Origin of the sequence: Herbaspirillum sp. Sphag64 (genome assembly GCF_014192645.1) — a bacterium.
Lineage (GTDB): Bacteria > Pseudomonadota > Gammaproteobacteria > Burkholderiales > Burkholderiaceae_D > Herbaspirillum.
Window position 1 is genome coordinate 192,350 of record NZ_JACHYE010000001.1, and the last position, 461,373, is coordinate 653,722.

396 protein-coding genes, 9 tRNA genes and 2 pseudogenes (1 of these 407 running past the window's edge) are annotated in these 461,373 nt (G+C 54.3%); 164 read left to right on the forward strand and 243 right to left on the reverse strand.

Features of this window, described 5'->3' with window-relative positions:
- Positions 1-3,936 (forward strand): autotransporter domain-containing protein (locus FHW66_RS00870; RefSeq protein ID WP_183377829.1); only part of this gene is annotated, 3,936 nt, incomplete at its 5' end.
- 4 nt (positions 3,937-3,940) lie between these two features.
- On the opposite strand, the gene FHW66_RS00875 is transcribed toward FHW66_RS00870, so the two are convergent.
- From FHW66_RS00875 to FHW66_RS00890, 4 genes are all read right to left on the reverse strand, one after another.
- Positions 3,941-5,161, reverse strand: coding sequence for an MFS transporter (locus FHW66_RS00875; RefSeq protein ID WP_183377830.1), 1,221 nt, complete (start codon positions 5,159-5,161; stop codon positions 3,941-3,943).
- Between the two features lie 90 nt (positions 5,162-5,251).
- Complete coding sequence (gene alkB, locus FHW66_RS00880) at positions 5,252-5,908, reverse strand: DNA oxidative demethylase AlkB (protein WP_183377831.1); 657 nt, start codon at positions 5,906-5,908, stop codon at positions 5,252-5,254.
- Entirely contained in the window at positions 5,901-7,028 is a 1,128-nt protein-coding gene (ada, locus tag FHW66_RS00885) for a bifunctional DNA-binding transcriptional regulator/O6-methylguanine-DNA methyltransferase Ada (RefSeq protein ID WP_183377832.1), read from the reverse strand. Before ada ends, alkB begins: the two co-directional genes overlap by 8 nt.
- Before the next feature lie 119 nt (positions 7,029-7,147).
- Complete coding sequence (locus tag FHW66_RS00890) at positions 7,148-7,666, reverse strand: Lrp/AsnC family transcriptional regulator (protein ID WP_183377833.1); 519 nt, start codon at positions 7,664-7,666, stop codon at positions 7,148-7,150.
- Between the two features lie 235 nt (positions 7,667-7,901).
- Between FHW66_RS00890 and hppD the strand changes: the two genes are divergently transcribed.
- On the forward strand, positions 7,902-8,999 hold the full coding sequence (hppD, locus tag FHW66_RS00895) for a 4-hydroxyphenylpyruvate dioxygenase (protein WP_183377834.1): 1,098 nt from the start codon (positions 7,902-7,904) through the stop codon (positions 8,997-8,999).
- A 42-nt stretch (positions 9,000-9,041) separates the two neighbouring features.
- Here hppD and FHW66_RS00900 read toward each other — a convergent pair whose 3' ends face one another.
- The 5 genes from FHW66_RS00900 to FHW66_RS00920 all read right to left on the reverse strand — a co-directional run bounded on the left by FHW66_RS00900 (position 9,042) and on the right by FHW66_RS00920 (position 14,023).
- Positions 9,042-9,746 (reverse strand): ABC transporter ATP-binding protein, encoded by a 705-nt coding sequence (locus tag FHW66_RS00900; protein ID WP_183377835.1) that lies wholly within the window; start codon positions 9,744-9,746, stop codon positions 9,042-9,044.
- Positions 9,746-10,528 (reverse strand): high-affinity branched-chain amino acid ABC transporter ATP-binding protein LivG, encoded by a 783-nt coding sequence (gene livG, locus FHW66_RS00905; RefSeq protein WP_183378610.1) that lies wholly within the window; start codon positions 10,526-10,528, stop codon positions 9,746-9,748. Before livG ends, FHW66_RS00900 begins: the two co-directional genes overlap by 1 nt.
- A 2-nt stretch (positions 10,529-10,530) precedes the next feature.
- Positions 10,531-11,757, reverse strand: a complete 1,227-nt coding sequence (locus FHW66_RS00910) for a high-affinity branched-chain amino acid ABC transporter permease LivM (protein ID WP_183377836.1) — start codon at positions 11,755-11,757, stop codon at positions 10,531-10,533.
- On the reverse strand, positions 11,757-12,683 hold the full coding sequence (gene livH, locus FHW66_RS00915) for a high-affinity branched-chain amino acid ABC transporter permease LivH (RefSeq protein ID WP_183377837.1): 927 nt from the start codon (positions 12,681-12,683) through the stop codon (positions 11,757-11,759). Before livH ends, FHW66_RS00910 begins: the two co-directional genes overlap by 1 nt.
- A 218-nt stretch (positions 12,684-12,901) precedes the next feature.
- On the reverse strand, positions 12,902-14,023 hold the full coding sequence (locus FHW66_RS00920) for a branched-chain amino acid ABC transporter substrate-binding protein (protein WP_183377838.1): 1,122 nt from the start codon (positions 14,021-14,023) through the stop codon (positions 12,902-12,904).
- Positions 14,024-14,405: 382 nt separating this feature from the next.
- On the opposite strand from FHW66_RS00920, the gene FHW66_RS00925 reads away from it, so the two are divergent.
- From FHW66_RS00925 to FHW66_RS00935, 3 genes are all read left to right on the forward strand, one after another.
- A complete protein-coding gene (locus FHW66_RS00925; protein ID WP_183377839.1) occupies positions 14,406-15,203 on the forward strand; it encodes a phosphodiester glycosidase family protein in 798 nt (265 codons plus the stop codon).
- Between the two features lie 211 nt (positions 15,204-15,414).
- A complete protein-coding gene (locus tag FHW66_RS00930; protein WP_183377840.1) occupies positions 15,415-16,227 on the forward strand; it encodes a MetQ/NlpA family ABC transporter substrate-binding protein in 813 nt (270 codons plus the stop codon).
- 287 nt (positions 16,228-16,514) lie between these two features.
- Complete coding sequence (locus FHW66_RS00935; RefSeq protein WP_255458757.1) at positions 16,515-17,306, forward strand: M15 family metallopeptidase; 792 nt, start codon at positions 16,515-16,517, stop codon at positions 17,304-17,306.
- Positions 17,307-17,336: 30 nt separating this feature from the next.
- Here the strand turns inward: FHW66_RS00935 and aroQ are convergent, their stop codons facing one another.
- A complete protein-coding gene (gene aroQ, locus FHW66_RS00940; protein ID WP_183377841.1) occupies positions 17,337-17,954 on the reverse strand; it encodes a gamma subclass chorismate mutase AroQ in 618 nt (205 codons plus the stop codon).
- Between the two features lie 231 nt (positions 17,955-18,185).
- Between aroQ and FHW66_RS00945 the strand changes: the two genes are divergently transcribed.
- Positions 18,186-18,377 carry a hypothetical protein gene (locus FHW66_RS00945; protein ID WP_183377842.1) on the forward strand — a complete coding sequence of 64 codons (192 nt, stop codon included), beginning with the start codon at positions 18,186-18,188 and terminating at the stop codon, positions 18,375-18,377.
- A gap of 356 nt (positions 18,378-18,733) precedes the next feature.
- Here FHW66_RS00945 and lon read toward each other — a convergent pair whose 3' ends face one another.
- From lon to FHW66_RS00975, 7 genes are all read right to left on the reverse strand, one after another.
- Positions 18,734-21,139, reverse strand: coding sequence for an endopeptidase La (lon, locus tag FHW66_RS00950; protein ID WP_183377843.1), 2,406 nt, complete (start codon positions 21,137-21,139; stop codon positions 18,734-18,736).
- Positions 21,140-21,388: 249 nt separating this feature from the next.
- Entirely contained in the window at positions 21,389-22,654 is a 1,266-nt protein-coding gene (gene clpX, locus FHW66_RS00955; RefSeq protein ID WP_183377844.1) for an ATP-dependent Clp protease ATP-binding subunit ClpX, read from the reverse strand.
- 323 nt (positions 22,655-22,977) lie between these two features.
- Complete coding sequence (clpP, locus tag FHW66_RS00960; RefSeq protein ID WP_304607790.1) at positions 22,978-23,604, reverse strand: ATP-dependent Clp endopeptidase proteolytic subunit ClpP; 627 nt, start codon at positions 23,602-23,604, stop codon at positions 22,978-22,980.
- 52 nt (positions 23,605-23,656) lie between these two features.
- Complete coding sequence (gene tig, locus FHW66_RS00965; RefSeq protein ID WP_183377845.1) at positions 23,657-25,006, reverse strand: trigger factor; 1,350 nt, start codon at positions 25,004-25,006, stop codon at positions 23,657-23,659.
- Between the two features lie 214 nt (positions 25,007-25,220).
- The gene (locus tag FHW66_RS00970) at positions 25,221-25,433 is read right to left on the reverse strand and encodes a DUF1653 domain-containing protein (RefSeq protein ID WP_183377846.1); all 213 of its coding nucleotides are present in this window, start codon (positions 25,431-25,433) and stop codon (positions 25,221-25,223) included.
- A 43-nt stretch (positions 25,434-25,476) separates the two neighbouring features.
- Complete coding sequence (locus FHW66_RS20780) at positions 25,477-25,605, reverse strand: hypothetical protein (RefSeq protein WP_255458758.1); 129 nt, start codon at positions 25,603-25,605, stop codon at positions 25,477-25,479.
- Between the two features lie 138 nt (positions 25,606-25,743).
- Positions 25,744-25,830 (reverse strand) — tRNA-Leu (locus FHW66_RS00975).
- Between the two features lie 161 nt (positions 25,831-25,991).
- Here FHW66_RS00975 and hpnC point away from each other — a divergent pair.
- The gene (gene hpnC / locus FHW66_RS00980) at positions 25,992-26,843 is read left to right on the forward strand and encodes a squalene synthase HpnC (RefSeq protein ID WP_183377847.1); all 852 of its coding nucleotides are present in this window, start codon (positions 25,992-25,994) and stop codon (positions 26,841-26,843) included.
- A 5-nt stretch (positions 26,844-26,848) separates the two neighbouring features.
- On the opposite strand, the gene FHW66_RS00985 is transcribed toward hpnC, so the two are convergent.
- Positions 26,849-27,061 (reverse strand): hypothetical protein, encoded by a 213-nt coding sequence (locus FHW66_RS00985; RefSeq protein WP_183377848.1) that lies wholly within the window; start codon positions 27,059-27,061, stop codon positions 26,849-26,851.
- Between the two features lie 142 nt (positions 27,062-27,203).
- Here FHW66_RS00985 and FHW66_RS00990 point away from each other — a divergent pair.
- Positions 27,204-27,280 (forward strand) — tRNA-Met (locus FHW66_RS00990).
- A 144-nt stretch (positions 27,281-27,424) separates the two neighbouring features.
- Entirely contained in the window at positions 27,425-28,825 is a 1,401-nt protein-coding gene (gene dbpA, locus FHW66_RS00995; RefSeq protein WP_183377849.1) for an ATP-dependent RNA helicase DbpA, read from the forward strand.
- An 82-nt stretch (positions 28,826-28,907) separates the two neighbouring features.
- Here the strand turns inward: dbpA and FHW66_RS01000 are convergent, their stop codons facing one another.
- The gene (locus tag FHW66_RS01000; protein WP_183377850.1) at positions 28,908-29,744 is read right to left on the reverse strand and encodes an HDOD domain-containing protein; all 837 of its coding nucleotides are present in this window, start codon (positions 29,742-29,744) and stop codon (positions 28,908-28,910) included.
- A gap of 392 nt (positions 29,745-30,136) precedes the next feature.
- On the opposite strand from FHW66_RS01000, the gene hpnD reads away from it, so the two are divergent.
- The 3 genes from hpnD to FHW66_RS01015 all read left to right on the forward strand — a co-directional run bounded on the left by hpnD (position 30,137) and on the right by FHW66_RS01015 (position 33,588).
- On the forward strand, positions 30,137-30,970 hold the full coding sequence (hpnD, locus tag FHW66_RS01005; protein WP_183377851.1) for a presqualene diphosphate synthase HpnD: 834 nt from the start codon (positions 30,137-30,139) through the stop codon (positions 30,968-30,970).
- Positions 30,963-32,321, forward strand: coding sequence for a hydroxysqualene dehydroxylase HpnE (gene hpnE / locus FHW66_RS01010; RefSeq protein ID WP_183377852.1), 1,359 nt, complete (start codon positions 30,963-30,965; stop codon positions 32,319-32,321). The genes hpnD and hpnE overlap by 8 nt, the downstream gene beginning before the upstream one ends.
- Positions 32,322-32,448: 127 nt before the next feature.
- The gene (locus FHW66_RS01015; RefSeq protein ID WP_183377853.1) at positions 32,449-33,588 is read left to right on the forward strand and encodes an alpha-hydroxy acid oxidase; all 1,140 of its coding nucleotides are present in this window, start codon (positions 32,449-32,451) and stop codon (positions 33,586-33,588) included.
- Between the two features lie 90 nt (positions 33,589-33,678).
- Here the strand turns inward: FHW66_RS01015 and FHW66_RS01020 are convergent, their stop codons facing one another.
- The 8 genes from FHW66_RS01020 to mltG form a co-directional block, all read right to left on the reverse strand.
- Positions 33,679-34,335, reverse strand: a complete 657-nt coding sequence (locus FHW66_RS01020) for an ankyrin repeat domain-containing protein (protein WP_183377854.1) — start codon at positions 34,333-34,335, stop codon at positions 33,679-33,681.
- A gap of 8 nt (positions 34,336-34,343) precedes the next feature.
- On the reverse strand, positions 34,344-35,123 hold the full coding sequence (locus FHW66_RS01025; RefSeq protein WP_183377855.1) for a TatD family hydrolase: 780 nt from the start codon (positions 35,121-35,123) through the stop codon (positions 34,344-34,346).
- 39 nt (positions 35,124-35,162) lie between these two features.
- A complete protein-coding gene (locus tag FHW66_RS01030) occupies positions 35,163-35,738 on the reverse strand; it encodes a response regulator transcription factor (protein WP_183377856.1) in 576 nt (191 codons plus the stop codon).
- 26 nt (positions 35,739-35,764) lie between these two features.
- Positions 35,765-37,096 carry an ATP-binding protein gene (locus FHW66_RS01035; protein WP_183377857.1) on the reverse strand — a complete coding sequence of 444 codons (1,332 nt, stop codon included), beginning with the start codon at positions 37,094-37,096 and terminating at the stop codon, positions 35,765-35,767.
- 129 nt (positions 37,097-37,225) lie between these two features.
- The gene (locus FHW66_RS01040; protein ID WP_183377858.1) at positions 37,226-37,735 is read right to left on the reverse strand and encodes a GNAT family N-acetyltransferase; all 510 of its coding nucleotides are present in this window, start codon (positions 37,733-37,735) and stop codon (positions 37,226-37,228) included.
- 72 nt (positions 37,736-37,807) lie between these two features.
- A complete protein-coding gene (locus FHW66_RS01045) occupies positions 37,808-38,848 on the reverse strand; it encodes a DNA polymerase III subunit delta' (protein ID WP_183377859.1) in 1,041 nt (346 codons plus the stop codon).
- Positions 38,849-38,858: 10 nt separating this feature from the next.
- A complete protein-coding gene (gene tmk, locus FHW66_RS01050; RefSeq protein ID WP_183377860.1) occupies positions 38,859-39,518 on the reverse strand; it encodes a dTMP kinase in 660 nt (219 codons plus the stop codon).
- 57 nt (positions 39,519-39,575) lie between these two features.
- Complete coding sequence (gene mltG, locus FHW66_RS01055; RefSeq protein WP_183378613.1) at positions 39,576-40,556, reverse strand: endolytic transglycosylase MltG; 981 nt, start codon at positions 40,554-40,556, stop codon at positions 39,576-39,578.
- Between the two features lie 118 nt (positions 40,557-40,674).
- On the opposite strand from mltG, the gene FHW66_RS01060 reads away from it, so the two are divergent.
- Genes FHW66_RS01060 through FHW66_RS01070 form a run of 3 tightly spaced genes read left to right on the forward strand, consistent with a single transcriptional unit; the run spans position 40,675 to position 42,879 of the window.
- Positions 40,675-41,748 carry a folate-binding protein YgfZ gene (locus FHW66_RS01060; protein WP_183377861.1) on the forward strand — a complete coding sequence of 358 codons (1,074 nt, stop codon included), beginning with the start codon at positions 40,675-40,677 and terminating at the stop codon, positions 41,746-41,748.
- Between the two features lie 31 nt (positions 41,749-41,779).
- Positions 41,780-42,067 carry a DUF4936 family protein gene (locus FHW66_RS01065; protein WP_183377862.1) on the forward strand — a complete coding sequence of 96 codons (288 nt, stop codon included), beginning with the start codon at positions 41,780-41,782 and terminating at the stop codon, positions 42,065-42,067.
- Positions 42,058-42,879, forward strand: a complete 822-nt coding sequence (locus FHW66_RS01070) for an NRDE family protein (protein WP_183377863.1) — start codon at positions 42,058-42,060, stop codon at positions 42,877-42,879. The genes FHW66_RS01065 and FHW66_RS01070 overlap by 10 nt, the downstream gene beginning before the upstream one ends.
- Positions 42,880-43,243: 364 nt before the next feature.
- Here FHW66_RS01070 and FHW66_RS01075 read toward each other — a convergent pair whose 3' ends face one another.
- The 4 genes from FHW66_RS01075 to FHW66_RS01090 all read right to left on the reverse strand — a co-directional run bounded on the left by FHW66_RS01075 (position 43,244) and on the right by FHW66_RS01090 (position 46,068).
- On the reverse strand, positions 43,244-44,566 hold the full coding sequence (locus tag FHW66_RS01075) for a dicarboxylate/amino acid:cation symporter (protein ID WP_183377864.1): 1,323 nt from the start codon (positions 44,564-44,566) through the stop codon (positions 43,244-43,246).
- A gap of 303 nt (positions 44,567-44,869) precedes the next feature.
- Complete coding sequence (locus FHW66_RS01080) at positions 44,870-45,301, reverse strand: GNAT family N-acetyltransferase (RefSeq protein ID WP_183377865.1); 432 nt, start codon at positions 45,299-45,301, stop codon at positions 44,870-44,872.
- On the reverse strand, positions 45,298-45,753 hold the full coding sequence (locus FHW66_RS01085) for a PaaI family thioesterase (RefSeq protein ID WP_183377866.1): 456 nt from the start codon (positions 45,751-45,753) through the stop codon (positions 45,298-45,300). Before FHW66_RS01085 ends, FHW66_RS01080 begins: the two co-directional genes overlap by 4 nt.
- A 12-nt stretch (positions 45,754-45,765) precedes the next feature.
- Positions 45,766-46,068: a Dabb family protein gene (locus tag FHW66_RS01090; protein ID WP_183377867.1), complete on the reverse strand. Its 303-nt coding sequence runs from the start codon at positions 46,066-46,068 to the stop codon at positions 45,766-45,768.
- A 143-nt stretch (positions 46,069-46,211) separates the two neighbouring features.
- Here FHW66_RS01090 and FHW66_RS01095 point away from each other — a divergent pair, with 143 nt between their 5' ends.
- From FHW66_RS01095 to FHW66_RS01115, 5 genes are all read left to right on the forward strand, one after another.
- Positions 46,212-46,829: a 3'-5' exonuclease gene (locus FHW66_RS01095; RefSeq protein WP_183377868.1), complete on the forward strand. Its 618-nt coding sequence runs from the start codon at positions 46,212-46,214 to the stop codon at positions 46,827-46,829.
- 150 nt (positions 46,830-46,979) lie between these two features.
- The gene (locus tag FHW66_RS01100; RefSeq protein WP_183377869.1) at positions 46,980-48,638 is read left to right on the forward strand and encodes an MFS transporter; all 1,659 of its coding nucleotides are present in this window, start codon (positions 46,980-46,982) and stop codon (positions 48,636-48,638) included.
- A 252-nt stretch (positions 48,639-48,890) separates the two neighbouring features.
- Entirely contained in the window at positions 48,891-50,108 is a 1,218-nt protein-coding gene (purT, locus tag FHW66_RS01105; RefSeq protein WP_183377870.1) for a formate-dependent phosphoribosylglycinamide formyltransferase, read from the forward strand.
- A 141-nt stretch (positions 50,109-50,249) separates the two neighbouring features.
- Positions 50,250-51,857: an L-aspartate oxidase gene (gene nadB, locus FHW66_RS01110; RefSeq protein WP_183377871.1), complete on the forward strand. Its 1,608-nt coding sequence runs from the start codon at positions 50,250-50,252 to the stop codon at positions 51,855-51,857.
- A 269-nt stretch (positions 51,858-52,126) separates the two neighbouring features.
- Entirely contained in the window at positions 52,127-54,427 is a 2,301-nt protein-coding gene (locus tag FHW66_RS01115) for a patatin-like phospholipase family protein (protein WP_255458760.1), read from the forward strand.
- Between the two features lie 40 nt (positions 54,428-54,467).
- Here the strand turns inward: FHW66_RS01115 and FHW66_RS01120 are convergent, their stop codons facing one another.
- From FHW66_RS01120 to FHW66_RS01140, 5 genes are all read right to left on the reverse strand, one after another.
- Entirely contained in the window at positions 54,468-55,250 is a 783-nt protein-coding gene (locus FHW66_RS01120) for a carboxylesterase (protein ID WP_183377872.1), read from the reverse strand.
- A complete protein-coding gene (locus FHW66_RS01125) occupies positions 55,247-56,542 on the reverse strand; it encodes an MASE1 domain-containing protein (RefSeq protein WP_370543419.1) in 1,296 nt (431 codons plus the stop codon). The genes FHW66_RS01120 and FHW66_RS01125 overlap by 4 nt, the downstream gene beginning before the upstream one ends.
- A 207-nt stretch (positions 56,543-56,749) precedes the next feature.
- Complete coding sequence (gene nadC, locus FHW66_RS01130) at positions 56,750-57,637, reverse strand: carboxylating nicotinate-nucleotide diphosphorylase (protein WP_183377873.1); 888 nt, start codon at positions 57,635-57,637, stop codon at positions 56,750-56,752.
- Entirely contained in the window at positions 57,634-58,773 is a 1,140-nt protein-coding gene (nadA, locus tag FHW66_RS01135; protein WP_183377874.1) for a quinolinate synthase NadA, read from the reverse strand. The genes nadC and nadA overlap by 4 nt, the downstream gene beginning before the upstream one ends.
- 23 nt (positions 58,774-58,796) lie before the next feature.
- Positions 58,797-60,395, reverse strand: coding sequence for an ABC-F family ATPase (locus tag FHW66_RS01140; RefSeq protein WP_183377875.1), 1,599 nt, complete (start codon positions 60,393-60,395; stop codon positions 58,797-58,799).
- Positions 60,396-60,520: 125 nt separating this feature from the next.
- Here FHW66_RS01140 and FHW66_RS01145 point away from each other — a divergent pair, with 125 nt between their 5' ends.
- On the forward strand, positions 60,521-61,216 hold the full coding sequence (locus FHW66_RS01145; protein ID WP_255458761.1) for a DUF1439 domain-containing protein: 696 nt from the start codon (positions 60,521-60,523) through the stop codon (positions 61,214-61,216).
- Here the strand turns inward: FHW66_RS01145 and ldcA are convergent.
- The 6 genes from ldcA to FHW66_RS01175 all read right to left on the reverse strand — a co-directional run bounded on the left by ldcA (position 61,203) and on the right by FHW66_RS01175 (position 65,336).
- Entirely contained in the window at positions 61,203-62,195 is a 993-nt protein-coding gene (gene ldcA / locus FHW66_RS01150) for a muramoyltetrapeptide carboxypeptidase (protein WP_255458762.1), read from the reverse strand. The genes FHW66_RS01145 and ldcA overlap by 14 nt on opposite strands.
- A complete protein-coding gene (tadA, locus tag FHW66_RS01155) occupies positions 62,188-62,691 on the reverse strand; it encodes a tRNA adenosine(34) deaminase TadA (protein ID WP_221196931.1) in 504 nt (167 codons plus the stop codon). The genes ldcA and tadA overlap by 8 nt, the downstream gene beginning before the upstream one ends.
- A 75-nt stretch (positions 62,692-62,766) precedes the next feature.
- Positions 62,767-63,216: a 6-carboxytetrahydropterin synthase QueD gene (gene queD / locus FHW66_RS01160; RefSeq protein WP_183377877.1), complete on the reverse strand. Its 450-nt coding sequence runs from the start codon at positions 63,214-63,216 to the stop codon at positions 62,767-62,769.
- Between the two features lie 76 nt (positions 63,217-63,292).
- Positions 63,293-63,928 carry a 7-carboxy-7-deazaguanine synthase gene (gene queE / locus FHW66_RS01165; RefSeq protein ID WP_183377878.1) on the reverse strand — a complete coding sequence of 212 codons (636 nt, stop codon included), beginning with the start codon at positions 63,926-63,928 and terminating at the stop codon, positions 63,293-63,295.
- A 100-nt stretch (positions 63,929-64,028) separates the two neighbouring features.
- Positions 64,029-64,439 (reverse strand): DUF2306 domain-containing protein, encoded by a 411-nt coding sequence (locus FHW66_RS01170; protein ID WP_183377879.1) that lies wholly within the window; start codon positions 64,437-64,439, stop codon positions 64,029-64,031.
- A 219-nt stretch (positions 64,440-64,658) separates the two neighbouring features.
- Positions 64,659-65,336, reverse strand: coding sequence for an NAD(P)H-binding protein (locus tag FHW66_RS01175; protein WP_183377880.1), 678 nt, complete (start codon positions 65,334-65,336; stop codon positions 64,659-64,661).
- Between the two features lie 248 nt (positions 65,337-65,584).
- Between FHW66_RS01175 and FHW66_RS01180 the strand changes: the two genes are divergently transcribed.
- Positions 65,585-66,472 (forward strand): LysR family transcriptional regulator, encoded by an 888-nt coding sequence (locus FHW66_RS01180; protein WP_255458763.1) that lies wholly within the window; start codon positions 65,585-65,587, stop codon positions 66,470-66,472.
- A 109-nt stretch (positions 66,473-66,581) separates the two neighbouring features.
- Here the strand turns inward: FHW66_RS01180 and FHW66_RS01185 are convergent, their stop codons facing one another.
- The 3 genes from FHW66_RS01185 to FHW66_RS01195 form a co-directional block, all read right to left on the reverse strand.
- Positions 66,582-67,052, reverse strand: a complete 471-nt coding sequence (locus FHW66_RS01185; RefSeq protein ID WP_183377882.1) for a MarR family winged helix-turn-helix transcriptional regulator — start codon at positions 67,050-67,052, stop codon at positions 66,582-66,584.
- Entirely contained in the window at positions 67,049-67,462 is a 414-nt protein-coding gene (locus FHW66_RS01190) for an ester cyclase (protein WP_183377883.1), read from the reverse strand. Before FHW66_RS01190 ends, FHW66_RS01185 begins: the two co-directional genes overlap by 4 nt.
- Before the next feature lie 268 nt (positions 67,463-67,730).
- Positions 67,731-68,645 (reverse strand): LysR family transcriptional regulator, encoded by a 915-nt coding sequence (locus tag FHW66_RS01195; RefSeq protein ID WP_183377884.1) that lies wholly within the window; start codon positions 68,643-68,645, stop codon positions 67,731-67,733.
- Between the two features lie 111 nt (positions 68,646-68,756).
- On the opposite strand from FHW66_RS01195, the gene FHW66_RS01200 reads away from it, so the two are divergent.
- The gene (locus FHW66_RS01200; protein WP_183377885.1) at positions 68,757-69,506 is read left to right on the forward strand and encodes an SDR family NAD(P)-dependent oxidoreductase; all 750 of its coding nucleotides are present in this window, start codon (positions 68,757-68,759) and stop codon (positions 69,504-69,506) included.
- Positions 69,507-69,572: 66 nt separating this feature from the next.
- Positions 69,573-70,109 (forward strand): carboxymuconolactone decarboxylase family protein, encoded by a 537-nt coding sequence (locus FHW66_RS01205; protein WP_183377886.1) that lies wholly within the window; start codon positions 69,573-69,575, stop codon positions 70,107-70,109.
- Positions 70,110-70,264: 155 nt separating this feature from the next.
- Here the strand turns inward: FHW66_RS01205 and guaA are convergent, their stop codons facing one another.
- The 4 genes from guaA to FHW66_RS01225 all read right to left on the reverse strand — a co-directional run bounded on the left by guaA (position 70,265) and on the right by FHW66_RS01225 (position 74,314).
- Positions 70,265-71,845, reverse strand: a complete 1,581-nt coding sequence (gene guaA, locus FHW66_RS01210; RefSeq protein WP_183377887.1) for a glutamine-hydrolyzing GMP synthase — start codon at positions 71,843-71,845, stop codon at positions 70,265-70,267.
- 123 nt (positions 71,846-71,968) lie between these two features.
- Positions 71,969-73,429 (reverse strand): IMP dehydrogenase, encoded by a 1,461-nt coding sequence (gene guaB / locus FHW66_RS01215; protein ID WP_183377888.1) that lies wholly within the window; start codon positions 73,427-73,429, stop codon positions 71,969-71,971.
- Positions 73,430-73,596: 167 nt separating this feature from the next.
- Positions 73,597-73,890 carry an RnfH family protein gene (locus FHW66_RS01220; protein ID WP_183377889.1) on the reverse strand — a complete coding sequence of 98 codons (294 nt, stop codon included), beginning with the start codon at positions 73,888-73,890 and terminating at the stop codon, positions 73,597-73,599.
- Positions 73,883-74,314 carry a type II toxin-antitoxin system RatA family toxin gene (locus tag FHW66_RS01225; protein WP_183377890.1) on the reverse strand — a complete coding sequence of 144 codons (432 nt, stop codon included), beginning with the start codon at positions 74,312-74,314 and terminating at the stop codon, positions 73,883-73,885. Before FHW66_RS01225 ends, FHW66_RS01220 begins: the two co-directional genes overlap by 8 nt.
- 68 nt (positions 74,315-74,382) lie before the next feature.
- On the opposite strand from FHW66_RS01225, the gene smpB reads away from it, so the two are divergent.
- From smpB to FHW66_RS01240, 3 genes are all read left to right on the forward strand, one after another.
- Positions 74,383-74,832 carry an SsrA-binding protein SmpB gene (smpB, locus tag FHW66_RS01230; RefSeq protein WP_183377891.1) on the forward strand — a complete coding sequence of 150 codons (450 nt, stop codon included), beginning with the start codon at positions 74,383-74,385 and terminating at the stop codon, positions 74,830-74,832.
- 511 nt (positions 74,833-75,343) lie between these two features.
- A complete protein-coding gene (locus tag FHW66_RS01235; protein ID WP_183377892.1) occupies positions 75,344-76,033 on the forward strand; it encodes a response regulator transcription factor in 690 nt (229 codons plus the stop codon).
- Between the two features lie 3 nt (positions 76,034-76,036).
- Complete coding sequence (locus tag FHW66_RS01240) at positions 76,037-77,416, forward strand: ATP-binding protein (protein ID WP_183377893.1); 1,380 nt, start codon at positions 76,037-76,039, stop codon at positions 77,414-77,416.
- Between the two features lie 73 nt (positions 77,417-77,489).
- Here FHW66_RS01240 and FHW66_RS01245 read toward each other — a convergent pair whose 3' ends face one another.
- The 3 genes from FHW66_RS01245 to ppsA all read right to left on the reverse strand — a co-directional run bounded on the left by FHW66_RS01245 (position 77,490) and on the right by ppsA (position 81,380).
- Positions 77,490-78,404, reverse strand: coding sequence for an SPFH domain-containing protein (locus FHW66_RS01245; RefSeq protein ID WP_183377894.1), 915 nt, complete (start codon positions 78,402-78,404; stop codon positions 77,490-77,492).
- A gap of 11 nt (positions 78,405-78,415) precedes the next feature.
- Positions 78,416-78,850, reverse strand: coding sequence for an NfeD family protein (locus FHW66_RS01250; protein ID WP_183377895.1), 435 nt, complete (start codon positions 78,848-78,850; stop codon positions 78,416-78,418).
- 172 nt (positions 78,851-79,022) lie between these two features.
- Positions 79,023-81,380 carry a phosphoenolpyruvate synthase gene (gene ppsA / locus FHW66_RS01255; RefSeq protein ID WP_255458817.1) on the reverse strand — a complete coding sequence of 786 codons (2,358 nt, stop codon included), beginning with the start codon at positions 81,378-81,380 and terminating at the stop codon, positions 79,023-79,025.
- A gap of 409 nt (positions 81,381-81,789) precedes the next feature.
- Here ppsA and FHW66_RS01260 point away from each other — a divergent pair, with 409 nt between their 5' ends.
- Entirely contained in the window at positions 81,790-82,644 is an 855-nt protein-coding gene (locus FHW66_RS01260; RefSeq protein ID WP_183377896.1) for a pyruvate, water dikinase regulatory protein, read from the forward strand.
- Here the strand turns inward: FHW66_RS01260 and FHW66_RS01265 are convergent.
- The 17 genes from FHW66_RS01265 to rpsB form a co-directional block, all read right to left on the reverse strand.
- Complete coding sequence (locus FHW66_RS01265; protein ID WP_255458766.1) at positions 82,625-83,125, reverse strand: DUF6314 family protein; 501 nt, start codon at positions 83,123-83,125, stop codon at positions 82,625-82,627. The two genes, FHW66_RS01260 and FHW66_RS01265, sit on opposite strands and share 20 nt — an antisense overlap.
- A 25-nt stretch (positions 83,126-83,150) precedes the next feature.
- A complete protein-coding gene (locus FHW66_RS01270) occupies positions 83,151-83,939 on the reverse strand; it encodes an RNA methyltransferase (RefSeq protein ID WP_183377897.1) in 789 nt (262 codons plus the stop codon).
- A gap of 11 nt (positions 83,940-83,950) precedes the next feature.
- A complete protein-coding gene (gene rnhB / locus FHW66_RS01275; protein ID WP_183377898.1) occupies positions 83,951-84,571 on the reverse strand; it encodes a ribonuclease HII in 621 nt (206 codons plus the stop codon).
- An 18-nt stretch (positions 84,572-84,589) separates the two neighbouring features.
- Positions 84,590-85,732, reverse strand: a complete 1,143-nt coding sequence (lpxB, locus tag FHW66_RS01280) for a lipid-A-disaccharide synthase (RefSeq protein WP_183378620.1) — start codon at positions 85,730-85,732, stop codon at positions 84,590-84,592.
- A gap of 49 nt (positions 85,733-85,781) precedes the next feature.
- Positions 85,782-86,570 (reverse strand): acyl-ACP--UDP-N-acetylglucosamine O-acyltransferase, encoded by a 789-nt coding sequence (gene lpxA / locus FHW66_RS01285; protein ID WP_183377899.1) that lies wholly within the window; start codon positions 86,568-86,570, stop codon positions 85,782-85,784.
- Positions 86,571-86,582: 12 nt separating this feature from the next.
- A complete protein-coding gene (gene fabZ, locus FHW66_RS01290; protein WP_183377900.1) occupies positions 86,583-87,047 on the reverse strand; it encodes a 3-hydroxyacyl-ACP dehydratase FabZ in 465 nt (154 codons plus the stop codon).
- Positions 87,040-88,104 (reverse strand): UDP-3-O-(3-hydroxymyristoyl)glucosamine N-acyltransferase, encoded by a 1,065-nt coding sequence (lpxD, locus tag FHW66_RS01295; protein WP_183377901.1) that lies wholly within the window; start codon positions 88,102-88,104, stop codon positions 87,040-87,042. The genes fabZ and lpxD overlap by 8 nt, the downstream gene beginning before the upstream one ends.
- Before the next feature lie 118 nt (positions 88,105-88,222).
- The gene (locus tag FHW66_RS01300; RefSeq protein ID WP_255458769.1) at positions 88,223-88,741 is read right to left on the reverse strand and encodes an OmpH family outer membrane protein; all 519 of its coding nucleotides are present in this window, start codon (positions 88,739-88,741) and stop codon (positions 88,223-88,225) included.
- Positions 88,742-88,795: 54 nt separating this feature from the next.
- Positions 88,796-91,171, reverse strand: a complete 2,376-nt coding sequence (bamA, locus tag FHW66_RS01305; protein ID WP_183377903.1) for an outer membrane protein assembly factor BamA — start codon at positions 91,169-91,171, stop codon at positions 88,796-88,798.
- A 110-nt stretch (positions 91,172-91,281) separates the two neighbouring features.
- Positions 91,282-92,646 carry an RIP metalloprotease RseP gene (rseP, locus tag FHW66_RS01310; protein WP_183377904.1) on the reverse strand — a complete coding sequence of 455 codons (1,365 nt, stop codon included), beginning with the start codon at positions 92,644-92,646 and terminating at the stop codon, positions 91,282-91,284.
- Positions 92,643-93,812: a 1-deoxy-D-xylulose-5-phosphate reductoisomerase gene (gene ispC / locus FHW66_RS01315; RefSeq protein ID WP_183377905.1), complete on the reverse strand. Its 1,170-nt coding sequence runs from the start codon at positions 93,810-93,812 to the stop codon at positions 92,643-92,645. Before ispC ends, rseP begins: the two co-directional genes overlap by 4 nt.
- Positions 93,813-93,819: 7 nt before the next feature.
- The gene (locus FHW66_RS01320; protein WP_183377906.1) at positions 93,820-94,635 is read right to left on the reverse strand and encodes a phosphatidate cytidylyltransferase; all 816 of its coding nucleotides are present in this window, start codon (positions 94,633-94,635) and stop codon (positions 93,820-93,822) included.
- Complete coding sequence (uppS, locus tag FHW66_RS01325) at positions 94,635-95,393, reverse strand: polyprenyl diphosphate synthase (protein ID WP_183377907.1); 759 nt, start codon at positions 95,391-95,393, stop codon at positions 94,635-94,637. The genes FHW66_RS01320 and uppS overlap by 1 nt, the downstream gene beginning before the upstream one ends.
- 101 nt (positions 95,394-95,494) lie before the next feature.
- The gene (gene frr / locus FHW66_RS01330; protein ID WP_183377908.1) at positions 95,495-96,055 is read right to left on the reverse strand and encodes a ribosome recycling factor; all 561 of its coding nucleotides are present in this window, start codon (positions 96,053-96,055) and stop codon (positions 95,495-95,497) included.
- Between the two features lie 42 nt (positions 96,056-96,097).
- Entirely contained in the window at positions 96,098-96,814 is a 717-nt protein-coding gene (pyrH, locus tag FHW66_RS01335; RefSeq protein ID WP_183377909.1) for a UMP kinase, read from the reverse strand.
- 288 nt (positions 96,815-97,102) lie between these two features.
- On the reverse strand, positions 97,103-97,987 hold the full coding sequence (gene tsf, locus FHW66_RS01340) for a translation elongation factor Ts (RefSeq protein ID WP_183377910.1): 885 nt from the start codon (positions 97,985-97,987) through the stop codon (positions 97,103-97,105).
- A gap of 167 nt (positions 97,988-98,154) precedes the next feature.
- Entirely contained in the window at positions 98,155-98,901 is a 747-nt protein-coding gene (gene rpsB / locus FHW66_RS01345) for a 30S ribosomal protein S2 (protein ID WP_183377911.1), read from the reverse strand.
- A gap of 340 nt (positions 98,902-99,241) precedes the next feature.
- On the opposite strand from rpsB, the gene map reads away from it, so the two are divergent.
- From map to FHW66_RS01360, 3 genes are all read left to right on the forward strand, one after another.
- Complete coding sequence (gene map, locus FHW66_RS01350; protein WP_183377912.1) at positions 99,242-100,075, forward strand: type I methionyl aminopeptidase; 834 nt, start codon at positions 99,242-99,244, stop codon at positions 100,073-100,075.
- 34 nt (positions 100,076-100,109) lie between these two features.
- Complete coding sequence (locus FHW66_RS01355) at positions 100,110-102,662, forward strand: [protein-PII] uridylyltransferase (protein ID WP_183377913.1); 2,553 nt, start codon at positions 100,110-100,112, stop codon at positions 102,660-102,662.
- A 102-nt stretch (positions 102,663-102,764) separates the two neighbouring features.
- Positions 102,765-103,511: a pseudouridine synthase gene (locus FHW66_RS01360; RefSeq protein ID WP_183377914.1), complete on the forward strand. Its 747-nt coding sequence runs from the start codon at positions 102,765-102,767 to the stop codon at positions 103,509-103,511.
- A gap of 194 nt (positions 103,512-103,705) precedes the next feature.
- Here FHW66_RS01360 and FHW66_RS01365 read toward each other — a convergent pair whose 3' ends face one another.
- Together FHW66_RS01365 and FHW66_RS01370 are read right to left on the reverse strand one after the other, a co-directional pair.
- Positions 103,706-104,194 (reverse strand): DUF1854 domain-containing protein, encoded by a 489-nt coding sequence (locus FHW66_RS01365; RefSeq protein WP_255458770.1) that lies wholly within the window; start codon positions 104,192-104,194, stop codon positions 103,706-103,708.
- 2 nt (positions 104,195-104,196) lie between these two features.
- Positions 104,197-106,464, reverse strand: a complete 2,268-nt coding sequence (locus FHW66_RS01370; protein ID WP_183377915.1) for an ABC transporter ATP-binding protein — start codon at positions 106,462-106,464, stop codon at positions 104,197-104,199.
- Between the two features lie 447 nt (positions 106,465-106,911).
- Here FHW66_RS01370 and cphA (FHW66_RS01375) point away from each other — a divergent pair, with 447 nt between their 5' ends.
- From cphA (FHW66_RS01375) to FHW66_RS01395, 5 genes and pseudogenes are all read left to right on the forward strand, one after another.
- The gene (gene cphA / locus FHW66_RS01375; protein WP_183377916.1) at positions 106,912-109,110 is read left to right on the forward strand and encodes a cyanophycin synthetase; all 2,199 of its coding nucleotides are present in this window, start codon (positions 106,912-106,914) and stop codon (positions 109,108-109,110) included.
- A 79-nt stretch (positions 109,111-109,189) separates the two neighbouring features.
- The gene (gene cphA / locus FHW66_RS01380; protein ID WP_183378622.1) at positions 109,190-111,760 is read left to right on the forward strand and encodes a cyanophycin synthetase; all 2,571 of its coding nucleotides are present in this window, start codon (positions 109,190-109,192) and stop codon (positions 111,758-111,760) included.
- Positions 111,761-112,107: 347 nt separating this feature from the next.
- Positions 112,108-112,434, forward strand: coding sequence for a hypothetical protein (locus FHW66_RS01385; protein ID WP_183377917.1), 327 nt, complete (start codon positions 112,108-112,110; stop codon positions 112,432-112,434).
- 147 nt (positions 112,435-112,581) lie between these two features.
- A pseudogene (locus FHW66_RS01390) lies at positions 112,582-112,940 on the forward strand (type II toxin-antitoxin system RelE/ParE family toxin).
- Positions 112,927-113,268 (forward strand): helix-turn-helix domain-containing protein, encoded by a 342-nt coding sequence (locus FHW66_RS01395; protein ID WP_183377918.1) that lies wholly within the window; start codon positions 112,927-112,929, stop codon positions 113,266-113,268. The pseudogene FHW66_RS01390 and the gene FHW66_RS01395 overlap by 14 nt, the downstream one beginning before the upstream one ends.
- Before the next feature lie 8 nt (positions 113,269-113,276).
- On the opposite strand, the gene def is transcribed toward FHW66_RS01395, so the two are convergent.
- The 7 genes from def to FHW66_RS01430 all read right to left on the reverse strand — a co-directional run bounded on the left by def (position 113,277) and on the right by FHW66_RS01430 (position 124,111).
- Positions 113,277-113,813 (reverse strand): peptide deformylase, encoded by a 537-nt coding sequence (gene def / locus FHW66_RS01400; protein WP_183377919.1) that lies wholly within the window; start codon positions 113,811-113,813, stop codon positions 113,277-113,279.
- A gap of 39 nt (positions 113,814-113,852) precedes the next feature.
- Positions 113,853-114,740: a UTP--glucose-1-phosphate uridylyltransferase GalU gene (gene galU, locus FHW66_RS01405; RefSeq protein ID WP_183377920.1), complete on the reverse strand. Its 888-nt coding sequence runs from the start codon at positions 114,738-114,740 to the stop codon at positions 113,853-113,855.
- Positions 114,741-114,808: 68 nt separating this feature from the next.
- Entirely contained in the window at positions 114,809-116,881 is a 2,073-nt protein-coding gene (gene ligA / locus FHW66_RS01410) for an NAD-dependent DNA ligase LigA (protein ID WP_183377921.1), read from the reverse strand.
- A 39-nt stretch (positions 116,882-116,920) separates the two neighbouring features.
- Positions 116,921-118,276: a cell division protein ZipA C-terminal FtsZ-binding domain-containing protein gene (locus tag FHW66_RS01415; protein WP_183377922.1), complete on the reverse strand. Its 1,356-nt coding sequence runs from the start codon at positions 118,274-118,276 to the stop codon at positions 116,921-116,923.
- Positions 118,273-118,485 carry a hypothetical protein gene (locus FHW66_RS01420; protein ID WP_183377923.1) on the reverse strand — a complete coding sequence of 71 codons (213 nt, stop codon included), beginning with the start codon at positions 118,483-118,485 and terminating at the stop codon, positions 118,273-118,275. The genes FHW66_RS01415 and FHW66_RS01420 overlap by 4 nt, the downstream gene beginning before the upstream one ends.
- Before the next feature lie 97 nt (positions 118,486-118,582).
- On the reverse strand, positions 118,583-122,110 hold the full coding sequence (smc, locus tag FHW66_RS01425; RefSeq protein ID WP_183377924.1) for a chromosome segregation protein SMC: 3,528 nt from the start codon (positions 122,108-122,110) through the stop codon (positions 118,583-118,585).
- 246 nt (positions 122,111-122,356) lie between these two features.
- Positions 122,357-124,111, reverse strand: a complete 1,755-nt coding sequence (locus tag FHW66_RS01430; protein WP_183377925.1) for a methyl-accepting chemotaxis protein — start codon at positions 124,109-124,111, stop codon at positions 122,357-122,359.
- Positions 124,112-124,350: 239 nt separating this feature from the next.
- On the opposite strand from FHW66_RS01430, the gene dapC reads away from it, so the two are divergent.
- From dapC to FHW66_RS01470, 8 genes are all read left to right on the forward strand, one after another.
- Positions 124,351-125,562 carry a succinyldiaminopimelate transaminase gene (gene dapC / locus FHW66_RS01435; RefSeq protein WP_183377926.1) on the forward strand — a complete coding sequence of 404 codons (1,212 nt, stop codon included), beginning with the start codon at positions 124,351-124,353 and terminating at the stop codon, positions 125,560-125,562.
- A gap of 65 nt (positions 125,563-125,627) precedes the next feature.
- Positions 125,628-126,464 (forward strand): 2,3,4,5-tetrahydropyridine-2,6-dicarboxylate N-succinyltransferase, encoded by an 837-nt coding sequence (gene dapD, locus FHW66_RS01440; protein ID WP_183377927.1) that lies wholly within the window; start codon positions 125,628-125,630, stop codon positions 126,462-126,464.
- A gap of 109 nt (positions 126,465-126,573) precedes the next feature.
- Entirely contained in the window at positions 126,574-126,954 is a 381-nt protein-coding gene (locus FHW66_RS01445; protein ID WP_183377928.1) for an ArsC family reductase, read from the forward strand.
- Positions 126,951-128,081 carry a succinyl-diaminopimelate desuccinylase gene (dapE, locus tag FHW66_RS01450; protein WP_183377929.1) on the forward strand — a complete coding sequence of 377 codons (1,131 nt, stop codon included), beginning with the start codon at positions 126,951-126,953 and terminating at the stop codon, positions 128,079-128,081. The genes FHW66_RS01445 and dapE overlap by 4 nt, the downstream gene beginning before the upstream one ends.
- A gap of 48 nt (positions 128,082-128,129) precedes the next feature.
- The gene (gene prmB / locus FHW66_RS01455) at positions 128,130-129,023 is read left to right on the forward strand and encodes a 50S ribosomal protein L3 N(5)-glutamine methyltransferase (protein ID WP_183377930.1); all 894 of its coding nucleotides are present in this window, start codon (positions 128,130-128,132) and stop codon (positions 129,021-129,023) included.
- A gap of 84 nt (positions 129,024-129,107) precedes the next feature.
- A complete protein-coding gene (locus FHW66_RS01460; RefSeq protein ID WP_183377931.1) occupies positions 129,108-131,111 on the forward strand; it encodes an ATP-binding cassette domain-containing protein in 2,004 nt (667 codons plus the stop codon).
- Positions 131,112-131,240: 129 nt separating this feature from the next.
- Positions 131,241-132,047 (forward strand): cystine ABC transporter substrate-binding protein, encoded by an 807-nt coding sequence (locus FHW66_RS01465; RefSeq protein WP_183377932.1) that lies wholly within the window; start codon positions 131,241-131,243, stop codon positions 132,045-132,047.
- Between the two features lie 70 nt (positions 132,048-132,117).
- On the forward strand, positions 132,118-132,774 hold the full coding sequence (locus tag FHW66_RS01470) for an amino acid ABC transporter permease (RefSeq protein WP_183377933.1): 657 nt from the start codon (positions 132,118-132,120) through the stop codon (positions 132,772-132,774).
- 98 nt (positions 132,775-132,872) lie between these two features.
- Here the strand turns inward: FHW66_RS01470 and FHW66_RS01475 are convergent, their stop codons facing one another.
- Positions 132,873-133,145: a hypothetical protein gene (locus FHW66_RS01475; RefSeq protein WP_183377934.1), complete on the reverse strand. Its 273-nt coding sequence runs from the start codon at positions 133,143-133,145 to the stop codon at positions 132,873-132,875.
- 168 nt (positions 133,146-133,313) lie between these two features.
- On the opposite strand from FHW66_RS01475, the gene ompR reads away from it, so the two are divergent.
- From ompR to FHW66_RS01490, 3 genes are read left to right on the forward strand one after another with little or no spacing between them, the layout of a single operon-like run.
- On the forward strand, positions 133,314-134,069 hold the full coding sequence (ompR, locus tag FHW66_RS01480; RefSeq protein ID WP_183377935.1) for a two-component system response regulator OmpR: 756 nt from the start codon (positions 133,314-133,316) through the stop codon (positions 134,067-134,069).
- A gap of 35 nt (positions 134,070-134,104) precedes the next feature.
- Positions 134,105-135,475: a sensor histidine kinase gene (locus tag FHW66_RS01485; RefSeq protein WP_183377936.1), complete on the forward strand. Its 1,371-nt coding sequence runs from the start codon at positions 134,105-134,107 to the stop codon at positions 135,473-135,475.
- A complete protein-coding gene (locus FHW66_RS01490) occupies positions 135,472-135,924 on the forward strand; it encodes a flagellar protein FlhE (RefSeq protein WP_183377937.1) in 453 nt (150 codons plus the stop codon). Before FHW66_RS01485 ends, FHW66_RS01490 begins: the two co-directional genes overlap by 4 nt.
- 42 nt (positions 135,925-135,966) lie before the next feature.
- Here the strand turns inward: FHW66_RS01490 and radA are convergent, their stop codons facing one another.
- A complete protein-coding gene (gene radA / locus FHW66_RS01495) occupies positions 135,967-137,343 on the reverse strand; it encodes a DNA repair protein RadA (protein WP_183377938.1) in 1,377 nt (458 codons plus the stop codon).
- A 1-nt stretch (position 137,344) separates the two neighbouring features.
- Positions 137,345-138,433 (reverse strand): alanine racemase, encoded by a 1,089-nt coding sequence (gene alr, locus FHW66_RS01500; protein ID WP_183377939.1) that lies wholly within the window; start codon positions 138,431-138,433, stop codon positions 137,345-137,347.
- Positions 138,434-138,768: 335 nt separating this feature from the next.
- Here alr and lplT point away from each other — a divergent pair, with 335 nt between their 5' ends.
- Positions 138,769-140,031 (forward strand): lysophospholipid transporter LplT, encoded by a 1,263-nt coding sequence (gene lplT, locus FHW66_RS01505; RefSeq protein ID WP_183377940.1) that lies wholly within the window; start codon positions 138,769-138,771, stop codon positions 140,029-140,031.
- A gap of 18 nt (positions 140,032-140,049) precedes the next feature.
- On the opposite strand, the gene FHW66_RS01510 is transcribed toward lplT, so the two are convergent.
- The 4 genes from FHW66_RS01510 to tsaB are packed head-to-tail and all read right to left on the reverse strand — an operon-like array spanning position 140,050 to position 143,261.
- Complete coding sequence (locus tag FHW66_RS01510) at positions 140,050-141,081, reverse strand: DUF1853 family protein (protein ID WP_183377941.1); 1,032 nt, start codon at positions 141,079-141,081, stop codon at positions 140,050-140,052.
- The gene (locus tag FHW66_RS01515; protein WP_183377942.1) at positions 141,047-142,036 is read right to left on the reverse strand and encodes a uracil-DNA glycosylase; all 990 of its coding nucleotides are present in this window, start codon (positions 142,034-142,036) and stop codon (positions 141,047-141,049) included. Before FHW66_RS01515 ends, FHW66_RS01510 begins: the two co-directional genes overlap by 35 nt.
- A complete protein-coding gene (gene rimI / locus FHW66_RS01520; protein ID WP_370543417.1) occupies positions 142,033-142,536 on the reverse strand; it encodes a ribosomal protein S18-alanine N-acetyltransferase in 504 nt (167 codons plus the stop codon). The genes FHW66_RS01515 and rimI overlap by 4 nt, the downstream gene beginning before the upstream one ends.
- On the reverse strand, positions 142,533-143,261 hold the full coding sequence (gene tsaB / locus FHW66_RS01525; RefSeq protein ID WP_183377943.1) for a tRNA (adenosine(37)-N6)-threonylcarbamoyltransferase complex dimerization subunit type 1 TsaB: 729 nt from the start codon (positions 143,259-143,261) through the stop codon (positions 142,533-142,535). The genes rimI and tsaB overlap by 4 nt, the downstream gene beginning before the upstream one ends.
- Positions 143,262-143,405: 144 nt before the next feature.
- Between tsaB and FHW66_RS01530 the strand changes: the two genes are divergently transcribed.
- Positions 143,406-143,837, forward strand: coding sequence for a thioredoxin family protein (locus tag FHW66_RS01530; RefSeq protein ID WP_183377944.1), 432 nt, complete (start codon positions 143,406-143,408; stop codon positions 143,835-143,837).
- A gap of 31 nt (positions 143,838-143,868) precedes the next feature.
- On the opposite strand, the gene FHW66_RS01535 is transcribed toward FHW66_RS01530, so the two are convergent.
- Positions 143,869-144,777, reverse strand: coding sequence for a LysR family transcriptional regulator (locus FHW66_RS01535; RefSeq protein ID WP_183377945.1), 909 nt, complete (start codon positions 144,775-144,777; stop codon positions 143,869-143,871).
- 172 nt (positions 144,778-144,949) lie between these two features.
- Here FHW66_RS01535 and FHW66_RS01540 point away from each other — a divergent pair, with 172 nt between their 5' ends.
- The 3 genes from FHW66_RS01540 (at position 144,950) to FHW66_RS01550 (ending at position 147,044) form a co-directional block, all read left to right on the forward strand.
- Entirely contained in the window at positions 144,950-145,222 is a 273-nt protein-coding gene (locus tag FHW66_RS01540; protein ID WP_183377946.1) for a DUF4148 domain-containing protein, read from the forward strand.
- 344 nt (positions 145,223-145,566) lie between these two features.
- The gene (locus FHW66_RS01545) at positions 145,567-146,820 is read left to right on the forward strand and encodes an aspartate kinase (RefSeq protein ID WP_183377947.1); all 1,254 of its coding nucleotides are present in this window, start codon (positions 145,567-145,569) and stop codon (positions 146,818-146,820) included.
- Between the two features lie 130 nt (positions 146,821-146,950).
- Positions 146,951-147,044: transfer RNA gene (locus tag FHW66_RS01550), tRNA-Ser, on the forward strand.
- 26 nt (positions 147,045-147,070) lie between these two features.
- On the opposite strand, the gene FHW66_RS01555 is transcribed toward FHW66_RS01550, so the two are convergent.
- Both FHW66_RS01555 and FHW66_RS01560 read right to left on the reverse strand, forming a co-directional pair.
- On the reverse strand, positions 147,071-148,219 hold the full coding sequence (locus FHW66_RS01555) for a tyrosine-type recombinase/integrase (RefSeq protein ID WP_255458772.1): 1,149 nt from the start codon (positions 148,217-148,219) through the stop codon (positions 147,071-147,073).
- Between the two features lie 50 nt (positions 148,220-148,269).
- On the reverse strand, positions 148,270-148,467 hold the full coding sequence (locus FHW66_RS01560; protein WP_183377949.1) for an excisionase: 198 nt from the start codon (positions 148,465-148,467) through the stop codon (positions 148,270-148,272).
- Positions 148,468-149,087: 620 nt separating this feature from the next.
- Between FHW66_RS01560 and FHW66_RS01565 the strand changes: the two genes are divergently transcribed.
- Positions 149,088-150,035 carry a LysR substrate-binding domain-containing protein gene (locus FHW66_RS01565; RefSeq protein WP_183377950.1) on the forward strand — a complete coding sequence of 316 codons (948 nt, stop codon included), beginning with the start codon at positions 149,088-149,090 and terminating at the stop codon, positions 150,033-150,035.
- A 362-nt stretch (positions 150,036-150,397) separates the two neighbouring features.
- Here the strand turns inward: FHW66_RS01565 and FHW66_RS01570 are convergent, their stop codons facing one another.
- The 13 genes from FHW66_RS01570 to FHW66_RS01630 form a co-directional block, all read right to left on the reverse strand.
- A complete protein-coding gene (locus FHW66_RS01570; protein WP_183377951.1) occupies positions 150,398-150,928 on the reverse strand; it encodes a hypothetical protein in 531 nt (176 codons plus the stop codon).
- Positions 150,929-150,992: 64 nt separating this feature from the next.
- Complete coding sequence (locus FHW66_RS01575; protein ID WP_183377952.1) at positions 150,993-151,619, reverse strand: Stf0 family sulfotransferase; 627 nt, start codon at positions 151,617-151,619, stop codon at positions 150,993-150,995.
- Positions 151,620-151,637: 18 nt separating this feature from the next.
- Positions 151,638-152,800, reverse strand: a protein-coding gene (locus FHW66_RS01580) for an IS3 family transposase (protein ID WP_183378624.1) whose coding sequence is annotated in 2 segments (ribosomal slippage) — positions 151,638-152,536 and positions 152,536-152,800 — 1,164 coding nt in all. Because the reading frame shifts where the segments join, the coding sequence is not laid out codon by codon here.
- Positions 152,748-153,413: a hypothetical protein gene (locus FHW66_RS21165; protein ID WP_183377953.1), complete on the reverse strand. Its 666-nt coding sequence runs from the start codon at positions 153,411-153,413 to the stop codon at positions 152,748-152,750. The genes FHW66_RS01580 and FHW66_RS21165 overlap by 53 nt, the downstream gene beginning before the upstream one ends.
- A 168-nt stretch (positions 153,414-153,581) precedes the next feature.
- Positions 153,582-155,312, reverse strand: a complete 1,731-nt coding sequence (locus tag FHW66_RS01590) for an ABC transporter ATP-binding protein (protein WP_183377954.1) — start codon at positions 155,310-155,312, stop codon at positions 153,582-153,584.
- Complete coding sequence (locus tag FHW66_RS01595) at positions 155,309-155,869, reverse strand: carboxymuconolactone decarboxylase family protein (protein ID WP_183377955.1); 561 nt, start codon at positions 155,867-155,869, stop codon at positions 155,309-155,311. The genes FHW66_RS01590 and FHW66_RS01595 overlap by 4 nt, the downstream gene beginning before the upstream one ends.
- Positions 155,870-155,879: 10 nt before the next feature.
- Positions 155,880-156,782: an ABC transporter permease gene (locus FHW66_RS01600; RefSeq protein ID WP_183377956.1), complete on the reverse strand. Its 903-nt coding sequence runs from the start codon at positions 156,780-156,782 to the stop codon at positions 155,880-155,882.
- 13 nt (positions 156,783-156,795) lie between these two features.
- Positions 156,796-157,779: an ABC transporter permease gene (locus tag FHW66_RS01605; protein WP_183377957.1), complete on the reverse strand. Its 984-nt coding sequence runs from the start codon at positions 157,777-157,779 to the stop codon at positions 156,796-156,798.
- Positions 157,779-159,392: an ABC transporter substrate-binding protein gene (locus FHW66_RS01610; protein ID WP_183377958.1), complete on the reverse strand. Its 1,614-nt coding sequence runs from the start codon at positions 159,390-159,392 to the stop codon at positions 157,779-157,781. Before FHW66_RS01610 ends, FHW66_RS01605 begins: the two co-directional genes overlap by 1 nt.
- 61 nt (positions 159,393-159,453) lie before the next feature.
- Positions 159,454-161,073 (reverse strand): ABC transporter substrate-binding protein, encoded by a 1,620-nt coding sequence (locus FHW66_RS01615; RefSeq protein ID WP_183377959.1) that lies wholly within the window; start codon positions 161,071-161,073, stop codon positions 159,454-159,456.
- 354 nt (positions 161,074-161,427) lie between these two features.
- Positions 161,428-162,669, reverse strand: a complete 1,242-nt coding sequence (locus FHW66_RS01620) for a Zn-dependent hydrolase (protein ID WP_183377960.1) — start codon at positions 162,667-162,669, stop codon at positions 161,428-161,430.
- Positions 162,666-163,157: an L-2-amino-thiazoline-4-carboxylic acid hydrolase gene (locus FHW66_RS01625; protein ID WP_183377961.1), complete on the reverse strand. Its 492-nt coding sequence runs from the start codon at positions 163,155-163,157 to the stop codon at positions 162,666-162,668. Before FHW66_RS01625 ends, FHW66_RS01620 begins: the two co-directional genes overlap by 4 nt.
- Positions 163,158-163,223: 66 nt before the next feature.
- Complete coding sequence (locus FHW66_RS01630; protein WP_370543425.1) at positions 163,224-164,381, reverse strand: branched-chain amino acid ABC transporter substrate-binding protein; 1,158 nt, start codon at positions 164,379-164,381, stop codon at positions 163,224-163,226.
- Between the two features lie 254 nt (positions 164,382-164,635).
- On the opposite strand from FHW66_RS01630, the gene FHW66_RS01635 reads away from it, so the two are divergent.
- Positions 164,636-165,541, forward strand: a complete 906-nt coding sequence (locus FHW66_RS01635; RefSeq protein ID WP_183377962.1) for a LysR substrate-binding domain-containing protein — start codon at positions 164,636-164,638, stop codon at positions 165,539-165,541.
- A 15-nt stretch (positions 165,542-165,556) separates the two neighbouring features.
- On the opposite strand, the gene FHW66_RS01640 is transcribed toward FHW66_RS01635, so the two are convergent.
- Genes FHW66_RS01640 through FHW66_RS01665 form a run of 6 tightly spaced genes read right to left on the reverse strand, consistent with a single transcriptional unit; the run spans position 165,557 to position 172,596 of the window.
- Positions 165,557-166,498, reverse strand: a complete 942-nt coding sequence (locus FHW66_RS01640) for an ABC transporter substrate-binding protein (RefSeq protein ID WP_183377963.1) — start codon at positions 166,496-166,498, stop codon at positions 165,557-165,559.
- Between the two features lie 38 nt (positions 166,499-166,536).
- Positions 166,537-167,376, reverse strand: coding sequence for a VOC family protein (locus FHW66_RS01645; RefSeq protein WP_183377964.1), 840 nt, complete (start codon positions 167,374-167,376; stop codon positions 166,537-166,539).
- Between the two features lie 27 nt (positions 167,377-167,403).
- A complete protein-coding gene (locus FHW66_RS01650; RefSeq protein ID WP_183377965.1) occupies positions 167,404-169,131 on the reverse strand; it encodes an ABC transporter ATP-binding protein in 1,728 nt (575 codons plus the stop codon).
- Complete coding sequence (locus tag FHW66_RS01655) at positions 169,128-169,976, reverse strand: ABC transporter permease (protein WP_183377966.1); 849 nt, start codon at positions 169,974-169,976, stop codon at positions 169,128-169,130. Before FHW66_RS01655 ends, FHW66_RS01650 begins: the two co-directional genes overlap by 4 nt.
- A 29-nt stretch (positions 169,977-170,005) precedes the next feature.
- Entirely contained in the window at positions 170,006-170,983 is a 978-nt protein-coding gene (locus tag FHW66_RS01660) for an ABC transporter permease (RefSeq protein ID WP_183377967.1), read from the reverse strand.
- 14 nt (positions 170,984-170,997) lie between these two features.
- Complete coding sequence (locus FHW66_RS01665) at positions 170,998-172,596, reverse strand: ABC transporter substrate-binding protein (protein ID WP_183377968.1); 1,599 nt, start codon at positions 172,594-172,596, stop codon at positions 170,998-171,000.
- 220 nt (positions 172,597-172,816) lie between these two features.
- Here FHW66_RS01665 and FHW66_RS01670 point away from each other — a divergent pair, with 220 nt between their 5' ends.
- A complete protein-coding gene (locus FHW66_RS01670) occupies positions 172,817-173,608 on the forward strand; it encodes a MetQ/NlpA family ABC transporter substrate-binding protein (protein ID WP_183377969.1) in 792 nt (263 codons plus the stop codon).
- Between the two features lie 166 nt (positions 173,609-173,774).
- On the opposite strand, the gene FHW66_RS01675 is transcribed toward FHW66_RS01670, so the two are convergent.
- The 3 genes from FHW66_RS01675 to FHW66_RS01685 form a co-directional block, all read right to left on the reverse strand.
- Positions 173,775-174,491 carry an aspartate/glutamate racemase family protein gene (locus tag FHW66_RS01675; protein WP_183377970.1) on the reverse strand — a complete coding sequence of 239 codons (717 nt, stop codon included), beginning with the start codon at positions 174,489-174,491 and terminating at the stop codon, positions 173,775-173,777.
- Positions 174,492-174,525: 34 nt separating this feature from the next.
- Positions 174,526-175,614: an FAD-binding oxidoreductase gene (locus tag FHW66_RS01680; RefSeq protein ID WP_183377971.1), complete on the reverse strand. Its 1,089-nt coding sequence runs from the start codon at positions 175,612-175,614 to the stop codon at positions 174,526-174,528.
- Between the two features lie 334 nt (positions 175,615-175,948).
- Positions 175,949-176,896 carry a TauD/TfdA family dioxygenase gene (locus FHW66_RS01685; RefSeq protein WP_183377972.1) on the reverse strand — a complete coding sequence of 316 codons (948 nt, stop codon included), beginning with the start codon at positions 176,894-176,896 and terminating at the stop codon, positions 175,949-175,951.
- A 305-nt stretch (positions 176,897-177,201) separates the two neighbouring features.
- Here FHW66_RS01685 and FHW66_RS01690 point away from each other — a divergent pair, with 305 nt between their 5' ends.
- The 19 genes from FHW66_RS01690 to FHW66_RS01780 all read left to right on the forward strand — a co-directional run bounded on the left by FHW66_RS01690 (position 177,202) and on the right by FHW66_RS01780 (position 196,133).
- Entirely contained in the window at positions 177,202-178,137 is a 936-nt protein-coding gene (locus FHW66_RS01690) for an AraC family transcriptional regulator (RefSeq protein WP_183377973.1), read from the forward strand.
- Positions 178,138-178,230: 93 nt separating this feature from the next.
- The gene (locus FHW66_RS01695) at positions 178,231-178,785 is read left to right on the forward strand and encodes a carboxymuconolactone decarboxylase family protein (RefSeq protein ID WP_183377974.1); all 555 of its coding nucleotides are present in this window, start codon (positions 178,231-178,233) and stop codon (positions 178,783-178,785) included.
- Between the two features lie 2 nt (positions 178,786-178,787).
- Positions 178,788-179,924: an acyl-CoA dehydrogenase family protein gene (locus tag FHW66_RS01700; protein ID WP_183377975.1), complete on the forward strand. Its 1,137-nt coding sequence runs from the start codon at positions 178,788-178,790 to the stop codon at positions 179,922-179,924.
- The gene (locus FHW66_RS01705; RefSeq protein ID WP_183377976.1) at positions 179,921-180,754 is read left to right on the forward strand and encodes an ABC transporter ATP-binding protein; all 834 of its coding nucleotides are present in this window, start codon (positions 179,921-179,923) and stop codon (positions 180,752-180,754) included. The genes FHW66_RS01700 and FHW66_RS01705 overlap by 4 nt, the downstream gene beginning before the upstream one ends.
- Positions 180,732-181,988 (forward strand): ABC transporter substrate-binding protein, encoded by a 1,257-nt coding sequence (locus tag FHW66_RS01710; RefSeq protein ID WP_183377977.1) that lies wholly within the window; start codon positions 180,732-180,734, stop codon positions 181,986-181,988. The genes FHW66_RS01705 and FHW66_RS01710 overlap by 23 nt, the downstream gene beginning before the upstream one ends.
- 5 nt (positions 181,989-181,993) lie before the next feature.
- Positions 181,994-182,764, forward strand: coding sequence for an ABC transporter permease (locus FHW66_RS01715; RefSeq protein WP_183377978.1), 771 nt, complete (start codon positions 181,994-181,996; stop codon positions 182,762-182,764).
- A 367-nt stretch (positions 182,765-183,131) separates the two neighbouring features.
- A complete protein-coding gene (locus FHW66_RS01720; RefSeq protein ID WP_183377979.1) occupies positions 183,132-183,935 on the forward strand; it encodes an ABC transporter ATP-binding protein in 804 nt (267 codons plus the stop codon).
- Between the two features lie 36 nt (positions 183,936-183,971).
- Positions 183,972-184,955 (forward strand): NrtA/SsuA/CpmA family ABC transporter substrate-binding protein, encoded by a 984-nt coding sequence (locus FHW66_RS01725; RefSeq protein WP_255458773.1) that lies wholly within the window; start codon positions 183,972-183,974, stop codon positions 184,953-184,955.
- Positions 184,955-185,713, forward strand: a complete 759-nt coding sequence (locus tag FHW66_RS01730) for an ABC transporter permease (RefSeq protein ID WP_183377980.1) — start codon at positions 184,955-184,957, stop codon at positions 185,711-185,713. Before FHW66_RS01725 ends, FHW66_RS01730 begins: the two co-directional genes overlap by 1 nt.
- 10 nt (positions 185,714-185,723) lie before the next feature.
- A complete protein-coding gene (locus FHW66_RS01735) occupies positions 185,724-187,157 on the forward strand; it encodes an allophanate hydrolase (protein WP_183377981.1) in 1,434 nt (477 codons plus the stop codon).
- Positions 187,154-188,644: an amidase gene (locus FHW66_RS01740; protein WP_183377982.1), complete on the forward strand. Its 1,491-nt coding sequence runs from the start codon at positions 187,154-187,156 to the stop codon at positions 188,642-188,644. Before FHW66_RS01735 ends, FHW66_RS01740 begins: the two co-directional genes overlap by 4 nt.
- 137 nt (positions 188,645-188,781) lie before the next feature.
- On the forward strand, positions 188,782-189,549 hold the full coding sequence (locus FHW66_RS01745) for a GntR family transcriptional regulator (RefSeq protein ID WP_183377983.1): 768 nt from the start codon (positions 188,782-188,784) through the stop codon (positions 189,547-189,549).
- Positions 189,550-189,578: 29 nt separating this feature from the next.
- Positions 189,579-191,330, forward strand: coding sequence for a fumarate reductase/succinate dehydrogenase flavoprotein subunit (locus FHW66_RS01750; RefSeq protein WP_183377984.1), 1,752 nt, complete (start codon positions 189,579-189,581; stop codon positions 191,328-191,330).
- 18 nt (positions 191,331-191,348) lie between these two features.
- The gene (locus tag FHW66_RS01755; protein WP_183377985.1) at positions 191,349-191,582 is read left to right on the forward strand and encodes a ferredoxin family protein; all 234 of its coding nucleotides are present in this window, start codon (positions 191,349-191,351) and stop codon (positions 191,580-191,582) included.
- A 9-nt stretch (positions 191,583-191,591) separates the two neighbouring features.
- Positions 191,592-193,028: an ABC transporter substrate-binding protein gene (locus FHW66_RS01760; protein WP_183377986.1), complete on the forward strand. Its 1,437-nt coding sequence runs from the start codon at positions 191,592-191,594 to the stop codon at positions 193,026-193,028.
- A gap of 65 nt (positions 193,029-193,093) precedes the next feature.
- Positions 193,094-193,960, forward strand: coding sequence for an ABC transporter permease (locus FHW66_RS01765; protein ID WP_183377987.1), 867 nt, complete (start codon positions 193,094-193,096; stop codon positions 193,958-193,960).
- Between the two features lie 10 nt (positions 193,961-193,970).
- On the forward strand, positions 193,971-194,813 hold the full coding sequence (locus FHW66_RS01770) for an ABC transporter ATP-binding protein (RefSeq protein WP_183377988.1): 843 nt from the start codon (positions 193,971-193,973) through the stop codon (positions 194,811-194,813).
- An 18-nt stretch (positions 194,814-194,831) separates the two neighbouring features.
- A complete protein-coding gene (locus FHW66_RS01775) occupies positions 194,832-195,806 on the forward strand; it encodes a HEAT repeat domain-containing protein (RefSeq protein ID WP_183378627.1) in 975 nt (324 codons plus the stop codon).
- 15 nt (positions 195,807-195,821) lie between these two features.
- Positions 195,822-196,133, forward strand: a complete 312-nt coding sequence (locus FHW66_RS01780) for a DUF971 domain-containing protein (protein WP_183377989.1) — start codon at positions 195,822-195,824, stop codon at positions 196,131-196,133.
- On the opposite strand, the gene FHW66_RS01785 is transcribed toward FHW66_RS01780, so the two are convergent.
- The 8 genes from FHW66_RS01785 to FHW66_RS01820 form a co-directional block, all read right to left on the reverse strand.
- Positions 196,085-197,482 carry an LLM class flavin-dependent oxidoreductase gene (locus FHW66_RS01785; RefSeq protein WP_183377990.1) on the reverse strand — a complete coding sequence of 466 codons (1,398 nt, stop codon included), beginning with the start codon at positions 197,480-197,482 and terminating at the stop codon, positions 196,085-196,087. The two genes, FHW66_RS01780 and FHW66_RS01785, sit on opposite strands and share 49 nt — an antisense overlap.
- Positions 197,483-197,502: 20 nt before the next feature.
- Positions 197,503-198,402, reverse strand: a complete 900-nt coding sequence (locus FHW66_RS01790; protein WP_183377991.1) for a branched-chain amino acid ABC transporter permease — start codon at positions 198,400-198,402, stop codon at positions 197,503-197,505.
- The gene (locus FHW66_RS01795; RefSeq protein ID WP_183377992.1) at positions 198,399-199,259 is read right to left on the reverse strand and encodes a branched-chain amino acid ABC transporter permease; all 861 of its coding nucleotides are present in this window, start codon (positions 199,257-199,259) and stop codon (positions 198,399-198,401) included. Before FHW66_RS01795 ends, FHW66_RS01790 begins: the two co-directional genes overlap by 4 nt.
- Positions 199,259-199,990, reverse strand: coding sequence for an ABC transporter ATP-binding protein (locus FHW66_RS01800; protein ID WP_183377993.1), 732 nt, complete (start codon positions 199,988-199,990; stop codon positions 199,259-199,261). Before FHW66_RS01800 ends, FHW66_RS01795 begins: the two co-directional genes overlap by 1 nt.
- 5 nt (positions 199,991-199,995) lie before the next feature.
- A complete protein-coding gene (locus FHW66_RS01805) occupies positions 199,996-200,769 on the reverse strand; it encodes an ABC transporter ATP-binding protein (protein WP_370543415.1) in 774 nt (257 codons plus the stop codon).
- A complete protein-coding gene (locus FHW66_RS01810; protein ID WP_183377994.1) occupies positions 200,769-202,013 on the reverse strand; it encodes an ABC transporter substrate-binding protein in 1,245 nt (414 codons plus the stop codon). The genes FHW66_RS01805 and FHW66_RS01810 overlap by 1 nt, the downstream gene beginning before the upstream one ends.
- Positions 202,014-202,033: 20 nt before the next feature.
- Complete coding sequence (locus FHW66_RS01815; protein WP_183377995.1) at positions 202,034-202,591, reverse strand: carboxymuconolactone decarboxylase family protein; 558 nt, start codon at positions 202,589-202,591, stop codon at positions 202,034-202,036.
- A gap of 152 nt (positions 202,592-202,743) precedes the next feature.
- Positions 202,744-202,986 (reverse strand): hypothetical protein, encoded by a 243-nt coding sequence (locus FHW66_RS01820; protein ID WP_183377996.1) that lies wholly within the window; start codon positions 202,984-202,986, stop codon positions 202,744-202,746.
- 161 nt (positions 202,987-203,147) lie between these two features.
- On the opposite strand from FHW66_RS01820, the gene FHW66_RS01825 reads away from it, so the two are divergent.
- Both FHW66_RS01825 and FHW66_RS01830 read left to right on the forward strand, forming a co-directional pair.
- Positions 203,148-203,663, forward strand: a complete 516-nt coding sequence (locus FHW66_RS01825; RefSeq protein WP_183377997.1) for a redoxin family protein — start codon at positions 203,148-203,150, stop codon at positions 203,661-203,663.
- 339 nt (positions 203,664-204,002) lie between these two features.
- Complete coding sequence (locus FHW66_RS01830; protein ID WP_183385578.1) at positions 204,003-204,233, forward strand: hypothetical protein; 231 nt, start codon at positions 204,003-204,005, stop codon at positions 204,231-204,233.
- Positions 204,234-204,319: 86 nt separating this feature from the next.
- Here FHW66_RS01830 and FHW66_RS01835 read toward each other — a convergent pair whose 3' ends face one another.
- Entirely contained in the window at positions 204,320-204,787 is a 468-nt protein-coding gene (locus tag FHW66_RS01835) for a MarR family winged helix-turn-helix transcriptional regulator (RefSeq protein WP_183377999.1), read from the reverse strand.
- Between the two features lie 436 nt (positions 204,788-205,223).
- Here FHW66_RS01835 and FHW66_RS01840 point away from each other — a divergent pair, with 436 nt between their 5' ends.
- Positions 205,224-206,237, forward strand: coding sequence for an alpha/beta hydrolase (locus tag FHW66_RS01840; RefSeq protein WP_183378000.1), 1,014 nt, complete (start codon positions 205,224-205,226; stop codon positions 206,235-206,237).
- Between the two features lie 266 nt (positions 206,238-206,503).
- Positions 206,504-206,776, forward strand: coding sequence for a DUF4148 domain-containing protein (locus tag FHW66_RS01845; RefSeq protein WP_183378001.1), 273 nt, complete (start codon positions 206,504-206,506; stop codon positions 206,774-206,776).
- Between the two features lie 234 nt (positions 206,777-207,010).
- On the opposite strand, the gene FHW66_RS01850 is transcribed toward FHW66_RS01845, so the two are convergent.
- Positions 207,011-208,483 (reverse strand): efflux transporter outer membrane subunit, encoded by a 1,473-nt coding sequence (locus tag FHW66_RS01850; protein ID WP_183378002.1) that lies wholly within the window; start codon positions 208,481-208,483, stop codon positions 207,011-207,013.
- A gap of 90 nt (positions 208,484-208,573) precedes the next feature.
- Here FHW66_RS01850 and FHW66_RS01855 point away from each other — a divergent pair, with 90 nt between their 5' ends.
- From FHW66_RS01855 to FHW66_RS01865, 3 genes are all read left to right on the forward strand, one after another.
- Positions 208,574-209,191 (forward strand): TetR/AcrR family transcriptional regulator, encoded by a 618-nt coding sequence (locus FHW66_RS01855; RefSeq protein ID WP_183378003.1) that lies wholly within the window; start codon positions 208,574-208,576, stop codon positions 209,189-209,191.
- Between the two features lie 87 nt (positions 209,192-209,278).
- Positions 209,279-210,400 (forward strand): efflux RND transporter periplasmic adaptor subunit, encoded by a 1,122-nt coding sequence (locus FHW66_RS01860; protein ID WP_183378004.1) that lies wholly within the window; start codon positions 209,279-209,281, stop codon positions 210,398-210,400.
- On the forward strand, positions 210,397-213,483 hold the full coding sequence (locus tag FHW66_RS01865; protein ID WP_183378005.1) for an efflux RND transporter permease subunit: 3,087 nt from the start codon (positions 210,397-210,399) through the stop codon (positions 213,481-213,483). Before FHW66_RS01860 ends, FHW66_RS01865 begins: the two co-directional genes overlap by 4 nt.
- Positions 213,484-213,597: 114 nt before the next feature.
- Here FHW66_RS01865 and FHW66_RS01870 read toward each other — a convergent pair whose 3' ends face one another.
- The 4 genes from FHW66_RS01870 to FHW66_RS01885 all read right to left on the reverse strand — a co-directional run bounded on the left by FHW66_RS01870 (position 213,598) and on the right by FHW66_RS01885 (position 218,018).
- Complete coding sequence (locus tag FHW66_RS01870) at positions 213,598-214,572, reverse strand: GlxA family transcriptional regulator (protein WP_183378006.1); 975 nt, start codon at positions 214,570-214,572, stop codon at positions 213,598-213,600.
- Between the two features lie 79 nt (positions 214,573-214,651).
- Positions 214,652-215,164, reverse strand: coding sequence for a helix-turn-helix domain-containing protein (locus FHW66_RS01875; RefSeq protein ID WP_183378007.1), 513 nt, complete (start codon positions 215,162-215,164; stop codon positions 214,652-214,654).
- Between the two features lie 152 nt (positions 215,165-215,316).
- Positions 215,317-216,915, reverse strand: coding sequence for a DHA2 family efflux MFS transporter permease subunit (locus tag FHW66_RS01880; RefSeq protein WP_183378008.1), 1,599 nt, complete (start codon positions 216,913-216,915; stop codon positions 215,317-215,319).
- Positions 216,912-218,018 carry an HlyD family secretion protein gene (locus FHW66_RS01885; RefSeq protein WP_183378009.1) on the reverse strand — a complete coding sequence of 369 codons (1,107 nt, stop codon included), beginning with the start codon at positions 218,016-218,018 and terminating at the stop codon, positions 216,912-216,914. Before FHW66_RS01885 ends, FHW66_RS01880 begins: the two co-directional genes overlap by 4 nt.
- Positions 218,019-218,241: 223 nt before the next feature.
- On the opposite strand from FHW66_RS01885, the gene FHW66_RS01890 reads away from it, so the two are divergent.
- On the forward strand, positions 218,242-219,723 hold the full coding sequence (locus FHW66_RS01890; RefSeq protein ID WP_183378010.1) for an efflux transporter outer membrane subunit: 1,482 nt from the start codon (positions 218,242-218,244) through the stop codon (positions 219,721-219,723).
- A 21-nt stretch (positions 219,724-219,744) separates the two neighbouring features.
- Here the strand turns inward: FHW66_RS01890 and FHW66_RS01895 are convergent, their stop codons facing one another.
- From FHW66_RS01895 to FHW66_RS01910, 4 genes are all read right to left on the reverse strand, one after another.
- Positions 219,745-221,310: a sensor domain-containing diguanylate cyclase gene (locus FHW66_RS01895; protein ID WP_183378011.1), complete on the reverse strand. Its 1,566-nt coding sequence runs from the start codon at positions 221,308-221,310 to the stop codon at positions 219,745-219,747.
- 131 nt (positions 221,311-221,441) lie between these two features.
- A complete protein-coding gene (locus tag FHW66_RS01900; RefSeq protein ID WP_183378012.1) occupies positions 221,442-222,248 on the reverse strand; it encodes an oxidoreductase in 807 nt (268 codons plus the stop codon).
- A 60-nt stretch (positions 222,249-222,308) separates the two neighbouring features.
- Entirely contained in the window at positions 222,309-223,013 is a 705-nt protein-coding gene (locus FHW66_RS01905; protein WP_183378013.1) for an SDR family oxidoreductase, read from the reverse strand.
- Positions 223,014-223,157: 144 nt separating this feature from the next.
- Positions 223,158-223,739, reverse strand: a complete 582-nt coding sequence (locus FHW66_RS01910; RefSeq protein WP_183378014.1) for a TetR/AcrR family transcriptional regulator — start codon at positions 223,737-223,739, stop codon at positions 223,158-223,160.
- A gap of 193 nt (positions 223,740-223,932) precedes the next feature.
- Between FHW66_RS01910 and FHW66_RS01915 the strand changes: the two genes are divergently transcribed.
- The 3 genes from FHW66_RS01915 (at position 223,933) to FHW66_RS01925 (ending at position 225,917) form a co-directional block, all read left to right on the forward strand.
- Positions 223,933-224,550, forward strand: coding sequence for a TetR/AcrR family transcriptional regulator (locus FHW66_RS01915; RefSeq protein ID WP_183378015.1), 618 nt, complete (start codon positions 223,933-223,935; stop codon positions 224,548-224,550).
- 157 nt (positions 224,551-224,707) lie between these two features.
- The gene (locus FHW66_RS01920; protein WP_183378016.1) at positions 224,708-225,394 is read left to right on the forward strand and encodes a M24 family metallopeptidase; all 687 of its coding nucleotides are present in this window, start codon (positions 224,708-224,710) and stop codon (positions 225,392-225,394) included.
- A 97-nt stretch (positions 225,395-225,491) separates the two neighbouring features.
- On the forward strand, positions 225,492-225,917 hold the full coding sequence (locus FHW66_RS01925; RefSeq protein WP_183378017.1) for a MarR family winged helix-turn-helix transcriptional regulator: 426 nt from the start codon (positions 225,492-225,494) through the stop codon (positions 225,915-225,917).
- A gap of 20 nt (positions 225,918-225,937) precedes the next feature.
- Here the strand turns inward: FHW66_RS01925 and FHW66_RS01930 are convergent, their stop codons facing one another.
- Positions 225,938-226,783, reverse strand: a complete 846-nt coding sequence (locus FHW66_RS01930) for a LysR family transcriptional regulator (protein WP_183378018.1) — start codon at positions 226,781-226,783, stop codon at positions 225,938-225,940.
- A gap of 114 nt (positions 226,784-226,897) precedes the next feature.
- Between FHW66_RS01930 and FHW66_RS01935 the strand changes: the two genes are divergently transcribed.
- Positions 226,898-227,962, forward strand: a complete 1,065-nt coding sequence (locus tag FHW66_RS01935) for a nitronate monooxygenase family protein (protein ID WP_183378019.1) — start codon at positions 226,898-226,900, stop codon at positions 227,960-227,962.
- Here the strand turns inward: FHW66_RS01935 and FHW66_RS01940 are convergent.
- Entirely contained in the window at positions 227,955-229,175 is a 1,221-nt protein-coding gene (locus FHW66_RS01940; RefSeq protein WP_183378020.1) for an HPP family protein, read from the reverse strand. The genes FHW66_RS01935 and FHW66_RS01940 overlap by 8 nt on opposite strands.
- A gap of 334 nt (positions 229,176-229,509) precedes the next feature.
- Between FHW66_RS01940 and FHW66_RS01945 the strand changes: the two genes are divergently transcribed.
- Positions 229,510-229,809: a DUF1330 domain-containing protein gene (locus FHW66_RS01945; RefSeq protein ID WP_183378021.1), complete on the forward strand. Its 300-nt coding sequence runs from the start codon at positions 229,510-229,512 to the stop codon at positions 229,807-229,809.
- Between the two features lie 107 nt (positions 229,810-229,916).
- Here the strand turns inward: FHW66_RS01945 and FHW66_RS01950 are convergent, their stop codons facing one another.
- Entirely contained in the window at positions 229,917-230,855 is a 939-nt protein-coding gene (locus FHW66_RS01950) for a LysR family transcriptional regulator (RefSeq protein ID WP_183378022.1), read from the reverse strand.
- A gap of 103 nt (positions 230,856-230,958) precedes the next feature.
- Here FHW66_RS01950 and FHW66_RS01955 point away from each other — a divergent pair, with 103 nt between their 5' ends.
- Positions 230,959-232,470, forward strand: coding sequence for a CoA-acylating methylmalonate-semialdehyde dehydrogenase (locus FHW66_RS01955; protein WP_183378023.1), 1,512 nt, complete (start codon positions 230,959-230,961; stop codon positions 232,468-232,470).
- 64 nt (positions 232,471-232,534) lie between these two features.
- Here the strand turns inward: FHW66_RS01955 and FHW66_RS01960 are convergent, their stop codons facing one another.
- The 4 genes from FHW66_RS01960 to FHW66_RS01975 form a co-directional block, all read right to left on the reverse strand.
- Positions 232,535-233,194 (reverse strand): methionine ABC transporter permease, encoded by a 660-nt coding sequence (locus FHW66_RS01960; protein ID WP_183378024.1) that lies wholly within the window; start codon positions 233,192-233,194, stop codon positions 232,535-232,537.
- Entirely contained in the window at positions 233,172-234,269 is a 1,098-nt protein-coding gene (locus tag FHW66_RS01965) for a methionine ABC transporter ATP-binding protein (RefSeq protein WP_183378629.1), read from the reverse strand. Before FHW66_RS01965 ends, FHW66_RS01960 begins: the two co-directional genes overlap by 23 nt.
- A gap of 71 nt (positions 234,270-234,340) precedes the next feature.
- A complete protein-coding gene (locus FHW66_RS01970) occupies positions 234,341-235,153 on the reverse strand; it encodes a MetQ/NlpA family ABC transporter substrate-binding protein (RefSeq protein WP_183378025.1) in 813 nt (270 codons plus the stop codon).
- Positions 235,154-235,558: 405 nt separating this feature from the next.
- Complete coding sequence (locus FHW66_RS01975; protein WP_183378026.1) at positions 235,559-236,281, reverse strand: Crp/Fnr family transcriptional regulator; 723 nt, start codon at positions 236,279-236,281, stop codon at positions 235,559-235,561.
- A gap of 234 nt (positions 236,282-236,515) precedes the next feature.
- On the opposite strand from FHW66_RS01975, the gene FHW66_RS01980 reads away from it, so the two are divergent.
- The 3 genes from FHW66_RS01980 to FHW66_RS01990 all read left to right on the forward strand — a co-directional run bounded on the left by FHW66_RS01980 (position 236,516) and on the right by FHW66_RS01990 (position 240,901).
- Positions 236,516-237,235 carry a Crp/Fnr family transcriptional regulator gene (locus tag FHW66_RS01980; RefSeq protein ID WP_183378027.1) on the forward strand — a complete coding sequence of 240 codons (720 nt, stop codon included), beginning with the start codon at positions 236,516-236,518 and terminating at the stop codon, positions 237,233-237,235.
- 121 nt (positions 237,236-237,356) lie between these two features.
- Positions 237,357-238,616, forward strand: a complete 1,260-nt coding sequence (locus tag FHW66_RS01985; RefSeq protein WP_183378028.1) for a serine hydrolase — start codon at positions 237,357-237,359, stop codon at positions 238,614-238,616.
- Positions 238,617-238,819: 203 nt separating this feature from the next.
- Positions 238,820-240,901, forward strand: a complete 2,082-nt coding sequence (locus tag FHW66_RS01990) for an EAL domain-containing protein (protein ID WP_183378029.1) — start codon at positions 238,820-238,822, stop codon at positions 240,899-240,901.
- Here the strand turns inward: FHW66_RS01990 and FHW66_RS01995 are convergent.
- From FHW66_RS01995 to FHW66_RS02025, 7 genes are all read right to left on the reverse strand, one after another.
- Positions 240,842-242,449, reverse strand: coding sequence for an MASE4 domain-containing protein (locus FHW66_RS01995; protein ID WP_183378030.1), 1,608 nt, complete (start codon positions 242,447-242,449; stop codon positions 240,842-240,844). The two genes, FHW66_RS01990 and FHW66_RS01995, sit on opposite strands and share 60 nt — an antisense overlap.
- Before the next feature lie 341 nt (positions 242,450-242,790).
- A complete protein-coding gene (locus FHW66_RS02000; protein ID WP_183378031.1) occupies positions 242,791-244,665 on the reverse strand; it encodes a tannase/feruloyl esterase family alpha/beta hydrolase in 1,875 nt (624 codons plus the stop codon).
- A gap of 253 nt (positions 244,666-244,918) precedes the next feature.
- Positions 244,919-246,043, reverse strand: coding sequence for a porin (locus tag FHW66_RS02005; RefSeq protein WP_183378032.1), 1,125 nt, complete (start codon positions 246,041-246,043; stop codon positions 244,919-244,921).
- Between the two features lie 126 nt (positions 246,044-246,169).
- Positions 246,170-246,703 carry a hypothetical protein gene (locus tag FHW66_RS02010; RefSeq protein ID WP_255458775.1) on the reverse strand — a complete coding sequence of 178 codons (534 nt, stop codon included), beginning with the start codon at positions 246,701-246,703 and terminating at the stop codon, positions 246,170-246,172.
- Positions 246,704-246,877: 174 nt separating this feature from the next.
- Positions 246,878-247,561, reverse strand: coding sequence for a 4-carboxy-4-hydroxy-2-oxoadipate aldolase/oxaloacetate decarboxylase (gene ligK, locus FHW66_RS02015; protein ID WP_183378631.1), 684 nt, complete (start codon positions 247,559-247,561; stop codon positions 246,878-246,880).
- A gap of 17 nt (positions 247,562-247,578) precedes the next feature.
- Positions 247,579-248,604 carry an amidohydrolase family protein gene (locus tag FHW66_RS02020; protein ID WP_183378632.1) on the reverse strand — a complete coding sequence of 342 codons (1,026 nt, stop codon included), beginning with the start codon at positions 248,602-248,604 and terminating at the stop codon, positions 247,579-247,581.
- A gap of 20 nt (positions 248,605-248,624) precedes the next feature.
- Entirely contained in the window at positions 248,625-249,722 is a 1,098-nt protein-coding gene (locus FHW66_RS02025; RefSeq protein ID WP_183378633.1) for a 4-oxalomesaconate tautomerase, read from the reverse strand.
- A gap of 167 nt (positions 249,723-249,889) precedes the next feature.
- Between FHW66_RS02025 and FHW66_RS02030 the strand changes: the two genes are divergently transcribed.
- The 6 genes from FHW66_RS02030 (at position 249,890) to FHW66_RS02055 (ending at position 260,768) form a co-directional block, all read left to right on the forward strand.
- Entirely contained in the window at positions 249,890-251,095 is a 1,206-nt protein-coding gene (locus FHW66_RS02030; protein WP_183378033.1) for a LysR family transcriptional regulator, read from the forward strand.
- Positions 251,096-251,362: 267 nt separating this feature from the next.
- Complete coding sequence (locus tag FHW66_RS02035) at positions 251,363-252,691, forward strand: aromatic acid/H+ symport family MFS transporter (protein ID WP_183378034.1); 1,329 nt, start codon at positions 251,363-251,365, stop codon at positions 252,689-252,691.
- Between the two features lie 11 nt (positions 252,692-252,702).
- On the forward strand, positions 252,703-254,016 hold the full coding sequence (locus FHW66_RS02040; RefSeq protein WP_183378035.1) for a gallate dioxygenase: 1,314 nt from the start codon (positions 252,703-252,705) through the stop codon (positions 254,014-254,016).
- A 266-nt stretch (positions 254,017-254,282) separates the two neighbouring features.
- Positions 254,283-254,771 carry a response regulator gene (locus FHW66_RS02045; protein ID WP_221196920.1) on the forward strand — a complete coding sequence of 163 codons (489 nt, stop codon included), beginning with the start codon at positions 254,283-254,285 and terminating at the stop codon, positions 254,769-254,771.
- Between the two features lie 114 nt (positions 254,772-254,885).
- Positions 254,886-259,751, forward strand: coding sequence for a response regulator (locus FHW66_RS02050; RefSeq protein ID WP_183378036.1), 4,866 nt, complete (start codon positions 254,886-254,888; stop codon positions 259,749-259,751).
- Positions 259,752-259,793: 42 nt separating this feature from the next.
- On the forward strand, positions 259,794-260,768 hold the full coding sequence (locus FHW66_RS02055) for a diguanylate cyclase (RefSeq protein ID WP_255458819.1): 975 nt from the start codon (positions 259,794-259,796) through the stop codon (positions 260,766-260,768).
- On the opposite strand, the gene FHW66_RS02060 is transcribed toward FHW66_RS02055, so the two are convergent.
- Entirely contained in the window at positions 260,755-264,591 is a 3,837-nt protein-coding gene (locus tag FHW66_RS02060) for a PAS domain S-box protein (RefSeq protein WP_183378037.1), read from the reverse strand. The two genes, FHW66_RS02055 and FHW66_RS02060, sit on opposite strands and share 14 nt — an antisense overlap.
- 148 nt (positions 264,592-264,739) lie before the next feature.
- Positions 264,740-266,041: an amidohydrolase family protein gene (locus FHW66_RS02065; RefSeq protein ID WP_183378038.1), complete on the reverse strand. Its 1,302-nt coding sequence runs from the start codon at positions 266,039-266,041 to the stop codon at positions 264,740-264,742.
- Positions 266,042-266,305: 264 nt separating this feature from the next.
- Between FHW66_RS02065 and phnX the strand changes: the two genes are divergently transcribed.
- Positions 266,306-267,133, forward strand: a complete 828-nt coding sequence (gene phnX / locus FHW66_RS02070; RefSeq protein WP_183378039.1) for a phosphonoacetaldehyde hydrolase — start codon at positions 266,306-266,308, stop codon at positions 267,131-267,133.
- A 17-nt stretch (positions 267,134-267,150) separates the two neighbouring features.
- Here phnX and FHW66_RS02075 read toward each other — a convergent pair whose 3' ends face one another.
- Positions 267,151-268,143, reverse strand: coding sequence for a bile acid:sodium symporter family protein (locus FHW66_RS02075; protein WP_183378040.1), 993 nt, complete (start codon positions 268,141-268,143; stop codon positions 267,151-267,153).
- A 335-nt stretch (positions 268,144-268,478) separates the two neighbouring features.
- Here FHW66_RS02075 and FHW66_RS02080 point away from each other — a divergent pair, with 335 nt between their 5' ends.
- The gene (locus FHW66_RS02080; RefSeq protein WP_183378041.1) at positions 268,479-269,048 is read left to right on the forward strand and encodes a phosphonate degradation HD-domain oxygenase; all 570 of its coding nucleotides are present in this window, start codon (positions 268,479-268,481) and stop codon (positions 269,046-269,048) included.
- Between the two features lie 133 nt (positions 269,049-269,181).
- Complete coding sequence (locus FHW66_RS02085) at positions 269,182-270,780, forward strand: methyl-accepting chemotaxis protein (protein ID WP_183378042.1); 1,599 nt, start codon at positions 269,182-269,184, stop codon at positions 270,778-270,780.
- Positions 270,781-270,803: 23 nt separating this feature from the next.
- Here the strand turns inward: FHW66_RS02085 and FHW66_RS02090 are convergent, their stop codons facing one another.
- The 9 genes from FHW66_RS02090 to hpaR form a co-directional block, all read right to left on the reverse strand.
- Positions 270,804-271,034, reverse strand: coding sequence for a hypothetical protein (locus FHW66_RS02090; RefSeq protein WP_183378043.1), 231 nt, complete (start codon positions 271,032-271,034; stop codon positions 270,804-270,806).
- A 113-nt stretch (positions 271,035-271,147) separates the two neighbouring features.
- Positions 271,148-271,224 (reverse strand) — tRNA-Arg (locus FHW66_RS02095).
- Positions 271,225-271,318: 94 nt separating this feature from the next.
- Entirely contained in the window at positions 271,319-271,726 is a 408-nt protein-coding gene (locus FHW66_RS02100; protein ID WP_183378044.1) for an SPI-1 type III secretion system chaperone SpaK, read from the reverse strand.
- A gap of 20 nt (positions 271,727-271,746) precedes the next feature.
- On the reverse strand, positions 271,747-274,281 hold the full coding sequence (locus FHW66_RS02105) for a hypothetical protein (RefSeq protein WP_183378045.1): 2,535 nt from the start codon (positions 274,279-274,281) through the stop codon (positions 271,747-271,749).
- A gap of 411 nt (positions 274,282-274,692) precedes the next feature.
- A tRNA-Arg gene (locus FHW66_RS02110) sits at positions 274,693-274,769 on the reverse strand.
- 89 nt (positions 274,770-274,858) lie between these two features.
- A complete protein-coding gene (locus tag FHW66_RS02115) occupies positions 274,859-275,392 on the reverse strand; it encodes a flavin reductase (RefSeq protein ID WP_221196919.1) in 534 nt (177 codons plus the stop codon).
- Between the two features lie 15 nt (positions 275,393-275,407).
- Complete coding sequence (hpaB, locus tag FHW66_RS02120; protein WP_183378046.1) at positions 275,408-276,994, reverse strand: 4-hydroxyphenylacetate 3-monooxygenase, oxygenase component; 1,587 nt, start codon at positions 276,992-276,994, stop codon at positions 275,408-275,410.
- A gap of 117 nt (positions 276,995-277,111) precedes the next feature.
- The gene (hpaA, locus tag FHW66_RS02125) at positions 277,112-278,068 is read right to left on the reverse strand and encodes a 4-hydroxyphenylacetate catabolism regulatory protein HpaA (RefSeq protein WP_183378047.1); all 957 of its coding nucleotides are present in this window, start codon (positions 278,066-278,068) and stop codon (positions 277,112-277,114) included.
- Positions 278,069-278,100: 32 nt separating this feature from the next.
- Positions 278,101-278,610, reverse strand: coding sequence for a homoprotocatechuate degradation operon regulator HpaR (gene hpaR / locus FHW66_RS02130; RefSeq protein WP_183378048.1), 510 nt, complete (start codon positions 278,608-278,610; stop codon positions 278,101-278,103).
- A gap of 225 nt (positions 278,611-278,835) precedes the next feature.
- Between hpaR and FHW66_RS20795 the strand changes: the two are divergent.
- The 11 genes and pseudogenes from FHW66_RS20795 to FHW66_RS02180 all read left to right on the forward strand — a co-directional run.
- Positions 278,836-279,405: pseudogene (locus FHW66_RS20795) on the forward strand (fumarylacetoacetate hydrolase family protein); the annotation flags it as partial.
- A gap of 144 nt (positions 279,406-279,549) precedes the next feature.
- Positions 279,550-280,359: a fumarylacetoacetate hydrolase family protein gene (locus FHW66_RS20800; protein ID WP_370543424.1), complete on the forward strand. Its 810-nt coding sequence runs from the start codon at positions 279,550-279,552 to the stop codon at positions 280,357-280,359.
- 46 nt (positions 280,360-280,405) lie between these two features.
- Positions 280,406-281,860, forward strand: a complete 1,455-nt coding sequence (hpaE, locus tag FHW66_RS02140) for a 5-carboxymethyl-2-hydroxymuconate semialdehyde dehydrogenase (protein WP_183378050.1) — start codon at positions 280,406-280,408, stop codon at positions 281,858-281,860.
- A gap of 59 nt (positions 281,861-281,919) precedes the next feature.
- Positions 281,920-282,774, forward strand: coding sequence for a 3,4-dihydroxyphenylacetate 2,3-dioxygenase (gene hpaD / locus FHW66_RS02145; RefSeq protein ID WP_183378051.1), 855 nt, complete (start codon positions 281,920-281,922; stop codon positions 282,772-282,774).
- A gap of 29 nt (positions 282,775-282,803) precedes the next feature.
- Positions 282,804-283,226: a 5-carboxymethyl-2-hydroxymuconate Delta-isomerase gene (locus FHW66_RS02150; protein WP_183378052.1), complete on the forward strand. Its 423-nt coding sequence runs from the start codon at positions 282,804-282,806 to the stop codon at positions 283,224-283,226.
- 68 nt (positions 283,227-283,294) lie between these two features.
- Entirely contained in the window at positions 283,295-284,098 is an 804-nt protein-coding gene (gene hpaH / locus FHW66_RS02155) for a 2-oxo-hept-4-ene-1,7-dioate hydratase (RefSeq protein ID WP_183378053.1), read from the forward strand.
- 35 nt (positions 284,099-284,133) lie between these two features.
- Positions 284,134-284,928, forward strand: coding sequence for an HpcH/HpaI aldolase/citrate lyase family protein (locus FHW66_RS02160; RefSeq protein ID WP_183378054.1), 795 nt, complete (start codon positions 284,134-284,136; stop codon positions 284,926-284,928).
- Between the two features lie 193 nt (positions 284,929-285,121).
- Positions 285,122-287,476 (forward strand): M23 family metallopeptidase, encoded by a 2,355-nt coding sequence (locus FHW66_RS02165; protein ID WP_183378055.1) that lies wholly within the window; start codon positions 285,122-285,124, stop codon positions 287,474-287,476.
- A 6-nt stretch (positions 287,477-287,482) separates the two neighbouring features.
- The gene (locus FHW66_RS02170; protein WP_183378056.1) at positions 287,483-288,049 is read left to right on the forward strand and encodes a hypothetical protein; all 567 of its coding nucleotides are present in this window, start codon (positions 287,483-287,485) and stop codon (positions 288,047-288,049) included.
- Positions 288,050-288,250: 201 nt separating this feature from the next.
- On the forward strand, positions 288,251-288,874 hold the full coding sequence (locus FHW66_RS02175; protein WP_183378057.1) for a hypothetical protein: 624 nt from the start codon (positions 288,251-288,253) through the stop codon (positions 288,872-288,874).
- Between the two features lie 411 nt (positions 288,875-289,285).
- The gene (locus tag FHW66_RS02180) at positions 289,286-289,717 is read left to right on the forward strand and encodes a hypothetical protein (protein WP_183378058.1); all 432 of its coding nucleotides are present in this window, start codon (positions 289,286-289,288) and stop codon (positions 289,715-289,717) included.
- Positions 289,718-289,743: 26 nt separating this feature from the next.
- Here the strand turns inward: FHW66_RS02180 and FHW66_RS02185 are convergent, their stop codons facing one another.
- The 3 genes from FHW66_RS02185 to FHW66_RS02195 are packed head-to-tail and all read right to left on the reverse strand — an operon-like array spanning position 289,744 to position 293,394.
- Positions 289,744-290,523, reverse strand: a complete 780-nt coding sequence (locus FHW66_RS02185; protein WP_183378059.1) for an ABC transporter ATP-binding protein — start codon at positions 290,521-290,523, stop codon at positions 289,744-289,746.
- 16 nt (positions 290,524-290,539) lie between these two features.
- Positions 290,540-292,345, reverse strand: a complete 1,806-nt coding sequence (locus FHW66_RS02190) for an ATP-binding cassette domain-containing protein (protein ID WP_183378060.1) — start codon at positions 292,343-292,345, stop codon at positions 290,540-290,542.
- Positions 292,345-293,394: a branched-chain amino acid ABC transporter permease gene (locus tag FHW66_RS02195; protein ID WP_183378061.1), complete on the reverse strand. Its 1,050-nt coding sequence runs from the start codon at positions 293,392-293,394 to the stop codon at positions 292,345-292,347. Before FHW66_RS02195 ends, FHW66_RS02190 begins: the two co-directional genes overlap by 1 nt.
- 514 nt (positions 293,395-293,908) lie before the next feature.
- On the opposite strand from FHW66_RS02195, the gene FHW66_RS21090 reads away from it, so the two are divergent.
- The gene (locus tag FHW66_RS21090) at positions 293,909-295,456 is read left to right on the forward strand and encodes a methyl-accepting chemotaxis protein (protein WP_183378062.1); all 1,548 of its coding nucleotides are present in this window, start codon (positions 293,909-293,911) and stop codon (positions 295,454-295,456) included.
- Positions 295,457-295,489: 33 nt separating this feature from the next.
- On the opposite strand, the gene FHW66_RS02205 is transcribed toward FHW66_RS21090, so the two are convergent.
- From FHW66_RS02205 to FHW66_RS02220, 4 genes are all read right to left on the reverse strand, one after another.
- On the reverse strand, positions 295,490-296,479 hold the full coding sequence (locus FHW66_RS02205; RefSeq protein WP_183378063.1) for a 2-dehydropantoate 2-reductase: 990 nt from the start codon (positions 296,477-296,479) through the stop codon (positions 295,490-295,492).
- Positions 296,480-296,494: 15 nt separating this feature from the next.
- The gene (locus FHW66_RS02210) at positions 296,495-297,247 is read right to left on the reverse strand and encodes a class II aldolase/adducin family protein (RefSeq protein ID WP_183378064.1); all 753 of its coding nucleotides are present in this window, start codon (positions 297,245-297,247) and stop codon (positions 296,495-296,497) included.
- A gap of 138 nt (positions 297,248-297,385) precedes the next feature.
- Entirely contained in the window at positions 297,386-298,588 is a 1,203-nt protein-coding gene (locus FHW66_RS02215; RefSeq protein ID WP_183378065.1) for an ABC transporter substrate-binding protein, read from the reverse strand.
- Between the two features lie 363 nt (positions 298,589-298,951).
- Positions 298,952-299,028 (reverse strand) — tRNA-Arg (locus FHW66_RS02220).
- A 275-nt stretch (positions 299,029-299,303) separates the two neighbouring features.
- Here FHW66_RS02220 and FHW66_RS02225 point away from each other — a divergent pair.
- Together FHW66_RS02225 and FHW66_RS02230 are read left to right on the forward strand one after the other, a co-directional pair.
- A complete protein-coding gene (locus FHW66_RS02225) occupies positions 299,304-299,957 on the forward strand; it encodes a response regulator transcription factor (protein WP_183378066.1) in 654 nt (217 codons plus the stop codon).
- A gap of 271 nt (positions 299,958-300,228) precedes the next feature.
- Positions 300,229-301,794 carry a GGDEF domain-containing protein gene (locus tag FHW66_RS02230; RefSeq protein ID WP_183378067.1) on the forward strand — a complete coding sequence of 522 codons (1,566 nt, stop codon included), beginning with the start codon at positions 300,229-300,231 and terminating at the stop codon, positions 301,792-301,794.
- Between the two features lie 29 nt (positions 301,795-301,823).
- Here FHW66_RS02230 and ftsB read toward each other — a convergent pair whose 3' ends face one another.
- The 10 genes from ftsB to FHW66_RS02280 all read right to left on the reverse strand — a co-directional run bounded on the left by ftsB (position 301,824) and on the right by FHW66_RS02280 (position 313,843).
- Positions 301,824-302,231 carry a cell division protein FtsB gene (gene ftsB, locus FHW66_RS02235; RefSeq protein ID WP_183378068.1) on the reverse strand — a complete coding sequence of 136 codons (408 nt, stop codon included), beginning with the start codon at positions 302,229-302,231 and terminating at the stop codon, positions 301,824-301,826.
- A 59-nt stretch (positions 302,232-302,290) separates the two neighbouring features.
- Complete coding sequence (gene eno, locus FHW66_RS02240) at positions 302,291-303,574, reverse strand: phosphopyruvate hydratase (RefSeq protein ID WP_183378069.1); 1,284 nt, start codon at positions 303,572-303,574, stop codon at positions 302,291-302,293.
- A gap of 129 nt (positions 303,575-303,703) precedes the next feature.
- Positions 303,704-304,558 carry a 3-deoxy-8-phosphooctulonate synthase gene (gene kdsA, locus FHW66_RS02245; RefSeq protein ID WP_183378070.1) on the reverse strand — a complete coding sequence of 285 codons (855 nt, stop codon included), beginning with the start codon at positions 304,556-304,558 and terminating at the stop codon, positions 303,704-303,706.
- A complete protein-coding gene (locus tag FHW66_RS02250) occupies positions 304,555-306,216 on the reverse strand; it encodes a CTP synthase (protein WP_183378071.1) in 1,662 nt (553 codons plus the stop codon). Before FHW66_RS02250 ends, kdsA begins: the two co-directional genes overlap by 4 nt.
- Before the next feature lie 114 nt (positions 306,217-306,330).
- A complete protein-coding gene (locus FHW66_RS02255; protein ID WP_183378072.1) occupies positions 306,331-307,158 on the reverse strand; it encodes an alpha/beta fold hydrolase in 828 nt (275 codons plus the stop codon).
- A 107-nt stretch (positions 307,159-307,265) separates the two neighbouring features.
- Entirely contained in the window at positions 307,266-309,806 is a 2,541-nt protein-coding gene (locus tag FHW66_RS02260) for a DNA internalization-related competence protein ComEC/Rec2 (protein ID WP_183378073.1), read from the reverse strand.
- Positions 309,807-309,809: 3 nt separating this feature from the next.
- Positions 309,810-310,613: a TatD family hydrolase gene (locus tag FHW66_RS02265; RefSeq protein WP_183378074.1), complete on the reverse strand. Its 804-nt coding sequence runs from the start codon at positions 310,611-310,613 to the stop codon at positions 309,810-309,812.
- A gap of 46 nt (positions 310,614-310,659) precedes the next feature.
- Positions 310,660-311,838 (reverse strand): acetylornithine deacetylase, encoded by a 1,179-nt coding sequence (argE, locus tag FHW66_RS02270; protein WP_183378075.1) that lies wholly within the window; start codon positions 311,836-311,838, stop codon positions 310,660-310,662.
- Between the two features lie 21 nt (positions 311,839-311,859).
- Positions 311,860-312,567, reverse strand: a complete 708-nt coding sequence (lolD, locus tag FHW66_RS02275; protein ID WP_255458776.1) for a lipoprotein-releasing ABC transporter ATP-binding protein LolD — start codon at positions 312,565-312,567, stop codon at positions 311,860-311,862.
- Positions 312,568-312,577: 10 nt separating this feature from the next.
- Entirely contained in the window at positions 312,578-313,843 is a 1,266-nt protein-coding gene (locus FHW66_RS02280; protein ID WP_183378077.1) for a lipoprotein-releasing ABC transporter permease subunit, read from the reverse strand.
- 255 nt (positions 313,844-314,098) lie between these two features.
- On the opposite strand from FHW66_RS02280, the gene FHW66_RS02285 reads away from it, so the two are divergent.
- From FHW66_RS02285 to FHW66_RS02300, 4 genes are all read left to right on the forward strand, one after another.
- The gene (locus tag FHW66_RS02285; RefSeq protein ID WP_183378078.1) at positions 314,099-315,217 is read left to right on the forward strand and encodes a hypothetical protein; all 1,119 of its coding nucleotides are present in this window, start codon (positions 314,099-314,101) and stop codon (positions 315,215-315,217) included.
- Positions 315,214-316,908, forward strand: coding sequence for a single-stranded-DNA-specific exonuclease RecJ (recJ, locus tag FHW66_RS02290; RefSeq protein ID WP_183378079.1), 1,695 nt, complete (start codon positions 315,214-315,216; stop codon positions 316,906-316,908). Before FHW66_RS02285 ends, recJ begins: the two co-directional genes overlap by 4 nt.
- Before the next feature lie 65 nt (positions 316,909-316,973).
- Complete coding sequence (locus tag FHW66_RS02295; RefSeq protein WP_183378080.1) at positions 316,974-318,326, forward strand: TAXI family TRAP transporter solute-binding subunit; 1,353 nt, start codon at positions 316,974-316,976, stop codon at positions 318,324-318,326.
- Positions 318,327-318,340: 14 nt separating this feature from the next.
- The gene (locus tag FHW66_RS02300; protein ID WP_183378081.1) at positions 318,341-319,990 is read left to right on the forward strand and encodes a diguanylate cyclase domain-containing protein; all 1,650 of its coding nucleotides are present in this window, start codon (positions 318,341-318,343) and stop codon (positions 319,988-319,990) included.
- 39 nt (positions 319,991-320,029) lie between these two features.
- Here FHW66_RS02300 and FHW66_RS02305 read toward each other — a convergent pair whose 3' ends face one another.
- A complete protein-coding gene (locus FHW66_RS02305) occupies positions 320,030-320,953 on the reverse strand; it encodes a helix-turn-helix domain-containing protein (RefSeq protein WP_183378082.1) in 924 nt (307 codons plus the stop codon).
- A 149-nt stretch (positions 320,954-321,102) separates the two neighbouring features.
- Here FHW66_RS02305 and FHW66_RS02310 point away from each other — a divergent pair, with 149 nt between their 5' ends.
- The 4 genes from FHW66_RS02310 to FHW66_RS02325 all read left to right on the forward strand — a co-directional run bounded on the left by FHW66_RS02310 (position 321,103) and on the right by FHW66_RS02325 (position 326,100).
- Entirely contained in the window at positions 321,103-322,269 is a 1,167-nt protein-coding gene (locus FHW66_RS02310; protein WP_183378083.1) for a 4-hydroxybenzoate 3-monooxygenase, read from the forward strand.
- 155 nt (positions 322,270-322,424) lie between these two features.
- Positions 322,425-323,529 (forward strand): peptide chain release factor 2 gene (prfB, locus tag FHW66_RS02315; protein WP_183378084.1). Its coding sequence is split into 2 segments (ribosomal slippage): positions 322,425-322,505 and positions 322,507-323,529, totalling 1,104 coding nucleotides; the frame shifts between segments, so codons are not numbered across the junction.
- A 148-nt stretch (positions 323,530-323,677) separates the two neighbouring features.
- The gene (lysS, locus tag FHW66_RS02320; protein WP_183378085.1) at positions 323,678-325,219 is read left to right on the forward strand and encodes a lysine--tRNA ligase; all 1,542 of its coding nucleotides are present in this window, start codon (positions 323,678-323,680) and stop codon (positions 325,217-325,219) included.
- A 251-nt stretch (positions 325,220-325,470) separates the two neighbouring features.
- Positions 325,471-326,100, forward strand: a complete 630-nt coding sequence (locus tag FHW66_RS02325; RefSeq protein ID WP_183378086.1) for a glycine zipper 2TM domain-containing protein — start codon at positions 325,471-325,473, stop codon at positions 326,098-326,100.
- 154 nt (positions 326,101-326,254) lie between these two features.
- Here the strand turns inward: FHW66_RS02325 and FHW66_RS02330 are convergent, their stop codons facing one another.
- Positions 326,255-326,956 carry a substrate-binding periplasmic protein gene (locus tag FHW66_RS02330; RefSeq protein ID WP_370543389.1) on the reverse strand — a complete coding sequence of 234 codons (702 nt, stop codon included), beginning with the start codon at positions 326,954-326,956 and terminating at the stop codon, positions 326,255-326,257.
- Between the two features lie 204 nt (positions 326,957-327,160).
- Here FHW66_RS02330 and FHW66_RS02335 point away from each other — a divergent pair, with 204 nt between their 5' ends.
- Positions 327,161-327,433 carry a hypothetical protein gene (locus tag FHW66_RS02335; RefSeq protein ID WP_183378088.1) on the forward strand — a complete coding sequence of 91 codons (273 nt, stop codon included), beginning with the start codon at positions 327,161-327,163 and terminating at the stop codon, positions 327,431-327,433.
- On the opposite strand, the gene FHW66_RS02340 is transcribed toward FHW66_RS02335, so the two are convergent.
- Complete coding sequence (locus FHW66_RS02340) at positions 327,403-328,872, reverse strand: chemotaxis protein CheW (RefSeq protein ID WP_183378089.1); 1,470 nt, start codon at positions 328,870-328,872, stop codon at positions 327,403-327,405. The two genes, FHW66_RS02335 and FHW66_RS02340, sit on opposite strands and share 31 nt — an antisense overlap.
- Entirely contained in the window at positions 328,869-330,215 is a 1,347-nt protein-coding gene (locus FHW66_RS21095) for a PAS domain-containing methyl-accepting chemotaxis protein (protein ID WP_183378090.1), read from the reverse strand. Before FHW66_RS21095 ends, FHW66_RS02340 begins: the two co-directional genes overlap by 4 nt.
- A 698-nt stretch (positions 330,216-330,913) precedes the next feature.
- Here FHW66_RS21095 and FHW66_RS21100 point away from each other — a divergent pair.
- A complete protein-coding gene (locus FHW66_RS21100; RefSeq protein WP_183378091.1) occupies positions 330,914-332,638 on the forward strand; it encodes a methyl-accepting chemotaxis protein in 1,725 nt (574 codons plus the stop codon).
- A 56-nt stretch (positions 332,639-332,694) separates the two neighbouring features.
- On the opposite strand, the gene FHW66_RS02355 is transcribed toward FHW66_RS21100, so the two are convergent.
- Positions 332,695-333,123: a hypothetical protein gene (locus tag FHW66_RS02355; protein WP_183378092.1), complete on the reverse strand. Its 429-nt coding sequence runs from the start codon at positions 333,121-333,123 to the stop codon at positions 332,695-332,697.
- A 160-nt stretch (positions 333,124-333,283) separates the two neighbouring features.
- On the opposite strand from FHW66_RS02355, the gene FHW66_RS02360 reads away from it, so the two are divergent.
- The 3 genes from FHW66_RS02360 to FHW66_RS02370 all read left to right on the forward strand — a co-directional run bounded on the left by FHW66_RS02360 (position 333,284) and on the right by FHW66_RS02370 (position 338,258).
- Positions 333,284-335,131, forward strand: coding sequence for an AI-2E family transporter (locus FHW66_RS02360; protein WP_370543390.1), 1,848 nt, complete (start codon positions 333,284-333,286; stop codon positions 335,129-335,131).
- Positions 335,132-335,232: 101 nt separating this feature from the next.
- Positions 335,233-335,955, forward strand: coding sequence for a DUF4088 family protein (locus tag FHW66_RS02365; protein ID WP_183378094.1), 723 nt, complete (start codon positions 335,233-335,235; stop codon positions 335,953-335,955).
- A gap of 416 nt (positions 335,956-336,371) precedes the next feature.
- Complete coding sequence (locus FHW66_RS02370; RefSeq protein ID WP_221196887.1) at positions 336,372-338,258, forward strand: methyl-accepting chemotaxis protein; 1,887 nt, start codon at positions 336,372-336,374, stop codon at positions 338,256-338,258.
- A gap of 9 nt (positions 338,259-338,267) precedes the next feature.
- Here the strand turns inward: FHW66_RS02370 and FHW66_RS02375 are convergent, their stop codons facing one another.
- Positions 338,268-339,665: a PLP-dependent aminotransferase family protein gene (locus tag FHW66_RS02375; RefSeq protein WP_221196888.1), complete on the reverse strand. Its 1,398-nt coding sequence runs from the start codon at positions 339,663-339,665 to the stop codon at positions 338,268-338,270.
- Between the two features lie 316 nt (positions 339,666-339,981).
- Between FHW66_RS02375 and FHW66_RS02380 the strand changes: the two genes are divergently transcribed.
- The 3 genes from FHW66_RS02380 (at position 339,982) to FHW66_RS02390 (ending at position 343,371) form a co-directional block, all read left to right on the forward strand.
- Positions 339,982-341,346 carry an MmgE/PrpD family protein gene (locus FHW66_RS02380; RefSeq protein ID WP_183378095.1) on the forward strand — a complete coding sequence of 455 codons (1,365 nt, stop codon included), beginning with the start codon at positions 339,982-339,984 and terminating at the stop codon, positions 341,344-341,346.
- 112 nt (positions 341,347-341,458) lie between these two features.
- On the forward strand, positions 341,459-342,754 hold the full coding sequence (locus FHW66_RS02385; RefSeq protein ID WP_183378096.1) for an MFS transporter: 1,296 nt from the start codon (positions 341,459-341,461) through the stop codon (positions 342,752-342,754).
- Positions 342,755-342,948: 194 nt separating this feature from the next.
- Positions 342,949-343,371 (forward strand): universal stress protein, encoded by a 423-nt coding sequence (locus tag FHW66_RS02390; RefSeq protein ID WP_183378097.1) that lies wholly within the window; start codon positions 342,949-342,951, stop codon positions 343,369-343,371.
- 27 nt (positions 343,372-343,398) lie between these two features.
- On the opposite strand, the gene FHW66_RS02395 is transcribed toward FHW66_RS02390, so the two are convergent.
- Entirely contained in the window at positions 343,399-345,375 is a 1,977-nt protein-coding gene (locus tag FHW66_RS02395) for an APC family permease (RefSeq protein ID WP_183378098.1), read from the reverse strand.
- A gap of 409 nt (positions 345,376-345,784) precedes the next feature.
- Between FHW66_RS02395 and FHW66_RS02400 the strand changes: the two genes are divergently transcribed.
- Positions 345,785-346,927, forward strand: a complete 1,143-nt coding sequence (locus FHW66_RS02400) for a sterol desaturase family protein (RefSeq protein ID WP_183378099.1) — start codon at positions 345,785-345,787, stop codon at positions 346,925-346,927.
- A gap of 19 nt (positions 346,928-346,946) precedes the next feature.
- Here FHW66_RS02400 and FHW66_RS02405 read toward each other — a convergent pair whose 3' ends face one another.
- Entirely contained in the window at positions 346,947-347,603 is a 657-nt protein-coding gene (locus FHW66_RS02405) for a response regulator transcription factor (protein ID WP_183378100.1), read from the reverse strand.
- Positions 347,604-348,084: 481 nt separating this feature from the next.
- Between FHW66_RS02405 and FHW66_RS02410 the strand changes: the two genes are divergently transcribed.
- Positions 348,085-349,875, forward strand: a complete 1,791-nt coding sequence (locus tag FHW66_RS02410; protein ID WP_183378101.1) for an autotransporter assembly complex family protein — start codon at positions 348,085-348,087, stop codon at positions 349,873-349,875.
- Positions 349,876-349,886: 11 nt separating this feature from the next.
- On the forward strand, positions 349,887-353,852 hold the full coding sequence (locus FHW66_RS02415) for a translocation/assembly module TamB domain-containing protein (protein ID WP_183378102.1): 3,966 nt from the start codon (positions 349,887-349,889) through the stop codon (positions 353,850-353,852).
- A 7-nt stretch (positions 353,853-353,859) separates the two neighbouring features.
- On the opposite strand, the gene FHW66_RS02420 is transcribed toward FHW66_RS02415, so the two are convergent.
- A complete protein-coding gene (locus tag FHW66_RS02420; protein WP_183378103.1) occupies positions 353,860-355,287 on the reverse strand; it encodes an MFS transporter in 1,428 nt (475 codons plus the stop codon).
- 215 nt (positions 355,288-355,502) lie between these two features.
- On the opposite strand from FHW66_RS02420, the gene pabB reads away from it, so the two are divergent.
- Positions 355,503-357,356, forward strand: coding sequence for an aminodeoxychorismate synthase component I (gene pabB / locus FHW66_RS02425; RefSeq protein ID WP_183378104.1), 1,854 nt, complete (start codon positions 355,503-355,505; stop codon positions 357,354-357,356).
- On the opposite strand, the gene FHW66_RS02430 is transcribed toward pabB, so the two are convergent.
- From FHW66_RS02430 to FHW66_RS02450, 5 genes are all read right to left on the reverse strand, one after another.
- Positions 357,353-358,858 carry an efflux transporter outer membrane subunit gene (locus FHW66_RS02430; protein WP_255458777.1) on the reverse strand — a complete coding sequence of 502 codons (1,506 nt, stop codon included), beginning with the start codon at positions 358,856-358,858 and terminating at the stop codon, positions 357,353-357,355. The two genes, pabB and FHW66_RS02430, sit on opposite strands and share 4 nt — an antisense overlap.
- 72 nt (positions 358,859-358,930) lie before the next feature.
- Positions 358,931-362,155, reverse strand: coding sequence for an efflux RND transporter permease subunit (locus tag FHW66_RS02435; protein ID WP_183378105.1), 3,225 nt, complete (start codon positions 362,153-362,155; stop codon positions 358,931-358,933).
- 12 nt (positions 362,156-362,167) lie between these two features.
- On the reverse strand, positions 362,168-365,329 hold the full coding sequence (locus FHW66_RS02440) for an MdtB/MuxB family multidrug efflux RND transporter permease subunit (RefSeq protein ID WP_183378106.1): 3,162 nt from the start codon (positions 365,327-365,329) through the stop codon (positions 362,168-362,170).
- 9 nt (positions 365,330-365,338) lie between these two features.
- Positions 365,339-366,910: an MdtA/MuxA family multidrug efflux RND transporter periplasmic adaptor subunit gene (locus FHW66_RS02445; protein ID WP_183378107.1), complete on the reverse strand. Its 1,572-nt coding sequence runs from the start codon at positions 366,908-366,910 to the stop codon at positions 365,339-365,341.
- Between the two features lie 268 nt (positions 366,911-367,178).
- The gene (locus FHW66_RS02450; RefSeq protein WP_183378108.1) at positions 367,179-367,709 is read right to left on the reverse strand and encodes a Spy/CpxP family protein refolding chaperone; all 531 of its coding nucleotides are present in this window, start codon (positions 367,707-367,709) and stop codon (positions 367,179-367,181) included.
- 208 nt (positions 367,710-367,917) lie between these two features.
- On the opposite strand from FHW66_RS02450, the gene FHW66_RS02455 reads away from it, so the two are divergent.
- Together FHW66_RS02455 and FHW66_RS02460 are read left to right on the forward strand one after the other, a co-directional pair.
- On the forward strand, positions 367,918-368,646 hold the full coding sequence (locus tag FHW66_RS02455) for a response regulator (protein ID WP_221196889.1): 729 nt from the start codon (positions 367,918-367,920) through the stop codon (positions 368,644-368,646).
- Positions 368,643-370,079 carry an ATP-binding protein gene (locus FHW66_RS02460; protein WP_183378110.1) on the forward strand — a complete coding sequence of 479 codons (1,437 nt, stop codon included), beginning with the start codon at positions 368,643-368,645 and terminating at the stop codon, positions 370,077-370,079. The genes FHW66_RS02455 and FHW66_RS02460 overlap by 4 nt, the downstream gene beginning before the upstream one ends.
- 47 nt (positions 370,080-370,126) lie before the next feature.
- Here the strand turns inward: FHW66_RS02460 and trpS are convergent, their stop codons facing one another.
- The 11 genes from trpS to rpsP form a co-directional block, all read right to left on the reverse strand.
- Positions 370,127-371,182, reverse strand: coding sequence for a tryptophan--tRNA ligase (trpS, locus tag FHW66_RS02465; RefSeq protein ID WP_183378111.1), 1,056 nt, complete (start codon positions 371,180-371,182; stop codon positions 370,127-370,129).
- 316 nt (positions 371,183-371,498) lie between these two features.
- Positions 371,499-372,062: a glycine zipper family protein gene (locus FHW66_RS02470; protein ID WP_255458778.1), complete on the reverse strand. Its 564-nt coding sequence runs from the start codon at positions 372,060-372,062 to the stop codon at positions 371,499-371,501.
- Positions 372,063-372,119: 57 nt separating this feature from the next.
- Entirely contained in the window at positions 372,120-372,458 is a 339-nt protein-coding gene (locus tag FHW66_RS02475) for a hypothetical protein (protein ID WP_183378112.1), read from the reverse strand.
- Positions 372,459-372,777: 319 nt separating this feature from the next.
- A complete protein-coding gene (gene fumC / locus FHW66_RS02480; RefSeq protein ID WP_183378113.1) occupies positions 372,778-374,166 on the reverse strand; it encodes a class II fumarate hydratase in 1,389 nt (462 codons plus the stop codon).
- Between the two features lie 142 nt (positions 374,167-374,308).
- Entirely contained in the window at positions 374,309-374,653 is a 345-nt protein-coding gene (locus FHW66_RS02485; protein ID WP_183378114.1) for a DUF3579 domain-containing protein, read from the reverse strand.
- Between the two features lie 141 nt (positions 374,654-374,794).
- Positions 374,795-375,751: a CobD/CbiB family protein gene (locus tag FHW66_RS02490; protein ID WP_183378115.1), complete on the reverse strand. Its 957-nt coding sequence runs from the start codon at positions 375,749-375,751 to the stop codon at positions 374,795-374,797.
- 160 nt (positions 375,752-375,911) lie between these two features.
- Positions 375,912-376,577 carry a CoA pyrophosphatase gene (locus FHW66_RS02495; protein ID WP_183378116.1) on the reverse strand — a complete coding sequence of 222 codons (666 nt, stop codon included), beginning with the start codon at positions 376,575-376,577 and terminating at the stop codon, positions 375,912-375,914.
- A gap of 93 nt (positions 376,578-376,670) precedes the next feature.
- Positions 376,671-377,054: a 50S ribosomal protein L19 gene (gene rplS, locus FHW66_RS02500; RefSeq protein WP_183378117.1), complete on the reverse strand. Its 384-nt coding sequence runs from the start codon at positions 377,052-377,054 to the stop codon at positions 376,671-376,673.
- A 135-nt stretch (positions 377,055-377,189) separates the two neighbouring features.
- Positions 377,190-377,936: a tRNA (guanosine(37)-N1)-methyltransferase TrmD gene (gene trmD, locus FHW66_RS02505; protein ID WP_183378118.1), complete on the reverse strand. Its 747-nt coding sequence runs from the start codon at positions 377,934-377,936 to the stop codon at positions 377,190-377,192.
- A gap of 35 nt (positions 377,937-377,971) precedes the next feature.
- Positions 377,972-378,559, reverse strand: a complete 588-nt coding sequence (gene rimM / locus FHW66_RS02510) for a ribosome maturation factor RimM (RefSeq protein WP_183378119.1) — start codon at positions 378,557-378,559, stop codon at positions 377,972-377,974.
- A gap of 51 nt (positions 378,560-378,610) precedes the next feature.
- Positions 378,611-378,871, reverse strand: a complete 261-nt coding sequence (gene rpsP / locus FHW66_RS02515; protein WP_183378120.1) for a 30S ribosomal protein S16 — start codon at positions 378,869-378,871, stop codon at positions 378,611-378,613.
- Between the two features lie 266 nt (positions 378,872-379,137).
- Between rpsP and FHW66_RS02520 the strand changes: the two genes are divergently transcribed.
- Entirely contained in the window at positions 379,138-379,554 is a 417-nt protein-coding gene (locus FHW66_RS02520) for an NINE protein (protein WP_183378121.1), read from the forward strand.
- Between the two features lie 77 nt (positions 379,555-379,631).
- Here the strand turns inward: FHW66_RS02520 and FHW66_RS02525 are convergent, their stop codons facing one another.
- From FHW66_RS02525 to FHW66_RS02570, 10 genes are all read right to left on the reverse strand, one after another.
- The gene (locus FHW66_RS02525) at positions 379,632-381,434 is read right to left on the reverse strand and encodes an acyl-CoA dehydrogenase (protein WP_183378122.1); all 1,803 of its coding nucleotides are present in this window, start codon (positions 381,432-381,434) and stop codon (positions 379,632-379,634) included.
- Between the two features lie 151 nt (positions 381,435-381,585).
- On the reverse strand, positions 381,586-382,515 hold the full coding sequence (locus tag FHW66_RS02530) for an electron transfer flavoprotein subunit alpha/FixB family protein (protein ID WP_183378123.1): 930 nt from the start codon (positions 382,513-382,515) through the stop codon (positions 381,586-381,588).
- A 31-nt stretch (positions 382,516-382,546) separates the two neighbouring features.
- Positions 382,547-383,302 carry an electron transfer flavoprotein subunit beta/FixA family protein gene (locus tag FHW66_RS02535; protein WP_183378124.1) on the reverse strand — a complete coding sequence of 252 codons (756 nt, stop codon included), beginning with the start codon at positions 383,300-383,302 and terminating at the stop codon, positions 382,547-382,549.
- Positions 383,303-383,566: 264 nt separating this feature from the next.
- Positions 383,567-384,325, reverse strand: a complete 759-nt coding sequence (locus tag FHW66_RS02540) for a sugar phosphate isomerase/epimerase (protein WP_255458779.1) — start codon at positions 384,323-384,325, stop codon at positions 383,567-383,569.
- Between the two features lie 433 nt (positions 384,326-384,758).
- Positions 384,759-384,995 carry a formate dehydrogenase subunit delta gene (locus FHW66_RS02545; protein ID WP_183378125.1) on the reverse strand — a complete coding sequence of 79 codons (237 nt, stop codon included), beginning with the start codon at positions 384,993-384,995 and terminating at the stop codon, positions 384,759-384,761.
- A gap of 52 nt (positions 384,996-385,047) precedes the next feature.
- Positions 385,048-385,887, reverse strand: coding sequence for a formate dehydrogenase accessory sulfurtransferase FdhD (gene fdhD / locus FHW66_RS02550; protein WP_183378126.1), 840 nt, complete (start codon positions 385,885-385,887; stop codon positions 385,048-385,050).
- Between the two features lie 72 nt (positions 385,888-385,959).
- Positions 385,960-388,839 carry a formate dehydrogenase subunit alpha gene (fdhF, locus tag FHW66_RS02555; protein ID WP_183378127.1) on the reverse strand — a complete coding sequence of 960 codons (2,880 nt, stop codon included), beginning with the start codon at positions 388,837-388,839 and terminating at the stop codon, positions 385,960-385,962.
- A 37-nt stretch (positions 388,840-388,876) separates the two neighbouring features.
- A complete protein-coding gene (locus FHW66_RS02560; protein WP_183378128.1) occupies positions 388,877-390,439 on the reverse strand; it encodes an NADH-quinone oxidoreductase subunit NuoF in 1,563 nt (520 codons plus the stop codon).
- Positions 390,436-390,915 carry a formate dehydrogenase subunit gamma gene (locus FHW66_RS02565; RefSeq protein ID WP_183378129.1) on the reverse strand — a complete coding sequence of 160 codons (480 nt, stop codon included), beginning with the start codon at positions 390,913-390,915 and terminating at the stop codon, positions 390,436-390,438. The genes FHW66_RS02560 and FHW66_RS02565 overlap by 4 nt, the downstream gene beginning before the upstream one ends.
- Before the next feature lie 318 nt (positions 390,916-391,233).
- Positions 391,234-392,877 (reverse strand): OFA family MFS transporter, encoded by a 1,644-nt coding sequence (locus FHW66_RS02570; protein ID WP_183378130.1) that lies wholly within the window; start codon positions 392,875-392,877, stop codon positions 391,234-391,236.
- A gap of 191 nt (positions 392,878-393,068) precedes the next feature.
- On the opposite strand from FHW66_RS02570, the gene FHW66_RS02575 reads away from it, so the two are divergent.
- Both FHW66_RS02575 and FHW66_RS02580 read left to right on the forward strand, forming a co-directional pair.
- Positions 393,069-394,136: a substrate-binding domain-containing protein gene (locus FHW66_RS02575; protein WP_183378642.1), complete on the forward strand. Its 1,068-nt coding sequence runs from the start codon at positions 393,069-393,071 to the stop codon at positions 394,134-394,136.
- 232 nt (positions 394,137-394,368) lie between these two features.
- Positions 394,369-394,764: a surface-adhesin E family protein gene (locus FHW66_RS02580; RefSeq protein ID WP_183378131.1), complete on the forward strand. Its 396-nt coding sequence runs from the start codon at positions 394,369-394,371 to the stop codon at positions 394,762-394,764.
- A 16-nt stretch (positions 394,765-394,780) separates the two neighbouring features.
- On the opposite strand, the gene FHW66_RS02585 is transcribed toward FHW66_RS02580, so the two are convergent.
- Entirely contained in the window at positions 394,781-396,631 is a 1,851-nt protein-coding gene (locus FHW66_RS02585; RefSeq protein WP_255458780.1) for an amino acid permease, read from the reverse strand.
- A 259-nt stretch (positions 396,632-396,890) separates the two neighbouring features.
- On the opposite strand from FHW66_RS02585, the gene FHW66_RS02590 reads away from it, so the two are divergent.
- Both FHW66_RS02590 and FHW66_RS02595 read left to right on the forward strand, forming a co-directional pair.
- Positions 396,891-396,977: transfer RNA gene (locus FHW66_RS02590), tRNA-Leu, on the forward strand.
- A 191-nt stretch (positions 396,978-397,168) separates the two neighbouring features.
- Positions 397,169-398,071 carry a dienelactone hydrolase family protein gene (locus FHW66_RS02595; protein WP_183378133.1) on the forward strand — a complete coding sequence of 301 codons (903 nt, stop codon included), beginning with the start codon at positions 397,169-397,171 and terminating at the stop codon, positions 398,069-398,071.
- A 24-nt stretch (positions 398,072-398,095) separates the two neighbouring features.
- On the opposite strand, the gene FHW66_RS02600 is transcribed toward FHW66_RS02595, so the two are convergent.
- Positions 398,096-398,476: a hypothetical protein gene (locus tag FHW66_RS02600; protein WP_183378134.1), complete on the reverse strand. Its 381-nt coding sequence runs from the start codon at positions 398,474-398,476 to the stop codon at positions 398,096-398,098.
- 342 nt (positions 398,477-398,818) lie between these two features.
- Here FHW66_RS02600 and FHW66_RS02605 point away from each other — a divergent pair, with 342 nt between their 5' ends.
- From FHW66_RS02605 to FHW66_RS02620, 4 genes are all read left to right on the forward strand, one after another.
- Positions 398,819-399,853, forward strand: coding sequence for an alginate lyase family protein (locus FHW66_RS02605; RefSeq protein WP_183378135.1), 1,035 nt, complete (start codon positions 398,819-398,821; stop codon positions 399,851-399,853).
- 317 nt (positions 399,854-400,170) lie between these two features.
- Positions 400,171-400,854 carry a CsgG/HfaB family protein gene (locus FHW66_RS02610; RefSeq protein ID WP_183378136.1) on the forward strand — a complete coding sequence of 228 codons (684 nt, stop codon included), beginning with the start codon at positions 400,171-400,173 and terminating at the stop codon, positions 400,852-400,854.
- A gap of 17 nt (positions 400,855-400,871) precedes the next feature.
- Complete coding sequence (locus FHW66_RS02615; RefSeq protein WP_183378137.1) at positions 400,872-401,237, forward strand: DUF4810 domain-containing protein; 366 nt, start codon at positions 400,872-400,874, stop codon at positions 401,235-401,237.
- Between the two features lie 9 nt (positions 401,238-401,246).
- A complete protein-coding gene (locus tag FHW66_RS02620; RefSeq protein WP_183378138.1) occupies positions 401,247-401,909 on the forward strand; it encodes a DUF799 domain-containing protein in 663 nt (220 codons plus the stop codon).
- Positions 401,910-402,039: 130 nt separating this feature from the next.
- Here FHW66_RS02620 and FHW66_RS02625 read toward each other — a convergent pair whose 3' ends face one another.
- The gene (locus tag FHW66_RS02625; RefSeq protein ID WP_183378139.1) at positions 402,040-403,497 is read right to left on the reverse strand and encodes a Ppx/GppA phosphatase family protein; all 1,458 of its coding nucleotides are present in this window, start codon (positions 403,495-403,497) and stop codon (positions 402,040-402,042) included.
- A 242-nt stretch (positions 403,498-403,739) separates the two neighbouring features.
- Between FHW66_RS02625 and FHW66_RS02630 the strand changes: the two genes are divergently transcribed.
- Positions 403,740-404,492 (forward strand): SAM-dependent methyltransferase, encoded by a 753-nt coding sequence (locus FHW66_RS02630; RefSeq protein WP_183378140.1) that lies wholly within the window; start codon positions 403,740-403,742, stop codon positions 404,490-404,492.
- Positions 404,493-404,617: 125 nt separating this feature from the next.
- Here the strand turns inward: FHW66_RS02630 and FHW66_RS02635 are convergent, their stop codons facing one another.
- The 4 genes from FHW66_RS02635 to FHW66_RS02650 all read right to left on the reverse strand — a co-directional run bounded on the left by FHW66_RS02635 (position 404,618) and on the right by FHW66_RS02650 (position 407,880).
- Positions 404,618-405,670 carry a S49 family peptidase gene (locus FHW66_RS02635; protein ID WP_183378141.1) on the reverse strand — a complete coding sequence of 351 codons (1,053 nt, stop codon included), beginning with the start codon at positions 405,668-405,670 and terminating at the stop codon, positions 404,618-404,620.
- Between the two features lie 67 nt (positions 405,671-405,737).
- Positions 405,738-406,109 carry a Rieske 2Fe-2S domain-containing protein gene (locus FHW66_RS02640; RefSeq protein ID WP_183378142.1) on the reverse strand — a complete coding sequence of 124 codons (372 nt, stop codon included), beginning with the start codon at positions 406,107-406,109 and terminating at the stop codon, positions 405,738-405,740.
- Positions 406,110-406,120: 11 nt separating this feature from the next.
- The gene (locus FHW66_RS02645) at positions 406,121-406,780 is read right to left on the reverse strand and encodes an HAD-IIIA family hydrolase (RefSeq protein WP_183378143.1); all 660 of its coding nucleotides are present in this window, start codon (positions 406,778-406,780) and stop codon (positions 406,121-406,123) included.
- 74 nt (positions 406,781-406,854) lie between these two features.
- Positions 406,855-407,880, reverse strand: coding sequence for an RluA family pseudouridine synthase (locus FHW66_RS02650; protein WP_183378144.1), 1,026 nt, complete (start codon positions 407,878-407,880; stop codon positions 406,855-406,857).
- A gap of 689 nt (positions 407,881-408,569) precedes the next feature.
- Here FHW66_RS02650 and FHW66_RS02655 point away from each other — a divergent pair.
- From FHW66_RS02655 to FHW66_RS02675, 5 genes are all read left to right on the forward strand, one after another.
- Positions 408,570-411,584: an Rne/Rng family ribonuclease gene (locus FHW66_RS02655; RefSeq protein WP_183378145.1), complete on the forward strand. Its 3,015-nt coding sequence runs from the start codon at positions 408,570-408,572 to the stop codon at positions 411,582-411,584.
- 231 nt (positions 411,585-411,815) lie between these two features.
- Positions 411,816-412,928 (forward strand): GTP 3',8-cyclase MoaA, encoded by a 1,113-nt coding sequence (gene moaA / locus FHW66_RS02660; RefSeq protein WP_183378146.1) that lies wholly within the window; start codon positions 411,816-411,818, stop codon positions 412,926-412,928.
- A 1-nt stretch (position 412,929) separates the two neighbouring features.
- Positions 412,930-413,544, forward strand: a complete 615-nt coding sequence (gene mobA / locus FHW66_RS02665) for a molybdenum cofactor guanylyltransferase MobA (protein WP_183378147.1) — start codon at positions 412,930-412,932, stop codon at positions 413,542-413,544.
- Positions 413,545-414,837, forward strand: coding sequence for a gephyrin-like molybdotransferase Glp (glp, locus tag FHW66_RS02670; RefSeq protein WP_183378148.1), 1,293 nt, complete (start codon positions 413,545-413,547; stop codon positions 414,835-414,837).
- A 7-nt stretch (positions 414,838-414,844) separates the two neighbouring features.
- Positions 414,845-416,248, forward strand: a complete 1,404-nt coding sequence (locus tag FHW66_RS02675) for a coniferyl aldehyde dehydrogenase (RefSeq protein WP_183378149.1) — start codon at positions 414,845-414,847, stop codon at positions 416,246-416,248.
- A gap of 23 nt (positions 416,249-416,271) precedes the next feature.
- Here the strand turns inward: FHW66_RS02675 and rmuC are convergent, their stop codons facing one another.
- The 6 genes from rmuC to FHW66_RS02705 form a co-directional block, all read right to left on the reverse strand.
- Positions 416,272-417,759 carry a DNA recombination protein RmuC gene (gene rmuC, locus FHW66_RS02680; RefSeq protein ID WP_183378150.1) on the reverse strand — a complete coding sequence of 496 codons (1,488 nt, stop codon included), beginning with the start codon at positions 417,757-417,759 and terminating at the stop codon, positions 416,272-416,274.
- A 193-nt stretch (positions 417,760-417,952) separates the two neighbouring features.
- The gene (locus FHW66_RS02685) at positions 417,953-419,485 is read right to left on the reverse strand and encodes a methyl-accepting chemotaxis protein (protein WP_183378151.1); all 1,533 of its coding nucleotides are present in this window, start codon (positions 419,483-419,485) and stop codon (positions 417,953-417,955) included.
- Positions 419,486-419,533: 48 nt separating this feature from the next.
- Positions 419,534-420,961 carry a shikimate transporter gene (gene shiA, locus FHW66_RS02690; RefSeq protein WP_183378152.1) on the reverse strand — a complete coding sequence of 476 codons (1,428 nt, stop codon included), beginning with the start codon at positions 420,959-420,961 and terminating at the stop codon, positions 419,534-419,536.
- 205 nt (positions 420,962-421,166) lie between these two features.
- Positions 421,167-421,586, reverse strand: a complete 420-nt coding sequence (locus FHW66_RS02695; RefSeq protein WP_183378153.1) for a group II truncated hemoglobin — start codon at positions 421,584-421,586, stop codon at positions 421,167-421,169.
- A 72-nt stretch (positions 421,587-421,658) separates the two neighbouring features.
- Complete coding sequence (locus tag FHW66_RS02700) at positions 421,659-424,169, reverse strand: ABC transporter permease (protein ID WP_183378154.1); 2,511 nt, start codon at positions 424,167-424,169, stop codon at positions 421,659-421,661.
- A 112-nt stretch (positions 424,170-424,281) separates the two neighbouring features.
- Positions 424,282-425,334 carry an NAD(P)-dependent alcohol dehydrogenase gene (locus FHW66_RS02705; protein ID WP_183378155.1) on the reverse strand — a complete coding sequence of 351 codons (1,053 nt, stop codon included), beginning with the start codon at positions 425,332-425,334 and terminating at the stop codon, positions 424,282-424,284.
- A gap of 271 nt (positions 425,335-425,605) precedes the next feature.
- On the opposite strand from FHW66_RS02705, the gene FHW66_RS02710 reads away from it, so the two are divergent.
- Positions 425,606-426,058 (forward strand): lysozyme inhibitor LprI family protein, encoded by a 453-nt coding sequence (locus FHW66_RS02710; RefSeq protein ID WP_183378156.1) that lies wholly within the window; start codon positions 425,606-425,608, stop codon positions 426,056-426,058.
- 96 nt (positions 426,059-426,154) lie between these two features.
- Here the strand turns inward: FHW66_RS02710 and FHW66_RS02715 are convergent, their stop codons facing one another.
- Entirely contained in the window at positions 426,155-426,790 is a 636-nt protein-coding gene (locus FHW66_RS02715; protein WP_183378157.1) for a LysE family transporter, read from the reverse strand.
- 269 nt (positions 426,791-427,059) lie between these two features.
- On the opposite strand from FHW66_RS02715, the gene FHW66_RS02720 reads away from it, so the two are divergent.
- The 3 genes from FHW66_RS02720 (at position 427,060) to FHW66_RS02730 (ending at position 428,054) form a co-directional block, all read left to right on the forward strand.
- Positions 427,060-427,353 (forward strand): hypothetical protein, encoded by a 294-nt coding sequence (locus tag FHW66_RS02720; RefSeq protein WP_183378673.1) that lies wholly within the window; start codon positions 427,060-427,062, stop codon positions 427,351-427,353.
- Positions 427,354-427,409: 56 nt separating this feature from the next.
- Positions 427,410-427,670, forward strand: a complete 261-nt coding sequence (locus FHW66_RS02725; protein ID WP_183378158.1) for a hypothetical protein — start codon at positions 427,410-427,412, stop codon at positions 427,668-427,670.
- An 84-nt stretch (positions 427,671-427,754) separates the two neighbouring features.
- The gene (locus FHW66_RS02730) at positions 427,755-428,054 is read left to right on the forward strand and encodes a hypothetical protein (protein WP_183378159.1); all 300 of its coding nucleotides are present in this window, start codon (positions 427,755-427,757) and stop codon (positions 428,052-428,054) included.
- Between the two features lie 86 nt (positions 428,055-428,140).
- Here the strand turns inward: FHW66_RS02730 and tilS are convergent, their stop codons facing one another.
- The 4 genes from tilS to cysS all read right to left on the reverse strand — a co-directional run bounded on the left by tilS (position 428,141) and on the right by cysS (position 432,814).
- Positions 428,141-429,574 carry a tRNA lysidine(34) synthetase TilS gene (tilS, locus tag FHW66_RS02735; RefSeq protein WP_183378160.1) on the reverse strand — a complete coding sequence of 478 codons (1,434 nt, stop codon included), beginning with the start codon at positions 429,572-429,574 and terminating at the stop codon, positions 428,141-428,143.
- A gap of 120 nt (positions 429,575-429,694) precedes the next feature.
- Positions 429,695-430,675 (reverse strand): acetyl-CoA carboxylase carboxyltransferase subunit alpha, encoded by a 981-nt coding sequence (locus FHW66_RS02740; protein ID WP_183378161.1) that lies wholly within the window; start codon positions 430,673-430,675, stop codon positions 429,695-429,697.
- Between the two features lie 91 nt (positions 430,676-430,766).
- Positions 430,767-431,408, reverse strand: a complete 642-nt coding sequence (locus FHW66_RS02745; RefSeq protein WP_183378162.1) for a DNA-3-methyladenine glycosylase — start codon at positions 431,406-431,408, stop codon at positions 430,767-430,769.
- A gap of 5 nt (positions 431,409-431,413) precedes the next feature.
- Entirely contained in the window at positions 431,414-432,814 is a 1,401-nt protein-coding gene (gene cysS / locus FHW66_RS02750; protein ID WP_183378163.1) for a cysteine--tRNA ligase, read from the reverse strand.
- A 246-nt stretch (positions 432,815-433,060) separates the two neighbouring features.
- Between cysS and FHW66_RS02755 the strand changes: the two genes are divergently transcribed.
- The 5 genes from FHW66_RS02755 (at position 433,061) to FHW66_RS02775 (ending at position 437,636) form a co-directional block, all read left to right on the forward strand.
- Positions 433,061-434,311, forward strand: a complete 1,251-nt coding sequence (locus tag FHW66_RS02755; RefSeq protein ID WP_183378164.1) for a nuclear transport factor 2 family protein — start codon at positions 433,061-433,063, stop codon at positions 434,309-434,311.
- A complete protein-coding gene (locus tag FHW66_RS02760) occupies positions 434,311-435,564 on the forward strand; it encodes a murein L,D-transpeptidase family protein (protein ID WP_183378165.1) in 1,254 nt (417 codons plus the stop codon). Before FHW66_RS02755 ends, FHW66_RS02760 begins: the two co-directional genes overlap by 1 nt.
- 112 nt (positions 435,565-435,676) lie before the next feature.
- On the forward strand, positions 435,677-436,264 hold the full coding sequence (locus tag FHW66_RS02765; protein WP_183378166.1) for a peptidylprolyl isomerase: 588 nt from the start codon (positions 435,677-435,679) through the stop codon (positions 436,262-436,264).
- 76 nt (positions 436,265-436,340) lie between these two features.
- On the forward strand, positions 436,341-436,829 hold the full coding sequence (locus tag FHW66_RS02770; protein WP_183378167.1) for a peptidylprolyl isomerase: 489 nt from the start codon (positions 436,341-436,343) through the stop codon (positions 436,827-436,829).
- A 21-nt stretch (positions 436,830-436,850) separates the two neighbouring features.
- On the forward strand, positions 436,851-437,636 hold the full coding sequence (locus tag FHW66_RS02775; protein ID WP_183378168.1) for a UDP-2,3-diacylglucosamine diphosphatase: 786 nt from the start codon (positions 436,851-436,853) through the stop codon (positions 437,634-437,636).
- Positions 437,637-437,731: 95 nt separating this feature from the next.
- On the opposite strand, the gene cysE is transcribed toward FHW66_RS02775, so the two are convergent.
- The 3 genes from cysE to rnr all read right to left on the reverse strand — a co-directional run bounded on the left by cysE (position 437,732) and on the right by rnr (position 442,005).
- Positions 437,732-438,484, reverse strand: a complete 753-nt coding sequence (gene cysE, locus FHW66_RS02780; protein ID WP_183378169.1) for a serine O-acetyltransferase — start codon at positions 438,482-438,484, stop codon at positions 437,732-437,734.
- Positions 438,485-438,639: 155 nt separating this feature from the next.
- On the reverse strand, positions 438,640-439,377 hold the full coding sequence (rlmB, locus tag FHW66_RS02785) for a 23S rRNA (guanosine(2251)-2'-O)-methyltransferase RlmB (RefSeq protein WP_183378170.1): 738 nt from the start codon (positions 439,375-439,377) through the stop codon (positions 438,640-438,642).
- 120 nt (positions 439,378-439,497) lie between these two features.
- On the reverse strand, positions 439,498-442,005 hold the full coding sequence (gene rnr, locus FHW66_RS02790; protein ID WP_183378171.1) for a ribonuclease R: 2,508 nt from the start codon (positions 442,003-442,005) through the stop codon (positions 439,498-439,500).
- Positions 442,006-442,277: 272 nt separating this feature from the next.
- On the opposite strand from rnr, the gene FHW66_RS02795 reads away from it, so the two are divergent.
- The 3 genes from FHW66_RS02795 to FHW66_RS02805 all read left to right on the forward strand — a co-directional run bounded on the left by FHW66_RS02795 (position 442,278) and on the right by FHW66_RS02805 (position 444,529).
- A tRNA-Leu gene (locus FHW66_RS02795) sits at positions 442,278-442,362 on the forward strand.
- 381 nt (positions 442,363-442,743) lie between these two features.
- Positions 442,744-442,828: transfer RNA gene (locus tag FHW66_RS02800), tRNA-Leu, on the forward strand.
- 246 nt (positions 442,829-443,074) lie between these two features.
- Complete coding sequence (locus tag FHW66_RS02805; protein WP_183378172.1) at positions 443,075-444,529, forward strand: GntP family permease; 1,455 nt, start codon at positions 443,075-443,077, stop codon at positions 444,527-444,529.
- Between the two features lie 90 nt (positions 444,530-444,619).
- Here the strand turns inward: FHW66_RS02805 and FHW66_RS02810 are convergent, their stop codons facing one another.
- The 16 genes from FHW66_RS02810 to ndk all read right to left on the reverse strand — a co-directional run bounded on the left by FHW66_RS02810 (position 444,620) and on the right by ndk (position 460,694).
- Positions 444,620-445,153 carry a phosphoribosyltransferase gene (locus FHW66_RS02810; RefSeq protein ID WP_183378173.1) on the reverse strand — a complete coding sequence of 178 codons (534 nt, stop codon included), beginning with the start codon at positions 445,151-445,153 and terminating at the stop codon, positions 444,620-444,622.
- Between the two features lie 38 nt (positions 445,154-445,191).
- Positions 445,192-446,505: an adenylosuccinate synthase gene (locus FHW66_RS02815; RefSeq protein ID WP_183378174.1), complete on the reverse strand. Its 1,314-nt coding sequence runs from the start codon at positions 446,503-446,505 to the stop codon at positions 445,192-445,194.
- A 3-nt stretch (positions 446,506-446,508) separates the two neighbouring features.
- A complete protein-coding gene (locus FHW66_RS02820) occupies positions 446,509-447,660 on the reverse strand; it encodes an ATP phosphoribosyltransferase regulatory subunit (RefSeq protein WP_183378175.1) in 1,152 nt (383 codons plus the stop codon).
- A 200-nt stretch (positions 447,661-447,860) separates the two neighbouring features.
- Positions 447,861-448,745, reverse strand: coding sequence for a protease modulator HflC (hflC, locus tag FHW66_RS02825; protein ID WP_183378176.1), 885 nt, complete (start codon positions 448,743-448,745; stop codon positions 447,861-447,863).
- Complete coding sequence (gene hflK, locus FHW66_RS02830) at positions 448,745-450,043, reverse strand: FtsH protease activity modulator HflK (protein ID WP_183378177.1); 1,299 nt, start codon at positions 450,041-450,043, stop codon at positions 448,745-448,747. The genes hflC and hflK overlap by 1 nt, the downstream gene beginning before the upstream one ends.
- A 118-nt stretch (positions 450,044-450,161) precedes the next feature.
- Positions 450,162-451,289 carry a GTPase HflX gene (gene hflX, locus FHW66_RS02835; RefSeq protein ID WP_183378178.1) on the reverse strand — a complete coding sequence of 376 codons (1,128 nt, stop codon included), beginning with the start codon at positions 451,287-451,289 and terminating at the stop codon, positions 450,162-450,164.
- 39 nt (positions 451,290-451,328) lie between these two features.
- Positions 451,329-451,568, reverse strand: a complete 240-nt coding sequence (hfq, locus tag FHW66_RS02840; protein WP_183378179.1) for an RNA chaperone Hfq — start codon at positions 451,566-451,568, stop codon at positions 451,329-451,331.
- 121 nt (positions 451,569-451,689) lie between these two features.
- The gene (gene der / locus FHW66_RS02845; RefSeq protein WP_183378180.1) at positions 451,690-453,030 is read right to left on the reverse strand and encodes a ribosome biogenesis GTPase Der; all 1,341 of its coding nucleotides are present in this window, start codon (positions 453,028-453,030) and stop codon (positions 451,690-451,692) included.
- 6 nt (positions 453,031-453,036) lie between these two features.
- Positions 453,037-454,230 (reverse strand): outer membrane protein assembly factor BamB, encoded by a 1,194-nt coding sequence (gene bamB, locus FHW66_RS02850; protein ID WP_183378181.1) that lies wholly within the window; start codon positions 454,228-454,230, stop codon positions 453,037-453,039.
- Positions 454,231-454,277: 47 nt separating this feature from the next.
- The gene (locus tag FHW66_RS02855) at positions 454,278-454,928 is read right to left on the reverse strand and encodes a tetratricopeptide repeat protein (RefSeq protein ID WP_183378182.1); all 651 of its coding nucleotides are present in this window, start codon (positions 454,926-454,928) and stop codon (positions 454,278-454,280) included.
- A gap of 53 nt (positions 454,929-454,981) precedes the next feature.
- Entirely contained in the window at positions 454,982-456,334 is a 1,353-nt protein-coding gene (gene hisS / locus FHW66_RS02860; RefSeq protein WP_183378183.1) for a histidine--tRNA ligase, read from the reverse strand.
- Between the two features lie 69 nt (positions 456,335-456,403).
- Positions 456,404-457,672, reverse strand: a complete 1,269-nt coding sequence (gene ispG, locus FHW66_RS02865; RefSeq protein WP_183378184.1) for a flavodoxin-dependent (E)-4-hydroxy-3-methylbut-2-enyl-diphosphate synthase — start codon at positions 457,670-457,672, stop codon at positions 456,404-456,406.
- A 25-nt stretch (positions 457,673-457,697) separates the two neighbouring features.
- Positions 457,698-458,783, reverse strand: coding sequence for a helix-turn-helix domain-containing protein (locus FHW66_RS02870; protein ID WP_183378185.1), 1,086 nt, complete (start codon positions 458,781-458,783; stop codon positions 457,698-457,700).
- Positions 458,776-459,024: a hypothetical protein gene (locus tag FHW66_RS20710; RefSeq protein ID WP_183385575.1), complete on the reverse strand. Its 249-nt coding sequence runs from the start codon at positions 459,022-459,024 to the stop codon at positions 458,776-458,778. Before FHW66_RS20710 ends, FHW66_RS02870 begins: the two co-directional genes overlap by 8 nt.
- On the reverse strand, positions 459,021-460,202 hold the full coding sequence (rlmN, locus tag FHW66_RS02880; RefSeq protein ID WP_183378187.1) for a 23S rRNA (adenine(2503)-C(2))-methyltransferase RlmN: 1,182 nt from the start codon (positions 460,200-460,202) through the stop codon (positions 459,021-459,023). The genes FHW66_RS20710 and rlmN overlap by 4 nt, the downstream gene beginning before the upstream one ends.
- Positions 460,203-460,268: 66 nt before the next feature.
- A complete protein-coding gene (gene ndk / locus FHW66_RS02885) occupies positions 460,269-460,694 on the reverse strand; it encodes a nucleoside-diphosphate kinase (protein ID WP_183378643.1) in 426 nt (141 codons plus the stop codon).
- 225 nt (positions 460,695-460,919) lie between these two features.
- Here ndk and FHW66_RS02890 point away from each other — a divergent pair, with 225 nt between their 5' ends.
- On the forward strand, positions 460,920-461,373 hold the 5' portion of the coding sequence (locus FHW66_RS02890; RefSeq protein ID WP_183378188.1) for a Bax inhibitor-1/YccA family protein. 239 nt of this gene lie beyond the right edge of the window; 454 of the gene's 693 nt are visible here — the first part of the coding sequence; its start codon is at positions 460,920-460,922; the stop codon falls past the right edge of the window.

Here is a 461,373-nt window from a genome sequence, read left to right on the forward strand (position 1 = left end):
GTCACCCTCGGCACCGCCACGCTCATCGCCAACAACACCGCCGATACCAATTTCGCAGGCATCATCAGCGGTACCGGTGGACTCACCAAGACCGGCACCAATACCTTGACGCTGACCGGCAATAATACCTATACCGGTGGCACCACCATCAGTGCCGGTACCTTACAGATCGGCAATGGCGGTACCTCAGGGGCCATCGTCGGCAACATCACCGATAACGCAACACTGAGCTTCGACCGTTCAGACAACATCACTTATGCCGGTACCATCACCGGAAGCGGCACCCTCATCCAGGCCGGTACGGGCGTAACCACCCTCAGCGGGGCCAGCTCCAGTGTCGGCAACGTCAACGTCGCGGCTGGTACACTGAACCTTGCACCAGCAGTCAGCTTGGCCACTACCGGCAATTACACCACTGCCAATGGCGCCACTACCGCACTGACTGCCGATGCTACCCTCAATGTCGGTGGCGCGTTTATCCAGGCAGCGGGCAGTACACTCGATGTCGCCCTTGATGTCACCCAACCCGTGATCACTGCCGCCACTGCCGACCTCGAAGGCACACTCACCATTACCGGCCTGAGCGGTACGCCAGATACTGCCAGCGCCCTGGAAGCCAGCCATTACACCCTGATTCACACCACCGGTGGTATCAGCAGCAACAACTTCTCGAACATCGATTTGGGGGGGGCGGCCAGCTCAGTCGACTACATCACACTGACGGCGGGCAAGTCAGCCAATACACTGGACTACAACATCGGCTTCGACCTGACCTGGCAAGCCGGTCCGACGCTGGGCAACGGTACCTTTACCCTAGCCAATCCGGGGGACAGCTTCAACGTTGATGTCGCGCTGACCAATGAAGCCGCCAGTGCCACCGGATGGGATGGGCATACCCTGACCAAGAATGGTGCCGGTACGCTGATATTGTCCGCCGCCAACACCTACACCGGGGCTACTGAAATCAATGCCGGTACCTTGCAGGCCGGTATCGCCAATGCCTTTGCCGACAGCAGCGCAGTCAATGTCGCCCCCGACGCTACCCTGGACCTGAACAACTTCAATCAAACTGCCAACAACCTGACCGGAGCCGGGAATGTCACCCTCGGCACCGCCACGCTCATCGCCAACAACACCGCCGATACCAATTTCGCAGGCATCATCAGCGGTACCGGTGGACTCACCAAGACCGGCACCAATACCTTGACGCTGAGTGGCAACAGCTCTGCGGTTGGCAACGTGAACGTCACTGGCGGCACGCTGAACCTCGCCCAGAGCGGCAATTTCAGCACCACCAACGATTACGTCACTGGCAGCGGCGCCACCACGTTATTGGGCGCAAATGCCACTCTTTCGATTGGTGGTGCATTAACGCAAGCCAACGGCAGCACACTCGGCGTGGTGGTCGCTGGTATCCAACCGTTGATCACGGCCAATACGGCCAGCCTGGGAGGTACATTAGAGGTAACCAGTATCGGCTCGACCCTGGCCAGCACGTTGATCGATACCGAATTCTATGTCATTCACACTGTAGGGGGCATCACTAACGACTTCTCGACGGTCAGCTTTGGTGGCGCAGCTACGGGAGTCGATTTTCTCTCCGTAGCAGGTAGCAAATCGTCCAATGGATTGGACTACAACCTCAGTTTCGGGTTGATTTGGGACTCTGGAAACAGCGAGGGCAATGGTGTGTTCACGCTAAAGAATCCGGGCGACAGCTTCACTGTCAATGTGCCGCTGGCAGACCAGAGCAATAGCGCGACAGGATGGACTGGTAACACTCTGACCAAGGACGGTCCTGGCACGCTGGTACTGGCTGCTGCCAATACCTATACTGGCGCCACCAACATTATGGATGGTACGTTACAGACCGGCGTCATCAATGCCTTTATGGATAGCAACGTCATCAATGTCGCCAAAGGTGCCACACTGAATTTGAATAATTTCAATCAGATTGCCAACAACCTCGGGGGCGCCGGTAACGTCGCACTAGGCAATGCCGTGCTGGATGAGAAGAGCAATACGGATACCACCTTTAGCGGCATAATCAGCGGAGCGGGCGAAGTCATCAAAGATGGCCCCAACAATCTGACGCTCACCGGTAACAATAACTATGCCGGTGGCACGATCATCAGCGACGGCACACTGACAGCGCATACCGCGAGTTTAGGCAGCGGTGCCATCACAGACAATGCTGCACTGGTGATCGATGAACCGGGGACAGCCAGTCTCAGCGACGCCATCAATGGCACCGGCAGTTTGACCAAAACAGACGTAGGCACACTCACCCTGACTGCGACCAACGCAGTCTCTGGCATGACCACCGTGGCAGCCGGTGTGCTGGCAGTCAATGGCTCACTCAATAACTCGACGGTGCAAGTGCTCAACGGCGCAGAACTGGAGGGCAGTGGCAGTGTCGGAGCCACGACCGTTGCCAGCGGCGGCAAGATTGCCACCGGCAGCCCCACGACAACATTGACCATCAATGGCAATCTGACAGAGCAAGCAGGCGCTATCTACAACGCTCAAGTCGATCCTACCAGCACACATGCCAGCCTGATCAACGTCAATGGCAATGCCATCCTGCAACCGGGTGCAGAGTTGCAGGTAACCAGAAGCAATAGGGCATTGTATGTGCAGGGTAACGAATACAATGTCCTCAAGGCGAGCGGTGACGTGGAAGGTACTTTTACTCTCACTGGCGATATTAATACCGAATTTACCACCCTCGTCGCTACTTACGATGCCAATGATGTTTATCTGATCGTGGAACAGGATCAAAGCTTCAACAACGTAGGCGCGACGCCTAATCAGATCAACGTCGCCACCAGCCTGCAAGGTCTGGCCGCCGGCAATCTCCTCAGAGAAGCCGTGGCCAATCTGGAGACAGCTGCACAGGCACAGAATGCCTTCGACCAGTTATCAGGGGAATTGCACGCCACGCTTAATTCACAGTTCGTGGAAGAGAGCCACTTCGTCACCGATGCTGCAATTGATCGCCTGCGTCAGGTCTTCAGCTCGGTCGGTGGCGCGCACACCGATATCAATACCAACGACACGACACAGGAGCAGCCGTCATTGCAACAAATGGCGCTCTCCTCGTATAACCCGCATACCCCGCAACCCTGGATACGTGCATTCGGTGCCTGGGGCAGTACCGGTGGCAACGGCAATGCGGCAGAAGCCAGTCGTTCGGTCGGCGGCCTGTTTGCCGGTACCGATGTCGAGATTGGCAATGAATGGCGTGTGGGCGCGATGACTGGCTATAGTTCCTCCAGCATCGACGTCGATGATCGTTCCTCTTCTGCCAACAGCAATGACTATTACCTGGGAATCTACGGCGGCAAACAATGGGATGATGTGATTCTCAGGGCGGGGGCAAGCTATACGAGGCATAGCATCAGTACCGAGCGCTCTGTGAATTTTCCTGGCTATTCTGACCAGCTCAATGCCAGCTACGACGGCAATACAACGCAGGCCTTCGGTGAGTTGGGCTATCGCATTGATCAAGGCAATGTACAGTACGAGCCATTTGTCAATCTGACCATTATCCGGCAGAGCAGCGACAGCTTTATCGAACACGGCAATCTGGCGGCTTTGCAAAGCGACAGCGCCAGCATGAACACTAGTTTCTCGACCTTGGGCGTGCGTGCCGCGTCCAAATTTATGGTTGATGGTATCGACTGGACCGCGCACGGTATGCTGGGGTGGCGTCATGCTTATGGCGACTTGCTACCAAGCAGTCAGCTGACATTGACAGGCTCCACACCATTTACCGTCGCGGGTGTTCCGGTCGCCAGCGATGCCGCGGTACTTCAACTAGGGGTGGAAGCACCAGTGGCTAAAAACGCAAGTTTTAGCGTTTCATACACGGGTCTGACCGGTAATGGTCTGCGCGACAGTGCCCTGCATGCAGCACTGCGCTGGGCATTTTGAGAACTCAGGCCGTCGACACTTTTTCCAGTTTGGGCAGCAAGGCGGCCAGCAAGCCGATCAGCGGCAAGAACGCGCAGACCTGATAGACAAAGTAAATGTCGGTCAGATCTGCGAGCTTGCCCAACAAGGCCGCACCAATACCGCCCATACCAAATGCAAAACCAAAGAACAGACCGGAAACGGTACCGACCTTGCCCGGCATCAGTTCCTGAGCAAACACCAGAATCGCCGAAAAAGCTGATGCCAGAATCACGCCAATGATGATGGTCAGCACGGTCGTCCAGAACAGATCGGCATGGGGCAACAGCAACGTGAATGGTGCCACACCCAGAATCGATACCCAGATCACCAGCTTGCGCCCGACCTTGTCACCAATCGGCCCGCCCAGTACGGTACCAACCGCGACAGCAAACAGGAAGATGAACAGATGCACCTGTGCCTGCTGGACGCTGAGCTGGAATTTGCTGATCAGATAAAAGGTGAAATAACTCGACAGACTGGCCATGTAGAAGTATTTCGAAAAAATCAGCAGCAACAACACGCTCACTGCCTGAATCACCTTTTTGCGCGGTAACTGCACATGGGTCGCCGCCTTCTTCTTGCCCTTGGTATGACCAGCAGCTTGCTGACGCACATACCAGTGCCCAATCTGGCGTAAAACCACAATAGCCACCAGTGCAGCGAGTGTGAACCAGGCAATGCTATGCTGACCACCCGGGATAATGATCCAGGCTGCCAACAGCGGCCCCATTGCGCTACCGGCGTTACCACCGACCTGAAACAGTGACTGCGCCAAACCATGGCGCCCGCCCGAGGCCATGCGTGCCACCCGTGATGCTTCCGGATGGAATACCGAAGAACCGGTTCCCACCAGCGCTGCAGCCACCAGCAACACGCCAAAATTCGGCGCCATCGATAACAGCAGGAGTCCACACAAGGTTGATCCCATACCAATGGCCAGCGAATAAGGTTTGGGATGTTTGTCCGTGTACAAGCCTACGAGGGGCTGCAATAGCGAAGCGGTGACCTGGAACGTCAGCGTGATCAGACCGACCTGGGCAAAGCTGAGATGAAAGTTACCCTTCAATAAAGGATAGATCGCCAGCAACAGCGACTGGATCATGTCATTGAGAAAGTGCGAGAAACTGATTGCCCCCAGCACACGGAACTTGGTTGTCTCAACAGCACTTTGTTGCGCCGCCGAGGGAGTGAGCGTGGTCTCCATTTTTTCTATTTTCCGGCAAGGTAAAGTCAAAATTTTAGACTGACTTTACGGCTTTGTCTTTTGTCGCCCTGTTTGGGGAAAAACACGACTTCAGCGCGCCTTGCGAAAAGTGAGATTGAAGCGACAATTCCCCGTCAGCGGATGCTGCTCCTGCCTGAGTGTATCGACGCCATGAAAGCGTAGCCGTGCCGGCCCACCCCAGACCACGACATCGCCACTATGCAGACGCAGACGCTGCGCTTTATCACCGCGCGCATCACCACCGAACAGGAAGGTCGCAGTCACGCCAAGCGACACGGAGACGATAGGCTGGTACAAATCGATTTCATTTTTATCCTGATGCAAAGACATCCGTGCGCCAGGAAGATAGCGATTGATCAGGCAGGCATCTGGAGCGAAATCGGGATAGCCGGCGGCGGTGGCTGCTTCAGTGGCAAGCTCATGGAACAGCAGCGGCATGGCGGGCCAAGGCCGCCCCGAAACCGGATCTTCAGCCTGATACCGATAACCACGGCGATCAGTGACCCAGCCCAGTGCGCCGCAATTGGTCATCGCAACGGACATCGTGTAACCGCCCGGCGTCACCATCTGACGCAATGGCGCCTGCGTCAGCAAGCCATCAATCGCCTCCAGCAAAGCACTCACCCGCTTATCGGCAAAAGCCTGCAACCACACTGCGCCATTTGCCAGTGCGATCGCCTGCGGTCGGCGCGCATGCTCGTAGTCGGCAAACAGATCCTCAGTCATCTTTGCTTCCTGGTGCCGTGTTTTCTCGCTGCAACAGCGCTTTTTTTCGCTCCACACCCCAACGATAACCAGACAGCGATCCGTCGGTACGCACCACCCGGTGACAAGGAATCAGTACGGCAATCGTGTTGGCAGCACAGGCACTGGCGACGGCCCGCACCGCTGCTGGCTGACCAATGCGCTGCGCCAGTTCGCTGTAACTGATACGCACACCGATCGGTATCGCACGCAGCGCCTGCCAGACCTGCTGCTGGAAGGCAGTACCTCGCACATCCAGTGGCAACATCTGCGCTGCCGCACTATTTTCATGCACTTCGATCACACCGATGACAGTTGCCATCCATTGTTCAAAGCGGGCATCGCCACCAATCAGCTCAGCCTTGGCGAACCGGTCCTGTAATTCGCGCACCAGTTGCACGGGATCGTCACCTAAGGTGATGGCGCAAATACCATGCTCGGTAGCGGCAACCAGAATCGCACCCAACCAGCATTGGCCGACACCAAAGCGAATCTGAAGTCCACTGCCACCACTCCGGTAGGCGCCCGGTGTCATGCCAAGCAATTGCGAGCTAGTCGCATAGAAGCCACCACTGGATTGAAAACCAGCATCGTACATTGCCTCTGTCACGGTGACACCGTGCGCCAGTTGCACGCGTAACTTATTCGCACGGTGGGCGCTAGCATAGGCCTTGGGCGTGATACCCATGTGTGCCTTGAACAAGCGGTGGAAGTGGTAACGGCTCATGCCAACCAGTTCTGCCAGCGTCTCTAGCGACGGTAAGTTTGCGGCGTGTTCAATCACCTGACAAGCGTAGGCCACGGCTTGCCCCTGTCGCTCGGCAATACCTTCCTGATCCGGTTTGCAGCGCTTGCAGGGGCGGTAGCCCGCTTGCAGCGCAGCGTTGTAGGTATCGTAAAAAAGCACATTCTCACGACGCGCATGACGCGATGGACAAGAAGGGCGGCACACCACACCAGTAGTGCGCACGGCATAGTAAAAACTGCCATCGGCTTTGGCATCGCGCTGCGTAACCGCCTGCCAGCGCAGAGCATTGACGCTCGCTGCGTCGGCAAGTGGCAAGGAGGTCAAATCAGATGTCGCTGGAGCAAGATCAGGCATGGCAATAGGGAATACAAGATGGCAACTTGGTTGAGTCAGTTATCATAGTGTAGCCAGTCCACTCCCAGCCCGCACTCGCAGACTTGCTTTCAAATCGGTCACGGGCGACATGCGCCTGGTCAGGAAGAGAACTTGATCCGCTGGCGACTCTGGGCAGGCTGAGTAACATGGTCCAGCGGGAGTACATGCGAGTGTTTGATCGGCTTCATTGTGATGTTAGATTTGACATTGGTGACGCCCGGCAAACGCAGCAAGCGCGTCATCATGAACTCAGAAAACGCTGCCAGATCCGGTGCCACAATGCGGAGAATGTAGTCAGCTTCGCCCGTAATGGAATAACATTCCATGATTTCGGGCATGTTCTGGACGGCCTGTTCGAACTGGATACCACGGGTCTCGCCTTGACGATCGAGGGTCACATTGGTGAAGGCCGTCACGCCTAAACCGACCACCGCCGGATCAAGCACTGCTGTGTAACGATCAATGACCCTCGCCTCTTCGAGTCGTTGCACGCGACGGCTGATCTGGGAGGTCGACAAATGGACTTTCTGTCCCAGCGCACTATTGGTAATATGGCCGTCACGCTGCAACTCGGTCAGCAATGCCAGATCAAATCGGTCTACGGTAATGGCCGTCATTTATCTCTCTTCTTCTCGTTTTTTCTCTATTTATCGAATTATTTGTGCATCTAAGCAGCAAAATATCACAAATAACAATCACATATTGCGATTTCACTGCAATAAACTAGCCAGAGAACTTATCTGCAACGCGGCCGCCATTACGGCGGCTGACGTCAGTATTTGTCACTATTTACAATCCCCGACAAGACAATCTTGTACGGGGCCTTGCCAGTGCCGAACATAGGAGACCACCATGGGCCAAGCCAACGCCACGCCATCCACTACGCGTAACAGCACCGATCTGTTTGATAATCCAATGGGAACCGACGGTTTTGAATTCGTCGAATATGCGGCCCTCGATCCAGCCGCGATCACCCATGTGCTCGAATCGATGGGATTTTCTGCCGTGGCACGACATCGCTCCAAGAAGGTCATGCTATACCGTCAAGGCCAGATCAATTTTGTGGTCAACTCGGAGCCTGGCAGCAATGCCACCGCGTTTGCACAGGTTCATGGGGCATCGGTGAATGCCATGGCATTTCGGGTCAAGGATGCGGCCAAGGTCTACCAGCGTGCGCTGGAAATGGGTGCCGAAGGGGTTCCTGCCAAGCTCGGTCCGATGGAACTGAATATCCCAGCGATCAAGGGTATCGGCGGCTCATTGCTGTATCTGGTGGATCGTTACGGCGAGCGTGGCTCTATCTATGATGTTGACTTTGAATTTTTTCCCAATGTCGAACGTGAACCACTTGGGGTTGGGCTGACTTATATCGACCACCTGACCCACAATGTGGTGCGGGGCGCGATGGATACCTGGTCGTCGTTCTATGAACGCTTGTTCAACTTCCGGGAAATCAAGTATTTCGATATCGAAGGCAAGATGACGGGCCTGAAGTCGCGCGCGATGACCAGCCCCTGTGGCAAAATCCGCATCCCGATCAATGAGAGTGCGGACGACAAATCGCAAATCGAGGAATTCATCAAGCAATACAACGGCGAAGGAATTCAGCATATTGCGCTGGGTACCGACGATATTTATCAGACTGTGCGCGCGCTATATCAACGCAAGGTCCCTCTGCAGGACACGATCAGCACCTATTACGATCTGGTCGAAAAGCGAATTCCGGGCCATGGCGAAGATCTGGCCGCCTTGCGTGAACTGAAGATTCTGATTGATGGCGCCCCAACCGACGGTCAGGGCCTGTTACTGCAAATTTTTACGCAGACCCTGATTGGTCCGGTGTTCTTTGAAATCATTCAACGCAAGGGCAATGACGGCTTTGGCGAAGGCAATTTCAAGGCCTTGTTTGAATCGATCGAACTGGATCAGATCCGCCGTGGCGTAATCTGATCCATCAATGCAAGTATCGGCATGCCTGGGATGTTTAACATCTCAGGCGTTCCCCAGATAGGCTTTGCGCACTGCCTCATTGGCCAGCAGATTGGCACCGGTATCGGCGAGCACGACATGCCCATTCTCCAGCACGTAACCACGATCAGCCACACCTAAGGCCTTGTTGGCATTTTGCTCGACCAGGAACACGGTGACGCCCTGGTCACGAATGGCGCGAATGATGTCAAAGATCTGCGCGATGATCAATGGTGCCAATCCCAGTGTTGGCTCGTCCAGCAACAGCAGACGCGGCTTGCTCATCAGCGCTCGCCCAATGGCCAACATCTGCTGCTCGCCACCGGACATGGTTCCGGCCCGTTGATGCGCCCGCTCTTCCAGCCGTGGAAACAGCCCAAACACATGGGCGATACCAGCTTCGATCTCGTGTTTGCTGGCAAAGAAGGCACCCATCTTGAGGTTTTCAAGCACCGTCAGACTAGGAAATACACGTCGTCCCTCGGGTGAAATTGCCATCCCCAAGCGCATGATGTCATGGGTTGCGCGTTGCGTAATATCTTGCCCTTCGAAGACAATCCTGCCGCTGGTGGCGCGCGGTTTGCCACACAGCGTCATCAGCAAGGTCGTTTTGCCGGCGCCGTTGGCACCGATCAGGGTCACGATTTCACCCTGGTTGACGTTCAGCGATACGCCATGCAATGCCTCGATCGCACCGTAGTGGGTATGTACCTGTTCAAATTGCAGCATTATTCCTCTCCCAGGTAAGCCTTGATCACTCGTTCGTCATTGCGCACCTCCTCAGGTGTGCCAGTGACGATAGGCTTGCCGTGTTCCATCACCAGAATCCGATCTGAAATACCCATGACCAGGCTCATGTCGTGTTCGATCAGCAGGACAGCCACGCCGTGCTGTTGTCGCAGCTTGTCGATCAGCTGCTGCAACTCCTGCTTCTCCTGTGGATTCAGGCCGGCAGCCGGCTCGTCCAGCAGCAACAGACGCGGCCGGGTGATCATGCAACGAGCGATTTCGACCCGACGCTGCAAACCATAGGACAAGGTCCCCGCTTCTCGATTGGCCAGCGCGGTCAGACCGAGTTCCTCCAGCCAATAAGCGGCGCGATCGAGCGCCTGCCGTTCGGAGCGGCGAAAGCCTGGCAACTTGAACAAGCCCGACAACAGGTTGTTGTTGAGCTGGTTATGTTGCGCCACCAGCAGGTTTTCCACGACGGTCAAGGTCTTGAACAAGCGGATGTTCTGAAAGGTCCTGACCAACCCTTGCTGGGCAACGATATGACTGGGCTGACGTGCAATCGCCCGTCCCTGCAGGCTGATATCACCTGCTGTGGGCTGGTAGAAACCACTAATGCAATTGAATACGGTTGTCTTGCCGGCACCGTTCGGACCAATGATGGCAAACACTTCCCTCTCCTGCACCGCCAGTGAAACACCGTCGACTGCCAGCAGTCCGCCGAAGCGCATCGCCAGACCGGAGACTTCCAGCAATACGGCCCTGTGATTATTGTTGGTCATTTTCATTGCGGCAACTCCACATGCGGACGCGAAGCGGGCAACAGTCCTTGAGGACGCCACATCATCATCAACACCATGACTAATCCAAAAATCAGCATGCGGTACTCGGCGAAGCTACGCGCCACCTCCGGCAACACAGTGAGCAGGATTGCCGCCAGGATCACCCCCATCTGCGATCCCATTCCGCCCAGTACGACAATTGCCAGGATCAATGCTGATTCAATGAACGTGAACGATTCTGGATTAACCAGTCCCTGACGTGCGGCAAAGAAGCAGCCTGCCAGACCGGCAAAGGCGGCGCCCAAGGTAAAGGCGGACAACTTGATCTTGGTCGGATTGATCCCCAGCGAACGGCAGGCGATTTCATCGTCGCGCAAGGCTTCCCAGGCGCGCCCCATTGGCATGCGAATCAGGCGACTGGTAAAGAAATAGGTCACCAGCACCAGCAGCAGCGCCAGCAGATAAAGGAAGATCACCATGTGACCACCCTGATAGGGTATCCCGATCAGTTCGTGAAAAGTGGTCGCGCCCTCGACGCTGGCACGGCGCGCCATCTCGATACCGAACACGGTCGGTTTGGGAATACTGGAGACACCATCCGGACCGCCGGTGAGCCAGGTCAGATTATTGAGAAGCAAGCGAATGATTTCACCAAAGCCGAGCGTGACAATGGCCAGGTAATCACCGCGCAGCCGTAGTACCGGGAAGCCAAGGATAAATCCAAACAAAGCCGACATGCCCGCAGCCAGCGGTAGACATTCCCAGAAGCTCAAGCCAAAGCTCTGGTTGAGTAATGCATAGGTATAGCCACCGACAGCATAAAAACCGACATAACCGAGATCAAGCAGACCGGCAAAACCGACCACGATATTCAAACCCAATCCCAGAATCACGTAGATCAATGCCAGGGTGGCAATATCCACATTTCCGCGCGAACCAAAAAACGGCCAGATCAAGGCCACCGCCAGCAAGACCAGCATCGCATAGCGCTGTTGGGTAGGCTTCAGCCTGGGCAACGCTGGCAGACGTATATGCGCACTGCTGCGCGAGAGAACCGGTTTGCAGAGCTGGAATACAAATACCGCCAATACGGCAATGAGCACCGGCGTCCAGTGTGCATGGAGCACCACCTGATAGCCATCCAGCTGTAATTGCAGACCCAGCAATGGCGTCGTCAGGATAGCGGTCAGGATTGCCGCCGCCACAGCATTCTTCACGGTCGTTGTCATCACACTTTCTCCACATCCGGCTTACCCAACAAGCCCGTCGGACGGAACAGCAAAATCAGCACCAGCAAGGCAAAAGACACGACATCCTTGTACTCAGCCGGTAAATAGCCAGCAGCAAAAGTCTCGGCCAGCCCCAGCAAAACACCGCCCAGCATAGCGCCGGGGATGCTGCCAATACCTCCCAATACGGCCGCGGTGAAGGCCTTGATACCGGCGATGAAGCCGATATAGGGATTGAGTTTGCCGATGGTCAGCGCGATCAGTACTCCACCCACAGCAGCCAGCATGGCGCCCAGCACGAAGGTGAAGGAAATGACGCGATTGGTATCGATGCCCAGCAGATTGGCCATCCCCATGTCTTCAGCGCAGGCGCGACAAGCGCGTCCCATGCGGGAACGGGCGATGAACAGGGTCAACCCCACCATCAGTAGCAAAGTAACGCCAACAATGATCATCCGCGAATAGGGAACGGTGACGGTAAAATCACTCCCCATCTGAAACTCCAGTGCTCCGGAAATCAGCACAGGCACCGACATGTCACGCGAGCCCTGCCCGATCTGCACATAGTTCTGCAGGAAAATCGACATGCCAATAGCCGAGATCAGTGGCACCAGTCGCGGTCCACCGCGCAAAGGACGGTAGGCGACACGCTCGACGGTCCAGCCATACAAGCCGGTGACGACGACAGAGACGATCAGCGCTGCCCCCAGCAAAAGGGGTAAAGGATAACCGGCCTGCACACCAATCGCGCTCAGTGTGACCAGACCAACGTAGGAACCGATCATGTAAATCTCGCCGTGGGCAAAATTGATCATGCCGATAATGCCGTAGACCATGGTGTAGCCGATTGCGATCAAGGCATAGATCGCTCCCAGACTCAGACCATTGACGAGCTGTTGCGTCAGTTGAGGGAGTAGTTCGTTCATAACAAAAAGGACTCACGCAAAATGCCGCTGGCTCAGCGTGCTGCATCCTGCCTGCATTGTGCTGTGGCGGTGACTCTGGCTGGTGCCATGCACGGTAACGAACTTTTGCGTAAGCCCTGAAAAATGAGGAGATGCCAATGCCCTTTTGCTGTTTCTGATGCGCAGGGCATTGACCGGGCGGGCCACCTCAGAGAACGCTGAGGCAGCGACCAACTGACTTACTTCGCTTCCGATTTGGTCGCATCTTTATGCCAGGTATAAACCACGAACTTGAAAGATTTGAGATCACCCTTCTTGTCGTAAGCAACCTCGCCAATCGGCGTCTTGAACGAATTGGCATGGATATAGGCGGCCACTTTGGCAGGATCAGTCGACTTGGCACCGGCGATGGCATCGGCAATGACCTTCACTGCCGAATAAGCGGGCAACTGGAAGGGACCGTTAGCGTCACGCTTCTTCGAGGCGAAAGCCTTGACCAGTGCCGCATTGGCCGGGTCGGCGGCAAAATCGGCTGGCAAGGTTACCAGCATGCCTTCGGAGGCTGGACCGGCGATGGCAGTAATATCCTTGTTGCCGACTCCTTCTGGGCCCATGAATACGGCCTTGATACCCTGCTCCCGCGCCTGACGCATGAGCATCCCCATTTCGGGATGGTAGCCACCGAAATAGACAAAATCCACCCCCTGCGATTTGAGCTTGGTGATCACCGCCGAATAATCGCTGTCGCCAGCGTTGATGCCTTCAAATACCACCACCGGAACCCTGGCGGCTTCCAGCGATGACTTGACCGCGCTGGCCACGCCTTGTCCGTAAGACTGCTTATCGTGCAGAACGGCTACTTTTTTGGGCTTGACCTTCTCGATGATGTACTTGGCCGCAGCAGGTCCTTGCTGATCATCGCGACCGATGGTGCGGAAAATAAATTGATGCGGCTTGGCTTCTGTCAGTTGAGGCGCCGTTGCGGAAGGTGTGATCATGACCACGCCTTCATTTTCATAGATGTCGGAAGCCGGAATGGTCGATCCCGAACAAACGTGACCAATGACAAATTTAATACCTTGACTGACAATCTTGTTGGCAACCGCAACTGCCTGTTTAGGCTCACAGGAGTCGTCCATCAGAACCACTTCAAACTTGTTGCCGCCTGCACCTCCCGCGGCATTGATTTGCTCAATTGCTGTCAATGCTCCCGCTTTGACCATATCGCCATACTGTGCCACGGCACCAGTCATCGGGCCGGCGATCGCAATCTTCACTGTTTCGGCCTGCGCCACGGTGGTACAGGACAAGACAAATGCGGCAGCGAAGGCGATTTTTGTGAGACGGTTCAAGGGTTGCATCGAGTTTCCTCCAGAATAAATTTGTATGAATGACAAATTTTTAGTGAGCAGAATTAAGGGGCTGAAGTGTAACATCGTCGCAATAAATGAAAGAAATTTTTATCTTATCTGCACGAAATCTGCTTTATATGCATATAAAACCTACTCGTATGCACGATTTAACCAATTAATAAGATGTGTCAGAAAAGCTTGAATAGGGACAAAAACTGAACAAAGTGACAATGAATTTGATTGGAAATATTCCCAATTGCAACGCAGGCACCTAAAATGCATTTTTTATACACATGGCGCTAACGGGGTCGTACGGTGCTCGTCCAATAAGCGGTATTCGACGCAAGTTCCTGCCCCCTGTTCCCGCCAAGCTGATTTTTTCTGATTCTCCATGCGCTTTTTGCTGCGTCCATTCACTCGTACCACTTATCGTGGTGACATCACTTTGCTACTGTTATTGCTGATGCTGGCGTCACTTGTCATGCCCGCCGCGCTTGCGGCAGAGCTACGGCAATACCGCTACAACCAGGTCAGTATCAGCACCTGCCAGATCGATCTGCAACGCGATACGCTGCGGATGTACTGGAAAGATAACAACGGCAATCTGCTAGGTACGTTCGCCAATCTACGCAACTGGCTCAGGCCACAGGGCAAAGACATCTTCTGCGCCACCAATGCCGGGATTTACGACAAGGATCATCGGCCATTAGGGCTCTATATCGAAGATGGAGAAACGCTGCGCAAGTTGAATACGCGCCAGAATGCCTATGGCAATTTCTATCTGCCGCCGAACGGCGTATTTATCGTGGAGGATCGCCAGGCACGCATTGTTGACACGCTCAGTGTGGATGCTGATCGCAATCGATGGCTTGGTACAGCGCGTTTCGCGACGCAGTCCGGTCCGATCATGCTGCAAAACGGCATCATCAACAGCGTCTTCGACCCAGCTTCCATCAATATGGTCGTACGCAACGCAGTCTGCATCGACAGCAACCGTCAGGTGGTCTTGGCCATGGCACGAAACCCAATCACGTTCTATGACTTCGCACAGTTCCTCCGTGACAAAGTGCAGTGCGTTGATGCGCTCTACCTGGACGGTAGCATCTCGCGTATTTATCCATCACTGGAAGCCGATCTGGGACCTGCGTTCGGTGCCATCATTGCTGTCACCAGAGACAGCGACAAATAAGCTCACGAAACATCATGAGATATCACGATATCCTCATACATACCGCCGTGTGATTCATTGGGCGTTCGGTCACGTCGGTGCAGTATGCGAATTGGCTATAAAGACATTCAAAATCCTTCGTTCTCCCGAACTTATTGATGTGTGAGCATAGAAGATTGCTCCGGAAAAATGCTATTCCTACTCACCCACATCAAACACTGCAGGAGAATCAATGCGCCGCTGGTCCAATTCCTTCATTTTCGGCATCATCGCCACCGCACTTGCGCTCACATCACCGCTCGCCTCTGCCCAAGACAAAAGTAAAATCAAGATCGGCATTTCTGGGGGCAGTGCTGAGCAAATCTTCGAGGTCGTCAAGAAAGTCGCCGCCAAAGACGGCCTGGAAATTCAGATCATTACTTTCAACGACTACCTGCAACCTAATGAAGCGCTGGCCTCTGGAGATCTCGATGCCAATGCCTTCCAGCATCTGCCGTTTATGGAAAGCCAGATTAAATCGCGCGGTTACAAGATCGTGCCGGTTGGCCTGACTATTACCGCTCCCCTGGGCATTTATTCCCGAAAATACAAGTCAGTGGATCAATTACCGCCAGGCGCGCGTATTGGTATCCAGAACGATCCCTCCAACGGCAATCGCGCCCTGCTGCTACTGCAACATGCTGGCCTGATCAAGCTGAAGTCAGGCGTCGGCGAGAACGGTACCAATGCGACGCCATTGGACGTGATCGACAATCCAAAGAAGCTCAAGCTGATCGAACTGGATGCGGCACAATTGCCACGTTCGCTCGACGATCTAGCAGCTGCGTCGATCAACAATGACTATGCGGTGCAAGCTGGTCTGTCGTTGCAACGCGACACCATCGCTGTGGAAGATGCCAAGGGGCGCTATGCCAATTTGATCGCCACACGCGTGGAAGACAAGGACAAATCCTGGGTAAAGAAGCTGGTGAAGGCCTACCAGTCTGAGGAAGTCCGTAAATTCATCGAAACCCAGTTCAAGGGCTCATTGGTTCCGGCATTCTGATTTTACATAGTCACTCGACCACTACATAAGATCACAAAATAGCGCTGCAAATAAAAAAGACCCGCGGACCAAGTCCGACGGGTCAATATCCCTCGCAAAAGGGTAGTTGAAGGAACAGTTCAACCGGGAACTCAGATCGTTGGCTAGTAATAAAGTTCGCTAACTCCCCACTATCGCCGATCCTCTCCGACATTTCCGCCAGCGTGGAGGGCACCTGCTGGTTCCCAGTCGGTGCAAAATGCAGCAAAATGGCACACTCGTTATCAATTATGCTGCCCGCATCAATCATGCCTCTGATTCCGCGTCATTATTGGGTTGCAGCCTGCTTTGCCCTTTCACTACTTGGTTTGGCCTCGACCAGTCACGCTGCGGTCAGCGCTCTGACATCGCGACAATGCCAGTTGATGGAACAGAAAAAAACCATTTCCCCAGACAATCCTGTTCCTTGCCGCCGTCTGACCCAGGTCTCGTTTAGCTATATCGGTTTCGATGGTCAGCAACACGATAACGGGCTGATCATCGTCATGGATGCACTAACAGAACAGGTACAGGCGATTTTTGACGAGTTGCTGGAGCGTCGCTTCCCGTTGCAGCAAGCCAGACCGATGGAAGAATTTACGGGTGACGACGAAGCTTCCATGCAGGCGAACAATAGCTCTTCGTTCAATGGGCGCGCCATGACGGGTGGCAGCGCCTGGTCCAAACATGCCTATGGTGCGGCGATTGATATCAATCCGCTACAGAACCCCTATCTGAGCCATGGCACTTACCTGCCCGACAACGCCGGTAGCTACCTCAGTCGTACACCGCAAAGACCAGGCATGGCGGAGAGCGCAATCGATATTTTCTTCCGTCATGGATTTTTAGTCTGGGGCGGAAACTGGTACGAGCCGGTTGATTACCAACACTTTGAAATCGGGAGTCGCGACTTCATACAGCAGTTGCTGGCACTACCACTACCTCAGGCACGTGCGGTGTTCAAGCGCTACGCAGATCAATATAGCGCTTGCCTCAAACGAAACAAGATCGCCGACAACATCGCAAGACGCGACGCTTGTGCGCACAATAACCGGCGCTAGCATTGACCATCACGCAGCCCCTTGCGTCGCTCAAGGCTGTAACAATATGCTCACCGCCTCGTCACGCGCAGCGTCGATATTCCCATCGTGCAAAGCAATCAGCTGCAATGACCGGGCGGCAAGATAATCGCGCACTTCGGCCTGCATCAACAGCGGCCGAACCCGATGCAAGGTATCGATCAACAAGGGTGTCAAGCGATCCAACTCAGGTCGTATGTCGCGCGCCAGATCGGGTGGTTGGGCGAACGGTGAGTGCTGTTGCTTCTGCCATTGTGCATGCATGTCGCGCTGTATGATTTTGCCGGCATCAAATTGCGCCTGAAAAAACCGCAACGCGAATGATCGATCAGCCTCTGGCGCATCATGCATCCCAGCTGCGAGATCAGCTAAAATCTTGCGTTCACGGAGCGGATCATCGATGGGAGCGCCCGAATTCCATTTCGCTTGAGCGACCTTTTCTGCCACCGCAAGACGTTGATTGATCAATTCCAGAAGATGATCAATTTCCTTTAATTCCAGTGCAGACAGCGAGCCGATGGAAGTCGCAGATGCCCCTGACTGTTCAGGCGGAAGAACTTGACATCCCGCAAGCGACAGTACAACGCACAATAGTCCGCAAAACGTTTGAGCAACATTACGCACCGTCATCCAACCCATCCTTGCATTCATCCCATCGCTCCTCATCGATCAAGCCCGCGATGGTAAATTGTGCACGGCATGGACGGCAAGTAATCGGGGGATAAGTCAGTACAAGACAAGTAATTTTTTTGTAAATTTATGTAAAGTTCAGTTTGACATTGACGATCTGACAGTGTTCCTCACTATACTAAGGATGCTTTATTTGGACATCGAGTCCGATTTTTATAAGGAGTGACCATCATGGCGGTAACGAACGTTTCAGCGACTAATTCGACAACGCAGCATCCCCAACAAGCAGCCACTGCAAAGCCAAAGTCTAACGTGGATTTTGCAAAGGTGATGGCCAGCGCCAATACTTCAGCTGATGTGAAGAAAACCGGCACTCCGGCAGAACCGGTTCAAAACGCTGAAGTGAACAAGGCTACTGCTTAAGCATTCCGGCCTCAAGCGTATAGTATTACTGGCAGGAGCGCTCCTGCCTCGTTGTGCTTCTAGTAAAGCTTTGTGTGTACTGATGTGTATGCAAACAGGCTAAGCCTTCGTGAACACGCAAGTTTCGTTACAGCGAGACTACTGAGAAACCCACCTTCAAGGTGGGTTTTGTTTTTCCACCGTCATTTTTGACAGGTCTCGTAGCGTACGTGACTTTAATCAATGACTCCTGCACTCGATTCAAGTTTGTATCCCGCATAAAAAAGCCCCGACTAACTGGTCGAGGCTTCTTCTTACCCTTTTCTCGGTGCTAGCCAATTACTGCAAAACGGCGTCTAACAAGTGATGCAGGGCAGTTAATGCTTCACGACGCTTGTATCTGCAGGATCCTCTTTAGCTGCGACAGCGACCACAGCCTCCTCTTCCGTCAATGCAACAGGCTGACGCTCCAGTGCTACCTCCAGAACCTTGTCAATCCAACGCACGGGAACGATTTCGAGCTTGTTTTTCACATTATCAGGAATCTCAGTAAGATCCTTGACGTTCTGCTCAGGAATCAACACAGTTTTAATACCGCCGCGATGTGCCGCCAACAGCTTTTCCTTAAGTCCGCCAATCGGTAACACTTCACCGCGCAGCGTGATTTCGCCAGTCATTGCAACGTCAGCACGCACCGGAATTCCAGTAAACACCGACACTAATGCCGTCGTCATCGCAATACCCGCCGAAGGACCATCCTTGGGTGTTGCTCCCTCAGGGACGTGAATATGGATATCCCTTTTCTCAAACACCTCATTTTTGATGCCAAGTTTATTGGCACGACTACGTACCACAGTCCGCGCTGCCTCGATTGATTCCTTCATGACGTCACCGAGAGTACCGGTACGTATTACACCACCCTTGCCTGGCATGGTTACAGCCTCAATTGTAAGCAGATCACCGCCAACCTCGGTCCAGGCCAGACCAACCACCTGACCAACCTGATTATCCTTCTCCGCAATACCGAAGTCGTAGCGACGTACACCCAGGAACTTGTCCAGATTGCGCGAAGACACCGCGACCTTCTTCTCCTGCTTCTTCAGCAAAAGCATTTTGACGACTTTGCGGCAGATCTTGGAAATTTCGCGTTCCAGCGAGCGGACACCAGCTTCCCGTGTGTAATAGCGAATGATGTCGCGAATCGCTGACTCGGCAACACTAATCTCACCCTCCTTCAAACCATTGTTCTTGATCTGCTTAGGCAAGAGATATCGTTGCGCAATGCTGGTCTTTTCATCTTCGGTGTAACCAGACAAGCGAATCACTTCCATCCGATCCAGCAATGCCGGAGGAATATTGAAGGAATTCGATGTCGCTACAAACATCACATCGGACAAGTCGAAATCGACTTCGATGTAATGATCCGAAAACGTATGGTTTTGTTCAGGATCAAGCACTTCCAGCAATGCTGACGATGGATCACCTCGGAAATCCATACCCAATTTGTCAATTTCATCCAGCAGGAATAATGGATTGCGCACACCGACCTTGGACAAGCTCTGCAGAATCTTGCCAGGCATGGAGCCGATGTATGTGCGACGATGCCCACGAATTTCAGCCTCATCCCGCACACCACCAAGCGCCATGCGCACAAACTTGCGATTGGTTGCACGAGCTATCGATTGACCAAGCGAGGTCTTACCAACGCCTGGAGGACCAACGAAGCACAGAATTGGCGCCTTCAGTTTATCCACACGTTGCTGCACAGCAAGATACTCAAGAATGCGTTCCTTGACCTTCTCCAGGCCATAATGCTCACTCTCCAACACCTTCTCGGCATTGGGCAAATCGTTATTGACCTTGGACTTCTTCTTCCAGGGCAAACCGACCAGCGTATCAATGTAATTGCGTACGACAGTTGCCTCTGCAGACATTGGCGACATCAGTTTTAGCTTCTTGAGCTCAGCCTGTGCTTTCTCCAGTGCTTCCTTAGGCATCTTGGCGGCCAGAATCTTTTTCTCCAACTCTTCCAGATCTGCGCCATCCTCGCCTTCTCCGAGCTCCTTCTGGATCGCCTTGACCTGCTCGTTGAGGTAATACTCGCGCTGCGACTTTTCCATCTGGCGCTTGACGCGACCACGGATGCGCTTTTCCACTTGCAGAATATCCAGCTCACCTTCGAGCTGCCCGAGCAGATGCTCATGGCGCTTGGCGACGTTAAATATTTCCAGGATGACCTGCTTCTGTTCCAGCTTCAGCGGCAGATGGGCAGCAATCGTATCTGCCAGACGACCTGCATCGTCAATGCCAGACAGTGAGCTGAGAATCTCAGGGGGAATCTTCTTGTTCAGTTTCACGTACTGATCAAACTGCTGAACGATGGTGCGACGCATAGCCTCCACTTCAGCCTCGTCGCCCAGTTCCGATTCGACCGGCGTCAAATCAGCAACAAAATGCGTTTCGAGTTCGCTGATGTGGTGAATGCGGGCACGTTGTGCGCCCTCGACCAGCACCTTGACTGTGCCATCCGGCAATTTCAGCATCTGCAGGATATTGGCTACGCAGCCTATTTCGTAGATGTCTTCGGCTGACGGCTCATCTTTGGCAGCAGCTTTCTGCGCTGCAAGCATGATGCTCTTGCCTTGTTCCATTGCCGCTTCCAGAGCCTTGATCGACTTCGGGCGACCAACGAATAAAGGGATCACCATGTGCGGGAAGACAACAACGTCCCGCAATGGCAATAACGGCAATTGGGTTTGTTCTGTGAGAGTAGAAGTCGTCATGGCGAGCCTTATCAAATTTACTGTTAGTGATGTTGGCGCGAGCTCTTAAAAGACAAGCCCAGAATCGAATAAAAACACGACAACTTATTATTACTGCAACAACAAATAAAAAAAGCCACACACGAAGTCGCCCTCGGGTGGCTTTACGATGGAAGCCGGAGTAGTGATCTCAGCGGTTTATTTTACCGCTTTTCGTGTTTCTCAATCCGGCCTGCCAGATTTTCAAAAATCGAGCAGGCCACACTCTCGTCATGCGCCCGACACCTTGGGCTGTTCGTGATAAATCAGCAGCGGCTTGGCGCCATTGGTAATGGTATTTTCATCAATCACAACCTTGGCCACATTTTGCTGGCTAGGCAGTTCATACATTACATCGAGCAATGCATGTTCAAGGATGGAACGCAATCCGCGTGCGCCGGTCTTTCGCACCAGCGCTTTTTTTGCAATCGCCTGCAAAGCGGCCGGACGAATTTCAAGCTCAGCGCCTTCCATCTGCAGTAGCTTGGCATATTGCTTGATCAGGGCATTCTTAGGTTCCAGCAAAATCTGGATCAATGCTTCTTCATCGAGCTCGTTAAGCGTTGCAATGACGGGCAGACGGCCAACAAGTTCAGGAATCAGACCAAATTTAACCAGATCATCCGGTTCAGCTCCCAGCAATACTTCACTGGCAGTCTTCTGGCTCTGACTCTTGACGCTCGCTGCAAAACCAATACCGCTCTTCTCCGAACGCTCGGAAATGATCTTCGCCAGCCCATCAAATGCACCACCACAGATGAACATAATGTTAGTGGTATCGATTTGCACAAAGTCCTGATTGGGATGCTTGCGACCACCTTGTGGCGGCACCGACGCCATAGTGCCTTCGATCAGCTTGAGAAGCGCTTGCTGCACGCCTTCACCCGACACATCGCGCGTGATCGATGGGTTATCGGATTTACGTGAAATCTTGTCGATTTCATCGATATACACAATGCCCTTCTGCGCTTTCTCAACTTCGTAATTGCAGTTCTGAAGCAGCTTCTGAATGATGTTCTCAACGTCCTCACCCACATAACCGGCTTCGGTCAGCGTCGTTGCATCAGCGATCACGAACGGCACATTGAGCATACGCGCCAGTGTCTGCGCCAGCAAAGTCTTGCCGGAGCCGGTAGGGCCAACAAGCAGAATGTTGCTCTTGGCCAGCTCAACTTCATCCTTCTTGCCGAGATGCTTCAGGCGCTTGTAATGATTGTAAACAGCCACCGACAGGATACGCTTGGCAGTCGCCTGACCAATCACATACTGATCGAGCAGTTCAGAAATCTCTTGCGGCGTTGGCAGATCGGACTTCGCCCCCGACACGGACTCAATACTGGAAGCTTCGTCCCGAATGATGTCATTGCACAAATCAATACATTCGTCGCAAATGAAAACCGACGGACCTGCGATCAATTTTTTGACTTCGTGCTGGCTCTTGCCGCAAAACGAGCAATAAAGCAGCTTTTCGCCACTGGAGGATTTTTTCTCGGACATATAGGCAAATGTGGATAGTTACGACCCGATCATACCTGCGATTTGAGGATTCGTCACGGGATCACAGTATTTCTGGCGGGGTAAAAATATCGCAAGGTCATCGTATCGGCGATATCACGCAAAAACGCGTTGATTTTGCAGCTAAAACAGAATTTATGCATGCATTTGACGCGCATTATCAGCAAACAAACATCCCAAGACATGCAAGCCAATGCTCTTTGCGGCAACACAAAACAAAATGCCCGGAGAATCCGGGCATTTTGTTTCTTACAACAAGATAATCAAAACACTGCAATGATTACCTCTTCAGACTTTCTGGCTGATCAAACACGTTCCTTCAACACCTGATCGATTAAGCCATACTCTACGGCGGCATCAGCAGACATGAAGTTGTCGCGATCAGTGTCTTTACCAATCTGATCGACGGTACGCCCCGTCTTCTCAGCCAGAATGGCGTTCAAACGCTCACGCAAGTAGAGAATTTCACGTGCCTGAATTTCGATGTCTGACGCCTGTCCTTGTGCACCACCCAGAGGTTGATGAATCATGATGCGCGAGTTAGGCAAAGAAAACCTCTTACCCTTGGCACCAGCTGCGAGCAGGAAGGCGCCCATTGAAGCCGCCAAACCTGTGCACAAGGTAGATACCTGGGGCTTGATGAACTGCATCGTGTCGAAAATCGCCATACCAGCCGATACAGAACCACCAGGAGAGTTGATGTACAGGGAAATATCCTTGTCCGGATTTTCACTCTCCAGGAACAGCAACTGCGCCACGATCAAATTGGCGGACGCATCATTGACCGGGCCTACCAGGAAAATGATGCGCTCTTTCAACAAACGCGAGTAAATATCGTAAGCGCGCTCACCGCGACCGCTTTGCTCAATCACCATTGGCACCATGCCGAGCATTTCCGTATCCAGTGCCGACTGTCTAATCAAACCTGTCATGTGCATTCCTTATGCGTGGAAGACTTCTCTGATGGTAACCGAGATGAAAGCATTATGCTTGCGGCTGATTGCCCATCAACGCGTCAAACTCAACAGCTTTCTCGGTAACCTTTGATTTACCCAGCACGTAATTGACGACGTTTTCTTCCAAAACAAGAGCTTCAACTTCTGCCAGACGACGACGATCGCTGAAGTAGTACTTCAGGACTTCTTGTGGATCTTCGTAGCTCTGTGCAAAGTCATCGACCTGTGCTTTTACCTGTTCTTCAGTGGCTTCCAGCTTGTTGGTCTTGACGACTTCAGCCAGGATCAAGCCAAGGCGCACGCGGCGCTCAGCCTGTGCCGTGAACAGTTCACGTGGCAGTTGCATGCCCTTTGGATCCATACCACGTTGCTGCATGTCTTGCTGCGCCATTTGCATCAGACGCTCGATATCTTGCTCGATCAATGCCTTCGGCACTTCCAGCTCGCTGACCTTGATCAGGGCGTCCATGACGCTGTCCTTGGTCTTGGCCTTGGTACGAGCATTGACTTCGCGCTCCAGATTGCGCTTGATGTCAGCGCGCATCTTGCTCAGATCACCATCTTCGATACCCAGGGACTTGGCGAACTCAGCATCAACTTCTGGCAGGTGCGCCCACTCCAGCTTGGTCAGCGTGATGGTGAATTCAGCAGTCTTGCCAGCCACATCCTTGCCGTGATAATCAGCCGGGAACGCCAGCGGGAAAGTCTTGGACTCACCAACCTTCAGGCCCAGTGTTGCTGCTTCAAATTCTGGCAGCATGCGACCTTCACCCAGAACAAACGGGAAGCTATCAGCCTTGCCACCCTGGAATTCCACGCCATCGATCTTGCCGACGAAGTCAACTGTTGCACGGTCACCGTTTTGTGCGGACTGATCTGCACCGCCGTCACCATGCGCGCCTTGCTCGCCCTTGACGTGATAATGCACGCGCTGCTTGCGCAGGATATCCAGTGTCTTGTCGATTTCAACATCAGACACCGAAGTAACGGTCTTCTCGACTTCGCTGGCCGACAAATCGCCGACAACGACTTCAGGATAAACTTCAAAGGTTGCGTCAAATGCCAGTGCGCCTTCGGCAACGCCTTCGCTGGTCTTTGGCTCGATCTTCGGGAAGCCAGCTACGCGCAGGTTGTTTTCGACTGCGGCATCGTTGAAAGCACGACCAACCTTGTCGTTGAGAACTTCAGTTTCGACCTGATAGCCGAACTGCGCGGCAACCATCTTCATTGGCACCTTGCCTGGACGGAAGCCTGGCGCCTTCGCAGTGCGCGCACGCACTTTCAGACGCTTTTCCACTTCAGCTTGCACATCTGCCAGCGGGAAAGACAAAGTAATACGGCGCTCAAGTTTGCTCAAAGTTTCGACTGCAGTTGCCATGTGAATCGTCCAAAAATTAATAAATTCCGTGGTGCATCCCGACCACCAAAAAAGGCTTTCTTCCTTGCCTCAAAGGCGTCCGGACGCGCTAAAGTCCGCTATTTTATACGGAAAAACTGCGGTTGCGCCAAAACCCAACATTGCGACGCACAAAAACGGCCTGCCCTGCAATGCACAGACAGACATTTCAATCACCCGGCAATCCAATTATTGATTACTCAGATTCAACACTCGCATCAGGCAATGGAGAAAATCGTGGCAGACTCTGACCATCGACCTCAACCACACCATGAAAGTCCTGGTATGGCCTGATCCAGACGGTATTGTTACGCAGCGCACGGTAAACCACCATCGGCGACAGGTCTGATTCCAGAGTAGCATCATGCAAAATCTCATAGATGCCGCCCTTGTAATGTCGGTAAAGCACAGAGAACTCCGTTATCAGATTGTTACCAGCTTGCCACCCAAGATCAGGCGACGGCGCCTTCGGTGGTCGAACCGATTTCTGTCAGCAACTCTTCCATCAGTGCATCGATCAGCTTCTCGACAATGATACGGTGGGTGGCCTGGTAATTCTTGATTCTTCTGAGCTTGCGCATAGTGCTTCTCCTGTAAATTCGGTCTCGGGAACATCGATTGATCCATGCTCAGACAAACAATCATGTTCGCCCCTGAGCGTGAACAGAGCAATAAAAAAACCCTCGACAAGGGAGGGTTTTTTATCAAACTGCTATTGGTGGTGCAGGTAGTCAGACTCGAACTGACACGGCATTGCTACCGTCTGGACCTAAACCAGGTGCGTCTACCAATTTCGCCATACCTGCAATCAAGAGCGGGAGTGTAACAGAATTGCTAGCGGTGGGGCTAGCAAAAGATCATTCGAGGTCGGCTTCTCATTCACCAATAGCGTCAACAACGTTGACTTTTACATTACTATTGCCGGCAACAAATCACCTCCTCTTTCCAGAATCCGGGAATACGCTGCATGGCTGTCGATCATTACGAAAATTTTCCCGTTGCCTCGCTACTACTACCCGCACGCTTGCGCCCGGCAGTCAAAGCGATTTACGCATTCGCCCGCAGCGCAGATGATATTGCCGATGAAGGTGACGCTACCGATCAAGCACGGCTGAGCGCACTGCGCGCCTACGAGGAGGAGCTGAACAGGATTGAGACAGGCCAGGCCAGCACCAACCAGTTGTTTGTCACACTGAGCAACATCGTGAAGCAATACGCGTTACCACTGACACCGCTACGCGACTTGCTCTCCGCATTCCAACAAGACGTGAGCACCACCCGCTACCACAATTTTGACACCCTGCTCGACTACTGCCGCCGCTCCGCCAATCCGGTCGGTGCCTTGATGCTGCATTTATATCAAGCGGCAAATCCTGACAATCTGCGCGACTCGAATGCCATTTGCAGCGCCTTGCAATTAATTAATTTCTGGCAAGACATCGCGATTGACTGGCGCAAGCAACGCATTTACCTGCCACTGGAAGATTTGCAGAACTTTGGTATTAAAGAGGAGCATATTGCTCAGGAAATAGCTGATACGCGCTGGCATACGATGATGCAATTCCAAATTAGTCGTGCACGCGCATTACTCTGCTCGGGTGCACCACTGGCATTACGCCTGCCAGGCAGAATTGGTTGGGAGCTGCGATTGGTGGTGCAAGGCGGCTTGCGCATCCTGGAGCGACTAGAGCAAGTGCAAGGCGACATTTTCCAGCAACGTCCCACACTAGGCTTGCACGACTGGATCATCATCGGCTGGCGCGCACTGCGCATGTCGCACACCACACTATCAATGCACCATATACCGGACGCTAGGTAAAGCAGTTATCTTTTCAGCGATTTTTTGCGCTGCTTGAAGATGGTCCGCGCATCCTGCGCCGCCCGCTCTTGCGTGCGCATGCTTTCATGGTCGTCATGCGCTACGAAGAACTCGTTGGCCTGCGCCTGCACAACCCACTTGATGGCTTCTGCATCGGTAGCATCGTAAAGCTCCGTGATCAAGGTCGTTACCTCATCCAGGTATTCTTCATAAGTCATCCCAGCCTCCTGTTTTTCGCGGAACGGCAGTTTACGCGCGAGTTTGCTCCAGCGTCCAGCGATAGAAATAATTTATTTACTGACCAATGCGAATCACTGCTTGCTATTCAAATTAATGCTCTATATAATTCGCCTCCTCAGACGCGGGGTGGAGCAGTCTGGCAGCTCGTCGGGCTCATAACCCGAAGGTCGTAGGTTCAAATCCTGCCCCCGCAACCATATTCGCAAGGGCTTGCACACGAAATAGGGTGCAAGCCTTTTTGCTTTGCGTCAGCGCAATCCTCCGGCACGCCGCACGCAACCCACAGCGCGCCTCTGCTAGACTTCGTTCATCTTTCATCTTTGCACAGATTCGGGCCCATCATGCTCACTACCTCGCCTTCTGCTTCCTTTTCCAGTCTGGCGCTGACCGAGGCCATGCTCGGCAACCTGGAACAACTTGGCTACCATGAAATGACCTCGATCCAGGCTGCCAGTCTACCCATCATTCTGGAGCGCCGCGATCTGATCGCTCAAGCAAAGACTGGCAGTGGCAAGACGGCAGCTTTCGGGATTGGTCTGCTACACCACCTTAATCCGACTTATTTTGCAATTCAAGGTCTGGTCATCTGCCCGACCCGGGAGCTGGCAGATCAGGTTTCCAATGAATTGCGCCGGATTGCCCGCTTCACCGAGAACATCAAGATTCTGACCTTGTGCGGCGGTACATCAATGCGTCCGCAGATGGCCTCACTGGAGCATGGCACCCATATTGTGGTTGGCACGCCCGGCCGCATCCGCGACCACATCGGGCGCGGCAGCATCAATCTATCGACAGTACAGACACTGGTTCTGGATGAAGCTGATCGAATGGTAGATATGGGCTTCTACGAAGACATCGAAGGGATTGTCAGCGCCTGTCCGGCGCGTCGCCAGACGCTGCTGTTTTCAGCGACCTACCCAGACGATATTCGCAAGGCCAGCGACCGGTTTCTGCGTGATCCAGCTGAGGTGAAGGTCGAAGCCCAGCATGACGGCGACAAAATTGAACAACGCTTCTTTGAAATCACACCGGAGCAGCGCAATATGGCGGTAGCCCGGCTGTTGCAGCATTACCAGCCAGTATCGACACTGGCCTTTTGCAACACCAAGATTCACTGCCGCGAACTGGCAGAAGAATTACGTGCGCTGGGCTTCAGTGCACTGGCACTGTACGGAGACCTGGAACAACGCGAACGTGATGAAATTCTGGTGCAGTTTGCCAATCAGAGCTGCTCGGTACTGGTGGCAACCGATGTTGCTGCACGCGGCCTCGATATCGCCAATCTCAGCGCCGTGATCAACGTCGACGTGACCCGTGATACCGAAGTCCATATTCATCGCATCGGACGCACCGGTCGTGGTCAGGACAAGGGACTGGCACTAAACTTGTGCACACCGAATGAAAAACGCTGGGTCAAGCTGATCGAGCAATATCAGGCCAGCCCGGTGCAGTGGTTCGATCTCGATGCATTGGAGGTCGCTGCCGATACGATGCTGCGCGCACCTATGCGCACCTTGTGTATTCAGGGTGGGAAAAAGGACAAGTTGCGTCCCGGCGACCTGCTAGGTGCACTGACCGGTGACGTTGGTCTGAGCAAGGAGCAGGTTGGCAAAATCAATGTCTTCGAATTTTCAACCTACGTCGCACTAGACTATCGGATCGCAGATAAGGCCTGCACAAAACTGTCCAATGGAAATATCAAAGGTCGGCAGTTTAAGATGCGTCTGCTGCGTACCGTCTGACACTGCCGCGCGTGATCCGGGCATGAAAAAAGCAGCCCCATGCGGCTGCTTTTTTTGTGAAGAACAGCTTTCTACAAGCAGCTCAGACCAGCAATGCGGATGTCAATGAACGAATTTCCTCGCCCGACTCATCAAGCAGCTCGTGCAGACTGACGTCGCCAATAAACTCATCCACAATCGTCTCATGCCCCAGACCACCTTGTTCCGCTGATTTCTGGAACGGCGACGGCACTGGCGACAACTCCTTGGCCAGCAGAAGAATGTCACCCAGGGTTTCCGGAGGCAGCACGCGAATGCCATGCCACAGCGATTCAATTGCCGTCATGACGGGATCAGGGATGCCCAGCTTGCGCAACACGGCACGACCGATGATCTTTTCGCCGTATTCAGCCCAATCTTCGGTTCCCCCATCAAGCAGACCAGGGAATTCATCCGTACGCGACAGCAGATAAAAACCGCCGACATCATGCACGATACCCGCAAACATGGCAGTTTCGGGATCCAACCGGGTCATTTTTTTTGCGAGGATATAAGACAAGGCCGCTACGTTAGCGGTATGTTCCCAAAGCTGCGCCGCCTTGACGCGCATTTCAGAATCGGAAATATTACGCCCGAGCTGACGAACAATGACTGCCGTGGTAATCGCGCCGAGCGTCTTGAAACCGAGCCGCATCACGGCCGCACGCACATTATTGATTTCGCCACCGGAGCGGTTGTAGGCGGCTGAATTGGCAATTGCGACCGTCCGCGCAGACAACAACGGCTCCGCCATTACCAGCTTGGCCGCAGTCTCAAGGTGACCGTTCGGATCACTGAGTGCCTTCTGCAATTTGATCGATGCATTGACGTTGGTCGGAAAGACCAGCTCACCACGGCTCGCCTGCGCCGCGATGGTTCTGAAAGCTTCCAGTCGGTTCATGAAAAATTCCCCTCCTCGCTTGTCGTCTCGGGCCGGATATGTGTACACCCGGCGCTTTATTAATAATCAAACAACATCGCACAGCAGTTCGCATGCAAACGGCATGACTTACGCGTCAAATCAGTATCCTGCTTACCTGCAACGGATGCTCAAAGCTTAATGTACAACGTCTACTGCTGCAACAACATATCACCGCCAGCAAAGTACTTGTCGCCCCCTTAAGACCGGACATTCGCCCTAGGCAGAAACGAGACGATTGCCCTTCATCAGCTAGTCGGCTAGCATAGCGGCTTCGCGAACTGTGCCGGCACATCGGGTCTGATTTTACAGACCACCATTTAGAGTAGATGTCACGCATTGCTCCATCATGACTCGACCCCTATTTCCACTTCATGTCTCCTGACGACTATTGCCAGCAAAAGGCAGCCCAGAGCGGCTCCAGCTTTTATTACAGCTTTTTGTTCCTGCCTAACGAGCGACGCCGTGCCATTACTGCACTGTATGCTTTCTGTCGGGAAGTGGATGACACCGTTGATGAAATCAGCGATACCAACGTCGCCCGCACCAAACTGATCTGGTGGCGCAAGGAAATCGCCGCCATGCTGCAGGGCAACCCCAGCCATCCAGTGACGCTGGCGCTGGCGCCGCACATGGCTACTTATGGACTCAAGGGCGAGCATTTGCAGGCAATCATCGATGGTATGGAGATGGATCTGGATCAGACCCGCTATCTCGACTTCATCGGTCTGCAGCGTTATTGCTGGCATGTGGCTAGTGTTGTCGGCATCCTCTCGGCCAGCATCTTCGGCGTTACGCAGGAACAGACATTGCAGTTCGCTGAAAAATTGGGTTTGGCATTTCAACTGACCAACATCATCCGTGACGTTGGCGAAGACAGCCGCAAGGGTCGGATTTATCTGCCAGTCAACGAATTGCAGCAATTCAACGTGACTGCAGCCGATATTCTCAACGCCCGCCATAGCGAGAACTTTGAGCGCTTAATGCGCTTTCAGGTTGAGCGCGCCCAACGCACCTATGACGAAGCCTTTGCCTTACTACCCAAACAGGACCGTCGCGCACAACGCCCCGGACTGATGATGGCCGCGATCTATCGCACCCTGCTCACAGAGATTGAGCGCGATGGATTTCATGTGCTGAACCAACGCATCTCGCTGACGCCCATCCGCAAACTCTGGCTGGCGTGGAAAACCTACGTTCGTGGCTAAGCCAGCCCATATTGCAGTGATCGGTGCTGGCTGGGCAGGCTGCGCGGCGGCCGTCACTCTGGTTCAGTCCGGACATCAGGTCACGCTACTTGAAGCTTCCCGTACCTTGGGCGGACGTGCACGCCGGGTGAGCCTGGATGATCGCACCTTGGATAACGGTCAACATATCCTTCTGGGGGCCTATAAAGCCACGCTAAAGATGCTGAAGACTGTGGGCGTCGATACCAAGACTGCCCTGTTACGACTGCCACTGCAAATGCGCTACCCGGCAGGATGTGACGGTATGGATTTTGTAGCACCACGTCTGCCAGCGCCATGGCACGTGCTGGTGGCGTTGCTGCGAGCAGGTGGACTTAGCGGCCAGGACAAGATGTCATTGGCCCGCTTCTCAAGCACCGCACGCTGGATGGGATGGCAGCTCAATGACGATTGCAGCGTCGCCGAACTGTTGAACCGCTTCGATCAGACTGATCGCCTGCAAGGTCTGCTGTGGTATCCACTCTGCATCGCGGCACTGAACACCCCACCGGAACGTGCCTCGGCGCAGATATTTCTGAATGTCTTGCGCGATAGCCTGGGCGCACGCCGTGCCGCCTCGGACATGTTGCTACCGCGCGTCAATCTGAGCGCCCTGCTTCCTGAACCGGCCGCTGCTTTTGTGCAGCGCAATGGTGGCGTGGTTGAAACCGCGCATGCAGTGCGTTCCTTACGCCACAGTCCACAAGCCGATAGAGGATGGGAGCTCAGCTTGCGCCACACACAGGCAGCGCAATCCTTTGATGGCATCGTACTGGCAACCGGGCCGGAAGCAGCCGCAGAATTGCTAGGTGAAATCAGCGAAAGTGGCGATGGCAGCAATATCGATCTCCTGCGCCAGATGACGCATGAAGCCATCAGCACCTGCTATCTGCAATATGACCCGACGCTGCGCCTGGCTGCCCCCTTCTATGCACTGCGTGATGATCCCCAACAGCATTGCTGGGGGCAGTTTGTCTTTGATCGGGCGCAACTCAGTGATGACCCACGCGATGCAGGCCTGCTAGCCGTCATTGTCAGCGCTGCCGATCTGGCGATCGAACTGGGGCACACTGCGCTGGCTGCCCGTATTACCGCACAGCTGGCACAGCAACTGCAAAACCCACAGCTGCAATCGCCACGATGGAGTAAGGTCGTTTCCGAAAAGAGAGCAACCTTCTCCTGCACGCCTGGGTTACGCCGACCAGATAACAGTTCGCTGCCGCAGGGATTGGCACTGGCTGGCGACTACGTTGCCGGCAACTACCCAGCCACCCTGGAAGGGGCTGTCCTGAGTGGTATTGCGGCAGCGCAGCGAATCACGCAAAGCCTTTAAAGCGCGTCAACCGTTCGCTGCGAAACTTTTCATGCCTGAGCGCAAAGGGTTTCATCCCAAAACCTCACGGTTTGCTCTAGGATATGGCCCAGTCATTTAACTCATACAAAATCACTGGGAGCCCATCATGCCTGTCATCACCTGTGTTGAAGATTTACGCCTGCTTGCCAAGAAACGGGTGCCGAAGGCATTTTATGACTATGCCGACAGTGGTTCGTACACCGAGAGCACCTACCGCGCCAACACCGATGATCTGGCTGCACTGAAGCTGCGCCAACGCGTGGCGATCAATGTCGACCAACGCTCTACCCGCACCACCATGATCGGTCACGATGTCACCATGCCGGTTGCCATCGCGCCAACTGGATTGACCGGCATGCAATGGGCCAATGGCGAAATGCTGGGGGCGATTGCTGCTGAAAAATTCGGTATTCCCTTTACGTTATCGACCATGAGCATCTGCTCGATTGAAGATGTCGCCAGCGTGACCACCAAGCCGTTCTGGTTTCAGCTGTACGTGATGCGCGATCGTGGCTTCGTCAAATCCATGATCGAGCGCGCCAAGGCGGCCAAGTGCTCTGCACTGGTACTGACGCTGGACCTGCAAATTCTGGGACAACGTCACAAGGATCTGAAAAATGGCATGTCTGTGCCACCGAAACTGACGCTGGATACCTTGCTCGATCTTGCGACCAAGCCTGGCTGGGCACTACGTGCGCTGTCGGGACGCAAAACCTTCGGCAATCTTGCCGGCCACATCACTGGTGGCGGCAAGGGGATTCAAACCTTGAGCCAATGGACTGCGAGTCAGTTCGACCCTACCTTGAACTGGGATGACGTGGCATGGATCAAGGAGCAATGGGGTGGGAAACTGATTCTCAAAGGCATTCTGGATGTTGAGGATGCCAAAATTGCCGCACAAACCGGTGCCGATGCGCTGGTAGTAAGTAATCACGGTGGTCGCCAGCTTGACGGCGCGATGTCTTCGATAGAAGCCCTGCCTGCGATTGCCGAGGCAGTTGGCGATCAGATTGAAGTCTGGTTTGATGGTGGTATTCGCACCGGTCAGGATATTCTCAAGGCCACCGCATTAGGCGCCAAGGGCACCATGATTGGCCGTGCTTTCCTCTACAGCCTGGGCGCCATGGGCGGTGAAGGTGTTACCAAGATGCTCGAAATCCTGCACAAGGAACTCGATGTCAGCATGGCCTTGACCGGCACCAAGAATATCAAGGATGTCGGCCCCGATCTGCTGATCCGTCGCTAATTCAGCTCGGACCATATTCCGCGACTGATTAAAAAAGCCGACCAGAGACACTTCCTGGCCGGCTTTATTTTTGTTCAAGCGCCTCAATACTCAGGGCTTTTCTGGCTGACTCAGCAAATCCACGATATCCGTTCTTTCGTAGTGACGCGCCAGATCCAGTGCCGTCATGCCATCCGCATTCTTGAGCGAGAGATCAGCTCCCTCTTCCTTGAGCAAGCGCACCACCGAAGTACGTCCTCGCATTGCTGCCAGCATGATCGGCGTCATCTGCCCCTCAGCCGATTCTGCATCGATATAAGCCGACGCATCCAATAACAATTTCACGATAGAAGAACTGCCATTGATGGCCGCGTAGTGAAGCGCCGTCCAGCCTGGGCGATTGACTTGAACATCCCGCTCCAGCAGTGTCTTAACCAGTGGCAAGTCACCATAAAAGGCCGCCAGCATGATGGCAGTATCACCATTCACGGCTTTTGCCTCCAGATCGACGCCCGGCGTCTCAAGCAAGAGCTGGATGATTTTTGGCGATCCCATTCTGATCGCCAGCAGCAGCGGCGTGTAACCATGCTCCGGCTCAATCAGATTGGGGCCGAGTCCGCGCCGCATCACTTTCTGAAACTGATAAGGCGCATCCAGTTTGACCGCATCAAAGTAGTCCTCGTAAGAACCAGCACTGGCTGACAACGGTGTCAGTAGTGCAAGCGCCAGAAGTGGGAGAAGAAAACGCGAAGTCAAACGCTGCAACATGGAAAACCTCATTTTGCCATCTTGAACAACTGAAAGAAATTCTCACTGGTCTGGCGTGCAACCTGCTCTACCGGAATACCACGCAAATCGGCAATGAATTCTGCCACATGTCTGACCAGTCCTGGCTCATTGGTTTTACCTCGATGAGGCACGGGAGCAAGATAAGGCGAATCGGTCTCGATAAGCATGCGCTCGAGCGGTATGGTGCGGGCGACTTCCTGCAAGGCCTTGGCACTTTTGAAGGTAACAATGCCAGAAAACGAAATATAAAATCCGAGCGCAATGGCAGCCTCAGCGACTTCCTGTGACTCGGTAAAGCAATGCATCACCCCTGCCACACCACCAGCTTGAGGACTGGCGCCCTCTTCTTGCAGGATGCGAATCGTATCCTCAGACGCAGAGCGGGTGTGAATGATGAGCGGCTTGCCAGTCCGACGTGAAGCACGGATATGGATGCGGAAGCGCTCGCGCTGCCACTCCAGATCACCTTGCAGCCGGTAATAATCGAGCCCGGTTTCACCGATGGCGACGATCCGTGGATGGTCGGCCAATGACACCAGTTGCTCAAGGGAAGGTTCCGGTGTGTCTTCGTAATCGGGATGCACGCCGACCGATGCGTAGACATTGGGATACTGTTCCGCCAACGCCAACACCTGCGGGAATTCAGGTAAGTTGACCGACACGCACAAGGCATGACTAACCTTGTTCTCGTTCATCTTGTCGAAAATTTCCGGCAGACGTGCAGCCAGTTCGGGGAAATTGATATGGCAATGGGAATCGATATACATGATGGCTGCTATTTTACGCCATCACCCCCCATTTGATTTCTATCTTGCGACTGGTCGCTTGGCCAATTTGCGTTGCAAGGTGCGACGGTGCATGTTCAGGGCACGCGCCGTCGACGAGATATTTCCCTGATGCTCCGTCAGAATACGCTGAATGTGCTCCCATTCGAGCCGCTCTACCGACAGCGGAGTCGCTGTCACACCGAGCTTGATGGTCTCGGTAACAGCATCCGCCTCGCTGAACAGACCATCATCGTTACTGGCGGAAGATTGCGCCAACGCCGACAGGATCGAATCGAGATTGGCTGGCTTGGCAAGATAATTGTCCGCACCAGCCTTGATCGCCTGCACTGTCGTGGCGATGCTGGCGTAGCCCGTCAGAACGAGCAATCGTGCCTGTGGCAATTGGCGCCGTAATGGTGCGATCCACTGCAAGCCAGAATCATGCTTCAGTTGCAGATCAATGGTTGCGTAATCAAACGGAATTTGTGCAGCCGCTGCCAGCGCAGCTTCGCCGCAAGAGGCGATGGTCGCGCTGAAACCGCGGCGCGTCAGCGAGCGCGCTAGCGTGGTGGCAAAGACTTCGTTATCGTCAAGAATCAGAAACGCATTATTCATGGTGGATTTATTCGATCATTCCTGGATCATGGCCGATCTTTTATTGGCGGTGCCACGGGTGCATCAACCGCCGGTCTGGATGTTGAAACCGCGATGCTGACGGGCATACTCAACGGCAATGTCAACAAGGCTGTGGTGCCTTGTCCCTGCCTGGATGCCAGTGCCAGCCTGGCGCCCAACTGTCGTGCCATGGCAAACGCCAACATCAGGCCAATGCCCTTACCACCGGTTGTGCTGCGCACCGGCTCATAGCCCAGACGCGTGAGCAACTCCGCAGCGATTCCGGGGCCTTCATCGCGTACGCAAATAGTGATACTGGCAGCATGTATACGCAATTCCAACTCAACGACAGCGACATTGCCCACTGCCTGGGCTGCATTATCGAGCAAGGTTGACAACACTTGCGCCAGCAATTGAGGCTGGGTTACGGGGAAACTGGTTTCATCGAGCGACAGACGCACTGCCACCGCCGGGTGACGCAAACGCCAGGTATTAAAAAAATGGCGGAGCCAATCTGTCAAACTGAGGACTGCTTCGGTCGCCGAGGGCTTGCCATGCATGCTCATTTTGTCCAGCGCCGTCTTGCACAATACAATTTGCTCTTCAATGATCGTCAAATCTTCACGGAAGGGACGCAAGGCCTCGTTACGACTGGCTTCGACGTGCAGCTCTCCAGCGATCAGCGCAACAGTCGACAGCGGCGTTCCCATTTCATGGGCGGCACTGGCTGCCTGCGTCCCCAGTGCCACAATGCGCTCATCCAGCAAGTGCTGCTCCCGGGCTTGCGCCAGCTGTGCCTCGCGCCCGCGAACCGTTGCCGACATGCGGGTAACGAACCAGGTAATCAAGGCTGCTGAGACCAGAAAATTAAGCCACATGCCAATCAGATGATAGTGCATACCCTGCATCGCATCATGCACGTGCAACGGCTGGTAAAAAGTCGTCAGTAGCGAATAGCAAATCAACGAATACAGGGCCAGCAGCAAGGCGAACGACGTCGGCAAAATTGCCGCGGCAACTGCTAATGTGGGCAGATAAAACGAAACAAAAGGATTGGTTGCTCCACCAGTGAAATACAACACCAGCGATAAGGCAGATACATCGACAAATAACTGCAGCAACAATTCAGTCTCGTGCACTGGCCGCCGACGTTGTGAACGCCACCAGGTGAAAGCATTGAACAAGGCCATCGTTGCAAACAAGGAAAATAGCTCTTGTAATGGCAACGTCAGTTCTATCAGAAGAGCCACAGCAGCGACCAATGCCAATTGCGCCAGCATCGCAATGCAGCGCATCCAGAACACCCGTAGCAGTAATTGCTGCTGCGGCAATGGTCGTGACAAGGAATGTAAAGGCATGCAGGGATTATATTCCTTGCACGACAAGCTGGTGCAGTCAGGCGCTTACCAGAGTCCACCTGTAAAAAAGCAGACCCGAAGATCTGCCCTTTTATGGAATCCGGCCAAACATGAGCCTGCGCAAGTAGATCAGGCTACCCGTTTCCCTAAAATAACGAGGTCACGCTCGACACCGTCTAATGTGGCAACGCGCGGCATGTTCGCCCAACGCTCGAAGGCGAACGCATCAAACAGCTTCAGGCTTGGCACATTATGCCCAAACACAAAGCCCAGCAAGGTATGGACCTTGATACTCGGAGCAAAGGCGATGGCCTGCTCCAGGAAATAGCGCCCCAAGCCCAGACCGCGCGCCTTTTCATGCAAATAGATCGATAGTTCGGCAGTACCAGCATACGCTGGACGGCCATAGAAGTTGGAATACGACAACCAGCCAATCACTTCTCCATCACGCTCTGCGACCCACAGCGGGCGCTTGTCTGGCGTGTGTTCATCGAACCAGGCCTGACGCGAAGCAACGGATACCGGTTCAGTATCGGCAGTCACCTCGCGTGAGGCCACGGTGCTGTTATAGATAGCAACGATTGCCGGGAGGTCTTCCTGGCGAGCCAGACGATGCGTGTAAGTCAGTGGAGTAGTCATGAGAAAAATAATCTAAAAATAAGTAGCGCAATAAAATGAGAGCAATTGCTAACAATGAATTACAACAAAAAATCAGGTGAACAATTGCTGGTATTCCAGCAGCATTTCTTCAATAAACAGGCGCGCTGACAGCGGATGATCGGCAATCGCACGGCGCTCATTAGCCGCCTTGAGCGCGCCAGCCAACGCTACCGTGTCCAGCCTTGGCAGCAAGGCATTCAACTCCCTGGCGTAACGCGGATAGTAACGTGGTGCAGCGCCCGACTTCATTGCCAGCAAATCATAGAGCCAGCGTTGCAGCCATCCCACCAGATCAGCGACAGCAGTTTTCTGCAGACGCTCTGCTGTCTTCAAGGCAACATCAATACTTGGCTGGCCAAGACAACGCAAAAACTCGTCCATGACCTCGCGCCCGTCACCTGATGCCGCGTGCAAAGCAGCCAACGGCGCGCCACCCTGTTCAGATAACCAGACATCAGCATCTTTGATGTTCTGCTGCTGTAACCACGCCAGACCAGCCTGATGCGAAGGCAATGCCAGTGCAAACTTGCGACAACGTGACAGAATGGTCGGCAGCAAACGATCCAGACGATTCGACACCAGCAGGAACATGGTCTGCGGTGGCGGCTCTTCCAAAGTCTTGAGCAGTGAATTGGCGGCCGCGGTGTTGAGTGCCTCGGCCGGATAAAGAACCACCACACGCATTCCGGAGCGGTGTGTGGAAACGTTCATGAAATCGGATAGCGCGCGAATCTGGTCAATCTTGATTTCTTTCGATGGCGTCTTGCTGGCTTTGGCAGACTTTTTATCTTCGCTACTCTCACTTCCATCTCCCGTATCAATGGCATCCTCGCCATCGAGCACCTCTGGTCGCACGCGTCGATAATCGGGATGGTTGTATTGTGAAAACCAGCCACACGAGGCGCATGCTCCACAAGCATGACCATCAGCTTGCACTGACTCGCACAGCAAGGATTGCGCAAACGACTCTACGAACGCGGTCTTGCCGATACCTTCAGGCCCATAGAACAGGATCGCGTGCGGCAACCGAGCACGCAACTGTTGTAGTTGCTGCCAACTTTCCTCTAACCAAGGGAATACGGATTGAGTCATGCGAAAACAATCAAAATGAGGATGGCGCAGAGGTCGCGCCGGAGACCGCAGCGCGCTCGACCAGCGCTGCCAGCACCTGGCGGATATCCTGCTGGATCTCGGCAATGGCACGACTGGAATCAAGGACACAAAAGCGTTGTGAAAATTGCGCGGCGCGGCGCAGATACTCAGCACGGGTAGCGGCAAAGAAATCGGCCTTTTCCTCCTCGAACTTATCGAGGCTGCGTTCAGCATCGAGGCGCGCGCGCGCTATGGCTAAGGGCACGTCAAATAACAGCGTCAAATCCGGCTGCAAATTGGGATGCACCCACTGCTCAAGCAGCTCCAGCTTGGGCAATGGCAATTTCCGACCGCCGCCCTGATAAGCAAAGCTGGCATCGGTGAAACGGTCAGAGATCACCCAGTCGCCTCGGGCTAGCGCCGGCTCAATCACTTCGGCCACATGCTCACGACGTGCAGCGAACATCAGCAGGGCTTCCGTTTCAAGGTGCATTTTCTGGTGCAGCAGCAGTTCCCGCAGGCGCTCACCTAGCGGTGTACCACCGGGTTCCCTTGTAGTTACGACAGTCAGGCCATGTGCGCGCAACTGCTCGGCGACGAAGGCAATATGGGTCGATTTACCGGCACCATCTATGCCTTCAAAGGTAATGAATTTTCCTGGTAACGTCATAAGGAATAAAAGGAGTCACGAAAATTACAGAAAAAATGGCCTGAAAATGGCCTGACATTAGCGCTGGTATTTGTTCACAGCCTGATTATGCTCATTCAGATTGTTAGAAAAATAACTTGTGCCATCGCCACGTGCCACGAAGTACAGCGCATCGGTTTTATCCGGGTTCATCACTGCCGCCAGCGATGCTGCACCTGGCAAGGCAATCGGCGTTGGCGGCAAACCCTTACGGGTATAGGTATTGTAAGGGGTATCGGTCAGCAGATCACTTTTATGGATCGCGCCCTGATAGCGATCCCCCATGCCATAGATGACAGTGGGGTCTGTTTGCAGCGGCATGCCCACCCGTAAACGATTGACAAACACAGCCGCCACCATGCCACGCTCGGATTTCTGGCCGGTTTCCTTTTCGACGATGGAAGCCATGATCAATGCATCGTAAGGAGTCTGGTAAGGCAAACTGACATCGCGCTTGGCCCAGGCATCCATCAGACGTTTATTCATCAATCCGAAGGCCTGCCGATAAATCTGCAGATCACTGACACCTTTGGCAAACAGATACGTATCAGGGAAGAACAAGCCCTCCGGCTGCTTGAAGTCTGGCGTGATCTTGCTCATCAACTCACTGTCAGACCAGTTCACACTGTCATGCTTCAAGCCCTCGTGGGTAGCGATTGCCTGGCGCATTTGCCGGAAACTCCAGCCCTCGATAATCGTGAGTGACTCCTGCGCAAATTCGCCGCGCACCAGTTGCTCCAGCAAGCGCAACGGGGTGCTGCCAGGCTTGAGCTCATAACTACCGGCCTTCAGACGGTTACCTTTGCCGCTGGCCCGGGCCAGCAAAGCGAACAAGACCGGATTAACCGGAACGCCGGCATCGGCAATCTGCTGTGCTGCGCCGAACACCCCGCTGCCGGGGGTGATGGTGAATTCAACAGATTTTTGGTCCAGAACGAGAATCGGCTGCGATACCCAGTACAAGGCACCACAGGCAAGCGCCACGCACAGCAGGAAAAGGAAGTAAATAATTTTTTTCATCATCGGATCAAAATCTGACTCAAGCTGACGCGTTTTCATGGCGCCACTATAATCGAGCCTGGGACGTGGTAAAGACTTGTTCCAATGATAATCGTTGTCGACCTGAGTAAGCTAATTTATGACTGAAACATCGCTCGTGAGCGCACCGTGGCTATCCTTTCTGACACAACAAGGTGCCTCCATTGCTAGCCCTGACAGTACCAATGGTACCGAAACTCTCCAGCTCGCTGAAGCCGCTGCCACCCCATTCCCCAAGCAATTCATCGCGCCGCTGACCGAGCTCGGCCTGATTGCTCTGCATGGCGACGATGCCGCCAGTTTTCTGCACAATCAACTAACCAACGACGTGGAAAGGCTCGACCTTGGCTCTGCCCGTCTGGCTGGCTACTGCACGCCAAAAGGTCGTTTGCTGGCCAGTTTTTTGATGTGGAAGGATGCCGACCATATCTGGCTTCAGTTGCCACGCACCCTATTGCCTGCGATTCAGAAGCGCTTGCAGATGTTTGTCTTGCGCGCCAAAGTCAAACTGAGTGACCAGAGTGATCAACGTGTCGCTCTCGGCCTGGTCGGCGATACCGCTGCGCAAGTCCTGCTGCAGTGGTTTCCCAACTTGCCGGCCCAAGCCTACGCCAAAATCGACAATCAGCATGGCACTTTGATCCGCCTTGAAGACAGTCGTCAGGCACCCCGTTACCAATGGATTTTGCCAGCCGATCAAGCGCAGGATTACTGGGCACAAGTCACTTCGGTATTGCGCGCAGCGCCCGGCCGAGCCTGGCGCCTGAGCGATATTTATGCAGGTATCCCTGTCATTACCAAAGCGACACAAGAGCAGTTTGTGCCGCAAATGATCAACTTTGAACTGGTCGGTGGCATCAATTTCAAGAAAGGCTGCTATCCCGGTCAGGAAATCGTCGCACGCAGCCAGTATCTGGGCAAGCTCAAGCGACGCAGCCTACTAGCCCTGGTTGCAGCCACTGCACAGGCCGGTAGCGAGGTCTTCTCCAGCGCCGACCCGGGCCAGCCTTGCGGCATGATTGTTAATGCCGAACCGGCCGATGATGGTCAGTCGGCATGTCTGGTGGAGCTCAAGCTTGCGGCGACAGAAAACGGCAGCATCCATCTCGGAACACCTGACGGGCCTGTCCTGCAATTGCAAGCGCTGCCATACGCACTCACGGAACCACAGTAACCATGCCCGGTCGGCGCAGCGAGGAATGTCAATGGATCTGTATATCTATTACCGCGTACCCAGCAACAAAGCGTCACTGTTGCAGCGACAGGTGCTGGCATTGCAGGCAATGCTGAAACAAGGCACCGGTGTTAGCGCCGAGCTCAAACGACGCCCGCAGGAGCTGGAGGGCAAACATACCTGGATGGAAATTTACAGGGACGTTCCGCCCGACTTTGAACGCGTGCTCAATGACACCATCGCCACCGCCGGTCTCGATGATGTGATCGAGGGCGAACGCCATAGTGAACATTTTATGGACTTTTCCTCATGTGCCTGATCATTTTTGCCTGGAAAGTGATTCCCGGCATGCCGCTGATCGCTGCCGCCAATCGTGATGAATTTTATCTACGGCCGGCCAGCGCTGCAGGCTGGTGGGAAGATCAACCGGATGTCTTCGCCGGTCGCGATCTGCAAGGTGGTGGTACCTGGCTTGGCGTAACACGACAGGGCCGGTTCGCTGCGATCACCAATATCCGTGCGCCATCCGAGAAGCGCCCTGATGCACCAACCAGAGGCAAGCTGGTGTCCGAGTATCTGTCTGGAAATTTATCTCCGGCCGACTATATTGAACAACTCCGGCCCAGAGCCAATGACTACAACGGCTTCAACCTGCTTGTCGGTGACCGTGAAACTCTATTGTGGTATTCCAATCGGGGCGATGCTGATCCAAGGAATGGCAAGCCGCTGGAGTACGGTGTCTATGGCTTGTCCAATGCCTTATTGGATACGCCATGGCCCAAAGTCACGCGCGCCAAGGCGCAGTTTTCCAGCCTGCTCTGCCTGGGCGCACCCGAAGAAACCTTTTTTGAACTGCTGGCTGACAGTACCCGTGCCAACGACTGCAGGCTGCCGAGTACCGGCGTGAGCATTGAATGGGAGCGGATTCTCTCGTCCATCTTCATTTGCGCGCCAGACTATGGTACCCGCGCCTCGACAGTAGTGCGTGTACCGATTATCGGTGAGCCTGTATTAAGCGAACAGGTTGCAGATCCGATTTCCTCTTGCGAGGCACCACCAGCGACCGAACCGCAGCAAAAACATTCACCGTGCAAACTGAAGATCAAGCCAACGCCGGAAAGTCTGAGCTGACACCGCCTGATATAAACAAATGATATATCTGATATTTGACAAATAAAGTAGGCATATTTGATGCGGAGCAGTAAAGTAATACCTGTCTCCTCCAATTTCCTCCTTAAAGAATTGGATTTAAGCCCGCACCTTCAGGTCGCGGGCTTTTTTTTGCCTATTTTTCTGACGTGAAATCTGATGGTGCAGCGCAAAGGACAAGCATCGCCCTGGAAATCAATCCGCTAGAATCAAGCAATCAAGCAACGCGCGGACCACGCAAAAACGGCGCCAGGACTCAAGCCCTGCCGCCGTTTTCATTTTTTGCTATTTTCACCACTGCTGAGCAACGTCGATCAAACCTACCCAGCTTTCCTGCAGCAAGCTATCAACCGTGATGCGCCTTGACATCACCACTTGCAGCCTGAACATCATCGACCAGATCGGTCGTGCCTTCGTTGTTAAGTTCTGCATGCAAGCGCTTCTCATCCAGTTCGTTGCTCCACTTCGCAACAATCAACGTCGCCACGCCGTTACCGACCGTATTGGTCAATGCACGCGCTTCTGACATGAAACGGTCGATACCCAGAATCAGTGCGAGACCGGCGACTGGAACATGACCAACCGCTGACAATGTCGCCGCCAATACGATGAAGCCACTACCGGTAATACCTGCAGCACCTTTCGATGTCAGCAGCAGCACCGCCAGCAAGGTCAACTCCTGCACCAGCGTCATCGGTGTATTGGTCGCCTGTGCAATAAATACTGCCGCCATGGTCAGATAAATCGCTGTACCGTCCAGGTTGAACGAATAACCAGTAGGAATGACCAGGCCAACCACGGTCTTCTTGGCGCCCAGCTTTTCCATTTTCACCAGCATGCGTGGCAGCACCGACTCCGAGGAGGAGGTCCCCAGAACAATCAGCAGTTCTTCCTTGATGTACTTGACGAACTTCCAGACGCTGAAGCCATGCAGGCGGGTAATGATTCCCAGCACCACGAAGATGAAAATCAGGCAGGTCAGATAGAAGGTTCCCATCAGCTTGCCGAGCGACAGCAGCGAACCAACACCATACTTGCCAATGGTAAAGGCCATCGCACCGAAGGCGCCAATTGGTGCGACCTTCATGATGGTACCAACCACAGAGAACAGAACGTGCGAGATTTTTTCAATGAAGTCGAAAATCAAGGTGCCGCGGCCACCGAACTTGTGCAGCGCGAACCCGAACAACACGGAAATCAGCAATACCTGCAACACATCACCCTTGGCAAAAGCATCGACCATGCTGTTAGGGATGATATTCATCAGATAATCGGTAATGCCACCCATCTTGTCTGGATTGGTATAGGCCGCGATATTCTTGGTATCGATCGTGGAGACATCCACATTCATGCCAGCGCCAGGCTGCAGCACATTGACCAGTACCAGACCAACCACCAATGCCAGCGTACTGACCACTTCAAAGTACAGCAGTGCCAGTCCACCTGTCTTACCTACCTTCTTCATGTCTTCCATCCCGGCGATACCCAGTACCACGGTGCAGAAGATCACAGGGGCGATGATCATCTTGATCAGTTTGATGAAACCTTCGCCGAGCGGCTTCATCGCTTCACCAGTGTGCGGATAGAAATGTCCGACCAGCACACCGATGGTGATGGCGACAAGCACCTGAATGTAAAGTGATTTATAAAGTGGCGGCTTAGTGGCCATGCTGTTCTCCGATTATTATGAGATTTTAGAAACTTGTCCTGCAGCGGCAGGAGAACCGAGGAACAGCGCAATCGCTGTCCAAAGGCTCTGCGGGCGCAAGTATGCATGAGCAGGATACCGCTAGATATTGTGGGAAACCACAACAAAACTGTGCGGTAGTGCCGATATCCAACAGAAGAGAAAATACAGACCAGCAAAGGTTTTGCGGGCAATGCAAGCAGGAGCAAAATGCCGCACCGCAATATGCGCACCCAGTTTCAACGGACCAAATGCGCCTGATGACAGCGCACCCGCCACTGTGCGTCAGTCCAACGTTGCCCGCATGTGGATATGCGGGATATTGGCTTCCATGAATTCATCGCCATCGGCTTCAAAGCCATAACGAGCGTAAAACGCGCTGGCATGCGTCTGGGCGTTCAGCGCCACTTGCCTGTCACCACGTTCCCGAGCCGCTTGCATCAGCGTCTGCAAGACCAGAGCACCAACACCGCAACCACGACCACTCTTGCGCACCGCCATACGCCCAATATGACCGTCGGGCAGCAGACGACCGGTCGCAATCGGTGTCCCGGCAGCATCGTAAGCGACTGCATGCAGACATTGCGCGTCCATCTCGTCGAGCTCCAGCTCTGACGGCACTTGCTGTTCGATCACAAAAACTTCGAGGCGAATCAACGTGGCGTCGCTGCGCAGGCTCATCCAATCGCCCGTCGTGATCGTTGCTTCAATCGTCATTGCGTCTGCTCCTTCATATGCTCGTGCGTCAGCTTTCTGGCAATATCGATGCGCTTGATGGCCTTGAAGGTTCCCATTGCCTTGGCAACCAGCAACGTGCCGTTCCACAGCTCGGCGTCGCAAAAACACATGGTCGTGGAACGATGATAGACACGTCCGCGCGCAACAATGGTGTCACCAGTCTTGCCGGCCGGCTGCAGGAAGCTGGTACTCATATCGACCGTCGCTGAGGACTTGGCATCCGGGACCGCAGTGCGGGCAGCCAGACCCATTGCGACATCAAGCAGCGTCATGGTGATTCCACCTTGAGCTACGTGCCAACTGTTCATGAATTCAGGACGTAATTGCAGGGCCATGCTGGCACGTCCATCCCCATATTCGAGCACTTCAACACCCAGACTCTCCAGATACGGATTGCCGTTGGCAAATACTTCGGATAACAAATAAGCCATGATGACAACCGCTTAGATTTCGTAATCCATGCATTGCCGAGCCTCTCGAATCGCTCCCACGAAAGGTTTGATTTTGATGTGATCAGGATGCTCCTGATACGCATCAAGGACTTCCCGGGACGCAAATTCAGCGTACAAAATCACATCATAAGTTGCCTCCAGTCCCGGCTGTGCCAGTGCCACCTCGAACTTCAGGATCCCTGGCACCAATGCGCTACAGGCATCCAGCATGACTTTCAGCTTCTGCGCATTGCTTGCCTTGTCGGCACCCTCTGCATGTTCCTTGAGTTTCCACATGACGATATGTTTTAGCACAGCTTTCTCCAGCAGCATCCAATAAAACCAGAATGATAAGCCAAGCCAGCCGGGCCTGTCGCGGCAAGCGCTGCATTTTCTCTGCATACAGACGGAAGCAGCGTTTACAATGGCGCCTTGATTTTTACCGAATGCGTGCTGCCGTGATCAACCAACCTATCGTCATGCTGGACTTCGAAACCACAGGACTGAGTCCGGCCCAAGGTGCTCGCATCACAGAAGTTGCAGCACTTCGTATTGTCGAAGGTCAGGTCGTCGAGCGGTTCGTATCACTAATCAATTGTGGGGTCGATATTCCCACTGAAATTACCGCACTGACCGGCATCTCACAGTCCATGGTGGACAACGCACCGGACGTAGAAAAGGTATTGCCTGAGTTACTCGACTTCATCGGTACGGATGCGCTTGCCGCACACAACGCCAGCTTTGACGCCAAATTCCTGGCAGCTGAGAGCGAACGTCTGGATCTGCGCGTCAACTATAGCGAGCTGGTCTGCTCATTACTGCTGTCGCGCCGCCTGTTGCCGGGCCTGGACAGCTACCGGCTGGGCAACATCGCTGCCAGTCAGGGCATCTGCTTTAGCGGCAACGCCCACCGTGCCGAGGCGGATGCCGAAGTATCGGCTGCCTTGCTGATCCGTCTCGGTGAACGTCTACACCACCATTACCGTTGTACGGCAATCGATCCTGCCTTGCTGGCCACCATTGGTCGCATGCCGGCAGCCAAGGTAGACGCTTTTTTACAGCAAAGAGCCGCCTGAAAAGGTCTTGCCGCGCTGTAAGCTTGTGTAAGTTTCAAGCAAGTCTTGCGTAAGGTTCACGTCGCACACTCCAAGCATGCACAAATGGGCTCCAGGTAACATGGATCGCCGGTTTGTACATCTAAATAAATAATTAACAAGGAGACAAGCATGGCGACAGCATCCACTGGGCGCGGCATTACCCCGGAAGAACGCAAAGTAATCTTTGCCTCTTCACTCGGTACCGTTTTTGAATGGTATGACTTTTATCTGTACGGCTCGCTCGCCGCGATCATTGCCAAGCAGTTCTTTGCAGGCACAGATCCGAATACAGGTTTCATCTTTGCGCTGCTGGCATTTGCCGCCGGCTTCATCGTACGTCCGTTTGGTGCACTGGTTTTTGGCCGTCTGGGGGACATGATCGGTCGCAAGTACACCTTCCTGATGACAATCCTGATCATGGGGGCGTCGACCTTCATCGTCGGTATCCTGCCTAACTACAGTGCCATCGGTATCACAGCACCGATCATCCTGATCAGCCTGCGTATTCTGCAAGGCCTGGCTCTGGGTGGCGAATATGGTGGCGCAGCCACTTATGTCGCAGAACATGCACCGGATGACAAGCGCGGTGCATTTACTGCCTGGATTCAAACCACTGCGACTTTGGGCCTGTTCCTGTCGCTGCTGGTCATTCTTGGTGTGCGCACCTCTGTTGGCGAAGCCGCTTTTGCCGACTGGGGATGGCGTATTCCTTTCCTGGTGTCGATCATCCTGCTGGGTGTATCCGTCTGGATCCGGTTGTCGATGCATGAGTCACCAGCCTTCCTGAAGATGAAGTCCGAAGGCAAAGTCTCCAAGGCACCACTGTCGGAAGCCTTTGGTCAATGGAAAAACCTGAAAATGGTGATCCTTGCCCTCGTCGGCCTGACTGCAGGTCAGGCAGTGGTCTGGTACACCGGTCAGTTCTACGCGCTGTTCTTCCTGACGCAATCGCTCAAGGTCGATGGTGCACTGGCCAATATTTTGATCGCACTGGCGCTGCTGCTGGCAACACCATTCTTTGTGATCTTCGGTTCGCTGGCTGACAAGATCGGTCGCAAGCCAATTATTCTGGGCGGTTGCCTGATTGCAGCGTTGACTTATTTCCCGATCTTCCATGGCCTGACGCACTTTGCCAATCCGGCACTGGAAGCAGCGTTGCAAAAAGCACCGGTGATCGTGACAGCTGATCCGGCGAGCTGCCAGTTCCAGTTCAATCCGACAGGCACCAAGAAATTCACCTCCTCCTGCGACATTGCCAAAGCCAAACTGTCCGCAGCTTCAGTGAATTACGAAAATGTACCAGGTGCTCCCGGTGTAGCAGCGACGATCAAGATCGGCGACATCACGCTGACCTCGTATGAGGCTGCCGGATTGTCCAAGGAAGATGCCGCAGCTAAGGACAAGGCGTTCTCAAAAGAACTGGCAGACGCAATCAAGGCTGCGGGTTATCCGACCAAAGCCGATCCTGATCAAATGAACAAACCAATGGTGTTGCTGCTGCTGTTCATTCTGGTACTTTACGTAACAATGGTCTATGGCCCGATTGCTGCGGCGCTGGTGGAAATGTTCCCTACCCGTATCCGCTATACCTCCATGTCCATGCCTTATCACATCGGCAATGGCTGGTTCGGTGGTTTGCTGCCAACAACAGCGTTCGCACTGGTGGCGTTCAAGGGCGACATTTACTACGGTCTCTGGTATCCAATCGTCATTGCCTTGGTCACCTTTGTGATCGGCATGTTGTTCGTTCGTGAAACCAAGGACAACGACATTTATGCACAGGATTGATTAAGCTGTAGAAGCAAGAAAATGAAGGCCGGTCAGGAGTAATCCTGACTGGCTTTTTTGTTTGCCATTAATCAGGCTTGATGGCGATGCAAGGTCTACCGTAACTGTCCGCAGACCAATCCTTGTGAGCAATTGCTACAATAACAATGCCATCATGCCGTCAATTTCGACTGTCCAAAACCGCCAGGATTTGGTATTGTCGCGCGAATTGTCTGACTTCCCCCATCTCTTCTTTTTCTTCTTTCTCGCCAAATGAACACTTCCGTACCTGTCCGTCTGGGCACTCCGCTTTCCCCCTCCGCTACCAAAGTCATGTTGCTGGGCTCTGGCGAGCTCGGCAAGGAAGTCATTATCGCGCTGCAGCGCCTGGGCGTTGAGGTGATTGCCGTTGATCGTTATGCCGACGCACCTGGCCAACAAGTGGCACATCGCGCATACGTGATCAACATGACCGATGGCGCAGCTCTGGCAGCATTGATTGAAAAGGAAAAACCAGATCTGGTTGTACCTGAAATCGAGGCGATTGCCACCGAGACACTGATGGAGCTGGAACAAGCGGGCAAGGCACGTGTCATTCCGACCGCGCGGGCGGCCTGGCTGACCATGAACCGTGAAGGTATTCGCCGTCTGGCAGGAGAAACACTGGGCTTGGCGACCTCGCCGTATCGCTTTGCCGACAGCCTCGAAGAATTAAAGACCGCAACCCAGCAAATCGGCTTTCCCTGTGTCATCAAGCCGGTTATGTCGTCATCTGGCAAAGGCCAATCGAAAATCGATAACGCAGCCGAAGTCGAAGCCGCCTGGAACTACGCAGCAGCAGGTGGCCGGGTTGATGCCGGTCGCGTGATTGTGGAGGGATTCATCGATTTCGATTACGAAATCACCTTGCTGACCGTACGCTCGCTGGCCGAAAACGGTGAGATCGTGACCAGCTTCTGCGAGCCCATTGGCCATATTCAGCAAAAGGGTGACTACGTTGAATCATGGCAGCCGCATGCAATGCCTCCAGCCGCACTTGAAAAAGCCCGTGACATCGCCCGCAAGGTCACCGGCAATCTTGGTGGATTGGGCCTGTTCGGTGTCGAATTATTCGTCAAAGGCGACATGGTCTGGTTCTCGGAAGTGAGTCCACGACCACATGACACAGGCATGGTGACCATGGTCAGTCAGGTGCAGAGCGAATTTGAATTGCATGCCAAGGCCATTCTGGGCTTGCCGATCAACGTGGCGTTGCGTTCGCCGGGTGCTTCCGCCGTCATCTATGGCCAGCACGATGCCAAGGGTATCGCCTTTGAAGGCGTTGCCGATGCATTGCGCATTGCCGGCACCGACATCCGCCTGTTCGGCAAGCCCGAATCGTTCGAACGACGCCGCATGGGAGTCGCACTGGCAGCTGCAGACAACGTTGAAGATGCGCGGATTCGTGCCAAGCAGGCAGCGGCCAAGGTAAAACCTGTCAAAACCAGCTAATATTGCCCCGCCTGATCTGCTCGCAACGACAGAACTGGCATTCCATGCCCGGTAGCGACCTGCGCGCAACCGGGCATTGTTTTGAGCGGACGGATATAATCGGACGCTTTATTGCTCCCCATTTACTTTAGCTGAGCCTTCATGAAATTCGACGTCGCCATCATCGGCAGTGGACTTGCCGGTTTGTCAGTTGCCCTGCATCTTGCCGAAAAGAAAAAAGTCGTCATCGTTTCCAAGGGCGAGCTACTTGATGGGGCCAGTAACTGGGCGCAAGGTGGAATCGCAGCCGTACTGGACTCAGGCGACAGCCATGATCAACATATCGATGACACCCTGGTTGCTGGCGCTGGTCTGTGCGATCTGGCCGCTACCCGCTTCATCGTTGAGCATGGCCGCGCGGCCATTGAATGGCTCATCGAACAAGGTGTTCCCTTTACGCGCGACGACAAGGCCGAGCTGGGTTACCACCTGACGCGCGAAGGCGGTCACAGCCAACGCCGCATCATCCACGCAGCAGATGCCACGGGGCATGCAGTACAGGTCACGCTGGAACAGCGTGTACGCAACCATCCCAATATCACCCTGCTGGAACATCATTGCGCCATTGATGTCATCAACGCGCAGAAACTGGATCCTAAAGCCAACGCCCGCTGCGTTGGTCTCTATGTCCAAGACATCGAACGCAATCAGGTCATCACCATTGCTGCAAAACATACCGTGCTGGCAACCGGTGGAGCGGGTAAGGTCTATCTGTACACCTCCAACCCGGACTCCGCCACCGGCGATGGCATTGCCATGGCTGCGCGTGCGGGATGCCGGGTAGCCAACATGGAATTCATTCAATTCCATCCCACCTGCCTGTATCACCCCTACGCCAAATCGTTTCTGATTAGTGAGGCATTGCGCGGCGAAGGTGCTTTATTGAAACTGCCGGCCAGTGCTGGTACTGCAGCGGGTAGTCGCTTCATGCCGTGGCATGACGAGCGGGAGGAACTTGCACCACGCGATATCGTTGCCCGGGCAATCGATTTCGAAATGAAAAAACGCGGTCTGGATCACGTTGATCTCGATATTAGCCATCACTCCCCTGCTTTCATTGCCGAGCATTTCCCGACAATTCAGGCACGTTGCCTGGAGTTTGGCATCGACATCACCAAGCAACCAATCCCGGTAGTGCCTGCGGCCCACTATACTTGCGGCGGCGTCGTCACCGACATGGCGGGCCGCACCGATTTACCAGCACTGTATGCCGTCGGCGAAACCGCCTATACCGGATTGCATGGCGCCAATCGCTTGGCCAGCAACTCGCTACTGGAGTGCCTGGTACTGGGACGGGCTGCGGCGCAACACATAGAGCAGGAACTGGCAAGCCACGAACAATCTGACTTCACGAATTTACCGTTGTGGGACGACAGTCGTGTAACCGATGCCGATGAAGAAGTTGTCATCGCACATAACTGGGATGAACTACGTCGTTTCATGTGGAATTACGTCAGCATTGTGCGTACCGATAAACGGCTGCAGCGCGCTCAACATCGCATCGCCCTGCTGAAGGAAGAAATTGATGAGTACTACGCCAATTTTCACATCACGCGGGATCTGCTGGAATTACGCAATCTGGTAGAGGTGGCGGGGCTTATCGTCAACAGCGCATTGGCCCGCAAGGAAAGTCGTGGCTTGCATTACAGCCTCGATTATCCTGATACCTTACCCAAGGCTTTGCCGACCGTAATTACTTCGCAAAGATAAATGATCGGGCAAATCGAGGTAAATCAGCTGAATCCAAGGTTTAAGGATCAAAACACCCTGTATTTGCAGGTTGATATACCGAGTTCCTATGCTATCTTGCCACCACTTGATAGCGACTGTCGGTGAACTCTGTTTTCAGAGTCGAGGCTGCTCCGTTTCACATCAAAAATCCTTGTTTTACGATAAAAACATGACATTGCTGAATTGCACCAGGCTTTCATCCTGCGTCACGAAATCAGCCAGCTACCGTGGCAGCTTCACCGTCCTATATGCCAGTTAAATTGGGCCACTTTCGATTCCGCTTACTGCAGCGCTGGATCTTTACTCCGGCACTGCTGCTTGCACTGACGACACCTGGCAAACTGATGGCGCAGACCGTGACTGCCGACTATCCGCCAGACAATGCGCCTGCCAAGAGCCGTCCACGGATCGGCTTGGTACTCTCTGGTGGTGGTGCGCGTGGCTATGCACACATCGGCGTACTCCAATATCTGGAAAAAATGCATATTCCGGTGGACTACATCACCGGTACCAGCATTGGTGCACTCGTTGGTGGCTTGTATGCCAGTGGGATTTCACCCGACGTATTGCAACATGGGATGGATACCATCAATCTCAATGACCTTGTCTTCGATCGCAACGATCGCGCCAAACTGCCGCAATCGCAACGCGAAGACGATTTCCAGTATCCCATTTCCATCAATGCCGGCTTCGGTGACAAAAAGCTCAAATTCGCCCCCGGGTTAATTCAAGGCAATAATTTGCTGGCATTGCTGCAAAATCTGACACAGCAACTGCCATCCGACATTTCCTTTGACAAACTACCCATCCCTTTTCATGCCATCGCAACCGATCTGGGCCAAGGCAACGAAGTGGTATTAAAGCAAGGCTCACTGCCCGAAGCAATGCGTGCCAGTATGGCAGTACCAGGGCTATTTGCGCCGTTCCAGATCAAAGGACAGACTCTCGTTGATGGCGGCCTTGTCAGTAACCTGCCCATCCGGCAGGCGCGCGATATGGGCGCAGACATCATCATCGCCGTCAATATCGCCACGCCTTTGCAGGACCCGGCAAAGTTTCAGTCTCCATCAGCGGTAGCGCAACAAATGTTGACTATCCTGATTCAGCAAAATGTGAAAGCACAGGAAGCCTTACTTGGCAAACAAGATGTCCTGATCGAACCAAATTTGCCAGACCTGGCACTGACCGATACCGACCAGGCTGACAACACCATCAAGGCGGGTCTCGACGCCGCCCAGCGACTGAGCAAGAAACTGGCCCCCCTGTCGCTGCCGGAAGATCAGTGGAAGGCATATCTTGCGCAGCGTCAGGCGGCGATCAAACCAATCCAGGAGGTTCGGATTGATGCCATTGATATTCATACCTCTGGCAACATCCCTCCTGAATATGTGCGTAGCCGGATGAACGTCAAGGAAGGCGATGTCTACGATAGCGCCGAGTTGAATCAACAGTTATCGCAACTATCGACCCATGGCGATTTCAGCACATTGCGCCAGGAAATCATTACCGAAAACGGCAAGACTGTCCTGCGTATCGATGCGGAAGATAAATCCTGGGGACCGCAGTACCTGCTCTTTGGCGCGGGCTTCTCAAGCTATCTCAATGGCAAGGGCGGCTATAACATCCAGTTGGGACATCGCTATCCATGGATGAACAGTAGTGGGCTGGAATGGCGTAACGATCTGACTATCGGCGACACTTACGCCGACTTGCGTACCGAATTGCGACAGCCAATTTTTGGTTATGGCGGGATGTATATCGCGCCCTACGTTGACATCAACCGCCGTTACGTCGATGTATACGACGGCAACAGTCTGCATGGCACACCAGCAACGCAATACCGCATCGATAAAACGACAACGGGTATTGATCTCGGTATTCCGATTGCACGACTGGGAGAAATTCGAACTGGCGTAAACTATCAAAGCACAAATTATTCAGCGGCATACAATATCAAGCTTGATGACGGTACCATGCTGTACGATTCGTACAAGACAGACCAGCCTGTGGCACACCTTCAGGTTACCGTTGATCAACTCGATGATCCGCTGTTCCCGCATAAAGGATATTACTTGTACGGCGAGGTGGAACGTGGCTTTGGCGTCTCTGACTATCGCTACAGCACCTCTCAGGTCAAGGGTTTGTGGGCCCTGAGCAGCGGTAGCAACACAATCAACCTTGCCGTCGAAGCCGATGCGGATCTCTCCAGCAATGACAACGGTTTTGGCTATTCCCTGGGCGGCTTTCAGCGGCTTTCGGCATACTCCACCGATAAGTTTACCGGTAACTATCTGCTATATGGCCGTGTGACGTATTTGCACGATCTCGAGAACGACAATCTGTTTGGCCTGCGCAAACCTGTCATTGGGAGCAGCTTTGAACTTGGTAATGTCTGGCTGACCAGAAAAACCTTCGGCGATGGGCCCTACCGCAAGAGCCTGAGTCTATTTCTTGGCGGCAATACTCCGATTGGGCCACTCTATTTTGGTGGTGCACTCGGTCAGCGTGGAAACTGGAACCTGTACGTTCAGCTGGGACGCGTATTTTGACCAGACGCAGCCTTCATAACTGACGCTGCGCCTCTTTCAATCAGCGTTGCGTGCGTGGCGCATAGCCAAAAAACTCAAGCATGCGGTTGGCAACAATATCACGATCGTTGTCGACGCAGATCATGTGATAACTGTTCTCGAGGACGACGCTAGTGGCATCAGGGATGGCCGCTTGCAAAAAATCTGCCGACCGCAAGCTGGTCAGTTCATCCTCACGCGCATGCATGATCAATGTTGGTGTTCGGATCTCAGTGGCATGGTCGATGACCATCTTGCGCATACGATCAACCTGTCGCACACAAGCCAGCGGAATCCAGCGATAGTGAAAATCATCGCCGCGCTCAAATTTAGCCTTCACAACAGCACGTATCAACGCATTCTTGATGCCAAACGGCTCGCCTTCATCCACTTTAATGCGCGCCGGCAAACCCGGGATCAAATAACATGGATAGCGTAACCCGGCATACCAGGGAATAGACCAACCATCGATATACACGGGTGATGCAAGCAACACCAGTTTGCCGCGTTGAGCATCATGCTGCACCCTTAAACACAACAACAGGGCAAGCAAGCCACCCATGCACATGCCCACCACATGCAGTTGGTCATATTGCGGCTGCAATTCACGGTACTGCTGCTCCAAAGCGTCCAGCCAATGTTCTACGTGCATGGGAACCAGATCCTCCGGTTGTCCGCCATGCCCCGGCAAATTGACCCCATGGGTTTCGACACCGGCTTTTTTCAGAATTCGATGCAGACCACCAAGGTCGTATTGCGTCCCGCCCAGCCCATGAATCAACAGGGCACCGACACGCGTCGTCATTCTCTGCCCCTCTCCTGCTCGTTACCTATGCCTGGAAAATGCCAAGCTCCAGCAGTCACTGCCAGTCGATCTTCAGCATCGAGCAGATGCCGACTCATATCGACCACCTCAATCACACCGGACACGTGAGGGAGTACCAGTCGAAATGCCAGACTCGACGCATTGGTATCGCTCTCGACGGTTTCACCGAGCCAGCGCGCGCGCAACTGCTCTCGATCCTCTGGGTGGACCAATGCCAGGACCTGTTGCAGCGACTGTAGCTCTGCCAACGGCTGGGATAACAGATTCTCCACATCTCCATTCCATACTACTGAGCCTTGTTGCGGATCAATGCAGTAAAAGAGTTGGCGACTACCGGAGAGTGCCATCTCGACCTCATTGATGTGGCGAGAGGCTTGTTCGTACAATTGTTCACGGGTGCTTTTCAGGGCACTGATCAGCAGCGACAGCAAAGAGGCCACAGCCAGAAACAACTGCAGCTCCTGCAAATCGTTGCTGGCATTGAATCGTCCCAGCTCCACAAAAGGTCCACGACCGAGCGCATTGTAGGTAAAAGCCATCAATGACAGCACCACCACCGCCAGTGCTCCACCGCGACCACCCCATAACAATGTGACCAGCGCGACAAAGAACAACGGCAAATAGGTTGCCGAAAAATTGATATCCAGAACAAGGTGATCGAGCTCACTGTCGAATGCGAGGTAGGTGGAGCCGATCATGGCAGCAAAGGCCAGCAGTCCCAGAATGAATTCGGTCTTGGCAATACCGCCGGAGCGCAAGGCTCGAAATTGCGACCAGCCAGCCAGTACCGGGGTCAGGATCAGCATACCAACGAGATCTGCGAACGCCCAGACACGCAAGACTTGCCAGAAAGGGACGTCCTGCGTCAAAGCGAACCAGGCAGCCCCAAATGCCGCACTGACCAAGCTTGCGCCGATCCCGATCATCAGCAGGCCGCGCAGAAAATACAAGCCCTCCATCGGGAATGGCGCGCGTCTGACCAGCCACACAGCAATCGCCGCCACACCAATCTCGTCGAGCGAAAAGAGAACCATCCGGAAAATGTCGCGCTGCTCAGTCAAGCCCAATAGCACCTGTGCAATCGTGAGCGCCACCAGCAACGCCGGCCAGCGCCGGGTTGGCGTCAACAGCAACGCTCCCACCGTGATCCCGGCTGGTAACCAGATATGGCCGCTGGCGACAAACGGGCCATTGAGCGCATGCGACAAAAAGCCAAACAGAAAATACAAGATGGCCCACAGCAGGGGCGCGACAAAACTGTTTTTCTTCACGATGATTTTCCTAAAATTAGCCTGATGACCAATGGCTGAATCGCCGATTTTTCCTGCATTGTTGTTGCGCCTGCCAAAGTCAAAATTTTAGCATCGCAGCTCTCTGCTACCGCCACTAAAGCAACAATAAACCCGCAGGCTGATGCAGCACTGCGGGTTTATTGTTGGCGCGTCAGAACCGGTCGGCATCTGAACGCTCAGTCAGATTCAGTCGATAACACGCAAGGAAAAATCAACCGCCTGAATATCCTTGGTCAGACTACCAATGGAAATGCGATCGACACCAGTTTCAGCGATACCGCGTACGGTTTCCCTATTGATGCCACCCGACGCTTCCAGCACCGCCGCGCCAGCGGTAATCGCAACCGCCTCACGCATCTGCTCCAGAGAAAAATTATCGAGCAGGATTGAGTTTGCGCCAGCCGCCAGAGCTTCTCGCAATTCATCAAGGTTTTCCACCTCAACCTGTACCGAGACTCCCGCATTGAGCTTGCTGGCTGCCTGTAGCGCTGCCGTAATGCCGCCGGCAGCAGCGATGTGATTTTCCTTGATCAGGATACCGTCGTATAAAGCCAGCCGCTGATTCAGCCCGCCACCTACGCGCACCGCGTATTTCTGTGCCAGTCGCAAACCCGGTAGGGTTTTACGGGTGTCCAGAATACGTGCCGAGGTACCTGCAATCAACGCTACATAGCGTCGTGTCGCACTTGCCACGCCAGAGAGCAGTTGCAAGAAGTTCAGGGCACCGCGCTCAGCAGTGAGCAAAGCACGTGCCGGACCTTCGATTAGGCACACTTCGCTGTCGGCCTGCATCAAGTCGCCTTCGGCATAACGCCAGGTGACACGCAGGCGCGGATCGAGTCGCGCCATGATGGCTTCGAACCAAGGCGCACCGCACAACACTGCCGACTCACGCACAACCACGCGCGCTTTGACGAATTCATTCTCCGGCACCAGCAACCCGGTGTGGTCGCCATGACCAACATCTTCGGCAATAGCCTGATTCACATTGAGGTCAAAGGCCGCTTGCAACGCCGTATCGAACGGTGCAAAGGAATTCTGTAAATTACTGGTGCTACTGACGATCAGGCTCATGCTGGACCAATTCCCGCAAACAGTTTTTGTTCATTTTCCAAGGCGCGACCAGCCCGAACGTTAGCCTTTTGGTGCGCCGCAAAGTCCAGCATACGATCAATACAGACCACCGCCTGCTTGCCAATGAGCGGATCAACCTGGATTTCATTACTGCCAGTTTCCAGCACCTGCAACAAATTGCGCAATCCATTCATTGCCATCCACGGGCAATGAGCGCAACTCTTGCAAGTCGCACTGTTACCGGCAGTTGGCGCATCAATGAAGCGCTTGCCAGGCGCCGCAGTACGCATCTTGTGCAAAATGCCATTGTCAGTCGCGACAATGAATTCCTCAGCATCAAGCTGCGTGACTGCCGCGATCAATTGCGAGGTGGAACCGATCACGTCAGCCTGCGCTACGACGTTGGCAGGTGACTCCGGATGCACCAGAATCTTGGCCTTCGGGTATTCCTTGCGCAGCAGTTCCAGTTCAACCCCCTTGAACTCATCGTGTACCAGGCAAGAGCCTTGCCACAGCAACATATCAGCGCCAGTCTGCTGCTGAATGTAGCTACCCAGATGCTTGTCAGGCGCCCACAGAATTTTTTTACCCTGTGCATGCAAATGCTTGACGATATCGAGGCCAATCGACGAGGTCACCATCCAGTCAGCGCGCGCTTTGACAGCGGCACTGGTGTTGGCATACACCACCACCGTGCGGTCCGGATGGGTATCGCAGAAAGCCGCAAACTCATCACTGGGACAACCCAGATCAAGTGAGCAGGTGGCATCAAGATCAGGCATCAGGATGCGTTTTTCGGGGCTCAGAATTTTGGCCGTTTCGCCCATGAAGCGCACACCGGCAACCACCAGTGTCTGTGCCGCATGGTCACGCCCGAAACGCGCCATTTCCAGAGAATCTGAAACACAGCCACCGGTTTCCTCAGCCAGATCCTGAAGGTCCGCATCGACATAATAATGCGCGACCAGAACCGCCTGCTTTTCCTTGAGCAGTTGCTTGATACGCGCCTTCAATGCCTGTCGCTCTTGCTGTGACGGGGTTTCCGGAACCTTGGCCCAGGCATTGGCGGTGCAGCTACTGCCGATCTCCATTTGTGGCCGCTCGAACTCGACCACTTTTATTGCGCTTGCTTGCATGGCAATCACACTGTTTTAAAAATTTATTGGATACCCTGGCTGCCCAGATAATCTTCATAGTTGCCACGGAAGTCGACGATCTCGTTTTCTTTCACTTCCAGGATACGGGTTGCCAGCGAAGATACAAACTCGCGATCGTGAGAGACAAAAATCAGGGTGCCCGCGTACTTATCAAGGGCGATATTGAGCGACTCGATCGACTCCATGTCCATATGGTTGGTCGGTTCATCCATGAGCAGCACGTTGTGCCGGCCAAGCATCAGCTTGCCGTACATCATGCGACCTTTTTCGCCACCGGAGAGAACATTCACCGATTTTTTTACGTCATCGCCGGAGAACAGCAAACGTCCGAGAATGGAGCGTACTGCCTGATCATCATCGCCCTCTTGTGTCCACTGCCCCATCCAGTCGGTGAGGGTTTCGCCCTTGGCAAATTCTTCGGTCGGATCCTGCGGCATGTAGCCAACGTTGGCATTCTCGGCCCACTTCACCAGACCACTGTCTGGCTGCAAACCGGCAACATCGCCGCCGATACTGCGCAACAGTGTAGTTTTACCGACACCGTTGGCACCGATGATGGCGATCTTTTCACCAGCCTCAACCATGACACTGAAATTCTTGAAAATCGGACGATCATAGGTTTTGCTGATGCTTTGCGTTTCCACTGCCAGTCGATGCAATTTCTTTTCGCCGTCGAAACGGACAAAAGGATTGGCACGGCTCGAAGGCTTGATATCTTCCACCTTGATCTTGTCGATCTGCTTGGCGCGTGAAGTTGCCTGACGCGCCTTGGATTTATTGGCAGAGAAGCGACGCACGAAATCCTGCAGTTCGGCGACCTTTTCCTTAGCCTTGGCATTCACCGCCAATTGCTGCGCGCGCGCCTGCGAAGAAGCCAGCATGTAATCGTCGTAATTGCCCGGGTACACTTTCAGAGTCCCGTAATCCATATCCGCCATATGGGTGCAGACTTGATTCAGAAAGTGGCGATCATGGGAAATGATGATCATCGTCGAATTGCGCTCATTGAGCACATCTTCGAGCCAGCGGATGGTGTTGATGTCGAGGTTATTGGTAGGTTCGTCGAGCAACAGAATGTCCGGATTGGAGAACAGCGCCTGTGCCAGCAAGACGCGCAGCTTCCAGCCTGGTGCGACATTGCTCATCGGGCCCTGATGCTGCTCAATCGGCACACCAACACCCAGCAGCAACTCACCGGCACGGGCTTCTGCGGTATAGCCATCGTACTCGGCAAACTTGGCTTCCAGATCGGCAGCGCGCATGTAGTCGTCATCGGTCGCGTCTGGATTGGCGTAGATCGCATCGCGCTCCGACATGGCAGCCCACATTTCCGTGTGGCCCATCATGACGACGTCAAGTACGCGCATTTCTTCGTAGGCGAATTGATCCTGGCGCAATTTGCCCAGTCGTTCATTGGTATCCAGGCTGACGTTACCTGCCGACGGTTCAAGATCGCCGCCCAGAATTTTCATGAAGGTGGACTTGCCGCAGCCGTTGGCGCCGATCAAGCCGTAGCGATTGCCTTCGCCAAACTTGACGGAAATATTTTCGAACAGCGGCTTGGGGCCGAACTGCATGGTAATGTTGGCGGTCGATAACACTGAAAAAGCCTTTATTGAGAAGTTGCCGAAATACTGGTGTCAAACCTGACGTAAACCTGTGATTTTACCATTGCAGCCGTAGTCCGGCGCGAACCAAGTGCCGCAAGCCTGCAGACAATAAATCATTGCCTTTTGGAAATAGGGGAAATATTGGGAAAATACAAACCTATTTAGCCAAAATAGCCAGATCGTTGAACGACCACAACAGGATTTGCCACATGCCTAATGAGATTCGCAACAAAATTGACCACCAAGGCGTTATCGTTCGCATCACAAGCATGCTTTTATTGGGGCTCAGTCTGCTCGCATTGACTGGCATCTGCCTTGCAGGCTACAACGTCTGGACCAGCGAATACCAATTTGGCCAGCAGGAGTTGCAGACGGTCATTGCCCGGCAGTTCCCGCGCACATTAAGCTACATGCAGCTGTTTGATGTGACCCTGAGTAATCCCCGACTACGCATGGATCCCAAAAGCAACAGACTGGTGAGCACAGTCGATCTGCAGATTGATAATAAAATACTCATGCCGAAACCGGTCAACGGCACCCTCTCGGTCAGCAGCGCCCTGAAATATGACGTCGACACACGATCCGTAAGACTCGATCAACCGGTGGTGCAAAAAGTAGAGGTGAATGGTGTTCCGGCGCAGTTCGCCGCGCAGCTCAATACAATCGGCAATATGGCTGCAGAACAGATTCTGAAAAATTATACGATCTACAGTTTCAAGCCAGAACAGCTTGAATGGAATGGCAAGCGCTTCGAGCCAGGCGCAATCACCGTCATCGACAATGGCGTGAAGGTCGAAATCAAGCCCTTGTAGCCCGATCACTGACATTGCGTACCAGACGCATCCCGTTTCGGCCGAGCGTCGGATAGTCATCCAGCTGCAAACGATAACCATCGACGTTTGCCTGCAACTTAGCCCATGCACCAACTGGTAACGTCACGCGGTCAGCAATGTGGCCAAAGGGCAAGCCAGTCAATAGCGGCGCGGACAAATGGGCACGCGCATACGACAGCATCTGCGCGAAATCATAACCATTGTCATAGTCCGACAGACGATAATTGGAGAAATCACCCAGCAAAACCGCATGTTGCCGCCCCAGCACACCTGCATGCTCCAGTTGCAGCAGCATGCGCTCGACCCGATAGGGATGTTCGTTGATGTCTTCTACAAACAGGATGCCGCCATCAATGTCCGGAAAGTAAGGCGTGCCCAGCAGATGCACCAGCATCGCAAGGTTCCCCCCCCACAACACACCTTCCGTCTGCAGCACAGGATTGCCTTCGGACGCCACCGTGATCGTTTGACTTGGTTCAGTCATCGTTCGCCAGAAACTATCCATGGTCATCGCGCTGAGTCTCTCTGCACCAAAGTCACCGCACAACATGGGACCAGCAAAGCTGGCAGCGCCAGTTTGGGCCAGCAGAGCAAGATGCAGTGCCGTGATATCGCTATAACCGACAAACAGTTTGCCGCTAGCTGCCAGCGCCGGATAATTGAGCGCAGGCAAAATGCGTGACATGCCATACGCGCCACGTAGTGCCATCACGATGTCGACATCAGGATCAGCCGCCGCTTGCTGAATCTGTGCAGCGCGCCCGGCATCGGTTGCGCCAAAGCGCTGATGACGCGCAGCATGGTCGTAAAAGCTCTTGACCCTGCACCCTTGCGCTTCCAGCACCGCAATCCCCTTGGTCACCGCCGCTTCATCAGGGGCATAACCACCAGGTGCCACAATCGCCACGCACGTGCCCGCAGGCACCTGAAACTCAAGGGTAGGCAAGGATTCAGTCATTGGCTTCTTCATCCATCAATGGGACATACGTATTTGCCTGCCGCAGCAATCGTTCCTGCTTCAGGCGCTCACGGCGCTGGGCAAAAAAATCTTTGAGAAGCTGTCCGCAATCTTGCGCTAGAACACCGCCGATCAATTCGGTCTGATGATTGAGCTCTGCTTGTGCAAACAGGTTGAGCACGGAACCGCTAGCACCGGTCTTGGGGTCAGCCGCACCATAGATAACGCGCGCCAGACGCGCATGCAACATGGCGCCAGCGCACATCGCACAGGGCTCCAGAGTGACGTAAAGTTCACAACCCGGCAGCCGGTAGTTACCAAGAAAAGCCGCAGCAGCGCGCAGTGCCATGATCTCGGCATGCGCACTAGGGTCATGATGCGCAATCGGCTGATTGAATCCGGTAGCGATCACTTCGCCGTCTTTAACGACGACCGCACCAACCGGAACCTCCCCCAGATCCCATGCACGCTGCGCCTGAGACAGTGCCAGTCGCATATGACCGGCATGCGGCGAAGTCAGGAAAGAATCACTGGTTGTCATCGGTTCGGCAACAAAGGGGGTGTTATTCAACTATTGATCGGCAGTCACTTCCGCCCAGCAATTAGGCGTTTCGTGGAGCACCAGCTTCTGCAGATGCAAGCCGGTGCCGTAGGCATCCTTGTAGGCAGCATTGAGAATATCGAAGGCGGTACGTGCCAGATTTTCAACAGTCGGAATGCGATCGATAATCACTGTCTTGTGATCCGGCAAGCTGGCCAGGAAGTCACGTACCGGCTTGTCCTTCTCGTACACCAGGAAAGCATGGTCCCACACGTCAACCAGATGCTGCTTGGCAAGGGTTTTTATATCGGAAAAGTCCATGATCATGCCATTGTCCGAACTACCCTCCACTTCGATCACACGCCCGACCAAGGTAATTTCCAGTGTATAGCGATGACCGTGCAGATTGCGGCACTGGCTCTTGTGGTCGGGGATGCGGTGACCGGCATCAAATTCGAGTTTACGGGTAATTGTCAGCATGAATGCTCGGGTGTTTAAAAGATGAATTGTCGTTTTGGCAAATGCCAATGGCCGTGCGAAAGAGGCGAAGCCTGAATTACGGTATCTGCAGCAGCTTGTGCGTCTGGATACTCAGCTTCCAGCGCGGATTATTTTTGACCTTCTCGATCGCGAGCGCGGTATTGCGGGCAGCGTCAGGACCATCCATCGGTTGCAGCAGGTAATGCTGAAAATCCAGCTTCTCATAATCGCTCAGTCGCTGGCCCAGTTGCGGGATTACGACTTTGAGCTCGTTACCTTTAAATACCTTCAGTTCAGCGCCCATCTTGGGACTGACACAAATCCAGTCGACCCCGGATGGCACAGGGATCGTGCCGTTGGTCTCGATAGCAATTTCAAATCCGACTGCATGCATGCTGGCGATCAGGGCTGCATCCAGTTGCAACAGCGGTTCGCCACCAGTGAATACAACGTACTTGCTGGCGCTGTAGGTTTCTGGCCACAAACGATTGATTGCTTCAGCCAAGGCTTCGCTGGTCTTGAACTTACCGCCCCCTTCACCATCGGTGCCAAAGAAATCGGTATCGCAGAACTGGCAAATGGCCGTGCTACGGTCTTCTTCGCGGCCACTCCAGAGATTACAACCGCTGAAGCGACAAAACACCGCCGGACGGCCGGCATGCGTACCCTCGCCTTGCAAGGTGTAAAAAATTTCTTTAATGCTATAGGTCACGATAAATAGGAGCGCTGATGGAGCGGATGCCACGACAGAGAAGCAATCCGGAGACGAATTATAACGCTTCCAAGCCCGCCCTTATCAGCGTCAACGAATATCAGTTGGCGCCAAAGAAGATAGCGTAGAGCAGTCGTCCAGGATAAAAAGTGAAGGCACCGGCAATCAGCAACCCGCCCATATAACTGTATTGCATCACCAGGCGATGCTTGGGGATATTGCCCACTTTGGCAAAATAAACACCACGGGCCATTTGCAAAAGAACAAAAATGCTGAGCAGATGTATTGGCGAGTATCCAAATACTCTACTGTCGGGCATCACTTGTCGAATCCAGAAAGAGCTTATACAGATGACAAGCATCAGTATGACCCACAGGCGACCGAGCACTTTGTGTGTCCATGTTCCCTTCTTGCCCAAAAGCTGAATCGCCCCCAGCAACAAGGCACCCAAGGCAACAACAAGATGAAGCTTGACTGGCAGGCTAGCGCTGCGCAAAAGAAAGAGGTTCATTCCGGCGTTCATTCATTTTTATTTGTTTAGGGAAAACAAACCCATCTGTATCAATCTTTCCGGCAATGAAAGTGCGTCGTTGCGGACTTGATGCTCTGCAGGGTATGGTCCCATCTTCCGCCATGAAATTCAAGGACGATATATGTCCGCCCAGAAAGCGCAGGGTCAACAGTCGTTGCTTGGACAGTTCCCCGGGTTAGCGGGGAACGCCGTCGTTGTTCAGCGCCGTTGGCGGTGCGCTGCCATATTGATCGCGCTGCCGTCCAGCACGCTCTGCGGCCAGCCCTCACGCGCCAGCTGCAGCATCGCCAGGCCCACGTTGGCAGTCGTGGTCATCGAGCCTGGCCATAGGCGCTGAAGACCTCGTAAAAGCGGCCCAAGCAGTTTGTAGAACAGCCGATAGCTGCGCGTCTTGGACTGGATGCCATCAAGCGGAAGAATGATGCCCGGCCGCAACATGTAAGCAGCCTTGAACGGCAGACGCAGCAGGGCGTTTTCGGTCTCGCCCTTGATCCGGGCCCACATGCTGCGACCTCTTTCGCTGCTGTCGGTGCCAGCACCCGACACGTAGACAAAGGTCATGCCAGGGTTCCAGCGCAACAGCCTCAACGCCACCGATACCGTGAGCGCATAGGTCAAATGGCGGTACTGGTCTGCAGTCATCCCAGCCGACGAGACCCCCAGGCAAAAAAAGCAGGCGTCGATGCCCGTGAGCTCTGCCTGATACTGATTGAGGTCCAACATATCCGAAGTCACCAGCTGCACCAGCTTCGGATGCACCACATCAAGCGCAGAGCGCCCCACGATGAGCACCTTTTGAAGGTTTGCATCCTGCAGACATTCGCGAAGAACGCCCTGGCCCACCATACCGCTGGCTCCAAAAATGGCGATGTTCATGGCCGCTCCGTCAAGGTCTTTGGCTCAAGACAAGCGCTCATGCCCCACCTCCCTATCTCCTGGCCAAGGTGCGAGTGCTTGAAAACGCCGCATGGTGGGCGCGGCTCGTGGAAGAGCGTGATGCATTGCATGGAAGGTTCCTGAATGATGGAAACATAGCAGTCTATGAATGTTTTATTATTCTGATAAGCCGCATTTTGGTTCATGAAGAATCCTTTAAATCAGGACAATTAATGCATCGAACAGGCATGACCGAATTGGAAGTGGTGCTGGCGGTAGCACGTCGCAAGAGTTTTCGCGGTGCGGCGCTCGAATTGGGTATGTCTACTACCGCCGTCAGTAGCGCTGTGGCTGGTCTCGAAGCACGCTTGAAAGTACGCCTGTTCAACCGCTCGACGCGTAGCGTGGCCCTAACCGACATCGGCCAGCGCTATGTGGAACGCATCGCGCCCGCGCTGGCAGAAATCAAGCGTGCCAGCGAAGAAGCTGGTAGTGGCCACGACGTGCCCAGCGGCACGCTACGCATCAATGCACCGCAAGGCGTGGGCACCTTGCTGATGGAGCCACTCTTACGCCAGTACGCACAGCGCTACCCGGAGATGCGCATCGACGTCGTGAGCGAATCGCGCTTGATCGATATCGTGGCCGAAGGCTTCGATGCCGGTATCCGTCTGGCCGAATCGGTACCGCAAGACATGATTGCGGTACCGCTCTCGCCCGATATCCGCATGCTCGTAGTCGCCACTCCCGACTATCTGCAACGCCACGGCACGCCCAGGCAGCCACACGATCTGCTCATGCATCAGAGCATCGGCATGCGCATGACGCATGGCGGCATCTATCAGTGGGAACTGGAGAGAGGCGGCCAAAAGCTGCAGATGGATCTGCCGACACGCTTCGTGCTCAATGAGATGCCCGCCATCAAACAAGCGATCCTGCATGGACTGGGCATCGGTTTCATCGCCGAGTGGCTTATTCTGGATGAGCTGAAAACAGGGAACCTCGTGCCCTTACTGCCATCCTGGTGCCCTACGTTTGGTGGTTTGCGGCTGTACTACTCCGGCCATCGTTTTGTCCCGGCACGGCTGCGCGCCCTGATCAGTCTGGTGCATGAACTGCGCTTGGGAAAAGCCTAGCGACGATACGATGCACGTATATCCCCCGCCGGGACGAGACGTTCGCTGAATAAGGCAAGAATATGAGACCGCTGTAGCTGACCAGTAACGATCAACTAGGACGGATGCTTCAATCTGGCTCAATTAGGCGAAGCAACAGCGGGATAGCCTGAGCAATTGTTTCGCGCTCTTTCCCTGAAAGCTTTGCATGGATGGCCTGCGCTAGCCAAAGTGATCTGGCTTGGCGATGCGCTGCGGCAGCGTGCCGCCCGGCATCAGTTAAAGTCATCAACCAACCACGTCCATCAGAGGGGTCTGGCTCACGTGCGACCAATCCAGCAGCCTCCAGCCGACTCACCACCAGCCGCATCGACTGATGGGTCACGCCGCGGATTTCAGCCAAGGCCGCAGCGCTCATCGGCCCGTTGCGATCCAGTTCCGCCAACGCGTCGACCTGTGCATCGTGAGGCGTCCCGCTGCGCGTCCGAACCGTTCGAACGAAGCGTCCAACTGCGTCGCGCAACTCCTCGGATAGCGTCGCTGAAAACGAATCGCCAGATGCATGTGTGGTGGTGGGGCTGAAAGTGAGTGCGGCACTCATGAGAATCGCAACTGGGTTAGCACTGCCGCAAGTGTATTGACACCCCAGTGCTCGGCATAACGGCCATCCCGGATCGTGACGATGTCAATAACGTCGATACTGACCTGCCGTCCAGTAGCAGGAACTCCCAGCAAGGTGCCGGTATGCACACCATGCACTGTTTTGCGCGTGGTCACTTTATCGCCGTCGCTGAGTTGCTCGTGGATCTGCACTTTCAGCCCTGAGAGCGCCGGTCGCAGCACGTGCTCAAACGTGTTCCACAGACCCGCACCATCGTTCGGTGCGCCGACTGGCGCGGACCAATTAACAAAGTCCGAGGCGACGAGTGCATCGAATGATGCACGATTACCTTGCTCGATCACTTCATGGTTGAAGCGCTTTACGACCTGTTTGGGCGAGAATTTGTCCATTTTTTCTCCGATCGGGCGGGCAACATAAGTCCACCAACATCGCAGATTATATACAACCAAGCTGTATAAATAAAGTGAGATATCCGTTTTCCGCTTTGATCTTCACAGACCAGTAGTGCCTTCAAAAGCGGTAACGATTGATTAGCTTGACTTCCATCTCATTTGGAAGTGCGTTGCCTCGTAGTCTTCAAGGAATAATCATGAACAATCTGCACGACATCGGACTTGGAAAATTGAATTTCCCAACCGGATTTATTTTCATTTTTACTCAATGCAACGCCAGCGAGATATGCTCGACGAACGCCTTTACCTTGGCTGAATGTTTCCGCTCAGGGGGACTCACCAGATGAATCGGTGATAACGGTGAGTCCCAGTCAGGCATGAGCCGCACCACTTCTCCATTTGCTAATTCGGGTTCGAATAACCAGGTAGGCGCATAGCCAATACCCATTGCGCCAATAACCGCCGAACGTATCACCTCACTACTGTTTGTTTGAATACCTCCGTGAACCCGCACACTCTTAGTCACTCCCATTGTTTCCGATGCACCAGCACCGGCTGTGAAAGTCCATAGATTGCTATTGGCAAGTCCCGTGTAGACAATACACTGGTGCGCTGGTAAGTCTTCCGGATCGCGCGGCGCACGCACGTCGGCGGGGAGGTTTCGCAGATAGTCCCGATGGGCCAGCAGCATGCGCTGCGATACACCAACACGCCGCGCAATAAGCCCACTATCGGGCAAATCACCAATCCGAACCGACACATCAATACCCTGTTCCACCAAGTCGATGAAGCCGTCATGTAGACGCAGGTCAACCTTGACGTCGGGGTGCGCTTGCATGAACGACTTCACCAGCGGCATCAACTTCAAGCGCCCAAAACCGACCGAGGCGGCAACTCTGATCCATCCCCGTAATTGCCTCTCGCCTGTGATCAAATCAGACTCGGCTTCAGCAATTTCGGCGACCAACCTTCGCGCCTGCTCGAAATAGCGCGCGCCCTCCTCGGTCAATGCCAGCGAGCGCGTCGTCCGAATCAGCAGCTTTGCCCCCAACTGTCGCTCCAGAGCAGCCACTTGCTTGCTGACGGCGCTCTGGGTGGTCTGCGACTCATCTGCCACAGCAGAAAAGCTGCCTGACTCGACCACCCTCACAAATGTACGCATTGCAGAAAGCTTGTCCATGGCTGCTCAATATATTCCATTAACGACTAAGTGATATCGCCAAAATCAGTCTATACGAACATCAAGGAATAAGTCAAAGTGAAGGCCTCGATACATCAACCAGGAGCAGACATGAATCCATCAAACGTTCTCATCACCGGTGCTTTAACCGGAATCGGCCGTGCAACCGCGTTCGCCTTTGCGCGAACTGGTGCCAACGTGGTCGTTAGCGGGCGCCGCGAAGAGGCCGGCACCGCATTGGCATCCGAACTTCGCGCATTGGGAGGCAAGGCTGAGTTCATCAAAGCCGACGTCACCGATGAAGCAGAGGTCCGTGCACTTGTCGAACAAACAGTCAGTTTGTTCGGCAAGCTTGACATTGCCGTTAATAACGCTGGCACGGAAGGCACACTAGGCCCGATTACCGAACAAAGCACAGATAACTTCCATGCCACGTTCTCGACCAACGTGCTAGGCACCCTGCTGTCGCTCAAACACGAGATGCGTGCGATGCAAGCGCAGGGACACGGTTCCATCATCAACCTCTCATCCATTGCCGGGCAAGTCGGGTTCGCCGGGGCATCGGTCTACGTTGCTAGCAAATTCGCAGTCGAAGGATTGACCAAGAGCGCAGCGCTGGAAGGCGCTCAGTTCGGGGTACGTGTTAATGCCATCGCACCAGGTCCGGTGGCAACCAACATGCTGGACCGCTTTATTGGAAACGACGAAAGCGCCAAAGCAGGTTTTCTGGGAGGTATTCCTGCCAAACGCGCTGCCACGGTCGATGAAATTGCTAAAACCATCGTCTTCGTCGCGTCTACCAAAGCCGCTTACCTTACCGGCCAGTCGATTACGGTCGACGGTGGATACACAGCCCAATAAAACAGCGCAATAGCCCAGCCCCATCAACCTGCGTTTTACTTTTTAGACTCCCCCCTGGAGATCACAATGAGCACCATCAACGTTCCTACCCGCGAAGAAGTCAGCATCAACAATCAGGCCATTTTTGACAACCTCAAAAAAGGGCTTGGAATGGTTCCCAACCTCTACGCGACCTTTGCCCACTCTGACACCGCACTGGCAACTTACCTGGCATTACAAAACGCCAAGAGCAGCATCTCAGGCAAAGCACGCGAGGTCGTCAATCTGGTTGTCAGTCAGGTCAATGAGTGCGAGTACTGCCTGGCGGCACACACCATGCTCGGGAAGATGAACGGCTTCAGCGAAGAGCAAATCCTCGATATCCGCCGCGGACAAGCCAGCTTTGACGTCAAGCTCGACGCCCTCGCCCGCTTGACCAAAGGCATCACGCAAAGCCGCGGCCATGTCGATCCAGTATTGGTCGAAGCATTCTTTGCTGCCGGCTGGACCAAAGAGAATCTGGTGGATGCCATCGTCGTCATCGGGGACAAGACCGTGAGCAACTACTTGCATTCAACCACCAGGATTCCAGTGGATTTTCCTGCTGCGCCAAAGCTGGATTAATTTGGAAGCCGGCTAAGCTTGCCACGACGGATGCAACTCTTCGGCATCGGCAGTCCATTTTGCTGTCGATGCCGAACCACAACAAAAAGCCCGCGATAATGCGGGCTTCAAGGTGATTGGATGCTTTCAGTTATCTGGCATTGCCGGACCCAAAATCATTCCCACTCAATCGTCGCTGGCGGCTTGCCCGAGATGTCATACACCACCCGATTGATGCCTCGCACTTCATTGATGATGCGGTTGGAGACGCGGCCAAGTAATTCATGTGGCAGATGCGCCCAATGTGCAGTCATGAAGTCCTGCGTTTGTACCGCACGCAAGGCCACTACGTATTCATAAGTGCGTCCATCTCCCATCACACCCACTGATTTGACCGGGAGGAATACCGCAAATGCCTGGCTGGTCTTTTCGTACCAGCTCTGGCCATCTGCTTCCTTGGTGTTGCGCAGCTCTTCGATGAAGATCGCATCTGCGCGACGCAGCAAATCAGCGAACTCTTTTTTGACCTCACCCAGGATACGCACACCCAGACCCGGACCTGGGAATGGATGACGATAAACCATCTCGTGTGGCAGACCCAATGCGACACCCAATTCACGCACTTCATCCTTGAACAGCTCGCGCAACGGCTCCAGCAATTTCAGATTCAGCGTGTCAGGCAAGCCACCAACGTTGTGGTGGCTCTTGATAGTGTGAGCACCCTTCTTGCCTTTACCGGCGCTTTCGATCACATCCGGGTAAATCGTGCCTTGCGCCAGCCACTTGGCGCTCTTGAGCTTGCCAGATTCGGCCTGGAACACTTCGACAAATTCACGACCGATAATCTTACGCTTGGCTTCAGGATCAGTCACGCCGGCCAGATGCCCCATGAACTGGTCGGTGGCATCAACATGAATCACCTTGACACCCAGATTCTTGCCAAACATCTCCATCACCATCTTGCCCTCATCCAAACGGAGCAAGCCGTGATCAACGAAAACACAGGTCAGCTGATCACCAATGGCGCGATGGATCAGGGCGGCAGCAACACTGCTGTCGACCCCACCGGACAAACCGAGAATCACTTCATCGGCGCCTACCTGGGCACGAATGGCAGCGACCGCTTCGGCAATATAGTCAGGCATATTCCAGTCCGACTTACAGCCGCAGATATCCAGCACAAAACGACTCAGCAATGCCTTGCCTTGTACGGTATGGGTGACTTCAGGGTGGAATTGCACGGCATAGAAGCGACGTGCTTCGTCGGCCATACCGGCAATCGGGCAATTGCCGGTTGATGCCATCAGCTTGAAGCCGGGTGGCATGTCATTGACCTTGTCGCCATGGCTCATCCAGACCTTGAGCATGCCATGACCTTCAGCTGTGGTGAAGTCTGCAATATCCTTTAACAAGGCGGTGTGGCCATGCGCGCGTACTTCCGCGTAACCGAATTCGCGCAGCTTGCCGTTTTCGACCTTGCCACCCAACTGCGCTGCCATGGTTTGCATACCGTAGCAAATACCCAGTACCGGGACACCTAGCTCGAACACAGCTTGCGGTGCGCGTGGTGTATCGCCTTCGGTCACGCTATTCGGGCCACCAGACAGAATTACGCCAGCGGCGCCGTAGTTACGAATGAATTCGTCACTCACGTCATAGGGATAAACCTCAGAGAACACGCCGGCTTCACGGACGCGACGTGCGATCAGTTGCGTGACCTGGGAACCGAAATCGATGATCAGAATTTTTGAATGCATGGCTGTGGAGAATGACAAGATTGAAAAATGTTATGCGGCAACGACATTGAGAAAGAAGTCAAAAGGCTGCGGTTAAGGACTGTTTGGTCCTTCCCGCAGCCTTTTTTACTCACTCGGTCCCGCTTATTCAGCGCGATAGTTAGGAGCTTCCTTGGTGATCTGCACGTCATGCACATGCGACTCGCGCATACCAGCCGAGGTGATCTCGACAAACTCGGCCTTTTCGCGGAATTCATCGATCGTGGCGCAACCGCAATAACCCATCGACGAACGCACGCCGCCGACCAGTTGATACAGAATTGCCAGCACACTGCCCTTGTAAGGCACACGACCTTCAATACCTTCTGGCACCAGCTTGTCGGCGTTGTTTTCGCCATCCTGGAAGTAGCGATCCGCAGAACCATCCGACATCGCACCAAGACTACCCATACCACGGTAGGATTTGTAGCTGCGGCCCTGGAACAGAATCACTTCACCTGGCGCTTCTTCCGTGCCGGCGAACATGCTGCCCATCATGACACTGGATGCACCTGCAGCCAGCGCCTTGGAAACGTCACCCGAGAAGCGGATACCACCATCGGCGATTACCGGCACGCCTGTACCTTCGAGTGCCTTGGCCACATTGGCGATCGCCGAAATTTGCGGCACGCCCACACCTGCAACGATACGCGTGGTGCAGATGGAGCCAGGACCGATACCGACCTTGACCGCGTCTGCACCGTGCTCGGCCAATGCCTTGGCAGCCGCACCAGTGGCAATATTGCCGCCAATGACTTCAACATGTGGATAACGGGTCTTGACCCATTTGACGCGATTGAGAACACCTGCGGAATGACCGTGTGCGGTATCAACCACCAATACGTCCACACCTGCTGCAACCAGCAGTTCGATACGCTCATCGTTGTCCGGACCGACACCGACAGCAGCACCAACACGCAGCTTGCCATGACTATCCTTGCTGGCAAATGGGTGGGCGGTCGACTTCTGGATATCCTTGACGGTGATCAGGCCACGCAACTCGAAGTTGTCGTTGACCACCATCACACGTTCCAGACGGTGCTTATTCATGAGGCGCTTGGCTTCTTCCGGATCAGCGCCATCCTTGACGTAGACCAGTTTGTCGCGCGGGGTCATCTTGGCGCGTACCTCAGCGTCGAGATCTTCTTCAAAACGCAGATCGCGGTTAGTAATCACGCCGACCAGGCTCGTGCCTTCGACCACCGGGAAACCACTAATGCCATGCTGCTCCGACAAAGCGATCACTTCGCGGATCTTCATCGACGGCGGAATCGTGATCGGATCCCGCACCACACCGGACTCAAAACGCTTGACCTTCGCGACTTCGCGCGCCTGCTCCTTGGCAGTCAGATTCTTGTGCACAATACCGATGCCACCCTCTTGCGCAATGGCAATCGCCAGACGAGCTTCAGTGACGGTATCCATCGCGGCGGATACCAACGGGATGTTCAGACGGATGTTGCGCGTCAGACGAGTCGCAAGCGAAGTATCTTTCGGCAGAATGTTCGAATAAGCTGGAACGAGGAGCACGTCATCGAATGTGAGTGCTTTTTGGAGGAGACGCATAGTATTTCCTATAGGCGCAAAAGCGAATTATACAGAAAAATACGAGAATCTTTCGTTGAGCAGATAAATCCCTTGATTTTTAGCTAGATTAGTCTATGCGGATGTCGCATCTTTACATCGAAGACGTATTGAACTGGCAAGTGCAACACAACGCGAAAGAAGCTCGATCAAGCTGACTTCTTCGCTACACGGCGACGGCGGGAGTCTTTGGGATCTGCAATCAAAGGTCGATAGATCTCGATGCGGTCCTGCGAACGAACTTCGGTATCGAGCGTTTTGAGCTTGCCGTAAATGCCAACTCGACTCACCGTGAGATCAATTGCGGTACACTCGCGCAGCACGCCACTTTGCATGATAGCGTCCTGGATGGTGCTACCCGCTGCTACCCGCACTGCACGATTGATTTGCAGCGCTGGTGTCGCATAGCAGATTTCGACGTCGATCAAGACCGGCTCAGCCATAGACAATCTCGGCACGCTTGCAGAAGGAATCGACAAAACTGTTGGCAATCATGCTGAATACGGGCCCGATAACCGACTCCAGAATACGACTGGAAAACTCGTATTGCATGTCAAATTCAATCTTGCAGGCATCTTCGCGCAGCACCTTGAAGTTCCAGCGCGCCTCAAAATGCTTGAATGGGCCTTCCACCAGCCGCATTACCATACTGCTGGGCGGTGTATTGGTGTTTTCGGTGGTGAATGACTGCTTGAGGCCATGGTAATTGATCTTGATCTTGGCCTTGAGCTTGTTATCTTCTCGTTCGGCAACTTCAACGCCGCCACACCATGGGAGGAATTCGGGGTAGTCTTCTACGCCATCAACGAGCTTGAACATTTGCTCGGCGCTGTAATTGATCAGGACTGTTTTATGTACGACTGCCATGAAAGGTGGTCCATTTGATAAAATCGCAAAGTTGAAATTTTAACCGAGACCACGGATTTTCCGACTAGATGAGTATTGTAGATAACAAAAAGGCCTTTTTCGATTACTTCATCGAAGAACGCTACGAAGCAGGTATCGTCCTGCAAGGTTGGGAAGTCAAGGCAATCCGGGCCGGCAAAGCGCAGATCAAGGAAGCCTACGTGATCATTCGCAATGGCGAGATTTTCCTGTTCGGTGCGCACATCAGTGCCTTGACCAGTACGTCGACCCACGTTCACCCTGAAACCACACGCACACGTAAACTGCTGCTCAATGCTGCAGAGATTGCCAAGTTGATCGGCAAGGTGGAACGCTCTGGTTATACCCTGATGCCACTGAACCTGCACTATAGCCGCGGCCGTGTGAAATGCGAGATCGGCCTGGCCAAGGGCAAGAAACAGCACGATAAGCGTGAAACAGAAAAAAACCGCGACAGCCAGCGCCAAATTCAGGCGGCCATGAAGCAACATCGACGGTAATAGTGACGATGCTGACAGCAGGCTGCTGTCAGTGGACAACGCCTTCCTCATTCGAACGGACTTCGACAAGCATCCGCCGGGTCAAGCATTTCCCTGAGCAGGGTGCGTGCTTGGCAATATCCGTGGCTGCAAGGTAATGCACGCCACTTACATGTATGCGCACAACGCAAAAACGTACCCTGAACCTGTTACCTCTAGCCTGCAATTGTCAAGAAAAAAGCATGACAAAACCGCGATGCTTTGTGTCAAGGATCGTAAATCTAGGTTAGCAGATTTGCACTCACGCAAAAAAACGTGCGATGCCCAGCCGATGTGCTAGCAAGCGCAAAAAATAAGCTTGCTCAATAGAAATTTTTCAACGAAATCAGTGATTTACATCTGTAAAAAGCAAAGTAAAATGATGTAAGGATGGTGCCACGAAAGGTTACCAATATAACAAGCCCACGACGAATGCGAATATGATTGCGGCATATTAAGAGCAATTGCACTTTACGAAGGCGAATAAACGACGATGTCCAAAGTATTGCTGATAGACGACGACATTGAACTCGTTGACATGCTCAGGGAGTATCTTGAGCAAGAAAAATTTGAAGTCCGCGTTGCCTATGACGGCGAAGCGGGTGTGACTGAAGCACTGAGCAACCACTATTCCATTGTTGTGCTTGATGTCATGATGCCGCGTCTGAATGGACTTGAAACCCTGCGACGCATTCGTGCCAAAAGCAATTTACCGGTCCTCATGCTCACCGCCAAAGGCGATGATACCGATCGCATCATCGGCCTGGAACTCGGCGCCGATGACTATGTGCCCAAACCCTGCACGCCACGCGAACTGACCGCCCGTCTACGCGCAATTCTGCGTAGAACCGTCAATGACAACGCTGAGCACGCCCCCTACTCACCACTTGCTGTTGGTGCCTTGGCAATGTGGCCCGAGCAGCGCCGCGCAACCTGGTCCGGCAAACCACTGGAACTGACCAGCAGCGAATTCAACCTGCTCGAAGTGCTGGCCCGCAACGCTGGCAAGCCCGTCAGCAAGCAACATTTGTCCGAGCAAGGGCTGGGCCGCCCGCTGGCGCGCTTTGATCGCAACATCGACGTCCATCTCAGCAGCATCCGCCAAAAGATCGCTCAACTCGGCAGCGACAAATCCTGTATTCAAACGGTCTACCGACTTGGCTATCAATTCATCAAGGAGTGATGGTTGGGGCGCCTGTTCTGGAAATTTTTTTTCTTCATTCTGGTGGCCCAGATAACCGCTGCTGTGGCGGTGGGCATCATCTTTTCACTGGAACGCCGAGAGCGCATCCACAATACGACAGAACTTGATCTGAGCCCTTCTGCCGCCCTCTTTGTCAGGGCTTCTGCGGAAAGCATCAAGGTTGCTGGTACCGATGCGCTCAGCGAAATAATTCGCGGTGGTAGTCGTCGCCGTATTTATGCGGTTGATGACAGCTCTCACGACATCCTTGGACGCGACGTACCTCCGCGGCTGATTCAAAAAGCAAAAACTGCCCTACAAGATGAAACAACGCAGCGCTCCGTTGATCAAATTACGGCTCCGGATGGACAACGTTATCTGGTTTTTCTGAGCGCTCCGCGCAAAGATGAGCAGCTTCTTGCATTCGGCGAGCCGGGAAACTCAGGCTTTTTTTTCCCGGTCATTCCGGTGTTGACTGGAACGATCGCCAGTCTGTTTTTTGCAATGTTACTTGCCTGGTATTTTTCACAACCGATTCGCAAGCTGAAACTGGCGTTCGCCAGTGCTGCATCAGGCAACCTGAATGCCCGACTGGCGGTGCAAATGGGAAAGCGCAACGACGAGCTTGCCGATCTGGGCAGAGATTTCGATCTGATGACCGAACAACTGCAGACCTTGGTAGAAAGTCAACGCCGCCTGCTGCATGACGTCTCGCATGAATTGCGCTCACCGATTGCTCGCATGCAGGCCGCCATTGGTCTGGTGCGGGTACAACCGGATAAACTTCCGGCCACTATTGAGCGCATTGAGCGCGAAGGTGTGCGCATGGACAAACTGGTCGGAGACCTACTCTACCTGTCGCGCCTTGAAGCTGGCTTTACCGGCACCATGGATGAACATATCCGGATGGAAGATCTCTTGCAGGAGATTATCAATGATGCCCAATTCGAGGCGCAGAATTGCGCACGTTACCTCGAAAGCGACATTCACAATGATGCCATGATACAAGGGCGCGCGGAACTGCTCCACAGTGCCATCGAGAATGTCGTCAGGAATGCTATTAAGCAAACGCCCAGCGAAACGACTGTCACGATCATTGCCAGAGTTGAAAGCGATCATCAACGCCTTTTGATCACCGTATCGGACCGCGGTCCAGGTGTACCCGAACACGAACTCCTGGCAATATTCGATCCTTTCTTCCGCAGCAGCCGTACACAACAAACGAGTAACGGTTATGGCCTTGGCCTGACGATTGCGCGTCGAATCATTGAAGCGCATGGCGGCACCATCACGGCCAGCAATCGTGCTGATCAGGGCTTGTGTGTTTCCATCGCCCTTCCCTGCAGCACATCTGGCAACATCAGCTCGCTGAGTGCGGCATGATTTCAAATCAAAACGCCTGAACCAGGCAATCTGATTCAGGCGCTTCGGCAGTAAACAATCAACAATCAACGCATCACTTCCCCTGCGATTTCACGACCTGCATTGCGCTGGCGATCAGGGAACTCATATCACCAAGATTGGCAGGAACGATCACGGAATTATTGGTCTTGGCCAATTGTGCGAAAGCCGCAACGTATTGCTCGGCAACCTTCAGGTTGACCGCATCAGAACCACCCGGCGCCTGAATCGCCGATGCCGTCTTGCGAATTGCTTCGGCACTTGCTTCGGCAATCGCCAGAATCGCTGCTGCCTGCCCTTCTGCGCGGTTGATCGAGGCCTGCTTTTCACCTTCTGATTTAGCGATAGAGGCTTCACGTTCACCAGTAGCAATGTTGATCTGCTCCTGCTTGCGGCCCTCGGATGCTGCAATCAGCGCCCGTTTCTCACGCTCGGCAGTAATTTGTGCCTGCATGGCATGCAAAATTTCCTTGGGTGGCGTCAGGTCCTTGATCTCATAACGCAAGACTTTGACCCCCCAATTCTCGGCTGATTCATCAATGGCACTGACAATGGTGGTGTTGATGTGATCACGTTCCTCGAAGGTCTTGTCCAGCTCCATTTTGCCGATTACGGAGCGCAAAGTGGTTTGAGCAAGCTGGGTAATCGCGGCGATGTAATTGGACGAACCGTAGGAGGCGCGCTTGGGATCGGTAATCTGAAAATACAGGATGCCGTCCACCTGCAATTGCGTGTTGTCTCTGGTGATGCAGACCTGAGGTGGAACGTCCAGCGGGATTTCCTTGAGTACATGTTTATAGGCAATACGATCAATAAACGGCACCACAATATTGAGCCCCGGCCCAAGGGTGGCATGATATTTCCCAAGCCGTTCGACGACCCAGGCGTGCTGCTGCGGGACCACTTTGACGGTATTGACGACAAAAATGATCGCAACAAAAAAGATAACAATGGCAACACTACCAAACATATAAATCCTCCTTAAGAATGAGAAACGATCAGGCGGCTGCCCCGGACTTCTCGAATAATGAAATTTCCTGGCTGGACCGGGCTGCCGGCTGCCAGTTCGACATCCCACTCCGCGCCACGATAACGCGCACGAGCAACATGTAACTGATCGCTCTGATGCCAGTGCGCAATGTGAATTGTTTGGCCAATGTCGGCATTGATATCCGGATTAGATGTCGGCTCCAGACGATTACGCTGACCGAACCGACTACGCCGCAACAAAATGACGGCAACGATGCCAAGTAGTGCTGCGACCAACAACTGCCATTCAAGCGTCCCCCCGAATAAAGCGACGACACCACCTGCAACAAGGCCAATGGCAATCATCAGTAAATAAAACGTACCAGAAAATATTTCCACGGCAACGGCAAGCCCTGCCAATTCAAACCAGATTGCCCAAGCAGTCATTGTATTCCCCTCGTTGTCTCAGATAGATCACGGCATTGGTCGAGAGTTTCTTACTTAACCAATAACAGATGAGGAGTCTGGCACAATTCGTTGCCAGAAACAAAAAGCGCGGACTTTGGTCCGCGCTTTTTGAGTTGCCACAAGCACACAGGCTTGTATTGGCATGAGAGCCTTATTTCGATCCAGCCAGCTTCTGCCAGGTATCGATCACCGAATCGGGATTCAGCGAAATCGACTCGATACCTTCTTTCATCAGCCATTCGGCAAAATCAGGATGGTCCGATGGACCCTGACCGCAGATACCGACATATTTACCCTTGGCACGGCAGGTAGCAATCACCTTCGACAGCAACGCCTGAACCGCAGGATCACGCTCATCAAAGTCAGCGGCCAGCAACTCCATACCTGAATCACGGTCCAGCCCCAGTGTCAGCTGGGTAAGGTCATTGGAGCCGATCGAGAAGCCATCAAAATGCTCCAGGAATTGCTCGGCCAAAATGGCATTGGACGGCACTTCGCACATCATGATGACGCGCAGACCGTTCTCACCGCGCTTCAATCCATTCTTGCCCAACAGGCCAATGACCTTCTCGGCCTGACCAAGGGTACGCACGAACGGCACCATGATTTCAACGTTGGTCAAGCCCATGTCGTTACGGACACGTTTCATGGCAAGACATTCCATTTCGAAGGCTTCCGCGAAATCTGCTGCAAGATAACGCGCCGCACCACGGAAGCCCAGCATTGGGTTTTCTTCGTCTGGCTCATAGCGGGAACCGCCGATCAGCTTCTTGTACTCGTTAGACTTGAAGTCGGACAAACGCACAATGACTGGCTTGGGCCAGAACGCAGCAGCAATCGTGGCAATCCCTTCGGCCAGTTTGTCGACATAGAACGCCTTTGGCGAAGCATGTCCACGTGCCACCGATTCAACTGCCTTCTTCAGATCGGCATCAATGTTCGGGTACTCCAGAATTGCCTTTGGATGCACACCGATATTGTTATTGATGATGAATTCCAGGCGTGCAAGGCCAACGCCACCGTTCGGAATCGACTGGAAGTCAAAAGCCAGTTGCGGATTGCCGACGTTCATCATGATCTTCAAGGGCAGTGCAGGTAACTCGCCGCGTGCTACTTCAGTGACTTCCGTTTCCAGCAATCCGTCATAGATTTTGCCTTCATCGCCTTCAGCGCAGGAAACCGTGACCAGATTGCCATCCTTGAGGATATCCGTCGCATCACCGCAGCCCACCACAGCAGGCACGCCCAGTTCACGGGCGATAATCGCGGCGTGACAGGTACGGCCGCCACGATTGGTGACGATAGCGGCGGCACGCTTCATGACCGGTTCCCAGTTTGGATCGGTCATGTCGGCCACCAGCACGTCGCCTGGTTGCACACGTTCCATTTCGGAGGCATCACGAATCACGCGTACCGGACCGGCACCGATTTTCTGACCGATGGCACGACCAGTTGCCAGCACGCTGCTCGAACCCTTGAGCTTGAAACGCTGCTGCGCATCAGTCGCCTTTTGCTGCGATTTCACGGTTTCCGGACGGGCTTGCAGAATATACAACTTGCCGTCGCGGCCATCTTTGCCCCATTCGATATCCATCGGACGCTGATAGTGCTTCTCGATGATGGTCGCATACTTGGCCAGCTCGACGATTTCAGCATCATTGAGCGAATAACGGTTACGCAATTCCACTGGCACATCAACAGTCTTGACCGAGCGACCAGCCTTGGCTTCACCGGTGAACTCCATCTTGATCAGCTTGGAGCCGATGTTGCGACGGATGATCGGCAACTTGCCTTGCTCCAGCATTGGCTTGTGGACGTAAAACTCGTCAGGATTGACCGCACCCTGCACCACTGTTTCACCCAGACCGTAGCTGGAAGTGATGAAAACAACATCCTTGAACCCCGATTCGGTATCGATGGTAAACATCACGCCAGCAGCACCGACGTCGGAGCGAACCATGCGCTGAACACCAGCCGACAAGGCAACTTCAGCATGCGTGAAGCCCTTGTGAACGCGATAGGAAATGGCGCGGTCGTTGTACAGGGAAGCAAACACGTGCTTCATGGCTTCGAGCACATTGTCGAGACCAACTACGTTCAGGAAGGTCTCTTGCTGACCAGCAAAGGAAGCATCAGGCAAGTCCTCTGCAGTCGCCGAAGAACGCACTGCAAACGAGACTTCGGCAGTAGAGTCAGCGACCAGTTTTTCGTAGAAGGATTTGATTTCCTGTTCCAGACGTGGCTGGAATGGGGTATCGATGATCCATTGACGAATCTCGGCACCGGCTTGCGCCAGCGCACGGACATCCTCAATATCCAGCGTTGCCAGACGATCAGCAATGCGCTGCGCCAGCGTGACGCCACCGTCTGCACTGTGTTCCAGGAAATCACGAAATGCCTGCGCCGTAGTCGCAAAACCACCAGGCACACGCACACCAGCACCGGCCAACTGGCTGATCATCTCACCCAGTGACGCATTTTTGCCGCCTACGGACTCGACATCCGTCATTCGAAGATGTTCAAAGGAGACTACGTATGCGGCCCCCTGGGCAGAGCCCATGTTTACTACGTTGGACATGACAACCTCTAGTTTGATGATAAGAAATCTTCACGCAGTCACCATTCGTCATTTGTTCTTGGTGTTTATGAGACGAAGGCGAGATAATTGAGGCAGGGTGCCATACAGTAGGCACTGGCAGAAGCGGGGCAAGGATCTGACTGAGCATGCCGTGGAATTGGCGCACAGCAAATACACAGCTGCTCGCCAGAGCAAACAGGGAAATGCTTTCGGTGAACGTGCGCAGCATGGTCAGGATCATTTAAGCCAACTTCTCAATCTGTTGCATCGCATTTTACAGCCTGGCCGAGATTTTTTTCATCCGCCGCAGCTTTTTTTAATGTTTATTTTAAACAACATCATGCCCGATCAAGTACTGACTTCCTGCCCTCCTCCACTGCCAGCCGGCAACCGTACCGTTTTCTTCGTTTCTGACGGTACGGGGATTACCGCTGAAACGCTTGGACATTCTGTGCTGAGTCAGTTTGAATTGCGCTTCAAGCAGGTCCGCCTGCCGTTTGTCGATACGCTCGACAAGGCCTATGATGCGACGCGACGGATCAATGAAGTGGCTGAGACTGATGGCAAGGCACCGATTGTCTTCTCAACCTTGGTCAAGGCGGATCTTTCCGCCGTGATTCGGCAAGCCAAGGCCAAACACATCGACTTGTTCCAGACCTTTGTCGAACCACTGGAACAAGAGCTGGGCGTGAAGTCGACGCACACCATCGGTCGCAGTCACAATACTGCCGATTCGGAGGAGTATCGCAACCGGATTGAGGCAATCAATTTCTCACTGGCGCATGACGACGGTCAGTCCAACAAGAACCTGTCAGCTGCGGATGTGATTCTGGTCGGCGTATCGCGTTCCGGCAAGACACCAACCAGCCTCTATCTGGCAATGCAATATGGCATCAAGGCTGCTAACTATCCGCTGATCCCGGATGACTTCGACCGTGAAAAGCTGCCGAGCGGCCTGATCAGTTTCAAGAAAAAGATCTTCGGTCTGACGATCGCCGCTGAACGTCTGTCTGAAGTGCGCAATGAACGTCGACCAGGTAGCAAGTACGCATCACTGGAAAATTGCCGTTATGAAATCAACGAAGCGGAGAAGATGATGCGACGCGAGGGCATTCGCTGGATGTCATCGACCGCCAAATCGATTGAAGAAATCGCCGCGACCATCCTGCAGGAAATCAAGCCTGAGATGCGATAACCGCTCCTACTTTGGAAAAATGGGTCAGCACCACGTAGTCCTTGTGCGGCCCATCGATGCGGGTATGCAGATCGAAGTGTTCGTCATCAACCAGCTGATAACTGCCATTGTAGTGATCAGCAACGCAAATATGGGTGTTCACCGGCAGCAATGCGTGACGCCGCGAATCGAACCGATAGTGTTGATACGACTCCCCTGCCTGCGGGCCATCTGCAAAGACCACATGGAGCGCGTGCGGTGCCTCCAGCAGATAATCGAAGCGCTTTGAAAAGCTGATCACACGGGCATCTGCGGCCAGAAGCAATTTACCTGTTTCATGATAGTGCAAGTGGTCTGCGCTGGCCTGCTCATCGAAGTGGGCGATTCCCTCTGCGGAGCCGATCAGTACACCGTCGCTGGTATGCATTGTCCGATTAAACTGCCAAGCTCCCAGAAAATAGGCATGTAAATCAATGCCGTCTGACGCGAGAACATTGCTCAAGATGACGTACTCCGCAATGCCGCCCTCAGCGCGATTGCTGCTGGCGCACTTGCTCAAAAAAACAGACAGCAGCTGCAGCCGCGACGTTGAGCGATTCCATGGCGCCAAGATGCGGAATCACCACCTGAGCACTGGCAGTATTGAGCAATGCCTCACCGACTCCCTGCCCTTCGTGACCAAAGAGCCATGCCACTCCAGCATGTAAATCCGCCTCATAAATTGTCTGTTGTGCATGAGAGCTGGTCGCAAGAACCGGGACGCTACTGTGTTCACATAAGGCTGGCAAATCCGCATTTTCATAGATCTGGAGCAGAAAATGCGCTCCCATGCCCGCGCGTAAAACTTTCGGTGACCATGCTGCTACTGTACCCGGAGAACAGAATATCTGATGGATTCCCGCCGCTGCTGCACTGCGCAGAATAGAACCAAGGTTGCCCGGATCCTGCAAGCCATCGAGCAGGACCGCAGCAGCAGTCAATTGACGAGGCACCGCTGGTTGCGGCGTAGCGATCACCAGCAACAAGCCGATACCGTTTTCAACCTGGCTCAGCGCTTGATACAAGGCGTCCGGCAGCACGACACACTGGCTCCCGGCGACCTCACATTGCGCCACTAATGGAGCGACCTCGGCATGATATTGCGCACTGTCGGCAACAACGCATACTTCGGCATGTCCACCTTGCTGTAGAAATGCCTGTGCCAGATGCACACCATCAAGCAAACTGCGTCCAGCCTTGCGTCGTGACTGCGCACTACCTGCAAGTTGCTTAAGCTCCTTGTAGAGTGAATTATCGCGAGAAGAAATGACTTTCATTGATCTCTCCGTTACGACGTCAGCAAGGCACGTACCGGCGAATACGACTTGCGATGTACCGGCGAAACACCGTGTGTGCGCAAGCGCTCCAGATGCAGTGCCGTAGGGTAACCTTTGTGCTGATCGAAAGCATATTGTGGGTACTGGGCATGCAGCACATGCAAAGCAGCATCACGCGCAGTCTTGGCGAGGATCGAGGCTGCCGATATTGCTGGAACCTTGTCATCCCCCTTGACGATGGCCTCGGACCTGACCGCCATCACCGGACAACGATTACCATCAATCAGGGCCAGTGTCGGTAAGGTCGTCAGCGCCTCTACCGCACGTCGCATCGCCAGCATGCTGGCCTGCAGAATATTAAGCTGATCAATTTCCTGCTCCGAACATTGTGCAATTGCCCATGCCAATGCATGCGCCTTGATTTCCAGTGCAAGGGCATCCCGACTGGCCTCACTGAGTTTCTTGGAGTCACGCAGCCCCACAATCGGATGCGCCGGATCAAGAATAACGGCTGCCGCAAACACGGGACCGGCCAGCGGCCCACGGCCTGCCTCGTCTACACCACAGATGACTTCACCCGCATAGTCTTGCGCTGCGAACAGGGATAAATTGGTATCGATTTTGCGTGCCATAAAATCTGTCTTCGCCTTTCAGGCATGCCGATTCTGTTGTCGCTGCAACAGATTGTAGACCGCTTCTGCACTGGCATTGGCGGTATCCCGCAAGAGCGCGTAATGCATATCGGTAAACCGCTGACGTAAATTGGCTTGATAGGTGACATCGTCGAGCTGACGCCACAAGGCGTCTGCCAGTGCTTGCGGCGTAGCGGCGTCTTGCAGCAGCTCCGGCACCACAAATTCGCGTGCCAGAATATTCGGTAAGCCAACCCATGGTTGATAGTTCATGTGACGCATGATGGCGTAGGAAGCCCGCATCATCTTGTAGGCAATCACCATCGGCTTCTTGTACAAGGCAACTTCCAGCGATGCTGTCCCTGATGCTACCAGCACCGCATCGGCCGCCTCCATGACGGTGTGCGACTGGCCGCTGACAATCTGAATCCCAAGGTCGCCACTACCGGTCTGCTCCACTAATTGCTCGAAATAAGCACGCTGCCGCTCGCCTGCCATCGGAGCCACGAACTGTAAACCCGGCTCGCGCTTTGCCAACAAGCGTGCTGCGCCCAAGAAGCTGGCAGTGTTGTACTTGAGTTCAGACATGCGACTACCCGGCAGAATGGCGACAACTCGCCGTTGCTGCTGCAATCCAAGTCGCATGCGCGCCGCAACCTGATCAGGCACCATCGGAATAACCTCGGCCAGTGGATGACCAACATAAGTAACCGGCACGCCGGCCTTGCGGTAAATTTCCTCTTCAAAGGGAAAGATCACCAGCATATGCGACACCGCACGCGCGATCTTCTTGATACGACCGCCGCGCCAGGCCCAGATTTGAGGGCCAATGAAATGTATGGTGGGGATGCCCGCCTCGCGTAATTGCAATTCGAGGCCGAGATTGAAGCCCGGATAATCGACACCGATAAAAGCAGCCGGTCTTTGCGCCAGCAACTGGTCACGCAAGGAATTTTGGATACCCTTGATTTCACGGTACCGCGGAATGACTTCGAACAAGCCGCGCACAGTCAGCTTATCCATCGGCCAGTCGCTGACAAAGCCATGTTCAGCCATCAGCGGTCCGCCTATCCCGTGCAGGCGAGCCTGTGGCAGTCGCGGCTGCAAGCCCGACAACAATCGGCTTGCAAGCAGATCGCCGGAGCTTTCCCCGGCAACCATCGCGATGCTCAAGCCGCTATCAACACCGCCAGCGGCATTGCCCGTGGAATCAGCGAATGATGCCACGACTCGACGTATTGATGAATTCTCGCATCAGACGAATATATTCCGCCGAATCTGGGGTCTTTTCCTCCAGCGCCAGCAAGCTTTGCTTGGCCTCTTCCAGTGGCAGATCAGAGCGATAGACTACTTTGTAGGCCCGTTTGATCGCTGCAATCTGCTCTGGCGTGAAGCCGCGACGCTTGAGGCCTTCACTGTTGATGCCGGCAGGTACCGCACGATTACCGGCGGCTGTAACGAAAGGTGGTACGTCCTGGCTCACTGCGGCAGTGAATGCCGTCATCGCATGTGCACCGATATGACAGAACTGATGCACCGATGTAAAACCACCAAGGAACACCCAATCACCCAGATGCACGTGTCCTGCCAGGGTCGCGTTATTGGCCAAAATAATATGATTACCAAGCTGACAATCATGGGCCACGTGAACATACGCCATGATCCAGTTGTCGCTCCCAATCCGCGTCACTCCGCCATCCTGGGTGGTGCCCAGATTGAAGGTAACGAATTCACGAATGGTATTGCGATCCCCTATCTCAAGCCGGGTCGGCTCTCCGGCATACTTCTTGTCCTGCGGAGCGGCTCCGAGAGAGGCAAACTGGAAGATCTGATTATCGCAACCAATGCTGGTATGCCCTTCAATGACCACGTGCGGGCCAATCTTGGTCCCTGAACCGATTCGGACATGCGGCCCGATCACGGAATAGGCACCAACCTCGACCGATGCATCAAGCTGTGCACCAGCCTCAACGATTGCGGTAGGATGAATAAGCGCCATGATCAGATCCGCTTAACCAGCTTGGCTGGCGTCGTTGGCATTACGCATGGTGCACATCAGATCACCTTCAACAGCAACCTGACCATCGACCGTTGCAACTGCCTTGTACTTCCAGATACCACGCGCACGACGCGTGATTTCAACGTGCATCTTGAGTTGATCGCCAGGTTCCACGGGGCGCTTGAAGCGTGCGTTATCGATACCCACAAAGTAGACCACCGTGTTCGCATCGGGCTTGCGACCTTCTGTCAGGAACGACAGCAGCGCAGCGGTCTGCGCCAGCGCCTCAATCATTAATACACCAGGCATGACCGGCTTGTGCGGAAAGTGACCATTGAAGAATTCTTCGTTCACGGTCACATTCTTGATGGCAGTGATATCTTTGCCGCTTTCCCAGCTCAACACACGATCAACCAATAACAGCGGATAACGGTGAGGGAGATATTCTTTGATTTGATTGATGTCAAGACTAGTCATTGTTCTGCTCTGTATTCTGCTGTGTCAGCGATTTGATAGTTTTTTCCAAGCTACGGATTTTCTCACGCATTGTGCTCAGATTGCGCACTAACGCCGCGGATTTTTCCCAATCTCCGTGCTTGGCAACCGGATAGAAACCCGTATATTGCCCAGGCTCAAGAATCGACCGCAATGCCAGCGTACCAGCTGATACATGGACACGGTCGACGATGGTGATATGACCATGGATCATCGCCGCGCCACCGATAGAGCAATACTTGCCAATATGCGCGCTACCAGCAATACCAGCACACGCGGCGATCGCGGTATGAGCGCCGATATGACAGTTGTGCGCAATCTGAATCTGATTATCCAGCTTGACACCATCCTCTAAAACGGTGTCCGCCAACGCACCACGGTCAATCGTCGTATTGGCACCAATTTCGACATCATGACCGATGAGGACCCGCCCAACTTGTGGAATCTTGATCCATTCACCGCCTTCGTTAGCAAATCCAAAGCCGTCAGCACCAATTACCACACCCGAGTGCACAATGCCTCTTTCGCCGATCTCACAACCAGCATGAAATGTGACACGCGCGTAAAAATGCGTATCGGCACCGATACGTGCCAGCCGACCGATATAGCTTCCGGCATCAATCACGGCTCGCTCCCCAATAACCGCACCAGCCTCAATGACAACATGAGGGCCAATCACGGCGCTTGCTGCAACCTCTGCACTGGGATCAACACAAGCACTGGCATGAATTCCAGCGCTAGGTGGCTGCGCAGCCAGCGCAACAAATAACTGCGCCGCCCGTGCAAAATAAGCGTAGGGATTCTTGGTAACAATACGGGCGCCCTGATAGCCGGTCAAAGCCAGATCATCTGCCTCGGAAAGAATCAACGCAGCAGCTTGGGTTGACTCTGCCTGCTGACGAAACCTGGTGTTGGAGAGGAATGTGACGTGCGACGCTGTGGCAGCATCGAGCGGTGCAATACCAGTGACACTGATTTGTGCATCGCCTTTTAGCTGGCCTCCCAAGCGTTCGACCAACTGTTCCAGCCGAATACTCATACTGGCCTTCTAGATGTTGACGCTATCTGAATTGGCAACGCGGCTGGTGACCAGTAAGGCCAACGAGCCGCGCGTCCTCAATAGCATGATGATGGGACTATAACGCAATGATGACCAATTACTTGGCCAGTTCCTTGAGCACCTTGTCGGTGATGTCAATGCGCTTGCTTGCATAGACGGCCTCCTGGAACACGATATCGTATTTCTCAGCATCGGCAATCTTGCGGATCACACCGTTAGTGCGCTCCAGCACAACAGCGAGCTCTTCATTGCGGCGCTGGTTCAGATCTTCACGGAACTCACGTTGCTTACGCTGAAATTCCTTATCCAGATCAGACAGGTCGCGTTGACGTTTTGCACGATCGGCATCGGACAGGACTGGCGCATCCTTGTCGAGCTTTTCAGATTGTGCTTTCAGACGTGCGCCCATGTCGGCCAGATCTTTCTCACGCTTGGAGAACTCCTGTTCCAGCTTGGCTTGCGCAGCCTTGGCAGGCGCCGCCTCGCGGAAGATTCGTTCGGTGCTGACAAAAGCAATTTTTGACGACTCTTGTGCATGAACGTTTGCAAATGCCAGCAAACCAACCGCCAAAGTAGCGGCTTGGATAGACAACAATGATTTAGTAATAAACTTCAAGATCATTCTCCGTAATACAGATTTCAAATATGACACTAGCTGACGGTTCTCCCATCAGAATCCTGTTCCCAGCTGGAATTGCAAAGGTTGCGATTTGTCGCCAGGTTTTGAATTGAGCGGATGACCGTAGCTGAATTTGAGCGGGCCGATTGGTGACAGCCAGCTGATACCAATACCGGTCGAATAACGCATTTGTCCAACCTGAATTGGCGATCCATCAGCATAGACCTGACCACCGTCAAGGAAAATGAACCAGCGCATCGTGCGATCCTGCCCAGCGCCAGAGAACGGGAATTGTAATTCAGCGCTGCCAATAAGGCGTGATGCACCACCCATGGAGTCACCATATTGGTCCTTCAGGTTACCCAAAGACGAATCTTCATAACCACGCACGCTACCAATACCACCCGCATAGAAATTCTTGAAGATTGGGTAAGGTTTGCCATCCATGCCGTGACCGTAATCAATCTCGCCATTAAGCGCCAACGTCGAGGTATTTCCCCAGAATGGTTGGAAATATTGATTCTGATAGGTCGTACGGAAGTAACGCAAAGTACCAATCGTCGACACTTCCAGATTGGCACGCTGGTAGCGCCCTTTGGTCGGAATCAACGCACTATCACGGCTATCGCGCTGCCACGCAGCTGTCAATGGGAAGCTTGTTGTAGTTGCAGAACCCACACCGCACGTACCGGTTGTCGCAGTCACATCGCAACCTGACTGACTGTTAGAGCCAAAGTCATTGACATAGGTACGGTACAGACTTGGACTTGACAGGTCTGTCTGAACATTGGTGTTTTCAATACCAACACCAAAGAAAACACGATCCAGTTCCGAAAATGGCACACCAAACTTCACGTCACCGCCGATGGTACGAACACGGTAGTCACCAGTGGCATAAACCGAATTAGTGACGGTACGCAGATAGATGTCGTAGGTCCGGCTGACACCATCGTCGGTGAAGTAGGGATTGGTTTCCGATACAGCGATAGTCCGATAGGTCGCCGCAGTATTGATACTGACACCAATCGTGTTACCGCTACCGAAAGCGTTCTCCTGCGAGATCGAGCCAGTCAGCGCCAATTTTTCACTCTGCGAGAAGCCGGCACCAACCGTGATGTTACCGGTCGGCTTTTCTTCAACCTTCATATTGACATCAATCTGATCGGTCGAACCCGGCACTTCTGGCGTTTCAACGGTCACTTCCTTGAAATAACCGAGACGGTCAACACGGTCGCGCGACAGCTTGATCCGCTCGCCGTCATACCAGGAATCCTCGAATTGACGGAATTCACGACGGATGACTTCATCACGCGTCTTGGTATTACCAGAAATATTAATACGACGGACATAAACCCGTTTACCTGGGTCCACCAAAATAGTGAACGCTACTTCCTTCTTTTCTCGATCTACGTTGGGATTAGCATTGACATTGGCAAATGCATAGCCAAAGTTACCCAGACGTTCACTGATTTTTTTGGTACTGGCGGTCAGCTTGGCACCGGAGTAAATATCGCCCGGCTTCAATTGCACCAAGCCAGCCAGATCCGCATCCATACCAAACATTTCACCATCAAGCTTGATGTCGGAGACGGTGTATTTCTCACCTTCCTTGATATTGATGGTGATGTAAATATCCTTCTTGTCCGGTGTAATCGACACCTGAGTCGATTCCACCTGCATTTCCAGGTACCCACGGTCCAGATAGTACGAACGCAGTGTCTCGATATCGGCCGCGAGTTTTTCCTTCGAGTATTGATCCGCCTTGCTGTACCAGGTAAACCAGCCAGGTGTCGTCAGCTTGATCTGCTCCAGCAAATCCTTATCCGAAAATGTCTTGTTTCCGACAAAATTGATCTGCTTGATACGAGAAACTTCTCCCTCATCCACGCCGAAAGTGATCGCCACACGATTACGCTCGACCGGCGTAATCGTTGTCGTCACTTTGGCACCGTACAAGCCACGGGACAGATACTGCTTCTTGAGCTCCTGCTCGGCACGATCAACCAGCGATTTATCAAAAATACGCGACTCGGATACGCCAATTTGCTTGAGCGCCTTGTTCAACTGATCCTTGTCGAACTCCTTGATACCAGTAAAGTCGACACTGGCGATGGCAGGCCGTTCTTCCACCTGCACCACCAGAACATCGCCCTCGGCTTCAATCCGGACATCCTTGAAAAAGCCGGTGGCATACAAGGCCTTGATTGCCGCAGCAGCTTTGTCGTCTGTGAAGGTATCGCCGACGCGGACTGGCAAGTAGCTGAATACCGTGCCGGCTTCAGTACGCTGAATGCCTTCCACCCGAATATCCTTGACGACAAACGGGTCAGCGGCGAACGCCTGTCCCGAGCAAAACGCAATCGCAGCGGCGGCAACCAGACGACGGGAGAACGTCGGTGCGGAGGGATAAGCGGAATGTAATTTCATTAGCTATCGTTTATTAACTATGTTTCTGGACGAGTATTCGGTGAAGAATCATCGAGCACATTTAAAAGCCAAAAGCCATCCTGACGTGCTGGACGGCTTCTGACGAATTCTTAAAACATCAGACGGACAATATCGTTGAACGCAGCGACAAGCATCAACGTCATCAAAATACCCAGACCGGCACGCTGGGCAATTTGCCCAAAACGCTCCGAAACAGGCTTGCCAGTCAAAATCTCCAGCGAATAATACAGCAAATGACCGCCATCTAAAACCGGGATTGGTAACAGGTTCATCACACCGAGACTGATACTAATAAAGGCGATGAAGCTCAGATAGCTGACCAGACCAATCTTGGCGCTCTGTCCGGCATAATCCGCGATGGTAATCGGACCGGTGATATTTTTCCATGAAACCTGACCAACAATCATTTTGCCGATCATTTTTAGTGTCATCAGTGAAGTATCAAGCGTTTTCTTCGCTCCTTTGACGAGCGCGGTAAGAGGAGCGTCGCTGACGGTGATCATTTCTGGCGCCAGCGCTACCTCCACCTTAATACGTCCGATCATCTGCGCATTGTCCTGCACTGCTTCCGGCACGACAAGAACGCTAAAATCCTGCGCTCCGCGCATACCGTGCAGGCGCAACTCCTTGCCGGGAGAGGCGCGCACCAGCGTCACCAAGGCAAGTCCATCCCTGACCGCAACACCATTTACATCCAGAATCAAATCGTCTTGCAACAACCCGGCGCGCTCAGCGGGCCCAACCATGACCTTGCCAATACGTGCGGGTGGACGTGCCAACGATAGGCCAAGCGTGCCAAGAAAGTCCCCCTCCAGATCCTGGCTTGATAGTTGATCCAGCGAGAGATTGACAGTATCCAAGATGCTGCCACCAGCCCGCTGCAGATCAGGACTGCGGACATCTAGTTGGACTGGCGTTCTTTCCAGCACATGGGACATCAGTTTCCAGCGCACATCCGACCAGCTTTGTACCGGCTCGCCGTTGATTGCTGTAATGGTCTCGCCACCACGCAATCCCGCCTCGTAGGCAGCAGTGTGTGGGACGACATCTCGCAGTTTAGGAATTGGTTCGGCAATACCGTGCATAAACAGCCCGGCAAACACCAGGATAGCCAGTATAAAATTGGCCAGCGGCCCCGCAGCAACAATGGCAATCCGGCGCCACACAGACTGTCTCGTGAATTCACGCTTCAGATCACCCGATGTGAGCTCGCTGACATCTTGCTCACGCGCATCCAGCATCTTGACATAGCCACCCAGAGGCAAAATCGAGAGTGCCCATTCCGTTTGATCTGGGCCAAAGCGACGTGAATAAATCACTCGTCCCAATCCGACAGAAAAACGCAATACCTTGACACCACACAAACGTGCTACCCAGTAATGACCCAGCTCGTGCACCACCACCAGTGAGCCGAGTGCGACCACGAAAGCCAGGAGGGTATGAAGGAAACTCATGACAGACAAGCTAGTGCCGTGGACCGGGCCAGTTGATCCTGATCGATCAAACTCTCAATATCGGCCACTGGGCCGTGTGGCAATTTATCCATGACACGAGCAATGACTTGATCAATCATGCGAAATCCGATTTCTTGATTGAGGAACGCTTGAACGGCAACTTCATTGGCTGCATTAAGGATAGCAGCAGCGCTGCCGCCGGTTTGCAGTGCATCATACGCCAATTTGAGGCAAGGAAAACGCTCGAAGTCTGGGCGCTCAAAAAATAACTGACCAACCTGTGCCAGGTCCAGCTGCGCCACCCCGGAGTCAATACGTTGAGGATAAGCCAACGCGTTGGCAATCGGGGTCCGCATATCAGGATTACCCAGCTGCGCCAGCACAGACCCATCCACATAGGAGACCATGGAGTGAATGACACTTTGCGGATGAATCATGACTTCAATCTTGTCCGCGGGCGCACCAAATAACCAATGCGCCTCAATGACCTCCAGCCCTTTGTTCATCATGGTGGCTGAATCTACCGAAATTTTACGCCCCATCACCCACTTGGGATGCGCCACAGCTTCTTCAGGCGTGACCTTGTCGAGCGTTTCGACCGGACGCTTAAGAAAAGGACCGCCAGAGGCCGTCAGCAATATCTTCGAGATTCCAGCCCGCGCAAGGGATCGGTCGAACTGGGCGGGCAAACATTGGAATATAGCGTTGTGCTCGCTATCGATTGGCAGCAAAGTGGCACCATGCTCGGCCACTGCATCAATGAGCAGTTGGCCTGACATCACCAGTGCCTCCTTGTTCGCAAGCAGAATCTTTTTGCCTGCACGCGCAGCAGCGATCGTCGAGGCCAGACCTGCAGCACCAACAATTGCCGCCATGACCATATCGCATTGGCTGCTGGCGGCGACATCACACAATGCCTGTGGCCCGTACAACACCTCTGTGCGTAGTTGCAGCGCCTTGAGCTTGCGCTGCAAGACGATAGCCCCCTGCTCGCTGCCAATCACTGCCAGTTGCGGCTGAAAAAGCGCACATTGCTCAGCGAGCACATCGACATTGCTATGCGCAGTCAACGCGTAGACACGATAACGATCAGGATGACGACCAAGCACATCCAGCGTTGACACCCCAATCGAACCGGTGGAACCAAGAACGGTAATTGCCTGCATGAAATTCCTACAACCAGAGATCAATCAATGCCGCCAGAGGCAACACAGGAATGAGCGCATCAATTCGGTCAAGCACACCGCCGTGCCCCGGCAATAGAGCACTACTATCCTTGAAGCCCGCACGACGCTTGAGCATGGACTCGAACAAATCGCCAACCACACTGGCCGCAACCAGCAGCGTCATTATCAGTAGAAACCCTGGCCAGCCAAAGCGATCTAGCAAGCGTCCAGGAAAGGTATCCATACCGGCAGACATAGCTGTAATCGCAGCAATCACGAGCACAGCCAACCAGCCCCCCACAGCACCTTCCCAGGATTTACCTGGGGAAATCGAAGGTGCCAGTTTGTGCCGCCCGAAACCTTTTCCAGAAAAATAGGCACCAATATCAGCAACCCAGACAATTGCCATAACTGATAACAGATACAAAGGAGAATGCTGGAACAATGAAACAATCGCAATGAAACAACCCAGTAAAGCCAGCGTGTAAGTGAGGCTTATCAAGCGATTACCAGCGCTCTCGATCGGCGGCAAACCCAGCCGCAGCGCTGGCACAAACCTGACCACCCACAAAGCAACGCAGAGGCCAAACAAGCCGCGCACACTTGGCAAACCACTGACAAAGACAATCAATGCATAAGCAAGACTACAGACACCCGCCCACAAAATTGCCCGCGGCACAGCGAAGAGACGCAAGCATTCCCAAACACCAGCGGCAAAAAAAACCAGAGTGACTGAAGCAAATGCAAAATAATTATTCAGAGACAAGACAGGCAACAAAATTGCCAAAAGAACCAACGCCGTGATGACACGCGTTTTAAGCATCAGGAAGCCTTTTTTTGCTCTATCAATTGCTCACTGGTCCGTCCAAAGCGCCGCTCACGCTGACGATACGATTCAATCGCCTTGTCTAGCTCGGCACCATCAAAATCGGGCCAGTAAGTTTCGGTGAAATACAACTCACTGTAGGCAAGTTGCCACAGTAAAAAATTGGAAATGCGCTCTTCGCCACCCGTGCGAATGAACAGATCGGGTTCGGGCGCGTAGGCCATGGCCAAATGCGAAGAAAGTTGCTCTTCAGAAAAATTGCTTACACCAGGATGCTCTTGCAGCATCTTGCCAACTGCCTGCATGATATCCCAGCGACCACCGTAGTTAGCACAGATGGTCAGCGTCAGACCGGTGTTCCTTGCGGTCCTCGCCTCGGATGCAGCCACCATCTCCTGCAACTTGCCATCAAATCGACTCAGGTCGCCAACGACACGCAAGCGAATGTTATTAGCGTGCATCTTGCCGACTTCGCGTTCGAGTGCTGTCATGAAGAGACGCATCAGTAAAGAAACTTCATCAGCCGGACGACGCCAGTTTTCAGAACTGAAGGCGAACAAGGTGAGGTACTCAATACCACGTACCGTGCAAGCCTCAACGATATCGCGAACCGCTTCGACGCCTTTGACGTGACCAGCCACTCGCGGCATGAACCGTTTGGTTGCCCACCGCCCATTGCCATCCATAATGATGGCAACGTGACGCGGCACCATCGAGACTTGAGGCACAGACTGAGTTGAGCTTTTGTGTTTCATACTGTGTGAAAATCCTGGAAAAATACTGACGCCAACCTGTGTGAGTCGGTTGCAACACGCGCCATGATCGCATAAAGCGCGCCTGAGCAACGACGACGCAACTACACGGTCAACACTTCCTTTTCCTTTTCGACAACAAGCCTATCGACTTCAGTGACGAATTTATCGGTCAGCTTTTGAATCTCGTCCTGTCCACGACGCTCTTCATCCTCGGAGGCAATCTTGTCCTTGACCAGTTTCTTGAGCGCCTCATTGGCATCGCGGCGAATATTACGGATGGCGATTTTGCAATCTTCAGCTTCACCCTTAACCAGCTTGACCATTTCCTTGCGCCGCTCTTCTGTCAGCGGCGGTGTCGGCACACGAATCAACTCGCCCTGCGTTGCAGGATTGAGCCCGAGATCGGCTTCACGAATAGCTTTCTCAATTACAGCCAGCATCTTCTTTTCATAAGGCTGCACGCCGATGGTACGGGCATCGATCAGGGTCAGATTGGCAACTTGCGACAGTTGCGTTGGCGAACCGTAATAATCGACCTGTACATGATCGAGAATACCGGTATGCGCGCGTCCGGTACGCACCTTTGCCAAATCTGCGCGCAAAGTCTCGATCGACTTGCTCATCTTCTGCTCTGTGTTCTTCTTGACGTCAGCAATTGTCATGCTGCTCTCCTATCTAAAACTGATTGACCACTACTCTGAATTTCAAACATGCACCAAGGTTCCCTCATCCTCACCCAAAATAACACGCTTGAGCGCACCAGGTTTGACGATGGAAAATACCTTGATAGGCAGCTTCTGATCACGACACAACGCGAACGCCGTCGCATCCATCACCTGCAGATGCTTGGAGATGGCCTCATCAAAACTGATGGTGCTATAACGGGTTGCAGCAGGGTCTTTCTTGGGATCTGCGGTGTAGACACCATCGACCTTGGTCGCCTTGAGCACGATCTCGGCTCCGATCTCCGAACCGCGCAATGCTGCGGCGGTATCTGTCGTAAAAAATGGATTACCGGTACCGGCTGCAAATACGACAACCTTCCCCTCCTCCAGATACTGCAAAGCCTTGGGGCGGACATAAGGCTCAACAACCTGCTCAATACCAATGGCTGACATCACACGTGCCGTCAACCCTGCCTGACGCATCGCATCAGCCAGCGCCAGCGAATTCATCACGGTTGCCAACATACCCATGTAGTCGGCAGTAGCGCGATCCATGCCTTGGGCTCCAGGCGCTACGCCACGAAAAATATTACCGCCACCGATCACGATGGCCAGTTCAACTCCCAACTGGGAAATCTCGGCCACATCTGCGACCATGCGCTCGATGGTGGCGCGATTGATGCCATAGGCATCATCACCCATGAGGGCCTCGCCGGAGAGTTTGAGGAGTACGCGCTTATAGGCTGGTGTCGTCATGTGCTTGGCTCCGTATGCTTTCCGATTAACTAAATCTGTGCTTCTTACTCATTTATTGCTGATTTTATTGCTGGATGTGCTTCTGATTACACCAACTACCCATACGCCTAAGGCAGCAGCGGCGCCATTTTAAGCTACCACCATCAACCGCTGTCGTAGTACTTACATTTTGAAATACCCAACAATGAAAGATCACCATCAGATACTGCTACGATCCAGATGCATATCCCCACCATGACAATCAGCGAGGATTAAAAAAACGGGCCTCTCGGCCCGCTTCCTTGTTTCTTACTGCGCTTGCTTTGCCGCAGCAACTTGCGCCGCCACTTCCGCAGCGAAGTCATCTTGCTTCTTCTCAATGCCTTCACCAACCACAAACATGGTGAACGCCTTGACTACTGTATTAGCAGCCTTAAGCATCTGTTCCACAGTTTGCTTGTCGTTTTTCACGAAAGACTGATTGAACAACGAAACTTCCTTCAGGTACTTCTGCACCGAACCATCGACCATCTTGGCAACGATATCTGCAGGCTTACCGGATTCAGCCGCCTTCAATGCAGCAACCGAACGCTCTTTTTCGATCAGATCGGCAGGCACCTGATCCGACGACAAAGCAACAGGCTTCATCGCGGCGATATGCATTGCAACGTCCTTACCAACTTGTTCGTCAGCACCGTCGAACTCAACAACGACACCAATACGGGTACCGTGGAGGTAAGACACCAGCTTGCCGGTAGTTTCAAAACGCACGAAACGGCGGATCGACATGTTTTCACCGATACGACCAACCAGTTCTGTACGCTTTTCTTCAACAGTCTTACCATCCAGTGGCAGTGCTGCCAATGCAGCCAGATCTGCAGGATTCTTTTCTGCGACCAGCTTGGCAACTTCGTTGGCCAGAGCGATGAATTCATCATTCTTGGTTACGAAGTCAGTTTCACAGTTAACTTCTACCAGTGCACCAATGCCGCCGGCGATATAAGTTGCCACCACGCCTTCAGCAGTGATGCGCGAAGAAGCCTTGGAAGCCTTGCTACCCAGCTTGACGCGCAGAATTTCTTCTGCCTTGACCAGATCGCCATCCGCTTCAGTCAAAGCCTTCTTGCATTCCATCATCGGCGCATCAGTCTTTGCGCGCAGTTCGCCTACCAGTGCTGCGGTAATTGCCGCCATATGTTTCTCCTAGCTAAAGGGATACGCCATCCGGCCCAGAGGCCCCGACAACGCATCGAAATTCGATCAATTTACTCAAAAAAAAGGGGCGAACTGCGCCAAACTCTCGCTGTTACCCCTTTTCATTACTATCGACAGAATCATCTGCCGACGGCTTCGCGGGCTAGTTAAGCCTGCTCGCTGACCTCGACGAATTCGTCGCCGCCCTTAATGGCTTCAACGACTTCGTTGACTGCATTGGCACGACCTTCCAGGATCGCATCAGCAACACCGCGCGCATACAGAGCAATTGCTTTGGCCGAGTCATCGTTACCTGGAATAACGTAAGTCACGCCTTCTGGTGAGTGGTTGGTATCAACCACACCAATGACTGGGATACCCAGCTTGGCTGCTTCTGTGATCGCGCCCTTGTGGTAGCCAACGTCGATCACAAAGATCGCGTCAGGAATGCCACCCATATCCTTAATACCGCCGATAGCCTTTTGCAGCTTTTCTTGCTCGCGGGAGAACAGCAGCGCTTCTTTCTTGCTCAGCTTTTCGTTGGAACCGTCAGCAATAGCCGCTTCCATATCCTTCAGACGCTTGATCGATGTCTTGATGGTCTTGAAGTTGGTCAGCATGCCGCCCAACCAGCGTTGATCAACGTAAGGAACACCAGCACGTTGCGCTTCTGCAGCGACGATTTCACGTGCTTGACGCTTGGTACCGACAAACAGGATGGTGCCGCGGTTAGAGGACAGTTGGCGCACATACTTCAGCGCTTCCTGATACATACCCAGGGTTTTTTCCAGATTGACGATATGAATCTTGTTGCGATGACCGAAGATAAACGGAGCCATCTTTGGGTTCCAGAAGCGGGTTTGGTGACCAAAGTGGACACCTGCCTCCAGCATTTCGCGCATTGTTACGGACATAATTTTCTCCAGGGTTAGGTCTGGAACCCATTCGGTCATCCAAGCAATTTGCCTGAACACCCTTTGGCGAATGGATTCGCGTTTCACTAATAATTAATTAAACTTCAACATTTCCAAACATCAACAACAGTACGAGATAACAGCACTGCTACCAATATTTCAACCCGATCAAATCAAGTTAGCCGTGCATTGTACCTGATCCGAAGAATCCATTCAAGCACCGAAAGCATTGTTTTTATTGACTTTTAGCCCCTCACGGCAGAGCAGGGCGCCCGACAGAACCGCCCTGCCTCGTCTATAATCGTTACTTAATCATTACTTAGCGAACAAAGATAATTTTATGAGTTCCATCTCGATTAAAACCGCAGAAGATATCGAAGGCATGCGCGTTGCCGGCAAATTAGCGGCAGAAGTACTTGACTACATCGCCCCCTTTGTCAAGGCAGGAACAACCACTGGCGAACTTGATCGCCTGTGCCACGAGTACATGGTAAACGTACAGGGCACCATTCCTGCCCCGCTCAATTATTGCCCACCCGGCTACACGCCTTATCCAAAGGCTATTTGCACGTCACTCAACGACATCATCTGCCATGGCATCCCGGGCGATAAAGTCATGAAAAATGGCGACGTACTCAACATTGACATCACCGTCATCAAAAATGGTTATCACGGTGACACCAGCCGCATGTTCTACATCGGTGAACCATCGATTCTGGCGCGTCGCCTGACCGAGATCACTTACGAATGCATGTGGCTGGGCATCTCCAAAATCAAACCCGGCGCACATCTTGGCGACATTGGCCACGTCATTCAGCAACATGCCGAAAAAGCTGGCTACAGCGTGGTACGTGAGTTCTGCGGCCACGGCATCGGCACCGTGTTCCATGAAGAGCCGCAAGTACTGCATTATGGCCGTCCAGGCACATTGGAAAAGCTGGAAGCGGGCATGATTTTCACGGTTGAACCAATGATCAATGCTGGTCGTCGTGAAATTCGCGAAATGGGTGATGGCTGGACCATCAAGACCAAGGATCGAAGCCTGTCGGCACAATGGGAACACACCGTTCTGGTGACAGAATCCGGCTTTGAAGTACTCACCGTGTCGCCGGGCATGCCAGCACCACCTGCATTCATCGCTGCTGCATCCCAAGCTGCAACCACCCCGGCCTAATCGATCACCCGATTCCCTGAATGCCTTCGCGCCTATGCCTAGCCTTGCCATTACGCTAAAAAAACAAATCAAAGCTTCTCATCAGGAGGCAATCAGTTCCTTTCAGCAAGATGGCAAGCCGGAAGCGCTGCTTACCCAGTTGCGCCGAAATGTCGATGCGGCACTGACGCAAGCCTGGGAGCAACAAGGGATGCCGCCTGGGATAGGGTTGATCGCCGTCGGTGGCTACGGGCGTGGAGAATTATTCCCACACTCGGACGTAGACGTACTGATTCTGCTCGACAACACACCAGATGCAGCGCTGCAGGAAAAGCTGGAAGCGCTGGTACAACTGTTCTGGGACATGGGTCTGGAAATCGGTCACAGCATTCGCACCATCGACGAATGCCTTGCAGAATCAGCCGCCGACATCACAGTACAAACCAGCTTGCTGGAAGCACGTCTGGTGACGGGCAACAAGCAACTATTCCAATTGTTGCAGGCAAAATTCCAGTCTGCGATGGACCCGCGCGCCTTCTTTCAGGCGAAGCTGCTTGAGCTGCGCCAGCGCCATGTCAAATACGAAGATACCCCTTACAGCCTGGAACCGAACTGCAAGGAAAGTCCCGGCGGACTGCGTGATCTGCAAGTCATACTTTGGGTTGCCAAGGCAGCAGGCCTCGGCGAATCCTGGAGCAAACTAGCCCAACACGGCTTGATTACCTCCACCGAAGCACGCCAACTGACGCAGAAGGAGCGTGCTTTCAAGGATATTCGGATTCGACTGCATATTTTGAGTAACCGCCGCGAAGATCGACTAGTGTTCGATATCCAGACCGTTGTCGCCGAGAGTTTTGGTTTCAAGAGCAACGACACACGACGCGCCAGTGAATATCTGATGCAGCGTTACTACTGGGCTGCCAAAGCGGTTACACAACTCAACACGATTCTGTTGCAGAACATTGAGGCCCAGTTATTTCCGCAGGAGCTGGTTCCACAAAAGATCAATGATCGCTTCAATGAACTGAACGGCTTTCTCGACATCGCCCACGACCTGGTATTCGAAGAAACCCCCTCTGCAATGCTGGAAGTCTTCCTGATCCTGGCGCAGCGCCCGGAGCTCAAGGATATGTCGGCGCGCACCCGGCGCGCTTTATGGCATGCACGCTTCAAGATCGATAATGCCTTCCGGCGCGATCCCGCCAATCACGCACTGTTCGTACAGATTCTGCAAAGCAAACGCGGCATCACGCACGCCTTGCGCAGCATGAACCAAACTAGCGTGCTAGGGCGCTACCTGCCAAATTTCCGACGGATTGTCGGACAGATGCAGCATGATTTATTTCATGTCTACACGGTCGATCAGCATATCCTCATGGTGGTACGCAATGTGCGACGCTTTACCATGAGCGAGCATGCCCATGAATACCCGTTTTGCAGCCAGCTCATGGCCAACTTTGCCCAGCCATGGATTCTCTATGTCGCGGCGCTATTCCATGACATCGCCAAAGGCCGCGGCGGTGACCACTCCAAACTCGGCATGACCGACGCACGGGCGTTCTGCGAGCAGCACGGTCTATCGGAAGAAAATACCGAACTGGCAGTGTTCCTGGTAGAGCATCATCTGACCATGTCACAGGTCGCACAAAAGCAGGACCTTTCAGATCCGGATGTGATTTTGCAGTTTGCCCGCACCGTCAAGGACGAACGCCATCTGACTGCGCTGTATCTGCTGACAGTAGCCGATATCCGCGGCACCAGCCCGAAAGTCTGGAACGCCTGGAAAGGCAAGCTACTGGAAGACCTCTATCGCATGACTTTGCGTGTGCTGGGTGGAGAGGCACCATCACCAGACCGCGAGCTCAAGAACACCCAGGAAGAAGTTCTCAAGACTCTACGCCTGTACGGCTTACCCAACGATGCGCACGAACAGTTCTGGCGGCAACTCGATGTATCCTACTTCTTGCGACTGGATGCCTCCGACATCGCCTGGCAGACACGCTCGTTCTACGACAAGATTGCCAGTACTGTCCCAGTTGTGAAGTGCCGTCTGGCACCGATTGGCGAAGGCGTTCAGGTGGCTGTCTACACGCCTGACCGGCCTGATTTGTTCGCCCGTATCTGCAGCTATTTTGATGAAAAGAATTTCAGCATTCTTGATGCCAAAATTCATACCACCAAGACCAATTACGCACTTGATGTCTTTCTGATTAGCGCTCCCGTTTTTGCAAAAAATTATCGTGACATCATCAATCTGATTGAACACGAACTCGCACAAGTATTACAGTCTGACAGCCCTCTGCCGGCCCCCGTCAGAAGTCGCTTGTCACGACTATCGCGAACCTTCCCTATCAATCCGTCTGTCGACCTGCGCCCCGATGAACGCGGTCAGTATTACCTGCTATCGGTCTCCGCCAATGATCGCAATGGGCTGCTCTACACGATCTCGAACATCCTCGCGCAATACAAGATCAACCTGCATACCGCCAAAGTCATGACACTTGGCGAACGGGTAGAAGACGTTTTCCTGGTTGATGGAGCGGCATTGAATCATCCACGCAATCAAATCATGCTGGAAACCGATTTGCTCAAGGCGTTACGGATCTGACAGGCAAACCAACGACTGCGCCGAGCGACTTACCGAACACTGATGGACAGTGCAGTTTCATGCATTGTCCGATTGCTTAACCTGATTTTGATTTTAATTACCATGACTGAACCAGTACGCCTATCCAAACGCATGTCAGAACTCGGCTTATGCTCGCGCCGGGAAGCCGACGAATGGATAGAAAAAGGCTGGGTACGCGTCGACGGCAAAGTCGTCTCCGTACTCGGCACCAAGGTGCTTCCAGATCAACGCATCAGCGTAGAACGTCAAGCCGCTGCCGAACAATCAAAACGCGTTACCATCCTGATCAACAAGCCCGTTGGCTACGTTAGCGGCCAAGCAGAAGATGGCTACAAGCCCGCAGTCGCGCTGGTCGAAGCCGCCACCCGCTGGAAAGACGACCGGGTAGACACCCAGTTTCATCCAACGCAATTACGTAGCCTGGTTCCAGCTGGACGACTCGATATTGACTCGGTCGGTTTGCTGGTGCTGACGCAAGATGGCCGCATCGCCAAACAACTGATCGGCGAAGACTCCAGTGTCGACAAGGAGTATCTGGTACGAGTCCAATACAGCAAACCAGGCCGGTTGCCCGAGAGTGATCTCAGACGTCTGAACTTTGGCCTGTCACTCGATGGCAAGGCACTCAAACCTGCCAAAGTTGTATGGCAAAACGAGGATCAGCTCAGCTTCACCTTGCGTGAAGGGAAAAAGCGACAGATTCGACGCATGTGTGAATTGGTGGGATTAAAGGTCGTCGGACTCAAACGAGTCCGGATCGGCGGCGTCAAGCTGGGAGATTTACCTCCTGGACAATGGCGCTATCTGCGCCCGGATGAACAGTTTTAAGCAACGTACGTCAGGATTGATTTCAATGGCCTGACCGTTGCCAGCACGTTGCATGGGTATATTGATGTCAGATCTCGCCCTGACATCAGCCAATGCCAAAAGCGACTTGTTCAAGATACTCGCCAGAAGCAAAAAACCGCCAGAGCAGGCGGTTTTTTAGTTCCACTCAAACAGAGGAGTAACACAACGATCGATTACAAAAAGCGATCCAAAATCTTCCGGCTATGCTTGTCCAGCGACTTGATATCCCGAATGATGAACTGAATTCCATGACTATCGGCGATCAGCAAAGCTGTCCCGGGCAGGCGACGAATATCTTCCTCCCCTTTGAGCGTAAACGATGTCTCTCCGCGGTTGGTATCCACCTCCCAGACGGTAGGCGTGGCAAAACTGGACACCCGCCGGATACGGTTGATTTCCGGCATGAACTCGCGATTAGCCAACTCCCGCTCGATCACAGTACGAACTGTTGGCGAAACATCTGACCATTGCTCGATCCACGCCAATTCAACTCCATCGGCACTCACCAACGCAATTCCCTCATCGGGCGCACCAATCGGGAAGGCACGCACTGGAATTGCGCCCTCATGCACAACACCATCTTCGCCGATAAACACCAGACGACCAAAGTCGTTATACCGTAATTCAAAATACTGCATCACTGCTGTGCCCTCATCGGCCATGATCACTCTCCGTCCTCGTCGCTACCCTGCACTTCACCATCCGGGTTGCGTGCCTGCGCTTGATATAGACGGTAATACGCACCCTCTCGGGCCATCAATTCCTCATGCGGTCCAACTTCCACAATCTGCCCGCGATCCAGCACCACCAATCGGTCCGCCTTGCGCAAGGTCGACAAACGGTGAGCAATCGCAATCGTGGTACGTCCCTTGACCAGATTATCGAGCGCCTTCTGAATTTCCTTTTCGGTGGTCGTATCGACCGAAGATGTTGCCTCATCCATAATCAGGAAGCGCGGATCGATCAACAACGCGCGAGCAATTGATATACGCTGACGCTCGCCACCAGACAATGCCTGCCCGCGCTCACCGACAAGCGAGTCGTAGCCATGTGGCAGGCGCAAGATAAACTCATGGGCATGCGCTGCACGCGCCGCCGCAATGATCTCGGCCCGGGTTGCCTCTGGTTTGCCGTAGGCGATGTTTTCTGCAATCGTGCCAAAGAACAGGAACGGCTCCTGCAGCACCAGACCGATATTGCGACGATAGTCAGCAATCGGCAAAGAGCGAATGTCTACACCGTCGATTCGAATACTACCTTCCGATACATCGTAGAAACGGCAAATCAGATTGACCAGCGTGCTCTTGCCCGAACCACTATGTCCGACCAGACCAATCATCTCGCCCGGTGCAATCGACAGATCGACGCCACGCATCACCGAGCGGTTGCCGTAGCGGAAGCCGATATTGCGCAGCTCAATGGCCCCCTCAACACGCGCAAGATGTATCGGATTAGCAGGTTCAGGAACGCTGGAGACGTGATCCAGAATATCGAAGATACGTTTGGCACCAGCCGCCGCCTTCTGGGTCACCGAGACAATACGGCTCATCGAATCCAGACGCGTGTAAAAACGACTGATATACGCCAGAAAAGCAGTCAGCACACCAACCGTAATCTGATTGTGCGACACCTGCCAGATTCCAAACACCCACACCACCAGCAAGCCCACCTCAGTGAGCATGGTCACCGTCGGGGTAAACAATGACCAGATCTTGTTGACCCGGTCATTGACCTGCAAATTATGCTTGTTCGCCTCGCGGAAGCGCGCAGCCTCGCGTTTTTCCTGGGCAAATGCCTTGACCACACGAATACCAGGAATCGTATCCGCCAGTACATTGGTCACCTCAGACCAGATACGATCGATTTTCTCGAAGCCATGCCGCAGACGATCACGCACCGCATGAATCATCCAGGCAATGAAGGGCAATGGCAGCAACGTCACCAGTGCCAGCCAGGGATTGATTGAGATCAGAATCGCCGCCGTCATGATGATCATCAGTACATCGATGATGAAATCAAGCAAATGCAGCGACAGGAACACACAGATGCGGTCCGACTCCGAACCGATCCGCGCCATCAGATCACCCGTTCGCTTGCCACCAAAATACTCCTGTGACAACCGCAGCAAATGCTCATAAGTGGTCGTGCGCAAGTCAGCCCCAATACGCTCACTGACGAGCGCCAGAATAAAAGTCCGGCCCCAGCCCAGTACCCAGGCCAGCATCGCCGAACCCAGCAGCCCACTCAAATAGATACCCGCCAGATGACTGTTGAGTGGCGCACCGTTCTGAAATGGGATCAACACATTGTCCATCAGTGGCATCGTCATGTAAGGCGGCACCAGCGTGGCTGCCGTCGATGCCAGCGTCAGCAGGAAGCCCAGCAACAACGATCCCTTGTAGGGACGCGCAAACCTTGTGAGCCGGAACAAGGCCCAGCTCGAGGAAGGTGCCTCCTTGGTCTCAGGGCAGATAGCACAGCCCTCCTGCCCGGCTGGAATCGGCGCCTGACATTGTGGGCACACCTGCTGTTCGACTTGCTGCACGGCCTGCCCCAACACCCGGGCATCACGCTGCTGCTCGAAATGCGTGATCAACCGCAGCGCCTGCGGGTTCTGTGCCAGCGTATACCGCCATAAGGCCAGCCGCGCCTTGTCATCAAGCAACTCCAGGCTACCCACACCAGCGTGATCATGATGTTTCAACAACAAACCAGCACGTAACTCCCATGCCGACCAGCTACCCTGGCTACACGCCAGCAAACGCTTCTGTGTGACCACAACCACACTGCGCGCAAATTGCAGCGACTGGTCGAGATCGAGCTCAATCCAGCTAATCACGGTTTCATTGGCGACCAGTTGCAGTTGCACCTGCTCCTGCCAGAGGGCAGGCAAATTAGTTGTACTCGAGGAAATGGGAAATTCTCTATTCATCTGAACGGCATGTATGTCCGATGCGGACAGTGAAGGATGGTTGTATTGCTATTTTTTGCCCGCAAGCGATGCCATGGCTATTATATCGTATGGATTTGAATGAACTCTCAGACAACTTACTAGACGATATCTCAACATTAAATCGCGATTTCCTATGTCAATGTCCGATATAGTCATCAAGAAATTCTGACGAAATGCTGAATTTTTTACATGCAGCAGAGTAAACAGTCTGCGACAATATTGGCAACGTTCGTAAAACTATGAGGGCTTGGGACCGCTACGAAGAATAGATCGACTGCAAAAAATTAGAAAATACGACAGAATTTCGCTCAAAACCGTTGATACGGCGTGGATTTTAGTGATGCCACGTAAACCAATCAACGCCTGATGCGTTACTCATGCTTGGAACGAAAGAACGGATAACAGCCAGCGGCTACTTGCTTACTCATGAAAAATATAGAATTTCTCCGTATCCTGCCTTTGCACGGCCCGAACATCTGGACCTACCGGCCTGCTCTGGAAGTCTGGATCGACATCGGGGAACTGGAAGACTTTCCTTCCAACGTGATTCCTGGCTTTAATGAGCGCCTCACCAGCTGGCTGCCCTCTCTGGTTGAACATCGCTGCAGCTACGGCGAGCGCGGCGGATTCTTGCAACGTTTGCAAGAAGGTACCTGGCCTGGCCATATTATGGAACACGTCACCCTTGAGCTGCAAAACCTGGCTGGATTGCCAGGCGGGTTCGGCAAGGCGCGCGAAACCTCAGTACGCGGCGTCTACAAGGTGGTTGTGCGTGCCCGCCATGAGCAAGTCACCCGCGCCGCTTTACACGCTGGTCGTGATTTGGTCATGGCCGCCATTGAAGATCGCCCGTTTGATGTCGACGCCGTGGTCAGCAAATTGCGCGACATGGTCGACTCCCTATGTCTCGGCCCCAGCACCGCTTGCATCGTTGATGCCGCCGACGAACGCCGCATTCCCTCGATTCGATTGTCCGAAGGCAATCTGGTCCAATTGGGCCATGGCATCAAGCAACGGCGCATCTGGACTGCCGAAACCGACCGCACCAGCGCGATCGCAGAAAGCATTTCACGCGACAAGGATCTCACCAAGACCTTGCTGGAATCCTGCGGCGTGCCAATCCCCGAAGGCCGCGTCGTCGATAGTCCGACCGATGCTTGGGAGGCCGCTGAAGATATCGGCCTGCCAGTGGTCGTCAAACCGTCCGATGCCAATCACGGTCGGGGTGTCTTTATCGACCTCAGCACCCGCGCCGAAGTAGAAACCGCTTATGCCGCAGCCCTCGAAGAAGGCAGTAGCGTGCTGGTAGAACGTTTCATTCGCGGCAACGAACATCGCCTGCTGATCGTCGGTGGCAAACTGGCCGCCTGCGCCCGCGGCGAACCAATCTTCATCGTTGGTGACGGCAAATCCACCATATCTCAGCTCATTGATGTTCTCAACACCGATCCCCGTCGTGGCGATCTGGAAGAACATCTGTTGAACCCGATCATTTTGGAGCGTGATCCAGCGGCGCGTCTGGAGCTGGATCGTCAGGGCCTGACCGAAGCATCCGTCCCCGCCAGTGGCAAGAAAATCCTGCTGCTGCGCAATGGCAATGTCGCCATTGACGTTACCGATCAAGTCCATCCGAGCGTCGCCGCCGTTGCCGCACTGGCCGCGCGCGTCGTTGGACTAGACATCGCCGGTGTCGATCTGGTGGCGGAAGACATTTCCAAGCCACTCGAGCAACAACGCGGCGCCATTGTCGAAGTCAATGCCGGCCCCGGTCTGCTGATGCATCTCAAACCCTCCGAAGGCAAACCCCGTCCGGTCGGTGAAGCGATTGTGAATCACCTGTTCCAGCCGGAAGACACCGGTCGTATCCCGATTGTCGGCATCACCGGCACGCACGGCAAAACGACTATCGCCAGACTGGTCGCGCGCATCATCCATCTCAGCGGCAAGCATGTCGGTCTCGCTTGTGGCGATGGCTTGTATTTTGGACAACGGCAAGTGGAAAAAGGCAATCGTGCCAACTGGGCAGCCGCCCGTCGCGTGCTGCTCAACCGCGCCGTAGAAGCTGCGGTGTTTGAGAACGGCAGCGTCTCCATTCTCTCCGAAGGGCTCGCCTACGACCGTTGCCAGGTCGGTGTGGTCGCCAATATTGACCCAGCAGATCGGCTCCCGGAGTATTACATCGACGATGCCGAGCAAATGGCCACCAAGGTCAAGCGCACCCAGGTGGATGTCGTCCTGCCAGACGGCGTCGCTGTCCTCAACGCCGACGATCCGCTAGTTGCCGACATGGCCAGCCTGTGCGACGGTGAAGTCATTTTCTTCTCCAATGATGCCAGCGCGCCAGTCATGGCAGCGCACCTCAAGGATGGCAAGCGCGGCGTGTTTGTCCGTGACGGCAAGGTCATTCAGGCCACCGGCAACAGCGAAGTGCGCGTCAGCGATGTCGCCGCGATCCCGCTGACCGGCGGTGGTGCCGTAGCATTCCAGATCGACAATGTGCTGGCTGCCGTTGCCGCAGCTTGGGCACTCGGCATTACCGCCGATCTGATCCGTGCCGGGATTGAATTGTTTGGTACCGAGCAGGCAGAAGAGCAAGACAAAAAGCGCAAGGCACAGACCCCCTGAGCACATGCACAGGCCCATTTGCTAACCAAATTTGATCACCGGCCAGCTTGGCACCGGACCTAATCAGGAAGAATTGTTGATGGACGTATCTCGTATTCGCGTACTGCGCGGCCCCAATCTGTGGAGCAGACACACCGCCATTGAGGCCATCGTCTCCTGCACCGAGACAGAATGCGCTATTGAAGGACTCCCAGGGTTTGAGGTCCGTCTGCGTGCGCGCTTCCCGCACATCGGCTCGCTGCATCCCGCCGGCGCCGCCAAGGCCATCTCCATGGCCCATGCACTGGAAGCCGCGGCACTCGCCCTACAGTCGCAGGCTGGCTGCCCGGTGACCTTTAGCCGCACCGTACCTACCATCGAAACCGGTGTCTATCAGGTCATCGTCGAATACAGCGAAGAAAGCGTCGGCCGCCTCGCCTTCGAACTGGCACAACAACTGTGTCTGGCTGCGGTGGAAGACACGCCATTTGACCTGGCCGATGCCTTGAAGCGTCTGCGCGACGAAGACGAAGACATCCGTCTCGGACCCAGCACCGGCTCAATCGTTACCGCCGCGCTCAAACGCGGCATTCCGTTCCGCCGCCTGACGCAAGGCAGCATGGTGCAGTTTGGCTGGGGTAGCCGTCAAAAGCGCATTCAAGCCGCTGAAACCAGCGCCACCAGTGCCATTGCCGAATCCATTGCACAAGACAAAGAACTGACCAAGATGCTGCTGCACGCCGCCGGCGTGCCCGTGCCAATTGGCCGTGTGGTGGAAACGGCAGAAGACGCCTGGGCCGCCGCGCAGGAAATCGCGGCACCGGTCGTCATCAAGCCGCGTGATGGTAATCAAGGCAAGGGTGTGGCCGTCAATATCAGCACCAAAGAGCAAATTACTGCCGCCTTCAATGCTGCAGTCCGTATCAGTGACGAAATCATCGTCGAGCGTTACCTGCCCGGCCACGACTATCGCCTTCTGGTGATCGGTAAGAATCTGGTTGCCGCTGCCCGCCGCGATCCGCCACAAGTCATCGGCGACGGCGTGCACACCATTCGCCAACTGGTCGACAAGGTCAATAGCGACCCCCTGCGTGGCGATGGCCATGCGACTTCGCTGACCAAGATCCGCTTCGACGATATCGCGCTGGCCACGCTGTCCAAGCAAAATTTCGATGCCGAATCGATCCCGCCGCAAGGCGCGCGCGTGGTCTTGCGTAACAACGCCAACCTGAGCACTGGCGGCACCGCCACTGACGTGACCGATGATGTCCACCCAGAGCTGGCCGCCCGTGCCGTAGCAGCAGCGCAGATGGTCGGACTCGATATCTGTGGTGTCGACATCGTCTGCAACAGCGTACACAAGCCGCTTGAAGAGCAAGAAGGCGGCATCGTCGAAGTCAATGCAGCACCTGGTCTACGCATGCACCTGTCCCCTTCGTACGGCAAGGGTCGTGCTGTCGGTGAAGCCATTATCAACACCATGTTCGAAGATGGTGATGATGGTCGTATCCCGGTGGTCGCGGTGGCAGGCACTAACGGTAAAACCACCACTGTGCGCCTGATTACGCATCTGCTGGCGCAACAAGGATTACGCGTCGGTATGACCAATACTGACGGCGTTTATATCGACAAACAGCGTATCGATACCGGTGACTGCAGCGGCCCACGGAGCGCCCGCAATGTGCTGTTCCATCCAGACGTCGATGCTGCCGTACTGGAGACCGCGCGTGGTGGCGTGCTGCGCGAAGGCCTCGGCTTTGACCGCTGCAATGTTGCCGTCGTCACCAATATCGGCATGGGCGATCATCTGGGTCTGAGCTACATCAGCACCGTGGAAGATCTGGCAGTGGTCAAACGCGTGATTGTAGAAAACGTCGCCCCCACCGGCTACGCCGTCCTCAACGCGGCTGACCCGATGGTCTCGAACATGGCGCAAAGCTGCCCCGGTGAAGTAATCTTCTTTGCACTGGATCCACTGCACCCGATCATGGCCACCCATCGCGCCCAAGGCCGCCGTGTGGTCTACCGTGATGGCAACGACATCGTCGCTGCCCAAGGCGCGCAGGAAGTGCGTCTGGCGCTCAAGGATATTCCCCTGACCCGCAATGGCGGCATTGGCTTCCAGGTGGAAAACACCATGGCCTCAGTGGCCGCCGTATGGGCATTGAATCAGGATTGGGATGTGGTGCGCGCCGGTTTGCGCAGCTTCATCAGCGATGTCGGTACTGCACCGGGTCGCTTCAACCTGTTTGACTATCGCGGCGCGACCCTGATCGCAGACTATGGCCACAATCCGGATGCAATCAATGCTCTAGTGAAGGCCGTGGAGAGTATTCCAGCCAAGCGGCGCTCGGTGGTCATCAGCGGCGCTGGCGACCGCCGTGATATCGACATCCGTCAACAAACGGAAATCCTCGGCGATGCCTTTGATCAGGTCATTCTGTATCAGGATCAATGCCAGCGTGGCCGTGCCGATGGCGAGGTATTGGGGTTATTGCGCGCCGGCCTGGAAAATGCCAGCCGGACCAAGGAAACCAAGGAAATCTATGGTGAGTTTCTGGCCATCGATACCGCTTTGGCGTCCTTGGCAGAAGGCGATCTGTGTCTGATTCTGATTGATCAGGTAGAAGAGGCGCTGGCACATATTGCCAAGCGGGTCGCGGAAGGCTGAAGTGAGCTTCACGGCAGGAAGAGCGCGTATGAGGTTGCGGCTTCATCCGCGCTTTTTTGTTTCATGCGGGATGCGCGTTATCTGATTGCTGCTTTGTTAAGGCTGGGCTGATACTTTCTTGTCCCTGAGAAAAAGGGGATCGAGTTTGACAGCTCGGAGTACACAAGGCGGATCAACGCCTCCCTGGCGTTTTTTTTCGTCTGGACTTTGTCGCACCTTCTCTGGGCGGCGGTGTCAGGGAGGCTTAGGCCTGCCGGGTTCCTTGTGTACCGGTCTGTCAACCTTGACATTTGCCGCCCACCCCGTTTGACAGCAGGGGGCGTCTCAACTTTACACAAGGAATCGCTATGCCCAGCATCAACACGCCTGACCACAACACCCCTCCCCCAAGCCATCAAGACTTCCACTGGATTCACGGTAGCGGCAAAGATGAACGTTTTGCCGGCTTCATCGAGCTCGCCCGTGATGTCGCCTGCGGCGTGCACACCTGCCTGCAACTCATTCATGGCAGCAATCTGGTACGTGAAATGAATCTGGATGCAGAAGTCGAAGAGGCAAACTCTCCTGCAATTGGCGTGAGCGACACCGGCAGTCTGCTGCATCTCTCATTGGCAGCCACCGCGCTGTTGCAATATGTCGCCGATGACCATATTGCGCAACTCAATGCACTTTGAAAGACAGACTGAGGTATGACAAGTAGCGTATGAAGCTGCAGAACCGGAATGGCAAATAGTTATCAATTATGCAATTAACGCCATTCACGGACTATTCCCTTCATCATGCGCCTAACGATCAACACCAAACGTATAAAATTTGATACAATTCGAGCCGACAAGGAAATTCGCTGGATTGGTTCTTCTTACGAGGATCTACTGATATTTCCTACCGATCCAAGACGCGATGCAGGTTTTCAGCTCGGAAAAATCCAGGCAGGTCTGGCACCCGACGACTGGAAACCGTTTGATGATGTCGGCACAGGCACCAGAGAAATTCGCCTCAGGGATGCAACGGGTATTTTCCGCGTGATGGTGGTGGCGAAATTTGAGGAAGCAATCTATGTCCTGCATTGCTTCCAGAAGAAAATGCAAGCCACAGCCAAGCCAAGCCAGACAAGGAAATCGCCGCCGCCCGCTATCGGGCATTGATCCAGAAACGGAGCGTCTCAAATGAATCAAATTGATACCAAAGTACGGCATGTCACCAAAGCGGGGGCCAACCTGTTTGCAGAACTTGGTTTTGCACCGGACGAGGCACAGACTTATCATCAGCAATCCCAGGAGCAAATCAGGAATACACTGGAACTCAAGGAGCAGCTCATGACGGCACTGGCCTCCTGGATCAAGGAAAAACACCTCAAGCAAGAGGAAGCAGCATTGATCCTGCAAGTTTCCCGGCCGCGCGTCTCCGACGTGGTGAACAAAAAAACCAGCAAATTCACCATCGACGCCTTAGTTGACATGCTTGCGCGTGTTGGCAAGCCGGTCAAACTGACCGTCGGCGGAAGCTGAAGGACGCCTCAGTCGTCGTCCTTGGGATCAAGTTCTGGAAACAGAATGTCAGTGAACCCGAAGCGCGTAAAATCCTTGATCCGCATCGGGTACAACATACCAATCAAATGATCACATTCATGCTGCACCACACGTGCATGAAAACCATCGACGGTGCGATCAATCAGATTGCCTGACTGATCAAACCCGGTGTAACGCAACTTGCTCCAGCGCGGTACCACACCGCGCAATCCCGGCACTGACAGGCACCCTTCCCAGCCCTCTTCGGTCTCATCGCTCAAGGGCGTCAAGGTCGGGTTGATGAGCACGGTTTCAGGGACTTCCGGTGCATCCGGATAGCGCGTGTTCTTCTTGAAACCAAAAATCACCAGTTGCAGATTGACGCCAATCTGGGGTGCCGCCAAGCCGGCACCATTGACTGCCCACATGGTATCGAACATGTCAGCAATCAGTGCCTCCAGCTCAGGGGTACCGAATTGCTGCACCGGCTCAGCCTGACGCAGCAGACGGGGATCACCCATTTTAAGAATTTCTCGAATTGCCATCTGCCACTCCTGCCAGTGTTATCGACCCGTCGCCAAACCTCAGGACTTCAGTTCCAGTTGTTTCAGATACTCAGTAAATGCAGGACCAGTTTCTGCATGCTTCATACCCATGGCAACCGTGGCCTTGAGATAACCGAGCTTGGAACCGCAGTCATAGCGTTGCCCTTGATAACGATAAGCCAGTACCGACTCGGCATTCATCAAAGCGGCAATCCCATCGGTCAACTGAATCTCGCCACCGGCGCCTTTGCCGAGGTTTTCCAGATAATCGAAAATACGGTTGTTGAGCACATAGCGGCCAACCACCGCCAGTGTCGATGGTGCCTGATCCGGAGCTGGCTTCTCGACGATGCCGTTGACCCGCTCCAGGTTCTCCTGATACGAGGTTGCACTGACAATACCGTATTGCTTGGTCTCGCTGCGCGGCACGTCCTGCACCGCTAGCAGACTTAAGCGTTCGCGCTCATAGACTTCGGTCATCTGAGCCATGACCGGCTTTTGCCCGGCGGCGACATCCATGAAATCGTCGGCCAGCAAGACCGCAAACGGCTCGTCACCCACCACAGGGCGGGCGCATAACACAGCATGCCCCAGACCCAATGGGGCCGATTGACGAATGAAGATGCAGGTCACGTTCTTGGGAATCACGTTGCGCACGATGTCGAGCAATTGCTGCTTGCCGGCCGCTTCCAGTTCAGCTTCCAGCTCATAGGCCTTATCGAAGTGGTCTTCAATGGCACGCTTGTTGCGGCCGGTGATGAACACCATCTCGGTGATCCCGGCAGCGACTGCCTCTTCCACCGCGTAATGAATCAGAGGCTTGTCGACGATCGGCAGCATTTCTTTGGGCTGAGCCTTGGTGGCCGGCAAGAAGCGGCTTCCCAAACCTGCCACAGGAAATACCGCTTTTCTGATTTTTCTACTCATGACTACTCCAAGAGAACATCAATAATTTTATTCAACGCTGTGGCATCATAGCTTGTGCGGGTACCGATTTATGACACAGTCTCCTCATCATCCTCGCCCTGCGCGAGCAATGCCAGCAAGCCAGCTTCATCGAGAATGGTAATACCAAGCTCTTCGGCTTTGGCAAGTTTAGTGCCAGCCTCGGCGCCAGCGACGACATAGCTGGTTTTCTTGGATACCGAGCCACTGACTTTACCACCGGCAGCTTCAATTTTTTGAGCGGCATCATCGCGGGTCAGGTTCGGCAAAGTACCCGTGAGGACGAAGGTTTTACCCGCCAAAAACCGGGCCGGCATCTCGATACCACTGCCCTCGCTCCAATGCAGCCCTGCTGCACGCAACTGCTGTACCAGCTCGACATTGAGCGCATCAGCAAAAAATGCAGTAATGGAACTGGCGACGACCGGCCCGACATCAGCAACTTCCAGCAGTTGCTCGGATGTTGCCGCCATGACGGCATCCATGTTCCCGAAATGGCGCGCCAGCTCCTTGGCGGTTGCTTCGCCTACATGGCGGATACCGAGTGCGTAGATAAAGCGAGCCAGCGTGGTCGATTTGGATTTTTCCAACGCATCAAGGACGTTCTGAGCCGACTTTTCAGCCATCCGGTCCAGCTCAGCGAGCGAGGTCAGTCCAAGCCGATACAGGTCGGCTGGCGTGGTGATGACATTCTTGTCGACCAGTTGATCGATCAACTGCTCACCCAGGCCCTCGATATCAATTGCCCGGCGCGAGGCAAAATGCTGCAAACCGCCTTTGCGTTGTGCGGCGCATTTAAGCCAACCACCGGAGCAACGGGCAACGGCCTCATCTTCAGCGCGCACAATCGCCGATCCGCAAACAGGACAATCGGTGGGCATCACAAATGGTCGTGCATCGGCCGGGCGTGATTCAGGCACGGTGCCCACTACCTCGGGAATCACATCTCCGGCGCGACGCACAATGACGGTGTCACCGATCCGCACATCCTTGCGACGCACTTCGTCTTCATTGTGCAGGGTCGCATTGGTGACGGTTACTCCGCCGACAAATACAGGGGCCAGACGTGCCACTGGCGTGATCGCACCGGTGCGGCCAACCTGCACTTCGATATCCTGAACTACAGTCAATGCTTCTTGCGCTGGGAATTTGTGCGCAAGCGCAAAGCGCGGCGCGCGGGAGACAAAACCGAGTTGTTGCTGTAAATCCAGTCGGTCAACCTTGTAGACCACGCCATCAATTTCATAAGGCAACTGGGTGCGCTTGGCTCCGATGCTACGATAAAACGCGAGCAAACCATCGGCACCCTGCACCACCGCACGCTCCTTACAGACGGGCAAGCCAAGCGTGACATACCAGTCCAGCAGCGCTGAGTGAGAAGCTGGCATAGCGGCACCTTCCAGGACACCAATGCCATAGGCAAAAAAACGCAAGGTGCGCTGCGCCGTGATCTTGGAATCGAGTTGGCGCAAGCTGCCCGCAGCGGCATTGCGGGGATTGGCAAACTCCTTCAACCCGGCATCGCGCTGGCGTTGGTTCAGGCGGTCAAAGTCCTCCTTATACATCAGCACTTCGCCACGCACTTCGAGCACCGCAGGCGGCTGCTCACCGTGCAGCCGCAGCGGAATGGCGCGTACGGTACGGATATTGGCAGTGACGTTTTCGCCAGTGGCACCATCACCCCGGGTGGCCGCTTCGACCAATACGCCGTCTTCATAGCGCAGGCTGATAGCCAGGCCATCGAACTTGAGTTCCGTGGCGTAATCGATCTCTCGCGGGGACGACAAACCATCTCTGACACGCTTGTCGAAAGCGACAATATCGTCATCCTCAAAACCATTACCTAAAGACAACATTGGCACAGCATGCCGCACCTGTTCGAATTGCGGTAGCGGCTTGCCACCGACGCGCTGGGTCGGTGAATCGGCAGTGAGTAGTTCAGGATGCTGCTGTTCCAGCAATTGCAATTCTTGGAACAGCTTGTCGTATTCGGCATCCGGGATACTCGGATTATCGAGTACGTAATAAGCGTGATTATGGCGCTCCAGGCTACTTTTGAGCTCGGCGGCACGAATACGCCAGGGGCTTGCCTCTGGCGTAGCGGGAAGTGAATCAGGGTACATGATTAACGCGCTTGAAGCGCTTCTTCTGGGAGCGCTGGATTAACCGAACAGGCGTATGGCACGCTTGGAACCGGCGACCACCTGGGACGACTCCATGGCGCTATAAAACGCATTGACCTGCTCTGCAATATCACTCAGAGCGGCATCCGAGAGCAGATGATCGCTATCGTCAACGACAGTACCGCCAAGACGCATTGCCAGGGACCGGGCGCAGGCAACCATGGCGTTATAGCCTTCACGGGCCTGACTGACACGCGGTACATCGAGCAACAAGGTCAGGCGATCAGTGGTCTCGGCCGAGCCGGTAACATTGGTCGACATCGAAAATAGCACTTCGCCCTCGCCGTCCTGCATTACCAGATGACCATCGGTCCGGCGATCAAACCCTTGCCGTGTAAGTGCCACCAGCAAGGTAGTGACATTCCATGGCGCGCCATTGGAGCGTACATTGATACCCAATTGAACGTCATGATCGACGATAAATTGATGCAGCGATTTAGCGGTCTTGATGACATTCATCATGTCCGGCACTTCTGGCTCACCACCGATGGAGTCCGTAAATTCGCGCAAACGCATGATCAGCTCGGAATAATCGAGCTCATTGATGGCGCTGTTACGGTTGGCCAGCTGCACGCCAACCAGCATTGCATTGTAAGAATGACCCGGGGTTACCGACTCCCATTTGCTGGTCGTTGTGCGGGCAATGAAATTGACTGTCTTGTTACCGACATAGCGCAGATTTTGGATGCCTGGCAGGATTTTTTCGGCACGCACCGGCGCCTCCAGCGCGATGGGAATGAGGCAGTCGATCAACTCATCGATCGGCAATTCGGCTGGCGCTGGTGCGGAAGCGGCAGACTGGCTGGCTGCCAGGATGGCTGGATCGTCCAGGGTGGCGGCAACATGGCTCAGATCGGTATCGAGGTCTTCCCCGCCGAGCGGCTCGGTGGGATAGTCAGCATGACTATCGGCCGGTGTTTCCAGTGAGATAAAGGGTTCATCAGGCTGTGCAAACTGCGCCGCCGCCTCACTGAAACTGGATGGCGTGCGAGAGGATGACTGGTTTTGGGGGCGTTGTCTGGATGGCGCTGGTTGCGCGGCCTGGCGTGCTGGTTGCGGTGGAGCTTGTCGCAGCTCAGGTACTTGCTCAAGCTCGGGTTCACGGCGATCGTCGGCGTAGCGCGACTGGGGATGACTGTCATCTCGCTGCTCTGACGTATCCGACAACTCGGGTTCAGAAGCATCGTCACCGTACATCAATACATCGTCATGATCTGTCGAAAAAGCACGTTCTAGCGATTTGCGCGTCTTGTGCTCCTGCCATTTGTTATACGAGATAACGCCGACAAGGATGACGCCGCCGATAATAATCAGGCTGGTTTGGAGGTCTGTCATGCCAAATATACCTTGGAATTTTTCTTGATAGAGATGCGCGCCGCAGCGCCGCTGGCAGTCTCCGTTACGCGATTCGCCGAACCGCCCGGATCAGTATGTTCAAACATGTTCGGCTCAATAAAACTGGTCATAAAGGTCTTCGTGGATTCTTCAAACTCGCCAACAATGCTGGCACCATCTTGTGCAGTAAAGGCATCATCGCTGTACAACCACCGCCTCAAAACGCTTGTATGACAAGCTGTTTAGGGTAGTGTCCCGCCTTGGGCTTGTCAAGCTGCCCATACTCTGGGGCGGCATATGCTCGATTTAAGCGGCCTGCACATCGGCACTGAAGGTCGCAGCCGCCTCCATATCTACCGCCACAATCCGGGAAACGCCCTGCTCCTGCATGGTCACACCAATCAACTGGTTCGCCATTTCCATCGCGATCTTGTTATGGGAAATAAACAGGAACTGGGTATTGGATGACATCCGTTTCACCATATTGCAGAAACGCTCAGTATTGGCATCGTCCAGTGGCGCATCAACCTCATCGAGCAGGCAGAATGGCGCCGGATTGAGCTGGAACATGGAAAACACCAGCGCGGTCGCCGTGAGCGCCTTTTCACCACCCGAAAGCAGGTGAATAGTGGCATTTTTCTTGCCGGGCGGCTGCGCCATCACCTGTACGCCAGAGTCAAGAATCTCGTCGCCAGTCATGATCAGCTTGGCCTGACCGCCACCGAACAGGATCGGGAACAGCTCGGCAAAATGCCCGTTGACCTTGTCAAAGGTATCTTGCAGCAAGCCACGGGTTTCGATATCGATCTTGTGGATGGCGTCTTCGAGCGTCGTGATGGCTTCGTTCAGATCGGCATGCTGGGCATCGAGGAAGTTCTTGCGCTCGGACGCGCTGGCCAGTTCGTCCAGCGCTGCCAGATTGACCGCACCCAACGCCGCAATCGCATTGGTCAGACGGGTCACTTCTCCTTGCAGATAAGAAGGCCGCATATCCGGTGTCAATTTTTGCGACAGCGCTGCTTCATCGGCCTGTGTATTGGCCAGCGCTTCCGTGAATTGCTCCTGATTCAGCCGTGCGGCCTGCTCCTTGAGCTGCAATTCGGTAATACGGTCACGCTGCGGCTGCAGGCTGCGCTCGGACTGCAAGCGGGTTTCCTCATGATGGCGCAGTTGTTGCGACAGCTGATCGAGCTCATGACGGGCATCGGCCAGAGCACGTTCCTGCTCGCTACGCTTATCCAGCAGCGACTGCAAACCGGCCTGTGCAGCTTGATCGTCCAGATTTTCCAGCTCCAGATTGCCTTGTTGCATGCTGGCAAACAATTGCGCGGATTGTTCTAGCGCGGTAGCGATGCTGCGCTTGAGCTCGTCGATCTTGTTGCGTTGCGATTTTTCGGCAAATTCTGCTTCCTGCGCAGCGCGCTCAAGATCACGCAAGCGGGTGCGCGCATCGTTGAGCTGTTGTTCCTTGCCCAGATAGGTCGTTTGGCCTTGTTCGTGGGCTTCCTGCAATTCAGCCAGCTCGATATCGAGCTGTTCAAACTTGGCTTCAGATTCAGCCTTGATCTGTTGTTGCTCAACTTCCTGCACTTCAATTTCGGCCAGATCGGCGACGATCTGCGTGCTGCGCTGATTGAAGCGCTCCTGCACCTCAGACAACTTCATGACCTCAATCTGCAGCGTATGCACGCCTTGCGTCAGGCTGGCGACACGCTGGCGCAATTCCTGCAGGCGTTGGGTAGCGCCAGTGACCGCGGCCTCGGCACGTACCGCACGCGACTTGGCTTCCTCGGCCAGCATATGTTGCGCACGCTGCTGTTTGGTGATGTTTTCCATCTCCTGCTGGCGTGCCAGCATGCCATCCTGCTCCGAGTCAGAGGCATAAAAACGGACACTGGTCTGGCTGATAACATGCCCTTGCCGGGTCACAAAGCAGGCGCCGGCTGGCAACTTGCTGCGCTCGGCAAATGCGCTGGCCGTATCGTCAGCGATATAAATCTGGTGCAACCAATCCTGCATCAAAGCACGCAGGCCGGGATCGTTGAGTTGCAACAGTGTGATGAATGGCTTGAGTCCATGCTCGGCCGGCGCAACCGGTGCAGCCACCTGATTGGGCGCAAACAAAGCCAGCTTTGCTGGTGGCGCATCGCTGAAGAAGGCCTTGGCCCAGTCTAGATTGGAAACTTCCAGTGCCGACATGCGTTCGCGCAGCACCGATTCCAGGGCAGTTTCCCAACCCTGATCGATATGCAGCTTCTGCCACAGGCGCGGCAGATTGGCCAATTCGTGCTTTTCCAGCCAGGGTTGGACCTTGCCCTGACTTTGTACGCTTTCCTGCAGCTGCTTGAGCGCGGACAAGCGTGCTTCCAGCTGCGCCAGATTGTTGCTTTCAGTGGCTGCCAAACCCTGCGCGGTGCGACGCTCTTCTTCGACCCGGGGCAACTGCTCCTGCGCTTCCTCCAGCACCATGGACGCTTCTTCCAGCGCAGCCTGCTTTTCTTCCAGTTGCAGCTTGAGGTTGTTCAGGTGGGCATCGTCGGGCAATGCCAGACCGCTCTTTTCCTGCAACAGACGGTCGCGTCTGACCGCCAGACTGGAGAGGATATTGGAAGCATTACGTTGATGCGCTGACTCCAGCTCGATCTGTTGCTGAATCTGCATGATCTTGCCGCGTGACTCAGTCGTCTTCAGCTGGGATTCACGCCACGCCTGCTCCAGCACGGGCAACTTGTCATTGGCATCCTGCACAGCCTGCTGTGCCTGTTCGACACGCATACCCTGCTCTTCCAGCGCAATTTCGGCCTCGGCCAGCTCGTCCTGGTGTTGCGTACCCTGACGCTGCCACTGGTCGCGCTGCGCAGTCAGCGAATTAAGCTGAGATTGCAGGCGGCTGCGCGATTCGATCACGAACTTGATTTGTGCTTCCAGACTGCCAATCTCGGCATTGGTCTGATACAGATGACCTTGCGCCGTATGCAAGCGATCACCGGCACCGTAATGAGCCTGCCGCATATGCTCCAGCTCGGTTTCGACGTGTCGCAGTTTGGCGGTTTGCTCTTCCAGGTCGATCTGTGCTCTTTCAATTTCACGGAAGAATTTTTCCTGCTCTGCCCTGGCTTCGTTCTTACGCAGCAGCCAGAGCAATTTTTGCTTCTCTTCCTGATCGCCTTGCAGCTCGTGGAACTTCTTGGCAACTGCCGCCTGAGACTCCAGCTTTTCAAGATTGCTGCTGAGTTCGCGCAGGATGTCATCGAGCCGGGTCAGGTTTTCGCGCGTGTCGTGCAGACGGTTTTCGGTTTCACGACGGCGCTCTTTGTACTTGGAGACACCAGCAGCTTCTTCGAGGAAGATACGCAACTCTTCGGGACGTGCTTCAATAATCCGCGAAATCATGCCTTGGCCGATGATCGCGTAGGCACGCGGACCGAGACCGGTGCCGAGGAAGATGTCTTGAATATCGCGGCGACGTACCGATTGATTGTTGATGTAATAGGTTGACGTACCGTCACGGGTGAGCGTGCGCTTGACAGCGATTTCGGCGTACTGGCTCCACTGTCCTGCGGCCTTGCCGCTGTTGTTGTCAAAAATCAGCTCGACAGAGGCGCGCCCAGCCGGTTTGCGGTTGGTCGAACCGTTAAAAATGACGTCCTGCATCGATTCGCCACGCAGCTCGGATGCCTTGGATTCACCCAGCACCCAACGCACAGCGTCGATGATATTGGACTTGCCGCAGCCGTTCGGACCGACCACACCAACCAACTGCCCCGGCACCTGAAAATTCATCGGATCGACAAAAGACTTGAATCCAGACAATTTAATCGAATTTAAGCGCACGTTATCTACAGTTTCACAGAGTTTGACGGAAGCAGGCGAATTTACCCGCAATAGCCCGGTATCATAACATTCCAGCACGAAAAACCACCAAAATCAGCCCTGTCGATCGCTGTAATGCATTGCAACAAAAATGGCCTGCACAAACGCTTATGCAGGCCATTGACGCCAGTTTTGCAGCACATGCCAACCACATCGACAGGCAGCATCACAGCCTCTGCCAAGGTAGCATCGCCATATTGATCAAGATTAGAATGTTTCCCAATCACCATCGTCACCGGCACGCGGTGCAACCTGCTGCCGTGGCGCAGCAATCTGCGGCGCAGTCCTGGCTGGAGCAGGCTTTGAGGCAGGCTTAACCGATGTCGACCCAACTGGGACCACTTTGCGTACAACTGAATTTGCAACCACCTTTGAAGTTGGGCGCGCAACGACTGCGGCGGGGGCGGAAGTCGATGTGTTGACTTGAAAGAAGGCAACTGCTTCCTTGAGTCGTTGCGCCTGTGCTTCCAATGAACCTGCAGCTGCGGCTGCTTGCTCAACCAATGCCGCATTTTGCTGGGTACCACGATCCATTTGCGTGATCGCCTGATTGACTTGTCCGATACCACCGCTTTGCTCTTCGGTGGCAGCAGAAATCTCACCCATGATATCGGTGACACGCTGCACCGAGTCGACCACTTCGCCCATTGTCTGACCGGCGCGCTGCACCAGCTCCGACCCGGTATCGACACGGTTGACCGAATCTTCGATCAGGTCCTTGATTTCCTTGGCTGCTTGCGCGCTACGCTGGGCCAGCGCCCGCACTTCACTGGCAACCACCGCAAAACCACGCCCTTGCTCACCGGCTCGTGCTGCTTCGACTGCAGCATTCAGAGCAAGAATATTGGTCTGAAACGCGATTCCGTCAATCACACCAATGATGTCAGAAATCTTGCGTGAGCTTTCCGTGATGCCCTGCATGGTTTCTACCACTTGCCCAACCACATCGCCGCCACGCCGTGCAATGTCTGAGGCACTGTGCGCCAGTTGACCTGCCTGACGGGCATTGTCCGCATTCTGTTTTACGGTTGATGTGAGTTGCTCCATGCTGGAGGCTGTTTCCTCCAGTGAAGCAGCTTGTTGCTCGGTGCGCGAGGAAAGATCAAGATTACCGGCCGCAATTTCCTTGGCGCCGGTATCGATCGACTCGGTTCCACTCCGGATGCCGTCAATGACGGCGGCCAGACGTTCCCGCATACGCCCCATTTCATAGAGCAAACTGCGCTGGTCACCAGCACGCGTTTCTATTTGCATCGTGAGGTCACCACCAGCAATGCGCGCAGCAACATCCACTGCATAGGCTGGCTCACCTCCGAGACTGCTGGTGATATTGCGAATAATGGCCAGCATCATTGCCGAGACGACGATGCCGACCAGCGCCAGAATCGCGCCCAGTCGCATCAGATTTTGATAGAAGTCACTTTGAACATCATTGAGAAACACGCCGGACACCAGCAGCCAGTCCCACGGCTGGTAGTAAATGACGTAACTGACTTTTTGCGTGCGGTTACTGTCGTCCGTGCCTGGCAAGCGCCCCATGTACTCCACAAAGCCATGCTGCTGCGCCTGACCAAGTTTGACCATTTCGACGTAATACGGCTTGCCATCACTATCCTTGCGATCGGCCACATTCTTGCCAACTACACTTTTATTGGTCGGGTGCATCAGCACTACGGGTTTGGAATCGAACACGAAGATGTAATTGTCGTTGTCGTAACGCATCGCCGAAATACGCTCGAGCGCGTGCTTTTTTGCATCTTCCAAAGTGGTGGTGCCAGCGGCGACATCGGCGGCGTAGCTCTTGACGATACCCTCCGCCGTTTCAACGACCCGCTTAAGCCCGGCTTGACGCTCGTTAATCATGTTCTGGCGAGTGTTCAACGCCGACCAGCTCGCCAGTACCAGCAAGCCGACCCACATGACAAGCAGGGAAAGCAACAGCTTCGATTTTAGTGTTTTCATTGTTGCAACTCCGAATTTTGCGAGCAAGATAAAGAATTATTTTTATAAACAACCCGACATATTACCGGAAGGAAATAAGGTTGACACCCCAGAGCTGCCTCAAAATTATTGGTTATAGTGCACCCCGCCGTGGTCTCTGTCGAAGTCAGCTCTATGCAAAGGTATAATGTCAGACTCGCGATTGGCAACGATCTTAGACAACCTATCGCCCATTCACTTTGCTTTTTACACTCTCCGCCGTGAATCCACTACTCGATAAGCTGCACCCCTATCCCTTTGAAAAGCTCAAGGCGCTTTTCGCTGACGTCACGCCCAACCCTGCCTATCGTCCTATTAGCTTGGGCATTGGCGAACCCAAACATCCGACCCCTGAATTCATCAAACAAGCGCTCAGCGACAATCTCGGCGGTCTCGCCAGCTATCCCAGCACCATTGGTGCGGAACCACTGCGCGCCGCGATTGCGGGCTGGCTGGAGCGCCGTTATAGCCTGCCAAAGATCGATCCAGCAACGCAGATTCTGCCAGTCAATGGCTCGCGCGAGGCACTGTTTGCATTGACACAGACGGTCATTGATCCAGCGCAGCACGATGCGCTGGTAATTTGCCCGAATCCGTTCTATCAGATTTATGAGGGTGCCGCGTATTTGTCAGGAGCACAGCCTTATTTTGTCAATTCCGATCCGGCACGCAACTTTGCGCCTGATTACGACAGTGTTTCGCAAGACATCTGGGCCCGCGTCAAACTGCTGTTTGTATGCTCCCCTGGCAATCCAACCGGCGCGGTACTGGGACTGGAGGAATGGAAAAAGCTGTTTGAACTGTCAGATCGCTACGGCTTCGTCATTGCCTCTGACGAATGCTATTCAGAAATCTATTTCAAGCAGGAAGCCCCATTAGGTGGACTGGAAGCCGCACATCGGCTGGGCCGCAGCGACTATCCGCGACTGATCGCCTTCTCCAGTCTTTCCAAGCGCTCCAATGTGCCGGGTATGCGTTCCGGCTTTGTCGCTGGCGACGCTGCCATTCTGAAAAAATTCCTGCTGTACCGTACCTATCACGGCGGCGCCATGAGCCCGGCGATTCAGCAAGCGTCAATTGCTGCCTGGAATGATGAAACTCACGTCCAGGAAAACCGCGCCAAATACATCACCAAATTCCGCCAGGTGACCCCACTGCTACAGGAAGTACTGGATGTAGCACTGCCAGATGCGAGCTTTTATCTATGGGCCAAGGTCGATAAACTGGCAACCATCAGCGACACTGAGTATGCCAAGCGGCTGTATGCCGAATATAATGTCACTGTGCTGCCGGGCAGCTATCTGGCACGTGAGGCCAATGGCATGAATCCGGGTCAGCAACGCATCCGCATGGCGCTGGTCGCCGAAGTCGCAGAATGCCTGGAGGCGGCGCAACGTATCGTCGCCTTTACGCGCTCGTTGGTAGCTACCTGACGGTATCGGTATCGAGCCAGCACACTGTTTTCAATATTGCATTTCAACTTTACCTAGCAAACAACATGACGCAATCCATTCAGCAAATTATCGATCAAGCGTGGGAAGACCGCGCCAGCCTGTCGCCCAAGACTGCTCCGGCCGACATCCGCAATGCCGTCGCCGAAGTCATTGAAGGTCTCAACGCAGGCACTTTGCGCGTGGCTGACCGTCAAAGTGTAGGACAATGGCAGGTCAATCAATGGGTCAAGAAGGCGATCCTGTTGTCGTTCCGTCTGGAAGACAACGTCCCGGTTTCGACGGGCATCCCTGGCTACCCGCAGTTCTATGACAAGGTGCCAACCAAATTTGCCAACTACACAGCCGAAGACTTCGCCAGGGGCGGCTTCCGTGTGGTTCCACCGGCGGTGGCGCGTCATGGCTCGTTCATCGGCAAAAACGTCGTGCTGATGCCCTCCTATGTCAACATCGGCGCTTATGTCGATGAAGGTGCCATGGTCGATACCTGGGCTACCGTTGGTTCGGCCGCACAAATCGGCAAGAACGTTCACCTGTCCGGTGGCGTTGGCATCGGCGGCGTGCTGGAGCCGGTGCAGGCAGGTCCGGTCATCATCGAAGATAACTGCTTCATCGGTGCCCGTTCCGAAGTGGTCGAAGGCGTGATCATCGAAGAAAACTCGGTATTGTCGATGGGCGTGTATATCGGTCAATCGACCAAGATCTATGATCGCGAAACTGGTGAAGTGCACTACGGCCGCGTACCTGCAGGCTCCGTTGTGGTACCTGGCAATCTGCCTTCCAAGGACGGTTCGTACAGCCTGTATGCTGCGATCATTGTCAAGAAGGTCGATGCACAAACCCGTTCGAAGACATCGATCAACGAATTGCTGCGCGGTGCCTGATCACTAAGCTGATCACACCGTAGTCAATGCGTATCCTGGCCGGCATCGTTTGACGCCGGCCTTTCCCTTTTTTAGCGCTGTCTTATTTTTACTGTCGTCTTCTTATCTCATGAGCACATCTGCCACTACCGTTACCCTATACGGCATTCCCAACTGTGATACGGTCAAGAAGGCCAGAACCTGGCTTGATACCAATGGCATCGCCTATACCTTCCACGACTTCAAGAAGGCCGGGCTCGATGCCGCACAGGTCAATGCCTGGCTCAAGGATGTGCCATGGGATGTCCTGGTCAATCGCAAGGGCACGACCTGGCGCGCGCTCTCTGATGTGCGCAAGGCCGCCATCATCGACAATGCCAGTGCCACTGCACTGATGCTGGAGTCACCTTCGGTGATCAAGCGCCCCGTATTGCAACGCCACGATGGCCAGCCCACCCAGGTTGGTTTCAGCGATGTCCTTTATCAACAATTTTTCGCTATCCAATCATGAGCAAAACCCTGGCACTGACTGAGGAACTGATCGCACTGTCTTCCGTGACACCGGAAGACAAAGGTTGCCAGGCACGCCTGGTCGAACTGTTGACACCGCTGGGTTTTGTCTGTGAAACCATCCAGTCCGGCGACGTTACCAACCTGTGGGCGCGCAAGGGTAACAGCGCGCCTTTGCTGGCATTCGCTGGTCATACCGATGTCGTGCCAACCGGACCGGTAGAAAAATGGCAATCGCCCCCGTTTCAGCCAACCCACCGTGACGATAAATTGTTCGGCCGCGGCGCCTCTGACATGAAGACGTCGATTGCAGCCATGGTCGTCGCCGTCGAGGAATTCGTAGCAGCCCATCCTGAACATCAAGGTTCGATCGGCTTCCTGATCACCAGCGATGAAGAAGGCCCAGCTACCGACGGTACCGTTGTCGTCTGCAACCACCTCAAGGCGCGCGGCGAGCAACTCGATTATTGCATCGTCGGCGAACCGACCTCGGCCAAACAACTGGGCGACATGATCAAGAATGGTCGTCGTGGCACCATGTCGGGCAAGCTGACCGTCAAGGGCATTCAAGGTCATATCGCCTATCCGCAACTGGCCAAGAACCCGATCCATCTGGCAGCACCAGCCTTGGCTGAACTGGTTGCAGAACAATGGGATGCGGGTAATGAGTACTACCTGCCGACGTCCTGGCAGATGTCCAATATTCATGGTGGAACCGGTGCCTCCAACGTCATCCCCGGTGAAGTAGTGATCGATTTCAACTTCCGCTTCTCCACTGCCAGCACGGTTGAAGGCTTGCAGCAGCGAGTACGCGCCATCCTTGACAAGCACGGCTTTGACTATGATCTGAAATGGACCGTCGGCGGCCTGCCCTTCCTGACGCCGCGCGGCGACTTGAGCGATGCGCTGGCGTCGGCGATCAAGGCTGAGACCGGCCTCGATAGCGAACTGTCAACCACAGGTGGTACCTCGGATGGGCGGTTCATTGCACAAATTTGTCCGCAAGTCATCGAATTTGGACCACCGAACGACAGCATCCACAAGATTGATGAATATATTGAAGTCCGTTACATCGATCCGCTCAAGAACATTTACCGCCGCACCCTGGAAAACCTGTTGCTGTCATAGCGTCTGCTTTCAGGACACCCTTCCATGTACCGACCCAGAATACAGATCATGACACCCAATAATTTCGCTACTGTGCGCGACATCCTGCGCTATGCCATCACCCGATTCAACACTGAAAAGCTCTTCTTCGGTCACGGCACCAACAATGCCTTTGACGAAGCCGCCTACCTGATTTTGCATACGCTCAAGTTACCGCTGGATCAGTTAGAACCCTTCCTGGATGCACGCCTGCTGCAAGGCGAGATCGACAATCTGCTGCGGGTCATCGATCGCCGCACCGAAGACCGTGTGCCGGCCGCTTACATCACCAAAGAAGCCTGGCTTGGCGGCTATCGTTTCTATGTGGATGAACGCGTGATCGTGCCGCGCTCCTTCATCGCTGAACTGATTCCAGAACACTTTGCTCCATGGGTACAGGATCCCTCGTCCATTACCCATGCACTGGATCTGTGCACAGGTTCGGGCTGCCTACCGATTTTGCTGGCGGATGCCTTCCCTGAGGCACAGATTGATGCTGTCGACATTTCGCCGGAGGCGTTGCAAGTCGCGCGTCGCAACGTGGACGACTACGAACTGGGTGCGCGCATCAATCTGGTCGAATCCGACCTCTACAACGCATTACCAACGCGCCAGTACGATCTGATCATCAGTAATCCGCCGTATGTCAATTCAGCCTCGATGACCAAGCTGCCACAGGAATACCTGCAAGAGCCGCAACTGGCGCTGGCCGGTGGCACCGATGGTATGGATCTGGTGCGCACCATCGTCAAGGGTGCTGCACAACGCCTGACACCGCAAGGCATCCTGATCGTGGAAATTGGCAATGAACGTGCCTACGCCGAAGCGGCTTTCCCGGAACTAGAACTGACATGGGTATCGACCAGTGCCGGCGACGACATGGTGTTTTTGGTCACTGCAGAGCAGTTGCAAGATCTGGCATAAGTTATACGTCAAACCCAGACAAGAACAGCACCGTGGTTCACGCCCCCCCTTATTTTTTGACAGTCTTTTGATTGCAGCTTCACGATGATTCGTTTTCAGCAAGTTTCCCTGGCCCGCGGCGTTAAGCCGCTGCTGGACAATGTCGATCTGACACTCAACCCGGGCGATAAGATCGGCCTTATCGGTGCCAATGGCGCCGGTAAATCCAGCCTGTTTGCCATCTTGCGCGGCGAGTTGCACGCCGATCAGGGCAATATTGACTATCCCTCCAAATGGCGCATGGCTTACGTCGCGCAGGAAACGCCGGCGCTGGAACGCGCTGCCGTGGAATACGCGATTGACGGCGACATCACGCTGCGCAAACTGGAAGCGGAACTGGCTGCAGCGGAAGCGGAACCGGAAAGTGCTGCCAATGGCAACCACATTGCAGAACTGCATGCCGCACTGGCGGATGCCGATGCTTACACGGTGCGCTCACGCGCCGAACAGTTATTGCTGGGTCTGGGATTTTCGCTGGAGCAAATGGCACGTCCGGTTGCCAGTTTCTCGGGTGGTTGGCGCATGCGTCTGAATCTAGCGCAAGCACTGATGTGCCCATCGGATTTGCTGCTGCTTGACGAACCGACCAACCACCTGGATCTGGATGCCATCATCTGGCTGGAGGACTGGCTCAAACGCTACACCGGAACGCTCATCATCATCTCCCATGATCGCGACTTCCTTGATGGCGTGGTTAACGTCATCGTGCACATCGATGAACGCAAGCTCAAACGCTATTCGGGAAATTACAGCGCGTTTGAACGGCAACGTGCAGCCCAGCTGGAACTGGCACAAGGCATGATCGAAAAGCAGGCGCGCCAGCGTGCCCATCTGCAATCTTTTATCGACCGCTTCAAGGCCAAGGCGACGAAGGCACGTCAGGCACAAAGCCGGATGAAGGCACTGTCGAAGATGGAAGAACTGGCGCCGCTGCGCGCAGCGGCCGAGTTTTCGTTTGAGTTTCGTGAGCCCTTGTCTGCGCCTAATCCTCTGCTTGTGATGGAGAAGGTTAACGCCGGCTACCGCAGCGAAGATCCGACGACTTACGAGATCAATGAAAAGATCATCGTCGGCGGCATCGATTTCTCACTGCAGACCGGGCAGCGTATTGGTCTACTGGGCGTCAATGGCGCTGGTAAATCGACGCTCATCAAGACCGTTGCCAGCGAGCTCGATCCGCTGTCGGGTACCGCACAGTTTGGCAAGGGCCTCGTGATTGGCTATTTTGCCCAGCATCAGGTCGAGATGTTGCGTCACGACGAATCGCCGCTGTGGCATCTGGCCCGGATCGCACCTGATGTCCGTGAACAGGAATTACGCAATTTCCTCGGTAGCTTCAACTTCAACGGCAACATGGCCACGGCCAGTATTGCACCCTTTTCTGGCGGTGAAAAAGCCCGCCTGGCGCTGGCCCTGATTGTCTGGCAGCGCCCGAACCTGTTGTTGCTCGATGAACCAACCAACCATCTGGATCTGGAAACTCGGGAAGCCTTGACCATGGCATTGGCACAGTTCGACGGCACACTGGTTCTGGTCTCCCATGATCGCCATTTGCTGCGGGCCACCACTGACCAGTTCCTGATTGTGGCGGATGGGAAATTACAGATCTTTGACGGCGATCTGGACGACTATCGCGACTGGCTGTTCAAAACCAAGCTGGCGGCCAAGAACAATGCCGCCGATGTTGCACTGCCGGTTGCCGCCGAAGTCGAGAGCAAACCATCTCCTGCAAGTGCACCAGTGGCTGCGATCAGCAATGTTGACCGGCGCGAACAGAAACGACTCGAAGCGGAAGAACGACAACGACTGGCAGCGGCGAAAAAGCCGATCGAGTCTCGTATCAAACGACTTGAAGAGCAGATTGCCAAGTCCAATGAAAAAAAATCAGTCATCGATGCGCGACTGGCCGATCCAGCCATCTATGATGCCGCCAACAAGGAAGAGTTAAAGAAGCTCATCACTGATCAGGCCTATTGCGTCAAGGAACTCAATCAGCTTGAAAGTGACTGGCTGGAGCAGCAAGATGCGCTGGAGCAACTTGCCAGTTGAGTCCTTCGCGATGATCTATCATCCATATATGCTTCTTACCCAGATGTCTTTTGTCTAAACACGAAAAACGCGTAAGCTGCTGGCTAATCGGATTTTCTGCCGGTCAACAATTGCACATAAGGAATAGTGATGACATCTAAAAAGAACCGCACCGTTGCATCTTTCCTGGCAGTATTTCTGCTGGCAGGCGCCAGCGTCGCTGCCCACGCGACCGATCTGCTGGACACAGTCAAAGCGCGCGGCACACTGAAGGTGGCACTGGAAGGGACTTATCCCCCGTTCAACTTCAAGGATCCCAAGACTGGCGAACTGAGCGGTTTTGAAGTCGAAGTTGCCAAACTGCTGGCAGCCAAGCTGGGCCTCAAGCCTGAGTTCACCACCACTGAGTGGAGTGGGATTCTGGCTGGACTGGGTGCGGGCAAATATGATGTCATCATCAATCAGGTTGGTATCACTGACGAACGTCAGAAAGCATTTGATTTCTCCGATCCTTACACATTGTCGAGTGCACAGCTGATCGTCCGCAAGGATGAAAAGCGCCAATTCAACAGCCTGGAAGATCTGAAGGGCAAAAAGCTGGGCTTGGGCCAAGGCACCAACTTTGAGCAAAAAGCCAAGAGTGTTGCAGGTATCGATGTCAGAACCTATCCAGGTGCTCCTGAATATCTGGCAGATCTGGCCAGTGGCCGTCTCGATGCCGCTCTCAATGACAGCCTGCTGGTGGGTTATTTGCTGAAATCATCGAATCTGCCACTCAAGGGCGGCGCACCTGTTGGTTCGATCGACAAGATCGGTATCCCTTTCCAAAAGGGTAATCCCGAGTTCAAGGCTGCACTGAACAAGGCGCTGGCTGACATCAAAAAAGATGGCAGCTTCAAGCAAATCTCGGTCAAGTGGTTCGGTATTGATGTGAGCCAACCGCCTGCTGCCCAGTAACGTTAACTGAAGCAAGTGCAGACACCATCCCCGCGTTATCGCGGGGATATTTTTATTGGATCAACGACATATGGAAATTTGGGATTTGCTCCAGCAGGCAGCTCCAGTCATGCTCCGCGGCACTGGCTATACCCTGCTGTTCGCACTGTCATCGATGGTCGGTGGTTTACTACTAGGCTTCCTGCTGGCCGTTGCGCGGATCGTCCCCTGGCGCGCGCTACAATGGCCTGCCACGGTGTATGTCAGCCTGATGCGGGGCACGCCACTGCTGGTGCAGATTTTTGTGGTTTATTATGGATTGCCAAGCATCGGTATTGAATTTTCACCCCTGACTGCCGGCGTGCTAACGCTGAGCCTGAACGCTGGCGCCTATCTGTCTGAGAGCCTGCGCGGTGCCATTCTAGGTGTTGGCAAAGGCCAATGGAATGCCAGCTACAGCCTTGGCATGACCTATCCACAAACACTGGCCACCATCGTCATCCCGCAAGCGCTGCGCAGTGCAGTACCCTCCATGAGCAATACGCTCATCAGTCTGATTAAAGATACCTCGCTGGTTTCAGTGATCACGGTGACAGAGCTGATGTTATCGACCAAGGAAATCATTGCCGTGACATTTCGTCCGCTGCCACTGTATGTGATGGCAGCGTTGGTTTACTGGATTCTGAGTATCGGTTTTGAGGCATTGCAACATCGGCTGGAACAGAGGCTGGGCCGCGCACACCGATAAATTGGTGAAACAGACGACAACGCGCAGACGAACAAAAAGCCCGGCTATCTTTGCCGGGCTTTTTACTTGATACTCTGCCGCGTAATCAATATTCCCATTCAACGCTTGCTGCGATAGATGTCCTGACCAGCCTCGTCAATCTGACGTCGTAACTCACGCCGCTCATCAGGGCTCATCTTGCCGCGCCGTTGTGCGGCATCTTGATCAGGGGACGAACCTGGCCGCCCACCACCAAAACCGCCCGCGTTACGAAAATCGCCAGGTGGCCCACCACCGCGTCCGGGCTCTGGGCCACCAGCCCAGGCAAAAGACATGACGAGTGCCAGCAACAAAGTGGCAATCCCGAACTTTTTAATTACAGCGCTATCCATAACGGCATTTTTCCACATTTCTGGCTAAGGACAAAATTCGTCGTCTTGGTAGGCAGTGTAGGTTGGTTGGCCGGATGGTATAAGATGTTTCTGGTAAGGGATGTAACAGTTTGTAATCTTTGACGGCAGAGATATTGCCGATCGCCCTGAAGGCGCTACCATAATGCCATGAATACGACCAATACAAGCTCAACCGCTACCCAAACCCATCAATTCAAAGTTCTGGTGGTCGATGATGATATTCGACTACGCGATCTGTTGCGACGTTATCTGACGGAGCAAGGCTTCAATGTCGTGACTGCAGAAAATGCGCAAGCCATGAATAAGCTCTGGATCCGTGAGCGCTATGACTTGCTGGTACTCGATCTGATGCTGCCTGGTGAAGATGGCCTGGCAATTTGCCGCCGACTGCGCGGTGCCGGCGATCAGACGCCGATCATCATGCTAACTGCAAAAGGCGAAGATGTAGATCGCATCATCGGTCTGGAAATGGGTGCCGATGACTATCTGCCCAAACCATTCAATCCGCGCGAACTGGTTGCACGGATTCACGCCGTTCTGCGCCGCAAGGGTCCGGATGAATTACCTGGAGCCCCATCAGAGACACCCGAGTCCTTTGAATTCGGCGACTTTGTGCTCGATCTGGGCACCCGCACGTTGAAAAAAAATGGTGAAACCATGCCGCTGACGACAGGTGAATTTTCAGTACTGAAAGTATTCGCCCGTAATGCACGCCAACCACTTTCGCGGGAAAAACTCATGGAAATGGCGCGCGGACGCGAATATGAAGTCTTTGACCGCAGCCTGGATGTTCAGATTTCGCGTCTGCGCAAACTGATTGAGCCTGATCCGGCCAATCCCTTGTATATCCAGACAGTATGGGGTCTGGGTTATGTCTTCATTCCTGAGGGCAAGCCACGCTGATGCGGCTTTCGACAGTGTTGGCCGGAGTACGAACGATGCGATATCAAATGCGTCAACGCTGGTTCAGCAGCGGGCTATTCTGGCGCACCTTCTTCTTGCTGGCATTCTTGATCACTGCCAGCATGGTCGCATGGGTCGCCAGCTTCCGCGTGGTCGAACGTGGACCACGCGCCGAGCAGATGGCCGCGCAAATCGTTTCCGTCGTCACCATCACCCGCGCTGCCTTGACCCACTCGGCACCGGACTTGCGCCGCGAACTGCTGTTCGATCTAGCCAGTAATGAAGGCATCCGCATTTATCCTCTGGAAAACAGCGATCGTGTCAAACCGCTAGTTGGTTCGGCGGTGTTGCCCGAGCTGGAGTTCTACGTCAAGGAGTCAATGGGCGATGACACCCTGTTTGCCGCCAGCGTCAACGATGTGGAAGGTTTCTGGGTCAGCTTCAAGATCGACGATGATGCCTATTGGCTCATGCTTGATCGTGGCCGCCTGGATCGCACATCAAGCTTGCAACGACTGGGCTGGGCATCCATCGCACTGGTGTTGTCATTGATTGGCGCTGTCTTTATCTCGACCTTGATCAATCAGCCATTATCGCGACTGACTGCAGCTGCGCGGGCGATTGCCAAAGGCAAACAACCAGATCAACTCCCGGAGTCGGGACCGACCGAGATTCGCGAAGCAAATCGCAGCTTCAATCAAATGGTCGCCGATCTGGCACGTGTTGAATCGGATCGGGCAGTCATTCTTGCTGGTATTTCACATGACTTGAGAACGCCGCTGGCACGCATGCAGCTGGAAGTCGAGATGGCACATCTGTCGGATGAGGCACGCGATGGCATGCACACCGATCTGGCACAAATGGATGCCATCATTGGGCAATTTCTCGACTATGCCAAGCCGTTCGATAACAGTAACTTCTTGCCAGTCGATATTTCGATGCTGCTCGAAGAAGCTGCCAACAACAGCAAGCGCATGGCTGATGTAAGAGTCAATACCTTCATCACACCAGGACTGGAGATGTTGGGCCATACGACTGAACTTGAACGCATCGTCAACAATCTGATCGAAAACGCGCGTCGCTACGGTAAGACGCCTGACAGCGATCTAGCCGAAATCGACATTGTATGCAAGGCAGAAGGCCATCAAGTCCATGTTGAAATCTCAGATCACGGCAGCGGCGCTCCGGAGAGTGAACTGGAACGTTTGCTACGTCCCTTTACTCGACTTGATACAGCGCGTGGTCAGGCCAATGGCTCTGGTCTCGGGCTCGCCATCGTGAATCGCATTGTGATTCGGCACAACGGAAAACTTATATTGCGTAACCGGGATGGTGGTGGACTACTCGTGCAAATGACCTTCCCACTGACACAACGAAGTGGTACTTCTCGCAAGGTGCAGACATGAACTTGGAACAGCCCTGCAGGCAGGCATTATTGATCTCGACGCTGATATTATGGAGTGCAGCAAGCGTGGCGGAGCAGCCCCCTGCACGCACCAGTGGCACCTATGTTGCCGATGCCGTCGGTGCCACGATCACGACTAAAAATATCGACTATGCCACACGCTTCAAAGTCGGTGCGATGGTAGCTCCGGGCAGCACGATCACCAAGGTGTCGTGGCACTATGGCGTCTCCAGCAGACCGGTCGGTTTCGAGGCGGCATTATGCTGGCATGACCAACAGCATTGCTGGAATATCAGCGACGGAGATCGCGGTAGCACCAATGGTTTCAATGGCAAGGATGCGACTCAGGAATTCACACTGTATTACCGTATCAAAGGCAGCGGCGCACTGGAAGCGCCCAGCCAGGGACAGTCTAACCAGATCATCGTCAGTTACGACCTGGCGCGCTGAACCAGCTTCAGCAGCAGCCACGCGATTACTGCTGAAGCACGATCACTCATCAAGATTGCGGATTTTCTGCAAGGCCTCATCAATCCGTTCAACAGCGACCACCTTCAGACCCTCGATGTCTTGCTTGGGCGCATTGGCCTTGGGAATCATGGCAATCGAGAAACCCAGCTTGGCGGCTTCACGCAAACGTTCCTGTCCACGCGGCGCAGGTCTGATCTCACCGGCCAGACCGACCTCCCCAAACACCACCAATCCACGCGGCAATGGCTTATTGCGCATCGAGGAATTAATCGCCAGCAATACCGCGAGATCGGCAGCCGGCTCCGTAATCTTGACGCCGCCCACTGCATTGATGAACACATCCTGATCGAAGGCAGCAATACCTGCATGCCTGTGCAATACTGCTAGCAGCATTGCCAGGCGGTTTTGTTCGAGGCCCACCGACAAACGACGCGCATTAGGCACGTGCGAGCTATCGACCAGCGCCTGGATTTCCACCAGCAAGGGACGTGTACCCTCTTGCGTCACCATCACACAAGAGCCTGGGACCTGATTATCATGCTGCGACAAAAACAGCGCAGAGGGATTGGAAACACCCTTCAAGCCTTTCTCGGTCATCGCAAACACACCGAGCTCGTTGACCGCACCAAAACGGTTCTTGAACGCTCTCACCAGACGGAAACTGGAATGCGTATCGCCTTCAAAATAGAGCACGGTGTCAACAATGTGCTCCAGTACGCGTGGCCCGGCCAGCGCACCCTCCTTGGTCACGTGACCAACCATGATAATGGTCGTATCAGAGATCTTGGCAGCCCGCGTAAGCTGGGCTGCACATTCGCGCACCTGCGCCACCGAACCGGGAGCCGAGCTCAGCGCATCGGAATAAATGGTTTGAATCGAATCAATGACAGCGACGTCAGGCTTGTGTTCTGCTAGTGTGCCGAGAATTTTTTCCAGCTGAATTTCTGCCTGTAGCTTAAGATCCTTAGCATCCACGGCAAGCCGCTTGGCGCGCAGTGCGATTTGCGAACCAGACTCTTCTCCGCTGACATACAGTACCTGTTTGAGCTTGGAAATATTGGCCAAGGCCTGCAACAACAAGGTTGACTTACCGATGCCCGGATCACCACCAATCAGCACCACACCACCCGGCACCAGACCACCGCCCAGCACCCGGTCAAACTCCTCGATACCGGTACCAAAACGCGGGACATCAATTGCCTCGATATCAACCAGCGAAAGCACCGGAGAAGTCTGAGCCAGTGCCTGTGGCTGATTGGAATAACGATTCCCGCCGGCAGGTTCGATCAGTGTTTCAACCAGGGTGTTCCATTGACCGCAAGCCGGACACTGCCCTCCCCATTTGTTGCTGATGCCACCACATTCAGTGCAGGTGTAATTGGTCTTTGCCTTTGCCATCTCAGGCTTTTTCTCTGACGGCTACACGGGGTGCAACTGCGCACATCAACTCATAACCGATTGTGCCCGCGGCTTCTGCGACCTCGTCAATCGGCAGCGCCTCACCCCACAACTGCACTGCGCTACCGATACCGGCACCAGTGACTGCACTCAGGTCAACCACCAGCATATCCATCGACACCCGGCCAATCGTGCCTGTGCGGATGCCATCAACCAGCACCGGGGTATGCGATGGTGCATGGCGTGGATAGCCATCAGCGTAACCGCAAGCAACCACGCCGATGCGCATTGGCCTATCCGCGACAAAACGGCTGCCATAGCCAACAGCGTCGCCGGGGCCGATTTCCTGCACACCGATGATTTTGCTTTCCAGCGTCATGGCAGCACGCAAGCCAAACTCACGCGCAGTCCCGCCACCTGGCGTACCACCATACAACATCACGCCGGGCCGGATCCAGTCAGTGACCAAATCGGCATGCAGCAAATCGGTAGCCGAATTAGCAATACTGCGAGGCCCGTCCAGACCTTCGGTGCCTTGCTGAAAACGGCGCACTTGCTCAGCCAGCGGCAAAGCCGCATTATCTGCCGCGTCAGCATTGGCGAAATGCGTCATCAGAGTGACGCTACGTACACAGGATAATTGGCGCAGTCTTGCGTAGGCAGCACGAAATGCATCTGGCTTGAATCCCAGGCGATTCATACCGCTATTCATCTTGAGATGGACATCAAACTGCAATCCGCTACGTTGCTTCTGCGCCGCCTCTAAAATCGCAATCTGTTCATCACAGTGCACCGCGAACTGCAGATCATGCTGTACCACGGTTGCAATGTCTTCTGCATCGAAAAAACCTTCCAGCAGCAAGATGGGCTTAGTCCATCCCATTGCACGAAGTTGCACCGCATAATCGGGTTCGACCAGTGCCAAGCCTTCCGCCGCTGCGAATGCGCGCATCGCACGTGCCAGACCATGGCCATAAGCTTGCGCTTTCACGACCGCCCAGACCTTGGCATGCGGCGCACGAGAGCGGGCCACGCCCAGATTATGTTGTAGAGCGGAAATATCTATAGTGGCGACAATCGGTCTTGGCATGGAAAAGGACGCGCAAACGCTGGAAAAAGGTGAATAAAAGATGAATCAAAAATCAATCAACATTGAATCGACGTCGCTCCAGACCTCACTTCAGGAACCAGATCAAACATCGTTTCAGCAACCTCATCCTATTTTACCGGAGCAATACGCTTCCATGAAGCAGGCAATCTGCGGATGTCTACATGCGGCTGCAGCACATTTGCGCGTCATCGCAGAAAGCTCCATTTATCAGGTATCGCAGTGCAACATGCTGCCCCGGTTATACTTATCATTGGAATGTCTTCTTTTCATGGTATAAAGCAAACCGGAGATAATTTGTCACATCTTGGATACGGATGAATCGCGGCTTTTACACCATCATGGCGGCGCAGTTTTTTTCGTCGCTTGCTGATAACGCACTGCTCATTGCTGCTATTGCACTTCTTGCCGAGATGCAGTCTCCGGCATGGATGACACCGCTATTGAAGTTATTTTTTGTGCTGTCATACGTGTTACTAGCCGCATTTGTCGGCGCCTTTGCAGATGCCTTTCCCAAAGGGCGGGTGATGTTTGTCACCAACCTGATCAAGATCGGTGGCTGTGCCCTGATGTTCTTTAGTGTCCATCCGCTACTTGCCTACGCCGTTGTCGGTTTTGGCGCCGCAGCGTACTCACCAGCAAAATACGGCATTCTTACTGAGCTGCTACCGCCAGAAAAATTGGTCGCTGCCAATGGCTGGATCGAAGGTCTGACTGTCAGCTCGATTATTTTTGGTACCGTATTGGGCGGCGCACTAGTTAACCCGCATGTGGCCTCGGTTTTACTTTCGTTCGATTTCCCGATCTTCGATTTCAATATCAACACGCCCACCGAAGCCGCGCTGTGCATCATCACCCTCATCTACATCGTTGCTGCCCTCTTTAATCTGAGCATTCCGGATACCGGTGCGCGCTATGCGCACCAGCAACGCAATCCCATCAAGCTGATCGCCGATTTTTCCAATTGCTTCATTACGCTCTGGAAAGACAAACTGGGTCAGATTTCTCTGGCAGTGACCACCTTGTTCTGGGGTGCAGGGGCGACCTTGCAATTCATTGTGCTGAAATGGGCTGAGCAGTCCCTGCACATGAAACTGGACAAGGCCGCAATCCTGCAGGGCATTGTCGCCGTTGGCGTGGCGCTGGGAGCCGTCGGTGCGGCTCGATTTGTACCACTCAAAAAATCCCTGTCGGTCATGCCACTTGGCATCATCATGGGTATCGTCGTCATGACCATGACAACCGTGACCTCGGTCTGGGTGGCTTATCCGCTTCTCATTATTATCGGTGCACTCTCGGGTTATTTTGTTGTTCCCATGAATGCACTGCTGCAGCACAGAGGCCATGTCCTGATGAGCGCTGGGCACTCAATTGCCGTCCAGAATTTCAACGAAAACCTGTCCGTATTGACGATGCTGGTACTCTACTCGGCAATGGTTAAATTGAATCTTAACGTCAACTACGTGATTCTCCTGTTCGGTGTATTCGTAGCAGCCTTAATGTATCTGATCATGCAAAGGCATCAAGCCAACCAGCGCGAGTACGATTCACTGGCACTGATTGGCGAAGGCAAGCACTGAGTTGGCCGGCACACTGACTCAATAAGTCATAACTGCCTGCTGCACCCGGTGAGCAGCCTGCTGACGCCAGTCATCCGGCACAACAAATCCCCGCTCGCGCTCCAGCACCCACTCGCCATCGACATCACACACGGCGATCATCACGGGTGTCAGATTCTCAGCGAATAATCGATCAATCGCTTCCGGCAATTGCGCGGCCGACAAGGCTTGGTTTAAGCCTGCGCGCGCTGGTGCCAGCCATTCTAGTCGCGACAGAATCAAATAATGTGCAGACTGCGACAAATCCAGCGCGCTCAGCTCGCACCAGAAGCCACGACAATGTCCAGCCGCAATCCCCAAGGCTGGAGGCAACACATCGGCTGCAGCAGGATCGTCATAGAACAGCCACCCCTTCACCATTGCTTGCGCACGCGACACTGGCTCGGGCAAATAGCGTGCTGCAGCCGGATGGGACGACAACATCAATTGCTGCTGCATGATCTTGCTCATCTTGGCACCCAGCGAATCAACCAGGTTTGGCCCCACATACGCATCAGCCTGAACATTCTGTTGCTGCGCGTGCAGCAAATAAAACTTGGTTGCCAACTCCCAGTGCACTACATCGTGCAGCACCGGATCGCGTACCAGGAAATCGAATTCACCGACGGTATCGTTAGGGCCGTTGCGCACCTGGACATTATGGGCAAGAAGCCTTCCAGCATGCTGCAGGTAGAACGTCAGCAGTTTCTCTGCATATTTACCTAAACGATTTGATAACTGTGCATCGATGGCCGCATAAAGCAGGCGCGGAGTCTTGTCGAGTGCATGCAGCCAGGTGATATCCATTTCAGACAGCTTGCCCACTGTCGCAATACGCCCCTGCCAGCGTGGTGCCTGAGCGGCCAGCAAGTCTGGCGATTCCAGCAGCCAGGCCAGTGCACGGACATGCCGATCACCAAGCGCCGACCAGCGCTGGTGAAATTGCTGCTGATACGTCAGTCGATGTGTCGACGCTCTACTTACAGAGGATAGTGAGTCAGCGTGTGGCGTTGTCGGTGGCTGTGTGGGCATAAGTTGTCATCGCTAAACAGAGATCGGACCATGCCTTACTCTTGTCGCCCAGTTGCCGCAACAGGTAGGCAGGATGATAGGTCACCACCATAGGTAAATCCTGATAGCGGTGGACAGTACCACGCAGCTTCGAAACCGGTGTTGCGGGATCGAGACCCAGCAGCGACAAGGCTGCTGTCTTGCCAAGCGCGACCAGCACAGTTGGCTGAATCAATGCAATTTGCCGCTGCAGATAGGGCAGACAGGCAGCAACTTCCTCCGCAGAGGGCGGACGATCACGTCCATTTTCATCGGTTGGCCGACATTTGACGATATTGGCGATGTAAGCATTTTCGCCACGCTTGAGCCCCATCGCCGCAAGCATGTTGTCGAGCAACTTCCCGGCTGCGCCAACGAAGGGCTCACCTTGCAAGTCCTCATTGCGTCCTGGCCCTTCACCGATGAAGAGCCACTTGGCTTTTTCGTCACCAACGCCAAAGGCAGTCTTCTTGCGACCTTGACACAGCTTGCATTGTTGGCACGAGGCGACTGTTTCTTTCAGTGTAGCCCAGCCCATCGTGGCAATCGCAGGGTTGATCCTGATTGGCGCCGGGCCATCATCATCATCATCATCATCATCATCATCATCATCATCATCAGGAATGAAAACCACCGGCAACAGGTCGGCATCGTTCATCTCGGTCAACCAAGGCGGCAAACCATCATCACTCGGAACCGGCGCTGGACGCGGCGTTACCGCAGCCAGTACCTTGCCTGGCGCAGGTGACGAGAGCGCGGCGACCGGAGCACCAAGCACCTCCATCGCAGACGAAACCGACACATCAGCCGCAGCCACACCCTCCGCAACCATCTCCTGCAGCGCCGCGCCATCAGCGGCCTCCCGCCGCAACCACAGTGGCCCGACACCAAGTTCTTCCAATAGTCTGGCCGCATCGGCCAATGTCTCATGATTCATAGCGATAACTGCATGACGATTGCATCTTCACGCGTGGTAAGGTCAACAGGATAGTAATTCTTGCGACGACCGATTTCAACGAAGCCATACCGCTGGTACAACCGCAATGCAGGCGCATTGGAGACACGCACCTCCAGCAACATGATTTTCATCAAATGCTGCCGCGCCATCTGCACGACCAACTCCAATAACAGGTAGCCCAGGCCGGCGCCGTGCAACTCTTGCGCGACGCTGATGTTAAGCAGATGCGCTTCATCGAGCCCCTCCATGACAACGACATACGCCAGCAAACGACCTGCCTCATTACGCACAGTCAGCGTCTGATCACCTGTGCGCAAGGAGTCCAGAAAATTGCCACGGGTCCAGGGATGTGCGTAGATCGCATTCTCTATCGGCATTACCTCATCCAGATCTTCTACCCGCATCGCATCCAGCGCCAATTGTCCAAAGCGACTCTGCGCCGTTGCCATCAGCGCATCGATATTGGCAAACAAGCTCACACTGCGTCCTGCCGAGCAGGACGGGAAGCGGCTTTAGCCACATCCCGCACCTGTCTTTCCGCTGTGGTCAGCGCCACCTTGTTACGCAAATACAAGGGCTGTGCCTCTTGCGCCGATAGCGTGCGTTGTTGCGCCACAGCCCTGGCACCCAGCGTCGCAATCTGGCGCGCATGCGGCATCAGCTGCGCAAGCCCGTTAGCAAAGAAGGCTTGCGCGACAAAGTCATCTGCATACGCCGACAAGCCATTACCGCATGCCTGCACGGCACCCAGCACTTGCACCTCACGCGCCGCCGAGAGACTGGGAGTGACCACACTCTCCCACCCCAGGGAACCATGACGGTACTGCGCCCAATAGACTTCCCCCATGCGTGCATCAAGCACCGCAAGCACATCAGCAGCTTGAGTCGCCTCAAGGCAGCCCTGCGCCATCGCCTCCAGCGTAACCACAGGAGCGACCGGCAAATCAGCACCAAACGCCAGCCCTTGCACCACACCACAAGCAGTCCGCACACCGGTAAATGAACCTGGCCCTACGCCGAAAGCCAGTGCATCACAGCGAGCCAAAGCCAGATCCGCCTCAGCCAGCAATTGCTGCACCATTGGCAGAATGGACTCCGAGTGCGTTTGCACGCCCAGCGATTCACGGAAAATCAACGTATCCCCGATCAGCAATGCTGCCGAAGCCAGCTCGGTAGAAGTTTCAATGGCAAGAATAATAGACATGGCACTATTTTACCGCGCTACGAGCACCCCAGAGGGGCCAGCAACACGTACCAGACGCGATTTTATGGTGACAAGCTTTGTGCAACATCGGATGCAGCAGTCGAGAATCATTCCCGCTCACTTCAGGAGTAAAATGCTCGCCTTATGTCTTACCAACTATTAACCAACGACAACCACGAAGAACTAGCCTCCGCCCTGCGCGGTGACGGCTGGGTTGTTGCCTGCCTCTGTGCAGGCTGGTGCGGAAGCTGCCGCGAATATGCGGCTGCCTTTGAAAACTGGGCGCAACGCAGCCCTGAACATCATTTCGTCTGGATTGATATTGAAGATCAGGCCGATCTGGTCGGCGACCTCGATATTGACAACTTCCCCACTTTGCTTATGCAACGTGGAACAATCGTCAGTTTTTTTGGCACGATGGAACCTGATACACGCCAGGCTGAGCGTCTGCTACAGGTACAGGTAGGCAAAAGTCAGGAAGAATTGCAGCGCGAAGTCAGTCAAAGCGCCCAGCGACAAACATGGCAAGTATGCAATCTGCTGTTGCGACTAGAAAATTCGCCAGCTACTGATTAACCGACCGCGGCGCCAACAATCTGACGTCCTGCTAGAGCCAAGGATCGCTTTCCGGATGGGGGAAGCGACTCGTCATAAAGTCAACAAACGTGCGTACCTTGGCAGACAGCAGACGCCGGCTCGGGTAGACCATGAATATCTCGACCTGCCCCATCCGATAATCAGCGAGCACGCGCTGCAGCTTGCCGCAACGCAAATCATCACCAAGACTGAATGACGGCCGCATCACAATCCCCATGCCTGCCAAGGCAAAGTCACGTAACAACAATGCATTGTTGGACACCATGACACTGGCGATTGGAATATCGCGATTGCCCTCAACGGTTTGCACATGCCAGAAGTGCCGCAAATGCTCATGCGAGAAGTTGACGCAGGCATGGCTGCTCAATTCTTCCGGCGTCTGGGGGGCACCAAATTGCGCGATGTAATCCGGAGAAGCGCACAAAACCACCTCAGCCACGCCTAGCTTACGCACCACCATGCTGGCATCGAATTTCTGAAAGCTACTAAAAAAACCGACGTCAATTCCCTCCTCCACCAGATCTCGAACACGATCTGACAAGGTCACATCGACCACAACCTCAGGATAGGCGCGTGAGTATTCTGGCAACAGTCGGCCCAACTGGCCCTCGCCAAATCCAACATGCGAATAGATCGACAAGGTACCGGTAGGCTTTTTGGTGGACATCGCCACAATCGCCTCTGCCTCCTCAATCTCCACCAGAATATTGCGCACCCGCTCTAAAAACACCTGCCCGGACTCTGTAAGAGAAAGACGCCGGGTGGAACGATTGAGCAGACGGGTTCCAAGATGATTTTCCAGGTCAACGATATAGCGAGTGACAACCGCATTGGAAAGTGACAAGATTTCAGCCGCCCGCACAAAACTGCCTTGCTCAACCACCTTGGCAAATACCTTCATTGAGTGCAGACGATCCATTTTCAAGCCCCTTATTATTTACTTAAGTGGAATAGTTAATTGTCATTAAACCTATTTTTCCCGACTTCCGCAATAGATAAACTGTGCTCCATCGATGACGAGCAAGCGGCATCAAGCCCCACTACCCGCTCACCGACATCTCAGTTTTTTGATCTTTTTAGGGAGTTTTACCATGAATACCAAGCAAATCACCGCTGCTGTTGTACTGTTCGCTGCTGCTGGCGCAGCGCTCGCCGAAGCACCATATCCACCAGAAACCAAGTTTGTATCGACCAAGACACGCGCAGAAGTTCTGGCTGAACTGAAGCAAGCGCAAGCACAAGGCCTGATCACCAACGGCAACAACTATCCGATCACAGTGCAACCACGTAGCACCCTGACACGCTCGCAAGTTATTTCGCAATTGAAGCCAGCAGCGACTGACAGCACCTACAGCGGCGCCTGAGTCAACATCAGTATTACGTAGCAACTCTGCGGCCCAAGCCGCAACCACCGTCTACCTTGGTCAGCCTGCCGCGCAGGAAGCACCATGGTGGATGGCGTGACAGACACGCACCCTCAGTTTCTCTTCTGCACCAATCCCCCCTACCTCAAAGCCATACCCATTTGAAAGCCCTGAAACGACGGTAAAACCTTCATGTGGCCGCTGTTTTTACCGCCTTTTGCTTGTTATTTTGGGCATCTGCCTGTAAAGTTAAGGGTTTGTTTCCTCCGGTTTTCAGGCATATTCCGGCAACAAATAGCAGTCCTCATAGCAGCATCGTCACCGCAATTCAGACCTACCTTCCTATGGCTTTATACGTACACAAATACGGCGGCACTTCGATGGGCTCGACAGAGCGCATCAAGAATGTCGCCAAGCGCGTCGCCAAGTGGCATGACGCAGGCCACCAGATCGTTGTTGTACCCTCCGCAATGTCTGGTGAAACCAACCGTTTGCTGGGTCTGGCCAAGGATATTATGGCCCAGCCCGATCAGCGCGAACTCGACATGCTGGCCTCGACCGGCGAGCAGGTTTCCGTTGCCTTGCTGGCAATGGCGCTGCAAGCCATTGGCAAGGAGGCTGTCTCCTATGCTGGCTGGCAAGTGCCGATCAAGACCGACTCCGCTTTCACCAAGGCGCGCATTCGCTCAATTGACGATGCCAAGGTACGTAAAGACCTGAATGCAGGCAAGATCGTCATCATCACCGGCTTCCAGGGCGTCGATGCGGACGGCAACATCACCACATTGGGTCGCGGTGGCTCCGACACCTCCGCTGTTGCCGTTGCGGCAGCCATCAAGGCGGCCGAATGCCTGATCTACACCGATGTCGACGGTGTCTACACGACTGACCCACGCGTGGTCGGCGAGGCGCGTCGCCTCAACACAGTTACCTTTGAAGAAATGCTGGAGATGGCTTCGCTGGGCTCAAAAGTTCTACAGATCCGCTCAGTAGAATTTGCTGGCAACTACAAGATGCCAACCCGCGTACTGTCATCGCTGACTGACCCCCTAATGTCGCTGGAAGAAGAAACCAAGTCCGGCACCCTGATTTCGTTTGAGGAAGACACCAACATGGAACAAGCAACCATCACCGGCATCGCATTCAGCCGTGACGAGGCCAAGATTACTGTCCTCGGCGTGCCGGATCGTCCAGGCATCGCTTACCAGATCCTGGGACCGATCGCCGATGCCAACATTGAAGTGGACATGATCATTCAGAATCAGTCCGTGGAAGGCAAGACCGACTTCACCTTCACCGTGCCACGCGCCGAATATGCCAAGGCAGTTGAAGTACTCAACGACAGCGTCAAGACACACATTGGTGCAGCCAGCATTGTCGGCGACACCAAGGTATCGAAGGTTTCCGTGGTCGGTGTCGGCATGCGCAGCCATGTTGGTATCGCTTCCCAAATGTTCCGCACATTGTCCGAAGAAGGCGTCAACATCCAGATGATTTCGACTTCCGAAATCAAAATTTCGGTCCTGATCGACGAAAAGTACATGGAGCTGGCAGTGCGCGCACTGCACAAGGCCTTCGATCTGGAAAACAGCAAGTAATTAACAGCGTTGATCAGACAATTAATTTGGACAATGTGCTTAAAAAATTGCATAGTCTGATTGACCAACTCAACATGAAAAGATATGATGCTGGACTTCACTGAGGCACAGCAGTAATTGTCTACAGTGTGGAGACGTGGCCGAGTGGTCGAAGGCACTTCCCTGCTAAGGAAGCATATGGGCTTAAACCTGTATCGAGGGTTCGAATCCCTCCGTCTCCGCCAATGATTTAATTGGTGGAAATCAATAGCTAAGCGCCTTTCGGGGCGCTTTTCTCTTTCTGGAATTCGGCGTACTGCGGATTAACTGCGGAATCCGCCAATTTCAACGCTGCATTGACAGCTTCCAAATTCCTCCCCTTGTCCGCACGCGGAATAAATCGAGCGTAGCTTTTCATCATTACGGTAACACTATGGCCATGTTGTTTAGCGACCCATAGCGGGTCCGCTCCCGCCATCAGCGACAGCGTTACACTAGTATCTCGACACTCCTTCGGCGGTCGATACCGCACTTTAGCCGCACGTAATGCTTCAACCCACTCTCTACGTTGCTCCTGCTCGTCATTCCAACGTAAGCCTGTCGACGGGTTCAAGAACACATATATCCCTTTTGCCTGAGTGCGAGCACGCTGACGCTTGATTACAGCCAAAGCTCGAGCGTTTAACTCGACCTCGCGCTCATATCCTGTTTTCGTCCGCTCTTTATCTTCGGCCAAGACGCGCGCCCTACGAACTACCACAGTACCCTGCCGGAGATCGACGTCCTCCCACAATAACGCAATCTGCTCACTAATTCGTAAGCCGGCAAAGCAGGCAAATTCAAAATAATCAGATAATACTTCGTCCTTTATTTCAGCCAAAATTAACTCAACCTCTTCGGCGGTAAAAGGATCAGGCTGAGCCTTTTGAACCTTTAAATTATCAATACCATCAGTCGGATCTTTGACATAAGGATCGGATTTGCAAATTAGCTCAAACACACCGCGCAGCGGAATCAAGATGTTATTTTGGGTCTTGCGCCCCAAAGGCTTGATCAACTTACCTGATACTGGATGGATTCTCGAAGTAGCCAGGTATGCAAGATGCGCCAAAACTTTTTCATGCGTTATTTGCTTCGGCAAAAGGCTTCCAAATGGCATGACCCAATACGCTTTGAGATGCCGCTTGTAAATGCGGATCGTTGAATTTTCTAAACTACGTGCCGACAGTTGCCCCCATAATTCCGCCCACTGTAAAAAGCTCCGATGGGTCGACTTGCTCACCTCAACATTTCGATAGTCAGGGAAAAACTCGGCCAAATTAAATTGGCCGGCCTTAATATCGAAAAGTATCTGTTCGCGTAAGCGTTGTGCGTGCTTGAGGTTCGCAGCGGTAGGCTTCAGATCCAAAGTCGGACGCATGTCCTTCCCTTGATACGTAAACCTCACCTGTATACGATCGCCAGCAGGAGTCACACCGCCTGTGCTTGACCTTCGGCCCATTTATAATATCCCTCCAAATCAACGAGAATGTGCCCATCCGGAGCACGTCGGTATTCTTTTCCTTCCAGCCAACGCCCTTCCTCGATCTTTCGACGCACAGCTTTTTCCGTGTAGCCTGAGATAACTTCGAATACAGGCAACTTTACGTATCGCGCCGGCGCAATCATTTATATCTCCTTCCAAAAGACAAAATCTCTTCCGGCTTCATGAGCCACACAGCTAATGGAATCTCACAATTCCAAAAATTCCATCCACTTTGTTCATTGTGGAATTTTTGAATCATCCTATCGCGCAGCATATAACCCTCTCCTTTTCTCGCAACTCGTGCCATTCATGGCATTTATGAACCACCGGCAAATCTCGACGCATAAAAACTATCAACTCTTCCCGGCCGATACAGGAGAGGTGAGTTAAAGAACCTCGTTTATTTCGGATGAAAGTGAAGGAGAAAATGCGGCGAAAAACAGAGTGCAGAAAATCGGAATTTCAGCACGCAACAGAACCACAGCTGCCAAGGACTAGCAGGCGTGCGAGCATGAAGAGTTCTTGAGATCAAAAACGAATCTGACAAGAAACCTCACACATAAAAATGTGTACGAGGTCTTAGTCTTTGAGTACGACTTGGAAGTTAATGCAGATTTTCGGAAGTTGCCGTATAACGACACCTGGATATTGCGTCAAATTATTTTCGGCGTCAAGAAATTTTAAACTGTTGCTATAGCCTCACTCTCAACGCTTGGCTATATCTAGCCCCCCCTCAAGAACGACTACTGTCGGCTATACGACTATGGTTAAACATGAGTTTGCGCAAGCTGACCAAGAACCGGGGCTCGTTCCCAGACACTTACCCCCTCTCAACGCCTTACGAATATTCGAGACAGCCGCTCGCTCTAGTAGTTTGAGCTCAGCTGCTGCAGAGTTGGGAATCACGCATGGTGCAGTTAGTCGGCAAATAAAACTGCTTGAGGATTGGTTAGGCCAGCCGCTTTTCTCGCGAGACGGGCAACGTAACGTGGCCACAGCGCACGCGCGCGCCTTTGCCGAAGAGATCAGCGAGGCGTTTAATCGAATCAGCGACGCATCGGTGCGCTTCGGCAGGACGCCTAGCACAAGAGTGATCAGGGTCAATGCGCAAACAACCTTTGCTATGCGCTGGCTGATTCCACGCTTGCATACGTTCCATCGCAGTCATCCGGACATCGAAGTTTCGGTCTCGACTGCGAACAGTGCTCAGATTAGTGGGCTCATTGGATTCGATCTTCTAATTCGCAAGGAACCGCTGGAGAAACCCGAATGGCATCACTTCGAAAGGCGTGTGCTTTTTGAAGAAAAATTGACTTTAATTGCCGCGCCGTTCTTACTACAAGCTCATCCTATCAACAACCCAAGCGACTTGAGCAAACATATATTTGTAACGTCGCAAACTCGACCAGGAGAATGGGAGAAATGGTTAGAAGCATATTCGATACCGCATATTCGTCCGATACGATTTCAACGGTTTGATCATTATCACGTGACTCTCCAGGCTGTCATCGACGGTTTGGGTTTAGGTATAGGTGGAATACCTACACTTTCACACGATATAAAGCAGAGGCGCTTAGTCGAGCCCTTTCCTGTGTTGACCACCGGCGCAAGATATGTAGTATTGGTTCCTCCAGATATCGACAAGTCTGCACCACTACGCAATTTCCTGACGTGGCTGGAGGAAGAATCCTCGCTTAAAGATACTAAGTAATGCAATCGAGCCAGCAAGGTTTCTAGAACTCATTTCATAAATAGCACCTCATGAGAATGATGGCGATCCAGTTGCCAATGATGCGACTGGCGTGTTTCTGCATCTGGGAGAGGGTCACATTGCCGGGTCAATGTTCATACCGCCCCCTGGCTGGAACACGTTTACCGCAAGCATCCCTATACCAAGGGCCAAGGTAGAAGCAATTTCAAAGTAGATGAATCAATTTCCCGGGTTTAAAACATCAGAACCAGTTGTAAAAGAAGAAACACTTTCGCCTGCACCAATGGAACTTAAAAAGCTATTTATCAACTCCATTGATTCAGATGTAATAACAGAAACTGTCATTTTTCAAACCCTATATTTTACTTAGCCACAAATTTATATGAAAAAACAATAAACAATATGAAAAATATAATTATTAATTCAAAAGGTATAATTGGACTTATATCTTCACGATAGACAAATAAAGATCTTTCATATGACATAACCTCTTTTTCACCAATATCAATTTTCCAAATGTTTCTCATTGGATTACCCGAATACGTCCACAAATAAACTGATGAAACACCGCCATTATTTTTATAAATATTTAAAACATAGTTTTTATTATCGAAATTAATTAATTTCTCATGATACTCAACACTTTTATCATGATTTTTGAATTCCACAACATCCCCATTTCTCGCCCTAACCAAACTAAAAGAATATGGACCAGATTTAACCAATTGTTCTTTTAATGGAATTACTGAATTACCTAAACGATAATCCAAAAAATACCCTGTCTTTCCAAACATAGTAAAAAAAGACACAATCAATAAAAGTAAAAATATTCGACCAAAAAAATTATCGCCAATATATTTTCTTTTAACTATCTTAAAAAATAAAATTTTCAAAGAATTACCTCACTTTTAAATATTTTTAATTACCAATAAAGCTTGCGAATATATAATCTCATATTTATTTTAGAATTCCGCACAACTTCTTTGGTAAAGCTTCCAAATAACGACGCTCCCACTCCAATGATCGACAATCTGATTGACGATTCAATTTCTTCTCTGGGATACTAATATTTATGGAAAGCTCAAGAAATTTTAAGACACCACGCACTACTAGCTGATAATTGGCGACAAGATCCTCATAAAAAATCATAAGTACCGGAAGACGATTACTACGAAAATAGTGATTCCACTCGAAATCCATCTGACTACAGAGTTTGACGTAATAATCAATTGCCGCTATGTTAAACGGCAAGGAAAGATCGAGGGAACTGCTTTGATCCTTTCTTCCTTTAACGGAGCGCCAAACTCCAGTACGTGAGGCCCGATAATAAGAAATAGCTTGGGCAACTTTATTTTTCCTTCGTAACCATATATAGCGCGGAGATTGAAGCTTGGTCCTTAGAAAAAATTCAAGCGGCTCCGATGGAGCACTAGGGATGTCTCCGCGAAGCGAGGCAACCAATTTTTCCTGCATAAAATTCGTTTGATTCCAATGTACTTTGGCACCAAATACCCCATTTTCAGTTGACGTACTTTCGATTAATCGATCTAAGTATTCGCTATTATTGATAGCTCCAAATCGCATCAACCAATATTGTAGTGGTCAAGTAATCCCGGACACTGAATTAAGTTTTTTCTCTGCTATGGCCGGAGCCAATCCGCCATTGAACTGATGAGGCCGTATCCAGTTGTATCGATGCATCAGATAGTGACTGATGTCCTGCTGCGCTTGCAGTGCCGTCATGTAACCGACGTTCGGCACCCATTCCGATTTCAAGCTTCTAAATAAGCGTTCCATGGGTGAGTTGCCCCAACAGTTGCCACGACGACTCATGCTCTGCTCGATCCGGTAGCGCCACAATCGCTGACGGAACTTACGGCTACCGTATTGCCCGCCCTGATCCGAGTGGAACAAGATGCCTTGTGGGCGGCCACGCTGTTCGTAGGCCATGTCCAGCGCTTGTACCACCAGATCGGCATCCGGTCGTGTCGAGAATGCCCAGCCAACGACGCGACGTGTATATAAATCTAATACTGCGGCCACGTAATGCCAACCGCCTTGAACCCAGATATAAGTGATGTCGCCGCACCAAACTTGGTTGGGAGCATCGACATCAAACTGGCGATTGAGACGATTGGGAATATCGAGTCGCTCTACTGTCGCCTGCTTGTAGGCATGCTTTCCGGGCTGCTTGCAAATCAGCCCTAATTCTTCCATCAGACGGCTGACCTTGAAACGGCCAATTGCCAGACCGTCTTCTCGCATCATGCCCATGATGCTACGGCTACCCGCCGAACTGCGGCTCTCGATGAACAATTCGTGCACGCGGCTGCGTAGCGCCATGCGCTTGCCATCAGGCCGTCTAATTCGTTCCCGATGGGCGTATAAGCATGACCGCGATATATCAAACACCGCACAGACCAATTCAACCGGATCGTGGCGACACATCTGCTCGATTATCTGGTACGTTCGATCCCTTCCGACATCAAGAGCGCGGTAGCTTTTTTTAAAATGGCCTTCTCGCGTTCAAGACGATCAACACGCGCCTCCAGTTCCTGGATGCGTTGCTGATCCGCTGTGATTGCCTTGCTCTGGGGCGTGATCCCTTGTCGTTCTTGCTCAAGCTGGCGTACCCAGCGTCGCAAAACCGATTCGGCAATACCAACCGACTTGCTGGCCTCGACATGGCTATAGTGCTTATCCAATACTAGGCTAGCAGCCTGCTGCTTGAATTCTGGGGAAAACGTGCGTCTTTGCTTGCTCATCAAACACCTCTCTATGGCGACTATTCTCGCCTAAATTGGTGTCCGGGATTATTAAACCACTACATAAAGTATGAGCAACCTTGGTCACCAAAATGGCACCCGTAGCGCCTATAGGGTGACCGTGTGCGATAGCACCGCCGTCGATGTTGAACTGTTCGTCAGATACTTTTAGCTCTTGCTGCACTACCAGAGCGATGGCGGCGAAGGCTTCATTTACCTCGAAGCGATCAACCTCGCCTAACCGCCATCCTACTTTGGAGAGCGCCGCTTTGATAGCTGAAACGGGCCCTAAACCGAAGAAGCCCGGCTCGACACCAACGACTGCAACACTACGAATACGCAATTGCCAGTACTTTGCCGAGTGCGGGCAAGGCTTGGGTCGACAGGCCCCGTGCCGTGCAAACAGTTCCCATGCCAGTACCAGCAAGACGGGCGCAAGGCATGACAGCAATACGTAGCTGCGAGCACTGAGGACAAGTGGTTTTCCCTTGCGCAACGTTGATGAGGAGCGTGATCTGGAAGATTCGCGTGGCAGCGCTACGGCAGCGGCAATAGTAGCAGCAGCGCTCGGTTCCAGCACCGGGGTGTCCAGTCCACTGGGCGGTTCAGGCATCAGTGGTTCCTTCCCTTCTACGCAGGCGAATACTGCGAATCAGAACATTGCAATCAATGCCTGCGTAAAAATAAGGAATGTTTTCGCACTTCGATATCCGGTCAACGACTTTGAATAGGAATCGAAAAGCTGTCTCAGCAGAAACCAGCCAATCAGACTGGCAGATAGTCAGTCGATGCGCCGTTGCGGTTGCGCTTGCGGCGCTCGACTGGCCGCAGCCGAGGGCACTGCGGCAATCAACGTACGCGTGTAAGCGTGCTGCGGTGCTTGCCAGATGCTGTTGTGAGCCCCGGTCTCGACGATGCGCCCACCATGCATCACCAATACCTTGTCAGCGATATAACGTACCACCGACAGATCGTGAGAAATGAACAGATATGACAACCCAAACTCGTGCTTGAGATCCACCAGCAAATTCAGAATCTGTGCCTGTACCGATACATCGAGCGCCGATACCGGCTCGTCACAGATGACCAGTGCAGGCTTCAGTATCAGCGCGCGTGCAATTCCGATGCGTTGACGCTGACCACCCGAGAACTGATGTGCATAGCTATGCAATGCACGCTGCGGCAGGCCGACCAGATCGATGATCTCGGTAATTCGGCGGCGTCGTTCAGCCTTGTTCTTCACCTCATGGATTACGAGCGCCGCATCCAGGATCTGACTGACCGTATGACGCGGATTGAGCGAGGCATAGGGGTCCTGAAAGATCATCTGCACCCGCCGCCGATGCGGTCGCAGGTATTTCTGATCAAGGCTGGCAATATCTTCGCCAGCAAGCAGGATCTTGCCGGCACTGGGGTCCACCAGCCGGATGATGGTCTTGGACAAAGTTGACTTGCCGCAACCGGACTCGCCAACCAGACCGACTGTTTCACCAGCCGCAATATCGAAAGATACGCCCTGTACGGCATGCACCACGCCATTGCGCGATGCGTACTTGGTATGCACATCCTGCACTGACAGCAGCGGAACCGCAACGGCTGTAACTGCTGGAGCGGAACGTTCTGAAGACCCCACCAGAGGCTGGGCATGAGCGCGCGTGGTGAGCGTAAAGCCGGGTACATTGTCCTGGTCAAGCGTGGTACAAATTTCGGGAAGACGGCCAGCGCGATAGTGATAATCCTGTTCCAGATGCAGCGAGGCACCGAGCAAACCACGTGTGTAGGCATGCTTGGGTTGGGCGAACAGCTTGCTGCTGTTAGCATCCTCCACCTTCTTGCCCGCCAGCATTACCGCAACCCGGTCGGCCCATTGTTCGACCACGGCAAGATCATGCGTAATCAGCAGCACCGACATACCCAGATCGCGCCGCAACTGATCCAGCAGCGCCAGAATCTGGGCCTGAATCGTTACGTCCAATGCGGTCGTTGGCTCATCAGCAATCAGCAGTCGTGGCTGACAGGATACAGCCATGGCAATCATCACGCGCTGACGCTGGCCACCGGACAGGTGATGGGGATAGTCATGGAAGCGGCGCTGCGGTTCAGGAATTCTGACCAGCTCCAGTAACTCAATGGCGCGCGCTTTGGCGGCCTGAGCCGACAAGGGCTGGTGCAGCCGGATTGCCTCAACCACTTGCTGGCCTATGGTCAGCACCGGATTGAGCGAGGTCATCGGCTCCTGAAAAATCATCGAGATGGCATTGCCGCGTAAGTCACAAAACTGATCTTCGGACAACTGTGTCAAATCACGGCCCTCGAACAGTATCTGGCCCCGTACCCGTGCGCTGGGCGGCAATAGCCGTAGCAGCGACAACGCCGTGGTCGATTTACCGCAACCGGACTCACCTACCAGTGCCAGTGTCTCTCCTGCCGCCATACTCAGATTGAGATCAGTGACAGCGTCGTGGCCGGGAAAGGCCACGTGCAGATTACGAATGTCGAGTAGACTGGTCATGCTGCTTGTTCAAGCTGTGCCGCTGCCGCTACATACTCGGGCTCAAGCTGTACATCGAGCGCTTCATTAAAGCGTGCAAAGAAAGCGCATAGTGCTGCACGCAAAGTCAGCTCGACCACCTGTGACTCGGAAAAATGTTCGCGCAGACGAGTAACGAGACTATCGCCTACACGCTGATGCGTGACTGCCAGCGCGTAGTCGCGTACCAATGTGTCAAGGGCATCGAAGCCCGGCACATCGGTTTCCAGAATACGCTCGACTGCCTGCGGGCTCACATGTTGTGCCACCAGTTTGGGAGCATGATGAGAGACGCAATAACTACATTCATTGGCACGTGATGCCGTCACCAGCACAATCTCCAGATGCCGTTTGGAGATATTACCGTCGGCAGCAAACTGCAATAGCAGGCCATAGATATGCTCGATTGACGCTGGTCGGTGAGCCAATACGCCGAGCATGTTACCGAAGGCGCCGTAGTCGCGCTCCACGGTTTCAAAAATCGTACGTGCCGGGCCTTCGGGTAATTGCTGCGCAATCAGGGTTGAGACGCGTGCCATCGTGGTTCTCCTATTTTCTGTCGCGCGGATCGAGTACGTCGGCCAACCCGTCGCCTAACAAGTTCAATGCCAGCACCGTCACCACAATGGCGATGCCGGGAATCGTCGTGATATACCAGTCAGTGCGGATCACTTCGCGCCCCGCACCAACCATATTGCCCCAGCTCGCCACATTGGGGTCACCCAGCCCAAGGAAAGCCAGACTTGATTCGGTCAGAATGGCAGTAGCCACCATCAGAGAGGTGGAGACCAGAATCGGTGTCAAGGTATTGGGCAAAATATCGTGCAACAAAATGCGTGCATCAGTAGCACCCAGTGCCGCGCTGGCCTGCACCATCTCGCTGTGGCGCAGCTTCAGTACCTCGGCGCGCACCAGTCGGGCCAGACTGGGCCAAGCAGTAACGCCGATGGCCAGCGCAACGGTCAGAACTGTCGGCTGGACCACCGCGACAATGGCCAATGCAAACAAGAACGAGGGAATCGTCTGAAAGAACTCGGTCAACCGCATCAGAACTGCATCCGCCGCGCCACCGTAATAACCAGCCAGCAATCCGCCACTGACACCCAATAGCAGCGCCAGCAAGGTCGATATCATCGCGATCAGAAGCGATACCCGCGCACCGTGAAAAATACCGCTGAGCAGATCGCGCCCCAGCATATCGGTACCCAGCAGATGTGCCTGATCAACTCCGGGACGGACAAATGGCTCAGCCACCATATCCAGCGGATCGCCGGGAAACACCCAGTGCGCCGACAAAGCCATGACCACCACCAGCAATAGCAACACGCCGCCGATCAATGCCGAGGGTGAATGCAGCAGTCGCACTGTCCAGCCACGCTGACGTGGTGCGGCAAGCTGACTGAGGGATATCAGGGTTTCGGTTGGTGCCACAGGAGCAGCAAGTTCAGTCATCAGCATTTCACTTTCAGGCAAAACGGATACGCGGGTCGAGCCGGGTATAGACAAAGTCCACAATCCAGTTCACCACAATCACCACGATGGAGCTACACAGCAAAATCCCGAGCAGCAAATTGAAATCACGCTGGAACAGCGCTTCAAATGCCAGTCGCCCCAGCCCCGGCCATGAGAACACGGTCTCCACCAACACCGCACCGCCGATAATGGAGCTGATCTGGACACCCAGCATGGTCACCAGCGGCAGCGAGGCGTTACGCAAGACATGCGCAAACAACACGCGCGGTGCGCGCGCTCCCTTGGCCACCGCAGTACGGACAAAATCCTGCCGCCGCACTTCGACCATAGTGGCGCGCATCAACCGGGTGTAGACCGCCATATAAAACAAGCCCAGTGTCACAGACGGCAATACCAGATGGCGTGCCACATCCACTATATGAGCCCAGCCGGTATATCCAGCTTCCACTGTGAACATGCCACCGACCGGTAACCAGTCCAGCCAGACTGAAAAGACCACTACCAGCATCAGACCAATCCAGAACAGGGGCGTAGCAAAGAACAACAAGGCCAGGGTCGAGATCAACACATCGACCAGCTTGCCGACACGATAGGCAGCAATCGCCCCGAGTGCGGAGCCCACCAGTACCGCAAACAGGATACTGGCCCCCATCAGTAACAAGGTTGCCGGTACCCGCTCGCCGATCAACTGCGCCACCGGCATGCCATGCCGAAACGAATAACCGAGATTGAAATGCGCCAGGTTCAGCAGATACTTGCCAAACTGCACCAGTAGCGGCTGATCAAGCCCGAACTGGGTGCGCAGGGCGGCCATGTATTCGGGTGTCGCGGCACCGGCCTCACCGGCCAGTACCTGCGCGGCATCACCGGGTGCCAGTCGCAACAGAAAGAAGTTGATCACTGCCACGCCCAGCACAACGCCGACCAGTTGCAACAGGCGACGCAGCACCAACGGTGATAATAAATACTTGCCCATTATTTCTGTGCGGCAGTGCTAGCTACCTTGGTTGCACTGTCAAACCATGCATTTTTGAGTGAACCGTAGGCCTGATCAACACCGCTGACAGCATCTTTCAGATTAACCGAATGAACCGTAAAGAAATGCAGTTCCAGCAGCGGAATCGACGGCAGATCAGTCTCTACGCGTTGCTGAAATTTCTTGAACAAGGCAATCCGCTCATTTTGATCCGGCGAGCTAGTGGCCTGCTCGATCAGCTTGTCAGCCTCGCTGTTACGGTAGCCGGAGCCATTGCTCCAAGGGATATTTTTTCCGACCGAATCACTCCAGTACGCACGGGTCACACCGACCAGTGGATCGGCGAATCCGGCAAACCAGACGACCGACAGATCATAGTCGCGGTCCCCATAGACGCGCCGGGTATAGGTCGGCGTATCCTGCGCCCGCAGATTAACGTCAATACCGACGCGCTTCAGGGCTTGCTTGATGTACTCGCCACTGCGCTTGTAATCGTCACCATAGGGGAGGAAATCCAGACTGATGTGCAGACGCACACCATCGGCGTCGCGCTTGAGACCAGCAGCGTCGAGCAAGGCTTCCGCCTTTTTCGGATCGAAATCATATTTCGGCACGTCGTCGGTATGGAATTGCTTGAGCGTAGACACCACCGGGCTTACCGCGGGCTTGCCAAAACCGTACCACACCACCTTGTTGAGTGCATTACGGTCAATCGCATAAGCCAGTGCCTGACGCACTCGGGCATCCTTGAAATAAGGACGGTCGACATTGATATCGAGGAACAGCCATGGCGAGAGCCATTCATAGCCACGCGTTTCCAGCTTCAGGCTAGACAGCTTGGACAAGCGATCGGCATCCTTGAGCGGCACGGGCGAAAATGGCGCGTACTGAACCTCTCCGGTTTCCAGTGCTGCGGCGCGGGCGCCGGCATCCGGAATCACCTTGAAGACAATCTTGTCCAGATAAGGCTTGCCCTTGTCCCAGTAGTTGGGATTGCGTTCAAGCGTGATGTAGTTGCCTTTGCTCCACTCCTTAAATACAAATGGGCCTGTGCCGACCGGCTTGTTGTTATACGGATTGTTGAGAATGTCGGTGCCTTCATATAGATGCTTGGGCAAGACCTGCGCACCATTGCTGTTGAGCGAACTCAGCACTGCCAGCGAAGGCTGACTAAAATGAATGATGACGGTGTAGTCATCTGGCGTGTCGACACTGGTGACAGTGGCAAAAATAATCTGGTTACGTGGGTGAATTTTCTTCCAGACGTTTTCCAGTGTCCATTTAACATCGGCCGAGGTGAACGGCTGGCCGTCATGCCATTTCACGCCGTGGCGCAAATGAAAAGTCAGGGTCTTGCTGTCCTTGGAAATATTCCAGCTTTGCGCCAGCGCAGGGCGCAGCTTGAAGTTATTGTCGTATTCCAGCAAGCCATCAAACACATTGGCACTGAAGAAGCCAGTCGGTGCGGCAGTATTGAGTGCTGATGAAAGGATCACCGGCTCCGGCTGAATAATGGTAGTGAGCGTACCGCCACGCGTCTGGGCACCGGCGCTGGCAAACACCGTGATCGATAACGCTGCGCCTGCCAGAAAATTGAAAACAGTCTTGTTCATGTTATGCATTCCCTCGAAGTTTATAGTGAGTGCCTGGTAGTTCGTTTTGTGCAACGAGCCATTACTGACTTGGCTTCGCCGGCTCCAGCCAGGCGTTCTTGAGCGAGCCCTGTGATTGATCACCATCCTCGGAAATGCCATGTAGACGGGGTGAATGCACCGTAAAGAAATGCAGCTCCAGCAGCGGCAAAGTTGGCAATTCGCTTTGCGTGATTTGCTGGAATTTCTTGAACAAAGCAATCCGTTCGGCCTGAGTGGCAGCACCCTGCGCCTGCTCGATCACACGATCGACTTCAGGATTGCTGTAGCCAGAGCTATTGGTCCAGGGCACGTTCTTGCCAACCCAGCCAGACCAGTACATACGGGTCAACCCGATCTGTGGATCAGGGAAAGAGGCATTCCATGAAATAGAGGTGTCAAAGTCACGATCACCGTAGACACGCTTGGTGAAAGCCGCCGTATCCTGGCTACGGATATTGAGCTCGATACCAACCCGCTTGAGCGATTGCTTCAGGTATTCAGCGGTACGACGATAGTCGTCACCATAGGGCAGATAGTCATTATTCAGTGTGAAACGCACGCCGTCGGCACCGCGTGTAAAACCTGCCTCATCCAGCAGCGCCTCGGCCTTTTTGGCGTCATAGGGATAGCGCGGCACACTACTATCAAAGAACTGTGACAAGGTGCTCGGCACAATGCTCACCGATGGCTTGCCATAGCCATACCAGACCACCTTGTTGAGGTTATCGAGATTGATGGCGGTGGCGATTGCACGCCGCACGCGTACGTCTTTCAGATATTTGTTGCTCAGGTTGTAGTCGAGATAGAGCACCGGTGACGACCACTGGTAACCATTGGTTTCGACCTTGACCTTGCCGGTATCTGAGAGACGCTGAGCTTCCTTTGGCGGTACCGGGCTGAACACGGCGTACTGAGCCTCGCCATTTTCCAGTAACGCAGCACGGGCACCGGCGTCCGGCACCACCTTGAAAATAATGCGATCCAGATACGGCTTGCCCTTGTCCCAATAATTGGGGTTACGTTCCAGCGTGATGTAATTTCCCTTGCTCCATTCCTTGAACACAAACGGACCGGTACCGATCGGCCTGTTATTATTGGGATTGTTCAGGACATCGGTCCCCTCATAGAGATGCTTGGGCAGGACTGGTGCGCCCCAGGAATTGAGCGTGGACAGCAGTGCCAGCGACGGTTTGCTAAACCGCAGGATGGCAGTATTGGCATCTGGCGTATCGACCTGCGTCAGGTTGACCAGAATCGCCTTGTTGCGGGGATGAATAGTCTTCCATACATTTTCCACTGACCACTTGACGTCGGCCGAGGTGAACGGCGTGCCATCGTGCCATTTGACCCCACGCCGCAGATGAAAGGTAATCGCCAGACCATCCTTGGAGACTTCCCAATGCTCGGCCAGTTGCCCATGTGGCTTGAGATCATTATCGTAAGACAACAGACCGTCATACACATTGGTGGCGATCAATGAGGTGGGCTGCGCCGTATTGACCGCACCGGTCAGCGTCACAGGTTCCGGCTGTACGATAGCGACCAACGTGCCACCGGATCTGGGAGTGAGCGTGGATTGGGCCATTGCCAGTAGCGGCAATGTGACTACCAGCAAGGCAGGAATGCAGTTGGCAAAAGATGTGACTAAGCGCTTGCGCATGGTGAACTCTTGGTTGGAATGAAGAAAGCGGCAGAATCCGGCTGATCAGTACGCGCAAGGAATGCACGCAGCAACGACCTGCGGCGCGCCCGGACAAGAAAACAGAAAAATGGATTCTGCGGTCGACGGCGCAACCCGCGCTGACATGATGGTTTGACTCCGCAATACGACCGGCAGTGAGACTACCGGCAAGATAAACAAGCGGCCATTAGAGCAAAAACCGGATTGCAGTTGAACGAAGTATTTTGAATTTGCAAACACGGAAATTGCATGACCGCCTGTTACCGGGCGACGAGTGTTTTTATTGATCGCTTGTTGCTTATTACTTATTGCTTATCAACTATCACACGATTGCTACTGCGCTGCAGACAGAATTGCCTGCAACAGCACATTGCCGCCGGCCGTACACCACGGCGGCAGAATGTCTTCTGCTTCGTTGTGACTGAGCCCCTCCACGCAGGGAATGAAGATCATGGCACTAGGCGCAATCCGGCTGACATACAAGGCATCGTGCCCGGCTCCGGAAATGATGTCCTGATGGGTATACCCCAGCTGCTGCGCAGCTGCACGTACCTGCCCAACACAAGTCGCATCAAAGGCGACCGGCGCATAAGAGAACACATGCTCGATCTGCTCGCGCAGACCATACTGCGCTGCGATATCGCGGCTAGCAACACGCAACAGCTGATCCATCTGCTGCAATACAGCCTCATCAGGATGACGGAACTCCACCGTGAAGTCAGACCGTCCCGGCACGACATTGCGTGAATTAGGAGTCAGGCTGACACTGCCCACCGTCGCCCTTGCCTGCGGTGCATACTGCAACCCGATCTGATGCACTTGCAGACTCAGGGCTGCCAGACCGAGCAAAGCATCGCGCCGACGCGCCATGGGCGTCGTACCGGCATGTGCGGCCTGCCCGCTAAAACTTCCCTCATACCAGCGTTGCCCCTGACCGCCCTGCACCACACCAATGGTGACGCCAGCGGATTCGAGAATCGGTCCCTGCTCAATGTGCAACTCAAAACAGGCATGTACATCCAGCCGCGGCTGGCCAGCACCGGCATAGCCGATCTGTTGCAAGGCTTCGCCAATGGTGCAGCCGTCGCGGTCGGTACGGGACAAGCCATACTCCAGATCGAAGACACCACAGGCCACCCCTGAGCCGATCATTGCAGGTGCAAAACGGGAGCCCTCTTCATTGGTCCAGTTGACCACTTCAATCGGACGTCGTGTCTGCAGCCCCGCATCGTTGAGTGCGCGCACCACCTCCAGCCCGGCCAGTACGCCATAAATACCATCGAAGCGCCCGCCCAGTGGCTGAGAGTCACCGTGGGAACCGGTCAGCACCGGTGCCAACGTCTCATCCAGACCAGCACGCCGGGCAAAAATATTACCCATGGCATCGATGCGGATGCTGCAACCGGCTTCACGTGCCCAGCGCACAAACAGATCGCGCCCTTGACGGTCCTGTTCACTAAGGGCCAGACGTGTTACGCCACCAGCGGGGGTGGCGCCAATACAGGCCATGACTGCCAGACTATCCCACAGACGCGGGCCATTGATACGCGCTTGTGCGCTACCTGAATGACTCATGATGACGCCTTCTTAGCGGCCACAGCGGTGTAGCGAAAATCGCAGCGTGGTGCTCCCTGCATGATGGTGCCGGTACGTTGCAGGGTCACTTGCGGCGCATAGCCGACGATGAACTCGGCGTCGCGATTACAGGACAACAGATGACCTATTTCACCTAAACCCATCTCACGGTACATCTCGGCGTAGCGGCAACGGGTGACATCGTAATGGTAGTGCTGCGTATCGCTGGCAAGTACTTCCACGGTCAAGGCCTGATCCTTCTCCCACAGCGGTTGCAGCGCCACAAAGCTGCGCAGATCAGCCGGAGACGTTTCGCGCTGGGCGAAACTGCGCCCAGCCTCTATCGCCGCTTTGGACACCGCCTCGCCGATGATGGCTGCCGCCTGCGGCTGACCAAGTTCGCGCACCAGAATGTCGTAGATAGGCTTGATGATTTCAGCTTCAATGCGCCGTCGCGCCAGAATGCCCAGTTCGTTATTTTCTGCCATCGTGGCTGTACTCCTGAAAATGGAAAATCCCGGCCAGACGGCCGGGAGTCGTTACCTAAGCGATACTTACTTGCCGCCGAGCACTTCGGCCGGGACCCATTTACCTTGTCGTACCTCAAACAGGGTGTACGCCGGGTTATTCAGATTGCCTTCACTGTCAAACGAGATACGGCCGGTAACCCCGTCGTAACTGATCTGTTGCAATACCGGCAAATAGCGCGCCGGTGCTACCGAGTCGGCCTTGGTGATGGCTGCAATCAGGGTTGCTGCGGCATCGTAGGCAAACGGAGCGTGCAATTCGATCGGCTGCTTGTACTTGTCTTGGTAACGTTGATCAAAGGATTTGCCACCAGGCATCTGCGCGATCGGCAAACCAGGCTCCAGTGCGACGACACCCTCACCTTCCTTGCCAGCCAGATTCAGAAAGGTCTGACTCACGAATCCACCGGCGCCGACCAGTTTGGCCTGGATACCCAGCTCACTGATGCGACGCGCCAATGGTGCTGCCTGGGCGTCAATCCCGCCAAAGAAGATCACGTCAGCATTCTTGGCACGAATGCTGGTCAACACCGCACTGAAGTCCTGAGTCTTGTCAGTGACGTATTCGCGCGCGACGATATTGCCGCCATATTTCTTGACACCTTTGACGAACTGGTCGGCCAGCCCCTGACCGAAAGCAGTACGGTCGTCGATGACAGCAATCCGTTGCGCCTTGCGTTTTTCCACAACGTAGCGCCCCGTGTATTCACCGCCGATATCGTCATGCCCCATCACGCGAAAGCTGGTCTTGAAACCTTGCAATGTGTATTGATGACCCGTAGAAGCTGGTGCCAGCTGGGCGATGCCAGCGGCGTTGTAGACCCGCGCAGCTGGAATACTGGTGCCCGTATTCCAGTGCCCGACAACACCGACCACACCTGCATCCACCAGCCGCTGCGCAGCACCAACAGCAGTGCGCGGATCGGACTGGTCATCTTCCGCCAGCAACTTGAAGAACACGGGCTGACCACCGATCACAGGCTTCTTGGCATTGGCATCATCGAGCGCCAATTGCGCACCATATTCCAAATCCTTGCCAATCCGTGCCGAGGCACCGGACAACGGGGCCGCAAGGCCGATCAGGACTGTCTTGGGGGCGGCGGCAGTTTGTGCAGTCGCCTGCAAGGTGCAAAGGGCAGCAGCCGCTGCCAGTAGCATGCGTAGCGTACCCGTGCGCACCTGCAGCGCTGGCTTGTTTTGATTGTGTTGATGATGAGACATCTCTTCTCCGGAAAATGAAAACGGCTCAACCTGAGCCGACCTGTAGCCGTAAGGGCATTGTTTTCAAAGCTGAGAAATATTGAATGATTTAACAAATAAGAACAAAGAATATAAATAGATAACCTAATGAAAAGTAATTTTATATATTTAAATTCAATTGTTTACATTAAATTCAATCATGGCGAAAATAATCAAATCACTTCAGTAAAATTTAATACATGAAAAATTTAGAACAATTTGGCGATCAACTACCGCTGCGTGCGCTTCGCACCTATGAAGCATTTGCCCGGCTCGGCACCGTCATCGGTGCAGCCGAAGAACTGGCCATTACGCCTTCGGCGGTGAGCCATCAATTGCATCTGCTCGAGAGCTTTCTGAATGTATCGCTGACGCTGCGACAAGGGCGCAACCTGGTGCTCACCGATGAAGGCCGGGAGTATTACCGCGCCATTCGCTCAGCCTTTTCACTACTGCGCGATGCAACCGACCATGTACGCGCCAACTCGGCCGTGCGACAGGTCACCATCAGCCTGATTCCGCTGTTTGGCATGGGTTGGTTCATTCCTCATCTGGCCTTGTTTCAGACTGAGAATCCTGACGTCGATATTCATGTCAGCTATGCCCACCATCGCAATTACCTCAGCGATGCGGCAGATCTGTCGATCCGTTTTGGCACCGGTCAATGGGCAGGGTATTCAAGCGAAAAAATCCTCTCGGGAAAAATGGTACCGGTATGCAGCAAAGTGTTCTATGACCGTCATGGCCCCTTCCATGATCTGGAAGATTTACTGACGCTGCCACTCCTGCATGATGAGGAACGGCTAGGCTGGCTGCAGTGGTTTGATCTGGCGCTGGGCAAACGACCACCGCGATTGGATGGTCCGATCTTTGAAGACGGACAGTTGACGCTGGCGGCAACGCTGTCCGATCTGGGCTGCGCATTGATGCGCGAGCCGCTGGTGCAACATCAGCTGCAACAGGGGAGTCTGATCAAGCTCTCTGAAGTCGCACTCGATGATGGTCGCGATTACTACCTCTGCCAGCGCGCGGCCAACGAATTGACACCCGGGGCGATCAGTCTGCGTGACTGGATGTACCGACAGATCGCCCTGATTTCCGGATAGTCTGGATAGCCCGAATTATTTCGCAAACACCGTGGCATATGAGCGGTCGAGAATTTTTTGGGTCTCGAAGCGCTGCGGGAAGACACCCTGCTTGAACAGGAAGTCGGCGGTATCCTGCGCATCGCGGGCAGCCTGATCGTCGATCGGCCCGACTGCCTGATGGGCAGTACTTAACCAGCGATAGGCGACATCACGATCAATGTTGGCGCGCTTGGACCAAAGCTCGGCGTACTCGTCGAGATGACTATCAACCCAGCGTCGGGCCACGATCAAACGCTTGAGAAAGTCCTCAATCTCGGCATGCTTGTCCTGTGCTGATTTGTCATAGGCGGCAACAAAGCTAAGCGCCGGCATCAAGCCTTTGGCGGTGACCAGTGTACGTGCGCCCTGATGCAACTGCAGCGTACTGACAAATGGCTCCCATAGCGAAACCGCATCGACCGATCCATTGCTCAGTGCGGTCGTTGCATCCACCGGCATCAGGTAAGAGAACTTGACATAGTCAGGCGGTAAGTTGGCACGTTCGAGCGCCCGCAGGATCAATTGCTGACTCCATGCACCACGCCAGACAGCAACGGTCTTGCCTTTCAGGTCCTGTACGGTGCGGATTGGTGCATTACCGGCCACCTGAATGGCCACCCCGTCCAGATTTTGACGCGAGGTAGCAACGACCTTCACTGGCGCCCCTCGCGCTGCCAATGTCAGCAAACCGGAATCACCAAGAAAGCCGAGATCAAGCGCACCACTGTTGAGACTCTCTGCAATCGGTGCGGCGGCCTGAAAATGCTTCCATTCGATCTTGTAAGGCAAATCCTTGAGAACGCCGGAAGCCTCCATCGACGCCTGAATGTTGTAATAATTTTGCTCACCCACGATCAGGGTAACGGGCTCCTTGGCCTGCGCAGTGTGCACACCGAGGACCATCAGTAATGCTGCTGCCAGTTTTTTTAGCGACATGTGACGCAATGCTCCAGATAAAAAGTGATAGAGGTGTCTCAGACAAATGAAAAAATCACATCCTGTGCCAGCGCAGGCGCTACCACAATCCTTTTTGCATCCGCGTGCAGCACCGATACACTGCGCTCGGTCAGCAATCGACCTACACGATCAAGTGAGGCGACCTTTATGGTCAGGCCAATGGCGCGCTCAATGTGATGCGGCACGGCGCTGAGCGCAATACCGTAATGTGCAGCCACGCCTTCGGGCCGCAGGTACCAGACTGCCGTCGGGCCTGCCTGAAAGCGCACTCCATGAGGATGCTCTGAAATCGCTTCAGCGCCAAAGGCTTGCCTCAGCAAGGCAACCGAGCGCACCGGGTCGGGTGTGACATACACATACTCGGCCAGTCCGGTGGCACCATTGGCATGCTGCTGCCACTGGCTGCGCCAGACCAGCTCGGGCGTACCATGCTCGCAAAAAAATACGCGTCCATTGGGCACCAGGTCCGCAGCAATGCGCAAGGTACAGAATCGCGCATCACCGAGATACTGGCCATCGACTTCTACCGGTCGGTGAAAGGCCCCCGGCCCGTCACCATCCAGCGCCACCTCGCGTGCGCTCAAAGCAGCCCAGGTCTGATCAGCATCGCTAGTCTTGAACACCAGACCAGCCAGGCCATGCGGATGCTCCCATTGAATGCCGGGCTTGCTGGCGTTATGCGGTTCAACACCGAGCAGCTCCAGATAATCGTCCCCGAAGATCGCCAGATGATTACTGGTGCCTTTGGAATGATGACCGCGCGGCGTCAGCGTAAAACCCAGACGCGTATATTGATCGGCAGCCTGATCGAGCTCCTGCTCGACGTGGATAACAACATGATCGATGCGTTCAGACATGACAGACTCCTGTTTCCCGTAAATGGTTTAGGCAACCTGACGCGCCAGCTCGGCATGCCATTGTTGCCCCGGCACGGCGGCCAGCAAGGCTTGTGTATAAGGATGCACTGGCCGCCCGAAAACTTCACTACTACTACCCTGCTCTACCACGCGCCCTTGTTGCATCACGACGATGTGATCGCAGATCTGTGCTGCCACACGCAGATCATGCGTGATGAACAGTATCGATAGCCCGAGCTGTTCGCGCAGGCGCGCCAGCAATGCCAACACCTGCGCCTGCACCGATACATCCAGTGCCGACACGGGTTCATCGGCCAACAGGATTTTTGGCTCCAGCGCCAGTGCACGCGCCAGACCGATACGCTGGCGCTGACCACCCGAAAACTCATGCGGGAAGCGTTGCAAGGCAGCCGGATCGAGCCCGACCAGTTCAAACAGTTCACGTGCTTTAGCCATTGCCTGACGCTGCGTCAAGCCCTGCTCAATCGGGCCTTGGGCGACGATTTCACCCACCCGCCGACGCGGATTCAGAGAGCTGTACGGATCCTGAAACACCATCTGTATCGCGCGCGCCCGCTTCCGTCTGGCTTGTGCAGCACTGGCAAACTGCCATGGCGCTGAAGCAAGTGTCGGCAAGGCTTGTCCTGCGACGAGCAATTCACCGGCATCCGGCTCCAGCAAGCCAAGGATCAGCCGCGCCAGTGTCGATTTTCCAGACCCACTTTCACCGACCACACCGACGGTGCCACCTGCAGGCAAAGTCAGATTGACATCTGCTAGCGCTTGCGTGGCGGCCGCCTTGCGGTTGAACCAGCCACGCGGCGAATAGCTTTTGCTCAATCCCCGAATGGTCAATGCCGGCGGCGGCACTGAAGGCTGCACTGCCGGAGCAGCCGCGCTCACTCGCGGCAACATCGATGGCACCGCCGTAATCAGGCTTTGGGTATAGGCATGCGCCGGTTGCGTGAGTACCGTTGCGGCTGGCCCTTGCTCCACCAGCTGACCACGTTGCATGACAACCACCCGGTCGGCGATATCGGCCACGACGCCGAAGTCATGGGTAATGAACAATACAGCGGTACCCTTGCGTCGCTGCAAATCATGGATCAACTGCAGAATCTGCGCCTGGGTTGTCACATCAAGCGCGGTGGTGGGCTCGTCTGCAATCAGTAACGCCGGCTCCAGTGCCAATGCCATGGCGATCATCACACGTTGCCGCTGACCACCGGAGAGCTCATGCGGATAGGCCCGCAAGGTCCGCTGCGGATCCGGCAGATTGACCGCCTGCAGCAAGGCCAGCACCCGTGCATCTATCTCCTGCCGTGGCAGGCTGGTATGCACTTGAAATACTTCTCTGAGCTGACTGCCAATGCTGTGCAACGGATTCAACGCACTCATCGGCTCCTGAAAAATCATGCCGATACGACTGCCGCGCAAATGCCGCAATGCCTCGGGCGACTGCGCCAGCAGGTCCAGCGTCAGCGGTGTCGATGGGTCCTGCCACAGTGCTTCCCCATCTTGTACCCGCACACCATCAGGCAACAGGCCAAGCAAGGCATTGGCAGTCAATGACTTGCCGGAACCGCTCTCACCCACTACACAAAGGATTTCGCCGAGGTGCAGATCAAAAGATACGTTATCGAGCGCCAGACTGCGGTCAGCACCCGCGGGTAAGGCGATCGACAAATTACGTAGCGACAGCAGCGGTGCTGACGTATGCGGGCGATCGGGTGCAATCGAAACAGCGTGGGTCATGAGCGATGTAACCTCGGGTTAAGTGCATCATTGAGGCCCTGCCCCACCAGTGAAATAGCCAATACGGTCACCAGAATGACCGCACCGGGAATCGCCGAGACATACCATTGATCACGAATGACGCCACGTCCGGCACCGATCAGGTTGCCCCAGGAGGGCACGTTCGGGTCCGACAGATTGAGGAAGGCCAGCGCACTCTCCAGCAGAATGGCGACGGCCATGATCACGCTGGCGTAGACGATGACCGGTGGCAGCGCATTGGGCAGGATTTCGCGAAAAATCAGTTTCAGATCACCAACACCGAGGCTGCGCGCCGCCAGCACAAACTCCCGATGACGCAGGCTCAGGAACTCCGAGCGCGTCAGGCGTGCCACTGCGGGCCATGAGACGATACCAATGGACCATATAACAGTGTGAATATTGGAGCCAAAGACTGCGACCAATACCAGCAGCAACAGGAAGTTGGGGAGGATCTGAAAGGCTTCGGTCACGCGCATGAGCACGTCGTCAACCCAGCCGCCATAAAAGCCAGCAACGGCTCCCAGCACCAGACCAATGAGCGCGGCAATTCCAGTGGCAATCAAGCCAATGGCAAGCGAAACCCGTGCACCGTGAAGAATCTGCGCCGCAATATCCCGACCGACCTGATCGGTACCCAGCAGAAAACGTGGGTTCTGCCCAGGCCATTGCAAGGGCCGCCCGGCCAGACTCAGTGGATTGTGCGGATACAGCCAGCCAGCGCCAAGCGCTGCGGCAATCACCAGCAGCAGCAAGACCAGCCCGACCACCGCCGCCGGGTTGCGTGCATAGCGTTTGAATAGAATGAATAAATTAGGCAACGTCATGAGATCGATTTCAAATAACAGTGCACGCCTCAGCGCGTACCGATAATGCGCGGGTCCAGCCGTGCATACAGCAAGTCCACCAGAAAATTGATCGCAATCACCAGCAATGCCGACACAAACACAATGCCGAGCAAGGTATTAAGATCGCGCTGCACCACCGCTTCATAGGCCAGTCGCCCCAGTCCTGGCAGCGCAAATACGGTTTCCACCACCACCGAACCACCCAGCATGGTGCCGGCCTGAAGACCAATCAGGGTCACCATCGGCAGCAAGGCATTGCGTAGCATGTGGCGCACCACGACGCGCGTTTCCCCAACGCCCTTGGCACGTGCAGTGCGAATGTAATCCTGCGTCGCCACCTCGAGCATGGAGGCACGCATGATGCGCAGATAGATCGCCAGAAAGATCATCGATAACGTTAACGTCGGTAAGGTCAGATGCCAGGCAATATCCAGTACATGCGCCAGTCCGTGTAACGACAGCTCAATGGATTCATAGCCGCCTGAGGGTAACCAGTCGAGCCAGATCGCAAAGACGAAAATACCCATCAAGCCAAACCAGAACGAGGGCATCGCATAGAAGATCAAGCCGACGGTAGAAATCAAGGTATCTGGCCAGCGGTTGACCTGACGCGCAGCAATCACACCCAGGGCCATACCGATTGAAAACGCAATCGCCAGTGCCGAGCCCATCAATAACAGTGTTGCCGGCAAGCGCTCTACAATCACCAACGCTACCGGTTTGCCATAGATGGCCGAATAGCCGAGATCAAGATGGACCAACCGCCACAGATAGTCCCCCAGACGCATCGACACCGAATTATTGAGGTGGTAATACTCCCGCAGATTGGCAATCATGGTGGCATCAGCGCCACCCATCTGTGCCACCAGCGCATCGACCGTATCGCCGGGCGCCAGTTGCAACAGCAGAAACAGGCCCGCCAGAATAATCAGCAAGGCCGGCAAAGCGGCCAGCAGACGCCGCCCTGCCAATGCAAAAAACCGCATGTCAACGACTCCGATCAGGCCTTGAGCCAGGTATCATGCCAACTGCTGGAAGGCCAGCGGGCATTGTTATGGCCGTTCTGCACATTGCGACTGACCACCGAATAGAACTCGCGCTCGGTCGCCATCCAGATCGGCAACTCCTCGTTGACGGCCTTGAGCCATTCGGCATACAAGGTGCGCCGCTTGACCGGATCAATCTCAGTGGCGGCGTCGTCGATGAGCTTGTCCACCTTGACTGACTGCCAGCCGTACTGATTGGTCCATGGTGCACCGGCCGGGCTGCCCGAGCGATACCAGACCGTAGTCGAGACGGCAGGATCACCGCGATACTGATGCCAGCCGGTAGCAATATCAAAATTGCTGTCCTTGTACACCGCCGTCAATGCACCGGCGACGTCATAGTTGACGATCTCGACCTTGATCCCAACTGCCTCCAGCGACTGCTGGATAAAGGTGGCGAGCAATGGCACATCTTCGCCGTTCTGGATCGGCACCAGCTTCAGCGTAAAGCGCTGACCACCGGCACCGCGCTTGTAGCCCGCTTCGTCGAGCAAGACCTCGGCACGTTTGACATCAAATGGATACGGCGGCTTGCTGCCCTTGGGGAAGAACGAAGAGCTTGAGGGAATCGGACCGGCCGCCTCCTTACCCAGACCGTAGAGGAAGTTGTCGATGAAGTACTTGATATCGATGGCATGCACAATCGCCCGACGTACCCGCACATCGGACAACTCCTTGCGGCGCACATTGAACTCCAGCGTATTGTTGAACACATTGGCTTCGAGCCCCTTGCTGCGCACTTCAAACTTGGGATTCTTGCGCAGCCGATCCAGATCAGCCAGTGCCAGTTGCGAATACGCGCTCAGTTGTACCTGACCGGTTTCCAGTGCAGCGGTAGCCGCCGACTTGTCGGTAATGATGCGCCAGACAATCCGGTCCAGATACGGCAAGCCTTTGCGCCAGTAGTCAGGATTGCGCTCAGCGATGATGAACTGGCCGCGCTGGTATTGCACAAACTTGAATGGACCGGTACCGATAGGCGCTGTATTGGCTGGATTTTCCAGCACATTACTCCCCTCGTAGACATGGCGTGGCACCACATAGCCAAGGTCAGCCAATGCCCGCAGCAAGAGGTCAATCGGCATTGGCCGCTCGTAACGGAATACCACGGTATGTGCATCCGGAGTATCGACCGCGCGCAGATACAGATGCAATGCGGTAGCGTAGTTAAGCTGCTTCTTCCATAGCTCCAGCGCGTTGTATTGCACATCGGCAGCGGTAAACGGCTTGCCGTCATGCCACTTCACGCCTTCGCGTAACTTGAAGGTGATGGTCTTGCCATCCTTGGAGGAATTCCAGGCAGTCGCCAATTGTGGCACCGGTTTGCCATCCGCATCCAGATCAACCAGCGCTTCGACAATCTTGCTGGTGACAATATAGACGCCGGTAGACGCGCGCAGCGACGGATTCAGGATCCGTTGTTCCGAACCGAGATGGACATTAAGCACACCACCGCGACGTGGCTCGGTTTGCGAAAATGAAATGGTAGGCCAGGCAGACGCGACCAGCAGGGTTCCGGATGACAAAAGAAACTGACGGCGATTGGCAGACATGGTTTATCAGGAGGTAGTTAACACGACCTGAGAGTGTAAATTTTGCGGACTGGCACACGGAAGGATTAAAAACGTACTTGCTAATGCGGTTTTCTTATCTTGTCCATCGCTGTAAAGGACAGAAGAAAATCAACTATCTAGCTGCGAAATTGATCCTTCTTGCATCGCAGATGCCTTGCTAAAATTTTCGACCTGATTGATTTTTTAGGGAATAGCGATCGTGTCATCGACTCTTTTTTTCAGGAGTATTTTCTTCGCAACCACACTTGCATTAAGTGCCAGCTGCTTTGCCACCGATGCACCGTTACGCGTCGGCGCGTCACCCGGTCCCTACAGTGATTTTCTGCAAGAGGCTGCCAAAATTGCAAATGCGCAAGGCTTCCCGGTCAAGGTGATCGAATTTACCGAACCGACCCAGATCAACGAAGCAACCCAGGCTGGCGATATCGACGTCAATAACTTCCAGCATATCCCTTACATGGATAAGCAGAACGCGTCACGCGGCTACAAGATTGTCTCAATCAAACCCAGCTTCGTGGCACCCGCCGGCATCTATTCTGCCAAGTACAAGGCGATTTCCGGTCTCCCGCAGGGGGCCAAAATTGCGATCCCGAATGACCCTGCCAATGAAGCACGCGCACTGTTCTTGCTGCAGAAGGCAGGGCTGATCAAACTGAAGAGCGGAGCCAATACCAACGCCGGGCTGAACGACATAATCGACAATCCCAAGAAGCTCAACATTGTCCTGCTGGACGAGGTACAGGTGCCACGTGTGCTGGTCGATATTGATGCAGGCGTGGTCACACTGAACAAAGGCGTACTGGCTGGGCTCAACCCGAAGGATGCGTTGCTGCTAGAGGATAAATCCTCGCAATGGGCTATCATCTGGGCCTCACGTGCCGACCACAAGGACGATCCGAGGATTGCCCGTTTCATTAAGATTTTTGAATCTGATCCGATCAAGCAGTTAATCATCAGCAAGTTCAACGGTACTGTGATCCCGGCTTGGTAAATAGCTGAAAAATAGCTGAAAAATAGCTGAAAAATAGCTGAAAAAAGCTAACACACACCAAACAGGAAAGAGCAACCAGGCGGTAGCGAATGGTAGGCAGTAGGATTAAAAAAGGAGCCAGTGGCTCCTTTTTATTTTTCTACCGAATCAAACCAAACGTCCTCGCCTATTCCTGCGCAAAACGACGCGGCCGCAGACCGGCATAAAACCAGTTGACCATCGATACCGTGTCGTAGATCGGCAATCCGAATGTGCGCTCGATATCAGCTGTAAATGGCGCCAGGTTGGTGCATTCGGAGACAATCGCACCAATCCCCGGATGGGCGCGCAGCATCTGCGCGGTCAGCTCCAGCACTTCCTCGCGTAATACCTCAAACGGCACAGTGTCATCCCCCTCTCGGATGGATCGTACGAACTCTGAATCAGGTGGCATGCCATAGACCGGTGTATCGGGAGCGATGCCGACCGCCTCCAGATAAGCTCCGCTGAGTGCAGCACCATCATAGGTCAGAATACCGACTTGCTTGTCTGAGGCAATCAATCGCTGCACCAATGGCACCTGCAACAAACTGCTGGTCGCCACAGGTACGCCACAGAAATCTGCCAGTTCACGCTGATAGATGGACAGAAAGCCGCAGGTGGTCGTAATGCCATCGACACCAGCCTCGACCAGTTCCCGCGCTGCCTGCTTGAACGGTTCAAGCAAACTGGTCTGATGCAGATCGGTCATTTTGGCGGGAACCGCATCCGCAACGATGCGGTATTGGACCGGGAATGGCCAGGTACCGGCATGTCCGATATCGCCAAGGTAACGCCGAAAATGCGTTTTGACCATCAGAATGCCGATGCTGACGCCATAAAAAGTCTTTTTCGTATTCGCCATGATAGTGTCCTGTGATTAGTTTCCGGTAATGACCTCAGACGAAGAAACGCTGCGGTCTGAACGGAGTCAGTTCGAGGCGCGGTCGCTGATGCACAATTTCGTCCACAATCAACTCAGCAATATAGGGAGCCAAAGTCACACCACTATGCGTAATCGCACTGTAGTAACCGCCGATCCCGGGCGAAGGTCCAATCGCGGGTAACTGGTCGGCAGGAATGGCGCGTACCCCGACCCGTAGTACCTCCGGCTCCACATCCCGTAACAGCGGCAAGACTTCACGCGCCGCCGCTAGTAACGCGAGCACCTCTGGTGAACGCGCATGAAATTGTGCATCAGCGGCCACTTCCAGCTCGTTACGACAAATCAGTAATCGCCCTGCGCCATCAGGGCGGATATGTACCTGCGGCGTATAGAGAATCTGCCGGAGACCATGGGCCAGTGGCGGTGTGAACAACAGCAAACCCGCCGTCGGCGTCATTGGAATACGCAAGATCGGGGGAATCGCAGCTTGATCCGCATAGCGACCGGTGCAATTGACGACAATATCGGCATCGTGCAGCGTGCCATCGGCAGTCCTTAGTCCCACCACCTTGTGCCCCTGCTGACGGATCTCGATTACCGCTTGATGCGTGACCACCTGTGCTCCATGCTCACGTGCATCAGTCAGTAAATAATGACTATATACCACCGGATCAATCCAGGCTTCCTCCGGGAAGAAAGCCACTGGTGCATCGCCAACAGCAGCCTGGTTGAGGTCTGGCGCCAGCTCCCTAAGCTGGTGCGGATCAAGCCATTGTGCGACATAGCCCCAGCTTTGCAGATCAGCGATCTTTTGACGGTAGCGTGCCGGATCACCAGCCCGCCATTCGATGGTACCGCCCTCATGCCACCATGGTGCTGCTGCAAACTGTGACCGCAATGTCCGATGTGCATGCATGCCTGCCACATTGAGATCGTGATAGATACGTGGAGTCTTATCGTGTGAATTGACCCAGGCAAAACTGCTGGCACTGGTACCACCAGCAATCCGTCCTGCATCAATAACCTTGACCGGGACGCCCGCTCGTGCGAGTTGAAATGCCAGCGAGGCACCGACGACACCAGCGCCAATGATAATAATCATGATCGGGGAAAAATAAGTAGATGGGAGAAATTGAACGAACAGCGTTAGCGCGGAGAGGAAAATGTTTGTCGCCACCAACACCGACATGTGAGGAGATTCTGCCAGCCCAGTGCTATCTGCAAAGTGGCCAGCCGGTGAATCTGCTCACATGTCGACGCTAGATTAAGACCAGATCGACATGAGGATGTCATTGAGGGAGGAGCAACGACATCCTGTTTATTCCAAAGGCAAGAGGAATGAAAAAACTATACCAACATTGCCTCATGCACTCCAATAATCATTTCAAGCAAGCTTGCATGTTTTTTTCATAACAAGCGCCCGCTCACAGCCGTGCTCACTCAACGCTATGGGCTAGCACCGGCTCACCTTCGATACTCACCGACGGTTTTCCATCGGGACCAACCGGCACATCACCAACCAGCGTGATGCGGTAGAGCTGACGATCAAAGTCACTGTCATAGAAATCCACTGGTGCCAGATGGGCCGTGGAGCGGTTATCCCAGAATGCCAGCGAGCCTTCTTGCCACTTGAAGCACACCGTATATTCCGGACGCACGACATGTTCAAACAGCAGCGTCAGCAATTGCTCGCTCTCACGCGGGTGCAGACCGACGATATTTTTGAGGAAGGATGGGCTCACATACAGCGCCCGTTCGCCGGTTTCTGGATGGACACGTACCAGCGGATGATGACTGACCAGTGGTCGCGCAGCCACCTTGCTGACAAACTCCTGCTTACCGCGATTACCCTCGGGCGGCGTAAAGCGATACTCGCCTTGCAACGTATTGACAAAGCTGCGCAACGTGGGTGACAAGCCCTGATACGCGGCGACCAGATTGGTCCATTGCGTATCGCCACCATACGGCGGCACCACGACACCACGCAGAATTGATGCGGCAGGTGGATTGACCGCTGCCGTCACATCGGTATGCCAGCCGGTCCAGGGACGCACCAGTCTTGGTCCTTCAAAACGATTCGGCAAACGATCGCGCCCAACCGAATAAACCTCAGGGTGGCCCGGCACATAACCAAATACCGGATGCCCCAGCGTCAGCTCACCAAACTGCTTGCCGAAGGCAACCTGTTGCGCATGGCTCAGATGCTGGTCGCGAAAGAAGATAACCTTCCACTGCAACAAGGCAGCACGCACTTCAGCAACCGCCGCCGGCAACAATGGCTGGGTTAGATCAACACCGCCTATTTCGGCACCAATATGCAAGGTCAATGGTTGCACACTAATGTGTTCATAGGTCGGAACGGGTGGGTTCACGAGGGCATTCATCTCATCTCCTGGTAGAGGCCGGCACGTTGCCGACCATAACGAGGGTAGTACCAAAACCAACGAGTATGAAAATGACGACTGCCAACGTCCAAGAACGATTTCAAATAACTTTAGATAGTTTTTCCGGCTGCCGCAGATGTCTTCTGCATTTTTTGCATATGTATGTACGAAAAAATTACTTCGCCATTTCCTGCACTACCGTTAGTTTCGGCGCATCACCCTTCAGGATGACACCGTCACCCAGCGCGGCCTTATCTGCCGTGGGGTGAACGCAAATGAACTCAACGTGATGAAGAGTAAGAACAATGGAAACTGATCGCCTGGTGCACTGGCTACTCAATGGTCTGAAGCTGGACACCTCGATTTTTCATGTCGGCAAATACTGTGGTCGTTGGCAGGCTTCCACTGCAGGACGCGGCTGCGGCAGTTTTCATCTGATTTTGCATGGCAACTGTTATCTCCATATACCCGGCCAACCCGCGCTATTGCTGGGGCCGCGCGATAGCGTGTTTCTGTTACGCGACGTGCCACACTTTCTCAGTCCCGAATTACACCCTGATCCAGCGATGATGCCTGCCATGACCAGCATGCAACGTCTGGAAAATGTGCGTAGCGGTGATACCGGGCTGGCTTGTGGCTTCTTTCATTTTCACGGTACCGCTGGCGAACTGATGCTCAATGCATTTCCCACCCATCTGGTGATCCGTGCCGATGATCAGCAATTACGTGCTGCCGCAACGTTGTTCGAGCTGATTCTGGATGAACCAGGCACGCATCCGGATACCCCCTCGCCGCTCATTGCGCGCCTGGCTGAAGTCCTGTTTTTCTATGTCATTCGTCACGTCGCGCACTTGCAGGATGTTGCCAGCGGTTTGCTGGCAGTAGCCCAGCGCCCTGAGTTTGCGCCGCTGCTGGAGCATCTTCTGCGCGCTCCCGGAGAGGACTGGTCAATTGCAAGCATGGCCCGTCTGGCGCACATGTCGCGGGCCAGCTTCTATAAACACTTCGTCGCCTCCTGCGGCCAACCACCAGCACAATTTCTGCTTGCTTTGCGGATGCAGATTGCGGCCCAGCGTTTGGATGCCGGCGCCACGATTGATCAGACGGCAGAGCATGTCGGCTATCGCTCGTATGCTGCATTTTCGCGCGCATTCAAGAAAGTAATTGGTCTGCAACCGGGCGCCTATCGTCGCGCGAGCAGTGGCAATAGCAATGGCCGGATCGTCAGTGCTGTTCAATGAAAGACGATTGAGCACAAAAACGAGACTGTCGTTACTGGCAGGCGATGACGACGCTGGAGATAATGCAGACACCATTTCTTCCGAAAGTAACCAATGTCCCGCCTCACCCTGCACACACTGGAATCTGCGCCTGAAGCCAGCCGTCCCTTTGTCGAACGCGCCATTGTCAGTAACGGCTTTCTGCCGAATCTGATCGGCGTATTAGCCAATGCACCGGTAGCACTGGAAACCTATCTGACAGTCGCCGGCATCAATGCTCGCAGCAGCCTGACGCTAGCCGAACGGGAAGTGGTCCAGATTACTGCTGCCCGCATACATGGATGTGATTTCTGTGTCGCCGGTCATACTGCGGTAGCTCTCAAAAAAGCTGGCATCTCACTGCCGGGCGTACGCGCCCTGCAGCAGGGACAGCCCATTGATGATGCCCGCCTGGATGCAGTGCGGCGCTTTGCGGAGGCGGTTATCGCCACGCGTGGCAAGGTCGACCAGCCCGACCTGAACGCATTTTTCGCCGCTGGTTTCGATCAGGCTCAGGCGCTTGAAGTATTGCTTGGCATCAGCCTGGCGACATTATGCAACTTCGCCAATAGTCTCGCCGGCACACCGGTCAATCCGGAGTTGCAGCCCTACCTTGAAGGCGCAATCTGACGATGACCGACACTGCACCTCGCATCGCACCACCGTCAGTCAATCCATTCGACTTTATCGATGAGGGCTTGCGACAGTGGCTGAGCGAACATGCTGAGAGCCTGCATCACCAGGGGCTCGACAGCGAGCATCTGATTCCGCGGCTGGCACAAGCCGGGCTATTTGCACATGGCGTGCCATTGCAGGCCGGCGGACTCGGTGGCGATGCCCGCCACGCTACCATGGCCATTGCGGCCGTAGCTGAACATTCGCTTGCTGCGGCTTTTGCGTTCTGGGGCCAGCGCGCCTTTATCGAGTACCTACTGCACAGCCCGAATGAGACACTGGCCGCACGCTGGCTGCCCTTGCTGCTCAGCGGTGAGCATGCAGGCGCGACTGGTCTGTCCAACGCCATGAAATTCCTGGGAGGTATTGAATCATTGCAGATTCATGCCGAAATAGCTCCCGCTTCTGCCGCGGATCCAGATGGCTGGCATCTGCAAGGGAAGCTGGCATGGGTTACTAATCTGCGCAAGGCCGGGTTCATTGCGGCAGCGGCAGTCGCCAACAGTGGCGATCAACCGCCGATGGTGATCGCCGTGCACAGTGACATGCCCGGTCTCATACGTAGCGCGGATCTGGATTTGATTGGTCTGCGCGGCAGCAACACGGCAGCGCTTTCGTTGCAGGAAGTCCATGTGAGTCAGGCCGACCTGCTGCATGAGGATGCGCGGGTCTATCTACCGACGATACGACCAGCCTTCCTTGCCATGCAATGCGGTATGTCCATTGGTCTGGCGCGTGCCAGTCTGCGTCGCGCACAACAGCTGGCGGCCGGTCGCCACAGCACGACAGCCTCAAAGATTACCGCGGTACAGCAGGCACTGGCAGCAAGTGTTACGCAATTACTGGAGGGCGTACAGCAACAACGCTTCAGAGAGCAGGCACCGGCCTTGTTCCGCCTGCGCATTGTTCTGGCTGAGCTGACCCAACAGGCGGTCGGGCTGGAGTTGCAGGCAAAGGGCGGCAGTGCTTACCTGCAAGAGCAGCAAGACGGATTTGCGCGGCGCTGGACGGAAGCTGCCTTCATACCGATCATTACCCCCAGCCTGACCCAGTTGCAAGCCGAACTGCAACGCCACACACCAAGCTCGGCATGAGTCAAACCCATCCAACTCAGGAACTGGTCCTGGAGGCTCGCCAGCTGCGCTTTGCCTACAAGAGCAGCGCCCCCGTTTTTGAGGCGATTGACCTGCAGGTGCGCCCGCGCGAGATAGTCTGTCTGCTGGGTAGCAGCGGCTGCGGCAAATCCACCCTGCTCAAGGTACTGGCGGGATTACAAACGCCGAGCGGGGGGGAATGTCGCTTTCTTGGTACGCCGGTGCATCAGCCTCACCCGCGTAGCGCGCTGGTATTCCAGCAAGCCAGCCTGCTGCCATGGCTGAATGTCACCGACAACATCGGCTTCGGTCTCGATTTCAAGCATCAGCCGCAGCTCAGTCAGGTGCTACGTCGGCAACGTATTGATGCGGCACTGGAGGCTGTCGGCCTGCTAGCACATGCGCAGCGCTTCCCGGCGCAATTGTCAGGCGGCATGGCGCAACGTGTAGCGATTGCCCGTGCCCTGGCGCGTCAGCCGGAACTTCTGTTCGCCGACGAGCCATTTTCGGCATTGGATGCCATTACCCGCGCCGAGATGCAAACCTTACTGAGAACCCTGGTGGCACGCTGGCACACGGCGGTACTGCTGGTAACCCACGATATTGATGAAGCGATTCTGATGGCCGACCGGATTTTACTCATGAGTGGCCAGCCTGGACACATCCTGCAGAGCTGGGAGGTCGACATCGCGCATCCGCGTGACGCTTCCCCAGACGCCTTCGGCCTGCTCAAGCACCGCATTCTGGAAGCGCTTCGAGCGCAGCATGCTTCCCATTCGCCCATGCAACACCTCACGGAGAAATCTGATGTCACCACCATTGACCGATAAACACCAAGGGCAAGGCAAACTGCATCTATGCAAGAGTAGCAACTGCGACTGCGGGATGTCGCGCCGTGACTTTCTGCAATTGTCGGCACTGAGTAGCGCGGCACTGGCGGCACCGCTGCTGTTTGCCCATGATGCACAGGCACAGACCTTCAAAGGCGATAATCAGCCAGTGCGCATCGGCTACCTGCCAATTACCGATGCGACACCATTACTGGTCGCACATGCCAGAAAGCTGTTCGAAGCCGAAGGGCTGCACACTGAGCCACCGCGTCTGTTCCGCTCCTGGGCGCAAATCGTGGAAGCCTTTGTAGCCGGTCAGGTGAATGTGATTCATCTGCTCTCACCGGCCACGCTGTGGGTCCGTTACGGTACAAAATTTCCTGCCAAGGTGGTCGCCTGGAATCACGTCAATGGTTCAGCCCTGACGGTCGATCACAGCGTCAACAACATCGCTGATCTGGGCGGCCAGACTGTCGCCATTCCGTTCTGGTATTCCATTCACAACATCCTGTTACAGCAGCTGTTGCGCAGCAATGGACTACAGGTTGTCACACGCGCACGCGATGCGGCCATCAAGCCCAATGAAGTCAATCTGATCGTGCTGCCCCCGGCGGAAATGGTGTCGGCGCTGGCCAGTAAAAATGTGCGTGGTTATATCGTGGCTGAACCGTTCAATGCTGCTGCCGAGACGGCCGGCATCGGCAAGATACTGCGCTTTTCGGGCGACGTCTGGAAGAACCATGCCTGCTGCGTGACCTTCCTGGCTGAGCGCGATATAAATGAACGTCCGGAGTGGACCCAGCGTGTCACCAACGCCATCGTCAAGGCCCAGTTGTGGACTCGCAGTAATCAGATCGATACTGCACGCCTGCTTTCCAATACGGGTGAAAACCGCTATACCCCGCATACCTTGCAAGTACTCAGCAAAGTGCTGGCAACAACTGATTACTCGGGCTATGAACGTACCGGGATCATTCGCCACCGCGACTGGAACCAGCGCCGCATTGACTTTCAGCCCTACCCTTTTACCTCCTATACGGAAGAACTGGTGAAGGCGCTGGTGCAGACCAAGGTCGAAGGTGACAATCGATTCCTGAGCACACTTAATCCGCAATTCGTGGCGCGTGACCTGATCGATGAGCGCTTCGTGCGTCGCGCCATCGATGCCGTGGGCGGACCAACGGTCTTTGGCCTGCCGCCAGGTCTGGTACGTAACGAAGTGATTGCGGTGTAATGCCGATGCTTAAACGTCTTGGCACACCCCTGTATGCCTTGTTTGGCTTCGCGCTGGCGCTGCTGCTGTGGCATCTGGGCGTAGAACTGTTGCAGCAAAAGATTCCGATTGCGGCCGCATTCTCGCCGCGCAACACGGCATTGGCACTGATACAGATGCTACAAGACCCGTATGTCTGGCGGCACATCATCGTCAGCCTCAAACGGGTCGGTATCGGCTTATTACTGGCAATCATCGGTGGCGTGCCGCTGGGTATTCTGGTCGCGACCTCTAAAAACTTTGCACGCTCGGCGTCGCCACTGTTCCAGTTCCTGCGTATGGTGTCGCCATTGTCATGGATGCCGCTGGCAGTCATGGTGTTTGGCGTAGGCGATGCACCGGTCTATTTCCTGCTGGCATTTGCGGCGCTGTGGCCGGTGATGCTCAGTACCGCCGCCGGTGTAGCACAACTCGATCCCAACTGGTTGCTGTTGGCGCGCAGCCTCTCAGCGACCCTTCGTGAAACCGTGCTGCGTCTGATTCTGCCAGGCATTACCGCGCAGATACTGACCGGTGTCCGACTGGCTATTGGCATCATCTGGATTGTCCTGGTACCGGCTGAAATGCTGGGCGTATCAGCCGGGCTCGGTTACTTCATTCTGGATACACGCGACCGTCTGGCCTACTCAGAACTGATGGCGGCCATCATCTTGATCGGTTTCCTCGGCTTTGCACTCGATTATCTGGCCAGGCTGGCGCATGACCGCTGGCTGCATGCAGGCAAATCGCCCCAATGAGCAGGCAGTGGCATTTGCGCCATTCTTCAAGAGTGGCAGCATCTGACCAGGAGACAACAATGTCTTATGAGCCCGTGCGTACGATTGGCGATACAGCTTACTTTGTATTGGCGTTGCTATTGCTGTGGATGAGTCAGCTTCCGAGAACCAATGCTGGCTCCGGATGCGGGCGCTGGTATTGGTTTTTCCCTGCGGATATCCTTGCCTCCCCGGCACCGGCAGACAACTCGCGATAGCAGCGTAATAACAACGTAAATAACAGTATTGCAACGCATAAAGTCTTTGCATATTGAATCTCGAATTGCTTCGTTCACAGGTCGTGGCAGCGCGTTTTAGTATCGCTGCACATCATCGATCAAGACCTGTTATGACAAGCTCAGTCGGCCATATTGAAATACGCGACCTGACACTCAGGTTTGCTCAGCAAGGGCAAAGCGTACAGGCGCTCCAGGGCATCACACTGGACGTGCACAGTGGGGAATTCGTGAGCGTCATCGGTCCTTCGGGCTGCGGCAAATCAACCTTGCTCAATCTGGTGGCCGGCTTTATCGCACCGAGTGGCGGCAGCATCACACTCGACGGCAAACCGATCAGCGGCCCCGGAGCCGACCGTGGCGTGGTATTTCAGCAGTATTCATTGTTCCCCTGGAAGAGCGTGCTGGACAATGTCGAATTCGGCCTCAAGCTGCAAGGTGCCGACAAGCGCACGCGCCAGCAGCGCGCGCATCATTTGCTGGCGCTGGCGGGACTGGGCGGGTTCGAGAATTTTTATCCGTCACAACTATCGGGCGGCATGAAACAACGGGTGGGTATTGTGCGTGCGCTGGCTGCCAATCCACGCATCCTGCTGATGGATGAACCGTTCGGGGCACTCGATACCCAGACCCGCGCACTCATGCAACAGATGTTGACCGAACTCTGGCAAACGCTGGGAATTTCGGTGCTGTTCATCACACACGACATCGATGAAGCAATCTTCCTCTCCGACCGCATCTACGTCATGACAGCGCGACCAGGCACGATCAAGGCGGCATTACCAGTCACGCTGAAACGCCCGCGCCTGCCAGATGTCGTGCTCAGCCCAGCGTTCCTGGAAATCCGTGCGCGTCTGCATGGCCTGATTGCAGGTGAGCGTCAGCACGCGTTTTCTACAGAGCTGGTCGTTGCCTGATTTCCACTACCTCCCCACCTTATCAAGGATATCCTCATGCAACATCGTATCGGTCGTTTTGTGCTGACAGGTATTGCCATTTTTCTGACGCTGTCGGCTGACGTCGTCAACGCCGCCGAAAAGATCCGGCTGGCCCAGAATCTGGCACCAATCTCGGGCCTGGTCATCATTGCGAAGCAAAAGAATCTATTCGAAAAATATGGCCTTGACGTTACCGTGAGTAATTTCACCAGCGGTCGTCAGGCATTGGAAACCGTGCTTGGCGGCGGCGCCGACATCGCCACTACGGCGGAAGCACCGATCACTGCAGCAGCACTGGCACGCCAGAAAATCGCACTGCTGGCGCGCATGGAATACTCCGACGATAAAACACTCCTCAGCAAGAATGCTGGCATCAACACCGCCGCTGACCTCAAGGGTAAGCGCATCGGCTACACGGTAGGAACCGGCAGCGAAATCTACACCTGGTCGCTACTCAAAAAAGCGGGCCTGAGTAAAAGCGATGTCACGCTGGTGAACCTGCGTCCGCAAGATATGGTGGCCGCTCTGGCGAGTAACAGCATCGATGCCTATAACACCTGGGAACCACACATCAGCAATGGCAAAAAGGCGCTGGGTGACAAGGTCAAAGAGCTCGACACCAAGGGTGTCTATGCCGAAACCTTCAATCTGGTGGTGACCGAAGAGTATCTCGCCAAGAATGAAAAAACCGTTACTGCTTTCCTCAAGGCGGTGCTGGAGGCAGAACACTTCCTGACGGCCAACCGCGAAGAGAGTGTTTCGATCATTGCTGGTGTTACCGGCATGAAAAAAGAAGAACTGGCCGAGATCTGGAACGATTACTTCTTTGAACTGGTGCTCGATGAGCGGGTGCTGACTACCCTGAAGAACCACGCCGACTGGCGTCTGGAAACCGGCAATGCGCCGGGCGGTGCTACCTTGCCCGATTTCCACAAGATCATCTTCGCAGCCCCGCTCAAGGCAGTCGCCCCTGAACGCGTCAAGATTCCCGGCCTCTGATGACCATCCATGCAACTGCTCAACGATGGGCCAGCTGGGCATCGATCCCCGTGTTCCTCGCCATCTGGCAATCGGTAGCCGGACTGGAGCTGGTCAATCCGCTTCTGTTCCCGCCGCCGACCCGGGTAATAAAAGCACTCTTTGATTACCTGCTGCATGGCGAAGGTATCACCGATTCCGGCTGGAGCATCACCCGTGTGCTGGTTGGCTATAGCGCTGGCGCCGCCATTGGCGTCATCGTTGGAGTACTTACCGGCGGCAGCGCCATTCTATCGGGCTTGCTGACACCGGTGTTCCAGCTGTTGAGGCCGATCCCGCCGATTGCCTTCGTACCGATCGTGATCGTCTGGTTCGGTCTGACTGAACTGGGGAAATGGTTTCTGGTGTTCTGGGGCGTGTTTTTCACTGTCTGGCTGGCCACCCACATGGGTGTGCAGCGTGTGACAGAAACGTTAATGCGGGCTGCCCAGAGTCTTGGCGCGAGCCGCTGGCAACTGCTGTGGACGGTACAACTGCCTGACGCACTGCCGGTGATCTTCGTCGGCCTGCGCAGCGCGCTCTCGATTGCTTTTTACACCCTGGTAGCGGCTGAGCTGGCCGGTGCCTATGCAGGCGTTGCCTATCGCCTCGAAGTGACGCAACAGAACCTGCAAATCGACCACATGATGGCCGGCCTGTTGGTGCTCGGATTCATCTCCGCCGTTTCAGACCGGCTGTTCCAGTCGGTATCACGCCGTTTATTGCATTGGTCCAACTGAAAGTTTCCCCATGCCCCGACTCCACGACCTGCAAACGCTCAGTTTCGATTTTCCCTCGCTGGCAGCGGCTTATCACGATGGCTTGTCGCCACGCGCGCTGGTGCAAGAAGTACAGCGCCGCATCGCCATCGAGCAAGACCAGCACATCTGGACCTACCTGATTCCGCTGGAGCAACTACTGGAGCAGGTTGTCCGGCTGGAGCAGGCAGCCGCACGAGGCACCCGGCTGCCGCTCTTCGGTCTGCCCTTCGGCGTGAAGGACAACATCGACGTAGCAGGTTTACCGACCAGCGCTGGCTGCGCCAGTTTTACCTATACCGCGTCCCGTACCGCGCAGGTGGTAGCACGTTTGACGGCGGCCGGCGCCATTCTGATCGGCAAGCAAAATATGGATCAGTTTGCCACCGGTCTGGTTGGCATCCGCTCGCCGCAAGGTTATTGCCGCAACGCCTTCCATCCTGAATACATCCCGGGCGGCTCCAGCTCCGGCTCGGCGGTGGCTGTCAGTCGTGGTCACGTGAGTTTTTCCATTGGTTCGGACACCGGTGGCTCCGGCCGGGTACCGGCAGCGCTGAACAACATTGTGGGTCTCAAACCGACTCCGGGACGCGTAAGCAGCGATGGCTTCCTGTACTGCAACCGCAGCTTCGACGTCGCGCCGGTGTTCGCATTGACCAGTGACGATGCCTACTCGGTGTTAGCCAGCATCGAAGGGCACGACCCGCATGATATTTACTCCGTGACAGTACCCACAGAGAAATTCCCAGCGCATCTGCCCAAGCACTTTCGCTTTGGCTTGCCGGGAACGCGTCATCTGAACTTCTTCGGCGACGGCCTGGCCGAGGCCCAGTTCGAGCAAGCCTTAGGTCGGCTCAAGGCGCTCGGGGGCGAAGCCGTGGAGATCGATTTTGAGCCCTTCGCGGGCGCCGGGCGGCTGGTCTTCAACAGTGCTTTGATCGCCGAACGCTGGCTCACTTACGGTGCCGCTATCGAAGCAGACGAGCGCCATGTTCATCCGGCTGTACGACAGTCCATTCTGGCAGCCAAACGTTACAGCGCTGCCGATGCCTTCGACACCCTTTACACATTGGAAGCCTATAAACAGCAGGCCTGGCGCGAGCTCGACAAGGTCGACCTGCTGGCATTGCCAACTGCCGCCACCATCTATCGCATCAAGGATGTCGAAGCCGATCCGCTGACGCTCAATACCAATCTCGGCTATTACACCTACTTTGCCAACCCCTTGCGGCTGACCGCAGTAAGCGTACCGGCTGGACTGCGGCCCGACGGCTTGCCGTTCGGTCTGTGCCTGCTGGCCAAAGCGTTTGAAGACAACCGTCTGCTTCCGTATGCACGAGCCTTTCAGGAAAGCGTTGGCGGCAAGCTCGGTGCCACTGACCATGCTTATCGCAGCCTCGCCACAGTGACAGGTGCAGCCGCATGAGTGAAGTCACATTGCGCTGGCAAGAATGGGGGCGGCTGGACGCGGTCGCGCTGGCACAACTGGTACGCAGCCGTCAGCTCAGCGCAGCCGAGACCAGCGCCCAGGCAATTGCCGCGGCCCATTTGCTGGAGCCGCAGCTGGGTGCCGTGCTGGAAACGTTCGATGAGCTCATCAGCGCACCCGGCAAGGATGGCGCCAATCCGGACGGTGAGCTGTGGGGTGTGCCCTTGTTCGTCAAAGACCTCGGCTCAGGTATCGCCGGCCGGCTTGCGGAAAGCGGCTCGGTGCTGCACCTGAATCAGCGCAACAACCGCACCGACCCACTGATTGCCAACCTGCATCGGGCCGGATTGATTGCAGTGGGACGTTCGACCACTGCCGAGCTAGGCATGACCTATGACACCACGACCACTTACCGCGGCCTCAAGGTCACCCGCAATCCCTGGCATCCCGACTACAGTCCGGGCGGGTCCTCTGGTGGTAGCGCCGCGCTGGTGGCGGCCGGCGTCACGCCGCTAGCGCATGCCACCGACGGTGCCGGGTCGACCCGCATTCCGGCCAGCCTGACTGGCCTGATCGGCTTGAAGGTTTCACGTGCACGCCTGCCGCTGCCATGGCGTTTCAACGAGTACGGCAATGCTACCCTGACCGAAGGCACGGTCTCACGCACCGTGCGCGACACAGCAGCCTTTCTGGATGCCGCCACCATCGCCTTCCCTTCCGGTAACAGCTTTATCTCCGTCAAGCCGCCGACGCACAGTTTCTCGGCGGCCATCACCCGACCGCCAGCCACACTGCGCATCGCGCTTTCAACCGGCTACTGGGGCCGCACCAATGCCTGCCACCCCGACATCGCAACACGCACCCGCGAAGTGGCGACGGTTTTGCAACAACTGGGGCACACCGTGGAAGAGGTCGACGACGACGTCATCACCGACTGGCAGCGCTTCTGGCCATCCTTCCAGACGTTCTGGCTGGGGCTACGACCAGCCATGTGGGGTCTACCATGGGAGGACGGCATTCCCTCTGAACTGTTGGCGCAAATGGCACCAATGACGCAGAAATTCTGGCGCAACGCTCAGCGTTACGACAAACGTGATGCCTTGCGCCATCAGGCCAGCAACAATGCCCACGCACTGCGTCTCGGTGAATTTTTCGGCAAATACGATGCTTTGTTGACACCTGCATTCGCGATTCCTGCGCCGCGGGCTAACGGCCCATTCTCAGTGGCCATTGAGCGCGACTTCGAGGGTTATATCAATGAGCTACTGGACGCTGGACGCTATGCCATCCCGGCTAACGATGCGGGTCTCCCGGCCATCAGCCTGCCTGCCGGCAAGGATGCCAATGGCATTCCGCTCGGCGTCCAGCTATATGGCAAATGGTTCGACGAGGCGCGCCTGCTGCAACTGGGAGCACAGCTGGAAAGCGCGCAACCGCACTGGTTCAACACGGTTCCCGGCATCCATGTTGGTACGCTGGGCTGATACATGGCGGCAGGCAAGTGCGTTTTTGTCATAAGCATGTGTGAATAGATTCGTTCTCAAGCGCGGCGCTGCTCTCTACCATCGCAATTCAGTCATAACCTGTCATAACAGCTTAAAAAGATCATCAGGACCCTGCAATGCCCAATTTCAAGATTGTCGAATCCTCTCCGGTTCCGCTCTACGTCCAGGTCAAGGACAATTTGCGTGAACGCATCTATGACGGCACGTACGGACCGCATGCGCAATTGCCGCCAGAAAGCGAGCTAGGAACCCTTTTCGGCGTCAGCCGGATCACCGTGCGCCAGGCGCTGAGTGATCTGCAACGCGAAGGGGCGATTTTCAAGATTCCCGGCAAAGGTACTTTTGTCGCCAAGAAAAAAGCGGAGCAGGAACTGACCAGGCTGGAGGGCTTTGCGGAGGCAATGAATCGCCAGGGTTACGATATCTACAACCGCGTGCTCTCCCATCGGCTGTTGCCCGCGACGGCGGAGGTAGCGCAAAAACTGGCGCTGGAGGTCGGCACTATCGTGGCGGAGATCCGCCGTTTGCGGCACCTCAACGGCGAGCCAGTATCACTGGAAATTACCTATCTGCCAGCAGAACTGGGGCAGCGCCTGCGCAACGAAGACCTGGCTGGTCGCGATATCTTCCTGATCTTCGAAAACGACTTTGACATTGCACTCGGCCATGCCGATCTGCAGATCGGTGCGGTCACCGCCGATCAGCCATTGGCGGAGGCCTTGCAGGTGGCAGAAGGTGCCGCGCTGCTGCGTATCGAGCGACTGACCAGTACCGCCGATGGCAAACCGCTGGACTTTGAATACCTGTATTTCCGCAGCGAGACCTTCCAGTACCACTTGCGCATTGCACGCCGTCCCGTAGCTGCGTCCCAGGACCAAGCTTAAATCCGTAGCGCCTGCCTCAGGAGAACCACATGGACACCCACATCATCACTGTCGACGTATTGGTCATCGGCGGCGGTACCGCCGGGCCGATGGCTGCAGCCAAGGCCAAGGAGGCCAATCCGGCCTTGCGTGTGCTGCTACTGGAAAAAGCTAACGTCAAACGCAGTGGCGCCATCTCGATGGGGATGGATGGGCTCAATAATGCTGTCGTGCCGGGCTTTGCCACACCAGAGCAGTACGTCAAGGAAATCACGATTGCCAACGATGGCATCGTCAATCAAAAGACGGTCATGGCCTATGCCCAAAACAGCTTCCCCATGATTGAGGAGCTCGACCGCTGGGGCGTCAAGTTTGAAAAAGATGAAACCGGCGACTACGCCATGCGCAAGGTGCATCACATGGGCACCTATGTGTTACCAATGCCGGAAGGTCACGATATCAAGAAGGTGCTGTACCGCCGCCTCAAACGCGCTCGGGTGGAGATCACCAATCGTCTGGTGGCAACCCGTTTGCTGACGGCAGACGATGGCAGTATCGCCGGGGCCATGGCGTTTGATTGTCGTACCGGTGACTTCCATGTGATCCGCGCCAAGACTGTAGTGCTCGCTACCGGCGCCGCAGGTCGCCTGGGACTGCCGGCCTCCGGCTATCTGTTTGGCACCTACGAAAATCCCACCAACGCCGGTGATGGCTATAGCATGGCCTATCACGCCGGTGCCGAGCTATCGGGCATCGAATGCTTCCAGATCAATCCTTTGATCAAGGATTACAACGGCCCAGCTTGCGCCTACGTGACAGGCCCTTTCGGTGGCTACACCACCAATAGCCACGGCGAACGCTTCATCGAGTGCGATTACTGGAGCGGCCAGATGATGCAGGAGTTCTATAACGAGCTGCAAGGAGGCAATGGTCCGGTTTTTCTCAAGCTGAACCATCTGGCCGAGGAAACCATCAGCACCATCGAAACCATTCTGCATACCAATGAACGCCCCAGCCGAGGCCGCTTCCATGCCGGGCGCGGCACCGATTACCGAGCCCAGATGGTGGAAATGCATATTTCCGAAATCGGTTTATGCAGCGGCCATTCGGCCTCCGGCGTATGGGTCAACGAGCATGCTGAAACCACGGTGCCCGGGCTATACGCGGCTGGCGATCTGGCGTGCGTACCACACAACTACATGCTGGGCGCGTTCGTCTACGGCAAGCTGGCTGGCGAAAGTGCGGCACGCTATTGTGCTGAAAAGGCCTTGCCGGAGCTCAATACGCAACAAGTTGAGCGCGAACGTGCACGCGTCTGGGCACCGTTGAACCGCACTGATGGTTTGCCACCCAATCAGGTTGAGTACAAGTTGCGGCGTATGGTCAACGACTATCTGCAACCACCCAAGGTCACCCGCAAGATGGAGATCGGACTGGCCCGCTTTGAAGCCATCCACGAAGATCTGGAACGGCTGCAGGCCAACAATCCGCACGAACTGATGCGGGCACTGGAAGTCCACGCCATCCGTGATTGCGCCGAGATGGCGGCACGGGCCTCGCTATACCGTACCGAAAGCCGTTGGGGCCTGTATCACAATCGTGTGGATTACCCCGAACGCAATGATGCTGACTGGCTGGTGCACGTACAGCTGAAAAAGGAACAGGAACAGATGACCTGCTTCAAGCGCCCTATCGAACCCTATATCGTCGCACTCGACGATGCCGAAAAATCAGCCTACGCGCATCTGCGTATCCGAACCGACACCGCTCAGCCGCACCTCGATGTCGCTGCTGCCGCCTGACCAGAGTGAGAATTTGCCATGCCGACCGCTATCCATATCACCAGTGTTCCCGTCACGATTGACGAAGACAAATGCATCGCCGACAAGGGCTGCACCGTGTGCGTCGATGTCTGCCCGCTTGATGTTCTGGCCATTGACCTGTCACGGGGCAAGGCCTTCATGAAATTTGATGAATGCTGGTATTGCATGCCCTGTGAAAAGGACTGCCCAACCGGGGCAGTCCATGTTGATATCCCTTATCTGCTACGTTAGGAAACCAGCATGTCTTTGCGTCAAAAAAATCTCCCTCCCCTGCGCTTTGCCGCCCTCAGTCTGCTGCTTGGTGCAGCATTGATCAGCGGTAGTGCAAATGCCGACACCATTCGTATCGCCATCGGTACTCAGGACACCACCATCAACTGCGCCACCGGTGGCCTGCTGATCCGTGAATTGCATCTGCTTGAAAAATATCTGCCGCATGAAGGCAAATACAAGGATGCGCAATACGATATCGAGTGGAAGAACTTTACCTCTGGTGCACCACTGACCAATGAAATGGTTGCCGGCAAGCTCGACTTCGGTGCCATGGCCGACTTTCCGGCAGCCTTCAACGGTGCCGCCTTCCAGAAGGCTGGCAAGCGCAGCCTGTTTATCAGCGTGCTGTCGGGCAGCACAACCGGTAGTGGCAATGGCATCGTGGTTCCCAAGGCGTCACCGGTGCAATCACTGGCCGAGCTCAAGGGCAAGACCATCTCGGTACCGTTTGCCTCCACCGCACACGGCATGCTGCTGCGCGCTGTCAAGGATCAGGGCTGGGACCCGGACAAGGATGTCAACATCATCACCCAGGCACCAGAGGTAGCCGGCTCGGCGCTGCAAAGCAACAAGATCGATGCCCATGCCGACTTCGTACCATTTGCCGAACTATTTCCCCATCGTGGTTTTGCACGCAAGATTTTTGACGGTTCGCAGGCCAATACGCCAACGCTGCACGGCAGTCTGGTCGACGCCGACTATGCGAAGAAATATCCTGAAATCGTGATTGCCTATCTGCGCGCCGCGATCGAAGCCAATCGCCTGATCAGCGCCGAACCAGAAAAATATAGTTTGCTGATCGAGAAAGTGACGGGCATCGAGGCTGAAGTGAATTATCTGTTCCACGGCCCGCTTGGTTTGCAAACCCGTGACTTTACGTGGAAGCCCGAGTACCGGCAGGCTGTCAAAACTTCCATTGACACGCTCAAGGCCATGAAACGCACTGAGACCGATCTTGACGTCAACAACTTCATTGATGACAGCTATCTGCGTGCGGCCTTCAAGCTAACCGGTCTGGACTACGAGGCGCAACTGAAGAATTACGCCAAGTCGCCACTGATCGCTAAAGATGCCGTTACCGGCAAAGCGATCATCGACACGACACGTGTCGGTCAGCTGTGGGTTCAGGGCGAATCGCAGGTGCGTAGCTATGCGACGCTGGAAACGGCGCTGGCACAGGCACACAAGCTGGAACAGTCAGGCCGGAAAATTCGCGCCATCTACGCACAAGACCGCGACAACGGTCTGAAGCTGCTGGCCGAAGATGCCTGGTATGTGCAGGACAAGCGTGAAATCAGTGCTTTCCTGCTCAAGAGTTCGGCACAGGCATGGGCCAGCAAGACCCATGGCAAGCTGCTTGATTTCAATGCCGCCAAAGAGATCAATGTTGCCAGCGGTACTTGAGCAACAGGCATCACCAGTCACGACCAAGATCATCACGACGATCACCACCATGATGGAGTCCACACATGGCCCTCAGTTCTTCCTTTGATACGTCGCGCGCGGCATCGTCTTCGATCGTAGCCACACGGCTGGCAACGCTGCAACCACTGGTGACGGTGCTTAGGCAGTGGCGTCGCCATGGCCTGCGACTGGCGTCGATTGTCCTCTGTCTGCTGTTATGGCAATGGGCGTCGTCGCGTCATGTCAATCTGGGGCTGATCAGCTTCCAGAATGTGCCATCCCCGGAGGAAGTCCTGCAGGCGGCCTGGACCTTGCTCCACTCACCCAAGCTGTTGCTCCATCTCGGTGCCAGCCTGAGTCGTGTGTTCAGTGGTTTTGTCGCAGCGGCACTGGCTGGCATTGTGCTGGGGCTGTTGATTGGTCGCCTGCCGCTGGTTGCCGATCTGCTGCTGCCACCGCTGGAACTGCTGCGACCGATTCCGGCGGTGGCGTGGATTCCGTTGGCGATCCTGATGTTTCCGTCGTCGGAAATGTCGATGATTTACATCACCTTTATCGGCGCGCTGTTTCCGATCTTGCTCAATACGATCCACGGCGTGGAAGGCGTTGACGCCCGGCTGATTGCCTCGGCCCGCAGTCTGGGTAGCGGCCGGCGTGCTGTTTTCACCGAGGTAATCCTGCCAGCGGCATCCCCCAGCATCGTCACCGGACTATCGATCGGCATGGGTAGCGCCTGGTTCTGTCTGGTGACGGCGGAGATGATCGCAGGCCAGTTTGGCATCGGTTATTACACTTGGGCCTCTTATACCATCCAAAACTATGCAGACATTATCGTGGGCATGCTGTTCATCGGCATCATGGGCATGAGCAGCAGCGCTCTGATCAAGGCGTTCGGCAAGCGCTGCATGCCCTGGTATCGTCCACAAGCGTAAGGCCACATTGATGAGCACTGAACAATACGGTAAGGTCGATATCCGGCAGTTGCAACTGCAGTTGGGTGAAGGCAAGCAACGCTTTGACGCGCTGCAGGATATCTCGCTGACTATCGCTCCCGGGGAATTCGTTTGCGTACTAGGACCATCAGGTTGCGGTAAATCCACGCTGCTGGGTGCACTGGCAGGTCATTTACCGGTGAGTGAGGGCAGCGTGCAGGTTGATGGCATACCGGTCAAGGGGCCGCATCTGGACCGTGGACTGGTGTTTCAACACCATACGCTGTTCCCGTGGAAACGCGTACTCGACAATGTTGCCTTCGGCCTTAAAATGCAGGGAATCAGCCGCCGCGAACGCTATGCACGCGCCCACGAGATGCTGCAACTAGTGGGACTGGCTGATTTTGCACAGAGCTACCCGGCGCATTTATCGGGCGGCATGCAGCAACGCGTTGAAATTGCCCGGGTCCTGATCAACCATCCACGCGTGATGCTCATGGACGAGCCCTTCGGTGCACTCGATGCGCAAACCCGTCTCAAGATGCAGGAATTGCTGTTGGAGGTCTGGGCGCGTATCCACACTACGATTATGTTCATCACGCATGATATCGATGAAGCGCTATTTCTGGCCGACCGGATTATCGTCATGAGTCCGCGCCCGGGACGTATCATCGAAGAGCTGCGACTCGAATTCCCGCGACCACGCAGCCCGACGCTGGTGACCTCGCCCGCCTTCACCGAACTCAAACGCCATTGTCTGGCCCTACTGCACCCGGAGACGCGCGTCGTACCTCTATCGCGCCTGAGCCCGCTGGGTGCCGCCAATCTGACCGAGATTCAATTTGCCATTTAAGGAAACACCGTGAGTGCAGTGCACCCCGCCAGCTTTACCATCAACGGCGACGATGATGACATCGCCGCATTGCGTGCGCGTCTGCTCGATCCAGACGATACCGTACGCCGCATTGCCATCCTCGATCTGATCGACCTTGCCGGCGACGCCCACGCGCCGCTGCTGGTGGCCGCGCTGCAGGATCGCAGCGCTGCTGTGCGACTGGAAGCAACCCGTGCACTGGAGGCGTTTGAAAGCGCCGACAGTGTGGCCGGACTGGTCACACTGCTGACCGATACCGATGCGGCCGTACGCGATGCTGCCGCCCATGCACTCAGTGAATTGAAAAACCCAGAGTCAGCGACACTGCTGCTGCCGCTGGCATGGGATGAACAGCCCTTTGTCCGGGTTGCGATTCTGCGAGCGCTGCGCGAACTACGCGTGCCGGATAGTCTGGAGCCGGCGCTGGCTGCATTGCTGCATAACGATGCAGCGGTACGTCGTGAGGCAATCTCGGTACTCGGTTATCTGAAACAGGAACGTGCCCTGGCCCCGATTACCCAACTGGCAGCCCACGATCCCGACCCAGAAGTGCGCCGTAGCGCAACGGGTGCGCTGGGTTTTGCCAGCGATGACAGTGTACTGCCGGCCTTACTGTCGGCCTTGCAGGATACAGTCTGGCAAGTAAGGGAAGAGGCGGCCACCACACTCGGCAAGCTGCGTCTGCCGACAGGCACCGGTGCGTTGATTACCGCGCTGAACGATCCTTACTGGCAAGTACGCCTACGTGCCGCGCGCAGTCTGGGACGATTGCGCAGCGCCGACGCTGTTGCACCATTGCTGGTGACGCTGCAGCATGCCATCAGCAATCTGCGCAAGGAAGCTGCGCTGGCGCTGGGCGAGATCGGTGACCCCACGGCTCTGCCAGCCTTGGAGCAGGCACAGCACGACGGCGATCCGGAGGTACGCAAGTCTGTACGACTGGCACTGGAACAAATCCAGCGTGCCCATTGAGCACCACACTAGCCGATGCCCACCCCAAGCAAACTCACTAACCAGATCAACAGCGGTCAGCTAACGATTGATTGGGATGACGGTACGCAGCAGGTGTTGTCCCATCTGCTGCTACGCAGTCATTGCCAATGCGCCGACTGCAAGAAATGGCAACGCGATGCCCGGCAAGCACTGGTTGTATCGCCTGAGATCAGGCTGACCGGGATCGAACCGGTCGGGCACTATGGCCTGCAATTGCATTTTAGCGATGGCCACAAGCGCGGTATATATCCGTGGCCTTATTTACGTGGGCTATCGGAAGTGCCAGAGCCAACTTGGGAGCGATAACCGTAGGCGCGATGATCGGGTGGCAGTTGCGGCCCTGCGCCAAATAACTTCTCGCGTAAGGTACCGGGCGTGTAGGCGGTCTTGTACGCACCGCGCCGCTGCAACTCCGGTACCAGCAGTTCCACGATGTTACGGAAGGTACGAGGTGCCTCAACAAAGGCTAGATTGAATCCGTCGATACGGGTCTCTTCCATCCACGCTTGCAGGGCATCGGCCACTTGTACCGGATCGCCAACCACGACGGCCCCACGCCCGCCAATGGCAACAAACTCGACTGCGTCGCGCACGGTCCAAGTGCGACTTGGATCAAGTTTGCTGAATGCGGCCAAAGCTGACTGACCGGCGTCGGTATCAACATAGCCCAAGGTGTCATCGGGCTGGTAGCGGGATAAATCGATGCCTGTCCAGCCAGATAGTAGTGTCTGTGCTCCGGAATAACTGGCGCGCGCCAGACTAGCCTGATAGCGCTCTTGCGCCAGCTCGGCAGTGGCTTCCACGATCACGGTAAACATGGCAAAGAAGCGCACGCTGTCGGCAGCCCGGCCGCTAGTCACCAACGCATTGCGTAAATCATCGACGCTACGTTTGAGCCCGTTACGAGTTGGTGCACCAACAAAGATGCATTCAGCGTGGTCGGCAGCGAATTGTTTACCACGCCGGGAGCCACCCGCCTGGAACAGGAGCGGTGTGCGTTGCGGTGATGGCTCGCATTGGTAGACGCCATGCGAACGGAAGACCCCCCCCTCATGGGCAATCGCATGGATTTTAGCTGGATCCGCGTAAATGCCCTTCTCAGCATCGCGCCGCACTGCGTCCTCTTCCCAGCTGTGCTGCCACAGCTTGTAGCACAGCGCCATGTAATCATCGGCGCGTTCGTAGCGGTCGTCATGCGCAATCTGCCGGTCCAGCCCGAGGCTGCGGGCACCGCTATCGAGGTAAGAAGTCACGATGTTCCAGGCGACCCGCCCCCCCGTGAGATGGTCAAGTGTGGTCAGGCGGCGCGCCAGCAGATAAGGTGGTTCGTAGGTGAGCGAGGCAGTAATGCCAAAACCAAGATGCTTAGTGACCTGCGACATGAGGGGGATTACCGGAAACGGATCATTCATCGGTACCTGTGCCGCAGTGCGCAAGGCGGCATCGGGCGAACCTTGATCAGTATCGTAGACCCCCAGCACATCGCCCAAAAACAGGCTGTCAAACAGACCCTGTTCCAGCAATTGTGCCAGTGCAGTCCAGTAACCAGGTTGTAAATAATGAGTGGCCTGATCCTCAGGCCCGGTCCATTGGCCCGGCGCCAGATGACCAACACAATTCATCAGAAAGGCATTGAAGCGGATTTCCTTGGCCATGACGGCTCCTCTCGGTGCTGTTATAGATTTTGCTGTGGTGGTTGCTGCGATGGCGATTTGAATCGATATTCACGAATCCAGCCTTGCGGCCGGAAGATCAGGATCAGAATCAGTACTAGCCCGATCAGGATCAGTCGCAGAGAAGCCAGTTGCGCCGCACTAAGCCAGCTGATGTAATCATTGAGAAAGCGAGTGCTTTCCAGCAGCAGAACCACCGTGAAGGTGCTCAGTAGCACACCCCGGTTACTGCCACGGCCACCAATGATGACTGCCATGAACGCGTAGGCAGTGATAATCGGGCCGAACTGGGTCGGGTCAATATACTGGTAATAAAAAGCATGCAGTGCCCCCGCCAACCCAATAGCTGCGCCACCGGCTGCAAACAGTTTGACGCGGAAAGCGAGGACGTTCTTGCCGAGTGTTGCGGCGACCAGCGGATCATCGCGTAAGGCCCGCGCCACGCGACCAAAGGGCGCACGGGAAATCAACTCCAGCAATACAAAGACCAGTGCCAGTGCCAATAGCGTCAAGACCAGAAACGCAGCCTCACTGTGTACCGGTCGGGCAATATCAGCAATGCCGAGGCTCCCTCGAGTCGCCCAGTCCTCGTGAATGATCAGTAGCTTCATACATTCCGCAAAACCCAGCGTCACAATTGCCAGATAGTCATCGGCCAGCCGAATTGAGATCAGACTCACCAGCGCGCTCGCCAGCGCGGTACCAATGATAGCTGCCAGCATGGCGCTCCAGGGATTGCTGCCGTAGTACACCAGAATCGCACACAGATATGCGCCCAGCATATAGAAGCCAAACAAGCCAAAGTTGACCATGCCGGACAAGCCCCATTGCAGATTGAGTGCCAGCGCCACGATACCCGCCAGTGACATGAGCACCAGAATGGAAAACAGATAGGAGTTCATTTACGCACCCAGGTAGAACCGAACAGGCCTGCAGGTCGTATCAGGAGCAGAATGCTCAAGACCAAAAAGGCAGCTATTGTCCGGTAATGCGGTGGCAGAATCAGCGTAGACAACTCGCCGACAACACCCATGATCAAGGCCCCGGCGACTGCCCCCATCGGTCGTGACAAGCCTCCCAGAATAGCGGCAGCAAAGACCGGCAACAAATAGTTCCAGCCCATCAGCGGGTCTAACGTGGTGTCAATGCCAATGAGCATGCCCGCTATCGCAGCAAGCGCACCCGATAAAATCCAGGTCAGCGTAACCACCCGCTGGCGCGAAATGCCACGTACCGACGCCAGTTCCGGGTTATCGGCAATTGCACGCATGGCGCGACCGAGCCGGGTATGACTAAAAATGAGCCAAATCAGTAGCAGCGCCAGCATACTGGCGCCCGCTGCGTGCAGCTGTTCAATATTAATGCGCAGACCGGCGATACGCAGTGGGCGGGCGGCCTCGATGGCATAGCTATAGGGCGAACTGCCTGCCAGTAGACGCACGCTGTTTTCCAGAATGAAAGAGACGCCCATCGACGCCACCAACAGCATCACGCCAGAGCGCTCACGCAGGAGACGAAACACCAGTACGTCAATCAGTACCGCAAGTGCTGCCGCGCAAAGTGCACCTGCCAAGGTAGCGAGTGGCAGGCCAAACCCCAGTACCACATTAAAAAAGAAAATCAGATACGCCCCTGCGGTGAGCATCGCACCAATCGCGAAATTGGCGAAGCGCAAGACACTGAAGGTCATCGCGAGCGCCAACGCTGGCAACGCCACCAGCAAACCCGTGACGAGGCCGTTCCAGAGCAGCTGCAACATCAGGATTTCCCCAGATAAAGCTGATGCAAATCAGGATCCCGGGCCAGCGCCGCGGCCGGACGGATCAACCTGACCTGGCCCGCCACCAGTAGCAAACCGGTATCGGCCGCTGCCAGTCCGAGCTTGACGTTTTGTTCGATCAGCAATAATGAAATACCGGTCTGCCGTATACGGGCAATACTCTCAAACATCAGCGCGGCATTTTTAGGTGAGAGTCCTGCCGAAGGTTCGTCGAGCACAAGTAGCGATGGCGTCTGCATTAATGCCGAGGCCATCGCTACCATCTGTCGCTGACCACCACTGAGCAAACCGGCACTCTTGCGCAAATGTGGACGGATTTCGGGGAATAGCAACAGCACCTGTTCGATGCGGTTGTCCACACTACTCCTGACGGCAGAAGTACGCCCCTGCAGAAATTCCCAGCCTAACCTGAGATTATCGAGTACAGACAAATTAAGAAAGACATTGTCTTCCTGCGGCACATAGGCCATTCCTGCACGAGCGCGTGCGGGGGCGTCGGCCTGACTGAGATCATGGGAGTCGAGCAGGATGCTGCCAGCATGAGGACGAAGCAATCCGACCACAGTTTTGAGTAACGTTGACTTGCCGGATCCGTTTGGTCCGATCACAGTCAATGCACCACCGGCTGGCAACTGCAGATCTACACCATGCAAAATCGTATTACCGCCATAGCCGGCTTGAATACCAAATAAAGTGAGTGTCGCGCCCATGTTTATTATCCAAGATACGCCTGCACTACACGGGCATCTGCCGTGACGGTCGCAAAGTCGCCGTGTGTGAGCACACAACCTTCGGCCAACACATAGACCGTGTCACACAGCGACGCAATCACATCCATATTGTGTTCGACGATAGCGATGGTGAGTCCTTCCTGACGTAGTTGCAAAATGAAACTGCACAGTTCTTCGATCAAGGCCGGACTCACGCCGGCGGCCGGTTCATCAAGTAACAGGATTGCCGGTGACAGCATCAAGGCACGCGCCAGTTCCAGCAGCTTTTTCTGACCGCCTGACAAGGCCCCCGCAGAATGATTGGCCAGGGCCGTCAGCCGCACTCGCGCCAGCAGTGCGTGTGCCCGCTCCAACGCCAAGGCTTCTGTCCGGCGCACCACAGCACGGCCGGCAAAGACACGCCAGAGCTGATCACCGGAGTGCGCAGGATGGGCCAGCAAGAGATTTTCGAGCACACTCAGACTGTCAAGCTCACGCACAATCTGAAACGTACGTACCAGCCCATGTCTGGCCCGTTGATGCATCGGCAGACGCGTGACATCGACGCTGCCGAGGTGGATCTGCCCGGCATCCGGTCGCATGCTCCCGGCCAGTAAATTGAACAGGCTAGATTTACCGGCCCCATTGGGACCGATGATTCCGGTGATCTGACCGGCAGGCACCGTCAGGGAAACCTGTTGCAATGCTTGGACACCACCAAACGACAGCGACAATTGCGCAGCCGAAAGTGCCACATCTGAGGTTGATGGAACTGACACTATTGCAGGATTTCAATCAGTTTGTTCTTGCCGTTCCTGATCGTGAAATGGCCATAGATGCGATTGATCTGTTCGCCGTTGGCAGCAAATTTGAAACTGGAACCAGCGCCACTGTAGGCAATCGCTTTGTGTGCGCGCAGAGCCTTGAGGCCAACCACAGGATCTTCCACGGTGACGCCGGGACCATTGACCACTCGCGGAATCGCTTTGGCGAATTGCTGTGGATCGGTACTACCGGCCTTTTCAATAGCCAGTGCCAGTACCGACACTTCATCCCAGGCATTGGAGGGAAAAATGGCAATAGCGTCCGGCGAGGTGCCAGTCACCCGTGCAAAGGTCTGATAGGCGCTCGATTCGCGTGGTGGAATCGACTGAATATGATCAATACCCTCAGAGACCTGCACACCCACATTCTTAATAAATGCACCTTCCGCATCGGCAGCCGAGGAATTGACGTAGATCTTGGCACTATAACCGCTGCGATAAATCTCGCGTGTGACCGCGGAGAGATCTGGCAGGTAGCTCGGAATGAACACGGCATCGGGCTTCTGCGAAAAGATTTTTTCTACCTCGGCACGATAAGAGGGCTGATTCGGGCTGTAATAAACGCTATCGATAATGCGGCCACCACCGGCCTTGAAAGTCTTGATGAACGGTTCCACCAGACTGGTCGTAAAGGGTGTCTGCAAGGCCAGCACCGAGGCAGTTTTAGCACCATCCTTCAATGCTGCCTTACCAAAAACTGCACCCCAGTCCTTACCGCTGGACTGAAAACGCCAGACCAATCCTTTATTGTCACCCTGGGTGACTTCATCCGCAGATCCGGAAACCAGCAAAGGAATACCGCGTTCGATCGCCAGCGGTTTGACCGCCATCGCTACCGCACTGCTCCACATACCGATCAGCGCCACGACTTTGGAGACATCAAGGAGCTTGCGCGCTGCGGCGACTCCAGCGGTGGGATTGCTCTCATCATCGGCCACCACGATCTCCAGCCGACGGCCACCCAACACACCACCAGCTTCTTTGTTGATGAATTCTACCGCCTTGAGGGCAGCATTGACCATCCCCTCGCCATAGGGACCACCACCACCGGTTAGCGGTGCCAGTAATCCGATACGGATCGGCTCACCGGCCGCATGCGCCAGCATGGGCAACCCAAGCACAGCGGTACCAGCAGTCAATAGTGTCAGAAAACCACGACGATCCAAAGCGCGGTGTTGAGAGGAAAAATCGATGGACATAGGCAAACTTTCTTGATGCACTAGGCAATATTGGCGTGCACATGCACGGCGCTTGTATCTTCGCCAACCTGCAGTGCCTGGTTGAACCGATTGAAAAATCCGCACAGGGAAATACGTAAGGTCAGTTCCACAATCTGATCCTCTGTGAAATGACTGCGCAGACGATCAAACAGCTTTTCGGGAATGCGCGCTGCCGACTGCGTGACCGCAATCGCATACTCCACGACCAGCTTGTCCACGGGCGTTAACTCCGGATGCCCCTGATAGTCGAGCAAATTCCTCGCACCCTGTTCGGAGATACCATCTACCTCCAGCCGGGGTGCATGATTATCGACGCAATACTGGCATTCGTTGAGCAGCGATACCACTACCACCGCCAGTTCAATATATCGATAGGAAATGTTTTCTCTGGCTTTCAACTCGCTCAGCATGCTGAATAAATGCAGTGCCGCTGGACGCACATGTGCCAGGATTGAGAACTGATCGGAGAACTGCGCGCCATCACCTGTGAATTGCTTGTACAGTTGCGCCAGCTCGACGTCAAAATCAGTGGGGGTCAGCTCGCTGATGCGGGGCATGAATCATCTCCAGTGAAGATAAGATATCAGGAGTGATATCAAGTGACAGGTATAAGAAGTCAAAATTATAGAGAGTGCGTCGAAAGATCGATATGAATAAAATCGACTATATAAATACCAAAATCACATAATCATACTTGCGGCCGGATACATTAAGGCGCATGCCCATCCACAGATACAATGCTGCAGCCAACGCAACCCTCCAGTGCCTGCTTGATAGCGACGTCAGTACTGGGACTCTTACTCACCCATTTCCAGTTCAGCGCTGGTAACATGGCAAAGGCCTTATGGTCGCCAGCATCCAGATAATCGAGAAAGCCGCTTTTACTCTTCGGATTCATATGCGGTGTGCAAGTCACACCCGCATCGTCATCAAAGGCGAACAATCGCTTCACATCCATCCTTACATTGTAGGGTGCCAAAGATATCCGACTGGGCCGTCGAAAATGGGCACACCTGATGCACTGACTGTAACCAATGTACCTTTCGCAGCGAACTAAACAGTAAGCGATCTTCAGGGCACTGAAGATCCCATCCGTCCTGAAAGGAACCTCAGATGAAACAGTCAATTGCCATCCTCGCTTCGACTGCCATGTTGTTTGGCTTAGCGGCTTCTGCCGATACGCTTGTCAGTGGTCCCCCAGCACCAGATTTTTCAGGAATCGACAACTGGATCAACTCCACACCGCTGAGCATGGCCCGCCTGAAGGGAAAAGTCGTACTGGTCGACTTCTGGACCTACACCTGCTTCAACTGCACAAACACATTGCCTTATGTAACGGCCTGGTATGAAAAGTACAAGTCGAAAGGTTTTTTGGTGGTCGGTGTACATACTCCGGAATTCGCATTTGAGCGCTCCACTGAAAACGTCACCAATGCCATGATGAAGTTCAACATACACTACCCCGTGGCGCAAGATAATCGGTACGTCACCTGGAATGCCTATCACAACCAATATTGGCCGGCAGTCTACCTGGTCAATAAAAAAGGCAATATTGTCTATTCCCATTTCGGAGAAGGCGATTATCAGGAAACTGAGGCCGCCATCCGAACCTTGCTGAGCGACGAGTAAAACCTTATCCATCGACTGATAGGGCTTTGTGATCAAGGGTGCTTTTGCCTGTAGTGGTTTGATGTACCAGGGACGGCTGGTTGAATCGTAGTCTGGCAGCACCTGTTCGGATGAAACATAGATTTTGTCTTGCTCACCCATGGTGGTGAGGGTCATACCAGCAGATTTTTTTAAATGTAGTGTCAGCCCCTGAGGATCCTGCGGCACTACTGAATCAGCGGCAACCGTGACCGCCAGTGCCTTGGCCGCAACCCATTCTGCCAAGGCACGATTATTACCAGTAATAATCGTATACAGATTGGCGCGGATGTCACTCCACCTCCGGTTATCAAGGTAACCGTGCAAACTTATCCCTTGGCCAGATCACTTGTTGAAGCAAATATCGGCATCGCGGTGGTCGACAATTTCACCGCAAATGCGGGGAACACAGGCAATGCAGACAAACAGATTCAGATTCGTCGCATGGACTTACCTGCGGTCAGCAAGATCTACGCTGTGACCAATCGGGCCAGGCCGGCACCGAAGTCGGCAGAATTTTTGCTGGAAGCGATCCGCAGATTACCTGCCTGATAACTGCATCACCCAATATCACTTGGAGTTATCCATCATGCAAACGATCATGGCGATGCTGCAAGGGCGCTTTGATGGTTTGCACCTCAGGCGTTCTTGAAGAGCTTCTCGCGTAATGCTACCAATTGATCACGGATGGCGCTCAATTCTCCTGGGTTGCATTCAGTCGCACAAAAGACTCCCTGATGGACCTTTTTGGCACGCTCCTGCAGGTCGCGTCCTTCTGAGGTCAGACTGATGATTACCTGGCGCTCATCATTTTTGGCACGCTCTCGCTGTAACAATCCCAATCCTTCCATGCGCTTGAGCAAAGGCGTGAGAGTCGCCGAATCCAAAAAGAGACGATCGCCAATTTCAGACACCGTCAATTCATCCTGCTCCCACAGAATCAACAGCACCAGATACTGCGGGTAAGTAACCCCAAGGCTGGTTAGCAACTTGCGATAGACCTTGTTCAGGCCCAGCATTGTGGAGTAAACCGCAAAGCAGAGTTGATCACCGAGCCGCAAAGACGTCGCGGATTTATTTGACGGAGAAGAAGTGTTTTTAGACATCGGCGCACTGTAATGTAGTTTGTTGATCATTGTAATCTGATAACTCTACGCATCTCGAACTGTCGCTCAGAAGTTCTTTCTGCCGTTGAAGCTGCAACAAGTCAAAGAAGAAAAACAGCGACCTGAGAACAAAGTCTCTGATCGGCCATGGATCCAACAAATAAATAGCTTGCAATTAAATAGTACACAATTTAAAATCCTTTCATCGACAAAGACATTGGTTACCTGACCTGACGGAATACATCACCTCGACGACCGAAAAATAGGAAACAGTTGCGGCAGCATGATTTACGACAACGCCTATCCACTCAGCCATCGCAGGACCGTACCCAAGTAACTTTTATGTCCCGCCCTTTAAATAGCGCGCTATTTAATAGCTCGATATATTTACCCGAAGCAGCCCCTTAAATCATTCACCAATACGAAGGAAATTGACATGAACCGCTATACCAAAATCGTAGCAGCAACCGTTATGGCGCTGGCCGCTCACAGCAGCATGGCCGCTGGCAGTTATGGCGTAGAACACAATACTCAGGCCTTCCTTGAAGTATTGGAAAAAGGTGGCGGCAAACCATTGGAAACACTGAGCCCGACAGAGGCCCGTCAAGTATTGATCGGTGCGCAGGCTGGCGCCAAGTTGCCTCCTGCTGATGTCAGCGAGAAGACGATCACGGCTGACGGCAAGACCATCAAGCTCAACATCGTCCGTCCGGTCGGTGCGAAAGGTAAATTGCCGGTATTCATTTTCGTCCACGGCGGCGGCTGGATTCTTGGCGACTTCCCGACCCACGAGCGCTTCGTCCGCGATCTGGTTGCAGAAACCGGTTTCGCTGCGGTGTTTGTGAACTACACACCATCGCCTGAAGCCCACTACCCTGTCGCTATCAATGAAATCTATGCAGCTACCAAGTGGGTCGCTGAGCACGGTGACGACATCAATGTCGATGGCAAGCGCCTGGCCGTTGTTGGCAACAGTGTTGGTGGTGACATGGCAACCGTCACCGCATTGATGGCCAAGGACAAGGGTGGACCGGTGATCAAATCACAGGTTCTGTTCTGGCCCGTGACCAACGCCAACTTCGAGGACGCTTCGTATGACCAGTTTGAACAAGGTCACTTTCTTACTCGTCCTTTGATGAAATGGTTCTGGGATGCCTACACCACCGACGTCAAGCAACGTCAGGAAATTTACGCCTCACCATTGCTGGCAACTACCGAGCAACTCAAGGGATTGCCACCAACATTGATCATCACCGCTGAAAAAGACGTGCTGCGCGATGAAGGCGAAGCGTATGCCCGCAAGCTCGATGCCGCGGGTGTTCCGGTGGTAAGCACACGTTACAACGGCATGATCCATGATTTCGGCTTGCTCAATGCACTGTCCGAAGTGCCGGCAACACGTGCCGCTTTGCATCAGGCTGCAGAAGAACTCAAGGCACGTTTGAAGTAAATTGTCATGCGAAATGATATCTGAATGTGCGTATAGCCAACTGCCACCGCAGCCGGAAAAAATTTCTTGTACCGGACTTGAATTAGGTTTTGGTGCCCCACATATTGAATCGTTCGCTACTTAATAGCAAGCAATGTTTTCCAGATGCATCGAAGTCTGTTCAACGTAGTACCCAACCCGTCTGGCAGCGCCATGCATAGTTGTCAGACGGAATACGTCAATTTATCACTGCTCAAAAAGAGCTGAATTTTTAAAGGAGTTTTACCATGAATGCCACAAAGATTACCGCCGCTGTTCTTCTCTTTGCCGCTGCTGGCGCTAGTTTTGCCGAAAACAAGTATCCACCAGAAACCAAGTTTGTATCGACCAAGACACGCGCAGAAGTGATTGAAGAATTGAAGCAAGCACGTGCCGAGGGCCTGATTGTCAATGGCAATAACTATCCAGTCTTTGTGGTACCACATAGCACACTGACTCGCGCTGAAGTCGTTTCGCAATTGAAGGGCCCTGTCAGGAACGACATTTACACTGGCGCATGATTGACCGTCAGTATCAAATATCAAGCTTCAATCTGCCGCATCAGTTACACCCGCCATCTTCCTTGGTCAGCCTGCCACAAAGGCAGTACCATGGTGGATGGCTTTGCACGTTCTGAATCGAAGTCAATAGAAAAGCCCGACGAATCCGCCGGGCCAAGGAGTGAATAAACAAAGCCGGGACTTCCACAAAAAACAATCACTACATCAGCGCTGAAGCAGCGATATCTACGAACATCAATCCCCCTTCTGCGCTACCAGCGTATCGACCTCTGCCTGCGGATCCCAACCGCCACCGAGTGCCTTGTAGGTCGCCACAGCGGCTCGTGCCAGATCGGTTTGCGCCTGCGCCCGCGCATCAGCAGCACGTAGCAGGGTTTCATCAGCATGCAACACGTCAATCAGACTGGCAGTACCATGCTCATAGGCGATAAAGGAAGTCTGACGCGCGTGCGACAGTGAGCCTTCGCCGCGTACCAGCGCTGCCGTTTGTGTTTGCGTGTTGATCAACGCCGAAAATGTATTCTCAACATCTTCAGCCGCATGCAGCACTGCCAGACGATACGACGCCAGCGCTTCAGCTTCCTGGCCATGTGCCTGGTCAATCTGCGCATTGATACGACCAAAGTCAAACAGTCTCCAACGCAACCCCAGAACACCCTGCGCCTGACTGGCGCCGGATGCAAACAAATTCGAAGCGGGCAATGTCGTTGCGCTACCCAATAATCCACTCAAGGAAAAATGCGGATAGTACTCGGCAATCGCTTGCCCAATGCGTGCATTGGCAGCGGCTACGCGTCGCTCGGCCACGATCAGATCAGGACGACGTTGCAGTAATTCAGCCGGTGAACCCATGTCCGTAATCTTGGGCGCCACAGGAATGCCCCTGGCATCAGCCAACTCTTGACGATGCGTACCGGGAGGTGTCCCTAGCATCACGTCAAGTGCATTCATTGCAGCAGCCAGAGCAGCCTGCAGCATCGGTACGCTGGCTTCAACTTGTGCCAGCGCCCCTTCAGTCTGATCAACCTGATACTGTGCAGCCAGTCCGCGCGTGTAGAGCAATTGCACTTTGGTCAGCAGTTCCTGTTGGGTCTTGACCTGGCGATGCGCAATATCGAGACGCTGTTGCAGCCCGCGAATGGCAATATATGTATCTGCCGTCTGTGCCGCCACAACTAATCGTGTCGCTGCCACATCCGCACGCGAGGCTTGATACTCAGCCTGTGCGGCCTCTTTGCCACGACGCAGTCCACCAAAAACATCAATTTCCCAGCTGGCGCCAAGGTCTGTCTCATAGGCATCACCCCAACGCTTATAGTCTGGCGTGGCATTGAGCAAACTCCCTATCGGTGTTTCGATTGATTGATGCGCACGCGCCGCCGAGCTTGTCACCGTACCTGACGGCAGCAAGGCTGCATTGGCAGCACTCAAACCCGCACGCGCCTGCCTCACACGGGCACTGGCCTGTACCAGATCCAGGTTTTGTTCCAATGCCAGCGAAACGTAACGTGCCAACAACGGATCTCCAAACTCGTTCCACCAGGCAACCACGTCTTTGGGGGCCAGGGTATCTCCTTGCGCCAGCGACTGCTGGCCGATGTAGTGGTCAGTTAACGGACTGGCTGGCCTTTGATAATCAGGACCCACAGCACATCCCGCCGCCAAGCTGGCAAACAGGACTGGACCAAGAATGCGACTAGAAAACATATGAATTCCCTCGATACAACAATTTACATGTGACTATAATAACAAGGAGTCACAAACTGTCAATGCAATTTAGGGAGGCGATTCCTCGCGATGATTACATCACCCACATTCACTGCACATCTGCGCGGCCCGACCGATCACGACGTGCGCACCCAGATCGTTACCGCGGCAACCGACTACTTCAGCCACTACGGCTACGAAAAAACAACAGTGTCGGATTTGGCAAAGTCAATTGGCTTTTCCAAAGCCTATATCTATAAGTTCTTCGACTCCAAACAAGCCATCGGAGAAGTCATTTGCGCCAATACCCTGGGCATGATCTTGCATGCCATAGACGATGCAATGAAAGATGCCAACACCGCCACAGAGCGCTTCCGCCGCATGTTCTCAACAGTTGTAGAGGCTGGATGTGAACTTTTCTTTCAGGACAGAAAACTTTACGACATGGCAGCGACAGCCGCCAGCGAACCCTGGCCATCGGTTTTTTCTTATGAAGAACACATCAAGAATCTGGTACTGAAGATTCTCAAGGAAGGAAGGGAATCGGGTGAGTTTGAGCGCAAAACTCCCCTCGACGAAACCACCAACGCGATCTATCTGGTGCTACATCCCTATGTCAATCCACTCTTGCTACAGCGCAACCTGGACCAGGCCAAGGCTGACACGAACCATCTTTCCAACCTCATTTTGCGCAGCTTAGCACCGTAAAACTACGCTTTACCAATGTGACTCTTGACTTATTTAGTCACAAGTTTGAGAATCCAATCCTTTCTTCTCCCCTTTGGAAGGACTCCCATGTCTCGGCACTCACTTGGTACGTATGCTCGTTATCTGTTGCCACTTGCCTTAACGGCATGTGGTGAAAAACCCGTCTCCGACCCGCGGACGGAGGCTCCCTTGGTAAAAATGGTTGCGGTGGTCAGCGCAGCGCCGCTGACGCAGTCATTTACCGGCATCATCGGCTCCCGGGTCCAAAGCGATCTGGGCTTCCGGGTCTCGGGCAAGGTGCTGCAACGATTGGTGGATACCGGCGAAAGCGTCAAGCGCGGTCAATTGTTGGTGCGCATTGACCCCATTGACCTAGGCCTCGAAGCCAATGCCCGCACCGAAGCTGTCGCTGCGGCAAGAGCGCATGCTAAACAAGCCATCGCCGATGAAGTGCGCTATCGCGATCTGGTCGCGGCCGGCGCAGTATCCGCATCCGCCTACGATCAAATCAAGGCGACCGCCGATTCGGCCAAAGCAGAATTGAATGCTGCCCAAGCACAAGCCGACGTCGCCAGAAATGCCACCAATTACACTGAGTTGATGGCCGATTCGGATGGCGTGGTCGTCGAGACACTGGCCGAACCAGGTCAGGTGGTCAGTGCCGGACAGGTGGTCGTGCGGCTGGCCCATGCCGGTCCACGCGAGGCTGTCATCCAGTTGCCAGAAACTCTGCGTCCGACGATTGGCTCTCAAGCTACTGCCACCTTATATGGTCAAGACAAGGCAGACAACAGCGCCAAACTCAGGCAACTCTCAGATGCAGCAGACCGTTTGACCCGAACCTATGAAGCACGCTACGTGCTCAATAGCACACTAGCCAACGCACCACTTGGTGCAACGGTAACCGTCACGCTGGCAGATAAGCGCACAGGTAATGCCACTGGTGTGCAAGTGCCATCGAGTGCCGTGTTCGACGCTGGCAAGGAGAGCGGCGTATGGGTATTGAACGGCAGTCCTGCCAAAGTGAGCTGGCGCCCGGTGCACGTGCTCAACATCACCGATGAAGCAGCGCGCGTGGATGGCAATCTGCAAACGGGAGAGCAAATCGTCGCGCTGGGAGCGCATCTGCTGCATGAAGGTGAGCTGGTACGCATTCAAGCTGCACCTGCACTAGCCCTCCCCGCGGGTACCGAGGGAGAGAAAAAATGATTGGCTTCAATTTATCAGCGTTGGCGGTGCGTGAACGCTCCGTCACGCTCTTTCTGATCATCCTGATTTCGATTGCCGGGATCCTGGCATTTTTCAAGCTGGGCCGAGCTGAAGATCCGCCGTTCACAGTCAAGACCATGACGGTCGTGACTGCCTGGCCTGGCGCAACGCCGCAGGAAATGCAGGATCAGGTCGCCGAGCCTCTGGAAAAGCGGATGCAGGAGTTGCAGTACTACGACCGCACCGAAACCTACACTCGCCCCGGCCTGGCCTTTACCACCGTGACACTGCTCGACAGTACGCCCCCCTCTGCAGTACCCGAACAGTTTTACCAAGCCCGTAAAAAACTGCATGATGCAGCCTCGGATCTGCCTAGTGGTGTCATCGGCCCTTTCGTCAACGATGAATTTTCAGATGTGACGTTTGCTTTGTATGCACTCAAAGCCAAAGGTAAGGCGGAGCGCCTGTTGGTGCGTGATGCCGAAGTACTCCGGCAGCGCTTGCTGCATGTGCCCGGCGTCAAAAAAATCAACATCATTGGTGAACAGGCTGAGCACATCTTCGTCTCTTTCTCACACGATCGTCTGGCTACCATGGGCGTAGCGCCACAAGAAATCTTCGCCGCCCTCAATTCCCAGAACGTGCTGACACCAGCCGGCTCGATCAATACCAAGGGATCGCAAGTCTTTGTCCGCCTCGATGGTTCTTTCGACAATCTGCAAAAGATTCGCGATACCCCGATCGTGGTACAAGGCCGTACCCTGAAGCTCTCAGATGTGGCGACGGTCGAACGCGGCTATGAAGATCCGGCCACCTTCGAAGTTCGTAACAATGGAGAACCAGCCTTGCTGCTGGGAATTGTCATGCGTGATGGCTGGAATGGACTGGATCTGGGTAAAGCCCTCGACGCTGAAGTAACCGCCATCAACAAAGATCTGCCATTGGGCGCAAGTTTAACCAAGGTAACCGATCAGGCGGTCAATATTGCGTCGGCAGTCAATGAATTCATGGTTAAGTTCGTCGTTGCCTTGCTGGTGGTGATGGTGGTCTGCTTCCTCAGTATGGGATGGCGTGTCGGTTTGGTGGTCGCCGCAGCAGTGCCGCTCACGCTGGCGGCGGTATTTATTGTCATGGCGGCGACTGGCAAGAACTTCGACCGGATTACCCTTGGTTCGCTGATCCTGGCACTGGGCTTACTGGTTGACGATGCCATTATTGCGATTGAAATGATGGTGGTCAAAATGGAAGAAGGCTATAGCCGTGCGCATGCATCGGCCTACGCCTGGAGCCATACTGCTGCACCAATGCTCTCTGGCACGTTGGTGACGGCAATTGGCTTCATGCCAAACGGCTTTGCCAAATCAACCGCGGGTGAATATACCAGCAACATGTTCTGGATCGTTGGTATCGCCTTGATTACGTCATGGGTTGTGGCTGTGGTGTTCACCCCGTATCTGGGTGTCAAGCTGTTGCCCAATATTGCCAAGGTAGAAGGTGGTCACCACGCCATCTACGACACACCCAACTACAATCGCTTCCGCCGTCTGTTGGGTGCGGTGATCCGTCGTAAGTGGCTGGTTGCATCGATCGTTATTGGCACCTTCCTGCTCGCCGGCGTTGGGATGAGCGTCGTGAAAAAGCAATTCTTCCCGACCTCAGACCGCCCGGAAGTGCTAGTCGAAGTCCAGATGCCTTATGGCACCTCGATTGAGCAGACCAAAGCTGCAACCATCAAGCTCGAACAATGGCTGGCTAAGCAAAAGGAAGCCAAGATCGTCACCTCCTATATTGGACAAGGTGCGCCACGCTTCTATCTGGCGATGTCGCCGGAATTGCCTGATCCGTCGTTTGCCAAAATGGTGATCCGTACCGACAACGAGACAGAACGCGAAGCGCTTAAGATCCGTATGCGTGAAGCGGTCGCCAATGGTCTGGCGCCGGAAGCACAGGTGCGTGTCACGCAGCTGGTGTTTGGTCCTTACTCGCCCTATCCGGTGGCATTCCGCTTGTCTGGTCCAGATCCTACGAAACTGCGCACCATCGCTGATCAGGTCAAGAGCGTCATGCGTGCCAGCCCGATGATGCGCACTGTGAATACCGACTGGGGCTCGCGTGTACCAACCTTGCACTTCACGTTGAATCAGGATCGCCTGCAAGCCGTTGGTTTGACTTCCAGCAGCGTGGCGCAGCAATTGCAGTTTTTGCTCAACGGTATTCCGGTGACATCGGTACGTGAAGATATCCGCTCAGTACAAGTCTACGTGCGCTCTGCTGGTGAGACTCGGCTGGATCCTGCCAAGATCAGTGGATTCACACTGGTGGGTGCAGCGGGCCAGCGGATTCCCCTGTCGCAAGTGGGTACGGTAGAAATCCGCCCCGAAGAACCGGTGCTGCGCCGCCGCGACCGGTTGCCAACCATCACCATCCGTGGCGATATTGATGAAGCGCTGCAGCCGCCGGATGTCTCGAATGCGATCACGGCGCAACTGCAACCGATCATCAACAGCCTGCCTGCTGGCTACCGGCTCGAGGTGGCTGGTTCAATTGAAGAATCTGGCAAGGCCAACGCGGCGCTGTTACCGTTGTTCCCGATCATGCTGGCACTGACGCTGTTGATCATCATCTTCCAGGTACGCTCAATGGCGTCGATGGTGATGGTGTTCCTGACTAGCCCGTTAGGGCTCATTGGTGTGGTACCAACCTTGATTTTGTTCAAGGAACCGTTTGGTATCAATGCCCTGGTGGGTCTGGTCGCACTATCCGGGATACTGATGCGCAACACCTTGATCCTGATCGGACAGATTGAGTTCAATCTCTCGGAAGGTCTGGCCCCCTTCAATGCCGTGATCGAAGCCACAGTACAACGTTCACGGCCAGTGATTCTGACCGCACTGGCAGCCATGCTGGCGTTCATTCCACTGACGCATTCGGTGTTCTGGGGCACCCTGGCCTACACGCTCATTGGCGGTACCTTTGCAGGTACGATCATAACCTTGGTATTCCTGCCGGCAATGTATTCGATCTGGTTCAAGATCAAACCTGGTAGTACACATGTCCCACCGGAGCTAGTGCAACCAGTCTAAATCATCATCATTGCACTGCTACCGCAGCGTCCGTACCCGAACAGGACGGACGCTGCAGATTTTTACCGTTAAGTGTGGAAACAGGTTTAAGGTTTGTCGGCGTGATGCCAATGACTATGCAGTTTTTGTTACTGCTGAATGAAAAGACTGTCGGTAATGCTGGGGACTGACGCCCAAGGACCGCATGAACGCGTTGCGCATTCTGTTGGTATCACCAAACCCACAAGCATAAGCCACAGCCTTGACAGGTGCATCACTATTTTCGAGTTGCGCACGCGCTGCGTCGATCCGTGCGCGCTGCACGAACTCCGCTGGAGTCATCCCGACTTCCTTAGCAAAGCTACGTGAAAAACTCCTGACGCTCATGTTCGCCACCAAGGCAAGATCTGTCACCGAGAGCGTGTGCTGCAAATTGGATAATACGTGGCGCTGCGCCTCAGCGATCGGAGAGGTCGAGTCTGCAAACGAGGTCAGATAGGGACTGAACTGGGACTGACCGCCGGCACGCTGCATCACCACCACCAATCGTTTGGCGACATTGAGTGCCACTTCTGCGCCCTTATCCTCACGTAACAGATGCAACGCCAGATCGATACCCGCAGTCACACCTGCCGATGTGTACAGTGCGCCATCCTGAACATAAATCCGGTCAGCCTCGACTTCGCTCTTCGCACATAAAGCGGACAGGGCTTCCGCATAGTTCCAGTGCGTTGTGACCTTACGATTATCAAGCAGTCCGGCTCGGCCGAGAATGAAAGCGCCACTGCAAATCGAGCCATATCGCCGTGCCCTGGAGCAGGCATCGCGCAACCACGCATACACCGATTCATCGAATTGCCGATTGACCAGCTCCGGCCCACCTGCGACCAGCAATAGATCAAAGCTGAGGTCCGGGTCTGTCCAGGTGGTATCCGTCATCAACCGCATGGAATTTGAGCATGAGATTTTTGGCTCTTCAAGACTGATCGTCGTCAGCTCATAGCGGTCACTGGACACCAGAAAGCGGTTTGCTTCGGCAAATACGTCCATTGGACCCGATATATCGAGAGATTGGACTCCATTGAACACAACGATTGCAACCGACGTCATCGCCACCCTTCCCCTTTAGAAATTGCCGGAATACGAAAGATCATCCTGGATGACTTTTTCGATAAACACGAAGTGGGTTTTACGACTGTACTACTTGCTTGGCCCGACGTTCTAGCAACTCGCTGATGCTACGTTTGACCTTTTCTCCGGCTGCCGGACCAGGGCCGATCACGTGACTTTTAGGTGTAATTGGCTGGCCTGTATTGGCATCGACCATGATGGGCTCAGCTCTTTCTCCCGTTTCGACATTGAACAGGACGACACTCTCCCCTTCAGGAGAAAAATGCTTGTTGCCCCAGTTGAGCAAAGCCAGCAAAACTGGACGAAAATCCCTGCCACGTGGTGTCAGATGATATTCAAAACGCGGTGGTCGCTCGGAATATTGTACTTTTTCCAGCAATCCCTCTTCGACCAGACCAGAGAGACGACGCGTGAGAATATTGGGAGCAATCTCCAGATGCTTTTGAAATTCATCAAAACGGCTCAACCCATAAAACGCATCGCGCAAAATAAGGATGCTCCACCATTCTCCGACACGATCCAGCGAACGGGCAATCGGACATTGTTTATCCTCAAAACTCTTACGTTGCATGATGCACTCTCCACTTAGTTACTATCCAAACAATACTAGCATGATGGCAGACCACTTCTGGCCCACCACCCTGCCCCTGATTCAGTCTCAGATCAACGTTTGACGATAACAGATAGCAAATGGCAAATAATCAATCAACTAAGGAATATCTTTTAGTGCGCATCCGCTGACGGTGCCTTGGGTGGTGCAACCTTGTGCATCAGAGGGACCATCGCTGTCGCGATCACGAAGCAACACATCACCGCCAGGAAGGTATCCGAGAAGGTCATCGTGAGTGCCTCGCGATAGGTCAACTGCCACAATTGCCTTACTGCTGCAGTCTGGCCCGCAATAGCATCCCCCAACTGGGTGCCGAAGTTGATACCAAGGGTATTGATCGTCTCCAGCATGGCGTCATTGCTTGCATTCAAATGCTCGGCCAGATGCATGAAGTGCAAATTGGTACGATTATTGAGCAAGGTGGCGCACAGTGCGATACCGATAGCCCCTCCCAGATTACGCATCAGATTGAACAAGCCGGAAGCAAATTTCAGCCGTGCCGGTGCCAGGCTACCCAACGTCAACGTCACTGTCGGGGGGACAGCAAGTTGCTGTCCCATACCGCGTAGCGCCTGAGGAATCATCAATTGAGCCCAGCCCCAGTCGTGCGTAATCGGTGCAAACTGCCACATTGATAGCGCGAACAACGCCAGGCCGATCATCATGATCCAGCGCAGATCGAGACGCTTGGTCAGCCAGGCATAGAGCGGGATGCTCATGATCTGGAACACGCCGGTGGAAAACACCGCCAACCCAATCTGCAAGGCACTGAAACCTCGAACCCTCCCAAGAAACAAGGGGGTCAGGTAGATGGTGGCGAAAATGCCAATGCCGGTCACGAAGGAAAAGAAACAACCGAGCGCAAAATTACGATCCTTCAATGCCCGCAAATCTACCACTGGCTCGGCTGCGGTCAGACTGCGCCAGACGAATAGCACACCAGAAATTCCGGCAATCCAGGCGGTGGCGGCGATCACAGGATCGCCCAGCCAATCCCAGCGCGGCCCTTCTTCCAGCGTGTATTCGAGGCAGCCAAGGAACAGCGACATCAACACGATGCCCAGGTAATCCGCACTGCGAATGAGTGACCAGTCAGGACGATCAATGCGCACCAGACGCGGCACCGCGATCGTGATAAAGATACCCGGCAACAGATTGATGAAAAAAAGCCAGTGCCAGTTGTAATGATCGGTAATCCATCCACCAATCGTCGGGCCCAGCGTGGGCGCCAGTGAGGCAATCGCGCCAATGGTGGAAGCGGCAATCACACGTTGCTTGTTTTCAAAGAAGGCGAAGGCCGTCGTAAATACGGTCGGTATCATCGATCCGCCGAGAAAGCCCTGCATGGCGCGGAACACAATCATGCTCTGAATGTTCCAGGCCAACCCGCACAGCAGACTAGTGAGCGTAAATCCCGCGGCCGAGAAGGCGAACAGCCAGCGCGTCGACAGCAAACGCGTGAGCCAGCCGGACATGGGAATGACGATGATTTCCGCGATCAGGTAACTGGTTTGGACCCAGGTCGTTTCATCGTTACCGGCCGAGAGTCCGCCACCAATATCGCGTAAGGATGCCGAGACGATCTGGATATCCAACAACGCCACAAACATACCAATACACATCACACCGAAGGCAAACACCTTGGCCGACATGGTCATCTGCGAAGGGTGAATCAACTCCCCAAAAAGCGGTGACGCGGTAGCGGCGCTCATGATCCTTGGCTCCGTGTATCCACCTTGGCCACCACCGACAAGCCCGGACGCAACGCCCCCAAAACACCATCGGCCTCGTCGAGCACGATCCTGACAGGTACACGTTGTACGATCTTGGTGAAATTGCCAGTGGCATTTTCTGGCGGCAGGATGCTGAACTGCGCACCTGTTGCCGGTGCCACGCTGGCGACGTGACCATGGAACGCATGCCCCGGGACCGCATCGGCTTCCACGATGGCCGGGGTACCTGGTTTGATGCCCGTGAGCTGACTTTCCTTGAAATTGGCATCAACCCACAAACCTCGTGCTGGCACGATTGCCATCAACTGCCCTGCGGCGACGGCATAGGCACCAACACGGGCATGTCGATTTCCGACCACGCCGTCCACCGGCGAGCGCAACTCGGTCGAACGCAGGTTGATAAGGGCAATCTCACGCTCCGCCATGGCCTGCGTCAGTGCGGCAACAGCCTGTTGATGTTGAGTATCAATGACCGCCAATTGATGCTGCGCCACTGCCAGCCCCGCTAGCGCTTTCTGTCCATTGGCAAGTGCTTGTTGATAATCAGCGGTCGCCCTTTGTGCACTCTGCATCGATACCGCTGCACGGCCAACCAGATTTCCAAAGCGACGATCATCATCATGGGCGCGCACAGTTTCCGCACTGCTGGCATCGACCGTTGCCTTGGCCTGTGCAATCACTGAAGTCTGCACCGCACGGGTTGCCTCCAGATTGGCGATTTCTGCCTTGCGTGCGGCGACAACACCTTCGGCCTTGGCCAAAGCAGCGCGGTAATCACTGTCATCGAGCTTGACCAGCAAGTCGCCCGCATGCACCCGTTGGTTGTCCGTCACCGCAACAGTCACAATATAACCAGGCACCTTGGGGCTGACCACCGTGATGTCGCCGCCGATGTAAGCATCGTCGGTGTCTTCAATATAACGGCCATTGTTCCACCAGTGCACACCGACCACCCCGGCTGCCAGACCTGCGGCACTGAGGATGGCGGCTCCAAGCCGGACTTTGCCACTGATGCGTGGACGGGAGATTGCTTTGTTGGCTTTGTTGGCGTTGCTGTCTTCGCTGAGGACCGGTTGTGACATGGCCATAACTCCTTGCAGTAGTTGAAATGATGCTGCGGAGAAAGCAATCAGACGCGCTAAAAATAAGTTGCTTTCATAATGAAAGTTACTCTACACTAGCAACTATCGTTTTGCAAGTAAGTATTTCAACGGAGTGAAAAACGAATCTGATAGCACCCATTGGAATGCCATCAGCCATTTGCACAACCTCCATTGTGGAATCCACCGCCGAAAGGAAAGCAGCATGCGCACCGTCAAATTTGCCATCACCACCCTGATGACCAGTCTCTTGGCGGCCTGCGCCGTGGGGCCGGATTACCTTACGCCGGACCTTGCCAGCAACGGCAATACGAACGACCCGGGGACGACACCGTTGTCGAATCATTACCTGCACGCCCCCAATAACAGTCATGCAGCAGCACCGGCCGTCACGGATGCGGTATTGAGTCATTGGTGGTCGCAGTTCCACGACCCGGTATTGACTCAGATCATTGATCGCGTACTGGCACAGAATCTGGATCTTCAAGCGGCATTGGCGCGTGTGCAGCAAGCGCGTGCGGTCGCCAGCATTGCCGAGGCGGCGCTGTTGCCAAGTGGCAGCGCAGATGTTCAGGCCGCCAGCGAACGACAATCCTTGCGCAGCCCGTTGGGGGAAATTGCCAGCAACTACCCTGGCTACCAGCGCAATCAAACCCAATACGATCTTGGTGCAGGTGCCAGTTGGGAAATTGACCTGTTCGGAGGCTTACGGCGTGAGCGCGAAGCCGATCAGGCTACCGCCGAAGCCGCCGCTGCCGACGGCGTGGTTGTGCGTATTTCAATTGCCGCCGAAGCGGCCGATGCCTATTTCCGCCTGCGTGGCGCACAGGCAAGGCTGGCGGTAATGCAGGAACAAATCGGTACCGCCACTCAGTTGCAGGAATTAGTAGGCTTGCGACTGCACGATGGACTTGCAAACCGGCGTGATCTGGCACAGGCGCAAGCGCAACTGGCGCAAGCGCATGCCGCAATGACACCATTGCAAACTGAAATCGACGTGCAACGCAATCGCTTGGACGTATTGATGGGCGTACAACCAGGCACGCTAGCGGCGCAACTGACAGCGAGCTCCAGCACAACCAGCACCACCGGACTCACCGCCGCGCCTGGTCTGTCTACCCTGCCGGCGCCTGCGGCTCTACTGCGGAGAAGACCAGACGTGATCGCCGCCGAGCGCCGCTTGGCCGCATCGAATGCCCGCATTGGTGTCGCCATGGCCGAGTATTACCCCAAGTTCTCACTCTCCGGGCTGCTCGGTTTCGAGAGCCTCTCGCGTGCCGAAATTTCTGGTCAGACTTTCCAGCCGCTGGCAGTGGCAGGACTGCACTGGCGGCTGTTCGACTTTGGCCGCGTCGACGCGGAGGTTGCTGGTGCCAAGGGTGCCAATGCGGAGGCCTTGTCGCGCTTCAAGCAAGCGATGCTGCGCGCCACCGAAGACGTCGAAAATGCACTCGTCACAGAAACTCAATTACAAGCACAGCAACAAGCGCTACAGCAGCAAAACACGGCGACGGCCGATGCTCGCAATGCAGCTCAGGAAGCGTTTGAGGCCGGAGCGCTGAGCCGCATCGACGTACTGGAACAAGAACGTCAATTGCTGGCCGCACGGGAACAACTGGTGCTGACCAACGCCAATGTGGCGCGTGCCAGTGTGGCGACCTATCGCGCATTGGGTGGTGGCTGGTAATGTGCAATCGCGATCGCTTGACTAGGTGGCGGCGATGCAGATACGTCTCTTGCCAGCCTTTTTGGCGTCATACATTGCCCGATCTGCATTTTTGAGCAAGGATTGCAGATCGGTTCCCGAGCGCGGATAAGCGGCGATGCCAATGCTGGCTGAAATATGCGCCTCGATCTCGCCAAAACGGTAAGGCTGGGACAACACCTCCAGCAGACTCCTGGCACAGGCGCTGGCCTGATCGATATTGGAGTCAATCAAGGCGACCGCAAACTCATCGCCGCCAAGGCGCGCCGTGAAATCGGATTGCCGAACCGAAGCCTTGATCCTCGCCGAGACTTCCTTCAACAGCAAATCGCCGACACCATGCCCAAAGGTATCGTTGACCGCCTTGAAGCCATCCAGGTCAATGTACAGAACGGCCACCGACGACTTCTGGCGCTCACATACCAACAACTGGTGCCCAACGTCTGCGCCAAATCTGCTGCGATTGGCGAGACCTGTCAACGCATCATGGCTGGCTTTATACTGAGCGCTTTGCAGCATCACGTCCGCTTCCAGCAACGCCTCACGCAAGGCATTGGCTTCACTGAAAAAAAGCACCGGTACCTTGACCGTCAAACGGGAGCCCAATGCGCGTGCCGGCGCAATCAACGCCGTGATTGAATTGGCAATCTTGTCACCGATCAGCCACGCCAGCAGCAGGCCGAGAGATAAGGCAAGCAGAGAATAAAATACGACGGACGACAATGCATGACGATTACCTCTCACCTCACTCAGTGGCAAGTTCACGGACACCACCCAGTTGGTTGCCAACGAGCGGCTATAGATCACCAGCACAGGGAATCCATCATGCAGTTTTGCTTCGAACACCTGCTCCGTGGCACTGCTCAGCTTGGGAATCAATTTCGGCAATACCTTATCCCCTAATTTCATCCCCCTGGTGTGCCAGTTCGCTACCAGGTTGCCAGCGCTATCACTGACGATGACACTCCAGGATGCAGGCAAGCGTTGGTCATTCAGAATACTGAGAAGTGGATCATTGGGAATGGCCGCTGCGATCGAATACCGTACCTGCCCTTTACGTTTCACCGGTACCGTCACGGCATAGACATACCGCCCTAAAATCGGCCCCCAGAACAGATCGGAGACCTCCGGCTTGTCTGAACCCAGAATCCGCCCGGGTGGCGAACTCCTTTCAACTTCAGGAAGCGCTTTACCGAGTGGTATCAGGGTCGACATGAGTAGTCTTCCCTGCAGATCAGCAAGCAAAATATTCGACAGGCCCAAACTGGTTGCGGTTTCCCTTGCCTGGTCCTGGAAGTCATCGAAGTCCCCCCGGTCGAGGCTGCCAGCATTGGACAGCGCCAGCAAAGCCGACTGGGTGACCGCGATATGCCGATCAACCGCAGAACTGATCGACTTGACACGATTCATGGTGTCGATGATCAACTGATCTTGCTGCCGCTCATAGAGGTTGAAGATCAGGAGTGCTGCGATGAGTGCGATTGGCAATATGCAGCCAACGACCAGGCCGGCAAGGCTGGTACGAATTCCCGGACCATGTGCTTGGTTCTTGTTTGTGATGGCTTCCATGCAACCATGTGATTAGTTGATCGAATTGGTCCCCATCCCATTATCGTTACACGAAAATTCCGGCGTCAAGTCCAATTACCCAACAGTCGGGCTTGCCCATCAGCAAGCCCGACTTAGCGACAACACGAGATTCAATTCAGATTCAGACCTTTTCTGATCGCCGAATCAACTGGCCCGGCAGGCATAAAGCGCCGTAGTTTGCGCAGCAGGCTGGCCTGACCTTGGGGAGCGCGACGCATTTGCCATCGGCCCAATGCTGCCTCAACCACGGTATCGGCAACACCATCAGGCGCAGGTGCACCGTTCACATTGTTCTCGATAGCACGTGCAACCGTAGTGCGTTCAGCGTCATAGGCCTGAATCATTGATGCAGCATGTGGCGCATTGGTATCGAGCTTGGTCTTGGTATAAGCCGGCGCGACCAGCACCACTCTGATACCAAAGTTGCGAACTTCATGATCGAGAGTTTCGGACAAGCCTTCCACCGCATGCTTGGCGGCAGAATAAGCGCCCATATACGGTGCCGGGATAAAACCCAGTACCGAGCTGATATTGACGATCCGTCCCGAACGCTGCTTGCGCATCTGCGGTAGTACCGCCTGGATGGCCCGCAAGACGCCAAAGACATTCACGTCGAACACCGACTGCGCTTCTGCGATCGAAGTCTCTTCCAATGCGCCGACCAGCGATACACCCGCGTTGTTGACCAACACATCAATCCGACTGGCCTGATCAATCACCGACCGGATTGCCGTAGTCACCGAGGCGGTGTCGCGAATATCCATTTCCACAAACGTTACGCCGGGAATTGGTTCTGCCTTCTTGATGTTGCGCGCCGTACCAAATACACGGCAGCCACGGGCTGCGAATTTGGCAGCCGTGGTACGACCAATCCCTGACGAAACGCCAGTGACTAAAACCACAGTTTGTTTGGACATGACTTCCCCATTTAAAACGCTAAAAAATGATCGACTTGTCTCTCGTCGGCCATGCTGTGATTAACCTGCGATGACGTCTTTCAGATAGATAGAGGAAGACAAGGCCTGATGCAATTGACGCGATGTGTCATCGACGAACACTTCTTCCGCATTCCCCGCAATGGCATCGAATCCCTGGCGCGCCACATCTTCCGGCGCCGTCTTCGGGACCTCAAGGCCACGTGTCATATCGGTATCAATGAAGCCGGCATGAAGACCAATAACCCGGGTACCTTGCGCGCGCAGCTCATGACGCAAGCCATTGGTCAAACCCCATGCAGCCGATTTGGAAGCACCATAGCTGGCGAAGATCGGGGTATTGATCCAGCTCAATGCCGACAGTACGTTGAGGACGGCACCGCCACCATTTTTTGCGAGAACCGGTGCAAATGCCTGACTCAGATTGAGAATGCCAAACACGTTAGTCTCCAGATGGTCACGCAATAGCTGTTGCGCATTTTCTGCAACCGAGCCACCTGTACGTGCAATTCCCGCGTTATTGATCAACACAGTCACATCCGACAATTGCGCTGCAAGTGCAGCGATTTCTGCGGGCTTGGTGACATCCAATGTCACGGGAATAACGCCCTCTAACTGTATCGCCGCAGCATCACGCGCTGCAGCGTAGACTTTCTTGGCACCGCGTGCCAGTGCTTGCTTGGCGAATGCCAGACCCAATCCACGATTGGCACCAGTAATCAATACGACAGCATTTTCGAGACTCATGATGTTTCCTTAAAATGAAAAGCTAAAAACCACAAAATATGATGATCATCATATTTATAATCAAACAAAAACCGGAGAACACTCCGGCATGATCACAACACCCTCACAACACCAACAACGATATCTTCAATAACCCAATATCAGTTACCTATCAAAACGTGCAATCAAATCAGCCTTGGTCGCCGTCAGCACCGCTCGTCCTTCAGGGTTGTCCCCCAAGGTCCGCGCCAATTGCATCGCCCCCACCAAGGTCCCGGCTACGACCCAGACCGCTCCTGGTGCAGAGTCTTGCGGCAACAACGCGCTTACCGCCTGATGCAGCTTCTCAATGGCGTAGCGTGACGATGCCAACACCTCTGACGCTTGATGACGCATCTCGCCAGAAAGTGCTGCAACAGGACAGCCATTTTCACAATCGATGATCTGCGAGTCGGAAAGGTAGGCCTCAACAAACGCCCGAAACTCGCTACAGCCATCTTTAGCAAGTGCATCTACGTAAGAATTAACCAACCTGCGACTATCCTTGCTGGCATAGACCATTGCTTCAGCAAGCAAGGCATCGCGCGATGGAAAATGCGCATAAAAGCCACCATGCGTAAGCCCCGCCTCCTTCATCACTTCCGCCACACCTACCCCAGCAAAACCGGAGCGACGCATGGCGCGCGATGCTGCCTGCACAATTCTTTGGCGCGTTTGCTCTTTCTTGCTGATCAGTGTTGAGTTCATGGAGCCACTTTAGCATAAAATATGATGATCATCATATTTTTTAAAAAATTCTGCGCTGCCATCGTTGCTATAACGTGACATTACGTGACAACTCACTGAAAATGTCAGTGGTGCTCCACCAAGCCAACATCAGTGCAATCTGAGCATTGCATTGATAGGTAGCAACGCCTATTGATCGATATAATCTCTTCGCATGAACAAAGCTACGACCTACAGCGCACGCTCACGCGGGCCCTCCGATCACGATGTCCGTACCCAGATCATTGAAGCCGCTACCGAGTACTTCAGTCATTATGGTTACGAAAAGACCACTGTTTCCGAACTGGCCAAAGCGATTGGTTTTTCCAAAGCCTACATTTATAAATTTTTTGACTCTAAACAAGCAATTGGCGAAGTCATCTGCTTCAACCGACTAAGCCTGATGAAGCAATTGGTACAAGATGCCACGGAACAAGCCAGCAGTGCTTCCGAACGCTTCAGACTGATGTTCAAATCGATGGTTGACGCCGGTAGCGATCTCTTTTTCCATGACCGGAAACTGTACGATATCGCAGCGACTGCAGCCAGCGAACCCTGGCCGTCGGTCCATTCTTATGAAGCACATATGCGTAATCTGATCATCGAGATTATTCGCGAAGGCCGTGAATCGGGTGAGTTCGAACGCAAAACACCGTTGGATGAAACCGCGAATGCCATTTTTCTGGTCATCCGCCCCTACATGAATCCCCTGCTACTGCAATACAACCTCGATCAGGCAACCCAGGCCACCAACCATCTTTCCAGCCTCGTATTACGCAGTCTGGCACCGTAATGCAACTTTGCGGCGTCGACCTGTAAGGCAGCGCCTACTGTCTTTAAATGAGTGCAGAATGGCCTTTTTTGTGACGCGATAATCCACCTGAAACAAGCGCCAGCATTTGATAATTCTCCAAGCCGCAAATTGAATGCGGGACTGATTGGAGAACGATATGAACACTGCTGTGACAAACCCCGCCGAACGTGTTGGCCCCTCTTTTTCCGTGGATGGCATGCTTTTGGCGCGCAATAAAACCCGCGAAGCAATCAGCAAGATCGCCTCTGGCATCAAGGCAGGAATGGTGGAAGAAGACGCCGTTGACATGGCAAAGACGGTCATGTCTGAGATGGGCCTGGCATTGAGCTGGCACCCTACCCGCGTGCGCTTCGGCAGCAACACCATGAAACCCATGAAGGTGGCATCCGTTCCGGGTGTGATGTTGAAAGAGAACGACATCTTCTTCCTCGATATTGCTCCGCGTGTCGAAAAATGGGAAGGCGATGGCGGCAAATCATTTGTCATTGGACACAATCAGGAATATGCACGCTGCGCCATTGATGCTGAAACCTTGTTCCACGACGTCCGCAGAATCTGGGAGAAGGAAAAACTGACCGGTGCCAAGCTCTATGCATTTGCTGATAAAACTGCAAAAGAAATGGGCTGGGAATTGAACTTCGATTTACCTGGACATCGGGTTTCTGATTTTCCGCATGCCACCATCTACACTGGCTCACTCGCCGAATTTGAATCCAGCCCTTCTCCCATGCGCTGGATCCTTGAAATTCATCTACGCGATCCTCAGGGGCGATTCGGCGCATTCTTTGAAGACATGCTGCTCGAAGACTGCTATTACCGATAATCAAGGCGCTTGATTGTCGTAATATCATGCAGTCTGCTGAGATTTCTTCTCGTGGAAAACGTTAAACATATCCCTCCTTTCTACCAGCGCACTATCAATGAAACCAACCGTGAGCCTGCAAAAAGAAGATTTCGAGGCACTATCAGAATTCCGCTATCAATTACGCCGCTTCATTCGCTTCAGTGAAGAAGCGGCGCATAGCGAGGGGCTGACACCGTTGCAATACCTGCTATTGCTGCATATCAAAGGTTTTCCCGGTCGTGAATGGGCAAGCATCGGAGAACTGGCAGAACGTCTGCAAGCCCAGCATCACGGCGTGGTGGCCTTGGTCAATCGCTGCGAAAAAGCAGGATTGGTAACGCGTCGGCAAGATGAGCAAGACAGGCGCCAGATACAAGTCAGGTTGACCAAAACTGGTGAAAAATATCTGCACCGTCTGGCGCAATTGCATCGCAACGAGCTCAATTCACTGGCCGGCGTATTTCAGGTTTCGCATATTTCAGCCTTCAATGACGGTGAATAAGCTCCTAGTCGCGTTGACTACTACTTACTGCAGATCTCCCGGAATGCATCCAGCGCAGCCGATTTGTATTGTTCGCGCCAGACCAGCCAGGTGTCGACTTCCTGCAGTGGCGAAACGGTGCAATTGAATGTGGTGCCTTGGTATAAATCCAGAACCGACTGCGGCATGACGGCAGCACAGGTTCCTGCAGCGACGCTGGCCATAATGCCGTGGTAGGAGTTTTTTTCGATGACGTGCACTCCTTTGGCAGCCGTTTTTCTGAACCACTCCTGCCCCACTGCACGATAGGTACATCCCTGTTCAAAAGCGGCCAGATTGGGTGGGGCACCACCGCTATCATTTTGCGGCTTGAGCAACATCAACTGCTCATTCCAGATCTTGACGCCGCTCAATTTGTTGTACAACGTCTTCAGCGATTGTCCTGGCACCAGAGCAACGAGCGCGCAATCAAGTCGATGTTGAGAAACATCATTAAGCAGTCTTTCGGAAGTACCGGTTGACACCTCCAGCATGACATCAGGCCATGTTGAATGAAATGCCGCCAGCGGCCCCGGCAATCTGCTAGCGGCAGTTGCCTCCATGCTGCCGATCTTCAGCCTGCCAAGGGGTTGCGCCCTATTGACTGACTGCATCGCTTCTTGCGCCAACGACAATAATCGCTTGGCATACACGATGAAACGCTCACCCTCAGCGGTCAGGATCATTCGCTTACCTTCACGCTGAAACAAGGCCACACCGAGTTGCTCCTCAAGTTGCTGTACCCGCGTAGTGACATTGGATTGCACACGGTTGAGCTTTTGGGCAGCGCGCGTAATGCCGCCCTCTTCGGCGACAACGCACAATATTTCCAGACTGGAAAAGTCCATCACACCCTCAGCATTAAATCTTAATTTAAGAATATTATATAAAAATAATTCTCAATTTGTGATTTAAAAATCCTATAATCTTTTTCATTCGTCGTATGAACAGGAGCATTTCCCATGGACAACGCACTTCTTTCACGCCTTGGCATCGACCATCCAATCATTCAGGCGCCGATGGCTGGAAGCACCACGCCAGCCATGGCGGCAGCTGCATCGAACGCTGGTGCCCTCGGCTCGCTGGCACTTGGCGCAAGCAATGCCAAACAGGCTGCTGATATCCTTGCGCAGATGCATAAGCTGACAAAGCGTCCTTTCAGCGCCAATTTTTTCTGCCACAGTCCCGCGCAGCTCGACCCCGGCAAAGACGCGGCGTGGATCAAGCATCTACAACCATTCCTGGATGAATTTGGCGCAACGATCAGCCCACCGTTGAAAGAGATTTACCAAAGCTTTGTGGCCGATACCGAAATGCAGAATCTGCTACTGCAAAATCCACCGGCGGCCATCAGTTTTCATTTTGGTCTGCCTGCGCCAGCCGTGATCAGCGGATTCAAAAATCAGGGCGTATTCCTGATGGCAACGGCAACGAGCATCGACGAGGCGCGCGAAATTGAAGCAGCAGGTATCGATGCCATCGTGGCACAAGGGATTGAGGCCGGCGGCCACCGCGGGACATTTGACGGACGGGCGGATACCGAGATCGGCACTTTTTCTCTGGTAAGACTGCTAGCAAGTAATACCAAGTTACCAATCATTGCCGCTGGCGGCATCATGGATGGACAAGGGATTGCTGCAGCCTTGCAATTAGGAGCACAAGCGGTGCAAATGGGAACTGCATTTCTGCTGGCAACGGAGTCCAACGCCAACGATGCCTATCGTGCCATGCTCAAGAGTGATCGCGCCTCTGCTACACGAATCACCGCTGCCATTTCCGGTCGACGTGCGCGCGGTATCGTTAACCGCTTCATCAGTGAAATTGATACTCCAGCTGCGCCGCCTATTCCTGCTTACCCTGTCGCCTATGACGCGGGCAAGCAACTGCATGCCCACGCATCCGCCCAGGGCAGCCATGAATTTGGGGCGCATTGGGCTGGTCAGGGCGCGCGATTGATTCGCGATGGCTATAGCGTCTCTGAATTGATCGCGGCATTCATGGCGGAATTCAACGCCAGCACTAACTAACCGAGACCGCTACTGAGATTGGTGTCACTGGCGCTGCCCCGTCCGTCATGGCCCCGGCATATAAGGCGGCGACCATGGCGGATTGCGTCACAATTCCTATCAACCGGCCATCAGCATCAACAACCGGAACCGACTGCATACCACCATCTGACATGCGCGGGATCAGTTGCGCCATCGGCTCTTGCGCAGCTACGGGTTTGACATGTCGTGTCATGACTTGGCCAACCACTTCGGCCTTCTCGGAATGCGTGTGCCCGGTGCGACGCAACAATGTACGCAACTTGTCGCCCATATTGCGCTTCCCGGAGATCTCCGCATGTCGCAAAAAATCGTTCACAGTAACCATACCGATGACGTGTCGCGCTCTATCGACAACCACCAAAATCTGCAACCGATGTTGCCGCAACAGTTCCCACGCAGTTGCCAGTTCGGTGCCAAACTCAACGGCAATCACATCTTCAGACATGATGTCAGCACAGACCGCCTCTCCGAATCGACGGCGATAAGCCTCCAGCTCGGTTTGCCTAAGGATATCCTCCAGATCGTCGCGGCTGATATCCAGCAATTGATTGTAACGACGCAATACCGCATCCAGATCGGCATGCGTGAAGCCACCGCCGGGAGTGGATGTTGGCGCATTTGATACTTGATCCGATACGACATGAGCACGATGATCAGCTGCCAGATGCGGATAACGACGTTTGGTCGCATTGTTGAACAGAAGCGCCGTCAAGAGCAGTACAAAAGAGTTCAACAACACCGGCGTCAATACGAAACCATAGCCCAGGCGCTGCACTGCCGGCCCACCCAGCACTGCCGTCAGCGCTACCGCGCCGCTAGGAGGATGAACACAGCGCAAAAAGAACATGGCACCAATTGCTAGCGCTATCGCCAGCGCCGCTGCCAGAACGGGTTCGCCAACCAACTTGCTACAACTGACACCGATCAGCGCCGCACACAAATTGCCGCCAATGATCGACCATGGCTGCGCCAGCGGACTGGCCGGTACCGCAAACAGCAACACTGCTGAAGCGCCCATCGGTGCAACCAACCAGAACATCGCTAGGTCACGTGGCAAGGCCACATGACTGATCAAGCCTGTCAGCAGGATGCCAAACAATGCACCAGCGCAGGCGCGCATGCGTTCAAAGCGATCAACGGGCGACTGTTGTGGCACAAAACCATACAACCAGTGCTGCAGAGAATCTTTCATGACCAACATGTTTAGGAAGAATTAAATTCCATTATTAGATCACAATATGATGCAATTTTCCGAAAACTGATCAATGACAAGCCTTTTCTTGCCTAATTAATAAGCGCAGAATCAATGACGATGATGAGCTGCCGTTTACATCTGCAACGTCAATACGCCAGTCGAACCACCGACCTTGGTTTTGCAGATGAATTGCTGTTGACCGAGGCATGTGAGATCATCTTATGCGGCCGACAGACACTTGTCTGTCCCACCATGAAAATCAACACAGATGCGGGCACGAAGCCAGGCTAGAAGGCCACAACTGCATCTGCCACACTTTAGAGAGGGCCACATGAGCAAAGGTTATTGGGTAAGTGCCTATCAGTCGGTGTCAGACCCTGACACATTGAAAGCCTATGCAAAACTCGCCGAGCAAGCCGTTACCACCAACGGCGGTCGCTTTATCGTCAGGACTGCTGAAGCGATCGAGGCCCATGAAGCGGGCAAGGTGCAGCGTATTGTCGTGGTTGAATTCGCGAGCTTTGAACAGGCAAAGAAGGCCTATGCATCGCAGGCTTATCAAGAGGCTTTGGCAGTTCTGGGATCCTCGGCTGTGCGCGATTTCCGAATTGTTGAAGGCGTACCGTCTTAGATTCAAGCAATGCTTAATACCCTATTCGCGGGTGCAGCTGGTCGCTCAGGCTCAGGCCAGCGACCAGAAACTGGTCCTTGCACTCTGCAAAAAATGGCAGGAACTGATTACAAAAAACCGTTTGAAAACTCATCTCGCAGATAAGAGATGAATGAGGTCACAGCACGCGGAACATGTGTCGCGTAAGGCCGAATTGCCAGCAATTGCTCCGCAAAAATACCAACTGGTTTCCATTCAGGCAGCACAGCGACAAGCCGTCCTGTGCGAAGTGCTGCTTCAGCAGTGAAATCAGGGAGTAGCGCGATCCCGAGATGGTCCAGCGCGGCGTCACGTAAGGTCTCGCTATTGTTGGCACAGAAAGGTCCTGAAATAGCGACCGTCATTGGCTCGGACATCTTGCCAGCACGCTTTGGAGCGGCAAAAGTCCAGCTTGGTTTGCCGTGCGTTCGGGGGTAGTAAAGACAATCATGGTCGACAAGCTCCGCAGGCGACAAGGGAATTCCCTGTGCTCGTAAATAACGCGGTGTTGCCACCAGCAAGGAACTGGTCTTGCACAGCTCCCAGGCAACATGCGTCTCAGGCGCTATCGCGGTATGCCGGATAGCCAGATCAAAACCCTCCGGAGCCAATGACACCAGACGGTCAGATACATCGAGTTGAATCGACACTTCCGGATAGCGTTTCAGAAAGCCTGAGAGTCTGGGAATGAGTTGCTGGCGAGCAAAGGCGACAGGTGCAGTGACACGGATTGATCCTTGTACTGTTTCTGCCGTATCGCAGACATCGGCAAAACACTGTGCAATCAGTTCGTAATGATCTCTGGTCTCATTGACCAGTCGCTGGCCAGCCTCTGTCAGTCTAATACTCCTGGTCGTGCGCTGTACCAGCGAAACACCTGCAGCACGTTCCAGTTCGGCGATACGCAAACTGACCGCAGCCTTACTGACATTGAGTCGCCGTGCTGCTGCCGTGTAGCTGCCTTGTGTTGCCAATACTGTCAGCCAGTACAAATGCGACCACAGACGCTCAATGTTCACTTCATTCATAAATGATTGTTTAAATATTTAAACTATGATTTTAATAATAGCCTATTTTCAGTGGCTTGCACGCCACCTATACTGAGCGCACAAATACCATTCGGGAGGAAGTATGCAGAGCTTTGATGATCAGTCGGACGTAGTGCATTTCATTGCAGGACAACGTTACAGCGGGCTCAACAACAAGACACAGGATGTGTTCAACCCTGCAACTGGCACGGTCGCGCGCACCTTGCATCTCGCTACTCGTGATGACGTGAATGTGGCAATCGCAGCCGCCAAGGCGGCGTTTCCAAGCTGGAGCAATACACCACCTGTGCGTCGGGCGAAGGTGATGTTCCAATTTCTGGAATTAATGAACAGGCACAAGAATGAGCTCGCGGCGATTATCACGGCAGAACACGGCAAGGTCTTCAGTGACGCCTTGGGTGAAGTGGCCCGTGGCATCGATGTAATCGAATTTGCCTGTGGTATCCCGCAATTGCTCAAGGGTGACTACACCGAACAGGTATCCACAGGAATTGACAACTGGACAACCCGACAAGCGCTGGGTGTTGTGGCCGGTATCACACCATTCAATTTCCCCTGTATGGTGCCGTGCTGGATGTTCCCGGTGGCAATCGCTACCGGTAATACCTTTATCCTCAAACCAAGTGAACGAGACCCTTCTGCGTCGCTGTTCATGGCGAAACTATTTCAGGAAGCTGGTCTGCCAGATGGCGTATTCAACGTCGTGCAGGGCGACAAGGATGTGGTCAATATGCTGCTTGAGCACCCTGATGTGAAAGCCATCAGCTTCGTGGGCTCGACACCGATTGCCAAGCACATTTATGAGACAGGTGCGCGCCATGGCAAGCGGGTACAGGCTTTGGGCGGCGCCAAGAATCATATGGTGGTCATGCCGGATGCCGATATCGACAAGACCATTGATGCGCTCATTGGCGCTGCCTATGGCTCTGCCGGTGAACGTTGCATGGCCATCTCGGTCGCCGTACTGGTTGGTGATGTTGCCGAGAAACTAGTTCCACGTCTGGCCGAACGTGCTCGCGCACTGGTCATTGGTAACGGCATGAACGCCGATGCAGAAATGGGTCCGATCGTCAGCCGCCAGGCACTCGAACGGATCGAAGGGTATATCGCTCTGGGGGTTGAAGAAGGTGCCAAACTGGTAGTTGATGGACGTGGTTTGAAAGTAGCAGGTCATGAACAAGGCTATTTCACTGGCGGTACCTTGTTCGACCACGTGACTCCGGACATGCGGATTTACAAGGAAGAGATCTTCGGCCCCGTTCTGGCATGCGTGCGCGTCAATGATCTGTCAACTGCAATTGATCTGGTCAATGCCCATGAATTTGGTAATGGTGTTGCCTGCTTCACGCGTGACGGCAATGTCGCCAGAGAGTTCGGACGCCGTATCGAAGTCGGTATGGTCGGCATTAATGTTCCCATCCCTGTACCGATGGCCTGGCATGGATTCGGCGGCTGGAAGAGCAGTCTTTTTGGGGATATGCATGCCTACGGTGAGGAAGGTGTTCGGTTTTATACCAGACAAAAGTCCATCATGCAGCGTTGGTCAGAGAGTATCGAACAAGGTGCCGAATTCGTTATGCCAACCTCCAAGTAATTACCGTTAGATGATAGGGAGATGGTGTCGTCTGACTATCTCCCCAATTGACGCTGCAATAGCGTCACGCGTGGCGGTGATCCAGCTGACGTGCCAGGTGCTCACCAAATAGTTGAATGATCGAGACCAGCGCAATCAGAATTACGATCACTTCAAACATGACGCCGGTTTCATAGCGCTCATATCCATAGCGAATCGCCAGATCACCCAGTCCGCCGGCACCAACAGCACCAGCCATCGCTGATGCATTGACCATGGCGATCATGCTGACGGTGATACCACCGACAATTCCCGGCAAGGCCTCAGGCAACAATACATACCAGATGACGTGCCAACGGCGGCATCCCATCGCACGCGCAGCTTCAACCAGATTGGGATCCACTTCGTTCAGACTGACCTGGGCAATGCGCGCGTAAAAAGGAATCAGGTTGACCGACAGTGGCACCACGGCAGCCCATGTGCCCAAAGTAGTTCCCACCAGCAAACGCGTCACAGGCAACAAGGCCACCAGCAAGATGATGAACGGTACCGCCCGAAAAACATTGACTGTGACGGACAACGCCCGGTGCAATCTGGGTCGTGGATACAGGCTGTTCCTGGCCGTCACCGTCAGGACCACAGCCAGCAACAGACCCAGACCGATAGCGATGACAGCCGAAGTGCCAACCATCAGTAAGGTCTCGCCCAATGCCTGTACGTATTTATTGAGTGCGGGTAGGGACATAACCAAGAACCTCAATGAAATCTGCACCATGCCGGTGGTCAAATGCGCCACTGGCGCTAACGCTGTTCCATGCGTCAACCGGCAGTGATATCAGCAAATTTCCCTGAGCATGACCGCGAATACGATCAAGCCCACCATGTATCAACGTTGCCTGTGGTCCAAGCCTGGCGAGTAATTGCAGGTTGACGCCCTGTGGCTGCGTGACACCATGAAATCGCAAACTGAGCAAGGCCTGACCCGGCGCGCCCTTTAAGTCGTCGACCAGTTGCGTCGCCAGATCCGTCGGTACGCCATGCAGCAGGGGCCGCAATAAGGCACGCGTTGCCGCTGCCTGCGGATCGCCGAAGACACGCCATACCTCTCCCTGCTCGACCACGCGTCCTTGATCGAGCACCAGCACGCGATCACAGATCTCACGGATGACTCCCATATCATGCGTAATCAATACGACGCTCAAGCCCATGCGGCGGCTGATATCGCGTAATAACCTCAGAATCGACTGGGTTGACTCCGGGTCAAGTGCTGACGTCGCTTCGTCACAGAGCAAAATACCGGGTTCATGGACCAGCGCCCGGGCAATCCCGACCCGTTGCTTCTGACCTCCGGATAGCTTGGCCGGATACACATCGGCCTTGTCGCGCAATCCAACCAACTCAAGCAAGCTGTCGACACGTGCCCTGATCCGGTCTGGTGCTACACCGGCTACACGCAGGGGTAAGCCGACATTGTCTCGCACGGTCCTGGAGGACAATAGATTGAAATGCTGAAAGATCATGCCGATACCGCGACGCAGCTTGACCAGCGCAGCTTCATCCAGACTACCGACGTCGACACCATCAATCAATACCTGACCAGAGTCAGCCAGTTCGAGTGCGTTGATCGTCCTCAGCAAGGTCGATTTGCCCGCGCCACTGCGACCGATGATGCCAAAGATCTCGTCCCGTCCGATCGTAAATGAAACATCCCGCAAGGCCTGTACCGTCCCCGTCGGGATGGCATATTGTTTATTGATACCGATAAAGGCAAGGTGCGTCTCGAGGTCCGTCTTGGTCTGCCCTGATGTTTGTTCTGACAGTTGAGACCAGGCAGCGTTATCTGCCGGCGGCGGCACCTGTCGGATGCCGCGCTCGGCTTGAGCAATCGTACTCAAAATACCGGCACCACCGAACCACCGAATTGCTTCTGAATGAACTGACGTACTTCTTCAGACTGGTAGGCTTTCAACAGAGGGGCGACCCAGGCAGCATTTTTGTCCTTGTCGCGCACGACAATCACGTTCACATAGGGATTGTGTTCGCGTTTTTCCACTGCGATGCCGTCGCGGGTAGCGATCAGGCCAACCTGCGACGCAAAGGTATTGACAATGGCTGCCGCATCGACGTCTTCGAGCGATCTGGCCAGCACTATCGATTCTGATTCAATCAGCTTGATATGTTTCTTGTAAGAGGTAATATCGTCCAGCGAAGCGGTACCGGTGTAAGGATCAAAGCCTTCGCGCAAGGTAATCAGACCGGCATCGCGCAAAATCACCAGCGCGCGGGTCTGGTTGCTGGGATCGTTGGGGATACCAATTTTGGCGCCGTCAGGCAGGTCCTTCAGCGCTTTGTATTTTTTGGAATAGAAAGCAATCGGTGAAATATACGTGTTGCCGACAATACTCAACTTGTAGCCGCGTTGCTTGATCTGGTCACGCAGGAAGGGAATATGCTGGAAAGAATTGGCATCCAGATCGCCGTTGTTGAGTGCCTCATTGGGGCTGGCAGCGCCGGAGATGACAACGGCTTCGATATTCAACCCCTGTTTCTTGGCGACCTTGGTGACCACTTCCCAGATCTGCTCGTCGGTGCCACCACGCACACCCACGCGCAGGTTTGGTTCAGCGCCATGCGCGAACCCCAGAACCGAGCACAGCATAACAGTAGCAATGGCCTGCAGACGGGACCGATAGCGCGGATTCATGAGAGCTCCTTTGAAGTTGGAAAATAAAAATAAAGTCCATACTGAAACGCAAAGGAGAATTATGTGATGAGGTACCGCGCTTGATAAGGAAGATAAACAGATAAGGATATGCTTGAACAAAAGTACCAACGACCGAATTACAGAACAGCATCAGCAAATGCGTACAGCAATGAATTGGTGCTGGTATATTTCCCGACCGCCAGCCCCGGTAGTTCACTTTAAAATACTTTCTTCAGACGTGTCGATTGTGACAGACACCTCCTGATAGCGCATCAAGCGAAAGAAAATTGCACCATCATTTGCCGACAATTGTACCTGCCGTCAGGAAAGAACAAGTGAGCATAGTCCCGCTTTATCGATTACTCTGTGCGGCAACTCGTATAGTTAATCGGATAGCCGATTGCCTCATTGAAAGTCACGAATCATCGCTAGCCGGTCGCTGACACAACAACGACAGGCCGCTGCCTCAAGCCCGGACCGGTCGAGGATATGCACCTGACCACGCTGATAACGAATCAATCCACATTGCTGCAATGCCGCTGCCGCAGCAGAAATTCCGACGCGCCGCACACCTAACATCAACGCCAGAAATTCCTGCGTAATGATGAGCTCATCAGAACATACCCGATCCTGCATCAGCAATAGAAACCGCGCCAGACGTGGACCAATCAGATGAAACCGCAAACACGCAGCCGAGGTCACCAGTTGCCGTACCAGCAAAGATAAATACTGTTGCATGCAATGCCGTAAAACCGGACTACCGGCCAGCGTCAGCTCGAACTTATGTCGCTCGATACGCCAGGCACTGCCACTGGCCTGTACCAGTGCGCGCAAGGGTGAAACTGAATTACCGAGCAAGACCTCCACTCCCAGCATGCCCTCACGACCAAGCAGCGCCAACTCGACGCCAGGGCTTCCCTCGATTACAGCAACGAGCGAGATCACACCAGCGCTCGGAAAATACACGTAACGCACCTTCTCCCCCACTTCATATAGCTCCTGAGAAAGCGGCAGTTCGACCTGTTTTGCCAACATCAGTATCCGGGCGCGCTCCTTGCGTGGCAGAAGATCAAGCACGCGATTGCTGGTCGTCACTGGACCTTCTCGCAGTTGAAGTTCGGATTTCATGATGCTCCTCTGTCGATTGAATGCGGCTGCACTATCGCTCCCTTTGAGCACACGGTCTGTTCGGGAAGACACCATCTACAAAGAGCGCATATGACTTAATGTTCGCTACCGAACATATCCGGCGACACGCTACGCCTATACTGTTGTTCTAACCAAAAACCATGCCCACCCTCTCGTGCATGCCAATACGTCGCCGATATACGCCGACTCCCATCCCTGAAAATGATCAATACGATGATAGAACTCTCTGACGTTCGCAAGAATGGTCTTCTGGCAGTATTGCCGGAGGTCGTCATTCAACGCTGGTACGCGCAACTGGAACTGGTCGATATGCCTCTCGGGCAAGTGCTCTATGAATCGGGAGCCAATATCAACTATGTCTACTTTCCGATCTCGTCCATTGTCTCGCTACTTTATGTACTTGAAGATGGCTCCTCTGCCGAAATTGCTGTCGTCGGCAAGGAAGGCCTGGTTGGCATCTCCCTCTTCATGGGAGGAGATTCCACCAGCAGTCGTGCCGTCGTGCAAAGCGCCGGACAGGGCTTGCGACTCAGACGGCTGGCCATGAAAGAAGAATTCAATCGCGCTGGTCCGGTGCTGCATCTGTTCCTGCGCTATACCCAGGCGTTGATTACCCAGATGTCACAGACCGCCGTTTGCAACCGCCATCACTCACTAGACCAGCAACTTTGTCGCTGGCTGTTGTTAAGCCTGGATCGTCTGGATGGGCCGGAACTGGTGATGACGCAGGAGCTCATTGCCAATATGCTTGGCGTGCGCCGTGAAGGCGTCACTGAAGGGGCGCTCAAACTGCAGCGTGCCGGGCTCATCAAATACACCCGGGGGCATATCACCGTGCTTGACCGCGTCGGGCTGGAGCAACGCACTTGTGAATGCTATGGCGTGGTGAAAAAAGAATATGAACGTCTACTACCAGATCAGTTGGCAACCTAAAACTCACCTGCCCTATCTGGCGCTCTTGTCATGACTGTTTGACACCATACAAAAAATGGATAATCGCGCTATGCTCTCACAGGCGTTCGCCGATGACCGTCCTCCAAGAACAGATACTCTTATGCCGACAATCGCCTCGGGATGGCAAAGTCCCTTGCTCACTCTTCTTCTGCTGGCAGCATGCACACAGCCAGCACTGGCCGCGCCCGACGAAGATATTCTGGGCAAGGCGCAAGGCTATCCGGTTGCACCAAGCTATGCGAAAAGCCGTCAAGAGCCCTATCGGGTTGGCTCCTTCAGTGCGCTGGAGACGCTGGTACCAACCTGCACCCTGGCACCGTCGGCAACGCCGCTCCCCTTGCCGCAGACAACACCGATCAACTTCCGCTATCACTTTCGGGGCCAGTCTGCGACCCTCGACGACTATATGCAACATCAACGCGCTACCGGTGTACTGATCCTGCATGACGGCAATATCGTCGCCGAACGCTACAACTATGACCGTAGCGCCGATATGCGCATGCTCTCGAACTCGATGGCCAAGACAATTACCGGACTTGGCCTGCTCAAGGCACGTGAAGCAGGCTTGATCCACTCCTTCGAGGACACCGCTGCCACCTATGTGCCGGAGCTCAAAGGGACGCTCTACGGCGAAACCAAAATCATCAATCTTATGCGCATGGCTTCCGGCGCCAGCTATGTCGAGGATTATAGTAACGACGATGATCGCGCCCGCTACAACCGCATTACCCATCTTCAAGGCAATATTGCTGCTGCCCGCAGCATCACCGAGCGCGCCGAGCCCGAAGGAACGCGCTTCAACTATGCCGGCGCCCAGACCCAGGTGCTCGGACTAGTGCTCCGTGCAGCGACGCACAAGAGCATGTGCGACTACATCGAGACCACGATCTGGCAACCCATCGGTGCACAGGGCAAAGCAACCTGGAGCATTAACCCGGTTGACCAGACCGAGGTGGCACAAGGCGACTTCAATGCCACTGTGCGCGATTATGCCCGGCTCGGCCTGATGCTCGCCAACGATGGCGTTGTCGCTGGTGCCCCCATCATCAGAACCGACAGCCTGCTCGACATGACCGACCCGGCAAGACAACCGGCCGCATTTCGTCCCGGCCAGATGCTGTGGCATGGCAGCAACTATCTGGGCTATGGCCTGCAGGTCTGGTTACTGCCGGGCAGCCATCGCCGCTTTGTTCTGCTGGGGATATATGGGCAAGCGATCTATGTCGATCCCGAACTCAAGTTGGTGATGGTCCACACCGCAGTTGGCAAGGATGCGGCCGGTGATGCCAGCGGCAGCCACCTTGGTGCCGAGCGCGATGCACTGTTTCGTGGCGTGGTGGCGCAATACGGTCGTTGGTGAGCGGCTACCGGCAAAAAGGATAGCCTCGGCCAGGCATCTGCGGGACTCGGCCGATGCATCGCAGCAATTGCCTTACTGAAAATGGTGATAGTTTTCTGTACCGACCGGCTTTGCATCTGGCACACTACCGTCATCACCGCCCTATTCACGATGCCGCCAGCCTTGTTCGATGTGAGGAAGATATGTACCTCAGCAGCAAGATCTTGCAACTCCGTTCCCGTCTGCGCACCATCAGCCTAGCGGCCCTGATTGCCGAGCAGTCACAACGGCCCTTTGCGCGTTCATTGCGCTTTGGCTTGCTGTCGCTGCTACCCTACTTCATGCTCTCGACCACGGTGCAGATTGCGCTGGCACTGGCCACTATCCTGGCACCAAAGAGCAGCTTCCGAACCGATACCGGAATCCTCGCCCAATTGCTACAAGACTGCATGCCGTTGGTGATCTGGGCTTGCATGGGTTCGGTGCGCGCGGTACGGATGCAACTACCGCGCTCGGCGATCGCTGCTGCCTGCATTGGCTTTGGTCTGATTGTGCAAATGGCAACCCGCCTCAACGACGGTCAGGCCAGCATATTGCTGGTACCAATTGCCATCCTCGGTCCGCTGTGGGTGGTCCCCTTGATTGACGCTTTGCGTGAAGCCCGCTTCTCCCAGATCATCACCCGCGAAACCTCTGCTGGTGAAGCCGTCACAGAAGCGATCAACCTGATCGTGCCAGTTCTGGTCACCGCCATCATGGTATTTGCCACCACCCGCCTGCTGGTTGCTGCCCTGGCATTTGCCACTACCCATATTCACCTGCAAGGATCAGTCTCACCCTTGGTGGTGGCGATGCAATATTGCCTCTTCAACTCCACCTTGTGGGCCTTTGGCGTACACGGCTATTACGCCCTGCTGCCTTTGCTGAATCACTTCGAAAGTATCACCGGCTCACTGACGTCACTTAATCTGAATCTGTTTGGCGCGTTCATTTTTATCGGCGGCAGCGGTGCTACGCTGTCGTTGGCATTCGCCACCATCATCTGGTCACGTAGCGCCAAACGCAAACTGCTTGCCTGCGCCAGCCTGATTCCTGGATTTTTCAACGTCAATGAACTGATCCTGTTTGGCCTGCCCGTGATTCTCAATATCCGGCTGTTACCACCATTCATCCTCGCGCCGCTGGTCAATCTGTTTATTACCGCACTGGCTATCCATGTGCATTTTGTGACATTGGCGCCGGTTGCACTACCGTTCAATGCACCGGTCATCTTCAATGCCTGGCTCAGCGCCACGCCAGGAATCAACGCAATCCTATTGCAGATGACCCTGCTGGTCATCGATACCCTGATTTACCTGCCCTTCGTCAAAGCCTGGGATAGCCAGCGCATCACCGACCTGGCGCGCCAGCTCCCCATTTCAGTCGAGACCGCTTACCTGCGGGGCCAGGAAGGCAATCGCTATGCCGCCTCCGACAATATCTCCCAGCAGCAGCAACGCTGGGCTGATGGTCTGCGCCTGCAACAGAATGCACAACGCCTCAAGGATGCCGAAATCGTCGTCTATTACCAACCACAGGTCTTGCCCGGCACCGGCAAAACGGTCTCCTGCGAGGCCTTGATCCGACTCGTGCTACCCAATGGTGAAGCCCACTCGCCGCTACAGTTCCTGGAAGATCTGGCCCATGCCAGACTCACTCATGAACTCGATCTGTGGGTCGTCACCAAGGTGTGTGAACATTTGCGCAACTGGGAACAGGGACCAGAATCGGCATTGCCAATTTCGATCAACATCACCGCCTCCACGCTCAGCATGCCAACGGTGGTCGACAAGATTGCCCATCACATTGCCCGTCATCCCGGCCGTATCGTGCTGGAAATTACCGAACAGGCCATCGTCGGCCTGGGTACCGACAGTGAACAATCGATACATACCCTTCGCGCTGCCGGCGCGCAGATCCATCTGGATGATTTTGGTACCGGCTATTCTTCGTTGGGTTACCTGAGCCAGCTACCCATTGACGGTATCAAAATTGACCGTAGTTTCGTGCGCATGCTGGACGATCCCAAAGGACGGGTGGTTTTTCAGGCATTGTGCAAACTGGCGCATGCACTAGAGCTGGATGTGACCGTCGAAGGTATCGAAACACAGTGGCAACTGGCACAACTGCCTGCCGATCTGGTGATTGTGGTGCAAGGCTGGTACTACGCCCAGGCCCTGTCGCTGGAGCAGTTGTCGGCTTATCTGTCAGGTTCCGGAACTGGAACCAGCAGCACTGTCCAATCCGGCGAGCACATCGGGGGCTAAGGTAAAGAAAAAGGTCGACCCGCTACCAACAATCGACTCAGCCCAGATTTTTCCGCCATGCTTGGCGATGATACGTTCGACGATAGCCAGGCCAACACCGCTGCCCTCAAACTCATGGCTGCTATGCAAACGTTGAAATACGCTAAACAATTTATGGGCATAAGCCATGTCAAATCCAACCCCGTTATCCTTGACGAAATAGACTGGCGGCGTCGTCGGCTGATAGCCGATGGAGATCACGGCGAGCTCTCTGGTGCGAGTGTATTTCACCGCGTTCTCGATCAGGTTCCACCACACCTGGCGAAGAATGTTTCCTTCTGCCAGCGCGGGAGGCAATGGCACTATCTCAAACTGCAGTTGGCGGCCGCTATTGGCAGATTGCAGATCTTGCACAATTTCGCGAATGAGGGCATCGAAATTGAGCACCTCCGTCTGCAGTGATTGCGTGCCAATTTTCGAGAACGCCAGAAGATCCTCCACCAGTGCCGACATCTTGCGGGTACTCTTGCTGATCATGCCGACAAAGTGACGCCCCTCTTCGTCAAGCGCAACTGCATATTCCTTCTCCAGAATGTTGGCGAACTGGCTGACGGCACGCAATGGTCCGCGCAAGTCATGCGAGACCGAAAAGCCAAAGGATTCCAGATCACGATTGGCAATCTCCAGCTCGACATTCTTCAGGCGCTGTTGCTCATGCATGCGCACCAGTTTGGCGTAGAGCCGGAGATTCTCAAGCAAGAGCATGGCCAGCACAAAACTGGCAGCGAGCAGACCATAAATCCGTCCGGTATAAAAGCCCAGATCGAATCGCTTGGCGTTGAATAAAGCGGATAAGCCAACATCGAACAGCCACGCACAAACAACGACCAACAGCCACAAATCGAGTAGTGAATAAGACCGTCTGCGCCAGAGTACGATCAGCGCCATGAGACAACCGCTCCAGACAATAAGCACTGCTACCACAAACGCCGGCGTGTAATGACCTTCTTTCAGGAGCACGGGTAGTGTATCGTGCCAGGCAATCCCAAGATAAGCGACTGCACCTACGAGCGCCAGCACACCGGCAAGATTCAAGACAATCAATCCTTTGCGCGGCGGGACTGCGCTCTGCTTCTTGCACAATGCATAAGCGATGATAAATAGCGGAAAGCCGCCATGCCAGAACATGTAGAACCATGCGGTAGTTTGTGCCCCGCCGCTTAGTAGCCCGGTTGGTGAAAACAGGCCGGGAAATGACAAGGCATGGATGATTGTCATCAGCGCCGTAAAGAAATAGGCAAGTGCCAATATCAGAAGCGCTCTGGATCGCAGAATCATGAATTGGCCAAACAAGAGCAGCGAGGTAATCGCATCATTGATGCACAGCGCTGAAGCGTAGACAGGAATAAAGGCGTCCACTTTTAACAGCGGTGTCTTGGCAAATGGAATACACACCAAAAAGAGCACAGCAGAGATGACGACCAGTATTATCGCCAGCTTGCGCTCGCGGACACTGGCAGGCATGGTGGGGAGAAATAAGGAAATATTCTCGATTTGTCGTTGCGTCATAGGCTTTGCGAATCTAGTCGATTGAAAGCACAGCAAGTTGAATTGTGGAACGATTTTACGCTGATCGCGCAATGATGGTGCAAGGGATGTCGATGTCGGTATTTACCGACACTCAATTCGAACCTACCGAGCAGTTTCTTGCTATTGAGGCAGAGAATCAAATAGTGGCATCTTGGTAACCGGATATCGGTTTAACGGATTCTAAGTAGATGCTGAGTAGATTCTGGAATGCGTGACAGAGCACATTGGGGAAGGAAATCTTTGCACGGCCTTTTAAGGCGCCGTGCAAAAAATACCGAAAGGGGAAAGGTGACATTCGCTAACAGCTACGCTGTGCCACATCAATCTCGGCGAAACACATAAGGTTTGTAAAAAGCCGCACCGATCCACGACACTGCCGGGTCAGGCTTAGTCAAATCTGCTGCTTCATAACTGTCTGCCAGATTGACATCGCCACTGCCGCTATAGCGGGCCAGATAAGGATACGGATACAAGGGACGGGATTGCTTGGCACCTGTCGCTGTTGTCGGATTCATCCGATTCATTGCAGTGGATGATGGCCCATCCATTCCCGGCGGAGGCCCCGGTGGCAAGCTACCAGGCTTATCGCCTGGAGCACCCATCATCGGGGGACGGGCGCCACCGGGTGGCGGACCGCTCATCATGCCAGGAGCACCAAACTGGCGACTATTGCCGACACCACCACTGCCACCTCCGCTACTGGCGATGATTGCCTGTGGTGCCTGTTGCTGCTCGACCCAATTCAGCATCGGTGTGAGCAGATCAATCTGGTTAGGTCCCTCGCCACCGCCACAGTGATACATACCGGGTATCAGATAGAGTCGCTCAAAAGCGTCAGCCTCAGTGTTCCCCATGACACTGCGTAACGCTTCGTGATAAGCGATCGTATTCATTGGTGAAATGTGCGGATCGGCCCAGCCATGCCACAAGATGAGTTTGCCGCCATGCTGGGCAAAGCGACGCAAGTCGGGATTGGTAGCATCATAAAGCGCGTGCAGCGGCTGCATGCGCGCAAACGTCTCGGCATCAAAATGAAGATCATGGAGACGAAAGCTAGCCGGTGGATTGGTCTCAAAAATGAGATTACGCAGAGCATCCAAGGCAATCTTTTCACTGAAGATGGGCTGGTCTGCCGCACTCGGCACGAACACGCCTGCCCAACCAAGTTCCGAACCATATTGCGGACCACCTACGATCAGTCGTCGACCACTTCGGGGATCCCGTGGACCAGCGTAGATATGGCGAATCACATTGACTTCTGCCGCCGACAGACACTTGCTGCTGGCATTACCATCTGGACAGGCAATACTGGCCGGATCGAAGTGGCAGGATAGTGGATCTGAAATCAGGCCATCCACCTGTCCATCAAGTCCATCGCATGCCTTGAGCACTGCCTTGTGCAGCAATGGCAGGCGAGAAGCCGTGAGAATGGCCTTGCCATCCGCACTGGTGTTGGCGGTCGCCAGCCAGGCATGATAAAAACTATTCTGAACCTGAAAGTTCATGGCAGCAGCACCGGCGATGATGCCGTCAAAGTCTTGCGGAAAACGTTGTGCTTCCATCAGCGCCTCACGTCCACCGTCAGAGCAGCCACTGAAGTAGGCATATTTTTGTGGCTGCCCATAGAAGGCAGCGATGAGCTTCTTGGAGGCAAGCGCAGTCAGATGTACGGCACGATAGGCGAAATCCACGCGCAATTGCTTGTCAGCGCCAAAGTCGCCTGACATGCCTTGATGTCCCATATCCGTAGAGGCAATCACGAAGCTGCCTGTCTTGAGTGGCACACACTCGCTGGCGGCGCCGACCTGCAGTGAAACATTGCCGCATAATCCCCCACAGCCAAGCTGCAGATAGCGCTGACTCCATTGTTGCAGCGGTAGTAGTGTCTTGAAGGTGATCTGCGGTGCCAGTTTGCCTTCGACAGCACACACAGCAATGTTGTTGTAGGTTGTCTCAGTAGCGCTGAGGACTTCACTACCGGCTCCGCCCAACTCCTTGAGATCGACCTGTTTGAGTGCATCGCAGGGCTTTACCGGATGCACTACCGGAAACACGGTTGCCGTATTGGCACTACTATTCTGTGCCTCAACCGGGCCGCACCAGAGCAATGAACAAAGAGAAAAAATACTGATCAGCGTAGCGCAGAGAAATGTAAAAAACGACGAACGTAAACGCAGACAAGCAGAAAAAATCATAGGTAAGAAGCCGGTTATTACAACCGTACAATTCATGCTGAAAGAAGTAAGAATTTTAATCGGCAGCACTGCAAGGTACACGTGGACTAACCAATCTTTACCTTCATGCCACCGTTTGCAGCAGCGGACAAGTGACGTCCACTGGCCCGCTACTGCAAACGTGAGTGCATGCTGCCTTGTCAGGGGCAACACTGGCTTCACTCAAGAGTAATCAAATCATCACTGGTCTGGATTGCACCAGACCGACCAACCATTAAAACATGTGACGCACACCGATTTGAATTCCGGTCTCGCTGGCACCTGCCTGCGGACTCAATGCCTGGCTAGCTGTCAGGCTGGCACCGGTCATCTTGAAAGCAGCAGTGTTTTCGTTGATCAGACGTGAAGCTACTGCATAGACACGTGTCCGCTTGGAGATGTCATAGTTAAGGATCACGCTGAACTGCTTGGCGTTGTTGTTATAGCTGGAGCTATCCTGAATGTAGCCACCTCCAGCGCCGACGGTAGTCTGGGCATTGATGCGGTAATCTGCAGACAGACTATAGGTGTTGTGATAGTTACCTGCAGTCGTACCCACCACGCTGCCAGTGGGGTCATACTTGCCTGCCGGGTTAGTGAAGGCATTGCCCGTCGTGGAGGAAATCACTTCATTGGTGCGGAAGAAGCCCAGGTAGACTTTGCCAACGCCATACTCGTAATTACCGCCCAACATGAATTGCTTGATATTCACTGTATTGGTGGTGTTGTTCGCATTAAGGTAAGCGGAACCGATATACAGCGGACCTTGCTGACTTTGAAAACCAAGTTGATAAACTGCATTGCCGGAAGTGGTGCCTGCCTTTTCACCCATCGAGTAATGTAACTCCAGGGTCGAATTGGCAAACTTCGGAGACAGGTAGCTGATGTCGTTATCTACACGCGCCAGCCAGTTTGCAAAGTTGTTGAAGGCCGAACCATAGGTTGCCGCACCAAAGGCATCCATGTTGCCACTATAGACAAACATCGCTGTATTTTGGCGACCAGCGCGTACTTCACCGACATCGCTCCCTCCCAGGCCAACCCATGCCTGACGGTCAAACAGGCGATAGCTGTTTTGCTGCGCACCGGTACTGGTATCAAAGCCGTTTTCCAGATTGAAGGAAGTGTAATAGCCGCCACCCAGATCTTCCTTGCCACGGAAGCCGATCCGGCTGGTCATTTCGCCGTTGTTGCCGACCACCCAGAGTGACTCGTTCTTACCACCGACAGTACTCTTCTGATACCCAACAAAGGTGTCGATCACACCGTAGATGGTGACTGAACTCTGAGCCATCGCAAACGGACTGTAGGCCAGCGCCAGAGCGACCGGAAGATATTTAAGTTGATGTTTCAATTGCATGGTGATTCCCTCCTGTTGTGATTGATTTTTTGCTTGTTGATCTTGTTTTCATCCAGAACTGACGCATGAGTTTTACCCTGCGCCTTCCCGGCCGCAAATTCATTGCAGAAAAATGTCAGTGGTGAACTAGATGTGTTGCTCGAAGCGCTTCTTCACAATCAACGCCAGTGGCACCGTGAAGAAAAAATGAGACATGAAGCCACCGATGATGACGGCCGGATCCGCATAGTTGGGATGATTGGTTGAGGCGATCATGATGGCGACATGCATCGCAATCCAGGCAATGATTGCGTAGAACAGCGCCACTAATGTCGCTTCATAGCCGCGACGTCGGAAGGTTGGCCAGATGGCGGCGAATAGAACGCCCCAGACAATAGTAAAGAAGAAGTGGATTCCGGTACCCAGAAAATAAGCCAATACGCCCAAGGATTCTTGCACATCCTTGCCGAATACCAGTCCGGTTGCGTTGCGTGGGATTCCCGCCAATGGCATCAGATGTTGTGCGCCTACCCAGATCAATGCCTCGTATATCCAGATGATGATGCCGCCGGTAAGGCCTCCGATAATGCCTGCCTTGACCAGATCATGGCGACTCTTCCAGCCGCTGCCAATGGTTGCTGACGCAATAGCTTGTGTGTGCGTGTGTTGTGCTGTTTGCATGATGTCTTCCTTTTTCCTCTTTCGTTGGCGATGGTGGCGAAGGGTTTTCCCTTCTGCTCAATCCAGTGTTGTTCGCTACTCTTTTATTATTCTTGTGTTGCTGCAAATATAGGCTCTTACCTCCTTTGTTGATCGACGCCAATGCGCACATCAGCGTCTGTATGCATGTACGTCTCAGTCGATGTATTTCAGTCCAGCCTCAGCCAATGGACCGCGCATGTTGTACATATCCAGCCCCAATACGCCCGAAGCCAGCTTGGCGCGCTTTTCACCTTCGAAGGCCTCGCGCTTTTGTGCGACTTCGGCAACACGTGCGGCATCGCTCGCAGGCACCACCACCACGCCGTCGTCATCGGCGACGATGACATCGCCGGGATTGACCAGCGCACCGGCGCAGATCACCGGGATGTTGACTGAACCAAGTGTGGCCTTGATCGTGCCCTTGGCACTGATCGCCTTGCTCCAGACCGGGAAGCCCATTTCTTTGAGCACCTTGACGTCACGCACACCAGCATCAATGATCAATGCACGCGCACCACGTGCCATGAAACTGGTCGCCAGCAAATCGCCAAAATACCCGTCAGTGCATTCGGCAGTGATGGCCGCAACCACGATGTCGCCGGGCTGGATCTGTTCCGCAGCGACATGCATCATCCAGTTATCGCCGGGATGCAGTAGTACCGTCACCGCGGTACCTCCCACGGTACTACCTGGATAGATAGGACGCATGTAAGGCTTGAGCAAGCCGGTGCGGCCTTGTGCTTCATGTACGGTGGCTGCGCCAAGCTGCGCCAGCTGTTCCACGGCAGTTTGGTCGGCGCGCGTAATGTTGCGCTTGACGACACCAAGCTGATTGATTAATGGGGTTGTCATCCTTACAGTCCTTTCAAAGTCAAAGCGCGATCCAGACGCGGATAGACGCGACGGGCATTGCCTTCAAAGATTTGGTGTCGCTCGGCGTTACTCAAGGCAGCGGCTTCGATGTAACGCTTGGTATCGTCGTAATAATGTCCGGTCTCGGGATCAATGCCGCGCACCGCGCCGATCATTTCGGAAGCGAACAGCACGTTGTCTACCGGAATCACCTTGGTCAGCAGGTCAATACCTGGCTGGTGATAGACGCAGGTGTCGAAGAAGATGTTATTGAGCAGATGTTGCGTGAGAAGCGGCTTCTTCATCTCTTGCGCCAGACCACGGAAGCGTCCCCAGTGGTAAGGCACCGCACCGCCACCGTGCGGAATCAGGAATCTCAGCGTCGGAAAATCATTGAACAGATCGCTGGTCAGACATTGCATGAAAGCGGTCGTATCCGCATTGAGATAATGTGCACCGGTAGTATGGAAGCAGGCATTGCAACTGGTGCTGACGTGAATCATGGCAGGCACATCCAGCTCCACCATCTTTTCGTAGAGCGGATACCAGGAGCGATCTGACAGAGGTGGCGAGGTCCAGTAACCACCGGAAGGGTCCGGGTTCAGATTGACACCGACGAAGCCATATTCCCGTACGCATTTTTCCAGCTCGGCAATCGAGGTGCGGATATCAGCACCAGGAGATTGTGGCAACATTGCTGCCCCGATGAAGTTATCCGGGAACAGGGTTGACACGCGATAGCACAGTTCATTGCAGATGGCAGCCCAGGTCTGACTGGTGTTCAAGTCGCCAATGTGATGCGCCATAAAACTGGCACGGGGTGAAAAGATGGTCAGATCAGCACCACGCTCGCGCATCAGGCGCAACTGGTTGGCCTGAATCGACTCGCGCAGTTCGTCGTCGCTAATATGCAGTTCCGATGGCTTGGGGCCCTCACCCGGTGCGTTAAGGCTGGCGATCTGACGATTACGCCAGTCTTCCAGTGCCTTGGGTGCTGTGGTGTAGTGGCCATGGCAATCGATGATCAATGGATCTTGCAATGAATCTATCATTCGGTGTTCTCTTTCCAGATATCGGCGGGAATCATGACCTCTCCTCGCATGATGGGACGAGCAGTCCTGAGCAAGGCGGCGCTGATGATGGTTTGCTGATCGCGGGGATCAAGTGTCAGTTCGACCGTGAATTCGCCGGTCGGATGTTCTACCGTGACGCTGCGTTGCAAGCCCTCAATGGGCTGTGCCAGCCCTTGTGTGATGGTGCCCTCAAGCACACAGGCAGTCGCCACTGTCACGGCAGCCAACACACCAATGGCGTCATGACAGACATGTGGAATGAAGCAGCGTGTCGCAATTGTTCCGCCCTGTGTAGGAGCACTGACCAGACACATCTTGGGATAATTCTTTTGGCTGACATCGCCTAACCCCATCTTGTCGCCCACGGCCAGACGCAATGCTTCCAGCCGTGTTCGCAAGGCTTGGTTGGCATTGAGCTGCTCTACGGTTTCCGTGCCGCTGATGCCAAAGTCGGTGGCTCTCACCAGTACCATCGGCATCCCATTGTCAATCAGTGTCGCGTCGACTTGATGGGTCTGACCGTCGGCTGTGGCAAAGTGAATGTGGTCACGCACGCCTTCGCTTGGTAACAGCGATGGGCACACTGACCCGGCGGTATCGAGGAAATTGATCTTGACCGGTGCCGCCGTCCCTGGCACGCCGTCAATCCGGGCATCACCGCTGTAACGCAGATGACCATCAGGCGTCGCTACCGTCACATCGCATTGCATGCCGGTGTTGAGTGTCAAAATTCTTGCCGTAGTGGTATCACCACGGGCGGCAAGCAGGCCACGTTCCAGCGCAAACGGTAATACTGCTGCCAGCATGTTGCCGCAATTGGGCGTGATGTCGACCTTGTCAGAGGCCGGTTGCAATTGCGCAAACAGGAAATCGAGATCCACACCGGGGATAGTACTGCGGGAGACGATACCAACCTTGCTAGTCAGTGGATGAGCACCACCGAGCCCATCAATCTGCCGCCGGTCGGGCGAACCCATGACTGCCAGCAACACGCGATTACGTGCCTGTTCGTCACTTGGCAGGTCGGACGCCAGAAAGAATGGACCACGCGAAGTTCCACCGCGCATCAACATGCTCGGGATCGGCCGCAGGTCTGAGTTCCAGGTTGAGTTCACGGTGTCTGTTGTAAGGTTTTTGACGGGGCAAGTATGCGTGACACAGCTGGCGGCAGGGTTGCGTTGTTCCCTCTCCTCTGTTCTAATTTTCTTATCGGGGTGGTTTTTACTTTTTCGGAACGCGCATGCCATTACTCAATCTTCGTCACTTGCACGTGTTCAATGTCGTGGCTGCCATTGGCGGCGTACGACGCTCGTCCGACACACTACTGCGCGCCTCGTCAGCCGTCGCCCGCTCGGTAGCAGCGCTGGAACAGGCACTCGATACCCAATTGTTTGAGCGCAAAGGGCGTGGCATGCTGCTGACCAGTGCCGGGGAAGCGGTCAAGTTGCGCGTGGACCGGATCGAAGAAGAATTGCGCGAGGTACGCGACGATGCCTTACGCATGCGCGAGCGCACCGGCGCTCAGGTTGCCAGCCTGGATGCGCTATTCCATGAGCGCCGGCTGCAAGCTGCCGTGTTGCTGGCAGAAACCCATCATATGCCGAGCGTGGCGCGTCTGATGCATGTCTCACCATCGGCAGTAAGCCAGTCAATTTCAATGCTGGAGGGAATTCTGGGGCAGTCGCTGTTTTTCCGGACTGCACATGGCATGTTGCCCACGGACGCCGGACGCCGCTGGAATGAACGCTTTGAACGCGCGCTGGCCGAACTGCGACATATTCCGGAAGATATCGCCGCCCAGAACGGCATCGTGCAGGGAACAGTGACGGTCGGCGCCCTGCCACTGGCACGCTCGCAATTGCTGCCTACTGCGATGGCGCGTGTACTGGAGAAACATCCACTGCTGCAGATACGCTCACTGGAAAGCCCTTACGAAGAACTGGCAGCAGGCTTGATGAGTGGACGGATTGACTTCATTGTCGGTGCCATGCGCGCCTTCAGCAGCGATACCTTTGACTCTCAGTCGCTGTTTGCTGATAGTGCCGTGCTGATCGCGCGTAGTGGCCATCCACTGGCAGACAGAAAAATACTTACCGTGACCGATCTGGACGGTTATCCCTGGGTCTTGTCGCGCGCCGGAACTCCTCTGCGCGAATCGATTGAGCAATTTTTCCGAGACAAACAATGGCCAATACCGCGACCAGCGATCGAGACCGGCGATCTGGCGCTGCTACGCGGCGTATTGGTATCGAGCAATATGCTTACTGTCATTTCAGCGCACCAGTTGCACCATGAGATTGCCAGCGGCCAGCTGACCACCCTGCCATTCACCATGGCTGGTCTGCAGCGCCAGATTGGGATGACTCAGCGCAAAGGCGCACATCTGTCGCCAGGTGCAAGGGCACTAGCGCAGGAAATAGTCGCCGTGGCTCCTGATTGGCAATGATGAGCAATGATTGGCAATGGTCGCCGCTCATCAGTCATAAAACTGCAGCCATCCCCGTCTAAGACAGTCCGGTAAGCTTCACAAAAAAATCCATACCAATAAGCAAATTCGAACACTCCGGTAGCCGAAAGCAATACACGTCGCTACGCACAAAAGTACACTTCCTTCCATGTCAAGGCTTCTTCGAAGCAGCTTGACCAGCCCTATCCATCCCCCCAAGCGGCATGGAAGCGGCCAATTCAAATTCAAACCACGAATGGAGACTTAATGAATACTGCACAAGCGCTGGACGTGCGCGCCCATATCAATGGGCGCAACATGTCTCGCTATCAATGGCTGTTACTGATCCTCTGCTTTCTGATTGTCGCAACCGACGGTATGGACGTAGCGATCATGGGCTTTCTGGCACCGGGCATCACCAAGGAATGGGGTATCTCGCGCGCAGCCTTCGGTGCCGTGATGAGTGCCGCACCCATCGGCTTGGCGATAGGTGCCTTGCTGGTCGGCCCCCTGTCGGATCGTTACGGCCGCAAGAAACTGCTGATGGCGGCAGTTGGCTGGTTTGGCGTCTGTACGCTGATCTCATCCATGTCGCATGATGTCATTACCCTCTCGGTGTTACGTTTCCTGACCGGTCTCGGTCTGGGTGCAGCGATGCCCAATGCCACCACCTTGCTCTCGGAATATGTCCCTGAGCGTTCCCGTAGTACGTTGCTGGCAATCATGTTTACGGGATTCAATCTCGGTTCGGCTTTGATCGGCTTCATCGCTGCCGCATTGTTACCAGAATTTGGCTGGCGCGCAGTACTGGTAGCTGGCGGCGCAATCCCCTTGCTGTGCCTGCCACTGTATCTGTGGCTGGTACCGGAGTCGGCACGCTTTATGGTGGTACGCAACTTTCCGTCCGAACGGGTGGCGCGCACGCTGGCCAAAGTCTGTGGCGGCGACTTTGCAGACGGCCAACGCTTTACCGTGGTCGAGCCGACAGTCAGCGGTACAACACCGGTGAAGGTATTGTTGTCGGCAACTTATCGTAAAACCACACTGTCGCTGTGGGGAACTTATTTCATGGGGCTGCTGGTGATTTATCTGCTCAGCGGCTGGTTGCCGACCCTCATCAAGGATGCCGGTCTGCCGATTGACAAGGCCGCCAATATCACGGCACTGTTTCAGCTGGGCGGCACCGTCGGCGCATTGGTGGTTGGCTTCATGATGGACCGCTGGGCACCCAGCAAGGCGATTGCCGTCGCCTATGTCGGTGGCGCCCTGTTCATCCTGCTGCTTGCCTCAGGCAGTGTACAGTCAGGCATGTTTGCCTCGTATGTGTTGCTGGCCGGCTTTTGCATGAGCGGCGCACAGACTGGCATGAATGCATTTGCTCCCTCCTGCTATCCAACGGTAGTGCGCGCTACCGGCGTGAGCTGGATGCTGGGAGTGGGTCGTTTTGGCAGCATCCTCGGCTCCTTCGCTGGTGGTGTGCTGCTGTCGCTGGGCTGGGGCTTTGCCTCGGTGATTGCGATTCTCGCAGTACCTGCCACACTGGCAGCATTGATCATCATTTTCATTCAGCTCGGTCGACGACCTGCTGCAGCATAGGATAGTTAAACATGGCAAACATTGTCGGCGCGATTGCATCGTCGCACACTCCCACCATCGGTTTCGCCCTCGACGCCGGCAAGCAACATGACGCCGTATGGGCACCGATCTTCAAAGCCTTTGAACCAGTGCAAAAATGGCTTGCAGAAAAAAAGCCGGATGTCTTGCTGATGGTCTACAACGATCATGTGACCTCATTTTTCTTTGACCACTATTCAGCCTTCACGCTAGGGGTGGGCAATGAATACAAGGTTGCTGATGAAGGTGGTGGCGCGCGTGGTCTGCCTGCCATCGGCGGCCATGCTGCATTGGCGCAGCATATCGGCACCTCGCTCATGGCCGATGAGTTTGACATGTCATTCTTCCAGGAAAAGCCGCTCGATCACGGCTGCTTCTCCCCCCTGTCGATCCTGTGGGACCATGCCAATGGCTGGCCTGGTCAGATCATCCCGCTGCAGGTCGGCGTACTGCAATTTCCGATCCCGACTGCACGCCGCTGCTTCAAGCTCGGTCAGGGACTGCGCCGCGCCATCGAGAGCTATCCAGAAGATCTCAACGTGGTGATTGTCGCCACTGGAGGGCTCTCGCATCAGGTGCATGGTGAGCGCGCCGGCTTCAACAACACGCCCTGGGACCATCAGTTCCTGGACCTGTTCGACAAGGATCCGGAAGTCCTGTCGAATATGACACATGCCGACTTCGCGCGCCTGGGTGGTCTTGAGAGTGCGGAAGTGGTGATGTGGATGGTGATGCGCGGTGCCATGCCAGCGGGCATCAACTGTGTGCACCGTGAATATTATCTGCCCTCGATGACCGGTATCGCGGTGGCCGTCTACGAGCCCGCCGTCGAGGCCGACAAGCAATTGCAGGAAGTACGCAGCGCCAGCCACCGTGCCCACATGCAAACCCAGCTGCAAGGTATTGAACAGCTGGAGGGTACGTATCCGTTCAGTTTGCAGACCAGTGTGCGCAACTATCGTATCAACCGCTATCTGTACCAGTTGATCCAGCCGGCTTTCCGCGAACGCTTCAAGCACGAACCCGAAGCAACGTACGATGAAGCCGGCCTCACCGATACGGAGCGTGACATGATCAACCGGCGCGACTGGCAAGCAATGATCCGCTACGGCGTGATCTTTTTCCTGCTGGAAAAACTGGGCGCTGTAGTGGGCGTGTCCAATCTGCATATTTACGCAGCCATGCGCGGCCAGTCACTGGCAGACTTCCAGCAAACCCGTAACGCCCCTGGTGCACTCTATTCAGTGGCAGGTAGTGCTTCTGCCAATGCCCAGACCTGGAACAAGCCTGCCACGGATAGCAATTAAGCTTTTCAAGCTAGCAATACCTGCCGGCGCAGGTATTGCCCATCTCCCCCTATCCTCCCTAGCTCGTCCTCCTCATTCTGCATCAACCCGCATCGGTCCCTGCCCAGCGCAGACGATATGCAACGAATCCCATTACCATAAGTCTGCCAAACGTGAGAAGGCATTGCCTAGCGATAGGAAATGTTGGTATTGTTATTTCACAAACACCCTGAGCTGTATCCCTACTGCAACGGTATCATTGCTGATTGGTGACAAGCAGTGGTGCAATGATGCAATCACGCGCGGCATTCATTTCACCCAGGCAACCAATCAATTATCACAGCGAGCAAGGTGCTCCTGGAGAGGTTTTAAAGATGGCAGGCAACAACAAGATTTCTGTCTTACTCATCGACGACAGCGAGATGACCCGATCCGTACTTAGGACCATCATCAAGGGCGATACCTTTGACGTTGTCGCTGAAGCCAAAAATGGGGCTACCGGTCTGGAACGCGCCTACATGCTGCATCCCGATATTGTGTGTCTGGATATCTCCATGCCCGACATGGGGGGAATCGAAGTACTCAAACAAATCAAAAGTGAATTGACCGATACTGTGGTCTTGATGGTGACCTCCGGCAATGATGCAGATACCGTGCAGGCCGCCATCGAGAGTGGTGCGGCAGGCTTCATCATCAAACCATTCGTGGTCGCCACCGTACAAGCCATGATGAAAACAGCGGCAAGCAAAGTCAGAGAAATCAGGGCACGCCAGTAACTATGGGGCAATCGGTAAGTTCAGCGCTGTAGCGTCACACACCAGATAACCGTCGAATCAACGACAGACCACAAGGCAACGATGCGCATCAGGAGGACATCGCCAAGGCCAATCATGGAAACCGCCGTGGCAGTCGCGGGCAGCTTGCTAATGCTGCTGGGTGTCGCCGTGATGGCGGGATGGCATTGGCAATTGCTGTTCCTGACGCAGATCAGACCAGCCTACATGCCCATGTATTACAGCACTGCGCTGGGCATACTATGTGCTGGCAGCGCCTTGCTGCTGGCCAGCCAGAATCGTCCAATAATGGCGTTATTGCCGGCCTCCATCTGCGGTGCGCTGGGGCTATTATTACTCGCACATTATCAGTTTGGCAGCACCCGTGGCGTCGAAGATCTGCTGCTCCACATGGGATTGCTCAAGGCTTACCCGCCTGATGCCATGGCGCCTGTAGCGGCAGTAACTCTGATCCTTATTTCCCTGTCTTTCTGGCTTGCTGCACCCCTACGTAGCGAGGGCCACTGGCCGCTGGTTGGTCTCCTCGGCTGTGTGGTGACTGGTGCCGGACTGGTGGCGATACTGGCCTATCCGGCCGACCTGTCCGCCGCCAACAGTTGGCGTACGTTCATCACCACTGCCCTGCATGCCGCCATTGGGCTGACGCTGGCAGGTGCGGCACTGATCCCCCACGCATTGAACAATGAGGCGCGCCTGCACAGCGAGCGGCCGTTCTGGCGTGCCGCAGGCACCGCATTGGTGACCTTGATGGTTTTCGTGGGAGCCTGGAAGCAAATGCGGGTGAACGAGGAAAGCGCCTTTCACGAAAAAGCCGATATTGTTGCCAGAGCCGCATCGATACAGATACAAACCTCGCTGGAACTGCATATGCAATCCATCGAACGGATGGCGCAACGTGCACAGCAGCATCTGCCGACCCAGATGGAGTGGGAAGAAGATGCCTCGCAATACCTGATCCGCACACGCGACAGCTATGTCGTCATTTCCTGGCTGGATCCATCGTTACAGGTTCGCTGGGCGGTCCCAAAGACAGCCATCAAGACACCAACTTTCCGTACCGATACTATCAAGAACCTGTTCGATGTCACAAGTCAGGATCGTCGCCTGAAGCTGGTCCGTATCAGCGCACCTGATAACGGAAAAGAGCAATTTCTGATCCTGGCACCGGTGTTCCAGCAGGTCAGTTTGAAGGGAGTGATCGTGGCGATCATCAATCCTGCGGAACTGTTCGACAACATGCAGGTTGTGACTGACCACAATTATGGCTTCACGATTGACAGCGACCAACGCACCCTCTTCGTGAGCAACCGGGATGCCTCTGTGGACAAACTGGTGCGTATCGATCGCTTGTGGTCGCATAACGTTTTTGGCTCGCTTGACAGTGTTAACTGGAACATTACCGTCTGGCCAATTGACTCGCCCTACTCCGCAGCACCCTGGTTCGTCTTGCTGGCAGGGGTATTCAGTGCCCTGACATTATCAATCGTGGTCACCAAGTCGCTGGCAGTGAGCGCCAGATCACGTGAACTATGGACCATTATTGCGGCAGCACCGGTCGGCGTGCTGGTCTTTGGTCTGGATCATCGTGTCCGCAAGATCAATAGTGTCGGCGAACGACTGTTTGGCTATGCACCGGCCGACATTCTTGGTCAGAAGATTGAGAATCTGGTCCCTGCCGTTACTGCCTCATCAAACGACGGGCAAGTCCTACCTGCACGCTTTACCCGTCAAGAGATGCTCGGACGACGACACGACGGTACAGAAATTGCCATCGAAGTCGAGATTAATATCACACTGATCAATGGCGAAAAGCAGTTCCTGATGGCAGTCACCGATGTCTCCGAGAGAAATCTGGCGCAGCTGCAACTGGAGGCGCAATCGCTCAATCTGCTGCGATCAAATGCTGAACTCAGACAAGTGCAGCAACAACTGCAGACGACCATTGATCACATGCCGGCGTTGATCGGTTCCTGGGATACGGCATTGCGTAACCGGTTTGGCAATCGTGCGTATCAGGAATGGTTTTCCATCACGCCGGAGCAAATGCGCGGCAAAACCATCGGGGAAGTCATTGGTGAAGACGGCTACCAGGAAATTCAACCGTTCCTGGAATCGGTACTGCAGGGCAATGTAGAGATTTTTGAACGCTCCATCACTTATAACGATGGCAGTGTACGACATGCCGTGTTCTCCTACGTACCCGATGTACATGACGGCAAGATTCAGGGCTTTTACAGTTTTGTCAGCGATGTCACGCCACTCAAGCAGGCTCAGATCGCCAAGGAAAAAGCACTGGACCAGTTGCAGGGTATTCTGGACGCCGCCAAAGACTTTGCCATTATTGAAAGTGACCACAATGGCACCATCACCCTGTTCAGTCGCGGTGCCGAAATCCTGTTAGGTCACTCAGCACAGGAGATGGTAGGCAAGGTCAGTATCGACCACTTCCATCTGCCAGAGCAACTGCGCGCACGCGGCGCGGCATTGAGTCGCGAACTGGGGCACAACATCGAGGGTATAGCGACCATTGTCGAGCCAGCCAGCCACGGCCAAACCGCTTCCCACGACTGGACATATGTACACCGGGATGGTACATCACTGCAGGTAAATCTGACCATCGCCGCAATGCGCGACAAGTCGTCTCACATCGTTGGTTACCTGATCATCGCCAAGGACATTCGCGAAGAGCAAAAGACACTCACGGCGCTCGCAGATGCGCGCGACAAGGCACAGGCTGCCAACGAGGCCAAGAGTCAGTTCCTGGCCAACATGAGTCATGAAATCCGTACGCCGATGAATGCGGTACTGGGCATGCTGCAGCTACTGCAACGCAGTACGCTCAGTGCCAAGCAGCTGGACTATGTGATGAAGACCCGCTCGGCAGCACAGGCACTGTTGGTGTTGCTCAATGACATCCTGGATTTTTCCAAGGTGGAAGCTGGCAAGATGTCGGTCGAACACGCACCATTCGATATCGATATGCTGCTGCGTGAACTCTCGGTGATTTTTTCCGCCAATCTCGGCGACAAGGATATCGAGATTTTGTTTTCGGTTGACCCGCACTTACCGGGCTGGCTTATCGGAGACGTGACACGCTTACGTCAGATACTGATCAATCTCACCGGCAACGCGACCAAATTCACACCGCAAGGAGCGGTGGTGGTAGCGGTGAAGATACTGCAACAGCAGGGAGATCGTTCAACGATCGAGTTTGCGGTCAAGGATTCCGGCATCGGCATTGCACCGGACAAGCTGGAACATATCTTTGAAGGCTTTAGCCAGGCCGAAACGTCGACTACGCGTCGCTTCGGAGGCACCGGTCTGGGACTGGCAATCAGCCGTCATCTGGTCGACCTGATGGGAGGGGAACTGGCGGTTGAAAGCACGCTGGGCACCGGGAGCTGCTTTCATTTCACGCTGGAGCTGGAACATGCCGATCCTGGCGTGGACAGCGAGCGGGATACGACCGGCAACGTTGATCATCGCCGCGGCATAGGGCGCGATATCCAGCTCGCACCACAGCGTATTCTGGTCGTTGATGACAACGACGTGGCGCGACAAGTGCTGTGCGACATGGTCACTTCGCTGGGCTGGTACGCTGAGACGTCAGCCAGTGGTGAGTTGGCGCTGGCCGCGCTGGAAACTTGCACGACACCTTTCAATATCGTCTTGCTGGACTGGAAAATGTCTGACATGGATGGTCTGGAAGTTGCCGCCAGAATCCAGGAAAAAACCGTTCGCGGATCATCCCTGCGCATCATCATGATGGCAACTACGCATGCTCGGGAAGTGCTCGAGCGACGCCTGCCGACCCAACGTACGGTGCATGGTTTCCTGATGAAGCCGATGACGCCCTCCATGCTCTTCGACGCCGTCATCGACGCCACCTATGACACCCACGAGGCCGTCGCCGCGCCGTCGCAACTGCGACTGCAAGGCCTGCGTCTGCTGGTGGTCGAGGATACGATGGTCAACCAGCAAGTGGCACGGGAATTACTGGGTAGCGAAGGTGCGCAGATGGAATTAGCCGCTGACGGCCGTGCCGGCGTAGCACGGGTACTGGAAAGCACGCAGCCCTTTGATGCGGTCTTGATGGATATTCAGATGCCGGTTATGGACGGCTATGCAGCGACCCGAGAACTCCGTCGATATCCACAACACCAGGCACTGCCCATTATTGCGATGACGGCGAATGCCATGGAAAGCGATAAACTGGCCTGCCGTGAAGCTGGCATGAACGACCATATTGGCAAGCCATTTGATCTCAATGATGTCGTCCATACGCTGCTGCGCTACTGCACGCCTCGACCAGTGACTGCCGTCGAAACACCCTCAGTGACTGAAAATCACGATATTGCGCCTGAGTTTGCGTTCGACACCGCCCTCAAGCGAATGGGAGGTAACCGTGCTCTGTTCGTCCGGCTGGCGGCGCAGTTTGGCGATGCTGCCAGGACCGTGATTGCCGACTTCGCAGATTCATTACGCCGCAAGGACTACGCTCAGGCAGCCGCCGCCATGCATACCATGGCTGGATTAGCCTCCAGTATTGGCGCGGTACGTATGGCTGCGCATGCAGTCAAGACCGAAGGCCGGCTGCATCAACCGGGAATCAGCATTCCTGCCAATAGCACGATTCGTATTTTTGACGTATTGGCTCGCCGTACGCAGGATGCGCTGCGTACCTTGACAACACAAGACGGCTTCGCACCGGTCGCTATCGCCACGACCGATGCGGCATCAGACTCTTCGCAGCTACCTCTGCGTCTGGCCGAACTTGATACTCTGTTGCGTGGCGCCAATATGCGCGCCCTGCAGGTATTTTCGCAACTGGAGTGCATAATCGGTAGCGAAAACAATGCACAGTTATTGACACTGAAGCAGGCTGTCAATAGTCTGGACTTTAAACGTGCACTGGAATGCAGTCAGCAACTGCGTGCCAGTCTGGGCGTGGTAAATCATTGAGGGCACAATGATGACTTTCATCGGGAGATAACATTGGACAGCATGCAAAATCACACGATTCTTCCTCACACTGCCCCGATGCATGTTGCACTGACACAGAGCGTGCAGGAAAAGCCTGTACTGCTGGTGGTCGACGATCAGGCCAGTAACATTCAGGAGCTTTATGAGATCTTCAAGGATGATTACGAGGTCTGCATGGCTACCACAGGGGCCGATGCGATTGCCTTCTGTGAGCGCCAGAAGCCGGATCTGATTTTGCTCGATATTGTGATGCCGGAGATGGATGGTTATGCGGTATGCCAGCAACTCAAGAATAACCCGCTCACCAAAGCAGTTCCCCTGATTTTTGTTACTGCCAGGAATGATCCTGAAGAAGAAGCGCGCGGCTTTGACGAAGGTGCGGTCGATTTCATCCGCAAGCCGTTTCATAGCCATGTGGTCAGAGCGCGGATCCGCACGCATCTGACTATGAAAAAGCAATCTGATTTTCTGCGCTCACTGTCACTGACCGATGGTCTCACGGGAGTAGCGAACCGACGTCAGTTCGACATTGCCGTTAAGGCTGAATGGCGGCGCTGCATGCGGGTGGAACGACCGCTGGGCCTGATCATGATTGATGTCGATTTCTTCAAGAGCTACAACGACTTCTACGGACATCAGGCCGGTGATAACTGTCTGCATGCGATTGCTACTGCAATCAAGACCAATTGCAACCGCTCACACGATGTCATTGCGCGCTATGGTGGCGAGGAATTTGTCTGCATCTTGCCGGATACGCCACTCGAGGGTGCCCGTCAAAAGGCGCAACAACTGGAAAAGCTCGTGCGCGAACTCGGTATTGCACACGAAAAATCTTCAATTGCCAGAGTGGTGACTGTCAGTCTTGGCGTTGCGGTAGCCATTCCCCACAAGGACGATAGTGTGGATGATCTGATTGCCTGTGCTGACCGCCAACTATTTCTGGCCAAACGTTCCGGCCGTGGCAAGGTGGAATCCACCCAGATCAGACATACCTAGTGTCGGCGGAAATTCTTTCCAGCAATTGCTGGCACTGAATCAGTGCCTCTGGAAAATCCAGCTCTGTCATCGCTGCCTCAAGCGCCGCCAATTTTTCGGCCTGGACGGTATCCACCTCCGCAAACCATTGCTCAAAACTGATCACGGCATCCAGATCACCCTCTCGCAGATAAGCCTGTAAATCCATCAAATGATGCTTCAGGTTGTTATCCATCACCGCCGGCAAAGACTCTTCAATCGGCACCTCCTGCATCTCGTGTGCCATGCTCTGTGCCGTCTGACGCGCCACCGTGATCGCTTCTTGAATCAGTGCGTCTACAGATTCCAGTTCTTGCCAATGGCTAGACTGCGCCGGCGGCGTCTGCTTCAGGATCAGTTCCAGCCGTTTGGCAGTCGCTGCCAGACGGCTGGCACCCGCGATTGCGGCGATACCACGCAGTTCATGCAGACTGGCAGCAATCCTCAGTGGCTGTCCTTCTATGATTTCCTGTTGCAGGCGCTGCGCCAACGGCTCCGCTTCTGCCACGAAACCTTCAAGGGTGATGGCATAAAGCGCGGTATTGCCCTCCAGTCGTGCCAGCGCAGTGTCACGATCGAACACTGGCTCACAGCCGACGGCCGACGTCTCGGTTGCCGGTGCAACATGACCGGTACTGTCAGAGCGACCGCAATGGTACAGAATCACATCGACCAGTTGCGCCAGATCGAAGGGCTTGCCGACATGATCCTGCATACCAGCGGCGATCACCTTGTCGCGATCTGAACTCATTGCGTTAGCTGTGATCGCAATGATCGGCAACCTGTCAAGACCAAGGGTCGTTCGAATCTCTGCCGTGGCCGCATAGCCATCCATGTCAGGCATCTGGATATCCATCAAGATGGCATCAAACTTGTCGGGTGCGGCAGCAATAGCCTGCACAGCGGCCAGCCCACCATCAGCAACGTCGACCTCAGCATCAACCGAACGCAATAGCTCACAGGCGACCTGTTGGTTGATCGTGTTGTCATCCACAACCAGCAGGTGCAAACCTGTCAGCCGACGCGTGCCTGCCAACGCAATGTCAGACGACGCCAATTTGACTGTTTCTGGAGGAGACTCGAGCGCCGCTGGAACCGGCACATTGTCTGGCATGACGCGCGGAAACCTCACTGCAAAACCAAACGTGCTCCCCTGCCCCTGCACACTCTCGACATGCAGACTGCCATCCATCAACTGTACCAGGCGCTGACTGATGCTCAATCCCAGCCCCGAACCACCATAACGTCGTGCCGTGGATGCCTCGGCCTGAGAAAAACCTTCAAAAATACGTTTGCACTGTTCCTCGGAAATGCCGATACCGGTATCGCTGACGGCAAAGTTCAACGTGACCGTCTGCTCGTCCTGCTCCAGCAGGCTGAGCGTCAGGGTAACTTCGCCGTGGCTGGTGAACTTGATGGCATTGCCAACGAGATTGATCAGGATCTGCTGCAAGCGTAGTGCATCACCGATGAGTTGATCTGGCACGGCCGCGTCCTTCCTCACGGCGAGCACCACATCCTTGTTTCCAATGCCGGCCGATAGCAGCGCCTCCATGTCTGCCAACAGGTTATCCATGCTGAACGGATGGGGATCAAGCACCAGCTTGCCCGCCTCCACCCTGGAGAAGTCGAGAATATCGTTGATGATACTCAGCAGCGTGCGCGCCGCCTTTTCGGCCTTGCTGGCATAATCTGCCTGTCCAGCATTGAGCTGGCTCTGTTGCAGCAATTGCAGCATGCCGAGAATGGCATTCATGGGGGTACGTATTTCATGGCTCATATTGGCCAGGAATTCCGACTTGGCACGACTGGCGCTTTCGGCTTCCTCAGTGCGTATTTGCAATTGTTGATTCAATTGCTGTAATGCAATCTGCTCTTGCTTGCGTTCAGACAGATCGGCTGCCAGCCCGACGAAACTGAAAATGTGTCCGTCCTCATCGCGTAACGCAGTCACTGAGAGCAACACTGGAAAACGCTGTCCGTTCTTATGGATATAAATCCACTCATGCTCGTTAGGCAAACCACGTAAATTCTTGATGATGAATACGTTAAAGCCCGGTGCAACAAATTCGCCAAGTTCAGCCGAGAATTCCGCGGCACGTGCGGCTACCTCTTCCGGATCGTGGAAAATTGCTGGCGAAATCTGATTGACAACTTCGTCGGCGCGATAGCCCAGCATGCGTTCGGCAGCAGGATTGAACAGCGTAATCACACCATGTGCGTCGGCGGCAATGATGGCGTAGCCGGCGTTATCAAGAATCGCTTGCTGCAGTTGGGACAAGCCACGCAACTGCGCGGTCCGTTCGGCAACCTGGCGCTCCAGCGACTCATTCAAGCTCTGGATCCTGGTCTCGAATGTTCTTTGCTCGGAAATATCGCGCAAGTTGGTCGCTGCGCCGGAAATGACACCATCGGCAGCGTAAATCGGGGAGACGATAACGGAAACATCAAGCAGTCGTCCATGCTTGTGACAACGCACAGCCCGACGCTCCAATACCATCTCCCCTTGGGCGATACGTGTCAGCACCTCGACTTCCTGATCACGACTTGCTTCTGGCATGATCAACGCGGCCAGCGGCTTACCGATTGCCTCCGCTGCCGCGTAACCAAACATTTGTTCGGCCGCAGGATTCCAGCTGGTCACAATACCTGTGAGCGTCTTGCCAATGATGGCATCACGCGAACTCTCCACGATGGCCGCCAGTTCAGCCTGCTTTGCTGTCACGCGTAAATGCTCACGCCGATAAAAATAGGCGATCCCCCCCACAACGACACTGACCCCGAGCATGATCAGCAATGCATCGAAGCCTTCGTTGAAAGCCTGATGCGCAATCACACTGTCCGGTATAGCGATGATGATCGTGATGTAGCGTCCGGGCTCATTCTCATCCAGAACGACTCTACGCAAGACCGCATGCAACACGCCCTCGGTGGAAGAAAAATCTCGCAGGCCCTGAGGCAACCCAGGACTATCCGGCAGGGGATCATGCTCGTCCTGCCAGCGTCTTACCAGCTCAACGCCGGATGCCTGATTGCCCTCCGGTTCAAGCAAATAATCTCCCTGGCTGTTGATCAGGTAAATCTTGAATCCGGGCTCGCTCCCCTTGCGTAACTCGGCCAGCACGCCACGCAAGTCAAGACTGACCTCAACCATACCAGTCAATTCTCCGCTCTCAGAAAATACCGGCATTCCCGCCAAAAGAGCCGGAATCTGGCCCTGTTCGCCATTGACTCCAGACGCACCATTGAGATGTTCGAGATGGATCGACGATATCGCGACCGTATCAGCATGGAGATTTGCCATCAGCGCAAAATCCTCGCGATTACCCTGCTCCAGCAGTTGTGTCGCCGGTGCTGACCACACTTCGTCGTGACGACGCTCAATACGCACCAGTTCACGACCGTCATCAAGCACTGAAAGAAAGCGGATAGTCATCAGATGGGGATTCTCGGCTGCAAATTTCGCAAAAGTATTTTGCAAACGGGCCTGCCAGAGCGCAATCGGGATACCACCTTCCTTATCGATTCCCTGATTACGCATTGCACGGACCAGTCCACTCACCGTTTGAAGGCGGGAGAGAAAGCGCGCATCGCTGCTGAGCGATGCAACCTGTTCTTCGAGACTCTGCGCACGTTGAGCGACCGCACTCATCATTGCTTGGGCGGCTGAATGCATCTGCTCATCACGTTCCTGGTGTGTCGCCACGAAAAAGACGACGACAGCCGTGCCGATGAACATCAGCGCGGTTGCATACAGGGCACGCATCATGCGCCGCTGTCTGAAGCTGGCAGTTACGAAAGGCACGCCACATGCTCCTTGTAAAAAATCTGCTCTGAAGTGTTTTGTCCGGTTTGCCACCGTAACTGTTTGCAATGTATAGAAACTACCAGGTCCGAGTGTAGCAAGCAGTCTGCATTTTGTTCCTGATCAGGCATCGGCATGGCGGCTTTCTTTAGCCGATGTTGTCTGCAGCGCACACTGATCGGAAACTGACCTCATCGGGGCGTCCGGGCAAGCGTAATCGACTGCGTACCGGCGCCGATTCGCTGATGATTTTTCCACGCCGGATGACCAGACGGCGTGCCGCCCGCAAGCGGATTGCCTCGACCGCATCAGCTGCATCCAGGACAATCAGATCTGCGTAGCAACCGACCGCCAGGCCATAGCCTTGCAGTCCCAGAATACGCGCCGGACTGGTGGTGACAGCAGCAAAGCAGTCACGCATGGCTTGCTGACTGGTCATCTGCGCCACATGCAAGCCCATGTGAGCGACCTCCAGCATATCGGCCGAACCGAGGCTGTACCAGGGATCCATCACGCAATCATGACCGAAGGCAACATCAATGCCTGCTGCCATCATCTCCGGCACACGGGTCATGCCACGCCGCTTGGGATAGCTGTCGTGACGTCCCTGCAGGGTGATGTTGATCAATGGATTGGCAATCGCGGCTACACCGGCTTCACGGATCAGTGGCAGCAGTTTGCTGACATAGTAGTTATCCATGGAGTGCATGGAGGTCAGATGGGAGCCTGCCACCCGCCCTTGCATGCCAAGTCGTTGCGTGTGATAGGCCAGCGTTTCGATGTGGCGCGACAGGGGATCATCGGACTCATCACAGTGCATGTCCACCTGCAAGCCTCGCTGGGCGGCGAATTCACACAACAGGCGTACTGATTCGGCACCGTCGGCCATGGTGCGCTCAAAATGGGGAATACCGCCGACCACATCGACGCCCATGGCAATCGCCCGCTGCAGGTTGGCAAATGCATTGGGACTGCGCAGCAAACCGTCCTGGGGGAACGCTACCAGCTGGAGATCGAGATAAGGCGCGACCTGCTGACGTACATGCAACAGGGCCTCGACGGCTAACAGGCGATCATCGCAAATATCGACATGGGAACGAATCGCCAGCAAGCCACGCGCCACTGCCCAGTCACAATATTGCAAGGCACGCTCAACCAGTGCCTCCTGCGTCAGCAGGGGCTTGAGCTCGCCCCACAAGGTAATCCCCTCCAGCAAGGTACCGCTGGCATTGACGCGCGGCATACCATGACTGAGCGTGGCATCCATGTGGAAATGCGCGTCGACAAACGGTGGCGTCACCAGATCACCACCAACGTCGATATGCTGCGCCGCCAGCAAGCCGCTGCCCTGCAATGCGGTGCCAATGGCGGCGATTTTCCCCTCCTTGATGGCAATGTCGATACCTTGCTGCCCGTCCGGCAAGCTGGCGTTACAGATGAGCAGATCCATTGCTTGTTTCCCCTTGTGCGCGCGGCCGCGATCGGTCGCCATTCTGGATTGATCGCCAGTATTGACTCACTGGCATCAACCTTACCCTAGCAAACGAACTGCCAGCAAAGGCTGATGACACAAAAAAGGCAATCTATAGGTTTTATCAATATTAAAAATTAAAAATTACAAAGAAATAAATGGCAAGAGTGTCATATTGGAAGCTTATTCTTGCGTCCCAGCAGCATTGCCCAACCCATTTCATGATTTGCAAAAGGAAAACCCATGTCCCGCTCCCCTACCGCACCCCAGGCCTTGCAAGCCGTGATTTTCGATTGGGCCGGTACCTTGCTCGATTTTGGTTCACTGGCGCCGACCCAGATCTTTGTGGAGGCCTTTGCGAGTTTTGGCATGAGCATCTCGCTGCCACAGGCGCGGGGCCCAATGGGCTTGTCGAAATGGCAGCATATCCGCACCCTGCTGAATGATCCACAGATTGCACACGACTGGCAGATTCATCATGGGCAGTTACCTAGCGATGCTGATGTTGATGCCATCTATGCACGCTTCATGCCAATGCAGATCGCCAAGGTTGGCGAATACTCACAGGTGATTGAGGGGGCGCCAGAAACACTGGCAGCACTACGCCAACAAGGCCTGAAAATCGGTTCTTGTACGGGCTATCCACGTCAGGTTCTGGAGATTTTGCTGCCCTTGGCAGCGGCTGCGGGCATTGCGCCAGATCACGTGGTGGCTGGCGATGATCTGGCTGCCGGTGGCCGGCCAGGGCCCTACATGGCGCTGGCCAATGTATTGGCGCTGGAGATCAGTGACGTGGCAGCCTGCGTCAAGGTCGACGACACCGTTCCTGGTGTCGAAGAAGGATTGCACGCAGGTATGTGGAGCGTGGGTGTAATGCTCTCTGGCAATGAAGTTGGCTGTACCAGCGCGGAACTGGCAGCGTTGCCACCAGCAGAGCTGGCGCTGCGCAAAGCGCAGGCTCAGGCCCGTTTGCTGGCAGCAGGTGCGCACTACGTCATTGATACCGTCAACGATTTACCGGCGGTACTTGAGCAGATCAGGCTGCGCCTGAAAAACGGCGAACGGCCCTGATCTTTAAGGGGCGGTATTCAATCGTGCTCGGGCAACGCATCGGTGGTTTGCGGGCGGCGACCATAGCGCTGCGCCAGTACCGCGCAGACCATCAGCTGGATCTGATGGAACAGCATCAGCGGCAACAGCACCGTACCGACGGTCTGACTGGCAAACAAGACCTTGGCCATCGGGACACCACTGGCCAGACTTTTTTTGGAGCCACAGAAAACAATCGTGATTTCATCTTCCTTGCTGAAACCCATGCGACGGCTGCCATAGGTGGTCAACAGCATGATGATGGTCAGCAAGGTGGCGCTGATGACGATCAGGCCCAGCAACATCTGCGGTGGCACCTGATGCCACAGCCCCTGATTGACAGCCTCACTGAAGGCGACGTACACCACCAGCAATACCGAGCTTTGATCCACCCAGCGCAGCCAGGACTTGTTACGCGCCAGCCAGGCACCCAGCCAGGGCTGGACAATCTGTCCGGCAACAAATGGCAACAGGAGCTGATAGATGATTTTGAGGATGGAGTCGAGCGAAGAGTGCTGGGCGTTATGCGCCACAATGAGCACGCTGACCATCACCGGCGTGAGGAAAATTCCCACCAGATTCGAAGCCGATGCGCTGCAGATTGCCGCTGGCACATTGCCACGTGCAACCGAGGTAAAGGCAATCGAGGATTGCACCGTCGACGGCAGGACACACAGAAACAGAATGCCGAGATACAAGTCTGGCGTGATCAGCAGCAGCAAGGCTGGCTTGAGTAGCAGCCCCAGCAGCGGAAAGACCATAAAAGTACAGAGCAGTACCGTCAAATGCAGCCGCCAGTGGGCAACACCAGCTACCACTGCCTGTCGTGAAAGTTTGGCGCCGTGCATGAAAAACAGCAAGCCGATCATAAACACCGTGAGCCAGTCGAAACCAACGGCAACCTTGCCAGTACAGGGAAGGAAGCTGGCGGTAATGACCACCGTGAGCAACATCAGGGTGAGATTGTCGGGCAAGAAGCGGGGACGCGTCATGGCGGTAGGTGGACTGAGCAAGAAAAGATGACATGAATCGGGAGATGGCAAATCACCGCAGGAGGGATCACCACATTAGCCCGCTATTTTACGATACTCCAGCCGGTCAACAGTGCCATCCAAGACCACGAAGAAAAAACCCGCACCTTGCGGAGCGGGTTCAAATCTAATTCAAGGGGGTTGAATTAGAGGGGGAGTTCCAAGATAAACCTAGGCATCGATGAGTCCAATTATCCTTACAAAGTGTTACGCATCTGTGACAACCCGACAACGACACCGGCTCGGCCATGCCGTGTTTGCATCGATTGTTAGGCCCTACCTGAGAAAGACATGAAATGACACTGCAATTGTCCGATATCAACACCTTGTTTACACAACGCGGCCACCATCAATACAGTGGTGAACCAGTCACTCAACTGGAGCACGCGCTGCAGACGGCGCTACTGGCCGAACAGGCGCAGGCTTCACCGGCGCTGATCGCAGCCGCCCTGCTGCATGATTTGGGACATCTGCTGGAAGAGCAGGACGGTTCGCCGACCTGCGCCGGGATCGATGACCTGCATCAATATCGCATTCTTCCTTTCCTGCGCGCTTTGTTTGGTGAGCCTGTACTGGCGCCGATTCGCTTGCATGTCGATGCCAAGCGCTACCTGTGTTCTGTCGATCCGGCCTACTTTGCAAGTCTGTCGGCCGACTCGGTGCGCAGCCTGGCCTTACAGGGTGGCATCTTCAGTTCGGAAGAAGCCCAACAATTCATTTCCAAACCCTATGCAAGCGATGCCGTGCAGCTGCGCCGCTGGGACGATCTCGCCAAGACCGCCAATCTGCAAACACCAGATTACGACCATTTTTCGCACTACCTGACCGCCGCTCAATTGCCGCAAGACAAGATGTCAAAAAATTAATATCACATCTGTTTTTGATATTGCTTCTGGCTTATTTTTCATTATTCCGCATCCCTCCCGGGTGCTAGCATCCTCGCTCATCCATGACCACTGCGGCCTCGAAGTCGCAGGTTGACAACAGAACGAGAGACGCATGAACAAGAGGAAATCCAGCCGACGCGGCAACTGGAACGTCGGCCGACGCTTTGCAGCGGGCTTTGGCATTGTGCTGGTCCTGATGCTGATGGTCACGGCAATGGGCATCTGGCGACTGCAGACTGTCGCTGAAGCAACCAACGCCATGATGCGCCTGCCGCTGGCCAAGGAAAGACTGATCAGCGACTGGTATTCCAATATTGCCACCTCGATTACCCGCACTACAGCGATTGCGCGCAGTACCGATCTGAGTCTGGCCGGGTATTTCGAGAGCGCTATCAAGAACTCCAGCCAGCAGGCATTGACGCTCCAAAACAAGGTCAGGCTGCTACTCGATACCAGCGAAGAGCAAACGCTCTATCTCGCTATCGACAACAGCCGTAAAGCCTATCTGGCGGCTGGTACCAATATTCTGGCGCTACGTGCCGAAGGCAAACTGTTTCAAGCCAAGAATGCATTTGAGAGCAGCTACCTGCCCAGTGCCGCAGCCTATCAGAATGCCATCGACAAACTGCTGCGCCTGCAACGACAGCATATTGACAGCGTAGCCGCCGGGATCGACGCCACCTACCGCTCCAGCCGCCTGATTCTGCTAGGACTCAGTGCACTGGCGCTGGTATGCGGCATTGCTGCAGCGACCCTGCTCACCCGGCGACTGTTACGCCAGCTCGGTGGCGAACCCGACTATGCGGTGCAGGTTGCAGACCGCATTGCCGCTGGCGATCTGACAGAGGCAATCCCCCTCCAGCACGCCGATACACATAGCCTGATGCATGCCATGAAACGCATGCAGACCAATCTGGCGCGCTCGGTGGAACATATCAAGTTGTCGGCAGAAACCATCGGCACGGCCTCCCATGAAATTTCGGCAGGTAATCTGAATCTGTCATCACGTACCGAGCGTCAGGCGGGTTCCTTGCAGGAAACGGCCTCCGTAATGCAGCAACTGACAGCGACGGTGCACAAAAATGCTGCCAGTGCGCAGCAAGCCAACCAGTTGGCGCGCAGCGCGTCTGAAGTCGCGATTGCCGGCGGCAATGCGGTCAATCAGATGGTCGGCACCATGGCCACCATCAATGCCTCTTCAGAGAAGATTGTGGATATTATTTCGGTCATCAACGGAATTGCGTTCCAGACCAATATCCTGGCACTCAACGCTGCCGTGGAAGCAGCCCGTGCCGGTGAGCAAGGGCGTGGATTTGCCGTCGTCGCCAGTGAAGTGCGCGCGTTAGCACAACGTTCGGCGAGTGCTGCCAAGGAAATCAAGGGACTGATCGATGATTCGGTTGGCAAGATCGTTTCCGGCCGGACGCTGGTCGAACAGGCCGGCACCACCATTGGAGAGGTGGTCGATAGCATCAAAACGCTCAGCGAATTTGTGGCCCAGATCAATCACGCCAGCCAGGAACAGAGTGCCGGTATAGCCCAGGTCAATCACGCCATCATGCAAATGGATGACGTGACACAGCACAATGCAGCATTGGTTGAGCAAGCTGCGGCGGCAGCGCAGTCATTACTGGATCAGGCTGGTTCGCTGGTGCAGGTAGTCAATACTTTCAAGTTGACAGACCAGCATAGCCTGGTACTGGTGCAGTGAACTGAACCAGCGTTAAGCCGAAATTAAACCGGATTCTGGTCGATCCACTCGGCCGAGAAGTCAAGGACGTAGGCAATTGCTTCATCTTCGCTGGCAAATTCAGTGGTGGGCAAGCCACGTGCATAGCGCTCCCCGCCACTGCCATCGTAACCGGCATGGATAGTAAAACAGGCCGCGTACTGACCGTTCGCCTGCAGGCTGATTTTGGGAAAAATGGCGCATCCCTTATAGGGAAATCGGAGTGCTGTGTTCATGAAACCTACTGTTCGTGCTGAGAAGAACTGCTTACAGAGTCGATACTGACAATAAAACAACCAGGACCGCAGAATAGAAAAAAGGGCCCATCTTGCGATGGACCCTTTATATCTGGTGCGGCTGGCAGGAATCGAACCCACGACCCCTTGGTTCGTAGCCAAGTACTCTATCCAGCTGAGCTACAGCCGCGAAGAGGCCGAATTATATAGTAGTTTTTAAATAGTGCAAACTTTTTTTAAAAAATAATTTCGTACCTTGGCGCGCTCTGTGATTGCCGCAGCACTCATCGCATCAAGACCTCACGAAAGTGCCTGATTTTTCTGTAAAAGCCATTGATGACCTCGGAAAACTGCGCACCATCGCCCAGATAGTCGGGATGCACGATGAGCTGCAACTCCAGCCCATCGCTACCCTGCATCAACCTGATCTGGCCACCACGCGCAAAATAACAATCCTGCATCAGCATAGGTAGAATTTCTGTCGCATGGAAATTGAGTGCGTTTTGTTGGATGTCACCTAGTGGGGACCAGAGCCATATATCATGCTCGGCGCAGGAAATATTGATGCTGGGTGCGTCCACAAAATCGAGCGTAATCGTCGAATGCTGATCAATCCCGTTGAGTAACTGCGGATCGCTCCCATGCTCGACCAAGGCACTGCGGATCAAGCCGAGAATATCAATTACTGACATATTCTCCCATTGGACTAAATTTATTTAGCAAGCTCTATCCTGCCGGGAAAGGTCAACTTGTCTTGCTGCCACAGTGGATACTGACGCTGTAACAACTTGCCCAGCGCTGACTGTGCTTGCGCGAAACTGACAGTGCGCTGATCAAAACCACGCATGGTAGCAAAGAAGGCGACATCGAAGTCATCCTGCGCTTGACGTGCAAGAAAATACCTCGCTTCCTTGTGCACCGCAGAGCGCGCATCCGCCAGCCGACAAAACAAGCCAGACAGTGCCTTCTGCTGTGCCTGGCACAGCGCTTGCCAGCGCTCATGCTCATCCACCGCAAGCAGATGTAAATAATGCATCATCGGGGCCGTCAGTGTATTGTGGCCCCAGCGTTCAAATAGCACCCGTCCAGTCATCGTCTGGGCTTGCAACCCTAGCTTCAGTTCCACTCCCGGCTGCACTGGTATATCCGCTGAAATATCGGCGCCGATAGTCATGCCCGATACCAGTCGCACCAGCTGTAGCCGATAACCAGTTGCATCCGGTGCAAAGCCTGCATCCTGCTGATATTGCGGCCGGTAAAAACGTAGCAGCAACGTCGCATTACCACTCACCTGCCCTTGCAAGACCGAGCTGAGGCCATCCAATGAGGACAAATCGAGAGGCAACTGCTGTCGAACCAGACAAACACTCAGTGCCTCCTTGATGTGATTGAACATGTCATGTTCGAGGACACCAAGCGAGAACCGCACAGCAACATCCCGATAGTCACCAGCACGCAGAGGGTTCGGATGTAATCGCTTGCGTTCGGTCAGCGATAGCGCCATGGCTCCTGATGGCACGACGCTACTATTGCCAAGGTCCAGCGCATAAGAACGTTCACTGGTTTGTATTTGCAAGATATCGCGAAATGCCACTCTTGCCGCTAGTGTCTGTGCATCATGACGAATCGCAGGTTGATAGAGTTGCTCGGCCATCTGCTTGAGTACCTGCTCGAGCATGCCGGTATCGGTACGCGCATGAGCGACCGACAATAAGGCGGCATGGGCCAGCGCCATATTGGCCAAGACATCTTCGCGACGTTTTCCCTGCCAACTAGCTGCGAACGATGCAAACACCCGTTCAATCCCTTGATGCCTAGCGATACCGGCATCCTGTTGCTGCACAACGGCACAAAAATGTTCGAATTCCGCACGCAACCTGGTAGCCGCTTCATGCAGCACTTCGGGCGCGCAGTCGCGCATGGCTTGCAGAGGATCTGCCGCCGGATCAGCACACCCGACCAGGCCGGTGAGACGACTAAGTGGCTGCACTAGTTTCTGCCGATTCGATGATGATGGCGTCGTCGGTCGGTCGAACAATGCTTGCGCTCGTTGTCCAATGAGCGCAAGGCGCTGTGCAGCCATATCAGGATTGCGTGCCGCACCCTGTGCCGCGCTCAACGCCTGCCAATAGGGTTTCAGTATTTCCATGCGCACGTCAGCATGCTCTTTGGCGGCACTTGCCGCGCCATGCCAAAGCGCCGCATCGCTCTGGACATTGGCAGTGACGCGCACGCCACGCGCCTGCCCCGAGAGTGTCTGCTCGCTGCGCACACCAGGCAAGCCAGCTGAAACATCACGCTGCCCTAGCCAACCCAATAACACAGCGAGGCGTTGCTGCTGGTCAGCAGCGCGTTGCTGCAGGCTCCGAAAATGCCGCAACTCATTGCCGTAGCCGGGATAAACCTTACTGATCAATGCCGTCAACAGGCTGCCTCGGCCATGACCCAGGGTAGCGCGACGCGAACCGTACTGAAGCTTTTCCGCATTCAGTCTGAGGAAAACCTTGCCACTGTTGTACTCACGAAAAAAAGTCTTCTTTAACTGAACATCAGCACCTGCTGACAGTGACGCCATCCCGACGTCAGCTGTGATTCCGAGTCTGGCCGATAAGGATTTGCTATACGTCTGCAGTACATAGGCCTCATCATCGTTTTCGATCCCAGCATGATGCGTGCCGCCCAGCTTCAGGGAGAACTGATTGGAAATACCGCCTGAGATGCCAAGCGCCGCGCCAAGCGACAATCCCAGTTGTTGCTTGTCATAGCTACCGGGTCGATCATACTGCTGGAACTGCGGCAACAATTGGCGCTGGACCTCAGCCCTTGCCAGATAGGCCCAGGATGCTTGTGCGTGCAGGGAAAGTCGCTCACATAACTCTCCCAGCATGGTTTTCGTCGATAACAGTTGTGCTAATTTTTCCAGTCGCAAAGACAGGAAGGCAGTTTCTCTGATGTCTAAGGTCGCAGCACTACTATCAGCCAAGTGCTGACGCAAGCTTTTCAGAAGCACTACCGTCTCTGGAATTGATGACCGGCATCCCTGCTGATGCGGATAAATTCGCAAGGCCCTGATCCAGCCGGAATGCGATAACTCGACCGACTGATAAGCACGATCGACCATGGTGCTTAAGGTCTGTTGCAACAGCGATCGCGACAACAACATGTCGGCATTACAGAGGCTGGTTTCGGAAGCGACTTCGGTGCGCTCTGCGGGACGGTTAGATACCCCCACAATTTGCGTTGGCACACACTTCGGTGCAGTTAAGTCATCACGCAAAAGACGAATGCTTAACAACATGACAGCAGGATTTTTTTTGATCTCGCAGTACATGACTGGCCTTTTCAAAAATGACAATAGCTGGCGCGACTACAAAAGAAATAGCTGAACGAAGTCAGATTGGAACGCCATTGTTCATGAAAAGGATTTTTACAAAATTAAAAATACGATCCTACTCTATCGTTTCTTTAAAAATACAATTGCAAAAAATACATCATTTGATAAATTTTTAACTATTTTTGCACCTCATGCTTGCAAAGCGTCACGTGTCATCAGCCAAGAGTATCCGCAGTCGCACGACCTGGCCATGTGATCAATAGATACCCGTAATCGACAGCACAATAGAAAAAAGGGCTCATCTTGCAATGGTCCCTTTATATCTGGTGCGGCTGGCAGGAATCGAACCCACGGCCCCTTGGTTCGTAGCCAAGTACTCTATCCTGCTGGGCTACAGCCACGAAGAGGCCGGATCATATAGGCATTTTTAAATAGTGAAAATTTTTTTCACTACGTCGTTCCCCCCTGCTTTTCGGTACGTAGCGTCGGTTTAGGCCTCCACTACGCGTTCCTGCAGTGGCAGCCGATGAAACACGCGTCCCAGATAGAGCAAACTGTCCTGCTCTTCGCTAGAGAAATGAATGCTATCGATTTCCACAATCAAGATGCTGTGACTGCCAACTTCCTCAACTCGCGTAATGCGCCCCTGCAGACTGGTCAACGCCGCATTAAGTACCGGTACATTCCGGCGCCCTTCCGACCAGGCCGGATTGGCAAAACGCTGCTCCATCGCGACCCCGGTCATGCCTGCGAATTCGCAGGCCAATGCCTCCTGATCTGCCGCCAGTACGTTCACACAAAGCACGCCGTTATCCTTGAACACCTGATTCATGGCACTGGCACGATTGAGACACACCAGCATGGTGGGTGGCGTATCGCTCACCGAACACACTGCCGTGGCAGTAATTCCGCAGCGCCCGGCCGGGCCATTGCTCGTGATGATGTTGACGGCAGCACCAAGACGCGCCATCGCCTGACGAAATTCGGTGCGCTGCAGATCGAGATAATTTGAGTTAGGCATCATGGTTTCCGATGGTAGTTACTGACGCACCTTGTCGAGCATGTTGATGTCATCGTTATTATGCAGATGGGGGACTAGCCAGCCGTGCTGGTCGTAATCGGACAGGCATTGATCGACCAGTGCCGTCATCTTCGCCAGCGTGCCGGAACCCTGCGCATGACGCAGGCATTGCATGCGGATTTCTTCCTGACTACCGGCATAGTTGATTTCGTACAGTTCATGGCGACCACCAAACTCGGTGCCGATCGCATCCCACAGCAGTTTGAGAATCTTGATGCGCTGTACATGATCAATACCGCCGGAACCACGGACATAGCGCGCAAGATAAGCATCGAGCTGCGGATCCTTGAAGTCACGTGCCCCACTGGGCAGGTAAATCAGACCACTGGCGACAATTTCTTCGATGATCTTCTTGATAGAGGTATACGCTTGCGGCGCCAGCACCCGATACGCTTGCTGAGCCTCAGTACCAGGCATACAGCTACCGTTTTTCCAGCTATCGGACTTAGCGATCATGGCCTCGGTCAGCGACCAGAAAGTATTGCGCCACGCCAGTACTTCACCAGCGGCAGCCTGTACACCACGGAACTCCAGCGTGCCGGTGCACTGTAGCGCCTTGACCAGCAAACCACTGATGAAATCAAGCTTGACCGCCAGACGGGTGCACGCCTGCAGGGGGAACAGGCGACCAAAACCGCCCTGCGGGAACCAGTTGCGGCAGCGCTCCAGATCGCGATAGACCAGCACGTTTTCCCAGGGAATAAAGGCATTGTCGAGAATCAGTATTGCATCGTTTTCGTCGAAACGGCTCGACAGCGGATAATCGAAAGGTGCACCGGTCAGCCCGGCATTGAGTTCATATGATGGACGACAAATCAGCTTCATGCCTGGTGTATCCATACCGGCGATAAACATCAGCGCCAGATCAGTACTATCACCAAGCAATCCGGCCGAGCCCTGACCAATAAAGTTGTAATGCGTCAGCGCCGATGCAGTGGCGACGACCTTGGCACCACTGACATAGATGCCAGCGTCAGTTTCGCGGTCGACCGTAATAAAGACGTCGCGCACCTGATCGACGGGCTTGTCGCGGTCGATCGGAGGATTGACGATAGCGTGATTAAGATAAAGGCAGGATTCCTGGATCCGCTTGTACCAATGGCGGGCATTGGCTTCGAACTTGCCGTAAAACTCCGGCACGATCCCCATGGCATTGCCAAAGGCGGCCTTGTAATCGGGAGTTCGCCCCATCCATCCATAACTCAGACGTGACCAGGCAGCAACTGCATCACGCTGTTGTCGCAGCTCGTCAGTACTGCGCGCAAAGCGGAAGAATTTGTGGGTGTAGCCACCGTTGCCAGTATCAGTTTCCCAGCACAATTCATCCTTGCTGGCCGGATCGTGCAGTGCATCATACAAACGCGCTACCGATGCTGCGGCATTGCGAAAGGCCGGATGTGTGGTGACGTCCTTGACGCGATCACCGTAGATGTAGATTTCGCGATTGTCGCGCAGCGAGGCAAGATATTCGGCGCCGGTGAACGGACGTGTGCATTCAGCACGCAGGTCTTCGGGCAAGACGTTTGGCAAATCGCGGGAAGTCATGATGGTCTCCACTATTGTTGTCAGGTGATGTGTTCATGATGCAATCTTTCTGCATCAATCCCAAGGCACGGAAGCCGGAATCGTTGGTACTTTTCAGGTCAGTATCGACAACCGGAATCAAGCGCTACGCGTACGTGCCTGATCGCGCCATTCGCCCGGTGCGGTTGCCGTCTGCTGGCGAAAGAAGCGACTGAAGTAGGACACATCCTTGAAGCCAAGATCAAACGCAATCTCGGAAATCGGTGCAGCGGAAAACATCAGCTGACGCTTGGCTTCCTGCAGTACACGATCGTGTACCAAACGCTTGGAGGAGAGATTGGCAACCCGCCGGCAGATATCGTTGAGCCGAGTTTCAGTCAGGCTTAACGCATCGGCATACTGCACTAACGTCCAGTGCTGACGAAAGCAGGTTTCAATCATCTGATTGAATTTCTGAAATATTTCTACATCGACCTGACGCAAATGCTTGCCCTCCTCAATCGATGCCAATGACGGCAAGCGAGCCATGGACACGAATGCCAGTCGGGTCAGCGCCACCAGATTGAGGGCACGACCCAGACCACCGTGCGCAAACTCATCGGCCAACAAAGAAAAATAATTGAGCAGTTGCACAGACTCAAATGCGCTTGCGTCAGACGCCGGATCCGGCACCACATCCAATGCTGCGCACAATGGTGAAGCCAGCGTTCGCTCCAGGATGCCGCTCGGATCACTCTTGAACAGGCGCCAGATCAGTTGCTGGCGCACCGACAATACATGGCCCTCGGCATCATCACTGATGATGAAAGCATGCGTCACCGCTGGCGGCGTCAGAAACAACAGCGGCGCACGAAGATGATAAAAACGATCGTCAAGATATAACCTGACCTCACCCTGTGTGAGGACATGAACCTGAAACACCCGATCATGCCGATGGGCGCTCATGTTACGTCCAAAAAAATCGGCCAGCCGCGACAAGGATTCAAAATGTACCTCCTCGTCCTCATAACGCAAATCAAAGGTACGCCCCAGATCAATGTTGGGAATGGCCGTACACAATGCTGGCGACGCTGGCGATGGTGGCAATTTCTGCATGAGGAAACTCACTTGGCAGACCGACTAATCAGTCAGGCAACGCGTGATTTCTTGCGCGTACTGACCTTACCGGGCGCGGTGACCGGCACGAGCTCCACTTGTTCCACATGATTGTTTTGCTGCGCCAGAAAAAGATCCAGTGCCTGATAGAGATTGCCGACCACGTCAACACCAATACCTGCTTCAAGATACGAATACTGTTGCTCAATCAAAGGTGCAATCTGCTTGATCAGCGCCCTGCTACGGGCGGTGAGCGCCACCACGATGCGGCGCTGATCGGTGTCTACCCGGCTACGCTCAACCAGTCCCATGTCCTCCATACGTACCAACACGCCGGCCAGGCTGGGACTGAGAATCTGGCAGGTTTCGCAGATTTGCCATTGCTCCATCGGCGCATGATGATCACTGATGGCACGAATCACGCGCCATTGCTGTTCCGTCAGTCCATGATGATTAAGAATGCGGCGAAAGTTGCCCATGACACATTCGCGCGCCTGCAATAACAACAAGGCCAGATTACGGTGTTTAAATGTTTTTTCCATTGAAGTGCATGCCCATTCTTGGTAGCTGGATTTTCACAATAAATAAACTGAATTCTAATTGACACACTAACATATTAGTAATTATATTGTGGAACATATTAGTGAATACGCACGCGTTCGGCTGGCCTCAAAAGTCCGGAGAAACTTGCCATTGTTGCGCGGATGGCAGCAACGAACTCAACACGGAGACAAGACCATGCGCATGCGTACGGTCGCCATGAAAAAATGACAACAACCAGTTTTTCGCAGACCCTGAAATCCAACCGCGGGACAGTCTATGGCGTCATCCTGAACGACCATGATACGCTGGCCCGGATCGGTGCAAGTCTCTCGGATCTCCCTTATAAGGCAGCACCCCAAGCACCGGTGTTGTATCTCAAACCAGCGAACACGATCAACGGCGATCACGCCGTTGTCACGCTGCCGCCCAACGCCACGCAAGTTGAAATTGGTGCCACCATCGGTATTGTGCTGGCCGCGCCTGCAGCACAGTTGACGCGTAACAACGCGGCTTCCGTCATCGCCGGCTATGTCCTGGTCGCCGACCTGAGTCTTCCGCACGATAGTTACTACCGTCCAGCGGTGCGTGAAAAATGTTTTGATGGTTCCTGCGTCCTGGGCGATAACATGATCTGTACCACCAGCCCCGAAGAGGTACAAAAATGGGAGCTGGTGACTTCCATCAATGGTCGCCTGGCGGCCCGACGCAGTCTGGGCGATCTGGTGCGCGACATCCCTGCTCTGCTCTGTGACGTCTCCGAATTCATGCGTCTGCAGCGCGGCGATGTCCTGTTGATCGGCGTCAGCTGGCAAGCACCACGTGCCGGGGTACAGGATGACATAACCCTCAGCCTGTATGCGCCTGACGCCCACGAACTGGCAGCGGTGCATCTGCAACTTGCTCCCGGCAGCGTATCTGCACAAGAAACTCAGACAGGCATTGAGCCTACGCCAGCACCACGAGGCACACGCACCTTCGGTCGCATCTTTTTCAATGGCGCAATTCATGAAGTGGAGCCCGTCCCCAATCCTGCAGAACTGGAAGCAACTTGCATCCGTCTTGCGGATGGTCGCATCCTGCGCGAAAATGAGGCGCACTGGTTGCCACCGGTTGAACCAGGAACCATTTTTGCGCTCGGTCTGAACTACGCTGACCACGCACGAGAGCTGGCTTTCAAGGCCCCGGAACAACCACTGGTATTTCTTAAGGGACCGACTGCACTGACGGGTCATTACGGCCAGACGCGGCGCCCGGCCGATGCCACTTTCATGCACTATGAGTGCGAGCTGGCCGTCGTGATTGGCAAATATGCCCGCCATGTCAGCCGCGAGCATGCCTACGATTACGTCGCAGGGTATACGGTCGCCAATGACTACGCGATTCGTGACTATCTGGAAAATTATTACCGACCCAATCTGCGCGTAAAAAATCGGGATGCCTGCACTCCGATCGGTCCCTGGCTGGTTGAAGCTGGTGCCGTCGCTGACCCAATGCGACTACAGCTCAGCACCAGTGTCAACGGTAAAGTAACGCAACGCGGCAACACCAGCGATATGGTGTTCGACATCCCGGCACTGATCGTTTATCTATCATCCATCATGACGCTGGCACCGGGAGACATCATTCTTACCGGCACGCCCGAAGGACTGACGAATGTCGTTCCGGGCGACTGTATCGTCACAGAAATTGAAGGGATAGGCCGTCTGGTCAACACCATTGTTGGTGATGACGCCACACCTGCGCACTGAACCTATCCGCTACATCGCTCAAACTCTTCTCTATGCGAGTGCAACCATGATCAAACATCTCATCAACGGCAAATCTGTAGAGAGCCGTAACGTCTTTCAGACCCTCAACCCGGCCAATAATGAAGTACTGGCCGAGGTTGCCAGTGGTGGCGAGGCGGAAGTTGCCGCTGCCGTACAGGCGGCCAAGGACGCCTTTCCCGCATGGGCTGGCAAACCCGCCGCGGAACGCGCAAAGCTGATCCGCAAGCTGGGCGAATTGATCACCCGCGATGTACCAGAACTGGCCGAACTGGAAACTCGGGACACTGGTCAGGTGATCGGCCAGACCAAGAAAGCATTGATCCCCAGAGCGGCTGACAATTTCCATTTTTTTGCCGAAATTGCGGCCCACATGGATGGTGAAGCCTACCAATCGGATACCGGCCACCTGAATTACACGATGTGGAATCCAGTCGGTGTCTGCGCGCTGATATCGCCATGGAATGTACCGTTCATGACGGCGACCTGGAAGACGGCTCCGTGTCTGGCACTGGGCAATACGGCCGTCATGAAAATGTCGGAACTATCGCCACTGACCGCCGACCGGCTCGGCCAGCTGGTACTGGAAGCAGGTATTCCTGCGGGCGTGTTCAATGTCGTGCACGGCTATGGTAAGGAGGCCGGCGAACCGCTGATCCGTCACCCCGATGTCCGTGCAATCTCTTTTACCGGGAGTACCGCAACGGGAAACCGCATCGTGCAACAGGCCGGACTAAAGAAATTTTCGATGGAGCTGGGTGGCAAGTCGCCGTTCATCATCTTTGATGACGCCGATTATGAACGGGCACTGGATGCGGCCATCTTCATGATTTTCTCCAATAATGGCGAGCGCTGCACTGCCGGCTCGCGGATTCTGATCCAGCGTGGCATTTATGAGCGCTTCGTCAGCGATTTTGCAGCCCGTGCGGCACGTCTGCAAGTCGGCGATCCGCTCGATCCGGATACCATCATCGGCCCCATGATCAGTCCGCAGCACCAGCAAAAGGTAGCGCGTTACATTGAAATCGGCAAAGCCGAAGGAGCGCGTGTGGTATTTGGTGGTGGCATGCCGGAGATACCAGCGGCGCTGAAGAACGGCAACTGGATTCAACCAACCGTGTTTGCCGATGTCGATAACCGGATGACCATTGCTCAGGATGAAATCTTCGGCCCGGTACCCTGCCTGATTCCGTTCGAGACGGAAGCTGATGCACAGCGTATTGCAAACGACACCATCTATGGCCTGTCGTCCTATGTCTGGACCGAGAACACTGGTCGCGCCTTGCGTATGGGACGCGGCATTGAGGCCGGCATGGTATTCATCAACAGTCAGAATGTACGTGATCTGCGTCAACCCTTCGGCGGTGTCAAGGCATCGGGCACAGGTCGCGAAGGTAATCATTACAGTTTTGAGGTGTTTGCCGAGGCAAAAAATATCTGCCTGTCCTACGGTAACCATCCCATTCCGCGCTGGGGAGTCTGAATCAAGGCCCACAGTATGAGTAGCATCAGCATCATACTCGATCAAAGGAGTTCAAGCGTATGGGTAAGTTAGCACTGGCTGCAAAAATCACGCACGTACCATCGATGTATCTCTCAGAGCTCGACGGCCCGCATAAAGGCTGCCGTCAGGCTGCCATTGCAGGGCATCACGAAATCGGTCGGCGCTGCCGTGCACTTGGTGTAGATACGATCGTTGTCTTCGACGTGCACTGGTTGGTTAATTCGGAATACCACATTAATTGTGGACCGCATTTTCAGGGTCTGTACACCAGCAATGAACTACCGCATTTCATCAAAAACCTGCCCTATGAATATCCCGGCAATCCGGCACTCGGCCATCTGATTGCCGAGGTTGCCAACGCCTCTGGCGTCAAAAGTCGTGCCCATAGTGATACCAGCCTGGGATTGGAATACGGCACCCTGGTACCGATGCGCTACATGAACAGCGATCAGCAATTCAAGGTCGTCAGCGTGGCGGGCTGGTGTGTCTGGCATCAACTGGAAGAAAGTATGCGCTTCGGCCAGGCCGTCCGCGAGGCAATTGAAGAACATTACGACGGTACCGTCGCCGTGCTGGCCAGTGGCTCCTTGTCACATCACTTTGCCGATAATGGCACCGCTCCCGACTATATGCACAAGGTCTACAATCCCTTCCTCGAAGAGATGGATCGCCGTGTCGTGGACATGTGGGAGCAAGGCGACTGGGCCAGCTTTATCGAGATGCTGCCGATGTACAACGAAAAATGCTGGGGTGAAGGCGGTATGCACGATACCGCGATGCTGCTTGGGATGCTGGGCGGTGTCACCTATCAGGGCAAGGTAGAAGTCGTTACTCCCTATTTCGGCAGTTCCGGCACGGGTCAGATCAATGCGATCTTCCCGGTCCCGACCTAAGTCATCATTATTCGCCAGCGAGGATTACCATGCCCCATCTGACCTTGGAATACTCAGCCAATCTTGGCAAGAGCGGCGCTCTCGGCGCTGCCCATCCGGAGCTCGATTTCAATCAGCTTTGCCAGTCGCTGGCGCACTGTCTGATCGAGCAGCAGGAGGATGGCAAACAGATCTATCCGACCGGTGGCGTGCGCGTGCGCGCGTTGGCAGCCAAGCACTACTGTATTGCCAATAGCATTGATGATGGCGGCTTCGTACATGGCACTCTGAAGATTGGTGCCGGGCGCAGCGAAGCCGTCAAAAAAGCCACCGGGGATGCCTTGTTCGCAGTGCTCAAGCAACATTTCGCGGCACTCTACCTGCAAAGCGGTCTGGCCTTGTCACTGGAAATCATCGAGGTCAATGAAGCTGGCAGCTGGAAGCATAACAATCTGCATGCGCGTTTTCGTTAGCGGCGCGAGCTCTGTTGATACGCCCTGCTCCTGATCTAACCGTGTTGTCATTTACAAGAAAAAATATCATGCTGCCACTGACCACTATCACTGAACTCGCCCGACAACTACATCAGGCAGAGAAGAACAGGATCCAGCTGCGCCACTTCTCGCAGGCCCATCCGGAGATGACAATTGAAGACGGCTACGCGATTCAGCGCGAATGGGTCAAACTCAAACTGGCCGAGGGACGCACTATCAAGGGTCGCAAAATTGGACTGACCTCGCGCGCCATGCAGCAATCATCGCAAATCAATGAGCCCGACTATGCACCGCTGCTGGACGACATGTTTTTTGAGCAAGGCAGCGATATTCCCTTTTCCCGTTTCATCTCCCCGCGGATTGAAGTAGAACTGGCCTTCATCCTCGGCAAGCCACTCAAAGGTCCCGGCGTGACCATGTTTGACGTGCTGGCAGCGACTGAATATGTGACGCCGGCAATTGAAATCATCGATGCCCGCATTGAACAGTTTGATCGCGATACCAAGGCACCTCGCAAGGTATTCGATACCATCTCCGACTTCGCAGCCAATGCCGGCATCGTCATGGGTGGCTCGCCAGTCAGACCCGATGCAGTCGATCTGCGCTGGGTTGGCGCCATGCTGTTCCGTAATGGCGTGATTGAAGAAACCGGCCTGGCCGCTGGTGTACTCAACCACCCAGCGAATGGTGTGGGCTGGCTGGCCAACAAGATTGCCACCTATGGAGAACAGCTTAACGTGGGGGATGTTGTGCTGGGCGGGTCCTTCACCCGTCCTGTCAACGCCGCGGTTGGAGATACCTTTCAGGCCGACTATGGTCCACTGGGTCAGATTGCCTTCCGTTTTGTGTAATCATTCACTTCTTCCTTCACGAGGACGACACGCTCATGCAATTGCCACCAAATTCCTTCAAGCAAACCTTGCAACAGAGCCGACTGCAACTGGGACTCTTTCTCGCACTGGGAAACCCGCTCAGCGCAGAGATCCTGGCGACCTGTGGATACGATTATCTGTTGATCGATGCCGAGCACGCGGTCAATGACCTGCGCTCGATACAGGCACAATTACAAGCGATCGCCGCTTATCCGATCCCCTGCCTGGTGCGTCCACCGCACCACGATCCTGCGCTCATCAAACAATTGCTTGGGATCGGCGTACAAACCTTGCTGGTGCCAATGGTCGACACTGCCGAGCAGGCTGCAGCACTGGTGAGTGCAATGCGCTATCCGCCAAATGGAATACGTGGTGTCGGTACCGGTCTGGAACGTGGTGCGCGCTGGAATGCCGTGCCCGATTATCTGACACAAGTCGAGCAACACAGCTGCCTGATCGTACAGATCGAATCACGGACGGGCTTAAACAACCTGGAGGCAATTGCAGCAGTCGATGGCGTTGATGCGCTCTTTATCGGCCCCTCAGATCTGGCAGCGTCGCTGGGTCACCTCGGCGAGCCTGCGCATCCAGACGTGCTGAGTACCATTGATGACGCCATTGCACGGATTGTGAAAACCGGTAAACGTGCCGGCATCTTCTGCACCTCTCCAGCACTGGCACAACGCTATGCAACTGGTGGGGCAAGCTTTCTGGCGCTGGGTGCCGATACTAGCGTACTGCGCAGCGCAGCGATCAATCTGCTCAACAGTGTCAGACCCGATGCCGCCAAAAACGGCGCATCTTATTAACCGGTAGCCTCAACATAAAATGTTGAGGCGTATAACAGCAGTCGCCCCTCCATATCCAATATCACTTCGAAAACGCGAGACACGTCTCGTACTAAATCGAAAGTGAAGACCTAATTGCGGTAAGCATCGCCCAACGCAACAAAAGACTACTAGCATCACACGCTTTCATTGAAGACTTCATGGAGGCGTTCAGATGATCATCAGCCCCCCATTCATTTTGCCGGTCGTCAAAGAAGACGATCAACTCCGCGTTAAAGGGATATCCAGACCGACTCCCCGACTAACCGACGACGAGATCACAGAAAACGCCATGTGCCCAACTGCCAGCATCATGATTGGCGGCACCGGTGCAGAAGACGGGACCTTCCCGGTTGCGAGTCACCTGATGTGGCACAACGGCATTCATCTGCAAGCCAAGGACGCGGGTAGTCACGATTATCCAGTACACGCGATTGCCGATGGCGAGGTCGTGTTCCGGTGCAAACCGACACGCTTCACCGAAGACCGCCAGCATGGTCAACAATACCAGGATGGCTGGACCGATAACGGCTGCGTCATCCTCAAACACATGACCGAGATCGGTGCCGATGGCGACCAGCCAGTCAGCATCACTTATTACAGCGTGTACATGCACCTTGTCCGTATTCTGATCACGGCAGGAGTCGGAGAAAAGGTCTATCGCAAGGATAAATTGGGCGTAGCCGGTCAGGTCTACGGTCATACTAAACAGCTGCACTTTGAGATCTGCTGCGACACCGAGAACCTCAAAAAAATCATCGGCCGCGAACCCGGCTGGTTAGACCCAGAAGCCATTCCCACCAAAGACGGTCGTACCGACAGCATCTTCGGCAGCCTCTACATTTATCTGCCAGCCACGACACCGATCAGTCTCAAAGCACCCACCGATCATCTTCGCGCTGATAGCGACATCACGCTAGGCACCGCGCAGTGGATCAAACTCGACTACGGGAACGAAGGCAAAACGCCCGGTAGCTGTGCATTCACCAGCTACGGCATCAACGGTCAGCTAGGTGCCACACGACAAGATGCCGACGCCGAATACAACTTGTACAAAGAAGCCACCGATCGTCACAACAGCCTGATCAAGGCACATCCCACCGTAAAAAGCAGCCCCTCTGGCTGGTATGAGTTATTGCGCTTCGGTCGCAATATAGGGCGGAGTGAAACAGATAAAGACTCACTACCCGACGATGCGGCCCATTGGCGCAAGATCAGAACCTTGGAGGGTAAGTCAGTCTGGGCAGACCTGAATGCACCGGGTACTTACAAATTCAGCGATGCCGATTTCCTGCCGCGTTTTGGCTGGAATTGTTATGACGACGACACCAATCCCAATGATCAGCGTTGTGATTCAGAAAGACTCAAGGCACTGATCCGTGCAGAAGGCGATCAACCCAATCCGGATCGCAACAAGGATGACGTCGAACTATCCAGGCGTCTACCAGATAACAACGTGCGCAAGGCACTACGCAGGGCAATTTGTCAATTCCCGACGGAGTGGGACAGAGGCACGATCATTGCGCGTTATGGATGCCTCAATGAGATGGAGTTCGGCGCCAAGAATCGTGCAGATCGCTGGGTCCGCTTTGAAAACCACGCCCGTGCAGTGAGCTTTGACGGATTACCGCAAGAGTACAAAGACGCGCAGTGGCATTTCCATCCGACGGAGTTCATCAAGCATTTCAGGAAGTGCGGATGGTTGAGCTTGGATGAGTTGGCACAAACGTATCCTCGTTATCCACACTATGTACCCAATAAAGATAAAAAAATAACAGAAGTGCTTCAAAGCAAGATATTTACGATATCTAAAGAGATGGCTCGTGCACGTTTTGAAAAATATCAAATCGAGCTTAATCGATGTCTACGTAAGTACTGTATTAACACTCCTTTACGTATTTCTCATTTTTTGTCTCAATGCATGACTGAAACAGCTCAATGGCGAGATCTCCCTGGAAAACCCATTATGCACGAATGGGGATTTGGAAAATTTAACGAGGGAAATAAATCGACAAAGCATTATGCGGCATTTTATGGGCGGGGGATTATGCAGTTAACGTGGGCAAGTAATTATAGAGAATATGGAAAATTTAAAAATCTACCCCCTCATCACGATTCTTATACAGAGAGACTAATGCCTATACCACGTCTTAATAAGCAATCAATGCATGTTATTTCGCCACCCGAAAGAAATGAGGAGCCACAAATGATGTTGTGGTCTCCACGATATGACCCCGATATTATCGCCTCAAACACACATTTAGCCTGTGATAGCGGTGGATTTTACTGGGTTTCAAAACACTATTCTGGCGTCATTAATATAAATAAAAAATGCGACGCAGGTAGTGATATTAATGTTGTTCACTATATCAATAGGTATGTAAATGGCGGAGAAAATGCCTATCAAGACAGACAAGCTTATTTTAAGTATATCTATTTGGAGCTCTCTGATAAATTCAATGAAACAAAAGATTTTTTATTACAAACACATAAAGGCATCATAAATGTTAATTTTGACAAACCAGAGTGAGTATTAATGATGATAAATAAATATTATTATTTACTTATACTTTATTTTTGTTTTTGTTTTTGTTTTTGTTTTTGCAGCATCTCAAATGCCTCTGACCATGTAATTTTCACAAAAGTAATTTCAGGAGAGAAAGCCAAAAATTCAAAGAAATATTATAAAAAAAAATATAAATTAAGTAGTGTTTTCTCAGAGATGACAGTTGTACATGTCATTCGGTGGCGGACAAAAAATAATTCCGGTGATATCTTATTCACTCAATGGGGATCGCAATGCACAGTTGATAGTTATACTGAATCAAATAAAGCTGGAGTGCGCTATAGTCAAACAAATGAGTTAATGAATACTCCTTGTATTCTTTCAAAAAAAATTCCAAAAATAGAAATATTTCCTGATTTTCTAGTTTCATATGATGTAACGCTGATCCAGCGTCGAAGTTATGACGGAGAGTATTTTAAATTAGAAAGTATCGAGGAAATAAAATTCAACAAAGAGACTGGTAGCTTTTGCTCCGATTCTTATGGAAACATAGATGATGTATGTCCATCTTCAATGAGGGATAATGAGTATAAATAATTTTATATCTAGAAATCGAGTGTATCAGTAAATTTTCCAGACACTATTAACAATCCCTATTACTCTCCTTTGAGTAGATTTGACTCACGCTGCTGCGCTTATGGCGTAGCGGTAGCTGTGTTGCCAGAGCTCTTACTACCAGATGGCAACGGTCAACCTACAGTGATATATCCAACAGATTTTGAGCCGAAGAGATAAATCATGAAGCGATGGATAAGCCTGCTGATATTGCTCTGGCCGCTGACGCTGCAAGCAAACGATACTGCATTTAAAAGAACAAAAAAGCACGAAGCCAACATGGGGCCAGGCTGTAATGTATCTTTAAAAATCCCGGTAGCTGCACAATTTTCTATCAGTTACGCTAAAGATGACAAGCGAGGTGGTAGCAGATTCATTATTGAAAATCCATTTAATTTAAAAACCAAAGAATATATTGCACCGTTTTATTTTGACTTCATCTGTTATCCAATCAACGGTGGAGTAGTAAATGGAAGTGCAGTTCGCTTTGATACTGCGCGTAATGAATGGGTGCGCGATATTGATAAACGCATTGCAGCGAAAGGAGTTGAATGGGGTGAGGAAAGCATGATGAATCTACGTCGTGATTTTGCACGTGCCATCAAGCTCTATCCACTCAACAACATCAATGCACGCGGTTACGCCTACACGGAAGACGACTTGAATGGTGACGAAGAGGGACGTCAACGTACTCTGCGCTATTGTCTGATCCGCGATGCCAAGGCGTTATGTGGCAGGGGCAAGATGGGTTATCTTGAAGAAGCAAAAAAAGGTGATTTAACGCCTTATTGTCACCAAAATTATTAATGGCAAGCCAAAGGCTTATTACACCAACGGTAGTTTTTGGAATGTCGCAGGGACGGTAAATATAGGGCAGCCGACAACATCGTATAGTTCGGTCAATGGCATTGTTGCTCGCTTTCAGGCATACACGGCAGCGCAGGTAGTGTTGATGGATAATCCGATTTTTCTTAGCGCAGAGGGAAATATTGAGAACTATCCAGAGGAGTTTATTCCGAGGCGGTCATGAAAAAAGCACTCCTGCATATAGTATGTGGTTTCCTTTTTCTGTTATCGACGATATCCCATTCACACACGATAACGTCATCTGCTCGGACATCATTATTACCAGGAAACGAAGATCCGAACACAATTTATGAATCCAAGAAATGCAAGTATAGGATTCATGGCTTGTATGGAGGCATATTCGGAGAGAGTATGTACATATCACCCATAAGAAGTAAGGATAAACCTGATGAACCGATTGTCTGGGGGTTTGGTCTTGCTTGCCATGCAGGAGCTACAAGGGACGAGATAGATGATCTGCTAGGGGCCAGAAAACTAAAAGACCAATGGTTTTGGACCGGGACGAATGCGCCATTCGAGGAAAACCAAAATTTTCGTCTAATTGAGTTCTCTGGTAAGAACTGGACAGGCATTGGCAACACCAACGATCAAATTACAGGAGAAGAAACGCTACGCCAGCGCTTCTTCAATTTTTGCCTGCTCCAAACCGATGGTTCACAAGTCCTTTGCGTCTGCAACTTGCAAGTCATGAACCTGAACCATCCCGAGAGCAATATTCTTGAGAAGGTGATCGCTGTTCTGAACAGCATTGAATTTGTCAATTTACCTGCTCATGAAAATTGACAAAAATTCTCAAGCCATTCAGCCAATCAAGCAACCGGCAGCGGCACTACCACATCCGCCTTCCTGCTCTTGCCAATCCCCAGATAGGTCTCGATTACCTTGGGATCACAGGCTAATGCACCAGCCTGCCCTTCCAGTACCAGCGAGCCAGTTTCGATCACGTAGCCATAATCCGAGACCTGCAAGGCAGCACGTGCATTCTGCTCAATCAGCAAGGTTGCCACACCTGTTTCGCGCAAGCCGGAGATGATCTGGAAGATCTCTTTGACGATCAACGGGGCCAGCCCGAGACTCGGTTCATCGAGCATCAACAGACGTGGCTTGCCCATCAGGGCGCGACCAATTGCCAGCATCTGCCGCTCGCCGCCTGACATCGTGCCGGCGGCCTGCAAATGACGCTCCTTGAGACGTGGGAAAAGTTGATAGACCCAATCCAGCTGATCCAGATACTGCTTGTCACGCGCACGATAGCGGCGAAAGCTACCCAATAGCAAATTGTCCTGCACCGACATGTCAGCAAACAGTTCCCGCGTTTCCGGGACTAGCGCGATACCTGCCTGGACGCGCTCTTCGACTTCCAGATCATTGATCGTCAGTCCGTCGTAGTGGATTTCACCACGACTGGGCAGCATGCCAATAATTGCATTGAGCAGTGTCGATTTACCGGCACCGTTGGGACCGATTACGCTCACGATGCTGCCCGGTGCGACCTGAATCGAGATATTACTGATCGCTTCGACCTTACCGTAACAAACGCGCAAGTTGTCGACGTTCAGTAGTGCCGGGCTTGTCTGAGAATGATTCATCTGTAGCATCGTCATTTCACTCTACTCCACCCAAATAGGCTTCCAATACCACCGGGTCGGCTTGCACCTGTTGCGGTGTACCTTCGGAAATCTTGGTACCAAATTCCATCACCACCAGGTGGTCGGTCAAGTCCATGACGAAATCCATGTCATGTTCCACCAGCAGGATACTCATGCCTTCGTCGCGTAACTGCCGCAGCAGGTCGGCTAGTGCCTGCTTCTCCTTGAGTCGCAGGCCTGCTGCCGGTTCATCGAGCAACAACAGCAATGGGTCACTGCAAAGTGCACGGGCGATTTCCAGAATGCGCTGCTGACCCAATGCAAGCGAACCAGCTTCCAGGTGCAGATAGTCGCCAAGGCCGACACGGCGCAGCTGACGTTCTGCCTCCTGTAACAACGCCTGCTCCTGTTTACGGTCAAGCCGGAACATGGCAGCCACGACATTGACAAGGTGGCTGCGACCGGTACGCAGATGTGCTCCGATAGCGACGTTTTCCAGCACACTCATGGTCGGCAACAATTGCACATGCTGGAACGTGCGTCCCATACCACGTGCAACGATCTGACGAGCGCTGAGTCGGTTGATCCGCTCACCGTTAAAACTGACCTCGCCCCGCGTCACGCCAAGCACACCACTGATCAGATTGAACATGGTTGACTTGCCGGCACCGTTGGGGCCGATCAGGCCAATGATGTCACCTGATCTGATTTGAAAACTGACATCGTTGACTGCGACCAGGCCGCCAAACTCCTTCCTCGCCGAGACGACATCCAGAATCAATGTGCCGTTGTTCGCCTTATCTCGCTGAGACAATCCAGATACTGCTGCAGTCGTCTGCGACACGCTTGCCACCATGGGCCGCGTACTTGCCGGCAATAGCTTGCGCCAGAGGTCGGCCACGAACGGCCACAAACCATTCTGTGCAAACTGCAACAGCAGAATCAGGATCAGCCCATAGACAATGATTTCAATATTGCCACTGGTGCCCAGCAGACTTGGTAGCCAAACCTGCAATTTATCTTGCAGCAGGGTCATCACCAGCGCCCCCAGCAGGCCACCCCAGACATGCCCGGCGCCGCCGATAACGGCCATCATCAGGTATTGAATACCCATATTGATGCCGAATGGCGTCGGATTAACTGCGCGCTGAAAATGTGCATACAACCAACCAGACACCGCCGCCAACAAAGCTGCCAGCACGAATACCGTAATCTTGTAGCGGGCCGTATCGACGCCCATTGCCTCAGCCATTGAAGTACCGCCTTTGAGTGCGCGAATGGCACGCCCTGGGCGGGAATCGAGCAAATTGACTGAAACCAATACAGCGGCCAGTGCACAAAACCAGATCAGATAATAGATGGCGCGACCATTCTCCAGCGAGAGACCGAAGAGTGAAATGGGCTCGATACCGGAGAGGCCATCGTACTTTCCCAACCACTCCATGTTCCCAAACAGGAAATATAGCGATAGTCCCCAGGCAATCGTCGCCAGCGGCAGATAATGGCCCGACATGCGTAGCGTGACCTGACCGATTAAGTAAGCGCTCACACCGGTGACTATCAATCCTGCCAACAAGCCTAACCAGGGTGAAAGTGCAAACTGCGTGGTCAGGTAACCAGTAGCATAGGCACCAATGCCAACGAAGGCAGCTTGTCCGAAAGAAGTCAGTCCACCGACGCCGGTCAACAAGACCAGACCAACACAGACAATGCCGTACAAGCCGACGTAGTTCGCCTGGGTGATCCAGAAATCAGGTAGTGGCAACATCGGCAACAACGCCACCACGGCGACCAGAGCAAGGAATCCAGAACGATTCAGCATCACTCGTCACCTCCCTGATGAGCGCCGGCATCAGCGCTGTGCAGAGAGCGCCACAATAAAATCGGAATGATGATGGTGAACACGATGACTTCCTTGTACGCGCTGGCCCAGAACGACGAAAAGGATTCCAGCAGGCCGACCAGCAAGGCACCGACGGCTGCGAGCGGGTAGCTCATCAGCCCTCCGAGGATGGCGCCGACAAATCCTTTGAGACCGATCAGGAAACCGGAGTCGTAATAAATGGCGGTTGTCGGAACGATCAGGATACCGCAAAGCGCACCGATAAAAGCGGCAAAGAACATCGACAATTTTCCTGCCATTGTCGTGGAGATACCCATGAGACGCGCTCCGACACGGTTCTTGGCGGTCGCCTGCAAGGCCTTGCCGTAGAGCGTGCGACTAAAAAACACTGCCAGTACTAGCATCAACAGTACCGACACGGCGATCACCACCAGATCCTGAGCACTGATCTGTACGCTACCAAAACTGAAATTACCCTCCACATACGGATTCACACGTGCGCCTTCGGGACCGAAGAACACCAGACCCAGACCAGTCATCACGAAATGCACACCAACCGAAATAATCAGCAGAATCAGAACCTTGGCATTGGCCAGTCTTTGATAGGCCAACCGGTAGATCATCGGGCCCATGGCCGTGACCACCGCAATCGACAACAGCGCCTGCACCAGCAATGGCCACTGCCGTGGCGCGGCCCAGCACACTAGTGCCACCAGCAACAACGGTAGCACCAGCTTGATCAGCAACATTTGCGGTAGTAGCCGGGTGCGTCCCTGCCGCACGGCGGCACTGACATCGAGTGCGCTACTCAGCATTGCCAGCGCCGCCAGCAACCAGACGGTGCCGGGAATACTGCCGCTCTGCAAGGCCACCAGCGTGAGCGCACCAAAAGAAACAAATTCCCCCTGCGGCAGCAAGATAATGCGAGTGACCGCAAAGACCAGCACCAACGCCAGTGCCATCAGCGCATAAATGGCACCATTGGTGATGCCATCCTGCAGCAGGATGGTAAAAATGGAAAAGTCCATGCTCAACCTCCTGATTGAGGATGGGGTAAAACATCACTGATCAGAAAGTGGCCGCATAGGGGCCGCTCGAAACAGCTACGGAAAATCATAGGTCTCCTTGAGGGTGTGACAAGACTGCCCTGCCCGACGTCCTGTTTTTATTATGTTGATAGGTTTTTGGTGCTCGGGTATGTCGCCTAAATCCGGCAATAATACTTAACATATTAGCGATAATATCTGCGATATCTGACAAAGCTGTCAAGCATATTCAGCAAACAAGATGGAGACAACTAGTGCGGTCGATTTCACTTCCGGATCGTTCCGTGTCGGAATGAGAACGATCTGAATAACGCTCACGTGTGCCCATCTGTTTTATGTTCATTTCGCGCGACAGCAGCTATTTAATTTTTACATTTTTATTAATTAAAATTAATTTTCAAATAAAATGCAAAAATCAACGTTCTATAGATTTCTCAACATACTCCACCCCATCATTTCTCCATCTGTTGTCGCAAACCAATAGGAGCACGCAATCATGAAATTTGCAGACTTGAAAATTGGTACGAGACTTCTGATCTCTTTCGGTGTGATGTTGGTGCTGCTGATTGCTGTTGCCGGAGAAGGTTGGCGATCATTGTCCTCCATCAAACAACGCATCGAAGTCATAACCAAGGAAAACGATGTCAAGATCGCAGATGCCAACATCATGCGGGGAGCGCTCAACCTCGAAGCACGGGCATTACGCAATTTATTGATTTATTCCGACGCCAGCGTCCGCAAAGAACAAAAAGAGCAAATTACCAAGGCCAGACAAGACTACCAGGCAGCTTTCAGCGGCTTATCAACACTGGTGCACAGCGATATGGCGAAAAAACTCCAGCAAGACATCAGTCGGAGTGAATCGATTGTTCACCCCCTGTTCGACAAGGTGATCGCCTTGAGTGATGCGTCGCAGCAAAAAGCGGCAGGTGATATGTTGCTCATGCAGGTTCAGTCACCACAGAATCAGTGGTTTACATCAATTCAGGCAATGATCGACCGGCAGCAATCACAGAACCAGCAAAGTCTAGACGAGATGGAGGTTGACTATGCACGCACGCGGGTTGTGCTGCTGGTGGTCACGCTGCTCGCTATCATAATTGGCGCCGCCGCGGCATGGGTAGTCACACGCAGTGTGACTACCCCACTCAATCAAGCGGTACACGTTGCCAGCCGAATTGCGCAGGGCGATCTCGGTGTGCAGATTCATCCAGCTGGCAAAGATGAAACCGGAAAGCTGATGCAAGCACTGAAGACCATGAATCAGAGCCTCAACACGATTGTCGGACAAGTGCGTGAGAGCACCAACACTATTGCGACTGCTTCAACCCAGATCGCTGCCGGCAATATGGATCTGTCTTCTCGAACCGAGCAACAGGCTGGCTCACTGGAAGAGACCGCCTCTGCCATGGAAGAGCTGACATCTACGGTCAAGCAAAATGCTGATAATGCGCGCCAGGCGAATCAGCTGGCATTGTCTGCCTCATCTGTTGCCAGCACAGGGGGAGATGTCGTCGGTCAGGTGGTCAACACCATGGGAGCCATTAGTGAGTCATCTCGCAAGATTGTAGACATCATCAGCGTCATTGACGGCATTGCCTTTCAGACCAATATCCTGGCTTTGAATGCAGCAGTGGAAGCCGCGCGTGCAGGTGAACAGGGGCGTGGTTTTGCAGTGGTTGCCACGGAAGTACGGGCATTGGCGCAGCGCTCGGCAGCGGCGGCTAAAGAAGTAAAAACGTTGATCGATGATTCAGTGACGCAGGTGGATATCGGTAACAAACTGGTCGAGCAAGCAGGCAGCACCATGACCGAAGTTGTTGAGAGCGTCAAACGGGTCAGAGATGTCGTGGCAGAAATCAGTGCTGCTAGTCAGGAACAGAATACCGGCATCGAACAAATCAATATCGCCATTACCCAGATGGATCAAGTGACACAAAAAAATGCTGCGCTGGTAGAAGAAGCGGCTTCCGCAGCGCAGTCAATGCAGCAACAGGCTATGAAGCTGACGGAAGCAGTTGGCGTATTCAAGTTAGCGAGTTAATTGATCTGCTCATTGGCAAGCAAAGGCGGTATATCAAGCTGCCGGATAAAGTCCACGCGTGCGGGCAAACAGACGTGACAGGCCGAGCAAGCTATCGATCGTTGGCGTCGGCGTGCCGGTAAGCTGACCGATCTCCCGCACGACCGCAACCAGCGCATCGATTTCCAGTGCCTTCCCGGCTTCGACATCCTGCAGCATGGATGTTTTGAAGCTACCCAGCTTGCGCGTGATCTGGTTACGCTCGACTCCGCTCTGCGCGATCGGGCAGGCAATTCTGGCACCGATGCTGGCGGCCTCCTGCATCACGTTGAGGCAGTAAGCGTTGACCAGTGGATCGTCTAGAATTTTGTCCGCCATGGCGCCGGTGATGGCCGAAATCGGATTCATGGTCATGTTGCCCCACAGCTTGTACCAGATGTCACTGCGAACATCAGCACTGCCAACTGCCTCAAAACCTGCCTGCGTCAGCAACGCCACCAGTGCCAGGACTCGCGCGGATATCTGCCCGGCTGCCGCAGGCTCCCCCAGAATCAGACGGTTACCGGACGCCAGCCGGATCACACCGGCTTGCGGTGCACTGCTGGACAGGTGCACGACACAGCCGATCACCTGTGCAATTGGAATCGCCCGGGAAAGCGCTCCATCGGGGTCAATGCTGTGCAGACACGTTCCATGATACGGCACGCCCGGCGCCTCAAAGAACCACCAGGGCACGCCGTTCATCGCAGTAATGACGAGCGTGTCGGGACCGATCAATGGCGCAATGTGTTGCGCCACCGATGGCAGTGCCGGCGACTTCACGGCCAGAATAACGATGTCTTGTACACCAAGCAGATGCGGATCCTGCTCGGCACGAATGGCAACCTGCCGATCCCCATCAGGAAGTTGCAGCGTCAGACCTCGCTCTTGTAGCACCTGCAATGTCTTACCGCGTGCGACGGCGCTGATGGTATGTCCGGCCAGCCCCAGTCGGGCGGCAAAAAGTCCGCCGATGGCACCGGCTCCGTAGATGGCGATATGCATATTGACGAATGTTGATCAGGTTTGATAGGAAGGATCGATACGTTCAATCTGGCGCGTCAATGCATCAAAGACATCCTGTCCGGCACCAAATTTTTCATTGAATTGCAGGGAATCGCGGGCGCAGGCTTGCTGGATTTCTGGCGCAATCAACCGCACCGCTCCCATTGAGGTGGAAGCCAGTTGAATTTCACAGGCGCGATTGAGTAGCCACAACACGGCAAAGGCGCGCGGTACTGTTGACCCCAGTGCCAGCAAGCCGTGATTACGCAAGATCACGGCGCGCTTGTTACCGATATTGTTGAGCAGGCGTGGCGTTTCTTCGGCATGGACGGTGATCCCTTCGAAATCATGGTAGGCCAGTTGACCATAGAGTTGTGCCGAGTAGAAGTTACTCATGGATAGCCCCTCCTGACTACAGGCGACCGCCATCCCTGCAGTGGTATGGGTGTGCATTACGCAATGGGCATTGTCGACATGTTCGTGAATAGCACGATGGACTGTGAAGCCCGCTGGATTGACGGGCCAGTCACTATGACCAACCACCCTGCCCTGTAGATCAATCTTGACCAGATTGGAGGCCGTGACTTCGCTGTAATGCAGACCGAATGGATTGATTAAAAAGTGCTTCTCGTCGCCCGGCAGCCGCAACGTGATGTGATTGTAAATCAGCTCATCCCAGCCGAGATGGGCGAAGATTCGATAGCAGGCCGCCAACTCGATGCGCGCGGCCCACTCTGCTGCGGTATATCCGTGATTATCGTTACTCATGGTGATCTTCCTGAAGTTGAAGCCACAATGGACACACCACTGCCAGCGCCTTCCACGCGAAGAAGGCGCTGCATCAGTGTTTCAGTACGGAGAGCTCATCCTGAAGCGATCAATAGAACCTGGCATGATAGCCGCGACTCACGGTGCCAATACCCAGTGACCGGATTCGATTTTGACAATGACGCGTGCGCGATTGTCGAGACCACTATGGTCTGTTGGCGTCGTATTCATCACGCCGTGCGACAGGGTCAGATTTTGAATATGCTCGAGTGCTTCGCGCAAGGCCTTACGAAATTGTGGCGTACCCGGTGCGGCCGATTTGGCCGCCACAGGCAACACACGTTGCAGCACCAGACCAGCATCCCAGAGGTGAGCACCAAAGGTAGTCACTGTGCCGGTACCGAAAGCGGCTTCGTATTTCTGGGTGTACTCCAGACCAGCCTTCTTGCTCGGATTGCTGTCCGGCAGCAGCGCCGCAACCAGTACCGGCCCGGCTGGGAGCAAGGTACCTTCAACATCTTTGCCACCCAGACGCAGGAAGTCGGTATTGGCAACACCGTGGGTCTGATAGATTTTTCCTTTGTAGCCACGCTCGCGCAGGGTCCGTTCCGGCAGCACAGCGGGTGTACCGGCACCGGCAACCAGTACCGCGTCAGGATTGCTGGCCATGATGCGCAAGATTTGCCCGGTCACGCTACTGTCATTACGGGCATACGCTTCATTGACCGTGATTTTCAGCTTGTTAAGTGCGGCCTGTTTGGAGAATTCGCCATACCAGCCCTGACCATAACTATCCGAAAAACCGATGAACGCCACCGTGGAAACTTTATCAGCCACCATCCGTTCAGCCAGCGCATTGGCCATGAGTGAATCGTTCTGCGGGGTCTTGAAAACCCAGGCCCGCTTGTCATCAACCGGTTCGATGATTTTGGAACTGGCCGCAACTGAAATCATCGGTGTCTGCCCCTCGGCGACAACATCGACCATCGCCAGCGAGTTTGGCGTGATCGAGGAGCCGATGATGACATCAACTCCCTCCGAGATCAGGCGACGGGTATTCTTGACGGCAGCGGTCGTATCCGAAGCATCATCAAGCACAATGTATTCAACACTCTTGCCGCCAATCTCGCGCGGCAGCAAGGTCACTGTATTACGTTGCGGGATGCCCAGCGATGCAGCCGGACCGGTGGCCGACAACACCACACCAACCTTGATCTGGGCCTGCACCGGCGAAGCCAGCACCAACAGCGCCACAGTCGCCAGCGCAGCAACGGCACCAGATCGACGAGCGCCTGCACTTCTTTTGACGACAGCCTGCTTAACCACACGTACTACTTTCATCCCTGTCTCCTCTTGGTCATGTCGGCAATGTTGCCGATTGTGAATGATCTACACCCAGCCAGGACCACGTCCTGGTCAGTATCGGTCACCGATTCCCTCCACTTTTCTCCACATTTTCTACTGAATGCGGTAGGAGAATATTAGACCATGAATTCATAAATTAGCTAACTAATTAACTAATTATTTAAGGTGAAAAAATTCCATATCAGCAACTAAAACCAGAAACACCTATACAAAAATTTCATCTGGCGATGGCTTGGTGAGGCGCAACTTTACAGGGAATAAAGAGAAGAGACGCTAGCGAGGTGCGACAAAGGCGTCAGAAAGAAAAAAGGGCCCATCTTGCGATGGACCCTTTATATCTGGTGCGGCTGGCAGGAATCGAACCCACGACCCCTTGGTTCGTAGCCAAGTACTCTATCCAGCTGAGCTACAGCCGCGAAAAATGAAATTATAGCACGCAGATTTTATAAAATGGAAGTGCTTTCCTAAAAATAACCTGGAACTCAACAATGAAGCCGTCACGCCTACGCTATCGAAATGGGTGCGTGGACGACAAGTTGCAACTAACCGACAATGCCAGCGACCGCCTGACGGTACAGATAAATGTTCAATCACCTGCATGATCTGGCCATCTCATCAATAGGGTAGTATGCTGCCAGCGCTCCCACGATCCGCTCTACGACCGCGGTAACAGACAACCTGCTTTCCTCTCATGAACAAGAAAAACAGCAGTGCCATCACCGTCGCCATTGTCGATGACCACCCCATCGTGCGTGAAGGCCTCAAGCACATCTGCGCCAGCACACGCGACATCCTGGTCAATGGCACGGCTGATTCTGGCATCGAAGCAATCCGACTTTGTCGCCAGACGCATTTTGACGTGCTACTGCTTGACATCGCGTTGCCTGATCGCAGTGGTATCGATATCATCAAACAGCTCAGAAGTGAGCTGCCTGGCATGGCCATCCTGGTGCTGTCCATCCATCGCGAAGATCAATACGCGATTCGCTGTCTGAAGGCTGGCGCGGCGGGCTTTCTTAACAAGCAGGTGGCACCGCCGGAATTGATCGCTGCGATCCGCCAGGTCGCCAGTGGCAAAAAATATATCAGCGCCACACTCGCACAGGAACTGGCCAACCAGATTGGTGCCGATCACGAAGCACCGCTGCACGAAGGCTTGTCTGACCGCGAGTATCAAACCATGATCATGATTGCATCCGGCAAAAGCGTCAGTGATATTGCCAATGAGCTAACATTGTCAGTCAAGACCATCAGTATGTATCGTTCACGTGTACTGGCAAAGATGAAATTACGACACAATGCCGAGCTGACACACTATGCGCTAAAAAACAAGTTGGTTGAATAAATGATGATAATGCCACCGCCAGTGTCCTCCTGCTGGCGGTAAAATGCGTTATGAGAAAAATCCGCAGACGACGTGATTAGCCTGCATGGATGAGCGATAGTGGCAGCACTTGATTTGCTGCACCGGCTGCCACCACTGCGATTGATAATGCTACTGCTAGCGCATCTGCTTCATTCGTTCTTTCTGTTTTTCTGTTCTTTCTGTTCTTTCTGTTCTTTCTGTTTCACCTGCTGCCCCCGTTTCAGTTCACATTACAAACCGTCTATCAGGCATGTCCAAAAAGCCAGCACAAAGCCCTGTTGATATCGCGCGCGAGGCCTTCCAGCAACTTGCCACGCGGCGCGTTGCGCCAACACCTGAAGCCTATCGCAATGCCTATGAGGAAATCGCCGGCAGCAAAGACGTCATCCAGCCCGAGACTGTACTGCAAGCCTTCGCCCAGCATCTGAGTCAGCAAGGTGGTGACCTTGGCAAGTTGGGACAACGTCTGTCCAAGACGCTGGAAAGTGGCGACTGGAAAACCTACGGTGAAGAAATTGATAGTTTCGTCGAGCAATATTTACCGGTACGCAATCAGGTTTCAGTAGGAGAACTGGTCCCCATCGACATGGAGCGCCACTTCATCAACGACAGCAAAAAAGAAAAAATGCTGCGCGACGTACTGTCGCGGGTACTGATCTTCAATCTTGCCTCTCTACTCACCGAAGCGCCTGAACTGGCCAATGAAGCCAAGGCGATCGGTAACGATCTGCGTGAAGCGTTTTCCGAGCAGGCAATGAATGAGGTCATCGGACGTATCAAGCAGATGAGTTTCCAGATTGAATTGAAAAGCGACGATATTGCGCAGCAACAGGAATTGTTGATGCGTCTGTTTCAGCTGCTGCTGGAAAATATCCATGGCTTGCTGGAAAAAGGCTCATGGCTGAGCGGCCAGATATCGGCGGTACAACAACTGATTTCCGGACCGATCAGCAAGACCTCGCTGGCCGATGCCACTAAAGCGCTCAAGGAAGTGATCTACAAGCAGGGGCTGCTCAAGAACACGCTCTCTGAAGAAAAAGTCATTGCCAAGAATCTGATGCTGTCCTTCGTTGACCGGCTCAGCGCCATGGTGTCAACGACTGACAATTATCACAAGTCGATCTCGGGTTTCTCGGAACAGATCCGTCACGCCTCCGACATCAGCGATCTCAATTCGGTACTCAACGGGATCATGCAGGTCACCAAAGAAGCCCAGGACCAAGCGCTGCGCTCACGTGACGAGATGATTGCGGCACGTCAGGAAATGCAAAAAGCAGAAGCGCGCATCCAGGCGCTGGAGTCGCAATTACTGCACATGGGCGAGCTCGTGCGCGAAGACCAGTTGACCGGCAGTCTGAACCGGCGCGGCATGGATGAATCACTGGAACGTGAAATTCTCAATGCGGACCGGCTCAAAACGCCGCTCTGTATCGCCTTGCTTGACCTTGACGACTTCAAGCGTATCAACGATACCCATGGTCATGCGACCGGCGACGAAGTGCTGATCCATCTGGTCACGGTGGTCAAGGATACCCTGCGCAAGCTGGATGTGATTGCGCGTTTCGGTGGTGAAGAGTTCCTGGTCTTGCTGCCGGAAACCGAACCTGAAGAAGCGATGCAGATCATTACCCGCGTACAGCGTGAGCTAACCAAACGCATCTTTATGCATGATACCCAGCGCCTGCTGATCACCTTCAGTGCAGGCGTCGCCTATCGTGTGCAGGGCGAAACACAGGCGGGATTGATCAAACGTGCAGATGCAGCCCTCTACAAGGCCAAGCATGCAGGCAAGAATCGCGTGATCCTGGCCGAATAAGGAAACTGTCGAGCTTTGGTCGCTGCCATTCAGTGGGAGACAGCTCGGGTCGTCGCCGTCGTGGATTGGGCACCTGCAGCGGCATTTGCTGCAGTAGTGTTTCCAGTAGAGGGAAAATTACCGGGATTGACGACGTTGCCCGAAGTGGAGGTAGCGCCGGTCGCATTGGCATCAAGCACTTGAATGAAGACTTCGTCCTGCTTGATCATGCCCAACTCGTATCGCGCCCGTTCCTCGATGGCACCGGTTCCCTGGCGCAAATCTTCGACTTCAGACTCCAGCTTGGCATTACGCGCCTTGAGTTCTTCATTTTTCTTTTGCGCCAGCTGGACTTGCTTGTCCAGATCCCAAACGCGCAACCAGCCCCCCTTGCCCAACCAAAGTGGATATTGGATCAGCACCAAAAGCGCTGTGAGGCAGAGAATAATCAGGCGCATCGGGAATGCAAAGACCGGCACCACCAGCATCGTGCAGCTGGCAGCGCCGGCCCTTTTGCTTACTTCAGATTGTAGAACGCCGAACGACCAGGGTAGCTGGCGATATCACCGAGGTCTTCTTCGATACGCAGCAACTGGTTGTACTTGGCCATACGGTCCGAACGCGACATCGAACCGGTCTTGATCTGCAGCGCGTTGGTACCAACGGCGATATCAGCAATGGTCGAATCTTCGGTTTCGCCGGAACGATGGGAGATCACAGCGGTGTAACCGGCACGCTTGGCCATTTCGATGGCAGCGAAGGTTTCGGTCAATGTGCCGATCTGGTTGATCTTGATCAGGATCGAATTGGCGATATTCTTTTCAATCCCTTCCTTCAGGATCTTGGTATTGGTCACAAACAGATCGTCGCCGACCAGCTGCACCTTCTTGCCCAGCGTTTCAGTCAACAGCTTCCAGCCGGCCCAGTCATTTTCTGCCATGCCGTCTTCGATACTGATGATCGGATACTTGTCGCACCACGATGCCAGCAGGCCAGTCTTCTGAGCTGGTGTCAGCACCATGTTCTCGCCTTCCAGATGGTAATTACCATCCTTGAAGTATTCGCTGGCAGCACAATCCAGACCCAGAGCAATTTGAGTACCTGGCTCGTAGCCTGCTTCTTCGATCGCTTGCAGGATCAACTGGATTGCCGCTTCGTGGCTGGCAACCGATGGTGCAAAACCACCTTCGTCACCGACCGAAGTCGCCAGACCCTTGGCATGCAGAATCTTTTTCAGTGTGTGGAACACTTCGGCGCCGTAGCGAATCGCTTCGCGGAAGCTTGGTGCGCCGACCGGAATGATCATGAACTCTTGCAGATCGAGGTTGTTGTCTGCGTGTGCGCCACCGTTGATGACGTTCATCATTGGCACCGGCATCTGCATGGCACCACTACCACCGAAGTAGCGATACAGCGGCAGGCCGGACTCTTCCGCAGCAGCCTTGGCCACTGCCATCGACACGGCCAGCGTAGCATTGGCGCCCAGACGACCCTTGTTTTCGGTACCGTCGAGATCAATCAGCGTGCGATCCAGGAATGCCTGCTCATTGGCATCCAGACCCATGATAGCTTCTGAGATTTCGGTGTTGATATTTTCGCAGGCTTGCAGAACACCCTTGCCGAAATAGCGGCTCTTGTCGCCATCACGCAGCTCGATCGCTTCGCGCGAACCAGTGGACGCACCCGATGGAACAGCGGCGCGACCAAGCACACCAGACTCCAGCAGAACGTCACATTCGACAGTAGGATTGCCGCGCGAATCAATTACTTCGCGGCCGATAATATCAACGATTGCACTCATTCACATCTCCATCAAGCAGGGTTTTAGCAAATTGTTATAGGAATATGCCCGGGCCTGCACATCAATTCAACACGTGCATCGATATACCTATCAATACACAGATCAATACGCAAGGCGGGTGCAGACACATCAGGAAAAGTTGTTTTCCAGGAAGCTTGCTTTTTTCACGACACGATCAAGCTCGATCATCGTGCTGAGCAATTCTTTCATGCGCGCCAGTGGCACGGCATTAGGACCATCTGACTTGGCTTCAGCCGGATTGGGATGAGTTTCCATGAAGACACCCGAGATACCGGCAGCAATCGCAGCACGCGCCAGCACGGGGACAAATTCACGCTGACCACCCGAGGATGTACCCTGACCGCCGGGCAACTGCACCGAGTGCGTAGCATCAAATACCACAGGAGCACCGGTCTCACGCATGATTGCCAGGCTACGCATGTCGGACACCAGGTTGTTGTAGCCGAACGAGACGCCGCGCTCACACGCCATGAAGTTATCTTCTGGCAGGCCGACTTCCTTGGCAGCAGCACGCGCCTTGGCAATCACGTTGACCATATCGTGCGGAGCCAGGAACTGGCCCTTCTTGATATTGACCGGCTTGCCCGATTGCGCGCAGGCACGGATAAAGTCGGTTTGACGGCACAGGAAAGCAGGCGTCTGCAACACATCCACGACTGCCGCGACAGGCTTGATTTCGTCGATTTCATGAATGTCTGTCAACACCGGCACACCGATCTGCTGCTTCACCTTGGCCAGGATTTCCAGACCCTTTTCCATGCCGAGACCGCGAAACGAGGTACCCGATGAACGGTTGGCCTTGTCAAACGAGGACTTGTAAATGAACGGAATACCCAGCGCCGAGGTGATTTCCTTGAGGGTACCGGCAGTGTCGAGCGCCATCTGCTCAGACTCGATCACACAGGTGCCAGCGATCAGGAAGAAAGGCTGATCGAGGCCGATGTCAAAACCACACAGTTTCATGCTTGCCCTTTCGATGCTGCCTGCTGGTGCGCCAGCGCAGCCTTGATGTAGGAAATGAACAGCGGATGACCATCACGTGGAGTCGACTTGAACTCGGGGTGATATTGCACACCCAGATACCACGGGTGGGCGTTGGCATCACCGGCAGTGCGTGGCAGTTCCATGATTTCGCACAGATCTTCGCTCGGCGTACGTGCCGACACGATCAAACCTGCCTCTTCAATCCGGTCGAGGTAGAAGTTGTTAGCCTCATAACGATGACGGTGACGCTCGGTGACCTTGTCGCCATAGATTTCGGCGGCCAACGTACCCGGCTTGATATCACAGGTTTGCGCACCCAGACGCATGGTGCCACCCAGATCGGAGTTGGCATCACGCTTTTCGACCTTGCCGTCGTGGTTTTGCCATTCGTCGATCAGCGCAACCACAGGCTGCTCGGTCTCAGGATCGAACTCGGTGGAGTTGGCTTGTGGCAGACCCGCCTTGTTACGGGCGTATTCCAACAATGCGACCTGCATACCGAGACAGATGCCAAGGTACGGCACCTTGTGTTCACGGGCGAAGCGTGCTGCGGCGATCTTGCCTTCCACACCGCGCTTGCCGAAACCACCCGGCACCAGAATCGCATCGTACTTGGCCAATGCAGCAGTACCACTGGATTCGATTTCCTCGGAATCCAGATACTCGATATTGACGCGACTGCTGGTATGAATGCCAGCGTGACGCAGCGCTTCAGTCAGCGACTTGTACGACTCGGTCAGATCGACATATTTACCGACCATACCGATGGTGACTTCGTGCGACGGGTTGTCTTGCGCGTGGATCAGTTTGTCCCAGACCGACAGATCAGCCGGCTTCGGCGAGAGCCCCAGCTTCTGGCAGATGATGTCGTCCAGACCTTGATCGTGCAGCATTTGCGGGATTTTGTAGATGCTGTCGGCATCCCAGACCGAGATCACAGCATCGGCCACGACGTTGGAGAACAGCGAGATCTTGTCGCGCTCATCATCCGGAATGCGGCGATCTGCACGGCACAGCAAGGCGTCCGGCGAAATACCGATTTCGCGCAGCTTTTGCACACTGTGCTGGGTTGGCTTGGTCTTGAGTTCACCAGCCGAGGCCAGGTAAGGTACCAACGTCAGATGCACGAAGGCAGCCGCATTACGACCAGCGCGCAGACTCAGCTGACGGGCGGCTTCCAGAAACGGCAGCGACTCGATATCGCCGACGGTACCGCCGATTTCCACCAGCGCGACGTCGAAACCTTCGGCGCCACGGTGAATGAAATCCTGGATTTCGTTGGTGATATGCGGAATCACCTGCACGGTCTTGCCCAGATACTCGCCGCGACGCTCCTTGCGGATCACGGATTCGTAAATCTGACCGGTGGTGAAATTGTTGACCTTCTTCATCTTGGCGGTAATGAACCGCTCATAGTGGCCCAGATCGAGATCGGTTTCAGCACCGTCATCGGTGACGAATACTTCTCCGTGCTGGAACGGGCTCATGGTTCCTGGATCAACGTTGATATAGGGATCGAGCTTCAGAAGGGTGACTTTGAGGCCGCGCGATTCGAGGATCGCGGCGAGAGAAGCGGCGGCAATCCCTTTACCCAGGGAAGACACGACGCCGCCAGTGACAAATACAAACTTGGTCATTACAGAAGAGTGCCGAACGGCACGTGCGGGAAATTCAAATTATACCCCAATCCGCCCGCTTTTGATGCCTCAGTTTTGTCCGCGCTAGAGATTTTGCGACAGCCGCTGACCTCGTTATTTATTTGCCAGCAAGCGCTGAATCATGGCGTGGGTGGCTTCTGCGGCGGCTTGTGGCGACTCCATCGGAAACAGATGACCGCCCGGAATCTGCCTGAAATTGGACCCGACGAGCTTTTTGGTTGCATCCAGCCCCGCCAGTCGGCATTCGACTGAGTCAGTTCCGCCCACAAAACCAATCGGCACCGGATATTGCCGCCGGATTACACGTCCAAGGTGATGCGGAATGGTGCGATAGACCGCCGTTTCGGCTTCGCGGGTGAAGCGCAGTGTGACGCCTCCAGCCGCTGCGGGAGCCAGACCATGCTCAACATAATCGCGCAGTACCCGCTCAGGCCAGCTGGCAAACATTTGCTTGGCAGCATAATGCTGGTAGGCGGCCTCCCTGTCTGGCCAGAGGTTGCGGCGCTTGACCGAGGTCTGTGCCGGCGAGTACTTGCTCTCCCACTTCAGCAACTTGCTCAGCAACAAGACTTTTGCGCGCCAGCCAGCTACTACCGGCGAATCCAGCAAGACCACACAGCGCACCAGATCAGGCCGCTTGCGCGCCGCCAGCAGACTCAGAATGCCACCCATTGAATGACCGACCAGAATCACCGGCTGCGTGTAACGTTGCGCCAACTCAACACCGAGCTCCTTGCCCAGCTTGCGCCAGCCATCGTCGACCGGATAGTCGGGATTGTGTGCATGGATCGGCAGCGCATGGATATCGTAATGCGCGCTCAGATGCTCAAAGAACATGCCATACGTCCCTGCCGGGTAACTGTTGGCATGTGAAAAATGCAAGATTGGACGATGGTCTACGGATTGGGCGGAGCTATTCATGGGACACACCTGTAGCAAAAACTGGGTCAAATAAGCGGGCAAATACTCGGGCCTGCCTGCCATCTTATCCTGTGGCGGCGAACATTGTCTGCATCCTCAATATCCGCCTATCTGCCGAACCAATAGCGCGCATGGTTTTGGCGATAGGTTCCCAATTGCAATTGTTGTTCGTCGAGGTCCATTGTGATGGCACCGGCATCATCGGTGCGCAGACGCAAGATGCCCAACTGCCCATAACGTGCATAGATTTCTGGCTTAGGATGATGAAAGCGATTCAGATAACCAACCTGAAATAACGCCACCGAAGGCCGCACCGCCTGCAGAAACGGCAGGCTCGATGAAGTGCCGCTGCCGTGATGCGGCGCCAGCAAGACATCAGCACGCAGGTCGCCGGCAAGCTCGCTATTAAGTAGCTGAGCTTCCTGCGCCGCCTCCAAATCACCGGGCAACAGGATAGCGTGTTTCCCCAGACTGACTTTGAGCACGCAACTGAGCGCATTGGGACCCCATTTATCACTGTCATACAGAGCCTGCACCGGATACAACATCTGAAAATCAGCCCCATCCCACTGCCAGCGCTGCCCTTGCAGGCAACGTTGATGCTGGAGCGCGGCTTTCACAATCGGATGCGCCGCTGGCAGTGAAGAAATCACATTATCCACTGCGATCTCACGCAACAGCGACAGTGCACCACCGGCATGATCGCTATGACTATGCGAGATCACCATCGCATCCAGATGATCGATACCGCGCGCGCGCAGATACGGCAGGATGACGCGATTGCCTGCATCGGCGTCATCTCCGAAATCAGGACCGGTGTCATACAACAGGCGATGTGTCGACGTTTCTACCAGTACCGCCATGCCTTGTCCGATATCCAGCGCGGTCACCTGCATTGCGCCCTCCTGCGGCCCTTGCCCCGGATTGAGTAGTAACGGTAACCAGCAGAACCAGCCCAGCCACCGTGCCGGCCAGCCACGTGGCGCCAGCAGCCAGAGCGTGCCGATCAGCGCAACGGCAAACATCCACGGTGCTGGCAATGGCAGACGCCATAGCGCAAAAGGCTGACTGCTGAGCCAACTCAGCCATTGCGCCAGCCAGGCCAGCGTCTCATGCGCTCCGAGCAACAACCAGTCCGATAAGGGTGTCGGTACAATGCTGCCGATTAACGATAGCGGTACGACCACTAAAGTAATGACGGGAATGGCCACTGCGTTCGCCACTGGACTGACCAGCGAGTATTGCCCGAACAACATCATTGTCAGCGGCAGTAAACCGAGCGTCACTACATATTGTGTGTAAGCACCTGTGCGCACCTTGTGCCACATTTTTTTGGCAGCCGAGGGCTGACGATAGCGCGCCAGCGGGCTTAACATCTGCGACTCAACTACCGCATCACTACCAACCCGTCCGGCGGAGGCATACAAGATCAGCGCGACCGCCGCAAAGGACAGCCAGAAACCGGGCCAGAGCAAGGCCCATGGATCGAATAGCAAAACCGCCGCCAACGCCAGTGGCAGCACGTAGGATAGTGGCGTCAGACGTCCCGACCAGTAAGCTGCACCAACCACCAGCAGCATATACAGCGTGCGTTGCGCCGGAATCCCAAAACCTGCCAGCAAGGCATAGCCGGTAGCCCCAGCAAAACCCGCCAGCAACGCCACTTTGGGCGCCGGCAGCAAGAGCGGCAATTGTGCCCGCGTGAAAAATGAACGGCGCCACAGAAACAGCATCAGTGTCGCAAACAATCCCGCCACCAGACTGATATGCAGGCCTGAAATGGCGACCAGATGACCAACACCAGTGCGATTGAAAACGGTCCAGTCGTCGCTCTCGATCGCGCGCTGATCACCGATGACCAGCGCCACGATCACGCCGGCGTAAGGCCGGTCGGCGAGTGCCGTCAAGATGCGTTCGCGTAACCAGCCACGCGACGCATCAAGCACATTCCTGGGCGTCCAGATGAAGGCCGACAGGCGCTGATTTTTATAGGCGAGCTGTTGATCCGGACGTACACTGCCGGTGGCACGCAGGTTCTGCTCCAGCAGCCAGACTTCGTAGTCAAAGCCGGCGGGATTGGCATTGCCGTGCGGCCGCTTGAGGCGGACCGTCAACTGCCAGCGCTCACCGGCCTTGATCGCAGGGGCCTGCGCTTGTGGCAATGGCGCAGCCGCGACAGCAGTGACCTGCTCATCGCCATCAACCGCACGCCAATTACCCTGGTCATACCAGGTCAGCGCCAGCCGCGATGGCAACTGCGGTATTTGATTGCCCTGCGGAGCCACCCTTTCGACCTGAAAATGAAATCGCACACCACGTGCAAAACGCGTCGGCAAACTATCCACCACCCCGACCACGGTGATGTCGCGGCCTTCCCAGGCTGCTGGCAAGGCTTCGTCAAGGTGTGTCTGCGCGAGGTAGTCGGCCCAGCCAAAGCCAAAGCACGCACCGGCAACGCAGAACAGGAGCATGCGCAACCATTTGCGCAGCCCGGCAAGTTGTAGCTGCCGCCAGCCCAGCGCCCAGGCAAACAGGCACAAAAGTAACGCTGCCCCCAGCAATCCCAGCTGCATTTCCATGGGCAACAGACTGGCCTGCATTTGCAACAGAGCGATACCGAGCACCAGACCTAGAATCGCACTGCGCATCCATCAACTCCTGGTCAGTCGCGGCAACACCGCCTGCGCATTGGCTGATGTTGCCTGCGCCAGTTGGGCCAGTTGCGTCAGAGGAATCTCGCGCAAACCTGCCAATACCTCGCCGATGCGAGGAATCTGGTCCGGGTGATTGGGTGCCGGGTGCAACCAGGCAGGGGAAATATCGGGCGCATCGGTTTCCAGCACGATGGCGTCCAAAGGCAATTGTGCAGCCAGACGTCGAATCTGCAACGAACGCGGGAAGGTCATGGCACCGCCGAAGCCGAGTTTGAAGCCGAGCTCAACAAAATGCCCGGCCTGCTGGAAGCTGCCATTGAAGGCATGGGCAATACCGCCTGGCACGGAGATACGACGCAAGTACTTGAGGATGATGTCTTGTGAACGCCGCACATGCAGCAACACCGGCAAGTCAAATTCGCGCGCCAGCTTCAGTTGTGCCTGATAGAAATGCTCCTGACGCTGACGCAATGGACCTTGCTGCAACTCAGGAATGAAGAAGTCGAGACCGATTTCGCCGACTGCAACAAAGCGTGGATCCGGCAGCGCCTGCACAATCGCCTCACGCAGCCGCTCCAGATCATCGTCAGCGGACTGCGCCACATACAGGGGATGGATTCCCAGCGCATAGCAGAGATTGGCACGTTGCGCCGCCAATGCTGAAACCGTCGCAAAGTTGTCGACTGCCACCGCCGGCAGCACAATCATTCCGACGCCCTGCGCCGCAGCTGCATCTGCCTGCTCCAGATGCTGTCCGCCAAACTCAGTGGCATCAAGATGGCAGTGCGTGTCTATCCACATGGTGATCTGTGGGGATGTGCTGACACCATTGTCATGTCAGATCAGCTCAGGCAGCCTGCAGCGAGTGGCCCAGCTTGCGAAGGAACTCCTCGCAGCGCTGCAACTGACTGATGGCGACGAATTCATTGGGCTTGTGCGCGTTGGCGATATCGCCGGGGCCGCACACAATCGTCGGGATTCCAACGTGCTGGAACAACCCTGCCTCAGTGGCATAGGCCACCTTGCGCTGCTCGCGATCGCCGGTCAGTGCACGCACCAGTGCGGTGATGGCTTCCTGTTCGGCAGTTTCCAGCGCCGGGCTGCTGGCGATGGCAGCAATATCGATCTTGGCATCGGGATACTCTGCCTGCATTTTTGGCAACAACTGATCGCGCACATATTGCGTGATCTGCTCCTGAATTTTTTGCGGTGACATGCCTGGCAAATTGCGGAATTCATAGGTGAATTCGCACAGTTCAGGAATGGTGTTGATCGCAATCCCACCACGAATCTGATTGGTCGTCATGGTGCTGAACGGCACGTCATACAGCTGATCGTAGGGTCCGTTCTGCTTGTAGGCATCGGCGAAGTCACGAATCGCACAAATCAGTCGGGCAGCATGCTCAATGGCGTTGCAGCCCTGGGGCGTCAGCGAAGAATGCGCAGACCGACCATGGACACGGCAACTGAACGCATTAATGCCTTTGTGGGCAACCACTACCTGCATGTTGGTCGGCTCACCGACCACGCAACCATCGGGCTGAATGCCGCGCTCTTTGAGCTCGGCCAGCATCACCGGCGCGCCAGCACAACCGATTTCCTCGTCATAGGAAAAGGCCAGATGCAGCGGCTTGCTGCGTGGCATCGACAGAAACTCCGGCACCAAGGCCATCGATGCAGCGATATAACCCTTCATGTCGCAGGTACCACGACCAAACAGAAAGCCATCGCGCTCGGTCAGGGTGAAGGGGTTGCTCTCCCACTGCTGGCCATCCACCGGTACCACATCAGTATGCCCCGATAAAACGATGCCGCCTTGGGTCTGCCCGGCGGCCGCACCCTGTGTCGCGGGCAGCGTGGCAAACAGATTGGCCTTGGTACGCTCCTTGTTGTGCGCAAACCAGGGCGTGATACCTTGCTGCTGCAAATTGTCACGTAGCAGATGGATGAGTTCCAGATTGGAATTACGGCTGGTGGTGTCGATTGCAACCAGTTGTTCCAGCCATTGACGAGTATTGAGGCTCATAGCGTTTCCTTTAGTACAGATTCAAGCGACATACGGCTGCAAACCCTTGTCCGACAGGCGCAGCACGCGACCGCAACGTCCGGCCAGTTCAATATCATGGGTGACGATGACAAAGGCGGTCTGCATGGTCTGCGACAGCTCCAGCATCAATGCAAACGTCTGATCAGCCGTACCGCGATCGAGATTGCCAGTGGGCTCGTCGGCCAGCACACAAGCTGGATTCGTCACCATAGCACGGGCCAGCGCAACGCGCTGACGCTCTCCGCCGGAGAGCTCTCCGGGCACGTGACGCACACGATTGGCGAGCCCGACCCGCGCCAGAATTTCGCGCGCCTGCTCTTGCGCCTGATCGCGCTTGACGCGGCGGATCATGAGCGGCATGGCCACATTATCGAGTGCCGAAAACTCCGGCAACAAGTGATGAAACTGATAAACAAAGCCCAGTGCCGTATTACGCAGATCGCCCCGTGCAGTCTCACTGAGGCTGGCGAAATCCTTGCCCTGCAGCGTGACGCTGCCGCTGGTCGGTATATCCAGCCCACCCAGTAAATGCAGCAAGGTCGACTTGCCGGAACCTGAGGCACCAACGATGGCAACCTGTTCACCGGGACGTACATCAATATCGACGCCCTGCAGGACCTGCACACTGTATTTGCCTTGCGTAAAGGTCTTACCCAGCCCACGGCTGGTGAGTACGGCCGGGGCATCGTTGGTTTGTTGGGATTGCATAGTATCCAGATTACTCATAACGCAGCGCCTCCGCCGGTTTGACGCGTGCTGCAGCCCAGCTCGGGTACAACGTAGCAAGAAAGGCCAGAATGACCGATACGATACCAATGGTCCAGACGTCAGACCAGTCGAGATCGGAGGGCAATTCGGAGATTACATACACACTCTTGGGCAGGAACTGCACATGTAGCAAATGCTCAATGAATGGCACGATGACATCAATATTGAGCGCCACCAGCACGCCAAACCCGATTCCCAGAGCGGTACCGATCAAGCCAACCAGCGCGCCCTGAATCACGAAGATCTTCATGATCGAACCCGGTGACGCGCCTAGCGTCCGCAAAATGGCAATATCCGCCTGTTTATCAGTGACCGTCATCACCAGTGTTGAGACCAGATTGAATGCCGCCACCGCAATAATCAGCGTGAGGATGATGAACATCATGCGCTTCTCGGTCTTGACGGCGGCAAACCAGTTGCTGTTCTGTTGCGACCAGTCGCGCAGATAGAGATTGCCCTGCAATGTATTGGCCAGTTCCTGCGCCACCTGTGGTGCCTGCAGCATGTCCTTGATCCGCAGACGCACGCCCGAAGGTGCGGAAGTGCGGAACATTTTCTCGGCATCATCGAGCTGGATAAAGGCCAGCGTCGAGTCAAACTCATAATGACCGGCCTCGAAAATACCTGCCACCGTGAACTGCTTCAGCCGCGGCAATACACCAGCCGGCGTGACTTGCCCTTGTGGCGCAATCAGTGTCACCTTGTCGCCGATACCGACCCGCAAACCGCGCGCCAGCTCACCACCGAGCACGATATTGAATTCACCGGGCTTGAGCGCACTGAAGCTGCCCTGGCGTACCTGCCCCGCCACATCCGACACCTTGGGCTCCTGATCCGGCAACACGCCGCGAATGATCACTCCACGCACCACATCGTCACGGGTCATCATGGCCTGCGCCGAGACATAGGGTGCAGCGCCAATGACTTCCTTGTTCTGGAAGGTTTGCCGCGCTACCGACTGCCAGTCCTGCATGGCACCGGAGGCATCGAATACTTCAATGTGCGACAACACCGATAGCATGCGGTCACGCACTTCCTTCTGGAAGCCATTCATGACCGACAGCACCACGATCAGTGCCGCTACGCCCAAGGCGATACCACACATCGAAATCAGGGAAATGAAAGAAATGAAACTATTGCGACCGCTGCGTTTGCCCGCCCGCGTGTAACGAATGCCGACCAGCCATTCGAAGGATAAATTTTTAATCAGACTCAAACCTTGGCTCTCTTAAATTAGGAGAAAATTGCCGTCAGGCCCAGCGGCCAAAGGACAAGTCCGCCAGTTTGCCACACTCTGTTCGATCTTTCACTGCGTGAGGTTGGACTGCCCGCTTGCCGACGGGCATCGACTGACGGCGTAACAGCAGGAACATCGACAGAAAAACCAGTCAGGGAATAGAAAAATTGGCGAATTAACGTCTGTCAGCCATGTTTTCACGGCTTTTCATCTATTTTCCCCTACAATCGCGTCATGAATCATCTTGACATCTTATTACCATTTTCCCTGCCACAGGCCGAGATGGCAGCCGAACTGATCCGCCAGACCAAGGCGCCAGCGCTGGCGACCCTGCTGGCGCGTGGCAAAAGCGTGAACGGTGATGGTGGCACCGGATTCGATCCATTTTCGCGCGCGCTGCCACACGAACACTGGCTCGGCGAGCAACTTGGACTATCCGTCACCAATATCAGCGCACCACGCGGCAATAGTCCTGCGGTCGCCGCCCCGCTGTTGCGACGCCATCAGCCGACCCTCAACGAAGGTCACTGGTTTGTCGTGCAGCCGGCCCATATCCATGTCGCCCGTGATCATCTGGTGCTGACCGATATCGAGCAACTAGCGCTACAGGAGAACGAGGCGCGTCTGCTGTTCCAGTCGGCATTGCCGCTGTTTGAAGAAGCTGGCCGCACCCTGCTCTACCTCGATGCCCAGACCTGGCTTATGCGCGCCGATGACTGGGCGAATTTGCAGACCAGCTCGCCATTGGCGGCCAGCGGTCGCAATATTGATATCTGGATGCCTGCCGGCGAAGGCGAGCTGGCTTGGCGCAAGCTGCAAAATGAAGTACAGATGCAGTGGTTTGCAGATTCGCTCAATGATGCCCGTGAAATGCGTGGGCAAAAGGCCGTTAACTCGCTGTGGCTCTGGGGCGGCGGCGCGATTGCCGTAGCACAGGACAAACACAACACTGCCAGCGCTTACAGCGCCAGCTTTAACCTCACTGGCTGGGCCGATGCTGCGAGCGCGGTCAATCAGATCGGCGTCCATCCTGAACAACTGCTGTTGCATTCCGGCGAGCGCGCGCTCCTTCTGCTCGACGGCTTGCAACAGGCTGCCATGAGTGATGACTGGGGCCGCTGGCTGCAACAACTGGAGGCACTGGATCGCGACTGGTTTGTGCCATTGCTGCAAGCGCTACGGGGCAAGCAATTGCAGAGCTTGTCGCTCATGCTGAGTGGCCAGGAGCGATTGCTACAGGTCACTTCGACCGCCGGCTCGCTGCGCAAGTTCTGGATCAGGCCAGGCTTAGGGAGACTGGCTACGGACCATAGCAACGCCACGCACGCCAGCCATAGCAAGGCTTCGCAATGATCCGCATCACCACGCGCAGCTTCGATCCACGTGACGTCGACCAACTGATTCATGACGGCATCCATCCCGTGCTGGCACGCGTCTATGCCGCACGTGGCCTGACCGACCTAAAAGACCTGTCCAGTGAGCTGGGAGCGCTGATAGCACCGGCTGGCTTATTGCACATTGATGCCGCCGCCAGCTATCTGGCCGATGCCATCGCTGCCGGCAAATCGATGGTGATCGTCGCCGACTATGACTGTGATGGTGCTACCGCCTGCGCCGTTGGTTTGCGCGGATTGCGCAGTCTGGGCGCCAAGGTCGACTATATCGTGCCCAACCGGTTCGAATATGGCTATGGACTGACGCCAGAGATTGTCGACTTGACCATCCGCGAGAAGAATCCTGACATCATCGTTACGGTCGATAACGGCATTGCCAGTATTGAAGGCGTCGCTGCTGCCAGCGAACGCGGTATCGACGTGGTGGTAACCGACCACCATTTACCCGGCGACCGGTTGCCGGACGCGCGCGTTATCGTCAACCCCAATCAGCCTGCCTGCGGCTTCCCGAGCAAGAATCTGGCTGGCGTCGGCGTGATGTTCTATGTATTGCTAGCGCTGCGCGCCGAGTTGCGCAGACGTGGCGTGTTCGACGCCCAAAGCCAGCCCAAACTCGACAGTCTGCTTGATCTGGTGGCGCTGGGTACGGTGGCTGATGTTGTCAAACTGGATGCCAACAACCGCATCCTGGTGGCGCAAGGTTTGAAACGCATGCGCGCCGGACGTATGCATGCGGGCATTGCGGCGCTGTTTCGTGCTGCTGGGCGGGAAGCGCGCCGCGCTACGCCGTTCGACCTGGGTTTTGCGGTCGGCCCGCGTCTGAACGCAGCCGGACGATTGGCCGACATGGCGCTGGGCATTGAATGCCTGACGACTGATGATGAAGGCCGCGCCTGGGCGATTGCCCAGCAACTCGACGCTATCAACCGTGAGCGGCGTGATATCGAAGCCGGTATGCAGGATACCGCCCTGTTGCTACTGGACGATTTCAACCCCCAGGATAAGCGCACCATCAGTGTATTCGATCCATCCTGGCATCAAGGTGTGATCGGTATTGTCGCGTCACGCCTGAAGGACAAATTCTATCGGCCGACGATTACCTTTGCCCCGGGCGACGAGGGGCTGATCAAGGGTTCGGGACGATCGATTCCCGGCTTTCACCTGCGCGATGCGCTGGATCTGGTCTCCAAGCAGGCGCCGTCGGTCATCACCAAATTCGGTGGCCATGCCATGGCAGCCGGTCTGACCATCCGGGCAGAAGGCTTTGACGCCTTTGCTGCTGCGTTTGAGGCCGTGGGACAACACTGGCTGACACAGAACCAGCTGGAACGGGTGGTCGAAACCGACGGACCACTGGAAGATGCTTACTATTCCGTGAATTTCATCCAGCTCATGGAGCAACAGGTATGGGGTCAGGGCTTCCCGCCACCAGTGTTTTGTGACCACTTCCGGGTACGAAATCAGCGCGTCCTGAAGGAAAAGCACCTGAAACTCTTGCTCGAAAAGGATGGCCAGCAATACGATGCAATCTGGTTCGGTCACGCCGATGCACTCCCTGATCTCGCCAAAGTTGCTTTTCGGCTCGATGCCAACGAATATAACGGTGTTACCAAGGTACAACTGATGGTAGAACACGCTGAAGCAGCATAGAGCACCCTGCCCACAGCACCAGATTGCCTGACCTGCCCAGATTAAAACAGCAACATTTCACGGACATGCCTAAACGCCCCCTTCCCCTGCATCGGACACAAAAACCACCGATGACGCCCAAGCGTATGCGCCGGCTGATGCTGCTCGGTTCACTGGTATTGCTGGTTGTCTGCTGGTTCGTACTGACCATGCTCAAACCCGCAACGCAGGGGAAAATTGTCATCACCACCGGCGCTCCCGGTGGGATTTATAACAATTTTGCCGAGCGCTATGCGCAAATTCTCAAACGTGATGGCATCACGCTCGACATCCGCTCGTCATCCGGGTCCGTGGAAAATTTTGACCGGCTGCGCAACGAAGATAGCGAGTTCCAGGTTGGCTTCATCCAGTCAGGCACTACCGATGCAACCGAGGCCCCAGGCTTGCAAGCCATTGCCGCCATTTCCTACGAGCCGATCTGGGTCTTTTATCAAGGTCGCGGTGACTATGACCGACTAGGCCAGTTGAAGGGCAAGCGTATTTCGCTGGGCGTACCGGGTAGCGGATTGCGTATCACGGCCAATGACCTCCTGACCGAAAACGGCATCACCAGCCGGAATGCGACCCTCATCGAGCTGCGTGGTGAAGATGCTTTCCTGCAATTGCAGGAAAAACGTCTCGATGCGGCGTTCTTCATTGGTCGCGTCAATGATCCGCTAATTCATAAGCTGCTCAATAGCGGCCTCAAACTGATGAATTTTTCGCAGGCCGAGGCACTGGTTCATAAGTTTCCCTCGCTCTCCAAGATCGTCTATCCACGTGGCGCCACCAGCCTGGTTGATGATTTACCTGCACACGATGTGACCTTGCTGGCCTCAACGGCCATGCTGGTCTCCAAGGAAAGCTTGCATCCTGCGTTAACCTATCTGCTGCTCGATGCCGCCAATGAAATCCATCACACGCCGGATTTCTTCACGCCCCGCAACTACTTCCCGAACCAGAATATCGAGAATTTCGCCATCTCCGATGAAACACGGCGCTATTTCAAATCAGGACGCCCGTTCCTGCAGCGCTATCTGCCATTCTGGCTGGCTAACTTTCTCGAGCGCCGCTTTGCTGTGTTACTCCCCTTCATCGCGGTCTTGTTTGGTTTGATACAGGCATTACCGCGCATCTATGACGCCAGCATGAAAAAACGTCTGGTAGTCTGGTATCGGGAGATTCATCTGCTCGAAGATGAGATCTGGCACACCCCCAATCCCTCTGTTGAAAAGCTGCAGGAGTGGCACGACGAAATCGAGGAAATCGATGCCAACTCGAATCAGATCGATATACCGCAACGTTACTACGGCGATGTCTATGCGCTTAAACAGGCGATCCGTGTAGTGCGGGAGCGTATCCGCAATGCGGCACAACAACATCAGACTAACCCTATCTAGCTTGCAAGTTCCTGATGAATTTCACCCGTTTCAGAAAAAGTCTGGTCACACGTCTGGTACTGTTTGGCATTACCGCCGTGGTTGTCAGTACCTTGGCACGCTATATTATTCTGCTCAATGTCATGCAGGAAGAACAGCGCACTGTGATGACCCAGCAGCAAATCATTATCGCCAATCACCTGGCGATTGACATCAACCATCAGTTGATGGAGCGGCGACGCTACCTCGAACGCCTGGCAGCACAACTACCTGTTAGTCTGCTGAAAAATCCACCGCAATTGCAACTCTGGCTCAGAGAACGTCAGAACCTCTATCCGATTTTCTCCACTGGCCTGTTCGTCTCCGATGATAAAGACCGAATCATTGCCGATTCTCCTCAGTTAAAGGGGCGAACAGGAATGGACGTCTCTATCTACCCCGGATTGCGTCGCGTACGAGCTGGCATGGTCCTCATTGCGGATCCGATGATCAGTCCGGTGAGCGGTCAGCCATTCATTCCGATTCTGGCACCAGTACACGACAATAATGGCAAAATTGTAGCTGTCATTGGTGGCGGTACGATGATCAACAATGATGGCTTCATTGATCGCATTCCACTGAGCGAGATTAGTGGCGACAGTGAAGTCGATGTGGTGGCGCCAGGGAAGAAACTGATCGTTTCTTCCAGCAATCCTGAACGCAACTTTCAGCCACTGCCAAAACGAGGCATTGACCCGGTACTGGATCAGGCCGTTGATGGCTTTCTAAGTAACGGTACGGCACGCAACGCCGAGGGCAAGGAAGAAATCAGGAGCATGGCATCGATCGCCAGTACTAACTGGTTCGTGTTGGTAACCCAGCCGGCATCGACCGATACTCAAACCCTGTCCAAGGTCAGAGAGGTCATCCTGCATGGTACGTTGGTACAGGCAGCAGTCATTTTTGCGTTTATCCTGACGTCAGTCATATGCTTCTTTCGCCCCCTGCAGCGCACGGCTGACCAGGCTGACAAAATGACCCGCGGCGAGTTGCCGCTGGCACCGCTTCCGGTTGTACAGGATGACGAAATCGGACATCTAACACTCGCCTTCAATCGCCTGCTAGCCCGACTCAAGCGCCATCAGGCCGAGCTGCAATACCAAGCCCATCATGACCAGCTCACAGGCCTGCCCAACCGGGTCATGCTGGCGCAGCGCATGCAGCTGGTGCTATCCGATGCACGTCGTGATCGTAGCGGTATTGCCTTGCTGTTTCTGGATCTGGATGGCTTCAAGCTGATCAACGATACCCACGGTCATCAGGTCGGTGACCTGGTTCTGCAGCAAATTTCACAGCGTCTGCTCAATGTCGCCCGCAAAAGTGACACCTTGGCACGGGTTGGCGGCGATGAGTTTGTCTTGCTCATTACCGATCTGGGCATAGCAATGCCGGTCGGCGCCCGTGTACTCGCTGAAAAATGTATCAATACCGTCGCACAACCGATTTTGATCAACCATATCGAATGCCAGCTTGGCGTCTCTATTGGTATCGCACTCACTGACGGCAGTTGTGGTCCCGAACAGTTGCTGCAAGCTGCTGATCACGCCATGTACGATGCCAAGAGCAAGGGCCGCAACGGCTATACAATCGCTCCGGCACTGGTATCGCAATACAAGATGCAGGATCAGGATCCGCAATCAGAATAAGGAAATTCAAGCAACAACGGCTCAATCAGATCATTGCATCTACCCCTCTGACGGATGAGCGCGTCGGAACTCAGTCGGGGTGCTGCCGGTATGGCGACGAAATAGCCGACTGAAATAGGCCGGATCCTGAAAGCCCAGTTCATACGCGACGGTCGCCACGCTGGATGGCAAGAAGGTCAGTTGACGACAGGCTTCCAATATTAAGCGCTGCTGGATCATGTCAAACGCAGACTGGCCCGCCAGCCTCAGGCACAAGCGATTGAGCCGGCTGGGCGTGATATGCAGTTGCTCAGCATAGGCTCCGACCAACCACTGTTGCTTGTAATATGTCTCGACTAGCGCACGAAAGCGGGTCAGCAATGCAAAATCATGGTGCCCCGAAACTGCCGCAGACCGATTGTCCGCCGCCAGTCGGGCCAGCAATAACAATACACTGCGTGCCAACCATTCGAGCATCAGCGTATGGCCATATAAAGGCCAGGCCAGCTCTTCGAGCAGATGGTGCAACAAACCCTCAAGGCGCTGACGCAATGGTGGCGCCGGTCTAAGATCAAGCATCAGCGGCGCAACAAACAAACTGCTAAGCAACTCGCTGCGTAGTACTTCCTGATGGTCGCTACCTAAGGAAAAAATCAGATTCTGGTCCACCGTAAGCACGTAGCCCTGCGCTTCCTCAGAGAAGTCAAATCCATGCTCGACCGCCGGATGCAATGCAATGACGATCGGCCCATCGCATTCCCACAGCGCATCCTGCACCTGTGCACGCACATGACCAGCCAGTAAAAAAAGTACCTGAAACAGCCCCGGATGTTTATGTCGTGCAATATGCCAGTCATGCAGGCGACTACGGGTCTGGATCAGCTCGATATGGACAAACTCTGCCTTACCCAAGGGCTCAGACTCACCATAGAGCGAGAACTGGGGAACTTCAGCAGCGGGAACAGAGGATTTCTTTGCAGTCATTGTGGATCGTTGATGGTGCCGACGAGAAGGGAGATGCCAAACATGGCGATGTAAAAATAGTACAAGACTTTGCCTGTTTCATCCATTCTTGAAGTACGGCAGCGCTCATACCATGACAACACATAAAAATCATTCACAGGAGATAGGTCATGCGTACCCAGGTTGCCATTATTGGTGCCGGCCCCGCCGGTTTGTTGCTGTCCCATTTATTGCATTTGCAAGGTATCGAATCGGTCGTACTGGAAAGCCGCAGTCGCGCCGAGATTGAATCCACCATCCGTGCCGGTGTTCTCGAACAAGGCAGTATGGACCTGCTGATACAAGCGGGTGTCGGTCATCGCATGCAGCAGGAAGGCGCTCTGCATCATGGTATTGAACTGGCATTTGGCGGGCGTCGTCACCGTATTGACCTCACCGAATTGACCGGCAGTGCCATCACCGTCTATGCCCAGCATGAAGTGATCAAAGACCTGGTCGCAGCGCGTCTTGCGGCACAGGGGCAGCTGCTGTTCCAGGTCAGTGAGGTCGCCCCCGAGGGTATCGATACTGAATCGCCTTCGGTGCGCTATGTGCACGCCGGAGAACATTATCACCTGCAAGCCGATTTCGTGATTGGTTGTGATGGCTTTCACGGCGTGTCGCGACCATTGATTCCAGCGTCGGTACGACAGGACTATCAGCGCATCTATCCGTTTGGCTGGTTCGGTATCCTGGTGGAAGCACCACCATCGGCTGATGAACTGATCTATGCCCAGCATGAGCGCGGCTTCTCTCTCATCAGCACCCGCTCGCCCACGGTACAGCGCATGTATTTTCAATGCGATCCCAAGGACGATGTGAACAACTGGTCGGATGACCGGATCTGGAACGAACTGCATAGTCGCCTCGAAAATCGCGACGGCTGGCGTCTCAAGGAGGGACCCATCTTCCAGAAAGGGATCATCGGTATGCGCAGTTTTGTCAGCGCACCGATGCGGTACGGCCGACTTTATCTGGCGGGCGATGCCGCCCATATCGTGCCACCAACCGGCGCCAAGGGTATGAATCTGGCGATTTCGGACGTGCGCCTGTTGTCGCAGGCACTGGATGATTTCTATCAGAAATCGAGTAGCGACAAGCTTCATGGCTACTCGGAAGCGGCGCTCAAACGAATCTGGCGCGCCGAGTACTTTTCCTGGTGGATGACGAGCTTACTGCATAACTTTGACGATACGACGCCGTTCCAGCAACAAGTCCAACGCGCAGAACTGGAAAACGTCGTGAGCTCGCGCGCGCTTTCTACCGCCTTAGCTGAAAACTACGTTGGGGCGTTCTAGAACCGCCAACCAACGCTTACCAGCTTGCCACCCGGCAGGATTGCCGAAAATCAATCACGTCGGGTGCAGTTTTCGCGACAAGCAAGGCCCCGTCTGCAACAAAATCCCCGCCCCTCTCTTGTATAATGTGCGGTTTGATTGCAAAAGAAATAATCATGGAAGCAGAACGCCTCAATTCCCTCCAATCCCTGTTGGACGACCTCGCGGTACGTGCAACAGAATTACGGAGGTATCTTTGACTTCGATGTGAAGTCAGAGAAACTCGATCAAGTCAATGCCGAACTAGAAGACCCGGACGTCTGGAATGATCCCAAACGCGCCCAGGATCTCGGCAAGGAAAAGAAATCCCTGGAAAACATCGTCCATACGCTGATCAAGATTGACGGCGACCTAAACGACACACGCGACCTGTTCGCGATGGCGCGCGAAGAGAAGGACGAAGACACGCTCGAAGCCATTGAAGTCGACGCCGAGACGCTGAAGGGTCTGGTCGAGGGTATGGAGTTCCGTCGCATGTTCAATAATCCGATGGATCCCAACAACTGTTTCATCGATATCCAGGCTGGTGCCGGTGGTACCGAAGCACAGGACTGGGCCTCCATGCTGCTGCGCCAGTATCTGCGCTACTGCGAACGCAAGGGTTTCAAGGCTGAAATCCTTGAACAGTCAGACGGTGAAGTGGCCGGAATCAAAACCGCGACCATCAAGGTGGAAGGTGAATACGCCTACGGCTTCCTGCGCAGCGAAACCGGCGTGCATCGACTGGTACGCAAATCGCCATTCGACTCCGCCAATGGTCGCCATACCTCGTTCTCCAGTCTGTTCGTGTACCCGGAAGTGGATGATTCGATCGATATCGAAGTCAACCCTGCCGATGTGCGTGTGGACACTTACCGCGCCTCCGGTGCCGGTGGTCAGCACATCAACAAGACCGACTCGGCGGTACGTCTGACGCACGCTCCGACCGGTATCGTGGTGCAATGCCAGAACGACCGCAGCCAGCACCGTAACCGTGCCGAAGCCTGGGATATGCTCAAGGCCAAGCTATTTGAACTGGAACTGCGCAAGCGCATGAGCGAACAGCAGAAACTGGAAGACTCCAAAACCGACGTCGGCTGGGGTCATCAGATTCGCTCCTATGTACTGGACCAGTCGCGGATCAAGGACTTGCGCACCAACTTTGAAATGGGCAATACCAAGGCGGTACTGGACGGCGATCTGGATGGTTTCATTGCCGCCTCGCTGAAACAAGGCGTGTAATTCGCGATAACAGGATTACACGATTGAGCACCGCATGCCGGGCGACAGGAAACACGCCTGTCACCCGGCATAAACCAACACCGCGCCGGTCCATCCGCACACTCTCTGGACCGGCCAGCTGGCAACACTAACCGACAATTTCGACACCATGACCACGCCAAACGACAACGCCACAGCGCAACCTGTAGATGAAAACGCCATCATTGCCGAGCGTCGCGCCAAGCTGAGCGCGATCCGCGCCCAAGGCGTTGCCTTCCCGAACGACTTCCGTCCAGCCAATAAGGCAGCCGAGCTGCATGCGCAATACGATGCGCTCGACAATGAAGCGCTCGAAGCCAATCCGATCAAGGTTTCTATCGCTGGTCGCATGATGTTGAAGCGGGTCATGGGCAAGGCTTCCTTTGCTACCGTGCAGGATTCCTCCGGCGTTCATGCCGACGGCCGCATGCAGCTCTACATTACCAACGATGTCACCGGCGAAGCTGCCCATGCCGCTTTCAAGCACTACGATCTGGGTGACATCATCGGTGCCGAAGGCCAGCTGTTCAAGACGAAAACAGGTGAGCTGTCGGTCAAGGTGGAAGGCTTGCGCCTGATTACCAAGTCGTTGCGTCCGCTGCCCGACAAGTTCCATGGCCTGTCGGATCAGGAAACCAAGTACCGTCAACGCTATGTTGATCTGATCATGAGTGAAGAGACACGTCGCACCTTCAAGGCGCGTACAGCAGCGATGTCATCGATTCGCCGCTTCATGGAAAAGAACGACTTCATGGAAGTCGAAACACCGATGCTGCACACCATTCCCGGTGGTGCTGCCGCCAAACCATTCATTACCCATCACAACGCGCTGGACATGCAGATGTTCCTGCGTATTGCCCCTGAGCTGTATCTGAAGCGACTGGTCGTTGGTGGCTTTGAACGGGTATTCGAAGTCAATCGCAACTTCCGCAATGAAGGTGTCTCGCCACGCCACAATCCGGAATTCACGATGATGGAATTCTATGCCGCCTATGTGGATTATCAGTGGCTGATGAATTTCACCGAACAGGTTATCCGTCAGGCTGCCATTGATGCCCATGGCACTGCGACACTGACCTATCAGGGCCGTGAACTGGATCTGTCGAAGCCCTTCCATCGACTGACCATCACCGGCGCCATCAAGAAGTACGCGCCTGAGTACACCGATGTGCAACTGCAGGACATCAGCTTCCTGCGCACCGAGCTCAAGAAGTTTGGCCTCAAGACCGATCAGGCACCACTGGCCAATGCCGGTCTGGGCGCATTGCAACTGGCGCTGTTCGAAGAAACGGCCGAATCCCAGCTGTGGGAGCCAACCTACATCATCGACTATCCGGTAGAAGTATCACCACTGGCGCGTGCCTCAGACACCGTGGCGGGCATTACCGAACGCTTTGAACTGTTCATTACCGGTCGTGAAATTGCCAACGGCTTCTCCGAACTCAACGATGCCGAAGATCAGGCCGCACGCTTTCAGGCACAGGTTGCTGCCAAAGATGCCGGTGATGAAGAAGCCATGTATTACGACGCCGACTATATCCGTGCGCTGGAATACGGCATGCCTCCCGCCGGTGGCTGCGGGATTGGCATTGACCGACTGATGATGCTCATCACCGATTCACCTAACATCCGTGACGTGATTCTGTTCCCGCATCTGCGTCGCGAGGAATAAGCATTCAGTCAGGATGAAATAAGTATTAACAATGCAGCAACATGACGTTACCTGTACACGGCAATTGACGGGACGCAGGTAATGGCAGGCAGTATCTAAAGGCTGGAAAGTGCATAGCAGTGTGCCTTTCCAGCCTTTTTTGCTTTGTCATTACAAGTTTTTACAACTGACACACTATTCGCATTTTTTTGCAATAAAGGGCGTTCCATAATCCACTCCATCCTGTTCAATTCACTTAGCGGAGATCCAATATGGAAGCCACCATCACCCCAAAACGGATTCATCCACTCGTTGCCACGGCCGCCATTGCAGTGACGATGGTCAGCCTGGTCGGCGTTGCTGCGATCACCGGTCTGTTACCGACCTCCCATGGTGAAGTCACTCCCGGCACACCCGTCACTGCAATGACGAATGCCAGCAATACAGCAGCCATCCCTGCCAGCCAAGGTGGCACTGCAGGCACCCCGATCAATGCTGCCAACGCCAGTCAGGCTCAACCATTGTCAGTACCTCCGGGAGCGCAAGCTGCTGTAGGACATGCTGCCATCTGCATCAGTTGCGGCCAGGTTGAAGCTGTTCGTGCGATCCAGCACACACCCAAGGCTAGCGGTGTTGGCGTGGTTGCCGGTGCTATTCTCGGTGGGATTCTCGGACATCAGATCGGTCACGGCAATGGCAACACAATGGCGACCGTCGCCGGTGCCGGTGCCGGCGGCTATGCTGGCAATGAAGTCGAAAAGCGCAGCCGCACCACCACGTCTTATGTGGTCGATGTACGGATGGAGAATGGCAAGTTGCGCTCCTTCCCGCAATCGGCTGACAATTGGCAGGTCGGCGATCAGGTCCGGATTGAGCATGGTCATCTGATCAGTCGCGGTTAATACAAATATTTACATCACCACCAGAGGCCAGTTGAGCAAACTGGCGTAAGTTTCAGTTACGTTTTTCTGCACCAATATAAAGCCAGCCGAACAATGCAATTCCATGCAGAGCGGCTGGCTTTTTTGTGTAGTGGAGTTTTTCGAATCGGGATCGTCAGAACGCCTGGATATTTTTTTCCAGTATGGCCTTCAACTCACCGCTCTGTTGCATGCTGGTCAACTGTGCATCCAGTGCTGGAAGATATTTCAGACAAGGACTGGTGCGAGCGATCGCAATCAGATTATTAGACTCGGTGATGAACGGATGCAATGCCACAAACTGGTCAAGTTGCCCACTATGCTTCAGATAGGCCATGCCGGTATAGTAGCCAGTGACGAGGTAGTCAATCCGGCGGAGCTCGATTTTCTTGAAATTCATATAGACCTTCTGCTCGACTTCCACCATCAGATTTTTGGTCATGAATTCATCAAACCCGCCACCAAACTGATTACCTTTAGCGATACCACCGCGCTTGCCAATCAGGTCATCCCAGCCGCTATAACTGAAACTGTGGTCCCGCGCGACAAATACTGCAACCGGATTGGAAAACAAGGGGACCTTGCTGAAGACCAGATAACTGCGGCGCTCTGGCGTATCCTTGAGCGAGGCAATCATATCCAGCTCGCCGTTCTTGGCGCCATCAAGCACCCGCTGAAAAGGCCCCATATAACGCACCTCGTAAGGGACGTGGATCGCGGTCAGTGCGGCCATAGCGATTTCGATACTGGCACCAGTCAACTTCGTGCCGTCATACCAATGCAGAGGTCCGTAGTCAGAATCGGCAGAAATCACAACCTTGGAGCAAGTTCCAGGCACGTCGGCTGCCAAACAACAGCCGCAAATCGTAAAGCCCAAGCACGCCAGCCAACAATGCAAACTCAAGCCTCTACATACTCTCGTGCGCATGCGGTCTCCCCAACTTTTCTTCACTATTCTGGTGCCATCATACAACGTAACTAGAGGTAATCCAGCAACGTCGATCACATGCTAAATTCTATTCCGCAATCACGTGGAGGGTGCATGGAAGCAGCGGTAGCATTAATTGTTGATAAATTGGAAACAGCGATGAAGGTGACGCAAGCCATGGTCCAGACGACGCGGCAGGCGGCGACAGAAGAGCTCAGATTATCAGGGCTCAAAGCGACCCTGAAGACACTAGCTGTTGAAGTGGAGGAAATGCAACAGATGCTGGGATTGAAGCCGGCGACAAGCAGCCGCCCCAGACAGGCACCACCGGCCAACAAGGGTGATGCCAGCCCGTATTACTGGGAAGATGATTTCAATGCAGGATAAGCATCCAGGTTGAGTATTTGATAGTTACTACGGGTACCAGCCAATTTCGGCTGTAGCAGTTGCACTGGCCCTTCCTTATTGCGATGCAGCGTCAGAATGTCACAGGAATGGATTGGCAACAGTTGGCGCAACTCTCTCACCAGTAAGCCGAGCAAGCGCCCTTGCACCGATACAATGACCACTTTGTCCGGTGGTTCCAAAGCAGTCGTGCCACCGCACAGCCCATACAAATCCCACAAGGCAATCGTGCCCTGCCGGTATCGCATACGCGCCACCGGTGCACGCGCCGGGCTAGCCCCGGGCAACCACTCCACACCCTCATCCAGAAACGCCACCGCATCGATCACCGCCATAGGCACGGCCCAGGTTGGCCCAGCCTCCAGCACGATATAAGGCTGGTCCTGCACCGGTGCCGTCTTTTTGCCTTCGATCAGCGCCGGCAATAATGCAATACGTCTGCTACCGAGCGGATAGAGCGCCGTCAGATTGCTGACATCCGGCACCAGCGCCGGACCATGGTCTGGCAACTGCAACACACCGCGTACCGGCAGCGACGCCGAAAAACCGGCATCCACATGCGAACCCAACTGCGTCATATCGACTGCCTGCACCGCCTTGATAGCCGTGACCGGCAAGCCTATCCACAGGTCCTCATGTGCGAGCAGTGCCAGAAATGGATAAGGTGGTTGCACAGTGCAATGCAACAGAGCGGCACTATCAATGATGGGGATATCGCGTGCATGCAATTGCGCGTACCCCAACATGGAGACTTGCCCCGGCAGAGACTTCATTACCGGCATCGGCTCCACATCACGTATCGCATCCAGTGGAATGGCTAACGTCTGCTCACCCACCGCAACGATTGCCATACTGACTCTGCGCACCACGTCGGCCGCAACATCCGCAGTGTCAGTGGCCGCAGTCGGGGATACCTGCTCAATTTCAGACCAAGCAGCGGATAAGCGCATCAACGCCGCCACATCCAGTAATCCTACTGCCTGCTCGCGTGACTGTGGCGGTGACGCGGGTAATTTGACGACGGTATGAAACACGTCTTCCTCGGTATCGTTTTGGCAGATACGCTGAATCTGTTGCGGCGACACACTCACCAGACCATCAATCTTGCTCACCAGCACACCGACGCGACGTCCGTCTGCCTGCAACACCATGACCAGCTCCTCGCCGCCACCATCTTCTGGTGCAGTGAGCTGCGGGGCCTTCGGGAACGGCAACCAGAGACGTAAATCGATTACTGCAACCGCTTCGTCGCGATAACAGATTGCGCCAGCGACCGCGCCATGACGTCTGGGCAAGGCAGACAAGCCATCGTCGCAATCGATGGCACCCAGCAGAGAAGCCGTCGGAATCGCAAAAGCCAGCGTCTCCAGACGCACCAGCGCGATCAGTGTCGACGCGCCGTCATCGCGTCCTTGCGTCATTTGGCCGCTGCCACTGTCAATTCGACCAGCAGACTGTTTGCCATTCTGGTCGCACTGGCCTGCTCTGTGGTTGAACTGTGGATTCCGGCAATCGATTGTGTGGTGGCCGTGATGGCCGCATTGATCTGACCAAACGCCGCAGCGACCTGCTCAGAGAGCTGCCGACCATGCTCCACCTGCACTGTGGTCTGGCCATTGATACGCGCAATTTCACGTGCCGCCAGCGTCGACTTCTCCGCCAGCTTGCGTACTTCATCAGCCACGACCGAAAATCCCAAACCATTCTCACCAGCCCGGGCGGCTTCGATAGCGGCGTTAAACGCCAGCAGACTGGTCTGGCTGGCAATGTCGGTAATCGTGCGAATGATGTCACCGATTTCATTGGAGGATTTCTGAATTTGCTCGATCGACTCTGCCGAGCGGTTCAGCACTTCCTGGCCGCTGGCAGTCTTTTCAATCGCAGTATCCGCCTGGCCACTGGTACGCGCAGCATTGCCGGCAATGCTTTCGATCGATTGCGTCAGGCTCTCCAGTACGGTGGTAATTTCTTCAATTTTCTTGCCGATCAGGATTTCCCGCTCTACTGCAGCGGTAATGTCGAGTGCAAATTTGACAACCTTGTAAGGCTTGCCTTGCAGGTCAGTGATCGGATTGTAGGTTGCCTGGATCCAGATCTCGGCACCATGATTGCCGATACGTTTATACCGACCGCTCTGAAATTTACCTTCTGACAGATCCGCCCAGAAAGACCGGTACTCTTGGCTTTGTGCAAAACCCGGAGGGCAAAACATGCTGTGATGCTTGCCGATGACCTGGTCGCTCACGTAGCCAAAACAGCGCAGGAAATTGGCATTGGCATTGGTGATGTTGCCCTTGAGATCAAACTCAATGATGGCGGTCGATTTGCTCATGGCCTCCAGCATGCTTTTAGACTCGGCCGCCTGGAGCTTCTTGTCGGTGATATCTGTTGCGAATTTAACCACACGCAAGAGTTTGCCATCGGTGCCAAAAACACCGTTGTAGGATGCTTGCAACCAGATCAGTCGACCATCCTTGTGCACCCGCACGTACTCACCGCTGTAGGTCTCGCCATTGGCCAGCCCACGCCAAAAGGCTTGATAGTCGGCACTGGCAGCATAGTCAGGTGTACAGAAAATCCGATGATGCTGACCAATAATGTCATCAAGGCTATAGCCCATCACCTTCAAGAAATTGCTATTGGCATTGACGATACGTCCATCAAGACTGAATTCAATGATCGCCTGAATGCGATCCAAAGCACCAAACACCGACTCCAGATAAGCGGAACGATCTTCGGTCTCCGTGGAGATAATTGCGTGCATTGACTTACCCTTCACTTTCCTTAAGTTATTTCCCTAAATCAACTGAGTAAAAATAACACGAAATCACAAATTAATAAAAACAATTGTGTTTATTGTGTTTATTGTGTTTATTGTGTTTATTGTGTTTTTTAAGCAATGCCGAAAAATTAGATAGTGTGTTTTTATTTTTCATGCATAACTCAATAAAAAAACTTCTTCTTTTGCTATCTAGCACTCATTTTGAAACAAATGAGAGCGATATATGGCCAAGAGTGCGAAAAAAGCTTGTTGGGAACACCGGAATATCCGCAGCTTTCAACAATACCGAATTACACTTCTTCATCCCTTGACAACCGTTCGGACAGTTTGCATCAGGCAGATTGGCTGCATACCAGAGCACGGCCGCACATTGGATCGATTGGCACGAATAAAGACGATGAAAAATGCCATTAGATTTGCTACTCACATAAGGATCGTGACGCGCTTACGACGAAACGATCATTAAATCGTTGCAACTTTATCGAAAAATGCGATTTTTATGATATTAATGTGAGCAATAGCCTTACTTTCCCGCAATAACGATCACACGCCTCCTGCCAGACGCTGCTACCCGTAACAGCGTCTGGCAGCATTGGTCATTCGTGCTCCTGCGGCAGCAACTCGCACCGTCTTTGTAGTCTTGCTTCACAACAGTCGCAACTTACTTAACGGAGAACAGCATGAGAATGACAGACGTCAGGATCAGTGTGAGATTGGGAGTTTGCTTCGCGGGACTGGTTGTCTTGATGGGGCTAATTGCCACCTTGGGGGTGCGTAGCCTGATCGGCACGACTAACAGCACGCGAATAATCGTCCACGAGCGCTACGCCAAGGTCTTGCTGGTGTCTACGCTCACCGAAGATGTCAACACCAATGCTCGGACACTGCGTAACTTGCTGCTGGCACGCAATCCAGAGGAGGCGCAACGCTACTTTGATATGTTGAGCGAGGGACTCGCCACCAGCGGTGAAGTCACGAAGAAGCTCGAAGCGATGACTGTCACTGGTGAAGAACAGCAACTGATGCAAACCTTCCTCCACACCCGAGATGCTTACCGCGACGCGCGCAATAATTTACTCGAACTGATCAAACAAAATAAAAAAAACGAAGCAGTTGACTATCTTTTCGGGACGCTCAGAGAATACCAAAATGCCTTCACTGCCGCATTGCGCAAGCTTGAGCAATACCAGACTGCACAAATGGAAATGAGCAGCGACAAGAACGAGCTCGCAGCGCATTCAGCAATCCAGTCAATGATTGCCGTCTCGGTACTCGCTATTATATTTTCGTTTTTTGCGGCAATCAGTATCACCCGCTCCATCACGCGGCCACTCAATGAAGCTGTCAAAACGGCGAGTGCCGTTGCTGCCGGCGATCTGACCATGCAGATTGACACCGCAGCCAAGGACGAAACGGGCACCCTATTGCGCGCCCTCAAGACGATGAATAGCAATCTGCTCGACATTGTCAGCGAGGTAAAACGCAGTACTGACACCATCACCACCGCTTCGAGTGAAATTGCCCACGGCAATATGGACCTTTCTTCACGCACCGAGCAGCAAGCAGGTGCGCTCGAAGAAACTGCCTCCTCAATGGAACAACTGACCTCTGCCGTTAAGGAAAATGCCACCCATGCCTTGCAAGCGCAGGCACTAGGCAAGTCGGCCTCTGAAGTGGCGAGTCAAGGCGGAGAAATGGTGGACCATGTGGTCGATACCATGCGCCGCATTGATGCGTCTTCGCACAAAATTGTCGAGATCATCGGTGTCATTGATGGCATCGCCTTCCAGACCAATATCCTGGCACTCAACGCCGCTGTCGAAGCCGCCCGTGCAGGCGAACAGGGACGCGGTTTTGCTGTCGTGGCGGGTGAAGTGCGTAGTCTGGCTCAGCGCAGTGCCGCTGCCGCCAAGGAGATCAAGGAGCTGATCCAGTCTTCAGTGGACACCGTCAGCAGTGGCAGCGAGATTGTTGCCCGTGCCGGCGACACGATGCATGCAGTGGTACAAAGTGTGAAATCCGTCACCGATGTGGTCGCCGAAATCAGCTCTGCCAGCAAGGAGCAAAGTGAAGGCATCGAGCAGATCAACCTGGCCATTACCCAGATGGATCAGGTCACGCAGCAGAATGCAGCACTGGTCGAGCAAGCCGCTGCCGCTTCACAGGCATTACTGGAGCAGGCCGAACGACTGGAGCGTACGGTCAGTGTTTTCAAGACCAATTACAGGGATGTCACTACCCTTGGCAATGCGCGCCAGCGGCAATCAGCAACCCTGGATAGTGCCGCGGCACCACGTACCTTGTCAGCACAGAGCAAGTCGCGCCGTGAAAAAGACAATCCACGTGCTCTCGCCGTGGACCAACTTGCAAGTGCAACCAAAAGCCACGAGTGGGAGCAATTTTAAGGACCAATTCAAGGACTGACATCCGGCGACCTTGCCATTGCGGCGGTCGCCAGAGGTCAGACGCTGAACATCGCCGTCCTGTGTTTTTCCTGTTCACGTTTGGCACTGATTTTCAGTCGCTTCAGCCACCATCCGTAATCCCCAAGTTGTTCAATGCCTGCGCCAGTCACTGACCCAACATCGACCTGACCGGCGGCGTTGAGGCACGATGGCGGCGCAATGTGCTGGGCAATGCAATAGCGGAGAGCTTCTTTCTGCCGTCCCTCGTTGAGCAATGCCAGACAGGCGCCAGAATGAATGAGCGCTTGTTGATGAAAATTCATGTCTCGACTTTTATCGTTAATTTGACAAACCACCTTCGTATTTGATGGCTTGTGGCAACAAGATACCGGGAAATGATGAGCCGGCCTATCAGGAAATTCCGGGGATAATCGATAGTCGGTGTAGCAACTACGCATCACCTGATCCTCAATGATAGACGCCATCGCCAATAGGAACCGGAGACAGCAAGATTTCAGACTGAGCGCATTAGAATAGGCGGCAGTCGCAGAAAGCGATCCGTTTTTTGATTTCCCCAGACTTCCCAATCAAACCAAAGGTATTCCCTTGTCGAGCACTTCAGACTTTCAGCGCCCCCCGGATCGAGTGGCAGGCATCTTAGGAACAGCCACCGTGCTGGCACTGCTGTATTTTGGACGCGACGTCCTGATCCCGGTCACACTGGCGATCATTCTGAGCTTGCTGATTACCCCGTTCATTCACCGCCTACGCCGCATCGGCCTTGGACAGACCGTTTCCGTTGGCGTCGCCGTGGTAGCACTGGCATTCGCCGTCGCCGCCGTCGGACTGACCATCGGCTCGCAAGTCATCCGGCTTGGTGCCAGCATGCCGCAATATGCCGATACGATCCGTAGCAAGGCAGCGGAACTGGACGCATTGACATTAGGCCGGGTGGGTCAACTCAGTGGGCAGGCCGGGCACTGGATCGAACACTTATCCGACAATCAGGACAGCAATAGCAAAACACGCAAGACGCTGACCAGCAACCCCGCCCGCACCCCAATTGAAGTCGAAATCCACGAACCAGCGCCCAAACCGTTGCAGTTGCTGACGCGGATCCTGGCGTCGGTCTGGGCGCCGCTGGAAACGGCTGGTATTGTCTTCGTCGTACTGATCTTTGTGCTGCTGGAACACGAGGCCCTGCGTGACCGCTTTATCCGCTTGGCTGGCGGTCATGATTTACGGGCAACAACCATCGCGGTGAATGACGCAGGTGAACGCTTGTCGCGTTTTTTTGTATCGCAGTTTGCGGTCAATATCGGAGTGGGCGCACTGGTCTGGCTGGGGCTGGCCATTCTTGGCTTGTCGCAGGCATTGCTGTGGGGAGCGATGGCAGCGATTCTGCGCTTTATTCCCTATGTAGGAGTCTGGATTGCCGCCTGCTGCGCCACGCTGCTGGCAGCCGCAATCGACCCTGGCTGGTCACTGGCGATCATGACGCTGCTGGTATTTTTAGTCATCGAAGTCATATTTGCACAACTGGTCGAGCCACAGCTGTATGGTCATACCACGGGCTTATCCCCTCTCTCGGTGGTGTTAGCGGCAATTTTCTGGAGCTGGATCTGGGGCCCGGTGGGTCTGGTGCTGTCGACGCCGCTGACCTTGTGCCTGGTAGTTGCTGGCCGGTATTTCCGGGCGCTTAACATGTTTGAGATTCTACTGGGCGAGATCCCTGCGCTGACTTTGCCGCAAAATTTCTATCAGCGCGCTCTCTCGGGCGACATTCAGGAAATCATCACCAGTGCGCGCCGCATCCTCAAGCGCAAATCCTTTGCGGCCTATTGCGACTCGGTCCTGATTCCCGCACTTCATCTGGCACGTGCCGATCTGGACGCCAATACCATCAGCAAGAGTGAACAGATGCGGGTCGGTGGTGCGATTGCTTCGGTGATCGAGGCGCTCGGTGAAAGCCCTCGCTGGTGGCCGCAATACAAGCGTATTTCACTGCTGGAAGACGTCAATCTCGGACGTCAGCTACGCCGTCGCCGCGAGGCGGTCATTGGTACGACGCAGGGCTCTTTTGACGTCCCTGCCGGCACAATCGTGCTGGCCATCGGTGCCGGCTCTGACGGCGATGAACTGGCCGCCGAAATTCTGGTACGCATCCTGCGCAAGCAAAATATCGACGCGCGCCACATCACGCTGACCGAATTGCAAGGCACACCGCCAGAGGATGTCAAACCGGGCATTGTGGCGCTGTTTTGCCTGGTGAGTATCGAACCGGTCAAGGAACAGTTACAGATTGAGGCGGCGTTGAGTTTTTTGCAGCAAAGGCTGGTTCAGGTCCGGCAGGAAGTCCTGATCATCGACAACCCGTTCGAACGGCAGCAACTGCGAGATCTGCAGAGCACGATCCCGCATCACGTCAGTCACACTTTCGAGGAAGCTGCGCAGGCTTGCCAGCGTGCCTTGCGACCGGAAGATAAAGGATAAAACTGCTGCTAAGCTGTCACTACCCGTATTGGCGGCAAAACGGGTAGTATTCCACCTACCCTTTCTTAAGGGCAATTATTTGTCATTCGGGATAAAAGCTTATGAAAAAGATCGCCCTCAACGTCAAAGATGACGTCTACAGCTCGTTGGAACGGGATTTCAACAGTTTCGTCCGGGTCTCGCTGAAATGCGATTCGCAGTTTATTGCCCCCTCTTTTGATAATTTTCTGCTGGCGAAACTCTCGGACAACACGACTTTCCTGACCGATGATGCGGTCAAGAATCTGATGTTGTCGGGCCAATATGCATGGGCCAAACGTGCACTGGACAAGGAGTTTCCGGATGTGGTAGCAATCTTGATCGGCCAGGCATCGACCTATGGTTTCCATCTGACCATCAACCATGAGTGGACTGCGGAGGAGTTGAAGATTTCCTCCAAGGCGTGGGCAACCTCGATTGTCAAACAGGCACAGGGGGACGAGGAGCAGATTGATATTCTGGCAGCACAAATCCGCTCTTCGGCCATCACCGTTACTGAAGTCGAAGAAAAATTGAAGACACCTGCCTATCGGGTGGCTAAAGCCTTGCGTCAGCAGTTACGGGACGCCCGTATTGCGGTCAATCATGCCAGCGGCAGAGCAGCCCGCGAAAATCTTGGTGCCTTGCGCAGTCTGCTTAGTTTGGGTGTCGCTTATGGGCTGCTCAATGAGAAAGAAGAGCAGAAGCTCATGGATGAGCTCAAGCAGAAGAAACCGCATCTGTTCGAGGAAGAAAAGACTTGCTGGGACCGCTTTATGATGTGGTGGCGTAGCGTGTTTGGTTGACACGAATGGCCTGAGAATCGGCCGAGGCGGGAATGGCAGAGCGTTCTTTTTTGAAGCGCTGTCTGGACTTACCCGCCATTCAGTTTTAGAAATTAAAAATGCTTCAATACTTCCGCCACGGTCAAACCAGTCCCCCAACAGGCCAACATTACTGCGCTTGATTTCGCCTCTTGGCAACATATCAACTTCCCGTAGTTTTCAGCATAACATCCTGCTACACGTCTTTCTGTAATGCTCAATCAGCAGTACAGCGGCAAAAGGAGACGCGCAGTCTGTCCATCGCCACTCCACTCTGTCATGGCTAATATCGACGCATTGAATAGCGCCGTTCACCAGGCCCATTCATTCGGACTTGCAGTTGCAATGTACCGTTCCAGATCGCGCCGATGTCGCGATTGTCGACTGGGGAGCCTGACATGATTTCTTCGATTCGTACCAAAATACTATTAATTACCGCTGGCACGGTGATTTTCTCTCTCGCCCTGACCAGTGGTGTCATCTATGCACTGGTCCGTGCGGATAATTTACGTAGCATCCGTCAAAATCTGGAATCGCTCACAACGGCAAATTCGCTGGCTATTGCTGATTGGGCAAATGCGAAGGAAGTTGCCGTCACGGCTACTGCTGCGGAGGTCGATCATGGCGATCCGAGAGGTATTGTCAAAAGCTTGTTAAGGTCGGGTGGCTTCTCGCTCACTACTGCTGGCTGGCAAGACAAGTCTTTCGTCTCTACAACGCCCGGTCTACCAGCAGACTACGACCCCACGATACGGCCTTGGTACAAGGAAAGCATCAAGGAAATAGCACCCTTGATTACCCAACCATATCGATCGGCAACTGGTGTCATTCTTGTTTCTTTTACGGCACCGGTATTGCGAGATGGCAAAGCAGAAGGCGTAGTGGCCGGTGGCGTATCGCTAGAAAAAGTGAAAGACGTCATCGCCGCTATTCATCCAACACCATCAAGCATTGGTTTCGTGGTCGATACCGATGGTGTCATCATTGCCCATCCCGACGAAGGGTTGTTACTCAAGCCGGCGACCGGCGTATTGCCATCGCTGACCCCCGACGCTCTTGCGTCAATGACTTCCAGTACAGACTTGGTGGAAGCAAGGATGAATGGTGAATTAAAGTTATTGCGCGCCAAATCCATACCCGGTACGCGCTGGATGCTGATCATTTCACTCGATCAACATGAAGCAACGGCGGGAATGCGTAGTGTCCTGACAGCATCCGTCATCGCCGTGGTGTTATTGGCAGTGTTGGCGACAGCAGTTGGCGGCATCATGACGGGACGAGCGTTCCTCCGACTATCTCAGGCACGCGATGCGATGAATGAAATTGGCTCCGGCACTGGCGATCTGACGCAGCGTCTTCCCGTCACCGGTGACGACGAAGTGGCGCAGATCGCGCGATCTTTTAATAGTTTTGTCGAGAAAATTGCAATCGTTTTGACACAGATCCGGGACGGCAGCGCATCTCTTTCAATGGCGACCCGCGATATCGAATCCGGCAATCGAGATCTGTCTTATCGGACCGAAATAGCGGCGGGCAATCTACAAGAAACGTCCGCTTCGCTCGAGCAACTCACTGGTTCGGTCGAACATTCAGCTGAGGCGTCTAAACAGGTCGTAAAGCTTGCGAATACGGCTAGTGCGAGTGCAATCATGGGGCATCAAATTATGTCCGGAGTGGTATCAACTATGGATGATATTGCCAGATCCTCCTCTAATATCGTCAACATTATCAGTGTCATTGACGGCATTGCCTTCCAGACCAACATCCTTGCACTCAACGCATCCGTTGAAGCCGCGCGAGCAGGTGAAAACGGCCGTGGCTTTGCCGTGGTCGCCAGCGAAGTACGCAACCTGGCGCAGCGCAGCGCCGCCGCCGCACGGGAAATCAAAGAACTGATCACCAGGTCCGAAGCCAGTGTCAAATCGGGTATCACGCGTGTTCAGGAGGCTGGCAACAATATGACGGAGATCGTTGATAATATCCAACGCGTAACTAGTATCATCGAAGAGATCAACGTATCAATGCGTGAGCAAAGTCAGGGGATAGGACAGATCAACCTTGCTGTCGCAGAGATGGATAATTCAACGCAGAAAAATGCAGCTTTGGTAGAACAGGCGGCAGCAGCTTCAGCGACACTCAAGGATGAAGCTGCCAAACTCAATGCGTTGGTGGCGTCATTTCAACTAGAGGCAAAGTCATCAACGCGCACTACCACCTTGCAGGCCCTAGTGCCAACTGAAACGACAGATCATTGGCCCGCGATGCTGGCGATTCATCAACGATGATGACGGTACCTAGCAGATCGACTTGAATAACGTTATCAGTGTCGGTTCAGTCCCGTAGCAGACATTCAGTCTAAACCAAGGTGTCTCCTGCATACTATTGCGAAACACCTTTCCGGGAGCGATGAGGACACCTGCATCTGCTGCCAGTTTCCAGATTTCAGAGGAACTCTCAAAATTGGGATGACGTACCCATACAAACTTGCCTCCCAGCGGTTGACAAAATAATTGAAAACCCAATGGACGGAGCATCTCACACGTCTCCACCATACTGGCAGAGAGACGGGAGCGCAGCCGTTCTGCCGAGCGTCGATAGAGACCTTCGGTGAGTGCATGGAAGACGAATTTCTCGGCTAACTGCGAGCTGGTAATACTGGTGATCATTTTCATGTTGGCAAGATCCCGGATCGCATTGACCGGCGCAGCGACAAAGCCGACCCGCGCCGACACCGACAGTGCCTTGGAAAAACTTCCGACATAAAACACCCGCGACAACTGATCCAGCGTTGCGATCCGTGGTACCGGCTCTCCCAGTAAATCTGCATAGGTATCGTTCTCGACGATGCGAAAGTCGTACTGTTCGGACAAGCGCAGAAGCCGGTGTGCATTGCCAGCCGACATGGTCGATCCGGTCGGTGTTTGTAGTACCGATTGTGTAAACATGACCGCAGGACGATATTGCTGTGCAAGCTTTTCAACCACATCCAGATCAGGACCATCATGATTGCGCCTTACCGGCAAAGGTTCGATGCCTTGCATCTGCAAATTACTGAACAGATTGAAATAACCCGGATCATCGACTAACACCTTGTCTCCTTGCCGCAGAAGGTAGCGAATGATCAGATCGATCGCCTGCGAGGCACCAGTAGTGAGCAACATCTGGTCAAGCTGCAAATGGATTCCGAGATCGCTCAGCCGGGTTTGCAGCAATGCACGCAATGGCAAATAGCCATAGGGGTCACCATACTGCAACAAACCCGAATCAATCTTTGCTGCGACGGACTTCAGGCTGGCCTTGATCATGTCAGTATCCATCCACTCGGTGGGTAGCTTTCCTGAAGTCACGTTCAGCAAGCCATCTTCATTGGTCAGGTGCGAGCGCAACTGCCAGAGGTGATCAAATGCTTTGGCGAATTTCTCAGTAGGATTGTATTTGGCATGCAAGGCACGCGGACGCCTGATAAAGAAGCCACTGCGCGGACGCGATTCAAAATAGCCTTGCGCGACGAGCCGCTCATAAGCTTCGGCAACGGTATGCACACTGACCATATGCTGACGCGCAAACAGACGTATTGAGGTGGCCTTCGTACCGGCGTGCAATGCGCCTTTATCAACCAGCTTCTTCAGTTGTTCGACAATCTGTTCTACAAGTGAAATTTTCGAATTACTCGACAGTTGTATCAGTGCCATACCTCTCCCAATCTGTACTGTTCCACCACCAACACAGGATTACAAAGTTAATCAATCTCTGTCTATCGCCTTGAGTCGTGCAGCTCATTAACATGGCTACATTCTAATGAATCATCGGCGTAGTAGACATGAAAATTTAAGCACGACTGCAATATTTGACTGCCCCGCAATTTGTCTGATAACTGTCAGAAAACTGTCCTGTTTTGATTATTGCTGCCGCGTCTCTTTAATGTATCTGGTCTATGTATCCGACGTGAACAATGCACATCCACTCAACACCTCTCAGTAGTACGAAAAGAACACAAGGAGCCGCATCATGGATCTGAGTCGAATTCTGGCGGCATGGTGCGCCGACGATCGCAAGGTATTTCCAGATTCCGCGATGAGTCGCGCAGAGGCTGCCATCGCCGATGTGGTCGGTTGCCTGCTGGGTGGGCGACACGATCCCGCCGTGGTCGGCGCTGGCAAAATCGTTCAAGGCGATGGACCCAGCGGCAGCGCCAGCGCAGTCACGCACACCTGGCCCGTCACGGCCCCTTGGGCTGCTTTGATCAACGGTTGCGCCGCGCATGCACTCGACTTCGACGATAACTTCTTCCCCCCGGTAACCCACGCAAGCGCAGTCCTTGTGCCAGCGCTGTTCGCACTGGCCGAAGAGATTGACACTAGTACACATGCTATTGTGAAAGCGTATATCGCTGGTCTTGAGGTTGAATCCCAGATCGGGAAACTGGTCAATCCATCGCACTATGAATCGGGATGGCATGCCACCTCGACTATCGGTACGATCGGTGCCGCTGCTGCCTGCGCAGTCCTGATGCAACTCGACGAAGAAGGCGTGCTACACGCCATCAGCATTGGCTCCAGCCTTGCCAGCGGCAGCAAGCGACAGTTTGGATCGATGGTCAAACCAATGCATGCCGGGTTTGCTGCGATGCACGGTGTGCTGGCCGCAAAACTTGCCGCTAGCGGCATATCCGGGGTTGAAAATACCTTGCAGGGAAAATGGTCGTTCGAAGAACTCTATGCTGGCGGCAACAACTTCGGTACTTTCACACCTAGCTTGTTTCCAGACTCACCGCTGGCCATTGATGAATACGGACTGGTGGCAAAGCTTTATCCATCCTGTATGTCCTCGCATCTGGGCATTGATGCCATGCTGGTGCTTTCATCTTTGCGACCTATCGATCTGACACAGATCAGCAGTATCGATCTTCACCTGCCAGAATTCATGATCGCTAATTTACGCTATCAAGAACCTGCCAATGCCATGGAAGCGCGCTTCAGCATGAATTATTGTGCGGCCGTGGCACTGGTACATGGCATACCGCGCATCAGTCATTTCGATGAAGCAGCGCTTGCCGATCCACAAGTCGCCCGATTGTTGCCACTGGTGCATATGCATGTACGCGAAACGTTACCGGAGACTGCTACTTTGCCCTGGGGTGGTGATTGCCTTGCAAGCATCTCTTTTCTGGACGGCAGTGTCATGGAACATCGCGCGATCTATCCCAAGGGATGCCAACAAAACCCGCTCACGCCCACACAACAACGTGACAAATTCATCGACTGTGCAAACACAAAGGTACGAGGAATGAACCCTGCTGCACTGTTTGAGAAGCTGATCAATTTCGCGCGACTGGACTCGCTGCGAGAGGTGACCGTCGCCATGCGAGCATGAACGCATTATTCCAGCGGCGATCACCTACCGACTGGCGTATCAGGTATAAGAGCTCTCCGGTGGCCGTATCAGGGCAAGGAGATCATCGTATCAATCTTCATTAGGAACCGAAATGTCTCAATTCTCCGAACTGAACGCCTCAGCGGCAACCTCGGCAACCAACACAACGCCCGCGCAGTCCAACGCAAACGGGTCACTGAAACAGACAGCCATCGTGCTTTATGGCCGCAAACAAAAAATCTTTGTCCTCGTTACCTTACTGTTCTCCTGGATTCTTGCCAATGCCGACCGGATGGCGATGAGTGTCTCCATCATCCCCATTACCAAGGACTTTGCTCTTGATGCACAGCAGGCCGGCATGGTGCTTGGCTCGTTCTATCTCACTTATGCACTGATGCAGCTTGCTGCAGGGTGGCTGGCAGATCGCTTCGGTTCGCGTAAAGTACTCGTCTTCTGTGTCGCTTGCTGGTCCGTATTTACGAGTCTGACTGGTGTGGCTGGCTCCCTATTCGCCCTGATTGGTATCCGCCTCCTGTTCGGTATTGGCGAGGGTGGTTTTGCTCCCGCCAGCACGGTAACGATTGCGGAAGCCTTTCCTAAAAAAGAGCGCGCCCGCGCGAAATCTCTGATCATCGGCGCATCCTTCCTTGGCAGTGCCGTAGGCACTGGTGCGATTGCTGCTCTGATCCATACTTACGGCTGGCGCGCTGCTTATCACGCATTTGGTCTGGTGGGTGTGATCGTGGCAAGTGTGCTCTGGTTTGCCGTCAAGGATTCGCCAGCACGTGCGCCCGGCGAACGGGCCAAGGGACTGTTTCGCAGCCTGTTCGGTACGGTGCTCCTGCAAAAGACGATGCTCATCTTTTTCTTCAGCAATATCGTCTATGTAGGTCTGATTTCTTGGATGCCGACTTTCCTTGTGAAGACTCGTGACATCGACATCGTGCACGTCGGCGCAGCATCGGCGATCCCCTATTTAGTGGCCTTCGCCTCTCTCAATGTCGTCGGCTGGTTGCTGGACAAAGTCGGGCAAGGGCGTGATCGCTTGTTTATGACCATTGGCGCAACCATGGTCGTCATTTTCTTGGCTCTGATGGCAGTAGCGACTTCCCTGCCCCTCTTGTTGGCGTTCTGGACCTTGAGTCTTGTCGGCTACACGGCGGTTTATGGCACAGTGTTTGCGATTCCTTTGAAACACCTACCGGATACGTCTGTCGGCACGGCGTCGGGCATCATCAATTTCGGCGGTCAGGTGGCTGCAGGAATTGCACCGGTTGTTATTGGAACGCTGGTTGGCGTGGGCAAGGGATCGTTTACGCTGGCGTTCTCGTTTCTGTTAGTTGCGGGGCTAGCTGCGTTAGTCATTGCACTTGGTTGGAAGTCCAAGCCGCACGCGCTGAGCACTTGATTGTTGACTTTTTTGTCACATGCACAATGACAATCCTTGCATTCACTCCAGAATTGAACCGTATCAAAGAGGCAACAACACGCCGCTTTTTAGATACCCGCTACACTCACAGGACAAGTATTTACGCCAAATTTATATGCGCACTGCTAATCTCCGAGCGTAGATATCTTCTCCGCATCGCAACGAGGCTCATCATGCAAAAGATACTGATACCGGTCGACGGCTCGGAACAGGCATTAAAAGCAGTGAAATACGCCAGCACCATGCTCAAAAATGGTACCGAAGGGCAGCTCCATCTACTCAATGTCCAAGAGCACCTTGACGGCAAGATACAGGCTTACCGCTCCCTGACAGAAATCCGTGCCATGGAAGCAGCTCACGCCGAAGCGGCGTTAAACAACGCCCGACAGGTACTCGAAGAAGCAGCCATCCCCTATGTCGCCAGCAAACGTGTTGGCCCCATCGCCAAAAGCATCGCCAACTATGCGCAGGAAGAACACTGCGACTGCATCATCATGGGCACTCATGGCCGGGGCGCACTTGCCAACCTGCTGCTGGGTTCCATCATGAACAAGGTCGTGCATCTGGCACAGGTACCTGTCACCGTCGTGCGCTAAAAGCAACCGATCGTTGCTAACAGTCGCCTACCCTACCTTCATCGGTAACAACACCATATGCTTGCCGGTCAGATGTAAACGCTGCTGAATTTCCTGCGGCGTCTGGTTATGCAACCAGGAGGTCAAGAAGTTGATACGCGCAAACACAAGTTTGCTGGCAAAGCAGACGCTGTTGGGGAAGTCGTTCATCGCCTTCTCTGCCAGAGCCGAAAACTCCGCTACCGGATTGGTCCCGTAAGCAACCCGATGCCCGGTCGCCAGACCATGCTTGTTGCAACTGTGCTCGTAATATTGTAACGAGCCCTCAATCACGTCCTGCAAGCGATGCAACTGGTCCTGCCCCTCATAGCTTTGCGCATCTACCTCGCCCACGGCAAGGAAGATCACATTCTTGAAATGTCCCGGGAATAAACGCTGCACCCATAGCAGCGCATGCATGCTGGCGCCACGGTGCTTGCCCACCAGCACAATGGCCGTCGGTTGAGCTGGGTCCAAGGGTAGCGGTTCAATCACTGCATCGTCGCTACCCGGTGCCGGATCAGGGAAATAGGCATCAGCCTTGGCCAGTTCATCGCGGGTTTCGTTATAGTGCTTACGAATGGCGAAGCACAAGGCAATCACGCTACCGGTAATCAGGACAGTGAGCCAGCCACCATCGGCAAACTTCTCGATCAGGGTCACCACCAGCACACTGGCTGTGAGCATGAAACCCATGGCCGACAAGGCCAGCCGCGACTTCCACTTAACTGACTGACGACGGTTACGCCACCAATAGACGCATAGTCCAAACAGTGACAGGCTAAACGTGAGGAATACGTTGATGCTGTACAGTACCACCAGCACCGACACATCGCCGCGGGTCCACAAGAGAATCAGCAGACTGGCGATACCCATGACCATCACGCCGTTCTGACGCACCAACCGCGCTGACAAATCGCGGAAATGACGCGGGACCCAGTAATCCGATGCCATGTTCGACAACACTGTCGGGCCATCCAGAAAGCCCGTTTGCGCGCCCACCAGCAAGAGTCCTGCCTCCAGCGCCAAGACCACTGCCAGCAAGGCACCTTGAGAGAAATCAGAACCCCAGCCGAGGTGGGCGATGATGTTGTGGAATACCACTGCATTGAGCGTTTGCCCCTCAACCGGCCTGGCGTCCCACAAGACGTAGAGCAGGATGATTCCGCCGGCAGTGAAGGCGAGTGAAGCAGCCATGTAAAACATGGTCCACTTGCCATTGGGTACGCGTGGCTCGGCCAGCATGTTGACGTTGTTGGAAACCGCTTCCAGCCCGGTGTAGGTACCGCCGCCCATGGAGTAAGCCCGTAGCATTAATGAGGCAACAAAGATCCAGCCCATGTTGTGCGACAAGGTCGAGGTTGCCTGCACGGTTTCGGGCAACAATGTCGGCAGGTGCTCGGCATGCACAAAGACGCCGTAAAGGATCAGGCCAAGATGCAAGACCACGAAGCCAATGAAGATCGGTAGCAACACCAGAATCGATTCCTTCATGCCACGGAAATTGAGCACGCACATGAGCATGATCAAAATCAACTCGGTGGCGAGCTTGAAGGTCTGTGCCTCAACCGGCAACAAGCTGAAAAAGGCATCCACGCCGCTGGCCAGTGAAGTGGCGATAGTCAGCACATAGTCCACCAGCAGCGCAGCACCGGAGACCAGTCCGGCACGCGGTCCCAGCAAGGCGGTGGCGACCTTGTAGCCACCGCCACCGGTGGGAAATAGTTCGATGACCTGGTTATAACCAATCGAGATGATGAAGACCGTCAAGGCCGTTGCCAGCGCCAGGAAGATACCAAGGTGGGAATGCTCGCCAAGGGCCAGGAAGGCTTCTTCTGGACCATAGCATGAGGAGGAAAGACCATCGGCACCGAGCCCGACCCAGGCCAGGATAGGCGTGATGGCAATAGCGTGTCGGGTGGTCGGACTCAGTGGATCAAGCGCACGGCCGATAATGAGTTCTCGAAGCTTCTGAAATGCCGCCATAGTGCTCCCATTTGATTTTTCTAGCCCGCAGGCATTGTCAGGACGCCACCTAGTTCCAATCGAACAGGGAAACACGATCGCGTTATGGTTGTTTCCACAATTCAGCGTGCTCATTCTGTTGCGCGCCAGAATCGGTGTCAACCTCAACGATTCGTTGTTGTATTAGCCTCACGAACTCTGCAAATATTGGTAAAAAGAAATGATATCGACCTCCTCACAGCACACTGCACCGTATGCTGTACTGCAGCAATACGTCAATTCTTGTATACTTATTGATGATCCTTTTTTTATTGTCAACGACACGATCATCTGATCGATATTTAGCATAAGTGCACGTGCTGACGCTGTTTTCAGGTCATCTACGCGCGTTTTCCATCTGCTACTCAATCCCTTCTCGCTACAACGCATCATGGAAAAAATCATTGTCTACATCATTCCGGTATTCTTTATTTTGATGTGTGTCGAGTTTGCCTACGGCTACTTCACACGGCGCAATACCTACAGGCTTAGCGACACGATCAGTAGCCTCAACCAGGGCCTGATCAGCCAACTGGTGGCACTGGTGACGCAACTGTTCCAGATTGGCGTGTATGCGATGGTATACAAACGGGTGGCGCTGTTTCCCAATCTGGCGTTCTGGGGTACCGCGCTGGGCTGGGTGGCATCGATTGTGCTGTTTGATTTCTTCGATTACTGGCTGCATCGCTTCGGTCACGAAAATGCGCTGGGATGGGCCGCTCATGCGGTGCATCACCAAAGCCAGGAATTCAATTTTTCGACGGCGTTGCGCCAAGAGAGTGCGGTGGCTTTCATCGGCTGCGTGTTTTACCTGCCGATGGCGGTCATGGGGATCGATCCCGAACAGTTCGGGATTGCTGGCCTGATTGTGCTGGTCTATCAGTTCTGGATTCATACCGAACATATCGGCAAACTAGGCTGGTTTGACCGGGTATTCTCTTCGCCCTCCAACCATCGCGTCCATCACGCAGTCAACGACCAATATCTGGACAAGAATTATGGTGGCATGCTGGTGATCTGGGATCGTATGTTCGGTACCTTTGCCGAAGAGAAGGAGCCTTGCGTGTATGGCACGCGGACTCGTCTGGACAGCTGGAATCCCGTCTGGGCCGTCGTCAGTGGCTACTGGCAAATCGCCAAAACCGCATCGACTCTGCCACGCTGGCAAGACAAGCTGCGCGTCTGGTTCAAGCATCCAGGCTGGTATCCCGAAGGTGTGACGGCGAGTGGACCAGGCTTTGATCTACAACAGGCTGAGCAACGCTATGACCCACCGGTTTCAACGCATGCACGCTTTTTTGCGGTGGTGCAGTTCGTGCTGTTGATGGTGGCCACCGCTGGCTGCCTGTGGGTGGCAGACGATATGAGCTACTGGAGTCTGGCAGGTGTGTGTGCCCTGCTGCTAGCCGCCTTCTGGGCGCTGGGAGCGCTATTGGAAGGCCGCACCAGCTGGCTTGGTTTACTGCTGGTGGACGCAGTGGTGAGCATGGGCTTATACGGCATCATTGCCGCCACTGGTGGCCTGCACGTCTGACCGGATGCTGCCGGCAAAGTCAGATCAGACTGGTGGCATAGGCATACTTAATCAGATCGGCATCGGTGGACAGGCCCAGCTTGCGCATCGCATTGTTCTTGTGAGTACTAACCGTGCTGGGTGTGCGCGAGAGGCGCTCGCAGATATCGCCAAGTGAAAAACCACCAACAAACAGACGCACGACTTCCAGCTCACTGATGGTCAGTTCGCGGGTCTGCGTGAAAGCTTCACCTTGTGCCCAGCTGAGTTCCAGCTCCCCCCTCAGCGAGGTCGGAAAGTAGACTTGCTTGCCACTTTGGGTGGCCATGACGGCGGCGAGCAGTTCGGTGGTTTTTTCTTTTTTGCTGATCACCGAAAAAATTCCCATACGGTACAGCCGCTTGACCACGGCGCTGTTACTCATGGCAGTATAGATAATGATCTTGCTGCTCGGATGCTCCTGACGAATGCGGGAGATCAAGCCAAAACCATCTGACTCCTCGCGCTCCGATATCTGCATGGTGAAGTCGGAAATAACGATATCACAGGGCTGCCCCTTTAATCCGCTCAGCAAGCTGTCACCAGTCTCGGCAAGCACAGCAACCCGCATGTCCGACAACTTGGCAAGCTCGTTATAGAGTGCCTCGACAATCACAGGGTGATCATCCGCAACCGCAATCTGCACTATTTTATTCATGTTACCTCCACCGGAAGATTCGATATCATTAAGAAGAGCGACATCACCATGCGGCGTGAAACCACATCAGCGATAAAAGGAAATCGCATGAAACAGACAGATTCTGGGCGTCATCGGAGTTCAACGCACGGTTGGATATCTGCTAAAGTACCGGGGTGATGTCGGATAGACCGGTAAGAACGGACCGCTGCATGCTGTCTCCCGAAGCTTTGAAACGACCAAAGATTCACGAGAGTACGCACGATACCTAGAAATGCATTGGCAAAGCTATAGGACTAGTTCTAATAAGAATGGAATATAGTTCTTCAAAAATATCGAAAATAAACCAACTATCGGACTAGGGCATGTCAGTGTCCGTACCAGGACTGCTATTTTCAGTGCCTTGTCCGATGTCATGCTCACCACCAAACTGTTGCCAATGCCCTGCTATGCTTGGTGCGCGCTGGTTGGTACGTTTTGAATTCTCTTTGGTTTTTCCTCCATGAAATGGACCCGCAGATTTGCAACTCTTCTTTTGTCATGCGCCTTCGGTTCGGCGCACGCAGCCTATCAGGTCGAGGTTGAGGCCGACGCCGGGCTGCAGAAACTGTTGACGACTCACCTTGATCTGGTGCGCTATCAGAGCCGCACCGATATCAACGAGGAACAGTTTCAGTTCATGCTCGCCACACTGAGCGAGCAGGTTCGTGCCCTGTCGTCGACTGCGGGTTATTTTTCGCCAGTGACCTCCGTGAACGTGATTCGAGCAGACAACAAGCACAGTGACAATGGTGCCAATAAGACTGCGCTGACCAAAGTGATGGTCCATGTCGAGGCGGGACCGCAGACAAAGATTGCAGCGGTCGATATCCAGGTCGAGGGCAATGCGGCCCAGCAAGATGCCGCGCGAGTAGCACAGATTCAGCAGCAATGGGGTCTGCCGGTCGGCGCACCGTTTGAACAGGAGGCCTGGGATAAGGCCAAAAATCAGGGACTCGATACACTGCAGCGGCATCAATATGCGGCTGCACGTATTGCCGGTTCGCAGGCAGCGATCGATCCGGATCAGCAGGAAGCTGACCTGTCGGTGCACTATGACAGCGGCCCTGCCTTTACATTGGGTCCACTGGTGGTTACCGGTGCCCGTCGCTATCCCGTGCAGATTATCGAGAACGTGAATCCATTGCGGATCGGCGAAGACTATGACGTCAATCGTCTGCTGACGCTGCAGCGACAAATTCAGAATACCCCCTACTTCAGCAATGTCATTGTTGGTATCGACAACGATCCTGAACACGCCGAGATGGCACCGGTAAAGGTACAAGTCACTGAATTTCAGACCCAGCGTGTCCGGTTTGGGATTGGTTACTCAACCGATACCGGCGCTCAGGTCGAAACCCGCTATAGCCACTACAACGTCTTCGGCAGTGCCTGGGTATTCGACAGCCAGTTACAGATTGAGCAGGAACGCAAGTACGGTCTGCTCAGTCTGTCCATGCCACCGGATGATAAAAATTTTGTCAACAGCGTCACGGCATCTCTTGAGCACACAACCTCCGAAGGCATCGATCTGCGCAGTCTGCAGACGGGTATCAAGCGTACCCGAAATGGCGAGCTGTATGACACCACCTATTCGCTGATTTACTACCGGGACGCACTGGAGCAGGCCAGCGGTGCGGCGCTGCCGAGCAACACGGTGGTCACGCCGGGCAAGCATCAGGCGTTGGTACCGGGCTTCGCCTGGGCGCGGCGCAATGTGGATGATCCGATCTTTCCGCGCTCTGGGAATTTGTTTACGGTCGAGACCGGTTTTGCCGTTCAGGGAATGATCACCGACCAGACTTTTAGCCGTGCCTATCTACGCTTCAAGCAATTTTTCCCGGTAGGACAACGTGATGTGATCATCTTCCGTAGCGAGCTTGGTGCAGTGTTCACGAATGGCAGCGCATCACAGGTACCGGCCTCACTGCTGTTTCGCGCGGGTGGCAATGAATCAGTGCGCGGCTATGGCTACGACAGTATCGGTAACAGCCAGAATGGCACCGTCTTTCCGACCAAATATCTGGTCACAGCCAGCGGCGAGTATCAGCACTGGATCAATCCAAGCTGGGGTGGTGCGGTATTTTATGATGTGGGTACCGCCGCTGACAGCTGGTCGAATCGATCGCTTTATACGGGTATCGGCCCCGGCCTGCGTTGGCGTAGTCCAGTCGGTTCGCTCAACTTCGATATCGGCTATGGCGTGCAACGGCACCAATTTCGCCCGCATCTATCTCTTGGCATCGCTTTCTAGACGGTCGCGGCATGACTTCATCCTCAGAAACTTGCACACCTGAACAACCAGCACGCAGTTGGCGACGACTGCGCCGGTATACGTTGCAGTTGCTGGCGCTGGTACTCACACTTGTGCTGGCAACCAGTGCCCTACTGGCGTGGTTCACGGTCACCGATAGCGGCAGTCAACAAGCCTGGCGCATCGCGGTCTGGGCGCTTCGAGGCAAGCTGGCGGGTGACTATGTGGGCGGTAATCTAGCACAAGGTCTGCAGCTGCGTCAATTGCGCTATCACGATGGCGCACTGCAGGTTGATATCGACAAGGTAGATGCACGCTGGCAGCTGTCACTGCGTACGCGCACGTTCTCGGTGCGCGCTCTGCATCTGGGCAATCTCAATATCAGGCTGCCCGCTGCGAGCGAGTCTCCGACGGTGTTACCTGATAGCTTACGCCTGCCGCTGGCACTGAATCTGAAGGATTTAGGCTGGCAACACTTCCGCCTGGAACAGGATGGAAGTGTCACATCGCTGGGCGTACTGCGCGCACATGGCAGTTCGGATGGCACCCAGCACACGCTGACGGTGGGACAACTTGATACCGGTTTTGGCCTGGCCAGCGGCACCATCAAGCTCAATGGCACAGCACCGTTTGCCACTTCCGGTACAGTGCTGCTGACCAATTTGCAGGGTGATCCAGCACAGACTGCCCTGCCTGAAAAATTCCAGCTGGCTGCACAATTATCGGGCTCGCTTCAACAACTGGGAATTGCCATCAACGCCAGCGGTGACAAGCTACAAGGTAGTGCGACCTTGCTTGCCACACCGTTCGCAGCGATTCCCCTGCAACAAGCTGAGATTGCGCTACAGCATATCAATCCGCAGGCCTTCCATCCGGATGCTCCGGTAGCTGATTTAAATGTGGCGGTGCAGCTGCATCCTGTTGAAAAAGTGACACCACTGCACCTAGCAGGCGGCATTGCCGTGACTAATGCCAGTCCTGGCAGACTCGACCAGCAACGCTTGCCGGTGCGTGCGTTGCGTGCCAATGTGCAACTGGAGTTGGCACGGCAAGAAATCAATGATTTGCAGATCACCTTGCTGGAGCGCGCGGTACTGAGCGGCAGCGGTCATTTCGTCACGGAGACCCGTAAAGGAGCGCTGAACCTGCAGGTCAGCGAGTTGGATCTGCATGCGCTGTACCAACAATTGCAACCGACTCAGCTACGCGGGCCACTGGCAGTCACTGTGGAAGGACAACAGGTCGGCGTCGATTTGCAGCTAAAAGATAACCGCTATGCAGTGACACTCAAAGGTGCGGTGACGCCCGAGCTGGTGACATTGAACACGCTCAACCTCGCTGCGTCGGGAGCCAAGCTCACACTGACAGGCACCATCGGCACCGCAAACGCCATGGATACCCGACTCACAGGTGAACTACGCAACCTCGACCCTTCGGCATGGATACGCAACCCGGCTGCGGCGGCACGAATCAATATGCAATTCACTGCAAGCGGCATGCTGGCACCACAGGTTCAGGGCAAGCTCAGCTTCCAGATGCGTAATAGCACTTACCAGGCCTTGCCCATGAGTGGCAGCGGCACACTGGCACTCATGGGTACAACTCTGCTACCTAGCCAGGTGGATCTTCAGATCGCCGGCAACCATCTGCAATTGCAAGGTGCGTTTGGGGCGCCAGCTGACCGGCTCAATATCCATCTCGATGCACCTCTGCTGGCGCAACTCGGTATAGGAGTGGGCGGCGCAGTGAAGTTTGATGGCCAGTTATCAGGCAGCATGCAGCGTCCCGGACTGCAAGCCAATTTCAACGCCTCCGGTTTGACCTGGGGACCACATCGTGTCGCCAGGCTGAGTGGTCAGACCACGATACAAAGTAATCTGGATAGTGGTCTGACGGCCGCCGATAACAAGCTAGCGTTCAGTCTTGAGGGCGAGAATTATCGTGGTCCGGATACCGAGATCAAGCAGCTCAAGGCTATCTTGAGTGGCACTTATGGTGCGCACCAGTTCAGCCTTCAGGCCGATGGCAAGCTGCATGGACAAACGCTGGCTCTGGCATTTGACGCGCACGGCAAGCTGGCGCAAGAGCGGCTGGGTCTGGCATGGAGCGGCATGATCGACAAGCTGGTCAACCGCGGTTCGCCAGCACTGGCACTGGCAGCACCGATGCCACTGAGCATCGCTCCGGATACGCTCATCGCCGGGCCGGCACGGGTCACGATGGACAGCACGCTCATTACCCTCAATAGCTTACGTTATCAACAAGGCCGCCTGCAATCAGAAGGCAGTGCAAATCATATTGATGTCGGCCGAATCCTGACCTTGGCGCAGCAGTTGACTGGAACTTCGCTATCACTCCGAAGCGATCTGATCCTCGACAGCAAGTGGGATTTTGCGCTGGCAGAGAATACTCGTGGCTTTATTGATCTGGAACGCCGTAGTGGCGATTTGTGGCTTGACAATGGTAGCAACAGCACCCGCATTACTGGTAACGGTGACGCTAATGCAGCGGTCACACTGGGTCTGTCCAGGCTTAGCCTGCGGCTGGATCTGGCAGGACCAGAAGCTCGTTTGCAAGGGCAGGTTCAGGCAAGCCGGATCGGTGCAATTGATCTCAGCGGCACGATAGGATTGCTACATCAGAATGGCGTTCTCATGCCAGCGGCTGCCTCTGCACTCTCCCTGAACGCCGTGCTGAGAGTGCCGCAACTCAGGGCTATTGGCGCCATGCTGGGTCCACAATATGGTCTGGAGGGTAACGTGACAGTCCAGTTAGGTGCACGGGGCAGTCTCGGCGTGCCACGACTGTCTGGCACGATTGAAGGCAACCAGCTGGCCCTCATCCTGTTTGATGAAGGGATTCAGCTCAAGGATGGCATCGTCCGGATCAGTATGGATGACGATATCATCGACCTGCGCCGGATTGAATTCCACGGTAGCAGCGGCACGCTCACAGCCAATGGCAAGGTCCGACTAGGAGCAGATGATCCGGATCTTCAGGCCAATATCGTGGCAGATCGTCTGCAACTGCTGGCTAGTCCGGATCGTCAGTTGATGTTATCGGGCCAGGCCCGCGTCGCCAATGTCAATGAACAGCTGCGCATTGATGGCAAATTTGTCGTTGACAAAGCCTTGTTCGACCTGCCCAAGAGCAGTGCCCCAAAACTCAGTGACGATGTCGTCATCGTGCGCCGGGATAACAATAGACGCGGGGCGAATTCAGGACCGAGAAGCGACAAATCACTCACGGCTGTGGGTGAAAAGCGGGCTGGCAATTTAGTGCCCTTCATCACGATTCAGGTCGATCTCGGGAACAATTTCCATTTCAGCGGGAGTGGTGCCAACCTGCGTTTGAGCGGCGACATGACGATCCACAGTGAGCCCAAGAAGGCACTCAGCGCCACCGGCACCATCCATGTCGCGGAAGGTACGTATGAGGCGTTCGGTACCAAACTCAACATTGAGCGCGGGATCATCAACTTCCAGGGGCCGCTGAGCAATCCAAATCTGAATATCCTCGCCATGCGTCGCAATCAGGATGTAGAGGCTGGCGTAGAAGTGACAGGTCTGGTGTCACAGCCACGCATCAGGCTGGTATCGGAGCCGAACGTAGCCGATGATGAAAAACTGTCATGGTTAATGTTTGGCAACAGTAGTGACAGTTCCGGGCTCGGGCAACGCAGCGCCAGCAGCCAGGCGCTGGCGCTGCTTGGTAACTATGGCGGAAAAAAGATTGCTCAAGGTATCGGGATTGACAATTTATCCATCGGCACCAGTGAGTCGGGACTGGGTAACGATCAAGTCGTCAGTTTAGGCAAGGCTATTACAGACAGATTATCTGTAGGCTATGAACAGAGCCTCACCGGTGCGGCCAGCATTGCCAAATTGACCTGGCAACTCTCAAAGCGCTGGTCGGCGGTCGTACGTACTGGCACCATCAATGGCATCAACTTCGTCTATAACCTGCGTTTTGATTAAGCCGCGATCAGCCGGCTGAATTAGCTTTGGTCACACCGTTTGCTGGTACTTTGCGCCCTGCCAGCTCAGCCCCGGCGTTGGCGGGTAACTGCCGCAGTAGCGGGATGGAACAGGCAGCCGCCAGAGCGACGGTCAGAAACGCCGGCCAGAAGTCCTGTGCTACCAGCGTGCTATGCCCCTGCCAGTGCTGTGAAGTCTGCAACGCATAGCCACCCAGCACGACGCCCATGCCGACCGATAATTGTTGGGCAACACTGGCAATACTGGTGGCCTGGCTAAGCCGGTGGTTATCGACATCGGCATAGGAAATGGCATTGAGGCTGGTAAATTGCAGTGAGCGGAAGCAGCCGCCAATGAGCAAGACCAGTAGCATGACGATGTAATGTGTACTCTGGGTGAAGCTGCCAATGGCAGCCAGCGACAGCACGCCACAGGTGCCATTGATAATCATCACCCGACGAAAACCATAGCGTTTGAGGACCTTGGCGGCGATGGTCTTCATGAACATCGCGCCGGCCGCTGAAGCGCAGGTCAGTAAGCCGGAGTGGAAGGCATTGAAGCCAAAACCTAGCTGCAGCATCAACGGTAGCAGGAACGGAATAGCGCCGATACCGAAACGAAATAACGAACCGCCAAATACACCGGCCTGCAAGGTCTGGATACGCAGCAGACTGAGATCAATCAGCGGATACGCGACACGTCGTGCATGCCAGACATAGATAGCCAGTGACATGGTGCCCAATATAATACACGCCAGTGAAATGTCGCCACTGACCAGATGACGCCCCGCTGTTGCCAGGCCCATCATGACCAGAGAACAGCCCAAAGCAGACAGGATAAAGCCAAGCCAGTCCAGTGGCGCAGTCTGTGGCTCGCGGGTATTGGCGATGAAACGCGTGGCCAGATACAGGCCCAGAATGCTCATCGGGATATTGATGAAGAAAATCCAGCGCCAGTGAAAATAGGTCGTGATAAAACCACCCAGTGGCGGTCCCAATACCGGCCCCAGCATGGCGGGCATGGTCAGATAGCTGAGTGCCTTGACGATATTGGCCTTGTCGACGCTGCGCAAGATGACCAGCCGTCCGACCGGCACCATCATGGCACCGCCAACGCCCTGAAAGAAACGTGCTGCGACAAATTCAGGCAGGGACTGTGACACGCCACAGAGGATCGACCCCAGCATGAATACGCAAATCGCCGCCCGAAAAATGGTCAACGCGCCAAAGCGGTCTGCCATCCAGCCACTGATCGGAATGAACACGGCCAGACTGACCAGATACGAGGTCAACGCCAGTTTGAGCGAAATCGGATCAACCCCCATATCGACCGCAAGGACCGGTAATGAAGTTGAGATCACCGTGGAGTCCATCTGCTCCATGAACAGGGCGCAGGCGACAATGAGCGGAATGACGAGGGTGCGGGGCAAAGACATCGGGTGGAATCTGATGAAAATCAAGAAAAATGGGAACAGACTGCACTTGCGTCAGCGCTCTGGTACGGACTACCTCCAACGCTGGCCATAGAATCCAGAAAGTATACCGTTTAAGCTATCATGCTGCCGGTCTGCCTGGTGCCAAGATAGGCTCAAGCCGCTATTACTGTTGCGCCAAGGCACGTACCCACTTTCTGTTTCTGGATGCCCCTGCCATGTTGCCCTCCTGTTTCGCCTTACTTGACGACAACAGCATCAATGATGCTGGTGCGCGCCTGCCACGCTCGCGCCTGTACACCGATTACCAACGTACGCTGTGTTGCGCCGAAGGCAGCACTTTCCCGGACTTGCTGGCACAGATGCAAGACGCATTGCAACAGGGCTTGTACGCCGTTGTCCTGCTGAGTTATGAGCTAGGTGCAGCTCAGCAGCAGATCGCAGACTGGCCAGCCTCGGCAGACGTGGCGGCAGCAACACCGCTGGCTGAAATCCTGTTATTCGGTCAATGCAAACTACTGAACGCCGATGACACCGCCGACTGGCTGGCCCGACAGGATGCCGGGTCAGACCATGCTGCGGGCATTGCGCACGTGCGACCAGATATTGACGAATCACGTTTTACGGCCGATATCGCCCGCATTCGTGCCTACATCGCCGCAGGTGATACCTATCAGGTCAATTACACCTACCGCTTGCATTTCGATACGTACGGCGAACCACTTCATCTTTACCGACAACTGCGCGCACGCCAGCCAGTCCCTTACGGTGCGTTGATCGCCCTGCCAGATGGTCGGGCAATATTGTCGCTATCACCAGAATTATTTGTACGCTGCGTGGACGGTGAGCTGACCGCGCAACCGATGAAGGGCACTGCGCCAGCGGTCGCTGGTGATGAAGCAGAAAACCAGCGCCGCGCCATCCAGTTAACCCAGGACGAAAAAAATCGTGCCGAGAATCTGATGATTGTCGATCTGCTACGCAATGATCTGGGCCGGGTCGCCGTGAATGGTTCGGTCACCGTGCCGGATCTGTTCAAGGTGACGCGTTTCGGACAGGTGTTGCAAATGACGTCAACCATCACGGCCCAATTGCGCACCGATGCGACACTGACTGAGATCATGGCGGCACTGTATCCCTGTGGTTCGATTACCGGTGCGCCCAAGCATCGCACCATGCAGATCATCAGAGAGCTGGAGTTGGCACCACGCGGCATTTACACCGGTGCTATCGGCTGGTTTGAAACACCGGTCGAGGGACGTCAGGTCGGCGATTTCTGTTTATCGGTGCCGATTCGCACGCTGGCGCTGGCGCCGCCACAAGGTGGGGTACGTCACGGCCAGATGGGTGTGGGCGCAGGGATTACCTACGATAGTAATGCTGCCGATGAATTTGCGGAATGCCGCCTGAAAGCCCGTTTTCTGACCGGTCTGCCGCGTCAGTTCACGCTATTCGAAACAATCTATGCGACCCACGAAGAGGGCTGTCGTTACCTGGACTTACATCTGCAGCGCTTACAGGCATCAGCCGCTTACTTCGATTTTTCCTGGGATACATCAGCAATTCGGCAGGCGTTAGCAGCGCATTGCCGTCAATTGCCAGCGGCACAAGCCCATCGGCTGCGTCTGGAGTTGTCGCATGACGGCAAGATCAAACTTCAGAGCGGTGAACTCAAAGCCTTGCCTGCCATCGTAAAAGTATTTATCGCTGCACACCGCAGCGACAGCCATGATCTGTTCCTGCGTCACAAGAGCTCGGTACGTGAGCACTATGATCAGGCATGGAAAGAGGCAGAACAACGTGGTGGTTTTGACATGCTGTTTTTCAACGAACATGATCAGCTCACAGAAGGCGGCCGTAGCAATGTGTTCGTTGAACTCGATGGTCGCTGGTTCACCCCGCCACTGAGCGCGGGTGCTCTACCCGGCGTGATGCGTTCAGTGCTATTGCAAGATGCGCAACTGAACGCAACCGAGCGGCAGATCAGCCGCGCCGAGTTGCTGCGGGCGACACGACTGATTGTCTGTAACACCCTGCGCGGAGCCGTCAATGCCGAGCTGGTCAACTCCTAGCGTGTTTGCTTTTGTTGTTCAGCCTGATTTGCCAGTTGCTGCAGATCGGCGATATTTTGCTCACTCCAGCCACCACCCAAAGCCGAAATCAGCAGCACGCTGGCGGCCATGCGACGATTCAGGATCGACAGCGAGGTGATTTCGCTGTTCAGTGCCGTCGCCTGTGCGGTAATCACATTGGCGTAACTGACGGTACCGGCCTTGTATTGATTGAGCACCAGCGACAGTGCCTTGCGCGCGGACAGCAAGGCTTCATGCTGAACCACCGATTCCTGCTCCAGAATACGCAGCGCCGCCAGGTTGTCTTCAACTGCCTGGAAAGCCGTCAACACGGTTTGTTTATAGGTGGCGGCCGTCAGATCGTAGTTGGCTAATGCTTGTTTGGTGACAGCAGTCAGCGCACCACCATCAAACAGCGTCTGGCTCAGTGAAGGACCGAGCGACCAGACCCGGTTGGGCAGATTGAACAGGTTGGCGATACCGCTGGTGCTCTGGTAACCGCCAGACGCCGATAACGTCAACGACGGATAGTAAGCGGCCTTGGCTACACCGATCTGGGCATTGGCAGCCGCCACACGGCGCTCGGCGGCAGCGACATCGGGACGGCGCTCCAGCAGCATTGAAGGTATTGCAACTGGAATCGGAGGCGCCAGGGCTTCCAGTGGCGCTGGCTGAATCGAGAACTCAGATGGTATCTTGCCAACCAGCAGCGCAATCGCATGTTCCAGTTGCGCACGAGATACGCCGTTGTCGATAGCGGAGGCTTGCGCGGTCTTGAGTTGGGTATCCGCCTGGATCACATCAGATTGCGCCGCGACACCGACCGCGTATTGATTTTTGGTCAGATCCAGCGAGCGCTGATAGGCAATTACGGTCTCATTGAGTAATTTTTGCTGCGAATCGAGCACGCGTAGTTGCAGGTAATCCTGTGCCAATGCAGCCTGCGCGCTCAGGCGAGCGGCTGCCAGATCACCGGCAGTGGCCTGCGCAGTTGCCTCATTGGCTTCTACATTACGTCTGACACTACCCCAGATATCGAGCTCCCAGCTAGCAGTCAGGCCGGTTGAATAACTGTGCGTGACGCCGCCGGAAACGGTATCCGCATTGGTTTTGCCAGCATTGAGTGCGACTGTGGGATACAACGAAGCACGTGCACTTTGTACCAGCGCCATGGCCTTGCGAAAGCTGGCTTCCGATTCGGCCAGATTCTGGTTGGAGATATCGATCTGTTCGATCAAGGCATTGAGCTGAGAGTCGCTAAACATCTCCCACCACTTGCCGTTGATGGCCAGTTCACTTGGCTGCGCCGGTTTCCAGCCCTGCATTTCCTTGAAAGCCGTCGTGGCCGTTACAGGAACCGCAGCCGGACGCACATAGTCAGGTCCAACTGTGCAGGCCGCCAGTGCGATCACCAGCGGACTGAGCAACAATAGACGATGACGACGCAACACGGCGCTGGTGGTCGGCTTGGAAAAAGTCGACTTCATATTTGGCTTGATCATTTTCATTTCCCCGGAGCAGCCCGCAACGTAGATTATTGCCACCTGCCCTGCTCTTTCTACTGTCTGGTTCACTTAAGCGGTTGCGCCCAGATTATCCTGGGGCGTGCCGTTCCGTTTCAACATCCGCTTGCTCCACAAACGGAGACGCTCCATATACAAATACACAACCGGTGTGGTGTACAAGGTCAGAATCTGACTGACGATCAACCCACCCACAATCGAGATACCCAGTGGTTGCCGCAGTTCCGCACCATCGCCATGGCCCAGTGCCAGCGGCACCGCCCCCAGCAGTGCCGCCATGGTAGTCATCATGATCGGCCGGAAGCGCAGGCAGCAGGCTTCAAAAATCGCATCCCGTGGCGACAGCCCGCGTTGCCGCTCAGCCTGTAAGGCGAAGTCGATCATCATGATGGCATTCTTCTTGACGATACCGATCAGCAGAATCACACCAATCAGTGCAATCAAGCTGAAGTCGGTCCCAGTAGCTAGCAAGGCCAGCAAGGCACCGACACCGGCAGACGGTAGTGTGGAGATGATGGTGATGGGATGCACCATGCTCTCATAGAGCACGCCGAGCACGATATAGACGGCCAACAAGGCAGTCAGAATCAGCAATGGCTGATTGCCCATCGACGACTGGAAGGCGTTGGCCGTACCGGCAAAGCTGCCCTGCACTTCGGTCGGCACACCCAGACGCGCGAGGGTATCGTTGATCTTGTCGGTGGCTTGCGACAGCGATACGCCTTCAGCCAGATTGAAAGAGATCGTGGAGGCAATAAATTGCCCCTGATGATTGACGCTCAATGCGGTGTTGGTGGGCTGGAAGCTGGCAAAGGATCGCAACGGCACCTGGGTCGACGCGGCGGTGGATAAGGTCAATGCCAGCGACGAATTAGAACTCAGCGCACCGGAAGCCGTCACGGCCGGTGGCGTGCTCAAGGCCGAGGTGGTTGGCGACAGATTGGCGACACCATTTGCCAGACTCACATTGATAGTATTGAGTATCTCTGGACTTTGCCAATATTGTGGTGCAGCTTCCATCACCACGTGGTACTGGTTGATCCCGCTGTAGATCGTCGATACCTGACGCTGACCAAACAGATCGCTCAAACTGCTGTCGATCAGCGAAGGCGTAACGCCACTGCGAATTGCCGTTTCCCGGTCGATTGTCAGCGTAGTCTGCAAGCCCTTGTCCTGCTGGTCGGTCGTCACGTCTTCCAGTTCTGGCAGATTGGAAAATGCCAGACGGATCTTGGGTTCCCAGGTGCGCAGCAAATTGAGGTCATCCGACTGCAAAGTGAACTGATATTGTGCATCACTCTGGCGGCCCCCCACACGAATATCTTGCACCGCTTGCAAGAACAGGGTTGCGCCCGGCACATGGGCCAACTTGCCACGCAGACGCCCGATCACCTTGTCGGCAGAGATTTTGCGTTCGGACAGCGGCTTGAGTGCAATGAACATGCTACCAGCATTACGCGTGCCACCGCCCGTATACGCGGTGACGTTAGCGACAGCCGGATCCGCCTTGACGATCTCGACAAACTCATTGAGCTTGTCTCGCATGGCCTGAAACGAGATCGCCTGATCGCCGCGGATACCGCCAATCAGTCTCCCGGTATCCTGCTGCGGAAAAAATCCCTTGGGCACGATCACATACAGATAGACGTTGAGCGCAATGGTGGCCAACAGAATCAGCATCATCAGCGGCGAAAAACGCAAAGCCCAGGCCAGCGAGCGCTGATACACCCTGAGCATGGCATCAAACATCCCCTCAACCGCAGTGAAGAAACGTCCTGGCGACCGCTTTGGCTCAGGCTCATGACGCAGCAATGCAGCACACATCATCGGCGTGGTGGTCAGTGATACCAGCATCGAGACCAGAATGGCGACTGACAAGGTCACCGCAAATTCGCGAAACAGACGCCCTACCAGCCCGCCCATCATCAGAATCGGAATAAATACGGCAATCAGCGAAATGCTCATCGACAAAACCGTAAAGCCGACTTCACGCGCCCCTAGCAGCGCTGCCTTCACCGGCTTCATGCCCGACTCGATATGGCGAGAGATGTTTTCCAGAACAACGATGGCATCATCAACCACGAAGCCGGTCGCAATGGTGAGCGCCATCAGTGACAGATTATCGAGGCTATAACCGAGCAGATACATCACGCCAAAGGTACCGATCAGCGAGACTGGCACAGCCACACTGGGAATCAGCGTGGCGCGGCCATTGCGCAGGAAGAGGAAGACCACCATGATCACCAGCGCAATCGACATGAGCAGGGTCTTTTCGGTGTCCTTCAGCGAGGCGCGGATGGTCGGGGTACGATCCATCATGACCTGCAACTCGATCGATTGCGGAATCGACGCTTTCAACTGCGGCAACAAGGCATTGACGGCATCGACTGTCTCAATAATGTTGGCTCCCGGCTGACGGAACAAAATGACCAGAATCGAAGGCTTGCCATTGGCCGAGCCGGCATTACGCAGATCAGCCACCGAGTCACGTACCGTGGCAACATCACTGATGCGAATCGGCCTGCCGTTGCGGTAAGAGACAATCAGCGGCGCATAGTCAGCAGCTTTGCTGGCTTGGTCGTTGGCGTAGATTTGCCAGTTGCGGTCATCCTTTTCTAGCATCCCCTTGGGACGGTTGGCATTGGTCGCCGCCACAGCGGTGCGCACATCGGCAGAACCCAGACCGTATTTATTGAGCGCAGCCGGATTGAGCTCAATGCGCACGGCTGGCTGTGAACTGCCACCAACAGTGACCTGACCGATACCACCAACCTGCGCCAGCTTTTGCGCCAGAATACTGTCGGCAGCATCGTACATCTGTCCTTGCGTAAGGGTATCCGAGGTCAACGCCAGGATCATGATCGGCGCGTCGGCCGGATTGACCTTGCGATAGGTTGGATTGCTCGGCATCCCGGTGGGCAGCAAATCACGTGCCGCGTTCAAGGCGGCCTGCACATCGCGTGCGGCGCCATCGATATCGCGACTGAGATCAAATTGCAGGGTAATGCGGGTCGAGTTGAGCGAACTCGTCGAGGTCATTTCGGTGACACCGGCAATCGTGCCAAGACTACGCTCAAGCGGTGTTGCCACCGTGGCCGCCATGGTTTCGGGACTGGCACCTGGCAGCGAAGCCGACACCGAAATGGTCGGAAAATCAATCTGCGGCAACGGCGACACCGGCAACAAGCGGAACGCCACCACCCCTGCCAAGGCAATGCCAATGGTCAGGAGGGTCGTGGCGATGGGTCGCTCAATAAAGGGGCGCGAAATGTTCATGCGGGACACGCCTCAGAATGGCGATTGGGGTGGTACAGACGGATCAATCTGTGGCGCCTCATCGTGATCAGCATCACCCTGATCGTGGGTGTCTCTACCGTAACGTTGACGCAGACGCGTCGCCAAGCGGTCAAAGGCAAGATAAATCACCGGCGTGGTAAACAAGGTCAATACCTGTGATACCAGCAAGCCACCGACCATGGTAATACCCAGCGGCTGCCGCAATTCAGCACCGACACCGCTGCCCAGCATCAGTGGCAGTGCTCCCAGCAAGGCGGCCATGGTGGTCATCAGAATCGGTCGGAAACGCAACAGGCAGGCCTGATAAATTGCTTCACGCGGCGTCTTGCCCTGATGCCGCTCGGCTTCCAGCGCAAAGTCGATCATCATGATCGCATTCTTCTTGACGATACCAATGAGCAGAATAATGCCGATAATGCCGATGATGCCCAGATCGCTACCGGAAATCATCAATGACAGCAAGGCCCCCACCCCGGCCGATGGCAAGGTCGACAAAATTGTGATCGGATGGATGTAACTCTCATAGAGCACACCCAGGACGATGTACATCGTCACGATCGCGGCTAGAATCAGCCAGAGGGTATTTGACAGCGAGGCCTGGAATGCCAGCGCCGCGCCCTGAAAGTTGGTCGTGATACTGTCAGGCAGACCGATGTCCTTCTCTGCTGCGGAGATCGCCTTGACCGCTGCACCTAGCGAGGCACCCGGAGCCAGATTAAAGGAGATGGTGGTGGCCGGGAACTGGCTCAGATGGTTCACCACCAGCGGCGCAGTGCGCTCGGTGATGCGCGCGATACTAGCCAGCGGAATCTGCCCGCCGCTGGAGGTCACCAGGAAGACACTGTTGAGTGCTTCTGGCCCCTTCTGGTATTCCGGTTTAACCTCTTGCACCACGCGATACTGGTTGGACTGGGTGTAAATGGTTGAAATCAGACGCTGACCAAAGGCATTGTACAAAGCGTTGTCGATGGCCGCAGTGGTGATACCCAGACGGGCAGCAGCATCGCGATCAATCTCGACATAGGCTTGCAGCCCTTGATCCTGTGCGTTACTGGCAACGTCAGCCAGCTGTGGCTCCTGGCGCAGGCGCGCCAGGACTTTGGGAATCCAGGTGCTGAGTTCGTCCGCATTGGCCGCTTGCAGTGTGAACTGATATTGCGTGCGGCTGACGCTGTCTTCGATGGTCAGATCCTGCACTGGCTGCATGTAGAGCGTCATTCCTGGGACTTTGCGATTGAGCTCCGGCTGCAAACGGCGAATCACGTCGCTGGCACTGACATCGCGCTGCTCATGCGGTTTCAGGTTGATCAGCAAACGGCCGCTATTGAGCGTGGCATTGACGCCATCGACGCCGATGAAGGAGGATAGACTTTCCACTGCCGGATCTTCCAGTACTACCTTGGCCAGTTCCTGCTGCCGTTGTGCCATGGCGGCAAATGAAATGGTCTGCGGTGCTTCGGAAACACCCTGAATCACACCGGTATCCTGCACCGGGAAAAATCCCTTCGGTACAAATATATAGAGCAAGACTGTCAGCAACAGTGTGCCAATCGCGACCAGCAAGGTGCTCCGCTGGCGGTTCAACACCCACTCCAGCGCAACGCCGTAGCGCGCAATGATACGATCAAAGAAAGCGCCGCTCTGGTGATAGAACCAGCCCTGCTTTTCTTCCGGAATATGGCGCAATAGCCGGGCACACATCATCGGCGTGAGTGTCAGCGATACAACCGCAGAAATCAGGATCGCTACCGCCAGTGTGACCGCAAACTCGTGGAACAGACGACCGACCACATCGCCCATGAAGAGCAAAGGAATCAATACCGCAATGAGCGAAAAAGTCAGCGAAATGATAGTGAAGCCGATCTGCTGCGCGCCTTTGAGTGCTGCCGGTAAGGGAGCCATGCCTTCTTCGATATAACGCGAAATGTTTTCGATCATGACGATCGCATCATCCACCACAAAGCCGGTGGCAATGGTGAGCGCCATCAAGGTCAGATTATTGATCGAGAAGCCCGCCAGATACATGACACCGAAGGTACCGACCAGCGATAGTGGCACTGCCACACTCGGAATCACGGTCGCAGAAACATTGCGCAGGAAGATGAAGATCACCATCACGACCAGTGCGATCGAGAGCAGCAATTCAAACTTCACATCATTGACCGAGGCGCGGATGGTCGTGGTGCGATCAGTCAGGACCTTGACTTCAATTGCGCCTGGCAAACTGGCCTGCAAGGTCGGCAGAATCTTCTTGATGCTATCAACCACGGCGATCACGTTGGCACCAGGCTGGCGCTGAATATTGACGATCACGGCAGCGTCCTGATTGGCCCAGGCACCAAGCCGTACATTTTCTGCGCCATCAACGACATCGGCGATATCAGAAACCCGAATTGGTGCGCCATTCTTGTACGCAATGATCTGATTGCGATATTCGTCCGCTGACTTCAGCTGGTCATTGGCATCAATGGTAGAGGCCCGCGCAGGGCCGTCAAAACTACCCTTGGCCTGATTCACGTTGGCGTTCGTGATGGCAGTGCGCACATCATCCAGATTCAAGCCCAGCGCTGCTGCTGCACGTGGATTAAGCTGCATCCGCACCGCCGGACGCTGACCACCGGACAGGCTGACCAGGCCGACGCCGGAGAGCTGCGAAATCTTTTGTGCCAGACGGGTATCGATCAGGTCTTGCACCTTGGGCAATGGCAAGGTCTTGGACGTCACCGCCAGCGTCATGATCGGTGTATCCGCAGGGTTGACCTTGCTATAGATCGGCGGCATCGGCAAATCCGACGGCAGCAGATTGCTGCCGGCATTGATTGCGGCCTGCACTTCCTGCTCAGCGATATCCAGACTCAGATCAAGGTTGAATTGCAAGGTAATAACGGAGGCGCCACCGGAGCTGGTCGAGGCCATCTGGTTGAGCCCAGGCATCTGACCGAACTGCCGCTCCAGCGGTGCGGTCACTGACGATGTCATGACGTCGGGACTCGCACCGGGATAGAGTGTGACCACCTGTATGGTTGGATAATCGACTTCTGGCAGTGCCGACAGGGGCAATTGCTTGTAGGCGACAATACCGGCCAGAAGAATCGCCAGCATCAACAATGACGTGGCGACCGGCCGGAGAATAAACAGACGTGAGGGATTCATGCGACAGCCTTATTTTGCATTGGCGTTGCCAGCGTCACCACCGTCAGCGGCGCGCTGCTTGCGGCGCATCTCCATCATGCGTTGACGACGTTGATCTTCCGGCAATTTCTTGATTTCCTCGCCGAATTCACCGGCATCAATGCGCTTGTTGAGCTCGGCCCAACGCTTTTGACGCTGTTCAGGGCTTGCTTGCTGATCGCCCTGTGCCGCGCCATCGGCGGCTACTGCGGCTCCGGCAGAAGCAGCTCCTTGTGGGGCGGCAGCATCACCACCTTTGTGGCGGCGGCGTGGACCCGATTTTTCAGTCAGCTTCTTGGCTGGATCATCGGCTCCGCCGCGCAGGATTGGTTCTACCTTGGCGCCCTCGCGCAGACGGTCGATACCGTCTACGACAACGGTCTCGCCGACGGCAACACCATCATTAATCGAGGTGACATCACCCTCTGTCGGACCGGTCTTTATGACCCGCACGGTAACTGTGTTGTCTGGCTTGACGACATAGACAAACTGACCTTGTGAGCCGCGCTGGATTGCCGCAGTAGGAATCACAGTGGCACCGCTGAGGGTATCGAGCAGCATGCGGATGTTGACGAACTGGTTCGGAAACAGACCGTAATCCGCGTTAGGGAACTGTGCCTTCAGCTTGACGGTACCGGTGGAGGTATCGACCTGATTGTCGATCGTCAGGATCACCCCCTTATCGAGCTTGTTCTTCTGATCGCGGTCCCAGGCTTCAGCCGGCAGTTGTTTCCCCGCTTGCAGCTGCTTGTTGACTGCAGGAATATTATCTTCGGGAATCGTGAAGACGGCAGTGATCGGCTGTAACTGCGTAATGATCACAATGCCTGTGGTATCACTCGAATTGACGATATTGCCCAGATCGACCTGGCGCAGGCCGACCCGTCCCGTGACCGGTGCCGTCACGCGTGAATAAGTCAATTGCAGACGAGCACTGTCGAGATTGCCCTGATCATTCTTGACCGTACCTTCATATTGCTTGACCAGCGCCGCTTGGGTATCGACTTGCTGGCTAGCGATAGAATCCTGCGCCAGCAAGGTACGGTAACGCTTCAAATCAATCTTAGCCGCATCGAGCAAGGCGCGGTCGCGTTCAAGCTGCCCCTCAGCCTGCGTCACCGCGACTTGATAGGTGCGTGGATCGAGCTCAGCCAGTAAATCGCCCTGCTTGACCAGTTGCCCTTCCTTGAAGTGCAACTTCTTGAGCTCACCGTCGACGCGGGTACGCACGGTCGAGGTTGCAATCGGCGTGACGGTTCCAAGACCGGTCAGATAGATATTGACATCACTCTTCTTGGCGACCGCAACCCCCACGGGCGACACGCCTGGACCACCTGGGCCGCCCGGACCGCGCTTGCCACCGCCCCATTGTCCACCCGCTGCTGGCGTATCGTCACCGGCGGCCACACGTTTATGCGACCAGTAGGCATAACCACCTGCGGCCAGCGCAGCTACCAGGATCCAGAATCCCCAGCGCTGAAAAATACCCCGTTTTCCACTGGATTCACCAGAAGAAGGTCGCACGCTTGATGGATTTTTCTCAGGAGTTGGTGTGGTAGTCATCGCAGGTGATCAGAACAAAAAGTTGATTCGGGAAATAGTACGAAAATCAATGTGCATGATGTGAATGCACACTTGATCCGACAATACGTCGCTCGGCGGCTATTATGAGCTAGAAGCGCGACGTATTTGCAAACAGATTGTGACGCAATTGCCGGCACGCTGCAGGCGGCTGAATGGGTAGCGAAACAGCGCCCAGAGAGCCATCCAGACAAAAAGCGAAAGGCCTTGCACAACAGGCATGGGCAAGGCCTTTCGCTCGATTTTTTACTTATTTGCCAGCAGCATCGTCTTTGCCTTGATCGTGCCATGGGCCAGGGCGATGTTGATGCATACGACGTTGTTCCATCTTGCGGAACTCTTCGTCAAAGACCTTTTGTTGATCCGCTGTCAGTACTGCATAAAATTCCTTGGTGGCAGTGATACGTTGCGCATGTGCTTCTTGCCAGTGCTTCATGTGCTCCTGTTGACGATCCAGCAACTCTGGTGCGGTCAACTTGCTCCATTCGTCCTTGCTCAAATGCTTGGGCGGCTCTGGTGGGCGCTGTGGCGTCGTCTTGGTGATAAATGTTTTCCAGGCATCCTCCTGGGCCGCAGTAATCTTCAGCTTGTCGTGCAGCTTGGCTTCGCGCTTGGCGCGCCATTGCTCCATCTTGGCGATTTGTTCAGGCGTCGGTGCGTGATGTGCGTCTGGACCAGGCCCAGGTCCTGGTGGCGGCATTTGCGCAAAAGATGACATCGAGGTCAATGCCACACCTGTCGCAAACAAACCTGTGATCAGACTCTTCTTGAGATTCAACATGATGGTTCCTTTCTGGATAGACGTGCTATCTGCACGGAAACCATTAAACCGTTTGGGTGTATCAGCGGTTTGTCCCGCGTTGCACGATTTGTATCGTTTTGTATATGCCAATGCCCAATTTGTTTCGCTCTATCTCCACACGGCTGCCTGAAAAGCCAATATACAATTTCCCCTCACATAGACTTCCCGACTTGTCATAATGGCTGCCATGGACACACTTTCTAACATTTTGGTCGTCGATGACGACCGTGAAATCCGATCCCTACTGGCAGATTATCTGGACGGGAACGGATTCCGCACATTTACCGCCACCAATGGTCTGGACATGCGCAAGGTGATGATCGAAACGCGTATCGACCTGATCGTGCTGGATCTGACCTTGCCAGGCGAGGATGGGCTGACACTTTGCCGCAATCTGCGTGCACAATCAAATGTTCCGGTGATCATGCTGACTGCGCGCGGCGATCCGCTGGACCGCATTCTTGGGCTGGAAATGGGGGCTGACGACTACCTGGCCAAACCGTTTGAACCGCGTGAGCTATTTGCCAGAATTCGCAGTGTATTGCGCCGCACTCAGGCGCTGCCGCCCAATATGGCAAATACCGAGGCACGTGCGATGCATTTCTCTGGTTGGACGCTGGATCTGGGCGCGCGCCACCTACTGAGCAAGGATGGCGTCGTCGTGGCGCTGTCCGGTGCAGAATTCCGCATGCTGAAAGTCTTTCTGGAACATCCAAATCGGATTCTCAATCGCGACCAGTTGCTGGAACTGACACAGGGCCGCGAAGCGGATCCTTTTGACCGTTCTGTCGATATCCAGATTAGCCGCCTGCGTCAAAAATTGGGCGATGACGCCCGTACACCTACCATCATCAAAACCATTCGCAATGAAGGTTATGTGCTGGCAACGACAGTCACTACGGATACTGCGGCATGAAGAATGCGTTCGGCTCGATCGCCAACCGTGTATTTCTGATGTTACTGACAGGAATCATTGTGGCGACCGTCATTACGACATGGCTCAGCTTCAATGAGCGGCGTAGCTCGATACGTGAGCTACGACTGCAGCATATTGCTGAACGGGTAGAGCAAGTCGTGCAGGCACTCGACAAAATCGATCCCGCAACCCGAGAAGTGGTGTTACGGGCTGCCGGTAATTTTGGTTACGAAGCATCTTTCGTCAACAGTATCAGCGATACGGCGGACAATAATTCGAGCCCAATGGTCGATATGCTCAAAGCGCAGTTAGGCGATGATCGTGTCATTGTCGTACAGCGCGAGACCGATTGCGCGCCACGCCGAGGACCTCCAGGCGACATACAGCCAGGTTTTCCACCTCCACCATCCCCCCCTAAGACAGGTCAGCCTGGACCGGCAGATGGTCTCGACTTTCAGCGTCATGAAACCTGCCGGGTCATCTATGTGAGTCTGCAGGACAAAGCTCTGCTGCGTTTACGTTTGCATTTGCCGGGCGAACCACCGGTCCTGCGCGGTCGCTCCCCGGGACCTCTGCCTTATGGTGGCGCCTATATTTTGTTGTATCTGGTCTTAATTGCGTTACTGGCTTACGTTGTCGCAAAAATGACTACGCGTCCAATCAAGCAACTGGCTAGCGCCGCGACCGAACTGGGGCGAGATCTCGATCATCCGCCGTTACCTGAAAAAGGACCGACTGAAATCCGGCAGGCAGCACATGCTTTCAATGCCATGCAGGCGAGAATTCGCAGACAGATTCAGCATCGCACCCATATGCTCGCAGCGATTACCCATGATCTGCAAACGCCACTGACTCGTTTGCGCCTGCGCCTCGAAAAGGTCAGCGATCCAGAACTGCGACAGAAACTGGTGGACGATCTGGCTGTCATGCAGGGCATGGTGCGCGAAGGTCTGGATCTGGCGCGCAGCATGGATTCGACTGAGCCGATGCAACGCTTGGATATCGACTCACTTCTTGATAGTGTGTGTGCCGATGCAAGCGATGCCGGGCAGGATGTCTCGCTGCAAGGCAATGCCCGCACTTCAATTCTGGCACAGCCAAATGCCTTGCGACGTTGCCTGACAAATCTGCTGGACAATGCGGTCAAGTATGGTCAGCGCGCGCGCGTAAGCATCGCCGCTGAGTCAGAGACGCCGGAGTCTCTGTGCATACGGATTCATGACGATGGTCCGGGTATCGCGGAGAACCAGCTTGAGGCAGTTTTCGAGCCGTTCTACCGACTGGAAACCTCACGCTCGCGCGACACCGGCGGTACCGGACTCGGCCTGACCATCGCCCGTAACATTGCCGAAAACCATGGTGCCCAGCTGCGGCTGCGCAACCATCCCGATGGTGGGCTGGAAGTCATCTTGGTGCTACCGTTGCCGCTCTGAGGTAAGCGGCGCGGTCGGCATCAAGTGGATGGGCGCCGCGTGGATCGTTAAAAGTAGTTCAGGCCAAGTGCTGCACGTACTTCCGACAGCGTCTGCGCAGCGGCCTCACGGGCGCGCTCAGTTCCCCGGCGCAAAATCGACATGACCTCTCCGCGCTCGTTCTGCCACGCGTGACGACGCGCACGAATTGGCTCCAGTAGTGCTTGCAGATGGCCATCCAGACGGCGCTTCAATACACTGTCTCCCAGCCCACCGCGGCGGTAATGTTGCTTTAGCTCTTCCAGTGCCAAGCGGTCAGGTTCAAATGCATCCAGAAATGCGAACACCACATTCCCCTCGACCTGCCCCGGGTCATCGACGCGCAAGTGTTGCGGATCGGTATACATGCGCTGCACTGCCTGCTTGATCTCTTCCGGCGTAGCACCAAGTGCAATGGCATTACCCAATGATTTGCTCATTTTGGCCTTGCCATCAATGCCCGGCAAACGACCGGTTTCGGACAACACTTCCTTGCATTCCACCAGGATTTCCCGACCTACAACGTGATTGAATTTGCGCACCAGCTCGTTGGTTTGTTCAATCATGGGCAATTGATCATTTCCTACCGGCACCAGCGTCGCTTTGAAGGCACTGATATCGGCAGCCTGGCTCACGGGATAGGTCAGAAATCCGGCAGGAATATCACGCTCAAAACCACGCAGACGAATCTCTTCCTTGATCGTGGGATTACGCTCCAGCCTTGAGACCGTCACCAGATTGAGTAAATGCATCGATAATTCATACAGTTCGTGAACCTGGGACTGAATGAAAATGGTCGACTTCTCAGGATCAATCCCGACCGCCAGATAGTCGAGCGCAACCTCAACTACGTTTTCTGTGACTTTTTGATGTCGGCCAACGTTATCGGTCATCGCTTGGGTATCCGCCAGCAGCAGAAATTGATGTGCCTGCTCCTGCAATTGCACGCGTGACTGGAGCGAGCCAATATAGTGCCCGAGATGGAGCGGACCGGTTGGTCGATCACCGGTCAGTACGATAGGTCTTGAGGCTGACTTAGTTGTAGCAGGAGAATCGTTGGGAACAACAGGGATAGTCTGTGACATGAACACTCCGATGAATTCGGAATGCCGCCAGTCATGTTCAACGCCAGTAAATACCAGGCCACCAGGACTGGCGGCATCGGGTTAACAAAAAGCTGAGGGAATCGCTGTGTTATCGGCCGCCTGGATCAGGCACGCCAATACCTGCATTGCTGAGAATGCAGGTCAACAGAGGTGAAAATGAGGATTTGGTGCATTTCCCGAGTATATCATTCAAAATTTTACCAGCTCCAAACCACCATTCACCGAGATACAAAAAACCGCATTGCCAGACGAGCCAATGCGGTCATTGCATTACACCGGGACTTCAAAATGAAGTTCAATAAGCACCGGGTGGTGGTGGCGATGGCGGTGCAGAGTAATACCCAGGCGCTGGTGCGTAGTAGCCTGGAGGCGGTGCATCATAGTAATAGCGCCGTGGGTGATAGACATAGGTCGTAACCTGCGCAGGCTGCTGCACCTGCTCGCCCTTGGCATACATGCATTGGGTGTAGGTCATGTCATAGCGCTGCTGCATCGTCATATTGCCACTTGCCGCGGCATTGCTGCCAGCGGCGCTACCAACCAGAAGTCCTGCTCCACCGCCAATGGCAGCGCCAGCACCAGCGCGACCGGTCGCAGCGCCGATCAAAGCACCGGCAACTGCACCAACGGCTGTACCAACCGCAGCGTTGTTGACAGTATTGTTTTGTGTCGCCTGCGCAGCACCGCCAATCGATTCCTGCGCATATTGCTGGCATTGCGCCTGATCAGCACGGAATTGATCATATGATTTTCCGGTACCTGGCATTGCCATAACCGAAGGTCCCGTCGGCACGCTGACACAACCGCCAAGGGCGAGCGATGCAACGAGTACCGCTACTGTCGCGTTTGTCTTGTTCATTACGTTCACCATTTATCCTTTACTCGAATCTATTTTCTCTCGCATGTCGTCACGACGTTACTGCGGTGGAGGCTGGCCGCTACCCGGACTGTTCGGCACAACCTTCATCCAATTGCTTGGGCAGCTCTGTGCATAGGGGTAGTACGCCTTTGATTCTTTGCAGTAATACCAGTAATTATTGGACTCCGCGTTTTGCTGCACGTACACCGGAGGTGCACTTTCAACGTAAACCGGCGGTGGATTGTAATAAACCGGCGGCGGATAATAAGCTGGTGGCCCGTAATACCCGGGGCCCCACAATGGCACACCAACGAACACACCAACACGCGCCGCATTGGCGCTACTCGCCAGCAGGCAGCCGACCGCCAGCATTGCCAGTATTGATAGCTTTCTCATTTTCGCCTCTACCATTTGAAAACGACATCAGTTAATTGGCACCACCATTGCCAAATCAACAATATTCGAACAGAACATCAAATACATTCTGTTTAGTGATTTAAATATACGCAATAGACTGTTGAATTGACGTACTTGTTTCAATTCGTAACCCAATTTAATAACGCCGTACATGGCGCTACAACTGGGACATCATGAAGTTTTGATGCGATCCCCAACGCGGTGAGGATGCCTCGATATTTGCGTGCAGGAAACTGCCAACAGCATATTTAAAAGCAACCCGTCCCCTCTCCACGGGTTGCTTTATTTTATCGTTCTATTATTTTGGTGCAGTCATTTCGTGCGGCTTGATCCAATCAGCAAACTGTTGCTCAGTGACATAACCCAGGACTAAAGCTGCCTGTTTGAGCGTTGTGCCATCGTGATGCGCCTGCTTGGCGATCTTGGCCGCCTTGTCGTAGCCGATATGCGGCGCTAACGCCGTTACCAGCATCAATGAACGCTCCATCAGTTCGGCAATACGGTCCTGACGTGCAGCAATCCCCTGTGCGCAGTGGTCATCAAAGCTATCCATACCATCTGCCAGCAAACGCACACTCTGCAGGAAATTATGGATCAATAACGGCTTGAATACATTGAGTTCAAAATTACCGGATGCACCACCAATATTAATCGCAACATCATTACCGAACACTTGCGCGCACAACATGGTCAGCGCCTCGCACTGTGTAGGATTAACCTTGCCCGGCATGATGGAGCTACCAGGTTCGTTTTCCGGAATGGAAATTTCACCGAGTCCTGAGCGCGGGCCAGATGCCAGCCATCGCACATCATTGGCAATCTTCATCAATGCTGCTGCAAGGGTCTTGAGTGCTCCGTGCGCAAAGAGAAGCGCCTCATGGCCGGCCAGTGCAGCAAATTTATTCTGTGCAGTCTTGAACGGGAAACCATAATGTTTTTCCAGCGCCGCAGCTACACGCTCACCGAATTCTGGGTGCGCGTTCAGACCGGTACCCACCGCGGTGCCGCCAGCTGCCAGCTCGCTCAGTGCTCCGAGCGTTGAAATGATGGCCATCTCGGCATGCATCAATTGTGCTACATACCCGGAGAACTCCTGCCCCAATGTCAACGGTGTTGCATCTTGCAGGTGGGTACGACCAATTTTGACGATATCCTTGAATTCTTCTGCCTTGGCTTCCAGTGTTGCGCGCAACTTGTGTAAGCGTGGAATCAGGTGTGCCGCAATCGCCATGCATGCCGCAACATGCATCGCCGTCGGGAAGATATCATTGGAGGATTGCCCCTGATTGACATCGTCATTGGGATGCACCTTGCGCTCTTCCCCGCGCACACCGCCCAGTAATTCCGAAGCGCGATTAGCCAGCACTTCGTTCATGTTCATGTTGCTTTGGGTGCCCGAACCGGTTTGCCAGACAGAGAGCGGGAACTCCAGAGGATGCTTGCCCGCAATGACTTCATCTGCGGCCGCGATAATCGCCGTAGCTTTATTGTCGTCAAGCTTTCCCAGGTCACGGTTGACACTGGCACAAGCCCGTTTGACTGCCGCCAGCGCAACAATCAGCTCGGCCGGCATGCGTTCGGTGGAAATATGAAAATGCTCAAGTGAGCGCTGTGTTTGTGCGCCCCATAAGCGCTCACCAGGGACTTCAATCAAACCGAAGGTATCCCGCTCCATGCGATGTGTCATGTTGCTATTCTCCACAAGTCATTGGCCATCATGGCCGAAGCATCTCGTAAAGCTCTGGCAACAGAGAGGCTTGAGCGATAGGAGACAACCAGAAAGTATTGGGGCTGCCATCCCTGCTCAGGAAAGGCAGCCCTAATACTTTCTATTGTGGCCGTGCAGCCGGATCTGGCAACAAACAGGCGTCGATGACTTGCAAGTTATTGTCTTTGGCGAAATTCAACACAAAGTGATAGGCCAAAGGGTCAAGTCCGCGCAGAGCTTCGTTGACCACAACGGAGCGGACACCGTTAATCAGGATCGGAAGTACATAGGGAGAATACTGCAAGTGGGCGTTACGTCCGCCGGTACCCTCGGGACGGAAACAGGACATGACACCGCAGAGTCGCTCAGCCCAGTCACTTGGGCGGAACTGCTTCCCATCCTGGGTCAGACCCATGATGATGAATTCCTTGGATGGCGCGTTGGTGGGTTTGATGGGATCAGCCATGCGTGCAATTCGTTTTCTAGCGCTTGCCACATAAATGACTCCCTACCTGTTGGGTAGAGAGCCTACTTAACCTCAGTATTATATCTTATAGAAGACTTAAGACCTATTTATATCTGGTCTGCACACCATGCGTCTTGAAACTCAGCCCAGCCAGACCGCCACCGACAGCAACAACAACAAGAACATCCACAACAACAAGGCACGCCAGACCAGGCCAACTGCGCTTTGCAACGTCCGCGGCGTTGGTTGCTCACCAGGGAAAACATCGACCGACTCCATTGTGGAATCAACTGTGGCAGCATCGGAAGGCAAAATACCGGCTGCCGTTTCTGCCGGAGTACCAAAACGCACTCCCATTGCCCCACCACCGGCCGACAAAATAATCCCAACTGCCTCGTCGACCCAGCGATTGGCAAAATTACGCCAGGCATAGATGGCATCTTCGAAATTGCCAACCACGGCAAATGCTGAGGCAGTGAATCGCGCCGGTATCCAGTCTATCCAGTAAAACGCCTGCTGGGCAAACCGCCCAAAGACTTCCTGGCGCATATGATCCGGTTCATTCCAGGCACGCGCTAGATATTCGGCAACCCGATACATCACGGCACAGGCTGGACCAACCGGCATCAAGAACCAGAAAAATACACCGAAGACGTGGCGATGCGTAGTGACGAGTGCCTTTTCGGAGGCAATACGGGAAATTTCGCTGACATCCATATCGGAAGTATCTTGCTTGATCCATTCCGCCAGAAGCGCCCTGGCGGTAATCTCATCACCGCTGTTGAGTGCAAGCTGAATCGAGGTGAAGTAGTGACTGTAATGGCGAAAACCCAGCGTCAGATACACAATCAGGATGTTCCATGCCAGCGCTGCCAGCGGACTTATACGCAGGCAAACCCAATAAATCAAGGCTGTTGGAATGGTCAGCGCCAGCACGGTCGCGATCCAGCCCAGACGGCCATGTTGCGGATGACCTGCATTGAACCAGGTTTCAACCCGGGCTGCGAAGGCCTTGATCCCACTGTAGATGGGATTGTCCGCCCGCAGCGGCTTCATTTGTTCGATCAGGAGCGCAAAGAGTATGGAGAGAAATGTCATTAAGCGGCCTTTTTAATCACCGTGCACATGCCATCCTCTGCAGCGCGCACGACATTTTTTACAATCAAACAAATGATACAACGGCATCAACATTTGCTGATATTTTATGTTGTCGTCAGGCGATATTACCGATTTGCAAGCAAGCATCGGTTGACGATATTCAAGTCCGAAGAAAATGAAAAAGATTGCGCAACATGCCCGCAGTAGCGCCCCAAATGAAATAGCGGTCATAAGGCATCGTATAAAAGGTCCGTTGACCGACACCTCCGGGCAATTCAACGGTACGTCGCTGATGATGCTGACCATCCATCAAGAAATTCAGCGGCACCTCAAAAATCTCGGCCACCTCCCCAGGGTCAGGCACGACTTGAAAAGGTGGCGTGACGAGACCAGCAACCGGTGTGACGCGATATCCCGTACCCGTCAGATACTGCGGCAATGATCCGATCACCTCTACATGATGGCGCGCCAATCCGATTTCTTCCTCGGTCTCACGCAAGGCGGTATCGACCGGCGAAAGGTCATGTAACTCCATGCGACCGCCAGGAAAACTGATCTGCCCCGGGTGATCTCTCAGATCAGTATTGCGCTTGGTCAGCAAAAGTGTTGGACCAGATTCGTGCAGAACAATGGGAATCAGCACGGCAGCAGGACGCAAAGCGCTATCAGTTTGTCGAAGCAGTTGTTCCTGATTGATTTCGGGCATCCATGACGGGGGCGCAGCAAAGCGCGCACGCAACCAATCCGGCTGCAGACGCTCTGGCGCAAGACGCGCCTCGCCGGCAATCGAGTCTATCGGAAGTTCCTGTGGATCAAACGCAGCCAAAACAACACCTTGGAAAGTAAAAACGAAAAAGGGACGTCAGCAGACGTCCCTTTCACATGCACTTGCGTGCCTGCATCTAGCGCAGCAAGAAGATTACGCTTCAGCCTTGGCAGTGCCACGACGGTTAGGCAGCTTCTCCTTGATACGTGCCGACTTACCGGAACGTTCACGCAGATAATACAGCTTGGCACGACGAACATCACCGCGACGCTTGACTTCGATCGAAGCGATCAATGGCGAGTACAACTGGAATGTACGCTCAACGCCTTCGCCAGAAGAAATCTTGCGGACGATGAAGTTGGAGTTCAAACCACGATTGCGACGGGAAATCACGACGCCTTCGTAAGCCTGAGCACGCTTACGCGTACCCTCAACTACATTGACGCTGACGATGACGGTATCGCCTGGCGCAAAGTCAGGGATGTTCTTCGCCAGACGGGCGATTTCTTCTTGCTCTAATTGTTGGATCAGATCCATTTTTTACTCCAGAAACCATCTTGCCGGCGCTCCTTGAAAACAATACGAAACCGCACTGTCAACATCTATGCCCGGTAGAGGATGGGGATTTATCAACAGGCCTCGCCTTCATGGCTCAGCCTGCACTCACTACGACTACAAACTACTTAAAAACTGCTCATCGGCACGTGACAACAGCTTGTCCTGACGCGCTCTGAGAATCAGATCAGGGCGCTTCTTCGCCGTTGCCTCAAGGGCACGCTGGCGCCGCCATTTTTCGATCTCGGCGTGGTGACCACCCAGCAACACCGGCGGTACTACCGCACCTTCATATTCTTCAGGTCGGGTGTAATGCGGGCAATCAAGCAAACCGTTGACGAAACTATCTTCAACCGCCGACGCACCGTCATTGAGCACACCAGGCAGTTGCCGAATCACGGCATCCATCAAGGCCATAGCAGGTAATTCCCCACCCGAGAGCACAAAATCACCGAGACTGATCTCTTCGTCTACCTGACTATCAAGCAAACGCTGGTCAATCGCCTCGTAACGACCGCATAACAACACCACACCCGGCTCTTGCACAAATTGCATGACACGACGATGGCTCAAAGCCTTGCCCTGCGGCGAAAGGTAAACCACTTTCGGCACAGGGAAACCCAGATCAACCTGACGCTGACGTGCGGCATCAAGGCCAAGGTGAAGCGGCTTGGCCAACATCACCATACCGGGCCCACCGCCATAAGGGCGATCATCGACTGTGCGGTGATTGTCAGTCGTGAAATCACGCGGATTCCACAAGGACAAACCCCATTTCTTTTGCTCAAACGCACGTCGCGTTACGCCTGACTGCGTTAAAGCAGAAAACATTTCAGGAAAGAGCGTGATGACATCAAATTGCATACAACACCTCTTACCCTCTTGGATGGCTAGAAGACTTAATAGTCTAGCCCCCAGTCAACCAGAATCTTTTTCTCGGTTAGGGCAACCGTTTTGACAAACTGATCAACAAAAGGAATCAACGTTTCAGCAACAGTTTTGCTGCCGGCGGCGGACTGCGACGCATCTGCACCGGTATCTGAAACGACATCTCGCACAACCCTAAGAATCGGATGCGCGCCGTTGTCCATCAAATCAGCAACCACGCCCAGAGACTCGCCCTGTATATTTTCAACCGCCAGGCCGATCAGATCGACCCAGTAAAATTCACCGTCTGACAAAGCAGGAAAGTGGCTGCGCGATATCTGCACCACAGCACCTTTCAGTGCTTCTGCAGCATCACGACCAGCCACTCCCATCAACCTAGCGACCACATCACCGCTGTGGTCCTTGGCCTGCATCATCTCGACGTCGCGCAATTCCGGCTTATCCAGCCACCAGGTTTTTGCACCCAGCAATGCATCTGCATCTGCCGAATAAGGTTTGACCCGCACCCAACCCTGAATACCATAGGCACCAGAAATATAACCGACCGTGACCAGATCCGAAGGAACTGAAACACCAGCCGCAGATTGTGTAGATTGCATCAAACCTGACTAACTAATTCACTTGCAGCACGAAACGATACGATCTTGCAATTAGGCAGCTGGAGCTGCTTTTTTGCCAGATTCGCTGACCAGACGTGCAACTGTTGGCGACAGTTGTGCGCCAACTCCTTGCCAGTGCGCCAGACGGTCCTGAGCGATACGGAACGATTCTTCCTTGCCGGAAGCGACTGGGTTGTAAAAACCCAGACGTTCGATAAAGCGACCATCGCGACGATTGCGCGAATCAGTTGCAACGATGTTGAAAAATGGGCGCTTCTTGGCGCCTCCACGAGCTAAACGAATAACGACCATAATGGTTCCAAAAAGTGTTCGAACACGGAAAAGCTGGCGATTATAGCGCAAAAACACGCCAAAACGCAAGCACGATAAGGGTTGCGCCAGCTTCGGCGATCATACCTTGCATGATGACACCATACTGCTGCCCGCTTATCCTCGACATACCATGCCTAGCCGGAACTTGCGGCCTATGTAGTAAATCGGCGCAACGCAGTTTTTTTACAACATCAGTCGAGTTGAATGCTAAATTGCCTACACTCTTGCAACCAATAAAGTGCCCAATGACAACTTCGCACCGCAACAAGACGCTAGCCACCCTTCTCGCTGCCGTCCTTGGAGGGATCGGCCTGCATCGCTTCTATCTATATGGAAAAAACGACTGGCTAGCCTGGCTGCGTGCTGCGAGCCTCCCAGTCTCAGGATTAGCGATCTTAATACTAAGCAATGCGCAACCACTGTTCGCAGGGCTATTATTTGTTCTGTCGATCTTGGTTGGCTTCGCAGAAGCGCTCAAAATTGGCCTGACTCCGGATGAACAATGGGATGCCAAACACAATCCAAGCTCTGAAAAAAAATCAGAGTCGCACTGGATACTGGCACTGATCCTGGTATTGACAGTGGCCATCGGTGCCACCGCCATCATCGCATTCATGGCGCGTAGCTTCGACCTGCTCTATACAGGCGGCGCCTACGGTTGAACCCGAGGCGCAATAGATTTCACACTTACAACATTAACAGGGCGAGTTGCACACTCGCCCTGCAAAACCGACCAAGATCAGAATTGATCTTCCGTCAACGCCAGCACGCCAGCACTTCCCTCAACAATAGCTGCCTGCAGTGAAACTGCCTGTGTCAGGATGTGGTCAGCGTAAAACCGCGCGGTGACAATTTTCGCCTTGTAGAATGATGCATCACCATCGCCTGCTTGCAACTTACCGGCAGCCACCAACGCTGCGCGCGCCATTTGCCAGCCACCCAGCACCACGCCAGAGAGTTTCAGATAAGGTACGCTACCAGCGAAAACACCTTTGATGTCAGCCTTGAAGTTGGCAACAACATAAGCGACCACAGCCTCAAACGAGGAAGCCGCATCTGCCAGGCGCTTGCGAATGACCTCCAGATCCTGAGCGTAGGAACCTGAATCGATTGCAGCGAGCTGGGCTTCCGTCGCACGCATCTGCTCGATCAGGTCACGCGCAACAGCACCTCCATCACGTACCGTCTTGCGACCAACCAGGTCATTGGCCTGAATTGCCGTGGTGCCTTCATAAATCGGCAAAATACGCGCATCACGGTAGTACTGCGCGGCACCTGTTTCCTCGATGAAGCCCATACCACCATGGACCTGAACACCGGTTGAGGTGACATCCACCGAGACTTCGGTCGACCAGCCTTTGACGATGGGGACCAGGAATTCATAGCAAGCCTGATTCGCCTTGCGGGTTGCCTCATCAGCGTGGTGATGACCAGCATCGGAAGCCGCTGCAGCAACATAGGCCAAGGCACGGGCAGCCTCAACCTGGGCACGCATCGACATCAACATGCGACGCACATCGGGCTGATGAATGATAGTGACAGCACCGGCCGAACCAGCCAGATCGCGCGACTGGAGGCGGTCCTTGGCATACGCCACTGCTTTTTGGTAAGCACGCTCAGCAACAGCGATACCCTGCATGCCAACAGCAAAGCGCGCAGCGTTCATCATGATGAACATATATTCGAGGCCGCGGTTTTCCTCCCCGACCAGCATACCGGTGGCGCCGCCATGGTCTCCAAACTGCAACACGGCTGTCGGGCTCGCCTTGATACCCAGTTTGTGCTCGATCGACACGCAATGAACATCATTGCGCGCCCCCAACGATCCATCAGCATTCACCAGGAACTTGGGCACAATAAACAGGGAGATACCCTTGACTCCCTCAGGAGCATCAGGCGTACGAGCCAAGACCAGATGGACAATATTCTCGGCCATATCATGCTCACCAAAGGTGATGAAAATCTTGGTTCCGGAAATCTTGTAGGTACCATCACCCTGCGGCACCGCCCGTGTTCGTACCAGCGCCAGATCAGAGCCGGCCTGTGGCTCGGTCAGATTCATTGTGCCAGTCCATTTGCCGGAGATGAAATTCTCCAGATAGGTCTTTTTTTGCTCATCACTACCTGCGGTCATCAAGGCTTCGATGGTGCCGTCCGTCAGCAACGGGCACAACGCAAACGAGAGATTGGCAGAATTGAGCATTTCGATACAGGGAGTTGCCACCAACTTGGGCAAGCCCTGGCCACCGAATTCGACTGGATGTTGCACGCCTTGCCAGCCAGCGTCGGCAAACTGCCTGAACGCCTCCTTAAAGCCTTTACTGGTCGTGACTTTGCCGTCGTGCCAAAAACTGGGCTCCTTGTCCGCAGAGTGATTCAGTGGCGCAATCACTTCACCACAAAACTTGGCGTTTTCTTCCAGAATTGCCTCGACCGTTTCCGGCGTCGCATCCTCGCAGTTTGGCAATGCATTGACTGCCGACAAACCAGCCAGTTCGTTCATGACGAACAACATGTCTTTCAATGGTGCAACGTAGCTCATCTCAACTCCTGATCCTCAAAACGAAATTTTTTTGCGCCGTCCAGCACGCAGATATCGTGCAGTCTTTCGCTGCACTATGCCAAATCATTCAGCATTGATATTCGAAACAATTCGGCCCTGTCAGAAGACAGGGCCGTTGCTGAGAGAGTGATCAACCCAACTGCTTAACCAATTCCGGCACAATCTCAAACAAGTCACCGACGATGCCGTAATCGGCCACCGAGAAAATCGGTGCTTCTTCATCCTTGTTGATGGCGACGATGACCTTCGAATCCTTCATCCCCGCCAGATGCTGAATCGCACCCGAAATACCGATAGCGATATACAGTTGTGGCGCAACGATCTTGCCGGTCTGACCGACCTGCCAATCATTGGGAACATAGCCGGCATCAACCGCAGCACGGGAAGCACCCATTGCAGCGTTGAGCTTGTCGGCCAGCGGCTCCAGAATCTTGAAGCTGTCAGCCGAACCCATGCCACGACCACCAGAAACGATGATCTTCGCTGCGGTCAGTTCAGGACGATCCGATTTGGCCACTTCACGCGCCACAAAACGTGATTTGCCGGAATCTGCTACCGCAGGAATCGCCTCGACTGGCGCACTACCACCGCCAGCGGCGGCATCGAATCCGGTTGTACGTACCGTGATCACCTTGACGCTGTCGGTCGACTGTACGGTCGCAATCGCATTGCCGGCATAGATGGGACGCTCAAATGTGTCCGCGCTATCCACCTTGGTGATTTCGGAGATTTGCGCAACATCCAGCTTCGCCGCAACGCGCGGCAGAATATTCTTGCCGTAGGCCGTTGCAGGTGCCAGCACATGGCTGTAATCCTTGGCGATAGCCAATGCCTGCTCGGCGACGTTTTCTGCCAGACCATCGGCAAATTGTGGCGCATCCGCCAACAGGACCTTGGTCACGCCTGCGATCTGCGCAGCAGCATCTGCCGCTGCTTTCGCGTTGTGGCCTGCGATGAGGATATGAACGTCACCGCCAGCTTGCGCTGCGGCGGTAACGGTATTGAGAGTGCTGCCCTTGAGGCTCAGATTGTCGTGTTCTGCAATGACGAGTGCTGTCATGATCTTTTCCTTGATGTCGCTACGATGGCGCTTAGATGACTTTGGCTTCGGTCTTCAGCTTGGCAACCAGGGTTGCCACGTCGGGCACCTTGACGCCAGCGCTACGCTTGGCTGGCTCAGCCACCTTCAGTGTTTTCACGCGCGGAGTGACATCAACACCGATATCTTCAGGCTTGATGATATCGAGCGTCTTTTTCTTGGCCTTCATGATGTTGGGCAACGTCACATAGCGTGGCTCATTGAGACGCAAGTCGGTGGTCACAATGGCAGGCAAAGTCAACGATAGTGTTTCCAGACCTCCATCGACTTCGCGGGTGACGCTGACCTGACCATCTTCCACCACAACTTTCGAGGCAAAGGTGGCTTGCGGCCAACCCAGCAGCGCTGCCAGCATCTGACCGGTCTGATTGCTGTCATCATCGATGGCCTGCTTGCCGAGAATGATCAGCTGTGGCTGCTCCTTATCGGCCAGCGCCTTCAACAGCTTGGCCACAGCCAGTGGCTGCAGGTCCAGTTCCGCAGGTGTTTCCACCAGAATGCCGCGATCTGCACCAATGGCCATCGCAGTGCGCAGGGTTTCCTGGCATTGTGTGACACCGCAGGAAACGGCGATGACTTCAGTCACCTTACCAGCCTCTTTCAGGCGGGTTGCTTCTTCCACTGCAATTTCATCGAACGGGTTCATCGACATCTTGACGTTAGCGATGTCAACACCGCTGCCATCGGATTTGACGCGTACTTTGACGTTGTAATCCACTACCCGCTTCACGGGAACTAATACTTTCATCGCCTGGTCCTTGGAAAAATCGAATTGACGTATACGTAAACTGAGTCGTGATTATAAAAGCAAATCAGACCGACCACTGAAATTTAGCACGATCGTTCTTTTTAATGACTGAAGCATACACACTAAATCGCCACAGCGAAAGACCCTTGAGGGGATTTTTGAGCGATTTTTCAGCATTGCAAATAAGCAATGACGAGAATGCAGCCTTAACCTCGGAAGGCTCGCAATTTTATAGGCTAAGCAGAGCCCGGCAAGTTATGCCGACTATGCCGACTTCAGGATGCCAACGTAATGGCGAGTCAACGCTTCGAGGTCGTGCCCTGCCAGTGGAAACGCAATTGCGCGCTGCACACCTCGCGGAAAATACGCCAACAATCGCTGCCATGACGAATCATCCTCATCAACAGCAACCGTCTCCAATGTCTCCCCATTTTTCTTCACGGATGAGCAGTGCACATACATCACATGCCTGGCCAGAATACGTGCAGCCAACTCTGGATCCACACCACGCCAATGCCAGTCACCCATGTTAAAACTCATCCCCACTGCGACACCAGTTCCGGAGCAGACTGCCAGAAAATTGGCGATGGCATCAAGCTTGCCACCGTGGCTGCTACGGTCATTCTCAATTAACAATGGCACTGGTGCCTGCGCGACAAAGCGGGAACATTCCAGCATATCGCTGAGCGGAGAAAAATCACCCAGAGATAGCTTGACGTAGCGACACCCAAGTTGCTGCGCCTCCAGCATGAGCTCATCAAGCTGGTCACGCGCAACAGAACCATTCGGCTGAAACAGAACAAGTGGCGCAGCATAAACCGAAAACAAACGATGTTCATCGAGCAAGCTGCGCAATTGAACCAAATCCGGCGACGGCGGAAGCAGTTGCCGATCAATCTCAACACCGGAAGCTCCTGCAGCGGCGATGATGGAGATCAGATGATCATGTCCCACTTCGCGCACAAACTCTGCACCATAGGAGGAAGAAGTAACGACAATCGGCGCTGTCAGCGACGCTTTCATTGCACTGCAAAAAGCAAGAAGGGGGAAACGCAACCGGGATCGGCCAGGTCAATGGATGTGAACAAGCAGGTCAAGACAAACATCTTCTCTCCTCCCGTCAATTCGCGACGTCACAGCAAGCAGTTGGCAAGCCTTCCGGGAGCGAGCAATAAACGAATCAAGGAGCACCTTTATCAGGTCGCTATACACGGCTGTGATCTGCTGTTGTCCCACTCCAATGCATTCGGCTTTGCGAATGCATTTTTATTATTTATTCGTTATTGATTTTAATCTGCTGTTGCCAGACTCAGGGCATAAGATAAAAGCCGCATGCCATTCTCAAAAGTACGACAACCCTTACCTCTTTCCCGGCAACAGATTGCAAGATAACAGTACGTAAAAAATTTGGCAAAAAAACTGTTGAAAACTCTAAAAAACAACAAAATACAAAATCTCACGCGTCGCAAACCTGCAACTCTACGCCATGCGTTCTGACGGCCTCAAGCACGATCTCACTGAGTTGTGCACCGCCATCTTGTTCAACGTATTGAAGCAATGCACGCCGCATGCGCGGCTCCCAGAAACGTTTGATATGCATAGCCAGATCCTTGGTCGCTTCCTGGCGATCCGGCATGGTCGAAAAGAAGGCGCCGATTTGGTTCGCCATCTTGATCAAATGCGCTATGTTCATGATCTTTCCTTTGCAGCTCTGACTACGTTAACTTTTCCCAAGCGCAACCATCTCACTCCAACCGTTGTGCCCCTGCATAAACAACGTGCCCCTGGCGCCGTACAAAGCCGACCAGCGTGACGCCCGTCTCTTGCGCCAGCCGGATGGCAAGTGCAGTCGGCGCCGAAATAGCAGCAATGAAGCCGATCCCGACGGTCGCAGCCTTTTGCACCATTTCATAACTGGCGCGACTGGTGATGATGGCAGCACCTGCGCCGAGATCATGCTTTGCTTGGGTTAGTGCACCGATCAACTTGTCGAGTGCGTTGTGACGACCAACATCTTCCCGCACCATGATGAGGGTACCATCGGCGGCAAGCCATGCCGCAGCATGTGTGGCTCCGGTTGCCTGCTGCAATTGCTGCTGCGCCTGCATCGCGTCGAGCGCTGCATGCAGAGTACTTGCTGAAAACCGCAAGTTTTCACTACCAACTGGAGGTGGATGTCGCACCGCCTGCGCAAGTGTTTCTGCGCCGCACAAGCCGCATCCGGTGCGACCAGTCAAATTACGACGCTGCTCCTTGAGCGCAACAAAACGCTCGGTCGCGATGCGCATCTGCACCTGAATTCCCTCTGCGCCAGGAACGATCTCGCATTCGTAAAGCTCGCTCGGATCACGCAAAATGCCCTCGGTGAGCGAAAAACCAAGTGCAAAATCTTCCAGATCGGCAGGTGTTGCCATCATGACGGCATGAGAAATCCCGTTGTACTCAAGAGCAATCGGCACCTCTTCCGCAACGACATCCTGTCGTGGCTCACATAGGCCATCACGCCACTTCTCGACCGCTACAGCGGTCGAGGTAGGAAAGTCAGCCGCCTCTGCGCTGATCGGAGCCATTGTGCATGCACTCATTGATTCACCTTCAAAATACTATTGCGAGTAGCGCACTGCACGACAAGGACCCAGATACGATCAACACCCGGATTACTTGGTGACCAGCACATCCGGCGCGACCGCATCGCCTTGCAGCAGATCCAGTTGCTGCTTGTGAAACCGTTGATATTCCTGCTGCCACTCTGATGGCTGCGACACCGGCATCACCTGGACCGCTGTTACCTTGTACTCAGGGCAATTGGTCGCCCAATCCGAATTGTCGGTCGTAATCACATTGGCACCCGACTCCGGAAAGTGGAAGGTGGTGTACACCACGCCCGGCTGCACCCGCTCCGTGACAGTGGCCCGCAGCACTGTCTGTCCGGCACGTGATTCAATGCCAACCCAGTCATCTTGCCGAATGCCTCGATCTTCGGCGTCATGGGGATGGATCTCCAGCCGGTCTTCACTGTGCCATTGCGAGTTTTCAGTACGCCTTGTCTGCGCACCCACATTATATTGCGACAGAATGCGACCGGTCGTCAGGATCAGCGGATAGCGCTGGGTCACTTTTTCTTCAGAGGCAAAGTACTGGGTATTGATGAACTTGCCCTTGCCGCGTACGAAAGCACCAATATGCATGATCGGCGTTCCTTCCGGTGCCGCTTCGTTGCATGGCCACTGCAGGCTGCCCATACGCTCAAGCTTGTCGTAACTGACACCGTGAAAACTAGGCGTCAGTGCGGCAATTTCATCCATGATTTCAGATGGATGCTGATATGACATTGGATAGCCTAATGCTGCCGCCAATGCAACAGTGACTTCCCAGTCAGACTTACCTGACTTCGCAGGCATGACTTTACGCACACGAGAAATACGCCGCTCCGCATTGGTGAATGTGCCATCCTTTTCGAGGAAAGACGAACCCGGCAAAAATACGTGTGCATATTTCGCGGTCTCGTTGAGGAACAAGTCCTGCACCACAATACACTCCATCGATTCCAATGCCGCTGCCACATGCTGCGTGTTGGGATCAGACTGGACAATATCTTCACCTTCGCAATACAGGCCCTTGAAGCTGCCATCAAGCGCCGCTTCGAACATATTGGGAATACGCAAACCAGGCTCCGGATTCAGCGTGACACCCCAAGCCTGCTCAAACAGGGAGCGCGTAGTCGAATCAGAAATATGCCGGTAACCCGGCAGCTCATGCGGGAATGAGCCCATATCGCAGGAACCCTGCACGTTGTTCTGACCTCGCAACGGATTCACGCCAACACCCTCGCGCCCGACATTGCCAGTGGCCATCGCCAGGTTGGCAATACCCATCACCATGGTTGATCCCTGCGCATGTTCAGTCACGCCCAGACCGTAGTAAATGGCACCGTTGCCACCAGTGGCAAACAAGCGCGCAGCACCGCGAATCTCGGCTGCAGGAACGCCACTGATGGCTTCCATTGCTTCCGGCGAATTGTCTGGCCGTAATACAAATTCTTTCCACGCTGTATAAGACTGCACATCACAACGTTCGAGAATATAGTCTTCCTTTTGCAAGCCTTCTGACAATATCGCATGTGCCAGCGCCGTGATCACAGCAACGTTGGTGCCTGGGCGCAGCTTGAGATGAAAATCAGCCTCAATATGTGGTGACTTGACCATTTCGGTAGTACGCGGGTCGATCACGATCAACTTCGCACCTTGGCGCAGCCGACGTTTCATCTGCGACGCAAATACAGGATGCGCTGCAGCCGGATTGGCACCAATGATCATCACCACATCCGATTTCATGACGGAATCAAACGTCTGCGTACCAGCAGACTCACCCAAGGTTTGCTTCAGACCATAACCGGTCGGTGAATGACAGACGCGCGCGCAGGTGTCGACATTGTTGTTGCCGAAGGCAGCACGCACGAGCTTCTGGACCAGATAGGTTTCTTCATTGGTACAACGCGATGAGGTGATGCCGCCAATCGAATCCTTGCCATGCTTTTGCTGAATCCGGCGGAATTCGCTGGCGGCATAGGAGAGTGCTTCTTCCCATGACACTTCTCGCCAGGGATCGGTGATCTTGCTGCGGATCATCGGTGTGGTAATACGGTCTTTGTGGGTTGCATAGCCCCAGGCAAATCTTCCCTTGACGCAGGAATGCCCATGATTGGCCTGGCCATCCTTGGCAGGCACCATACGCACCACCTGATTACCTTTCATCTCGGCCTTGAACGAGCAGCCAACCCCACAGTAGGCGCAGGTTGTGGTCACGCTATGTTCAGCCTGCCCCAGCATGATCACAGTCTTCTCGGTCAGAGTCGCAGTCGGACAAGCCTGCACACAAGCGCCACAAGAGACGCACTCCGATTCCATAAAGCTTTCCATCTGACCAGCTGAGACGCGGGACTCGAAACCGCGGCCGTTGATCGTCAGTGCAAACGTACCTTGGGTTTCTTCACAAGCACGCACACAGCGATTACAGACAATGCATTTGGACGGATCATAGGTAAAGTAGGGATTAGATTCATCTTTCTTCATCGCCAGATGATTCTCGCCCTCATCACCATAGCGCACCTCACGCAAGCCAACCGTACCAGCCATATCCTGCAACTCGCAGTTGCCATTGGTAGGGCAAGTCAGACAATCCAGAGGATGGTCCGAGATGTAAAGCTCCATCACGCCACGCCGGATATCAGCCAGTTTCGGCGTTTGAGTCTGTACTTTCATACCGGATTCGCAAGGCGTGGTGCAAGAGGCCGGATAGCCTTTCATGCGACGCCCATCCTTGCCCTCAATCTCCACCAGACAGAGCCGGCACGAGCCAAATGGCTCCAGACTATCGGTTGCACACAGCTTGGGCACGTTGATCCCAGCCTCCACAGCAGCACGCATCACAGATGTACCTGCTGGCACGGTGACACTGACGCCATCTATTTCCAACGTAACTTGCTGCTCCGAGACACGTGCAGGCGTGCCGTAATCGATTCCATTGAGCTGATTCATGACAACAACTCCTAACTATGACAGGGAATGGCTAGCCTCAGGCAGCGTGTTGGGCAGGTGGGGCCACACCGAAATCTTCGGGGAAATGGTTCAAGGCAGACAGCACCGGATAAGGCGTCATGCCTCCCATGGCACACAGTGAACCATTGAGCATGGTGTCACACAGATCGCGCAGAAGATGCACTTGCTGCGGGCGGTTCTCGTTGGCGACGATGCGATCGATCACCTCCACACCGCGCGTTGACCCAATCCGGCAAGGGGTGCATTTGCCACAGGACTCAATCGCGCAAAACTGCATCGCGTAACGCGCTTGCTGTGCCATGTCGACCCCCTCATCAAACACAACCAGCCCACCGTGGCCTACCATGGCACCAATTGCGGCGAAGGCCTCATAGTCCAGTGGCGTATCAAACTGTTGCTGTGGCATATAGGCACCTAGCGGCCCGCCGACCTGCACTGCCCTGATTGGTCTGCCACTGGCACTGCCACCACCGAAATCCTCAAGAAGTTGACGCAGGGTCAGCCCGAACGCCTTCTCGACCAATCCGCCATAGCGAATATTGCCCGCCAGTTGAAACGGCAAGGTGCCGTGTGACCGGCCAACGCCATAGTTCTTGTAGAAAGTCGCACCACGTGCCATCACGATCGGGACCGTGGCCAATGTAATGACATTGTTGATGACGGTCGGTTTGTCGAACAATCCCTGTAATGCTGGCAGCGGTGGCTTTGCCCGCACCATGCCACGACGACCCTCGATACTTTCCAGCAAGGCGGTTTCTTCGCCGCAGATGTAGGCGCCGGCACCAACTCGCACCTCAAGCAGAAAAGCCTTGCCACTGCCAAGAATATTGTTCCCTAGATAGCCCGCTGCTGCTGCCACAGCAATTGCTTCGTTGAGTGCTGCAATGGCATAAGGATATTCTGAGCGAACATAGATATAACCCCTCGTTGCCCCAACCGCGATACCGGCAATGGTCATGCCTTCAATCAGAACAAATGGATCATCCTCCATCACCATGCGGTCAGAGAAGGTACCGGAGTCGCCTTCATCGGCATTGCAGACGATGTACTTCTGGCTGGACTGGGCACCAGCGACAGTCTTCCATTTGATACCTGTTGGAAAGGCTGCACCTCCCCGACCCCGCAACCCTGAATCGAGCACTTCCTGGATAATGCCGTCGCCGCTCATGCCCAGCGCACGCCTGAGACCTGCATACCCCTCATGCGCAACATAGTCCTCCAGCGATATCGGGTCAGTAATGCCGACACGCGCAAAGGTCAAGCGCTCTTGATTTTTCAGGTAGCCGATTTCCTCAGTCAGGCCACATCCAAGGGCATGCGAATGTCCTTGCAACATGCCAGCATCGAACAAGCCTGGCACATCGGACGGCGTTACCGGCCCATATGCCACGCGCCCTTGTGGCGTTACCACTTCGACCAGCGGTTCGAGCCAGAACATGCCGCGCGAACCATTGCGCACCAGATGCATATCAACGCCCCGTCGCTCGGCTTCCTGCATGATAGCTGCCGCAACAGCATCTGCTCCCAAAGCAATCGCTGCGGAGTCGCGCGGTACATAGACAGTCACGGGGAGACTCATGATGTACCTCGCTTTGCTTGCAGAAGCTGCTCGAATTTGCTCGTACTGACGCGAGCATGCAACTCACCGTCGAAGGTCAGGTTCGGACCACAGGCGCACAGCCCGAGGCAATACACCGGCTCCAGCGTGAATTGACCATCTTTCGTTGTTTCATGAAATTGGCAACCGAGCAAACTCTCGGCATGTTTTGCGAGCGCCTCGGAGCCGACTGACTGACAAGCCTCGGCCCGACATATCTGGACGACATGGCGCCCGGGTGGCTGCTGTCGAAAATGGTGATAAAAGGAAATAACGCCATGCACTTCCGCGCGTGAGACGTTGAGTGCATCGGCAATCATCGGCACGGCATCGGCGGGAACAAAACCGACTGCCTCTTGAATTCCGTGCAAAATCGGCAACATTGCGCCCTGCAAGCCACTGCGCTCGGCTATGACTTGTTGTACCGCGCCAATATCGAAAGGCTGCTGTCTGTTCATCGTCTGGTCTCCCGCTACACTACTGACTCAAGCCGGCGATGCTTTGTTTTTTTGCCGGCACTCAAACAGTCTTTGTAGTGCTCAGATCCTTGATGAATCAAACCGGACTTCAATGGCGCAGCAGGCACCACCTATTCCAGGTACAGACAAGAGAGATAAAACAGACTTCATGTTCTCCCTGCCTACAAATACTCATCGGGTCGGACCAGAACACTACTTATTCATCCCGGGGGGCCAAATAGGCGTACCACCCCGGCTTGCTACTTGTTTCTGCCATGCATCAGTACGATGAATGGCAGAACAAACCAACGCTGGGCATTACTTAAACAATACTGCGGCTTTTTCCAACGTCAATGTAATACCCCATACCAGTGGAATACCAACGGCCAGCCATGCGGCACCAATGACGATCGGACTGCCCCCGCGGCCAACCTGATCCATTTCTGCAGCAGTCAATGCAACACCCTTGTCCGAGGAAGATTTCTCATGGGCCAGTTGCTTCTCAACAGCCAATTCTTCTGGTGTCATGAAGTGCTTGGCAGCAATCGGACGAATCAGCAGGTTGCAGATCAAGCCCAGCACCAGCATGCCCGCCAGGATATACATAGTCGTGTTGTACACCGACTCTCGCGGCATCCCCAGCGACAGTTGATACTCACGCATGTAGTTGACCACCACAGGTCCGAGAATCCCGGCGGTTGACCAGGCAGTCAGCAGACGACCATGAATGGCACCGACCATCTGAGTCCCGAACAGATCGGCCAGATAAGCCGGTGCCGTTGCAAAGCCACCACCGTACATCGACAAGATGATGCATACACCGGCGACGAACAAGGCAATGGAACCCGACTTCGCAGACCATGGCAAGCTCACGTACAGCACGACACCGAGCACGAAGAAAATCGCATATGTCATCTTGCGGCCAAAGAAGTCGGAGCAGGAAGCCCAGACAAAGCGACCGCCAATGTTGAACAGACTGATCAACCCGGTGAAGCCTGCAGCGATTGCCGCAATGCCGGCTTTTTGCTCAGTTGACAGGTCATTGAAGCCAACATTCAATCCCAGCAGATGACCGCCAAACACTTCCTGCAACATCGGCGATGAAATACCGATGACGCCAATGCCTGCGGATACATTCAGGCACAACACTGCCCAGACCAGCCAGAATTGCGGAATACCCCAGATTTTCTTCACGTGAACGTGATTCTGCGTGATCATCGTATTGTTGGTAGTCACCGGTGGCGTCCAGCCCGCTGGTTTCCAACCGCTTGGTGGCACACGGTAACCCAGCGCACCTCCCATCATGAAAACAAAATAAATCACGGCCATCACAGCAAAGGTCTGCCACACCCCGACCGATGTCGGCGAAGCAAAATGCTTCATCAGCCCTACCGCCAACGGAGAGCCAACCAGCGCACCACCACCAAAGCCCATGATCGCAAGGCCAGTCGCCATCCCGCGACGGTCCGGGAACCATTTGATCAGGGTCGATACCGGCGAAATATAACCCAGACCGAGACCGACACCGCCGATCACCCCGGAGCCGATCCACATGATCCAGATCTGATGGTGATACACACCAAATGCGGAGATCAGCAAGCCACCGCACCAGCACAATGCAGCAACTACGCCAGCCTTGCGTGGACCGGCGCGTTCCAGCCAGCCGCCCCAGATCGCTGCGGAAACACCCAGCAACACAAAGAACATCGTGTACATCCAACCCAACATGGAAATCTTCCAGTCGCAGGATGTCGAAAATATCTGTTCAAAAAAACCCGTATCAGCGCTACAGGCAATTGGATCCTTGATCCCTAGCGCCTTGGATAAAGGTAGCCAGAATACTGAGAAGCCATAAGCCATCCCAATACAAAGGTGAATTGCCAGCGCAGCCGGCGGAACAAGCCAGCGATTGAAGCCTGGCTTGGCGATAGTGTGTTCTTTCTCTAGGAAATTGAAGGCCATTTATCCCTCCTTAGAATGGTGTCTCTTAGCAATGAAAGGCGTGTCGCAATAAATCAGCCTTTATGCAAAATATTACTTATATGAAGTAGTTATTTATGCAACAGATTGCCGATATTTTTATTTACTGCACGTACTGGTGCGAAGGTATCATTGATGTTACCGGCATTCAATATGATAAAAATTACATATATATGATTAAGGTTAGCATCAAACCACACTGGGAAATAGGTCATGGCGAGAATAAACCTCTCGACACGACGGACCTGCTGAGACTACTGGTCGCCATCCAAAGCAGTGGCTCAATTGCGAAGGCTGCCGAACAAATGCAACATTCTTACCGGCACGCCTGGGGCCTGCTGCGCGCCTCCGAACAAGCGTTCGGACACGCATTAATTGCCAGCGGACGTGGTCGTGGAACAACACTGACTCCTTTTGCCAGCAAACTATTGTGGGCCGACCGCATGGTGAGCGCACGTCTTTCACCAACTCTTGATAGTTTGGCATCAGAACTGGAAATCGAGCTGGGCAAGACTGTCGAGGGCAAGTCAAAGGCAGTTCGACTCAATGCCAGCCATGGGTTTGCCGTGGCTGCTTTATTGAATATGTTCAATCATGCCGGTTTGCCGGTCGAGGTGCGCTACCGACACAGTACCGATGCAGTCGCCGCCTTATCCCGCCAGGAATGCGACCTGGCCGGCTTTCACGTGCCACTCGGAGAATTCGAAAGGCCAGCGATGGCACGCTACGCTAAATGGCTAAACAAGAGCAGCGACTGCCTGATTCATCTCGCCGTGCGCAGCCAGGGGCTCTTCGTTGCACAGGGCAATCCCAAGGAGATACGCGAACTAAACGACCTGCAACGCAGTGATTTGCGCTTCGTCAATCGAGAAGCCGGCTCCGGAACAAGGATGCTGCTGGAGTTGATGCTGGCCGAGCGAAGCATCTCCCACAAGAAAATCCATGGTTTTGAAAACACCGAATTTACCCATTCGGCGGTCGCGGCATTTATCGCCAGCGGGATGGCCGATGTTGGTTTCGGTGTGCAAACAGCTGCCCAACGCTTTGGCCTGGATTTTATTCCTCTGGTCAGAGAAAGATATTTCTTCGCACTGCCCAGCGCGTCATTGTCAGATCCGTTGGTGCAGTCCGTGGTCGAGATAATGCAATCTCCGGCATTGCAAAACGCCGTGAACCAGTTAGCCGGATACGATGCCACCGATACCGGAAGAATTCTGAGCTTGCAGGAAGCATTCGGGTAAGCCTCTCGATGCAGCCGATACAGTGAAGATACAGACGGGACAGGTCGTGGTAGCATTTGGCGCTTAAAATACGCAGCACGACTATGAACCCCCGATTCGCCCGACTTTTCTTCATCACAACGGCTTACACGATGCTTTGGTCGGTAACGCTGCTGATCTTGCTGGAAGATGATGCAGCGATGCTGGCATTCATGTTTTCCTGAGCACAACTTTCTTGATCGAACGGAACATAATGAGATTTGTAGTACTGGCCTTGCTACTCGCATCGAACCAGGCATTTGCCGCGCAATGGTCCCTGATTGGCAACAACGATTTCGGCAGCTTTTACGTAGATAAGACCAGCGTTTCTACCAGTAGCGGAATTTTGCAGGCCAACGTTTTGCTCAACTGGGCTGAACCACAACCCCTGCAAGGCCATGACAGATACTATTCTTCTGAAGTCTCGGTTGCCTATCTGGATTGCGACGGCAAGCGCATCGGCTTCGGCAGTCGCACCATGTACCCCAAGAGCGATGCACAGGGCGGCGCACTGTTCTCACCTTATCTCGCCTTCAGAGATGTCAAGTTGCAAGACACTGTCCCTGGCTCAACCGGCGCCCAGATGATCAAGGCGATTTGCGGCAAGTAAGCGCAAGCGAACCCGCTCAGAGCTTCATCGGCAGGATCAACATCTGCAGACCATTGGTGTGTAAGCGACGCTGAATAGCCAGTGCTGCCTGATTATGCAGCAAGCGAATGAACCAGTTATCCTGATCAAAAATGAGCTTGCTGGCAAAGAAAATGGATTGCGGATAATCCTTGCTCACTTCCTGACAGAGCTTGCTCACCTCCTCCACCGCATCGCTACCAAAACCGAGATAAGCAGCCGAAGCAAGTTCATGGCTGCGACAGAACTCCACAAAAAATTGCAAGGTCGCATTCGCCTCGACGCGAATATGCGTCAAGGTATCAGCACCAGCATCCGCCACGATGGCAGCAGTGCGCGCATTGACGAAAATAAAATTCCTGAAATGTCCGGGAAACATTCTCTGCACCCAGAGCAGCGCATGCAGGCCACTGCCGCGTGAAGTCCCTACAATGAAGACCGCTGTCGGCGCCTCAGGCTGCACCGGAACGGACGATAGATTCATGCCGAAGGGTTGGCTTGCAAACACTTGATCCAGCGCGCGAATGGCGCGCTTTGTCTGGCGATAGTTTGCGCGAATATAAAAACATAGCAAGGACAGTACCAGGAGCAAAATGATCGCCATTCCCGTGCTATTGAAAGGCTTTATCAGTAACATTTGCGCCAGCACCAGTACCGATATCGCCAACGCTATCACCGAGAGGCTCAACTGCCAATGCCAGGAGTTTACAAGTCGTCGCCGTAACCACCAGTAACGGCACAATGCCGACAATGAGATGGTCATCGCCAGCAAGCCCCACAACGAATAAACAATCATCAAGGTGTCTAGTTCGCCACCAGCCCATGCCAAGGTGACCAATGCGACGAACGCCATCAGGAAAACACCGTTTTGCGACACCAAAGGCGTTGAGAGATAACGAAACTGATGCGGCACCCATGAATCAGCCGCCATGTGCGACAGCATGGCTCTACCACCGGCAAAGCCCAGATTGGCAACCAGCAGCAATAACAAGACCTGCAAGCCAAGAACCCAGATCAGCAACAACTGATGCAACCACGGCGGCGTCACACCAAGACTGTCGATGAGTACCGCAAAGATGGTAGCCACGATTGTCTGCCCTGCTGCTGGATGCACATCCCACAACAGATACAACAAGCACAACCCGGCCGCCATGACGGCGAGTATCAATACCACCACCAACAGCGACAGCTTACCGATTGCCAAACGCAATCTACGACGGTAATGCACACTGCCAGACAGCGCCTCCACAGCGGCATAACTAACGCCGCCCAGGGCATACGCAGGCACCAGCACACTAATCAAACCTGACCAGCCCAATTGGTCGATCAACGCAGCAACATGAACAGGTGCAGCAGAAATCAGGTCAGAAAAGGAATTCGCATGGGCCATAACACCATAAAAAATCAGAATCAGATGCGTGGCTGCAAATGCCAAAGAAAAGAGAGTCAGTGTCAGGGGTGACACACGTACACCGCGCAAATTGAAGGTCACCAGAACAGCAAGAAAGATCGCGCCCAGCCACAGCTTGTTGGGCTGCCAGTCCAACCGCAACAAGGAACTAAGCGTCTCCACTGCAGCCATGATGACAACATCGATCATCACGACGTAGTTAAGGAACAGAGCGGCACCCGCAATCAGAGCAGCACGCCCTCCCAGTAACTTGCCAGCAATCCGATAACCACTGCCACCGGCAGGAAACAATGCGGTGACCTGACCATAGGCAAGCGCAATGAGAAAAACTGTCCCTCCTGCAGCAAGCGCAAGGAAGAAACCGATCTGCACGCGCATCACTGAGTTCGAAAAAATCTGATCCGGTGCAATCGTCGCCGTCGACAGTGCCGCAGCCATCAAACTAAGGCATGCGGCCAGCGCCACGCGCGCAAGCGAGTGAGGGCCCTGAAAATGCGGCAGCCCAGATGATGATCCAGAAATTATTTCGCGGATTTTCGACATGCGGTGATGGTTCAGAAGATGGCCCGACTATTCAATTCGGTGCGGCTGAGGCGCCGATGATACCTGTTTGTGCTGCATCGCGGCAGCGGCAAAATTATTGAATCCAGGGGCTTGCTCTCGAATTCAAAATCATTCATAATCGCGGTCTTGCGTTGCCGGGATGGCGGAATAGGTAGACGCACGGGACTCAAAATCCCGCGGTGGTGACACCGTGCCGGTTCGATTCCGGCTCCCGGCACCAGATGAATGACTAGCAACACCAAAGCACTACCAAAACCCTTCGAGTCTCATAGAGCGGAGGGTTTTTTATTGCCTGCCCTCCTCCCGTCCACAAACATAACACGCATCAAGCCCCTCACAGGAGACTCTTGCACTCGCACGCGTCAACAGAATTGATATCATCAGCACAACGATGAAATTGGGAGCCACGTCATGGAGCAGCATCTCATCTACGGCAGGACATGCAATACCATAAGCCGAAGAAATTTTTCCTTAGCGCTCATTACTTCACTGGCGAGTCTCTACGTGCCATCAGTGATGGCCAAAAACAACGATGTCGAGGTTGATTTAAACGAAGAAACCATCAGCCTTCCGGCCCTCATCAGAGGCAAAGTCTATCAGCTCGAAACCACCCTCTTTCGGCCCGATACAACGAACCGGCATCCATTGGTCGTCATTAACCATGGCACCAGCGAGAACACCGACAAAAACAGGGAACGCGCCAGATTTATATCGGCTAGCCGCGCATTGGTCGGGCAAGGATTCGCCGTCGCAGTGCCGATGCGGCGTGGCTATGGAAATTCCGAGGGTGGCCAGGTCAGGCTGGAAGGTGCCGATTTAACAGACTACGGACTGGAGAACGCTCTCGATATTCATGGCGCCATTTCCTATCTGAAGAGTCAGGACTATGTCGATCCACAGCGCATGGTGGTGATTGGTCAATCCACTGGCGGACTTTCCACCATGGCCTATCTGAGCATGGCAGATCAGGGCGTGCTGGGTGGACTCAATTTTCACGGCGGGGTGAGGCCGCATAATCTGAACAGCGACCCCAAGCTCGATGCACGGATTACTGCCTTCACCACCTACGCAAAATCTACGCGTATACCTTCGATGTGGTTTTACACAGAGAATGATCACTCCAGTCACCCCGAGTTTATCGTACGCCTGCACGATGCCTATCAACAAGCTGGCGGCAACGCCACTCTGGTGCAGCTTCCGGCATTTGGCGAAGATGGGCATTACCTGTTCAGTCGCGAAGAAGGCCTGGGTATATGGTGGCCGAAGGCATCGACATTTTTATCCGCACTGATAGGTACACCAAACCAGGTTTGAGCAACCTGAGCTTCAACGTGGTTTTTATACCAGCACAGAAATGACCGCACCCACCGTCACTGCGGTGGCGATCCAGCGACCGTAATCGTAGCCATCTGTTGGCTTGCTTTGGCTATCTGGTTGAGGACGATCCAGACGAAAACATCCGTAGACAAACGATTTTGCAAGAGAGGGCTGATCATTGTCATCCACGCTGTCGTCAGAATGATCCTCAGTCGCTGAGCCTACATCATTTTGCTGCGCACGCAAGGCGGCTGAGCTAATCGTCACCCGGTCCGAAGCAGACTCGGGCTTCTGGGACGATTGTGCCAGTTGAGTAGAATCAACATCTGATCTGACACTGATGGCACCTCCACGACTAGCCAGTCCGGCAGATGTTGATTGAGTTGCATCACCAATTTGCATTCGTTCCCCGCGTTGTTCAACATGCATACGCATACTTGGTATTTATCGACAGAGTTGAGCGACTCTTTAAGAAGGCAACAGCATGTACGTCCTCTCAACACTTGTTCAAGTAACAATGAAGGAGTATTGATCGGAGGTATCAAAGAGCTGTAAAACCTCCTCCACACTGGAATGGCGGCGAACGATCAATATCCCCGCCACAATCGAGTCAAAAGCGTTGATGAAAAAATTGATCCAGTTTTACAATGCCGGTAACGCAGAAAACAGGATTGGCCGCGCCGCCTTTTCGATCGGCAATATGACGGCGAACAGCTGCCATTTACACTTCCAAAAAACAGAAAAATGAAGTCAATTGCCATCCACACCGTGATGACTCTACTGTCCCTGAGCTACAGCGCCACCAGCTCGGCAGGCATTTCCTGGTGCGAATCAGGGGCCAGCAACAATCTAAGCGCACTGCGCAATGAGGTCAGACAAAAATTGCTACCTGAATCGCGCGCTATCGAGCGCGTGCATACGGAAGGCACCTTGCCACATCAGGGCATCTGGGATCAGAGTGTGGAAGCAGAAAAAGACTGGCCTGTCATGCGCGACCTGGCGTTGCTGTGGCGACAACAGCATCAGAGTGAAGATCTGAATACTCTTTCGCGCCTACTCTCGGACTGGGGAACGCGCTATCAACCAAGTTTCAATCCGATCGACGAAACCAATCTGGATGCCTACATTGATGCGTATGCGATCAGTCGCGATGATTTGAGCCCCACCGTACGCAAGACGGCAGAACAATTCATCCGCGCGCTTGGCGAAGGCTATCTTACGCGCATGGAGCGGGACTTCAGGCTCAGTGATGGACGCTGGATCAATAACTGGAATTCACATCGTGTGAAACTGGCGACCCTGGCAGCGGCAGCATTGAGCGATGACAGCATGTGGAGGCGTGCACGAACGCAATATCAAGCTCACCTCAATCGCAATCTGTACGCCGATGGTACGACCGTCGACTTTGAAGAGCGCGACGCATTGCACTATGTGGTGTATGACCTTGAGCCTTTGGCAAGAGCCGCGTTAGCGGCGCGCCTGCGCAACGAAGATTGGCTTGATATGAAAAACGGACAACGAGCAAGTCTGGAGGATGCACTCGATTGGCTGGCTCCTTACGCAAGCGGTGAAAAAATACACGAAGAGTTCGTCCATTCGCGCGTCAGATTTGATTACCAGCGACGCGATGCCGGCCTGCCAGGTTACGCAGGAATCTGGGATAAACAGCTCGCATCTAATCTTTACGCCATGGCAGCACGACTCAATCCAAAATACCTCCAGCTTTCCAGTCAATTACAGCCGCTTAGAGGCTGGATGGCAGCTTGCTGGAGCAAGTAGCCCCCTCTATCCACACGCACCTGTGCAACATCACCGGAGGGCAATCACACAGCTCTCGCCTTTACATTTACCTCCTACCGATCCTACGAGAAATTGATAAAAGCTTGCAAAAACAGGCAATCATCACAAAAAATATACCGAGAAGTATGCAAAATAATATTAAAGAGTTTTAAGCTCCTTCGAAATCTCAAGTTACAATTGCCAGCCAAAAATTTACAAATACCACTGAGCAACAGGTTCTGCGTGACTAACAGATACAGCCGAAATATCAGTGACCAGCGCCAGATATCCCATTCATCGCACATCAAGAGGTCTGCATGTTAAAGAAAGTAGCATCCACTGCGGTCATCATTGCCGCTATTACCGTTCTCACTGCGTGCGTAACGGAAGAACAATCACGTGTCATTCCTGCCACACAAACTGCGGCAAGCATGAGTGCCAGTACCTATCAGGGTCCGCGCAGCGCGATCGCCGTCGGTAAGTTTGACAATCGCTCCAGCTTCATGCGCGGCTTGTTCAGTGACGGCGTTGATCGTCTCGGTAGCCAGGCCAAGACCATTTTGCTGACCCACTTGCAGCAAACCGGTCGCTTTGATGTACTTGACCGCGACAACATGGCTGAAATCAGTCAGGAAGCAAAAATCAACAACCAGGCCCAAACCCTCAAAGGTGCCAACTTTGTGATTACCGGTGATGTCACCGAATTTGGTCGCAAGGAAGTCGGCGATCAGCAACTGTTTGGTCTGTTGGGTCGCGGTAAATCGCAAGTCGCCTATGCCAAGGTCAATCTCAATATTGTCAATGTCGCCACCTCACAGGTTGTCTATTCGGTGCAAGGTGCCGGTGAATACAGTCTTTCCAATCGCGAAATCATTGGCTTTGGCAGCACCGCCAGCTATGACTCGACACTCAATGGCAAGGTTCTGGATCTGGCGATTCGTGAGGCGGTCAACAATCTGGCCATGGGTATTGATTCTGGCGCATGGCGTCCGACCAAGTAAGAACAGGATCATTGACCATGACATTTTTTTTACGCAGCCGCGCTGCATTAGTGACGGCGCTCCCGCTGCTGGCCTTGACAGCTTGCGCCAATCACCAGCCCACGCTGTATGGCTGGGGTAATTACCAGCAAGAGGTATATCAATACTTCAAATCGGACGCCAGCAAAAGCCCGGAAGAACAGATTCTGGCAATGCAGGAATCTGCGCAAAAAGTCAGTGCCGCTGGGCAGAAACTACCCCCAGGATTTCACGCACATCTTGGCCTGTTGTATGCCTCCACTGGTAAGGAAGATCTGGCCGTTGCTGAACTCGAAAATGAAAAAACGCTGTTCCCCGAGTCGGCTGGGTATATGGATTTCCTGCTACGTAAATACAAGAAATAAAGGCATCACATGACAATTTCGATTTTCCGTTCAAGCGCTATCGCGTTGCTGCTGGCACTATTGGCCACAGGCTGCGCCACACAAAAAGCGTATGACTACTCGGCATTCAAGGCCAGCAAACCACGTTCCATTCTGGTCCTGCCACCAGTGAACAGCTCACCAGATGTCGCTGCCACTTATGGGATGTTCTCGCAAGTCAGCTACCCGCTGGCTGAGTCAGGTTATTACGTTCTGCCTGTCACACTGGTGGATGAAACCTTCAAGCAGAATGGCCTGACAACCCCGGCAGATATCCAGAATGTGCCACCAGCCAAGCTGCGTGAAATCTTCAATGCCGATGCTGGCTTGTATATCGATGTCAAGAAATATGGTTCGGTCTATCAGGTTGTCGACAGCGTGACAACCGTCACTGCCGAAGCCAAGCTGATTGACCTGAAGACGGGCACTCTGTTGTGGCAAGGCTCTGCAACCGCATCCAGTAACGAGCAGAACAACAGCAATTCGGGCGGCCTGGTTGGTCTTCTGGTGACTGCGATTGTCAAACAGATTGTGGCGAGTACCACTGAGTCCGGCTACAAAATGGCAGGTGTTACGAGTAACCGACTGCTGACAGCGGGGCGACCAAATGGCCTGCTGTATGGCCCGCACTCTCCGAAGTACGGCAGCGATTGAAGCCTGTTGAGTAGCATGCCTTTGATCAGGTCAAAGGCTGATCGGCTTGATGAGTCACAAAAAAGGGACAAGGATGATGATCCTTGCCCCTTTTTTATTGTTAGCTCAGTGAGCGACAACTACCAAAATCTCAGGCATTGACACGAATCGAGAAATCTACGCCGACACCGCTCCACCACTCCTGCTCTTTTTGCATCCAGTAAGATACCGTCGGATAGTCACGCAACCAGTCGCGCTTGATTTCCAGCTCAATACGATTTTTCATTTTCAGGCGAATGTCGGTCAGGTCGAGCGTAATGTGAGAATGCATGAATACGACCGCCAGCCGCAAAGCGAGTACCGCCTTGGCGAAGTCCACATCAGACAATACTTCACCTATTTTGCGCAGGTTCCCCTTCTGACCCAGAATCAGAGTGCTCATCACACGTTGCTCACGCGTCGTAAAACCGGGCAGGTCTGCATTCGCAATCAGATAGGCCGAATGTTTGTGGTAGCCACTATGCGATACCACCAGACCGGCCTCATGCAGCAGTGCACTCCAGTTGAGGTACTTGGCGTACAACTCGTTGATCGGCTTGAGCATGCCAAAAAACGCCAGTGCGGTATCTGCCACCTGACGTGCACGCAAGGTATCAATGTGAAAGCGACGACTGAAATCCTCTACCGATTGCTCGCGACGGTCTCGTTGTGTCGCACGCAACTGCAAATCCCACATCACGCCCATGCGCAAACCGGCTTCGACCGGGATAACGGTGGTGATGCTGAACTCCTGCATCAACCCGATCAGCACGGCAAGGCCTCCCATGATGACGGCAGTACGCTCCGGCTTCAAGCCAGCCAAGGTAATCTGGCTAACATGGCCAAACGCAATCAGGCGTTGCTTGAGTGCTTCCACGCTGACCGCAGTGACTCGGCCATCACCAAGACCATTCTTGGCGATCACATCGGCAATCGCCCTGACTGTGCCGGATGAACCGTACACCCGGGTGCGCTGACGGCCACCAAACTGCTCCACCGCATCTTCCACATGGGAGCGGGCGGACAAAATGGCACGCTCGAACGCAGCCGCATCGATCATGCCATCCGAAAAAAACGCCAGACTCTGATTGACATTACCGATACTGAATGACTCGACGAACTTGATCTCACCACCGCGCCCCAGGATCACTTCCGTCGAACCACCGCCGATATCGATCACCAGACGCTCTTCGTCGGGCAAGGCAAGTGAACCGGCGACCCCCATGTAAATCAGACGCCCTTCTTCCTCACCGGAAATGATTTCGATCGGGTAGCCAATCGCTCTTTCAGCAAGCGGTAGTAATTCCTGTGCATTCTTGGCCACGCGCAAGGTATTGGTCGCGACAACTCTGACGGCATCGAGCTGGTAATCGCGCAATACCGTCCGAAACCGTGCCAGCGAGTCAACCGCGCTAGTGATTGCCTGTGGCGTCAGATTGCCGTCACGATCCAGTCCGGCAGCCAGACGAATCGGATCACGCGCGCTCTTGACGATACGGATGGCCTCGCCATCGTACCTGCCAATATGCAATCGAAAACTATTGGATCCGAGATCTACAGCAGCAAACATGCATTGCCTTTCAAGCAGGGAAGAAACGAGCGGAAATTATTTATCAATTTTACGGATGAACTCAGCCACACAATAGTGGCTTAGCATGACAGTTTGATGACACCTGCGCTAGCGCTGTACGATCTGCACATCAGCCAGTATCGATTCAGCATCGGTGTCATGGCTTGAAGCCAACATTCATGCTCGCAGTCGGCCATGAAATCAGGTCTAATATCACCAGCCTCTATTTTAACGATTTCAACATGCCAGGTATTCTTTATCTCGTTCCCAACACGCTCGGCTCTGCCGATACAGTCACCGCTGCCAGCCTGGCGTCCATATTGCCAGAGGAAGTACAGGCATTGACTGCACGGCTAGGTTACTTCATCGCGGAAAATGCGAAGACGACGCGCGCCTTTCTCAAGCTGATCAATGCCAACCATACATTGAGTTCGCCACTGCAAGGCATCAACATTGCCGAACTCAACGTCAATACCCCAGCGACGGCATTGCCGGCCTTGCTGGCACCAATACAGGAAGGACAGGATGCCGGATTGATCTCCGAGGCGGGTGTTCCGGCGGTGGCCGATCCCGGCGCCAACCTAGTACGTCTGGCGCATGAGCGAGGCATTCAGGTGCGCCCGCTGGTAGGACCGTCTTCATTGCTGCTGGCCGTCATGAGTAGCGGCCTCAATGGCCAAAGCTTTGCCTTCAACGGTTATCTCCCCACTGATCCAGGTCAGCGCAGCAAACGCATCAAGCAACTGGAGGAGCGCTCACGTCAGGAAAAACAAACCCAGTTACTGATAGAAACACCGTATCGCAATGCCGCCATGCTGGAAGCATTGGCAAATCATTGTCATGGCAACACCTTGATCAGCGTGGCAACCGATCTGACACTGGCTAGCGAATTGATCACCACACAAACGGCCGGACGATGGAAAACGCACATCGCAGCCGGCAAGGTGCCTGAGTTTCACAAGAAGCCAACGGTGTTCTTGCTACTGGCGGAATAAGACTGTCCCAATTAAAAGCCGCGGTATCAGGAGACTCCTGATACCGCGGCTTTCTTTTACGCAAGAGATAGTCATGTACGATTGTTTTACGCACAAAAACACTCGCCTCAACAATGCCTTCTGATTTAGCGCAAGGAGACAATCCCACTGTTGAGCAGGGATTGCGTTACGCCAGTGCCCATCGCGACGCCGAATTTTTTCAACACACGCTCAGGCAAACCCTCTGTCTGAGTGTAATCCACCAGATCTTCTGCCTTGAGCACGTCACGTGCGACGCTATCGACCGTGCCGTAGTCATCGGCCAGCCCCATCTCAATTGCCTTGGAACCAGTCCAGAACAGCCCCGAGAAGGTATCAGGCGTTTCCTTCAGACGCTGCCCGCGGCCGCGGCGCACAACATCAATGAACTGTTGATGAATTTCGTTGAGCATCTGTTGTGCATATTCTTTCTGTTTGGGGTTCTGGGCGCTAAACGGATCGAGGAAACCCTTGTTCTCGCCAGCGGTCAGCAAACGACGCTCAACCCCTACTTTTTCCATCAATCCGGTGAACCCAAAACCATCCATGAGCACGCCGATTGAGCCCACAATACTGGCCTTGTTGACATAAATCTTGTCCGCAGCAGCGGCGATGTAATAACCACCGGACGCGCACATTTCCTCGACCACGACATACAGTGGCTTTTTCGGATACGCCTTGCGCAAACGCACGATCTCGTCATTGATCATGCCGGCCTGTACCGGGCTGCCACCAGGGCTGTTGATCTTGAGAATCACACCGACCGAATCATCAGCCGCAAATGCCTTATCCAGTGCCGGAATAACGGCAGCAGCCGAGCCACGACCTTCTGCTTCGATGGTTCCACTGATTTCAACCAGCGCAGTATGCGTACCAACAGGGTCACTGTCAGACCAGTTGTAATTGAACGCAGTCCAGATGACGAACACGAACACCGCTAATCCCGCGATCTTGAAAAAATTGCTCCAGCGACGCCGCGCACGTTGCTCCCTGACCGCAAACAAGGCCAACTTCTCGAGCACATCGCGCTCCCAACCACCTTTATTATCGGCGCCACTGGCTGCACCACCATTGGTTGAGCCAGCCGCAGCAGTCGAGGATGACGATGCAGCCGGATTCACGGGTTGCGATTCCGAATTTTCAATGTCGTTGTTACTCATATTGTCACTCAGGTCTGCAGCATCCACAGTGCGCACCCGCACTGCTGCTACCGGGTTCCCGCATGGCTTATGCCAAAGCAGGCCTTACATAATCGTCAGGTGACCAATAAATCTGGCCATCCTGCTCACATACCGAAATCTTGCGCAAACGAGCACCGGTACAGGGCCCACCCTCGCATTTGCCTGTGGTCGGCGCATACACTGCGCCATGTGTGGCACACATCAGATACAGTCCGCTGGATTCGAAGAACTGCCCTTCTTCCCAGTCCAGCGCGATTGGCACATGGGCACAGCGGTTGAGATAGCCATACACAATACCTGCATAGCGCACCACAAAGCCACTTGCGTCGCTGCCATGTACCGAGACCGGAAAACGCCGACCCTTGCCGCTGTCAACGATTTCAACCGAGGAGCAAACAGGAATGAGAAGCTCATCCATGAACTGATTTCCTATGCGTTGTCATTGATCCATTGATGCAATACCCCGATTGAGCTGGCGCAAAACAAGGGGTTGAGCGCGCGCAACTGCTCCACCGGGTGCGCGCCGAATTCTACCGCAACTCCACTGGCACCCGCGTTGATTGCCATTTGCAGATCATGCGTCGTGTCACCAATCATCAAGGTGCGTTGCATCTCTTGCCCAAGTTCACGTGTGAGCTCCTGTAGCATGGCTGGATGCGGCTTGGAAAATGTTTCATCTGCGCAACGCGTCGCATCGAAGACCGACAGTAACTTGGTGGTGTTGAGGGCCCGATTGAGTCCTACGCGACTTTTACCAGTCGCAACAGCCAAAAAATAGCCCTGCTGCGACAGGTCATCAAGCATTTCACGGACACCGTCGAACAGGCTCAGATCCTGATCCTGACCTAAATAATGATGGCGATAACGCTCAACAATACGCGGATAGTATTTGGGATCGACATCCGGAATGGCTGCCTGCATGGCGTCTTGCAAACCTAGTCCGATTACATAGGATGCAGCACTTTTATCGGGAATCGGTAAGCCAAGATCCCGTGCGGCCGCCTGTATACAACGAACGATTGTCGACGTACTGTCCATCAAGGTGCCGTCCCAATCGAAAACGATCAAATCAAATTGTTTTCTTGCCATATTAAGTTGTCGATGCGGTGGTATTGATGCGGTTCACAAAATGCCTGTTTAACAAAATACAGTGGCGCCAGATATTAACCCGCCGCAACGTTCCCAGCCAGACTATCAAGAAAACGCTGACAATCGGATGGCAAGTCTGCTTTGAGCGTGACGTGCTTGCCGCTGTCAGGATGCGCAAAAGTGATCTGATACGCATGCAAAAACATCCGTTTGAACGCGATACGCTGACCATCTGCCTTTTGCAAGGCTTTGTTGAGTCCGAAGTCGCCGTACTTGTCGTCACCGACAATCGGAAATCCACTGGCGGACAAGTGGACACGAATTTGATGGGTACGTCCGGTCTTGAGCTCTGCTTCAAGTAACGCAAATTCGCCATACCGCCGGATCAGTGAGAATATGGTGTGCGCCGACTGGCCATCTTCCTGCACTCTGACGCGCCGCTCGCCATCGGCGGTACTATATTTGTGCAGCGGCAACTTGATATGCTGCCGGGCATTTTTCCAGTCACCCTGTACCAGGGTCAGGTAGCGCTTGTCGGTATCGCCATCACGCATCTGTTCGTGAAGATTGGTCAGCGCAGAACGTTTCTTTGCGAGCAACAAAATCCCGGAAGTATCACGATCAAGCCGATGCACCAGTTCCAGAAACTTGGCATCAGGACGCGATGCCCGTAACTGCTCGATCACACCATAACTCACGCCGGATCCACCATGCACTGCGACGCCCGCAGGCTTGTCAATGACCAGCAAATGATTGTCTTCGAGCAAGATCCTGAATTCGGCACCAGGAACGATCGCCGTGCTTGTCTTTTCAGCAATGCGAATCGGCGGCACACGCACGATATCGCCATCCTCCAGACGATAGGTCTGATCAATACGGCCTTTGTTGACCCGCACTTCACCGGACCGCAAGACCCGGTAAATATGGCTTTTGGGAACGCCCTTGCAGACGCGCAAGAGGAAATTATCGATACGCTGACCCGCTTCTTCTTCCGAAATCGTGAGCAGCTGGACTTGGGGGGAAGCCGCTGCCGATCCGGATGACGCTGGTGTCTCGGGCTTTTGAGGCGTGTTCCCAGAAAATCTCGCTAAGTCCTTCATTTTGAATATATAATCGCTCGACGCTGGTCATAAAACCGGTGTCAGTGTAAGAATTAAAAAGACCATTCTACACAGAGGTGTCCGCGTCAGCCTCGCTAATTTGCAAATATGACAGGAGGGAACCACGAAAAATCGCAGCATGCGGCGCCAAGTTTTGGGCGGCGAGCTTCGCACATTCTGCGAAAGCCAGTCGACATGACAATGCGCAGCGCGGATTTGACGGTTCCTTGAAACGTGTACGCAGCTCCCCTGCGCGAGTCCAGTTTGCACCGCAGTTGCAATCGGATAACGCACTTGGAGGTTGAACGAATAGTTTGGATTATTAAGGATAAAGTCTGGCCAGACCTGTCATTGCAGTTTTGCAGAAGACAGTGCTTGCCGGTTGATGTTTTGAACCCGATTTGCCGATTTGCCAACCCTTAGAAGAATGCTCAGTTTGGCTAACATTGATGGCTTACCGTCCACAGCCGCCGAGACCGCACCATGCGGAACGGCACGCGTGGATACGGAGCTGCTCGGCAGTCCGGTGCACCACATCCGCGCCCCGTTGTGCTTGAGCGCTATCAGTACGCGCTCCACACATTAAGGCAATTCCCTCCCCCAATCGCTTCGTTCTCGCGTACATCCCTGTACTTTTGATGCCGCTCTCACGGCATCATCAAAGCGGCCTTAGTGCCACGGAGTGAAACATGAAACGTATGTTATTCAATGCTACGCAGCAGGAAGAATTGCGCGTAGCCATCGTTGACGGTCAAAAACTGATCGATATCGATATTGAAGCCACCGGACGCGAACAGCGTAAATCCAATATTTACAAAGGCGTCATTACCCGCATCGAACCCTCGCTGGAAGCCTGCTTCGTCAATTACGGCGAAGAGCGTCATGGCTTCCTGCCGTTCAAGGAAGTAGCACGTACCTACTTCAAGGAAGGCATCGATGTCCGCAACGCCTCGATCAAGGAAGCGCTGCGCGAAGGCCAGGAAATCATCGTCCAGGTCGAAAAGGAAGAACGCGGCAACAAGGGCGCTGCCCTGACCTCGTTCATCTCGCTGGCTGGTCGTTATCTGGTATTGATGCCGAATAACCCTCGCGGTGGCGGCGTATCGCGTCGCGTCGAAGGTGAAGACCGTCAGGAACTGCGCGAAACCATGGATAAGCTGGACCTGCCAACCGGCATGTCCGTCATTGCCCGCACCGCCGGTATCGGTCGCAACGTCGACGAACTGCAATGGGACTTGAACTACCTGATGCAACTGTGGCGCGCCATTGATGGTGCCGGTCAGTCTGGCTCAGGCGCCTTCCTGATTTATCAGGAATCCTCGCTGGTGATCCGCGCCATTCGCGATTACTTCCAGCCCGATATCGGCGAAATCCTGATCGATACCGACGACATTCACGAGCAAGCCCAGCAGTTCATGGCGCATGTCATGCCGGACATGGTTCACCGCGTCAAGCGCTACCGCGACGATGTCCCCCTGTTTTCGCGCTTCCAGATCGAACACCAGATCGAAACAGCCTATTCGCGTACCGTGCCCCTGCCTTCCGGCGGCGCTATCGTGATTGACCATACCGAAGCGCTGGTTTCGGTCGACGTCAACTCGGCACGGGCAACCCGTGGTAGCGATATCGAAACCACAGCGTTCTACACCAATCTCGAAGCCGCCGATGAAGTCGCCCGCCAATTGCGCCTGCGCGATCTGGGTGGTCTGATCGTGATCGACTTCATCGACATGGAAAACGCCAAGAACCAGCGTGAAGTCGAATCGCGTCTCAAGGATGCGCTGCACCATGACCGTGCCCGTGTACAAATGGGCAAGATTTCGCGCTTTGGCCTGATGGAACTGTCACGTCAACGTCTGCGTCCATCGCTGTCCGAAGGCAGCCATGTGACTTGCCCACGTTGCAATGGCACAGGTCACATCCGCGATACCGAATCGTCAGCATTGCAAGTCCTGCGCATCATCCAGGAAGAGGCAATGAAGGAAAACTCGGCCGCCATCCACGTGCAGGCACCGGTCGATGTGGCCGCCTTCCTGCTCAACGAAAAGCGCGGCGAAATCCTGAAGATCGAAACGCGTCATCGCGTCACGATCATCATGATCCCGAACAAGCACCTGGAAACACCGCACTACAAGCTCGAGCGCATCAAGCATGATGATCCGCGCCTGGATGATACTCAGGCCAGCTACACCATGGCAGAGCAGGCAGAAACTGACATCAGCTACAGCAAGCGCCACAAGGAAGAAGTCAAGCCACGTCAGGAAGCGGTCGTCAAGGGTATTACCCCTGACCAGCCAGCGCCTATCGTGGAACGCAAAGTCGCTGCAGAGCCGGTACCAACACTGGCACCAGAAGCTGGTCTGCTGGGCAAGATCTGGAGTTTCTTCCGCAAAAAACCGGTGGAACCCGTCGTGGTTGCTGCTCCGGTAGAAGCCAAGGGTCCACAAAAACGTGACCCGGCAGATCGCAACAACCGTAATCGCAATGGCCGCAACCGCAATGGCGGTGGCAATGGTCGCGGCCGCAATGAGCGTGAAGAACGCGATGGCACGGCGCAACAGGCAAACGGTGGCCGTGAAGACGGTAACAAGCAGGAAGTCGAAGCCAAACAGCCACGTCAGCCACGCCAACCGCGTGAAGCACGTGAGCCACGCGAAGATCGTAATGAAGCACGTGAGCCACGCGAGGCCAAGGAAGTGCGCGAGCCACGCCCACCGCGTGAACCACGCGAGCCACGTCAGCCACGCCCTCCACGTGAAGAGCGCAAGGAGCAAGTCAAAGCTGAAGAGCAATTGCCTCTGGACGCAGTAGCAGTGCCACTCAATATCGAAGGCACTGAGGCCGCACAAGTAACAGGCAATCAGGTAGACGGTGCGGAAGACGGTGCAGAACCACGTCGTCGTCGTCGCCGCGGTGGTCGTAATCGTAATCGCCGTGATCGTGACGGCGCCGAAAACCCGAACGCACAATCAGCGGATGCGGCCGAAGGCGAAGTCAGTGGCAGCGAGGCACCTGCCGAGCACAATGAAGCGACAGAGTCTATTGCCGCAGCAGCAACAGTTGTTGCCGTTACTACTGAAGTACAGGCAGCAGCGGTCACTGCCCCCGTGGTAGCTGCAGTAGCAACCGCAGTGGAAGCGCCTGTTGTAGCCGCACCTGAAGTTGCAGTTACGCCGGTTGCATCCGTTGCTGTGAGTGCTCCGGCAGCGCCAGTAGCTCCAGTAGCGCCGGCTCAAGAGCAAATCAGCCTGTTGCCAGAAGCAGCGCCTGTTGCAGAGGCTGCCATCCCGGTGCCAGCCCCTGTTGCTGCGCCAGCAGTGGTAGCTGAGGCCCCATTAGCACAGCCAGCTGTTGAAGCTGTAGTGCCAGTGACGGCAACTGAAACCCCAGCCGTCGCTGCCGCAGCAGTAGCAACACCTATGGAAGCACCAGCAGTACCGGTGGCGGCTCCAGTCGCGGCGCAAGCAGGAACACCAGCAGCAGCGCCTGCAGATGTACCAAAAGCTGCCAGCAAGATGGCGGCAGATCTTGATGCGGTATTGGCGGCGGCCGGCCTGGTTCTGGCCAACACCGATCCTAGCAAGCTGCGTGCTGCGCAGGAAGCCGCTGCTCAGATCGTCGTGCCAGCACGCGTGCCACGTGAACGCAAGCCATTGCCGCCACAATCGAACGAGCCGCTGGTACAGGTCGAGACACGGCGCTAAAACTTGAACTGGTAGCAAGTACCTTGCTGTACTGACATAAAAAAGGGAGTGAAAACTCCCTTTTTTATCGTCTGAGCACTAGCAAGCAATGACAACAATTCCACGCGCTCGAATGTGCAGATGCAGCATGAGCACAGACCAGATTGATGCCGTTGTCAGCTTGCTGTATCCGGCTCGCACAAAGCACTCTGTGCTCTGCCCAATAGCCTGCATCATGCTATCTTTACGTGTATGAACCAGCGCATTATTCCGATCGTCGATATCCGCCCGCAAATCAGCATGGTGAATATTCCCTCTGATCTGCAGGCACCTAGTGGCTTGCTGACCGACGCGTTGGCGCGTCCGCTACAGGATTTGCGTATCTCAGTGACAGATCGCTGCAATTTTCGCTGTGTCTACTGCATGCCCAAGGAGGTGTTCGACAAGGATTACCAGTTCCTGCCGCATTCCTCGCTACTCTCCTTCGAAGAAATCACACGGCTTGCCAAGTTGTTTGTGGCACACGGCGTACGCAAGATACGCCTGACTGGCGGAGAACCGCTGTTACGCAAGCATCTGGAAAGACTGGTCCGCATGCTCAGTGAAATTCGTACCGTCGATGGCAACGAGATCGATCTGACGCTCACCACCAATGGCACGCTGCTGGCGCAAAAGGCGCAGATGCTCAAGGATGCCGGACTCAAGCGGGTTACCGTCTCGCTGGATGCGCTTGACGAAGCCAATTTCAAACGCATGAATGATGTTGATGTCAGCGTGGCGCAAGTACTGCGCGGGCTGGAGGTCGCGGATAAGGTTGGCCTCGGTCCAATCAAGATCAACATGGTGGTCAAAAAAGGCGTCAATGATCAGGAAATCCTGCCCATGGCACGCTATTTCAAAAATTCGCCGTTTATCCTGCGCTTCATTGAATACATGGATGTCGGGAGTTCCAACGGCTGGAGCATGGATGAAGTCCTGCCGTCGAGCGATGTGATCAGCCGCATCAACGCAGAAATGCCCCTGGCACCGATCGATGCCAACTATGCCGGTGAAACGGCACAGCGCTGGCGCTATCTGGATGGCGGCGGTGAAGTTGGTGTCATTTCCAGTGTGACACAGGCATTCTGTCAGGACTGTACGCGTGCACGCCTGTCGACTGAAGGGAAAATCTATTCCTGCCTCTTTGCCTCAACTGGCCATGATTTGCGTGCGCTGTTGCGCAGCGATAGCACCGATGCACACATCGCCAGCGCCATTGCCGCAATCTGGGGTCAACGCGGTGACCGCTACTCGGAACTGCGCAGTCAGTTTCAGGCGCCAGCTACTGTGCCGCGCAAGGTAGAAATGTCATATATCGGCGGCTGATATGAGTATTGCCAGAGAACAGATCACGGGACTGATACTGGCTGGTGGTCAGGGTAGTCGTATGGGACATGTGGACAAAGGTCTGCAGCTCTTTCGTGGTCAGGCAATGGTCGCCCACGTGATTACCCGCCTACTACCTCAGGTACATGCCGTGGCAATCAATGCCAATCGCAACGATCAACTGTACGCAGCGTATGGCTTGCCGATCTGGCCCGACCGCACGACCGAGTTTGCGGGGCCACTGGCCGGTCTGCAAAGCGGGCTCGAACATTGCCTAACCGACTATCTGCTGGCGGTACCATGCGACTCACCGTGGCTGCCGACAGATTTGGTCAGCCGCCTGGCGACAGCACTGATGCAGCAGGAAAAAGATGCTGCCTTTGCCATCACGCCGCAACATCGGCATCCCGTATTTTGCTTACTGAAAAAAACTGTCCTGCCAGCACTGAACCATTTCCTGCAACAGGATGGCCGCAAAATGGAGCGCTGGTTTGCCAGCATCGCTAGTGCGGCGGTGTCATTTGAGAATGAGCGTGCCTTCAGCAATATCAACACTTTGCAAGAGCTGCACACGTTGGAAAGCAGCGACTATCTTGCGCAACCGGATTGTGAATAAATGACGCCCGATTCTCTCTCCGCCATTATCAGCTGCATCTCCGGCTATGACCCGGATGCCATGACTGTGCCCCAGGCACAGCAAATCATTCAAGACTTCATCACGCCACTGCACGCGGTTGAGCAAGTGGCCATCCGTAGTGCCCTGGACCGGGTTCTGGCACGCGACGTTATCTCTGCCATCGACGTACCCGCCAACGATAATTCAGCCATGGACGGCTACGCACTGCGCGGCGACGATCTGGATCAGCCATTTCCACTGCAGTTGGGCATTGTCGGCAGCGTGCATGCTGGGCAACGCTTTACCGGTAAGGTCGGCCCGGGAGAATGTGTTCGCATCATGACTGGTGCTGCGATGCCGGCCGATTGCGATACGGTGATTCCACAAGAATTCACACACCAGCAATCGCCACAAGACGATCACGTGACGATTCCGGCGGCGTCTGTGCGGCGCGGCGACAATCGACGCTTGCGTGGTGAAGACCTGCGACTCGGCCAGGTAGCGCTGCGTGGCGGCAAGCTGCTAAGACCGGCCGATATTGGCTTGCTCGCTTCGCTGGGCGTGCCCGAGATTGCTGTGCAACGGCGGCTACGGGTAGCCTTCTTTTCTACCGGTGACGAATTGCGCTCAGTGGGAGAAACACTGGACGCTGGCTGCGTCTACGACTCGAATCGCTATACGCTGTATGGCATGCTGGCACGACTGGGGTGCGACATGATTGACATGGGCGTGGTCAAGGATGATCCGATTGCCATGGAAGCGGCATTTCGCAGTGCCTGCGAACAGGCCGATGCCGTCATCACCTCAGGTGGCGTCTCCGTCGGCGCGGCAGATTACACCAAACAAACCATGAGCAAGCTGGGCGAGATGCTGTTCTGGAAAATCGGCATGCGGCCCGGCCGCCCAATGGCGTTCGGGCGCATCAGTTCGCAAGGGCGCAGCGCCTATCTGTTTGGTCTGCCGGGCAATCCGGTGGCGGTCATGGTGAGCTTCTACTTTTTCGTGCGAGATGCTTTGCTACGCATGATGGGGGCTGACGCCGCACCGCTGCCACGCTTGTCGGTTCCCTCGCTTTCGGCGATTCGCAAAAAGCCCGGGCGCACTGAATATCAACGCGGAATTCTCGCTCTGGATGCCAGCGGGCACTGGCAGGTGCGCCTGACCGGTGCGCAAGGCTCGGGCATCTTGCGCTCGATGTCCGACGCCAACTGCATCATTGTTCTCAACGATGCACAAGGCGACGTCGTCGCCGGTGATCCGGTACAGGTTGTGTTGTTTGACGGTCTGACCTGAACCAGCCATGAGCTTGTTGACGCATTTTCAGCAACTCCATCAACGTACCCGCACCGCACTTGAGGTACCTTGGGCACAGCGTCGGGATCGTCTGCTGCGACTGCGTCATTTACTGTTGCATCATCAGGATCAGTTGGCGGCAGCGATCAGTACCGATTTCGGCAATCGGTCCCGACACGAAACGCAATTTCTGGAAGTTTTTACCAGCCTGCAGGCGATTGATCACGCCTTGCGCCATGGACAGCGCTGGATGCGTGCGCAAAGGCGTCCGACTGCACTCTGGTACCTGCCTGCCGGGAATCGACTATTGCCACAGCCACTGGGCGTGATCGGCATTGTGACGCCATGGAATTATCCGCTGTTGCTCACCATCGGTCCCTTGGTTTGTGCGCTGGCAGCAGGCAATCTGGCAATGATCAAGCTCTCTGAAGCCAGCCCAGCGTTTGGCAAGCTGTTTGCGCATCTGATGTATCAAGTATTTGGTGAGGATGAAATTGTCGTCATCAATGGTGACGTCGAGATCGCCCGGGAATTCTGCGCCCTGCCCTTTGACCATCTCCTGTTCACCGGCTCTACCGCTGTCGGGCGCGAGGTAATGCGCATGGCCAGTGCCAACCTGACCCCGGTGACGCTGGAACTGGGTGGCAAATCCCCCGCCATCATTGGCCCCTACGCCGACTTCCGACATGCGGTGACACGTACCCTGAGCGGTAAATTACGCAATGCCGGACAAACCTGCATTGCCCCTGATTATGTCCTTTTACCCAAGGGACAGGAGCAGGCCTTCATCGACTGTGCGCGCGAGGTTGTCGCCAGCCACTACCCGGCACTGAACGACGAGCGGCTTGAGACCAATGATTACAGCAGCATCATCAACGACCATCACTATGCCCGCTTGCAGGCTTTATGCAGCGACGCCCAAGCACATGGTGCGCAACTCACGCCACTTAGCGCACGACCAGCGCATGACTCACAACGCTTGTTACCACCATTGATCGTGACCGGGATCAGCGCTGGTGCGCGCATTCTGGATGAAGAAATTTTTGGGCCGCTGCTGCCCTTGATTACCTATGACGATATCGATACAGCGATCCGCTATGTCAATGCCCGTCCGCGGCCATTGGCTCTGTATGTCTTCGATACACAAAAGACTGTGATTGATAAGGTGCTACAACAGACCATCAGCGGCGGCGTCACCGTCAACGACACGCTGCTCCACATCGCCCAGGAAGATCTCCCCTTTGGTGGCGTTGGTGCTTCCGGCATGGGTGCTTATCACGGTGAAGACGGCTTCCAGCGCTTGTCGCACATGAAGCCGGTGTTCCGGCAAAGCCGCCTCAATCTGATACGCTGGTTCAACCCGCCCTATGGCCGGTTATTTTCGCTGCTGATGAAATTGTTGCTCCGTTGATCTTCCGGTTCAGGCAGACAATGTCACAGCAGTTCAGTTTGCCCATCACCGTCCATGCTGACGTCAGCATCGCTGGTCCCCAGCAGTTTCTGCGCTGTCTCACTGGGCAAAGCCTCGACTGACTTGAGCTTGCGCGACATCTGACGCGTCCGTGTTTCTGCTTGCTCAATGTTTTTAGCGGCACGCTCCAGCGTACTTTTGGTAGCCGCCAATACATCGCCGAACTTGCCAAATTCGGTTTTGACGGCACCCAGTACTTGCCACACTTCTGACGAACGTTTCTCCAGTGCCAGCGTACGGAATCCCATCTGCAAACTATTGAGCAAGGCCGACAAGGTCGATGGACCGGCAATGCTGACCCGCAAATTGCGCTGCAGCTCGTCCGATAAACCCGGGCGACGCATCACTTCCGCATACAACCCCTCGGTCGGCAGGAACAGGATCGCGAAATCGGTCGTCAACGGCGGCGACAGATATTTCTCAGCGATGGTCTTGGCTTCATTGCGCACGGCGCGTTCCAGCTCGCGACCGGCAGTGGCGACGCCATCAGCATCGGCGCGATCAGCAGCATCCGCCAGTCGTTCGTACTGCTCCTTGGGGAATTTGGCATCAATCGGCATCCAGACAGGCGTACCACCATCATCGTTACCTGGGAGCTTGATCGCAAACTCGACCCGCTCGCCACTGTTAGGGACGGTCTCGACGTTCTTGGCATATTGATCGGGCGTGAGCACCTGTTCCAGCAGCATTTCCAGTTGGACTTCGCCCCAGGTACCACGTGTCTTGACATTGGTCAGCACCCGCTTGAGGTCGCCAACACCAATGGCCAGCTGCTGCATTTCGCCGAGTCCCTGATGAACCTTCTCCAGACGATCAGAGACCAGCTTGAAGGATTCGCCTAACCGCTGTTCCAGTGTGGCGTGCAGTTTCTCGTCAACGGTCTTGCGCATCTCTTCAAGGCGATTGCCGTTGTCCAGTTGCAGATCCTTGATCTTGGCTTCCAGTGTGGCGCGCACTTCTGCCATGCGCTGCGCATTCGATTCGGTCAGCGTCGACAACGTCTGATTGAGCGTATCGCCAAACCGTTGCAATGAAGCGGCCTGCTCCTCGCGATTGACCTGCGCCTGCAGATTCATGGTCTGGCGCATGCCATCGAGTTGCTGGGCGTTGGTTTGATTGAGCTTGAACAGCTGCTGGGCAAAACCATCAATCTGCTGATTCTGCAGCGTGGCTACACTGGTCAGTTGCGTTGCCAGGGTCTGCTGCAGTTGGCTGAAATTACCCCCAAGCTCCTGACGTGTAGCTTGTGCATTGTTCTGCAGCTGGTTACGCAACTCGCGCTCGCTGCGTTCAGCCAGATCCTGCTGGTGGCGTTGGAGCTGCTCCTGCAATCCTTGTAGGGCAGCATCCATGTCCGCGCCCTGATCACTGCGACTGCGGAGCAGTATCAATAGCTGCAGGACCAGCCCGAGGGTAACCAAGGCGATAAGTGTCAATTCAATAGGATTCATGTCAATGCCGGGATGGAGAAATCAGGTCAGTGGTACAGCCGTGCTTTCGAGACATCGGCTGACGGGCGCCTATTATTAGCCAATTGCCAGCCGATTTCATCAAATTTTACGCGCCATCTCAACACTATGTTCCCAGCACACGACCTAAGGTCAACGCTTTTATGCGCAGGCCCTATGCCTCCCCCACAATGCATCATTGACCGAGTTTAAACGTTTCTACCAACTGTTCCAGCGCCGCCGCCTGCTGTTTCAATGATTCAGCCGCAGCCGCTGCCTGCTCAACCAAGGCGGCGTTCTGTTGCGTCACGTTGTCCATTTGCGTAATCCCGGTATTGATCTGCTCAATACCAGCACTTTGCTCACGGCTGGCTACGGCAATCTCAGCGATGATGTGCGTCACCTGCTTGACGCTGGTGACGACTTCCTTCATGGTCTCGCCAGCCTCTTCGACCAGCTGACTGCCAACATCAACTTTCTCGACCGAGTCGGCGATCAAGGTCTTGATTTCCTTGGCCGCACTGGCGCTCCGTTGCGCCAGACTTCTCACTTCGCTGGCAACAACGGCGAAACCACGTCCCTGTTCACCGGCACGCGCCGCCTCAACTGCGGCATTGAGTGCCAGGATATTCGTCTGAAAGGCGATCCCGTCAATCACACCGATGATATCGACAATGCGGTTGGAGGACTGATTGATCGAGGCCATGGTATCAATCACGCGCGACACTACTGCACCGCCCTGCTCAGCCACGATCGAGGCCTTCTCCGCAAGGGCATTGGCCTCACGACCATTTTCGGCATTTTGTCTGACGGCGCTGGTAAGTTGCTCCATCGAAGAAGCAATTTCCTCCAGTGACCCAGCCTGCTCTTCGGTGCGCGCCGACAAATCCTGATTGCCGAGTGCAATCTCGCTCGAAGCACTGGTAATGTTGGTGGCACCTGATCGTATGCCGGAGATGATGGCAACCAGTCCGGTTTGCATGCCAGAGATGGCGTGCAGCAAACTTCTGCTATCCCCTTTGTGCAAGGGAACTATCGCAGACAGATCACCACTGGCTATTTTTCTGGTGACCTCAGTCGCCAACAGCGGTTCACCACCGAGCGACTTGGTGACACTACGGATGAGTTGCCAGCCCAGCAACACCAGAATGCCGATTGCCAGAACAAAAATCCCCATCAGTTTGGTCGCATTGCGCCAGAAAATTTCATTGATATCGTCGATATAAAACCCGGTCCCGAGCCACCATCCCCAGGGTTTGAATTCGACGATACCGTTCAATTTGGGCACTGCACCACCGTTGCCACGGGGAATTTTGATCAGCACCAGACCATAGGTATCCTTGTCCATCGCTTCCCGATAGGCCACGGCGTCAACCCGGCCATCCATGGTTTCGCCCTGAGTGATGGTATTAACTATTTTGGGATTAGGATGGATAAAGGTGAGCCCATTGGGCAAACGCGCCCAGTAGTAGCTGATACCGTCGTTATTGAGTTGACTCAAGGCGGTCTTGGCAGCACTCTGGGCTTGCTCACGGGTCAGTGAGCCACGCGCCTCAAGCGATTGGTAGTAGCTCAGCAGGTTCATGCCCATTTTGAGCATGTTGACGATTTCGGCACGCCGATCGTTCATCATGGACTGGTTGAGCGCATATAAACTGGTGGCGGCAAGCGTCGAAAGTGCAACAATCGCAACGCTGAGCAGCAGTATCAGTCGTGTCGCCAGCTTCATAGAGCCTCCTCTGAAATACATCAGTTTGAAAACCTGCTTTTGACTGACTCAGACCCGGGACGACTTGACCAATGGGGTCTGCGAGACATGAACCGACTTCGCAGCGATCACCGTTGAAGGCTCTGTACCTGCCATTTTCATGCGGACCGAGACAACCACCGATACCAAGCAACCTCCAGCCAGATAAGCCGCTACCGCATGCCAGCTGCCATCGATACCCAACAGGGCGGTTGCGATAAAGGGCGTGAAGCCTCCGCACACAACGCTGGCAAACTGGTAACCGACACCTGCCCCACTGTAACGATATTCAGCACCGAAGAGCTCAGTAAACAAAGGCTGCTGGACGCTAACGACCATGTCGTGGGCTATATTGGCGAGCAGCACCGAAAAGACCACAATCCACAGTACCGATCGCGCTTCCATGGCGAGGAAGAACGGTATGGCTGACGCCAGACCAATCAACGCACCGGTAACGTAGACGCGCTTCTGACCGATGCGGTCTGCGGCCAGCGCAAACAGCGGAATTGTGAAGCAACTGACTGCGCCGACCAACAAACCGATATTCAGGAACAGGTCGCGTGACATGCCTAGATTCTTGGTTGAATACGATAACGCAAATGCGGTCACGATGTACATCGTAAACATTTCAGCCATGCGCAACGCGATGATCAACAAGAAGCTCTTGGGATTGTTGCGCAAAGCAGTGAGCACTGGGAGCCTTTCCTTTGACTTTTTCTGGTTGGCAACACTGCGAATAAATTCCTGCGACTCTTCCATCGTCGTGCGAATCCACAAAGCCACGAGCACCAATACAATGCTCAACAGAAACGGAATCCGCCAGCCCCATGACAGAAAAGCCTGATTATCGAGTGTATGGGTGAGTATAGAAACAATGCCAGTGGCCAGCACCAACCCAACGCCGTAGCCAACCTGCACGCCGCTGCTGTAGAACGCCTTCCGGCCCTTGGGAGCCGACTCCACTGCCATGAGCGCCGCACCGCCCCATTCGCCGCCGACGGCAAAGCCCTGCAATGCGCGTAAGCTTACCAAGGCCAATGGTGCATACCAGCCAATGCTGGCATAGCCCGGCAACAGTCCGATCAGTGCGGTGGAAACCCCCATCATGACCACGGTAATGACGAGCATACGCTTGCGCCCCAGTCGATCTCCAAAATGGCCAAATACGATACCGCCCAGTGGACGGAACAAGAAACCGACACCGAAGGTGCCAAAGGCAGCCAGTGTTCCCAGCATCGGATTGTCGCCGGGAAAGAACTGGCTATTGAATACCAGCGCCGCAGTAATCCCGTACAGCAGGAAATCATACCAGTCGACTACCGCACCGACGAAACTGCCCAGTGCCGCCTTGCGTGCCTGCTTTTGAGTCTGAGTCTGAGTCTGAGTCTGAGTTTGAATTTGAGTCTGGTCCAGACCTGGGGATGGGCGTGCTTGCCCATTTGATTTACGCGTGTTCATGTTGTTGTCTCCGTTATCTTGTTCTCTATCTTGTTCTGTACTCTGCATTGCCTGCAGTGCCGACTTTTTTATGACAAAAGTCTAGCGAGAACTCGCTGAAACGACCAAGATTGCATTCCAAGAAACGTACGATAATCGCGCATTAAGTTCGATTGATGAGCATATTAAGAAAAAAGCTTTAGAGCACGATTACACAATTAACCGATCAGGTGGGTGTTGCGCCGGAGGTATCCTTGTTCATCATCCAGTTTGCCGTCTGAAAGAATGCCTGCATCAGCCTGGTGCGCAATGCTTCTTCCAGACCGACATCTTCCATTGCCCAGGCCATGCAGCGCAGCCACTGATCTCGTTCTGAAGTGCCGATAGGAAATGGCAGATGGCGCGCACGCAGGTAGGGATGTCCAAACTTTTCAACGTAGAGATTGGGGCCACCGCTCCAGCCTGAGAGAAACCAGTAAGTTTTATCCCTTGATCCCTCCAGCGAGGATGGATGGAGCGCACGGATGCCAGCAAACTCAGGTTCGAGGTCCATCAGATCGTAAAAACGATCCACCATTGCGCGCAGCTTGTCTGCGCCGCCGATCAGCTCGTAGGCAGTCGGTTGTTTGGGGTCTTCGATTTGCATAGAGCGAGATGATAACGCAGCCGCACGCACCTGACAGCTGCGCCACAGACTCGCTGCCCATGGGCAACGGTTTTAGCCTTCGCGCAAGGTTTGCAGCGGCGGCTGGGAAAGCACCTTGCGCAAGCCTAACCAGCCACCGGCAAGTGTGCATCCCATACCTACCAAGGCGCCTGCCAGCCATAACCAGGCACTGACATGCCAATCAAAATCAAAGATATTGCGGGCCAGCACCCAACCTGCCAGACCAGCACCACTGGCTGCCAGCAAACCCGCCAGACCGCCGACCAGCATCACTTCAATGCGCTGCGCTTGCGCCAGCTGACGGCGGGTGGCTCCCAATGCGCGCAACAGACCCGCTTCCCGGATTCGGATATCGTGCGTACCGACCAGCGCTGCGTATAACACTAAGGCACCCGCCAGCAGTGCAAACAGAAACAGGAACTGTACTGCCGCCACCACTTGATCAACGATGCTCTGAATCTGTTGCAGCACGCTGCCGATATCCACCACGGTCAGATTCGGAAAATCTCGGGTCAGCAGATTGGCCAGACTAGCTTGCTCAGGCGGTAAATGAAAAGCGGTGATCCAGGTCTGCGGCATGTCCTGGAGCGCAGTCGGATTGATAATCACAAAGAAGTTGACCCGCAGGGAGCCCCATTCCAGTTTGCGGATACTGGTGATTGGCACCGACAGCAACTGTCCTGCAATGTCGAATTGCAGGTGATCCCCAAGCTGTAATCCCAAGGTCTTGGCCGCGCCCTCTTCCACCGACGCCTCTGGCCGCGTGTCGTCGAACCAATGGCCAGCGACGATTGTGTTTTGCGCCGGCAAGTCACGCATGGTGGACAGATTGAATTCGCGATCCACCAATCGTCGGGCACGATCGTCGTGGTAGCTGTCGTTGGTCACTGGCTTATCATTGATTTGCACCAGTCGACCACGGATCATTGGATACAACGGGGCCTGGGCAATGTTCGCCTGCTGCAGCCGCTGCGCAACCGCCTCCTTCTGGTCGGGCTGGATATTGATGACAAACCGGTTCGGAGCATCAAGCGGTGTCGACTGCCGCCACGCAGCGATCAGATCACCCCGGATCACTGTCAGCAGGAGCAGCGCCATCAAGCCCAAACTCAGCGCCACGATCTGCACAATGCTTGCCCCCGGACGTCGTTGCAGGCCCTGAATGGCAAAACGCCAGCCCTGATTACCAAACCAGCCACGCGCGCTGCCTAGTGCGCGCAGACAAACCCAGGCCAGCAAGGCAAACAGTCCGCAGGCCCCAAGGAAGCCCAGCGCCGTCAGTAGACCCAACTTGATGTCACCGGCCTGCCACAGCAACAAACCGATAAAGACCAGACTGCCCAGCACATAGGTGGCAATACTGCTGACCTTGGGTGCGGAGGCATCTCGCCGTAACACCCGGTTGTGGGGCACATTGCGTAGCTGCAGCAAAGGCGGTAAAGCAAACCCCACCAGCAGCAACACGCCCACCGCCAACCCTTGCACGGCGGGCCACCAACTGGCTGGCGGCAAGGAAGTCGCTACCAGGCCGGCGAGCCAGCTCAGCAAGGCAAAATGCGCGACAAATCCCATTAGTACCCCAAGTGCACTACCGACCAGGCCAATGAGTAAAAACTCTTGCATATAGAGCCAGGTCACCTGCGTCTGGGTCATACCAAAGCAGCGCAGCATGGCACAGGCATCCAGATGTCGCAGCATGAAGCGACGCGCCGCCAATGCGACGGCAACGGCAGCCAGAAACGACGACAACAAACCAACCAGCGAGAGAAATTGCTGTGCGCGATCGAGTGTCGCGCGGATTTCCGGACGCCCTGAATCAATCGATTCGATCCGTACACCCTTGAGATTGTCGGTATCAATATGCGTTTGTAACCAGCGCTGATAAGACTTGATACGTTCCGTTGTACCGGCCAGCAACAGCCGATAGGTAAGTCGAGAGCCAAACTGCACCAGTCCCGTAGCAGTCAAATCGTCAAGCGCGAGCATGACACGGGGCGCAAAATTGACGAATGCACTGCCGCGATCCGGTTCATTGGCAATCAATCCTGCGATACGAAATTGTTGACTCCCGAGTTTGAGGTGATCACCGACATGCAGCTGCAAAGCAACCAGAATGGCCTGATCAACCCAGACCGTGCCACGCTCAGGGATGCCAGATGCAGCATGCGGCTTGCCATCCTGCGTGTGATTGTCGGACGCCAGACTGAGTCGCCCGCGCAAAGGATAGTCAGACGATACCGCTTTGATGGACGACAATACGGAACGCACACCGTCGCCCTGCCCGGCAACCGCCATGCTGGGGAACACGATGGTCTGGGCCGTCTGCAGATGTTCCAGCTGTGCCTGTTGCAGCCATTGCGGTAGCAAAGGCTGGTCCGTTGCCACCAGCAGATCGGCTGCCAGCAATTGATGTGCATCGCGTTCAAGACCTGCACGCAGACGATCGATGAAGAAGCCAACCGAGGATAGCGCAGCAACAGCCACAATCAGGGCCACCAGCAAAAAGCGCAACTCACCGGCTCGCCAGTCGCGACGTGTCATGCGCAATGATTGTATAAACATGCAGTGTCCCAGGTGGCAAATAAACTTCGCCGGCATGGTCGCGTACATAATGCGAGCGCGACCATGCCGGCGAGGAAGGTCATGACGACAGTGTATCTCTGTTACTTGGCGATTATGCCGGCAACGAAGACATGTCGATCACAAACCGATATTTCACATCGCTTTTGAGCATGCGCTCATAGGCCTGATTGATCTCGTCAATCTTGATCAGTTCGATATCAGAGGTAATTCCATGCTCGGCACAGAAATCCAGCATTTCCTGGGTTTCCTTGATACCACCGATCAACGACCCCGCCAGCTTGCGTCGTTGCAAAATCAGATTGAATACGGTTGGTGAAGGATGTGGTGTATCAGGTGCTCCGACCAGGGTCATGGTGCCATCGCGCTTGAGCAGCGACAGGAACGCATCCAGATTATGCGGTGCAGCAACGGTGTTGAGGATGAAATCAAAACTATTGGCATGCTGCGCCATTTGCGCTTCATCCTTGGAAATCACCACTTCATCCGCACCCAGCTTCAGCGCATCAGCGACCTTGCCCGGCGACGTCGTGAACAAGACCACGTAAGCACCCATCGCATGCGCCAGTTTGACGCCCATATGTCCCAGACCGCCGAGGCCGACGATACCGACCTTATGCCCCTTGCCGACTTTCCAGTGACGCAATGGCGAATACGTGGTGATCCCTGCGCATAGCAGCGGCGCTGCTGCGGCTGGATCAAGTTTGTCGGAGATGCGCAGTACAAATTTTTCATGCACCACGATATTGTTGGCATAGCCGCCATAGGTGACGCCGCCGGTTTGTTTTTCTGGCCCATTGTAGGTACCGACAAAACCATTTTCGCAATATTGCTCCAGACCTTCTGCGCAACTGGCACAGGTTTGACAGGAGTCGACCATGCAACCCACACCGACTAACTGACCGAGCTTGAATTGCTGCACCTGGGAACCGACCTTGCTGACCCGGCCGACAATTTCGTGACCTGGTACCGTCGGGTAAATCGTATTGCCCCATTCATTGCGGGCGGTGTGCAAATCGGAGTGGCAAACACCGCAATACAGGATATCGATCTGCACATCGTGTGCACCTGGCTCACGTCGATCAAAACGATAGGGAGCCAATGGCGCCTTCGGGCTGACTGCTGCATAGCCATAGGAAGCTGACATAATTGATCCTTTCATGATCGGTAAAGTGGGATAGCGCTTGTTACCTGCTGCACAACCGCAAGATGCCGCTGTGCACAGAAAATCGTGAAAGCAATGCGGAGCACATGGTAATACTTCAGCAAACTCCTTGCAGAGCACTGCCCGATTTAGCATTACTCCCAATTGAAAAGCTGGGCAGTACAACAAATTGTTACCAATTTCCTGCTGCAAACCATTTGCAATCAGCAACGTACCGATGGAAACTGCTGACCAGAACATGTTGAGGAAATCTATGAAATCATCTTTGCGCCGAATAGCTGCCTTGCTCGCCTTTTCAGTGTTGAGTGTGACTGCAGCAGGCAGCCATGCTGCCGATACTGGCAGTACCGAAAAGAATGGCAACACAAACAACAGCGATGCCCTCAGTTGCAACAATGCGGGGACCCAGGCCCAGATGGAGCAATGTGCTGCACAGGCACTCAATCAGGCCGATACCGAGCTGAACCAGACCTATGTTGACTATCGCAACCGGCTCGATCAGCGACAGCAGGATCAAATCCGCGATGTGCAGCTGGCCTGGATAAAATATCGAGATCTATCGTGCAAATATGCCAGTAACGACGTCGGCGGCTCTGCCCACGCGCTCGCATTGCAAACCTGCCTGACCGAAAAAACACAAGAGCGGACCCGCGAAATCAAGGCATTGGCGGCCTGTCCTGAAGGTGACCTGACCTGCCCCCGCTGAACCATAAAAAAGAGCCAGTCTGCATGATCCTGCAGCTGGCTCATTTTTTCTCATCACCGTGATCACCTTACCGATACGGCAAAGCTTATTTCAACCTCAGGCCTGGCTGCGCTTGAAAAAGAACAGCCCGGTTCCCACCAGCATCAAAATGCCACCGAAGAAGCGATTCTGGATCTTCAAGGCACGCGCATCGCGGAAATAGCGCTGCATGCGACTGGCGGCAAATGCATAGCCATGCATCACCACCAGATCAACCGACACCATGGTGACTGCCATGACTAGCAATTGCAGCCACAGCGGCTGTTGATGGTCGATGAATTGCGGCAATACAGCCACCATAAAGACGATCCCCTTGGGATTGGTGGCATTAGTCAGGAAACCGGTCAACACCCTTTGCCAGCGTGATGCAGTTGCAGCTGGACGAACCTGCTGCTGGGAGTCAACGTGTACCGGAGCGCGCCATTGCGACCAGCCCAGGTAGATGAGATAAGCAGCGCCCAGAATCTTGATGGTATTGAAAGCTGCCTCCGAAGCAACCAGCAATGAGCCAACGCCAGCGCCCGCAATCAGCAACACCAGTACCAGCGCAATTTCCAGACCGAGAATCGTCACCGAGGTACGACGCACACCGTAGCTCAGGCCGTGGCTCATCGACAGTACTGCGCCAGAACCTGGCGAAATCGCGATCAGACAGGCTGCAATAAAAAAGGCAAACCAAGTGTGCAAAGCCATACCAATTTTCCTTTCCGCAAAAGTAAAACAAACATTATAGAGAGAAGCGCCACTGTGTGCGGTGGCGCGTCGCACGCAACTGCTTGAAGTGACATTCCACGCTATCCAGAGCAATTGCAACAGCCGCTTACAACTATCGCATGATTTGCAACACTTTGACGTCGTCGCTTTGATTGGCGGCTCGTTAATGGAAGTAAGGCGCAGCAATCAAGTGAAACAAACTGGATCAAGCGCCGAGACAGAAGAACTTCTCTTTAAGGAAAATTGCCATGAAATCGACTTCCCTCATCGCTGCTGCACTGCTGTCCGCACTGACTCTGCCAGTGTTCGCCCAAACCGGGGCACCAGTCGCCAAGCCAGCTGCCGTATCAGCCACTACATCAGCAGCAACGACTGCAGCAGCTCCGGCCAGCGTTGCGAAGAAGGCAGTACCGGCAACTAGGATCAAGTCGGTGAAGCACAGCGCCACAAGTCATTCCAGTGTGAAGAAACTCGACACCAAGGCCACCGCAAAGCCGGTTAGTTCGCCAGTCAGTGCCAGCACTAACGCCGTGATCAAGTAATTTCAGACGAAATCAGTCACCAGCGCATACCACCGAAACCTTAAAGGAAAAACATCATGAAAACATCTACCGTTATCGTCGCCGCCCTGCTCTCAGCACTGACCCTGCCAGTATTCGCACAAACTGGTGCGACAACAGCGAGCCCAACGACACCGGCAACGACAGCAACAGCAACAGCCAAAACTGCGACTGCGCCAGCCGCAAAGACCTCCCACGAGGTAAAGCACAAAAAGGTGAAGACAGAAAAAACTGCAAAGGACACTGCGTCCAAGCCAGCGACCGCAGCACCTACAGGCACGCCAGCAGCAGCGAAATAAGGCAACTCGCGTCACATTGACCACCAGACTCCGGCGCGGCGCGGCTGCGCCAGCAACAACACCATTGACACTAAAGGAACCATCATGAAGACTTCTTCCCTGCTCGTCGCTACTCTGTTTTCCGCACTGACTCTGCCAGTATTTGCCCAGACCGGCGCTGCTGCGCCAGCGACGACACCAGCTACAACCGCGACAGCGCCTGCTGCAAAGACGGCTGCGCCAAAAGCCGAACAGGCGACCAAGCAAAAGACCGTAAAACACGCAGTCAAGAAGGACAAGACTGCAAAAAAAGAAGCAACCGAAAAGACGGACAAGAGCAAGGCTGACGCAACCTCAACCAGCAAGCCAGCCGCTGGCGACAGCAAGAGCTCTGCCAGCAAGTAAGGTCGACAAGGCATCGTCGATATAAAAAGACGTTAAAAAGCGGTTTGTCAGGACACGGACAAACCGCTTTTTACATCGATTTTTCTTTAGCCCAGATCAGCTTGCCAGCGCAAGACGATATGCTGTGTTGACGCGTCGACAGCTGCGCTTTGCGCATGGCAATCCATACCAATTCCGGCAGCGTAGAGCAACTGTTCACCGGCAAAGATGATCGGTAAATAGGGGCGCTCCCAGGCGGGAATATCGAGCGATTGATAATGGTATTTCAAACTCTTGGCCGGACGATTGGCTGCCAATTTGAGACGCTCGCCACCGCTGCGCAATGTCAACGTCAGGCGCTGTTCACGCAGCCATTGCGGAGGCAATCCAAGCTCCGCTGTGTCAAACACTAAGCTGCCCGCAAAGCGCGGAAAATGCAGACTACGCTCGCCCTTCCAGATAAACGACTGAGGTGCGGAATCAGCGTCAAACGCAGGGTGCCGTGGCGTCAGAAATACCCGCTCACGATAACGCCGGATATGACAGTCAGGATGGGTCACGCACAATTGTGCATCTTCCTTGGCTTCCAGCAGTTGGGTACGTAATTCAGCCAGCCAGGCAGCGGATGGCATACGCAGGCCGCGTAAGGCAAACCAGTATCGCAACAGATTATCGAGCCGGTCCTGATCAAGACGACGCAATGCCGGCAAGCTCAAATATTCGCCATCCAGACATCCCGCCAGATCCTGCGCGGCCAGACCGGTGAGCAAACGCTGCGCGGCCTGGGCATGACTGGCAGCACGTGCAAAACGCTGTTGAAATCCGGGGAAGAACTCGCTCAGCGCCGGCATCACATGGCGCCGCAAAGCGTTGCGCGCATAACGGGTGTCGTGGTTGGACTCGTCTTCCACGAAGCGGATTTCACAGTCACGCGCATGCGCTTCCAACGCCGTACGCGAAACATCGAGCAGAGGTCGCGCCAGTAACAGATTGGCATTATCCAGCAGGCTCGCTGCCGCATTGGCGCTATCCATTCCCGACATCCCAGCCACACCGGAGCCGCGCAGTAATTGCAGCAACACCGTCTCCGCCTGATCGTCCAGATGATGCGCGGTCAGCAGCAAGCGTACATCGTGCTGCTGACACAGTTGCCCGAGTGCACGGTAACGTCCGATACGGGCCGCTTCCTCCACGCCACTTTTGTTGCTGGAATCAAGCGCGATATTGCATGTGTCGAATACCACTTCAAGCTGCGCGCACTGATCGCGACAATGCGCTTGCCATTGATCGGCATTGGCACTCAAACCATGGTGAATGTGGAAGGCCAACAAGGCGACACCATGGTCGCGGGCAAACTGATGCGCAAGGTGCAGCAGCACTGCCGAATCGAGACCGCCGCTGTAGGCAATCGCTATCCGCGGAAAGCGTGCTGCGAAATCAACGCCTGTAGTTGCATCAAAATCTGCCTGCAATGGCTTCAAAGCCTGCAATACCTGGCTTAATTGTGCTGGAAGAGAGTCGGAAGGCTTGGACGAGGACATGCTTGTTTCCCAGCAGGCGAACGCTGACTGGTCAGTTCTACCTGCAGCTGAATATGACAACGGCGCCGTCGTCACTTGCGTTATCGAACGGCGCCGCCAATGCTTGTTGCAAGCGAGGGTTTACTCTTGCGGACTGATTTCCTTGAACTTGCCGTAGCTCATCAACTTCTCGTGACGTGCGGCCAGCAGATCCTTGGTCTTCACACCCTGGAACTGACGCAACGTATCGGCCAGCGCGCGCTTGAGCAATGATGCCATTTGCTTCGGATCACGATGCGCGCCACCGAGTGGTTCGCTGACGATTTTGTCGATCAAGCCCATGGCCTTGAGACGATGTGCCGTCAAGCCGAGCGCTTCAGCCGCATCGGAAGCACGATCTGCAGTCTTCCACAGAATCGATGCGCAGCCCTCTGGCGAAATCACGGAATAAGTCGCATATTGCAACATCAGCACCGAATCACCGACGGCAATCGCCAGCGCGCCGCCGGAGCCACCTTCACCGATGATGGTAGCGATCAGAGGCACTTTCAGTTCGGCCATCACATACAGGTTGTGACCAATGGCTTCGGACTGGCCGCGCTCTTCCGCATCAATCCCTGGGAATGCACCCGGTGTATCGACGAAAGTGAAGATTGGCAGATTGAATTTTTCTGCAACCTTCATCAGGCGCATCGCCTTGCGATAGCCTTCTGGCTTTGGCATACCAAAGTTGCGCATGGCACGCTCCTTGGTGTCACGGCCCTTTTGATGACCGATGACCATGCAGGCCTGGCCATTGAAACGTGCCAGACCGCCGACGATCGACAGATCATCTGCGTAGGTGCGGTCACCATGCAGCTCATGGAAGTCAGTGAAGATTTCATTGACATAGTCCATCGTGTAAGGACGCTGCGGATGACGGGCGATCTGTGAGACTTGCCACGGCGTCAGCTTGGCGTAGATATCCTTGGTCAGCTGCTGGCTTTTCTTTACCAGGCGCTCGATCTCTTCCGAGATGTCGACGGCCGAATCGTCTTGCACAAAGCGCAACTCTTCGATTTTGGCGTCGAGCTCGGCGATGGCCTGCTCAAAACCCAGAAATGTAGTTGTCGACTTGCTCATCGTATTCCTTTTCTAGAACTCATTTTCATACACAGGCGGCAGTATAACAGCCCCGTGTGCCCGCGCTAAGCCTGTCGCCTGATAACCGATATCAAGACTGGGCATCCAGACTACGCCACAAATACCAGGTGGCAACAGTACGCCACGGCTCCCAATTGGCGGCGACTTCACGCACGTCGCTGCGCGATACCGGCTCGCCTGAAAAATAGCTGTTACTGATGCCCTCGAGTAATCCCGGATCATCCAGTGGCAGGATATTGGGTCGGAGCAGATTAAATATCAAAAACATCTCCGCTGTCCAGCGACCGATTCCGCGGATCTGCAACATCTCGGCAATGACGTCTTCGTCGTTCATTTCCGCCCATTTATCGGGATGTACCGTCTTTGCCTTGAAATGTTTGGCCAGATCCAGCAAATATTCCGCCTTACGCTTGGACAAGCCACATGCGCTCAGCTGCTCTGGTCCCACCTTGAGCACTTGAGCAGGCGTGCACTTGGTACAGACTTCAAGGAAGCGTTGCCATTGCGCCTGCGCCGACTTCACCGAAATTTGCTGACCAATGATCGAGCGTGCCAGGGTCGTGAAAGCGTCACCGCGACCGGTCAATTGCAGATCACCGAATTGAGGAATCAGCTTGCGCATGATGCGATCACGTTTCATCAGCTCGACTTTGGCCTGTTCCCAGTAAGCAGGTACGCTGATGGGCGTCTCAGCTTGAGTATCTTTGATCATGCCTGTCAGCCTCGCCGCCATTCGGTCAAGCCACCGGGTTTATCTTCAAGAATCACGCCAGCAGCAGCAAGTTGCGCACGAATTTGATCCGCTTCTGCAAAATTTCTTGCCTGTTTAGCCGCCACACGTGCCGCAATGCGGGCTGTGATTTCCGCCTCATCCAGAACCTGCTCACCAGCACCAACTGCCGTCTTGAGGAAGCTCTCTGCTGGCCGTTCCAACAGACCCAGCACCGCGCCCAACGCCTTCAGCTGGCGTGCCTGCTGCGGCGACTTGCTCTTGTTGAGTTCATTGGCCAGATCAAACAATACCGACAAGGCAACTGGCGTATTGAAGTCATCATTCATTGCCTCAACAAACCGCTGCGCATGTACTTCGTCCTGATCTACGACAAACTCGGTTTCATCAAGCACCACATCCTTGAGCGCCGTGTACAGACGGGTCAGCGCCTGACGTGCATCATCGAGGTGGGCATCAGAGTAATTGAGCGGGCTGCGATAGTGAGCGCGCAGGATGAAAAAACGCACCACTTCCGCATCGTATTTTTTCAGGACATCACGAATGGTGAAAAAATTACCGAGCGACTTCGACATCTTTTCATTGTCGACACGCACAAAGCCATTGTGCATCCAGTAATTCACGAAGCCATGCTGATGCGCTCCCTCTGACTGCGCGATCTCGTTTTCGTGGTGCGGAAACTGCAGGTCTTGACCACCGCCGTGAATGTCGAAATGTTCGCCCAGCAAGTCACAGGACATCGCCGAGCATTCGATATGCCAGCCCGGGCGTCCCTTGCCCCAGGGAGAATCCCATTTGACTTCGGCAGGCTCGGTTTCCTTGGCCGCCTTCCACAAAACAAAGTCCAGCGGATCACGCTTGCCGGTGTTGACATCAACACGCTCTCCGGCACGCAAGTCGTCGAGTGTTTTACCCGACAACTTGCCGTAACCGGCAAAATCCCGGACCGAATAATTCACGTCACCATCGCTGCCCTGATAGGCCAGACCGTTGTGCTGCAACTTCTGAATCAGATTCAGCATCTGCGGCACGTAGGCAGTCGCACGCGGTTCATGATCAGGACGTTGCACGCCAAGCGCTGCCGCATCTTCGTTCATGGCATCGATAAAGCGCTGTGTGAGCTGACCGATGGTTTCCCCGTTCTCCAGTGCGCGACGAATGATTTTGTCATCGATATCGGTGATATTACGGACATAAGTCACGTCCAGTCCGCTGGCACGCAGCCAGCGTTGCACCATGTCGAATACCACCATCACGCGGGCGTGGCCCAGATGGCAATAGTCATAAACGGTCATGCCGCATACGTAGAGACGGACCTTGCCTGCCTCGATAGGGGTAAAGGTCTGCTTATCACGCGCCAGCGTGTTGTAGATTTTGAGATTGCTCATGGACGGGAAATTGGTTCAGGCAAAAATTGGGTGAATTGTTCGAGTTGTTTCAACGGTGAATACGCGATATCGGCCAGCCTGCACAGTGATCAGACACCGTTGCGAATAAACGCTTCACGGTGCGCAGAGCCAATGTTCAGCCGACTTTTTCTCTAGCGACGACAACATGAATACAACACGATTGCCAAAACCCTTTTTATAGTGCTTTTTTGATAAAATGCGTCTTTTCGTTCGAGTATAGCATTGATGAAAACCATGCCTCTTGCCTCTCCGCACACTTATCGCAATGCTTTGCGTGGCATTTTAGGCAAGACCGTTATTCTAGCTGGCTTGATCGCAGCAATCTACCCGGCACAAGCCAGCGAGATGTCTGAAATCAACAAGCTGATGCGTAATGGACAATATGCAGACGCCTTGGTGAAGACCGATGCCGTACTGGCAAAACATCCGCGCGACGCCCAACTGCGTTTCTACAAGGGGCTGATCCTGGCAGAGCAGAACAAGTCTGCGGAAGCGATTGCCGTGTTCAGCAAATTGACTGAAGACTTCCCTGATCTGCCCGAACCGTATAACAACCTGGCGGTGCTGTATGCAGCCAATGGTCAATATGACAAGGCACGTGCTGCCCTGGATATGGCCATGCGCACCAATCCAACCTATGCCACGGCGCTGGAAAACCTGGGCGATGTCTATGCCAAGCTGGCCAGCCAGGCGTACGACAAGGCGCTGCAGATTGATCCCGCCAACAACGTACCCGCACCCAAGCTGACGCTGGTGCGCACACTCAATGGCAATTTGACGGGTGGCACCATTCCGAAACTGGCGAGCGCCAACACCAGCGTCAAGGCAACATCTGCCCCAGCCGATACGCCAGTCACGCCGACGACTCCCCCTGCCCCACCTGTGATCGCACAGCCTGAGGCAAAACCGGAGCCGAAGGTCGATGCCAGGACGGCTGAAAAGGCTGCACAAGCGGCCGCGCAACTGGCTGCAAAGCAAGCTGCTGACAAGGCAGCAGAAAAAGCGGCTCAGCTCGCTGCGGAAAAGCAGGCCAAGGCTGACAAGGCTGCTGAAAAAGCTGCCCGTGCTGCAGAGAAGGAAGCCAAAGACGCCAAACTGGCCGCTGAAAAGCAAGCCGACAGTGCACGTACAGACAAGGACAAGACTGCCGTACTTAATACTGTCTACAGCTGGGCCAAGGCATGGAGCGACATGGATGTCAAAAATTACCTGGCATCCTATGGCAACGACTTCACCCCTCCCAAGGGACAAACCCGCAAGCAATGGTCTGACGAACGTCGCGATCGCATCGAGGAAAAAGGCCACATCAACGTCAAGGTGGAATCACCTCAGGTCACGTTCAAGAACGACACCGCGACTGTACGCTTCCGTCAGATATATAATTCGAACCGCCTGACGGTTGACAGTCGCAAGACACTCATCCTGACCAAACAAGGCAATAAATGGTTGATCAAACAGGAGCGCTCGGGAGGGTAATGGTTCGTTTCGCCGCATATCAAGGCAAGTTCGCGTCCTTGCCGCTCGTTTTTGCCCGACTGCTTTTGAGCACAGCCATGGCTGTGCCAGCAGCGCTGGCATTAGCTTCGTCGTCATCGATTCCACCGCAGTCAACTCCCGCGGAACTGCGCAAGCCGGACCCGGAAGCCCTGCTGATCGAAATCTACAAGGATCTGGGCAGCAATCGCCTGCAGGAGGCGCAATCCAAGGCTGATGCGCTGGTTGCAGCTTACCCGAACTTCCGTCTGGGGCAACTGGTACGAGGCGATCTGCTGCTCATGCACGCGCGCCCTGTAACCAGCTTCGGACAAATCAATGATGCGCCAGCCGCCAAACTCAAGGATTTGCGTGCTGAAGCGATGGTGCGTCTGCATTCACTGCAAGAGCGCCCCAACCCTGATCTGATCCCGCAGCCTGTGCTGCAGGTGAGCGAAGATCAAAAAAATGTTCTGGTCGTCGATACCACCCGTGCCCGCATGTATGTCTACGAAAATCAGGGTGGGCAGCTCAAGCTGATGACGGATTACTATATTTCGCACGGTCGCTTCGGTGTCAACAAGTCACGCGAAGGCGATCAGCGCACACCGATTGGCGTGTATTACGTCAACGCTCGTATTCCCGGCCCCAAGTTGCCTGACTTCTACGGCACTGGCGCATTGCCATTAAACTATCCGAATGAATGGGATAAGCGCAATGGTCGCAGCGGTTCTGGCATCTGGCTGCACGGTACGCCGTCGGACAACTTCAGCCGGCCGCCTTTATCCTCTGACGGTTGCGTGGTGCTGGCCAATCCCGATCTGCAGACACTGTATTCAACAGCTGAAGTCGGCAAAACGGTAGTCGTGATCAGCGAAAACATCAAGTTCATCGACAAGGATCAATGGAGCAAGGAACGCGACGCAGGCAATCAGTTGATGCAACAATGGCAACAGGATATGGAAGCCCCCGATGCCGACAAGGTACTGACCAACTACTCCTCGAACTTCCGCTCGGCAGTCGGTGAAAGCCTGAGTACCTGGTTCAATCGTCAGCAAAAAGGACTCAATGGCGCCCGACCAAGTATCAAGTTACGCGACCTGAGTCTGTTTCGCTATCCCGGTGCGGAAGACACGATTGTGAGTACCTTTGTGCAGGAAACCTCAATCGGCAAGAACAAGAATGTGGTACGCAAGCGCCAATACTGGCAGCGAGAAGGTGCGCAATGGAAAATCGTCTACGAAGGCAATGCCTGAGGGGCCGATTTCAGCTTCGCGTCTCCGTGCCGCCTTCTTAGTACCGTTTTTATAGTTACGACCAGCCTATTTAAAGGCATTACTCACCCCGTCCGTTCAGCAAGGAAAAATCATGCTTGATGCATTCTTCTCTCGTCGTACATTACTCCGGTGCATCGCGGCCCTGTCGCTCTCAGGGGCAGCATTGCTGGCTCATGCGCAGTCGGCACCGCGTGTGCTGCTCAAGACCACCGCTGGTGATATCGTGCTGGAACTCAATGCTGACAAGGCACCGATTTCCGTTGCCAACTTCCTGGACTACGTCAAAAGCGGTCAATACAACGGTACCATCTTCCATCGCGTCATCAATGGCTTCATGATTCAGGGTGGCGGCTTTGACAAGGATATGCACGAGAAGGCGACGCGCGCGCCAATTCGTAACGAGGCCAGCAACGGTTTGAAAAACGAAGCCTATACTATTGCCATGGCCCGCACTTCGGCACCGCACTCGGCAACTGCACAGTTCTTTATCAATGTTGGCAATAATGCGGCACTCGATTATCCAAGTCGCGACGGCTGGGGCTATGCCGTGTTTGGCAAAGTCATTCAAGGTACCGAGGTCGTCGACAAGATCAAGCAGGTAGCGACCGGTTCACGTGGCATGTATGACGATGTTCCAGTCACGCCTGTGGTGATCCAGTCGGCAACACTGGTCAAATAAGCTTGATGTCCTGCGCCAGGTTGCGCGGGGCCATTTTTTATTATCGTTTCACTCAATAACGCAAAGAGGAATTCTCATGGCTGTTCTCTTCACTACCAACCACGGTAACTTCAAGGTCGAGCTGGATACAGAAAAAGCACCAAAGACCGTTGAAAATTTCCTGGCCTATGTCAATGCAGGTCACTATAGCGGCACTATTTTCCATCGCGTCATTGATGGTTTCATGATCCAGGGCGGCGGCTTTGAGCCAGGCATGAAGCAAAAACCAACCAATGAACCGGTCGAAAACGAAGCCAAGAACGGCCTCAAGAACGAGCCCTACACACTGGCGATGGCACGTACTTCGGCGCCACACTCGGCGTCGGCGCAGTTCTTTGTGAACGTCAAGAACAACAGCTTCCTCGACTATCCTGGCCAGGATGGCTGGGGCTACTGTGTATTCGGCAAGGTCATCGAAGGCACTGAAGTGATCGACAAGATCAAGGGCGTCAAAACTACCCGCTCAGGCATGTTCGCTGACGTACCAGTGGAAGATGTCGTGATCGAAAAGGCCGAAGTGGTCTGATCTAGCTGATCACTCAGTACGATGATAATGACTTCATCTGCAGCGCAACCGAAAACGGTTGCGCTTTTTATTTCCGATCTGCATCTGCAGACAGCCTTGCCGCGTACAACGCAAGCGTTCTTCGACTTTATCGAACAGCATGCCGTGCATACCAGCCGGCTGTACCTACTCGGCGACATCTTCGAATACTGGGCCGGCGACGACGACATCGACACCCCCTACCATCGCAGCATCGTTGATGCGCTGCACGGACTGGTCGCACGTGGCGTTGAACTCTACTGGATCGCTGGTAACCGCGATTTTCTGGCCGGCGCAGGTTTTGCCGCGGCCACTGGTGCGACCATGCTAGAGGATGGCCATGTCATTTCGTTGGCCGGGCGTAGCATCACGCTAGCGCATGGCGATGCGCAATGCACGGACGACACCGCTTATATGGCGTTCCGTGCTCAGATCAGGCAGCCCGCGTGGCAGCAACAGTTTCTGTCGATGCCACTGGCGCAGCGCAAGGCTATTATTGAAGGTGTGCGCCAGACCAGCAAAGATGCCGGCAAGGAAAAGGCCGCCGAGATCATGGATGTCAATGCTGTTGCGATTGATGCACTGTTCGTACAGAGCGCCAATCAGGTATTGATTCACGGACACACGCACCGCCCTGCCCTGCATGTGGAACAGGTAGGTGGTCAGCAACGCCTGCGCTACGTATTGTCCGACTGGGAGTACGACGTCACGCCTGCCCGAGGTGGCTGGATCAGTCTGACCGAGGACGGCGCACTGCATCGCTTTGATGCGCAAGGGAATTTACTGTAAGAAGCCTTATCACTGCGGCGACACGTAATAAAAAAGGAGCAATCATCATTGCTCCTTTTTATTACGATGCCGCTGTAAGCTATTTTGCCTACCCGCTATTCCACCAACTTATTCAATCCGGCAGCGTCAAACTTGTCGAGCTCTTCCAGCTTTTCGCAACCGATGCCAGCGCTGCGCAAGGCCGCCAGAATCACCTCCAGCTGATGTTCTTGCGCTGCGGCCTGATCGATCAAACCGTGCAAGGCTTTTGACAAAGGATCATCACCATTGGGCGTAACACCATAGGCAGCAAACATTCGCGCCGCTGCCTGCTCCCGCGGATCGCGCTGCTCCTCCTTGCGCACCACCCGAGCCGGATTTCCAACAGCCGTAGCACCCGGAGGGACCTCTTTGACCACGACGGCATTGGAACCAACCTTGGCACCCGCACCAACGGTAAAACCACCCAGCACCTGAGCACCAGCACCAATAATCACGCCGCGCTCCAGCGTCGGATGCCGCTTGGTACCCTTGCTCAGCGAAGTACCGCCCAAGGTCACACCTTGATAGATGGTGCAGTCATCGCCAATTTCTGCCGTTTCACCAATCACGACACCAAAACCGTGATCAATAAACACGCGCCGACCAATCGTCGCCCCTGGATGAATTTCAATCCCGGTCAGACCGCGCGCCAGATGCGAAATAAAGCGTCCCAGCCATTTTAGCCCCCAACCCCAACAGGCGTGCGAGATCCGGTGCATGACAACGGCATGCAAGCCTGGATAACAGGTAAGGACCTCCCAGGCATTACGTGCGGCAGGATCTCGGTCGATGATGCTGGAAATATCTTCTCGAAGTCGGGTAAACATAGTCGTAACAGAGTGGCAATGGTTGCCATCTTACTTAATTACAGCAAGATGTGCCGGGAACGACACATCCCTTCTGAAGTCAATTTTCAAGCCTCCGATAGCCTGCTTACCACGTTCGTTACCACGCTGGAAAACAGCAATACCGTGATGCAGGCTTATTTCGGCAAACGCTGGCGGCGCGCTTCGTACAGACACACACCCGAAGCGACCGAGACATTTAGACTCTCAACCGAGCCGAACATGGGAATACTGACCAGCAAATCACAGGTTTCACGCGTCAGACGACGCATGCCCTCGCCTTCCGAACCCATCACCAGAGCGGTCGGGCCAGAAAAATCACCTGCATACAAATCTTTTTCAGCATCGTCCGTGGTGCCGATGAGCCAGACACCGCGATCCTTCAGGTCACGCATGGTCCGCGCCAGATTGGTGACGGTGATGTAGGGCACGGTTTCAGCTGCACCACTGGCAACCTTCGCCGCAGTGGCATTGAGGCCAACGGCGCGGTCCTTGGGCGCAATCACTGCATGCGCACCAGCACCATCGGCAACCCGAAGACAGGCACCGAGATTATGCGGATCGGTAATACCATCGAGGATCAGTAGCAAAGGCGGACCCTCGATGGCATCAAGCAATTCGTCAAGATTGCGTGCCAATGACAACTCGCCCGCTTTGGCAACCACACCCTGGTGGCGGCGCGTGCCGACGATATTCGACAAGCGCTGGTCATCGGCTTGAATAATGCGGACGCCCGCTGCTTTGGCGGCCTGCAGCAAATCACGCATACGCGCATCATTGCGATCGGCATCGACATAAAGTTCTTCAACCGAGGAAGCCTCGTGGCGAATGCGGGAAGTGACGGCATGGAAGCCGAAGATCATTTTACTTTTCATGGTTTTGCTTCTTTACTAAATAGGACTTACGCCCACCAGAACCTTGACGGTCAGGCGGGCGCAATGGGTGAGACGATCAGGCCGAATTCCCGGCCGCTACTGCTTGTTGAGGGAAGACGATTAACGCTTCTTTTTCCCTGGTCGGGCATAGGTTTTTGCAGGACGCTTGCGTTCCGTCTCGGCCGTACTCTTGCTGCGTGCAGCAGGCTTTCCGGCTTTGGCGGTCTTGCTGGCAACACGCCCCTTGCCTGACTTCGTCGGGGCCGCTGGCTTGGCACCACCGGTTTTTCCCGCACGTGCAGGCACAGCCTCGGCCGCCGGATTGAGCGGTTTTCCCTTGGTACGTGCCTGCTGCGCACTTTCGGCGCGGCGGGCTTCATTTTTCAGCAACGTGCGAATACCAGGCTCGGTCACCAGACCCAGATCAATCTTGCGCGCATCCAGATCAACCCGGCTGACCTGCACGGTGACGCGATCGGTCAATTGATAACGGATGCCGGTACGCTCACCGCGCAGTTCGTGACGCGCTTCATCGTACTGGAAGTAATCGGCGCCAAGCTCCGTGACATGCACCAGGCCTTCGATATACAGCGCATCAAGCTGAACAAAAATACCAAAGTTCGCTACGCCAGAAATCGTCCCGGTAAATTCTTCGCCCAGCTTATCCCGAATGAAATAGCACTTGAGCCATGCTTCGACATCGCGCGAGGCTTCGTCGGCACGACGTTCATTGGCCGAACAGTGAACGCCGAGCGCTTCCCAGATAGCGAGACCGCTTTCGGTTTTCTTCTTGCCATTGGCCCGATCCTGCGCCTGCATTTTGCGGGCGGCTGGTGACAACTGTGTGTTGAGTCCGCTGGTATCCATGCCTTTGGGATCATAGCGCTTACCCAGCAAAATGGCCTTGATTGCACGGTGCGTAAGTAAGTCAGGATAACGCCGGATGGGGCTGGTAAAGTGCGCGTAAGACTCATATGAAAGACCGAAGTGACCGATATTTTCGGGACTGTAGACGGCCTGCTGCATGGAGCGCAGCAACATGGTCTGAATCAGCAACGCATCCGGACGCGCCTTGATCTTGGGCATGAGCTCGGCATAGTCGGATGCACTTGGCGTATCACCACCGCCCAGGCTGAGACCGATCTGCTTGAGGAAGGTACGCAGCTGATTGAGCTTTTCCTTGGTCGGCCCGGCATGTACCCGATACAGACCAGGATGTTCATGTCGCTGCAACAGATCTGCGGCACACACATTGGCTGCCAGCATGCACTCTTCGATCAGACGATGCGCATCATTGCGGGTACGAGGGAGAATTTTTTCGATCTTGCCAGCAGCGTTGCAGACAATATAGGTTTCAGTCGTTTCAAAGTCGATCGCACCGCGGGCATGACGCGCCTGCAGCAGCGCCTGAAATACCTCATACAGATGCAGCAAATGAGGAACCAGGCCGGTACGACGCGCTGCTTCCGGTCCCTTGGTATTGGCCAATACTGCAGCGACCTCGGTATAGGTCAGTCGCGCTGCAGAATGGATCACAGCCGGATAGAACTGGTAAGCCTTGATCTCACCTTTGGCAGTAATCACGGCGTCACATACCAGGGTCAATCGGTCAACATCGGGATTGAGCGAACACAGACCATTGGAGAGCTTCTCGGGCAGCATCGGAATCACACGACGCGGGAAATACACCGAGGTGCTGCGCTCTAACGCATCGACATCGAGCGGATCATTCGGCTTGACGTAATGACTGACATCCGCAATCGCAACGATCAGTCGATAACCCTTGCTACGACCGATCTTGATTGGCTCGCAGTAAACCGCATCATCAAAGTCCCGCGCATCTTCACCATCAATCGTCACCAGGGGTACATCGCGCAAATCGACACGATCGGCGAGATCCGCAGCGCGCACTTCGGACGGCAGTTTGGTTGCATGCTTGCGGGCCGCTTCAGAGAATTCATGCGGTACGCCATACTTGCGGACGGCGATTTCAATTTCCATTCCAGGATCATCGATATCACCCAGAATTTCAGCAATCTTGCCGACTGGTTGTGTGTAGCGCGACGGCTGCTCAGTGAGCTGCACACTGACTACCTGACCCGCCTTGGCTTTGCCTGGAGGGCCTGCCAGCAACACATCCTGACCAATACGTTTGTCTTCCGGGGCGACTACCCAGACACCGTTCTCGTTGAGCAAACGGCCAATGACATGGGTATTGGCACGAGACACAACCTCGACAATCGTACCCTCAGGACGACCGCGACGATCCGTGCCGGTGATGCGCGCCTGCACGCGATCGCCATGCAAGACCTTTTGCATCTCTTTTTCCGGCAAAAAGATATCATCACTGGCGTCATCTGGAATCAGGAAACCGAAACCGTCCCGATGACTGTTGACACGCCCCTCAATGAAATTGGGCGAATGGGTAAGCTTGTAGTTACCCGCACGATCAGGCTTGATTTGTCCATCGCGCTCCATCGCGTTAAGGCGCCGCGTCAGACCGTCCATCTCTTCTGGCTTGACATTGAGTGCGGCAGCCAGCGTCATGACATTTTGTGCGCCAGACGAAGTACGCAGAATACCGAGAATTTCTTCGCGGCTGGGAATGGAATAGGGAAATTGGCTCAAAAGTGTACTTGGGTAAATTGTTATTCGTCAGTATGGTCAGGAATTGGTCCTGACATCTCTTGGAATACGGTTGCGTCAGCGCCAGCACAGACGTTACATGGTGACAGCTCTCGGGCAACAGGGACTAGTGTAACGGAGGATGTCGCTATTGTCCTAACTGACAACGCTGTCCTTTGGCTGCTTGCAAGATACTGCCGAAAAAACGAAAAAGAACGCCGATAGCATTTGACACTCGAAAAAAATCGGCTATAATCTCGTTCTTTCGCGTTATTGCCCACGTGGCGGAATTGGTAGACGCGCATGGTTCAGGTCCATGTGCCGCGAGGTGTGGGGGTTCGAGTCCCTCCGTGGGCACCAGCAATCTACGCGAATGACTTTGCAGTTCTGCAAAGCTTCTTTAGTACAAGAGACTTTCGGTTACTCCAATAGCGACAGTATCAACGTCGACTTACCGAAAACGTCTTAAGTACAATCTCATCTTACGATTCCCTAGGCAGCGTGCAAAGCAGACAGGTTTAATCGGCTTAACTTGAGCGAATGAATTCTGCCCCACCCCCTTTCATCACCGACATATACAAGTCAACGGAATCCAGCAAGCCAAGAAGCACAACAAACATCAGAAAAGACCCGGTCGCATGTGAAGTTTTGATTTTTCACATTATGTTATTGACCGCAAGACACAATACCCGTATTATTCAGCCCTTCGATGCGTTGCACACACCGTGTAACAACGCAAAGGCCCACGTGGCGGAATTGGTAGACGCGCATGGTTCAGGTCCATGTGCCGCGAGGTGTGGGGGTTCGAGTCCCTCCGTGGGCACCAAAATTGACCTGCTTACTCTTGAGTGAGCAACACAACTACCCCGTTTGAATGTCATGTTCAAGCGGGTTTTTTGTTGCCTGTTTTCACAAACATGCAACATGGATGAGCGGCAGAATCCGAATTGAGATCCCGCCCGCAAATACCTCCATCAATAAAACATCTCCCTGCTACGCTACATTTACTCGACGCCAAATAGCGCGCCCCGCAGTTGCAATTCAGTCTGACCCTTTTATCTGGAGTAGCGACATGGGCTTGCTCGGCATAGTATTTGCTCTCCTGTTCCTGATTTTCCTCGCCTATCGAGGATGGAGCATTCTGCTGCTGGCGCCACTGGCGGCGATGCTGGCCGCGATGACTGCAGGCCAGCCGGTGCTTGCGCACTGGACCTTGACATTCATGCACGGCGCGGGAAATTTCGTCGCCCGTTTCTTCCCCCAGTTCATGCTAGGCGCGGTCTTCGGTAAATTGATGGATGACAGTGGATCACTACAAACCATTGCCGAATTCATGACCCGCAAGCTGGGGCCTCAGCGCGCGATACTTGCTGTGGTTTTGTCAGGAACCATCGTGACCTATGGCGGCGTCAACGTCATTATTTCCTATTTCGTGCTGGTCCCGATGGCACACACCATATTTAAGGCAGGCAATATCGCTCACCGACTCATGCCTGCCACAATTGTACTTGGTACCTCCACGTATACCATGACAGCTCTGCCGGGAACGCCTTCGATTCAAAATACTATCCCTGCGCCCTACTTCGGCACCACGCCATTCTCCGCTCCGGGTCTTGGCCTCATCGCCAGTGCAATCATGCTCAGTTTCGGTTTATGGTGGTTGATCCGAGCAGATAGAAAAGCACGCAGTCAGGGCATCGGTTACGCTACCGGCAATGGAATGTCCTGTGACGTTGCCAGCGAAGACTTGCTGGTGCGAGAGCGCGCAACGACCGCACATGAATTTGATCCCACGGAACTACATCGCGGCAGTCACAGCACGACCCAACCAAACATAGGAGCAGCAATCCTTCCGCTACTGGTTGTCCTGCTTGTGAATCTCCTGATGAACCTGCAGGTCCTGCCGAACATGGATACTAGCTATCTCGCTGACGCATTCTGGGGGCACACGAGCCTGTCAGCGCTCAGCGGTATCTGGGCCGTACTCACAGGTTTGGGTGCCGGACTGCTGTGCCTGCTACTGATCAACTTCAAGCGTTTGCCATCCCTGCGAAATAGCGTAGACGCCGGTGCCAATGCGGCAGCACTGCCAGTACTGAGCGTGGCCAGCCTGGTCGGATTCGGCTCTGTGGTGGCAAGTTTGCCCGCATTTGCCAGCGTGCGCGATTGGCTACTCGCAATCCCAGGAGGGCCATTGGTATCCCTGGCAATTTCCATCAATACATTGGCAGGATTGACTGGCTCCGCCTCAGGCGGACTAACCATTGCTTTGCAAACCTTGGCACCGACTTTTAATAACTTGTCGGCCAGTTTGTATATCGATCCGGCACTGATGCACAGAGTCGCCGTGATCGGTGCCGGCACCCTCGACAGTCTGCCACACAATGGCGCAGTCATCAGCGTACTCGCCCTGAGTGGCGCCACGCATCATGAAAGTTATCGGGATATCGTCATGGTTGCCATCGTTGGACCAATGATGGCACTGATCGCCGTCATCATGCTTGGCAGCATCCTGGGCGCATTCTAGACTTAAGCATCTGCCCTACAACGAAAAAGGGCTTACCCCATACCAGGCAAGCCCCTCCAGTTTGCTAGCCAACCATGGCAGGCAAGAAAATTACTTCGATTCTTTCTTGACCCACGCTGCCAGTTGATGCGCACCAAGTCCGTCATAGTCCTCAAACGGTTGATGGATCCATGGATTAGTTGGCAAGTATTGCAGATGATAGTCAGGCTCGACGACCGAACATGCCTTCCACCAGAGCACCGCTGACTTGATTTCGGTCACGGCAGGATAGTGCTCCTTGAGATGGGTTTGTACTTTCTGCAGCGTGATACCAGAATCGACCAGATCATCCACTAACAGCACGCGACCAGACAAACTACCCTTAGTGATGGTGATGTACTTGGCAATATCGAGACTACTGCGAATGGTGCCAGCAGCTTCACGATACGAACTTGTCGACAGGATCGCCAATGGCACGTCAAAGATGCGCGAGAATACATCTCCCGGACGCAAACCGCCGCGCGCCAGACACAACACCTGATCAAACTGCCAACCCGATTCATACACCTTGAGGGCCAGCTTTTCGATACTGCGGTGATAATCATCCCATGAGACCCACAGGTCTTTGTCGTCGGATATCTTCATATTTTTCTTCCGTTAAAACACTTTAACCATCTAGCCGCTTACTTGAATGGATGACGCAGGACGATGGTTTCCTCACGGTCGGGACCGGTTGAAATCATGTCGATGGGCACGCCAACCAACTCTTGAATGCGTTGAATATAGTTGCGTGCATTTTGCGGCAAACCATCCACCGATTGCACACCAACAGTCGACTCGCTCCAACCAGGCATTTCTTCATAGATTGGCTCGCAGGCTGCGGCCTCTTCTGCACCGACAGGGAAAATATCAACCTTCTTCCCATTGAGTGTATAGCCTGTGCACAGCTTAAGCGACTCGAGACCATCGAGCACATCCAGCTTGGTCAGGCACATACCGGAAACACCATTGATCTGTACCGAACGCTTGAGCAAAGCAGCATCGAACCAGCCACAACGACGTGCACGGCCAGTGACAGTACCAAACTCATGACCAACGCTGGCCAGATGCTTACCGACGCCCGCATCCGTCGGCAGTTCAGCCGGGAATGGCCCGGAGCCGACACGAGTAGTGTAAGCTTTGGTAATACCCAGGACGTAGTGCAGCATGTCTGGACCAACGCCTGCTCCCGCGGCGGCATTGCCTGCCACACAGTTGCTGGAGGTAACGAAGGGATAGGTACCGTGATCAACGTCCAGCAAGCTACCTTGCGCGCCTTCGAACAGCAAATTAGCACCATTCTGATTCGCGATATGTAGATCATTGGAAACGTCCGCCACCATTGGCTTGAGACGCGGAACATTGGCCAGCGCATCGTCCAGAGTCTTCTGGAAGTCGACCGGCTGAGTCTTCAGATACTGGGTTAGCACGAAATTGTGGTAGTCCAGGTTTTCTAGCAATTTTTCTGCAAAACGCTTTTCATTGAGCAAGTCAGCGACACGAATCGCACGACGCGACACCTTGTCCTCATAGGCTGGGCCAATACCCTTGCCGGTGGTACCGATCTTGGCGGCACCGCGGGCTGCTTCACGCGCCACGTCCAATGCAACGTGGTAAGGCAGAATCAATGGACAGGCGGCAGAAACCTTCAGACGCGAAGCAACTTCAACGCCTGCAGCTTCAAGCTTGTCGATTTCCCGCAACAAATCCGGTACCGACAAGACCACACCGTTACCGATATAGCATGCAACACCTGCACGCATGATGCCCGATGGAATCAACTGCAAAGCAGTCTTTTGACCACCAATTACCAAGGTGTGTCCGGCATTGTGACCACCCTGGAAGCGCACCACGCCTTGCGCGTGATCGGTCAGCCAATCGACGATTTTTCCCTTGCCCTCATCGCCCCATTGAGTACCGATAACGACGACATTTTTTGCATTGCTTTTCTGTAACATGGCTTAACCCAAATTTTTGATAATCCAATTTCCATCGCTCAATTCGACTGCACGATCACAGTCAAACTCGTCTTGGTCGTTTTCGTGACCAGGGAAGCTCTGAATCACAACTTCCCCGGCTTGCCGCAATTCCGTTATTTTCTCACGCAACCCGGCCTCAGTACCCCATGGAGCACGAATTGCACGCTTTCTTTCAGCACCCGGCAACAGTCGGGCAAGCTCTCGCAGATCCATGGAAAATCCAGTCGCAGGGCGCGAACGACCAAACGCCTCGCCCACGTGGTCGTAACGACCACCGCGCACTACCGCATTGGGCAGTCCCGGCACATAGGCTGCGAACATCACGCCGCTATGGTAATGATAGCCCCGCAGATCAGCCAGATCGATAGTGACATTCGCTTCACCTGCCAATTGCGCCAACGCGACTAACTCATCGAGTGCCTGGGCAATACCAGGAAACGCCGGCAGCATCTGACGTGCCTTGGCGATGATATCGATATCGCCGTACAAGCCGGGCAGCACCAGCAACGCATCCCTCACCTGCGACTGATAATCCTTGCTCAGTTCCTGCAAACCTGGCACATCCTTGGCTTGCAGCAAATCAAAGAGCTGCGCGGCTTGCTGACGCGCCTTCTCGTCATTTGCAATAATTGCGCGTAAGACTCCAACGTGGCAAAGATCCAGACGAACCTGGGTAATCCCGGCCTGCGCCAGCGAGGACAACGCCAACTCCTGAATTTCAGCATCCGCTTCAAGTCCGCCATGACCGTAGATTTCCGCACCGATCTGCAGTGGCTCGCGCGTAGCATGCAAGCCGGAAGGACGTGTATGCAGGACGCTGCTGGCGTAGCAAAGGCGGGTAACAGAATCACGATTGAGCAAATGTGCATCAATACGTGCCACCTGCGTGGTCATGTCCGCACGAATTCCCAACGTCCGGCCGGACAACTGATCCACCAGCTTGAAGGTACGCAAATCAGTATCCTGACCAGCTCCCGTCAACAGGGATTCAAGATACTCCAGCAGCGGTGGCATAACCATTTCATAGCCGTACAGACGAAAGTTGTCGAGCATGCGCCGGCGCAACTCTTCAATCTTGCGCGCCTCGGAGGGCAAGACATCAGCGATATTTTCAGGAAGAAGCCAATTAGGCATAAAACAAATCAATCTAAAATATTATGAAAGTACTTCCACTACACACGCAGCAAGGCACGCAAGTCAAAAGACATGCATGCCTTGGTAAAAACACATCAGCAATTGGAACACAGCAAAGATTTTGGACTTCAAAAAAGGAAAGATGCCCCTAACAAGCAGCATCAGTCCTCCATGAATTTGTAGTCCTGCCACGACATTTGCTATTTCTTGGCGCCAAGCCCCCCTACGCCTTTGAAATATTTGAAAAACTCGGAACTGGGGTCTACCACCAGCACATCGTGTCGAGTCTTGAAACTGGCACGATACGCCTCCAAACTACGGTAGAACTTGTAAAAATCCGGATTCTGGCCAAATGCCTGAGCATAGATCTGGGATGCCTTAGCATCGCCTTCTCCACGAATCTTTTCTGCATCACGATAGGCTTCTGCGAGCAACACGACACGCTGACGATCCGCATCAGCCCGTATTTTCTCCGATTCCGCCGCACCAGTCGATCGTAACTCGTTAGCTACTCGTGCCCGCTCCGACTTCATGCGATCAAATACCGAGTTATTGATCTGCTCAACATAGTCGACCCGACGCAGACGCACATCAATAATCTCAGCACCAATCTGCGTTGCCTCCAGAGAAACCTTGCGCTGGATAGCATCCATGACCTTGCCACGCTCACCGGAAATCACTTCACGCACCGTACGCTTGGTGATTTCCTCATTCAACGCAGCCTTGACGATTTGCGACAACCTATCTTGTGCCCGACGCTCATCACCACCAAAACTCACAAAATAGAGACGGGGATTCACAATGCGCCATTTGACGAAAGAATCAACGAGAACGTTTTTTTTCTCAGCGGTAATAAAACGATCAGCATCCGGTGTATCGAGCGTCTGAATCCGGTTGTCGATATACACGACGTTTTGGAAAGGTGGTGGCAATTTGAAGTGCAACCCCGGTTGAGTTACTACTTCCTTGACTTCACCCAACGCAAACACAATCGCTGACTGCCGCTGATCAACAATAAAAATCGTTGATGAGAGTAAGAAAGCTGCCAGTACGACGACAACAATGCTGGTAATCAGACGATTCATTAGCGTACCTCCCGATCACGCGCGTCACGCTCATCACGATTACGCGAATCTCGCGACATCTCTGACGGATACACGGATTCAGTTCCCGGAGTAGCAGGTAAAGTTGCGGGTGGCGTACCAGGCTTTGCAGGTGCAGCAGCATCAATCTGCTGCATTAACTTATCCAAAGGCAAATACAAGAGATTGCTGCCACTCTTGGCATCCACCATCACCTTGGTGGTATTGGTAAAGATTTGTTGCATAGTTTCCAGGTACATACGATCTCTAGTGACCGCAGGTGCTTTTTGATACTGCTCCAGAACCTGCTTGAAGCGCGCAGCATCACCTTCGGCATTCGCGACGATTCGCGAGCGGTAAGCATCAGCCTCTTCCAGCAGACGCGATGCAGCACCGCTGGCCTTTGGAATCACATCGTTGGCATACGCTTGGCCTTCATTTTTCAGACGTTCGCGATCCTGACCGGCCTTCACAGCATCATCGAATGCAGCCTGTACCTGCTCAGGTGGTTGGACACCCTGCATCGTGACATTGGTAATCTGGACACCAGACTTATATCGGTCGAGAATTTGCTGCATCAACTGTCCCACATCGAGCGCAACCTTTTCACGACCTTCATACAGCACAAAATCCATTTTGCTACGACCGACAATTTCGCGGATTGCAGTCTCGGCAACCTGGCGCACAGTTTCATCCTGATCACGATTATTAAACAACCACTGCGATGCATCCTTGAGGGTGTACTGAACCGCGAACTGAATGTCGATGATATTCTCATCGTCTGTCAGCATGAGCGACTCTTTAAGCTGCTTATTCTTGGGGTTCCCGCGATAGCCGATTTCCGCTGTACGTACCTGAGAAACATTAACGATTTCATGGCTTTGTATCGGATAAGGCCAGCGCCAATTGAAACCAGCCAGGGTGGTATGACTATATTTCCCAAACGTCATCACAACGGCTGTCTGCCCTTCCTGCACAATAAAAAATCCACTGGCGAGCCAAAGAAAAACAACCACAGCACCAATCAAGCCGACACCAATGCCGGCATTTTTTATATCACCGCGATTGAAGCCATCGTTGTTATCCGGGCCACTGCCTCCACCACCGCGTTTGCCGAACAGGCGGCTGATGCGATTATTGAAATCACGCCAAAGCTGATCCAGATCGGGCGGACCATCTTCAGGCTTTTTGTTACCATTGTTGGGATTTTGACGATTATTATCATCCTGCGAACCACGCCCCCATTGAGGGTCGTTTAACGAGAATTTCAAACCGAGTTTTTTGATGAGAGAACCAAGCATGCGTTGCGATCCGGCTTAATTTTTAAATACGTCAAAAGGGAATGACCGCCAACTAAACTATTTGCCAGGCAAGCCGGCCACACGAGAAAAGTGCACCTCCAGCAATTACCCAGCGACCTTAGTGCGCGTGCACATCTTGAGAATCGACAACCTGAGCCTGCATTTGTCTGCGCGCTTCTACCGCTGATTTCAGTGAGTCTGCAATAGACTGCCGCAATAAATCCAGACCAGCCCCGGTTTTGGCGCTGACAAAAACTCTGCGGATTTTACCATACTCATCATACTCAACTGCCGGCTCAAGTTCCGCAGCATCAATCTTGTTCCAGATAAGAATTTGAGGAATATGATCTGCACCGATTTCCTTCAACACCAGGTTGACCTGCTCAATCTGCTCCATGCGCACAGAACTGGCAGCATCAACCACATGCAACAGCAGATCCGCATGAATCGTTTCTTCGAGCGTTGCTCGAAATGCAGCCACCAGTTGGTGCGGCAATTCTCGAATGAAACCAACGGTGTCAGAAATTACAACATGCCCGACTTCCCCGAGATAAACACGTCTTGAGGTAGTATCCAAAGTAGCAAACAGCTGATTGGCCGCGTACGCACCTGCTTTGGAGAGCGCATTGAAAACGGTGGATTTACCTGCATTGGTGTAACCAACCAGCGACACCGAGAATGTGTCATTACGACCACGCGCACGCCGTTGTGTCGCATGCTGGCGCCGCAATTTATCAAGCAAATTACGCAAAGCCTTGACTCGCTCACCAAGCAGCCGACGGTCAGTCTCCAGCTGGGTTTCACCCGGACCGCGCAAGCCAATACCACCCTTTTGCCGCTCCAAGTGGGTCCATCCACGAATCAAACGTGTAGACAAATGTTGAAGCTGTGCCAATTCAACCTGGACCTTACCCTCGTGGCTTTTGGCACGTTGAGCAAAAATATCCAAAATCAGGCTGGTACGATCAAGAACACGAACCTTCAGCAGCCGCTCAAGATTACGCTGCTGAGCAGGAGACAAGGCGTGATTGAATATAACGATTTCAAGTTGCAAATCTGCAACAGCATCTACAACCTCCTGCACCTTACCGGAACCGGCAAATAAGGCTGCGTCTGGGCTGGCGCGCTTACCTGTAATTGTCGTAACAGGCTCTACACCAGCAGACTTTGCCAATAGATAAAGCTCATCCAGACTGGCGGCAAAATTATTTTTGCCGAAATCCAGACCAACTAGCGCGGCACGCATATCAGATGCACACGGCGTAAAGCCGGACTGGACAATCCATTATTCTGCTTCTGTCGAATCAAGGCTGAGATTGACGGCACGGGCAGGAACCACGGTCGAAATGGCATGTTTGTAAACCATTTGAGTCACCGTGTTACGCAAAAGAACAACATATTGATCGAACGACTCAACGTGTCCTTGCAGTTTGATACCGTTGACCAGATAGATCGAAACGGGGACGTGCTCTTTTCTTAAAGCATTAAGAAATGGGTCTTGTAACAATTGCCCTTTGTTGCTCATGGCAGCTCCACTATGTTGTTGTGATTAGGATTTGGAGGCACCTGATGAAAATTCAAGTGCTTTACCAATCTATGCGTTATGAATGTATACGATTTCCTTACTACCGCCAAGAATCCCGAATCTATTTATCTTGGCGAATGAAAGGGTTCTTGCTCGAGCGGAACTCGATACGCAGTGGAGTGCCAATCAAAGAGAAAGTTTCACGGAAATGTTTTTCCAGATACCGTTTGTAATTATCATCCACAGCTTCCAATGCGTTGCCGTGAATCACTACTACCGGCGGATTCTGTCCACCTTGATGTGCATAACGTAGTTTAGGTCGAATAGAGCCTTTACGGCGCGGCTGCTGATGCTCAACAGCCTCAATCAGCGCACGGGTCAGTTTAGGGGTCGTCAAATTGGCCATCGCCGCTGCATAGGCCGAGTCAATTGACTTCATCAACGGTACGATACCAGTCGACTTCAGCGCAGAAATAAAATGGAATTTTGCGAACGACAGGAAGTTCAGCTTGCGTTCAAGGTCCATCTTGATCTCATCACGCCGATCACTTTGCAGACCGTCCCACTTATTAACACCAACCACCAGGGCTCTTCCGGACTCCAGCACAAATCCAGCGATGTGCGCGTCTTGCTCCGAGATATCTTGCTGTGCGTCCAGCAGCAACAGGACAACATTGGCTTCAGAAATCGACTGCAAAGTTTTCACAACCGAAAATTTTTCGATCGCCTCAAACACCTTACCGCGACGGCGAATCCCTGCCGTGTCAATCAATGTATACTGCTTGCCGTCACGCTCAAAAGGAATCTCGATAGAATCGCGCGTTGTACCTGGCATATCGAAAGCAATAACCCGCTCTTCACCGAGCAAGGTATTAACCAATGTAGATTTTCCGACATTCGGACGCCCTACTATCGCAATCTTGGTGCCGCGAGCAACTTCGACTTCTTCACCCAATTCAGGACGCTGTACAAGAGCAAGATTGATTGACTCGTCGACCAAGTCGGCAACGCCATCACCATGCGCGGCCGAGATGACATACGGATCGCCCAGACCAAGCTCATAGAACTCTGCTGTCACCGAGGTATATTTCATCCCCTCTGCCTTGTTGACCACAAGCATGACCGAGCGTCCTGACTTGCGTAGAAAGTCAGTGATCGTCTTGTCATGCGGCGTCAATCCCTGACGTCCGTCCACGATAAAAATAACGACATCAGCCTCGACCACCGCCTGCTTGGTCTGCTTGGCCATTTCGTGCATGATGCCCTCTTTCGCTACCGGCTCAAAACCACCAGTATCGATCACCAAAAAAGGACGCTCACCAACTCGCCCCTCACCGTAATGACGATCACGTGTGAGACCGGGCAAATCAGCGACGAGCGCATCACGCGAACGTGTGAGCCGATTGAACAATGTCGATTTACCGACATTGGGACGACCAACTAGTGCAATAACCGGCTTCATTAAATATTATTCCGCCGCTAAAGCGACCAATGTTCCTGCTTGAGTTTGAAAAACGACAGCATCACCAGCGACAATCGGTGTCACTTGAATCGGGCTGCCATCGGTACTAATACGAGCGACTAAGGATCCGTCATCCGCAGAAAGGAAATGCACATACCCCTGATAATCACCAACAGCAACCGCCTTGCCTACAGCGATTGGCGGTGACAGTCGGCGGTAAGCCAGCAACTTGTCCCTGTGCCAGAGCAATGCGCCCGTATCACGCGCAAATTTAGTAACACCGCCCTTGTCATCGGACGAAAATACGTACTGTCCGTCCAACGTCAGGCCGGAATCACTGGAAAATGATCGGGCCCAACGTACATTTCCATTCGCCACATCAAAGCAGCCAATACGGCCCTGATGCGCTACCGCACAAATATCACGAACACCAAGTGCGGGTACACCGGAAACATCTGCAATACGTTCGAGTTCCGTTGTGCCACGAGGATCGCCTACAGCAACTTCCCAACGGGCTCCACCATTATTGGTTGCCATTGCTGACAAGCGACCACCAGGTAATGCAACGTAGACTGTCTGCGAATCCAGAACCATGCCTGGTGCGCTACGCAGGGTCAATGTCGGCAATGGCCGAGTCACAATCCAGCGGCGCTTGCCACTATCTGCATCATAGGCGCTAATGCTATTGTCAATACTGCGCAGGATCACCATTCCATATCCGACCACAGGTGCGGACAATACTTCACTCGGCGCCTGCGACTTCCACATTGGCTTGCCAGTAGCATCATAAGCCTGAATCACACCTTTTTCACCGACAACGACGACGACATTACCATCAGTACCGACACCCGCAGTCAATGACATGCCTGCGTCAACGCGCCATACCACCTGACCAGTATCAGCACTCAGACGCGCAACCGCACCACCAGTTGCAGCTGCAAAAATACTCCCCTGCATATACACCGGAGTCAGTTGATAAGTGGCCGCCTTCTCAGAAGAAGAGGACTTTCCAATGACGGCACTCCACAGAGTTTGCGTACGCAAGGTCTGCTTGAATTCGACTAACGGCGCAGGCGGATTAGCCTCTTTTTTACTCGAAAACAACGAGCAACCAGACAGGAGCGCAAATACACCGACTACCACGACCTTTGCCGATAACACACCTGCACGCTTGAATAATATTTGTGACTGTTGAGGCATCTTATTCTTTCTTCTCATCGAATTCATCTCGAAACAATCAGACCCGCTCAGCCGGCTGCCGAGACGGCGGCACCGCCAATGGCATCAAGCTTTAGCTGGATAAGTTGACGCGCAGGATTGCGCTCGTCCGTTTTGTCGAGCGCTGTTTGATAGGCCTTACGCGCTTCCTCCAACTTGTTTTGTGCTACGAGAATATCTGCTTTCCGATCAGCAACAGCGCCCGCAAACTGCACAGGGAAGTCACCCGACAAGAGCTTCAAGGCATCATCGTAAGCCTTCGCATCGAGCAGAATTCCGGCTAGACGGATAGCGGCTATGGCTCGATACTCTGCATCCCGACCATGATCAATCACCCACTGCAACTGCTTCTTGGCACCATCGCCATCATTGGCCTGAAATGCCTGTTTGGCAGCGACCAACCCACTCATCTGTGCATAGGCAGTGCTACCGAATTTATCCTGAATATCGGTCGCCGCACGCAATACCTTGGCACCATCGTTGGCCTGAACCGCTTTTTGCTGCTCCTCATAGAGCTGCGACGCCTGCTGTGCCTGCCTGCTTTGATAAATATGCCAACCGCTCCAGGCTGCATAAGCTGCCAGAGCAACAATCAATACCCAGGTCAACAAATTGCCATATTTGCTCCAGAATGCCTTGATGGAAGCCAGCTGCTCTTGTTCTTCGAGATCGTATGCCATGAATGATGTCTAAAAGTTTAAAAGTGAATTCCGAGACTCACTCTGTCAATTGTTCAAGGATGGTAGTGCACGTGCTCATGGTCGTGATCATGAGCATGATCGCCAACAATCTGGTTCACCACGTGATCGGGCACGTCGTCAAATCCGATGGTTACCTGATTCGATTCACTGTCCTGAGCACGCAGATTTTTGACTGTTGCAGTTGAATTGGCGACTTCGTCATCACCAATGATGACGGCGAACCCTGCACCGCTTGCGTCAGCTTTTTTCATTTGCGACTTGAAACTGCCACCAGCACCGGCCGATGCGCAATGTAGCACAACATCCAGGCCTGCACCGCGCAATCTTTCCGCCATGACAAACGCCTGCAATTGTGCCTCCTCACCCTGATGCACCATATAGACATCGCACTGATTGGGCGTGTATTGCTCACCGCTGACCTTCATCAACTCCAGCAGGCGTTCAACACCCATTGCAAATCCACAGGCAGGTGTCGGCTTGCCGCCAAACATTTCGATCAACGGATCGTAGCGCCCCCCACCACAGACAGTTCCTTGTGCGCCTAACTGGTCAGTGACCCATTCAAATACTGTCCGGTTGTAATAGTCCATACCGCGGACAAGACGGGGATTGATCGTGAATGGGATATTGTTGTGACGCAGGATTTTCTGTACACCCTCGAAGTGCGACAGAGACTCTTCGCCCAAATAATCCAGCAGTTTAGGGGCCGCGTTGACCATATCTTGCATCGCAGGATTCTTTGTATCAAGAATCCGCAACGGATTAGCATGTAAACGACGACGCGCATCAGCATCGAGCAGGTCATGATGCTGTTCAAAATAGTTGATCAAGTCGGCACGATGGCGATTACGCTCTTCCGCATTACCAATCGAGTTGAGTTCAAGCCGAATGTCTTGCAGGCCCAGGTCATCCCACAGGCGCTGACACATCATGATCAGTTCAGCATCAATATCGGGACCAGTAAAACCGAGTGCTTCCGCGCCAACCTGATGAAACTGCCGGTAGCGGCCGCGCTGTGGGCGTTCGTGACGGAACATTGGCCCTGCGTACCACAACCGCTTTGGTCCATCATAGGTGAGATTATGCTCAAGCGCTGCACGCACAACACTGGCTGTATTCTCAGGACGTAGCGTCAAATTGTCGCCATTCATCGAGTCAGTAAAGGAATACATTTCCTTCTCGACAATATCGGTAACCTCACCAAGACCGCGCGCAAACAGCGCGGTTGGCTCGACGATGGGGGTGCGAATTTGCTGAAAGCCATAGCTCTTGAGCACTGACTGAACAGTGTTCTCAAACAACTCCCACAGTGGAGCATCGGCCGGCAGAATGTCATTCATTCCTTTGACACCGACGATTTTTTCGGATTTCTTGTTTTCAGACATGCTAATGATCTATAAGGTTATCCAGCGCACATCAAAACAAAAACGGGTGCGCGCCAAAGTGGCAGACAATCAGGCAACAACCGGTTTGCCATAATGTGTTTGCACATATTGCAGGACGATGAGCTGAAATTCCTCCGCGATATTTTCTCCGCGCAAAGTCATCTTCTTTTCACCATCGATAAATACTGGTGCCGCCGGCGTTTCTCCGGTTCCAGGCAGACTAATGCCGATATTGGCATGTTTGGACTCACCAGGTCCGTTGACGATACAGCCCATGACTGCAACATTCATGCTTTCAACGCCTGGATACTCGCCCTTCCATACAGGCATCTGGTCGCGCAAATAGGTCTGAATCTTGTCCGCCAGATCCTGAAATACGGTTGAGGTCGTGCGGCCACAACCTGGGCATGCAATCACCATTGGCGTAAATTTACGCAGCCCCATGGTCTGCAAGATTTCCTGACCGACGATCACCTCACGCGTGCGATCGCCTCCCGGCTCTGGCGTCAGCGAGATCCGAATCGTATCGCCAATCCCTTCCTGCAACAGCACAGAAAGTGCTGCGGTTGAAGCTACGATACCTTTGCTGCCCATACCCGCTTCGGTCAACCCCAAGTGCAAAGGATAGTCACAACGACGCGCCAGTTCGCGATATACAGCGATCAAATCCTGAACACCAGAGACCTTACAGGACAAAATAATTTTATCGCCTGCCAGCCCCAGCTCTTCTGCACGCCGCGCATTTTCGATCGCAGACGTCACAAGCGCTTCGTACATCACTGACTGCGCTGGCCAAGGTTCCTTGCGCTGTGCATTTTCATCCATGATCCGGGCAAGCAGCTCTTGATCGAGACTCCCCCAATTCACGCCGATGCGGACTGGCTTGTCATAACGACAGGCGACTTCAATCATCTGCGCAAACTGCGTATCCCGTTTCGCCCCTTTGCCGACATTACCAGGGTTAATACGATACTTCGATAAAGCGCGAGCACAATCCGGATATTCGTTAAGAAGCGTATGTCCGTTGTAATGAAAGTCGCCGACCAGCGGCACATCCACGCCCATTCGATCAAGCTGCTCGCGAATGGCCGGAACTGCTGCTGCCGCCTCAGGAGTATTCACTGTCAGGCGAACCACTTCAGAACCTGCACGGGCCAGATCTCTAATCTGAATCGCGGTACCGATTGCGTCAGCTGTATCAGTATTAGTCATTGACTGCACCATCACTGGCGCACCACCACCCACGACAACCTGCCGTTCTCCGTAGCGAATCACAGCACGACGCCTTGGCAGTCGTGCCAGTGGTCCAGAGGCAATAGGGAAGCTAGAAGATGACATAGAAAAACTGTTTTCGAATAGATGACTACTTCAGACTGAGTCGCGCGACATTATTGCTGCTGTCAGATTGAATATCGAGCTTTGAACCGCGCAAGCTGGCATCAACCCCGGCTACATTGCCGATGACTACAGTCACTGGCTCCGTAATATCGAACGCCTCGCTGGTACCCGCCTTAAGCAGGCGCGAAATAACGACACTCTTGTCAGCGCGACGAATTTCGACCCATGAATCCTCGTGGAAGTTCAGGCGTAGCAGATCTTTGCTATTACTGATGTTAATACTTCCTCCAGCAGCCTGAGCTGCCACGGCCTGAGCAGGCTTGGTTGCAGACTCTGCCTCGTCAGCCGGCTTGGTAGGCCGCGATGTTGCCGCTACAGCTGCTGACACCGGCGCAGACACCTTAGCAGGCGCAGACTCGGCCGGCTTGACAGCAGGCGGGGAACTCTGACTGGCCATGCTTGCGGTTTTATTAGCATCCGCATCTAGCTTATCCTGCTTATCCTTGTCAGTGCTGTCCTGCACCTCTGGCGACGGCTCAGCCGGATCCGCCTGGGCCTGCTCTTCAGTCGAAGATGGCGGCGCAGAGTCCTCGACGACAGCGGGCTTATCGCCTGGCTTCAACCATGCGAGCTGAGGCACACCGTCAAACAGCTCTGTACGATGAATAACCAACGCCAAACCTGCTATCACCACAATCAACGCACCACCCACCAAGATACCGACTGGTAGCTTCTTACGATTGCCAAGTGGCAAAGGCGACTCGGAAAATGGCGTTGACAGCGTACGCTGCGGCGCAATGTGCGTCACTGGCGGCGTACCATCCTGAGGCAAAGCTGCGACCAGTGATGCAGACTCCAAACCAAGCAATTTGGCATAGGCTCGGACAAACCCGCGAACAATCACCGGCCCTGGCAATGCACCGTAGTTATCGGCCTCAAGCGCAACCACCTGACGCGCCGCAAACTTCAACTGGCTCGCCACATGCTCGACCGACCATCCCTTGGCCTGACGCTTGGCCGCTAATAAAGCACCTGGCAGACTTTTGTTTACCTCTTCGGCTCCTGTCACAACCTCTGGAACCGGCACCTCATTTTCCTGCAGATCACTCATCAAATGCTCCAAGTTGATAAGCCGCGTATTCTAACGAAGACAGATGGCGATAACGCAATAGCGTCACCAGATCATGTTCGGCTGCTTGATTGCCCACTTTATGTTCGCTCCAGATGACGAACCATGCTACAGACGCCATCAGGAATGATTTTTTTGCGACCGGACCGTATTGCCAGTCATTGTGTACCTGCGCATTTGCTGCGATTCGAAACAAGGCAGCCCGCAACCAGCAGCGGGTCACCCAGGAATCTCCACGATGCGACCAAAATCCTTGCCGTATTTTTGCTGATATTCAGACATTTTCTGCATCCGCTCCTGCACCCGGGTGCGATCCTTGACTTCACCAGCCAACTGACCGCAAGCAGCATCAATATCATCACCTCGCGTTTTGCGAATGGTGGTCACGATCCCGGCATCCATCAATACCTGCGCAAAAGCCTTGATGCGAGGATTTTGCGAGCGCTTCAGTCCCGACTCAGGGAATGGATTAAAGGGGATCAGATTAAATTTGCATGGCACCGCTGATGCACCATCAACACCGCCCTGCACCAGCGCGACAAGCTCACGCGCATGGGCATCGGTATCATTGACACCATCGAGCATGCAATACTCAAATGTAATGAAATCACGTGGCGCAAATTCGAGGTAACGTTTGCACGCTGCCATCAGCTCACGCAGCGGATATTTTTTATTCAGTGGAATTAAGCCATCACGCAAAACATCATTGGATGCATGCAGAGAGACAGCAAGTGCTACGGGACATTCCTGCGACAATTTGTCCATCATTGGCACAACGCCGCTAGTCGACAATGTCACTCGACGACGTGAGAGACCGTACGCGTTATCGTCGAGCATCAGCTTCAGAGCGGTAACGGTAGGCTCAAAATTCAGTAAAGGTTCGCCCATACCCATCATCACCACATTGGTGATCTGGCGCTCCCCTTTGGGACCAGGCTCTACACCTTTGGTCTTACGCAATTCAAATTCAGCCATCCATAGTTGGCCGATAATTTCTGACACACTCAGATTCCTGTTGAACCCCTGCTTACCAGTGGAACAGAAACGGCAATTCACGGCGCAACCAGCTTGCGTCGAGATGCACAAGGTGCCACGATTTTCTTCAGGAATGAATACCGTTTCCACGGCATTGCCATTACCAACATCGACCAGCCATTTGCGCGTACCATCGGTCGAGGTGTGATCACTGATGATCGCTGGCGCAGCAACGAATGCGCGCGTGGCAAGTTTTTCACGCAATGATTTGGCCAGATCAGTCATGGCCGTAAAATCAGACACACCGTACTGATGTATCCAACGCTGCAATTGCTTGGCACGAAACGGCTTCTCACCCAGCTCACCACAATAAGTGATGAGCTGCGCGGGATCCAGATCCAGCAGATTGGTGAGAGCTGTCGTCATAACTTAAACACTTTGGTTCAACCTTGATGTCAAATCAAGTCCACATCAAGGCTTTCACCTTACAAATTAACGCGAATAGATGTTCAGCGCCGGGAAGAAATAGGCAATTTCAACTTGTGCTGTTTCTGCTGCGTCGGAACCGTGCACTGCGTTTGCATCGATCGAATCAGCAAAGTCAGCACGGATAGTGCCCTTCTCTGCCTTCTTCGGATCGGTTGCACCCATGAGGTCACGATGCTTCAGAATCGCATTTTCGCCTTCCAGGGCTTGAACGATTACAGGACCGGAAACCATGAAATCAACCAGATCCTTGAAGAAAGGACGCTCGCGGTGAACAGCGTAAAAGCCCTCCGCTTCAGCACGCGACAAATGGATCATGCGCGCAGCGATAATCTTCAAGCCGGCGTTTTCGAAACGGGTGTAAATCTGACCGATCACGTTTTTCGCGACTGCGTCCGGTTTGATAATCGACAGGGTGCGTTCAATTGCCATGTGTAAAAACTCCAATAAAAAGAAAGGCTTAAAGCCGATGATTAACAATTCAATCAACCTTTGATTCTACCACGAATCAGCACACCTGAATCTAATTGCGATTGACCAACGGCATTTGGACAGATGTTGCTACCTACCTGATCGAACTTCCTCGATACCACCGGTGTCTTACAATACATCTGTCATGCTATCCTGTGTTCGCATTTAATCGCATCTGGAGGAACAATGAATCAACGTCTACAAAATACTTTTAATCCGGCAAATACCAGTCTTCTCGCTCGCAATCGTGTACTGCGCAATACTTACTGGCTGCTTGCCCTGTCCATGCTCCCCACCGTCCTGGGCGCGTGGCTTGGAGTACAGATGCACTTCAGTCTGTTTGCTCGCAGCCCAATGCTCGGTTTCATGATCTTCATGGGCATCGCCTTTGCTTTCTTCTTTGCAATTGAAAAGACCAAGAATTCCGGCCTCGGGGTTGCAGTATTGCTCGGATTCACGTTTTTCATGGGCTTGATGCTGTCACGTCTGATTTCCTACACATTAGGATTCTCCAACGGCGGCACACTGATCATGACAGCCTTTGGCGGCACGGCACTGGTCTTTACTGCCATGGCAACGGTTGCAACAGTGTCCAAGCGCGACTTTTCCGGACTGGGAAAATGGCTGTTCGCCGGTGTAC

Bases quoted from the DNA above. Each gene is read 5' to 3' on its own strand.
- FHW66_RS00875 (WP_183377830.1), bottom strand. From the start codon at position 5,161: ATGGAGACCACGCTCACTCCCTCGGCGGCGCAACAAAGTGCTGTTGAG.
- alkB (WP_183377831.1), bottom strand. From the start codon at position 5,908: ATGACTGAGGATCTGTTTGCCGACTACGAGCATGCGCGCCGACCGCAG.
- ada (WP_183377832.1), bottom strand. From the start codon at position 7,028: ATGCCTGATCTTGCTCCAGCGACATCTGATTTGACCTCCTTGCCACTT.
- FHW66_RS00890 (WP_183377833.1), bottom strand. From the start codon at position 7,666: ATGACGGCCATTACCGTAGACCGATTTGATCTGGCATTGCTGACCGAG.
- hppD (WP_183377834.1), top strand. From the start codon at position 7,902: ATGGGCCAAGCCAACGCCACGCCATCCACTACGCGTAACAGCACCGAT.
- FHW66_RS00900 (WP_183377835.1), bottom strand. From the start codon at position 9,746: ATGCTGCAATTTGAACAGGTACATACCCACTACGGTGCGATCGAGGCA.
- livG (WP_183378610.1), bottom strand. From the start codon at position 10,528: ATGACCAACAATAATCACAGGGCCGTATTGCTGGAAGTCTCCGGTCTG.
- FHW66_RS00910 (WP_183377836.1), bottom strand. From the start codon at position 11,757: ATGACAACGACCGTGAAGAATGCTGTGGCGGCGGCAATCCTGACCGCT.
- livH (WP_183377837.1), bottom strand. From the start codon at position 12,683: ATGAACGAACTACTCCCTCAACTGACGCAACAGCTCGTCAATGGTCTG.
- FHW66_RS00920 (WP_183377838.1), bottom strand. From the start codon at position 14,023: ATGCAACCCTTGAACCGTCTCACAAAAATCGCCTTCGCTGCCGCATTT.
- FHW66_RS00925 (WP_183377839.1), top strand. From the start codon at position 14,406: ATGCGCTTTTTGCTGCGTCCATTCACTCGTACCACTTATCGTGGTGAC.
- FHW66_RS00930 (WP_183377840.1), top strand. From the start codon at position 15,415: ATGCGCCGCTGGTCCAATTCCTTCATTTTCGGCATCATCGCCACCGCA.
- FHW66_RS00935 (WP_255458757.1), top strand. From the start codon at position 16,515: ATGCCTCTGATTCCGCGTCATTATTGGGTTGCAGCCTGCTTTGCCCTT.
- aroQ (WP_183377841.1), bottom strand. From the start codon at position 17,954: ATGACGGTGCGTAATGTTGCTCAAACGTTTTGCGGACTATTGTGCGTT.
- FHW66_RS00945 (WP_183377842.1), top strand. From the start codon at position 18,186: ATGGCGGTAACGAACGTTTCAGCGACTAATTCGACAACGCAGCATCCC.
- lon (WP_183377843.1), bottom strand. From the start codon at position 21,139: ATGACGACTTCTACTCTCACAGAACAAACCCAATTGCCGTTATTGCCA.
- clpX (WP_183377844.1), bottom strand. From the start codon at position 22,654: ATGTCCGAGAAAAAATCCTCCAGTGGCGAAAAGCTGCTTTATTGCTCG.
- clpP (WP_304607790.1), bottom strand. From the start codon at position 23,604: ATGACAGGTTTGATTAGACAGTCGGCACTGGATACGGAAATGCTCGGC.
- tig (WP_183377845.1), bottom strand. From the start codon at position 25,006: ATGGCAACTGCAGTCGAAACTTTGAGCAAACTTGAGCGCCGTATTACT.
- FHW66_RS20780 (WP_255458758.1), bottom strand. From the start codon at position 25,605: ATGCGCAAGCTCAGAAGAATCAAGAATTACCAGGCCACCCACCGTATC.
- hpnC (WP_183377847.1), top strand. From the start codon at position 25,992: ATGGCTGTCGATCATTACGAAAATTTTCCCGTTGCCTCGCTACTACTA.
- FHW66_RS00985 (WP_183377848.1), bottom strand. From the start codon at position 27,061: ATGACTTATGAAGAATACCTGGATGAGGTAACGACCTTGATCACGGAG.
- dbpA (WP_183377849.1), top strand. From the start codon at position 27,425: ATGCTCACTACCTCGCCTTCTGCTTCCTTTTCCAGTCTGGCGCTGACC.
- FHW66_RS01000 (WP_183377850.1), bottom strand. From the start codon at position 29,744: ATGAACCGACTGGAAGCTTTCAGAACCATCGCGGCGCAGGCGAGCCGT.
- hpnD (WP_183377851.1), top strand. From the start codon at position 30,137: ATGTCTCCTGACGACTATTGCCAGCAAAAGGCAGCCCAGAGCGGCTCC.
- FHW66_RS01015 (WP_183377853.1), top strand. From the start codon at position 32,449: ATGCCTGTCATCACCTGTGTTGAAGATTTACGCCTGCTTGCCAAGAAA.
- FHW66_RS01020 (WP_183377854.1), bottom strand. From the start codon at position 34,335: ATGTTGCAGCGTTTGACTTCGCGTTTTCTTCTCCCACTTCTGGCGCTT.
- FHW66_RS01025 (WP_183377855.1), bottom strand. From the start codon at position 35,123: ATGTATATCGATTCCCATTGCCATATCAATTTCCCCGAACTGGCTGCA.
- FHW66_RS01030 (WP_183377856.1), bottom strand. From the start codon at position 35,738: ATGAATAATGCGTTTCTGATTCTTGACGATAACGAAGTCTTTGCCACC.
- FHW66_RS01035 (WP_183377857.1), bottom strand. From the start codon at position 37,096: ATGCCTTTACATTCCTTGTCACGACCATTGCCGCAGCAGCAATTACTG.
- FHW66_RS01040 (WP_183377858.1), bottom strand. From the start codon at position 37,735: ATGACTACTCCACTGACTTACACGCATCGTCTGGCTCGCCAGGAAGAC.
- FHW66_RS01045 (WP_183377859.1), bottom strand. From the start codon at position 38,848: ATGACTCAATCCGTATTCCCTTGGTTAGAGGAAAGTTGGCAGCAACTA.
- tmk (WP_183377860.1), bottom strand. From the start codon at position 39,518: ATGACGTTACCAGGAAAATTCATTACCTTTGAAGGCATAGATGGTGCC.
- mltG (WP_183378613.1), bottom strand. From the start codon at position 40,556: ATGAAAAAAATTATTTACTTCCTTTTCCTGCTGTGCGTGGCGCTTGCC.
- FHW66_RS01060 (WP_183377861.1), top strand. From the start codon at position 40,675: ATGACTGAAACATCGCTCGTGAGCGCACCGTGGCTATCCTTTCTGACA.
- FHW66_RS01065 (WP_183377862.1), top strand. From the start codon at position 41,780: ATGGATCTGTATATCTATTACCGCGTACCCAGCAACAAAGCGTCACTG.
- FHW66_RS01070 (WP_183377863.1), top strand. From the start codon at position 42,058: ATGTGCCTGATCATTTTTGCCTGGAAAGTGATTCCCGGCATGCCGCTG.
- FHW66_RS01075 (WP_183377864.1), bottom strand. From the start codon at position 44,566: ATGGCCACTAAGCCGCCACTTTATAAATCACTTTACATTCAGGTGCTT.
- FHW66_RS01080 (WP_183377865.1), bottom strand. From the start codon at position 45,301: ATGACGATTGAAGCAACGATCACGACGGGCGATTGGATGAGCCTGCGC.
- FHW66_RS01085 (WP_183377866.1), bottom strand. From the start codon at position 45,753: ATGGCTTATTTGTTATCCGAAGTATTTGCCAACGGCAATCCGTATCTG.
- FHW66_RS01100 (WP_183377869.1), top strand. From the start codon at position 46,980: ATGGCGACAGCATCCACTGGGCGCGGCATTACCCCGGAAGAACGCAAA.
- purT (WP_183377870.1), top strand. From the start codon at position 48,891: ATGAACACTTCCGTACCTGTCCGTCTGGGCACTCCGCTTTCCCCCTCC.
- nadB (WP_183377871.1), top strand. From the start codon at position 50,250: ATGAAATTCGACGTCGCCATCATCGGCAGTGGACTTGCCGGTTTGTCA.
- FHW66_RS01115 (WP_255458760.1), top strand. From the start codon at position 52,127: ATGCCAGTTAAATTGGGCCACTTTCGATTCCGCTTACTGCAGCGCTGG.
- FHW66_RS01120 (WP_183377872.1), bottom strand. From the start codon at position 55,250: ATGACGACGCGTGTCGGTGCCCTGTTGATTCATGGGCTGGGCGGGACG.
- nadC (WP_183377873.1), bottom strand. From the start codon at position 57,637: ATGAGCCTGATCGTCAGTAGCACCAGTAATTTACAGAATTCCTTTGCA.
- nadA (WP_183377874.1), bottom strand. From the start codon at position 58,773: ATGCAAGCAAGCGCAATAAAAGTGGTCGAGTTCGAGCGGCCACAAATG.
- ldcA (WP_255458762.1), bottom strand. From the start codon at position 62,195: ATGACTGAATCCTTGCCTACCCTTGAGTTTCAGGTGCCTGCGGGCACG.
- tadA (WP_221196931.1), bottom strand. From the start codon at position 62,691: ATGCGACTGGCACTGTCTCAGGCGCAGCGTGCATGGGATCTGGGGGAG.
- queD (WP_183377877.1), bottom strand. From the start codon at position 63,216: ATGCTGACAATTACCCGTAAACTCGAATTTGATGCCGGTCACCGCATC.
- FHW66_RS01170 (WP_183377879.1), bottom strand. From the start codon at position 64,439: ATGAACCTCTTTCTTTTGCGCAGCGCTAGCCTGCCAGTCAAGCTTCAT.
- FHW66_RS01175 (WP_183377880.1), bottom strand. From the start codon at position 65,336: ATGAACATCGCCATTTTTGGAGCCAGCGGTATGGTGGGCCAGGGCGTT.
- FHW66_RS01180 (WP_255458763.1), top strand. From the start codon at position 65,585: ATGACCGAATTGGAAGTGGTGCTGGCGGTAGCACGTCGCAAGAGTTTT.
- FHW66_RS01185 (WP_183377882.1), bottom strand. From the start codon at position 67,052: ATGAGTGCCGCACTCACTTTCAGCCCCACCACCACACATGCATCTGGC.
- FHW66_RS01190 (WP_183377883.1), bottom strand. From the start codon at position 67,462: ATGGACAAATTCTCGCCCAAACAGGTCGTAAAGCGCTTCAACCATGAA.
- FHW66_RS01195 (WP_183377884.1), bottom strand. From the start codon at position 68,645: ATGGACAAGCTTTCTGCAATGCGTACATTTGTGAGGGTGGTCGAGTCA.
- FHW66_RS01200 (WP_183377885.1), top strand. From the start codon at position 68,757: ATGAATCCATCAAACGTTCTCATCACCGGTGCTTTAACCGGAATCGGC.
- FHW66_RS01205 (WP_183377886.1), top strand. From the start codon at position 69,573: ATGAGCACCATCAACGTTCCTACCCGCGAAGAAGTCAGCATCAACAAT.
- guaA (WP_183377887.1), bottom strand. From the start codon at position 71,845: ATGCATTCAAAAATTCTGATCATCGATTTCGGTTCCCAGGTCACGCAA.
- guaB (WP_183377888.1), bottom strand. From the start codon at position 73,429: ATGCGTCTCCTCCAAAAAGCACTCACATTCGATGACGTGCTCCTCGTT.
- FHW66_RS01220 (WP_183377889.1), bottom strand. From the start codon at position 73,890: ATGGCTGAGCCGGTCTTGATCGACGTCGAAATCTGCTATGCGACACCA.
- FHW66_RS01225 (WP_183377890.1), bottom strand. From the start codon at position 74,314: ATGGCAGTCGTACATAAAACAGTCCTGATCAATTACAGCGCCGAGCAA.
- smpB (WP_183377891.1), top strand. From the start codon at position 74,383: ATGAGTATTGTAGATAACAAAAAGGCCTTTTTCGATTACTTCATCGAA.
- FHW66_RS01235 (WP_183377892.1), top strand. From the start codon at position 75,344: ATGTCCAAAGTATTGCTGATAGACGACGACATTGAACTCGTTGACATG.
- FHW66_RS01245 (WP_183377894.1), bottom strand. From the start codon at position 78,404: ATGTTTGGTAGTGTTGCCATTGTTATCTTTTTTGTTGCGATCATTTTT.
- FHW66_RS01250 (WP_183377895.1), bottom strand. From the start codon at position 78,850: ATGACTGCTTGGGCAATCTGGTTTGAATTGGCAGGGCTTGCCGTTGCC.
- ppsA (WP_255458817.1), bottom strand. From the start codon at position 81,380: ATGACGGATGTCGAGTCCGTAGGCGGCAAAAATGCGTCACTGGGTGAG.
- FHW66_RS01260 (WP_183377896.1), top strand. From the start codon at position 81,790: ATGCCCGATCAAGTACTGACTTCCTGCCCTCCTCCACTGCCAGCCGGC.
- FHW66_RS01270 (WP_183377897.1), bottom strand. From the start codon at position 83,939: ATGAAAGTCATTTCTTCTCGCGATAATTCACTCTACAAGGAGCTTAAG.
- rnhB (WP_183377898.1), bottom strand. From the start codon at position 84,571: ATGGCACGCAAAATCGATACCAATTTATCCCTGTTCGCAGCGCAAGAC.
- lpxB (WP_183378620.1), bottom strand. From the start codon at position 85,732: ATGGTTGCCGGGGAAAGCTCCGGCGATCTGCTTGCAAGCCGATTGTTG.
- lpxA (WP_183377899.1), bottom strand. From the start codon at position 86,570: ATGGCGCTTATTCATCCTACCGCAATCGTTGAGGCTGGTGCACAGCTT.
- fabZ (WP_183377900.1), bottom strand. From the start codon at position 87,047: ATGACTAGTCTTGACATCAATCAAATCAAAGAATATCTCCCTCACCGT.
- lpxD (WP_183377901.1), bottom strand. From the start codon at position 88,104: ATGAGTATTCGGCTGGAACAGTTGGTCGAACGCTTGGGAGGCCAGCTA.
- bamA (WP_183377903.1), bottom strand. From the start codon at position 91,171: ATGAAATTACATTCCGCTTATCCCTCCGCACCGACGTTCTCCCGTCGT.
- rseP (WP_183377904.1), bottom strand. From the start codon at position 92,646: ATGAGTTTCCTTCATACCCTCCTGGCTTTCGTGGTCGCACTCGGCTCA.
- ispC (WP_183377905.1), bottom strand. From the start codon at position 93,812: ATGCAGGCAATTACCGTTCTTGGTTCCACCGGTTCGATTGGGGTGTCA.
- FHW66_RS01320 (WP_183377906.1), bottom strand. From the start codon at position 94,635: ATGCTTAAAACGCGTGTCATCACGGCGTTGGTTCTTTTGGCAATTTTG.
- uppS (WP_183377907.1), bottom strand. From the start codon at position 95,393: ATGAAACACAAAAGCTCAACTCAGTCTGTGCCTCAAGTCTCGATGGTG.
- frr (WP_183377908.1), bottom strand. From the start codon at position 96,055: ATGACAATTGCTGACGTCAAGAAGAACACAGAGCAGAAGATGAGCAAG.
- pyrH (WP_183377909.1), bottom strand. From the start codon at position 96,814: ATGACGACACCAGCCTATAAGCGCGTACTCCTCAAACTCTCCGGCGAG.
- tsf (WP_183377910.1), bottom strand. From the start codon at position 97,987: ATGGCGGCAATTACCGCAGCACTGGTAGGCGAACTGCGCGCAAAGACT.
- rpsB (WP_183377911.1), bottom strand. From the start codon at position 98,901: ATGTCCGTAACAATGCGCGAAATGCTGGAGGCAGGTGTCCACTTTGGT.
- map (WP_183377912.1), top strand. From the start codon at position 99,242: ATGAGTTCCATCTCGATTAAAACCGCAGAAGATATCGAAGGCATGCGC.
- FHW66_RS01355 (WP_183377913.1), top strand. From the start codon at position 100,110: ATGCCTAGCCTTGCCATTACGCTAAAAAAACAAATCAAAGCTTCTCAT.
- FHW66_RS01360 (WP_183377914.1), top strand. From the start codon at position 102,765: ATGACTGAACCAGTACGCCTATCCAAACGCATGTCAGAACTCGGCTTA.
- FHW66_RS01365 (WP_255458770.1), bottom strand. From the start codon at position 104,194: ATGGCCGATGAGGGCACAGCAGTGATGCAGTATTTTGAATTACGGTAT.
- FHW66_RS01370 (WP_183377915.1), bottom strand. From the start codon at position 106,464: ATGAATAGAGAATTTCCCATTTCCTCGAGTACAACTAATTTGCCTGCC.
- cphA (WP_183377916.1), top strand. From the start codon at position 106,912: ATGAAAAATATAGAATTTCTCCGTATCCTGCCTTTGCACGGCCCGAAC.
- cphA (WP_183378622.1), top strand. From the start codon at position 109,190: ATGGACGTATCTCGTATTCGCGTACTGCGCGGCCCCAATCTGTGGAGC.
- FHW66_RS01385 (WP_183377917.1), top strand. From the start codon at position 112,108: ATGCCCAGCATCAACACGCCTGACCACAACACCCCTCCCCCAAGCCAT.
- FHW66_RS01395 (WP_183377918.1), top strand. From the start codon at position 112,927: ATGAATCAAATTGATACCAAAGTACGGCATGTCACCAAAGCGGGGGCC.
- def (WP_183377919.1), bottom strand. From the start codon at position 113,813: ATGGCAATTCGAGAAATTCTTAAAATGGGTGATCCCCGTCTGCTGCGT.
- galU (WP_183377920.1), bottom strand. From the start codon at position 114,740: ATGAGTAGAAAAATCAGAAAAGCGGTATTTCCTGTGGCAGGTTTGGGA.
- ligA (WP_183377921.1), bottom strand. From the start codon at position 116,881: ATGTACCCTGATTCACTTCCCGCTACGCCAGAGGCAAGCCCCTGGCGT.
- FHW66_RS01415 (WP_183377922.1), bottom strand. From the start codon at position 118,276: ATGACAGACCTCCAAACCAGCCTGATTATTATCGGCGGCGTCATCCTT.
- FHW66_RS01430 (WP_183377925.1), bottom strand. From the start codon at position 124,111: ATGAAAACACTAAAATCGAAGCTGTTGCTTTCCCTGCTTGTCATGTGG.
- dapD (WP_183377927.1), top strand. From the start codon at position 125,628: ATGACGCAATCCATTCAGCAAATTATCGATCAAGCGTGGGAAGACCGC.
- FHW66_RS01445 (WP_183377928.1), top strand. From the start codon at position 126,574: ATGAGCACATCTGCCACTACCGTTACCCTATACGGCATTCCCAACTGT.
- dapE (WP_183377929.1), top strand. From the start codon at position 126,951: ATGAGCAAAACCCTGGCACTGACTGAGGAACTGATCGCACTGTCTTCC.
- prmB (WP_183377930.1), top strand. From the start codon at position 128,130: ATGACACCCAATAATTTCGCTACTGTGCGCGACATCCTGCGCTATGCC.
- FHW66_RS01460 (WP_183377931.1), top strand. From the start codon at position 129,108: ATGATTCGTTTTCAGCAAGTTTCCCTGGCCCGCGGCGTTAAGCCGCTG.
- FHW66_RS01465 (WP_183377932.1), top strand. From the start codon at position 131,241: ATGACATCTAAAAAGAACCGCACCGTTGCATCTTTCCTGGCAGTATTT.
- FHW66_RS01470 (WP_183377933.1), top strand. From the start codon at position 132,118: ATGGAAATTTGGGATTTGCTCCAGCAGGCAGCTCCAGTCATGCTCCGC.
- FHW66_RS01475 (WP_183377934.1), bottom strand. From the start codon at position 133,145: ATGGATAGCGCTGTAATTAAAAAGTTCGGGATTGCCACTTTGTTGCTG.
- ompR (WP_183377935.1), top strand. From the start codon at position 133,314: ATGAATACGACCAATACAAGCTCAACCGCTACCCAAACCCATCAATTC.
- FHW66_RS01485 (WP_183377936.1), top strand. From the start codon at position 134,105: ATGCGATATCAAATGCGTCAACGCTGGTTCAGCAGCGGGCTATTCTGG.
- FHW66_RS01490 (WP_183377937.1), top strand. From the start codon at position 135,472: ATGAACTTGGAACAGCCCTGCAGGCAGGCATTATTGATCTCGACGCTG.
- radA (WP_183377938.1), bottom strand. From the start codon at position 137,343: ATGGCAAAGGCAAAGACCAATTACACCTGCACTGAATGTGGTGGCATC.
- alr (WP_183377939.1), bottom strand. From the start codon at position 138,433: ATGCCAAGACCGATTGTCGCCACTATAGATATTTCCGCTCTACAACAT.
- lplT (WP_183377940.1), top strand. From the start codon at position 138,769: ATGAATCGCGGCTTTTACACCATCATGGCGGCGCAGTTTTTTTCGTCG.
- FHW66_RS01510 (WP_183377941.1), bottom strand. From the start codon at position 141,081: ATGCCCACACAGCCACCGACAACGCCACACGCTGACTCACTATCCTCT.
- FHW66_RS01515 (WP_183377942.1), bottom strand. From the start codon at position 142,036: ATGAATCATGAGACATTGGCCGATGCGGCCAGACTATTGGAAGAACTT.
- tsaB (WP_183377943.1), bottom strand. From the start codon at position 143,261: ATGTCTATTATTCTTGCCATTGAAACTTCTACCGAGCTGGCTTCGGCA.
- FHW66_RS01530 (WP_183377944.1), top strand. From the start codon at position 143,406: ATGTCTTACCAACTATTAACCAACGACAACCACGAAGAACTAGCCTCC.
- FHW66_RS01535 (WP_183377945.1), bottom strand. From the start codon at position 144,777: ATGGATCGTCTGCACTCAATGAAGGTATTTGCCAAGGTGGTTGAGCAA.
- FHW66_RS01540 (WP_183377946.1), top strand. From the start codon at position 144,950: ATGAATACCAAGCAAATCACCGCTGCTGTTGTACTGTTCGCTGCTGCT.
- FHW66_RS01545 (WP_183377947.1), top strand. From the start codon at position 145,567: ATGGCTTTATACGTACACAAATACGGCGGCACTTCGATGGGCTCGACA.
- FHW66_RS01555 (WP_255458772.1), bottom strand. From the start codon at position 148,219: ATGCGTCCGACTTTGGATCTGAAGCCTACCGCTGCGAACCTCAAGCAC.
- FHW66_RS01560 (WP_183377949.1), bottom strand. From the start codon at position 148,467: ATGATTGCGCCGGCGCGATACGTAAAGTTGCCTGTATTCGAAGTTATC.
- FHW66_RS01565 (WP_183377950.1), top strand. From the start codon at position 149,088: ATGGTTAAACATGAGTTTGCGCAAGCTGACCAAGAACCGGGGCTCGTT.
- FHW66_RS01575 (WP_183377952.1), bottom strand. From the start codon at position 151,619: ATGCGATTTGGAGCTATCAATAATAGCGAATACTTAGATCGATTAATC.
- FHW66_RS21165 (WP_183377953.1), bottom strand. From the start codon at position 153,413: ATGCCTGAACCGCCCAGTGGACTGGACACCCCGGTGCTGGAACCGAGC.
- FHW66_RS01590 (WP_183377954.1), bottom strand. From the start codon at position 155,312: ATGACCAGTCTACTCGACATTCGTAATCTGCACGTGGCCTTTCCCGGC.
- FHW66_RS01595 (WP_183377955.1), bottom strand. From the start codon at position 155,869: ATGGCACGCGTCTCAACCCTGATTGCGCAGCAATTACCCGAAGGCCCG.
- FHW66_RS01600 (WP_183377956.1), bottom strand. From the start codon at position 156,782: ATGACTGAACTTGCTGCTCCTGTGGCACCAACCGAAACCCTGATATCC.
- FHW66_RS01605 (WP_183377957.1), bottom strand. From the start codon at position 157,779: ATGGGCAAGTATTTATTATCACCGTTGGTGCTGCGTCGCCTGTTGCAA.
- FHW66_RS01610 (WP_183377958.1), bottom strand. From the start codon at position 159,392: ATGAACAAGACTGTTTTCAATTTTCTGGCAGGCGCAGCGTTATCGATC.
- FHW66_RS01615 (WP_183377959.1), bottom strand. From the start codon at position 161,073: ATGCGCAAGCGCTTAGTCACATCTTTTGCCAACTGCATTCCTGCCTTG.
- FHW66_RS01620 (WP_183377960.1), bottom strand. From the start codon at position 162,669: ATGAGTCATTCAGGTAGCGCACAAGCGCGTATCAATGGCCCGCGTCTG.
- FHW66_RS01625 (WP_183377961.1), bottom strand. From the start codon at position 163,157: ATGGCAGAAAATAACGAACTGGGCATTCTGGCGCGACGGCGCATTGAA.
- FHW66_RS01635 (WP_183377962.1), top strand. From the start codon at position 164,636: ATGAAAAATTTAGAACAATTTGGCGATCAACTACCGCTGCGTGCGCTT.
- FHW66_RS01640 (WP_183377963.1), bottom strand. From the start codon at position 166,498: ATGTCGCTAAAAAAACTGGCAGCAGCATTACTGATGGTCCTCGGTGTG.
- FHW66_RS01645 (WP_183377964.1), bottom strand. From the start codon at position 167,376: ATGTCTGAACGCATCGATCATGTTGTTATCCACGTCGAGCAGGAGCTC.
- FHW66_RS01650 (WP_183377965.1), bottom strand. From the start codon at position 169,131: ATGACCCACGCTGTTTCGATTGCACCCGATCGCCCGCATACGTCAGCA.
- FHW66_RS01655 (WP_183377966.1), bottom strand. From the start codon at position 169,976: ATGACGTTGCCTAATTTATTCATTCTATTCAAACGCTATGCACGCAAC.
- FHW66_RS01660 (WP_183377967.1), bottom strand. From the start codon at position 170,983: ATGCGGTTTTTTGCATTGGCAGGGCGGCGTCTGCTGGCCGCTTTGCCG.
- FHW66_RS01665 (WP_183377968.1), bottom strand. From the start codon at position 172,596: ATGTCTGCCAATCGCCGTCAGTTTCTTTTGTCATCCGGAACCCTGCTG.
- FHW66_RS01675 (WP_183377970.1), bottom strand. From the start codon at position 174,491: ATGGCGAATACGAAAAAGACTTTTTATGGCGTCAGCATCGGCATTCTG.
- FHW66_RS01680 (WP_183377971.1), bottom strand. From the start codon at position 175,614: ATGATTATTATCATTGGCGCTGGTGTCGTCGGTGCCTCGCTGGCATTT.
- FHW66_RS01685 (WP_183377972.1), bottom strand. From the start codon at position 176,896: ATGAATGCCCTCGTGAACCCACCCGTTCCGACCTATGAACACATTAGT.
- FHW66_RS01690 (WP_183377973.1), top strand. From the start codon at position 177,202: ATGGAAACTGATCGCCTGGTGCACTGGCTACTCAATGGTCTGAAGCTG.
- FHW66_RS01695 (WP_183377974.1), top strand. From the start codon at position 178,231: ATGTCCCGCCTCACCCTGCACACACTGGAATCTGCGCCTGAAGCCAGC.
- FHW66_RS01700 (WP_183377975.1), top strand. From the start codon at position 178,788: ATGACCGACACTGCACCTCGCATCGCACCACCGTCAGTCAATCCATTC.
- FHW66_RS01705 (WP_183377976.1), top strand. From the start codon at position 179,921: ATGAGTCAAACCCATCCAACTCAGGAACTGGTCCTGGAGGCTCGCCAG.
- FHW66_RS01710 (WP_183377977.1), top strand. From the start codon at position 180,732: ATGTCACCACCATTGACCGATAAACACCAAGGGCAAGGCAAACTGCAT.
- FHW66_RS01715 (WP_183377978.1), top strand. From the start codon at position 181,994: ATGCTTAAACGTCTTGGCACACCCCTGTATGCCTTGTTTGGCTTCGCG.
- FHW66_RS01720 (WP_183377979.1), top strand. From the start codon at position 183,132: ATGACAAGCTCAGTCGGCCATATTGAAATACGCGACCTGACACTCAGG.
- FHW66_RS01725 (WP_255458773.1), top strand. From the start codon at position 183,972: ATGCAACATCGTATCGGTCGTTTTGTGCTGACAGGTATTGCCATTTTT.
- FHW66_RS01730 (WP_183377980.1), top strand. From the start codon at position 184,955: ATGACCATCCATGCAACTGCTCAACGATGGGCCAGCTGGGCATCGATC.
- FHW66_RS01735 (WP_183377981.1), top strand. From the start codon at position 185,724: ATGCCCCGACTCCACGACCTGCAAACGCTCAGTTTCGATTTTCCCTCG.
- FHW66_RS01740 (WP_183377982.1), top strand. From the start codon at position 187,154: ATGAGTGAAGTCACATTGCGCTGGCAAGAATGGGGGCGGCTGGACGCG.
- FHW66_RS01745 (WP_183377983.1), top strand. From the start codon at position 188,782: ATGCCCAATTTCAAGATTGTCGAATCCTCTCCGGTTCCGCTCTACGTC.
- FHW66_RS01750 (WP_183377984.1), top strand. From the start codon at position 189,579: ATGGACACCCACATCATCACTGTCGACGTATTGGTCATCGGCGGCGGT.
- FHW66_RS01755 (WP_183377985.1), top strand. From the start codon at position 191,349: ATGCCGACCGCTATCCATATCACCAGTGTTCCCGTCACGATTGACGAA.
- FHW66_RS01760 (WP_183377986.1), top strand. From the start codon at position 191,592: ATGTCTTTGCGTCAAAAAAATCTCCCTCCCCTGCGCTTTGCCGCCCTC.
- FHW66_RS01765 (WP_183377987.1), top strand. From the start codon at position 193,094: ATGGCCCTCAGTTCTTCCTTTGATACGTCGCGCGCGGCATCGTCTTCG.
- FHW66_RS01770 (WP_183377988.1), top strand. From the start codon at position 193,971: ATGAGCACTGAACAATACGGTAAGGTCGATATCCGGCAGTTGCAACTG.
- FHW66_RS01780 (WP_183377989.1), top strand. From the start codon at position 195,822: ATGCCCACCCCAAGCAAACTCACTAACCAGATCAACAGCGGTCAGCTA.
- FHW66_RS01785 (WP_183377990.1), bottom strand. From the start codon at position 197,482: ATGGCCAAGGAAATCCGCTTCAATGCCTTTCTGATGAATTGTGTTGGT.
- FHW66_RS01790 (WP_183377991.1), bottom strand. From the start codon at position 198,402: ATGAACTCCTATCTGTTTTCCATTCTGGTGCTCATGTCACTGGCGGGT.
- FHW66_RS01795 (WP_183377992.1), bottom strand. From the start codon at position 199,259: ATGTTGCAGCTGCTCTGGAACGGCCTCGTCACGGGTTTGCTGGTGGCG.
- FHW66_RS01800 (WP_183377993.1), bottom strand. From the start codon at position 199,990: ATGGGCGCGACACTCACTTTATTTGGTATTCAAGCCGGCTATGGCGGT.
- FHW66_RS01810 (WP_183377994.1), bottom strand. From the start codon at position 202,013: ATGTCCATCGATTTTTCCTCTCAACACCGCGCTTTGGATCGTCGTGGT.
- FHW66_RS01815 (WP_183377995.1), bottom strand. From the start codon at position 202,591: ATGCCCCGCATCAGCGAGCTGACCCCCACTGATTTTGACGTCGAGCTG.
- FHW66_RS01825 (WP_183377997.1), top strand. From the start codon at position 203,148: ATGAAACAGTCAATTGCCATCCTCGCTTCGACTGCCATGTTGTTTGGC.
- FHW66_RS01835 (WP_183377999.1), bottom strand. From the start codon at position 204,787: ATGTCTAAAAACACTTCTTCTCCGTCAAATAAATCCGCGACGTCTTTG.
- FHW66_RS01840 (WP_183378000.1), top strand. From the start codon at position 205,224: ATGAACCGCTATACCAAAATCGTAGCAGCAACCGTTATGGCGCTGGCC.
- FHW66_RS01845 (WP_183378001.1), top strand. From the start codon at position 206,504: ATGAATGCCACAAAGATTACCGCCGCTGTTCTTCTCTTTGCCGCTGCT.
- FHW66_RS01850 (WP_183378002.1), bottom strand. From the start codon at position 208,483: ATGTTTTCTAGTCGCATTCTTGGTCCAGTCCTGTTTGCCAGCTTGGCG.
- FHW66_RS01855 (WP_183378003.1), top strand. From the start codon at position 208,574: ATGATTACATCACCCACATTCACTGCACATCTGCGCGGCCCGACCGAT.
- FHW66_RS01860 (WP_183378004.1), top strand. From the start codon at position 209,279: ATGTCTCGGCACTCACTTGGTACGTATGCTCGTTATCTGTTGCCACTT.
- FHW66_RS01865 (WP_183378005.1), top strand. From the start codon at position 210,397: ATGATTGGCTTCAATTTATCAGCGTTGGCGGTGCGTGAACGCTCCGTC.
- FHW66_RS01870 (WP_183378006.1), bottom strand. From the start codon at position 214,572: ATGACGTCGGTTGCAATCGTTGTGTTCAATGGAGTCCAATCTCTCGAT.
- FHW66_RS01875 (WP_183378007.1), bottom strand. From the start codon at position 215,164: ATGCAACGTAAGAGTTTTGAGGATAAACAATGTCCGATTGCCCGTTCG.
- FHW66_RS01880 (WP_183378008.1), bottom strand. From the start codon at position 216,915: ATGAGCGCCGCTACCGCGTCACCGCTTTTTGGGGAGTTGATTCACCCT.
- FHW66_RS01885 (WP_183378009.1), bottom strand. From the start codon at position 218,018: ATGTCACAACCGGTCCTCAGCGAAGACAGCAACGCCAACAAAGCCAAC.
- FHW66_RS01890 (WP_183378010.1), top strand. From the start codon at position 218,242: ATGCGCACCGTCAAATTTGCCATCACCACCCTGATGACCAGTCTCTTG.
- FHW66_RS01895 (WP_183378011.1), bottom strand. From the start codon at position 221,310: ATGGAAGCCATCACAAACAAGAACCAAGCACATGGTCCGGGAATTCGT.
- FHW66_RS01900 (WP_183378012.1), bottom strand. From the start codon at position 222,248: ATGTCCAAACAAACTGTGGTTTTAGTCACTGGCGTTTCGTCAGGGATT.
- FHW66_RS01905 (WP_183378013.1), bottom strand. From the start codon at position 223,013: ATGAGTCTCGAAAATGCTGTCGTATTGATTACTGGTGCCAATCGTGGA.
- FHW66_RS01910 (WP_183378014.1), bottom strand. From the start codon at position 223,739: ATGAACTCAACACTGATCAGCAAGAAAGAGCAAACGCGCCAAAGAATT.
- FHW66_RS01915 (WP_183378015.1), top strand. From the start codon at position 223,933: ATGAACAAAGCTACGACCTACAGCGCACGCTCACGCGGGCCCTCCGAT.
- FHW66_RS01920 (WP_183378016.1), top strand. From the start codon at position 224,708: ATGAACACTGCTGTGACAAACCCCGCCGAACGTGTTGGCCCCTCTTTT.
- FHW66_RS01925 (WP_183378017.1), top strand. From the start codon at position 225,492: ATGAAACCAACCGTGAGCCTGCAAAAAGAAGATTTCGAGGCACTATCA.
- FHW66_RS01930 (WP_183378018.1), bottom strand. From the start codon at position 226,783: ATGGACTTTTCCAGTCTGGAAATATTGTGCGTTGTCGCCGAAGAGGGC.
- FHW66_RS01935 (WP_183378019.1), top strand. From the start codon at position 226,898: ATGGACAACGCACTTCTTTCACGCCTTGGCATCGACCATCCAATCATT.
- FHW66_RS01940 (WP_183378020.1), bottom strand. From the start codon at position 229,175: ATGAAAGATTCTCTGCAGCACTGGTTGTATGGTTTTGTGCCACAACAG.
- FHW66_RS01945 (WP_183378021.1), top strand. From the start codon at position 229,510: ATGAGCAAAGGTTATTGGGTAAGTGCCTATCAGTCGGTGTCAGACCCT.
- FHW66_RS01950 (WP_183378022.1), bottom strand. From the start codon at position 230,855: ATGAATGAAGTGAACATTGAGCGTCTGTGGTCGCATTTGTACTGGCTG.
- FHW66_RS01955 (WP_183378023.1), top strand. From the start codon at position 230,959: ATGCAGAGCTTTGATGATCAGTCGGACGTAGTGCATTTCATTGCAGGA.
- FHW66_RS01960 (WP_183378024.1), bottom strand. From the start codon at position 233,194: ATGTCCCTACCCGCACTCAATAAATACGTACAGGCATTGGGCGAGACC.
- FHW66_RS01970 (WP_183378025.1), bottom strand. From the start codon at position 235,153: ATGAATCCGCGCTATCGGTCCCGTCTGCAGGCCATTGCTACTGTTATG.
- FHW66_RS01975 (WP_183378026.1), bottom strand. From the start codon at position 236,281: ATGAAATCCGAACTTCAACTGCGAGAAGGTCCAGTGACGACCAGCAAT.
- FHW66_RS01980 (WP_183378027.1), top strand. From the start codon at position 236,516: ATGATAGAACTCTCTGACGTTCGCAAGAATGGTCTTCTGGCAGTATTG.
- FHW66_RS01985 (WP_183378028.1), top strand. From the start codon at position 237,357: ATGCCGACAATCGCCTCGGGATGGCAAAGTCCCTTGCTCACTCTTCTT.
- FHW66_RS01995 (WP_183378030.1), bottom strand. From the start codon at position 242,449: ATGACGCAACGACAAATCGAGAATATTTCCTTATTTCTCCCCACCATG.
- FHW66_RS02000 (WP_183378031.1), bottom strand. From the start codon at position 244,665: ATGATTTTTTCTGCTTGTCTGCGTTTACGTTCGTCGTTTTTTACATTT.
- FHW66_RS02005 (WP_183378032.1), bottom strand. From the start codon at position 246,043: ATGCAATTGAAACATCAACTTAAATATCTTCCGGTCGCTCTGGCGCTG.
- FHW66_RS02010 (WP_255458775.1), bottom strand. From the start codon at position 246,703: ATGCAAACAGCACAACACACGCACACACAAGCTATTGCGTCAGCAACC.
- FHW66_RS02025 (WP_183378633.1), bottom strand. From the start codon at position 249,722: ATGTTGATGCGCGGTGGAACTTCGCGTGGTCCATTCTTTCTGGCGTCC.
- FHW66_RS02030 (WP_183378033.1), top strand. From the start codon at position 249,890: ATGCCATTACTCAATCTTCGTCACTTGCACGTGTTCAATGTCGTGGCT.
- FHW66_RS02035 (WP_183378034.1), top strand. From the start codon at position 251,363: ATGAATACTGCACAAGCGCTGGACGTGCGCGCCCATATCAATGGGCGC.
- FHW66_RS02040 (WP_183378035.1), top strand. From the start codon at position 252,703: ATGGCAAACATTGTCGGCGCGATTGCATCGTCGCACACTCCCACCATC.
- FHW66_RS02045 (WP_221196920.1), top strand. From the start codon at position 254,283: ATGATGCAATCACGCGCGGCATTCATTTCACCCAGGCAACCAATCAAT.
- FHW66_RS02050 (WP_183378036.1), top strand. From the start codon at position 254,886: ATGGAAACCGCCGTGGCAGTCGCGGGCAGCTTGCTAATGCTGCTGGGT.
- FHW66_RS02055 (WP_255458819.1), top strand. From the start codon at position 259,794: ATGCAAAATCACACGATTCTTCCTCACACTGCCCCGATGCATGTTGCA.
- FHW66_RS02065 (WP_183378038.1), bottom strand. From the start codon at position 266,041: ATGGATCTGCTCATCTGTAACGCCAGCTTGCCGGACGGGCAGCAAGGT.
- phnX (WP_183378039.1), top strand. From the start codon at position 266,306: ATGTCCCGCTCCCCTACCGCACCCCAGGCCTTGCAAGCCGTGATTTTC.
- FHW66_RS02075 (WP_183378040.1), bottom strand. From the start codon at position 268,143: ATGACGCGTCCCCGCTTCTTGCCCGACAATCTCACCCTGATGTTGCTC.
- FHW66_RS02080 (WP_183378041.1), top strand. From the start codon at position 268,479: ATGACACTGCAATTGTCCGATATCAACACCTTGTTTACACAACGCGGC.
- FHW66_RS02085 (WP_183378042.1), top strand. From the start codon at position 269,182: ATGAACAAGAGGAAATCCAGCCGACGCGGCAACTGGAACGTCGGCCGA.
- FHW66_RS02090 (WP_183378043.1), bottom strand. From the start codon at position 271,034: ATGAACACAGCACTCCGATTTCCCTATAAGGGATGCGCCATTTTTCCC.
- FHW66_RS02100 (WP_183378044.1), bottom strand. From the start codon at position 271,726: ATGTCAGTAATTGATATTCTCGGCTTGATCCGCAGTGCCTTGGTCGAG.
- FHW66_RS02115 (WP_221196919.1), bottom strand. From the start codon at position 275,392: ATGATGCCTAACTCAAATTATCTCGATCTGCAGCGCACCGAATTTCGT.
- hpaB (WP_183378046.1), bottom strand. From the start codon at position 276,994: ATGACTTCCCGCGATTTGCCAAACGTCTTGCCCGAAGACCTGCGTGCT.
- hpaA (WP_183378047.1), bottom strand. From the start codon at position 278,068: ATGCAGAAATTGCCACCATCGCCAGCGTCGCCAGCATTGTGTACGGCC.
- hpaR (WP_183378048.1), bottom strand. From the start codon at position 278,610: ATGGAAAAAACATTTAAACACCGTAATCTGGCCTTGTTGTTATTGCAG.
- hpaE (WP_183378050.1), top strand. From the start codon at position 280,406: ATGATCAAACATCTCATCAACGGCAAATCTGTAGAGAGCCGTAACGTC.
- hpaD (WP_183378051.1), top strand. From the start codon at position 281,920: ATGGGTAAGTTAGCACTGGCTGCAAAAATCACGCACGTACCATCGATG.
- FHW66_RS02150 (WP_183378052.1), top strand. From the start codon at position 282,804: ATGCCCCATCTGACCTTGGAATACTCAGCCAATCTTGGCAAGAGCGGC.
- hpaH (WP_183378053.1), top strand. From the start codon at position 283,295: ATGCTGCCACTGACCACTATCACTGAACTCGCCCGACAACTACATCAG.
- FHW66_RS02160 (WP_183378054.1), top strand. From the start codon at position 284,134: ATGCAATTGCCACCAAATTCCTTCAAGCAAACCTTGCAACAGAGCCGA.
- FHW66_RS02165 (WP_183378055.1), top strand. From the start codon at position 285,122: ATGATCATCAGCCCCCCATTCATTTTGCCGGTCGTCAAAGAAGACGAT.
- FHW66_RS02170 (WP_183378056.1), top strand. From the start codon at position 287,483: ATGATGATAAATAAATATTATTATTTACTTATACTTTATTTTTGTTTT.
- FHW66_RS02175 (WP_183378057.1), top strand. From the start codon at position 288,251: ATGAAGCGATGGATAAGCCTGCTGATATTGCTCTGGCCGCTGACGCTG.
- FHW66_RS02180 (WP_183378058.1), top strand. From the start codon at position 289,286: ATGTACATATCACCCATAAGAAGTAAGGATAAACCTGATGAACCGATT.
- FHW66_RS02185 (WP_183378059.1), bottom strand. From the start codon at position 290,523: ATGAATCATTCTCAGACAAGCCCGGCACTACTGAACGTCGACAACTTG.
- FHW66_RS02190 (WP_183378060.1), bottom strand. From the start codon at position 292,345: ATGCTGAATCGTTCTGGATTCCTTGCTCTGGTCGCCGTGGTGGCGTTG.
- FHW66_RS02195 (WP_183378061.1), bottom strand. From the start codon at position 293,394: ATGGACTTTTCCATTTTTACCATCCTGCTGCAGGATGGCATCACCAAT.
- FHW66_RS21090 (WP_183378062.1), top strand. From the start codon at position 293,909: ATGAAATTTGCAGACTTGAAAATTGGTACGAGACTTCTGATCTCTTTC.
- FHW66_RS02205 (WP_183378063.1), bottom strand. From the start codon at position 296,479: ATGCATATCGCCATCTACGGAGCCGGTGCCATCGGCGGACTTTTTGCC.
- FHW66_RS02210 (WP_183378064.1), bottom strand. From the start codon at position 297,247: ATGAGTAACGATAATCACGGATATACCGCAGCAGAGTGGGCCGCGCGC.
- FHW66_RS02215 (WP_183378065.1), bottom strand. From the start codon at position 298,588: ATGAAAGTAGTACGTGTGGTTAAGCAGGCTGTCGTCAAAAGAAGTGCA.
- FHW66_RS02225 (WP_183378066.1), top strand. From the start codon at position 299,304: ATGAACAAGAAAAACAGCAGTGCCATCACCGTCGCCATTGTCGATGAC.
- FHW66_RS02230 (WP_183378067.1), top strand. From the start codon at position 300,229: ATGTCCAAAAAGCCAGCACAAAGCCCTGTTGATATCGCGCGCGAGGCC.
- ftsB (WP_183378068.1), bottom strand. From the start codon at position 302,231: ATGCGCCTGATTATTCTCTGCCTCACAGCGCTTTTGGTGCTGATCCAA.
- eno (WP_183378069.1), bottom strand. From the start codon at position 303,574: ATGAGTGCAATCGTTGATATTATCGGCCGCGAAGTAATTGATTCGCGC.
- kdsA (WP_183378070.1), bottom strand. From the start codon at position 304,558: ATGAAACTGTGTGGTTTTGACATCGGCCTCGATCAGCCTTTCTTCCTG.
- FHW66_RS02250 (WP_183378071.1), bottom strand. From the start codon at position 306,216: ATGACCAAGTTTGTATTTGTCACTGGCGGCGTCGTGTCTTCCCTGGGT.
- FHW66_RS02255 (WP_183378072.1), bottom strand. From the start codon at position 307,158: ATGAATAGCTCCGCCCAATCCGTAGACCATCGTCCAATCTTGCATTTT.
- FHW66_RS02260 (WP_183378073.1), bottom strand. From the start codon at position 309,806: ATGCGCAGTGCGATTCTAGGTCTGGTGCTCGGTATCGCTCTGTTGCAA.
- FHW66_RS02265 (WP_183378074.1), bottom strand. From the start codon at position 310,613: ATGTGGATAGACACGCACTGCCATCTTGATGCCACTGAGTTTGGCGGA.
- argE (WP_183378075.1), bottom strand. From the start codon at position 311,838: ATGAGCCTCAATACTCGTCAATGGCTGGAACAACTGGTTGCAATCGAC.
- lolD (WP_255458776.1), bottom strand. From the start codon at position 312,567: ATGCAATCCCAACAAACCAACGATGCCCCGGCCGTACTCACCAGCCGT.
- FHW66_RS02285 (WP_183378078.1), top strand. From the start codon at position 314,099: ATGAATCATCTTGACATCTTATTACCATTTTCCCTGCCACAGGCCGAG.
- recJ (WP_183378079.1), top strand. From the start codon at position 315,214: ATGATCCGCATCACCACGCGCAGCTTCGATCCACGTGACGTCGACCAA.
- FHW66_RS02295 (WP_183378080.1), top strand. From the start codon at position 316,974: ATGCCTAAACGCCCCCTTCCCCTGCATCGGACACAAAAACCACCGATG.
- FHW66_RS02300 (WP_183378081.1), top strand. From the start codon at position 318,341: ATGAATTTCACCCGTTTCAGAAAAAGTCTGGTCACACGTCTGGTACTG.
- FHW66_RS02305 (WP_183378082.1), bottom strand. From the start codon at position 320,953: ATGACTGCAAAGAAATCCTCTGTTCCCGCTGCTGAAGTTCCCCAGTTC.
- FHW66_RS02310 (WP_183378083.1), top strand. From the start codon at position 321,103: ATGCGTACCCAGGTTGCCATTATTGGTGCCGGCCCCGCCGGTTTGTTG.
- lysS (WP_183378085.1), top strand. From the start codon at position 323,678: ATGACCACGCCAAACGACAACGCCACAGCGCAACCTGTAGATGAAAAC.
- FHW66_RS02325 (WP_183378086.1), top strand. From the start codon at position 325,471: ATGGAAGCCACCATCACCCCAAAACGGATTCATCCACTCGTTGCCACG.
- FHW66_RS02335 (WP_183378088.1), top strand. From the start codon at position 327,161: ATGGAAGCAGCGGTAGCATTAATTGTTGATAAATTGGAAACAGCGATG.
- FHW66_RS02340 (WP_183378089.1), bottom strand. From the start codon at position 328,872: ATGACGCAAGGACGCGATGACGGCGCGTCGACACTGATCGCGCTGGTG.
- FHW66_RS21095 (WP_183378090.1), bottom strand. From the start codon at position 330,215: ATGCACGCAATTATCTCCACGGAGACCGAAGATCGTTCCGCTTATCTG.
- FHW66_RS21100 (WP_183378091.1), top strand. From the start codon at position 330,914: ATGAGAATGACAGACGTCAGGATCAGTGTGAGATTGGGAGTTTGCTTC.
- FHW66_RS02355 (WP_183378092.1), bottom strand. From the start codon at position 333,123: ATGGCGTCTATCATTGAGGATCAGGTGATGCGTAGTTGCTACACCGAC.
- FHW66_RS02365 (WP_183378094.1), top strand. From the start codon at position 335,233: ATGAAAAAGATCGCCCTCAACGTCAAAGATGACGTCTACAGCTCGTTG.
- FHW66_RS02370 (WP_221196887.1), top strand. From the start codon at position 336,372: ATGATTTCTTCGATTCGTACCAAAATACTATTAATTACCGCTGGCACG.
- FHW66_RS02375 (WP_221196888.1), bottom strand. From the start codon at position 339,665: ATGGCACTGATACAACTGTCGAGTAATTCGAAAATTTCACTTGTAGAA.
- FHW66_RS02380 (WP_183378095.1), top strand. From the start codon at position 339,982: ATGGATCTGAGTCGAATTCTGGCGGCATGGTGCGCCGACGATCGCAAG.
- FHW66_RS02385 (WP_183378096.1), top strand. From the start codon at position 341,459: ATGTCTCAATTCTCCGAACTGAACGCCTCAGCGGCAACCTCGGCAACC.
- FHW66_RS02390 (WP_183378097.1), top strand. From the start codon at position 342,949: ATGCAAAAGATACTGATACCGGTCGACGGCTCGGAACAGGCATTAAAA.
- FHW66_RS02395 (WP_183378098.1), bottom strand. From the start codon at position 345,375: ATGGCGGCATTTCAGAAGCTTCGAGAACTCATTATCGGCCGTGCGCTT.
- FHW66_RS02400 (WP_183378099.1), top strand. From the start codon at position 345,785: ATGGAAAAAATCATTGTCTACATCATTCCGGTATTCTTTATTTTGATG.
- FHW66_RS02405 (WP_183378100.1), bottom strand. From the start codon at position 347,603: ATGAATAAAATAGTGCAGATTGCGGTTGCGGATGATCACCCTGTGATT.
- FHW66_RS02410 (WP_183378101.1), top strand. From the start codon at position 348,085: ATGAAATGGACCCGCAGATTTGCAACTCTTCTTTTGTCATGCGCCTTC.
- FHW66_RS02415 (WP_183378102.1), top strand. From the start codon at position 349,887: ATGACTTCATCCTCAGAAACTTGCACACCTGAACAACCAGCACGCAGT.
- FHW66_RS02420 (WP_183378103.1), bottom strand. From the start codon at position 355,287: ATGTCTTTGCCCCGCACCCTCGTCATTCCGCTCATTGTCGCCTGCGCC.
- pabB (WP_183378104.1), top strand. From the start codon at position 355,503: ATGTTGCCCTCCTGTTTCGCCTTACTTGACGACAACAGCATCAATGAT.
- FHW66_RS02430 (WP_255458777.1), bottom strand. From the start codon at position 358,858: ATGATCAAGCCAAATATGAAGTCGACTTTTTCCAAGCCGACCACCAGC.
- FHW66_RS02435 (WP_183378105.1), bottom strand. From the start codon at position 362,155: ATGAACATTTCGCGCCCCTTTATTGAGCGACCCATCGCCACGACCCTC.
- FHW66_RS02440 (WP_183378106.1), bottom strand. From the start codon at position 365,329: ATGAATCCCTCACGTCTGTTTATTCTCCGGCCGGTCGCCACGTCATTG.
- FHW66_RS02445 (WP_183378107.1), bottom strand. From the start codon at position 366,910: ATGACTACCACACCAACTCCTGAGAAAAATCCATCAAGCGTGCGACCT.
- FHW66_RS02450 (WP_183378108.1), bottom strand. From the start codon at position 367,709: ATGTTGAATCTCAAGAAGAGTCTGATCACAGGTTTGTTTGCGACAGGT.
- FHW66_RS02455 (WP_221196889.1), top strand. From the start codon at position 367,918: ATGGACACACTTTCTAACATTTTGGTCGTCGATGACGACCGTGAAATC.
- FHW66_RS02460 (WP_183378110.1), top strand. From the start codon at position 368,643: ATGAAGAATGCGTTCGGCTCGATCGCCAACCGTGTATTTCTGATGTTA.
- trpS (WP_183378111.1), bottom strand. From the start codon at position 371,182: ATGTCACAGACTATCCCTGTTGTTCCCAACGATTCTCCTGCTACAACT.
- FHW66_RS02470 (WP_255458778.1), bottom strand. From the start codon at position 372,062: ATGAACAAGACAAACGCGACAGTAGCGGTACTCGTTGCATCGCTCGCC.
- FHW66_RS02475 (WP_183378112.1), bottom strand. From the start codon at position 372,458: ATGAGAAAGCTATCAATACTGGCAATGCTGGCGGTCGGCTGCCTGCTG.
- fumC (WP_183378113.1), bottom strand. From the start codon at position 374,166: ATGACACATCGCATGGAGCGGGATACCTTCGGTTTGATTGAAGTCCCT.
- FHW66_RS02485 (WP_183378114.1), bottom strand. From the start codon at position 374,653: ATGGCTGATCCCATCAAACCCACCAACGCGCCATCCAAGGAATTCATC.
- FHW66_RS02490 (WP_183378115.1), bottom strand. From the start codon at position 375,751: ATGACATTTCTCTCCATACTCTTTGCGCTCCTGATCGAACAAATGAAG.
- rplS (WP_183378117.1), bottom strand. From the start codon at position 377,054: ATGGATCTGATCCAACAATTAGAGCAAGAAGAAATCGCCCGTCTGGCG.
- trmD (WP_183378118.1), bottom strand. From the start codon at position 377,936: ATGCAATTTGATGTCATCACGCTCTTTCCTGAAATGTTTTCTGCTTTA.
- rimM (WP_183378119.1), bottom strand. From the start codon at position 378,559: ATGCAATCTACACAATCTGCGGCTGGTGTTTCAGTTCCTTCGGATCTG.
- rpsP (WP_183378120.1), bottom strand. From the start codon at position 378,871: ATGGTCGTTATTCGTTTAGCTCGTGGAGGCGCCAAGAAGCGCCCATTT.
- FHW66_RS02520 (WP_183378121.1), top strand. From the start codon at position 379,138: ATGACAACTTCGCACCGCAACAAGACGCTAGCCACCCTTCTCGCTGCC.
- FHW66_RS02525 (WP_183378122.1), bottom strand. From the start codon at position 381,434: ATGAGCTACGTTGCACCATTGAAAGACATGTTGTTCGTCATGAACGAA.
- FHW66_RS02530 (WP_183378123.1), bottom strand. From the start codon at position 382,515: ATGACAGCACTCGTCATTGCAGAACACGACAATCTGAGCCTCAAGGGC.
- FHW66_RS02535 (WP_183378124.1), bottom strand. From the start codon at position 383,302: ATGAAAGTATTAGTTCCCGTGAAGCGGGTAGTGGATTACAACGTCAAA.
- FHW66_RS02540 (WP_255458779.1), bottom strand. From the start codon at position 384,325: ATGAAAGCGTCGCTGACAGCGCCGATTGTCGTTACTTCTTCCTCCTAT.
- FHW66_RS02545 (WP_183378125.1), bottom strand. From the start codon at position 384,995: ATGAACATAGCGCATTTGATCAAGATGGCGAACCAAATCGGCGCCTTC.
- fdhD (WP_183378126.1), bottom strand. From the start codon at position 385,887: ATGAGTGCATGCACAATGGCTCCGATCAGCGCAGAGGCGGCTGACTTT.
- fdhF (WP_183378127.1), bottom strand. From the start codon at position 388,839: ATGAATCAGCTCAATGGAATCGATTACGGCACGCCTGCACGTGTCTCG.
- FHW66_RS02560 (WP_183378128.1), bottom strand. From the start codon at position 390,439: ATGAGTCTCCCCGTGACTGTCTATGTACCGCGCGACTCCGCAGCGATT.
- FHW66_RS02565 (WP_183378129.1), bottom strand. From the start codon at position 390,915: ATGAACAGACAGCAGCCTTTCGATATTGGCGCGGTACAACAAGTCATA.
- FHW66_RS02570 (WP_183378130.1), bottom strand. From the start codon at position 392,877: ATGGCCTTCAATTTCCTAGAGAAAGAACACACTATCGCCAAGCCAGGC.
- FHW66_RS02575 (WP_183378642.1), top strand. From the start codon at position 393,069: ATGATTAAGGTTAGCATCAAACCACACTGGGAAATAGGTCATGGCGAG.
- FHW66_RS02580 (WP_183378131.1), top strand. From the start codon at position 394,369: ATGAGATTTGTAGTACTGGCCTTGCTACTCGCATCGAACCAGGCATTT.
- FHW66_RS02585 (WP_255458780.1), bottom strand. From the start codon at position 396,631: ATGGCTGCGGCACTGTCGACGGCGACGATTGCACCGGATCAGATTTTT.
- FHW66_RS02595 (WP_183378133.1), top strand. From the start codon at position 397,169: ATGGAGCAGCATCTCATCTACGGCAGGACATGCAATACCATAAGCCGA.
- FHW66_RS02600 (WP_183378134.1), bottom strand. From the start codon at position 398,476: ATGCAAATTGGTGATGCAACTCAATCAACATCTGCCGGACTGGCTAGT.
- FHW66_RS02605 (WP_183378135.1), top strand. From the start codon at position 398,819: ATGAAGTCAATTGCCATCCACACCGTGATGACTCTACTGTCCCTGAGC.
- FHW66_RS02610 (WP_183378136.1), top strand. From the start codon at position 400,171: ATGTTAAAGAAAGTAGCATCCACTGCGGTCATCATTGCCGCTATTACC.
- FHW66_RS02615 (WP_183378137.1), top strand. From the start codon at position 400,872: ATGACATTTTTTTTACGCAGCCGCGCTGCATTAGTGACGGCGCTCCCG.
- FHW66_RS02620 (WP_183378138.1), top strand. From the start codon at position 401,247: ATGACAATTTCGATTTTCCGTTCAAGCGCTATCGCGTTGCTGCTGGCA.
- FHW66_RS02625 (WP_183378139.1), bottom strand. From the start codon at position 403,497: ATGTTTGCTGCTGTAGATCTCGGATCCAATAGTTTTCGATTGCATATT.
- FHW66_RS02630 (WP_183378140.1), top strand. From the start codon at position 403,740: ATGCCAGGTATTCTTTATCTCGTTCCCAACACGCTCGGCTCTGCCGAT.
- FHW66_RS02635 (WP_183378141.1), bottom strand. From the start codon at position 405,670: ATGAGTAACAACGACATTGAAAATTCGGAATCGCAACCCGTGAATCCG.
- FHW66_RS02640 (WP_183378142.1), bottom strand. From the start codon at position 406,109: ATGGATGAGCTTCTCATTCCTGTTTGCTCCTCGGTTGAAATCGTTGAC.
- FHW66_RS02645 (WP_183378143.1), bottom strand. From the start codon at position 406,780: ATGGCAAGAAAACAATTTGATTTGATCGTTTTCGATTGGGACGGCACC.
- FHW66_RS02650 (WP_183378144.1), bottom strand. From the start codon at position 407,880: ATGAAGGACTTAGCGAGATTTTCTGGGAACACGCCTCAAAAGCCCGAG.
- FHW66_RS02655 (WP_183378145.1), top strand. From the start codon at position 408,570: ATGAAACGTATGTTATTCAATGCTACGCAGCAGGAAGAATTGCGCGTA.
- moaA (WP_183378146.1), top strand. From the start codon at position 411,816: ATGAACCAGCGCATTATTCCGATCGTCGATATCCGCCCGCAAATCAGC.
- mobA (WP_183378147.1), top strand. From the start codon at position 412,930: ATGAGTATTGCCAGAGAACAGATCACGGGACTGATACTGGCTGGTGGT.
- glp (WP_183378148.1), top strand. From the start codon at position 413,545: ATGACGCCCGATTCTCTCTCCGCCATTATCAGCTGCATCTCCGGCTAT.
- FHW66_RS02675 (WP_183378149.1), top strand. From the start codon at position 414,845: ATGAGCTTGTTGACGCATTTTCAGCAACTCCATCAACGTACCCGCACC.
- rmuC (WP_183378150.1), bottom strand. From the start codon at position 417,759: ATGAATCCTATTGAATTGACACTTATCGCCTTGGTTACCCTCGGGCTG.
- FHW66_RS02685 (WP_183378151.1), bottom strand. From the start codon at position 419,485: ATGAAGCTGGCGACACGACTGATACTGCTGCTCAGCGTTGCGATTGTT.
- shiA (WP_183378152.1), bottom strand. From the start codon at position 420,961: ATGAACACGCGTAAATCAAATGGGCAAGCACGCCCATCCCCAGGTCTG.
- FHW66_RS02695 (WP_183378153.1), bottom strand. From the start codon at position 421,586: ATGCAAATCGAAGACCCCAAACAACCGACTGCCTACGAGCTGATCGGC.
- FHW66_RS02700 (WP_183378154.1), bottom strand. From the start codon at position 424,169: ATGTTTATACAATCATTGCGCATGACACGTCGCGACTGGCGAGCCGGT.
- FHW66_RS02705 (WP_183378155.1), bottom strand. From the start codon at position 425,334: ATGTCAGCTTCCTATGGCTATGCAGCAGTCAGCCCGAAGGCGCCATTG.
- FHW66_RS02710 (WP_183378156.1), top strand. From the start codon at position 425,606: ATGAAATCATCTTTGCGCCGAATAGCTGCCTTGCTCGCCTTTTCAGTG.
- FHW66_RS02715 (WP_183378157.1), bottom strand. From the start codon at position 426,790: ATGGCTTTGCACACTTGGTTTGCCTTTTTTATTGCAGCCTGTCTGATC.
- FHW66_RS02720 (WP_183378673.1), top strand. From the start codon at position 427,060: ATGAAATCGACTTCCCTCATCGCTGCTGCACTGCTGTCCGCACTGACT.
- FHW66_RS02725 (WP_183378158.1), top strand. From the start codon at position 427,410: ATGAAAACATCTACCGTTATCGTCGCCGCCCTGCTCTCAGCACTGACC.
- FHW66_RS02730 (WP_183378159.1), top strand. From the start codon at position 427,755: ATGAAGACTTCTTCCCTGCTCGTCGCTACTCTGTTTTCCGCACTGACT.
- tilS (WP_183378160.1), bottom strand. From the start codon at position 429,574: ATGTCCTCGTCCAAGCCTTCCGACTCTCTTCCAGCACAATTAAGCCAG.
- FHW66_RS02740 (WP_183378161.1), bottom strand. From the start codon at position 430,675: ATGAGCAAGTCGACAACTACATTTCTGGGTTTTGAGCAGGCCATCGCC.
- FHW66_RS02745 (WP_183378162.1), bottom strand. From the start codon at position 431,408: ATGATCAAAGATACTCAAGCTGAGACGCCCATCAGCGTACCTGCTTAC.
- cysS (WP_183378163.1), bottom strand. From the start codon at position 432,814: ATGAGCAATCTCAAAATCTACAACACGCTGGCGCGTGATAAGCAGACC.
- FHW66_RS02755 (WP_183378164.1), top strand. From the start codon at position 433,061: ATGAAAACCATGCCTCTTGCCTCTCCGCACACTTATCGCAATGCTTTG.
- FHW66_RS02760 (WP_183378165.1), top strand. From the start codon at position 434,311: ATGGTTCGTTTCGCCGCATATCAAGGCAAGTTCGCGTCCTTGCCGCTC.
- FHW66_RS02765 (WP_183378166.1), top strand. From the start codon at position 435,677: ATGCTTGATGCATTCTTCTCTCGTCGTACATTACTCCGGTGCATCGCG.
- FHW66_RS02770 (WP_183378167.1), top strand. From the start codon at position 436,341: ATGGCTGTTCTCTTCACTACCAACCACGGTAACTTCAAGGTCGAGCTG.
- FHW66_RS02775 (WP_183378168.1), top strand. From the start codon at position 436,851: ATGATAATGACTTCATCTGCAGCGCAACCGAAAACGGTTGCGCTTTTT.
- cysE (WP_183378169.1), bottom strand. From the start codon at position 438,484: ATGTTTACCCGACTTCGAGAAGATATTTCCAGCATCATCGACCGAGAT.
- rlmB (WP_183378170.1), bottom strand. From the start codon at position 439,377: ATGAAAAGTAAAATGATCTTCGGCTTCCATGCCGTCACTTCCCGCATT.
- FHW66_RS02805 (WP_183378172.1), top strand. From the start codon at position 443,075: ATGGGCTTGCTCGGCATAGTATTTGCTCTCCTGTTCCTGATTTTCCTC.
- FHW66_RS02810 (WP_183378173.1), bottom strand. From the start codon at position 445,153: ATGAAGATATCCGACGACAAAGACCTGTGGGTCTCATGGGATGATTAT.
- FHW66_RS02815 (WP_183378174.1), bottom strand. From the start codon at position 446,505: ATGTTACAGAAAAGCAATGCAAAAAATGTCGTCGTTATCGGTACTCAA.
- FHW66_RS02820 (WP_183378175.1), bottom strand. From the start codon at position 447,660: ATGCCTAATTGGCTTCTTCCTGAAAATATCGCTGATGTCTTGCCCTCC.
- hflC (WP_183378176.1), bottom strand. From the start codon at position 448,745: ATGAATCGTCTGATTACCAGCATTGTTGTCGTCGTACTGGCAGCTTTC.
- hflK (WP_183378177.1), bottom strand. From the start codon at position 450,043: ATGCTTGGTTCTCTCATCAAAAAACTCGGTTTGAAATTCTCGTTAAAC.
- hflX (WP_183378178.1), bottom strand. From the start codon at position 451,289: ATGCGTGCCGCGCTAGTTGGTCTGGATTTCGGCAAAAATAATTTTGCC.
- hfq (WP_183378179.1), bottom strand. From the start codon at position 451,568: ATGAGCAACAAAGGGCAATTGTTACAAGACCCATTTCTTAATGCTTTA.
- der (WP_183378180.1), bottom strand. From the start codon at position 453,030: ATGAAGCCGGTTATTGCACTAGTTGGTCGTCCCAATGTCGGTAAATCG.
- bamB (WP_183378181.1), bottom strand. From the start codon at position 454,230: ATGCCTCAACAGTCACAAATATTATTCAAGCGTGCAGGTGTGTTATCG.
- FHW66_RS02855 (WP_183378182.1), bottom strand. From the start codon at position 454,928: ATGGCATACGATCTCGAAGAACAAGAGCAGCTGGCTTCCATCAAGGCA.
- hisS (WP_183378183.1), bottom strand. From the start codon at position 456,334: ATGTCTGAAAACAAGAAATCCGAAAAAATCGTCGGTGTCAAAGGAATG.
- ispG (WP_183378184.1), bottom strand. From the start codon at position 457,672: ATGTCATCTTCTAGCTTCCCTATTGCCTCTGGACCACTGGCACGACTG.
- FHW66_RS02870 (WP_183378185.1), bottom strand. From the start codon at position 458,783: ATGAGTGATCTGCAGGAAAATGAGGTGCCGGTTCCAGAGGTTGTGACA.
- rlmN (WP_183378187.1), bottom strand. From the start codon at position 460,202: ATGACGACAGCTCTCACCAATCTGCTGGATCTGGATCCCGCGCAGCTC.
- ndk (WP_183378643.1), bottom strand. From the start codon at position 460,694: ATGGCAATTGAACGCACCCTGTCGATTATCAAACCGGACGCAGTCGCG.